A 461,373-nucleotide genomic window follows, 5' to 3' on the forward strand; every position below is an offset into this window, starting at 1 on the left:
CGGCCGGCTGGGCCACCCGGGCCAGTTCGGCGACCGTCTGGTGCGTGAACAGGTCCTTCGAGCGCATCGCCAGCCCAGCCTGCCGGGCGCGGTGCACGACCTGGATGCTGAGCAGCGAATCCCCGCCGAGTTCGAAGAAGTTGTCCGCGGTGCCGACCTGCGGAATTCCGAGCACCTCGGCCCACACGTTCGCCAGCAGTTCTTCCAAGCCGGTGCTCGGGGCGACGTACTGCGCGGTCTGCAACGCCGACAGGTCCGGTGCGGGCAAAGCGGCGCGGTCGATTTTGCCGTTGGGGCTGACCGGGACCGAATCGAGCGGCACGAAGACCGACGGGATCAGGTAGTCGGGCAGCGTCTCGCCGAGGAAGGAGCGCAGTTCGGCGGTTTTCCCCACTACATAAGCGACCAACCGCTTGTGCCCGTTGGCTTCCCGAGCCACGACCACGGCCTCGTGAACCGCCGGATGCCGCCGCAGTGCCGATTCGATCTCGCCCAGTTCCACCCGGAACCCGCGGATCTTGACCTGGTCGTCCACCCGTCCGGCGAACTCCAGGTCGCCCGAGGCGGTCAGCCGGACCACGTCGCCGGTGCGGTACATCCGCGACCCGGGCGGGCCGTACGGATCCGCCACGAACCGGTCGGCGGTCAGGCCGGGCCGGGACAGGTAGCCGCGCGCCAGGCCGATGCTGCGGACGTACAGCTCGCCCGCCGACCCGATGGGGACCTCGCGCAGGCGGGCGTCCAGCACGTGCACTTCGGTGTTCCGGATCGGTTTGCCGATCGGCAACGTGCCGCCCGGCGACAGCGGTTCGCTCCACGAGGTCACGACGGTGGTCTCGGTCGGCCCGTAAGCGTTGATCATCCGCCGCCCCGGCGCCCAGCGCGAGACCAGCTCGGCGGGGCAGACGTCCCCGCCGACGACGACGGTCCGCAGGTCCGGCAGCGCCGTCTCGGGCACGGTCGCCAGCGCGACGGGCGGGAACTGCACGTGCGTGATCCGGTACTCCGCCAGCACCTCGGCCAATTGCGTGCCGAGCAGCGGGCCCTCCGGCGGCACGACGAGCGCGGCGCCGGCGGGCAGGGTCATGCAGAGTTCCGAGACCGACGCGTCGAAGCTGGGCGAGTTGAACGCCAGCACCCGGTCTCCCGGACGGATCCGGAAATGCTCGATCTCGGCGGCGGCGAAGGACGCCAGGCCCGCGTTCGGGACCACGACTCCCTTGGGCCGCCCGGTGGAGCCGGAGGTGTAGATGACGTACGCCGGCTGGTCCGGGTCGACGGGGAGGTCGAGGTTCGTGTCCGCGTACTGCCCGGCGTCGAGTTCGCCGTCCACGACGAAGACCGGGTCGGCGTCGCGCAGCATGAACTCGATGCGTTCGGCGGGATAGCCCGGGTCGACCGGGAGGAACGCGGCCCCGGTCTTCGCCACCGCCAGCTCCGCGAGGACGAGCGCGGTCGAGCGCGGCAGCCGGACGGCGACGATCCGTTCCGGCGCGGCGCCCCGATCGACCAGCAGACGCGCCAGCTGGTTCGCCCGCGCGTTCAGCTCGGCGAAGGTGATTTCTCCGGCAGCGGACAGCAATGCCGGAGCGTCGGGCGTCCGCGCGACCTGTGCTTCGAACAGCTGTGCCACCGACGCGGCCGGGACGGCCACGGCGGTGTCGTTCCAGGCCCGCAGCTGGTCCAGTTCGGCTTGCGGCAGCAGCGGCAGGCAGGACATCGGCTGGTCCGGCAGCGCGGCGAGAACAGTGAGCGCGGTCAGCAACCGGTCGGCGAGACGTTCGATCGTCGCGGCGTCGAACAGACCGGTGGCGTAGTTGATCGCGGCGTGCAGCGACCCGCCGTCCTCCTCGAATTGCACGAGCAGGTCGAAGGTCGCGGTCGTCGCGGGCAGAGCGACCTCCTCGGCGACCAGCGTGCCGCCGCCCGGCCGGTCACCGGTGTTCTGCAGCACCACCATCGCCTGGAACAGCGGTGTCCGGCTCGGGTCGCGGACCGGCTGGGCGGCGTCCACGACGCGTTCGAACGGCACGTCCTGGTGGGCGAACGCGTCGAGCACGGTGTCGCGCACGCCGCCGAGGAACTCCCGGAACGAAGCACTTGAGTTCACTGTGGACCGCAAGACCAGGGTGTTGACGAAGAAGCCGATCAGCCGTTCCAGCTCGGCCCGTTCGCGGCCGGCGGCGACCGTGCCGACGGCGACGTCCTCCTGTCCGCACCACCGCGACAGCACGACCTGGAAGGCCGCGACCAGCGTCATGAACAGGGTCCCGTGCTGTGCGCCCGCGAGTTCGCGCAGGTTCGCGGCGACCTCGGCGGGGATGTCGAAGCCGAACCACTCCCCTTCGTTCGTGCGGACCGCGGGGCGCGGCCGGTCGGTGGGCAGTTCGAGCGGCGCGAGCCCGGCGAGGCGGTCCCGCCAGTGGTCGAGCTGCTCGTCCAGGACGGGGCTGTCGAGGAAATCCCGTTGCCAGGCGGCGAAGTCCGCGTACTGCACCGGCAGCTCGGGCAGCCGCGGTTCCTCGCCGCGGACGTAGGCGGAGTAGCAGGTGTCCAGCTCGGCGGCCAGCACCCCGGCCGACCAGCCGTCGGTGACGATGTGGTGCAGCACCAGCAGCAGGACGTGATCGCCGGAACCCTCGCGGAACAACCGGGCGCGCAGCAGCGGGCCGGTGCGCAGGTCGAACGGCCGGAGTGCTTCGCGCACCAGGGTTTCCTCGTCGAAGTCGGCCACCGGGAGGTCGATCGGCGCGGGCTCGTGGACGATCTGCACGGCGTGGCCTTCGATCGCGTCGAAGGTGGTGCGGAGCGATTCGTGCCGGGCGACGACCGTGTCCAGAGACCTCCGCAAAGCGTCGATGTCGAGTTCACCGCGCAAGCGCAAGGCGGTGGGAGAAATGTACTCCGAGCCGCCGGGTTCGAATTCGTCCAGGAACCACAAGCGTTGCTGAGCGAACGACAACGGCAGCGCACCGTCCCGCGCGACCGCCGGGATCGTCTCCGCCGCGGCCTGCTCCGCCGGAAGTTCCGCGGCGAACTGGCCGAGAGTCGGCGCGGAGAACAGCATCCGCGGCGAAACCTCGACGCCGAATTCGGCGCGCACCCGCGACGTGATCCGCATGCTGAGGATCGAATCGCCGCCCAGTTCGAAGAAACTGTCGTCGGCACCCACGCGGTCGATTCCGAGGACGTCGGCCCAGATCGCGGCGAGCCGCTGCTCCGCGGTCGTCCGCGGCGCGACGTACTCGGCAGTTCCGGCGCGGCCGGGTGCGGGCAGCGCGCGGCGGTCGAGCTTGCCGTTCCGGTTGAGCGGGAGCGCCTCCATCGGCACGAACGCCGAGGGGACCAGGTGCTCCGGCAGCCGTTCGCGGGTCCACTCGCGCAAGCCTTGAGCTTCCCCGACGACGTACGCGACAAGGCGGCCTTCGCGGGCGATGACGGTGACGTCGGCGATCGCCGGATGCCGCCGCAGGACCGTCTCGATCTCGCCGGGTTCGACGCGGAACCCGCGGATCTTGACCTGGTCGTCGACGCGGCCGAGGTAGTCGAGCGAGCCCTCGGCGGTCCAGCGGACCTGGTCGCCGGTGCGGTACATCCGCTCCCCCGGCGGGCCGAACGGATCCGCGACGAACCGGTCCGCGGTCAGCCCCGGCCGGCCGAGGTAGCCGCGCGCGAGCTGCGGTCCGGCGAGGAACAGCTCGCCGGGCAGGCCGGGCGGCACGGGTTCGCCGGTGTCGCCGAGCACGTACGCGCGGAAGTTGGCCAGCGGACGACCGATCAGCGGCTGGTCCCCGACGACCGGCGCGTGGATCGAGTCGACGGTCGCTTCCGTGGGCCCGTAGTAGTTGTGCCCGGTGACGTCCGCGGCGGCCAGCTGCTTCCACAGCGTTTCGGTGGCCGCCTCGCCGCCGGTGATCACCGTCCGCGGCCGGACCTCGCCGGTCGCGAGCCCGGCGTCCAGCAGTTGCTGGAGGTAGGCCGGGGTGAGGTCGAGCAGGTTGAGCCCGTGCGCGCGGACGGCCCGGACCAGCGCGATCGGGTCGAGCCGGGTGTCGTCGTCCAGCACGTGCAGCTCGTGGCCGTCGACCATCGCCAGCAGCGGTTCCCACGACGCGTCGAAGGCCAGCGACGCGGTGAGCGCGGCCCGCTCCCGCCCGCGTTCGAGGAAGATCGCGCGGTGCGCGACCAGCAGGTTCACCAGCGCGCGGTGCTCCACGACGACGCCCTTCGGCGTGCCCGTCGAACCGGAGGTGTAGATGACGTACGCGGCGGTGTCCGCGTCCGGCCGCTTCGAGAGCGGCGCTGGCGGGGCGTAGCTCTCGCCCGGCCTGCCGAGGACGACCACCGGGCGCGCGTCGTCGAGCAGGAAGCGGACGCGTTCCTCCGGCAGGTCCGGGTCGATCGGCAAATACACCGCGCCGGCTTTGAAAATCGCCAGGACCGCGATGACGGCTTCGGCCGACCGAGGCAGCATCACGGCCACCACGCGCTCCGGCCCGGCGCCCCGCTCGATCAGCTCCTGCGCCAGCTGCGTGGCGCGCGCGTCGACTTCCGCGAAGTCCAGGACGGTGTCGTGGAAGATCAGCGCGGTCTCGTGCGGCATCCGCGCGACGGTCGCGTCGAACACGTCCAACACCGTCTCCGCGGGAAGGTCGGCGGTGTCGCCGTGTCCCAGAGCCAGCACCTGGTCGCGCTCGTCGGCGGTGAGCGGCGAGAGCGAGCCGACGCGACGCTCCGGGTCGTCGGCGATCGCGCGCACCAGCTGGGCGAGGTGTCCGGCGAGCCGTTGCGCGGTCGAGGCATCGAACAGCTTCGGATCGTAGGAAAGTTCGAGCCCGAGCCGGTCGTGCAGATAGGCGGTGAGGTTCAGCGGATAGCTCGTGGTGTCCAGCGATTCGACGTCCAGCACCCGGACGCCGTCCTGTCCGCTGTCTTCGATCGGGTAGTTCTCGAAGACCACCACGCTGTCGAACAACGACGCGCCCGCCGGCACCCCGGTGAAGGTCTGCAGCTGCGAGAGCGCCAGGAAGTCGTACCGGCGCGCGTCCGCCTGCCCGGCCTGGATCGCGCGCAGCCATTCGGCGGCCGACTGTCCGTTCCGGACCTCCACGCGCGTCGGGACGGTGTTGATGAACATCCCGATCATCGCTTCGACGCCGGGCAGCTCGGGCGGCCGTCCGGAAACCGTGGTGCCGAACAAGACGTCCGGCTCGCCGCTGTAGCGCGCGAGCAGCAGTGCCCACGCTCCCTGCACGACCGAGTTGACCGTCAGCGCGGCGGTTTTCGCCATGTCTCGCAGCGCCGCCGACTCGTCCGCGGACAGCTCGACCAGCACTGTCGCCCCGGATTCCGCGCGGTGCGCCTCCGTGGGACGGCGGTCGTACGGCAACGGCGTCGGCGCGGCGAAACCGTCGAGCGCGTCGCGCCAGTGGTCCTCGGCCGCGGTCCGGTCCTGTCCGGCCAGCCAGGCGAGGTAGTCGCGGAACGGCCGCCGCGGCGTCAGTTTCGCCGGCGTGCCTTCGACAATCGCCGTGTACTGCTCGCACACCTCGCCGAAGACCTGGGCGGTGCTCCAGCCGTCGAGCAGGACGTGGTGCGAGGTCCAGAGCAGTTGCACCTCGTCGTCGGCGACTCGCGCGATCTCCAGGCGCATCAACGGCGGCGTCGTCAGATCCATGCCGGCCGCCAGGTCGGCTTCGAGCAGTTTCGCCAGTTCCGCCTGCTGTTCTCCGGGAGCGAGGCCGCGCCAGTCGTGCTGCCCGACCGGCACCCGGACCCCGCGATGGACACGCTGCACCGGCTCGTCGACGCCGTCCCACACCGTGCTGCTGCGCAGGATCGGCGTCCGGTCCACCACGCGCTGCCAAGCCTCGGCCAGCGCACGCGGGTCCCGGACGCCGGCCAGCCGCAGCCGGAACTGGTCGAAGTACGCGCTCGACCCGGTGTCGACCAGGCTGTGGAACACCATGCCCGCCTGCAGCGCGGTCAGCGGATAGATGTCCTCGACCTCGCGGCCGTCCCCGGCCAGCCGGTCGACCGTCGGCTGGTCGAGCCGGGCGAGCGGGAAGTCCGACGGCGTGCGGCCGCCCGCCCCGGCGCAGTGCGCGATGATCTCCCGCAGCGCCTCGGCGGTCGCCTCGGCCAGGCCGCGGACGGTCGCCTCCTCGTGCACCTCGGCGGAGTATTCCCAGGTCAGGTGCAATTCGCCGGATTCGACCACGCCGACGACGTCCAGCAGACACTGGCGGATGCTGTCCGGCGCGGAGTCGCGGCCGAGGCTTTCCCCGCGGCCGTGGCAGAGCCCGTCCTCGGCGGCTCCGAGGTCCCAGCGGCCGTGGTAGTTGAAGGATATCTGCGGTGTCGGATCGTTCCGCAGCGGCGATTCGGTCAGGTAGCGCAAAGCCTCGTAGCCGACGCCCTTGTTCGGGACGGCGCGCAGTTGTTCCTTGACCGACTTGAGGATCGCGTCCCAGCCGTCGCCGGGAACGGTCAGCGCGACCGGGTACTGCGCGGTGAACCAGCCGATCGTCCGGGACAGGTCGAGCGGTGCGGCGAGGTCCTCGCGGCCGTGGCCTTCCATCTCGAGGACGACCCGCGACCGGCCGGTCCAGCGCGCCAGCACGCGGGCGAGAGCGCTGAGCAGGACGTCGTTGACCTCGGTCCGGTACGCGCCGGGCACGTCTCGCAGCAGCGCGGAAGTCTCGGCCCGGCCGAGGGAAACCGACACCGAGCGCGCCGACTCCGCGGTGTTGCGCCCGGCGCGGTCGACCGGGAGTCCGGTCTCGACGCCGCGCAGCACGCTCCGCCAGTATTCCGCCTCGCCGTCGAGCCCGCCGGAACGGACGTGGTCGGCGAGGGTCCGAGCCCAGTGGGTGAACGCACTGCCCGCCGGTTCCAGCGGTTCGCCGCGATAGGCGTGTTCGAGGTCGCCCAGCAGGACGCGCCAGGACACGCCGTCCATGACGAGGTGGTGTGCGGTGAGGAACAGCTGCGGCGAACGGTCCCGGAAGGTGAACAGGACCGCGCGCCAGACCGGGCCGTTGACGATGTCCAAAGAGGTCTGTGCGCGCACTGCCTCCGCGTGCATCGCCGCTGCCACATCGTCCACTTCGGACAGGTCAGCGTGCCGCAGGATGTCCGCTGGCTCCGTGGCGGCCGGTTCTTGCTGCCAGCTTCCCTCCGCTTCGGAGAATCGCATCCGCAGTGCGGCATGGCGAGCGGTGACTTCAGCGATCGCGGCGGTCAGCCGGGAAACGTCTACTGGGGACAGTACGACGTGGACGGACATGGTCAGCCGCCACGGCTCGTCCAGATGCGCGAACAGCCACGACTGGATCGGCCCGAGCGGCGCGGGTCCGGCTTGCTCCGGCACTTGCGCGACCGGTGCGCCGGCGGTGACGACGCGGCCCAGTTCGGCGATCGTCTGGTGCTGGAAGAGATCCTTCGAGGACACCGTCAGCCCGGCTTGGCGAGCGCGGGACACGACCTGGATGCTGAGGATCGAGTCACCGCCGAGGCCGAAGAAGTTGTCCTCGACACCGACCTGGTCGACGCCGAGCACCGCCGACCAGACCTCGGCGAGAATGGTCTCGATCTCGGTGCGCGGGGCCACATAACGGTTTTCGGCCCGCGCGCCGGGTACCGGCAACGCGCGGTGATCGAGCTTCCCGTTCGCGTTGAGCGGCAACTCGTCCAGCGCGACGAACACCGCCGGGATCATGTGCGCGGGCAGCGACCGGGCGAGGAATTCACGCAGCACCGCGGTCCCGGGCACGGTCCCGGTCAAGTACGCGACCAGCCGCCGGGCGTCGCCGGTGCCGTGCGCGACGGCGACCGCGCCGGTCACGTCCGGATGCGCCGACAGCGCCGCCTCGACCTCGCCCGGTTCGATCCGGAAACCGCGGATCTTGACCTGGTGATCGGCCCGGCCCCGATAGGCCAGTTCGCCGTCCGGGGTCCAGCACAGCAGGTCGCCGGTGCGGTACATCCGGGTGCCCGGCTCGCCGAACGGATCCGCGACGAACCGGGACGCCGTCAGGCCCGGCCGGTTCAGATAGCCGCGCGCCAGTCCCGCGCCCGCGACGTAAAGCTCGCCGGCGACGCCGGGCGGCACCGGTTCGAGGCGGGCGTCCAGGACGTAGGCGCGCAGGTCCGGAATCGGCACGCCGACGGTCGCGCGCTCGTCGAGGATCCGATGCGTCACGTGCACGGTGGTCTCGGTGATGCCGTACATGTTGACCAGCCGCGGGCCGTCCGGATACCGGCGTCGCCATTCCTCCAGACGCACCGGGTCCAGGGCCTCGCCGCCGAAGATCACGTACCGCAGGCTCAACGGCGCGGACGGCAGCGAGCCGAGCCGGTAGAACGCGGACGGCGTCTGGTTGAGCACGGTCACCCGCTGTTCGGCCAGCAAGGCCAGGAATTCCTCCGGCGACCGGACTGTCTCGGACGGGACCACCACGAGGCGGCCGCCGTGCAGCAGCGCGCCCCACAGCTCCCAGACCGAGAAGTCGAACGCGTAGGAGTGGAAGAGCGTCCAGACGTCCTGGTCGCCGAAGCCGAACCAGTGCTCGGTCGAGGAGAACAGCCGGGTCACGTTCGCGTGCGGGACGAGCACGCCCTTGGGCACGCCGGTGGAACCGGAGGTGTAAATGACGTACGCGGTGTTCTCCGGCCGGACCCGCACGCCGGGGTCGGTGTCCGGCTCGTCGTCCGCGGCGATCGTGTCCACGACGCACACCGGCTGCGCGTCGGAGAGCATCGCCTCGATCCGCGCGGGCGGATAGTCCGGGTCGATCGGCAGGTATCCCGCGCCGGACTTCAGCACGGCGAGGATCGCGACGACCAGGTCCGCCGAGCGCGGCAGCCGCAGCGCCACCAGGCGTTCCGGCCCGGCCCCCTGCGCGATCAGCCGGTGCGCCAGGCGGTTCGCCCGACGGTCCAGCTCGCGGTAGGTCAGTTCGACGCCTTCGCAGGTCACCGCGACGGCGTGCGGGGTGCGGGCGGCTTGCGCGGCGAACAGCCGGTGCAGCGCCGGTTCCGGGGGCGCGACGGCGACGGGGTTCCATTCGCGCAGGACGCGGTCGCGCTCGTCGGCGGTGATCCACGGCAGCCGGCCGAGCGGCTGCGACGGGGTCGCCGCGATCCCGGCCAGCAGGATCCGCAGCCAATTGCTCAGCCGTTCGATGGTGGCCGCGTCGAACAGGTCGGTGTTGTAGTTGACCACCGCGTCGAGCCGCCCGGCGGTCTGCTGGAAGTGGATCGCCAGGTCGAAGCCGGCGGTCACGATCGGCGGCGCGACCTCCTCGACGGCGGTCCCGGGCAGCGCCGGGCGGGCGTCCGGGGTGTTGTGCAGCACGACCATGACCTGGCACAACGGGGTGCGGCTGGGGTCGCGTTCGGGCTGGACGTCGTCCACGACACGGTCGAACGGGACGTCCTGATGGGCGAAGGCGTCGAGCACGGTGTCGCGGACTTCGCCGAGGAAAGCATCGAAGCCGCGGTTCAAGTCCACTGTGGACCGAAGGACGAGGGTGTTGGCGAAGAAGCCGATCAGGCCTTCCAGCTCGGCGCGTTCGCGGCCGGACACGACGGTGCCGACCGCGACGTCGTCCTGTCCGGACCATCGCGCGAACAGCAGCTGGCAGGCGGCGAGCAGGGTCATGAAGAGCGTGCTGCCCTGCTGCCGGGACAGCTCGGCGAGCCGTGCGGTGGTGCCGGCCGGGACGCTGAACTCGTGCAGCGCGCCGTTCTTCGTGCGGACAGCCGGGCGCGGGCGGTCGGCGGGCAGCTCCAGCGGCTCGAGACCGGCGAGGCGGTGCCGCCAATAGCTGAGCTGGCCGTCGAAGTCGGTGCGGTTTCGTTGCCAGACCGCGTAATCGGCGTATTGCACCGGCAGCAGCGGCAATTCGGGCTCGTCGCCGCGGGTGAACGCGGCGTAGCAAGCGGCGAGTTCGCTCAGGAGCACGCCCGAGGACCAGCCGTCGGTGACGATGTGATGCAGCACCAGCGTGAGGACGTGCTCGTCGGGGCCGAGCCGGGTGAGCGCGGCGCGCAGCAGCGGGCCGGTATGCAAGTCGACCGGGCCGGTCGCGGCGGCCAGTGCGGTGTCCAGGTCGCCGTCGACCGGCTGGAGATCGACCGCGTATGGCGGGTGGACGATCTGCTTGCCCTGGCCGTCGACTGTCGCGAAGGTCGTGCGCAGGGACTCGTGCCGCGCCACCAACGCGGTGAGCGCCTGGTTCAGCGCGGGCACGTTCAGGTCGCCGCGCAGTCGCAGTGCGGTCGGCGAGACGTACTCGGTGCTGCCCGGGTCGAACTCGTCGAGGAACCAGAGGCGTTGCTGAGCAAAGGAAAGCTGCGCTTCGAACGGTCCGTCGCCACGCGGCAGGAGCGGGATCGCCTCCTGCGGCGCGGACGCGGCGGGCAGTTGCGCGGCCAGCAGCGCCGGGGTCGGCGCGGTGAAAACGAGCCGCGCGGGCACGTCGGCGCCCAACTCGGCACGCAGCCGCGCGACCACACGGATGCCGAGCAGCGAATCGCCGCCGAGGGCGAAGAAGTCGTCTTCGACGCCGACTCGTTCCAGGCCGAGCACCTCGGCCCAGACGTCGGTCACGAGCCGTTCGCGGTCGTCTCGCGGGGCGATGTACTGCGCGGACGCGGAAATCTCCGGCTCCGGCAGCGCCCGGCGGTCCAGTTTGCCGTGCCGGGTCAGCGGAAGCCGGTCGAGGTGGACGAACGCGGAGGGCACCAGGTGCGCGGGCAGCGACTGAGTCAGCGCGGCGCGAAGCTCGGCAGGCTCGGCGTCGCCGACGAGGTACGCGACGAGCCTGCCGTCCCGCGCGTCGACGGCGGCATCGAGCACCTCCGGCTGCGCGCGCAGTGCGGTCTCGACCTCGCCGGGCTCGATCCGGAACCCGCGGACCTTGACCTGGTCGTCGATGCGGCCGAGGTGTTCCAGCTGGCCGTCGGCGGTCCAGCGGGCTCGGTCGCCGGTCCGGTAGAGGCGGGTTCCGGGCGCTCCGAAGGGATTCGGCACGAACCGGTCCGCGGTCAGCCCTGGCCTGCCGAGGTAGCCACGCGCGAGCTGGGCTCCGGCGAGGCAGAGTTCGCCGGGGACCCCGGCCGGGACGAGCCGGAGCTGTTCGTCGAGAACATACGCGCCGACATTCCCCAGCGGACGGCCGATCGACGGCCGGTCCCCGGTCACCGGAGCCCACGTCGCGTCCACAGTGGACTCGGTCGGTCCGTAGTAGTTTCCGGCGGCCACGCCGGATCCGGCGAGTTCGTGCCACAGGCTCGCGCCGATCGCCTCGCCGCCGACCATCAGGAACTGCGGCCGCTGTTCGCCGTCGAGCAGTCCGGCGGGCAGCAATTGCCGCAGGTAGGACGGGGTCACGTCGAGGAAGCCGATGCGCTCCTCGCGGACGTAGCGGGTGAGCGCGGCCGGGTCGAGGCGGGTTTCGTCGCTGATCAGGTGCAGTTCATGGCCGTCCGCCAGCAGCAGCGGTCCTTCCCACGACGTGTCGAACGAGAGCGACGCGGTGAGCGCCACGCGCATCCGTTCGCGGCCGAAGACGGCGCGGTGGTTGGCCAGCAGGTTCGCCAACGCGGCGTGCTCGACCACGACGCCCTTGGGCGTGCCGGTCGAGCCGGACGTGTGGATCACGTAGGCGGCGTCCGACGGCTTCGGCGCGGCCGGGCGCGGACGGTCGGTGAAGCCGCCGATGCGGTCCAGCACCACCGCCGGCCGCGTGTCGGCCAGCAGCACCTCGATCCGTTCCGCGGGCAAGCCGGGATCGATCGACTGGTGCACCGCCCCGGCCTTGAGCACGGCGAACAGCGCGACGATCGCGTCGGCCGAGCGCGGGAGCAACACGGCCACGACCCGGTCGGGCCCCGCGCCCCGGCCGGCGAGCTCCGCGGCGAGCACGTCGGTGCGGGCGGCGAGCTCGGCGAAGCTCAACCGGACGTCGCCGCAGACCAGCGCGGTCGCCGCCGGCTGGGTGCGCGCTTGGCGGTCGAGGAGATCGACGATGGTGCCGCCAGCAACGTCGGTGACGTCGAGCACCGGGCCACGCCAGCCGAGCAGCTGGGCTTCCTCGGTCTCGGTGGTCAGCGGCAGGTCGGCGACGCGCCGGCCCGGGTCGGCGGCGATCCCGGCCAGCAGCCGCAGCAGATGCGCGATCAGCCGGTCGATCGTCCCGACCTCGAACAGTTCGGTGCTGTATTCGACGAGCCCGGCCAGCCGGCCGCCGGATTCCTCGAATTCGACGGTGAGGTCGAAGTTGGCCGAATCCCGCCCAACCCCGGCCGGTTCCGCGGCCAGGCCCGGGAACACCGGCCCGGTCCCGGCGGCGGTGTGGAGCAGCACCATGACGTCGAACAACGGGTTGCGGCCGGGGTCCCGGCCCGCGTGCACGGCGTCGACCACTTCCTCGAACGGGACGTCGTCATGGGCGAAGGCGTCGAGGACGGTCTGCCGCGCCGCGGCCAGGTGATCGGCGAACGGAGCCGACCGGTCGACGTCGGAACGCAGGACGACGGTGTTGACGAAGAACCCGACCACCCGCTCCAGCTCCGGGCGGTCCCGGCCGGAAACGACGGTGCCGAGCGCGATGTCCTCCTGCCCGGTGCAGCGCGCGAAGAGCGCCTGGCAGGCCGCGAGCAGCACGGTGAACAACGTGGTTTCCGAAGTCCGCGCCAGTTCCGCGAGCCCGCGGGCCACGTCGGAGGGGACGGCGAACTCGCGCACCGCACCCGCCGTGCTGCGAGCGGCCGGGCGCGGCCGGTCCGTCGGCAGGTCGAGCGGAGTCACGCCGGTCAGCTGCCGGGTCCAGTGCTCCAGCCCGGCCGCACGAGTCGGGCGATTGTGCTGCCACACCGCGAAATCCGCGTACTGCAACGGCTGCGGCGGCAGTTCCGCGCGCTCGCCGTCGCGGTAGAGGAGCCCGAGTTCTTCGGTCAGCACGCCCATCGACGCGCCGTCGGTGGCGATGTGGTGCACGCACACCAGCAGCACGTGCTCAGCCCGGCCGAGCCGCACGAGCACGGCGCGCAGCAGCGGTCCGTGCACGAGGTCGAACGGCCGCGAATACTCCGCCTTCAAGACCGCGTCGAGGTCTTCCGGCGCGGCGTCCACCACCGGAAGCGCGACTTCATCCGGCGGCTGAATGAGCTGGCGGGGTTCGCCGTCGACCTCTTCGAAGGTCGTGCGCAGCGGTTCGTGCCGGGCGACCAGCAGCCGCAGCGCCGTCGCCAGCGCCTCGACATCCAGCTCACCGGTCAGCCGCAAGGCGAACGCGCTGTTGTATTCGGGATCGTCCGGGCGGAGCTGGCTGAAAAACCACAGCCTGCGCTGCGCGGACGACAGGGGCACGGGGCCGGAACGGTCGGCGGCCGCCGGGATCTCCGGTGCGCGGCCGGCCGTTCCGGCCATCCTGCGACGCAGCGCTTCCTGCAGGTGGGCGGGCAGCGCCGCGATGCGGTCCTCACGGGACGAGGTCATGGGGAGTCCTCACGATTCCAGTTCTGCGGCAAGCCGTTCCAGCTCGCTCAGCACGAGGTCTTCGACGGTTTCGGCCAGCGCGGCGACGGTGCGAGCGGCCATCACGTCGGCCGGGGTCAGCCGGACGTCGAAGAGCGCGCTGGCTTTGGCGGAAATGTGCAGGCTGCGCAGCGAATCGCCGCCGAGGGAGAAGAAATTGTCCTGGGCGCCGACGCGGTCCGCGCCGAGCACCTCCGCCCAGATCCCGGCGAGCGCGCGCTCGGTCTCCGTCGCCGGTTCGACGTGCCCGGTCCCCGCCGCCCGCGGGGCGGGCAGCGCACGCCGGTCCAGTTTCCCGTTGGCGCTCACCGGAAGCCGGTCGAGCGCGACGAACACCGACGGCACCAGGTAGTCCGGCAGGGACCGGGCCAGGAACTGCCTGAGCGCTTCTTCTTCGGCCGCTGACACGACATACGCGACCAGGTGCTTCGCGCCCGGCTGGTCCTCGCGCACGAGCACCGCGGCCTGCGCGACGTCCGGATGCCGGGCCAGCACGGCCTCGACCTCGCCCGGTTCGACCCGGAACCCGCGCAGCTTGACCTGGTCGTCGCGGCGGCCGAGGTACTCCAGCGTGCCGTCGGGCCGCCAGCGGACGACGTCGCCGGTGCGGTACATCCGCTCCCCCGGCGGCCCGTCCGGGTCGGCGACGAACCGGTCCGCGGTCAGCCCCGGCCGGTCCCGGTAGCCCCGGGCCAGGCCCGCGCCGGCCAGGCACAGTTCGCCGGGAACGCCGGGCGGCACCGGGCGCAGGTCCGCGTCGAGCACCCGGGCGCGGGTGCCGTCCAGCGGGCGGCCGATCGGGATCCGGTCCGGCGGCGGCGCGTCCATCGGGTACGCGGTCGCGAAGACCGTCGCCTCGGTCGGGCCGTAGCCGTCGACGACCCGCAGCCCCGGGCACGCGGCCAGCACCCGCCGCACCGCCTCCGCCGGGACGACGTCGCCGCCGGTCCAGACCTCGCGCAGGCCGGTGAAGCACTCCGGCGTTTCCTGGGCGAGGACCCGGAACAGCCCGGCGGTGACCCAGACCGAGGTCAGGCCGTGCTCGCGGACCAGCCCGCGCAGCAGCGGCGCGTCGAGGCCGGTGTCCGGGCTGGTGACGACCCAGCCGCCGGTGAGCAGCGGCACCCACAGTTCGTAAGTCGAGGCGTCGAACGCGAGCGGCGAGTGCAGCAGGATCCGTTCGTGCGCCCCGCCGCGGAACCGGTGGTCGGCGGCCAGCGCCGCCACGTCGCGGTGGCGCACCACCACGCCCTTCGGCACCCCCGACGAGCCGGACGTGTACATCACGCAGGCCGCCTGGTCCGGGTCGACGGCGAGGTCCGGATCGCTGTCCGGTTCATCGTCCACCGAGGACAGCAGCACGGTCTGGCCGAGCGGATGTTCTTCCGCGGCGACGATGAACCGGACCCCGTCGAGCAGCACCCGCTGCCGCTCGATCGGAGCACGCGCGTCGATCGGCAGGTACGCACCGCCTGCCTTGACCACGGCCAGTTCGGCGATCACCGCGGCCGCGTGGTCCACGGCGAGCCCGACCGGTTCTTCCGGCCGCAGCCCGAGCCCGGCCAGGCGGTTCGCGAGGCGGTTGGCCCGCCGGTTCAGCTCGGCGTACGTGACCGGTTCGCCGCCGAGGACAGCCGCGAGCGCGTTCGGCCGCTGCCGGACCTGCTCGGCGAACAGGTCGGGCAACGACCGGGGTTCCGGTGCGCCGCAGGCGCCGGCCCGTTCGGCGAGCAGCTGGGTCTCGGCCGCGGTCATGACCGGGACCGCGCCGAGCGCGCGGTCTCCGTCCGAGGTCAGGCCGCTGAGGATGTCCAGCAGCCGCGCCGCCAGGTCCGTCACCGTCGCGGGGTCGAAGAGCGCCGGGTCGTAGCCAAGGTCCACCGACAGCTCCGACCCGGGCGAGGCAACGACGGTGATCGGGAAGTTCGTCGTCTCCCGGGCGGACAGGTCGCGCACGGTCAGGCCGTGTCCCGCCGCCGCGCCGGTGATCGGGTAGTTCTCGAACACCACGAGGCTGTCGCACAGGTTCACCCCGCCCGGCAGGCCCGCCCAGCCCTGGACCCGCGCGAGCGGCACGTGCCCGTGCCCGCGCGCTTCGGCCTGCGCCGCCTGCAACCGGGCGAGCCAGTCCGCGACGCGAGCGCTCCGGTCCACGGCGACCCGCACCGGCAGGGTGTTGATGAAGATGCCGGGAATGTCGTCCACCCCGGGCACTTCGGCCGGGCGGCCGGAAGCCGTGGCCCCGAAGACCACGTCCTTCTGTCCACTGTAGACGGACAGCAGCAGCGCCCACGCTCCCTGCAGCACGACGTTGTGCGTGAGGCCGTGACGTTTGACGAACGCGTCCAGCCGGGCGGTGGCGGGCCGGTCCAGGCGGACGGGCAGCCACTCGGCCGAGCACGGGGAGTGGCCGGACGGCGGGGTCCGGTCGCTCGGCAGCTGCGTCGGGCCTTCGATCCCGGCGAGCGCGGTGCGCCAGAACTCCTCGGAAGCGGCTTGGTCGTGCTCGCCGAGCCAGGCGAGGTAGTCGCGGAACGGCGGCCGCGACGGCAGCGGCTGCCCGGCGTACGCGGTGCAGACGTCCGAGAGCACCTGAAAGACGCTCCAGCCGTCGAGGAGGACGTGGTGGAACGTCCACAGCACCAGGACTTCCGTGTCGGACAGCCGGGCGAGCGCGATGCGGGCCAGCGGTGCGACGGCCAGGTCGAGGCCTTGCGCACGGTCTTCGGCCAGCAGCCGCGCCAGTTCGGCGTCGTGCCCGTCCAGGTCGCTCCAGTCGAGGTGCCGGACCGGCAGTTCGGCCTCGCGGTGCACGACCTGGACCGGCTCGTCCACCCCGGTCCAGACGAACGACGTGCGCAGGACCGGCGTGCGGTCGACGACCTGCTGCCACGCCTCGCCGAGCCGCTGCGGATCGGTCACTCCTGCGAGCACGAAGGTCGCCTGCTCGAAGTACATGCCCTGCGCGGTCTGCGACAGGCCGTGGAAGACCATCCCGCCCTGCATCGGCGTCAGCGGGTAGATGTCCGCTACGTTCCGGCCTTCGACCAGACTGTCCACAGTGGGCTGGTCGAGCGCCGCCAGCGGGAAGTCGGACGGGGTGCGCCCTCCCGCGCCCGGCTCGGCGCAGTGCGCGATGATTTCCCGCAGCGCCGCCAGCATCTGCTCGGCGAGGGTTTCGACGGTGTCCCCGGCGGTGGCGTGCGACCAGGTCAGTTCCAGCACGCCTGCTTCGACCCGGCCGACTACGTCGAGCACGTGGGTGCGGGGTGCGTCCGGATCGACGTCGGCGTCGAGGCTGCCGACGCGGAACAGCCCGCCTTCGGCGGCGCTGAACTGGCCGAGGTAGTTGAAGCTCACCTGCGGGTCGATCGCCGGTGCTGTGCCGGTCAGGTAGCGCAGTGCGCCGTAACCGATGCCTCGCCGCGGGATCGCGCGCAGCTGTTCTTTCACGGACTTCAGCGCGGGACCCCATTCGTCCGGGACGTCCAGCGCGACCGGGAACATGCTGGTGAACCAGCCGACCGTGCGCGACAGGTCGACGCCCTCGAACAGGTCCTCGCGGCCGTGCCCTTCGAGGTCGATCACCGGGGTTTCGCCGGTCCAGTCCCGCAGGACGCGGCCCAGCGCGGTCAGCAGCACGTCGTTGACCTGCGTCCGGTAGACCTCGGGGACGTCCTGCAGCAGCGCCCGCGTTTCCTCGGCGGTGAGGCGGACGGTGACCTCGCGGGTGTCGGCGATCGCGCCCGGCTCGCCCGGCCGAACCGGCGGGAGCGACTGCCAGTGGGCGAGTTCGTCGTCGAAACCGCCTGCCTCGGCGTGTTCGGCGAGCCGCCGGGCCCAGGCGAGGAACGACGTCGTCTTCGGTTCGAGGTCTTCGCCGCGGTAAGCGGTTTCCAGGTCCTCCAGGAGAATCCGCCACGATACGCCGTCGATGACCAGGTGGTGGGCGGCCAGCAGCAGCCGTCGTCCGTCGAGGACCGCGTTCAGCAGCGGGCCGTGTTCGACGTCGAAAGCGGGCTCGCCGACGAGCAGTTCCACCGGTCCGGCCGGGTCGCTGTGCTGCGCCGGGCCGAAGCGCAGGCGCAGGGCGTCGTGGTGCGCCCAGACCGTTTCGAGGGCGCGGCGCAGCGCGGGCTCGTCGACGTCCTCGGCGAATTCCAGGACGACCCGCTGGTCGAACCGTTCCGGCTGGGTTTCGAAGTACCAGCGCTGGATCGGCGTGAGCGGCGCTTCGCCGACGACCGGGCCTTGCTCGGCCTTCGGCCCGCGGGCGCCGCCGGCGTGCGCGGCCAGTGCGGCCAGCGTCGGATGCCGGAACACCTCGTGCGGCAACAGGATCAGCCCGGCCCGGCGGGCCCGGGACACGACCTGGATGCTGAGGATCGAGTCGCCGCCGAGTTCGAAGAAGTTCGTCTCGGCCCCGACGTCCTCGACGCCGAGCACCTCCGACCAGATCCCGGCCAGGACCCGTTCGGCCTCCGTCGCCGGGGCGGTGCGGGCGCCGGTCGCGGCGAAGTCCGGGGCGGGCAGGGCGTGCCGGTCGAGTTTTCCGTTGCCGGTCAAGGGCAATCGGCCGAGCCGGACGAACGCGGCCGGGACCAGGTAGTCCGGCAGGGTTCGCCCGAGGAACCCGGGCAGGTCGTCCGCTTCGCCGGTGTAGTACGCGACGAGCCGTTTGACGCCGTGGTCCTCGCGCGCCAGCACCGCGGCCTGGGAGATGCCGGGGTGCGCGGCGAGCGCGGCCTCGACCTCGCCGGGTTCGATCCGGAACCCGCGGATCTTGACCTGCTCGTCCACGCGGCCGGCGAAGTCCAGTTCGCCCTGCGCGCTCCAGCGGACGAGGTCGCCGGTGCGGTACATCCGCTCCCCCGGCGGCCCGAACGGGTCGGGCAGGAACCGCTCGGCGGTCAGGCCGGGGGCGCCGTAGTAGCCGCGCGCGAGGCCCGCGCCGGCGAGGTGGAGTTCGCCGAGCGCGCCCGGCGGCACCGGCCGCAGATCCGGGCCGAGGACGTACGCGCGGGTGTTGTCCAGCGGTTTCCCGATCGGCACGACGTCCGGCACCGGGCCGAGGACCGGATGCGCCAGTGCGAACGTCGTGGTCTCGGTCGGGCCGTAGACGTCCACGACGGTCGTGTCCGGGCAGGTTTCCCGCACCCGCCGCACCGCGGCCGACGGGACCGCGTCGCCGCCGGTCCAGACTTCCCGCAGTCCGCGGAAGATCTCCGGAGCTTCCTTCGCGGCCAGCCGGAACAGGCCGGTGGTGAGAAAGGAAGCGTCGACGCGGTGCTCGGCGAACAGGCGGCCGAGGGTCTCGAGGTCGAGGTCGCCGGGCGGGGCGACGACGACCGTGCCGCCGCCCAGCAGCGGCACCCAGAGTTCGTAGGTCGAGGCGTCGAAAGCCTGCGACGCGTGCAGCAGGACCCGGCGGTGCCCCGCGAAGCGCCGGTCGGCCGCGAGCGCCACGATGTCGCGGCGGCTGGGCGCGACGCCCTTCGGCTTTCCGGTCGAACCGGAGGTGTACATGACGTACGCCAGGTTGGCCGGATCTGCCTTCGGGAGCTTCGCGACCGCGGTGTGGTCGCCGGGCACGACCGTGGGTCCACTGTGGACCTTCGCTGCGGTATCGCGCCACGTGTCGTCGGCGACCAGGATCTGCACGCCGTCCAGCAGAGTCTTGAGCCGGGGTTCGGGCGCGCGCGTGTCGAGCGGCAGGTAGGCCGCACCGGCTTTGACGATCGCCAGCTCAGCGATGATCAGGCCTGGTGAACGGTCCATCAGCACGCCCACGAGCGTTTCCGGCCGCGCGCCGAGCGAAACCAGGTAGCGGGCGAGCCGGTCGGATCGCCGGTCCAGCTCCGCGTACGTCAGGCGGACCCCGTCGCCCGCCACCGCGACCGCTTCCGGCGCTTGCCGGACCTGCTCGGCGAACAGGTCGATCAGGTCGTCTTCCGGGAGCGGCTGGCTGGTGTCGTTCCGTTCGACCAGCACCTGGTGGCGTTCCGCCTCGGTGAGGAGGTCGATGTCTTCCAGCGATCCCGGGCCCGCGCTGAAGGCGTCGAGCACGGCGAGGAGCTGCCGGGTGATCCGCTCGGCGGTCTCGGTGTCGAACAGGTCGGGGTCGTAGCCGACATCGAGGGTCAGCTGCTCCCCCGGCGACGCGACAACGCTGATCGGGTAGTTCGTCGTCTCGGCCGCGTCGACGTCGCGCAGCCGCAGTCCGGGCGCAGCCGCGTCGTCGATCGGATAGTTCTCGAAGACCACGATGCTGTCGAAAAGGCTTCCGCCGCAACCACTCCACGCTTGCAGCTTCGTCAGCGGAAGGTGGCCGTAGCGACGGGATTCGACCTGCGCGGACTGCAACTCGGCCAGCCACTCGGTCACGTCGGCCCCGGTCACGGTGGTCCGCACCGGCAGGGTGTTGATGAAGATGCCGGTGATGTCGTCCGCACCCGCCAGGTCGACTGGACGGCCGGAAACCGTGGCGCCGAAGCAGACATCGCGCTCGCCGCTGAGCCGGGCCAGCACCAGCGCCCACGCACCCTGCAAGACGGTGTTGAGCGTGAGGCCGGCTCGGCGGGCGAAGGCGCGCAGCCGTCCGGAGTTTTCGACCGGCACGCGCAGCCATTCCGACGACCGGCTCGTGTGCGCTTGCGCGGGAGCCCGGTCGCAGGGCAGCCGGGCGGGTGCGACGAGGCTGCCGAGTTCGCGCCGCCAGTAGTCCTCGGCGGCCGCGTCGTCCTGCCGGTCCAGCCAAGCGACGTAGTCGCGGAACGGCGGTCGCTCGGGCAGTTCGGCACCGGAGTACGCGGCGAAGACGTCGGACAGCACGCCGAAGACGCTCCAGCCGTCGAGCAGGACATGATGGAACGTCCACAGCACGCGGACCTCAGTGTCCGACAGCCGCGCGAAAGCCAGTCGCAGCAACGGCGTTTCGGTGAAATCGAGTCCTCGGGCCCGGTCGCCGGCGAGGAGTTCCTGCCACGCCTGGTCGCGTTCGTCCGGGGTGCGGTCGCGCCAGTCGTGCCGGGCGATCGGGACCGGGACCCGCCGCTGGACGACCTGGACCGGTTCGGGCACGCCCTCCCAGGCGATCCGCGTCCGCAGCACCGGCGTCCGGTCGGCCACCTGCTGCCACGCCCGTTCCAGCGCGGCCAGGCCGGTTTCGTTCCGGACGCCGTCGAGCACGAACCCGACCTGCTGGAAGTAGACCCGTTCGCCGGGCTGGGACAGCGCGTGGAACACCATCCCGGACTGCATCGGCGTCAGCGGGAAGACGTCCTCGACCTCGCGGCCGTCGCCGGCCAATTCGTCCACAGCAGACTGGTCGAGCGCGGCCAGCGGGAAGTCCGACGGCGTCCGGCCGCCCGCTCCCGGCTCCGCGCAATGCCGGATGATCTCGCGCAGCGCACCGGTCATCGCGGCGGCCAGGGTGTCCATAGTGGACCGGTCGTGGACGCCTTCGGCGTAGTACCAGGTCAATTCGAGTTCGCCGGCCTCGACGCGGCCGACGACGTCGAGCAGGTGTGCGCGAGCCGAACGCGGGCTTTCGTCGGATTCGAGACGGCCGGAACCGAACTGGCCCAGGTAGTTGAAACTCACCTGCGGGTCGATCTCCGGCGCGGTGCCGGTCAGGTACCGCAGCGCGCCGTAGCCGATCCCGCGCCGCGGTACCGCGCGAAGCTGTTCCTTGACGGACTTGAGCGCCGCGCCCCAGTCGTCCGGGACCTCCAACGCCACCGGGAAGACCGTGGTGAACCAGCCGACTGTCCGGGAGAGGTCGACGTCGTCGAACAGGTCCTCGCGGCCGTGGCCCTCCAGGTCGACCACGGCGGTCCCGCCGGTCCAGTCGCGCAGGACCCGGCCGAGGGCGGTGAGCAGCACGTCGTTGACCTGCGTGCGGTAGACCTTCGGGACGTCTCGCAGCAGCGCGCCGGTCTCCGCGGCGGACAGCCGGGCGGTCACCGAGCGCATCGATGCGACGGTCGCGTCGCCCCGGCCGTCGACCGGCACCGTGGTGCGGCCGGACACGCCGCGCCAGTAATCGAGTTCGTCGTCGAAGCCGCCCGCCTCGGCGTGTTCCGAGAGCCGGATCGCCCAGTCGCGGAAGGACGTCGTGCGCGGGCCGAGGTCGATCGGTTTGCCCTCCAGAACCTGGTTGTAGGCGCGCTCGAAGTCCTCGAGGAGCACGCGCCACGAGACGCCGTCGACGACGAGGTGATGCACGGACAGCCGGTCCTGCTCGAACCGGACCAGCGGTGCCTCGGAGCCGACCGCGCCGTTCTCCTGGAGCCAGTGCGTTTCGCCGCGCGCGAAGCGCATCCGGAGCGCGTCGTGGTGGGTCAGCAGCGCTTCGACGGCCGCGTTCGCCGCGTCCGGATCGAGCGTTCCCAAGCGGACGTACTGGTGGAAGTGGTCCGGTTCGGCGGTCTGCGTCGCGAAGAACCACTGCTGGATCGGGGTGAGCGGCACCGGGCCGTGGACCGGACCGCGCTCGGCTGCCGTCGTCGAGGTGCGGGCCGCCGCGGCGAGCGCGGCCGGGGTGCGGTGCGCGAACAGGTCGCCGGGTTGCAGTTCCAGTCCGGCCCGGCGGGCGCGGGAGACGACCTGCATGCTGAGGATCGAGTCGCCGCCGAGTTCGAAGAAGTCGTCGGTCGCGCCGACGCGTTCGACACTGAGCACGTCGGCCCAGATCTCGGCGATCGCGCGTTCGCGTTCGGTACGCGGCGCGACGTGGTCCCGCGCGCCGAACTCGGGGGTCGGCAGCGCCTGGCGGTCGAGCTTTCCGTTGACGTTCACCGGGAACCGCTCCAGCCGCACGAACGCGGCGGGCACCAGGTAGTCCGGCAGCGTCTGGCCGAGGAACTCCGCCAAGCCGTCCGTTTCCCCGACGACATAGGCGACCAGCCGCTTCACGCCGCCGTCCTCGCGGGCCAGCACGGCGGCCTGTTCGACGCCGGGATGCTCGCCGAGCGCGGCCTCGATTTCGCTCGGTTCGACGCGGAACCCGCGGATCTTGACCTGCTCGTCCGCCCGGCCGACGAATTCGAGCGCGCCTTCGTCGTTCCAGCGCACGAGGTCGCCGGTGCGGTACATCCGCTCCCCCGGCGGACCGAACGGATCCGCGACGAACCGCTCGGCGGTCAGCCCGGACCGGCCGAGGTAACCGCGTGCCAGGCCCGCGCCGGCGATGTGCAGTTCGCCGGGCGCGCCGGGCGGGACGAGCCGGAGGTCGCCGTCGAGGACGTACACGCGGGTGTGGTCGAGCGGCCCGCCGATCGGGACGACGTCCGGGACCTCGCCGGGCAGCGGGTGCACGGTCGCGAACGTCGTGGTCTCGGTGGGGCCGTAGACGTCGGCGACCAGGGTGTCCGGGCAGGCCGCCTTGACCCGGCGGAGTGCGGCCGCGGGGACGGCGTCGCCGCCGGTCCAGACCTCCCGCACGCCCGCGAAGACCTCCGGCGATTCCTGCGCGACCAGGCGGAACAGGCCGGTGGTGAGGAACGCGCCGGTCACGCCGTGCGTGGTGAGCGAGCGGCCGAGCGTCTCGACGTCCACGTCTCCGGGCGGGGCCAGCACGACGGTGCCGCCGCCCAGCAGCGGCACCCACAGTTCGTAGGTCGCGGCGTCGAAGGCCTGTTGCGAGTGCAGCAGAATCCGGTCGTGCCGGGCGAACCGCTGGTCGATCGTGAGCGCCGCGACGTCGCAGTGCCGCGCCGAAACGCCCTTGGGGCGGCCGGTGGAGCCGGAGGTGTAGATGACGTACGCGAGCTGTTCGGGATCGACCCGGACGGCGGGCGGCGTTTCGGGGGCGCTGCTCTCGCCGGTGAGGATGGTGCCGAGGTGGACTTCCTCGGCGGTCGCCAGCCACGCGGCGTCGGCGAGGAGGACGGTTGCCGCGGCCTCTTTTAGGAGCAGGCGCAGCCGCTCGGCCGGGGCGCGCAGGTCCAGCGGCAGGTAGGCGCCGCCGGCCTTGACGATCGCCAGCTCCGCGACGACGAGTTCCGGCGAGCGGTTCATCAGGACGGCGACCCGGTCCTCGGCCCGCACGCCCGCGGCGATCAGCCGGTGGGCCAGCCGGTTCGCGCGGCGGTCGAGCTCTCGGTAGGTGATCTGCTCGTCGTCCGTGATGAGCGCGACGGCGTCCGGGGTGCGGCGTGCCTGGGCTTCGAACAGCTCCGGCACCGACTTGGCCGGCAGCGGGCGGGCAGTCGCGTTCCGCTCGGCTAGCAGATGCTCGATCTCGGCCTCGGAAAGCATCGGCACCCGCGACACCGGCTCGTGCGGAGCCGCGACCATGCCTCGGACCAGCGCTTCGAGATGCTGCGCGAGCCTTGCCGCCGCTGTATCGCCGATCCGCGCCGGGTCGTGCGTGAGGATCATGGACAACCGGCGGCCTGGATAGGCGACGACGCCCAGCGGGTAGCTCGTCCGCTCGGCCGCGCGGACGTCCCGCAGCTCGGGCACCTCGTCGATCGGGTAGTTCTCGAAGACGACGATGCTGTCGAACAGGCTCCCGCCGCCGCTCCACGCTTGCAGCTTCGTCAGGCCGACGTGTCCGAACCGGCGCGATTCCGCTTGTGCCGCTTGAAGATCGCGCAGCCACTCCGAGACCGCGCGGGTCCCGTCGAGCCGGACGCGCACTGGCAGGGTGTTGATGAAGATGCCGGGAATGTCGTCCGCGCCGGGCAGTTCCGCCGGACGGCCGGACACCGTCGCGCCGAAGCACACCTCGGTTTCGCCGCTGTAGCGAGCCAGCAACGCGGCCCACGCGCCTTGGACGACGGTGTTGACCGTCAGCCGGTGCCGCCGCGCGAAGGCGTACACCGCGGCGGACGTCTCGTCGTCCAGTTCCACCGGGATCCGGCCGGTCGAACTCGACGTGTGCGTGCGGACGGCGGGGCGTTCGAGGGGCAACGGAGTCGGCGCGACCCCGGCGAGTTCGGCCCGCCAGTGTTCCTCGGCGCGCTCGTCGTCTTGAGCGGCGAGCCAGGCCGCGTAGTCCCGGAACGGCGGCCGGACGGGCGGTTCTTCGCCGCGCAGCAGGGCGATGACGTCGGAGAGGATGCCGAAGACGCTCCAGCCGTCGAGGAGGACGTGGTGGAAGGTCCAGAGCACGCGCACGGTGCCGGCCGATTCGCGTGCGATGACCAGCCGCGCCAGCGGGGCTCGGGCCAGGTCGAAGCCTTCGGCGAGGTCCTGCTCCAGCAGCTGCGCCAGTGCTTTCTCACTGTCTCTTGCGGACCAGTCCGGATAGGACACCGGCAGTTCGGCCGCGCGGTGCACGACCTGCAGCGGCTGCGGCACGCCGTCCCACACGATCCGGCTGCGCAGGATCGGGGTCCGCTCGACGATCCGCCGCCAGGCCTCGCCGAGCCGGTGCGGGTCGGGCACGTCGTCCACAGTGAACGAAATCTGTTCGAAGTAGACTCGGTCGCCGGGCTGGGCGAGGTCGTGGAACACCATGCCGGCCTGCATCGGCGTCAGCGGGTAGATGTCCTCGACGTCCCGGCCGTCGCCGGCCAGTGTGTCCACTGCGGATTGATCGAGCCCGGCAAGCAGGAAGTCCGACGGCGTCCGCCCGCCCGCACCCGGCTCCGCGCAGTGCCGGACGATCTCGCGCAGCGCTTCGGCCATCGCCGCGGCCAGCCGGTCCACAGTGGACTCTTCGTGGACCCCCTCGGCGTAGTGCCAGGCCAGCTCCAGCTCGCCGCCCTCGACGCGGCCGACCACTTCCAGCAAGTGCGGGCGGACGGCGCCGGGCGAGACGTCCAGCGCGAGTTCCCGGTGCAGGGCCAGGTCGCCGGGCAGATCGAACTGGCCGAGATAGTTGAAGCTCACTTGCGGTTCGATCACCGGCGCCGACCCGGCGAGATACCGCAGCGCGCCGTAGCCGATCCCCCGGCGCGGGACCGCGCGCAGCTGTTCCTTGACCGCCTTGAGCGCCGCGCCCCAGCCGTCCGGAACGTCCAGCGCCACCGGGAAGATGCTGGTGAACCAGCCGACCGTCCGCGACAGGTCGACCCCGGCGAACAGGTCCTCGCGGCCGTGCCCTTCGAGGTCGACGACCGGCTGGTGCCCGGTCCAGTCCCCCAGCACCCGGCCCAGCGCGGCCAGCAGCACGTCGTTGACCTGCGTCCGGTACGCCCGCGGCACCTCGCGCAGCAGCGCGTGCGTCTCGTCCGCGGTGAGCCGGGCGGTGACGACGCGGGCTCGGCCGAAGGTGTTCTCCGCCGTGCCGTCGACCGGGAGCGGGCTGGGCGCGGGCAGTTCCCACCAGTGCGGGAGTTCGTCGTCGAAGCCGCCCGCTGCCGCGTGCTCGGCCAGCCTTCCCGCCCACTCGCGGAAGGACGTCGTCCGCGGGCCGAGGTCGATCGGTTCGTCGCGCACGGCCTGCTGATAGGCGCGGCCGAGGTCTTCGAGCAGCAGCCGCCACGACACGCCGTCGACGACCAGGTGGTGCGCGGCCAGGTGCAGGGTCCGCGGCTCGCCGGTCAGCGACCAGCGCAGCAGCGTGTGCCCGTCGCCAGCCGGGGCGTTGTGCTGGTGCCAGGCCTCGCGGTCGTGGGTGAACCGCATCCGCAGCGCGTCGTGCCGCTCGGACAACGCGGCCAGTGCGCGCATCAGCGCGGGCAAGTCGACGTCAGTGGGCAATTCGACGGCGATCGTCTGGTCGAAGCGGTCCGCACCCAGCCCGAAATACCAGTGCTGGACCGGGGTGAGAACGACGTCGCCGCTTTCCGGGCCGCGTGCCGGGATCGCCGCCGCTTCGCCGACGGCCGGGGCGAGCGCGGCGATGGTCTGGTGGCGGAACAGGTCGGCGGTGGTCACGCTGAGCCCCGCCTCGCGGGCCCGGGCGCACACCTGGATGCTCAGGATCGAATCGCCGCCGAGGGCGAAGAAGTTGTCGTCCACGCCGACGCGGTCGAGACCGAGCACCTCAGCCCAGATCCCGGCGAGCACAGCCTCCCGCTCGGTGCGCGGGGCCACCGTCCGCTCGCCGGCGACCTGCGGCTCCGGCAGCGCACGACGGTCGACCTTGCCGTTGGCGGTGAGCGGCAGCTCGGCCAGCGGGACGAGCACCGAGGGCACCAGGTAGTCCGGCAGCGTGCGCGCGAGCGCCCTGCGGAGTGCTTCGGGGTCCGCGTTCGCCGGGACCACGTAACCGACCAGCTGTTTGCGCCCGCCGGTCGCCCGTACCGTCACGAACGCCTGCGCCACCCCGTCCTCGGCGGCCAGCGCGCGTTCGATCTCGGCCGGTTCGACCCGGAAGCCGCGGATCTTCACCTGGTCGTCCGCGCGGCCGAGGAATTCGAGCGTCCCGTCGGTGCGCCACCGGGCCAGGTCGCCGGTGCGGTACATCCTGGCCCCTGGCTCGCCGAACGGGTCGGCGACGAACCGCTCCGCGGTCATGCCCGGCTGGCCGAAGTAGCCGCGCGCGAGCCCGGCGCCGGCGATGCAGACCTCGCCTGCCGCGCCGCGCGGCAGCAGCCGGAACCCGTCGTCGACGACGTGGATCCGGACGTCCCGCAGCGGCGTGCCGATCGGGATGACGTCCGGGACCTCGGCCGGCATCCGGAACGAGGTGGCGAAGGTGGTGGTCTCGGTCGGGCCGTAGCCGTCCACGACGGCGGTCCCGGGGCAGCTGTCGAGGACCTTCCGCACGGCAGGCGGCGGTACGACGTCGCCGCCGGTCCAGACCTCGCGGAGTCCGGCGAAGCACTCCGGCGACTCCTCGGCGAAGAGCCGGAAGAGTCCGGCGGTCAGCCAGAGTGCGGTGATGTCGTGCTTCGTGACCAACTGGCGGATCGCGTCGGCGTCCAGGTCGCCGGGCGGTGCGACGATCACGGTGCCGCCGTTGAGCAGCGGTACCCACAGCTCGTAGGTCGAGGCGTCGAACGCGAGCGGGGAATGCAGCAGGACGCGCTCGTGGCCGGAGAAGCGCGGGTCGGTCGCGAGTGCCGCGACGTCGGCGTGCCGCACTGCCACGCCCTTCGGGACGCCGGCGGAGCCCGAGGTGTACTCGACGTAGGCCAGATTCTGGGCGCTCAGCGCGATTTCCGGGGCTGCCCCGCCGACGTCCGCCACGATCAGGGAAGTTCCCTGGTGGACAGTGACAGCGGTGTCGTGCCAGGTGCGGTCGGTGAGCACCAGCGACACTCCGCCGAGGACGCGGCGCAGGCGGTCGGCCGGGGAGCGCAGGTCCAGCGGCAGGTAAGCCGCACCCGCCTTGAGGATCGCCAGCACGGCCACGACGAGGTCGGCCGAGCGGTCCATCAGCACGCCGACCCGCTCCTCCGGGCGAACGCCTCGCCGGATCAGGTGCTGCGCGAGACCGTTCGCCCGGGACTGCAGTTCCGCATAGGTGAGGCGGACGTCGCCGCTCACTACCGCGGTCTGGTCCGGTTGATGCGCCGCGCATCGGTCGAACAGCTCGGGGACCGTTTCGGCGGGCGTGCTTTCGGGCGGGGCCGGAAGCAGGAACCGGCGGTCCTCGGCGGTGAGCAGCGGAAGGTCGCCCACCGGCCGTGCGGGGTCGGCGGCGATGCCGGCAAGCAGGATTTCCAGGCTCTGCGTGAGGCGTTCGATGGTGGCGGCGTCGAAAAGCGCGGTGGCGTATTCGACGGTGACGCGCAGGCCTTCGGGTTGCGGCCAGAACTCGACCACGAGGTCGAAGCGCGCCGACGGGCGTGGCAGGGCGTACTCGCTGACCTGCAGTCCGGCGACGTTTCGGTCTGCCACCAGCGGGCGTTGCAGGACGACGACGGCCTGCACCAACGGCGTCCGCGACGGGTCGCGTTCGGGCTGGACTTCCTCCACGACGCGGTCGAACGGGACGTCACCGTGCGCGAACGCGGCGAGCACGGTTTCGCGGAACTCCGCCAGGAAGTGTTCGAACGGCCGCTCACTGTCCACAGCGGACCGCAGTACGAGGGTGTTGACGAAGAACCCGGTCAGCTGCTCCAGTTCGGCCCGGTCACGTCCGGAAACTGCCGTGCCGACCGCGATGTCCCGCTGCCCGCTGTACGCGGCCAGGACGACCTGGACGGCCGCGGTCAGGGTCATGAACAGCGTGGCGCCCTGCGCGCGGCCCGCTTCCGCGATGCCACGGACGAGATCGGCGGACAGGTCGTGCCGGTGCACCGCGCCTTCGGTGGTGCGCTGCGGGGGTCGCGGGCGGTCGGTCGGCAGCGCGAGGGGTTCGAGGCCGTCGAGGGCTTCGCGCCAGTAGCCGAGCTGGTCGAGACGTTCGGACGCCAGCCGCCAGCGGGTGTAGTCCTGGTAGCCGAGCGGCAACGGGGGCAGCACCGCGCCGCCGTACAGGTCGAGGAGTTCGCCGGTGAGCACGGCGATCGACCGGCCGTCGGTGACGATGTGGTGCTGGCACAGGAGAAGCAGGTGCTCGTCCGGCGCGAGCGGGAACAGCACGGCCCGGGTCAGCGGGCCCGTCCGGAGGTCGAACGGTGCGCGCAATTCAGCCTTCAGCGTCTCGTCGTCCGGGGCGGAATCCGCTATGCTCAAGGGGATTTCCCCGGTCGGCGCGATCCGCTGCATGCCTTGTCCCGCAACGGAATCGAAGGTCGTTCGCAGCGATTCGTGCCGTGCGCACAGAGTGGCCAGCGCCCGGTGCAGCTTGTCGAGGCCGAGCGGTCCGGACAGGCGGATCCCGACGCCGGTGTTGTACTCGGTGCTGCCGCCGGTCATCTCGTCCAGCAGCCACAACCGGCGCTGCGCCGGAGACAGCGGGAGCAGTTCCCGCGGAGACTCGGCCGGGATCGCCTGCTGCTCGGCTCGCGGGCCGTTGTCCAGCAGCCGCGCGAGTCGGGCCACGCTGGGCGCGTCGAAGAGCGCCCGGGCCGAGAGGTCCGCGCCGATCGTGCGCCGCAGCCGGGACAACGCCTGCACGGCCAGGATCGAGTCGCCGCCCAAGGCGAAGAAATCGTCCTCGACGCCGATGCGGTCCAGGCCCAGCACTTCCGCGACGATCCCGGCGACAGCGCGTTCGGTGCCGGTTCTCGGCTCGATGCCGTCCGGTTCCGCCGACGGTGCGGGCAGCGCTTTCCGGTCCACCTTCCCGTTGTCGCTCAACGGAAGCTCGTCCAGCACGACCATCGCCGAAGGCACCTCATAGCTCGGCAATACCGCCGCGGCGACGGCTTTCAGGTCTTTCCGCGGCGCGCCTGGCGCCAGCACGACGTAGCCGACCAGGCGCTTCGTCCCCGGCCCGTCCTCGCGCGCGACGACCACGGCCTCGGCGACAGTGTCGTCCGCGGCGAGCACGCCCTCGATCTCGCCGAGTTCCACCCGGAACCCGCGGATCTTGACCTGGTCGTCGGTGCGGCCGAGGAATTCCAGCTCGCCCCGGTCGTTCCAGCGGACCACGTCGCCGGTGCGGTACATCCGCTCGCCCGGCACGCCGGGATCGGCGATGAACTTCTCCGCCGTCGCCCCCGGGCGCGCCCAGTAGCCGCGGGCCAGCCCCGCGCCGGCCAGGTGCAGCTCGCCGGGTTCGCCGGGCGCGACCGGATTCAACGCGTCGTCCAGGACGTAGGCGCGCACGTCGTCCAGCGGGCGGCCGATCGGCATCGCCGTCACGTCCGCCGACTGGACCGCGTGGGCCGTCATGAAGGTGGTGGTCTCGGTCGGGCCGTATCCGTCGACGACCGTGACGCCGGGGCATGCCCGCAACACCCGCCGGACCGCTCCGGGCGGGACGACGTCGCCACCGGTCCAGACCTCGCGCACGCCTCGGAAGCAGTCCGGGGCTTCCTGCGCGACGATCCGGAAAAGGCCTGCCGTCAACCAGATCGCCCCGACGTCGTACCGGGAAAGAACTTCGCGGAGGCTCTCCACGTCGAGGTCGCCGGGAGGTGCGACCACCACGGTGCCGCCGGTCAGCAGCGGCACCCACATTTCGTAGGTGGAGGCGTCGAAGGCCGCCGGCGAGTGCAGCAGCACCCGCCGGTGCGCGTCCCCGGCGAATCTGCGGTCCGCCGCGAGCGCCGCGACGTCCCGATGCCTGACCGCGACCCCCTTGGGCGTTCCGGTCGAGCCGGACGTGTGCATCAGATACGCCAGATTGTCCGGATGCGTTGCCACCGAAGGGAACTCCGCCTTCGGCAAAGTCCGCCCGAGCACGACGATCTGTCCACTGTGGATTTCCGCGGCCCGGACCGGATCGTCGGTCAGCAGCACCGTGACCCCGGCCTCGACCAGCAGCGTTCGCAACCGGCCGTCCGGCGCGCGGCGGTCGAGCGGCACGTAGGCGCCACCCGCGGTCACCACGGCCAGTTCCGCGACGATCAGCCCGGCCGAGCGCTCCGCCAGCACCCCGACCCGGTCCTCCGTGCGCAACCCCAGCCGCAGCAGGTACGCGGCGAGCTTGCCGGCCTCGCCCGCCAGTTCGGCGTAGGTCAGCCGGATCTCCGCGCTCTCCACGGCGAGCGCGTCCGGCGCCTGCCGCACCTGTGCGGCGAACAGCTCGGGCAGGCCGGCGACCGGGTCCGGTCCGGCCGGTTTGTCTGGGGCGGTCATCGTTGTTCGCTACCTTCCGGGCACACCAAGGGATCCCGCCTGGCGCGGGTGGGGACGAGGAGTTCGGAGGGCGGGCTCAGCACCGCCGCGCGAGCCGGCCGCCGATTTCGACGGCGGTCGCCGCGCCGGGTTCGCCGCGGAACCGCCCGCACGGGGTGGCGCGGCCGGTCGCCGGGTCGCGCACGGTGAAGGCGCCGTCGGCGTACCGGGTCAGTTCGGGGAAGACGTCGCCGTCCACGTCGAGGCACGCGCCGCCGGCGGCGTCCGGCCGGACCGTGTATCCGATGGCGCCGTTGCGATAAGTGCCGAAATCGCCGTCCGGAAGGGGAATCGGGCAGGATTCCGCGGTCTGGACGGTCGTCGGCGGAAGACCGAGTTCCGGCAGTTCCCCGGCCAGGTCGTGCCAGAGATCGGTGCCGCCCGCGCCGTTGGCGGTGAGCGCGAGCACGCAGGCCCCGGCCTGGTCGATCCGCAGGTGGCACGAGGTGCCGTCGGCCGTCCCGTCGTGGCCGAGCCAGCGGAATTCCTCGTCGCCGAAACAGGCCAGCCCCAGTCCCCAGCCGTCGGCGAGGCCGAACGGTTCCGCGCCCGGCACCGGCCGGTGCAGGTCACTGGCGGTGACGACGTCGAGCAGCCCCGGTTTGCCGAGGTGAACCCGCCCGAGCGCGACCAGGTCGCGGGCGCTCAGCGCGAGCGCGCCCGCCGGGTCCAGCATCGGCGGCAGCACCTGCGCGAGCGGGCGCTCGCCGTCGCGCGCGTGCCCGGCCGCGACGCCCGGACTGTCGACGTAAACCGGCTCGATCTCCAAGGGCCGCAACAGGATCGATTCGACCGCCTCGCGCCAGCCCATCCCGGTTGCCTCTTCGATCAGGAGGCCGACCAGCGCGTAGCCGAGGTTGGAATAGGAGAACGCGGCGCCCGGTTCGCAGACGAACTCCGCGGCCCGCACCTCTTTCCGGCAGGATCCGGCGGCGTCGGCCGGATCCGAGGGCAGTCCGCTCGTGTGGCTCAGCAGCCTGCGCAAGGTCAGCCCGGCGGAAAGCGAGCGGTCGCCGAGGATCTCGCCGACCGGCTGGTCCAGCTCCAGATCGCCGTCGGAGACGAGCATCATCGCCAGCGTCGCGGTCGCCACCTTGGTGATCGAGCCGATCGGCACCCACGAGTCCTCCCGCATCGGCCTGCCGCCGCCCGCCGAACCGGTCTGGACCATTACGGTCTCGCCGCCGGACCAGACCGCGACCTGCGCTCCCGGCACCCGATGCCGGACGGCCAGCCGCGAGAGCTTGGCGGCCAGCCGGTCCGCATCGCCGACGCCAGGCACCGGGCGCGGTCTCGGGACGGCGAATCTTTCTTTCCGGGAGTGCATGACCATGCCTTTCGAATACTCGTAGGAGCCGCCCGGGGAATTGCCCCCCGCCCGCGCGGCACTAGCCCCAGCAGAGCGCGGCCGTCATCGAGACCGGACCCGCGCCGGAATCCATACCCTGCCTAGCACGGTTGCGCTCCAGCAACCGCCAAACGAAGGACTGCCGCATACGCCGGTTCGCACCCAGCGTCACACATTGCCGAGAGCATTCTAAAATATGAACAACGGACTCACACCTCGGGGCGACGCACAGATAAGCGGACGGTCCGCCTTCGCATTCGGCCGACGTCCCGCCCGCGTACCGCACCGTTTCCCGCTGCTCCGACCAGCGTAAACCGTCCATTCTCCGCGCCGCCGGATCAATGATCGCCACCGCTGAAGTAGTGCCAACAGCGGCCGCCGTTACCCCGACCGCAGCAACATCGCCGCCGCGAACCGGACTTCCGCCGCTTCCCGGAAAACGATCACCTTCCGCCTTCTCTAAACGTCCCCGAACAGCTAGCGGGACAAGTCGATCAGGAAGAATCGGCGATTCGCTCCGCTAAACCTCACCCGATCACCGGAAAATTCCGCTGGCTCCCCGCCGCGCGGAATTCGCCCGCTCTCCCCCGCACCACACGAATGGCGCGCGACGGCAGTAGCCCTTACCGCCGGGTAACTCGACTCCGCACTTCCCGTTGTTCCGGCGCGGGCCGCCGCTGTCGATTCCGTCGCAACCACCTCCGCCCGCACAGTCGCCCCCGCCGCCGGAAACGTTGCACCTTCTCCGCCGCCAATAGCCGAACAGCGGAACCCCGCTTCCCGGACGGTGCACGGAAACGGCCGCTATCGGCAAACTGTCAATAAGATGCATATTCCGCAGCGCGCCCGGCCGCGCGGATCGGTAAAGGGAACCATAGGGGCGGTTGCCTGCGCATTGACCTTCGACCTTGCCACGTCTGTCCACTATGGACAGCATCGCTCTTTATTCCGCGCGTTTCCCGGCCCGCATCGCCGGCAGCAGCACCGGCAACGCCACGACCAGCGCGATCCCCCGCACCCCGCCGGCCACCGGATACGCCGCCCGGATGCCGAGCGCGTCCGCGACCAGTCCCCCGGCCAGCGATCCCAGCGGCATCAAGCCCCAGCCCAGCATCCGGTAGACGCTGTGCACGCGCCCGCGCAGTTCCGCCGGCACCGCCTGCTGCCGCAGGCTGACCGTGACCACGCTCCAGAGCGTCGTCGCAAATCCGTTAATCCCCAGCAGAGCACCGAGAACCACCGCATTCGGACTCGCACCGATGAGCACGAAGATCACCGCGTTGGCGACCAACGCGACCAGCAGTGCTTGCAGCGCCCCGATTTTCGCCACGACCCGCGCGTTGACCATCCCGCCGAGCACGCTGCCCGCCGCGGCCCCCGCGAGCAGCACGCCGTAACCGCGCTCGCTGACGTGCAGGATCTGCGTCGCGAGCAGCACGACCGTGACGTTGCCGAGCTGGTAACAGAACGTGTTCACCGCCAGCAGCCCGGCCAACGTCCGCAACAACCGGTGCCGGCCGAGCCAGCGCACCCCCTCCGCCACCGCGACCCGAACCGGCGGCTGCACTCCTCGCGGCACCGGACGCCGAGGCAAGGTCGCCAGCAACGCCGCAGACCCCACGAAGGACACCGCGTCCACGCCGAACGGCAGCGCCGCCGCGCCCGCGAACAGCAGACTGCCGATCGGCGGGCCGACGAACAACTGCCCCGCATTGGCGACCGCGTACTGACTGCCGTTCGCCCGGTGCAGTTGCGGCTCGGAAACAAGGTCCGGCAGCACCGCGAGCGACGCGTTCGCGAACACGACCTCGCACGCGCTGAGCCCGAACCCCATGGCCGCCAGCCCCGCGATGTCGATCCGCCCCAGCCCGATCAGCACCGCGACCACCGCGACGATCACCGCCTGGAGCGCCTGCGACCGCCAGAGGAGCCCGACTCGGTCGCGCCGATCCACGAGCGCACCCGCGGGCAGGGAGAGCAGCAGCCAGGGAAGGTAGGTCGCGGCCGAGACGACCGAGACCAGCACCGGATCGCGCGTGAGCGTGACCGTCAGCAGCGGGACGGCGGCGGAGAAGATCCCGTCGCCCACGTTGTCCACCGCCGAGGCACACCACAACCGCCAATACGCGGCGGGGAGCTTGGAGTCGCTTCGCTTCATGGCCGGGAGCTTTCTCGGGTCGAACATGTGTTCGCCATGATGTAGGCTGGAGCTACATCGAATGTTCCGTCGTGCGGTGGTCGCGGCGTCCTGGTATTTCGCTTGCCGCAGGGGCGTGGGCGGCGCAGACTGGCGCGGCCGATGCCAAATCCTGCGCGAATCCCGAACCAGCCTGACGCGTCCTTACCGGGGCGTGTCTGTCGGCGTGGGGTCACGACGCCTGGATGCGCCTCCGGCGCTCCCGCCGGGGTTGGGGGGACGGCCGAGCGCGCGACGGCTGGACGTGCGGCCAGGCGCGCCGCGTCGGCCAGGCACACCAGGACCGTCATCGCCGCGGCCAGACTCGCCGGGTCCGTACTCGCCGCGGCCAGACTCGCCGGTTCCGTACTCGCCGCCGCCAGACTCGCCGAGTCCGTACTCGCCGCCGCCAGACTCGCCGAGCCCGTCATCGCCGCCGCCAGACTCGCCGAGTCCGTCATCGCCGCGGCCGAGCACCCCGGAACACCCCGATGGGGTTTTCTCAGTAGCGCCTTGAGTCGGGCCTGCCGCAAGGCGGTAAGCCTCGCGGGTGCCTGGCGAGGCGCGGGTGAAGCTGTCCCCGGCCGATGCCCGCCGGTCTGTCCGGTGAGCACCGCAGGTGAAGGGAACCCTGCGGGAATCAGAGTCAATGAGGATTCCCCTCACGTACGTCGGCGGAGGCGGAGGCGGAGCCGGGCGCGAGGCAGAGCCAGGCGTTGCGCGTTGCCGCAGCGAGGCCGCACACCACAGCTACTCAGAAAACTTCAATGCGGCAATGCCAGGGACTTAAACCGTGCGGCCTCGCCGAGCCAACCGTCCGCGAAGGACCCCGCGCTCGCCGAAATGCCCAGACCATGCCCTCATGACCGCTCACCGACGGCACACCCCGCGCCCAGGACAGAGGTCTCGAACCGCAGCCGCAGCGCCGCCCCAAAGGCCTGGCAGGGCCCGCTTCGGAGCGCGCGGCAGCCGAACGAACGGATGCTTCATGATCGACGCAATCATCGCCGGCTGCGGGCCGACCGGTGCGACGCTGGCCGCCGAGCTGCGGTTGCACGGCGTGCGGGTTCTCGTCCTGGAGAAGGAAACCGAGCCGCTCCCGTTAGCCCGCATCGTCAGCCTGCATATCCGCAGCCTTGAGCAATTCGCGATGCGCGGCCTGCTGGAGCGACTCCTCCAGCGCGGACGGCAACGGCCGGTCGGCGGCATCTTCGCGGGCATCCCCCAGCCCGCCCCCGAGGAGCTCGACACCGCGTACTTGCTGGGCATCCCCCAGCCGGTCGTCGTGCGGCTGCTCGAAGAGCACGCGATCGGGCTGGGCGCGGAGGTCCGGCACGGCTGCGCGATCGCCGGGTTCGAGCAGGACGAGGACGGAGTGACCGTCGAACTGGCCGACGGCGAACAGTTGCGAGCGAAGTACCTCGTCGGCTGCGACGGTGCGCGCAGCACCGTGCGCAAGCTGCTCGGCGTCGGCTTCCCGGGCGAACCCTCCCGGACCGAAACCCTCATGGGCGAGATGGCCGCCACCTCGCCGCAGGAGGAGATCACCGCCAAGGTGGCGGAGATTCGCCAGGCCGACAAGCGTTTCATGCTGGGGCCGGTCGAGGAAGGCCGCTATCGCGTCGTGGTCCCCGCCGCGGGGCTCAGTTCCGGACCGCCCGTTCTCGAGGACTTCCGAGAGCGACTGCGCGCCCTCGCCGGAACCGATTTCGGCATTCATTCCCCGCGCTGGCTGTCCCGTTTCGGCGACGCCACCAGGCTGGCCGACCGGTACCGCGTCGGCCGGGTGCTGCTGGCGGGCGACGCCGCGCACATCCACCCGCCCACCGGCGGCCAGGGCCTCAACCTCGGCGTGCAGGACGCGTTCAACCTCGGCTGGAAGCTGGCCGCGCGGATCCGCGGCTGGGCCCCGGACGCCCTGCTCGACACCTACCAGGAGGAACGCCGTCCGGTAGCCGCGGACGTCCTCGACAACACCCGCGCCCAGATGGAACTGTCGTCCGCCGAAGCGGGACCGCGGGCCGTGCGCAGGCTGCTCGCCGAACTGATGGAGATCGACGAGGTCAACCGCCGCCTGATCGGGAAAATCACCGCGATCGACCTCCGCTACGACTTCGGCGAAGGCCCCGGCCTGCTCGGCCGCCGTCTCCCCGACCTCGACCTGAAGCGAGGCCGCCTCTACGACCGCCTCCACCGGGGCCGCGGCCTGGTGCTGGACCGCACTGGACGGCTGACCGTCGAAGGCTGGGCGGACCGGGTCGACCTCCTCGCCGACCCCGCGGCGGCCCTGGACGCCCCTGCCGTCCTGGTCCGCCCCGACGGATACGTCGCCTGGATCGGCGAGGACCAGCGAGAGCTGAACCGCCGGCTCGCCCGCTGGTTCGGCGACCGAACCGCGACCGCCTGAGCACCGCGCAACGAAGACCTCGCCGTACCAGCGGACGGGTCGAGCCCTGACGGAACTGATTCCGTCAGGGCTCCCCTCGCGACCCAGGCCCGGGCATTGCGCCCGCACACCCGCCTTCTGCCGCATAATCGCGACGTGCCGCTCACTCTCGAACTGAGCACCGGCGACCTGGCCGGCACCAGGCTCGCCGTCTCGCCGCTGTCCGAAACCGTTTCCGGTCTGCAGACCCTGGCCGGATGCTGGGGCCCGCGGCATGGACACTGGACCCGCTGGGCCGCCGGAGAACTCGCCGCCCGGCCGCTGGACCTGTCACGGACCTGGCCGCTGCTCGTCACCGGCCGGGCCGGCTGGCCGCAGTTCCTGCTGCCCGCCCCGGCCCGCGCGGCGAGCACGATCGACGAGGCGCTCGCCGCGATGTGCCGGACCACCCCGAGCCAAGTCCGGCGGAGCCTGCGCGGCGTGTTCGGCGAGCACTTGCCCGTCCCCGCCCAAGCGCTCGCCGACGACCCCGAGGCCGGGCTGCGCGCCGTCGCCGCCGAATTACGTCAAGCGCACGACCGTTTGATCGCACCGCATTGGGCCCGGCTGCGCGCTGTCCTCGACGCCGACATCGCCTACCGCGCCAAACAATGGGCCGACGGCGGCGCGGCCCGCCTGTTCACCGACCTGCACGCCGGACTGAACTGGCACGACGGCCGCCTGACCCTCGACGGCGACCACCGTCCCTCGCCCGGACGCCCCGCCGGCGGGCTGGTCCTCTCCCCCGTCGTGCTCGGTCCGCCGTGGGTGATGATCAAACTGCACACCACCACCCAGACCACGATCCGCTACCCAGCGCGAGGCAGCGGTGCACTGTGGACAGCCGCCGAGCGACGTCCCGGCGGGAACGCGGTCCGCCTTCTGGGGCGACGGCGCGCCGAACTGCTGGAGACACTGCGCTCCCCCGCCACGACCACTGACCTCGCCGAGGCCCTGCACGTGTCGCCGAGCGCGGTTTCGCAGCACCTCCGGGTCCTGCGCGACAGCGGCCTGGTCGCCGGGCAGCGGTCCGGCCGCGCGGTTCTCTACCGCACCACCGAGCAAGGAATCCGCCTCCTGAGCCCTGGCTCGCCGACGCATCGGCGCCAGGATGTGCGTCCAGGCTCCGATCCCACGTCCGAGGCACAAATGTGACAACTCCACTCCGGGTGCCACATTTCCGGAGTACGATCTCGCCGACCGCGACCGGCCTCGCGGAGAGGGGAAGCGGCGGGGATGAGCGACTGGCGGGTGCCCGGGTTCACGGAGGTCGACGTGCTCGGCGTGGGCGGCTTCGGCCGCGTCGTGCTGGCCAAGCACCAGGAATCCGGCCGGATGGTGGCGATCAAGTACCTGCTCGCGGAGTACCTCGCCGACCCGGACATCGCGGCCGGGTTCCGCCGCGAGGCATGGCTGCTGTCCGGCGTCCGAAGCCCGCACGTCGTGCAGTTGTTCGACTTCGTCGAAACGCCGCAGGGCGCCGCGCTGGTGATGGAGGCCGTGCCCGGCGTGTCCCTGCGCGCGCTTCTGGCGGCGGAGAACGTCCTCGCCCCGGAATCCGCGCTGGCCATTCTGAAGGGCTCGCTCCTCGGTCTCGCCGACGCGCACGCCGCCGGAGTCGTCCATCGCGACTACAAGCCGGGAAACGTGCTGGTGTCGCGGGAAGGCCAGTCGAAACTGGTCGACTTCGGACTGGCCACTTTGGACGGACGCAACGGACTGACCGCCGGTTCCCCGTCGTACATGGCGCCCGAGCAGTGGGCTGGGCAACCGGGCCGGCCCGCCACCGATGTGTACGCCGCCACCTGCGTGTTCTACCAATGCATCACCGGGCACCAGCCGTTCGAGGCGACCACCACCGACGAACTGCGCTCGCTGCACCAGATGGCGCCCGTGCCGCTGGACGCGGTGCCCGAGAAACTCCGTCCGCTGATCGCGCGCGGGATGGCCAAAGACCCGGCGTGGCGACCGTCCACAGCGGACGCCTTCGTGTCCGAGTTGGAAACCGTCGCCCGCAAGGCCTACGGAAAGGACTGGGAGAAACGCGGCTGGAAGCGCCTGGCCGCCGCGTCCGCGGCGCTGACCGCGCTCACCCCGCTGGCGCTGCTGGCCTCCGCCGGAACCGCCGCCGCGCCGATCGGCGCGGGCGCCGGCGCCGTCGCGGCCGGGGCTCCTGTTGCCACGGGCACCGGGGCCGGGGCGACCGCGGTGATCGTCGGCAAGGTCGTCGCGGTGCTGGTGGTCGTCGGCGCGCTCGTCACCGGCGGGATCCTGGTCTTCAACCGCCAGGACGATCCGCCCGCGCCCGCGGCGCTCACGGTGGCGATCCAAACCGATTTCGGACGCGACCAAGCCCTCCCGATCACCTACGACCTCCAGTACCCGCAAGTGTCCGGCGGACCGGACGCCGCGGTGCGGAAACGCATCAACGACGCTTTGCGCGCCCCGATCGACAAGCGGCTGAAGGCCATCCGCGACGCACGCGCCAATCCGGACTGGCGGCAGCAGTTCACCGACACCGGGGACACGCCCGCGGCGCACACGACCGCGCAGATCTTGCTGCAGACGCCGAGCCTGCTTTCCGTTCGCTACGACCACGGTCTCGACTCGCAGGTGCTGGGGCACACGACCTGGCGTTTCCCGGAAACCGTGAACGTCGACCTCGCCACCGGGAACCCGCTCGGCCCCCAGGACATGTTCCGGCCCGAAGCGCTGACCGCGGCCGGGATGAAAACGCTGACCGACCGCATCGACCCGCACACCCAGGCCGGTTTTTGCCGGGAGCCGACCGTCGGCTACGACACCGGCCGGAAAACCACCGTCGACGCGGCGGACCGGGTGCCCAGCCGCGGGCACGTGCCCGCGCCGCCGATCGGATTCACCAAGACCGGGGTCCAGTTCGAAATGGTGTGGTACGAACTGGGATGCATCATGGCGGCCGGAAAAGAAACGGTCGTCCTCCCCTATTCCGAGATCAGCGACCTGCTGCAACCGAAATTCCTGACAATGCTGGGCGTCGGAGCGGCTTCCCCGGCGCCCTCGACGCCGTCTTCGTCTGCTCCGGCGGCCAGCACCACCTACACCAACCCCCGGTTCGGCTTCACCACACGCGTTCCCCGGGGATATACCGCGGCACCGTACAGCCCGGAAAACGGCGACGGAATGACGTTCGCCAACAAGCCACTCCACGCGACCATGACCGTCTGGGGCACCAACTCAGGCGGCCGCACTGTCGCCGCCGCACTGGCCGACGCGGCCGCCGAGACGGAAGCACAGTCCGGCCGGGTGACCTACCGCAAGGACGAAGGCGACCACTATTCGATTTCCGGCTATCAAAGCGACGGAATGATCTTCTACGAGATAGGTTTCTCCGGCCCCGGGTCGACGGCGACACTGCGCTGGGTCTATCCGCGCGAGCACAAAGCCGAACTCGACGCGCCGGTGAGCACTACCGCGGAGGCCTTCCGTCCGGGAGACCTCTCCCAGCCGCACTGACCCTCGGCCGCGAAACGAATCAGCCGAGGCCGAGCAGCGCGTCGGCATTTCCGTGGGCGATTTTTTCCTGATCCTCGCGGGAAAGATGCGAATCGGTCAGGAAGGACACCGCTCCCTCGTTGCCGAGCATCGGGAAATCGACGGAGTGAAGGATCCGGTCGACGCCGACCGTGTCCGCGCAGTACCGGAGCTGGGCCTGGCTGAACATGCCGCTCGGGGTGATGAACACGTTGTCCCGGAAGTACTCGCGGAAAGTCCGGTCGAGCTTCGTCATCCGCCGCGGCATGGTCTCGTCCAGCCGGTCGAGGTAGAACGGGACGAATTCGCCCCAGTGGCCGAGGATGAACCGCAGGCCCGGATAGCGGTCGAGGACCCCGGCGAGCACCAGGTGCAGGAAGTGCACGGCGGTTTCCTGATGCCATCCCCACGCGGGCAGCCGGAACGCCGCCGACACCGCCGGCGAGAGCCCGCCCGCATAGCTGGCCTCGCTGACCGCCGCCGGCGGCGGGGCCGGGTGCAGGTAGATGGGCACGGACAGGTCGCTGGCGGCGCGCAGAATGGGGTCGAAGCGCGGCTGGTCCAGGAATTCGTCGTCGGTGCGCCCCATGATCATCGTGCCGACGAAGCCCAGTTCGCCGACGCACCGGCGCAATTCGTCCGCCGCGGCGGCGGGGACGGCCGTCGGCAGGGCGGCGAACGCGGCGAACCGGCCGGGGAACGCCGCGACCGCCTCGGCCATGGTGTCGTTGGCCGCGGCGGTCAGTTCCGGTGCGACCTCCGCCGGAAGGAAAGTGTTGACCAGCGAGAGAACCTGCGTGGTGATGCCGTGCCGGTCCATGTCGGCGATCCGGGCGGCGCCCAGGTCCTCCAGGAGATCGGGACGGCGCGGGTACGGCATCCCGGTGTCCGGGTCGAACGCCGCGGCGTACCCGGGCACGTGTTTCAGCAGGTTCGGCATGCCGGCGGCGGTCACCGCCGGGTCGGTCCAGTGTTCTTCGAGCGTGACAATCCGCATCGCTGCCCCTGTTCGTCGGTCTGTCTCTCCACGATGGCCCCAGGCAAGCGATAAGCTCAAACACTTGTTTCTGATTCACTGATCAGTTCTGCTGATAGGAGACGGGATGGAGCTGCGGCACCTGCGCTACTTCGTCGCGGTGGCCGAGGAGGGCGGGTTCAGCGCGGCGGCGCGCACGCTGCACGTCGTCCAGCCCACGTTGAGCATGCAGATCCGGGACCTGGAGCACGAACTCGGCGGGCCGTTGTTCGACCGCGCCGGACGGCGGCCCCGGCTCACCCCGGCAGGCCAGGCGTTCCTGATCGAAGCGCGGCAAGTGCTCGCCCAGGCCGAACGCGCACAGGACGCGGCGCGGTCCGCCTTGCGCGGGGAGACCGGGAGCGTCCGGATCGGCGTGGCGGGCGCCGTGGTGTTCGGCGGCCTCCTGGCCGGTCTGATCCGCGATTTCCACGAGGCGCGTCCGCTGGTCCGGATCGAGTTGCGGGAGGCGGGGCCGCAGGTTCAGCGCACCGCGATCCTCGCCGGCGAACTGGACGTCGGGTTCAGCGCGCTCCCGGCTCCGCCCGGCGAACCCCGCCTGGCCTCGGCTCCGGCCAGCTCGGTGTCGTTTCTGGTCGCATTGCCCGCCGGGCACCGCCTCGGCCGGCACCGGACGCTGACCGTCGAGCAGCTCGCCGGGGAGGAACACATCGAGTACATCACCGGCGACGGCGACCTCACTCCGCCGTGGCCGCACCGGCGCGAGGCGGACCCGCCGTCCCGTTTTCGCGCCGACAGCACGCTGAGCGTGCTGGCGCTGATCGCCGCGAAGGTGGGCATCGCGGTGGTCCCGGCGGGCGTGGAACGGGCCGCGGTCCCGGAAGTCGTGTACCGGCCGCTGGCCGAACCCGGCCGTGCGACCGACTTCCACTTGCTGCACCGCAGCACCGAACCGGTGCCGGCAGTGGCCGCTTTCGTCCGCGCCTGCCGGCAACCGTCGGCGCTTCGGCCGGAAACCGCATCGCGTGCGCCGGGTGGTTCACCACGCTCGCCCGGGGGAAGCTCCTGAGGACAGTGAGCGAAATCCGTTAGACGGGCGCCGGACGGCGTGGTCTGATCGAGGCGAGCGTCCTGGTCCGCGGGGCGCCTGACCGAGAAACTTGCCTTTGCCCGCAACGCACTTCGCCGACGAAGCCGTGGTCAGGCGCCTCCTGGCCGCTCAGCTGCCCGAACTGGCCGCCCTCCCGCTCTCGCGGCTCGACCCGGCCGGTTCGGACAACGTCATCTACCGGCTCGGGGACGAACTGTCGGTGCGCCTGCCGCGCGGCGAATGGGCGGCGGGGCAGCCGGAAAAGGAATCCCGGTGGCTCCCCCGGCTCGCGCCGCATCTGCCGGTGGCGATTCCCGAGCCGGTCGCGCTCGGCTCGCCGGGCGAGGGATATCCGTGGCATTGGTCGGTCTCTCGCTGGCTGCCGGGCTCGCCCCCGGAAATCGGCGGGCTCGCCTGCCCGGACCGGATCGCGCGCGAACTGGCCCGGTTCGTCGCGGCCCTCCACCGGATCCCAGCCGACGCCTCGCTCGCTGCCGGACCGCACAACGGGTTCATCGGCACACCGCTCGCGCGCCGGGACACCGGAACCCGCGTCGCGATCGCCGAGACCGCCGATGTCTTCGACAGCGCCGCACTGACCGCGGTCTGGGAGGCCGCGCTCGCGGCACCGCCGTGGCCGCATCCGCCGGTGTGGGTGCACGGCGACCTTCATCCGGGCAACCTCCTGCTGGCGGACGGACAGATCAGCGCCGTCCTCGACTTCGGCGTGCTCGGCGTCGGCGATCCGGCTTGCGACGCGCTGATCGCGTGGACACTGCTCCCGCCTTCGGCGCGAGAGGTCTTTCGCGCCGAGTCGGGCCTCGACGAGGACAGCTGGACGCGCGGGCGCGGATACGCGTTGAGCACCGGACTCAACGCGTACACCGCTTATGCGGCAACGAATCCGCGGGTGGCCGCGAGCACGGGATACCAGATCAGGGAGACGCTGGCGGACTTCCAGCGCGCCTGATTCGGCGCCCAGCTCGCCGATACCCGGCAAATCCGGCGCACACTGCTGCTCCATTCGGATGATCGACAACTTTCTCGCCCGGCATCCGCCCCCTGTCGCACCTAGCCTCGACGGACCCGGCGGCCGCAGACTGTCCCGCGTGAGCGAGGCCCGGCTCCACGGCCGGTTCCGACATCGTTGCCTGCCGGGGGCACGGCTGGACGAGAGGAAGATCGATCGATGGCTGATCGGATCACCGGGCAGGGCAAGGAAAGCCCGGACACGCCGGGCGAGGCGGCTGCGGGGAAGGCGGCCCCAGCCGAGACAACCGCACGCACAGCGACCCCGTCCGGCGCCGCCCCGGGCACGACGGCCTCAGGCGAAGCCACGGCAATCTCAGGCAAGGCCGCCCCAGCCGAGACAGCCGCACCCAAGGCGAGCGCGGCCAGCGACCCCAAAAAGCTCCGTTCCCGCCACATCACCATGATCGCCCTCGGCGGGATCATCGGGGCCAGTCTCTTCGTCGGCTCCGGCAACGTCGTCCGCGCGGTCGGGCCCGCGGCCGTCGTCTCCTACCTCATCGGCGGCCTGCTCGTCTTCCTCGCGATGCGGATGCTCGGCGAGATGGCCGCCGCACGGCCGGCGATCGGGTCGTTCATGGAGTACGCCCGGGCCGGGCTCGGGGAATGGGCGGGATATCTCGTCGGATGGCTGTACTGGTACTACTGGATCGGCGTGATCGCGTTCGAGGCGGTCGTCGGCGGGTCGGTGCTCGGCGGGTGGTTCCCGGACGTCCCGCAGTGGGTGTTCTCGGTGGTGCTGCTGCTGTTCTTCACCAGCACGAACCTGGTGTCGGCGCGGTCGTTCGGCGAGGTCGAGTACTGGCTGGCGAGCATCAAGGTCGCCGCGATCATCGTGTTCCTCGCGGTCGGCGCGCTGTTCGCGTTCGGGCTCTGGCCGAAGGCCAGTTTCTCGATCCCGAACCTCTGGCAGCACGGCGGGTTCGCACCGAACGGCTGGTGGCCGGTGCTCAGCGGCGTCGCGATCGTGATTTTCTCCTACTTCGGCACCGAGATCGCGGTGATGGCCGCGGCCGAGTCCGAGGATCCGGCGAAGGGCGTGCGGCAGGCCGTCGTCACGGTGATCTGGCGGATCCTGCTGTTCTTCGTCGGCGGGGTGCTGCTGATCGTCACCATCGTCCCGTGGAACCAGCTGCCGAATCCCAAGCAGGAGGGGCCGTTCGCGCACGCCTTCACGTTGTTCGGGCTGCCCGGAGCCGGTCTGGTAATGAACGCGGTCGTGCTCACCGCCGCGTGTTCGGTGCTCAACTCCGGGCTCTACTCCGCCGGGCGGATGTTCTCCGCGCTCGCCGAGAAGCGGCTGGCCCCGCGCGTGGTGGCGAAGAAGAGCAAGTCCGGCGTGCCCGCCGTCGCGGTGGTGGCTTGCACGATCGGCGGGTACATCGCGGTGTTCGTCAACTTCGTCGCGCCCGACTCCGGCATCTTCGACTTCATCATGAACTCCGCGGGCCTCGTCGCGCTGTTCGTGTACTCGTTCATCGCGTTCACCCAGATGCGGATGCGGCACAAGATGACGCCGGAGGAACGCGCCGGGCTGAAGCTCAAGATGTGGCTGCATCCGTGGCTCGGCATCCTGACCGTCCTCGGCGTCGTGGCGATCATCGTGGTCATGCTGCTGACCGACGATTCCGCCCGCACCCAGGTGTGGACCAGCATCGTGTCGCTGGTGGTGATCGCGGCGTTCTGGCCGCTGGTGCGCAGGCAACTGCGCAAGAGCGCGGCGAAGGAGAGCTGAGGCCCGCTGCCGGGGGTGCGGGAGCGAAGCGGTCGGCGGGCAGCCCGGGGAAGCGCGCTCTAGGCTGTCGCGGTGGCTGCTCCGCAGGTGATCGCCGGGCGTTACCGGCTCGAGGAACGCCTCGGAGCCGGCGGGATGGGGGTCGTCTGGCGGGCGAGCGACCTGGAACTTCGCCGGACGGTCGCGCTCAAGCGGTCGCTCGACGGCGACGAACCGCAGATCCGCCGCGAGGCCCGGCTCGGCGCGGCGCTGCAGCATCCGAACATCGTCGCGGTGTACGACTCCGTTTCCGACGGCGCCGACCGATGGCTCGTCATGGAGTACCTCCCGGCGCGCAGTTTGGCCGAGATCGTGCGCACCGACGGTGTCCTGCCTCCGGGACGAGCCGCGGCGATCGGCGCGCAGATCGCGTCCGCGCTCGCCGCGATGCACGCCCGCGGCATGGTGCACCGCGACCTCACCCCGGGCAACGTCCTGGTCGCCGACGACGGCACCGCCAAACTCGCCGACCTCGGCATCTCCCGCGGCCACGAAGTCACGCTCACCGGCAGCGCCCGCGTCGGCGGCACCGCCGGGTACCTCGCGCCGGAAGTCGCGAACGGCGAGGCAGCCACCGCCGCGTCGGACGTCTTCTCCCTCGGGGCGACGCTGTTCGCGGCTGTCGAGGGCGGTTCTCCTTGGGGCAGCGCGGAAAACGGGCCGTTCGCGCAGCTGCGCCGGGCCGCGGAAGGGACTCCCGAGCCGCTGCGCAACGCTCGTGGGCTCGCTGTGCGGGCGATGCTCAGCCGTCAGCCGGGGAAACGCCCGACCGCGGCCGAGGCCGAGGCCCTGCTGCGCGGTGCGCCGGTGCCGCAAGCCGCGAAGAAACCCAAGCGACGCATGGTCATCGGCTCAGTCATCGGCGCGGTTGTCCTTCTGGCCGCCGGGTTTCTCGTCTTCGCCCGCGACGACGCCCCGCCCGCGAAGGCGACCGCCGCACCGCAGGCACAAGACCTGATCGGCGACCCGCGCACCGCCGATCCGTGCTCGCTGCTGTCGGTGAATTCCCTGAGCCAGTACGGCAAGGCGTTCCTCGAACCGAACCTCGGCGCCTTCGCGCGGTGCGACCTGAACACGACCCTGCCCGACCGCGGCGGAACGGTTGTCACCAGTCTGGAACTGTCCGAACCGGAGCAGTACCCGCAGGTGCCGCCGGTCCGGGGACAGCTCGGCGAGATCCGGCGGCCGAATCCCGACGCCGGGAAATGCCGTCGTTCCTTCACGCTGCCGGACCTCTCGGTCGTCACGGTGAGTTCGGTCCGCTCGGACGGCGCGGCCGCTCCGCAACTGTGCGCGATGGCGGACGCCGTCGTCGGGGACGCCTACGCGCGCGTCGCCCGCGGCCCGGTCGCCCGCCGGGCCCAGCCGTTCCAGCCGGGTTCGCTGGCGCGCACGGACGCCTGCACGCTGGTCGACGACGCCACGCTCCGCCGGACCGTCGGGCCGGACTATCCGGTCGACCGGCATTTCGCGAACTGGGCCTGCTCGTGGGGACACGACGCGAAGTCGGTCGACCTCTACTACGACCGCCAGTGGCCGCTGGCCGAGGACCCGCCGGACGGCCAGACGCGCACGACCGCCGGCGGACGCCTCGCGTACGTCGATCCGCACGAGCGCGAAGGCGACACGTGCGACGTCACCGTCGTCTACCGCACCTATTCGCCAGCACTCCCCTCGCTCGAAGGCACACCGCAACAACGAGACGAGGTCGTGCTGGTCGAGATCACCGACGAAGCGAACAAAGGCAACCTCGCCGCCGTCTGCGACACAGCGAAATCCGTCGCCGCGACCGTCGCGGCCCGCCTGCCCTAGAACGGACAGCAGCTCAGCGACCGCCGCGAGATCGGGAAGTCGAAGTAGGTGTCCGGGAACGTCTCCGGCTGGAACGTGTAGTGCCACCATTCCTCGGGCAGGTTCTTGAACCCGGCCCGTTCCAGTCCGCGCAGCAGGAGCATCCGGTTCTCCCGCTGTTTGCCGGCGATCCGCGGGTCGAGCGTGTGCGCGAGGGTGTCGAAGCAGTCGAAACCGGTGCCCATGTCGAGCGAGTTGTCCGGGAATCGTTCGGCTTTCGGGCCGTAGCACGGCGTCAGCGGCTCGCCGGGGCGGTACGGCCGCGTCGGGAGCGCCGGAAGCCGGACGAGGGTCAGGTCGACCGTGCTTCCCCGGCTGTGGCCGGATTTCGCCGCGATGTAGCCGTCCGCGAAAAGGCGGTCCTTCTCCACGCGCGGGTAGAACTCGGCCTTCATCCGCAGATCGGACAGATCCTCGGCCCAGCGCACGAAGTTGTCGACCGCGCGCTGCGGGCGGTAGCAGTCGTAGACCTTCAGCGTGTAACCCCGGCGCAGGAACGACAACTGCGCCTTGTGCAGGGCGGCAGCGGCGGCCCGGGTCAGGATGCACATCGGCTGCCGGTAGCCGTCGACCCGCGCGCCGGTGAAGTTGTGCGGCGTGCTGTACCGGATCTCCTGCACGATGGTCGGGTCGACGTCACGCAAGGCGACGAATTCGGGCGGCGCCTTCACCTCCGGTGCGGCCGGCGCCGGCGGTGCGGCGACGAGACAGGTCAGCAGGCTCATCGCGGCGACCGCAAGGCCGCGCATCATCTTTCCGCGCATAGCCGGATTGCTTACCACAAGATCGCGCTGAAGTCCCCGGGTGCGGACACAAGGCCGCACCCGGGGAAGGTCCGGATCAGTAGTCCCAGACAGCCGGCACGAAACGGAACGCGTTGCCCGCGACCGCCACGTGGCAGACGGACGGGAACGGCAGGTGCGTCGCGACCAGCTGCTCGCCGCTGGCCGCCAGCTCCTTCAGCAGCCGGACCCGGACGCGTGCCGATTCCTCCGGGTCGTGCTCGAAACCGTTGTACCAGTCCGGATTCTCGAATCCGGGCTGGAACACCGCGTCACCGGCGAAGGTGAGCCGCTCGCCGCCGGACTCCAGCCGGACGATGCTGTGGCCGGGAGTATGTCCACCAGTACGGCAGATGCGTACGCCCGGCGCCACCTCGTGTTCGGTCTCGAACGGCCGCAGCTGGCCGCGGTACACGTCGAGGAACCGGGTGGCCGTCGTGCGCAGCACCTCCGGGATCGGCTCCGGCATGACGGTCCGCGAGAAATCGGGGGCCTGCCAGAATTCTGCCTCCGCCGAAGCGAGGTGCACCTGCAGATCCTCGCGCAGGCGGCCGCGGAGCCCCTCGACGAGCAAGCCGCCGATGTGGTCCATGTGCAGGTGGGTGAGCACGACATCGGTCACCGACGACGGGTCGATTCCGGCCGCGACGAGCCGCATCGCCAGTTGCCCGGCGCGGGGGAAGCCGGGGAATTCGGTTCCCAGGCCGGAATCGATCAGCACCGTCCGGCCGCCGCTGCGCACCACGGCGACGTTCAGCGGCCAGTCGATCATCTCCGGCGGCAGGAACATCTCGCGCAGCCACGCGGCCAGATCGGCCCGGTCGGCGTTGGTGGCCAGCGTTTCGGCGGTGATCGGCAGCACCCCGTCGCTGATCACCAGCACGTCGATGTCGCCGACCTTCAGCGCGTACCGCGAAGGGACCGCCTCGTCGAGACGGGCGGAAGGGGCCAAGCTCATAGGTTCTCCTCGGGAGTCGCACAGCCAGATCGTCGGCTAAGACCGGACGGCCGCCCGGTTTGTGACAACCCGCCGGAAAAAGCGTTCGTCCGGGATCTTGTTCCGCGACAGTCAGGTTTGCGGAGCTTTCGACGCCTTCCGCACCACGCGCCGCCGCCCGTCCGCGCGCAGCATGGGCTCGAACCGCGACCGCGCCTCCTCCGCCAGCTCGGCGCCGAGGTCGACCTCGTACCGGCCCGCCGAAGCCGCGATGCGCAACTGATCGCCGCGCGCGCCAAGACCGGTGATGCGGTTCCGCGCCACCGCCAGCAACTGCACGCCATGGGTCAGCGGCCGCCGGCCCAGCACATGCCGGACCACCACCAGCTCCTGCCGCGTCAACGCGACGAACGCCGCCGGCCGGGATCGCTGCCACAGCCAGCGTCGCGGGAGTTCCGGTTCCGCGCCGAGGCAGCGCGCATGCCGGGGATGCCCCAGTGCCACCAGCGGCGACACGGGAAGCCGCTCCCAGCCGAGAGAAGGCGGGCCCGCGTGCGCCGGTTCCGGCGCGCCGGGACGGTGCGCGCGCGACCGCACGTGCGTCACGAGGTCGGCCACCGCGGGCCACGCCCACGAGCGGTAGCGGAAAACCAGTGTCGCCCGAACGCCGGTTAGCACCAGGCACGAGTGCTTCCCCGCCATCGCGTGCTCGACCGCGATCAGCTCCGGGTACGGGATCGCGCCGACGATGCGCGGGTACGGCAGATCGTCGACCCACAGCGCCACCCCGCGCGCGCCCGCGCCCAGCGCCTGTTCCGGCGTCCACACCACGCCGTCGCCCGACGGCCGGGTCGCCGACGGGGCCAGGACCACCTCGCCGGGGCCGACCAGGTCCGCGAGGTCTTCCGCCGCCGCACCCGGCCGGGACCAGCGCGAAGGCGGTTTCGTGTCGAGGCGGTCGGCGAGGTCGCGGCCGACCTGGATCTCCCACGGCTCGGCCGCGGCGCCGAGCGCGGCCCGCGCCCCACCGATGCCGGACATGCGAGCCTCCTGCCGCCGCGGGAGCCGGGCCGGACGCCCGGTTCTTCCAGCGTATACACCGCCGCGGAGCCGGTTCCCATTCCGCAGTCCGCCCGGGTGCGACCTAGATCACCCGATCGCCGCAACCCGCTTCGGCGATGCGCCCGCGCCCGCCCCGCCCCTAGAATCGGCGGTGCGGCACCGTGGCCACACCGTCCTTTGTGGACACAGCGCCGTACGGTCAGCCGTCGACCCTGGAGGGAACCTCGTGTCCGCACCGGAATCCGTGCAGATCGTCACCGCCCGGCGCATCGTGACCATGGCCGGCGCCGAACCTCCGGCCTTCGCGATGCGCGGCGAACGGATCGTCGCGCACGGCACTGTCGCCGACTTGCGCGGCGAGTTCCCGGCCGCGCAGCTGCACGATTTCGGCGATGCCACCGTCATCCCCGGCTTCAACGACGCCCACCAGCACCCGACCGTCGTCGCCGCGCAGTCCTTGCAGGTCGACCTCTCGCCGTCCCGGATCCGCTCGACCGCAGACCTCACCGCGGCCCTGCGCGAACGAGCCGCCGCGACGCCGCCCGGCGAATGGGTCATCGGCTGCGGCTACGACTCGTTCCGCAGCAACGGCGGCCGCGAACTCACCCGCGCCGAACTGGACGAAGCCTGCCCGGACCACCCGGTCCTGGTCGTGCACGTGACGCTGCACGCCGGCGTCGTCAACTCCCCCGGCCTCGCCCTCGCCGGCCTCGCCGACTCCAGCGAACCCCCGCCCGGCGGCCACCTCGGCCGGGACGCCGCCGGCCGCCTCGACGGCGTCATCCACGACCAAGCCCTCTACGACCTGGCGTTTCCCGCCTTCACCCCGCGCCCGACGATCGTGCGGGACCCGTCGACCGAGGTCCTGGCCGCCGCCTTCACCCGGCACGCAGCGGCTCTGCACGCCGCCGGCATCACCTCGGTCGGCGACGCACTCGTCGGCCGCACCGAATGGCAGGTCCTCCGCCACCTCGCCGACCAGAACCAGCTCACGCTCCGGGTCAACGCGCTCGCCGCCTACGACCACTTCGACTACTTCCGTGCCCTCCCCGACACCCCGCTCACGCCCGAAACCCGGCTGCGCCTTGGCGGCGTCAAGACCTTCGCCGACGGTGCCGTCAACGGCGGGACCTGCCTGGTCGAGCAGCCCATCGAAGGCACCGACAGCTACGGCTTGGAGCGCGTCAGCGCCGCCGAACTCGCCGACACCGTGCGCCACGTGCACGACGCCGGCTGGAGGGTCTGCGTGCACGCCAACGGCGACCGCGCGATCCGCCGGGTCCTCGACGCCGTCGACCAGGCCCAAGCCGCCAACCCGCGCGAGGATCCCCGGCACCGCATCGAACACTGTTCCATCATCGACGACGAGATCCTGAAGCGCATGCGCGAGCACGGCATGGTCGCGGTGCCGTTCGCGAACTACGCCGCCGCGCACGGGGACAAACTGACCAAGTACTACGGGGAGGAACGGGTCGAGCGCATGTTCGCCCACCGCGCGATGCTCGACGCCGGAGTCGCCGTGGCCGGCTCGTCGGACCATCCGTGCGGGCCGTTCCCGCCGCTGTACGCACTGCGCAGCTGCGTGACGCGCCGGGCCCCGGACGGCGAGTTGTTCGGGCCTTCGCAGCGGATCAGCGTGGAGGCCGCGCTCGGGGTTTACACCACGGGGTCGGCCTATGCGTCCGGGGAGGAGACCACCAAGGGCCAGCTCGCGCCGGGGTTCCTGGCCGATTTCGCGGTGCTGGCGGAGGATCCGTTCGCGGCCGATCCGGAAGCGCTGGATCGGGTGCCGGTACGGGAAACGTGGGTCGGCGGGGAGCAGGTCTGGTCGGCCTGATTTATCGCCGGAAACTCGATATTTGCAAGATAAATCGCACCGGCTAGCGTTTTCTCCATGAACGCTGCCGTCGTCCGCGCCACGCCCGAATCCGTACCGCAGCTCGTCGCCTCGGCAACCGCCTTGTTCGCCGAGGACGGCGGGCAGCGCGATCCGCAGCTGGACCTCGGCTGGCCGCGCCGCGAAGGTACCGCCTACTTCACGGAACTAGTGCGCCGCAACGATTCCCTGTGCCTGCTGGCGCTCTCCCCCGCAAATTCCGCGATCGGCCACCTGATCGGCCGAATCCGCCGCCCCGACCCACTCCGGCCGAGCGCGGTGGCCGGCGTGCTGGAAAGCCTGCGCGTCGACCCCGCACACCACGAAACCGGTGTCGCGACGGCGCTGACGGAAGAATTCTTCGCTTGGGCAAGGGAATGCGGCGCGAATCAAGCCAGCGTCACGGCGTATGCGGCCAACGAATCCGCCATCAGCTTCTACCGCGGCCGCGGGTTCTCCCCGTTCGAACTCACGTTGCACGCGCCGCTCTAGCTCCTACAGCGTCAGATACCCCTGCGCGAACGCCGCAGCCACCGCCGCCGCGCGGTCGTTTACGCCCAGTTTCGCGTAGACGTGCAGCAGGTGCGTCTTCACCGTCGCCTGGCTGATGAACAACTGCTCCGCCGCCCGGCGGTTCGTCGCGCCCTTCGCGATCAGGTTCAGGACCTCGATCTCGCGTTCCGACAACAGGTCCGCCGCAGGGTGCCGCAACTGTCCCAGCAGGCGGGTCGCGACCGTCGGCGACAGCACTGCCTGCCCTTGCGCCGCCGCCTCGACCGCGCGGAAAAGCTCCTCCCGGGGCGCTTCCTTCAGCAGATACCCGGTGGCTCCCGCTTCGATGGCCGGGAGGACGTCGCTGTCGGTGTCGTACGTTGTCAGCACCAGGATTCGGGCGGGGACACCGCGTTTCGCCAGTTCCTTGATCGCGGTGACGCCGTCGGTGCCCGGCATTCGCAGGTCCATCAGGATGACGTCCGGCCGAAGCCGCACACCAGCGGTGATCGCGGCCTCGCCGTCCGCGGCCTCGCCGACCACCTCGAACCGCGGCTCGGCGCCGAACATGCCGCGCAGGCCGTCGCGCACCACCGGGTGATCGTCGACGATCAGCACCGAGATCACCGCGCACCTCCGGCTGGAATGGCGGGCACGGTCGCCGAGATCGCGGTGCCGCGGCCGGGTTCCGATTCGATGTCCAGGCGTCCCGCGAGGCGTTGCACTCGTTGCCGCATTCCGGACAGGCCGAAACCGCCGTTCGTGGAGCCGTTGGCGCGCTTGACGTTCGGTGCGAAGCCGACGCCGTCGTCGCGGACGTCCAGCGTCACCAGGTCCGGCATGTACGACAAAGTGAGGCCGACCCGCTTCGCTCGCGCATGCTTCGCGACGTTCGACAGCGCTTCTTGAGCTGTCCGCAGCAAGGCCACCTCGACGTCGGTGTGCATCGGGCGGGCGTCGCCGGTGGTGGTGAGCACGGCATCGACGCTGTTGGCCGCTGACCAATTTCTCGTCACCTCGCCGATCGCCTCCGGGAGCCGAGCCTCGGCGAGTACCGACGGCTCCACCGAGTGAACCGTCCGGCGGGCTTCGATCAGGCTTTCCCGGGCCAGATTCGTCGCGTTCGCCACGTGGCGGCCCAGCGCTTCCGGTTCGGCGGCGGTTTGTTCGGCTGCTTGCAACTGCGTCAGGATTCCGGCCAGGCCCTGTGCGAGGGTGTCGTGGATTTCCCGCGCCATCCGCTGCCGTTCGTCCAGGACCCCGGCCTCGCGAGCCTGGACCAGCAATCGCGCGTGCAGTCCGGCGTTCTCGGCCAGGGCGGCTTCCAGTTTAAGATTGGCCTCGTGCAGTTCGGTGAGCGCCTGCTTCTGCAGTTCGTTCCGCTGATACGCCATTTCCACGAAATAAAACACCGCTCCCGCCAGCACGATCGAAAGCACGCTGACGCCCAGCAAAACCCACCACAAGTTTTCCGCGCTGATCTTGGTGATTCCGCCCAGGAAGGCCATCGCCGAGATCATCGCGGTGGCCGCGGCGCCGGCGTACCGCCAGCGCCCGGTCAGGTACTGGAAAGCTTGCGGGTAACCGGCAAAGGCGAACAGGCCGTACCACGGCGCAAGAGCGGCCAAGCCCGCCGCCATCGTCAGCAGGCCCGCGTAATAGCCCGCCCGCAACGTGTGCGGATGAAGAGTGTGAAACCACAGCAGCCAAAGCGCGACAGCCGCGGAAAGGCCTAGCACAACAGGAAGATACGCGGGCAGTTGAAGCAGGGCAATGCCTACGCTCACCGCGAGAAGAACGTAGGGCAGCACGGTGAAGGTCGCCGTCTGTGCGCGTTCCCAGCGGTCGAACTCTTCGCGCAGATCCCCCTCGATGCCCACCAGTCACTCCCAGCGGAAATAGCGCGCGGCCAAGCCCCCGGCCACGGCAAGCCACCCTAGCATGACACCGAGGTGCAGCAGCTGCGGCCAATTCCCGGAAGCCGTGTCCTGCAATGCTTGTACGCCCGCGCCGAGCGGCGTCAGATCGCTGATCGTCCGCAGCACACGGTTCATGCTGTCGCGCGGCAGCCAGAGCCCGGCGAAGAACACGAGCGGGAAGAACACCAGGGAACCGACCGCGCTGGCGCTTTTGGCGGACCGGGCGAGCGCCGCGACCAGCAGTCCGATCGCGAACAGCGCCAGTGCCAGCAGGGCGAAGCTGAGCACGTACCCGGGCAGGTGCTGAGGCAGGTCGAGGCCGAAAGCCAGCCATCCGGTCAGGAGGATGACCAGCGTCGACGCCGCCGACAGCACCACGGCCATCAGCAGTTGCGCACCGAGCAGGACCGTCGGTTTCACCGGGGTGAGCCGCATCCGCCGCAGCACGCCCGTCTCGCGATAAGACGCGAACAGCTGCGACAGCCCGCTGAGCGAGAACAGCGCGACTCCCATCGCGACGACGATCGGCGGGTAGCGGCTGATCGTCTGGACTCCGTCCGGCCCGGTTTCGCGCAACGCCGGGATCAGGCCGAGAACGCCGAACAGGACCGGCGAGAACGCGAGCGCGAAAAACACGACGATCGGTTCGCGGAAGAACAGTTTCGTTTCGGTGGCGGCGAGCCGGGACAAGGCGGGCACCGGGGTCTCCTCAGGATTCGATGGAACGGCCGGTGAGCGCGACGAACGCGTCGTCCAGCGTGGTCTGGTCCATGCGCAGGTCGGCGATCTGGTCGCGGGCCAGCGCGGACGTCACGGCGAGCAGCAGGTTTCCCTGTCCGGTGACGACGATCTGGCTGCCCGCGCGCTCGACGGCGGTGACCTCCGGCAGTGCTGTGAGCACCGTTTCGTCCCACGGCGCGGCGACGCGAAACCGGAGCCGCTGCTGGTCGTCGACGCGTGCCACCAGCCCGGCCGGGCTGTCGACCGCGACGACCTGACCAGCGTCGATGACCGCCAGCCGGTCGCACAGCCGCTCGGCCTCCGCCATGAAGTGCGTGACCAGCAGGATCGTCACGCCGCGCGCGCGGATGCGTTCGACCAGGCCCCAGACGTCGCGGCGGGCCTGCGGATCGAGGCCGGTGGTGAGCTCGTCGAGGACCGCGACCTTCGGATTGCCGAGCAGCGCGAGCGCGATCGACAGCCGTTGTTTCTGGCCGCCGGACAAGCGGCGGAACTGAGTGCCGAGCTTGCTCTCGAGGGTCAGGATCTCGGCGAGTTCCCGCCAGTCGGCCGGGTCGCGGTAGAACGAGCTGTACAGCCGGAGCGCTTCGCCTACCTTCAGTTTGTGCGGCAGGCCGCTTTCCTGGAGCTGCCCGCCGAGGACCTGGCGCAGTTCGCCCTCGTCGCGCTGCGGGTCGAGGCCGCAGACCTGGATCGTCCCGCCGTCCGGCCTCCGCAATCCTTCCACGCACTCGACCGTCGTGGTCTTGCCGGCCCCGTTCGGGCCGAGAATGCCGAAAATCTCGCCCGGTTCGACGGCGAAGCTGACGCCGTCGACGACAGTTCGCCCGCCGTACCGCTTGACGAGGCGGTCCACCTCGATGATTGCCATGCGTTCACCGTGCCGGGCGGCACCGGTGCGGCGAATCGACTGCGTGGCCACACTTTTCGGGCAGCGTGGGCGGAGCCGCGGATCAGCCGATCGGTCGATGCGCGATCAGCCGAGGTGGACGGTCTCCGCCCCGATCGCCGGTTCGACGTGCACCGCCGCCGCGGTCAGGCGGGGCACCGCGGCGATCAGCCGGTGTTCCAGGCTGTGCGCCAGTTCGTGCGCCTGCTCGACAGTGAGCGTGTTGCCGACCTGGATGGCGAGTTCCGCGCGGAGGCTGTGGCCGATCCAGCGCATCCGGACCTCGCGCACGCCCTCCACGCCGGGTACCGCCGCGGCTGTTTGCTCGGCCAGTTCTACGGTCGCCGGGTCGACGGCGTCCATCAGCCGCCGGAAGACCTCCTTGGCCGCGTCGCGCAGGACGAACAGGATCGCGACGGTGATCAGCAATCCGATCACCGGGTCGGCCGCCGGGAAACCGAGCGCGACGCCGGCCGCGCCCAGCACCACCGCCAGCGAGGTGAAGCCGTCGGTGCGGGCGTGCAGGCCGTCGGCGACCAGGGCGGCGGAGCCGATTTCGCGGCCGACGGTGATGCGGTACCGGGCGACGAGTTCGTTCCCGGCGAATCCGACTGCCCCCGCCGCGGCGAGCACCCAGAGCTGCTGCACGGGGTGCGGGTGCAGCAGGCGGTCGATCGCTTCGTACGCGGCCAGCGCGGCTGAACCGGCGATGATCAGCACCACGACGACTCCGGCCAGGTCTTCGGCGCGGCCCAAGCCGTAGGTGTAGCGGCGGGTCGCAGCGCGGCGGCCCAGCGCGAAGGCGATGCCCAGCGGGAGGGCGGTGAGGGCGTCGGCGAAGTTGTGGATGGTGTCGCCGAGGAGGGCCACCGAACCGGTGACCGCGACCAGGGCCAGCTGGATGACGGCGGTGCCGAAGAGGGCGGCGAACGACCAGGTCAGGGCCCGGATGCCGCGTCGGCTGGTTTCGAGGGCGGTGTCGACGCGGTCGGCGCTGTCGTGGCTGTGCGGGGCGAGGAGGTGCTTGACGCGGTGCCGCCAGGTCGCTGGCTCGTCGTGCCCGTGCCCGTGCCCGTGTCCATGCCCGTGGCCGTGACCAGGGCCGGAAGCGCCATGCCCGTGCCCGTCCCCGGGCTGCGAACGGTCCCGTCCCAGCTCTGCCATCGACCACTCCCGGATGCTCGAAACCCGCACGCGACCGGGCGGACGCGCCGGCCGACTACCAGCATACCTGCGCAGATGCGCAGATAACCGAGAAGGAACGGTAGCATCAGGGCATGCACTCCTCCCTGCCGGACTTCGACATGCCCTCCGACGAGCAGGTCCACCTGGCCGCGGAAAGCTTCCGCCTGCTCTCCGACCCGACGCGGATCAAGGTGCTCTGGGCGCTGCTGCAGGGAGAATCGTCGGTGGCCTGCCTCGCCGAACTGGCCGGAGCCGCGCCGACCGCGGTCAGCCAGCATCTGGCGAAACTCCGGCTCGCGGGGCTGGTGAAGGGCCGCCGCGAGGGGACGTTCGTGTACTACTCCGCCGCGGACGAGCACGTGCGCGGACTCCTGGCCCAGGCGCTGCATCACGCCGATCACGTGGATCGCGACATTCCCGGCGGTGACGCCCAGCCGCACCGGCCCCGGATGCGGAACGCCTGAGACCGTCAGGCGGCCTTGGCCTCGACCAGGTGCCGCAACGGTTCCGGCAGCACGTCCCAGACCTCGTCCGCCACCTGCACCGTTTCGCGGCCCAGCACGTCCAGCACCACACCGGCCCGGTGCACGGCCTCCGGATCCCTCAGGCCCGCCCGGTGCGCGATCCGTCCGACGAATTCCTCCAGTTCGAAGCGTTCCCCGCTGCCGCCGCCCGGACGCAGGACGTCGGCCAGTTCAGCCGGCAGCCGCACTGCCAGGCTTGCCGCCGCTTCCGGGGAGATCCGCTCGGACAGCGTCCGCAGCACGGCGTGCGCGACCCGTTCGGCGTCGCGGGAGTCCGCGAGGCAGGCCCGCCTCCGGATCAGTTCGACGATCTCGTTCATCGTTCCCGGATACCCGGGGCAGCCGCCCGCAATCGCCCGGTTAGCGGCACTACCACCGGGTACCAGCGGTCCATGGATCATTCAGCGACGTCTCCCGCACCGGCCGAGCAGGCGCAGACCGCGCTGCGCCGGCTCCGTCGCGAAGCCGGTGCCGGCGGCTACGAATCCCCCTCGGAGCTGTACCGGACGCTGGGCTTGCTGAGCCTCCTCGCCGACGACCTCTCCGAACTCCTCCCCGATTTGTCCGGCCAGCTCGAGGAAGCGCTGCTCGCCGGGCGCGTGCGGCATCATTCGGGCGACGCGCAGCAAGCCTGCGACGCGGTCGCCTCGGCCGCGCACAGCATTTCGGTCGCCCGCTTCACCGCGCTCCTGGTCGGTCAGGAAATCCAGAAGGCGCAGACCGCGATCCGCGATCTCGCTGCCGCCTGACACCGGTTTTGTCCCGTTCCGCGCGGGTACCCGGCGAGGAAAGCGCTGTAGCGAGAAGGGAGCATGATGGCCGACAGCGATCCGGCTGAGCCCGAAACGCTCGATCAGTCCGAATCCCTCGACGAGGACGAACTGCGGGTCGACCCGTTGGAGGCAGGCGTCGAACCGGCCGAACGCTGGAGCCCGGCGACCCGGCAGGCCACGACCCCCGCCGAGGCGCGCGAAGGCGAGCCGCTCGGGAACAGGCTCGCCGAGGAACGCCCGGACGTCCAGCCCGTGCCGAACCCGCCCGACGACGAGACGCTCGCCCGGGCCGAGGCGGCCAAGGCCGTGGCCCCGGACGAGGATCTCCCGCAGCGCCGGTCGGACCCGGATCCCGCCGAGCAGGCGGACGAGGCGGGCGGTTCCGTCGCGAAGTCGATTCGCGAGGAATAACCCGCCGCGACAACGGAAAAGTACGGCTGCGGAAAGGAGTACCCATGCCGACGGTCACCACCCGTTCCTGGGCCCGTCCGGTCGTCGCCGTGCTCGGGCTGGTCTACCTGGTCCTCGGCATCGCCGGGTTCTTCGTGCCGGAAACCGCGCACGCCGGGCACGACACCACGCGCGTGATCTGGCTGTTCAGTTCCAGCACGGTGCTGAACATCGTCCACACCGCACTCGGCTTGCTCGGGGTTTTGGCCGCACGCAAGCTTTCCGGCGCGGTCGCGTACTGCTGGGTGCTGTTCGTCGCGTTCACCGGGTTGACCGCGTACGGGATACTCGCGACGGCGTTCAGCACCGCACGCGACGACCCGGTGAACCTCAACTGGGCGGACAACTGGCTGCACGGGCTGACCGCGCTCGTCGCCTTGGCCGTCGCGCTCGGCGGCAGCCGCGAACGGGCTTAGGGCCGACGCCAGCTGTTGTCCGGGAAGGCCGTGCCGGCCTGCGCGCCCATGCGGATCAGCCCGCCGTCGACCACCAGGGACGAACCCGTGATGTACCCCGCCGCGGGGGTGGCGAGGAAAGCCACCGCCGCGGCGACTTCACGGGCGTGCCCGGGGCGGCCCAAGGGAATTCCGGGACGGTCCCGCTCACGCGGGTCGACGTCGGTCTGGCCGGTCATCGGGGTCGAGATCTCGCCGGGTGCCACGGAATTGACCGTGATCCCGTGCTCGGCGAGTTCGAGTGCGAGCACCTGGGTCAACGCGCCCGCACCGGCTTTCGCCGCGCAGTACGGAGCGGCGCCGACGCGGGGCACGTGTTCGTGGACGCTCGTGATCGTGATGATCCGGCCGCCGCGGCCGGCGTCGATCATGTGCCGCGCGGCGCGTTGCGAGCACACGAAAACGCCGTGCAGGTCGACGTCCACGACGCCGCGCCAGGTGTCGAAGTCCATGTCCATCGCGAGTTCGCTGCTGCCGGTCCCGGAGCAGTTCACCAGCACGTCGACGCCGCCGAGTTCGCCGGCGAGGTCGTCCACGACGCTCGCCGCGGTCGGCAGGTCGGTCAGGTCGAGCTGCCACACGTGCGCGGCCGCGCCCTGTTCCCGCGCCTCGGCGGCGGTCTCCTCCGCTCCGGTTTTGTCGGTGTGCCAGGTGATTCCGACGTCCACTCCCCCGCCGGCGAGCGCGACGGCCACCGCCCGGCCGATGCCGGAATCCGCGCCGGTCACGACGGCCGTGCGCGGTCCGCCGGTCTCCTCGGGCAGCGGTGCTGGGTCCACCATGTCCTCTCCTTTCCTTGCGGTTCAAGCGGTCGCCCGGCGGCTCGGCCGCTTGGCCAATTCCTCCACCGCGGCCACCACTTCGGCCGGGTCGATGCCGTCCAGGCACGGGTGCCCGGGGACCGGACAGGTCCGGGCGCGGCTTCCCCGGCACGGCGCGTGCTGGTCGCCGAGCAATGCCGCCGGGACCCCGAACGGAGCCCAGCGCGCGGCGGGAACCACCGGCGCGAACAGCGACACCACCGGGGTTCCGACCGCCGCCGCCAGGTGCGCTGGGCCGGTGTTCGGGGCGACGACGGCCTCGGCGCCGGCGAGTACCGCGGCCAGTTCGAGCAGGGTCGTGCGGCCGCTCAGGTCGACGTCGGCGGTGCTCCCCTCCGATTTCGCGCCGGTCACGACAACCCGGTGTCCTGCCTGGACGAGCGCGTCCACCATTCGTCCGCTGTGGACCGCAGAGGGGCTGCGCGCCGGGACCGAGGCTGCCGGGTGCACCACGACGTAGTCGCCGATTCCGGTCAGCGCCGAGACCTCCGGCAGCGGGCCGCGGATCGCGAGCCGCCCGTCGTCGCCAGGAGGCAGCGAGCACCCGGCGGCTCGGGCGAGCGACAGCATCCGCAGCGCTTCCGGCGGATCGCCCGGTACGCGGTGGCGCAGGTCGAGCAGGCTGCCCGGGTAGTCGTCGCAGATCGCGCCGATCCACGGCACCCCGGCCAGGCGCAGCACCAACGCGAGCGGCAATGGCGACTGGTGGAACGAGGTGAACACGAAAGCCGCGTCGAAGCCAGTCAGCTGGTCAGCGAGGGCGTCGATCGACGGGCGGGTCAGCGGCGGCGGTTCGGGGTCGATCCACGGCGCGCGGAAGACCTGCACCTCGTCCACGCCGGGCAGCAGTTCCCCGGCAGCGGCGCCGTGCGGCCCGGCCAGCAGCGTGACGTGCTCGGCCCGCGCGGCGACCGCCCGGATCGCCGGACCGGCCAGCAGGACGTCGCCGAGATTGTCCTGCCGGGCCACGACCACGCGCTTCACGTGCCGACTCCGGCTTGGCGCAACGCATCCGCGAGATCTCGCGCCACCAGCGCTTCCCGGCGCGCGCGGTCGATCTCGGCGGGCAGGGTGCGGGCGGTCGGGACCAGCACGGCGCGCGCTCCGGCCGCGAGCCCGGCTTCGACGTCCGCGCCAGTATCGCCGATGACGACGCAGCGCGAGGGGTCGACCGACAGTTCTTTCGCCGCCCGCCGGACGAGTTCCGGAGACGGTTTGCGGCAGCCGCAGCCGTCGTCGGCGTCGTGCGGGCAGACCTGCCAGGTGCCGAATTCGCCGAACAGCTCGTCCACGCGAGCGTTCACCGCGGTCAGTTGAACCGGTTCGATCAGTCCTTTCGCGACTCCGGACTGATTGCTCACCACGCCTACCCGGACGCCCTTCCGCCGGAGTTGCCGCACGAGGCCGACCGCTCCGTCGACCGGCCGGACCTGTTCTGGATCGGCCAGATACGGGATGTCGTGGATCAGCGTGTCGTCGCGGTCGAACAGCACGGCCTGCGGGGCAAGCGAACGGCGGGCGGCGATTTCCCCGCGCAGCCGGTGATAGCAGGCGGCGGGCGGGATCAATGCGCTCGTCACGAGCATGCGCGCGATCTCGCCGGGCGCGGCCGGCCCGGAACGGATGCGTTGTGCGGCAAAAGCGCCGGTCAGCCCAGCCCAAGCCGCCAGGGCGACGCGACGTTTCCGGGGCGCGAGCGCGGCGACGGCGGCGGTGGCGACGGTCAGTGCGTGGCGTCCCAGCATTCCGCTGCCAGCGCCGGTTCGCTGCCGCCACAGGACACCGTGTTTGTACCGCATTCGCGCGTTGTCCGCGTTGCCCCGCTGGGCTTTCACGCTGGCGAAGAACCCCGAACGGCGCGCCGGATGGGTCGTGACGCGCTCGCCGCGCTCGATGCGGTGTCCGTTGAGCACGACGCGCAGGGCCAGGTCGGAGTCTTCCCGGAACGCGCGCGGGAATCGCTCGTCGAAACCGCCGGACTCGACCAGTGCCGAACGCCGGTAGGCCATGTCCGCGGTGATCCAGCGCGCCGTTTCCAGCCCGGCGGTGCCGCGTTCGTCGTCGGTGGGTTTCCGGTTGCCCGGCAACGGAACCACGATCCTGGCCTGCGACGCGGCGGCCTCCGGCGGCAGCCGGGCGAGGTCGGCGACCAGCCGGGCGGGCCAGTCGGCGGCGAGGACCACGTCGTCGTCCACGAAGGCGATCCAGTCCGATTTCGCCGCGCGCCAGCCGACATTCCGCGCGGCCGCCGGGCCCCGCCCGTACGACCGCAGCACCCGGACGCCCTCGGGCGTCTCCAGCACGTTCCCTTGTGGACGGTCGTCGACCACGATCACCTCGGCCGGGCCGGGGCCCTTGGCGGCGCCGAGCGTGTCCAGCAGGGTCCGCAGCGCGGGGCGGCCGGTCGTCGGGATCACCACGGCGTAGTCCGGGAAAGTGTTCACCCGCGCCGGTTTACCCCGCATCGGCGCAGGCAAACGGAACGTATGACAGTGCGTGCGCCGGGGTACCCGCAGCGCGACCGACCTACAGGAGGTGCGATGACCACGCTCGACGACCGGGCCGCCACGCTCGCGATCACCGACCCGGCCGACGGGAGCCCGGTCGGCGCGGTCCCGATGGCCAGCCCGGACGAACTCGACGCCGCGCGCGGCCTCGCGCATCGGGCGCAGCCGGGCTGGGACCGGACGCCTGCCGCCGAACGCGGTGCGGCCCTGCGCTCCGCCGCCGACCGGCTGCGCGCGCACGCCGACGACCTGGCCGAGCTCAACCGGCGCGAAACCGGCCGTCCGCTCGAGGAAGCCAAGGCCGGGGTGCTCGCCGGGGCCGGAACCCTCGGCCAGTACGCCGAACTGGGTCCGGTGCATCGCGGCCGCAGCCTGCTCGGGGACTTCGCCGCCACCGATCTGATGGTCCCGGAGCCGCGCGGGGTGGTGGTCGCGCTGACTCCGTGGAACGACCCGGTCGCCGTGTCGTGCGGGCTCATCGGCGCGGCTGTGGTCACCGGGAACACTGTTGTGCACAAGCCCAGCGAACGGTGTCCGCACACCGGAACGCTGTTCGGCGAGGTTCTTGCCGGAGTTTTCCCCGAAGGCGTGCTGCAGACCGTCCACGGAGACGGCCGGATCGGCGCGGTGCTGGCCGCGCGCAGCGATGTGGACGTTCTCGCGCACGTCGGCAGCACCGCCACCGGCCGGTCGATCGCGGCGAGCGCGGCGGCGACCGGGGCGAAGGCGCTGCTGGAGAACGGCGGCAACGACCCGCTCGTGGTGGACGAGGACGTTGACCCGCGCTGGGCCGCTGAGCAGGCCGCGCTCGGGGCGTTCGCGAATTCCGGGCAGATTTGCGTTGCGGTGGAACGAATCTACGTGCACCGCGCGACAGCCGAGGCATTCACCGAAGCGCTCGCCGGAATCGCCCGAGGGCAGACGCTTGCCCCGCTGGTGGACACCCGGCACCGCGACCACGTGCATTCCCACGTCGAGAACGCCGTAGCACTGGGCGCCGAAATTCGCGCCGGCGGCCAGATTCCGGCCGGACCGGGCGCGCATTACCCGGCGACCGTCCTCACCGGATGCACCAGCCAGATGCGCGTGCTGCGCGAGGAAACCTTCGGCCCGGTCGCGCCGGTGTGCGTGGTGGATTCCTTCGAACACGGGCTGGCCGAGGCCGCCAACGACGATTACGGGCTCGCCGCGACCGTGCTCACCGCGTCGATGGAGCACGCACAGCACGCGTGGCGGGAGCTGGCGGTCGGAACGGTCAAGGTCAACGCCGTTTTCGGCGGCGCCCCCGGCGGGGCGGCTCATCCGCGGCGCGGGAGCGGTTCGGGCTATGGCTACGGACCTGAACTGCTCGACGAGATGACGCAGACGAAGCTCGTCCACCTGGGCGCGCCCGTACGCGCGTGACGCCCGAACTCGACCGCACGCCGCTGGGCTGGGCGGCCCGCGCGATCCGCGTCCCCGGCAGCGAGCGGCGCACCGTGCTGCAGGCCGCCAAGGCGACCGTCGCCGCCGTGGCGGCCTGGCTGCTGGCCACCCGGGTGATCGGGCTTTCCCAGCCGTTTCTCGCGCCCTACGCGGCGATCTTCCTGGTGGAAGCGACCGTCTACCGGAGCCTGCTCGGCTGGGCGCAGCAAGTCGGCTCGGTGACGCTCGGGGTGCTGCTCGCCGCCGGGGTCGCGCAGGTGGTGCCGGAACAGACGGTGACGCTGGCGATCGTCGTCTTCGCCGGGTTGCTGGTGGGCTCGTGGCGGCGGTTCGGCGGGTCCGGCGTGTGGGTCGGGGTGACCGGGATGCTGCTGGTCACCTACGGGACCGCGCGAAGTTCGGAACTGCTCGGCGACCGGCTGCTGGAGACCGCCCTCGGCGCCGCGATCGGGCTGGCGGTGAACGTAGTGATTTTCCCGCCGCTGTACGGGGAACGCGTCGCCGCTGCCGCCGATCGGCTCGCCTCCGCGCTCGCCGGGCTGCTGGAAGACACCGCCGAGCTGGTACGGACCGACGAACCGCCGGAGAACCTGGACGAATGGCTCGGCCGGGTCAGCGACGTGCGCAGCCTCGCACGAGCGGCTGAGGACGCGTCCGGGCTCACCCGGGAAGGCCGGTTTCTCAACCTGCGCAAGCGAAGCCGGCATTCCGGGACGCAGCACGAGGCCTCGCTGCGGACGCTCGGAGCGTTGTGGCCGCCGGTAGAGCAGCTGGTCGAGGCGGTGCGCACGACGTCGGAGGGACGGGAGCCGTTCGTCTATCCGTGGCCGAAGGCGCGGGACGCGCTCGCTGACCTGTTGCTGGAGCTCGCCACGGCAGTGCGGGACACCGCGGTTCCCGGGCGCGCGGCGGATCTGGAGCGCTGCCGGTCGCTGGTGTGCCAGGTCGAGGACCGGCTGGTCTCCTCCGACGACGGGGTGACGGCGACGCTCGGGCTGGGCGCGATGGCGTTGCCGGTCCGCCGGCTGCTGCGGCAGCTGGACCAGCACTGATCGACCCGGCGCAGGACACGGCCGAACTGTCCGCCGCGATGGCGGTGCCCGGATTGACCCGCCCCTAGGCGGGTACCCGGGCCCGATGACTTCCCGACGGATCGCAGTGACCGGCGCGACCGGCAACATCGGCACCGCGGCAGTGCGCGCGTTGGCGGCCGACCCCGACGTCGAGGCGATCACCGGCCTCGAACGGCGTCCGGCGGGTGTTCCGCCGCCCAAGACGGAGTACGTCGGCGCCGACGTGGCGCACGACGAGCTGGCTCCCGTCCTGCGCGACGTCGACACGGTGGTCCACCTGGCGTGGCTTTTCCAGCCGACCCGTCGCCCGGACCGCACGTGGGAGACGAACGTCCGCGGCTCGCTCCGGCTGTTCGAGGCCGCCGCGGCCGCCGGGGTGCCGACGCTGGTCGTGGCGTCCTCGGTCGGGGCCTACTCCCCCGCCGCCGACGACCGTCCGGTCAGCGAGGACTATCCGACGCACGGCTGGCCAGGCGCCGCCTATCCGCGCGAAAAGGCTTACGTGGAAAGGCTTCTGGACTCCTTCGAACGGGCCCATCCGGAGATCCGCGTGGTACGGGTCCGGCCCGGGTTCGTTTTCCAGCGCACGGCGTCCACCGAGCAGCGGCGGTTGTTCGCCGGGCCGTTCGTGCCCGGCAGCCTCCTCCGGCCCGGACTGGTGCCGATCGTGCCGGACATCCCGGGGCTGCGGTTCCAGGTCGTGCACGCGGACGACCTCGCCGACGCCATCCGGCGCTGTGTGCTGCGGCCGGTTTCGGGTGCGTTCAACATCGCGACCGACCCGGTGGTCGACCCGCGGCTGCTCGCTCGGCTGCTGCGCGCACGCCGGGTGCCGGTCCCGGCCGGGCTGGTCAAACCCGCGCTCGCAGCGGCCTGGCGCTTGCACCTGGTGCCCGCGACGCCCGGCCTCTTCGACACGGTGCTGCGGCTGCCGGTGATGGACACGTCGCGAGCGCGGTCCGAGCTGGAATGGCAGCCGGAGTGGTCGGCGGAGGCGACCGTGCGGGAGTTCCTGCACGGCTTGCGCCGCGGGCAGGGCGGGGCTACTCCGCCGCTGGCTCCGGACGAGCATCGGAGGCACGAGATCGCGACGGGAGTCGGACAGCGGCCGTGAGGGGAACCCTCAGGCGATCTGATTCCCTCACGCACCCCCGCCGCGATGGCGCGAAGGCGACCGATCCGCGCCACGCCAGCCAGCCCGTCACGAAGCCGGGTACTGCTGCTTCCCCAGCACCTCGGCCAGATGCACCGCGTTCCGGACCAGCGTCGCGTTCGTCGAGGCGACCGCCTCGGGAGTCTCGTCCAGATCCTGGTAGTCGCCGCCCTTCATCGCTTCCCCGTTCCAGTACGTGCCGCCCTGGGCCGGGATGGTGAAGCCGATGTCGTTGAGCGACTGGAACAGATCCGCGGTGATCTTGTGCGCTCCGTCCTCGTTGCCGACCACCGCGACGACCCCGACCTTGCCGAACATCCCGGGGCGGCCCTCGTCGTCGGTCTCGGATTGTTCGGCGTTCAGCCGTTCCACGACCCGCTGCGCGACGCTCGACATGTGGCCGACCCAGGTCGGCGTCGAGATCAGCACGATGTCCGCGGCCGCGACCTTGCGCCGGATCTCCGGCCACGCGTCGCCGTCGCCCATGTCCGCCTCGATCCCGGGGCGCACGTCATGGTCGGCCACCCGGACCAGTTCGCCGGTCGCCCCCCGCTCCGCGAACAGGTCGAGCAGCTGCCGGGCGATCAGGTCGCTGCTGGAGCGGTCCGGCGAGCGCTTGAGGGTGCAGCCTAGGGCGAGAACACGCATCAGGAACCTCCACGGGGGTGCCGACGCCGATCCGGGCGAACCCGGCCTCGGCGAGAATGCCCGGATCGAGCACATTGCGGGTGTCGACCACGACCGGCCGGTCCGCCGCTTCGGCGAGCCGCCGCCAGTCGAGGTCGCGGAACTCCGGCCATTCGGTGAGAACAGCCAGCGCGGCCGCGTCTTTCGCGACCAGATAGGGATCGTCCACGACGGTCCCTCCGTCCATTTCGGACTGGACAGCCGGGTCGTACGCGGTGACCTCGGCGCCTTGCCGGACCAGTTCGGCCGCGACCGCGACCGCCGGGGAATCGCGCACATCGCCGGTGCCCGCCTTGAACGCCAGGCCCAGCACGCCGATCCGGACGCCGTCCAGCGAACCGTCCGGACGCCCGGTCGCCGCCGTCCGGATCGCGCGGACCATTCGCGTGCGCTGCCGGGTGTTCACCCGCACCGCGTCGCGAAGCAGCCCGAACTCGACGCCTGCCGAATCCGCCGCCCGCAACAGCGCGCTGGCGTCCTTGGGCAGGCAGGACCCGCCCCAGCCTGGGCCGGGGGCCAGGAAATGCGGCCCGATCCGCGGATCGAGGCCCATCACCGCGGACACGTCGCGGACGTCCGCGCCGCACTGTTCGCACAGTTCGGCCAGCGTGTTCGCGTACGACGCCTTCACCGCGAGAAATCCGTTGCTGGCGTACTTGGCCAGCTCGGCGCTCGCGCTGCTCGTGCGCACGACCCTGGCTCCGGTCGGCGCGTAGAGCCGCGCGACCCGGTCCGCGGCGAGCGAATCCGGCGGATCAGCACCGACGACAACGCGGTCCGGGCACCGGAAGTCATGCACGACATGGCCTTCGCGCAGGAACTCCGGGTTGCTGACCACCGGAAGGTCAGCGCGGCCGAGATACTCCGGAACGCGCTGGGCGGTCCCGACCGGCACGGTCGATTTCGTCACCACGATCGTGCCGGACGCGAGCACTCGGCCGAGGTCGCCTAGAGCGCCGCGGAGCGCACGCAGATCCGGGGTGCCGTCTTCGCCGGGCGGCGTCGGCAAGCACAGGAACACCATCGTCGACCCGGCGACCGCGGCGAAGTCGCCGGAGAAGGCCAGTGTGCCCTCCCTGAGCCCTTTGGCAACGAGCTCGGCCAGTCCCGGCTCGGCGAGGTCGACTTCCCCAGTCCGCAGCCGGGAAACCTTGGCCTCGTCAATGTCCACAGCGGACACTTGATTGCCCATCGCGGCGAAGCACGCCGCCGTCGTCAGCCCGACGTAGCCCGCTCCGAGGACACCGATCCGCTCAGCCATGCGACACCCCTTGGCGCAGCACCGACTGGGCCGCCGCCAGCACGCGATCGGGGCTCAGCAGCAGCAATCCGGCGTCCGGTTCGGTGCCGTGCGGGTCGCCGACGTCTCCTACCCACAGCACGACGTGCTGCGGAGCGTCCGGCGGCGGGCCCCAGCACCGGGGCGGCGTCGGGCCGAAGAGCAGGACCGACGGCGTGCCGAAAGCGGTCGCGAGGTGACCGACGCCGGTGTCACCGCACACCACCAGCGCCGCTTCGGCCACGAGCGCGGCCAGTTCGGCCAGCCCGGTCCGGCCGGCGAGCACCGCCTCCGGGCCCAGTCCGGCGAGCGTCGCGACCTCCTCCGCCAGTCCGCGTTCGGCCGCCGCGCCGGTGAGCACCACGCGCTGCCCGGCCGCGGCCAGGTCGCGCGCCACTTCCGCGAACCTCTCCGGCGGCCAGCGCCGGGCGGGAAACGCCGCGCCGGGGTGCACCACGACGGCCCCCGGCGCCGGACTCGGTCCGGGCGGCGGGGAAATCCGCAGGTCCCGGCGGTCGGCGGAGCACTGGCCGTATTCGACCAGCCGGCACCAGCGGTCGACCTCGTGGATGCCCGGCGTCCAGTCCAGGCCCGGGATCTCCGGGACCGCCGGGTTCCGGTGCGTGAGCAGCGCGTCCGGCAGGACGGCCGTCAGGTCGCGGATGCTCTCCGGGCCGTTGCCGTGCAGATTCACCGCCAGCCGCGGGGGCGGGCCCGGCCAGTGCAGCGCGCCGAGGCCGGGGGTGGGGAGCAGTTCGTCCACCGCGTCGACCAGTTCGACCAGGTCCCGCAGCCATTCGGGGGCGGCCAGCACGAGGCGCTCTTCCGGGTGCGCCTGGCGCAGGCCGCGCAGCGCCGGGACCGCGGTGAGCAGGTCGCCGATTCCGAGGGCGCGCAGAGCCAGGACGCTCATGGCCACGATCCCTCTTCCGAAGCGCACACCACGAGCTCCCGCACCTCCGCGTCCGGCGGCTGGCCGAGCGCGAACGCGATCGTTCCGGCGACGTGTTCCGGCCGGTTCAGCTTCGCGTCGGCTGGCGGGCGGTACTGCTCCGTCCGGTCGTCGAAGAAGCGAGTCCACATGCCGCCCGGCACCAGCAGCGTCACCCCGACCCGGCCCGCGAGCTCCGCGGCCAGCGCCCGCGTGAAACCGACGACGCCGAATTTCGAGGCGCAGTAGGCGGTCGCGTCGCTGACGGCCTTGATACCGAGCGTCGAGGACACGGTGACGATCCGGCCGTGGGACTGCTCCAAATACGGCAGCGCGGCCCGCACCACGGCGACGGTGCCCAGGAGGTTCACGTGCGCAACCCGCTCCCAGTCCTTCGCCGGCACCTCGCCGAGCGGACCGCACGCGTCGATCCCCGCGGCGGTCACCACCCCGTCGAGCCCGCCCGCCCGTTCGGCCACCTCGCGTACGGCTTGCTCGGCCGCAGCGGAGTCGGCGAGGTCGACTCGCACGAATTCCGCCCCGTCGGCGGGCCGGGCGCGGTCGAGCACCCACGGGGTGCCGCCTTCCGCGCGGACCGCTTCGGCCGTCGCCGCGCCGAGACCGGACGCGCCGCCGGTGATCAGGACATTGCCAAGAGAACGCATCAGACTCCCTCGAAGATTCACTGGCCCGCCGCGGCGGCGACCAGCCTCGTCGTCGAATAGCCGGGCAGGGTCGGCACCAGCACGACCTCGCCGCCGTACCGCTCGACCACCGTCCGTTCGGGCAGCTCCGCCTCGGCGTAGTCGCCGCCCTTCACCCAGACATCCGGCCGCAGCCGCTCCAGGATCGCGACCGGGGACGATTCGTCGAAAACCACGACCGCGTCCACAACGGACAGTGCGGTCAGCAGACGGGCCCGGTCCGGCGCGGACAGCAGCGGACGTCCCGGGCCTTTCAACCGGCGCACGGAACTGTCCGAATTCACGCACACCACGAGTGCGTCGCCGAGAGCGCGCGCCTGGCGCAGCAGGCTGACGTGCCCGGGGTGCAGGAGATCGAAACAGCCGCCGGTCGCGACGAGCCGCCCGCCCGCCGCGCGGACTCGTTCCGCTACCGCAAAGGCATTTCCCGCCGAGTAATCCTTTGGGTCCGCAATGGACACCCGGCCTTCCTCGACGGACAGTGCGCTGGCCCCGCCCGCGGCGACGAACCGAGCTGCCGCATCGACCGCGACGCGCACGGCCTCGGCAACCGAGGCGCCGTCGAGCAATCCGGCCGCCGCGGCCGCCGCGAACCGGTCGCCCGCGCCGCAGGTGTCCGTCGCGCTGCCGCTGACTTGCGCGCCTTCCGGCACCGAAATCCGCCGCACCGACTTGCCGTCGTCCACCAACGCACCCCGGGAACCGATGGTCACGGCGACCGCGTCGGCGTGCCAGCGTTCCCGCAGCAGACCGGGCAGCTCCAGCGCGTCCGGCACCGCCGCGGTCGCCTCACTGGCGTTCGGCGTGACCAGGCGCGTTCCCGGCACCGGCTCGGCCCCGCGCGGATGCGGGTCCCACACCACCGGGATCTCGGCCGCCAGTTCGGTCAGCACCTCCCGCAGCCGCGGGTTCCGCGTGACGCCCCGGCCGTAGTCGGCCACCAGGATCGCCCCGGCGCTCCGCAACGCGCGCTCCGCCCGGTCCGGCAAGCCCTCGGCGGACGCGGTTCCTTCGCCGGAATCCAAGCGCACCAACGATTGCCCGGCCGCGCGAATCCGGGTCTTCGACACGGTGGCGCCTTCCAGCGGGACCGGCACCAGGGTCACTTCCGGTTCGAGCAGACCGGCGAGCGTGCGGGCGGAACGATCGTCGCCGAGCGCGGTCACGAGGACCACTTCAGCGGCCGACCGGGCCGCCAGCAGCGCGGCGAGACCCGCTCCGCCGGCACGCAGCCACCGGCTCGTCACGTCGACGACCGGGACCGGCGCGTCCGGGCAGAGCCGTTCCGCGACGCCCTCGGCGTCCACGTCGAGGAACACGTCGCCGACCACCACCAGCGGCTTCACGCGGGCACTCCGAGCGCGTCGTCCAAGGCTTCGCACAGTGCGTGCACCAGCGCCAGATGCAATTCCTGCACCGTCGCCACGCTCGGCGCGTCGACCGCCACCGCGTCGTCGCACAGCGCGGCGAGCGGATTCGGCGCCGGTCCGGTGAACGCCCAGGTCGTCACGCCCATCTCGTGGGCCGTTTTCGCCGCCGCGACGACGTTTTGGCTGGTGCCGCTGGTCGACAGGCAGACGAGCACGTCGCCCGGCCGTCCGTGTGCGCGGACCTGGCGGGCGAACAGTTCGGCTTCGTCGTAGTCGTTGCCGATCGCGGTCAGCGCCGAGGTGTCGGCGTGCAGCGCGATCGCCGACAGCGGACGGCGCTCGCGGCGAAACCGGCCTACCAGCTCGCCGGTCAAGTGCTGGGCCTCGGCGGCGCTCCCGCCGTTGCCGCACGCGAGCAACCGCCCGCCGTTCTCGAAAACAGTGGCCAGGTACCTGCCCCACGCGGCAATGCGCGGGGTGGCGAAACGCAATCGCTGCGCGGCCGAACACAAGTCGGCGAAGTGGTCTGCCATGACGGCACCTCCTCGAAAAGTCAGCGGTCCCGGTGACGCCGGACCAGGAACGGTCCCAACGCCAGAACGTCCACCGGAGCCGAACCGAAACACTCCAACGCGTCGCGCGGAGAATCGGCCATCGGCCGCCCCGCGGTATTCAGGCTCGTGTTGACGACGACCGGAAGACCGGTCCGGTCCGCGAACCCGGAAAGCATCCGGGCGGTCCGCGGGTCGTCTGCCGGGTCAACCGTCTGCACCCTGGCGGTACCGTCCACATGGGTCACCGCGGGCAGCCGGTCGCGCCACGCTTCGGCGACGTCGTGCACGAAAAGCATGTAGGGACTGGGGAACGGGCCGCGCGAGAAGATCTCCTCCGCGCGGTCGGCGAGCACCATCGGGGCCACTGGGCGGAATTGCTCGCGGCCCTTCACGTCGTTGAGCCGCTCCAGGTTGCCGGCGCGGCCGGGGTGCGCGAGCAGCGACCGGTGCCCGAGCGCGCGCGGGCCGAATTCGGCGCGGCCTTGGAACCAGGCCACGATCCGGTCGTCCGCGAGTGCCCCGGCCACCGCGTCCGAAACGTCGTCCGGACGTTCGTAGTCCAGTTTCGCCTTCTGCAGAATGGATTCCAGCTCTTCGTCAGTCCATTCGCGACCGAGGGCGGCGTCGGACATCGGTTCGATCCGCTCGCCCGCGTCGGCCGCCAGCTGAAGGGCGGCTCCGAGCGCGGTTCCGGCGTCTCCGGCGGCAGGCTGAATCCAGACCGCCTCAAAGGGGCTTTCCGCGTGCAGCCGCGTGTTGGCGACACAGTTGAGCGCGATCCCGCCGGCAAGGGTCAACGTGCGTTGCCCTGTCCGCTCGTGCAGCCAGCGAGCGAGGTCGAGGAGCACTTCCTCCAGGACTCTTTGGACGCTGGACGCGAGATCGGCGTGCCGTTGCGCCGGTTCCTCGCCAGGAGAGCACCGCGGGGCGAGTGCGGCCCAGTCGATCGGCTCGGTGCGAAATCCCCCGTCCCCGGTCACGTAGACGCGCTCGCGGAGGTAGTCGAGATGCACTGGTCCGCCATAGGAAGCCAGCGCCATGACTTTGTACTCGTCGCTCGACCGCGCGAATCCCAGGTGCTCGGTAAGGTCCTCGTAGAACAGCCCCAGCGAGTGCGGAAGCTTTTGCGCGGCAAGTTCCTTGAACCGTCCGTCGCGATACTCGCCAGCCAGGTACGACGTGCTTTCACCGCGCCCGTCGGCCACCAAGACCGCTGAATCGCCCGGCGGCCCGGCGAGCGCGGCCGACGCGGCGTGCGCGACGTGGTGCCGGACGAACCGGACCTTCCGCCGGTCCAATCCGGGCAGTTCGCTGGCGAGGAATTTCGGGGCGCGGCGGGCGAGTTCGGTGCGCAGTTCCTCGCCGCTGGGGTCGTGTCCGGCGAGGCCGGGTTCGACCAGGTCCGGATCGTAGGAAAAGCCGACCGCGTCGAGGTCGGCCGCGGTGAGCCCGGCCCGCTCCAGGCACCAGCGGGCGGCCTGCCCCGGCTGTTCCCACGCCGAAAACGGCACCGCCTGTTTGCCGTGCTTGCGCCGGCTGAACCGCTCTTCCTCGGCCGCCGCGACGATCCGTCCGTCGACGACGAGCGCGGCGGCGGGGTCGTGGAACACCGCGTTGATTCCCAGGAAGCGCACCCGCTCACCCCTTCGCTCCGGCGCGGACCCCGGTGGTCCGCTGTCCCGGGAGCACTACCCGGCGAAGTCGGGGATAAACGAATCGGCCGGAAAAGCCCAGGACGTCGCTACTCCCCGAAGCGACGCCCGGTTACGCGGCAGCTGCCTGCTTCCTGGAAAACCACTCGACGGTCCGCCGCAGCCCTTCCCCCGCAACGACTCGCGGCGCCCAGCCGAGCGCCCGGCGCGCGAGCGAAACGTCCGGGCACCGCCGCCGCGGATCGTCCACCGCCGGGTCGGCATGCACGATCCGCGAGGAAGATCCGGTGATCGCGATCACCTGCTCCGCGATCTCCCGCACCGAAAGCTCGTGGGGGTTGCCGATATTGACCGGCCCGGAATGGTCCGACCGTGCCAGCGCGAGCAATCCTTCGACGGTGTCGTCCACAAAGCACAACGACCGCGTCTGCCGCCCGTTGCCTTCGACGGTGAGCGGTTCGCCCGCGAGCGCACTGGTGATGAACGACGGCACCATCCGCCCGTCGTCCGAGCGCATGCCGGGGCCGTAGGTGTTGAAGATGCGCGCGATCCCGGTGTTCGCGCCTTCGCCGCGTCGCATCGCGCTGGTCAGCGCTTCGGCGTAACGCTTGGCCTCGTCGTACACGCTGCGCGGGCCGATCGGATTCACATTGCCCCAGTAGGTTTCCCGCTGCGGATGCTCCAGCGGATCGCCGTACACCTCGCTGGTCGACGCGAGAACGAACCGCGCCCCGCGCGCCGCGGCGAGAGCGTTCTCGGTGCCTGCCGACCCCACGCGCAGCGTCTCGAGCGGCAGCCGGAAGTAGTCCTTGGGAGACGCTGGCGAGGCCAGGTGGAACACCACGTCCACGGCCCCGGGCACCGGGATCGGCTTGGTCACGTCGTGCTCCAGCAACTGGAACCGCGGATGCCCGGCGACAGCGTCGAGCGCGCCGGGGCGGGCTGTGGCGAGATTGTCCACCGCGGTGACTCTCGCGCCTTCTTCGAGCAGCTTCGCGCACAGTCGCGCGCCTACGAATCCGGCTCCGCCGGTGACTACCGCGTGAGAGAAAACCATGCCGCGCCGGATACCCGCACAGCGCCGCGTTAACCTCCGCGACTCTCGGGTAACCGCCGGGCATGCGAGTACTCCTGACCGGCTGGGCGAGTTTCCGGCACGGCGAGGCCACCGCGGGCGACGTGCTGAGTTTACGCGCGGTGAGCGACGTCCTGACCCAAGCCGGGGTCGACCACCTGACCGTGTGGAGCCCCGCGTTCCGCCCCGAGGGCCCGCACCTGGCCGACGCCCCGCCGGACGCCTTCACCCACGTCGTCTTCGCCTGCGGCCCGTTGCGCGGCACGCAGCTCGAAGACCTCCATCGCCGTTACCCGCGATGCCGGCGGCTGGCTATCGGCGTGTCCGTGCCCGATCCGGCGGACCCCGCGGTCGCCGGGTTCGACGTGGTGCTCGCCCGGGACGACGGCGACGCCTGCGCTGCCGACCTTTCCTTCGCCGCACGGGTCGAATCGCCGCCGGTCGTCGGCGTGGTGCTCGCGCCCGGCCAACCCGAGTACGGCGCGGACCGGCGGCACGACACGGTGCACGCGACGCTGACCGGATGGCTGCGCGACCTCGACTGCGGCCGCGTCCCGCTCGACACCCGCCTCGCCACCGACGACTGGCGCCACTGCGCGACGCCGGACCAGTTCGTGAGCACGCTGTCGCGATTGGACGTCCTGGTCAGCACCCGGCTGCACGGACTCGCCCTCGGCCTGAAGGCCGGTGTCCCGGTGCTCGCCGTCGACCCCGTCGCGCACGGCGGGAAAGTCACCGCACAGGCGCACGCGCTGCGCTGGCCCGCCGTCCTGCCCGCGAACGCCGCGCGGGCCGACCTGGACAAGTGGTTCGAGTGGTGCTGCTCCGCCGAAGCGCGTGCCCGTGCCGCCGCGGAACACCCGTTCCCCGGGCCGCTGGCCGAACTCGTGGGCGCGCTCAAGGAAACGCCGTGAACCGGACGACCGTCGTCGTGGCCACCCGCAACCGGGCCGGGGAATTGGCGCGCACCCTGACCCAGCTGTCCACAATGGACCCGCCACCGCCGGTGATCGTCCTGGACAACGGCTCGACGGACGACACAGCTGGACTCGCCGCTTCCTTCGAGCAGGTGCGGGTGATCCGCAGCCCGCACAATCACGGTGCCGCGGCGCGCAACCAGGGCGTCATCGCCGCCCGGACGCCGTATGTCGCGTTCAGCGACGACGACTCCTGGTGGGCCCCGGACGCACTCCCCCGAGCAGAAAAGCTCTTCGACGTCCACCCGCGGCTCGGCCTCCTCGCCGGACGGACCTTGGTCGGTCCGGAAGAACGGGAGGACCCCATCACCCCGGCCCTCGCGCACAGCCCGCTGGGAACTCCGCCGGACGCGCCCGGCCCGCTCGTGCTCGGGTTCCTCGCCTGCTCCGCGATCGTGCGGCGGTCAGCTTTTCTGCAGGTCGGCGGGTTCAGCCCGATGCTGCACTTCGGCGCCGAGGAACAGCTGCTGTCCTACGACCTCGCCGCGGCCGGCTGGCAGCTCTGCTACGCGGAAGACGTGGTGGCGCACCATCATCCGTCGCCGTCGCGACCGTCGCCGGGCTGGCGGCGACGTGCCGAAACCCGCAACCAACTGCTCATCGGCTGGCAACGACGACCAGCCGGCGTCTGCGCGAACCACCTCCGGCGGTTGCTGGCCCGCGCCCCGCGAGAACCGGGGCTGCTCGCCGCGCTGGCCGCCGCCGCGGTCCGGCTGCCGCCTGCGCTGGCCCGCCGCCGCGTGCTCCCCGCCGCCGTCGAACGACAAGCCCGGCTGACGGAAGGATGACCATGGACCGGACGTCCGTTGTGGTGATCACGCACAACCGCCGCGAACAGCTGCGGGAAACCCTCAAGCACCTGGTCGCGCTGCCGGAACAGCCGCCGATCTTCGTGGTGGACAACGCGTCCGCCGACGGCACCGCCGGCCTCGTCGCCGCCGAGTTCCCCGAGTTGCGGCTGATCAGGCTCAACCGGAACCTCGGCGCGGTCGGCCGCAACATCGCGGTCCGCGAGGTGACGACGCCGTATGTGGCGTTCTGCGACGACGACACCGCCTGGCAGCCCGGCGCCCTCGCCCGCGCGGCCGAGGTGCTGGACGCGCATCCCGGCCTCGGTTCGGTGACCGGCCGCTGCCTGGTCGAACCGGATCTGCGGGAGGACCCGATCACGCCGGAGCTGCGGTATTCGCCGGTGCCCGGCCCGGACTGGCTGCCCGGACCGGCGCTGCTCGGCGTGATGGCCGGGTTGACGATGTTCCGCGTGCGGGCTTTCCGCGACGTGGGCGGCTTCTCCTCGCGGATGTGGCTCGGCGGGGAGGAGGAACTGCTCGCGCTCGACCTCGCCGCGCTCGGCTGGCGGATGTGCTGGCGGGAGGACGTCGTGATCCACCACGCCCCGTCGAAACTGCGCGATCCGCGCCGGCGGCGAGGGCTGGGAATCCGGAACACCCTGTGGACGTTGATGTTGCGCCGCCCGTGGCGTTCGGTGTTCCGCCGGGGAGCCGCGGTGCTGGCTTCCGCGCCCCGGGACCGGACGACGGCCGCCGCGGTAGCCGAGTGCCTGCGCGGCCTTCCTTGGGTGCTCCGCGAGCGGGCCGTGGTTCCCGCCGAGGTCGAGCACGGACTGCGGCTGCTGGAAGAACCACAGCGCAACTCGGCCGCGCGCCGGTACACCGGATAGCGGTCAGCGTGCGGTAGCCCAGCCGGATTCGCGCACGGGCATGGCTTTCTCGTACGCGCGCACAGTCTCCACCGCGATCCGGTCCCATGAGTACCGCGCCCGGACCCGTTCCTGCCCGGCGGTTCCCAGTGCCTCCAGCTCCGCGGGTTCGTCCAGCAACGCCCGCAACCTCGCCGCCAGCTGGGCCGGGTCGCGCGGCGGCACCAAGCGTCCGGTGATCCCGTCCACCACCGTGTCCGTCAAGCCGCCGACCGCGGCGGCCACCACCGGCACCCCGCACGCCATCGCTTCCAGCGGAACGATCCCGAACGGCTCGTACCAAGGCGTGCAGAGCACCGCGTCCGCCGAACGCAGCAAGGCCGGCATCTCAGCGCGGCTCACCTGGCCTGCCAGCCGCACCCGGTCCGCCACCCCGAGCCGTTCCGCGAGCCGCCGCAGCCGCTGAGCTTCGGGGTCCTGGGAAAGCGCTCCGGAAGCCGGTCCGCCCGCGATCACCAGCTCGGTCTCCGGCACCCGCGGCAACGCGGCGATGGCCAGGTCGAACCCCTTGCGCGGCACCAACCTGCCCACCGAAACCAGCCGCTTCGGCGCGGTCCGCGGCTGCACCGGCCCGCCGGTCCCGAACCGGTCCAGGTCGACCCCGCACGGGACCACCGAGATCCGCTGTCGCGGGACCCCTTGCCGCGCCAGTTCGAAGACCTCGTCCGAACAGGTCGCGACGATCCGGTCGACCTGCTTGCCGACCATCCGCTCCAGCCACATCCGGTCCGGCGGGCTCGTGTCGGCGTCCCCCTGATGCCGCCGTTTCACCACGCCCAGCGCGTGAAACGTCTGCGCCGTCGGCACCCCGGCCTCGCGCGCGGCGAGAACCGTTGCCACGCCGGACATCCAGAAGTGCGCGTGCGCCACGTCCGGCGGCTCCTCGGTCCAGCGGTCGCGCAGCCAGCTGCCGAATTCCCCCATGTGCGGCAAAAGTTCGTCCTTCGGCAGGCGGCGCGCCGGGCCGGCCGGAACATGCACCACGCGGTAGCCCGCCGGCGTTTCCACTGTGCCGGGCGCGTCCGGGTTGTCGCGGCGCGTGTAGACAGTCACGTCGTGGCCGCTCCGCACGAGTGCCGCCGAAAGGTCGGCCACGTGGACGTTCTGCCCGCCCGCGTCCTCCTCCCCCAGCGCGGCGAGCGGACTGGCGTGTTCGGACACCATCGAGATCCTCATCAGACTCCTTCCGCAGCGGGGACGGTTTCGGTGAGCAGGCGGTCCCAGCGCGACAAGAACGCGTCGAGACCGAAATGCGCCAGCGCGTGCTCGCGGGCCGCCTTCCCGGCCAGCACGGCGAAATCCGGTTCGTGCACCAGTTCGCGGAACCGCCGCGCGAGCACTTCGATGTCGGCGGAGCACACCCCGGCGTCCGGGGGCACGGCGGCAGGCGCTTCCGTCGAGGCGACCGCGACGACCGGCATCCCCAAGTGCATCGCTTCCAGCAGCGACAGCCCGAGCGACGTCCAGCGCGCGGTGTGCAGATACACGCGGTGCCGGGCCAGCTCGTCGTGCAGCCGCGGCGGACGCACGTCGCCCTGTCCGCCGGGCAGCCCGTCGGTGCCCATGCCGAAGACGTTCACCGGCGCGATTTCGCGGAACGCGGGCAGCAGATCGGCCCCGGTCACGCGGGCGCGGCGGCGCGGTTCGTTGATCATCGCCGCGCCCGCGGGCAGCTCGCCGGTGTAGCGCTCGCCCGGGTCCGGAATGCCGTGCGGAATGACGGCCACCGGCGCGATCCCGTTGTCCCACATGAGCGCGTTGTACGAGGTGACGTGCACGATCGGCACCTCGTCCTGTCCCGCCATCGGATGCCGGGACGCCGCGGCGCCGTGCCGCGGCGCGTTGTGCTCGACGTACACCATCGGCACCCGCGAACCCAGCTGCGGCCGCACGAACGCGGCTTCCTCCGGCCGCTGGAGCACGACCACGTCCGGCTGAGCGTCCGCGAGCCGGTCGACGGGAACCTCGGTCACCCCGGGCCAGTCCCGCCCCGCCCGGCCCAGTCCCCACGGCGCTCCTTCCGGGCTCGCCGGGACGAAGTACTCGTGCGGGCCGCGGACGAACGCGTCGGTCCACGAGCCGTGCACGTGCCAGAGCAAGATCCTCATGGGCCTTGGCTTAGCCGCGCGGATCCGACGTTAAACCAGGCGGACCACTGGGTACCCGGGTCAGCTTTCGCCCGCGGGAATCGGCGCCCGCTTCGACCGGCCCGCTGTTCGTGCGGGAAACCCTGACGGACTCCGCATCCCTCAGGGCTCCCCGCACGTACCGCGGACGCGGTGCCGGTCAGGTCTCGCCGCGGAAGTTGTCGCCCAGCTGGGGATGGCCGCGCTTCGAACGGCCCTCCTCGTCCTCCAGCGGGCTCTCCGGGTCCGGCCGCCGGGGCACCCGCTCCTCGTCGACCTGGGTGCGGCGCGGATTCGCCGTCTCCCGCTCCGGGCGGCGTTCGTCAGTCATGCCGCCTCCAGCACCGTCTTCAGCCAGCCGTCCTCGCGCCGGTCGAACGACTCGTACGCCTCGATCGCCGCCGCCGGTTCCTCGCGGCGCGTGATGAACGCGGTCGGGTCGACGACGTCCGTGCGCACCAGGTCCAGCAGTTCCGGCAGGTAGCGGCGGTGGTTGCAGTTGCCGAGGCGAACGGTCAGGTTCTTGTTCATCGCGGTCCCGAACGGGAAGCCCTCGAACCCCGGCGGGTACACCCCGATCACCCCGATGCTGCCCGCCTTGGCGACCGCGTCCACGGCCCAGCGCGCGGCCTGGCTCGGCGCGTCCCCGGGAACCCACAGGTCGCCGTCCGGCGAGGCGTCCGGCGCGACCTCGGCGCGTTCCTGCTCGAATCGGCCGGTGTCCGCCGGCGCCGCGGGGCCGGTCTTCGGCCGTTCCGCGTCCACGCCGACCGCGTCGATCACCCGGTCCACGCCGATCCCGCCGGTGAGTTCGCGGACCAGTGCGACCGGGTCGTCCTCGTTGAAGTTGATCGTCTCGGCGTTCTGTTCGCGCGCTTTGTCCAGGCGAGACGCGATGCCGTCGACCGCGAACACCCGGCCGGCGCCCTGCCGTTTCGCCGAGGCGATCGCGAACTGGCCGACCGCCCCGGCGCCGAGCACCAGCACGCTGTCCCCGCGGCTGACCTCGGCCAGCCGGGCGCCGAACCACGCGGTCGGGAAGATGTCGGACAGCAGGATCGCGCGGTCGTCGCTCACCGCGTCCGGGATGCGGACCAGCGAGGTCATCGCGAACGGGACCCGCGCGTACTCCGCCTGCAGCCCGTCGACCGAGCCGGTGGCTTCCGGACCGCCGAAGAAGCAGGTCCCGGCGGACGGGCCGTTCGGGTTCGCACGATCGCATTGCGCGTAGTAGCCGGCGCGGCAGTAGGAACACGTGCCGCACGAGACGGTCGACGGGATCACCACGCGGTCGCCGGGCGAGAACCCGCGCACCGCGGGACCGACCTCTTCGACCACGCCCACCGCCTCGTGCCCGAGCACGGTCCCTTCGGCCATCCCGGGCATGGTTCCGCGCACCAGGTGCAGGTCGGTGCCGCAGATCGCGCTGCGGGTGATCCGCACGATCGCGTCGCTGGGTTCGAGAATCTTCGGGTCGGGCACCTCGTCGAGCCGGATGTCCCCGGTTCCGTGCCACACCACAGCCTTCACTTCGTTCCTCCTCACGTCACCAGTCCGGGCGGCGGACCGAGGGAAGCCGGTCGAGCGTCGTCGCCACGGCCGCCGCGACCCGCGGTTCGGTCAGCGGAGCGCCGGCCGGGCCGTGCGGGAGCACCTCGACCTCGACCCCGGCCTCGCGGGCCGACGCGACGCGTGCGCCGTGCGCGGCGAACCACTCGCGGGACGCGCGGCCGTTGCCGTCCGGATCGGGCCCGACGAGCAGGACCGACCGCACCGCGTCCGGGTACCGCTCGGCCAGCCGCAACGCGACCGGCACCAATTGGCCCCCCGCCAGCACATCGGCCAGCGGCTTGGCGCCCGCGGCCTCTTCGAGCAGCGCGGGCGCCCGGCCCGGCGGACAGGGCACAATCCGGTGCTCCGGTGCGGCCTGCCCCCAGCCGGGCGGGACCTCGGCTTTCGCGGCTTCGTCCAGGACTACGAGCATCCGGTCAGTCATCTGCGCCTCCTCCCGGCGGCGTACCCGAGGTCTCGCGGGCGAAACCCGGAGTTTGGCCGCCGCCTGCCGGGGTATCCGGGCGAGTCGGCCGACAGAGGGAGACAGGGTGCGGGACGGAATCGCCGAACCATGGGGCACGCGCACGCCGTACGGTCCGGGCGAGGACTGGCCGGTGCGCGTCGACAGCCATCTCGCTGACGGCGTGACGGCAGGCGACGTCGACCGCTGGGTCCGCACCGCCGCGGTCCTGCACTCCAACGGTGACGGCCTCGACATCGCGGTGAAGGACGGCCGGATCGCCGGCGTCCGCGGCCGGGCCGACGATCGCGTCAACCGCGGACGGCTCGATCCCAAGGATCTCTTCGGCTGGCAGGCCAACAACGCACCGGACCGGTTGCGTACGCCGCTGGTGCGCGACAACGGCGTGCTCCGCGAGTCCACTTGGGACGAAGCGATGGACCGGATCGTCCAGCGCAGCCGCGCATTGCTCGACACCGAAGGCCCCAGCTCGCTCGGCTTCTACACCAGCGGACAGCTCTTCGCCGAGGAGTACTACACGCTGGCCGCGATCGCCCGCGGCGCGCTCGGCACCAACCACCTCGACGGCAACACGCGGTTGTGCACCGCGACCGCGGGCGAATCGCTCAAGGAGAGCTTCGGCTGCGACGGCCAGCCGTCCTCCTACACCGACATCGACCACGCCGACGTCATCGCGCTGTTCGGGCACAACGTCGCCGCGACGCAACCGGTTCTGTGGTCCCGCATCCTCGACCGGCTCGCCGGTCCGCAGCCGCCGCGCCTGCTCTGCGTCGATCCTCGGAAAACCCCGGTCGCGGAAGCCGCTGAGCTGCATCTGGCCCCGCTGCCCGGCACGAATGTCGCGCTGATGAACGGAATCCTGCACGAGGTCATCCACCACGGCTGGTGCGACAAGGCTTGGACAGACGAGCACACCGTGGGCTACGACGATCTCGTCAAGGTCGTCCGCGACTATCCGCCCGAGCGCGCGGCGTCGATCTGCGGGGTCGCGGCAGCCGAGATCCGTTCCGCGGCAAGGCTGGTCGGGACAACCAACCGGCTCTTGTGCACGGTGCTGCAGGGGTTTTACCAATCGCACCAGGCGACCGCCGCCGCGGTGCAGGTGAACAACCTCGTGCTGCTGCGCGGAATGCTGGGCAAACCAGGCTGCGGCGTCCTGCAGATGAACGGCCAGCCGACCGCCGAGAACACCCGTGAATGCGGTGCCGACGGCGATCTCACCGGATTCCGGAACTGGAACAACGACGCGCATGTGGCGCAGCTGGCCGAACTGTGGAACGTGCCGATGGAGCAGATCCCGCACGACGGCCCGCCGACCCACCTGATGAAGATGCTCGGCCTCGCCGAGAGCGGCGACCTGCGGTTCTGGTGGATCTCCGCGACCAACCCGGCGGTGTCGCTGCCCGAACTCGCGCGGGTGCGGAAGATTCTCGGCCAGGACAGCCTTTTCCTCGTCGTGCAGGACGCGTTCCCGACGGAAACCACGGAATTCGCCGACGTCGTGCTGCCCGCGGCGATGTGGGGCGAGAAAACCGGAACGTTCACGAACGCCGATCGCACCGTGCATCTGTCCGAGAAAGCGGTCGATCCGCCCGGGCAAGCGCGACCGGACCTGGACATATTCCTCGACTATGCCCGCCGAATGGACCTGCGCGACCGTGACGGCGCCGCCTTCCCGCCCTGGCACGACGCGGAATCTGCGTACGCAGCTTGGCAAAAGGCGTCCGCCGGACGGCCGTGTGACTACAGTGGACTGTCCTATGAGAAGCTCCGCGTGATCAGCGGGGTGCAGTGGCCGGTCGACGAAGCGCATCCGGACGGCGCCGAACGCCTTTACGCGGACGGCAAGTTCTTCGCCGATCCGGATTACTGCGAGGAATACGGCAAGGATCTGCACACCGGCGAGCCAGTCGAGCCGGAGGAATACCGCGAGTACAACCCGCACGGCAAAGCCATGCTCAAGCCCGCGGAATACCTGGTGCCGACCGAACCGCCGAGCGCCGGCTACCCGTTCGCGCTGATCACCGGGCGGACGCTGTACCACTTCCACACCCGCACGAAGACCGGCCGCGCACCGCAGCTGGAAACCGCGGCCCCCGAAGTCTGGGCCGAACTGTCCTGCCGGGACGCCGAGCGAGCCGGGATCGCCGAGGGCGACCTGCTCGAGATCCGCACGCCGCGCGGGCGTGTCCGCGCCAAGGCACGCCCGTGCGGCATCCGCGAAGGGGTCCTGTTCCTGCCATTCCACTACGGCTACTGGGACACCGCCGACCCGAGCGGCGAGGACGGCGTCCGCGCGGCCAACGAGCTGACCATCACGGACTGGGATCCGGTATCGAAGCAGCCGCTGTTCAAGACGGCCGCCGCGGCGCTGCGCAAGGTCTCCGACGGAACCCCGAAGGAAACCATCGCGCTCGGCGACCGGGCGGTGTCCGAACAGCTCGTCGACTGACCCCTCACACCAGGTCGCGCGGCACCCGGCGATGCCAGTTCCGCGACACCAGCCGCCGATCGCCCTCGTACCCGTCCAGTTGAGCGTCGATCACGAACTCCTCCGGAGTGCAGCTGACCCGCGTATACGTCTCCGTCCGCACCAGCCAGTCATCCCGCTGGAAGGTCACCGTCCACGAGGTCTCCGCCGCGGGAGAACAGAAATCGTCCGCGACCCACGTGTACCGCTCGTGCACGTCGCGGGTGATCTCCAGATCGATGTCGTCGTACCGGATCGTGCCGGAATTCTTCACCACGTCCAGCGCCGAGTGGTACTCGACCAGGTCCCGGGACACCGTCCACTTCTGCTCCGGCTGGCTCACCTGCGTGGCCGGCAGCGGCGGCGTCCCCTCCGGCTCGCCGAATTCGTCCGGGGCGACCTCGTCCGGCTCGCCGGTGGGCCGCACCGGCAGGGTCAGCGCGCTGGCACCGGTCCGCACGGCGAGCGTCACCGGTTTCGGCGGCGGCCACGCGAGCGGCCAGTACGAAGTGGACAGTGCCAGCCGGATCCGATGCCCGGCCGGAAACGCCTGCGCCACCCCGTTCAGCTCGACGTCCACAGTGCACTCTTCGCCCGGGGCAAGCGGTTTTGGTTCCTCATGACCGTCCCGGTGCGTGAGGTTCAGCAGGCCGTACGTCACCCGCGTCGCCCGGCCGTCCGGCGCGACATCCGACAGCCGCGCGGCCACCATCGCCACCGGCTGATCGGCCGAAACTCGCAACCGCACCCTCGGCGCACCAAGGATTTCGCACCGCTCGGTGAGCACGTCGGTGTCGAACACGAGCGACCCGCCGTCCTCCTCGCGCTGGTCATACGGCAGATCCGGCGGCGCGCTGTACGAAGCCCACTTCCCGGCGAACTGCCCGACCGACAACGGCGAAGCGACGCTCAACGGCTCCTCGGCCACCGACTCGCCAGGCCGGGCAAGCCGGTGCCGGGCAAGGACATGCTCCGTCGGCCGGACGTGCGGCGAAGGCCATTGCGCCTCCCCGACCCAGCGGCCGGGACGGTCCTCATAGGACGTCGACGGCGGCACGCTCTCCTGCATCCACGTGCGCAGGACCGGACCGTCCATGACGCCGTTGTCGACGTCCTTCAGCCAGTGATCCCACCAGCGCACGACCTCTTGCAGGTAGCCGATCGCGGGGCCGGGTTCGCCGAGGTGCGGGTACTTGTGCGACCACGGCCCGATCAGCCCGCGGCACGGCACGTCGAGATGCGCCAGCAGCCGGGTGACCGCGTTGGAGTACCCGTCGGCCCAGCCGCTGGACGCGAGCACCGGGCACTGCACCCCGGAATAGTCCTCGGAAACCGACGCGTGCCGCCAGTAGCTGTCGCGACGCTGATGCCGCAGCCACTGTTCGGCCCACAGACTGCAGTTTTCCAGCCGTTCCCGCCACATGTCGCGCCAGCGGTCCCCCACCAGCGCCGGATCGGGCGGCATCGTGGCTTCGCCGAACATCGTTCCGGACTCGGCGATGTTGTCCGACAGCAGGCAGCCGCCCATGTAGTGCATGTCGTCGGCGAACCGGTCGTCGGTGAACGAGGAGATGACGATCGCGCCGAGGCTCGGCGGTTTCCGCGCCGCGACCTGCAGCGCGGCGAACCCGCCCCAGGAAATGCCCATCATGCCGGTGCGCCCGTCGCACCACGGCCGGTCGGCGAGCCAGGCCAGCACGTCCTCGGCGTCTTGCTGTTCCTGTTCCAGGTACTCGTCCGCGAGCACGCCTTCCGACTCCCCGGAGCCGCGCAGGTCGACGCGCACGCACGCGTAGCCGTGCCCGGCAAGATAGGGGTGGTGGATCGAGTCGCGGACAGAGGTCAGGTCTCGCTTGCGGTACGGGATGTACTCGACGATCCCCGGCACGGGCAGCGATTCCGATCCGGCGGGCCGCCAGATCCGCGCCGCCAGCCGGGTGCCGTCCGAAACCGGGATCCGGACGTCCTCGTCCTCCATGATCTCGTACGGCAACGAGGGAAGAGCGCGCGTGATCATGCCTGCCGGGTACCCGGCGCCGCGCGAGCGAAACGGTGTTGCCCGCGGCGGGAAACCGGGTACCCGTTCCGCATGATCAGCATGAAAGCCCAGCTGTATCAGGCGTATCTGCGCGCGACGCGGCAGAAGGCCTTTTACGACGACGCCCGCGTGCTGCACCAGCGCCTGCACCGCCACCAGCGGCCGTCGCAAGCCCGGCCGCCGCGGAAGCTGCGCAAGCACTTCGACCTCGAACACCGGGAGGTGCACGGGTTCGCGTGCTGGACCGTGCGGCCGCGTGCGAAGGCCGGGCTGCACGTCTTTCACCTGCACGGCGGCGGCTACGTCGAGGAAATCGAATCACACCACTGGGAATTCGCCGCTGACCTGGTGCGCCGGCTCGGCTGCACGGTCACGCTGCCGATCTATCCGCTCGTCCCGCGGCACAGCAACGTCGAGACGATCCCGATGGTGCAAGCCGCGTTCGAGCAGACGCTCGGTGCCGAGCCAGCGGAAAACACCGTCCTGTCCGGGGATTCGGCCGGTGCCGCGCTCGCGCTGTCGGTCGCGCAACGGCTCCGCGACGAGGGCCGGCCGCAGCCGAAACAGACGATCCTCGTCTCGCCGTGGCTGGACGTGACGCTGGAAGACCCGATTTCGGTCGTATTGGACGAACACGACCCCATGCTCGGCATCACCGGCCTGCGCGAGGCGGGCAAGATGTACGCCGAGGGCACCGACCCGCACGATCCGCAGATCAGCCCGCTCTACGCGGATCTCACCGGGCTCGGCCCGTTCAGCCTGTTCATCGGCACCCGCGACGTCCTTCTCCCGGACGCCCGCCGCTTCGCCTCCCGCGCGCAAGACGCCGGGATCGACGTCGACTACGCCGAGTACCCCGGCATGTTCCACAACTGGCTCATGCAGCAGATCCCCGAAGGCCGCCAGGCGCGCAACCATCTCGAACGCATCCTCCGCCGGTAGCGTCATTCCGGCGGCAGCGGCACGCCGCGACGACTGGTCCGGTAGTCGTCGCGGCTTGCCACTGTCCCGTCCTCCGACCGGACAATGTGGACAGTCCGCCGAGCCTTCGCCATATGCCGCCCCGTTTTCACCGCTTCCGCACGGGACTTCGCCGTGTTCGCCGCCCGCTGATGCCCCACGATCCGGTTCTTCCACAGCTGGTTCTCATACAGCGTCTCGACGTCGCCGTCCACCCTCTGTCCTCCTGTTCAGTCCTCGAATTCGAAACGCAGCCGCTCCTCGCACTTCGCGTACTTCGCTTCGAGTTCGTCCTCGGTGTCCGCCCCGATGATCAGTTCTGCCAGCTCGAACGAATAGCTGTCCTGCTCCGGAAGATCCGACAACCGCTGGCCCTCCCCCGGCGTGATCGAGATCGTCGTGCCGCCGAGTTCCCGGCACAACGCGGCGATCTCGGCCTCGCTCGGAATCCGGGTCACCACCGCGTCGCCGTCGAAGCGGCGCAGGTAGCAGCGGCCCGCGATGCGGTACGGGCCGCGGCCGCGCGGAAAGTGCGGTTCCTGGCCGAGCCCGAGCCGGACCATGATTTCGTGGTTGGCCACGCCGTCGACCAGCTCGAACAGCTCCGCGTGCGACTGCGAGTGCCGCGGGTTGATCTCCAGCAGGCACACCTGCCCGGACTGCCGGTCGCAGAAGAACTCGATGCTGAACGTGCCTTTCTCGAAGCCGACCTGGCGCATCACGCGCTCGGCGATGTCGGACATCCGGCGGACCGTCTCGTCCGGCAGCTGCGACGGGTACTGGTGGCGCAAAAACGAGGACCGGCCGGGGAAATCGACCGAATCCAGCGCGGCGTAGACGTGCACCTCGCCCTTCCGGACATACCCCTCGACCGCCGCCTGCACCCCGTGCAGTTCCGATTCGGCCAAACACGCGGCCCCGCCGACCTCGGCGATCTCGCGGGGCAGCTCGACCCGGCGCAGCACGTCCTCGAACGGATCGCCGACCCGTCCGACGCCCTCCCGCAGTTCCCCGACGGCGTCGGCGAAGCCCTGCTTGTCCCGCACGTGAAACGCCAGTTCCGACGAGAATCCCTTGACCGGCTTCAGCCACATCGGGAAGTCCACTCCCGGCGGCGGCTGCGGGTCCCCGTCCAGGTCGACGATGCCGAACGGAGGCAGTTCGTCGATCACCTTCCGCTGTTCCAGCCTGCTCCAGTACTTGTGCTCGCATTTGAGCACCGCGGGGAGCGGCACGTGCGGAAGTCCGTGCTCCTCGCACAGCAGCGGGGCCATCGTGGCGGCCGGAAAGTCCCAGTAGGTCACGATCGCGGCGGGTTCGCCGTCGAAATCGTCCAGCTGCTGGCGGGCCTTCTTCATCAGGTCGGGGAAATCGATCTCGCCGTGCTGCAGCTCGTCCGGGCTGAGCAGCGGGCGGAACCGCAGCCCGGCCGCGGACGGGAGTCTTTTCAGGATGCGCTCGTTCTCCTCGTCAAGACCGAGCACGAACACCTCGTCATTCATCGTTCAGCTCTTCCGTTCAGCTCTTCCGTCCGGTCAGCGCGTCGCGGATCTTGTCGACGAACGCCGCGCCCGGCGCGAGGATCAGATTCGCCGGCGGCTTGCTCGGCGCGTGCGGATGCGGCCTGGTCGGCGCGATCTTCTTCGCCGCCAGCACCCGTTCGCCCAGCTGGTCCAGCTCCTCGGCCGAACACGCCTCGCGCAGCCGCGGCAGCAGGTCGTTTTCCTCGTCCTTGATGTGGTGCCGGACGTCGGCGATGAGCTTGGCGAGCAACTGTTCGTATTCCGGTTCGCCCGGATTCTTGCGCTCGAGCTGCTTCATGAGCTTCTCGGCCTCGGCGTGCTCCTCGATCTCGTGGTCGGCGATCTGGTCGCCGTCGTCGAGGTGCTCGCGCGCGGCCGGGTACATGAGCTGCTCTTCAGCGACCGAATGCCGGACCAGCTCGGCGATCACGTGGTCGACCACGTCTTTCCGGTTCCCGGCCTCGGGTTCGCTCTCGAGTTCGGCGAACACCCGCTCGACGTCGCGGTGGTCGTCGGTGATCACGGTGATCAGGTCGGTCCTGGTGGGTGCGGCCATGCTGCCTCCTCGGGTGTCGGGAAACCTCCGGTTACCCGTTGTGCCGCACGGCAACCACCCGAAGCGGAACTACCCGGCCGCCGCCGCGTGGTTCCGGTGAAGCACGGGAGGGGAACCCTGAGCTTCCTCAGGGTTCCCCTCACCAACCTTCGCCCCGCCCAGCGCGGCGAGCCACTGCGGCTGTCCTCGCGGTTCCGGCGGATCAGGCAGCCTGCGCCGCCGGCACCTTCCCGCTCAGCAAATGCCCCGCCCCCGGCACCTCCGGTCGCACGCCGAGCTCGCTGAGAATCCGGAACGTCGTAGCCGTCGCCGCCGAAAGCACCGGGATCCCCACCGCGTCCTGGACCGGCTGAATGGACGGCAGCGACGGCATCTGCACGCACGCCGACAACACCAGCGCGTCCGCCCGCGACAAGTCCAGTTTCCGGTAGTGCGCAAGCAGATCCGCCGGGTCCAGCCGCGCCACCGCCAGGTTGTCCGGCACCTCCAGCGAGAGCGAATCGACCACCTCGACGCCCGCGTCCTCCAGGTACTCGACGACTGCCTGGGTCAGCGGCTTCATGTACGGCGTCACGATCGCGACCCGCTTCGCCTCCAGCGCGGCGATCCCGGACAACAGCGCGCCCGCCGACGAAACCACCGGCGCGTCCGAGCCCTCCGCGCGCAGCGCCGAGGTGATCGAATCCTCTGCGGTGCAGTGATAACCCGGCCCCTGCGCCATGATCGCGACCAGACACGCAGTCGCCACGACGCCCGGCCGCGCGTCGGCCAGTTCGGTCGCCGCGCGCTCAGCCTGGGCGTTCATCGCGCGCAACTGCTCCGGCGTCACGTGCTGCATCCGCGCGCGGGCGGAGTGGAAGACGAACCGGTCCTCCGGGTACCGCTCCTCGCGGGCGCGCAGCATCCGCGGCAGCTCGGTTTCCATGGTCAGGTTCGAACTCGGGACGATCATCCCGATGTGGTGGTCGGTCATCGCTTCGCCGCCGGGCGCATGTCCTGCACGGTCAGCTCGCCCGCGTCGACGATCAGCTCGTCGTCGAGGTACAGGCTGTTGCCGCGCATCGGGATGTCGAAGTGGCACGCCGTGTCGTTCGGGCCGCCGAGTTCGTTGTTCGGGCCGATCGAGAACATCACGTTGCCGTAGAAGCTGCGCAGTTCCATGCCCATGCCGCCGGGGAACTGGGTCAGGCCGTGCCAGTGCGCCCGCTCGTCGAGGCCCCAGCCGACGTGCGACATGCCGTAGCCGCGCGGGTCGTGGAAGGACTCGATGTAGCTGCGCAGCAGGTCGGCGTCGAGGCCGGACGAGCCCGCGCCGCCGCGGATGTCCTGGATGAAGCCCTTTTCGATGGTCAGCTCCACCGGAGTCTGCACGTAGGTGTTGAACGGCAGCAGCACGTCGCCGGGCGCGAGCACGATCTTGCCGTCCACGCCGTCGTCGGACCCGCCGGTGAACACGAACGCGGCGGGCCAGTGGTCCCAGCGGCCGGGCTGGTCGGTGTAGCCGTACTCGCTCATCGTCGGGTACACGCCGAGCTGGTAGGTGACGTCCGTCCCGTGCGGACTGGTGATCCGCATGGTCTTGGCCTTGGCCAGCAGTTCCGCGCCGATCTCGACGCGCTCGCGCAGTTCCTTCGTCGGCATCAGCCGGGCCAGCAGCTCGGGCGGCTCGACAGCGGTCAGGATCCGGGTGCCGGCCGCCTGGATCGCGAACTGCTCCGCGCTGAACAGCAGGAACGTGCAGTCAACGACCATGTCCGCGGCCTTCAGCGCCTCCACCGCGAGCGGCAGCTGGTCAAGACCGGATTGCCCGACCGCCCACGCGCCGGACGCGCTCGCCGGCGACGGCAGCCGCATGTGATAGGTCGCCGCGCCGAGTTGCTGGGCGGCCCAGAGGAAGGCGTCCGCGTACTCCGCGCGCTCGGCGCCTCGCGTCAGCACGACGACCGTCTCGCCCTCGTGCACGCCGGAAAAAGTCAGCTGGCGCAAGCAGATGTCGTTGAACAGGTTCTGGTCCATGGCGACCTCCTTGATTGTCCGAATACGGATTATCCGAGTACGAAAAACACGCCGGGGTCAGCGGGCGAGCACGTCTTTCAGCGCCGAGCGCAGCGCTTGCAGGGCGGGCTGCGGTTCGTCCCAGAAGATCATGTGCCCGGCGCCCGCCACGGCTGCCAGCGGATGTGCCGATTTCTCCAGCACCGCGACGTCCGCTGCGGTCACCACCGGGCTCTCCGCGCCGTACAGCAGCACGGCCGGCCCGGGCAGGTTTTCCCACAGCGGAAGGAATTCCTCGGATTCGAAGCCCGCGTGCGTGGCTGCGATCGCGGCACGAGAGCACGAAGCGAGCCAGCGAGCGCGAAGTTCCTGTTCCCGGCGCGGCCATCGCGGCCACGAGGCGGCGACCTCGTCCGCGTCGGTCCCTCGTTGCGCTTGGTCCAGTTGCGATTCGAAGACCGCCAGCGAGGTCGGGTACGGCCGTCCGGGGCCGCTCATCGGCGGGTCGGCGAGGACAGTGCCCGCGATCCCGCCGGACAGCGCGGCTTTGGCCGCGATCCGCGCCCCCATCGAGTGGCCGAACAGCAGCGGCTTCGCCAGCTGAAGCTGGTCGATGACGGCCTTGACGTCGGCAGCGTAAGCGTCGAGGTCGCAGCCGGGCCCGTCGTCGGACAGCCCGCGGCCGCGGATGTCGAGCACCAGCGGGCGGACGAGGTCGGTCAGCTCGCGGGCGACGAAGTCCATGGTGATCGCCGGGCTGGTGATCCCGGGCAGGACCACGAGCGGGACGCCGTCGGCCGGGCCGTAGTCGAGGACGTGCAGCCGGACGGGACCGGACCGCACCCAGACGCTTTTCGCCGGGACGTCCGCCAGGTCGGCGAGCGCGGGCTGAGTCAGCACCCGGTCGGAAACTGAAGACATGCGGGAACTCCTAGCGGGCCTTGGCGAGCAGCTCGACGCCCTCGCTCAGGCCGATCACGTCGGCGTACTTGGCTTGCAGGTCGAAGAGAGCGGCGTCGTGCGGCCCCCTCGCGCGGTCGCCGCAAGCTTCGCGGACGACAAGCGTGTTGAAACCGGACTGGACCGCGTCGACGGCCGTGGCTCGGACGCAGCCCGAGGTCGTCGCGCCGCAGACCAGCACGGTGTCCGCGCCAAGTCCGGTGAGCAGCGCGGCGAGGCTTGTTCCGTGGAACGCGGACGCGCCCTTCTTGACGATCAGGTGGTCGGCGTCGTGCCGTTCCAGCCGGGGATCGAGCGCGACCGCGGCGCTTCCGTCGCGCAGGCTGCGCATGCCGGGAGCCTTGCGCAGCCACGCGATCGCGTCGCCGTCCGCCTCGGCAGGGGTGTAGCTGATCGCGGTGTAGACGACCGGGGCTCCGCTCTCATGGGCGGCCCGGACCAGCGCGCCGGCGGCTTCGACTTCGGCGGAAAGGTCCGCGCCGGAGGGGAATTCCGGCTCGGTGAAGCCGCGCGTAAGGTCGACCACGACCAGCACCGGCGCGGTTCCTCTCGGCACCGCGGCGCCGAACCCCGCGCGGGCGTAGGTCTGATCGGTCTCGGTTCCGTGCAGTCCGTTCTCAGGCGCGTTCACGCAGCAGCTCCTTGATCAGTTTGTGCTGCGACCGGACGCGGCCGAGCAGCCAGCCTTGGAACAGCCCGAGCGCGCCCGCCGCGACGACGGGGAGGTAGCGCTTCGCGTTGGGCGGGAGCAGCATCGCCAGTCCGTCGAGCGAATCCGACGCAGGCGCGGCAGCAGTCGTAGCTGTGGCCGGTTCCGCTGCGGTGCCGCCGTTTTCCAGCAGCGCACCGAGGTTCTGCGCGAACTGCTGCAGGATCCGGTTCGACACCGTGCTGATCGCGCCCTTGCCGAACTGCGCGATCTTGCCCCGCACCACGAGATCCGTGTGCAGGTTCAGCGACGAACCCTTCGGACCGGGCGCCAGCGTCAGCGTGACGTCCGCTTCCGCGTCGCCGTTGCCGTGGCTGTCCGCGCCCCGGGCCGACAGCCGCAGACGTCGCTCGCCCTCGGCGATCTCGGTGAACCGGACCTTGCCCGCGTACGCGGCGCTGACCGGGCCGACCTTGAACTTGACCTTGCCGAGATAGGACTCGCCGTCCCGGCCCTCCAGCACCGCGCCCGGCAGGCAGCCCGCGACCCGCTCGACGTCGTTGAGCAGCGCGAACACCGTGTCCGGATCGCCGGGAAGGTCAAGGGTGTTCTCGAGAATCATCGGACCGCGTCCTCTTTCCTGCCGGATCGCGCGCACCGCCGCGCGGCGGTCGCCTCGATCGCGTCCACAATGGTCTGATACCCGGTGCAGCGGCACAGGTTCGACGACACCGTCTCCCGGATCTCCTCGCGCGTCGGCGACGGTTCCTGCGCGAGGAACCCCTCGGCGAGCATGAGAAAGCCGGGCGTGCAGAAGCCGCACTGCAAGCCGTGGTGTTCCGAAAACGCCTGTTGCAGATCATTCGGCTCCTCCGGGGTGCCGAGGTCTTCGACGGTCCGGACGGCGCAGCCTTCCGCCTGCACGGCGTACATCAGGCAGGCGCGCACCGGTTCGCCGTCGACCAGGATCGTGCACGCCCCGCACACGCCGTGCTCGCAGCCGACGTGCGTGCCGGTGAGGCCCACGTTGTGCCGGAGCACGTCGAGCAGCGTCCACCGCGGTTCGACGAGCAGTTCGTGCTCCTCGCCGTTGACGGTCAGGACGATCAGCTGTTTGTCGGTCATGCGCCGGTACCCGCTTTCTCCCGGTCGGCCGCGGTGAGCGCGGCGAGGACGGCCTCGGGGTGGATCGGGGTCTGCTCCAGCTGGACCCCGGTGTGCCAGAGAAGGTCGTTGACCGCGTTCAGCACCGCGGCGGGCGCGCCGATCGTGCCGCCCTCCCCCGCTCCCTTCGCGCCGCTTTCAGTGAAGGCGCAAGGGGTTTCGAGATGGTCGACGGTGATGTCGGGGATCTCCGCGGCGGTCGGGACGAGGTAGTCGATGAAGCTCGCCGCCGACGGTTCGCCGTTCTCCGCGTAGGTGACCTCCTCGAACAGCGCGCCGGCGATGCCCTGCGCGATCCCGCCGCGCGCCTGGCCGTCGACGACCTTCGGGTTGATCACCACGCCGCAGTCCTCGACGCAGGCGTAGCGGAGGATTTTCACCTGGCCGGTGCCCGGATCCGCCTCCACCACGACCGCGTGCGTAGCGTTCGAGAACGTGCCGTCGCCGGGGACGTCGAACGCCGCGGTGGCGGTGAGCGTCGGCTCGGCTTCTTTGGGCAGCAGATGGCTGCGCAGGTACGCGACGTCGGCGATCTCCTCGAACGACAGCCGCCGGCTGGGGTCGTCGAGCTGGATCACTCCGCCGTCGCCGTCGAGGCCGACGTTCTCGACGCGGGTGTCCATCAGGTGCGCCGCGATGACGCAGAGCTGCTCGCCCAGCCGGGTCGCCGCCGTCGCCACCGCGGAACCGCCGATAGTCACCGATCGGGACGCGAAAGTGCCCCAGCCGTAGGAAATCCGTTCGGTGTCGCCTTGCCGCAGCTTGACCTTGGCGAGATCTACGCCGAGCCGTTCCGCGACGATCTGCGCGAACGTCGTCTCGTGGGACTGCCCGTGGTTGATCGTGCCGCTCGTGACCACGACCGAACCGGTGAGGTCTATCCGGATCTCGCTCACGTCGAACCCGGGCACGACGGTCATCTTGCGCTTCGCGAACGCCTCGGAGCCGTAGCCGGTGCGCTCGGAGAAGCAGCTGTAGCCGATGCCGATGTGCGGGTTCTTCTCGCGCAGCTCGTACCAGCCCTCGTCGCGGAGGATCTTCTCGCCCAGCTCCAGCGATTCGAGGTAGCTGCCCGGATCGTAGGTGACTTTGTTGACGCCCACGTACGGAAACTCGGTGATCACGTTGCGGCGGCGGATCTCCACCGGGTCGAGGCCGAGCTCGCGCGCGGCCAGGTCCATGATCCGCTCCATCACCATGACGTACTGCGGACGGCTGACCCCGCGATACGGCGCGGTCGGCGCTTTGTTGCTGGTGATCGCCCGTGCCCGCACGCGATAGGCCGGAACCCGGTACACCGACGGCATTTCCGCCGCCGCCATCAACGGTTCGATGCCGACGGTGAACGGATAACACGAGTACGCGCCCATGTCGCAGACGATGTCGGACTCCAGCGCGGTCAACTCGCCGTCCGGGGTGAACGCGGCACGGGTGCGGTACCGCTGCTCGCGGGCGAGGAACCCGGACGCGAGCGCTTCGCTGCGGTCCTCAATCCACTTGACCGGACGCCGCAACCGCTTCGCCGCCGCCGCGACCGCGATTTCCTCCCGCCCCACCACGCATTTCTGCCCGAAGCCGCCGCCCATGTCCGGGACGACCACGCGCACCGAACGCTCCGGAATCCGCAGCGAACGCGCCAGCACGGTACGGACCTGGTGCGGCACCTGGCTGCACGTCTGGACGAGAAGCTGCTCGTCGCGGTCGTCCCAGGACGCCACCGCGCCGCGCGTCTCCAGCGGCAACGCGTTCTGCCGACCGCTGCGGGTGACGAGTTCGATCACGCACCCCTCCGCGAACGCCTCGTCCACGCCTGGGGTGTCGAACGAGGTGACGTCCAGCAGCACGTTGCTCGGCGCGTCCTCGTGCACCAGCGGCGCGTTCTCGGCGAGCGCGGTCTCCTCGGACACGACGGCGTCGAGGACCTCGTAACTCACCTGCGCGGCCTCGATGCCGTCCTCGACCGCGTACGGATCCTTCGCGATGACCAGCGCGATCGGCTCGCCGACGAATCGCACCTTGCCGCGCGCGAGGATCGGCATCGTGGTCGGCGTGAACTCCTCGGGCGGACGGTCCAGCAGCGCGACCATGTCGCCGAGCTGGAGGTCTTCCGCCGAGTACGCGGCTACGACGCCGTCCACCTCGCGGGTGGCGCCGAGGTCGAGCTCGGCGATCTTGCCGTGCGCGACGGTCGCCCGCACGAATCCGGCGTGCAGCATCCCGTGGAGATGGATGTCGTCAACGAACCTTCCCCGGCCGGTGACCAGCCGCGGATCCTCGCGACGGCGCACGGACGCGCCGATCCACCTTCCGCCCCGGCCGTCGAAGCGGGGTTCTTCGGGCTTGCCGGCCATCAACGCTCTCCCCTCTCCCAAGCCTGGCCCAAACTCCGAGCCACCAACGTCCTCGTCAACGCGCGCCGATAGTCCGCGCTCCCCTGCGCGTCGCTCCGCGGATCGATCGCCTCGGCCGCCGCCCGGCCGCACGCCGCGAACAACTCGGGCCCCGGCTCGCCGCCCGCCAGCACCTCCTCGGCTTCCGGAACCCGCAACGGCGCGGGCGCGACCCCGCCGAGCACCACGCGCCCGCCCGCCAGCGACCCGTCCGCGCGAGGTTCGAGCGTGACCGCCGCCGCGACCGTCGCGAAATCCCCGGCCCGCCGGGAAAACTCGGTCAACGCGGCCTTCGGAGCCGCCCGGGTGAACCGGACCTCGGTGACGACCTCGTCCGCCTCGACCGCGGTCGCGTAGAAGCCGTAGAACATCTCCCCGGCCGGGATTTCGCGGCGGCCGTTCGGTCCTTCGGCGACGATCACCGCGTCCAGCAGCAGCGCGAGCATGCACCACTCCGCGGTGGCGTCGCCGTGCACGAGACTGCCGCCGACCGTGCCGCGCGACCGGATCGGCAGATGCCCGACGTACCGCATCGCCTCCGCCAGCACGGCGAAACCCGGGCCGAGCTGGGCCAACTCGACCTGGCGGTGCGTCGTCATCGCGCCGATGCGCAGCGTCGGACCGGCCTGGACGATGTCGGTCATCCCCGGCACATCCCGCAGCCGCCCGAGGTCGACCAGGTCGCTCGGGCGGGCCAGGCGGAAGCTCATCATCGGCATCAGGCTCTGCCCGCCCGCGATCGCTTTCGGCTCCCGCCCTTGCCCGGCGAGGTCGGAAAGCAGGCCGACGGCGTCGGCGACGTCGTGCGCCCGATGGTAGGCGAACGCGGCGGGCTTCATGCGTTTCCCTTTCTGCTGCGGCGAATCAGACTGCGTCCAGTTCGGACTGCTCCGGCGCGGGCGCGGTGTCGCCGTCGATCCGGTCCAGCTCCCGGCCCCGGGTTTCCGGCGCGCAGAAGACCATGAACACCACGGCTCCGACGACGAGCAGGCCGAGCAGCGTGAACGTCAGCGGCAGCCCGAGCACCGGCCACAGCACGCTGCCGAACAGCAGCGGCGCGAACCCGGTGACCGCCCGGCTCGACGATGACGCCCAGCCGAAGCCCGAGGCGCGCAGCTCCGTCGGGTACAGCTCGGACACGAAGGCGTACATCACCGGGATGACGACGAGCGAAAAGAGCCCGAACGCGCCGATCGCCACCACCGCGGCCCCCGCAGACCCGAGCACCAGCGAGAAAATCACCAGCGTGACCGCGGCGAGCGGCCCGGCCGCGGCGATCACCCGCTTGCGGCCGATGCGGTCCACCAGCAACACCGCCACCACGACGCCGACGATACCGAGCGCGTTCATCAAAGTGGTCGAAGCGAACGCGGCGATCTCCCCGAAGCCCTGCGCCTTGAGGATCGACGGCATCCAGCTCAGCGCGGCGTAGTACACCAGCATCACGGTGATGAACAGCGCCCACGCCACGCCCGTGACCTTCGGGTTGTACGCCCAGACCCGGCGCAACTGGTCGACCGCCGCGAACAACCCGCCGCCGCGCTTGTCTTCCTGAATCGCCGCCGGGATCCGGTACGGCTCCTTCGGCGCACCGGTACGCTCGACCAGATCGTCGATGACCAGCCGGGCTTCCGCCTCGCGCCCCTTGCGCACCAGGTACAACGGCGATTCCGGCACCCCGCGCCGGGCCCAGAACAACAGCACCGCGGGCAGGATCATCAGCACCAGCATCCACCGCCAGTTCCCGGAAACCGGAACCAGCAGCGTCGCGGACGCCCCCGCGAGCGTCGTGCCGATCGGCCACCATCCGTCCATCGCGGACAGCACCCGGCCGCGTTGCTTGCGCGGCGAAAACTCGCTGACGATGGCGTAATCCACCGGAATGCAGCCGCCCAGCCCGACTCCGGCGAGGAACCGAAGGAGCAGAAACACCTCGATATTGGGCGACAACGCCGCGAACACCGAGAAGAACGCGAACAACAGCAACGTAATGCTGAACGCCCGCTTCCGCCCGATCCGGTCCGCGACCGTCCCCCACGCGACCGCGCCCACCGCCATGCCGATGAGATTGGCCGTGGCGACGAATCCCCGCTGCGTCGCCGACAGCCCGAATTCCGTGCCCACCAACGGGGTGAGGAAGCCGTTCAGCGCGACGTCCCAGGCGTCGAACATGTAGCCGAGCCCGCCGATGAGGAAGATCTTGCCCTGGACGCGCCAGCGCCACGGCAAGTCTTGGACCACCTGGTCTCCGGTACGCATAGCCTTTGCTCCTTTGCGAAGTCTGCGTGTGCCGTTTCGTGCTATCGGGCGAACTGGTAGTGGATCGATTCGTTGTCGGGGTCGTTCAGCGGAGTCCCGTTCCACAGCCAGTCGTAGGACACATCGGACTCGCCGTCGAAGCTGCGCAGCTTCTCGTCGCGCTCGCGCTGCGCCGGACCGTCCGGCAGGTGGTAGAAACTCATGTTCTGCAAGGACGCGTCCTGCACCATCCCAGCATGCTTGGCGCGCCGGTGCACATACCGGGTCAACGCGGCGTCGATCCCCTCGCGCGTCGCCTGCCCCAATTCCTCCGCGAGAACCGCCCCGTCCTCCATCGCCTGCGACGCTCCTTGCGCCTGGTACGGAAGCATTGCGTGGCAAGCATCCCCGAGCAGCGCGACGCGCCCGTCCACCCACACCGGATCGCGCCGCCGCCGGTACATCGCCCAGACCGAGACGTCGTCCTTGGCCTTCGACAACATCATCGGCACGCGGTCGTCCCAATCGGAGTACTCGGCCGCGAGCTGCTCCGCGCTGGCCGGCGCGCTCCAGTTCTTCTCGACTTCCTCCGTGCACGGCACGATCGCCACCACGTTCAAATACTCGCCGCCGCGGATCAGGTAGTGGACGAGGTGCTTGTCCGGCCCGTACCAAATCGTGGAGTGGTACCGGTCGACCAGGAACCGAGTCGCCGGATCCGCCGCGATCGAATCCCCCGGGATCAACGCCCGGTACGCCATCTCACCGGAAAACGCGAGCGTGTCGTCGAACCCCGCGAGATCCCTTACCGCAGAACGAATCCCGTCCGCGCCCACGACAACGTCGCCCTCGAACCGCCGCCCGTCCTCGGTGATCACGGCAGGCCTCTCCGGGTTCCCCCGATCAAGGTCGACCACCTTCGCCGCGGTAGCCACCTTCACCACCGGCCCGGCCCCGTCCGGGTCGACACACGCCCGCAGCAGCACCGAATGCAGATCCGCCCGGTGGTAATGCCAATACGGCGCCCCGTACTTGTCCACGACCCGCTGCCCGAGCGGCAACTGCGCGATAATGCTGCCGTCGGCCCACCGCCGCCGAACCTGATCCTGCGGCTCGCACCGGACCCGCTGCAGTTCGGCCCGCAACCCCAGCCCGATCAGAATCCGGCTGGCATTGGGCGCGGTCTGAATCCCGGCCCCGATCTCCCCGAGCTGCGGCGCCGCCTCGACCACCGTGACCCGCAACCCGCGCTGCCGCAACGACAGGGCGGCACACAGCCCGCCCAGTCCGCCCCCCGCGACCACTACCTCGAAAGACTGACTCGCCGCCACCTGCCGACCTCCTACCCGCTAGCCGTCTCCGCTTACCGCCCCGGACGGGTTTAATCCGAACACGGATTATCCGAACACGCAATAGTCCAGGATGGATTTCGTGGCGAAGAGCTTGCTTCGGCCGCGCTGGGTGCGGGGACAGTCACCGAACGAGGCGACACGGCAGCCCTCGGTTTCGGACCGCCCAGCCCACCCGCGAGGGGCACCCTGAGTACCTCAGGTTCCCCTCACGACCGGCCGTCCGGCCACGAACGCCCCCTTCGCAGGCTCCGCTTCCCCCAAAGGCCCTTCACGGACCACCACACCATCCCCGCGATGCGCACCATGCAGGTCACCCAACAGCGGACGGGAATCCTTGCCCCATCGACGAACCCGGCACGCGATACCGAGGTCCGCGCGGCGGGATGCGCCCCAATGTGGCATTGGTTGCGTCCCACGCACCGAACGCCACATTGGGTGCGCCTGACGCACCCAATGCCACATTGGGGCGCTAGCCCCGCCCGCCTACGACACCGCAGCCGGTGCACCCGACCAGCGAGGCACCCAGCCCCTCCCCCGCACCCCGATACGAAGCCGCCCTGCGGTTCGGGGGTGCTTGTCAAGGCATCTTTCCCGCCTTGACAAGCACCCCCGAACCGTCAGCACAATGGGCCAACGGGGTGCCCCACGCAACCCAAGACCGGGCCGATGTCGCCGCCAGGCGACGAGCCACCCACCGCGAAAACCCTCAGATCTCCGGCCGCTCGGCAACGGCCTCCCACAACGCCCCCAGCTCGTTCAACATCCCCGCGATCTCCCCCCGCCGCTCCTCCGGGCACCCCGCGAGCAACGCCTGATCCAGCTTCCGCGTCCGCCGAGTCACCTCGCGAAACGCAGCCAGCCCGTCCTCAGTCAACGTCAGCACCTTGGCCCGGGCATCATGCGGCGCCGGCCCCCGGACAATCAGCCCGCGATTCTCCAACCGCCGGCAAACATCAGCCATCGTCGACGTATCCAGCGCGACCGCCTTGGCCAACGCGGTCTGATCAAACCCCGGATAAGCCCGCACCGCCGACAGCACCGCGAACTGCGGCCCCGTCAGCACCGAGTCGACATGCCGATTCCAAGCCGCCAAATACGCCTGATACAGCCGCCGAGCCCCGTACCCCGGCGCCGCGGCGAGATCCGCGGGCGCCTCCAGACTCACCCGACGCCCCGCCCGCGAGCCGCCCTTCGCTGACCCACCCACTGCTGTCGACATCCCTCGACCTTAACTACGCACCCGCGCCCCAGCAGCCCGTCCGGCCCGCCGGAGCCTGTCCCCGCATCCCTGCCCGCCGATAATAGTACGTCCCCGGACAAAGTACGGCTCAGCCAACTCCGGACGGCTTCCCCTGATTCCGGTCGAACAAGGCAGCCCCGCCCGTCAAAGCGAGCTGCGCCGCCACCCGATCGAACCACCGCTGCTTCCACGCCGTCGCCAGCGATCCGCGATGGAGCGCGCTCTTCTGGAAGACGGGTGCTCCTCAGCCTGCGAGCGGTATTTCCGGCACAGGCACAAGACTCGCCGGGCGACCGGCCTGCACCACCCACGCGCCCCCGGTCCCTCCCCCCGCCGCGATCGTCTCGACAGCCGCCGCGGCTTCGGCGGGGTCGGCTATCCGTAGTCCGGCTTTCTCCAGCGCCGGACGGAATCCCGCGATGATCGGCGTGCCGACCAGACCGGGGCAGAGGGCGTTGATCCGGACGCCGTCCGCGGCCAGGTGCGGCGCGGCCGACCGGACCAGGCCGACCAAGGCGTACTTGCTGGTCGCGTAGAACAGGTCCGGCGAACCGGTGAGCCCGGCCAAACTCGCCGTCACGACGACCGAGCCCCCGCCCTGACCGCGCAACTGCGGCAGGCAAGCGTGCAGGCCGTAGACCACACCGTCCACATTGGTCCGCATAGTGTCCCGATAGGACTCTTCGGTGAAATCAGCCAGGCCGCACCGGCCCGGCACGCCTGCGTTGAGCAGCACGACATCCACTCGCCCGAACTCCTCCACCGCCGCGCGCACCGCTCGTTCGTTGCCCGCCAGCGATCCGACGTCGGCGGCGACGAACCGGCCGTCCACTTCGGCGGCCACCGCGACGCCCCGCTCCTCGTCGCGATCGACGAGCACGACACGCATCCCCCGGGCGGCGAACCGGCGGGCAGCGGCGGCGCCGATGCCGCTGGCCCCGCCGGTGATCAAGGCCGCGCGCATCACGCCTTCTCCAGCGGAACGAGGCGCACACCGTGCAGCCGAAGCCCGTTGCGCCGCAGGAAAGACCTGCCGTAGAGACGCTGAACGGCCAGAAGGACCAGCAAAGTGACGACAAGGAGTCCGTCGTCCAAGACCGGCACGACGTCGACCGGCAGCAGCAACGCGACGGCAACCCGGATCGCGGCGTCGGCCAGGCAGGCAATGCCCCAGATCAGGCTGATCCGCCACAGCAACTGCCGGAACGGCGGAAAATCGTCCCAATTCCGTTCCCAGACACGCTGTTTTTCTTCGCCGAGGACACTACGGGCAGCCTCATACAGGAAAGGGCGGCGGAAAAACAGGGTTGCGCACAGGAAAAGGCCGAGCGCGACGGTGAGCACGGCGCCGCGCACCAGCAGTGCACGGGGGCTTCCGGTGACGAACGAACCGGCGACGGTCACCGCCATCGTTCCGAGCACGAACAGCCGCACCCCCGAAACCCGCCGCTCGGCGACGAGACCGCGGACCGCACCGACAACGGGGATGACACTGCCGGCCAGCAGCGCCACGAACTGGTTCACCCCAAGCCAGCGCAGACCGTAGAAGACGGCGAGCGGCGCCAGAACCTCCAGAAGCGGAAGCTGTCTCAGGCTGCCGAGCACGGCAGGTTTTCCGGTCATCATGGTTCCCCCTGACCTGACGAGTCACTGTTTCCGAGTAGCGAAACCGAAAGCGGCGACGACTTCGCCGGAATAAGCGTCGAAATCGAATTCCGGTTCCTCGTGCAGTCGCTGTGCGGCGCCGTCGACCGCCGCTCGGATCATGATCGCCATCGAGCGGACGTCGAACTCCCGGAACTCGCCGCTGGACTGCCCCTGCTCCAGCAAGGCTTCCAGGCTCCGCACGCTGACCTCCTGCGCGCCGGTCGAGGTGTACGCCTCGCCCTCGCCGGTGCGCAGGTGCTTGCCGATCTCGGTCAACGCCGCGACCTCCTTCGGATGGTCGCGCAGGAAGCGCAGGTTGGCCTCCAGGTAGGCGCGGAGCCTGCCCTGATCGGTCTCCGCGGCCTCAGTGTGTTCGTAGATGTACCGGGCGCCGGCGGTGAAGACTTCGACGGCGATCTGGCGGATCAGGTCGTTCTTGTCGGCGAAGTGGTACGAGATCATCCGCGGGCTGCGCAGTCCAGCCCGCTTGGTGATCTGCGCGAAGGACGCCTTGGCATAGCCGAGTTCCGCGATCGTCTCGATCGCCGCCTGCACGATCTGCGCGCGCCGCGCCTGGTTGGTGAATGTCCGGTCCATCGCCTCACCTGCTGTTTTATCTGCCCGAATCAAAACTACCATGAGCAGATCAAACACACCAGGGCACCGGACGCGCGCAGCCGCCGGGTCACCACTCCGGCCGCGAACTCCCCAGCTCCGGGGTAGTCCCCTCCCACCGCGGCGGGGTCTCGCTCATCCGGATCACCGGACCGAGGCTCTTCAGATCGCCATAAATCGTACGGTCGTCGACCACCGCGTAGCGCTCGAATTCCCCCGGCGAAAGACGACCAGGAGCGTCCGCGTAATCAGCCAACAACCCCTGCCGTTGCAACAACATCGACGACTGGCACAGCGAAACCCGCACGTGATACGACCCGCCTTCCCGCGCCCGCCGCGCCAACGCCAGCATCGCGCCGTAACTCGCCAGGAAGCCGGTGAGAAAATCGCACAGGTACACCGGAGTCAACTGTGGACGGTCGCCGCCCTGGATCACACAGGCGCCAGTCACGGCTTGCGCGACCTGGTCCCACCCGGCACGCATCCCGAAAGGACCGCCGGAACCGAAGCAGTTCACGCTCACGTAAACGATTCCCGGACGCAGCGCGGCGAGATCCTCCGGGCCGAAGCCATGGGCCGACATCCGACCCGGGCGATAGCCCTCGACGAACACATCGGCCGTGCCGGCCAAGGAACGCAACCGGTCCGCATCGTCCACTGTGGAGTAATCGAGGTAAGTGCTTCGCTTGCCATGACTGGTGTCCCGGACGAACGGTGCCACCTGCGGAAGCTGCGGAGCGGTCACCATCAGCACATTCGCACCGTGTTCGGCCAAGCTCAACGCCGCAGTGGGGCCGGCCAGAATGCGAGTCAGGTCCAGGACCCGGACGTCCGCGAGCGGCGAAGCACCACCATCGGGCAACGGAGAAGGAGCGCTGTCCGCGATTTTGGTGATCTCGACGACCGGGCGTGAAGCCAGATAGGCGCCGTGCGGATGCGCGAGCCATTCCTCCGGTGTCCGCACCACTCCCCCGCACGCGCCAGCAGCGGCGATGGCGTCTTCCAGATCGTCGGCCTTCCACTTGGCCACGGCGGCGGCAACGGAGGAAGGTGTCGCCTCGCAATCGAGAACATCCAGTACCCGGCGTTCCAGATGCGGCAGATTGAAGTGCGGCAGGAACCACCGTCCGTCGGCGGTCGGCCAAGGCTGGGTGAGCGCGACCATGCGCTCGACAGCAGGCGAAAGCGGGGCAGGCCGGAAGAAGCCGTCCGCGGCGCGGATGAGCGTCATGTCTTCGCCGCCTAGTGCGGTGGCCGCTGCGGCGCGGACGTCGACGCCGATCTTCTGCCGACGTCCCGTCCGCAGCTCCCACAGGTCGTTCGCGGCGACCGCGCGGGCGGCGAGGGCGGCGGCGAGGGTTTCGCCGATCCGGAACGGCGACGCGAAAAGCGGGTCCGAGCCCGTGATCGTGACCTCGTCGGCCGCGGGACGCGGAGCGTCGCGCAGGGACATCAGTTCTTCGAAGGCATCCATGTTCTTCCCTTTCAGGCCGAAGCGACGTCGACCACGGTGCGGCCGGTACCGGTGCCGGCCAAGAGCGAAGCGGCAGCGTCCTTGGCGTCTGACAGCGGGACGACCCGCGTCACGGAATCCAGGAGCGCCGGATCGAGCAGCTGCGCCAAGCGCTGCCAAGCGGCCTCGCGACGGAGCGGAGGCGTGCGGACCGAGTCGATCCCGAGCAGGGAGACGCCGCGCAGGATGAACGGCAGGACGGTGCCGGGATACTCCGCACCTCCGGCGAGTCCGCAGGTCGTCGCGACGCCGGAGTGTTGCAGGCCGGCGAGCGCACCGGCAAGCACGGGGCCGCCGACCGCGTCGAGCACGCCTGCCCAGCGCTGTTTGCCCAACGGCTTGCCAGAGGAGAGCACCGAAGCGCGGTCCAGGACCTGCGCGGCGCCCAGCGCCGTGAGCTGCGAAGACAGCTCGGCAGGGCGGCCAGTGGCGGCGATGACCTCGTACCGGGCCGCCGCGAGCAGCGCTACCGCGACCGAGCCGACGCCGCCGCCCGCACCGGTGACCAGGATCGGTCCGGTTTCCGGGGCCAGGCCGTGGCGTTCCAAAGCCAGCAGGCTGAGCGCGGCGGTGAATCCGGCCGTGCCGATCGCCGCCGCGCGGAGCGGGCCGAGTTGCGCGGGGACGAGCACGAGGTCGTCGCCGTTGACCGCGGCGAGGCCCGCCAGACCGCCGTGCAGGTCTTCGCCGAGGCCAGCGCCGTTGAGCGTGACTGCGTCGCCCGCCTTCCAACGCGGATGCCGCGACTTGAGCACCTCGCCGGTCAGGTCGATCCCGGCGATCAGCGGATGACGCCGGAGCACGCCGGGGCGGCCGTGCAACGCGAGCGCGTCCTTGTAGTTGATGCTGGAGTAGCGCACGCGGACAGCGGTGTCGAGGTCGTCCAGCGTCGCCGGGCCGAGTTGCTCGAGCGTCGCTCCGGCGGCGCGCGCGACCCAGCCGGGGAAGGTCTCCTGGTCCATGCTTCCCACGCTAGAAATCCGGAACCTGACAGGGAAATGCCTGTCACGGCACCGCCATGCGCGGCGGGCATAGCTGGGTAGGCTGCCGGTCATGGAGGTCGAACTGCGGCATCTGCGCGCGTTCGTGACGGTCGCGACGTGCGGCACGTTCACGGCCGCGAGCCGCGAGCTGCTGATCACCCAGCCGGCGCTGACGCGCACGATCCAGCAGCTCGAGGAGTCGGTCGGCACCCGCCTGCTGGAGCGCACGCCGCACGGCGTCGAGCCGACCGAAGCCGGCGGCGAGTTGCTCGGACGGCTGCGCGTCGTGTTGCGCGATCTCGACACCGCACTCGCCGCGGCGGCCGGGAATGCCGGGCTGCGGATCGGGTTCCAGTGGGCGCTGCCGGATCCGTGGGCGAGCGATCTGCTGACCGCCTTCGAAACCGCGACCGGCGCGACCGCCACTCTCCTGCGCCGCGACGACATCGTGGCCGCCCTGCATTCCGGCGACGTCGACGCGGCGCTGGTGCGCGGCGAGGTCGACGCGTCCGGGATCAGCGGAACCTTGCTTTTCGAGGAAGACCGGCTGGCCGCCGTCGCCGCGAGTGCGGAACTGGCGGCGCGCGCGGAGCTGGACTGGGCGGACCTCGCCGCGCATCCGGTGGTCGTGAACACGGTCAGCGGCGCGACCAGTCCGCTCGACTGGCCGCCGGAAAACCGCCCCGCACAGGTGATTCAGTGCGGCAGCTACGACGAATGGCTCACGATCATCGCGTCCGGCCGGGCCGTCGGATCGACCACCACCTCGGCCGCCGAAGCGCACACCCACGCGCGCGTCGCGCACATCCCGCTGCGGAACGCGCCCCGGGTGGCACTGCGCCTGCTGTGGCCGACGCGCCGGTCAAGCGATCCGCTGCTGCGCCGGTTCGGCGAACTGGCGCATTCCGTTCAGCGAGCGTCGTAGTCCGCGCGGGCCTTTTCGATCTTCGCCAGATGCTCGACGCTCCATTCCAGCAATGGCGCGGTCGCTTCGCGAAGAGTCCGGCCCATGGCCGTCAGCTCGTAGGAAACGTGCGGCGGCATGACATTGCGGACAGTCCGGGTGAGAATGCCGTCGCGCTCCAGATCCCGCAGCGTCACGGTGAGCATCCGCTGGCTGATCCCCTCGATTTCCCTTTTGAGCTCAGTGAACCGCTTCGGGCCGTCGCGCAGCATGCGGACGATCAGCAGGGCCCACTTGTCGCCCACGATTTCCAGGACCACGCGGGTCCGGCACACCTCGTCGGCCATGGTTACCTCCGGAGAACCGGGGCACTAATGAGTGCCTTATTGCCCGCCGCCGCGCGGACGAGCACGATGGTTATCGAACAGTACCGGGTTACTTCCGGTAACCACAAAACCCGAGGAATCCTGACTATGACGACGTATGTGCTGGTCCACGGCGCGTGGCACAGCGGCCGGGCGTGGGACCGGGTGGTCCCGCTGCTGGAAGCGGCCGGACACCGGGTGCTCGCGCCCTCCCTGACCGGCTACGGCGACAAGAAACACCTGCTCAGCCCCGAAATCGGGCTCGACACCCATGTCCAGGACATCGTGGACCTGCTCCGCGCCGAAGCGGACGTGGTCCTGGTCGGGCACAGCTACGCCGGGCTGGTCGTCTCGTCGGCCGCGAACGAGGTGCCGGACCGGGTCGCCGAGCTGGTCTACCTCGACGCGATGGTGCCGGAGGACGGCGAAACCGCGGTCGACGTCCAGCCGGTCAGCCGAAGCCTGATCGAGCTCGCCGAACAGCACGGCGACGGCTGGCGCGTCCCGCCGCTGCCGGAGCGGCCCGCGCCTTTCGGACTGTTCGGCGTCACCGATCCGGACGACATCGCATGGGTGCGCGAAATGCTCTCCGACCAGCCGGTCCGCTGCCTGCAGCAACCGGCCCGGCTCGACAATCCGGCCGCACGGGCGATCCCCCGGACGCACATCCACTGCGTCGGCGCGACCCCGGAGGGCATCACCCGCCGTCCGGTCCCCGCGATCCAGCCGAACGGGACGCCCGCGCAGGTCTGGGAACTGCCGACCGGGCACGACTGCATGGTCACGATGCCGGTCGAGCTGAGCGAACTGCTGCTGAAGCTCGCCTGACCATCGAGTGCCCACCAGACATATTTGCCCAGTGGGCACTTTTGGGGCTACCTTGGGAGCACAGCATCCCGGGGGAAGGACGTCGAGCCGTGCCGGAAACCGCCGCGCCGGAAGAAACCAGCCCGTTCACCCGGCGCGTCAAGATCGGCATCGCCGGGGCGTTGTCCGGCATGGCGCTGGGCATGCTGGACAGCTACATCGTCGCCACCGCACTGCCCAGCATCGCCGCGGATCTCGGCGGTCCGGGGTCGATGACCTGGATCATCACCGCTTACGCGCTGGCGATCGCGGCGTCCACCCAGGTGTGGGGCAAGCTCAGCGACCACTTCGACCGCAAGGCGATGTTCCTGCTGTCAGTGGCCGTCTTCCTCGCCGGATCCATGCTGTGCGGCGTGGCTCCGACGATGGGCGCGCTGATCGGTTTCCGTGCGCTGCAAGGCATCGGGGCCGGCGGACTGCTCGTCGGAGCGATGGCGGTGGTCCAGGTTCTGGTGCCGCCCAGGCAATCCGCGCGGATCTCCAGCTGGACCGGCCTGCTGCTGGGCCTCTCCCTCGTCGGCGGCCCGCTGGCGGGCGGTTTCCTCACCGACGCGGCCGGCTGGCGCTGGATCTTCTACGTCAATGTCCCGTTCGGACTGCTCTGTCTCATCGGGACAGTCGTCGGCGTCCAGCTGCCGCCGAAAAGCGGGAAAGCGCGAATCGATTACAGCGGAACGGTTTTGCTGGTCGCCGCGGTCGTCTGCCTCACCCTGGCGACCAGCTGGATCGGCACCCGCTACGCCTGGAATTCCCCGACGATCCTCGGCCTGTGCGCGGCCGCGGTCGCCGCGCTGACCGCGTTCGTCTTCGTGGAACGCCGCTGCCCGGAGCCGCTCGTGCCGTTCCGGATGTTCCGCACCCGCAATTTCGCGCTCGCACAGGTGCTCGGCTTCGCCTTCAACGTCACCATGGTCGCGACGGTCACCTTCCTCCCGCTGTACTACCAGAACGCGCGGGACGTGCCGCCGTCGCTCAGCGGGTTGCTGCTGATCCCGATGACCGCCGGGATGGTCGTGGTGATGAACGCGAGTTCGAGATACCTGCGCCGCACCGGCCGTTTCCGGATCCTGCCGATCATCGGCAGCGCCTGCGTCGCCGTCGGGACGACCGGGGTCTGCCTCCTGGGGCCGGACACCGATCCGCTGCTCGCGTCGCTGACCGGACTGCCGCTCGGAGCCGGGCTCGGCTGCCTCATCCAGAACACGATCCTGATCACCCGGCTGAGCGTCGAACCCCGCGACCTCGGCGCGGCGCTCGGCCTGGGCTCGCTGACCCGGACACTCGGCAGCGGCATCGGCGCGGCCGGGTTCGGCTCGCTGTACGCCGGCGCGCTCACCCGAGGCACCCCGCCGGCATCGGTCGCCGACGGCCTGCACGCGGTCGCCGCGGCGGCGCTCGTCGTCGCGCTGCTCTCCCTGACGGCCGCGTGCTTCGTCCGCGAAGTCCCGCTCGCCGACCGTCCCGCACCGCGCTGACCTGCGGATTCCAGCGGTGCTCCAGACTCGTTCCATACCTTCCCGGCAGCGTCCTCCACGGTGCGTCGCGTCCGCCGGGAGGGTGGGACCGAGGCCAAGGGGGACGAACCGGCCGGGCCAGACCCTCCCGGCCGGTTCGGGCAAGGGCGGTCGCAACCCCAGGCTCCGCCCTTGCCCGCTCTTCGCCGCGGCCGACCGTTTCTCCCGGCCCACGCCCGCCGCTGCCCGCCCTCGACTGGACCAGGGCGCCGATCGAGCCTGTTGCGGACGACTCCCCGGGAGAACAACGCGTCAGCCGACGGCGCGCTCCAGCAACACCTCGGCCGCCGCCCGGGCATGGCGCCCGTAGCCGGGATCGCCGAGCACCATCGCCCGGCTCGCGGCCCCGTCGGCGAGCGTCACCAACTGCTCGGCCAGCTCGGCGGGATCGGCGGCTCCCAGCTCTTCGACCAGGTCGGCGACCAGCCGGAGCATCAGCAGCTTCTGCTCCCGAGCGTAGGCGTGCACCGCGCTCTCCGGGTCCGGGTACTCCGCCGCCGCGTCGACGAACAGGCAGCCGCGCACCGGTTCGGCGTCCGGCAGGTCGAACATCGCCAGAAGCCGTTGCCGCGGCGGGAGATCCGCGCGGGTCAGCACGTCGTGCAGGGTGTCGCCGGAGCGGACGAGGTCCCGCAGATAGGCGACGACCAGATCGTCCTTGACCGGGAAATGCAGGTACAGCGTCCGCTTCGACACCGGAGCCGCGGCGGCCACTTGCTCCATCGTGGTGCCGGTGATGCCGTGCCGGGCGAACAGGTCCGCGGCGGCCGCCAGCACGCGTTCGCGTCCGCCGCGACCGGCCCGGCGGGCCTTCTCCTCGACCATGCGGCCAAGTGTACAGAACCGTTTACTTAAGCCGCCGGAGCCTGCTACCGTGCTGAGGTACACGATAACGTTTACCTAAGGAGCACCCCCGATGCCCGAACTCGCCGACGCCGCCGCGACCCTGATCCGCGGGCGGCGCGCGACCCGGTCGTTCCGGCCCGATCCCGTTCCGGACCGCACCCTCCGCGAGATCTTCGACCTCGCCGCCGCGGCGCCGTCCAATTCCAACGCGCAGCCGTGGCAGGTCGAGGTCGTCAGCGGAGCCAAGCGGGACGAACTCGCCGACGCGCTGGTCGCGGCGCATCAGGAAGGCCGCCGGTCGGTCGATTTCCCGTACAGCGAAGCCATTTACGAAGCCGTGCACCAGAAACGGCGAGCCGCGGCGGGCGGTGCGTTGTACGGCGCGCTGCAGATCGGTTTCGACGACCACGACGCGCGCGCTGCCTACGACGCCGAAAGCCTGCGGTTTTACGGTGCCCCGCACGTCGCGTTGCTGTTCGCGCCGGACACCGCCGAAGCCCGGCTCGCGGCGGATGTCGGGATGTACGGGCAGACCTTGCTGCTGGCCATGCAGGCGCACGGAGTTTCCAGCTGCCCGCAAGGATTGCTGAGCTTCTACGCGGGCACGGTCCGGGAAACGCTCGGCCTCGACCGGGGAAAACTGCTGTTCGGGATCTCGTTCGGGTACGCGGACCGCGCGGCAGCGGTCAACCGGTTCTCCGTCGGGCGGGCTTCGCTGGACGAGACCACGCGGTTCCACAACTGAACTCACGCCGCCGCGCAGTCCGGAAAGGAGCGCTGGATTGCCGGGCCGCAGCGTGGGTATTCCGGTGCGGGGAGGTGCCGATGGACGTACCGACGCTCGGCGTCGAGGAAGAATTCCTGCTCGCCGCGCCGGAGGACGGCCGTCCGCTGCCCGTCGCGGACGAGGTGCTCGGGAAGGTCGGGCGCCTCGCGGACGGGGCGGCCGTCCACCGGGAACTGCGTGCGACCCAGGTGGAACACGCCACCGGCGTCTGCACGACCGCGGCGCAGCTGCGCGATCAGCTGCGCCGCGGCCGGCTGGCGCTGTCCCGCGCGGCGGCCGACGCCGGTTGCGCGCTTCTGCCCACCGGCAGCCCGGTCGGCACCCTCCGTTCCCCCGCCGAGCCGCTGCCACCTGACCGGTACGCGCGGATCGACGCGCACTACGGCGATCTCGCCGCCGACTACGAGGCCTGCGGCTGCCACGTGCACGTCGGAGTCCCGGACGCGGACACCGCGGTAGCGGTCGTGAATCACCTCGCGCGCTGGCTGCCCACGCTGCTCGCGCTGTCGGCCAACTCCCCGTTCGACCGCGGCCGGGACACCGGGCTGCACAGCTGGAGAATGGCGCTGCAAACCCGTTTCCCCGGCTCCGGCCTCTCCCCGCACGCGAGTTCGCACGCCGCGCATCTGCGGCTCGTCGACACGCTCGTGGAGTGCGGAGCGCTGGTCGATCGCGAGCAGACGTTCTGGCTCGCCTGGCCTTCGCCGCGCTACCCGACGGTGGAACTGCGGGTCGCCGACGTGCCGCTGACCGTCGACGGCGCGCTCGCCCAGGCAGTCCTGTCGCGTGCCCTTGTCGCGACAGCGCTCGCGGAGCTGGAACGCGGCATCGAGGCACCTCCCCTCGACCCGCAGATCGGTTCGGCGGCGGTATGGGCGGCGACGCGGCACGGCCTCACCGGCGCCCTCGTCGACCCGGTCCGCAAGAGACCGCTGCCCGCCGCCGAAGCCCTCGCCGATCTGCTCCGCTACGCCGGGCCCGCCCTTCGCGAAGCCGGGGACCACGATCTCGCCCACCAGCTCGTCCAAGGAGTGCTGCGGGACGGCACCGGCTCGGCCGCACAACGGAAAGCCGGGCCGGACGGAGTGGTCGCGATGCTCACCGCCCGCACCGTCGACGCGTGACCTCGCTTCAGGCGGGTACCCGGGGACGATGACGACCTCCCTCACCGCACTGCCGGCCGCTCGCGGACCGGTCTCCGCGGCGCTGCTGGAAATCCTGCGGGATCCCGGCCGCCAGACCGCGGTCGACCTCCGCGACGCCGACCCCTTCGGCGATGATCTCCACCTCGCCCTGCACCTCTGCTACGAACTGCACTACCGCGGGCTGCCCGGCGTCGACGCGGACCGCGAGTGGGACACCGCGCTGCTGAGAATCCGGGCCCAGCTGGAGAACACGTTCCGTTCCGCGCTGCGCGACGCGGTCCCCGGCGGCTCCGACGCGGACGCCGAACTCGACGCGCTGCTGACCGAACGCGACGCGGACGGAGCTGTCGGTTTTCTGCTGGCCGAGGGCGAATGGTGGCACGTCCGGGAACTGTTCGCGCACCGGTCGGTCTACCACCTCAAGGAAGCCGATCCGCACGCGTGGGTCATCCCGCGGCTGTCCGGTCCGGCGAAGGCCGGGCTGGTGGCAGTGGAATTCGACGAGTTCGGCGGCGGCCACGCCGACCGGGTGCACGCCAAGCTGTTCGCGGACCTGCTCGCGGCGGCGGACCTGCCCGACGGATACCTGGCGTTGCTGGAGCACGTTCCGGGGCCGATGCTCGCGCTGGTCAACATGATGTCGATGTTCGGCCTGCACCGGTCGTCGCGCGGGGCGCTGGTCGGGCATTTCGCCGCCGCGGAGATCACCACCGCCCCCGGCGCCCAGCGGATGGACCGGATCCTGCGCCGCCTGGACGCGCCCGAGGCCTGCCGCTTCTTCTACACCGAACACATCGAGGCCGACGCGGTGCACGAACAAGTCATGCGCCACGAGGTCGTGGGCGGTTTGCTGGCCGCGGAACCGGAACTGGCGGCGGACGTCGTGCTCGGCGTCCAGGCCACCGGTTTCCTGGAGGCGCAACTCGACCAGCACCTGCTCGGCTGCTGGCGGGCCGGATTGTCGTCGCTGCGCCGGCCGCTGCCCTGAGAGCGGCGGCCTGGTCGCGCACCCCGCGACCAGGCCGCCCGGGTCAACCGCCTTGACCGCGGACCCGCTTCCGGTGACTCGTGTCGCACCACGGAAACCTCTTGCTGCGCCGGCAAGCGCACACCGCGACGACGAACCGGTCCGACCGCACCGGCTCCCCGTCCGGAGTGGACACTTCCACCGGACCCTCCACCAGCACCGGCCCGCCCGGCACCACCCGGACCCGGCGTTCATCGCGCGGCACGGAGCACCACCAGTTCCTCCGTGCGGTCGCCCGGCCGCACGAAACCGCGTTCGGTCAAGTACTCCAGCCGACCGGAGACCACCGGCCCGAACGGCACTTCCGCCCGCGCCAGCACCTCGCTGCGCAACCCTCCCGCGGCCAGCGCGAACCGCGTTTTGTCCACATCGGACATCGTCGACTGCACCAGGTACAGCGCGCCGTCGCGGGCCAGCAGCGACGGAGCGGCGGCGCACAACGGGTCCAGCATCGCGCGGCCGTCCGGTCCGGCGTCCCATGCGCGAGTCGAGCGGACCGTCGGCGTCGGAGAGGGCACGTAAGGAGGATTGGCGACCACGACGTCGTACGGTCCGGCTTCCGCGGTTTCCTGGAGCCCGCCCCGGACGAGGCCGATCGGCAGGGCCCGCAGCACGGTGTTCAGCCACGCGGAAGCCAATGCCCGCAGCGAAATATCCGCCGCGACGACCGCGGCGCCAGTCCGCGCCAAGGCGATGGCGAGCGCACCGCTGCCGGTTCCCAAGTCCGCGCACCGCATTCCGCAGCCGATGCGCGTATCCGCGGTCAGGACGCTGGAAAGCAGGGCAGTGTCCTCTTGCGGACGGTAGACCCCGGGCAGCCGGAATAGTCTGCCCAGCGGCCGGGCCTCCGCTTCGGTGCGCACGGACGTCGTCATGGCGGTCCTCCATCTCGGTCGGTCCGCCGGGATACCCCCGCCCGGTCAGGGCAAACCGCGATTTCCGCCGCACCGCCCCGAAACCGGCCGGTCACCCGGCCGCCTGCCGGTAGGAGCGCTGCTCGACGATCTCGCCGTCGCCGTTCGCCCGGGGTTCTCCGTGGACGTAGTGGCCGACCCCGCGCGCCTGCGCCATTTCCCGGCCGACCGACACCGCGTCCGCGCGACGCGCCGCGGTGTTCGCCACCCGCCGGATTCCCTCGATCCGGTTCTTCCACAGCCCGCCCTCGCGACACGTGTGAATGTCCCCTTCGGCCATTCCGCGCCTCCTTCCGCCTCGCCCGGCGGATACCCGATGCCACTGCGGACAACCGGGTTGCCAGCGGCGCCAGCGGGTACCCGGACCCGGGAACGGAAGGAGCGAACCGATGACCGAACCGCGCGAATCCGACGACGTCTACGGCGACACCCCGGAAGAAGAACGCGAGACCATCCGCGGCGAACAGGGCACGTCGCGCGACGAGCACGACGACTCCGACCCGCAGCAGGGCCGATGACCCTCAGCGGGACGATTCGCAGGCTTCCCTGGCGGGCACCCCGCAGCCGAGCCGGGCCCAGACCGTCTTGCCGCCGGAATGCTCGTGCACTCCCCAGTCGTCGGCGAGCCGGTCGACGAGCAGCATTCCCCGGCCGCGCGCCCGTTCGAAGTCCGGCGGGCGGACCTCGGGGCGGCCGGGCTCGGGATCGTCCACTTCGATCACCACGACGCACGGCCGCGCCAGCACGGTCAGCCGCGCGCACGACGGACCCGAGGTGTGCTCGTAGGCGTTCGACGCCAGTTCTTCGATCACCATCAGGACGTCCGCGAGATGGTCGGGCGACAGATGCCCCAGGGACTTGCCGGCCCAGGCGCGCACCCGCGGCAGCGCGGAGACTCCGGTGCCCTCCAGATCCAGTACCCAGGGAGTGTCGCCCGCCCCGGACTCCGAGCCGGTCACAGCCGGTGCTTCTTCCGCGGGCCAGGACCGCCGGCCCGCCGGCCCGCCGGCGACGCCAGGCGGGGAGGGGGGTCGCCAGTGCCGGAAACCGCCGCCGCGCTTCGTCGTCCCTCGCCGCAGCCGCTTGACATCACGTGGGGAAATCCCCTTCTTGTCCTCGAGTTCGCCGGTGCCCAATCGGGCGTACCCGGACAGGGCCGACTTCACACCTGTTGTCTCTCGGCGCTGGACCCCGGCGGCGGTTCGGCTACTGTCGCTGCATGCCGCCTCACGCGCCGGAGCCCGAATCGCGCACTCGCCTGGACGAGATCCTCGGATCCGGGCCGGGCAACGCCGACCTCGGCGAGGAGCTCACGAAGATCCTCACCCGGGCTTGCACCGTTCTCGACGTCGACACCGCCACCGTGCTGCGGCACGACGCCCGGTGGCAGCGCCTCGTCGCCGTCGCGGCCGCCGGTCTCGAGGAGGAGGTTTACCAGGGGGTCCAGGTGCCGGTCGGCGCGGGCTTCCCCGGCAGCGTCGCCGCGCGCCGGGAGCCGGTGGTCATCGACCAGGTGGACCAGACCACGGTGCTGAACGCGCTGCTGGCCGAACGCGGCCTGCACACCATGCTGGGCGTCCCGATGCTGGCCGGCACCGAACTGGTCGGCGTGCTGCACATCGGAGCCGTCCGGGACCGCCGCTTCACCACCACCGACATCGAAACCCTGCGACTGCTGGCCGACCGGCTGGCCGCCGTGCTGCAGGCGGAGCTCATGCACCAGAACCAGGCCGCGACCATCGCGTTGCAGCGCAGCCTGCTGCCGGGCGTCCTGCCCGTCATCGACGGCCTGCGCCTGGCCGCGCGCTACGTGCCGGGCGCGGAAGCCGGGCTCGGCGGCGACTGGTACGACGTGTTCCGGCTTCCCGGGGACCAGACCGGCATCGTGATGGGCGACGTGTCCGGACACGGCCTCGAGGCCGCGGTCATCATGGGACGGCTCCGCAGCGCGTTGCGGGCGTACGCGCTCGATTGCGACGATCCCGCCGAAGTTCTCGCCAAACTCGACCGCAAAGCGAACCACTTCGAGCACGGAGTGATGGCGACGGTCGCGTACGGCGTGCTCAGACCCGGTCACGGGAGCATGGCGCTGTCGCTCGCCGGGCACCTGCCGCCGGTCGTGGCGTCGCCGGGCGAACCGGCCGCACTCGTGTCCGCCCCGCCGGACCCGCCGGTCGGCCTGACCGTCGGGGCCACCGTCCAGCGGCGCACCACCACGGTGGACCTGCCGCCGGGAGCCGTCGCCGCGTTCTACACCGACGGTCTCGTCGAGCGCCGGGACCGGCTCGTCGACACCGGCATGCACCAGCTCGCCGAACTGGTCCGGCCGGAGGACCCGGAACGGGCCTGCGCCCGGATCATGGCCGCGATGGTGGGATCGCGGCCCCCGCAGGACGACGTCGCACTCGTGGTGCTCGAGCGCACTGCGGGGGCGCACTGATCACTCCGCGGCCAGCGCCTCGTCGAGCGTGCGGTACAGCGGGAGGCTCTGCTCCAGCCCGGTGAGCTGGATGGGCCGCAGGGTCGCCCGGCCGGACGCCACGATCCGCACCCGCGTCCCCTCCGGCGCTTCCCGGCACGCGGCCAGCAGGACGGTCAGCCCCGCCGACGCGAGGAAATCGACCCCGGTCAGGTCCAGGACCAGCACCGGAGGCTTCCCGGTGACGGTTTCGGCGACCGCGGCCGTCAATTTCGGGGCGGTCCCGAGGTCCAGGTCCCCGTTCAGGGCCAGCACCGCCGCGGGCGAGCGGTCGGCCCGTTCGATCGACAGCGAACCCGGCGGGTCGATCACCGGGTCGGTCAGCTCACTCATCGCTCTTTCCCTCCTCAGGAAGCCCGGAGCGCTCTTCGTCCGGGCAGGAAAAGGACGCGGCTGGCTGCTCAACCGCGAATAGCATGCCTTACGACGGCGGCTCGCACGAATGCCGCCGCGGGAAATGATCTCGGATCCCGGGCACACCGGCAGCGCGGGGGCGCCCCGGAAGAGACGTTCGGCTCATTGCGCGGGGGTGGCACGGGGGTTTGGCGGATGGTCGGCGTGCTCTTCGGGCCGGCACGGCGACGCGGTGCGTGCCGATTCTCCGGCGGTGCGTCCTGCCTGGTTCGACGTGCGCGGCTGAGCTGTTGTGCCGCGACGAGCGCGTGCGGCCGGCCTGCCTGGTCCGGCGTGCCGGGACCGCCTCGGTTGTCCGGACCGCACACCGCCCGGCCCCGCCACGCCCAGCCGACCGCGTCCGCGCACCGCCGGTCGACCCGGCCCGAACACCGCACCCGCTCATCGCGCACGACCGCGCCGCTGACCGGCGGCGTCCTCGCGCAGCCGGTCCGTGTGCTCGGCGATCTCCCCGACGCGGTCCGCCAGCGCGGCATGCCGCGGTTCGAGATGCACGCGCACGTCGGCCAGCGGCGGCAGCAGGTTCGTGACGTCGTCGTCTCCCAGCGCCACCCCGAGCCGGTCGGCGCTTTCCTGTCCGGCGGGGTCGAGGCCGGGCGCCGAACTGGCCTCCGCGGCCAGCTGCCGCAGCACAGCGGCGTTGCGCCGGGCCCAGTCCGCGACCGCCCGGTCTCCCGCGCGGCGGCCGCGTTCGGCGTCGACCCGGGCTTCGCCGGTGGCCTCCCCGGTCGCCGACGGCCGCAGCCGCAGGTACCGGCGTTCGGCCGCCTGCCTGCTCGCCACGCCCAGCGCCGGGGCCAGCGCCGCCCAGCTCGCGCCTGCCGCGCGCGCGGCCGCGATCAGTTCCGGTTCCCATGCGCCGAGCTGGTCGCGCAGCGCCCGCAGCGCGGAGAGCGCGGCCAGCGACCGGTCGGCCGCCGCTCCGCCGTCCCGGGCGGCCAGCACCGCCGCGCGGACGCCTTCGACCAGCAGGCCGGGGTCCACCTCCGCCATAACGTCATCCTCTCGACGACTTGGCAGTTGTCATCGTTTCGATGACATGCTAGAAGAAAAGAGCGTCCCCTGTCGAGCGACGGAGGTGAATCCGATGACTTGCCTGCCCCGCGGGCCGATTCGCCGCGTTCCGCAGGTTTCCCGGGCCCCTTCACCGGGAATCAGGTCCGGACCGCCCGCAAGGGCGCGTTCCGGCCGCTAGCCGGAAAACCCCGCCGCGCCGCCGGATGCGGCCCGTGGCGCGGGACAGGCCACCCCTGTTCCGCGTCAGTCCTTCGCGCGAGAAAGGCGTTGTCCCCGTGTCCCTGCCGCTGCACACCGCCCAGACCGGCCCGTCGCACCCCGCATCGGTGCGCTTGTGGAACTACCTCGCCGACGTCACCGGCGCTCTGGGCATCGGCCTCGAGTCCTGCACCGTCGACCACGACACCCCGGTGTCGGCCTACGTCGCGCTCGACGGCCACCTGCCCGCCTACCCCGGCCGCGACGTCGCCCTGCTGTGGGACGAGATCCGCGGCTGGGCCGCCGCCGTGGAAACGCACTCCGGCGAGGATCTCATCGTCATCCGCTACCTGGGCGGGCCTTCGGTCGCACCGCCCGCGTCCCGCGTCGCCGAGTTCGCGGCCGCGGTCCGCGACGACGACCATCGGATCGGCTGCCTCGCCCCGCCCGAACTGCGCACGCTGGGCACGCCCGCCGACCTCGACGCCATCCTCCGCGAGGTGGTGTGAACCAGCCGGCCGGACAGCTTACCGTCGGTGAGCGTCCACTGTGGACTCTCTGGTTTCGTGCTGCCGCGAAACGGGTAGCCGAGATCATGAGCGAGTTCGAAGCGCAGCGGAGGATGCCCGCGCCGGCGGATCACGTCTACGCCGTCGCCTCCGATGCCGCGCACCTGAACGAATGGCTGCCGGAGCCGGTCGCCGCACCCCCGGCCGGGTGCGGCGACCGGCTGCGGCTCGAATGGAACGGCGGCTGGCTCCAGGTCGCGTCCGGCGCGGCGGGCACGAGCCACGCGACGCTGCATCTGTCGATTCCGGCCGGTCAGAGCCGCGCCGACGTGCCCGCCCGGATCCGCGAGTCCCTCGATCGGCTCGCCGTTTTGTCCGGCTCGCCCGGCTGACTACCGTCCACAGTGGACTCAATGCCTCGCGGCCGGATCGTTTTCCGTCGCACGGAACAGGAACGTCACCGCGCGCGCCGGATCGGCTACTCTGCGGCCAGGAGTTGATGGTCCATGGTGGTGCGGAAGGAAATTCTGCCCGGGCCTCGCCTGCCCCGCACGGAACGGAACCGGCTCGCGATCGACTGCGTCGTCGACAGCCTGCTGCGATGTCTTCCGCTGGCCGAGCAAACCCGGCTGGGCATCGTCGCGGCGAGCCGCGGCCGCACGTGCGACCGCGAGGCCCTCCTGATGGAGATCTCGTTGCGCACCAGGCGTTCCCCGCACGCGGCGAGGTGCCTGGTCCGCGCGGTCTACTCGGCACTCGGGGAGACGTCGCCCGAGCTCGCCTCCCGGGTGCGCGCGGGCGTGAGCCCGGACGTGCTGGTCCTGCTGGGCGGGACGCGGCAGCCGAGCACGTGGTCGCGGGAAACCCCGCCCCGGTGCCACGGCGATGCGGAGCGCCGGGCCGCGCGGCTTCATTCCCGCGCAGGCCCGAGACCGGCCCCTTGAGGGAATCTCCTTACCCCTGCCGGGAACTCGAGCCGCGGCGCTTCGGCCCCGCCGAAATGCCCGCCCGATCCACCAGTTGAGCTTATCCGCGGCCCAGGTCCCGCGGGCCGGGCGACCACGCTTCAACCGCACGCTGCGCAGCGCAAGGCGGCTCGGCAAGCATGGCTGAATCGCGGCTGCCCGGACTGGAGCAGCGCGGCAAGGCGGGATCTGTCGTCCGTGAAGGACCTGCCGACCCGGACATTTCGGGAACCAACCGGGCGCGTCGCCGTCTCCGGGGTCCGCTGGGGACGGTCAGCGTGCGGAACCGCCCGGCTTGAGTCCCTGGCCCTGACTCGGATTGCCTCAGCCCTCGGGAACTTCGGCCCGGCACCGGCGAACCGATCTTCCCGGGATCGTCCGGCCGGCGGGAGTTGCCGTTCCGGCAAGATCGCGTGCGTTCCGGGCCCGGCTCCGGCGACGCTGGACGCACCCGACCCGAGGAGCCCACCGATGACCACCGACGCGACCCTGTTCTGGGACGAAGTGCACGCCGCCCGGCCGCCCGGGGACCCGAAGCCGAACGCCCGGCTCGTGGAAGCCGTCTCCGATCTTCCGCCCGGCGACGCGCTCGACCTGGGCTGCGGCAACGGCGGCGACGCGCGCTGGCTCGCCGGGCGCGGCTGGACCGTGACCGCCACCGACATCTCCGCCGTCGCGGTCAACCGCCTCGCCGGCCCGCGGATCACCGCGGTGCGGCACGACCTGCGGGTCAGCTTACCGGCCGGCGAGTTCGACCTCGTGACGGCGCACTACCTGCAGACCCCCTTCGAACTGGACCGCTCGACGGTCCTGCGCACCGCCGCGCACGCACTGCGGCCAGGCGGCCGGTTGCTGGTCGTGGACCACGGTTCGACAGCGCCGTGGTCGTGGAACCAGGATCCCGACGCGCATTTCCCCGGCCCGGCCGAAATCGCCGCCGATCTCGCCCTCGATCCGGCGCAGTGGGCCGTCGAGCGCGCGGACTCCCCCACCCGCCTCGCGACCGGGCCGGACGGCCAGACCGCCCAGGTCGTCGACCACGTCCTGCTGATCCGCCGCACCGCCTGAACCTGAAGGAGACCGCCGTGGCCCGCCGTCGCGACACGCCGCCGCCCCGCACCGGAAGCAGCGAAACCGAAGTCCTGCGCGGATTTCTCGACTATCTCCGCACCTCGGTCGCCGCCAAGGTGGACGGTGCGCCCGAACCCGAAGCCCACGCCGCCGCGGTGCCGTCCGGGACGAATCTGGTCGGACTGCTCAACCATCTGACTTTTGTGGAGCGGTCGCTGTTTCTCGGCGAGACCGTACGGAGCTGGCCGTCGACGTTCCGCACCAAGGACAGCGTCGCCGACGTCGTCGCTCGCTACCGGGAAGCGGTCAAGCTCGCCGACGAACTTCTCGACAGCTGCCCGGATCTCGCCGCCCCGCTGCCGGGTCGCGACGGCCCGAGCGTCCGCTGGGCGCTGACGCACATGATCGAGGAAACCGGACGGCACGCCGGGCACGCCGACATCCTCCGCGAACTGATCGACGGCACGACCGGACGCTGAAAACCAGTGCCGAAAAGCCAAAACTCCCTCGAGCCCGCCCCGCCGCGTCCGCGAGGAGAACCCTCAGGGACTCTGATTCCCCCAGGGTTTCCCTCACAGACCGCGAACCGGGGTTTCGGGGGCGTCCGGCTCGCATCGGCGTTTGAGGAAAACCAGTGGCCTCGGAGCCGCGCGCCCGGCCACTATGGAAGACATGAACACCGCACGGATGGCGAGCCTCGACCTGGGGCCCGTCCTCGTGCGCTGACACGACCAGAACAGCCCCGGCCGTCGCCGGGGACTCTCCGCCGTCGGCCGAGGCGGAGAGGGTTGTCCATGACCGATCTGATCACCACCGCGATCCCTTACGTCAACGCGGAACCGCATCTCGGGCACGCGCTCGAACTCGTGCAAGCCGATGTCCTTGCCCGGCACCGACGATTGCGCGGCACGGACGTCCGTCTGCTCACGGGCACTGACGACAACGCCCTCAAGAACGTCACCGCGGCGAAGGCGGCAGGCGTTCCCGTGCAGGAGTTCGTGGCTCACGGTGCCGAGCGATTCGCCGCGTTGCGGAAACCGATCGGGCTCGCCGTCGACGATTTCATCCGCACCAGCACCGATCGCCGCCACCTCGAGGGCGTCCGGCGCCTGTGGCAAGCCAGCGCCCGACGCGGCGATTTCTACCTGCGCGACTACACCGGCCGCTACTGCGCAGGCTGCGAACAGTTCTACGCGGACGACGAACGCTGTCCGGAACACGAAACCCCGCCGGAAATCGTCACCGAACAGAACTGGTTCTTCCGGCTTTCCCGCTATTCCGGCGAAATCCTGGGCCTGCTGGAATCCGGCCGCCTCCGGATCGAACCCGCCGCCCGGCTCCGCGAGGTGCTGGGATTCGTGCGCGGCGGGCTGTCCGACATCAGCGTGTCCCGGCCCGCCGCGCGCTCGGACGGCTGGGGCATCCCGGTGCCCGGCGACCCGGATCAGGTGATTTACGTCTGGTGGGACGCGCTCGCCAACTACCTCACCGCCGCCCCATCCCGCTGGAGCGAAGCGGCCGAGCGAGTGCACGTGATCGGCAAAGGCATCCTGCGCTTCCACGCCGTGTACTGGCCCGCACTGCTGCTCTCCGCGGGCGAACGGTTGCCGGACACCATCTTCGTGCACGACTACCTCACCCTGGACGGCGCGAAGATCTCCAAGAGCGCTGGCAACATCGTCCGCCCGACGGACCTGATCGACCGTTACGGCGCCGACGCCCTCCGCTGGTGGCTGCTGCGCGAAGTCGCCCCGCTCGGCGACACCGACTTCACCGAAGCGCGGCTGATCGCCCGTGCCGACGACGAACTCGCCAACGGTCTCGGCAATCTCGTGCACCGCGTGCTCAGCCTCGCCCGCCGCACCGGCCGGATCGTCCCGGCGAGTCCGCTAAGGACAGCCAGCACGCTCGCCGGCCGGATCGACACCGCACTCGCCGCTTTCGACTTCCGCGCGGCCACCGGCGCTTTGGTCGAGGTGATCGGCGACGCCAACCGGCACGTCGAGCAGACCCGGCCCTGGACGTTGCGCGGCACCGAACTGGACGAGGCATTGGGGACTGTCGTCGGCACTTGCCGGGAACTGGCAACGGAACTCAGCCCGTTCCTCCCGGACGGAGCCGCCCGCCTGCGCGCCCGACTCGACGGCGGCGGACCGGCGCGCCTCTACCCCCGGCTACGGGAGCAAGCGAGGCACTAGGCGGACGTAACACACCATGCCGACCACCTCGACCAACGTCTGCGCCACCACCGCGACCGCCGCGACCGCGAACCCGTCCGGCAACGCCAGCGCCAGCGGAAGCACCACCAGCGAATTCCGCGTCGCCCCAGTGAAAACGATCGCTCGCCCGCCGGGGACGTCGAGCCGGAACAACCGCGCGACCCCCAGGCCCGCGAACGCCATCACCGCCAGGAAAACCACATAAAACGGCGCTGCCGACGCGACCGGGCCGAGTCCGCCGTGGAGCTTCGGGGTTTGCGACGCCACCACGGTCGCCAGCGTCGCGGCCATCAGCGGCACCATGGCGGTCCCGGCCGCGTCGGCGAACCGGCGGCCGGTCGCGTGCCGGGCCGCCCAGGCTTGGGTAAACCAGGCCAGCGCCAGCGGGAGCACGATCAGCACGAGGAACGCTTCGAGAAACGGCCCGGCCCGCACAACCTGGGCCAGGTCCGCGCCGAGGAAGAGGAACAGGAACCCGGGCAGCAGGATCATCTGCGCGAGCAGCAGCAACGGCGTCGCCGCGAGCAGGCGGCGGCTGCTTCCTCCGGCCAGGCCGCTGAAGACGATCACGTAATCCACGCACGGGGCCAGCAGCACGAGCAGCATGCCCAGGCGCAGCGCCTGCCCGGCCGGAAAGAAGGCGGACATCGCCGCGACGACCAGCGGCGCCACGACGAAGTTCACCGCCAGCGCGGCGCCGAGGAACCGGCCGTCGCGCAGGGAGCGGCGCAGTTCGGTGGCGGGCACTTGAAGGAACGTGACGTACAGCAGCGCCGCCAGCACCGGGTTGATCGCCGGTTCCAGCACCGGCCCGGCCGCCGGAGCCAGCCAGCCAGCCAGAGCGCCGACGGCGAGCGCGCCGAGGTAGATGACGACCTGGTGCCGCTCCATCCGCGCCTCCCCGCCAGACTCGTGAGTGTTCATGCCGGTTCTAACCGGCATGAACACTCACGACAGTCCGCTGAGGATCGCGTCGATGCCGAATGCGAACGCCTCGTCCGAATCCCCGCTGTGCGCCGGATCCTCCTCGACGATCCCGGCACGCACCAGTTCGGCGTGGTTCTGTTCCTCGGCGACGAACCCGAGTACATAGTGGACGACGGTCCGCGCCGCCCACTCCGCGCGCCGCTCGTCGTACTTCCCGGTGAACAGCCGGCGCAGCGCGTGCGTGGGCACCAGCAGATCCGGCCGGTACGCCTGCACGAACGACACCACCTCGGCCCCGTCGCGGACCTGCAGCAGCGCCGAGCGGAAGTCCCCGGCCGCCTCGCGCGGGTCCATCGCCACCCCGGGCAGCCCCTTCAGGATCCGCGCGGCGACGACGGCGAGCAGTTCCTGTTTGTTGGCGACGTGGTAGTACAGCGCGCCCGGCTGGACCCCCAGGTCGAGGGCCACCCGCCGCATCGACAAGCTGCTCAGCCCCGCTTCGCGCAGCAGCTCGTACGCCCGGTCGACGATCTGGTCTCGCGTCACCTTCACCCCTCTCATTCTGCCTGCCGCTTGCTTCCCGCCGATCGGCCGCCTAGGATTTGATAGGTGTTCAAAACCTTCGACGACCTGGCCGACCGGCAGCTGGCCGGCGGCGTACTCGACCGAACTGACGCCCGCGCGGTGCTGGAAGCGCCGGACGAGGACGTGCTCGGCCTGGTCGCGGCTGCCGGGCGGCTGCGGCGCGCACACTTCGGCAACAAGGTCAAAGTCAACTATCTCGTCAACCTGAAATCGGGCCTGTGCCCCGAGGACTGCGGGTACTGCTCGCAGCGGCTCGGGTCGTCCGCGCAGATCCTCAAGTACTCGTGGCTGTCCGCCGAGGAAACCGCGCGCCAAGCCGGCGCGGGCATCCAGGGCGGCGCGTCGCGGGTGTGCCTGGTGGCGAGCGGACGCGGGCCGAGCGACCGCGACGTCGACCGGGTCGCCCAGGCCGTCGAGGCGGTGAAGTCCGCGCATTCCGACGTGGAGGTGTGCGCCTGCCTCGGGCTGCTCAAGGACGGGCAGGCCGAGAAGCTGCGCGACGCCGGGGTGGACGCGTACAACCACAATCTCAACACGAGCGAGTCGCGCTACTCCGAGATCTGCACGACGCACGGGTACGACGACCGCGTCGACACCGTCGAAAAGGCCAAGTCCGCCGGGCTTTCCGCGTGTTCCGGCCTGATCGTCGGCATGGGCGAGACCGACGACGAACTGATCGACGCGATCTTCGCGCTGCGCGACATCGGCAGCGATTCGATCCCGGTCAACTTCCTGATGCCGTTCGAGGGCACGCCGCTCGCCGGCACGTGGGAGCTGAGCCCGCTGCGCGCGCTGCGCATCCTCGCGCTGGCGCGATTCGCTTGCCCGGCAACGGAAGTCCGGATGGCAGGCGGCCGCGAAATGCACCTGCGGTCGCTGCAGCCGCTCGCGCTGCACGTGGTCAACTCGCTGTTCCTCGGCGACTACCTCACCAGCGAGGGCCAGGCAGCGAAGGCCGACCTGGAGATGATCGCCGACGCCGGCTTCGAGGTCCTCGGCGCGGGTGAGCAGCAGCAGGCCGAGCACACCACCCCGGCGCTCCGGGAACGCGGAGCGGGCACCGCCGCCGCACCCAACGCGTGACCGCCATGGTGTCGATGCACGACTGGCTCACCGCCGCGGAACGGGACCGGCACGTCGCCGGTCTCGTCCGGCGGACCGACGATCGACGGCATCCGCGCAAGTCCACATTGGACCTGGCGTCGAATGATTATCTGAGCCTCAGCACCGATCCGCGACTGCGCGCGGCCGCCGTCCAGGCCGTCGAGAAGTACGGCGCGGGCGCCGGCGCGTCCCGAGTCGTCACCGGCACCACGCCGTGTCACACCGAACTGGAGCGCGAACTGGCCGACCTCACCGGGCAACCGGCCGCGCTCGGTTTTTCCAGCGGCTACACGGCGAACATCGGCGTCATCACCGCGCTGGGCTCGCCGGACACGCTGCTGATCACCGACGCGCACATCCACGCCTCGCTGATCGACGGCGCGCGGCTGTCCCGCTCCCCGGTCGCGATCTGCCCGCACAACGACCTGGACGCCCTCGCGCAACTGCTGCGCGACCGGTCGCAGGAACGGGCGATCGTGGCAGTCGAGTCGATCTATTCGGTGCTCGGTGACGCCACGGATCTGGTGCGCACCGCGGCATTGTGCGCTGAGTACGACGCTTTCCTAGTGGTCGACGAAGCACACGGCATCGGCGTCGCCGGCAAAGGCCGGGGCGCGGTGCACGCGGCCGGTCTCGCAGGCGCGCCGCACGTGGCGGTCACTGCCACGCTGTCGAAGGCCTTGGGCGCCCAGGGCGGTGCTGTGCTGGGATCGCCGTTGCTGCGCGAACATCTGGTCAACACGGCACGGACTTTTATCTTCGACACCGGCCTCGCCCCCGCCGCCGCGGCGAGTGCGGCGGAAGCGTGCCGGATCATCGCGGCCGAACCTTCGCGAGTCGAGGATCTGCACCGTGCCGCCTTCGCGATCGCTGATGCCGCAGGGGTTTCGCGGGCGCCGGGCGCGGTGCAGTCGATTCCCGCGGACTCCCCGGAGCAGGCCGTCGCCGCGGCGAACCAGTTGTACGAACGGGACATCGTCGTCGGCTGCTTCCGCCCGCCGAGCGTCCCGGACGGCATTTCCCGGCTCCGGCTAGTCGCCCGCGCCGGGATTGAACTGGACCGCACTCAGCACGCCGCGCGGCTCGCCGCCCAGTGGTCGCGTGCCGCGAGCATCGTCTGACCGCTCGCCGAGCCTCCACGAATCAACGATCCGTACCACGCCACGAGCGCCGATGCCGCACCGGCTTCGCAAGCGCCCGGCGCGGTGCGGCCAAACCCCGCCGAGCGTCCCGGACGGCATCTCCCGGCTCCGGCTAGTCGCCCGCGCCGGGGTTGACCTGGACCGCGCTCAGCACGCCGCGCGGCTCGCCGCCCAGTGGCCGCGTGCCGCGAGCATCGTCTGACCGCCTCCGAAACAGCGCGTCCACCGCCAACGCCCCCGGCCCGGTGAACACCAGCAACAGGAACGCCCAGCAGAACATCGCCGCGGGCTCCCCCTGGTTCTGCAGCGGCAGCAACCCATCCGGCTGGTGGACGACGAAGTACGCATACGCCATCGAACCGGAAGCGAGCAGCGCCGCGATCCGGGTGCCAAGGCCGAACGCGACCAGGAGGCCGCAGGCGAGCTGGATCACCGCCGCGTACCAGGACGGCCACGCGCCCACCGCGACGGTTCCGCCCTTCGGGCCGCCGCCGAAGACGCCGAACACCGCCGCCGCGCCGTGGGCCGCGAACAGCAGGCCGACGACGATGCGGAACAGGCCGAGCACGAACGGGACGGCCCGGTCGAGCGCACGCTCTGGCATGGGTCCTCCTCGGAGAGTGACTAAGGTTAGGCTTGCCATACCGTACGCATTCAGGTCTCCCCCGTCCAGACGCTGTGACGCTCGATAAATCGCGCTGAACCGTTCCGGCTCCAGCCGCGTGTCGGAGGAAGAGCGACACCCACGCACTGCTGGAGGCTGGGATGACTGTCAAAACTCTCGCGACCCCAAGAACTTTCGGGCTGCTGGCCGCGTTGAGCGCGGCGGGCTTGTTCGCCGCCGCGTGCAGCGGCGGCGGGACCACGGCCGCACCACCCGCCGCACCGCCTGCCGCACCGACGCATTTGACCGACAGCAAAGGCGACACGATCTACCTGTTCGCCGCGGACCACGACGGCCAGTCCGCCTGCGCCGCGAGCTGCGCGAGCTACTGGCCCCCGGTCGCGGCGGGCACCCCGCTCGCCGGCGCGGCCAAAGGCAGCGTCGGCTCCATCACCCGGCCGGACGGGTCCCAGCAGGAAACGCTCGGCGGGCACCCGCTGTACCGGTACATCGGCGACAAATCCGCCGGGCAGGCCAACGGCCAGGGCCTGAACCTCAACGGCGGCCTTTGGTGGATGGTCGCCTCGGACGGCACCGCCATCACCACGGCGACGGCGAGCTCCGCGCCGGCGAGCGGGTACGGCGGAGGAAACTACTGAGTAACACCCTTCCGGGTAGGTGCTGCCTCCATGGGGTACCTCTGAACAGGGGAACTTGACCGGGCGGCCGAATAAGACCAAACTTCGCTAGTGATATAAGTACTCCCGTCGTCCCCGCATCGAAGGAGTTCGTCAGTGACCTCGTCGTTCGTCATCATCGGAGCCGGGCTGGCCGGAGCGAAGGCCGCGGAAGCGTTGCGCGACAAGGGTTTCGACGGGAAGATCACCATCGTCGGCGACGAGCGGCACCTGCCCTACGAGCGGCCGCCGCTGTCGAAGGACTACCTCGCCGGCAACGCGGAGGCCGAGAGCTTCCAGGTGCACGACGCCGCGTGGTACGCCGAGAAGAACGTCGAGCTGCGCCAGGGCGTCAAGGCGACCGCGATCGAGCGGGACCAGAAGCAGGTCACGCTCGACGACGGGACCAGCCTCGGCTACGACAAGCTGCTGCTGGCCACCGGCGCGAGCCCGCGCGAACTGCCGGACGCCGCGGGGATCTACTACCTGCGCCGGATCGAGGACGCCGACCGGCTCAAGGAACTGTTCGGCACCGCGTCGAAGCTGGTGGTCGTCGGCGGCGGCTGGATCGGCCTCGAAGCCACCGCCGCCGCGCGCCAGGCCGGGGTGGAAGTCACCGTGGTCGAGGCGCTCGAACTGCCGCTGATCACCGCGCTCGGCCGCGACGTCGCCCCGGTGTTCGCCGACCTGCACCGCGCGCACGGCGTCGACCTGCGGCTCGGCGTCCAGGTCGAGCACATCTCCAACGGCGGCCAGGGCAAGCGGATCCGCCTCGGCGACGGCAGCGTCCTCGAGGCGGACGCCGTCCTGGCCGGGATCGGCGCGAAGCCGAACGTCGAACTGGCGGAGGCGGCCGGCCTGCGCGTCGACAACGGCGTGGTGACCGACGCGAGCCTGCGCACGAGCGACCCGGACATCTTCGCCGTCGGCGACATCGCGAACGCCTACCACCCGTTCCTCGGCAAGCACCTGCGCGTGGAGCACTGGGCGAACGCGCTCAACCAGCCCGCCGTGGCCGCGGCCGGGATGCTCGGCAAGGAGGAGCAGTACGACGAACTGCCGTACTTCTTCACCGACCAGTACGACCTCGGCATGGAATACCTGGGCGCCATCGAGGGCCACGACCGCGTCGTCTTCCGCGGCGACGTGCCCGGGCGCGAGTTCATCGCCTTCTGGCTCAAGGAAAACCGCGTGCTGGCCGGGATGAACGTCAACGTCTGGGATGTCACGGACCCGATCAAGGCGCTCATCCGCTCCGGCAAGGCAGTGGACCCGGAACGGCTGGCCGACCCGGAGGTCCCGCTGGAGGACCTCGCCTGATCTCGCCGCCGGCGGGCCGTTCCGGACCGTTTCCGGGGCGGCCCGTCACGCTTCTCCGCCGTGGCGACCGAAATCCTCTCCGCCGGATGGGAGTCCCCGTTCTATGTCGTCCGGACCTCCGCGTTCGACGCGTTCTTCCTCGTCGGCGGCGGCGAGCACCCGGACGAAGTCGGCAACATCGACGTCGAGGTCCGCTGCGCCGACGGTTCCCGGCGGAGCGCAACGATGTTCACCCTCGACGAGGTCGACCGGATAATGCGCCGCCGGGAAAGCACCGGCGAGTGCGCGGGCGGCAGCTATTTCGCCGTTCCGGACGGCCTGATCGTCCGCGAACCCGGTGTGCCGAACATGACCGCCGTGCTGATCGCGCTGCACGACAGCGGCGAGCTCACGTCTCATCTGCCGCGTTGGGCCGGCTAGCCCCGGGGCAGCAACCCCTCCAGGACCAGTTCCGCAAACCGCCGCCAGTCCCCGCTCCCCGTGCGGACCACTGACGAGAGGCAGCCGACCAGCAGGTACACGTCGCCCACCGTGCAGTCCGCGCGGAGCACCCCCGCCGCCTGGTCCGCCGCGATCGCCCGCGCCACCACGGTTTCCAGCTCCGCCAGCGCGTCGCCGCGCGGTTCGCTTCCCGCCGTCCCCCGCGCCGTCTCGATGGCGGACGACAGCGCCCGGTCCCCGGACAGCACCTCGCCGACGTGCCGCAGATACCGTTTGACCCCGGATTTCCCGTCGAGGCACCGTTTCCGCGCGTACTCCGCGATCTCGGCGAACCGCTGCTCCGCCAACGCTTCCACGAGCGCCCGCCGGTCCGGGAAGTTGCGGTACACCGTCCCGACGCCCACCCCGGCGGCCCGCGCGATCTCCGGCAACTGGACGTCGTCCTGCTCGGCGAGCAGCGCGCGGGCCGCTTCGAGCACCCGTGCCCGGTTGCGTTCCGCGTCTGCCCTCGGCTTGCGCTCCGTTGACAACCGACACCCTCCTCCGGTTAATCTGGAAACGGACTCCGCTTCCGATATGTTGGCGAGGATACCCCATGGCGAAAGACCGCTTCCTGCTGCTGCACCCCGGCGAGGCGCGCCCGGGCCGGGTGCCGCTGCCGCCCGCGTTCGCGGTGAAGGCGATGACCGGCGACACCGAGACCCGGTTCTCGCTGCTGGAGGTGACGCTGGCGCGCGACATCCCGCGCCACGTCCACCACGAGGCCGACGAATGCGTTTACGTCCTCGAAGGCGAACTGGGCATCGACTTCGCCGACGAGAGCCACGTGGCGACGAAGGGGACGTTCGTGCTGCTGCCGCACGGGGTTCCGCACGCGCTGCGGGCAGTGTCGGATCCTCCGCCGCGGCTGTTGCAGATCTCCTCGCCGGGCGGATGGGAGCACTATCTGGAGGAGCTCTTCGAGGCCGGCCCCGCGGTGCTGACCGACGGCGCGGTGGACCCGGTGAAGATCAATCCGGTGGCTGCCCGGTACTCGATCGCCTACGAGGAATGACGTCGGCCAGCGCGCGGGACGCGGACGAAAGTCCGTGCGGGGAACCCTGAGATTCCCTCAGAGTTCCCCGCGCGGACCGCGAAGCCAGCCGGTCACGCCGTCCGCAGCCGCCGCCATTCCCACGCGGCCAATCCGGCGAACAGAACCGTCGCCACGCAAGCGGCGGCGGTCAGCAGCCACTCGGCTCCCCCGCCGCCGCCGTCCGGAGACGCGCCGGTCGTGCGTTCGATCCAGTCCGGAACCGTCAGCGTCAGCACCAACGCGACAGCGCTGAGCACCGCGAGCGCGGACTCCGCCGCGATCCGGAGCTTTTGTGCAGTGTTCATGACACCCTCCCTGCTGTCAGTACTTCGCCGCGTTGAGCCGAGTCCGCCAGGTGTTGCCCGCGCCGGCGTATTCGCCGTAGCTCCATACGGTCCGGGAATCCGACGGGTCCCGGCCGATGCCGAAGTAGTCGCCCCATCGGCCGCCGGTGTAGGCGCTCTGCCCGGCGATCACCGAGGCGCTGCCCTGCAACGTGCCCGGCGGGTCGGTGGCGAGGCGGCCGGTCTGGCGGAAGTGGCCGTACTCGTCGGCGGCGGACCGCCCGAACGCCACGTGGGCGTTGCGGGAGAGGTCGGTCTGGATCACCGGGAAGAAGTAGTGCCTGCCCGGCGCGCCGAACGCGCCCTGCTGCGCGATCGTGTGGCTGGGCACGTCGATCTCGTACCACTGCACCACTGACCGTGCCTCGGTGTCGCCCGGCCAGCTGTACGCGGACGTGTGCGTCGTCCACAACCGCTGGGTCCGCCCCGCCGCCTGGAAGACCGCGTTGAGCAACCGGGTGTCGTTCGTGGCGATTCGCGTTGTCCCGCCGTCCTTCTGCACCGCGCCGGGCGGCAGGTTGTAGCTGCGGCAGGGAACGGCGGTCGCGGTCAGCGCCGGCGCGCCGCCGGACCACAGGCCCAGCGGATTGGACAGCGTCCAGAGCGTCAGGCTGGACCCCGACGGGAACAGCGAGTTCACCAGGTAAGCGCGCGGATTCCCGCCCACGCCTTGGAAATGACAGGCGGGCTGGACGGAGAACGCGGCGCTCCGGTCCGGGTTCCGCAGACCCCAGAAATCCCACCAGCGGATCGTGTGTCCGCCGCCGGCCCCGCCGCTGTACAGCTCCGTTTTGTCGAAGATCCGCAGTTTCGCGTAGGCGAACCCGCCGCCGAAGGCGAATTGGTTGGTGGACACGTAAATCGCCTGGGTGTCGAAGCCCAGCATCGGGTAGTCCGACCAGTTGCCGCTGGCGGTGGCCCCGTCCGCGGTCGCGTCGGTGCTCCAGATCCAGTACCCGCCCGCGGGGTCGCCGGTCTGCGAGACGCCGAGCATGATCCACGAGCCCTGCGGGTTCGCGCGCCGGGCGGCGATGCAGACGATCCACCGGCCGCTGTAGTGGTCGTAGGCCAGTTTCGGGTCGAAAAGCTGCGCCCCGGCGGGCAGCACCGGGTTGAACATGGCGGTGAAATTGGCCCACCGGAACTGTTGCAGGCCGGTCTTGTCGTAGCCGACCAGGTCCACGTTGACCGCGGCCAGCACGTGTTTAGGGCCGACCGCGACCGCGCAGTCCGGCGGCCGGAACGCGGTCTGCGAAATCCCCTCGAAACTCGCCGACGCCGCCGGGGCCAGGCCCTCGACGATCTCGTCCTCCGGCGGATTCTCCTCCGACAGTTCCGCCGCCGCTTCCTCGTCCAGCTGGACGTCGAGCGCGTCCGCGGGGGCCAGCGCCTCCGCGCCGTGCTCCCGCGCGCCGGTCTTCAGCTGGTCGTACTCCTCGACCGGGACCGGGAACCGTTGCGCGAACAACGGCGACCGTTCCGGCGACGGCGGTTCGGCGAGCAGTTCGCCGACCGTCAGATCCGCCATCTCCCGCGACGCGCCCCCGGCCGTTTCGCCTGCCTGGCCCTCGAGCACCTGTGCTTCAGGCATCACGGTGATCACCCTCTTCCTCCGCGGCCTCGTCGCCGGCCCGTGCCGGGGCGTCGGCCTCCTCCTCCCGATCGCGGTGCCGTTCCGCGGCCGCCTTCAGCCGTTCCATCTCGGCGGCCGGAACCGGCGTCCCGATCGGAATCTCGTACCCCATTTCCGGTGCGGCGGGCGCGTTTTCGCCCGCCGGGCCGCTTTCCGCGCCTTCCCCGCGTCCCGCGCCGGACCGCGGCCCTTCCGGTTCGCTCATCGTTCACCCCCGGGAATTCCGCCCGAAAAGATCGATTCCGGCGGTGTTCACGAAAAAGGTCGCACAACAGCCGGGAACGGATACGCGCACACCGCAACCTTCAGCCGAACGGCGCAGCGGAAATCGATTGCACCATTTTTTCCCCAATTCACGGGGAAGGCGCATAAAAACCGACCGGAAACCGTTTCGAAGAACCTTTCCAGACATCCGGAGCCGCCCGTCCGGACCTGCCCCGAACGCCCGAATGCTGGCGGATCAAGCAGTTCTGGCCCATTCACCCGCACTAGTCCGGCTTGCGCCGCGTTTTCGGATCATCCCCGTACAGGCGCCCCGGATTTACGTCCACCTTGCGTATTTTGTCGCCCGGCAAGTTGAGCACCCGGTTAATTCTTCACGCATTCCTTCGAAGGTAGGTGGTGCGATTACCCGGGCTCGGCGGAGGCTGGCGCGACCGTGCTCCAGGGAGGAGATTTCCCATGTCCCGACTTGCCCGTTTCGCCGCGCCCGCCGTCATTCTGGCCGGTTCGCTCGCGGTGGTCGCGCCGGCCGCGAACGCCGCCGTCCCGCATCCGCTCGCCGCGACGTGCTCGCAGTCCTATCTTCCGCTGCCCGACCCGGCCTGCACGCCCGGCGCGACCAACCCGGACGTCACCCAGGACACCATCGACGACACGATCTGCGTCCCCGGCTGGACCGCCACCATCCGCCCGCCGACGACCTACACCAACAAGCTCAAGAAGCAGGGCATCATCGACTACGGCTACTCCGACACCTCGATGAGCTCGTACGAGGAGGACCACTTCCTGCCGCTCGAACTGGGCGGCGCTCCGAAGGACCCGAAGAACCTCTGGCCTGAACCGCACGACGGCGAGCAGAACTCCTACAGCAAGGATTCCGTCGAAAACGCGGTGAAGAAGGCGGTCTGCGCGGGAAAAGCCACCCTCGCCGACGCGCAGCACGCCATGCTGACCAATTGGACCACCGCGGAGTCCGTGCTCGGCATCGAGTGAGCGACCCGGGAAAACGACCTTGAAGGACTCCTTGAAGGAATCTGATTCCTTCAAGGAGTCCTTCACGGACCTGCCGCGTCCGAGGGGTCAGCCTTCGGAGGGCCGCGAAAGAACGGCCAGCCGGGGACGGCGCGTCTCCCCCAGTCCCGGGCCCGGACGGTGCGCGCGGCACACCGTGCACACCACCGCGTGGCTGACCGGCGTCCCGTCCTCCTGGACCAGCCTGCCCACGTGCACCGCCTCGCGGCCGCACTGTCCACAGGGGACGGTCGCGCTTTCCGGGTCCACCAGCAGCCTGCTCATGTCGTGCTCCCTCCGACGTTCTCCGGCGAAAGCGTCGGGTTACCCGGCGTCTTCCGGGGCAAACCGGACGCTGCCGCCGTTCCGGTTTGGCCTGGCCGGGAGCGGGTAAGCCGTCGGTCAGGCGGAAGGGAGCAGGCGATGGCCGCGCACCGGCAGCCGGATCCCCAGCGGGCGCTGCGTTCGATGGAACGGGAGCTGCTCGCCACCGACGCGCTGTGGGTGCGGCGCGCCTTCGGGCAGTCGGCGTGGCCGCTGCGCCGGGCGTGGCCGGTGGCGTGCTGGGGGCTGACCGCGGTCGCGGCCGGGCTGATCGTCTGCGGGATCGTCTTTCCGCCGGAGGTGCCGCTCGCGCTGCTCGGCTTCGTGCTGGCGGCGATCGCGGTGTGCGGGCACGTCGCCCGCCAGGAGTGCCTGCGTCCGCCGACCCGCCGGACTCCCGGTCCGGGGAAAGGATTTCCATGCCGCCCGTCGTAGTCGTGACCGGGGCCAGCGCCGGAGTGGGCCGGGCCGTCGCCCGCGCGTACGGACGCCGCGGCGCGAAAGTCGCCTTGCTGGCGCGGGGCGAGAAGGGGCTCGCCGCGGCGGCGGAGGACGTCCGGGAAGCCGGGGGCACGCCGCTGGAACTGCCTGCGGACGTCGCCGAGTTCGCCCAGGTCGATGTCGCCGCGGCCCGCGCCGAGGAGGAACTCGGGCCGATCGACGTCTGGGTCAACGTCGCGTTCAGCTCGGTGTTCGCCCGGTTCTCCGACGTCAAGCCCGAGGAATACCGCCGGGTCACCGAGGTGACCTACCTCGGTTTCGTGCACGGCGCGATGGCCGCTCTCGCACGGATGAAACCGCGGGACGCGGGCACGATCGTCCAGGTCGGCTCGGCGCTCGCGTATCGCGGCATCCCGCTGCAGAGCGCGTATTGCGGGGCCAAGCACGCCATTCAAGGGTTCAACGAAGCGCTGCGCTGCGAACTTCTCCACGAGCACAGCGGAATCCGCACGACCATGGTGCAGTTGCCGGCGGTCAACACGCCGCAGTTCACCTGGCTGCTTTCGCGGCTGCCCGAGCACGCCCAGCCGGTTCCGCCGATCTACCAGCCCGAGCTCGCCGCCCGCGCGGTGCTGCACGCGGCCGACCATCCGCGCCGCCGCGAGTACTGGGTCGGCACGAGCACCGCCGCGACGCTGCTGGCCAACGCCGTCGCGCCCGGCCTGCTCGACCGGTACCTCGCCCGCACCGGCTTCGGCGCGCAGCAAACCGGCCAGCCACAGCGGCCGAGCCAGCCCGCGAACCTGTGGGAGCCCGCGGACGGCCCGCGCGGCTTCGACTACGGCGCGCACGGCGAGTTCGATCAGCAGGCTAAGGCGCGAGACGTCCAGCCGGTGCTGAGCCGCCACCACGGCGCGGTCGCCGCTGGGCTGACCGCCTCGGTACTCGCCGCTGTGCAGCTGCTGCGCCGCACCAGTGCGAAGGACATTCGGCCCGCGAAGGGGAGCCAGCACGGTGTCGTAGCCGCTGTCGCCGGGCAACTGCTGCGCCGCACCGCAAAATCCCGCCGCGTTGTAAAGAAGGGTCGCCGGTGAGACCGTTCCAGAACCGCGCCGACGCGGGCGCCCGGCTCGCCGCGGCCCTGGCCTGCCGGGAGTGGGCGGACCCGGTGGTCTTCGGGCTGGTCCGCGGCGGGCTTCCGGTCGCCGCGCCCGTCGCCGAGGAACTGGACGCGCCGCTGGAACTGCTCGTCGCTCGCAAAATCAGCGCACCCGGACGGCCGGAACTCGGGCTCGGCGCCGTTGCCGCGGACGGCCCGCCGTTCTTCGACCGCGCCGGCCTCCGCGCGCTCGGGCTGACGCCGGAGGACGTCGCGAACCAGGTCGACCAAGCCCGCACCGAGGCCCGTGACCAGGTCCGCCGTTACCTGGGCAACCGCGTCCCGCACTCACCGGCGGGCCACGACGTCGTGGTGATCGACGACGGCGTGGCCACCGGCGGCACCGCGATCGCCGCACTTCGAGCCCTCCGATCGCACGCACCCTTGCGGCTGGTCTTCGCCGCTCCAGTCGGCGCACCGCCCGCACTGGACAAGCTCACCCGCGAAGCCGACGAAGTCATCTGCCTGCGAGAACCGGAGGAATTCCACGCGGTCGGCGAGTTCTACTCCGACTTCAGCCCGACCACCGACGACGAAGTCCTCGCCCTCGTGCCCAAGTGATCAGCCGAACGCCGACAAAAGCCAGAACATCAACGCAGCGACCCCCGCCGCGGCCGGGAACGTCAGCACCCAGCCCAGCACGATGTCGCGCGCGATCCCCCACCGCACCGCCGAAAGCCGCCTCGTCGCGCCGACGCCCATCACCGCCGCCGTGATCACGTGGGTGGTCGAAATCGGGGCCTTCACGGCGAAAGCGGTCAAGTACAGCACCGAAGCACCGACCGATTCCGCCACGAACCCGTGCGGCGGGTCGAGCGGGAAGACGCGGCGGCCGAGCGTCCGCATGATGCGCATGCCGCCCGAGCAGGTACCGAGCGACAGCGCGCCGGCGCACACCAGCGTCACCCACAGGGGCACCGAGAAGGTGTCCTGTTTCCCGGCCGCGATCAGCGCAAGGACGAGCACGCCCATACCCTTTTGCGCGTCCTGCAACCCGTGTCCGAGCGCCAGCGCCGAAGCCGACAGGATCTGCAGCCGCCGGAACACCCGGCCGCTGCGGTGCGGGTTCGCCCGGCGCAGCAGCCACAGCACCGCGACCATCGCCGCGTAGCCGAGCACCAGCCCGAGCAGCGGCGACGCGACCATCGGCACCAGCACTTTCTCCACGATGCCCGTCCAGTGCACCGTGCTCGCCGCGGCCAGCGCGGCTCCGACCATGCCGCCGATCAGCGAATGCGACGACGAGGACGGCAGCCCGAAGTACCAGGTCACGAGGTTCCACGCGATCGCGCCGACCAGCGCGGCGAGCACCACGGTCAGCGCGCCCGGGCCTGCCGGGACGTCGATGATTCCTTTCGCGACGGTCGCGGCGATGCCGGTCGACAGCAGCGCTCCGGCCAGGTTCATCACCGCGGCCAGCACGAGCGCGGTGCGCAGCGGGAGCGCCCTGGTCGAGACGGCGCTGGCGATCGCGTTGGCCGCGTCGTGGAAACCGTTGGTGTAGTCGAAGAAGACCGTCAGCACCACGACGGCGACGAGCGCGGCGGTGCTGTCCACTCAGGACTCCTTGACCGCGATGGTCTGCACCACGTCCGCGACGTGCTCGAAGCCGTCGGCCGCCAGTTCGAACTGTTCGACGACTTCCTTCGCCTTGAGCACCTCGAGCGCGTCCGCGCCCGGCTGGAACAGGTCGGCGAGCATCCGCCGGTAGGTGTGGTCCGCCTCGTTCTCCAGCGCGTTGATCTCGATCCAGTACGGCGACAGCTCGCCGACCTTCGCCAGGCCCGGCATGGATTCCGCGGTCAGTTCCGCGGCGCGGCACAGCACGCGCAGCATGCCGTCGGTGCCGGGCGGGAACTTCTCCAGCCGGTAGAGCACCGCGAGGTCGGCGGCAGTGTCCAGAAAGTCGAGGACGTCGTCGATCCGCGCGGCCAGCGCCTGGATGTCCTCGCGGTCGAACGGGGTGACGAACGTGCTGTTCAGCTCGACCATGATGGTGTGCGTCAGGTCGTCGCCGGCGTGTTCGACCTCGTGCAGCCGGGCCGCGATCGCCTCCCGTTCCGGGGGCGGCGCCTCGGTGAGGTCCCGCAGCAGCGCGGTGGCGGTGACGAGGTTCGCGGCCGCGTCCGCGAGCAGCTGGAAGAACTGGCTTCCGCGAGGTTTTATGCGCATCGGAGCAGAAGCTACCCCGTATCCCCCTCGCTTACACCGGCGCGGTGTGCCGGGCGCCCGGATCGGGTACCCGGCGGGCATCGAAGAGGAAGGAGCGCCGATGCGTCCGGTGTGGCAGGGTGCGCTGTCGTTCGGCCTGGTCAACGTCCCGGTGCGGATGTACAAGGCGGTTGAGGACCACGCCGTGCACTTCACGCAGTTCCAGCGCGGCACGCGGGACCGCATCCGCTACCGGCGGGTCAACGAGCGGACCGGCGACGAGGTGCCCTACGCCGACATCGTCCGCGGCCGGGAGGTCGGAAACGACGAGTACGTGCTGGTCGAGCAGGAGGAACTCGACGAGATCGCACCGGGCCGGTCGAGGTCGCTCGAGGTGGAGAGCTTTGTGGACCTCGAGGAGGTCGACCCGATGTACTTCGACCGCGCCTACTGGCTCGCACCCGCGAAAGAGGAAGCACAGCGCCCGTACGTGCTGCTGCTCGACGCGCTGGCCAGCCGGGACAAGGCGGCCGTCGCGAAGTTCGTCTTCCACGGCCGCGAACACCTCGCACTCGCCCGCGCCGGCGACGGCGTGATCGTGCTCAACACGCTGCATTACGCCGCCGAGATGCGCAGCGCGGACGACGTGCCACAACTGCCCGCCAAGGCCAAGACCAACAAGAAGGAGCTGGACCTGGCGGTCAAGCTGATCGACGCGATGACCGAGCCGTGGAAGCCGGAAGAGTTCAGCGACACCTATCGCGAGCGGGTGGAAGAGCTGATCGAGGCCAAGCGGGAGGGCAACACCGTCACGCCCGCCGCCGAGCCGGAGGAGCCGACGAAGGTGGTCGACCTCATGGAGGCGCTGGCCAACAGCGTGCGCAGCAGCCGCAAGCCGCGCACGCCGGATCTGTCCGAGCTGTCCAAGACGGAGCTGCAGAAACTCGCCAAGGAGCGCGACGTCAAGGGGCGTTCGAAGATGTCGCGCGCCGATCTGGAGGCGGCGCTGAAGGCTTCCTGACCGGCCAGAGGCTGTGGGGTGGGGAACCCTGAGAATCTGATTCCGCAGGATTCCCCTCACGACCACGCTCCCGCTCCCGCGAGGCCGGCCTCAGTGCAGCGCCCGCGCCAGCTGCGGAATCCTCCCGCCGGCCAGCAGCACATCCACCTGCCGCGGCGACAGCTGGTGCCTCGTCCGGTACTCCTCGCCCCGGGTCTGGTTCCGCACGGTGAACTCCCCCGTCTCGGCCAGCCGCCGCAGCCCGGACACCGACAGCACGTCGTCGCGCCGGATCTTCTCGCTGTCGGCCGGCTCGGCGAATTCCAGCGGCAGCACGCCGAAGTTGACCAGGTTCTGCCAGTGGATCCGCGCGAACGACCGGGCCAGCACCACGCGCAAACCCAGGTACCGCGCGGTGATCGCGGCGTGTTCGCGCGACGAGCCCTGGCCGTAGTTCTCCCCCGCCACCACGAAATGGGCCGGGCTGTCGGCCGCGCGCTCGGGGTAGTCCTCGTCGATCCGGGTGAAGGTGAACTCGGCCAGCTTCGGGATGTTCGAGCGGTACGGCAGCGCACGGGCCCCGGCGGGCGAGATTTCGTCGGTCGACACGTCGTCCCCGGCCTTCAGCAGGACTGGGCCCTCGATCTCGTCCGGCAGCGGGTCGAAGTCCGGCAGCCCGGCGACGTTCGGGCCCTTCACCAGCTCCTCCCGCAGCGCCTCGTCCTCGGGCAGCGGGGTGGTGAAGACGCGCGGGTCGGCCGCCGAACGGGCCGGTCCGGAGACCCGCGGGTGCGCGAGGTGGTGGACGGTCGCGTAGTCGCGCGGATCGGTCAGCACGCCGGTCAGCGCCGACACCGCCGCGGTCTCCGGCGAGCACAGCCAGACCGAGTCGTCGGCGGTGCCGGACCGGCCGGGGAAATTCCGCGGGAACGTGCGCAGCGAGTTCGTGCCGGGCGCGGGGGCCTGGCCCATCCCGATGCAGCCGAGGCAGCCCGCCTGGTGCACGCGGGCGCCGGCCGCGACGAGGTCGGTGAGGTGTCCGCTGCGGGCCAGTTCGACGAGGATCTGCCGCGAGGTCGGGTTGACGTCGAAGCTGACCGAATCGGCCGTCTGCCTGCCCCGGACGGTGGCCGCGGCGACCGCGAAGTCCCGGAACCCCGGGTTGGCCGACGAACCGATCACGACCTGCCCCACCGGTGTCCCCGACACCTCGCGCACCGGAACCACGTTGCCCGGCGAAGACGGCTTCGCCACCAACGGCTCCACTGTGGACAGATCGATCTCGTCTTCGATGTCGTAGGAAGCGTCGCGTCCGGCGCGCAGGTCGCGGAAGTCGTGTTCGCGCCCTTCCGCCCGCAGGAACGCGCGGATCGCTTCGTCGGCCGGGAACACCGTCGCGGTCGCGCCCAGCTCAGCGCCCATGTTGGCGAGCACGTGCCGGTCCATCGCGCTCAGGCAGGCCAGCCCCGGGCCGTGGTACTCGATGATCCGGTGCCGTCCGCCGCTGACGCCGTGCCGCCGCAGCATCTCCAGCACGACGTCCTTCGCCGACACCCACGGCGGCAGCTCGCTGCACAGCCGGACGCCCCAGATCTCCGGCATCCGCAGGTAGAGCGGTTCTCCGGCGATGGCCAGCGCCACTTCGAGGCCGCCGACGCCGACGGCGAGCATGCCCAGCGCGCCCGCCGCACAGGTGTGCGAATCAGACCCGGCGAGGCTCTTGCCGGGCACGCCGAAGCGCTCCATGTGCGTCGGATGCGAAACGCCGTTGCCCGCTTTGGAGAACCACAGCCCGAACCGGCGGCAGGCTGACCGCAGGTACGCGTGGTCCTCGGCGTTCTTCTCGTCGGCCTGCAGCAGGTTGTGGTCGACGTACTGGACGCTCAGCTCGGTGCGCGCGCGATCGAGCCCGAGCGCCTCGAGTTCCTGCATCACGAGCGTGCCCGTGGCGTCCTGGGTCAGCGTCTGATCGACCCGCAGGCCGATTTCGGTCCCTGGCTCGAGCCGGCCGGCGACCAGGTGCTCGGCCAGCAGCCGCCCGGCGAGTGTCTGTTCGCGTCCCACTCGCGAGCGGGTACCCGTTTCCGGCGCGGCGAACCGCGATGTTTCCGCGCGCGGCGCGCGGGCAACCCGGGGATCAAGAACGGCGGAAGGAGACTGGGATGCCGCAGCAGGCTTGGAGTTCGAAACGGGAACGGCAGTACCAGCACATCGAGGAGTCGCAGGAAGAGCGCGGCGCGAGCAAGAAGCGCGCGAAGGAGATCGCGGCCCGCACGGTGAACAAGAACCGGGCGCAGTCGGGCGAATCGGACCGTGCGAGCAAGACGTCGGTGCGCGACAAATCGCCACAGCAGCGCGGCGGGCACCGCTCCGGCAAGCGGCTCGGTCCTGGCGGCCCGACCCGCGACCAGCTGTACAACGAGGCCAAGCAGCGCAACATCCACGGCCGGTCCACGATGACCAAGAAGGAACTCGCGAAGGCGCTCGGCCGGGACTGACTCCGCCGCGATGAACCAGCGCCCGATCGAGGACTACGCCCTGCTCGGCGACCTGCACACCGCGGCGTTGGTGTCGCGGGAAGGTGCGGTCGAGTGGCTGTGCCTGCCGCGGTTCGACTCCCCCGCGTGCTTCGCCGCGCTTCTGCACGACGAGCGCGCGGGGGTGTGGCGGCTCGGGCCCGCGGACGGCGGACCGGCCGCTCGCCGCGGTTATGTCGGCGACTCCCTGGTCCTCGCCAGCGAATGGGAAACCGCCGACGGTGCCGTGCGCGTGCTCGACTTCATGCCGCCGCGCGACGGAGCGGCCGATCTCGTCCGGATCGTCGAAGGCGTGCGCGGCCGGGTCCCGATGCGGACCTGCCTGCGGCCGCGGTTCGACTACGGGTCGGTGCGCCCGTGGGTGCGGCACGTCGACGGACGATTCGACGCGGTCGCGGGTCCGGACGCGGTTCGGCTGACCACGCCGGTCGACGTGTCGACCGAGGGCCTGGCGGAGTTCACCGTCGCCGAGGGCGAACGCGTGCCGTTCGTGCTGACCTACCACGCCTCCTACGAGGAACGCCCCGATCCGGCGGACGCCGAGAAAGCGCTCGCGCACACCGAAAGCTTCTGGGCGGACTGGATCGACCGCTGCCGGTACAACGGCCGGTGGCCTTCCGCGGTGCGCCGCGCGCTGATCACATTGAAGGCGCTGACGTACGAGCCGACCGGCGGCATCCTCGCCGCACCGACGACATCGCTGCCGGAACAGCTCGGCGGCGAACGCAACTGGGACTACCGCTACTGCTGGCTGCGCGACGCCACCTTCACCCTGCAAGCCCTCGTCGGCACCGGCTATCCCGACGAGGCGCGCGCGTGGCGCGAATGGCTCGTCCGCGCGGCAGCGGGCGATCCGGCCGAACTCCAGGTCCTTTACGGACTCGACGGATCCCGCCGCGTTCCCGAGTCCACATTGGACTGGCTGGACGGGTACGCCGGTTCCGCCCCGGTGCGCATCGGCAACGCCGCGGCGGGACAGATGCAGCTCGACGTGTGGGGCGAAGCGCTCGACGGCCTGCACCTCGTCCGCGAAGCCGGGCTTCCGGTGATCCATCCGGCGTGGGATCTGCAACGCGGGCTGCTCGACTTTCTCGAAGGCCATTGGGATCAGCCCGATCGAAGCCTTTGGGAAGTACGGGGCGAACCGCAGCATTTCGTGCATTCCAAGGTAATGGCGTGGGCAGGCATCGACCGAGCCGTCCGGACGGTGGAACGCCACGATCTCGACGGACCGGTCGACCGCTGGCGTGCGCTGCGCGACCGCATTCACGAGGAAGTCTGCCGAGAGGGTTTCGACGCCGGCCGCAACACTTTCACCCAGTTCTACGGCTCACGCGGCCTCGACGCCGCATTGCTGCTCATCCCCCGCGTCGGCTTCCTCCCCGGAAGCGACCCGCGGGTGCGCGGAACTGTCGACGCGGTGCGGAAAGAGCTGTCGCGAGACGGTTTCGTCCACCGTTTCGACCCGGACGCCGATTCCGGTCCCAGCGAATTGAGCGGCGGCGAAGGCGCGTTCCTGCCGTGCAGTTTCTGGCTCGCCGACGCCTTGCACGGCACCGGCCGGACCGAGGAAGCCATCGAGGTCTTCGAGCAGATGCTGGCCGTCCGCAACGATGTCGGGCTGCTGAGCGAGGAATACGACACGACCGCCGGACGGCAGCTCGGGAACATGCCGCAGGCCTTCAGCATGGTCGGGCTCGTCAACACCGCACGCCACCTCGACGGCGCGGAAACCACCACCAACGCGACCGGACCCGAACAGGGGCTGCGCCGCGACGTGTAGCGCCCCGGGCCTGCGGGTAGCCGGGGAAGACTCAACGCACGGGAGGACTTGTCATGACCGAGACCGTCGGCGACTACCTGCTTTCGCGGCTGCGTGACTGGGGCGTGGAACAGGTGTTCGCGTACCCCGGGGACGGGATCAACGGTCTCGTCGCCTCCTTCGGCAAGGCGGACAACCAGCCGCGCTTCGTCCAGGCCCGGCACGAGGAGATGGCCGCCTTCTCCGCGGTCGGCTACGCGAAGTTCAGCGGGGCGGTCGGCGTGTGCATGGCGACGTCCGGGCCCGGCGCGATCCACCTGCTGAACGGGCTCTACGACGCGAAACTCGACCACGTCCCGGTCGTCGCGATCGTCGGGCAGACCGCGCGCACCGCGATGGGCGGCAGCTACCAGCAGGAGGTCGAACTCCAGGCGCTGTACCGGGATGTCGCGAACGAGTACTGCATCGAGGTGAACGTCGCCGAGCAGCTGCCCAACGCGCTCGACCGCGCGTTCCGGGTCGCGCAGGCGTCGCGCACGCCGACCGCGCTGATCATCCCGGCGGATCTGCAGGAAGAGCCGTACGAGCCGCCGCAGCACGCGTTCAAGCAGATGCCCTCGAGCCCGCCCGGGACCGCGTGGCCGAATCCGGTGCCGCCCGAACCCGCCATCACCGAGGCGGCCGACGTGCTCAACGCCGGGGAGAAGGTCGCGATCCTCGTCGGGCAAGGCGCGCGCGGCGCGGTCGACGAGGTGCGCCAGGTCGCCGAACTCACCGGGGCCGGAGTGGCGAAAGCGTTGCTGGGCAAGGATGTTCTCGCCGACGACCTGCCGTACGTGACCGGCGCGATCGGCCTGCTCGGCACCCGGCCGAGCTACGAGATGATGCGCGACTGCGACACGCTGCTGATCGTCGGGTCCAATTTCCCGTACAGCCAGTTCCTGCCGGAGTACGGCCAGGCCCGCGCGGTGCAGATCGACATCGACGGCCGGTTCATCGGCATGCGCTACCCCACCGAGGTCAACCTCGTCGGCGACGCCGCCGCGACCCTGCGCGCGCTGCTGCCGAAGCTGAACCGGACCGAAAACCGTTCGTGGCGCGAGAAAATCGAGAAGAACGTCGCCGACTGGTGGACCACGATGGACCAGCAGGCCGAGGTCGACGCGAAACCGGTCAACCCGATGCGGATCGTGCACGAGCTGTCCAAGCAGATCCCGGGCAACGCGATGGTCACCGCCGATTCCGGCTCGTCGACCAACTGGTACGCGCGCAATCTCCGGATCCGCGAAGGCATCCGCAGCACGCTTTCCGGCACGCTCGCGACGATGGGTCCCGGCGTGCCGTATGCGATCGGCGCGAAGTTCGCGCATCCCGACCGGCCGGCGATCGCGCTGGTCGGCGACGGCGCGATGCAGATGAACGGGATGGCCGAGCTGATCACCATCGCGCGCTACCAGGGGTTGTGGACGGATCCGCGGTGCATCATCTGCGTGTTCCACAACAATGACCTCAACCAGGTCACATGGGAGCTGCGCGCGATGGGCGGCGCGCCGAAGTTCGAGGAATCGCAGTCCCTGCCGGACGTCGACTACGCCGGGTTCGCCCGGAGTGTCGGCCTCGAAGGCGTCAACGTCGACGAGCCGGGCGATCTCGCTTCGGCCTGGCGGACCGCGTTCGCCGCGGACCGGCCGACGGTGCTGGACGTCCGCTGCGACGCCGAGGTCCCGCCGATTCCGCCGCACGCGACGTTCGAGCAGATGAAATCGGTCACCGAGTCCGTGCTCAAGGGCGACCCCGAAGCGTTCCACCTGATGTTCCAGGGCGCGAAGACGAAGCTGCAGGAGTTCCTGCCCGGACGGTCGCGGTGACCGTCGCCGCCCCGCACATCGAACGGATCGACGCGCGCGCCTACCGGGTGCCCACTCCGTCGCCGGAGGCCGACGGCACGCTCTCCTGGGATTCCACCACGCTCGTCGTGGCCAGGGTGCGAGCAGGCGGCACCGACGGGCTCGGCTGGACGTACGCCGATTTCTCGTGCGTCCCGCTGATCGAAGGCAAACTGGCCTCCGCCGTCGCGGGCAAGCCGGTGCTGGACCCGCCCGCGTGCTGGACGGAGATGCAGCACGCGATCCGGAACCTCGGCCGCGCCGGGCTTGTCTCTTGTGCACTGTCCGCTGTGGACATCGCGATCTGGGACGCGGCCGCGCGGCTGCTCGACGTTCCGCTGAGCCGCCTGCTCGGCCGGGTGCACGACGAGGTCGAGGTCTACGGCAGCGGCGGCTTCACGTCGCAGGACGACGACGAGATGGCCGCCCAGCTGGACCACTGGGTCCGCCGGCAGCGCATTCCGCGGGTGAAGATCAAGATCGGCGAGTCGTGGGGCTCCGCGGTCGCGCGCGACATCGGCCGGGTCCGGCTGGCGCGAGAGACGATCGGGGACGACGCCGCGCTGTACGTCGACGCGAACGGCGGCTATTCGGTCGGCCGGGCCCGCCGGATCGCGGACACGTTGCGGGAGTTCGGCGTGACCTGGTTCGAGGAGCCGGTGTCGAGCGACGATCTGCCCGGGCTCGCGCAGCTGCGCACGCCGGACGGACCGGACATCGCCGCCGGTGAATACGGCTACGACCTGCCGTACTTCGCCCGGATGCTGCCTTCCGTGGACTGCCTCCAGGTCGACGTGACGCGGTGCGGCGGCTACACCGAATGGCGTCGTGTCGCCGCCCTCGCCGCCGCGGCGAACCGCGAGGTTTCCGCGCACTGCGCGCCGAATCTGTCCGCGCACGCGGCCGCGGCGACGCCGAACTTCCGGCACATCGAATGGTTCGCCGACCACGACCGGATCGAACGGGAACTGTTCTACGGCGGTCTCGACCCCAGCGGCGGCCGGGTCGCCCCGTCGATGTCCACCGCCGGGCACGGGCTGCGCCTGCACGCCGACGCCGCGGCCGAGTATGCGGTCAAGGAGGGCCGATGAGCACCGCCGAACTTCCCAATCCCGTGGTTCGCGTGCCGGAACCGGCCGAAATCGACCCCGAGGCACTCGCGGCCGCCTTGCGCGAGCGGGTCGAGGGCGAGGTCCGCTTCGACGACGGCAGCCGCGCCGCCTACTCCACCGACGCGTCCAATTTCCGCCAGGTCCCCATCGGTGTCGTCGTGCCGCGCTCCCCTGACGACGGCGTCGAAGCGCTGGCCGTAGCGCGGGAATTCGGTGCGCCGGTGCTTTCGCGAGGCGGCGGGACGAGCCTCGCGGGCCAGTGCACCAACACCGCTGTGGTGCTCGACTGGTCGAAGTACTGCTCCGAGCTGGAATCTGTGGATGCCGACAACCGCACTTGCGTCGTGCAGCCGGGAATCGTGCTGGACGACCTCAACCGGCAGCTCGCGGACACCGGGCTGCGGTTCGGTCCCGAGCCCGCCACGCACATGAACTGCACTCTCGGCGGCATGATCGGCAACAACTCCTGCGGCGCGACCGCGCAGCGCACCGGCAAGGTCGTGGACAACATCGGGCGGCTCGAAGTGCTGCTGGCGGACGGAACCCGGTTCTGGTGCGGCAAAACGAGCGACGACGAGTACGCCGAGATCGAGCACCACGGCGACCGGCGCGCCGCGATCTACCGGCAGCTGCGCCGGCTGCGCGACGAATACGCCGACGAGATCCGCCGCCGGTTCCCGGACATCCCGCGCCGGGTGTCTGGCTACAACCTCGACTCGCTGCTGCCCGAACACGGTTTCGACGTCGCCGGACTGCTCGTCGGCAGCGAATCGACGCTGGTCACCGTCCTGCGCGCGGAACTGGAACTGGTGCCGGTGCTGCCGGAACGCGCGATGGTCGTGCTGGGCTACCCGGACATCGCGACCGCCGCCGACGCGGTGCCGGACATTCTGCCGCACGAACCGATCGCGCTCGAAGGCGTCGACCACCGGCTGCTCTACGACGAACGGTTGAAGCACCTCAACGAAAAAGCCCGCGAAGAGCTGCCGCGCGGCCGGGCTTTCCTGATGGTCCAGTTCGGTGCGCAGACTCGTGAGGAAGCCGACAAGCAAGCGCGCGGGCTGCTCGACTCCGTCGAGGGCGCCGAGGTCGCGTTCCTCGACGACCCGGCCCGCGAGGCCGAGCTTTGGCAGGTCCGGGAGGCCGGGCTCGGCGCGACCGCGCATGTTCCTGGCGAGAGAGACACCTTCGAGGGCTGGGAAGACTCCGCGGTAGCACCGGAAAAACTCGGCGGCTACCTCCGCCGGCTGGACGCGCTGTACGCGGAATTCGGCTACGCCGACGAAACCGGGCCGAGCCTGTACGGCCACTTCGGACAGGGCTGCGTGCACACGCGGATTCCGTTCGACCTCTACACCGCGTCCGGCGTCGCGACCTACCGGCGGTTCATGGAACGGGCCGCCGACCTGGTCGCGGAGTTCGGCGGCTCGTTCTCCGGCGAGCACGGCGACGGGCAGAGCCGCGGCGAACTGCTGCCGCGCATGTTCGGCAACGACCTGGTCACCGCTTTCGGCCAGCTGAAGGCGATCTTCGACCCGGCGGACCGGATGAACCCGGGCAAGGTCGTCGCGCCGTACTCGCTCGACGAAAACCTGCGGCTCGGCGGCTCGTGGTCCCCCGCCGAGCCGCAGGACCTCCATTTCCGCTTCCCGCACGACGGCGGCTCGTTCTCCCAGGCCGCCAACCGGTGCGTCGGCGTCGGCCGGTGCCGTCAGTCCACTTCGGAAAGCGGCGACGTGATGTGCCCGTCGTACCAGGTCACCGGCGAGGAGGAACACTCCACGCGCGGCCGGGCGCGGCTGCTGTTCGAAATGCTCAACGGACACCGCGACGGCCCGATCTCCGATGGCTGGCGCTCCACCGAGGTGCGCGACGCGCTCGACCTGTGCCTTTCCTGCAAAGGCTGCAAATCGGACTGCCCGGCCGATGTGGACATGGCCACCTACAAGGCGGAATTCCTGGCCCACCATTACGAAGGACGGCCCTGGAAACGGCCGCGGTCGGACTTCAGCATGGGCTGGCTGCCGCTGGTCGCCCGGCTGGTCGGGAAGACTCGCACGGCCCGGCTGGCGAACCTGCTGGGCAAAACCCGCCTCGCGACGCGTGCCGCCGGGGTCGAGGACCGCGAAATCCCCCGTTTCGCCCCGGAAACGCTGCCGCGCTGGTTCGCCCGGCGCCAACCCGCCGGTACCGGTGCGCGCGGCACGGTGATGTTGTGGCCGGACACCTTCACTTCTTACTTCCACCCGCACGTCGCCGAGGCGGCCGTGCGAGTGCTGGAGGACGCCGGTTGGCGGGTCACGCTGCCGGAGCCGTCTGTCTGCTGTGGACTGACCTGGATTTCCACCGGCCAGCTCGGGGTCGCGAAACGGGTTCTCGCGCGCACCGTGCGCACGCTCGCCCCGCATCTCCGGAACGGCGGATTGGTGCTCGGCCTGGAACCCAGCTGCACCGCGGTCTTCCGCTCCGACGTGGCCGAGTTGTTCCCCGGCGACCAGGACGTCCGGCGGCTGCGGGACCAGACCGTGACGCTCGCGGAGCTGCTGACCCGGCACTCCCCCGGGTACCGGCCGCCGCGGATTCCCGGACACGCGCTGGCCCAGGTGCATTGCCACCAGCACGCGGTGCTGGGCTGGGACGCGGACAAGGAACTCTTGCACGCGGCCGGGGTGGACGTCGAACGCCTCGATTCGGGCTGCTGCGGCCTCGCCGGGAACTTCGGGTTCGAGCGGGGACACCTGGAAGTCAGCAAGGCCTGTGCGGAACGGGTGCTGCTCCCCCGGGTACGCCAGGCGGACCGGCGGACGGCCGTGCTGGCTGACGGGTTCAGCTGCCGGACCCAGTTGCACGAACTGGACAGCGGCGGTCGCGAGGGCATCCATCTCGCCGAGTTGCTGGCCGCCGGACTGGACTCGCAAGACCGCTGAACGTCCGTGAAAGACTCCTTGAGGGAATCTGATTCCGCCAAGGAGTCCTTCACGGACCGAAATTCACCCGCCTGGAACCGTTTCGCCGCCCAACGCGGCCAGCACCTCGCCGCTGTAGTACGAAGACAGCCGATTCGACGCCAGGAACACATACGACGGCGCGAGATCGTCCGGATGCGCCGCCCGCTGCATCGGGGCCTGCAATCCGAACTTCTCCACCTTCTCCGGCGGGAACGTCGACGGGATCAGGGGCGTCCACACCGGACCCGGCGCGACGCAGTTCACCCGGATTCCCCGGTCCGCCAAGGCCTGTGCCATCGCGTACGTCCACGCGTGGATCGCGCCCTTGGTAGCCGAGTAATCGATGAGGCTCTTGTTCCCCCGCAAGCCGTTCACCGAACCGGTGTTGATGATGACGTCCCCGTCGCCCAGATGCGGCAGCGCGGCCGCGGTCACGCGGAAGTAGCTGTGCAGATTCACGTCGAACGTGTGCATCCACTGCTCTTCGGTCAGGTCCTCGGGACTGTCGACCGGCCATTGCGTCGCCGCGTTGTTCACCAGGATGTCGAGTCCGTCCAGTTCGGACAGAGTGCGCTCGACGATGTCCCGGCACTGCTTCGCCTCGGCGAGATCACCGGGCAGCAGCAAGCATTCCCGGCCCTCGGCGCGCACCCGGTCCGCGGTGTACTCGGCGTCCTCGTGCTCGTCGAGATACGAGATCGCGACGTCCGCGCCCTCTTTCGCGAAGGCGATCGCCACCGCGCGGCCGATTCCGGAATCACCGCCGGTGATCAGCGCGCGTTGTCCGGCGAGCAGGCCGCGGCCCTCGTAGTCGGTCATCGAATCGCGCGGCTGCGGGTCCATTTCCGCGGTGGTGCCCGGCGGGTCCTGCTGCTGCGGAGGTCGGATGCGGTCGGCCACGGGAATCCTCCCCGGAAAAGTCGGTTCTGTTCCTTTCCGGCTACCCGCTGTGCCGCCGTTCAATCACGGAAGAAGCCGCGCAACCGTCCCCCTGCGACGGTTGCGCGGCCCTCGCCCCCTGGCCCGCTCTGCGGATGCGCGGCGGTTACCCCGGTCCGCGACTGGCAAACCCGGGGCGATCAGTAATCGTGCGACAGCGCCTCGACCAGCACCCCGGTGTCCGGGTTCGGCATGGCGCGGGCGACGTCCGCCTGTGCGACGACGCCGACCAGGTCGTGGCCGTCGATCACCGGCAGCCGGCGCACCCGGTGCTGCGACATGGTCTGCAGGATCTCGGCGACGTCGTCGTCCGCGCCGATCGTCACCGCTTCTCCTTGCGCCAGTTCGCCCGCGTGCACCGCACGAGGGTCCTTGCCTTCGGCGATCACCTTCACCACGATGTCGCGGTCGGTCAGCATTCCCTTGAGCCGGTTGTCCTCGCCGCACACCGGCAGCGCGCCCAGCTGTTCGCGCGCCATCGTCTGCGCGGCGTCGTTCACCGTGTCCGACTCGCGCACGCACACGGCGTTCGGCGTCATCAAGTCGCGGGCAGTGGTCATGAGATCGTCTCCTTCCTCCCGGGTCACTCCCACGTTCCCGGCCGTTACGCCTCCCGGGCAGTTTCTCCTCCGCCCGCCCGGGTAACCGGAGGCTCGTGGAAGGAGCCGACATGCCAGAACCGTTCCCGTCCGACCCGGTCCGCGCGGAAGGCCCGCCGCTGGTCGCGGCAGGCCGGTCCGGCGCGCCCCGGCTGATCGTGCTCGATCCGGCCGGCGCGGCCAAACACGACGGCCTGCCCGCCACCTGGCGCCCGCTCGCCGAGGACCACGAGATCCTCTGGTACCGGATCCCGGTCGAGGGCGCGTGGCGCGAAACCGCGGAAACCCTTGCCGCGCCGGAGCGCAGCGACCTCGTCACGAGCGGACCGCTCGCGGCCGAAGCCTTGCAGCTGGCTGCCGAGCATTCGGGGTCGCTGCGGTCCGTCCTTCTGGTCGACCCGGCCGCCGAAGGCGTGATCAGCCCCGGCGACGCCGCGGTCGCCGACGAAGCGTGGCTGGTCCAGCACGACGCCGAGATCGCCGCGCTGCGCGAGGCCGGCGTCGAAGTCGAAGTGCTGGCGCACAGTCGCGACGACCCGGACGACCAGGTGCCGAGCCCGCTGCCACTTGGCCACGACTGGGTCGTCGACGCGCTCCGCGAAGCACTGGCCGAGCTGGAATCACGCTGACCCGTTTTGCCGCCCACCTGCCGGGTACGCCTGCAAGAAGGAAGGGAGGAAGCCGTGCTGGAGGAAATGAACCGGACGCCCGCGCACGAGAAGTCCACCGCGGATCTCGCGGCCGATCTGACCGCTTCCATCAAGCGCCTGCTCCAAGACGAATTCCGCTTGGCCATGGCCGAGTTCCAGACGAAGGGGAAACGCTTCGGCATCGGGGCCGGGCTCGTCGGGTTCGCCGGAGTGCTGGCGCTCCTCGGCGGCGCGACCCTGATCGCCGCCGCTGTGCTGGCCCTGGCGCTCGTCGTGCCCGGCTGGTTGTCCGCGCTGATCGTCGGAGGTGCGTTGCTGCTGGTCGCGGGGCTCGCGGCGCTGGTCGGCGGCAAGGAAGCGAGCCGCGCCGCGCCGGTGGTGCCGGAGGAATCCGTCGAGCGGGTCCGCGAGGACGTCGAGACGATGAAGCAGGGGCGGTCATGACCGAACGCAAGGTTGAGCAAGCCAAGGCGGACCGGGACGTCACCCGCGAGGAACTGGCCGAGACGCTGGACGCGCTGAGCCAGAAGCTCGACGTCCGCACGCGGGCCGGAGAGAAGGTCGACGCGACCATCGACAAGGCCGCTGAACAGGTCGGGAAAACCGTCTCGGCACCGGCTGCGGAGAAGGTCCGCGCTGGTGCGCGGGCGGTCCGGAGCAACCCGCTCCCGCTGTTCGCGGCGGTCTTCGGCGGAGTTTTCGTGCTGCGCTTCCTCATCCGCCGCCGGCACGCGCACCGGAAGCAAGGTGACGCATGCTGACCGACCGGGAACAGCGTGCACTGAACGAAATCGAACGAGGTTTGTCCGCCACGGATCCGCGGCTCAGCGCCAAGCTGGCCCGCGGATCCGGGCGTCGGCGCCGCCGCTCCGCGCTGGAGGTGCTGGCGATCGTCACCGCCGTGGTGCTGATCGCGACCGGGGCGTTCGACTCGCGACCAGGTATGATCGTGGCCGGGGTGGTCGCGCTCGCCGTGCTCGTGGGCGGGCCGTTCGCGGTGCGGCACTGGAAAGCCGGCTCCTCCCGGTGACCCGTGTTCGCTGGATCACTGTCAGGAAACCGTCAACGACCGCCTCGTGAGCGCGTTGCGGGGGCCAGCCTGAGCGGGTGACCGCAACTCTGTCCCGCCCGGAAACGCCGCCAGCCGCCGATCGGCACCGGCTTTCCGTCGTCGGCGGCCTCGCCGCACTGTCCCTCGACGCGATGGCGTCGGTCGCCTACGGACCCGAGGCGATCGTGCTCGTCCTGGCCGTCGCGGGCGGGACAGGACTCGGCTTCACCCTGCCGGTGACGCTGGCGATCGCCGTCTTGCTCGCTGTGCTGACGCTGTCGTATCGGCAGGTCATCGCCGCTTTTCCGGAGGGCGGCGGGGCCTACGGCGTCAGCCGCGCCCACCTCGGCCGGCGCGCGTCGCTCGTCGCCGCGGCGTCGCTGATCGTGGACTACGTGCTGAACGTCGCGGTGTCGGCCGCCGCCGGGGTCGCCGCCTTGACCTCGGCGTTTCCCTCGCTGCTGCCCTGCAAACTGTGGCTCTGCCTCGGCGTGCTCGCGTTGATCACCGGAATCAACCTTCGCGGCATCGCCGAAAGCGCGCGGGCCTTCATTGTGCCGACCGCGGTGTTCGTCGGGTCGATTCTCCTCGTCGTGGTGGTCGGTCTCTTCCGCAGCGCTCCGGCCGCCACTGTCGCGAGCGGACATCTCCAGGCCCTCCAGCCGGTCGGCATCCTGTTGCTGCTCAAGGCTTTCGCCAACGGCTGCGCGGCACTGACCGGCGTCGAAGCAATCGCCAACGCCGTCCCGGCCTTCCGCGAACCGCGGGTCCGCCGAGCCCAGCGGGCGGAAGTCGCGCTCGGCGGACTGCTCGCGGCGATGCTGCTCGGGATCGCTGTGCTGATCGGGAAGTTCTCGATCCGCCCGGTTGACGGTGCGACCGTGCTGTCGCAGGTGACCGCCGCGTCGCTCGGCAACGGTTTCGGTTACTACGTAGTGCAATTCTCCACCGTCATCCTGCTGGCGCTGGCCGCGAACACGTCTTTCGGCGGGCTGCCGGTGCTGGCGCAATTGCTCGCGAAACACAACAATCTGCCGCACGTTTTCGCCCTGCGCGCGGAACGTCAGGTGTACCGCCACGGCGTCGGTTTCCTCGCGATCGCTTCGGCTTCGCTGCTGCTCCTCGCGAATGGCGACATGAACACACTGGTGCCGTTGTTCGCGATCGGAGTGTTCGTCGGTTTCACGTTGTCGCAAACCGGAATGGTGCGGCATTGGTTCCGTTCGCGCCCGCGCGGCTGGCGCGGAAAAGCCGCGCTCAACGGTTTCGGCGCGCTGCTCACCGGAATCGCCGCGATCGTGGTCACGGCGTCGAAGTTCGGCGAAGGCGGCTGGCTGATCGTGGTCACGCTGCCGGCGCTCGTGCTGCTGATGGAATGGGTCCACCGCACCTACCGCCGCATCGGCGAGCGCCTCGAACTCGGGCGCGTCCCTCCCCCGCCGCGCCCCAACCGGTCGCTGGTGGTCGTCCCGGTCCACACGGTGTCCCGGCTGACCCGCGACGCGCTCGCCGCCGCGCTTTCGCTCGGCGACCACGTCGAAGCTGTCCACGTAACGCATCCCGAGGAAGAAGCGGCCGCGCGCGAATTCGTCGAAGCGTGGGAACGGTGGCATCCGGACGTCACGCTGGTCCGGCTGCACGACGAACGCCGCCGTCTTGGCGAGCCGATCGTGGAACACCTGCGACGGCACGGCGGATGCCACGTTTTCGTCCTGGTCGCCGAGGTCGAACCGGAACACGTCTGGCAACGCGTCCTGCAAAACCGCCGCGGCGCGGTGCTGGCCCGGGCGCTGCGCCGCCGGTCCGACGCGGTCGTCTGCCGGATGCGGTTCCGGGTCGGGGCTTAGCGAAGCGCATTTCGTCCCGTTTTCCCGGATGCCCGGTTCGCCGGGGCCGTTACCGCGGTTGCCCGATAGTACTTTCGGCCGATGTCCGCAGGGCGAAAACCCGCCGAAAGGCGTGGGCCATCCCGGGGTTCTTTCCCTCGCCCCGGTTTCCGCGCCCAAGATCGTCTTAGGGTTGGGCGTACTTCGTGATCTTGAAACCGGAATGAGGGGCCCATGCGAAAACGGACCAGGATTCTCGGCAGAACGCTCGCCGCGGCGGGCACCCTCGCGGCGCTGACGGTGGCCACCGCCGTACCGGCGACCGCGGCGCCGCAGGCGAAAGCGGCCGAGCCGACGTCGGTCGAACAGGACATCGCGCAGCTGTACCAGGACGTCGAAGACCTCTACAACGGGCTGCCCGCGAACGCGCTGCGCGGCGTCGACCCGCTGTTCGACTCGCCGGTCAAGCGGCCGGGCCAGCAGGCGCACGCCGCGCAGGGCCCGATCCCGGGCTGTACCGAGGGATCGCTGCTGACCTACGCGAACAAGCTCGCTTCCTCGCTGAACCCGACCGAGGCCAAGGCGCTCAGCGCGCTGAGCGCGATCGGCCAGCTCTACACCCAGGCCGTCGCCAGCGACAAGACCCCGCAGGTCTTCGGCACCGACGGCCAGTACACGCCGCGCGCCGGCGCGACGATCGACAAGCTGCGCGGGTTCTGGGACATCGAAAGCTGGAACATCCAGCTGGTCACCTGGAAGGGCACCGACCTGGGCAGCCAGGAACGCACCACGCAGACGTTCAAGCTCGGCCTCGACCCGAAGCGGGCCGCGGAAGCGGGCGCGCTCGCGACCAAGGTGCTCTACGAGGTCCCGGCGCTGCAGGGCGGCCGCCACCCGCTGCTGACCCTGAACGCGTTCTCCGCCCCGGCCGACAGCCTCGGCGGCAAGCGCATCATGCTCGGCGACGGCCTGCTCGACGTGGTCAACCACCTCGGCTTCGACGACGTGTCGGTGGAAGCGGTCGTCGGCCACGAGTACGGCCACCAGGTCGACTTCGCGCACGACAACTACCCGCGCGACGAATCCGGCGAAATGGGCCCGGACGCCTACGGCGGGTACTTCGGAGCGCACGCCAAGGGCGAGGCCTGGAACGCCCGCACCCAGCAGGAGGTCACCTACCTCGACGCTTCCATCGGCGACTGCTACCACAGCCACGGCACCCCCGACCAGCGCAAAGCCGCCGGCGCGTGGGGCGAGAAGCAGGCCGTGAGCCAGAACAACCCGAACCGGATCATCCCGTCCGCGAAGATGATCGAGAAGTTCCAGAAGGAGTATCCGAAGCTGATGCCGCCCGCCGCGGCGGCACTGGCCGCGGCGCACTGAGCACCGCTCGCGGGCCCCGTCTTCCGGGACGGGGCCCGTTCGCGTGCTCAGGTGGCGATGGTGGCCAGCGGGTCCAGGCCGTACGTGCGGGCGTAGCCGTTCTCAGTGCCGACCAGCAGGTCGACGATCTCGAAATACCGGTCCCAGAACGGGGTTTCGCGCAGCGCGTCGATCAGGAGCTGGTAGGCGTGGTGGTCGTCGGCCTCCCAGACCCAGACGTCGGTGACGCGCGCGGAGTAGAACTCGGTGTCGTAGAACCGGGACCGGACGCCGGCGGTTTTCGCCTCGATCGCCGGGACGACCTGGGCGGCGAACGCGTCCGCCCGTTCCTCCGGGGTCAGCGCGAGCCATTCCGGCGTGGTCTTGACCAGCAGGAACGCGGTCACCGGCGGTTGTTCGTCGGACATGGGAAATCCTTGCCGGTCAGGCGTCGAAAGCGGGCTTGAGGGTTTCGGCGCACCACTGTTCGAACGTGGTTTCAGACGCGGTTCCGGCGGTGCGCGCGATCCCGGCGTCGAGGCCGTTGTCCTTGGCGTGCTTCATCTCCGCGATTCCGTGGACGAAGTCTTCGTTGAGCCCGTAGCCGATGAGCGTGGTGCGCAGATCGTCCAGCGATTCGCGCTCGTAGCGGACCGGACGGCCCAGCTGCTCGCTCATGATCCGGGCGACATCGTGGGGAGACAAGTCTTCCGGGCCCAGAACCGGAACGTCGGCGAAGCCGGTCCAAGACCGGTCCCGCAACAGCCGCGCAGCGACCGCGGCGATGTCCGCGACCGCGACGAGCGGAGCCTTGCGGTCCGGGTCGAGGACGTCGGCGTAGACGCCCTTCTCCCGGATCGAGTCGACCTCCTCCAGCAGATTCTCGAAAAAGGAAGGATTGGCCAGCGCCCGATACGCGACGCCAGTGCCCGCGATGAGCTCGTCCATCGCGAGCGACGCGGTCACGAGCCCCGCCTGATCGGCGACCGCGGTGCCGCGCCCGAGCGCCGAGACCCCGACGACATGCCCGACTTGGTGCGCGACAAGCGCTTTCGCCGCCGGACCGGTAAAGCCGCTCCAGCCGTCCGCCGGGGCTCGCGACGAATCCGGCGGCACGACCCAGAAAACAGCGTCCGCGCCCGCGAAAGCCCGGTCGACCACCTCAGGGTCGCCGTGCGAACCGGCGACGACCTCGACGCGCTCGCGCACCGGCTCCGGCAGCCGCGCGGGGTCGCGGACGATCACCCGCAGATCCTCGCCCGCGTCGAACAACCGGCTCAGCACCCGGCTGCCGATGTTTCCGGTCGGGGCAGTGATGACGATCATGAAAACCTCCGTTGAGTACGTCCTCGATCCTGCTGAGCGCGGTCGTGATGCCACAATGGGAATCTCGGCACGCAATCTTTGCCTGAACTGGAATTACCTTGGTGAACAGCCTGAATCCGGCGATCGACGCCAACCTCGCCGTCGCTTTGGACGCCCTGCTGACCGAGCAGAGCGTCACCCGCGCCGCCGCGCGCCTGCACACCTCGCCGGCCGCGATGAGCCGCACGCTCGCCCGGTTGCGCCGCATCCTGCAAGACCCGCTGCTGGTCCGCGCCGGGCAAGCCATGGTCCCCACGCCGCGCGCCCAATCCCTGCGCGACGAGGCCGCCGCCGTGGTGCAAAGCCTGAACGCGCTGCTCAGCCCCGGCGCCGTCGTCGACCCCGCGACCCTGCGGTCCACTTTCACGATCCAAACCGCCGACCTGGTCGGCGCCACGCTGGCGGTCGGCCTCCTGCGACTCACGCGCGAGGAAGCGCCCGGCATCTCCCTCCGCGTCCGAGCCGAGGAGCTGGAGGCTGGTTCAGCCCTCCGCGACGGCCGCCTCGACCTGGAGGTCGGCTCCATCGATCACGTCGATCCCGAGACACAGGTCGAAAAGCTGCTCACCCTGCGCATGGTCGCCGCCGTCCGCCCCGGCCACCCCCTGACCTCGGCCCCCGTGACCCCCGCTCGGCTCGCCGCGGCCGACCACGTCGCCGTCAGCCGCCGCGGCCGATTCACCGGCCCCCTCGACGCGGCACTGGCCGAACACAACCTCCGCCGCCGGGTCCCGATAGTCCTGCCGAGTCACCTGGCCGCGATGGCCCTCGCCGCGCGCAGCGATGCGGTCTGCCTGATCCCCGCGGCACTCCCCGGCGAACCCCCGTCGCCCCTCACTGCCGACGCGACCGCGCTTGGCTTGCGACTTCTCGACATTCCGGTTCCGTTGCCGCCGTTGACGATCGGCATGGCTTGGCATCCGCGGCAGTCCGCTGACGGGGCGCATCGCTGGCTCCGGGGTGCGGTGCGGAGGACCCTTCTCGTCGCGGGCGCCTGAGCCTGGGCTGAAGTTCGCGAAGGGGACCCGCACGGAATCCGGTTCCCTCAGGGGTCTCCGCACGTCCGTTTCCCGGCTAGCCGTTGGCGGTCGGCAGGTTGGTTGCGTGGAGTTCGCAGTCGCCGACGACGACGTGTGGTTCTCCGTCTTCGACATCTTCCCCCAGACCGAAGAGTCCTCCGGCGACGACTTCGTGCGCGAGGTCGAAATCGCCCTGTCCGAGACCGAGGAACTCCACCTCGCCTGGGACACGAGCCACCGCAGCGTCCGGATCCGGTACCGGCGCGAGGCGGACCTCGTCGTCGACGTCTTCCGCGAGCTCGTCACCGTGCTGACGATCGAGATCCGCGAAGCCGGTCCCGTCATCGCGATGGAGTACCGCGCGGAAGGCTGCCGCGGCAGGACGTGCGTGCGAACCCGACCGGCGTTCGCCCTGCCGGACGTCCTCCTCCCAACCTGAACGATCCCCGCGGCTAACGCGCGTTAATACCTTTCACTCTTGCTATTGACCTTCACCAGGGCGGGACTCTATGGTTTCACTAGAGTTAATAGCATTAACAACTGTGAACAGGAGAAACGCCCATGCACGCCACCCCCTCGAAGACCGAGCGGACACCGAGCCACCGGACCGGACTGCGGGCTGCCCTGCTCGCGGTCCCGCTGGCGGTCGCCGGCGCGCTGGGCGCAACACCGGCCCAGGCCGCCGCTCATCCCGGCCCGGCATCGCTGACCTGCCAAGGAAAAGGCGTCGACCAGACCGCGAAAGCGCGGCACCGGGCCGAAATCCTCATCCACGCGCCGCTGCGCACGATCTGGGGACTGCAGACCGATGTCGAAGCCTGGACGTCCTGGCAGAAACCCGCCGCGCCGATGACCGTCCGGCGGCTGGATCCCGGACCGTTGCGCAAGCATTCGCGGTTCCAGGCGACCGTCCACGTGCCTTCGGCTCCCCCGAGCACGGTCGTGATCAGCTCCACCGTCCAGCAGATCCACCGCGGAACATGCCTCCGCTGGACCGGCCCCGCCGACAGCGCCGGATACCACATCGACGGCGTGCACGTCTGGACGTTCAGCCCCGTCCGGGGCGGGGTCCTCGTCCGCACCGAGGAAAGCCACCGCGGTCCGCAAGCCGATCCCACGTCCGACATGGGGCTCGAAACCTGGCTCACCGATCTCAAGACCGCCGCCGAAACCCGCCCCTGCGACTGACCGCATGACGCGAGACCGCGGGCTGCCGTGCGACCGGCAGGCCGCGGCGCAGCGCCCGATCGACACAGGCCCCGAGCAGCCTCCGCCCAGACGGCGGCCACGTCGCCCCGGCGGAATCACTCCGTGTCCAGCACCGATCGCAACGTCCGCAGCAACGGCCCGGCCTCGGAGCCGAACATCTCCACGTCCACCCGCTCCACCGCGGTCACCGCCCGGCCCGCCAGGTCGCGGCCGTTTTCGGTCAACCGCACCAGTTTCGCGCGCGTGTCGCCGGAGTCGACCGTCCGCGTCACCAGCCCGGCCGCCTCCAGCCGCGCGATCACCTGGGAGGTCATCTTGATGTCGGCGCCCGCCTGCGCCGCCAGTTCCTGCTGCCGAGGCGGCGCACCGTGCGTTTCCATCCACCAGCAGCACGCGAGCAGCACGAACTGGACGTGCGTGAGGCCCAGCGGTTCGAGCGTCTGCCGGATCCGCCGCTGCCACGCCAAAGTCACGTGCCACAGCAGGAAACCCGGACTGTCCCCCGGGCCCGCGAACCGCGTCATCGCGCGGACCGCTCCGCGCTGGCCAGCAAATCGCTCATGGCGACCGGGAAGTCCTCGCTGATCTGCGGTCCGAGCTCCGGACCCGCTTCCCCTTCGATCTCCAGCCGGTGCGTGACGCGCGTGCCGCCGTCCGCGAGCGAGGCGAGCGTGTGCCGGAACCGCAGCACCACCTCGCCGAAGCGCGTTTCGTCTTCGTAGACCTCGTTCTCGGTCAACTCGGTGATGCGCGAACGGAACGTGTCCTGCCCCTGCGGAGTGACCGACAGCTCGGTCCCCTTCTCGAACGGTCCGTGCAATTCGAACCGGTCGCTGCGCTCGCTCAGCGGCGTTCCGCTGTGCAGGGCCCGCAACGCCGCCCACACCGCCTCCGGGCTCGCCGAGGTCTCCGCGCTGTAGTCAGTGGTCCACATGATCGATCCTCCCAGTTAGTCTTCGCAGAGATTATCTCCGCGAAGACTAACTGGCAAGCCTTCACTCCGGCCAAGCGCTGCCCTTGATCATCTCCACGAAGTCCGCCCGCTCGAACTCCGGATCGAAATAGGCGAGCACGTCGGCGTTCATGGTGCCGAACGTCGTGTCCGGACGGCCGGCCATGCCGTCCCGGAACGCACGCAGGATCCGGTTCTTGAAGTCCGGCCGCGGATGCGCCGCGACGACGGCCGCGCGCTGGTCGCCGGCGATCTCGTTCAGGTCGAGGCCGAGCACGTCGGTTTCCACGCCCAGCGTCACCACCGCCACCTCCGGGGCCAGCCGCAGCGGGACGTCCGGCGTCGTGTGCAGGGCGATCGCGAGCCAGACGTTCCGGGCCTCTTCGGCCGAACGGCCGTGGTCGAGGAGGAACGTCCGCGCCGCCTCGGCGCCGTCGAGTTCGAACCGGCGGTCGGAAGTCGCGTATCCGTCGGTGAGCCCCAGGTCGTGGAACAGGCCGCCGACGTACGCGAGTTCCGGGTCCGCCGTCAGCCCGCGTGCCGCGAGTTTCAGCGAACCCCACAGGAAGACGCGCCGCGAATGGTGGAACAGCGTCTCGTCGGCGACGTCGCGCACCAAGTCCGTCGCCTCGCGCGCCAGCGCTGTTCCGGGAATCTCGATCCCGGCGATCACCTCGGACACCACAGACCTCCTAGCGAAAAGCGGGCTTGACCCGAGTCTCGCCCGGCCAGGTCCGCGGCCCCACTGCGAAAACCGACCGCGTGCCCACAGTTCCGGACACGGGTCAGGAGGCCGTGGTCTCGAACCGGGCGCGGTACTGGCTCGGCGAAATCCCCAGGCGCGCCACGAAGACGCGCCGCATCGTCTCGGAGCTGCCGAATCCGGAGGAGCGTGCGGTTTCCGCGACGCCGTGTCCCGCGCCGAGGAGTGCTTTCGCGTGGTCCAGCCGCACCTGCTCGACGTACTTCGCCGGCGTCGTGTCCAGTTCGCTCGCGAACAGCCGCGCGAGATGCCGGGCGCTGACCCCCGCGCGCGACGCCATCGCGGACGCACTGTGGTCGAGCGCGGGCTGCGCCGAAACCAGATCGGTCACCTCGCGCAACGTCGGCGTGCTCGGCCGCGGCATCCGCAGCGGCGCGGAAAACTGCGACTGACCGCCCGGCCGCTGCATGAACATCACGAGACCGCGCGCGACGGTGCGGGCGAGGTCGGGGCCGTGGTCGTGTTCGACCAGGGCGAGTGCGAGATCGATGCCCGCGGACACTCCCGCCGAGGTGAAAATGTCGCCGTCCTGCACGAAAAGCGCGTCGGGCAGCACCTGGACGTCCGGATGCGCGCGGGCGAGCCGGGCCGCGTGCCGCCAATGCGTGGTGACGCGCCGCCCGGACAGCACGCCCGCCGCGGCCAGCGCGAAGGAACCGGTGCAAATCGACACCAGCCGTCCGGCGCGCGGCGCGATCTCGCGGATCGCGGCGACCAGCTCCGCGGGCACGCCGCGGTCCACCAGCCCGTCCCCGCCCGCGACCACGACGAGGTCCGGATCCGGCGCCTCGGCGACCGGCCCGTCCACCGGCAACCGCACGCCCACCGACGTCTCCGCGGCCGCTCCCGACGGCGACCGGTAGCTGATCGAGTACCCGGCCCCGGCCAGATTCGCCTCGGCGAACACCTCGGCGGGCCCGGTCACGTCGAGCATCTTCACGCCGTCGAACACGACGAAAACCACGCGCGCGCCCATGCTCCCGACCTCCGGGACCCAGCATGGCAGACGGTCAGGCGGACGCGGATCGGAGCGGCCCGAACGAATCCCGCACGGCAGTCACGGTCGTGCACACCGGCAGCGGCGAGCCGTGGGGTGCTCGGTCATGACGGCGCCGGACGGGGCGGGATCAGGCCGCCGGACTCTCGTCCGCCTCCCGGCGCTCAGCCAAAATCTCCCTCACCCGCTCCCCCGGCAACGCACTCCGCAGCGCCAGCGCCATCACCGCCGCCGTCAGCACCAGCGACGCCACCGCGCCCAGCGAGAAGTCCAGAACGCCCAGGTTCCCGGCATGCTTCGAAGCCTCCGGATACGTGCCGAGATAGCTGATCACGGCGAGCCCGGCGAACCACACCAGCACCCACCAGCCGTGCCGGAAGTCCAGTTTCGGCGAGGTTTTCGCGAAGGCCTGGTGCAGCGCGAGCAGGAGATATCCGAAGGCGATGACCACGAACAGTTTCCAGTTCGTGTCCCATCCGGTCCAGTAGATGATCAGGTTGGTGGAGAACAGCGCCAGGAACGCGACCGCCCACGTGCAGCCGCGGCCGAGACGGAACGGGCGGGCGTGGCTCGGCAGCTGGCTGCGCATCGCCAGCAGCACCAGCGGACCGGACCCGAACGACAGGACAGTGCTGTTCGTGACGAACGAAACCAGTTTGTTCCACCCCGGGAAGGGCAGGAAGAAGAAGCAGCCGACGACGAACGCCAGGAAGAGGCTGACCCACGGCACGCCCGCGGAGTTCACCTTCGCGAGCCCGGACGGCGCGTTTCCGTTGCGCCCCATGGCATAGGAGATGCGCGCGGTGACGCCGGTGTAGATCAGCCCGGTGTCGCCGGGCGAGACGATCGCGTCGGCGTACAACAGGGTGGCCAGCCAGCCGATGCCGAGCACGCTCGAGATCGCGGCGAGCGGGCCGAAGGTCGCGAGCACGTCGCTGCCCGCGGTGAAGTTCGCGCCGACGTGTTCCCAGCCCTGTTTGCCGATCGCGTCGGACGGGGCCGCGCCGATGAACGCGATCTGCAGCAGCACGTACAGGATTCCGGTGAGCACGACCGAACCGATGAGCGTGAGCGGCACGTTGCGTTTCGGGTTCGCCGTCTCCCCCGCCAGTTCGACGCCTTGCCGGAAGCCGAAGAACGAGAACGCGATGCCCGCGCTCGCGACCGCGGAGAAGATTCCGTGCGTGCCGTACGGGGCGAACCCGCCGTAGTCGGAGAAATGCCCGGGATGGAACGCGGTCACCAGGAATACGACGATCACCAGCGCGATGACGGCGAGTTTCCACCACACGAGCACGTTGTTGATCCGGGCGAACCAGCGCACGCCGAAGAAATTCACCAGCACGAAGAACGCCAGCAGGAGAATCGAGATCCCGGTGCCCGCCGGGGTGAGCACGGCGTTGCGGTCGGCGTCGAGCGTTTCCAGCCAGGGCAGGTAATTCGTGGCGTACTGGACGACGGCGAGCACCTCGATCGGCGACACCGCGGCCGCCGCTATCCACGTCACCCAGCCCATGGAAAAGCTCGCGAAGGAACCGAAAGAATAGTGCGGGAACCGCGCGACGCCGCCCGAATGCGGGAACATCGTGCCCAATTCGGCGTAGGTCATCCCGATCAGCACGAACATGACCGCGCCGATCCCCCACGACACGATCGCCGCGGGCCCGGCGAGCTGCGCGGCGTTGAGCGCGCCGAAGAGCCATCCGGACCCGATGATCGACCCGACCGCGGTGAACAGCAGCCCGATCGGGCCGAAATGCTTCTTGAGCCGCTTGTCGTCGCCCGCGACGACCGCCGGGGACAGCTGTTCGGTCGTTCCGGCCTTGTTCATGTCGCGGCCTCCTGCCGGGTCGGCGGTCCGCCTCCACTGTCCTCCCGCGACGGCGCGCGCAAAACAAGCGGACATAAGATTGTTACCTTGTGCACCATTCGGTGCAGGGCCGCGATCCTGCTCGGATTGCCGTTGCCGCACAACGGTATTCGCGAGTTATGTCCGGCATCGCCGGTTTCCCGCGCCGGACTACCAGGTCGCGCGGAGTATCCTGGTCACGTCGGCCGCCGCGACCTCCCGCGGGGTGTTCGCCAGCACCCCGTCCGCCAGCGTGTCGGCGACCAGGTCGGGCAGATCTCCCTCGCCGATGCCGAATTCGCGCAGCCGTCCGGCCAGTTCGACCTCCGCGACCAGGCGTTGCACCGCCGCGATCGCCGCGTCGGCGTTGTGCGCAACCGATTTCCGGGCATCCGCGACGCCCAGCGGTTCCGCCAGCCGCGCCAAGCGCTCTTCCCGCACCGCGCGGTTGAACCGCAGGCATTCGGTGAGCACCAAAGCCAACGCCTGGCCGTGCGGCAGGTCGAACCGGCCGCCGAGCGAGTGCCCGATGCCGTGCACCACGCCGAGTCCGGTCGTCCGCATGGCCTGGCCGGCGGTGTGCGCGGCGAGCATCAGATTCGCCCGCGCCGCCAGGTCTTCGCCGGCGGAGACCGCGCGACGCAGGTTCTCCGCCACCAGCCGGACAGCTTGCAGGTCCAGACCATCCGCCCAGGCATTGGGCCGGGCGGAGAGAAAGGACTCCACGGCGTGGGTCAGGCAGTCGATTCCGGCGGCCGCGGTCGCGCGCGGCGGCAGGCTCAGGGTGAGCGCCGGGTCCAGAAGTGCGTACCGGGCAAGGCAAGCCGGACCGCCGAGGTAACACTTGCGCTGCTGCCGGGGGTCGGTGATGACGCCGAGGTCGTTGCACTCCGAACCGGTGCCGGACGTGGTCGGGATCGCGACGATCGGCAACGCGGGCGCCAGGTCCGCCGAAGCTTCGGTGCTCCAGGTCAGTTCGGCGGCCGGACGGTCGTTGACGGCGGCCAGCGCGATCGCCTTCGCCGCGTCCAAAGCGGACCCGCCGCCCAGCGAGATCACCGCTCGCGCCTCGGCGGCGCGCACGAACGCACCGCCCGCGTCGACGTCGTCGGTGGTCGGATTCGGGTGCACGTCGGAGAAAACCTCGACTGCCACCCCGTCTTGCCGCAGCAACTGGACCGCCTGCTCCGGCAACGGGGTAGCAACGAGCCCGCGATCACTGACCAGCACGATCTTCCGCGCGCCGATCGTCCGGACCACCCGGGGCAACTGCCCGACGGCGCCGGCGGAGAACGTGGCGGCCGGGTACGGGCCGATCTCGACCGCCGGGAGCTGAGTCTCTGTCATGGCTTCCTCCCGAGCCGTTCCTCGTCGACCTCGACGCCCAGCCCCGGCGCGGACGGCACGTGCAGCAGGCCGTCCGCGTCGATGTCCAGCGGGGCGGAAAGCAGGAAATCGCGCCGCTGCGGCGTCCACACCGGCGGGTCGTAAGGGAATTCGAGGTACGGTCCCCCGCCGACGCCCGCGGTCACGTGCAGGTTCGCGAGCAACCCGAGGCCGTTGGACCAGGTGTGCGGCGTGAAGAGCCGGTTGCGGGCCAGCACCAGCTCGGCGAGCGTGCGGGCGCGCAGCATTCCGGCGGCGAGCGCGACGTCCGGCTGGTAAACGTCGAGGACGTCGGACTCGGCCAAGTCCAGCAGCTCGCTGAAGGTCCGGACCATTTCTCCCCCGGCGACGCGCACCCCGGCGTCCCGCACCGCGCGCAGGCCGGGCCGGTCGTCCAGCGGCAGCGGTTCCTCGAGCCAGAACACGTCCAGTTCGCGCAGCGCCGCCGCGAATCGCCGGACCGCCGCCGGGTCGAGCGAAGGCCGCACGTCGCCGGGCATCCGCCAGGCCTGGTTCAGGTCGGCCATCAGCGTCATCTCCGGCCCGACCGCCTCCCGGACCGCCCGCATGGTGGCGATCCCGCCCGCGAAATCCTCCGCGGCGAGCCGGATCTTCGCTGCCTGGAAACCCTGTTCTCGGACCCCCGCCAGCACCTCGGCCCGCTGTTCAGCAGGCAGGATCCGGCCGGTCGACGCGTACGCCGGGATCGCGTCCGCCGCGCCGCCGAACAGTGTCGCGACCGGGACGCCGAGCACCTTCCCGATGACGTCCCACAGCGCGATCTCCAGCGGCCAGTAGCGCCCGGCGTGGAACGCGATGGTCTCCAGCGCGCGGACATGCCGGCTGATCGCCATCGGATCCTGGCCGAGGAACAGCTCCGCGTACGGCTCGAAGCCCGCCATCGTGTCGCCGGAGCCATAGCCGACCACGCCCTCGTCGGTCACCACCTTGACCACCGTCGCGTCGAACCGCGTGCGCGGAACCGGATCCCACGCGGCGTCGAACGGCGGGTCGAGCGGCAGCGTCCCGGGCAGCAGCTGGATGTCGGCGATCTTCACTCCCCGGACGTTAACCGCGGATTGACGCTCGCCCAATCGTTGTTGCACAGTCCTCAACATGGCGAACCAGCGCACCTACGGTTCGGGCCTGGTCCGCGACGTCGACCTGCTCGAAGTCCTCGCCCTGCCGGAAGCGCGCGACGGGCTCGGCGTGTCCCGCGTCGCCGAACTGTCCGGACGGGACAAGGCACAGGTCTCGCGCGCCCTCGCGACGCTCGCCGACGCCGGCCTGGTGTCGCGCGACGAGCACACCCGCACGTACCGGCCGGGCTGGCGGCTGTTCGCCTTGGCCACGCACGCCACCGAAACGCATCTCGCGCACCTCGCCGCGCCCTTTCTGCGCACGATCGTGGCGCGGCTGAACGAAACGACGCATTTGTGCGTCCTGCGCGCCGGGCAGGTGTTCACCCTCCGGAGCGAACTCGCGTCCCACGCTTTCCGCGGACTCGGCTGGGAGGGCGTCGGCGTCGACCCGTTCACGACCTCACCCGGACGGGTGTTATTGAGCGAATGGGACGAGGACACCGTCGGCCACTGGTGGCGGACCTTCTCCGGCGCCGCCGCGCACCCGCTCCCCGACCTCCCCGGCGCCGCCGCGGAACCGCCGTCTATCCCACTCGACCAGCTGACCGGAAAGCTCGCGGGGATCCGGAAACGCGGCTACGAAACCGTGGACGAGGAGTTCGAGCCAGGATTGGTCGGCGTGTCCGCACCGGTGTACGGATTCCGGGGCGACATCGTCGCCGCGGTCAACGTTTCCGCCCCGAAATCGCGCCTCGGCGAGCGGCTTCCCGCCGCGGGCCGGTTCACCCGCACCGTCGCCGACCGGATCTCGGCCGCACTCGGCGCACCGGGATGACGTTCATTTATGCTTCGCCCAAGCTTCTCTTTCCCGGCAGGTGGTCGCCATGTACGAAATCCCGCCCACGGCGGCCATGCAACGCTGGTCGGTCTCGGTCGACGGCTCCCACGCGATCTTCGCCTGCGCGCCGTGGCTCGAGGACCACACCGCGGACCGGGTGCTGCCGCGCCTGTGGCCAGGGCGCGGACTGGGCGTCAGCGACGCCGACGCCGCCGGGTTCGCCGCCGCGATCGCCGAGACGATGAAGGCCCCGAACTACTGGACCGCCAGCCACGCCGCGGCGCGCGCCTGGCAGGACCAGCCGTGGTCCCCCGCCCGCCGCGACCACGACGACGGATTCGTGTACTTCGCCGGACCGTGCGGGGAGCCCGGCGTCGCGGCGGGCTACCGCCCGGCTTACCACTTGCCGCTGGCGCTGCGGGACCTGCGCGGGCTGCGGATCCGGGTGGCGGCTTATCTTCGCGGGGTTCGGGTTTTGAGCTGAGCTCGCAGCCAAGGCGGGCGACGATTCCGGCTCGCGGCCTGCCTGCTCGGGGGGGGCGGGTTCCGAGCGGACCTCGCCATCGAAGCCGCGACACGGGCAGCGAATCCGACGGCGGCCTGCGCGGGCACGGCTTCCCGAGCTGAGCTCGCTGTCGAAGCGGCGACCGATGCGGGCAGCGCATCCAACCCGCCGCCCACCTGCGCAGAGCACGACTCCCGCGCACATTTCGCAGCCGAAACCGCAACCGGCGCTCAAGCCAAGCATAATCCCCGCCCAGCCCGCAGCCGTCCGCGCACTCCGCGCCGAGCCGCCTCCTCCAGCGGGCGGCCCGAACTCCTGCCGTCCGATCAACCCCGCATCGCCTGGGTGGCCCGCCTCCGCTCGTGTCCGAAGCGGACGGCCGCCGCAGGAACTGCGTGTCCGTTTCTCGTATCGTCAGCCCGCGCCGGTCAGCGCAGATACGGCCCCAGCATCGCCCCGGTCAGCCTGCGCGCGGTCGCCGCCGCGTGCTCGGAATCGCCTTCGACCAGGCCGAGCAGCGGGTCCAGTCCCTCGACATGCGGGGCCAGCGCCAGATGCGGCAAGACCAGCAGCAGCAACGACAACACGATCTCGACATCGGTGTCCGCGCGCAGTTGTCCCGCCGCCACCGCCCGTTCGACCAGCGGCCGCAGCACCGCCAGGTAGTGGCTGTTGACCGCCTCGCGCACCGGCGTGCGGGCGACCGGATCGGGCTCGAGGTTGGCCGCCGCGGTCATCGCGCGCTCGAGCGGATGGTCGTAGAAGTACCGCACCCACGCGTCGAGCAGCCGGTCGAGCGCGCCCGCGAAGTCCTTGTCCCACGGGAGCTTCGCGATCTCGGCCTCCATGGCCGCGCGGATCCGCACGCTCGCCAGTTCGGCGAGGTGAACGTACATGTCGGCTTTGTCGGTGAAGTACTGGAACAGGCTGCCCTTCGACACTCCGGCCTCGCGGCAGATCGTGTTGAGGCTGCCGCCGCTGAACCCGCGCGCCGCGAACTCCGCCTCGGCCGCCGCCAGCACCGCCGCCCGCCGCTTCTCCGGCAGCCGCTCCCACGTTCCCGTCGGCACCGCCGACCTCCTCTTCTTGACTCTCCCCGTGCTCCGATCGTACTCTATGACCACCGGTCATATGACCACCGGTCACAAGGAGGAGAGCGCATGTCCGCGAACAGCTTCCGGGTCTGCGTCGTCGGCGCGGGCTCGTCCGGGATCGCCGCCGTCAAGGTGCTCGCCGAACGCGGCGTCGACGTGGACTGCTACGAACTTTCCGACCGGGTCGGCGGGAACTGGGTGTGGGGCAACCGCAACGGGGTCTCCGCCGCCTACCGGTCCCTGCACATCAACACCTCGCGGCAGCGGATGGAGTTCAGCGACTTCCCGATGCCGCGGCATCTGCCCGACTTCGCCCGGCACGACCAGATCGCCGACTACTTCGCGGCCTACCTGGAGCATTTCGGGTTCGGCGACCGCATCCGGTTCGGCACCGGGGTCACGCACGTCGAGCCGAAGCCGGACGGCAGTTTCGCCGTGACACTGTCCACAGGAGACACCGAGCGGTACGACGCGGTGCTCGTCGCGAACGGCCACCACTGGGATCCGCGAATGCCGGAGCCGATGTTCCCCGGCGCCGAAGGATTCCGCGGCGAGATCATGCATTCGCATTCCTACACCGAGGAAGCGCAACTGGCCGGACGGCGCGTCGTGGTGGTCGGCATGGGCAATTCCGCGATGGACATCGCCGTCGACGCCTCGTACCACGCCGCGGAAACGCACCTCTCCGCGCGGCGCGGGGTGCACGTGATCCCGAAATACGTATGGGGCAGGCCGTATGACCAGATCGCCGGGAAGGAATGGCTGCCCTCGGCACTGCGCTGGCCGGTCGCGCGCCGGTTGATGGCCGCCGCGACCGGGCCGATGACGCGCTACGGCCTGCCCGAACCGGACCACAAGTTCGCGCAAGCGCACCCGACGATGTCGAGCCGCATCCTCGACCGGCTCGCACACGGGGCGATCACGCCAGCGCCGAACATCGAGCGCTTCGACGGCGACGACGTCGTCTTCACCGACGGCCGCCGCGTCGCCGCCGACCTGATCGTGTTCTGCACCGGGTACAAGATCAGCTTTCCTTTCTTCGACCCGGATTTCCTCGATCCCTCCGGCGACAACGAAATCCGCCTGTACCGGCGGGTTTTCCACCCTCGCGTGCCCGGACTGTATTTCGTCGGGCTGGTGCAACCGCTCGGCGCGATCATGCCGATCGCGGAACGGCAGGCACTGCTGATCGCCGATCATCTGCAAGGCCGCTACCACCTGCCCGGCGCGGCCGAGATGGAACGCGAAATCGACACGCACCGACGCCGGATCGCGCGGCGTTACGTCGCCTCCAAGCGCCACACCATCCAGGTTGACTACGACGACTACATGCGCGACCTTCGACTCGAACGCCGTCGCGGGACCCGTCGTCCGGCTGGCCGCACTCCCGCCGACCGCCCCGTCGCCAGTGCCGCCGCCCGAGAGGAGATCCGCGCATGAACGTGACTTTCCCTGTCGACGGCGACCAGTGCGCAGCGACGCTTTACTTGCCAGCCAACGAAAACCCGCCGATCATGGTGATGGCGCACGGACTCGGCGCAGTCCGCGAGATGGGCCTCGCCGCCTACGCCGAGCGCTTCACCGCCGCCGGATATGCCTGCCTGGTGTTCGACTACCGGCATTTCGGCGACAGCGACGGCACTCCGCGCCACCTGCTGTCGCCACGGAAACAACTCGCCGACTGGACCGCCGCGATCGCCTGCGCCCGCACGCTCCCCCAGGTCGACGGCGACCGAGTCATCGCCTGGGGCACCTCCTTCGGCGGCGGCCATGTACTCAGCACCGCCGCGACCCGCCCAGCCGGACTCGTCGCCGCGATCGCGCAGTGCCCGTTCACCGACGGCATCGCGTCCGCGCTGGCCATGCACCCCGCCAGCTCAGCCAAGGCGACCGCCGCCGCGGCCCGGGACGTGGTCGGACACTGGCTCGGACGGCCGCCGCACCTGATCGCCACCGCCGGCCCGGAGCGAGGCACCGCGCTGATGACCGCACCGGACGCCGAACCGGGCTATCTCGCGCTGGTGCCGCCGGGCAGCGATTTCCGCAACGAGGTCGCCGCCCGAGTGGTCTTCGACATCCTGCGCTACCGGCCGGGCCGCGGAGTCGGCCGGATCGAGGTGCCCACGTTGTTCGCGGTGTGCGAGAAGGATTCCGTCGCCCCGTCCGGGCCGACGCTGCGGTACGCCGCCCGCGCGCCGCGTGGCGAGGTGCGGACTTACCCGGATGGACATTTCGCGATTTACCAAGGGCATCCGTTCGAACGGGTGGTCGCGGACCAGATCGATTTCCTCCGTCGGCACGTCCCGGTGGCGGCATAAAAGACGGACTCGCACGCCGGGGTGCCGCTGGGCGGGACCGGATTCGGGTCCGACAGCACCGACCGTCGCTATCGCGGTGATCCCGGCAGTGCAATCCCGCACGGCCACTAGACCATGCGCGTTAGCGTGCGTTCGGGTGAACTCTTGCCAGAGGCCTAGTTGTCCGTTTTCACCCTTTCAGAGGTGTGGGCGAGTTACTTGCTCATGATCTTATGTTTGCGCAGAGGTGATCATCGAATGTTCTCGCGCCTCTGCCACGGGGGAGGGTGAAGCACGGCGGACAAGGGGGGACTATTTCACCGGCAGCAAGTCCGGCGAACAGTCCTTGCCTCAAATTTGGTTCCCTGCACGGTTTGATCGCGTTTTTATCGCAGGGGACAGTCGAGGACAGCTTGATCGCCGACGAATCAGCTCATGCCGCACCTGAAACCGTGACCGGTATTTCCGTTATTGCTGACGCGTCATCACAAGAAAGGGGAATTCAAGTGAAACGAGTATTCGCCTCGCTTGCGATCGGGCTTATCGCACTTTTTTCGTTCCTGGTCCTGCCTTCCACGGCCTCGGCCGACAGCAGGCTCAGCGCCTCCGAGACGAGCGCCGGACAGTCGATCAGTTCGCGACCGGGTTGCGATCTTGCCTCTCCTCCGCCGCCGCGGTTCATCCGGGTAAAGAACGGAACCTATTACGACAACGCCCAGAGAACCGCCTGCCAGCAGTGTGACGACAACGCCTTGACTTGGGCCCGCCAGGGCTTCAAGACCTATTGCTGGGAGATCGCCGCCACCGCCGCGGAACTGTGGATCGGGCCGGTCATGGCTTCCGCGAAGAACGGCGCGGTCGAGCAGGCCAGCACGAAGATCGCGGCCAAGAAGGACCCGTGGATCATTTTCGACCACTACCCGACCCAGGAGGCATGCGAAGCGGACCGCGCGGCGGGCGTCAACAAACAGCTGTGGACGTGGGAGAGCGCCATCTGCGCCACCAACGACGTCGAATGGGTGTTGTTGATCGACAATCCGAGGGCCCCGGCGAAAGCAGTCTGACCGGGCAGTCCCCGCTCGACTGTGCGGGATCGTCAGGCATGGGTGGCTCGTTCACCCATGCCTGACGATTGCGCGAACGAACACCGCACCGGCCGCGAGAAAGACAAGTGGGGTCACGGCGACACTCGCGGTATTATCGGCTTTGCCGGAGTGACCGTCGGCAGTCGGCGCGTTTCGGCCTCGATTCCGCAGGGGGTTATCGTGGACACCGCGAAATTGCTTGCCGAGTGTGACCACGTACTTGTCGCGTTCGACGGGCCGGTCGCCGGGTTGTCCGCGATGGACTCGCTTGCCGCCCGGTTGCGGATACTGGTCGGCGAAGGACCGTTGCCGCGGAAGGTGAAGCGCACTGACGATCCGTTCGTCGTGCTGGCTTACGCCGCGACCATCGGCCCGTCGACCGAGCGGGCGGTGTACGCCCAGCTGTGCAGGCTCGAAGCCGAGACAGCGGGCGTCGCGCGACCTGCCCCCGGAGTCCTCGACGCCTTTGCTCACCTCGCTGCGGCAGGTACCCACATCACCGTGGTCAGCAGCCTGGCCGCCGAGACGGTCCGAGCGTTCCTGGTGATGCACGGCCTCAGCGAGCAGGTCCGTCGGATCGCCGGACGCGGCGGCCCCGATCGGGCGCATCTCCCGCCCGCCCCGGACCAGATCGCGGCAGCGATGCACGCGGACGCGGTGCCAGCGGAGTCCTGCATGTTCGTCGGCACTGCGCCGGCTGATCTCGACGCTGCCCGCGCAGCCGGTGTCAGCACTTTCCGCTACGCCCTCCCCAGCCCGCCTGCCGCCGAACCGCTTGCGGCGCAGCCGCCTGTTTCCTGGTTCGAGGCGCTGACGGAGATCAGCACGGCCCGAGGATCACGCTGGAAAGCGCGCACTTTTGAAGCACAGCGAAGGGCTCCTTGAGGAATCCCCCAAGGAGCCCTTCACCCCCGCCCCCGGCCTACTCCGAGCGCAGCGTGTCCAGCCTGGTCACCTGACGCAGCAGCGGCAACGTCAACGCCGTCACCAGCAGCACCGCCGCAACAGCAGCGCCGGCCAGTCCGGCCAGGACCCCGCCGTCGACCATCATCGGCATCTTCGCCAGCCGCAGGATCGGCGCGGTCAGCCCGAGCCCCGCTCCGACTGCCAGCACCACCCCGACGACCACCGGGACCGCGGTTTGCCACAGGGATCCCCTGGCCAGCACGCCGATCGGGACACCCGCCGCGGACAGGGCCGCGAGGGGGCGGCGGCGTTCGCTGATCTGCTCGATCGACAGCATCAGCAGGCTCATCGCCGCCACTGCCAGCACGAACAGCGACGCGGTCAGCAGCACCGCGCGGAAGCTCGCCAGCATCCGCTCGTCGCGGCCGGCGTAGTCGGACATGAAGTCCGTCTTGCCGACCTCGGCCTTCCACGCCAGCGGGCGCACCGCGGTCGCGACCCGGTCGATCAGCGCGTCGACGCTGCCGGGGCCGGCCACGAACAGTTCCGTGCGCACCACCGGCGGCTTGAGGTCGCCGAACGCGCCCGGCGTGACCAGCAGGCTGCTGGCCGCCGCCTTGGCGGTGTTGCCCGAGGGCACGACCCGGACATTGCCCGGGACTGTCCACACCGGACCCTCGACCTTGTTGCCGTCGCGGTAGCCGGTCAGCCGGTAGTCGCCCTTCGGCGCGGCCTGGGCCGACGAGCCCGCCACATAGAAGATGTCCCCGTCCGCGCAGTCGCCGATGTTGGCTTCGGTCTTGAGTGCCACGCAGTCCCCGACGCTGCCGTAGATCTCCCGGTCCCCGGAGCTGAGCTGCAGGGATTTGGAGCTGTGCACGCCGGTCACCCCGGGCACCCCGGACAGCCGCTGGCGGACTTCCGCCTCGTGCGCGCTCGTCGTGTCCACCCGCACTGGAGCGGCCGCGACCCCGGCCGGCGTCTCGTACCGCTGGGAGTTGCGGCTGGTCATCGACGTGAGCACGCCCTGGATCAGGATCGTCCCGGCGAGCACGACGACCAGGCCGGACACCACCCGGCTGGCGGTGCCGCTGTCAAGCTGCAGCCTGCGCACCGCGAGCTGCCACGACGGCGGACCGCCGCGCAGCCGTTCCACGATCCGTTCCACCAGCCACGGCAGCAACGCCGCGACGCCGACGAGCAGGAACACGCTGCCCACCGCGAGCGCCAGCGCCGCGGCCTGGTCCCCCGACCCCGGCGAGAAAACGAGCGTCCCGAGCAGGAACACCACGCCGATGGCGGTGATCGTCCAGCGCCACCACATCCGCCGCCGCACCGGTTTGCCCTGCCGGACCACGCCGAGCGGTTCGACGATCGTCCGGCGCAGCCCGAACAGCGCCGAGCCGACCGCGAGGCCGGGCACGAGCAGCGCGATCACCAGCAGCGCCACCCACGACGGCGTGAAGTCGTCCGGGAACACGCGGAGGCCGAACGGCAGCCAGTCCCCGATGAACGGCCGCAGCGCGTAGAACAGCGCGCCGCCCGCCACGAGCCCGATCACCGCGCCCACCAGCGATTCCGCCGCCGCCACCCGTTTGATCTGCCGGGCGTCCACCCCGATCAGCCGCAGCGCGGCGAGCCGCCGTTCGCGTTGCGCCGCGCCCATTCGCGACGCGGTGGTCACGAAGATCAGCAACGGCAGCAGCAGCACCGCGGCGATCGGCGCGACGACCATCCACATGATCGCCGACAGCGTGAACCCTTCGGCGGGTTTGCCGTAGGAGTACACGCTGCTCGCGCTCTCCCCTTCGGCCTTGATCTCCGCGGCGGTCGACCCGTAGTACGCCGTCAGGTCGGCCGCGTCGCTGACGCCCTGCTCCGCGATCTGGCCGACCACGTTGCCGGGCAGCCGCGCCTTGAGCGAGGCGCCCTCGGCCGAGTTCAGCTTCTCCGCCAGCGCGGGCGAAACGATCACCTCGCCCGGAGCGGGCAGCCGGGAAAGCCCCGGCGGCACCGGCGAGTTCTCCCCGGTCGCCGCGACCGCGGTCAGCTGGAGGAAGTCCTCGCCGACCGACGGGTACCAGCGGTAGGTCGCCAGCGGCGCGATCCCCTCGCGCGGCGAGGTGTCCTGCTTGATCGCCGCCGCCCGGTCCGCCCGGGCGTCCACGAGGTGGCTCACCGAGGCAGCGGGCAGGAGCACGGCGACCGCGAGCGCGATCCCGAACGCGGTCATCGCGAGCCGCAGGAGCGCCGAGCCGGACATCCGGCCGCCCCCGACGGCCAGCCGGAGTCCCAGCAGCAGATCCCGCATCATGCGACCAGCTCCCGGTCGACCGTGCGCCCGTCCCTGACCACGATCTCGCGGTCGGAGTACGCCGCGACCCGCGGTTCGTGGGTCACCAGCACCACCGCGGCGTGCGTTTCCCGCGCCGCCTGGGTGAGCATCTGCATGACCTTCTCGCCGTTGAGCGAATCGAGCGCGCCGGTCGGCTCGTCGGCGAAGACGACCTTCGGCCCGGTCACCAGCGCCCGCGCCACCGCGACCCGCTGCGCCTGCCCGCCGGACACGTCGCCGGGACGGCGTTTCGCCAGGTTGTCGACCTCGAGCCGGGCGAGCCATTCCTTCGCCTTGGCCTCGGCCGGCCCCCGCTTCGCCCCGGTCAGCCGCAGCGGAAGCGCCACGTTTTCCAGGCAGGTCAGCTCGGGAACGAGCTGGCCGAACTGGAACACGAAGCCGAATTCGGTGCGCCGCAACGCGCTCCGGCCCTTGTCGTCCATCGCGACGAGGTCCTGGCCGCCGTAGCGGATGGTCCCCGAATCCGGCCGGACGATCCCGGCGAGACAGTGCAGCAGCGTCGATTTCCCCGAACCGGACGCGCCCATGATCGCGAGCACTTCCCCCGCCGAGACGGCCAGCGCCGCCCCGTCGAGCGCCCGCGTCTGGCCGAACGATTTGTGCAGCGCGTTGCCCGCGAGCAACGCAGTTCCCGGCCTGGTCATCAGCGCACCGCCTTCTCGAGTTCGCCGAGCCGGGCCGCGGTGAGCTCGAGCCACCGCAGATCCGCCTCGAGGTGGAAGAGCGCGTGGTCGCAGATCAGCTGATCGGCGAGGTCGCCCTCGTACTTCCGTTTCGTGAGCGAGCGCATCACCTTGAGGTGCTCGCTGCGCTGGACGTCGAGCACATCGGTGGCGTCGCGGCCGGACAGCAGCGCCAGGACCACCTTCGTGTACAGCGTGTTCTGCAGGTACGGCTCCGGGCTTTCCGGAGTGCTCAGCCACTGCTCGACGTCGGTGATCCCGGCGTCGGTGATCGTGTAGCGCTTCCGCTCCGGCCCGTCGCCGCTCTCGACCCCCGCGACCTCGACCATGCCGTTGCGCAGCAGGCGCGACAGCGTCGAGTAGACCTGGCCGTACGCGAGCGGGCGGTCTTGCCCGAACTGCTCGTCGTACGCCCGTTTCAGGTCGTACCCGTGTCTCGGACCCGACTCGAGCAACCCGAGCAAGGTATGTGAAACCGACATTCCCCTGTTCCTCCCTTGACCCCGGAATCCCGGGGGTGAAGATCACTATACAACACAGGTATACGCGCCGTGTATACCACCGCAGAATAGTGCGTTTTGGCTGGTCAGGGGTGTCGTGAGCGGGGATCGCGGAAAGAGTCGCGATCCCCGCTCACGGGACCCGCACCGGGGCACATCCGGTGGGTCAGGGCTCGCTGCCGCGGGCGGCACGGCATGGCGTGGCGGCATGGCGAGGCGGCATGGCGAGGCGGGCGGCGGCACGGCATGCGAGGCGGGCGGCGGGTGAACCTTGCTGCGGCTGGCGAGGGGGGGGTCGTGAGTGGTTATGCCGGTTCTAACCGGCATAACCACTCACGAGGCGTGCACCGGCGCACGGGCCGGGACAGCGCGGATGCCATGGCGCGGCGGACGGCAGGGACGGAGAGCAGTCGCGGAAGGCAGGCGCGGGCGGTAGGCGGGAGATGTTCCGAGGGCGGGTCGGCAGGCGGGGATGCCGCGAGGGCAGGCCAGCAGACGGGAGATGTTCCGAGGGGCAGGCCAGCAGACGGGACACGTTCCGAGAGCAGGCCAGCAGGCGGGGATGCCGCGAGGGCAGGTCGGCCGGGCCTCGTGAGCGGCGATGCCGGTTCCCGCCGGCTGGCGAGCCTCAGGACATCGCCGCTCACGAGGGCGCTACTTCCGCTCGCCGAGGTCCGCCCGGAGCCGGGTCAGCAGGTCCGCGGACGCCTTCGCGCGGTCCGGCTCCCGGCCCGCGATGGTGTGCGCGAGGATGTCGGTGACGATCGAGGCGGTCAGGGTTTCGCCGGTGAACTTCGTCGGGGAATCCGGAGCCGGCAGCACGACGCGGACCCGCGATTCGAGGTCCGCGGACAGCTGGCTCGTCACGAGCACTACCGCCGCGCCGACCTCCTCCGCGTAGCGCAGGATCAGCTCGACGTCGCGGTTCTGCCGGGCCGGGACGTACACCAGCACCGCGTCGTCGGCGCTCAACGGGAGCAACGCGTCCGCGAGCCGGAACCCGGTGTCGTCGCAGTGCCGGGTGACCAGGCCGCGGCGCGCGAGGCGGAACGCGGCGTACTCGGCGCAGACCGACGAGAGCCCGAGCCCCCAGGTGAACACCATCCGCGCGTCGAGCAGCAGTCGCGCCGCCTCCTCGACCGCTTCCGGCGCGAGCTGGCGCTGCATTTCCTGAAGCCGCTCGGCACTGTCGGCCATCACCCGGTCGATCTGGCGCGAACCGGTCGAGCCGAGGTTCTCCATCGCCGCGCTCAGCCGGACGGTCGGCTCGGTGCGTGCGGTGAACGTCTGGCCGAGGTGGCGCTTCAGCTCCGGCAGCCCCGAATACCCGAGCGCCTTCGCGGTGCGGACCACGGTCGCGTCGCTGGTCCCGGCCGCCGCACCGAGGTCGCCCGCGGACGAGAACAGCACCTCGTTCGGATTGGCCAGCATGAACCGGGCGACCTGGCGTTCCGCGGGCTTGAGGTCGTCGAGCCGGGCGCGGACGTGGTCGTCGAAATGGTCGCCGCCGAGATAAGTAGTGGACATGACACCCTTGACTGGACGTAGTGGCTACTACAAGATGCCGGAGGGTTCTCCGTTGGTAGTGAACCCTACCCCGCCGGCTCGACGAGGAGCGCTCATGAGCACAGATCAGCCCTTGGTACGGCTGCGCGGCGTCGGCAAGTCGTTCGGCTCGGCCCGGGTGCTGACCGGGATCGACCTCGACGTCCGGCGCGGCGAAGTCGTCGTGGTCATCGGCCCGTCCGGGTCCGGGAAATCGACGCTGTGCCGCTGCGTCAACCGGCTGGAGACCGCGGACGAGGGCTCGATCGAGATCGAGGGCCGCCCGCTGCCCGCCGAGGGCGCGGACCTCGCCCGGCTGCGCGCCGACGTCGGCATGGTCTTCCAGTCCTTCAACCTCTTCGCGCACAAAACCGTGCGGGACAACGTGATGCTCGGCCCGGTCCGCGTGCGCGGGCTCAGCCGCGCCGACGCGCGGAAACGCGCCGACGAACTGCTGGAGCGGGTGGGCGTCGGCGCGCACGGCGACAAGTACCCGGCGCAGCTGTCCGGCGGTCAGCAGCAGCGGGTCGCGATCGCCCGCGCGCTGGCGATGGAACCGCGTGTGCTGCTGTTCGACGAACCGACCAGCGCGCTCGACCCCGAAATGATCCACGAGGTGCTCGACGTGATGACCGCGCTCGCCGCCGACGGCATGACCATGATCGTGGTGACCCACGAGATGGGCTTCGCCCGCAAGGCTGCCGACCGCGTCGTGTTCATGGCCGACGGCCGGATCGCCGAATCCGCCGCACCGGACGTCTTCTTCGGCTCGCCGCGGACCGAACGCGCCCGCGATTTCCTCGCCCGCGTGCTCAGCCACTGAGCCTGGAGGCCTTCATGTCCGCTCTCCTCTCCCGCCGGACCGCGCTGCTCGCCGCCGGCACGGTTCCGCTGCTCGCCTCTTGCAGCGGCGGGACCACCCGAACCGCGGGCAATCCCGCGTACGCCACGCTCGACCAGTCCGACGCCGTCGCACGCGGTCCGGTCGGCGCCGACCTGCCGGAAACGCCTACGCTGCGCCGGATCCGCGGCCAAGGCGTGCTGCGGCAATCCGGTTCGGTGACCACGCCCGGGTTCGGCATGATGAACCCGGCGACCGGCAAGATCACCGGCTTCGACATCGGGATCGCCCAGTTGCTGGCCAAGTATCTGCTCGGCACGCCCGAGGTGGACACCATCACCGGCGGCGCCGACACGCGCGAAGCGATCCTGCAGAACCGATCCGTCGATGTCGCCGTCTGTACTTACACGATCAGCAAAAGCCGGGCGCGGCTCGTTTCCTTCGCCGGGCCGTATTACGTCGCGCGCTCCGGCGTCGTCGTCGGCGCGGACGGTCCGCAGATCACTGCCGTGCGCGATCTCGCCGGGAAAGACGTCGCGGTGCAGCCGGGCGCGGCGCAGGAAGCGCTGAGGAAGGCGTGTCCGCAGGCACGCGCGGTGGTGTTCGAGGAATCGAGCCAGTGCGCCGCCGCGGTCCGGCAAGGCCGGGTTCAAGCCTGGTCGGCGAACACCGCGATCCTGCTCGGCAAAGCGGCGGTCGACGCGCGGCTGCGGATGACGCCCGCGACGTACGGCAGCAGCCCGTTCGGCATCGGGCTGCCGAAGGACGATCCGGCGTTCAAGCAGATCGTCGTCGAGTTCCTGCGGCGCATCGCCGCCGACGGGAGCTGGCGGCGGCTGTGGGAGCAGACCGTCGGCCCGCTCGTGTCCGGTCCCGCCCCCGAGCCGCCCGCGCCCGGCTCCGTCCCCGGCTCCTGAAGGGAGACCACCCGTGCTTTCCGGTCACGCCGGGGAAATCCTCGGCGGTTTCACCACCACTTTGCTGCTCACCGCGTGCGCCTTCCCGCTCGCGCTCGTCCTCGGCTGCGTCGTCGCGATCTGCCGGATCAGCCCGGTGCGGCCGCTGCGCGCCGCCGGTCGGCTGTATGTCGACCTCGTCCGCAACTCGCCGTTGCTGCTGATCGCCGTCCTGCTCATCTTCGGGCTGCCCGACGCGGGCGTGCTGATTCCGTTGTTCTGGTGTCTCGTGCTCGCGTTGGGCATCTACTTCGGCGCGTACGTCTGCGAAACCATCCGTTCCGGCATTCGCGCGGTGGATCGCGGGCAGGTCGAGGCGGCCAGGGCGATCGGGCTGCCGTTCCGCCGGGTCGTGCTCGACGTCCTGCTGCCGCAAGCGTTCCGCGCGATGGTGCAGCCGCTCGGCACGATCCTGATCAACACCGCGCTCGGCTCGGCGCTCGGCGCGGCCGTCGGCGTGGACGAACTGACGCTCGAAACCCGTTCCTTCAACCTCGAGACCGCCGAACCGATCCTGGCCTTCGCCGTCGCGGCCTGCGGTTATCTCGTGATCAACCTGGCGGTCAGCGGGGTCGTGCGGCTCGTCGAGCGAAAGGTCCGGGTGCTCCGGTGAACGACGACATCCTCTTCGACGCGCTCGGCCCGAAAGCCAAGGCCCGGCTGCGCACCGTTTCGATCCTGTGCGGACTCGTCCTGCTCGGGCTGCTGACCCTCGTCCTCGTCCGGCTCGGCGCCTCCGGCCAGCTCGACCCGGCCCGCTGGGCGATCCTGGCCGACGGCGCGATGCTGCGGTTCCTCTTGCGGGGCTTGGCGATGACGCTGCTGGCCGGCCTCGTGTCCACCGTGCTGTCGGTCGTGACCGGCGTGCTGCTCGCGCTCGGCCGGTTGAGCCGCAAGCGGTGGCTGAGCTGGCCGTCCGCCGGGACGATCGAGTTCTTCCGCGCGATGCCGCTGCTGCTGATCCTGTTCTTCTTCATGTTCGGGCTGCCGATCCTCGGCGTCCGGGTGCCGATCTTCTGGCAGCTGGTGCTGGCGATCGTCGCGCACGCCGGGGCGATCTTCGCCGAGATCGTGCGCGCCGGGATCCTCGCTGTCGGCCGCGGCCAGAGCGAGGCCGGGCACGCGATCGGCTTGCGGCACTGGGAGGTCATGACGTTCGTCGTGCTCCCGCAAGCGGCCCGCGCGCTCGCGCCCGCGCTGATCAGCCAGACCGTGCGGGTGATCAAGGAGTCCAGCCTCGGCTACGTCGTCGGCATCGCCGAACTGCTCAGCAACGGCAAGGTGCTCGGCGAGTTCAGCGGCGACTTCATCCAGGCCTACGTCGGGGCCGGGCTGCTCTACATCGTCGTCAACATCGCCCTCTCGCGGGTCGCCGAACGGCTCGCGAACCGCAAGAAAACACTCGTCCGGGAGCCTTCGTGACCTCTGCTTTCCCTTCCGCCGCCCCGTCCGGCGCGGGCCTCGACGCCCGACGCGTGCGCGGCTTCCTGCACCGGCTGACCGCCGACGGGATCTCGCTCGACAGCCTGCTCGTCTACCGGTCGGGCAAGCTGGCTTTCGAACACTACTGGTGGCCGTACCGCGCCGACCGTCCACACACGACACATTCGGCGACGAAGTCCTTTGTCGGCACCGCGCTCGGCCTCGCTCTCGACGAGGGCTTGCTGCGGCTGGACGACCGTCTGGTTTCGTTCTTCCCGGAACTCGTGCCGTCCGACGCGTCGGAGCACCTGCGCGCGATCACCGTCGAAGACCTGCTGACCATGCGGACCGGCCACCGCGTCGGCCTGTCCGGCAAGACCTGGCGGCTGCTGAAGACCAGCTGGGTGCGGGAATACCTGCGCACCCCCGTGGACCTTCCGCCGGGCAAGGCGTTCACTTACTCCAGCGCGACGTCGCACATGCTGTCCGCCATCGTCCAGCGGACCTCCGGCCAATCGGTCTTCGATTACCTTCAGCCGCGGCTATTCGAGCCGCTCGGTTTCGCCGGGCACAGCTGGGACACCGACCCCGAAGGCATCTGCTCCGGCGGGAACGGGTTGAGCCTGCGCAGCATCGACTTCCTGAAGTGGGGCGTGCTGCACCTGCACGACGGCCTCTGGCAGGGCGACCGGATCCTGCCCGCCGGATGGGTGCGCGAGGCCACCGCGTGGCACGTTCAGAACGCCGACGCCGGAAGCTGGAACGGTGCCGAGTTCGTCCCCGTTTCCTCCACCGACGCGGACGAGCGCCCCGAGGGTTACGGATACCAGCTGTGGCTCGACGCCGACGGCGGATACCGGGCGTCCGGGATGTTCGGCCAGGACGTCTTCGTACTCCCCCAGCACGACGCGGTAGTCGTCACGACCGGGAGCATCACGCACGGCAAGCACCGGCTGTTGTCCGGTCTGGTGCACGACCTGCTGGTGCCCGCTTTCTCCGGTGCGCCTTCCCCGGCAGCTGATGCTGCGCTGGCCGCCGAACTCACGGTTGCCGCTCCCGCGCTTTCGCCGGCCACCGTTGAGCTGAACGGCCGGCGGTACGAGTGCGAGTCCAATGCGGACGAAATCTCGGCGATCTCGTTCACTGCGGACGACGACGTGCTGGTCGTGACCTTGGAAGACGATCGCGGCCGTCATTCTGTCCGTTGTGGACTGTCCACTTGGGTCGAGTCGGACACGAGTGTGACCACCTGGCAGCTGCACCACTCGTACCAGGCCGAATCGACGCGAGTCCTCGCTGCCGCGCAGTGGCGTTCTCCGGGCGAACTGGTGCTGGATTGGTACTTCGTGGAGTCGCCGTTCCACGACACGGTCACCATCGAGTTCGGCGACGGCCAGTTGCGCTGGCACCGTCGGACGAATGTGAACAGCGGGCCGACCGAGCGTCCGGTGGTCACTGCCAAGCTCGCGTAAGCCGCCGAAGCCGGTCGGCCGCGTCCCACACCGGCAGCCCGCCGCCGGTTCGCTCAGGTGCTCCCGGGCGAACTCCGCCACCGGCCAGTTCGTGCGGCAAGCCGAGATGCCGCGCGCACTGATCCCGCCGCGGCCAAGCCGATCCGATACGAAAAGTCACTTGCTGCCCCTGATCGGACTACTTCGAGGTTTCGCACCCGGCCCAGTGAGGTATCGCTCCAGGCGACGTCACCCCGCAGAGGAGGAACCATGCACGCACAGCGCGGAGATTGGCTGGTCGTGAAGGGAATCCACGTGGACGTGCCGGAGCACCGGGGCCGCATCACGGCCGTGGGCTCGCCGGACGGGGCCCTGCCGTTCACCGTCCGCTGGCTCGGCGCGGACCACGACTCGACGGTGTTCCCGGGTCCGGACGCGATCGTGCTGACCGAGGAGGAGCTGGCGGCTCAGGACGCGCGCGACCGGGAGCGGGTCGAGGGGCTGGGAGCGTTGCAGCAGCACCTCTCGGCCGGCGCGTAACAGTCAGCGCACGCACGGCGATCCAGACCGGGCACATTCCGTCGGTCGAAGGTCGCCTATGTCGTTCTATCTGCGTACCAGGGTCAAGGTCGGCCCGCTGCGGGTGAGCATGTCGCGGGCCGGGCTTGGCGCGTCCGTCGGCGTGCCCGGGTTCCGGGTCGGCGCCGGTCCGCGCGGTGCTTACGTCACGCTCGGCGGCGGTCTGGTCAGCTATCGGGCGACAACTCGCTCGACGGCCCCGAGCGCACCGCCGCTGCTGCCCGCGAGCGACGTCGTCATGGCCGACATCACCGGCGCGACCACCCTCGAAATGGCGGCCGCCGATTCCAGCGAGTTCGTCAGCCAGCTCAACGACGCGGCGCGGTCGATGCGTCGGTGGCCGTGGGTCCTGGTGCTCGCGCTGGCGCTCGCGGGCGCGTCGCCGTGGACGCTGCTGGCCGGGGTCCCGCTCACCGTCTGGGTGTTCCTCAAGGACCGGATCCGACGGACGGTTGTGGTGTTCTACGACGTGCAGGACGCCGGGGAAGCTCGGCGGTTCCAGGGACTGGTCGACGCGTTCGGACCAGTGCGGGAAGCGCGGCGGGCATGGCACGTCGTGGCGTCGGGCGCGTTGTCGACCACCCGTCAGCACAAGGTCAACGCCGGAGCGTCCGCGCTGGTCAAGCGGCATTCGCTGGACCGCGGCATCGGCGGCCCGCCGCATCTGTCCGCGAACATCGCCGTCCCGTCGCTCGCCACGGGCCACCGGGCGGCCTACTTCCTGCCCGACCGGGTCCTGCTGCGCGAAGGCAAGCACTACGCCGACGTCCGCTACGCGGATCTGCGGATCGAGGCGGACGTCCAGCGGTTCATCGAAAGCGGTTCGGTGCCCGGCGATTCCCGGGTCGTCGAGCACACCTGGCAGTACGTGAACGTCAAGGGCGGGCCGGACCGACGGTACAAGAACAACCGGCGGCTCCCCGTCCTCGAATACGGATCGCTGCGGCTTTCCGGGCCGAACGGCTACCGCGCGACCTTCGACTTCTCGACCCCGCGAGCCAGCTCGGCGCTGGCGGGATCGCTGCGGGCGATGACCGCGCCCATCGCGCCGCCGGTGGCAGTGACGCCACCCGAACCCGACCGGATCCAGGTCGCGCCAGCCGCCCCGCTGACCCGGCGGCGGTTGTCAGCGGACGGGCGAATCTCGATCGTCGGCGAAGCGCATTACCAGCCGGCGCTGCGGCGTGCGGCGCGCGGAATGCCCGCGGGCGACCGCTTCGACCAGCATCTCCCGGCCGTCGCGCTCCTCGTGCCGGAACCGCGGAACCCGCACGACCTCCATGCCGTCCGCGTAGCCGCGATCCACCCCGCCGGAACGGAAACAGTCGGCTATCTGTCCCGTTCGGACGCTCGCAGCTACCAGCCCGTTCTGCGCGCGCTCGGCGATGCCGGCTACGCGGGGACCTGCCCGGCGCGGATCACCGGCGGCGGAAACGGCCGCCGCTACGGGATGTACCTGCACCTCGCGGGCCCGGACGCGCTGGAGATCGCCAACCTCGTCACCGAGGCCGATCTCTTGACGCCGGAGCGCACGGTCACCGTCACCAAGGAGGAGAACCACCAGGAAACCTTGCGGCACTACCACTCCGGCCCGCTGCGCACGATCGTCGCCGCCGAGCTCGCACCGTCCACTGTGTCCAGTGGCAAGCACAAGGGTTCCTACGCGATCGAGGTCCGGCTCGACGGCCAGCGCGTCGGCGAATTGACCGCCGCGATGAGCGCTCGCTACCGGCATCTCGTCACCGGCGCCCCGCGCTGCGAAGCGTTCATCACCCACGGCGCGCGCGGATTCCAGCTCGAACTCCGGCTCCCGAAGGCCGATCCCGTCCCGCGGTGACGTTATTTCCCGATCCGGTTCCCGATCCACCGCCCGGCCTCGATCAGCACCAGGCCCGCCGCCGCGCAGCTCACCGCGGTCAGCGTGTACCCGGTATTGCCCGGGTCCAGCTGGAAGATCTCCCGCGTCCACGGCAGCAGGAACATCAGCGCCGAAACCACCGCCATCGTCGCGACCAGTGCGGCCTTCCACCAGGTATACGGCCGCGCGACCACCGCCAGCACCCACAGTGCCAGTGCCATCAGCGTCATCAGCGCCGTGGTGCTCGCCTGGATCTGCGCGGCGTCGGTGGTCGCGTGGCCCGGGTGGACCAGGATGTAGGAGACGAACGACGCGGCCCCGATCACGACCCCGGCCGGGATCGCCATCCGCAGCACCCGGCCGACGAATCCGGGGCGCGCGCGGTCGTTGTTCGGAGCCAGCGAGAGCACGAACGCGGGCAGGCCGATGGTGAACCAGCCGACGATCGTCACGTGCCTCGGCAGGAACGGGTAGGGCATCGCGTCCAGGCCGATCAGCCCGGGCACGCCGACGATCAGCGCCAGCAGCACCGAGTACACGGTTTTGGTGAGGAACAGGTTCGCGACGCGTTCGATGTTGCCGATCACCCGGCGACCCTCGCCGACGACGTGCGGCAGGGTCGCGAAAGCGTTGTCCAGCAAGACGATCTGCGCGACGGACCGGGTGGCCGGGCTGCCCGCGCCCATCGCGACGCCGACGTCCGCGTCCTTCAGCGCGAGCACGTCGTTGACGCCGTCGCCGGTCATCGCGACGGTGTGGCCGCGAGCCTGCAGCGCCGCGACCATCGACCGCTTCTGCGCGGGCGTCGCGCGGCCGAACACGGCGGTCCCTTCGAGCTCGTCGGCCAGCTTGCCGGGCTCTTCGGACAGCGTCCGCGCATCGACCGGAGCCTCGCCGCCGGGCAGGGCCAGCGCGCGGGCCACGCCGCCGACCGACACCGCGTTGTCGCCCGAAATCAGTTTCACCGCAACGCCTTGGGCGGCGAAGTAGTCGAGCGTTTCGCGCGCGTCGCCGCGGATCTTCTGTTCCAGCACGGCCAGCGCCACCGGCGTGACCTTGCCCGGCCCGTCCGGCGCGTCGACCGCGTTCGCGGCCCGGCCGAGCAGCAGCACCCGCAGGCCTTGCGCGCCGATCCGTTCCGCTTCCGCGCGGTCCTCCGATTCGGCGGGCAGCAGCACGTCCGGCGCGCCGAGCACCCAGTCGCCGTGCTCGCCGAAGGCCGCTCCGCTCCACTTCCGCGCCGACGAGAACGGCACCACGGCGGTCGGCGTCCAGTCCGGCGCGTCCGGGCAGCCCTCGGCGATCGCGACCAGGCTGGCGTTCGGCCGCGGGTCGGCGGCGGCGAGCGCGGCCAGCACGGTCTCCGGGGCCTCGCCCGCCTCGTGCAGCCGCCGCAGTTCGGACAGCCGCATCGTGTTCTCGGTGAGCGTGCCGGTCTTGTCCGCGCAGACGACGTCCACGCGCGCCAGGCCCTCGATCGCGGGCAGCTCGTTGACCAGGCACTGCCGCCGCCCCAGCCGGATCACGCCGACCGCGAACGCGACCGACGTCAGCAGGATCAGGCCCTCCGGGACCATCGGGACGAGCGCCGCGACCATCCCGCGCAGCGCGTCGGGCAGCTGCTGCGAACCGGAAAGCTGGTTGTAGATCGACAGCGCGCCCGCCGGGACCAGCAGGTACGTGATGACCTTCAGGATCTTGTCGATCCCGTTCCGCAGCTCCGAATCGACCAGCGTGAACCGGCCCGCCTCCTCGGCCAGCTTCGCCGCGTACGCCTCCGAGCCGACCTTCGTCGCCCGGTACGCGCCGTTCCCGGCCACCACGAAACTGCCGGACATGATCGGGTCGCCCGCGCGCTTCACCACCGGGTCCGACTCGCCGGTGAGCAGCGATTCGTCGACCTCGAGCGCGTCCGCGGACAGCACCTCGCCGTCGACCACCACCTGGTCGCCCGCGCCGACCTCGATCACGTCGTCGGCCACGACCTCCTCCGGGGCCAGCTCGCTGCTGACCCCGTCTCGGCGCACGCGCGGGCGCACCTGTCCGACGATCGCGAGCCGGTCCAGCGTCCGCTTCGCCCGCAGCTCCTGCACGATGCCGACGACGCTGTTCGCCACGATCACCCCGGCGAACAGGCCGTCCAGCAGGTAGCCGGTGGAGAAGATGATGACCGCGAGCACCGCGAAGATCGCGTTGATCCGGGTGAAGACATTCGACCGGACGATCTCCCACGCGCTGCGGCTCGTGCGCGAGGGCACGTCGTTGGTCCGTCCCGCGGCGACCCGCTCGGCCACCTCGGCCGCGGTGAGCCCGCGCGTGCTGTCCTGCGTGAGCAGGCCGTCGTCCCCTGGCATGGGTTCGACCTTACGCAGTTTCCGGGCAAACCCGTCACGCCGCCGCCCCCGGCGGGTCCACCCGTTCGGGTGACTCAGCGCAGGTCACCGGCCGAGGCGGGTCGCGCGGACCTCCCTCGTTTCGATCAGATCGAGGTGCACTTCGCGGCGCTTGAACCGCCATTCGCCGCCGGTCTTCGCGTAGCGGTCGAGGTAATGCAGGTGCCACACCGCATCGGCGAATCGGCCGTCGCGCGGGCTGACGTGGTGGGCGACGCAGGTAATCCGTCCTCGTGCGCTTGCCGGGCCGTCGCCGGGGTCGAAGACGACGCCGGTGATGCCGTGCGCGGTCAACGGCACCTCTTCCAGCACGGACAAAGCGGCCACGACGCCTTCGGGACCGCGGTGCTCCCGGACCGGGCCGAAGTCGCGTGGCGGATTCGGCAGCGCCAGCACCCCGTCACCGCCGAACAGCCGGGCGACGCCCGCGAAATCCCGCTCGTCCACGCGCGCGGCGTACCGGTGCACGAGATCGTGCAGCGCGGCCCACTCCGCCACGGGGATCACCAGTCCCGCCACGGAACGATCGTGCGGACCGGTCCGGACAGCAGGACCCGCTCGGCTTCAGGATGCGGCGCAGGCTCCTTCTCCCGCTCGGCGATCTCGCGGCTCGCCTCGACCGGATCCTCGTCCAGGTAGAGCAGCCGGACCCGCAGCGAACCCGGCGCGCGGTCCTCTCCGGAGCCGATGTTCAGCGTCGAGTGCCGCTGCCTGCCGAGGAAGGAGAACGTCCAGGCCCCGGCGACGCCCGGGCAGGCCAGCAGCTCGGGAATCCGGGTCCGGTCCTGCCAGGCGAACTGCGCGTGCGCCTCGCCGCCGTGTGGTTCGGCCAGTTCGGTCACGGTGACGTGCAGTCCGCGGTTCGGCCGGAACGGCAGCGCGTCCGCGGACAGCCGGACTCGCGGCGCGACGTACCCGAGTACCGGCGTGAAGAACCCCAGCAACGGCCGCTGCACGCCCGGGATCAGCGGTCCGCGGCCCCATTGGAAGGAGTCCTCGCCGAGCTTCCGCCACTCCGCCACGCTTTGCTCGTACGGCGGGCGGAACCAGTACATCGCGAGGTAGTCGACGCCGGCCAGCTCCGGACTCGCGGTGCCGTCGCCGGTCCGCGCCCAGCGATCGCCGTGCGCGACGCCGGGCAGTCGCAGGTTCTCCGGCAGGTGATCGAGCTGGTGCCACTCGTTGTACTCGCGTTTCCGCGCCGGGTCGGCCAGTGCGACGAAGGAGAAGAACACTCGTTCGGAGAACACCGGGCCGAGCTTATGGACCACGACAGCGCCGCGGCGGCGATCGTCCCGGCGACCGGGACGTGGTTCAGCTCAGCCACCGCTTCGGCGGCGGGTAGACGTACCGCGCGATGGTCGTGCTCACCCAGCCGATGCAGAAACCGCCGAACACCGGCAGCACGACCCGCACTTCGTGTCCGCCGCGGAGCAGTCCGGCGAGCAGGAAGACGAGCCCCCACGCGACGAGCAGCCCGGCGCTGTAGGTCCAGTAGTTCCTCCGCACGACAAACCTCCCGACGCTCTCCTTCGCCAGTGTTCCCCGCACAGCTCTCGATTGCAGGTTCACTGGGAGATTTTCGGAATTCGGGGACACAAAACGGTCTTTTGCGGCCTTTCAGCGGGAAACCGATAGCTTTGAAATGCGGCTATGCTCAATTCCGTGGCGCCGACCAAAACTGTGCCTCCTGGCCGCGGCCTCCGCGCGGGACTGCTGCTCGCGCTCCTTCTCGGCGCCGCGGGCTGCTCGTCCGCGCCGCCGCCTCCGCCGCGCCTGTCGCCGCCGCTCCCCGACGCCCCGCTCGACCTGACGCGGTTCACGGCCAAACCCTGCGACCTGATGACCCACGACCAGTTGGTCATGTTCTTCGTCAACAACCAGGGAACGGCCGCTCCAGCCGCCGGGAAAACCGCTTGCACCTGGATCCCCCACGACACGAAGGCATTGACCTACATCGCTTCCGTCGACACCGCCTCCGGCGGGCTGGAAGCCCTCTACCGCCGCCGGGCCACCGTCCCGGGCTTCGCGCCGGTCTTCGTGCACAGCTATCCGGGCATCCACCGGGACGACCGCGACGGCCAGTGCACCGTCGAAACCGGCGTCGCCGACGACACGCTGCTCAACGTCACCGTCGCGGCGACCGACCCGAAACTCGACGCCTACAGCGATCCCTGTTACGAGGCCGACCGTTTCGCCGGAATCATGATCGCCTATCAAGCCAACCGCGCGCCCTGACCGGTTCAGGCCAGCACGCAATCCCCGCATTTCGGTCCGTCGCGATCCGGTGTCGCCCGATAAAACAGGCAGCAGCTGCGACGGCGGAATCGACCGTTTTCCCGAGTCGCGGTACCGGCCAGCTCCGGCAATTCCTCCAGTGCGGCGACAATTCCGGAAACCCGGTCAGTCCACTCTGGACGTTCAGATCGCAGCACCGTCACCGCCCCGTTGAGCGCCGACGCCACGTTCCCTCGCCGGACGTTCCGCGCCAGCGAGAACTGCGCCATCGCCTCGTCCAGCCGAGCCAACGGCCCGCGCAAGACCCGTGCAGCGAACGCACTGACCACATCGGACTCAACCGGCTCGCTTTCCCCTAGGGACAACGGGAACGCTCCACCGAGCTTCGGCTGCCACCACGCCGTCGAGTAATCCGGCACCGCTCCCGCACCGACGGCAAGACCCAGTGCGGGCGAGATGATCCGAGCCGCCAGCCCGAGATGCGCGATCGACGCCGCGACCCGCGGTTCCACGAAATCGCCGCCGAGCACGGCCCGGTTCTGCGCGATTCGTTCGCGCAGCACCGGGCCGTCGTCCAGGACTTCGGCGAAAGGACGCCACGGCTGGGCCGGTTCGGCCGCCGAATGCGTGTCGACGGCGAAGAACGGGCCCAGTCCGGTCAGCGGGTTCACGCCTCGACGGTAACCGCGCGCCCGCGGTCCAGCACGCGTTCGGCGAGCGGGCCGAACACGAGCGCGATGGTCCCCCACAGGACGACCTGCGCCAGCACCGAGTAAAGCCGGAACGCGACGAGCGTGTCGGCGGGGAAGCCGGGGTACACGATCTGGCCGTCGGGACCCTTGAGCGGCAGCGGGGTTTCGCTGGTCTGCGGGCCATACTCGGCGACGTTGGAGGCCAACGACCCGAGCGACGGCAGCAGTGCCATCAGCAGCGCGCACAGCACCACGAACCCGGCGCCCGCGACAAGCGTCGCGTTCCAGTTGCCCAGCTTCGGAGCGAGCCGCTTGCCCGCGACGACGGCCGCGACCAGGAAGAGCACCGACGCGACGACCATCGTCAGGTACAGCCCGGTGCGCGCGCCGATGGTCGCCTCGTGCCCGATCGCCGGCGGGTTGGCCGGGTATTTCAGGAACGGCACGAGGTACAGCGACAGGAATCCGGCCCCGGCCACGAGCACCGCCAGCACCCGCGCGCGGATCCGGCCGACGCGGCCCAGCAGCACGGTGTAGGTCACCGCGAACAGCAGGCCCATGGCGACTCCGAAGAGCACCATGCCGAGCCCGATGCCGAGGTTGCCCTGCACGGCACGGCTGAAAATCTCGTGGCCCTCGTGCTCGCTCGGCATCCCGGCGGCCTTGTCGAGCGCCATCTGCGCCTCGTCGCGGCCGGATTCGTAGTCGATCGCCGCCTGGGTCAGCGGTTCGGCGAAGACCCGGGCGAAGACGAACGCCAGCACTCCGCCCAGCGCTCCGGCGAGGAGGCCGCGCAGAATCAGCTTGTTCTGCATTGTTCGGTTGTCCGTTCCGGGCGCGTCAGTGGCAGGGGAAGCCGAGGAAGTGCCGCGCGTCGTGGACGAACTCGTGCACGTGGGTGTCGCTGCCGAAGATCGAGACCGCGCCCTGGTCGACGCCGATGAAGTAGTACAGCAGCAGCGCGCCGGCGATGGTGGCGCCGAGCAGCAAAGCGGCTTTCGACACGGGCAAGACGACCGGGGTGGACCGGTCGGCCGGAATGGTGGCCATGGCTCTCCTTCGGGATGACGCGTCCCTTGCGGGTGGACCTGACGACGGCTCCTCGACCTGACTCGCCCGGGATGGGCACACAGTGGCGCGACCGTGCCGGAATCTCACCGGCTTCGGGAAGCCGTCGCGCGAGCAGCACGGTACGGCGGTGTCCGGCCGGTCGTCAATCGCCCGAGGGTCCGGGGTGTCCGCTATCGCCTGGTTTGCGCAGCCAGTGTGCGCGGGGTCGCACCGAACGGAGCAAGGCCGCTCACGCGGGGTCGCGGTAGAAGGCCAGGTGTTCCGGGCAGAGGTAGAGCGTGAGACCCTCCGGCGTGTCGTAGCGGGACAGGCCGCCCCATTCCTCGTCCGGGTCGAGTTTGCCGAGCATCGCCTTGAGCGCGCGGAAGTCGGCGTCGGTCTTCGCGTGCGACTCCGGCAGGTCGTCCTCCGGCCGCTCCGCGCCTGGCAGGACGCGCTCGCGGTGCAGTTCCTTCGGCAGTTGCGCGGCCAGTTCCTTCATCAGGTCGCAGTCGGATTTCAGCTGGTCGTTGAGCACGCCCGCGGCCACCCCGAGCACCGGTCCGGCCAGCGGCGCGGCGTGTTTCAGCACCCGGATGAGGTGCTCCAGGTACGGCCCGAGCTTGACGAACCACTCGCGCGGCTGCGCCACCGAGTACACGCCCTTGTCGCCGTCCAGCCGATGCCAGGCACCGGGTTCCTCGCAGTAGAGGTGGATCTCGTACGGCGAGCCGGTGATCCGCCGCCGCCCGGCCGGGACGACCGCGAACACGCTGGGGCAGCGCGCTTCCTGCTGCTGCTGAGCGAGCCGCTGCAGGCGCAGGAACATCCGCTGGTGGTAGTCGCTCTGCTCCTCCAGCCGCTCGCCGAACTGCTCCACGGTCCGCGTCAGCCGCTCCATGGACGCGCGCGTCGAGTCCCGCTCCGCCGGGGCGAGGCCGAACAGCAGTTCCGGCACCGAAACCTGCTCGCCAGAGCGGTGGCATTCGATCTCGTGCCTCGGCGGCGTGCGCTCCAGCCGGGCGCGGAGGTTCTCGTAGTCGAACAGCTCCGGGCACTCCGGCTCGCACCGGCACGGCACGCGGCGCGTGATGTCCAGGCCGGGGAACCGTTCCAGGGTCAGGTTGAGGCCCTCGTCGAGCACCATGAAGAACCCGACCGGCGAGGGCCCGCGCACGGTCAGCTCGACGGTGTTGTGCTGCCGGTCCGCGCTGACCAGCGCGAGGTGGCGGCCGTCGCGGTGCCCGAGCAGCGCTCCGGTGCGCCAGTGCACATTGCGGCTGAACCGGTGCGACCGCGCGATGAACCAGGTCGGAATGCCCGGCGGCATCGTGTTGAGCTGATAGATGACCTTGATCTGCCGCGCGTTCTCCCGCGCGGCCGCCCACTGCCCCTCGTACTCCGGCGGATTCCACTGCAGCCGCTCGACGACCAGGCTCAGGTCTCCCCCGCCGTTCGACTCGACCCGGTAGGACAGATCGTATTTGTCCATCATCCCGAGGAAATGATCGCGGATCCCCTTGTCGAGATCGTGCCAGAGCGCGGTCAGGTGTTCTCTCGTGAGCAGCCCGTGCTTTTCGGCGACCTCGTCGCTGTCCAGCACGCGGCTGATGTAGTCGTTGACCCACGAAGGCCGCAGCACGACCGTGTCCTGCAGTTCGGGATCCTCCGGGTAGTAGAGAATGTCGCCGAGCTCGTGCAGCGCCCGCGCGATGAACCGGCTCGGCTCCGCGCCGGTGACGCCCGCTTCAGCGATGATCTGCCACATCCGGCTGACCGTGATGTGGTTCTCCGGCACCGCCCGCACCGCGTCCGCGGCCTTCAGCCAGGAGGTCGGCCATTCCGAACCCATGAGCGGCAGGTCCGCCGCGTGCTGCGCGAGCAGGTCGCGGAGTTCACTTATGCCGTCCCTGGCCGCGTTGTCCACGTGCACGCTCGCGACGATTCTCGGGTATTTCGCCCGCAATTCGGCGAGCGGAAGATCGACCGGACGTCCGTGAATGTGCGTGGCCACGAGAACGATCGGCGATTCCGGCGCGCGGGCGGTGATGATGTCGAGCCAGTAATGCAGTTTGCCCTGTTCCCAGCCGAGTCGCGAATTCCACAGCAGGACGAACAGGGAGCGGTTGGTGAGGAAGAACTGGTGCGTGGCGTGGTAGATCTGCTGGCCGCCGAAATCCCAGGTGCTCAAGCGCATCCGCAGGTCGAAGTCCGGGTGGCGGAGCGGAAGGTCGCGGACGAGCAGGCCGTGGGTGGAGGGCTCTTCCGGGTCGTGCGGGTCTTCGGCCAGCGCGCGGACGAGCGAGGTCTTTCCTACCCCGCCTTCGCCGACGACGAGGAGTTTGGACACCCATTGGGCGGTGCTGCCGCGTTCCCGTTCGCGGAGGAATTCGAGAACGGATTCGGACCCGCTGGCGGTGATTTCCGGGGGCGGGCTGATGAAAGGGTTGCCGGAGACGCTGAGGGTGGTGAGCCTGGGCAGTTCGGCGAGGGCGGCGGGGAGACTGTAGAGCTCGTTGTCGGAGAGGAGGAGGGTGTCCAGGCGTTCCAGGCGTGGGAAGTTTTCCGGGAGGTACGAGAGTTCATTGCCGCGGACATCCAGGCTGCGGAGACCCGCGACGTTCCCCAGGGACTCCGGGAGCCTCGTGAGCATGTTCTCCGCCAGAGACAACGTGCTCAGGTTCACGAGCTTGCCGAAGTGATCCGGGAGGGTTCGCAGGTGGTTGACCGACAGGTCGAGGGTTTCAAGGCTGACCAGGTCAGTCAGGCTTTCCGGCAGGTCCGCGAGGTCGTTCCGGCCTGCTCGCAGCCACCTGAGCTTGGCCAGAGCGCCGATGCTCGCCGGAAGCTCGCCGAGCTGATTGCCGTCCAAAGACAGGTTGGTGAGGCCCGCGAAGCCGGTCAGCCACTCGGGAATCGAAGAAAGCTCGTTGTTGCTGAGTCCGAGAACCCTCAGGCTGGTGAGCTGCGCCAGCGTTTCCGGCGTCTCGCTGAGCGAGCATCGAGCCAGGTGCAGAGTACGGAGCCCGGCGAGCCAGCTGAAGTCGAAGGCGGTCACGTCGAGCGAGTTGCCGTCAGCCGACAGGTAGCGCAGTCCGGTCAGTTCAGCCAGCCACGCGGGCAGTTCGGTGATTCCGATGTTGTCGAACTCGAGCATGGCGAGACCGGTCAGTTCGCGCACCACGCCCGGCAGATGGTGCAGCGGATTCGTGCTGATCCACAGCTCGGCCAGCGCCTGGCACGAACCGAGCCACCCCGGCAGCTCCGTCAGCTGGTTGTTCCGTACCGCGATGGACGTCAGATTCTTCAGCTCCGCGAGCTCCGAGGGAAAGACAGCCAGCTCGTTGTCGTCCATGCGCACGTCGGTCAAGCTCGCGAGCTCCGGAAACCAGCCCGGCAGCTTCGCGATCTCGTTGCCGGACACGTCGAGCAGCTCGAGATGGCGCAGGCCTCGCAAGAACTCCGGAATCGTCCTGAGATCGCTGCGATACAGTTCCAGTTTCGTCAGCGCGGTGAGATCTTCCAGCCAAGCAGGCGCCCCGCTGAGCCGGTTGCCCCCGACGAACAGCTCGCGGAGATCGCGGCATTGCCGCACCCAGCTCGGGAGCTCCGCGATTCGATTGCCGCGAACGGAAAGAACGCGGAGACGGACCGACGGACCGGACAGCTCGGCGAGACGGTTGAAGTTCATCCGCAGCTCAGTCAGCTCGGTCAAGCGGTCAAAAGAGGCGGGAAGCTCCGTCAGCTGGTTCGAGGACGCCTGAAGAACTTGCAACGAGGAGAGCTCGCCGAACCACTCGGGCAAGGACTCCAGCCCACAGTTGCCGATGCTCAGCTCAGTCAGCTCAGTCCGGCGCAGCCACGACGGCAGTTCGGCCATCGGCAGGAAGTCGAGGTACAGCGCGGTGAGCTGGGCAAGATCGCCCAGTTGCTCCGGAAGTTCGGCGAAGCGGGTGTTGTCGAGCCGCAGCTGCACCAGGTTCTCCAGCCGGGCGAACCAGCCCGGCAGCTCGCGCAGCGGATTGTTGTGGAGCCAGAGGATGTCGAGCTCGGTCAGCCCGCTCAGCCACCGCGGCAGCTCAGCCAGTCCGCAGCCGCCGATGCCGAGCGTGGTCAGGCCGGTCAGGTCGCCGAGCCATTCGGGAAGTCCGCGCAGGACGTTGCCGCCGAGGTGCAGCCGGCGGAGAGCGGCCAGGCCGCGCAGCGACTCCGGCAGCTCGGCCAGCCGGTTGTCGTTGAGCCACAAGGCTTCCAGCGCGGTCAGCTCGCCGAGCCAGTCCGGGACCTCGGTCAGCTCGTTCTGGTCGGCGTACAGCAGGGTCAGCCCCGTGCAGCCGCGAACCCACCCGGGAATCTTGGCCAGAGCAAGGTCGCTGAGCGTCAGCATCGTCAGACCGGTCAGGTCAGCCAGATGCGCGGGAAGCTCCCGGAGCGGGTTCGACGCCAGATTCAGCCCGCGGAGCCCGGACGGCAGCCGCGGCACGGTGCGCAGCCGGTTCCGCGCGACGTCGAGCACGGTCAGGTTTCCCCGGTCGCCGAGCCAGTCCGGCAGTGCGGTCAGCCGGTTGCCGTCCAGGTCGAGTTCGGCCAGGAGGTCCAGTCCGGCGAGCCATTCCGGGACCTCGGCCAGATGCAGGCGGGCGAGGCCGAGTTCCCGCAGGCCGGTCAGCTCGCCCAGCCAATCCGGCAGCCGTGCCAGCGGATTGTCGTCGAGGAACAGTTCGGCGAGCGGCTGGCCCCGCAGCCAGCGCGGCAGTTCGGTCAGCAGGTTGTCGTGCAGGTACAGCTTCGCCAGGCCGGAGAGCTCGCCGAGCCAGTCCGGGAGCCCTTCGAGCCGGTTGCCGTCCAGGTCGAGCCGGACCAGGTTCGGCAGGCCGCGCACCCACTCCGGGACCTCCGTCAGCCGGCAGGTGCCGAGGTCGAGGGCTTCCAGGCTGGTCATCCCGCCGATCCACTCCGGCGGCGTCAGCCGGTTCACCGAGACGCACAGTTCGGTCAGGTCGAGCCCGGCCAGCGCCCGCGGCAGGGCAGCGAGCCGGTTCCGGTCGACTTCCAGGCTCCGCAGGCTCCCCATCTCGCCGAGCCGCTCCGGCAGCTGGGCGAGGCGGTTCCGGCGTGCGTTCAGCTCCCGCAGCGGCAGCTCCGCCAACCACTCCGGCAGCTCCCGCAGGAAGTTGTCCTCCAGAACCAGCTTCTCCAGACCGTCCAGCTCCGCGACCCGGACCGGCACCTCCGTCAGGTGCAGCCCGCGCAGATCCAGCGTCGTCTCCCCGGCGGCGAGCGCGGCGTCGATGCGGCGGTTCGCTTCCTCGGTCCCCATGGGGGCAAGTCAATCAGGTTCGCGCGCGAGGCGTTGCGCGGCGAGCGGGAAAGCTATACCGTGCCTGAACTAGAACAGGTTACAGTTTCGGCGGGGCGCGGGACGAGGAGCGGACATGGCAGCCAGGGTGGCCCGGAGCAGCGAAGCCGACTACGTGGTCGTCGGGTCGGGCAGCTCGGGGGCTGCCGTCGCCGGGCGGCTCGCGGAGTCCGGGGCCAGCGTGATCGTGCTCGAAGCGGGCAAGAGCGACGAGCAGCTGCTGCTGCGCAAGCCGGGACTCGTGGCCCCGTTGCACGCGGTGCCGCAGCTGAAGAAAATGAGCGACTGGGGCTTCTACTCAGTACCGCAGAAACATGTTCTCGATCGGCGCATGCCGGTGCCGCGGGGGAAGGTGCTCGGCGGCTCCAGTTCGGTCAACGGGATGGTCTACGTCCGCGGCAACCGGGCGAATTTCGACTCCTGGGCGGCCGAGGGCAACACCGGCTGGGACGCCGACAGCGTCAACGCCGCGTACAAGCGCATGGAGGACTTCGAGGACGGCGAGAACGCCTTCCGCGGCGCGGGCGGGCCGATCAAGATCACCCGCAACAAGATCCCGCAGGAAGGCACGCTGCAGTTCCTCGACGCGACGGCCGACGCGATCGGCTGCGACATCATCGACGACTACAACGGGCAGTCGCAGGAGGGCGTCAGCCGGATGCAGCAGAACGCTGCCGACGGCCTCCGCTACAGCGCCTCGCGCGGCTACCTGCACCACCTCGCGCCCCGGACGCTCGAGATCCAGTCCCGTGTGTTCGTGCGGAAAGTGGTGATCGAGAACGGCCGCGCGACCGGCGTCGAGGTGACCGACGCCAACGGCAAGCGCCGCACGGTCCGGGCGGGCAAGGAGGTCATCCTCGCCGCCGGGTTCGTCGGGTCGCCGCAGCTGCTGATGCTGTCCGGGATCGGGCACGCCGAGCACCTGAAGGAGCACGGCATCGACGTGCTCGCCGATCTGCCGGTCGGCGACAACCTGCACGACCACATGTTCCACGCGCTGACGTTCCAGGTCTCGTCGTGCAAGAACAAGGGCACCGCCCCGTATTTCGCCCGCGGGATGGCCCGCGAACTGCTCAAGCCGGGCTCGACGTTCCTGGCGAACTCGGTGTTCGAGGCGCTCGCGTTCCTCAAGACGTCGCAGGCCGCGGACGTTCCGGACCTGCAGCTGCACCTGCTGCCGTGGGCGTACGTGTCGCCGAACCAGGACGCGCCGATCCGGCATCCGGTCGACAAGCGGCCTGCGCTGACCGTGCTCACCACGCTGATCTACCCGAAGAGCCGCGGCACGATCCGGCTCGCCTCGGCCGATCCGTCCGCTGCGCCGCTCATCGACCCGCAGTACCTTTCCGACCCGTCCGACCTCGAAGTGCTCGGCGAGGGATCCGAGATGGTGCGGGAGATCTTCGCGTCGAAGGCGTTCAAGGGCTCGATCAACGAGGAGATCCACCCGGGCAAGCACCTACGCGGCCAGGAACTGCGCGACGCGATCCTCAACCGCGCGACGTCGGTCTACCACGGCGTCGGCACCTGCCGGATGGGCGTGGACGACCTCGCCGTCGTCGGGCCCGACCTCAAGGTGCGCGGAGTGGACGGGCTGCGGGTCTGCGACGCCTCGATCATGCCGTCGATCACCGGCGGCAACACCAACGCGCCCTGCATCATGATCGGCGAAATGGGCGCGCAGCTGGTCCTTTCCGGCAACTGACGGGAGCGCGAGACCCATGACCCTCACCCCGGTCCGGCCCACCCGCCCGGCCTCGGCGACCGACGACTTCCTCCGCGGGCTCGTCGCGCGCGTGCCGGGCTCGGGCGGCGCGGTGTGGCCGCTCACCGAGGTCTACACCGGCGACGTCCTGGTGGACCTGCCGCAATCGACCCCATCAGACATCGAGCAGGCGTTCGCCACCGCGCGGACGGCGCAGGCGAAATGGGCCGCGACGCCGCTCAAACAGCGGCTCGCGGTGTTCCGGCGGGCGCATTCGCTGTTCATCGACCGCGCACGGACGATCGCCGACCTGATCCAGGTCGAAAGCGGCAAGAACCGGCGGATGGCGATCGAGGAAACGTGCGATCCGCCGATGATCATGAGCCACTATCTGCGCCGCGCGCCGAAACTGCTGGCCCCGACGCGGCGCGGCGGACCGGTGCCTCTCGTGTCTTCCTCGACCGAGATCCGGGTTCCCAAAGGCGTGGTCGGGATCATCGCGCCGTGGAATTTCCCTTTCGCCACCGGCATTTCCGACGCCATTCCGGCCTTGCTGGCGGGTAACGCGGTGGTGTTGAAGCCGGACAACAAAACCGCGCTGTCACCGCTGTACGGCGTGCGACTGCTCGAAGAAGCCGGGTTGCCGCAGGGCCTGTTCCAGGTCGTGTGCGGCGAGGGTCCGGATGTCGGTCCGACGCTGATCGACCAGGCGAACTACGTGATGTTCACCGGCTCCACCGCCACCGGGAAGGTGATCGGCGAGCAGGCCGGGCGGAACCTGATCGGCTGCTGCCTCGAACTCGGCGGCAAGAACCCGATGATCGTCCTCCCGGACGCCGATTTCGCCGACGTGGTTCCGGGCGCGGTGTTCGGCGCGTTCGGCAACACCGGGCAGATCTGCATGCACATCGAGCGGATCTACCTGCCGGAATCGCGCTACGAGGAATTCAAGGAAGCCTTTGCGGCCAAGGCTTCCTCGCTGGATGTGCGAGCGGCTTACGACTTCGGGCCGGAAATGGGCTCACTGGTTTCGGTGGACCACATGAACCGGGTCAAGTCCCATGTGGACGATGCGGTCGAGAAGGGAGCCACCGTCTTGTGCGGCGGCCGCCCCCGGCCGGATCTGGGCCCGGCGTTCTTCGAGCCGACCATCCTGGAAGGCGTCACGAAGGACATGCTGTGCGGGGTCACCGAAACGTTCGGCCCGGTGGTCGCCTTGCACCGGTACCGGACGGTGGACGAGGCCGTCGAATTGGCCAACGACACCGATTACGGGCTGAACGCTTCGGTGTGGGGCAAGGACATTCGCGCGGCTTCCGCGGTGGCGGCCCGGCTGGAGACGGGCAACGTCAACGTGAACGACAGCCTCGCGACGGCGTACGCTGCCAAGGGGACTCCGTCCGGCGGCGTGAAAACGTCCGGTGTGGGTGCCCGGCACGGCGATCAAGGGCTGTTGAAGTACACCGACGTGCAGAACCTGGCGGTGCTGAAGAAGCCGGTGATGAGCCCGCGGCCGGGACAGAAGTACGAGAAGTACGTGGAAGGAATGCTGTCCGGGCTGAAGATGATGCGGCGGCTCAGGATCCGGTAGTGTCCGCAATGGACTGACGCACCACCTGGACCACCTTGCCCTCCGCTTCGGTCAAACCGCTGAGCCGGGAGCGGCGCGTCAACAGCCCGCCTAGGACCAGTTCGACCAGTTGCGCGCCCACCTGCTCCGCGGACACCGGACCGGACGGGTCGAACCACGTCCACGCCCATTGCGCCGAGCCGAAGATCAGCAGGCTCTGCACCTCGACGTCGCACGGACGGAACTCCCCCGACGCGACCCCTTCGGACAACGTCGCGCGCACCAAGTCCAGGTATTCCGCGCGCATCCGGCGGCCCTCGGCCATCGCTTCGTGGTCGGCGAGCCGGACGACCTCGCGCTGGAACGCGACGGTCGCCTCCCGGTCCACCACCTGGTACAGCACGAACGCGTACAGCAGCCCGGCCAGCCGCCGGGTCGGCGTCGCGAGCCGCTCGCGGATCAGCGCGGCCTCGGCGAGCCTGCGGCGCATGTACGACTCGTGCAGCGCGGCGAGCAGCCGGTCCTTCGTGCCGAAGTGGTGCACGATGGTGCCCTTCGACAGCCCCAGCTCGCCGGCGATGTCGGAGAAGTTCGTGGCGTCGTACCCGCGTTCGGCGACATAGCGGGTGAACGTCGCGAGGATGTCCCCGGCGCGGCCTTTGGGTGGCATCGGCCCACTGTAGCCGAAGTTTGACCACTGACCGTCCGTACGGTTACCTTCGTCGTGGTCCCCGGCGACGAAGGAGTCTCGGCATGGCAGCGAGCTTGGCGCAGTGGATTGCCCGGCGCGGCACCGTCACCCCCGAGTCGGTCGCGCTCGTGGCCGCCGAGACCGGCGAACGGATCACGTACGCCGAACTCGAACAGCGAGTCGCACGGCGGGCCGCGGCGCTGCGCGAACTGGGCGTGCGCAAAGGCGACCGGGTTGCCTTGCTGGGCTTGAATTCCACCGGCTACCTCGAAACGCTCTTCGCGGTCGCCTGGCTCGGCGCGATCACGCTGCCGATCAACTTCCGGCTCGCAGCGACCGAAATCGAGTACCTCCTCGACGACGCGCGGCCCGTGGTCGTGGTGCACGACGACACCTTCGCCGCACTCGCTCAAGAAGCGTCCGGCGGCCGGGCGCTCGTCCACAGCAACGACCTCTTCACCGAAGATCGTGTCGAACCCGAACCGACCGGGCCGGACGAGGTCGCGGTGCTGATGTACACCTCCGGCACCACCGGCCGCCCCAAAGGCGCCATGCTCACACACGGCAACCTGGAGGCGAACGCGATCAACGTGCTCACCTCCGGCGAAGGCATCCTCCCGTCGGACATCACGCTGACGGTGGCCCCGCTTTTCCACATCGGCGGGCTGGCGCTGTTCACCCTGCCGTTGCTGTACGCGGGCGGCACCGTGGTGGTCGCGGGCAAGTTCGATCCACAAGAGACACTCGCGCTGCTCCAGCGGGAGAAGGTCACCGTCCACTTCATGGTGCCCGCGATGTGGGCGGCGATGACGCAGGTCCCGGATTTCGACTCCTACGACCTTTCGCGGCTGCGATATCTGCTGTGCGGCGGCGCACCGTGCCCGCTGCCGGTGATCGAGTTCTACGAGGGCAAGGGGCTGACCTTTGTCGAGGGTTTCGGGATGACCGAACTCTCCCCCGCCGCGCTGGTGCTGGAATCGGCGTTCGTGCGCTCGCACGCCGGATCCGTCGGACGGCCCTTCCTGCACGTCGAGGCGCGGATCGTGGACGAACGCGACGACGACGTGCCCACCGGAACGGTCGGCGAACTGGTGCTGCGCGGCCCGAACGTCTTCGCCGGCTACTGGGGTCTGCCCGAAGCGAGCGCCGAAACCCTGCGCGGCGGCTGGTTCCACTCCGGCGACCTGGCCCGCTGCGACGCCGACGGTTTCGTGACCTTGGTGGACCGCAAGAAAGACATGATCATTTCCGGCGGCGAGAACGTCTATCCGATCGAGGTCGAGCAGGTGCTGCACCGGCATCCGGACATCGCCGACGTCGCGGTGATCGGCGCGCCGGATCCGCAGTGGGGCGAAACCGTGGTCGCCGTTGTCGTGCCCGCCGACGATTCGCTCGACGGGGACGCGGTGATCGCTTATTGCCGGGAACGGATCGCCGCTTTCAAATGCCCCCGCCGGGTCGAGGTGGTGGACGAGCTTCCGCGCAATGCCACCGGGAAGCTGCTCAAGCGCGAACTTCGGGCCCGGTACTCCGGCTCCGCCGCTTCCGTCTCCCGTTAAGTCCGTGAAGGGATCAGACGAACCGCCACAGGTGGTCCGGCGTCCCGTTGTCGTCCCACTGGGTCACCTGCGCACCGTCCGCAGTGGATTGTTGATCCACCGCCATGACCTTGCCGCTGCGGACATTCACCAGCTTCCACCAGCCGCCGCCAGCGTCCACGATGCGCCACAGATGATCCGGTGTTCCGTTGTCCTGGAACTGCTGCACGTGCGCGCCGTTGTCCAGGCTCTGGTCGTGCACCGCTAACACCTTTCCGCTGTTGCGGTTCATGATCCGGACAGTCCCGTCGCCGCTGTCGACGACTGTCCACACGTGATCGACCGTGCCGTTGTCCTGCCATTGCGTCACGTCGGCAGTGTCCGAAAGCGACATGTCCTGAACCGCCAGCAGTTTCCCGGATCGCTGGTTCTGGATTCGCCGCCACGAAGTCGTCGAGGCGGCCGGGCGCGGCAGCAAGGCCAGGTACCCAGCGGCGACCGGGCGTGCTTGGAAGCCGGATTCCCGGGCGTCGGCGACGAAGTACCAGTCCGAGAACGGGACCCGCGAACCAGTCGTATCGGCGAAGCTGTAGACGCCTTCGATGAGCGTCGTGGAGATGCCGGTGTGGTCGGCCAGCCAGGCGGCCGTCCACAGTTCCCAGTCGGCTTTCGTGTAGTCGTGACGGAGATCCAGCGGGACGCCGTGCGCGCCTCGTTTGCCTTGATACCACGCGGCTTCCCGCGCGGCGGTCCCGAGCGGAACCAGGTCGAGGCCCAGCAACCGGTCCGCGAAACCGTTGTACTTCAGGCTCCAGGTGCCCGGCTGGTCATATGCCATGCGGAGGTGCGAGCCGTCGTTGGCCAAGGTCGTCCATTGGCTGATGTACGACCGTGAGATCGACCGGTACCGCAGAGCATCGGCGGAATTTCCCGTGACATCGGCGAGAACGCCCATCGCGCCGACGCCGATGATGCCCTTCAAGGCGAGGTTGGCGCTGTGCGCGATCCAGCCGGTGAAGTCGTCGGTCTGGTTCTGATTGCCGGGATCGAGGGTGTTGCCGACCAGGTATTCGGCCCATTGCCGCAGGATCCGGTAATGCGCGCTGGCGAACGCTTTCGCCGCCGCGGGATCCAGGCGCTGCACGACCGCGGCGGACATGATGAGCATGTTGGCCGATTCCTCGACCGGCATGCTCTCTTCGTTGCCGTCGTTGTGCCCGGCCGCGTTCGGATAGGACGCGCCGATGTCGTGTTCCGAGAACGTCTTCGGCCAGCCGCCGTGCTCCGCGTAGTCCAGCACCGGTTCCAGCAGCAGCCGCACGAACTCCGGCGAGAGATGGAGATAGCCGGGCAGTGCCGGATAGATGACGTCCACTGTGGACACGTTGCCGCTGGACGAGATCTCCTTCAGGAATGCCCACGGCGAGCCGTTCCGGTCGACCAGTTCGGTACCGCCGAACGCCTGGCGCAGCGCGAGCGCGCAAATCGCCGCGTAGTGGCCGCCCGTGCTGCCGCCGCCGGCCGCGGCGGATGCTTCGCTGTCGATCCGCTGGTCCAGTGCGATGCCCGCGGCGAGCGCGGCCGGGTAGTCGGCGTGGAACCACGCGACCATGTCCGGCCACGACGACCAGTAGTGCGTCCACCAGGGCGCCAGCTGCGCGCCGAGGTAGCTGACCGCGGGCGTGCGGACGTGCCCGATCGCCACCACCAGCGGATCGGCCGCCTCGCCCGGCTGGATCGTGCCCAGGTCTTTCGCGAACGCGAGGACGGGCCAGCGGTCGTTGATCGCCCGCGGCTGGTCCGCATCGCTGGTCCCGGGCAGCGCTCCCCCGTTCGCCGACGTCGCGCGCACGACCGTGTCCTGCCCGATCTGCCAGGTCACCCCCGCCGAAGGCGCCGCGAGGACCAGTGAGCCCCAGCGCGGCTGGTCGTGCCCGTCCTCGGCGAGCACGGTCGGCGAAGCAGCCTGGACGCTCAGCGAGGTGATGCCGCCGGATTCCTGCCGTTGCCAGCCGACCGGCGTGCCCGAATCCCATTGCAGCCACTCGGCCGACGTGTCGAAATGCAGCGAGACACGGTGCGCCCGTCCGTCGCTGCTCGCGGCGGCGATGGCGACGTAACCGAACGGCACACACTGCCGTTGGAGGTTGCCGGGGTCGACCGGCGAGAAGAAGGTGACGGTGAGGGTCACGCCGCCGCCGGCGAGTTCGTAGATCGAGCGCGTCGCGGTGATCTGCAAGGAGTTCTGCGTCATCGGGGTCAGGCTCGGGCCGGACGGCAGCTGCGGCGCGCCGGCGAACACGTACGCGACACCGTCGATCCGCGCGATTCCGCACAACGCGGTGATGTGCCCGGTCCAGAACGTGGACCAGGCGCCGGGCAGATTGTCCGCGGCTTGCCAGGTCGAGAGGTACGGCGAGCGCACGACGAGCGGCGTCGCCGGCGGGCGCAGCGGGTTCAGCGTTCCCGCCGGAGCTGCCGAGGCAGTGGACTGGACCAGGTCCGGGAGCCACCGGAGCGCGACCGCCGCGGCCGCGCCGGCACCCGCCCGGCGCAGGACGTCGCGGCGGCTGACTTCGCGGGGAGATTCCGAGGAGGACATCGACAGCTTCTTTCGGTCGGATGCCGGACACGGGAAAGAAGAAACCGAGCGAACTCAGTCTGACACCGCGATACAACGTTGTAAATCTGCCGAAAGGAGGCCTCCCGGGCGCACGTCAGCGCCCTCGGCCCGCATTTGCTTATGTCAGATAACTATGTAACATAGCGACATGCGGGACGACGAGATCGAGCGGTTGCGCACCCAGGTCAAGCTGCTCCAGCGGCGGCTGCGCCGGGAAGGCATGCCGGTCACCGGCCTGACGCTCACCGCCTTCGCCGTCCTCGGCGCGATCGCGCGGTCGCCCGAGACCGCGCAGCCGCGCCTGCTGGCCGAGCAGTTGACGATGAGCAGCCCGAACGTGTCCGCGGCACTGCGCGAACTGGCCGCAGACGACCTCATCGCCCGCACGAAAGATCCGGACGACGCGCGCAAGGTCCGCATCGTCCTGACCGGCCGAGGCCGGGAGGTCGTCGCCCGCAGCCGGCGCGAGCGCGATTCCTGGCTGGGGCGGGCCATCACGGCATTGCTCGACGACGAGGAGCAGCGGGTGCTCCGCGCCGCGGGCGAACTGATGGAGCGCCTGGCCGGTTACGAACCCCCGAACCCCTGACCCCGCAAGGAGATCCCTCATGCCCTTGAGCACCATCGACCCCGCCTGCGCGCTGATCGTCGTCGACCTGCAGAAGGGTCTCGCCGCCCATCCGGAGGTCAAGGAAATCCTCGGCAACGCGGCCGCCCTCGCCGCGGAGTTTCGCGCGCGCGAACTGCCGGTCGTCCTGGTCACCGTCGACGGCGGAGCTCCCGGACGCACGGACCAGCAGCGCCCCGGCGGCGCACCGCGTCCGGCCGATTGGGCCGAAGTCGCTCCCGAACTCGACCGCCAGCCTGGCGACCTCCACGTCACGAAGCAGCGGTGGGGCGCCTTCACCGGCACCGATCTGCACCGGCTGCTGCAAGACCGAGGCGTCACCCAGACCGTGCTCGCCGGGGTCGCGACCAGCATCGGCGTGGAGTCCACCGCCCGTTCCGCCCACGAACACGGCTACCACGTCGTGCTCGCCACCGACGCCATGGCCGACCTCGATCCCGAGGCACACCGGCACAGCATCGAACGGATCTTCCCGCGACTCGGGGAAACAGCCGCCACCGCCGACATCCTCGCCGCGCTGCGCACCCGGAACGACTGACGGACCCGCGGCAGCGCCCGGACGCGGGATTTTCTTTGTGCGAGAAGGAGAAGGGATACTCGGCGCGCGCACCGCGCTGTCCTGACCGCGCGAGTCACCGCCCAGCGGCATACCCTTGCGCACCGCGAGAATTCGCCGCCGCCGACAAAACCCCGGTCTCAGGATCCCTCGCTACCGCGCACAACCGCCCCTCCGACCACGGCTCGCCGACCGTCACGGCGTGGCCCCGGTCTTCCAGCGCGGCAATGACATCCGCCCCGATCCGCGACTCCACCGTCACGCTGCCCGCCGCCATGCCGCGCGGATAGAACGAACTCGGGAAGCTGTCGGTGTGCCAGTTCGGCGCGTCGATCGCGCCCTGCAGATCGAGCCCGCCGCGCACCTTTTCCCGCAGGGCGGTCCCGAGGAAGAAGTGGAAGTTCCACTGGTCCTGCTGGTCGCCGCCGGGGGTGCCGAACGCCATCACCGGGACGCCGTCGCGCAGGGCGAGCGACGGCGACAGCGTGGTGCGCGGCCGTTTCCCGGGGGCGAGCGAGTTCGGCAGGCCCGGGTCGAGCCACGCCATCTGCAGCCGCGTGCCCAGCGGGAAGCCCAGCTCCGGCACCACCGGGTTGGACTGCAGCCAGCCGCCGCTCGGGGTCGCGGCGATCATGTTGCCCCAGCGGTCGACGACGTCGAGGTGGCAGGTGTCGCCGCGGGTCAGGCCGTCCTTCGCGACGGTCGGCTCCCCCGCCCCGATCGCCGACGCGGTGACTCCGCCGCCCGCGACGTAGTGCACGTGCCGGCTCAGCCGGGGCGTGCGTCCCTCGGGACTGCCCGGACGCAGGTCGAAGGACGCGCGCTCGCCGATCAGCTTGCGCCGGGCCTCGGTGTACTCCGGGGAAAGCAGCGCTTCGATGGACACTTCCGTGCTGTCGCCGTACCAGGCCTCGCGGTCGGCCATCGCGAGCTTCGTGCCCTCGATGAGCCGGTGGTAGTACTCGGGCGTCGCGTACTCCAGCTCGTCCGGCAGGAGGGCGAGCTGCTGCAAGAAGGACGGACCTTGGCTCCACAGCCCGGCTTTCGCGACAGTCCAGCCGTTCCAGGTGTGGCTGACCGGGTCCTCATACGTCGCGCGGAACGCGGCGATGTCGTCGGCGGTGAGGGTGCCCGCGTGCCGTTCGCCGGAAGAGTCCATGGCCGGCTTCGCGGCGAAGGCGGCGAGTGCTTCGGCGACAAAACCCTCGCGCCACGCCTTCCGCGCCGCCTCGATCTGTGCTTCCCGGTCGCTCCCGGCCGCCTCCGCTTCGGCGATCAATCGCCGCCAGGTTTCGGCGAGCGCGGGATTCTTCAGCAGTCCACCCGGTTTCGGCGCGAGCCCGCCCGGCAGGTACAGCTCCGCCGACGTCGTCCACTCGTTCTCGAACAGCTCGCGGACGGTTTCCACCGTCGCGCCGACGCGCTCGACCGCCGGATGGCCGTCCGCCGCGTAGTGAATGGCGTACTTGAGGACCTCGCGCAGCGGCTTCGTACCGTGGTCGTGCAGCAGGAGCAGCCACGCCTCGACCGCACCGGGCACGGCGGCGGCGAGCGGACCGGTGCCGGGGACGAGGTCCAGGCCGAGCGAGGTGTAGTGCTCGATCGTCGCGCCGGCCGGTGCGGGGCCCTGCCCGCACAGCACCTTGGGCGCGCCGGCCGCCGGGGCGAGGATCATCGGCACTTCGCCGCCCGGACCGTTGAGATGCGGTTCGACGACGTGCAGCACGAACGCGCCGGCGACCGCGGCGTCGTAGGCGTTGCCACCGTCCTCGAGCACCGCCATCGCGGCCGCCGAAGCGAGCCAGTGGGTGGACGACACCATGCCGAAGGTGCCCTGCAACGTCGGGCGCGTCTGGACCATGAGGCCTATCGTCGCGCGCGGGCTGGCAGTACGTCAAAGACATCTGAGGCACCAGTCCGATAGCGTACCGCTATGGAACGCCGCCAGCTGGAGTACTTCGTCGCGATCGCCGAGCACGGCGGGTTCACGCACGCGGCGCGGGCGTTGCGGGTGGCGCAGCCGTCGTTGTCGCGGGCGATCGCGAAGCTCGAACAAGACCTGGGCGTCGAACTGTTCCACCGGGTCGGACGCAACGCGGTGCTGTCGAACGCCGGCGAACTGCTGGCCGAGCGCGCCCGGCTGGTGCTGCGCGACCTCGACGCCCTGCGCGCCGCCGCGCGGCTGGCGGGCGACGGGCCGGCCGGGCGGATCGACGTCGCGGCCACGTCGTCGTCCGCGCTGGAGCCGGTGATCAGCATCGTCGCCGAGATGCGCACGCGGTATCCGGGCGTGCTGGTGAGCACGTCGGCGGCGTTGTCGGCGGCCGAAGTGGTCGCGATGGTCGTGCAGGGCCGGTGCGAGGCCGGGGTGTGCGGGAGCGCGGAACGCCCGGCCGGGCCGGGTCTGATCGCGCATCACCTGCGGGACGAGGAAGTGCTGCTGGTCGCTCCGCCGGGCACGGAGATCGGCTCGGACGGGGCCGTGGAGCGGGCCGAACTCAGCGGCATGCAGTTCGTGGTCACCACGTCGCCTACCGCGGTGCGCGGCTTCTTCGACCGGCTCGCGGCGAGCGTGCCGGGCCTCTCGATCGCGGCCGAAGCGGGCGACCGGAGCGTCGTGCTGCCGATGGTGCTGCGCGGGATCGGCGCGAGCCTGATGCCGGACGGCTGGGCGGACCTCGCCCGCCGGGCCGGCGCGAAGGTGCTGCGGTTCTCGCCGCCGGAGACGCTGCCGCAGTGGCTGATCTACCGGTCCGGGCCGATTACCGCGGCGACTCAGGCGTTTCTGGACATCACGCTCGCCACTGTCCCGCCAGGGGGTTCGCCGGTGCCGAAGAACCCGGCACCCGACGCCGCGATCCGTGAAGGACTCCTTGAAGGAATCTGATTCCCCCAAGGGGCCCTTCACGGACCTCGACGGGAGCGAAAGCCGCCCGCTGCCCGTATGGACTAGACCACTGTCAGCCGATTCCGAGCCCGCGCCGTCCGGTCGCGTTCAGCTGCCCGGGGGCGAACCGGTCCGGCCACGACCGCTCGTAATGCTCGGGAGGGAAGTCCGCCGGGCTGGAACCGGACTCGAACGCCTCCCGCACCGCACCGGCGTACGCCTCGTTCCGCGGGCACCACGGCGCGGCCGGGATGTACATGACATTGCCCCAGCCCTGCTGGTTCTTCACCGGCGCGACGCTGTGGATCAGATCGCAGTGCCACCACACGGAATCCCCGGCCCGCACGTCCGGAATGCCGCTGGAAGCCCGCAGCAGCAAGGAATGCCATTTCTCGCTGGCCGCGAACACCTTGTTCACCATGACGCCGCACATGTCGTCCTCGGGCACGTCGGCCAGCAGCGGACGCAGCATCAGATAACCCATCGCCTCCGGAATCGGCACCGCGTGCAGCACGCCCTGGTCGTGGTCCATGTCCGACAGCGCGGTCCAGCCCTGGAAAGTGCGGAAGACCGAGCACATCGTCGAACCCTCGAACTGCGGCCCGGCCGTGCGGTGCGCGGCGTCCCACGGATCGTAGGACTCGACGGTGCCGTCGAACAGGTGCCGGAACGCCCGCTGGCAGGCCTCGGTCATCCAGAGGTCGAGCGTGCCCGGGTCGAGGTGAGAGCCGAGGCCGCCGGAATCCGCGCCCGGCGGACGGCGGCGGATGCGGTCCGGGTACAGGGAATCCCGGGCGGGGTCGAACCACCGGACGCCGTCGGATTCCGAACGCCACCGCGCGTTGAGGAACGCCTGCACGCGCGCCATCCGGTCGCTTTGCCGCGCTTCCATCTGCGGGGGCGACCAGTAGATCGGGTAGATCTCCGGTCGCGAGCCGACGGTGCCGAAGAAGTTGTCGCCGGGGCCGCGGTAGTTCTCGAAGAACCGGTTGCCCTCGACGTAGCCGACGATTCCCTGGTCCCAGCCCAGCGCCTGCTCGCGCGGGAAGTGCCCGCGCACGACCAGGCAGCCGCGTTTCCGGAGCCGCGCCAGGTCGTCTTCGGAGACCCGGCCCGCCTCGATGTCGGCGTACTCCAGCACCGGCCAGATCTCCTCGCCGCGCGCTTTCGCCGCCTCGATCTCCTCGACCGCGGCGGCGACGCGAGCCTCGACGACCCCGAACACCTCTTCCACGGTGCGCCCGGACGCCTCGATCCGCGCCCGCAGCGCGGCTTTCGTCTCGCGAATCGCTGCCGGGAGGTCGTCCGGCGCGGTCTCCCAGTGCGGCAACGGGGGCAGTGGCATGGCGCTCGCTCCATTCAGGAAGGGCTCCTTACTGAACCGACGGTAGGGCTCTGCCCGGATTCAGGCAACACTCCTGACTAAATCGGCTACACTCGCGCCGATGACGCCGGCCAAGCCCTCCCTCGACCTGCTCCGGTCGCTGACCGACGAGCACGTCCTGCGGGCACTGCTCGCCGAACGACAGCTGACGCGCGCGCAAATCGCCGCCCGCACCGGCATTTCCAAGCCCGCGGTCGGCGACAGCGTCGCGCGGCTCGCCGAGGCCGGCCTGCTGCGCGACACCGGCGAACGCACCACCGGCCGCGGCCGCGTCGGCACCTACTACGCGCTGGCCGACGACCTCGGCACGGCCCTGGTGGTGAGCATCGCCCACGACGGCGCGGCAGCCGAAGCCGTCGACGTTTTCGGCGAGGTGCTCGCCCGGCACGTCGAAGACCTCGGCCGCCCGGTGCGGCCGCGGAAGGCCGCCCAGGCGCTGCGCAAGGCCTCCGCCCACGTCTCCGCCGATGCGGGACCGCTCCGGCTCGCGGTCGTCAGCGCCGCCGACCCGGTCGACCGGGCCACCGGAAAACTCGTCCACCTGCCCGATTCCCCGTTCCTGCTCGGAGAACTCTCGCCCGCCGACGTCCTCGCGCCGCTGGTCGCGGGCCCGGTCACGGTGGACAACGACGTCAACTGGGCCGCCCGCACCGAACAGGCCGCCGACGATTTCGCCTACCTCTTCCTCGGCGAAGGCCTCGGCTGCGCAGTGGTCGCCGACGGCGAAGTGCGGCGGGGACACGCCGGTTTCTCCGGAGAAATCGCGCACGTCCTCACCCGCGGCACCGGCGGCCAGGCGATGGCGTTCATCGACGTCTTCGCGGATCTCGGTGTCCGCCAGCCGGATTCGACCACGATCGACGTCGCCGCTCTCCGGACCGCGATCAAGTCCGACGAGGTCCTCGGCACCCTCGCCGAAGCGATCTGCGGCGTGCTCCTGGCCTTGGTGACCGTGTCCGACCCCGAACTCGTCGTGCTGGGCGGTCCGTGGGGCCCCGATGTACTCGACGCGGTGTCCGACCGCTTCGCGCGACTGCCGCGCCACGTCCCGCTTCGCGCCCCGCACGCCACAGATTCCCCCGCCCTGGCCGGCGCGCGCGACGAAGCCGTGCGCGCACTGCGGAGCGCCGTTTTGACGGTCAGCCCTTGATGGTCTTCTTGATCCACTCCAGCTGACCGAAGACGTCGCCGTCGGCCGCGAGGCTGCTGCGGTCGGATTTGCTGGTGACGCCCACCAGCGTGTCGCGATCGGCGGTGGACATGACCGGACCGCCGGAGTCGCCGCCCGCCGTGACGCCGGTCGTGGTCAGCGCGCAGAAATCGGTGCCGCCGGAGACTGTCATGCCGTCGCAGCGCGGGTCGTCGGGGTCGATGACCTTGGCGTCCACCTGCTTGAGGACGTCGGACTGGCAGCTGTTCTCGTCGCCGGTGCAGGTCGCGCCCCAGCCGAGCTGCCGAACCGTCTCGCCCGGACGCACCGGTCCGCCGGTCGGCAATTTCGCCGGGGTGAGGTCCATCGGGGCGACCTTGATCAGCATGATGTCGGCCAGCGTATGGTTGTCGCGGCTGCCCGGCACCGGCCGGACGACGGTGCCGAGCCGCTGGTCGAGATTGCCGACCCGGAACTCGATCCGGGAATCGGCGATGGGCTCCGCGGCCTCGTGGAAGCAGTGGTCCGCGCTGATGATCCACTCCCGGCTGATCGCGGTCCCGGTGCATTCGGGTTTGCCGTCGACGAGCATCCGCACCGCCCACGGTCCGTAGCCGGAGACCGAACCGCCGATCACCGCCGAGGCCGGGGTCGCCACGGCGACGGCGACCAGGGCGCTGACCGGGGCCAGGACGGCCAGTCGGCGGCGTGAGCGGCGGAGCATGGCGCGGACGTCCCTTCGGCGGCTGGCGTTACAACATCAAGACGCGGCAGTTGAAGAGGGGTTGCGCCTCGTGAGTGTTGATTCCGGCGAGAACCGGCGCAGGCACTCACGAGGCATCCGGATTCAGGACTTGTCCGCCGCCTGGGCGACGAAGATCCCCGTCTCCAGGAACGCCCGCCACTCAGCCGGAGACTGGCTGTCCATCGCCCGGCGAGCCGCCGCCTGGACGTGGGTGCCCGGCGTCGAGCGGGTCCAGATCTCCCGGACCAGCGGACCCTCTTCGAGATACCTGGCGTAGCTGGCCTCGACGCCGACGACCGCGGCCGCGCGCGCCTTCAGGTCATTCACCTTGTCCTTGGCCGCGGCCTCGAAGATGCCGGCGTCGATGAACGCCCGCCGCTGCTCCGGCGTCTCGCAGGAGTACGCCGCGATCCACATCTCGGAATTGGGAGCCGCGAAGCGATACAAGACGTCTCGTACGAACTGCTCATCAGTCAACTGCGCGGCCAACCGCGCATCCATGCCCACGGCGGCGGCCGCCTTCACGCGGGCGTCGCGCAGGATCTTTTCCGCAGCCTCCTTCTCCGCCGCCTCCTTCGCCGCGTCCACATCACGCTGATGCTCGACGAAGATGCCGTGCACGATGAATTCCTTCTTCTCCGCCGGAGTCCCCTTGACGGCGGCAGCCGCGGCGGCCCGCACGAACGAATCCCTGGGGGCGTGCTCCCACAACGCGAAAACGAAATTCGGATCCTCCTGGCTCAGCAGCATCCGAGTCAGCTCGAAACCGAGCAGTGCGGCAGCGGGCTGCCGTTCCGTGCGCCGGACCTGGTACAGCGCCTCCCTGTCCAGATCCCGTTGGTGCGCCAGGTAAATCGCGGTTTCGAGGAAGTACGACGTCGAGCCGATGGTGTCCGCGTGATATGCCTCGTACCGGACTTCCTCAGCAACGTCCCCCTGTCGTTGCGCGGCCAGGTAGATCTCGTGCACGAAGTCGCTTTCGCTGAGCCGCAACAGTTCCGGGGTGATCACGAGCCCGACGACAGCGGCCGCGTTCGTGCGCACCTCCTCCGGCGTCTGCGCCACAGCGGCGATCGGAGCCGCCGTCGCCGCCGCCGGAACGAGAACCCCGGTCGTCACAGTGATCGCGGCGAGGACAACCGAGGCCGCCAGTCTTCGAACTCGGGAATTCGACATAAGCGTCATACCAGGTGGATATTCCCCAGGCCGGCGGACGTTACCGATCATCGGCCGGGGTCCCGCTGGTTGACATGTCGGAAACTTCCGACATAACGTAGCGTCATGTCCGACGACGTCTTCCTCGCCCTCGCCAGTCCCGTCCGGCGGCGGCTGCTGGAGATCCTCGCGGACGGCCCCCGCACGGCGGGCGACCTCGCGGCGCGGTTCGAGCTGAGCCGTCCGGCGGTCGCCGAGCATCTCAAGGTGCTGCGGGACGCCGCGCTGATCCGCGGCGAACCCGTGGGGCGGCAACGCTTGTACCACCTGGAAAGCGACCCGCTCGAGCAGGTCGGCGAATGGCTGCACCCGTTCGAACGGTTCTGGCGCGGCCGCCTGCGCGACCTGGCCGACCTGCTGGAAAACGAGGAGGAAAACCCGTGACCTACGCCCGGATCGGCAGTATCTCGGTCGACCAGTTCATCGCCGCCGCGCCGGAAAAGGTCTGGCGCGCGCTCACCGATCCCGAGTTGCACGCGAAGTGGTGGGCGCCCGGCGACATCGGCCCGGACGTCGGCCGCGAGTTCCGCTTGGAAATGCCCGGATTCGGCTCGATCCCTTGCCGCGTCGTCGAATCCGAGCCGCCGTCGAAGTTCGTCTACACCTTCAACGGCGACTGGACCCTCGCCTGGACGCTCGTCGCCGAGGGCCAGGGCACCCGGCTCCTGCTGCACCACTCCGGTTTCGACCTCGACGACAAACGCCAGGCCGACGCGTGCGAGCGGATGGGCCCGGGCTGGCGCGACGGCGTGCTGCCGCGGCTGGCGAAGCTGGATCTCGGCTAAGCCCCTCACGCTGGACGGCGAGCGTAGACCACCGCTTGCGGCACCTCGCTGTCCAGTTCCTCCACCCACTGCGCCTCGACGGTGAATCCGGCCTCGCGCAACCACTCCGACACTTGCGCGGGACGGCGGCGATAGACGTGCACCCGCATCGGATGTCCGCCGTACCCCCGCGTTTTCAACCGCGCCACGTCACCGACGTGGAAGCCGAGCGCGACCGGCGCTCCGGGCCGCAGCACGCGGTGGAACTGCGCGAGCGCGGCGGGCGCCTCGTCGTCCGGCAGGTGGATCAGCGACCACCACGACAGCAGCCCGGCCACCGAGGCGCCGGGCAGCGGGAGCGCGGTCATCGAGGCGACCGCGAACCGCAGGCCGGGGTGTTCTTGGCGGGCCACCTCGATCATGCCGGGCGAGAGGTCGAGACCGAACGCGTCCAGGCCGAGGCCGTTCAGGTGCGCGGTGACGTGCCCGGTGCCGCAGCCGACGTCGGCCACCGGGCCGGTTTCGCGCACCAGCGACGCGAACAATCCCAACGTCATCCGCAGCGAAGGGCTTCGGGCGATCGAGTCGCGCAACCGGTCGGCGTAGCTGGCGGCGACGGTGTCGTACGAGGTCCGGGTGTCGGTCAGCCAGGTCTGCACGACGGCCACGCTAGCCCACCAGCGCACCGAACCACCGGCGAATCGCAGGCTCCAGACCGTCCGGATCGCCCGCCCACGCCACATACCCGTCCGGACGGACCAGCATCGCCTCGGCACCCGTCTCAACGCGGTCGACCCGATCCGCCCACCGGGCCGCGAGATCGCCGAACCGCCGTCCGGGATCCATGAGAACGCCGCGTCCGGCTCGCAGTTCCGGGCCGAGGCCGGGCGCGGGCAGGCCCACCAGCGGATGGTCCTCGCTGTCCGGGAGCGCGTAGCGGATTCCCATGCCGGACAGCAGGTCGTCCAGCAGATACTGAACCTCGGGCAGCCGCACCAGGTCCGCGAACAGCGACCGGGCCGCGGCCGGATCGGGGCCGACGTCCAGCAGCAGCGACTGCGCTTGGACGTTGCGCAGCACCGCCGCGCCGACCGGATGCCGTTCCGCGTGGTAGCTGTCGAGCAACCCCTCGGGCGCGGTGCCGCGCACCGCCGCGGCGAGCTTCCAGCCGAGGTTCATCGCGTCCTGGATTCCGGTGTTCATCCCTTGCGCGCCAAGGGGAAGATGCACGTGCGCGGCGTCGCCGGCGAGGAAAACGCGGCCGTGCCGGTATTGCGCGGCCTGCAGCGCGGCGTTCGTGATCCTTCGCGCGTAACGGAGTTCGACCAGTTCTACCCGGTCTCCGAAGACCGTCTTCAGCCCCGTGCGGATTTCGTCCTCGGTGACCGGGACGTCCCGTTCCAGCGACCAGCCGGGGCCGCCGAACGTCAGACGGCGCAATGGCCGTCCTTCGGCGTCGACGCCGAGCGGGAAGACCTGCGCGCGGTAGCCCTCCGGGGTGATCGTGTGCATCGGGACCTCGGCGCTCAGCCGCACGTCGGCGGCCACCGTGGTCGCCGTCCCGGGACGGCCGGAGAACTCCGCGCCGAGCAGCTTCCGGACCGTGCTCCGCCCGCCGTCGGCGGCGACCAGGTACTGGGCCCGGATCTCGGTGCCGCCGGCGAAAGTCGCCGTGATGCCGTCGGCGTCCTGTGCCAGCCCGACCAGTTCGTGGTTTCGGCGAATGGGAATGCCCCGCACGGCAAGGTGTTTCTCCAGAAAGCCTTCGATCGCCACCTGCGGGAGCGAACGCCACGGGAACCGGTGCCGCCCGCGGGCCAGCGGCAGAAGATTGCCCGCGAAATGCGCGGTGGTGACCGGATAGTCTCCAGTGGCCAGCAACGGTTCAAGAAGACCGCGCTGGTCGAACGCCTCCTGCGTGCGGGACTGCAGCCCGCCGGCCTTGGACAGTTCGCTGGCCCGCGGCAGCCGGTCCGCCAGCACACAGGACACTCCGGCAAGCTGAAGCTCGTTCGCCGTCGTCATCCCGGTCGGGCCGGCGCCGACGATGAGCACCTCGGCAGTCATGATCTCTCCCCTCGTGGGTCGGTGTTCGCGACCGACTCTCTGCCCCCGGTGGTCCGCGAGCCAGAAAGCGACCCGGATGCGGCGGATTCCGACACGGGTAGCCTCAAGAGGGTGGAATCCGACTACGATGACCTCGACCGGCAGCTCGTGCACGCCCTGCAGATCGATCCCAGGTCCCCGTTCAGCGCGATCGCCGAGGCGCTCGGCGTGTCGGATCGCACCGTCGCCCGCCGCTACGCCCGGCTTCGGTCAACCGGAGCGGTCCGGGTCATCGGCGGCGTCAACGAGGCGGCTTTCGGTGCGGTGCAGTGGTTCCTGCGCATCCGGTGCGCGCCCGCCGCAGCAGGCGCGGTCGCCGAGGCACTCGCGCGGCGACCGGACACCGCCTGGGTGAGCCTGACCTCCGGCGGCACGGAAATCACCTGCACAGTCCGCCTCGAAAGCGCAGCCGACAGCGAAGCGTTGCTGCTGGCCAAACTCCCCCGCACGCCCCGCGTCGAAGGCGTCACCGCCCATTCGGTGCTGCACGCGTTCTACGGCGGCTCCGACAGCGTCGTCGCCAAAATCGGCATCCTGGACGACGCCGCCATCACCCGGTTGCGCCCGCGGCCGCTCCCCCTCCGGCCCGGCCCGGGGACGCTCGACGACGGCGACCGCAAGCTCCTCGCCGCTCTCGCCGACGACGGGCGCGCCGGATTCGAACAGCTCGCCGCCGCCACCGGCTGGTCCCCGACCACCGTCCGCCGGCGCATGGCGGAATTGCGCGAACGGGACGTGCTGTACTTCGACCTGGACCTCGACTGGCGGTTGTACGGCAAGGGAATCCGGACCCTGCTGTGGCTTTCGGTCGCCCCGGCGGCCCTGGCGGAAACGGGCGCCGCGCTCGCCGCGCACCCGGAGGTCGCGTACGCCGCCGCGACCACCGGCCCGACCAACCTGTACGCGACGGTGGTCTGCGCCAGCCACCAGGAGCTGTACCGTTACCTCACCACCAGCGTCGCCGCGCTCCCCGCGGTCGCCCACGTGGAAACGGCACCGGTGATCAAAACGGTGAAACAGGCAGCGAACCGGCTGTGACGCAGTACAAACGGGCGCCATCCCGGTCGGCGGTTGACAGCGCGCGGACGATCCGTCAATGATTCGTTCGGCTTTTCCCGGTGGGAAATTCCCGCACGCGTCCGCGAACTGTCCCCGACTTTTTCCAGGAGACACCGATGTCATCGGTCAGCCGTCGCCGATTCATGCAACTCGCCGCCGCCACCGCCGCCGGCACGGCTCTGCCCGCGAGCATCGCGCGGGCGGCTTCGGTGCCGGCCGCCGTGCGCACCGGCACTCTCGCGGACGTCGAGCACGTTGTCGTGCTGATGCAGGAAAACCGGTCTTTCGACCACTATTTCGGGACCCTCAACGGCGTCCGCGGCTTCGGCGACCCCCGGCCGGTTTCGCTGCCGAACGGGAAACCGGTGTGGAACCAGGCCGACTCCTCCGGTGCTGAGACACTGCCGTTCCGGCCCGCCGAGGACAACCTGGGCCTCACCTTCATCGAGGACCTCAACCACGACTGGAACGGCACGCACACCGCGTGGAGCACCGGCCGGTGGGACAAGTGGATCCCGGCGAAAACCAGCACCACGATGGCGTATCTGACGCGCAAGGACATCCCGTTCCACTACGCGCTCGCCGACGCGTTCACCATTTGCGACGGCTATCACTGCTCGATGCTGTCCTCGACCGACCCGAACCGGTACTACATGTACACCGGCTGGACCGGAAACGACGGTTCGGGCAACGGACCGGTGCTGGGGAATGAAGAATCCGGCTACGGCTGGACCAGCTTCCCGGAAATCCTGGAAAAGGCCGGGGTTTCGTGGAAGATCTACCAGGACGTCGGCAACGGTCTCGACAAGGAGCACAAGTGGGGCTGGACCGATGACGCGTACATCGGCAATTACGGCGACAACTCCTTGCTTTACCTGACCCAGTACCAGAAATCCGCTCCAGGCACGCCGCTCTACGACAAGGCGCGCACCGGAACGCGGGCCGCCGCGGGCGACGGTTTCTTCGACCACCTCACCTCGGACGTCAAGGCGGACCGCCTGCCGCAGGTTTCCTGGATCGTGGCCCCGGAAGCGTACTGCGAACATCCGGCGTGGCCCGCCAATTACGGCGCCTGGTATGTCTCCGGCGTGCTCGACGCGCTCACCTCGAACCCGGAGGTGTGGAGCAAAACCGTCCTGCTCATCACCTACGACGAGAACGACGGATTCTTCGACCACGTCGTCCCGCCGTATCCGCCGCGCGACGCGAACTGGGGCAAATCGACGGCGAGCGTCGCCGGGGAATGGTACGAGAGCGGCGCGGCCGCGTCGTACACCAAGGGGATGCCTTACGGACTCGGCCCGCGCGTGCCGCTGCTGGCGGTCTCGCCGTGGAGCACCGGCGGCTGGGTCTGTTCGCAGACTTTCGACCACACCTCGCTGATCCAGTTCGTGGAAAAGCGATTCGGCGTGCACAACCCGAACATTTCGCCGTGGCGCCGCGCGGTGTGCGGGGACCTCACGTCCGCGTTCGACTTCACCGGGGCCAACAGCGGCGTCCCGGCGTTGCCCGGCACCGGCGACTACCAGCCGCCCGCCGACCACAGCACCCCGCCGACCTACCACCCGGTGCCGCCGTCGAACGGTTCGCTCCCGAAGCAGGAACCCGGCGCCCGCAAAGCCCGCGCGCTGCCGTACGACCTGGCCGCGGACACCGAAGCCCGCGACGGCCGGATGTACCTCACCTTCACCAACCTCGGCGACGCCGGAGCGGGATTCCACGTGACGTCCCGGATGCGCTCGGACGGGCCGTGGCCGTACACCGTGGAAGGCCACAAGTCGGTTTCCGACAGCTGGCACCTGCCGAGCGGCGCGGGAGATTGGTACCAGTACTCGGTTTTCGGCCCGAACGGCTGGCTCCGCGAACAGGCCGGGACAATCGGCGGCTTGGGCCCGGAAGTCACCGCACGGCACGACGCGGGCTATGTGACGGTGACCTTTACGAACCCGACCAGCCGGACAGTCACCTTCACCGGCGTCGACGCATACGCGCCCGCCGAGGCTTACCAGTACACGCTCGCCCCTGGCACGTCACGCGCGGTGCCGAAGTGGGGCGTGGCCGACGGCTGGTACGACATCACGGTGAAGGCGGATCACGACGGGCAGTACGTCCGGCGGTTCGCCGGCCACGCGGAGACTGGCCAACCCTCCACAAGCGACCCCGCCATCGCGACAAGCTGATCGCTCGTGAAGGGAACCCTGAGGGACTGAGATTCCCCCAGGGTCCCCTCACGGCTTTCGGAAGCCAGCCACGAGCAAGACGACCGCGGCCAGTACAGCCGCCAGCCCGCCGAACCCCGCCGCCAACGTCGCCGCCGACGCGATCGCGCCGACCAGCAGCGGTCCGCCCGCGTCGCCCAGTTCCCGGCCGACCTCGGCCGCCCCCATCGTCTGCCCGAGACGTTCCTTCGGTGCGGAACCGGCCAGATGCGCGAACCCGATCGGCGTCGCCGCCCCGACCCCGACGCCGATCGCCACGGCCGCGGCCACCACCCCCACGACACCCGGCACGAACGCGCCCAATGCCAGCCCGGCGGCGGTCAGCAGCAGCCCGCCTGCCATCCCCCACCCGTCGGGGATCCGCCCGGCGTCCCGGAGCCGCCCGGCCCACGGCTGCACCAGCGCGGAGCACAACGCCAGCACCGACACCACCGCGCCGGTCGCCACTGTGCCAAGTCCGCTCGCCGCCCCGGTGACCGGCAGGAATCCGACGCCCACCGCGAGCGCGCCGGTCGTTCCGGCCAGCACCGCGGTCGGCCGCAAGAACCCAGGTTCAGCGAGCCGGCGGGCCAGGTCGAGAACGGTCTGACGCTGCCGCGGCAACGGTTCCGGCGCGGGCACCGCCAGCGCGGCCCACCCGGCGACCACGAAGGCCAGCACCGCCAGCGTGCCGAACAGCAAGGAAAACCCGCCCAGTGCGATCAGCACGCCGCCGAGCAACGGGCCCAGCGTGTACCCGATGCTCTTCCACGCGCCGTAACCGCCGAACGCGCGACCCTGCCGTTTCGTCGGCGACAACCGCGCGACGAGCGCCCCGGCAGCAGGCGAGAAGGCTGCCGCGGCCGCGCCCTGACCGAACCGTGCCAGCCCGACCGCCGCCGGGTTTCCCGCGACCACGAAGGCCGCGGACGCGAGCGCGAACGCCAGCAACCCGCCGAGCAGGACCGGCCGCGGCCCGATCCGGTCGGCCAGCGAGCCGAACACCGGCTTCAGCACGACCTCGGCGCCGTCGTAGACCGCGAGCAGCAATCCCAGGGTCAGCAAGGAATCGCCGTGCGTGTACGCGCCGAGGCTGGCGGCGATGCTGTGTGCCCCGAACGCGGTGACGAACCCGGCGGCGTACAGCGGACGCAGCTCAGCAGAACGCATCGGAAACCTTCACATCTGGTGCAGGGCTTGGAAAACCTGCTCGGTGTAGTCCGCGAGCCGCTCTGCGCAGTGCTGCAGCCGCTGCTCGGCCTCCACCGCCGAAGGCGCGCCGAACACGTCCCTCGCCTTCAGATCCCGATGCCACCGCCGCAACCGCTCGAGGCTCTGCTCTTCCTCTTCCAGTTCGGCCATCGTGAACTTGCCGATCCGGATTTCCTTGTCGATCTCGGCGTCGAACTTCCCGCAGTCGGCAAGGAACTCCGCCCACTCCTCTTCCCGCTCGGCGGTGAACAGCTCCACCAGGCGCGAACCGTCCCGTTCCGCGGCGTCGAGCGTGATCACCTCGCCCCCGCCGCGTTCGGCCAGTTCGCCGACCCGCGCGACGCCACCGGCGAACCCGGGCACGTCCGGCACCGCCCAGGCGCCCTGCCCGAGCGACAACGCGCCTACCCGCCGCAGCTCACGCCACACGGCGACCCGATGCCGCGACGGTCCGGACGGCACCCGCACCACCAGCACCAGCCACTTGTCGCCTGCCACAGCACTGAATGTATCACGTGTTACATCTGCCCAGGTAGCGCCGCCAGGAACGCGCCGACCGTTCGATCCGCTAGCGCCTGACGCTCCGCCATCGGCAGCGAGAGACACTGCAGCGTCACGCCGTCGATCATCGCGAGCACCTGCGCCGCCACGTTCTCGGACAACCCAGCGTCGACACACCACTGCCGCAGTTCACGGTCGAGGTTCGCGTTTTCCTTCTGCAGCACCGGATCCACGACGGCCGCCGCCGCGTACGCGAGCCACACCCTGGCCCGCCGCGCGCGCGGTTCGTCCAGCGGCAGCCACAGTTCGACGAAACCGGCGATCGATTTCGGTTGCGCCGCTTCGATTTCGGCCAGGAACTGCTCGCCCGCGTACTCGAAACCGGCGCGCACGAGGTCGTTCTTCGTCCGGTAGTAGTACTGCACCTGCGCTGGGGAAACACCCGCCGCCGCGGCGACCGTCCGCACGCTGAGCGCGCCGATTCCCTGCTCGGCCAGCACATTCAGCACCGCATCGAGCACGTGGGCGGCACGCTTCACCGCCGGGACGCCCCCGTGCGCGCCCGCCACGCGACCGCGATCAGCTCAAGCACCCCGAGCACTCCCACGACCACGCCGACCTGCCGCAACCCGATCACCGGCGTCTCGACGTCGTGGAACCCGAAGTACAGCACCGCACCGACGACCACCATCAGCACGCCGACCAGGACCTGTCCCCTCGCGCCGTTCATCGCACCCCTCCTATACGAACGTACAATACGACCGTACAGGCTCAGCCGGCTTTCCGCGCGGCCACCCGCTCGACGATCCCGGCCTTGCTCCGCTCCGCCCGCTCCACTTCGAAGCCTGCCGCGGCGAGCAACGGCAGCGGCCGGCGCGTCAGGTAGTCCCCCAGCCGGGACACGGTCAGCTTCTCCAGGAGCCGCTGACCAGCGAGAACGAACCGGCGATGGCTGCCGACGTGGTCCAGCAGCAACAACCGCCCGCCCGGCCGAAGCACCCGGTGCATCTCCGCGATCGCGCCGCGTTCGTCCGGGACGCCGCACAGCCCGAGCGTGCAGACGACCGTGTCGAATGCGCTGTCCGGGAAGGGAAGAGACTGCGCGTCGGCCTCGGTCAGCGTCGCCTCGCGGCCGGTCTCGGCGGCCCGGCGGCGGGCGAGGTCCAGCATCGACGGGCTGAGGTCGATCCCGGTCAACCGCACGTCCGGCGGGTACAACGGCAGATTCCGGCCGGTCCCCACGGCGACCTCCAGCACCTCTCCCGAGGCCTGCCCGCACACCCATTCGCGGCCGTCGGCCAGCAGCGCCCGCTCGAACCACGCGATGTCCCGGTCGTAGCGCGGCGCGGCCTCGTCCCACGTCCGCCGCAGCCAGTCCGGTCCCCGTTCCGCCATCGTCGCGAACTCCTCTCCGCCGAGGTCCTCTCCGGCTACCCTCGCATCCCGTGAGGGGCTTCGACTACGACGCCGGCCGGACCTGATGTCACAAACTCCCGGCGGCCGGCGTCCTATGGCCGATCGAGCCCAGAACGCGAAGGAGCCACCCATGACAGCGCCCGGCGAAGCGAGCCCGGACCTCGCCACCGAGACCTTCCTCGCCCACCGGAACCTGCTGTTCACCGTGGCCTACGAGATGCTCGGCTCGGCCGCCGACGCCGAGGACGTGCTGCAGGAAACCTGGCTCAAGTGGGCCGGGGTCAACCTCGAGGAGATCCGCGAGCACCGCGCCTACCTGGTCCGGATCACCACCCGCCAGGCGCTGACCCGGCTGCGCACGCTCGGCAGGCGCAAGGAGTCCTACGTCGGCACCTGGCTGCCCGAGCCGCTGCTCACCGCGCCGGACGTCGCCGAGGACGTCGAACTCGCCGACAGCGTCTCGATGGCGATGCTGCTGGTGCTCGAAACGCTGCGGCCGACCGAGCGCGCGGTGTTCGTGCTGCGCGAGGTCTTCGACGTGCCCTACGACGAAATCGCCGAAGCCGTCGGCAAAACCCCGGCCGCGGTGCGGCAGATCGGGCACCGGGCGCGGTCGCACGTCTCGGCCCGCCGTCCGCGCGGCGACGTCACGCCCGCCGAGACCCGCGGCGCGCTCGACGCGTTCCAGAAGGCCGTCGAAACCGGCGACCTGCAAGGGCTGCTGGATCTGCTCGCACCGGACGTCGTCTTCCTCGGCGACGGCGGCGGCGTCAAACAGGCGGTGCCGCGGCCGATCGTCGGCGCGGACAAGGTCGCGCGGCTGCTGGCCGCCGGGCACGTCCGGCTCCCCGAGCCGCTGCGTCCGACGCAGGTCAACGGGCACCCGGCGCTGGTGCTGAAGCTCGACGGCGAGGTCGACACCGTGCTCACGCTGCGCATCGACGAGGGCAAGATCACCGGCCTGTACGCGGTGCGGAATCCGGCGAAGCTGTCGCACATGGACACGGAAACGGCCCTTCGCCGCTGACTTCCGCCGGTGCTACGGACAGTAGCCCCGGCACTGGCGCGCGCCACCCGGTCGGACCATGCCATCCTGGTCCGGCCAGGGGCGGCCCGACGGGCCGCCGCCGTACCGAGGAGAGGACCGACGTGGGCGTTGTCAGCTGGATCGTGCTGGGCCTGATCGCCGGATTGATCGCGAAGGCCCTCATGCCGGGCAAGGACCCGGGCGGCTGCATCATCACCATCCTGCTCGGGATCGGAGGCGCGTTCGTGGGCGGCTGGATCGGCAAAACGCTGTTCCACACCCAGCTCGGGACGTTCTTCGACCTGCGCACGTGGGGTCTCGCGGTGCTCGGCGCGCTGGTCATCCTGACCGGCTACCGGCTCATCGTGGGCGGCCGCCGCCGCGACTGACCCGCACCGGCGGCCCGCTGCCGAGTGCGGCGGGCCGCCCTCGCTCCGCCGAGGGTTCGCCCCGTCCGCCGGCTCACCCGCACGGGGCTTCGAATCGAACTCAGCCCCGGATTCCGGCCGCGTTTCGTGGCAGAATCAGCGGAGAAAGTCCCGGCAAGGTCGACGGGCGGAGCGGACGATGGCGCTGCGCGACCACGAACAACATCAGCTGGACGAGATCGAGCGCTGCCTCGCCCAGGAAAATCCACGCCTTGCCCGCCGGTTCGAGAAGTTCCGCCCGATGCCCGCGGTCACCTTCGCCGCGGCCGCACTCGGAGTGCTCAGCGTGTTCCTGACCGGGCTGGTCACCCTGGTGGTCGGGTTCGGGATGGGCTCGGTGGCGCCGATCGCGGTGGGCGCGGTGCTCACGACGGCGATTCCGCTCGCGATCGTCTGGTTCTACCGCTGTCACTGGCGCTGACGTCCCGCCCCGCGCCGACGGTCCGGCACGCGATGCCGAAGTCCGGGAGCAGTGGGCGCGGTCGGCGGTCTCTCAGGCGGCGCGTCCTCGCGCGAACCGGCGGTACAGCGCGAATCCCGCTATCGCGGTAACCAGTTCCCAGGCGATCGTCGTGATCACCGACACCGACAGCACGTCGAGGCGGTCCGGCGACGAGGACCGGAGCTGGCCCCGTGCGTCGACGCGGACGCGGGTCAGGCCGCGCGCCGCCGGGTCGGAGCGCAGCGGGATGTCCGCTTGCTCGACGCCGCCGTCCGGTGCGGTCCACGTGACGCGCCGCGTGTCGGGCATCGCGGCGCCCTCGCTCCCGCGCAGCGCGCCGGATCCGGGCTCGACGGAGGCGACGACGGACCGGCCGGGCGCACGGGCGATCGCCGCCGAGCCCTGCCGGTGGATCCACAGCCCCAGGCACAGCCCGGCCACCGCCGAGACCGCGACGGCCGCGGCCAGGACGGAAAGGAGGAACACGCGCCCGCGCACCGCGGACGCGCGGAAACCACCAGAAGCCATGCCCCGAGAATGCCGCGAAAACCGGGATCTTGGCAGGGTTTGCGGACAACTGTGCCCAAGTCGCAGGAAAGAGCGCCCGCCGTGGGCAATCGAAACCTGGACGATGTCCGATTTCACCCGTTCTTTTCACTCATTCGTGGGTAACGACACACCGAGGCAACCCCGATGCCGCAGCCGGATCGGCGATCCGCGCGCCATTCCGCACCGACGGAAGCGCTCAGTACCGAGCCGTCAGCCGATCGTGCTGACACGTCGTTTATTGCCGCCGTCTTCCGTTAGTACGTGGAATTCTCCCCGGCGCGCACAATCATTCCCCGTCACCCGCCGGACGCGCTCAGCAACGCCTGTCCGGTGGCCGTCACCGCGTGCCGGACGGTCTTCCCGTCCTGCTGGCTCTCCACCAATCCCGCGCGGCGCAGAACACCCGCGTGCTTGCTCGCGGCGACCGGGGTCACGCCGATCTCCCCGGCCAGTTCGGCGGTGGACAGCGGGACCGCCAGCGCGTGCAGCGCGCGGGCACGGGTCGCGCCGAGCAGGTCCGGCAGCGGGTCCTGGGCGGTATCGCCCGAGGTGAGCGCGCGCTCCGCGGACCGGACCAGTACCACCGGCGGCTCTGGTCCGGTCGCCGGATCCGGTTCCACGACGCGGAAATAGGCCGGGATCACGAGCAACCCTCCGAAGTAGACACTGCGGTCCGCGAGAGGCTCGCCGGAGAATTCCGTGCGCTCCCAGGGAATCGCCGCTCCGGCCTGTTCGGTGCGGACGGCCGGCGTCTGCCGCGCGAGGCCGTACGACGTGAGCGCCGACCCGAGCAGCGCACGCGCCCCGTCCGCCAGTTCCCCGACCCACGACGGCGCGACCCCGTGCACGAAGAACGTCTGAAGGTCGGCGCGCAGACTCGTTTTCTCCACGCGCACGACGCCGTCGCCCGCGACCGGGCCGATCTCCCGCCGCCGCTCCGCCGGTCTCAGCACCCCCGTGCGGCGGACCGCCGCTTCGCCGCCGCCGGACTGCCCGCCGGACGGCAGCGCCTTGACGGCCCGGTTGCGGAACTCCAGCGCGGGCACCGGACGGGGTTGCGGAAGCAGCCCCTCCCGGCGAAGCTGCTTGCGGGCACGCGCGGACCAGACCCGCAGCCCGCCCGCCGGGCGGCGGCTCTGCAGCGCGGTGAGGCTCAGCACCAGTTCCCACAGCGGATCGGGGCCGGTGCGCCGCCTCGTCCGGCCGAAATCGTCGTCGGTGAAATGAATGCGCAACGCCATGTGCTCCCCCTGCCCCCCGACATGGTTGCACTTCCAGGGTGCCGCGCGAATGCTCCGCTGTCCAGGCGATTGTTCGATCGGGGGAAAGAACCCACCGAATGCGAGCGAATCTCGCTGAATCAGGTGGCCCTTCCGCGGACTGTCAGTCGCGCTAATCGGCATCCGCATTCGGCGCGCGTGCGGCGTGCACGCCCGGATGCACCCGGATCCAGGCTGTGCAGGCGGGCTTCCGGGCGAGCGGGCGGCGCGGCGGAGTGCCGGCGGACCAGCAGTTCCCGACATTTGCCGCAGCGATTTCCCCCAGCCGGGCGACTAATGCGCCCGAACCCGCGAAACGGGGCCCGGCCCCGTGGGCCGGACCCCGTTTCCGGTGCCTTCAGTGCGTCGGGCTCAGCCGAGCAGGAGGCCGTTGCCGCCGGCGACGGCGTTGTCGAAGCGCTTGCTGATCTCGGCCCAGTTGAAGATGTTCCACAGGGCGTTGACGTAGTCCGGCTTCACGTTCTTGTAGTCCAGGTAGAACGCGTGCTCCCACACGTCGACCAGCAGGATCGGCGTGGTCGGCAGGATCAGGTTGTTGTGGTGGTCGCGCAGCTGCTGGGTGATCAGCGTCTTGCCGATCGGGTCCCACGACAGCGCGCCCCACCCGTTGCCCTGGATCGTGGTGGACACGGCGGTGAACTGGGCCTTGAACTTGTCGAACGAGCCGAACGCCTCGTCGATCGCCGCGGCCAGCTCGCCGGTCGGCTTGTCCCCGCCCTCCGGCGAGAGGATCTTCCACCACACCACGTGGTTGGCGTGCCCGGCCAGGTTGAACGCCAGCGTCGTCTCCAGGCCCACGATCGAGCCGAAATCGCCCGCCTCCCGCGCGGCGGCGAGCTTGTCCAGCGTGTCGTTCGCGCCCTTCACGTAGGTCGCGTGGTGCTTGCTGTGGTGCAGCTCGTTGATCTCACCGGAGATGTGCGGCGCGAGGGCACCGTAGTCGTAGTCGAGTTCGGGCAGCTCGTACCGGGCCATGGGGCCCTCCTTCTGTCTTCGACATCAAGTCTTGCCCCCTCGAACCTAGTAGCACACCCGCGCCCCGGGCGAGCGGGGGCGGCCTCCGGGCCACGGGCTGGAACCTGCTTGAGTGAATGTTCAACTTCCAGTATCGGGCCGCTTTCGCCGACCACTCAGCGTGACCGCTTCGTGCGCCCCGCCCCGGTTCCCCGGCGCCAGGTACGGTTGCTCCCATGGCACCGTCCCGGCTCGGCAGCGTGCAGCGGGTGCTGCTGCTGCTCGCATTGGCCCTGGGCGTCGCCGTGATGCACCACGTGCCTTCGCCGGGTGCCGGGCATGCCATGACGAGCCAGATGTCCGTCGAGGCGCACTCCGTCACCCCGGCCCCGGTTGGCCCAGCCGTCGACTCCGGCATGCCCGCTGGCGAACACTCGATGCTGCACCTCTGCCTCGCGGTTCTGTACGCGGCAGGCGCGCTCGTCCTGGGCCTGCTGGTCTTCCGCCGCTACACCGCGGCAAAGGCCGTTTTCGACGGCACCCGCGGCTCCCCCGCCGCCGACCGCCCACCCGACAGACGGGGCCGGGCCGTCCTGACTTCTCTCTGCGTGCTGCGGACCTGATCGGTATTTCCTTTCCGGTCTTTCCTCGCAATTTCCCTTTTGAGAGAAGGTTTTTTCGTGCGCAAAATCTTTTTCAGCGGTGCCGTGCTGACCGCGTCGCTGCTGCTCGGCGCGTGCAGCGGCCCGGAATCGCCCGCCCCCGCACCCAGCTCGCAAGCGGGACACAACGCCGCTGACGTCACGTTCGCCCAGCAGATGATCCCGCACCACCAGCAGGCGCTGGAGATGGCGAAAATGGTGCCGGCGCGCAGCAGCGACCCGAAGGTCGTCGACCTCGCGGGCCGGATCGACCGGGCGCAGGACCCGGAAATCCGGCAAATGCAAGGCTGGCTGAAGGCTTGGGGCGTCGCCGCGACCAGCCACTCCATGCCCGGCGGCCACGAAATGTCCGGTGACCACACGATGACCGGCATGATGTCCGACGCCGACATGAAAAGCCTCGACGCCGCCCGAGGCCCGGCCTTCGACCGGTCGTGGCTGGACATGATGATCAAGCACCATCAGGGGGCGGTCGAGATGGCGAAGACGGAACTGGCCCAGGGGGCGGATGCCGGGGCGAAGGCGCTGGCGCAGCGGATCATCGACGCGCAGGAGGCGGAGATCGCCGAGATGCGGGGGCTGATGAAGGGCTGATGGGGCGGGGCACCGGAGTCGGTCGGGCGGCTCCGGTGCCGCTGCTTCGTGGCACTGCGGATATCGATGCGCGACGGGCCGAGACCGCTGAGGGACACAGGGAGACGGCGCGGGTGCCGGAGCCGTTGGGCGGCATGGCCCTGCCGTCGACGCGCACCAAACCAGGACCACTAAAAGACACAGGCTGACAGCGCGAGCGCCAGAGCCGTCAGGACAGCATGGCGCTGCCGTCGACGCGCACCAAACCAGGACCACTAAGAGACACGGGGTGCTGCCGGGCACCGGAGCTCGATCGGCCCTGCTGTGCGGCGTGGTGTGGTCCTCCGGGGTCTGATGGCGCTCGTCAGCGGACTCACCTAGGTGAGTCCGCTGACGGTGGCCGGGCCCGCCCCACCGCGGCAGGCCCGGCCACCGTCAGCCGGTCATGGGCGGGAGCGGCGGCGACGGGAGATCAGCAGCAGTACTCCACCAGCGGCCAGCAGCGCGATCGCCGCGATTCCCACCGGGATCAGCACCACGCCGGTGGACGCCAGCGGCGGTTTCGGCGATGGCGGCTGAACCGGCGGCGTCGGCGGGGCTGTCGGCGGGGCCGGCGGCGTCGGCGGGGTCTTCGTGAGCGGGGTGGTCGTCTCGCATCGCTCGTCGGTGGAGGCGTCGGGGCAGTTGGTGCCTGGCGTGGTCGAGGAAATGACGTTGCGGAGGCTCTGCCCGGCGCCGATGGGGGTCTTGACCTTCACGCTGTAGGTGACCGTCGCGATCGCACCCAGCGGCAGGTCTCCCGTCCAGGTCAGGCGCGGTGCCGTGTAGGTCGTCGAGCCGGTCGAGGCGGTCACGTCGTTGTTGTAGGCCGCGTTGGCGAGGACGCCGGTCAGGTCGTCGGTGAAGGTGGCATCCTTCAGGTCCGTCTGACCGGTGTTCTTCGCGGTCACGGTGTAGGTGACCTGGTCTCCCGCCTTCGCCTCGGTGACGCTTGCCTTCTTCTCCAGGATCAGGCCCGCGACCGGTGTCGTGGTTCCGCATCGCGGATCCTTCGACTCCGGCGGGCAGTTCGTGCCCGGGGTGTCCGACGTGACGACGTTCGCCAGCGTGTGGTCGCCCTTCACCGGGTTGTTGACCGTGACGCTGTAGGTGACCGTCGCGGTGGCGCCGACCGGCAAATCGCCCGTCCACGTCAACCGCGGAGCCGCATAACTCACCGAACCGACCGAAGCCGAAGCATCATCGCCGTAAGCGGCGTCGTCGAGGACCTTCGACAGGTCGTCGGTGAACGTCGCTCCCGTTTGGACGATCTGGCCGGTGTTCTTCACCGTCACCGTGTAGGTGACCTTCTCCCCCGGCTTGACGTCCTTCTTGTCCGCCACCTTCGTGATGTCCAGGCCAGCGACCGGAGTCGTCGTCCCGCACCGAGGGTCGGTGGATCCAGGCGGGCAGTTACCGCCGGGTGTGTCCGACGTGACCACGTTCGCCAGCTTGAAATCACCCTTGACGGGGGTGTTCACCGTGACGCTGTAGGTGACCGTCGCGGTGGCACCGACCGGCAAATCGCCCGTCCACGTCAACCGCGGAGCCGCAAAACTCACCGAACCGACCGAAGCCGAAGCATCATTGCCGTAAGCGGCGTCGTCGAGGACCTTCGACAGGTCATCCGTGAACGTCGCACCAGACAACACAGTCTGACCGGTGTTCCGCACCGTCACCGTGTACGTGACCTTGTCCCCAGGCTTCACCTCCTTCTTGTCCACGACCTTCGAGATATCCATGCCCGAGACCGGAGTCGTCGTCCCGCACTGCGGGTCCGTCGACCCTGGCGGGCAGTTCGACCCCGGCGTATCCGACACCACCACGTTCGTCAGCCGGTGGTCGCCCTTCACCGGCTTCGCCACGGTCACGCTGTAAGTCACCGTCCCCGAAGCGCCCACTGCGAGATCGCCAGTCCACGTCAATCGAGGAGCAGCATAGGTCACCACACCGACAGAAACGGTCGCGTCGCCGTTGTAGGCGGCGTCGTCGAGGACCTTCGACAGATCGTCCGTGAAGGTCGCGCCGGACAACGAAGTCTGGCCGGTGTTGCGCACGACCACGGTGTACTTCACGGTGCCGCCCGGGTTCGCGCTAGCGGGATCCGCGACCTTGCTGATCGCGATGCCGGAGACCGGCGTCGTCGTGCCACAGCGCGGGTCCGTCGATCCCGGCGGGCAGTTCCCGCCCGGAGTGTCCGACGTGACGACGTTCGTCAACCGGTGGTCGCCGCCCGCCGGGTTCTTCACGGTGACGCTGTAGGTCACCGTGGCCGAAGCGCCGATCGGCAAGTCGCCGGTCCAGGTCAAGCGAGGGGCAGCGTAGGTCACCGCACCGGCAGAAGCTGCCGCGTCGCCGCCGTAGACAGCGTCGTCGAGGACCTTCGAAAGGTCGTCGGTGAAGGTCGCGCCAGGCAACGGAGTCTTGCCGGTGTTCGTGACAGTCACTGTGTAGGTGACCTTGTCCCCGGGGTTCGCCGACGGCCTGTCGACCTTCTTCTCGATCGTCATGCCCGGCAGCGGGGTCAGGGTCGAGCACTTCGGGTCCGTCGAACCGGGTTCGCAGTTGCCGGGCACGGGTGTGCTGACCGTGTTGCGCAACTGGTGGTCGCCGGAGATCGGATTGTGCACGGTGACGCTGTAGGTCACCGTCGCCGAGGCTCCCACCGGCAGGTCGCCCGTCCACGTCAACCGGGGTGCGGTGTAAGTCGTCGAGCCCGCTGAAGCGGACGCGTCGTTGTTGTAGCCGGCGTCGTCCAGCACCTGCGACAGATCATCGGTGAAGCTCGCGTCCGGCAGCGGGACCTGGCCGGTGTTGGTCACCTTCACGGTGTAGGTGACTTTGTCGCCGGGGTTGGCGGTCTGCTTGTCGACAGTCTTGGCGACCGTCAGTTCCTTGCCCGGCGTCGTGGTCGAGCAGGACGGATCGGCGGAACCCGGCGGGCAGTTGGTGCCAGGTGTCGAGGACGTGACGACGTTGTGGAGCTTCTTGTCCCCCGGATCCGGGTTCTTGACCGTGACGCTGTAGGTCACCGTCGCGGAACCGCCGACCGGCAGGTCGCCGGTCCACGTCAGTTTCGGTGCGGTGTAAGAGACCTGCGCGGCAGGCGCGGCATCGTTGTTGTAGCCGGCGTCGTCCAGCACCTGGGACAGGTCGTCGGTGAAAGTCGCGCCGGGCAACGGGGTTTGGCCGGTGTTGGTGACGGTGATCGTGTAGGTCACCTTGTCGCCGGGCACGACCTGGTCCCGGTCGGCGGACTTGGCGATCCGCATTCCCGACACCGGCGTCGTGGTGCCGCACCGGGGATCGGCCGACCCGGCCGCGCAGTTGCTGCCCGGGGTGGCGGAGGTGATCGTGTTGATCAGCTTGTGGTCGCCGGTCACGGGATTCTTCACCGTGACGCTGTAGGTCACCGTCGCCGAACCGCCGACCGGAAGGTCGCCGGTCCAGGTCAGCCGAGGCGCGGCGTAAGCCACCGAACCCGCTGAGGCCGACCCGTCGCCGTTGTAGACAGCGTCGTCCAGCACCTGCGACAGATCATCAGTGAAAGTCGCACCGGACAACGGAGTCTGCCCAGTATTGCGGACGGTCACGGTGTACCGGACCGGATCGCCCGGGTTCGCGCTGGTCTTGTCGACCGTCTTGGCGAACTCGATCCCGGACACCGGCGTCGTGGTCGAACACGCCGGATCCGTCGAACCGGCGACACAGTTGTTGCCTGGAGTCGTCGAGGTGATCGTGTTGACGAGCTTGTGGTCGCCGGTCACGGGATTCTTCACGGTGACGCTGTAGGTCACCGTCGCCGAAGCACCCACCGGGAGATCACCGGTCCAGGTCAGCCGAGGCGCGGCGTAAGCCACCGAACCCACCGACGCCGACGCGTCACCGGCATACCCGGCATCGTCCAGCACCTTCGACAAATCATCAGTGAAAGTCGCCCCGGACAACGGAGTCTGGCCAGTGTTCGCGACAACGACCGTGTACGTCACCTGATCGCCGGGATTCGCGGACTGCTTGTCGGCCTTCTTCTCGATCCGCATCCCGGACACGGGAGTCGTCGTAGAGCACACCGGGTCGGTCGAGCCGGCGGCGCAGTTGTTCCCCGGAGTCGTGGACGTGACGGCGTTGACCAGCCTGTGGTCCCCGGTGTCCGGATTGTTGACCTTCGCCGAGTAGGTCACCGTCACGGTGCCGCCGACGGGAATGTCGCCGGTCCAGGTCAGCCGCGGTGCCGCATAACTCACCGCACCCGCGGAAGCCGACGCATCGCCGTTGTAGACAGCGTCGTCCAGCACCTTCGACAGATCATCGGTGAAAGTCGCCCCGGACAACGGAGTCTGGCCGGTGTTCGCGACGGTCACGGTGTACTTCACGGTATCGCCGGGCTTGGCGCTGGCGGGAGCGGCGGTCTTGCTGATCCGGATTCCGGAGACCGGCGTCGTGGTGCCGCACCGGGGGTCGGCGGACCCGGCCGCGCAGTTGCTGCCCGGGGTCGTCGACGTGATCGCGTTGACCAGTTTGCGGTCGCCCGGATCAGGATTCCTGACCGTGACGCTGTAGGTGATCGTCGCCGAAGCGCCGACGGCCAGGTCGCCAGTCCAGGTCAGTTTCGGTGCGGTGTAAGAGGTTTGGGCACCGGGAGCGGCGTCGTTGTTGTAGACGGCGTCGTCGAGGACCTTCGACAGGTCGTCGGTGAAGGTCGCGCCGCGGGCCGCGACCTGGCCGGTGTTGCGCACGACGACCGTGTACTTCACGGTGTCGCCGGGGTTCGCCGACGCCTTGTCGGCGGTCTTGGCGATCTCGATTTTCGTGCCGGGCACCACCGTCTCCGCGCAGGACGCGGTGGTGTCGTCCGTGCACTGCCGGTCCGGCGGGACGGTCGGCGGCGGGCCTTCGGTCACCTTCGCGCGGTTGATCAGTGTGGCGCCGATGGTCGCGTCGTTGATCCGGACGTGCACGGTCATCGTGGCCTGGCCGCCCACCGGAATCGCCGCCGCGTGCCATTGCAGCGGGCCGGTGCCGGTGACGGTGCCGCTCGCGGTGTCCGCGCTGACGAACGTCGTGCCGGGCGGGAGCGTGTCCGTGACGGTCGTGGGCGGCACCGCGATGTGGCCGGTGTTGTCCAGTGTGACGGTGTAGGTCAGCTGGTCGCCGGGCAGCGCGTTCGCCTTGTCCACGACCTTGGTCAGCGTATAGTCCGGCGCCGCGACCACGTTGCGGACGGTGTTGCTGGTCCGCGTCTGTTCGCGGCCGGTCTGCTTGCCCTGGAAGACCACTGACGCGGTGTTGTCGAGGCGGGTGCCAGGGGCGACCGTCGGCGAAACGGTGACGCGGAAGCCGATGTGCGTGCTCTGTCCCGGGGCCAGATCGGGCAGAGTGCAGGTGACGACTTGGCCGGACGCCGTGCATCGCGGGTCCGAACCGGCCACATAGGACACTCCGGCGGGCAGCGTGTCGGTGACGACCACGCCGGTCGCGGTGTCCAGGTTGGTCGTGCTGCCGTCGGGGTTCCGGTTGGCGATGTCGAGCCCGTAGGCGATCTCGCCGCCGCGCCCGACCCAGCCGGGCGGGCGTTCCTGGAGGTTGCCCTCGGGGTCGTTGCTCTTGACGATCTGCAGGTTGGGCTCGTTGGCCTCGGCCATCAGCCAGACCGTCTGCGGGTAGAGCGCGTCCCCGGTGGTCCCGACCTTCAGCTGCGCCCGGTCCGCGCCGGCGGGCAGCTTGCCGGTGACGTCGACCGTGCGCGCGTCGTAGCCGAAGTTGTTCGCCGGGTTCGGCGTGCGGTCGGCGACGTTGCTGCCGGTGCCGCTCGCGGTGACCCGGTCGATCCGGCTGCTGAACGCGTTGGTCGTGCTGGTGCCGCCGGGCGCGGGCAGCGTGAGCCGCTGCAGCGACGAGGCGTCCCAGCCGAATTCGAGGTAGTCGCCGGAGATGTTGGCGTCGCCGTCGCCGACGACGACCCCGAGCGTGGCCGCGGGAGCGTGGTCGCCCGGGGTGCGGATGCCGTTCAGGTCGATGTTCGTGGCGGTGGGGCTGCCGCCGCCCCGGACCCAGTCGAAGCCGTCCCAGATCTGCAGGTAGCGCAGCGGATCGGTGTCCAGCTGATATGCCACGACCAGGGACCAGCCGCCCCAGCAGCCGAGGTTGCTGGCGGTGTTGGCCGAGTTGCCGCGACAGGCCTGGAGGTCGGCCACGGTGTAGGAGCCGCCGCCCGCCTGTTTGACCAGATCGGTGACGTCCTTGACGCCCGCGTGCGCGGTGATCTGCGGGGATCCGCCGCCCAGCGCGTCGAACCAGTCGTAGGTGTCGGCGGTCAGCCGCTGATACGTCGCGGCGCCCGGCGCTTTGAACGCGACCTGGTTCGCCCGGGACGGATCGCCGGAGTCGGCGTTCGACGAGATCGGATTGACCTGCCAGTAAAGCCGGGCGGACAGCACGGTCGCTCCGGGCGGGACGGTCAGGTTCGCGCTCGAGGCGGTGTTGCCCGGCGCGGCCGGATCGCTCTTGACCCAGTAGCCGTAGGCGGAGTTGTTCGCGGTCTCCCCGCAGGACGCCGGCACGGTGCCGCAGCTGACGACCGAGTTCGACGCCATCGTGATCGCGCCGTGGGCGACCGTCGAGAAGGCCGGGTCGGGGCCGATTTTGCGCGGAGTGCCGAGACCTCTCGGCTCGGCCGCTCTCGGTTGCGGTGCGGCGGCCGGTGCGGAGGTAGTCGGGGTGGTGCTGGACGGAGCCGGGCTGGTCTCCGCCGAAGCCGGTGCCGAAGTCGAAGTCGACGACGGGCTCGCCGGGCCGACGCTGGGCGGCAGGGTCGCACCTATCGCAGGCGCGGCACTCGCGATTCCGACAGCGAAAACCGCCGCGAGCGCCGCGGCGGCGCGCTTCCCGCGGGAGCGCATGAATCCGGAACTACGGGCCATCACACAAGCTCCCACGGAGAAGGACGGAATTGTCGAGTTGCTTACCCGCGTTCATCGACACCAGGCAGGGAAATTCGTACCGCGCTCTCCCCCGTGGCGGGGAGTTCACGAGCCCGGAATCACCGCATAGGGGGACCCCAACCAGGTAAAACTGGCGTCAGCGCCGAAAACGGGGAAGATTTCCGGAACCACCCGTCACGCCCTGAGGGGGTGTTGCCATTCGCCTCCGAAACTGTGCCGGGATCCGCGCAGACGCACCGCGAATATTTCTCGGAAAAGCCGTCCCGGCCACCCGCCGGCAAACCGCTCCCGCTCGGTTCGGGGGTCTCGTCGACAGTCCGGTGCCCGTCCTCCGGTGCGGCGTCGGCGCGGAATCGCTCGCCGCGGCCTTAGGGCATCCGGACCGGCCGGTGCACACGACCGGCCTGCCGGGGACCGCGTTGCAGCTCGCCGTGCGGCGGCTGCCGCTCTCCCTTGGCGAGCGGAAGGCGGAGGTTCGGTTCGCGCATCGGGCCGCGTCCGCGACCCGTCCCGGGGCGGCCGAATTGCTGGACAATGCCGGCGATCTCCGGAAAGCGCTCGCGTTGGACTGAGGCGTTTTCTGGTTGACTCGAAGACATGACTGCAGAGGCGAGCGGCGGTCCGTCGCCGGCGGAACTGGCCGGATACGTGCGGGTGGCGCGCGATCACCGCGAGCACGAGCGGTACCACTCGGTGCTCAAACTCGAGGAGTCGGCGGCCTGGCGGCGCGATTCGAACGCCTTGAAACTGCTGGCCGCCCGGTGGTCGGGCAGTCCCGCGCCCGACCGGCTCGACCCCGCGCACGGTGCCGTCGGCTGCGTCGACCTCAACGATCCGGCCGTGGTCGCGACGACCGGGATCCTGTTCATGGAAGGCGAATCCGAACCGGCGGAGATCACCGCCCTGCGCAGCCGGTTCGAGCAGGCCGCCGTGCGGTACCAGCAGTTGTCCCGGTGGCTGAACGACCACATGACGGCGGAATGGCCGCGCCTGCGCTCCCTGCTGGTCCCCGATCTGGTCGAAGCCGCCCGCCCGCGGTTCCGGGCTCTGACGCGCACGACGGAAGCGGCCAACGCCTACAGCCTGGTCGCCCGGTTGCTCGACTCGGCCGTCCATACGCTCAAGGTGCAGGACCTGACTCCCGAAGGAGTCCGCCGCGATCCTGCTGCTGCGGCGAAGATGGTGCTGACCGCGTCGTGGTTCATCGATTCCGCGGCTTCCGCGCTTGCTGAAGCCGGTGCGCAGCTCGGTTTGTCCGATCCGGATTGGAGCAGTTTCATCGCGCTCGCCGAGGCGTGATCTTGTTCGTCAGCCCTGCCGCTTGACCATCTCCGCGATCCACACCGGTGCGTACGGCGAGGTGCAGTTCGGCGGCGTCGGATAGTCCTTGAGCACGCCCAGCCGCTCCCCGATGCCGATCGCGCGGGCGCGCAGGCCGGGGTTCTCGATGCCGATCTGGGCGAGGCAGTGGTTCATCGCCCACTGCAACCGCTGCGGGGCGCTTTTCATCTCGGCTTCGATGACGTCGAGAAGCCCGGGCAGATCGAGGCCGTCGGGCTTCTTGGCGACGCGCTCCGCGGTGAGTGCCCAGCCCGCGCTCGCGACCACCGGATCGGGGTCGTCGAGCCAGGCGGTGCGGAGGTCCTCGGCGTGGCGGCTCTTCTTGACGATGTTCGCGAGGAGCCAGTCGTGGACCTTGGGTGTGCCCGCCTCGCGCAGCATCCGGTCGAGGTCGTCGCGGTCGAACTGCTTCGGCCGCGCGACGAGGACCGCGAGAAGGCGGGCGTTGGTGTCGCCGGTCTGCCAGAGTTCGCGGGCCAGGCCAGGCTGGGCTTTGAGCTCCTTCGCGAGGGCGCGGAGCTTGCCGAGGTTGACGCTGTGGTCGTCGCCGTGGTTCTCGTTGACGGCCCGGATTTTGGGGTCGTGCAGTTCCGCGAGGCGGTCGAGGATCCCGGAAAGGGTTGCTTCGGCCACGGGAACCTCCCTGCTCAGGTGCGGACAGGGCCGAGCATACGGGTTTCCGCCGGCTCGCCGGTTCGTGAGGGGAACGGTCAGCGGGGCTGCGCACCGGGGGCGGAGTGCTGACTCCCGGCCAGGAACTCCTCCGGAGCGGGAATCGGCGCCCGCACCCAGTTGTCCACCCGGGTGAACGTCGCGCCGCCCATGCGGCCCACCGGGTGGTACACGTCCTGGTCCAGCCGTCCGTCCGGGCGCAGCAGCCGGTCGTCCACCGCCACTCCCACCACCTCGCCGAAGACCAGGTGCGAGCCCCTGAACTCCTCGACCTTCACCAGCGTGCACTCCAGGCTCGGGCCGGCCCCGGCGGGATGCGGCACGCCGATCCGCACCCCGGGCGTCCACGACAACCCGACGTGCTCCGCTTCGTCCACTGAGGAGTCCACTGTGGATGCAGTACGCGCGACCAGTTCCTCCTGGCCGCTCAGCGCTATCGTGATCGCGAACTCGCCCGTGGCCTCGATATTGGCCAAAGTGTCCTTCGGCGCTTCCGAAATCGAGAAGAGCACTGTCGGCGGGTCCATGGTCAGCGGCGCGAAGTAGCTGAACGGCGCGAGGTTCCGCACTCCCGCGCCGTCCACCGTGCTCACCCACGCGATCGGCCGCGGGACGACGGCGTTCTTCACCATCCACACGAAAGCGCCGCGGTCAGCGTCGGTATTGCTGCTGTACACGAAACCTCACTCTGTCACTACCCGTCCCCCGAGCATGGTCAGTTCCGACCGTACGCTCAGCAACTCCGGGCCCGCAGCGGTGACCGGATCGTGGGCGAAGACCGCCAGGTCGGCGAGGGAGCCGACGCTGAGCGTGCCCTTGGCGGTCTCCGCGTGTTCCAGCCAAGCCGGGCCGGTGGTCCACAGCCGCAGAGCTTCTTCCCTGGTGAGCGGGCTGGCCACCGCGGAGTAGGCGTTCGGGCCGGGCGAGCCGGTGAAGGTCGCGACGCCGCGGCGCCAGTCGGGCACGGTGACCGGGGCGTCCGAGCTGTCGGCGACCACCACGCCGTGGTCCAGCAGGGCTCGTGCGGGGAAGGCGTCGGCCCATCGAGCCTCGCCCAGCACGCGGACCATTGACGGGCCGCTGTAGGTGCGCATCAGCGAGCTGGTGATGACCCCGATTCCCGACCGAGCCAGGCGGGAGAGCACGGCGGAGGACAGGAAAGTGCCATGGATCAGGGCGTGCCGTGCCGCCGGCCAGGGGTCGGCCGCCTGGGCCGCCTCGATCGCGTCGACTACCGCGTCCGCGGCTCGGTCCCCGGTCACGTGGACTTGCACGCGAACCCGCCGGATGTGGGCGGCCAGGACCAGTTCGTGCAGCTCACGCACGCGCGCGTCGTCGTCGGGGCCGAAGGTCACCAGGCTGCCGTGCCCGCCGGAGGGGTACTGCGAATGCATCCACGCGGTGCAGTGCGTCGGCACCCCGTCGGCGAACAGTTTGATGCCGCCGATCCGCAGCAGGTCGTCGCCGACGGAGAAGTCCGTCTCGTCCAGCAACTGCGCGAGCGAGGTGGCGGAGGTCGTCGGCGATGGCCAGTTCCAGTGCAGCAGCGCGGTGATCCGCATCCGCAGCCGGCCGGCGGCGTGCAGGTCCCGGTAGTCCTGCCACAGGTCAGGCGGGACGATCGGGTCGGTCACGCTGGTCATCCCGAGGGCGTTCAACCGTTCCATGCCGCGCACGATCGAATCCAGCCGGACGGCCCGGCTCGGCTTCGGCACCAGCGAAGCGACCAGTTCCTGCGCGCTCTCGACCAGGATCCCGGTCGGCTCGCCAGCGGAGTCCCGCACGATCTCCCCGGCTTCCGGATCCGGTGTCGCCGCGGTGATTCCGGCTCGCTCAAGCGCCGCGCTGTTCGCCCACACCTCGTGTGACGACGCGTGGTGCAGCACGGTCGGCTGCGAGCCAGTCACGCCGTCGAGCCAGGCGCGGGTCGGAGCCGCCCGGCCGCCGGCGAATTCGGCGATCGTCGTTTCCCGCCAGCCGCGGCCGACGATCCACTCCCCCGGCGGCGCGTCAGCCAGCGCACGAGCCACCGAATCCAACGAAGAGGCGGCGGAAAGGTCCACACAGAACTCCGGACCGGCGGCGGCGTGGAAAGCCAGGTGCAAATGCGCGTCGTTCAGTCCAGGCAGGACAGTCCGGCCCGCCAGCTCGACGACCCGCGCATCCGGTGCGGCAGCGGCGGAAACCGTCTTGTCGTCGCCGACCGCGGCGATCCGGCCGTCCGAAACCAGCACCGCGGAAACGGTCCCGGCTACCGGATCGAACGTCCGGACCACGCCGCCGCGCAGCAGCACATCCTCAGTCATACCGCCGCCAATTCCGGAACGCCGCCGCTCGGCACCACGGCCTGATGGTCCGGATGCCACGCCACGACCACCTCGTCCCCCGGCCGATGCTCGTGCGCGACCCCGGCCGACAGCACCGCACAACCGCGCGCGCCATCGGAATACCGCAGCCAAATCCGCGTGTGGTCGCCGACGTACACGATGTCGGTCACCTGCGCGCTCGCCCGCTGGTGTCCACTCGGGACTGGCTCCGCGGAAGTGTGCAGGGTCAACCGTTCCGGCCGCACGACAGTCACCTCCCCCGGCGTCAGCGACAACGCGTTGGACTCCCCGACGAACTGCGCGACGAACAACGTTTCCGGCCGCTCGTACAATTCCTCGGGCGTGCCGACCTGTTCGATCCGGCCGTCGTTGAACACCGCGATCCGGTCCGACAACGTGAGCGCCTCCTGTTGATCGTGCGTCACGAAGAGGAACGTCATGCCCAGTTCCCGGTGCATCCGCGCGATCTCCCGCTGCAATTGGTCGCGCAGCTTCTTGTCCAACGCGCCCAAAGGCTCGTCCATCAGCAACGCACGCGGTTCGTACACCACCGCGCGTGCGAGAGCGACGCGCTGCTGCTGACCGCCGGAAAGCTGGCGCGGCAACCGATCCCGCACCGCCGACAGCCCGACCAGCTCCAGCACCTCGTCCACCCGCCGCGCGATCTCGGGCTTCGGCACCTTGCGCTGAGTCAGTCCAAACGCGACATTGCGCGCCACCGACATGTGCGGGAACAGCGCGTACTGCTGGAAAACCACGCCGAGGTTCCGCCGGTGCGGTTTGAGCCGCGAGATCTCCTGACCGTCCACAGTGATCGATCCGGACGTGAGCGGGGTGAACCCGGCGATCATCGACAGCATGGTCGTCTTGCCCGAACCGGACGGGCCGAGGAAGGTCATGAACTCGCCGTCGGCGATGTGCAGCGAAACGTCGTCCACGGCGGGCCGGCCGACGCCGGGGTAGGCCTTCGTCACGTGTGCGGTCGCGATTCCGTCAGTCATGATTGCTCTTTTCGGCGCAGAACGGCGGGGACGAACAGCAGGATGGTGGTGAACACGACGATCAGGCTCGACGCGGCGGCGATCGTCGGGTCGATTTCCAGCACGATCGATTCGTACATTTTCACCGGCAGCGTCTTGATCGCCGGCGTCTGCAGGAACAACGCGACCACGACCTCGTCGAACGACGTGGCGAAGGCGAACACGAAGCCGGACAGCACGCCGGGCGCGATGATCGGGAGCACGACCTTGCGCAGCGTCGTGAACCGGGGCGCGCCGAGGCTGGCCGCGGCTTTCTCCATGATCGGGTCGTATCCGGCGAGGCTGGTCTGCACCGAAGTGAGCACGAACGGCAGCCCCAGTACCGCGTGCGCCAGCACGAAACCGAGCATCGTGCCGTTCAGCTGCCAGCGCAGGAAAACGCCGTAGATCGCGACCGCCACCACGATGCCGGGCAGGATCATCGGAGCCATCAGCAATTGCCGGACGACGCCCCGGCCGCGGCTGCGCATCCGGTCGAGCGCCAGCGCGGCCGCCACGCCGAGCACGGTCGCCAGCGCCGCCGCGAGCAGCCCGACCTGCACCGAATTCGCCAGTGCGGCCAGCCATTGCTTGCTGGTGAAGAACTCCGCGTACCAGTGCCACGACCAGTCCTTCGGCGGGAACTCGAACGTCGAGCCCGCGCCGAAGCTCATCGGGATCACCACGAGCGTCGGCGCGACGAGCACGAACGCGACGAGGGCGACCCAGACGCGCAGGCCCCAGCCGAGGCTCCGCTGCCGCACCGCGGCGGCCCTGCTGATGGACGGATTGTCAGCCACGGTCGGCACCTCCGGCCGCACTGGTGCCCAGCGGCGCGGCCACACGGCTGAGCACGGCGAGCACCACGAGCGTGACGACCAGGAGGATCGTCCCGAGCGCGCCCGCGCCCGCGAAGTCCAGCAGGTCGTTGACCTGGGTGCCGATCACCTGCGCGACCAGCGCCTGCTGCGGCGTGCCGAGCAGCGCCGGGGTGATGTAGAAGCCCAGCGACATGATGAACACCACCGAAACCCCGGCCAGCACGCCCGGCATCGACAGCGGCACGTATACCCGCAGGAACGCCACCGGACGCCGCGCGCCGAGGCTGCCCGCCGCGTGCAGCAGGCTGCGGTCGATGCTGAGCATCGAACTTTGCAGCGGCAGCACCATGAACGGCAGCATCACCTGCACCATCGCGACCGTCACGCCGGCCACCGAACCCAGCAGGACGACGCCGTCGATGCCGATCGCCGACAGCATCCGGTCGATGACGCCGCCGCGCTGTTCGAGCACGTACCAGGCGAAGTTGCGCGCCATCAGGCTCGTCCAGAACGGCATCAGCACCAGCAGCGTCAGCACCGACCGGGCACGACGGCCGACGAGGGTCATCGCGTAGGCGTAGGGGTACGCGATGACGAGCGTCGCCACGGTGATGATCAGCGCGGTCCGCAGGGTCCGCAGCAGCACGCGGATCTGCACCTCGTCGCCGAGCACCGCCAGGTAATTGGCGACCCCGAACGAGGGCTCGGTGAAGCTCCGCCACAGGATCACGGCGAGCGGGTAGAAGAAGAACACCAGCACCACCGCCGCGGCGGGGAGCAGCAGCCACGAGGTCCGCCGTTTCTCGCGCCCGGCCCGCGGCACGGCCGGGACGCGAGTCGCCACGGCGGTCATCCGGTCGTCCAATCCGACCACGCCTTCACCAGCTCGGGCCGGTTCGCCGCCCAATAGCGCACGTTGCTGAGCACTCGCAAGTCCTCCTTGCCCTCGCCCCAGATGTCGAGCTGGCGGCCGATCTCCGAACGGGCGGCGGGGGCGGCCGTGTTGGCCGGTCCCACGCCCGCCCGCGCGGCGAAGTCCGCCGCTTGCGCCGGCTGCGAGGCGAAGCGGATGAGCTTCTTGGCCTCCTCGGCGCGTGCCGTCCCCTTCGGCACCACGAGTACGTCCCAGGTCACCGGCACCGGGATGTCCGGCACCACCTTCCAGTTCGTCGCCCCCGCCTTGAGCAGCGAGAACGCCCGTGCGCTGACGATCAGCGCCAGGTCCGCCTGTCCGCCCGCCATGCGCTGCTGCTGGTCGCCGTAGGTGCTGCTGATGGCCAGCTGCGGCCGGATCCGGTCGTACATCCGCAGCGCGCGGCGCATGTCGAGCGGGTAGAGCTTGTCCCGCGGCACGCCGTCGGCCAGCAGCGCGGCTTCGATGGTGCCGACGCTCGGGTCGCCGCCGTAGATGATGCGGCGGCCGGGGAACTGCTTCGGGTCGAAGAAATCCGCGAGTTTCGCCGGCGGATGCTGGCCGTAGACCTTGGAGTTGTACATCAGCATCATGCCGAAGAAGGCGTCCGGCACCCCGCAATCGGTGAGCGAGCCCTCCGGGAACCCGGCGGCCTGCGCGCCCATGTCGACGGGTTCGAGCAGGCTCCCGCACACCGCGGCGGCGGCGGACGCGTCGGTGTCGACGACGTCCCAGGTCACCTTCCCCGCCTCGACCATCGCCTTGAGCTTGGCGTTGCTCGACGGGCCGTCGAGGGTGACCGTGGTCCCGGTCTGCTTCTCGTACGGATCCAGCCACGCGGCGCGCTGGCCCGCCTGGTAAGCGCCTTGGCCGTAGGACACGAACACGAGCGAGTTCGGCCCGCCTTCGGAAATCGCGCAGCCGGCGGTGGTGAGCAGAAGCGCGGCGGACAGCAGCGTCGGTATCCGGCGTCTCATGGCTCCTCCGTTCAGCTCGCCGCGACCGCGACGTGCTTGCACAGCACGTCGGCCAGCGTGTCGATCTGGTCCTCGGTGATCACCAGCGGCGGCGACAGCACGATGCTGGTCCCGGACGCGCGGACCACCACGCCGTCCGCGCGGCAGCCCGCCTGCACCGGCGCGGTCGGCCGGTCCGCGAACTCGATGCCGAGCATCAGGCCGACGCCGCGGACCTCGCGCACGTGCGGCAGTTCGGCGAGCGGGTCGAGCCGCGCACGCAGCCTGGCGCCGAGGGCGGTGGCGCGTTCGAGCAGGTTCTCCTTTTCGATGAGGTCGAGGTTCGCCAGCGCGACCGCCGCGCCGACCGGGTGGCCGTTGTAGGTGAAACCGTGCAGGAACGTCGCGCCTTCGGCGAGTTCGAGCACCCTTCGTCCAATGAGGACCGCACCCATCGGAATGTACCCGCTGGTGAGCCCTTTCGCGGTCACGATCATGTCCGGTTCGACGCCGAAACGCTCGCTGCCGAACCAGTGCCCGGTACGACCGAACGCGGTGACGATCTCGTCCACGATCAGCAGAATCCCGTTTCGGCGCAACACTTCCTGCACGCGCGGCCAGTAGCCCTCCGGCGGCGGCACCATTCCGCCGACACCGAGCACAGGCTCCCCGATGAACGCGGCGATCCGATGTGGACCGATCTCCTCGATGCGCTGTTCCAGCTCTGCCACCAGAATGTCTGTCGCGTCGGGACCGTGCTCGATACCGTGCGGTTTGCCGAGCCATTCGACGTCCGGCAGCAGCGGGCCGTACCCGGCGCGCAGGCCCTCGATGCCGGTCGCGGCCAGCGAGGCGCCGCCCATGCCGTGGTAGCCGCCGTGCCGTGCCAGCACCACCGTGCGCTCCGGCGAACCGGCGTGATGGAAGGCGAGGCGGGCGAGTTTGATCGCGGTTTCGTTGCCCTCCGAACCGCCGTTGGTGAGGAAAACCCGCTCCAGACCCGCCGGGGCGAGCGACAGCAGGCGTTCGGCGAGCCGGATCGACGGGGCGTTGGAGTAGTCGCCGAAGGACGAGTAGAACTCCAGTTTGCGGATCTGCTCGGCAGCGACGTCGGCGAGTTCGGCACGGCCGTGGCCGACCGGGCACTGCCACAGGCCGCAGGTGCCGTCGAGGTACTGGTTGCCGTCGGTGTCCCACAGCAGCGCGCCTTCGCCGCGGTCGAGGACGAGCGGTTCGGCCGGATCGCCGATGACGGTGTGCGGATGGATGAGGGTGCGCTGATCGAGGGAGGCGAGGTCAGTCAATGCGGATTCCTTTCGGGGAGCGGTTCAGAACCGCAGAGCGACGGCTTTGGTCTCGGTGTAGGCCTCGATGCCTTCGGCCCCGCCTTCGCGTTCCTGGCCGGAGTTCTTCTGGCCGCCGAAGGGAAGTTCCGGGCGCACCGGAGCCGGGTCGTTGACGCCGAGCACGCCGAAGTCGAGCCGGTCGAGCGTGCGCCAGACGCGGCGCAGATCGGTGCCGAACACGTAGGCGGCGAGGCCGTAATCGGTGGAGTTGGCCAGTTCGACGGCCTCGTCGTCGGTGCGGAAGGCCGACACCGCGAGCACCGGGCCGAACGTTTCCTCGCGGCTGATGAGCATGTCCGGCGTGACGCCGTCCAGCACGGTGGGCTCGAAGAAATGGCCCGGCAGCGCGGAATCCGTCCACCGGTTGCCGCCGACGAGCACGCGCGCGCCCTTGCCGACCGCGTCCGCGACCTGGTTCTCGACCTTCGCCAGCCCGGCCTCGTCGATGAGCGGCCCGACGTCGGTGCCCTCGGCGTCGCCCCGGCCGACCTTCAGCGCGGCGGTTTTCTTTTCGATCAAGGAAAGCAGATCGTCGCGGACGCTTTCGTGGACGTAGAGCCGGTTCACCGCGGTGCAGCTTTGCCCGGCGTTGAAGAACTTCCCGGTGACGACGCCCGCCGCGGCCGCTTCGAGATCGGCGTCGTCGAACACGATCGCCGGTGAGTGCCCGCCCATTTCGAGCGACGTGCGGCGGAGGATGTCGCCGGTCTGGCGCAGCAGGCCGAGCCCGACCTCGGTTGACCCGGTGAAGCTGACCTTGCGCAGCCGCCGGTCGGCCAGCAGCGCGCCGACGAGTTCGGCCGGCCGCGCGGTGGTCAGCGACTGCAGCACGCCGCCGGGCAGTCCGGTGTCCTGCACGATCTCCAGCAGCGCGGTGGCGATCAGCGGGGTCTGCTCGGCCGGTTTCGCGATGACCGGACAGCCCGCCGCGAGCGCGAGCCCGACCTTGCGGATCAGCATGCTGGCCGGGAAGTTCCACGGCGTGATCGCGAGCACCGGGCCGACCGGGGCGCGCAGCACGAGGCCGGGACCGGCCGCGTTCGCCGGGGTGACCCGCCCGTACGCGCGGCGGCCCTCCTCGGCGGCCCACTCCAGCATCCGGGCGGCCCCGGCCAGTTCGCCGTTCGCCTCGGCGAGCGGTTTCCCGTTCTCACGGCTCAGCAGCGCGGCCAGTTCGCCTTGCCGGGCACGGATTCCGGCGGCCGCGGCGCGCAGGTGGCCGCTGCGGGTCTCCGGATCGGCGCCCGCCCAGCCGCGGGCGGCGCGCGCGGCCGCGGCCAGTGCGTCTCGCGCCCGCTCGGGCCCCGCGTCGGCGGCCTGGCCGACGACGGCGAGGCTCGCGGGGTCGACGACGTCGAACGTCGCCGGGGCGGACTGCCAGCGGCCGTCGATCAGCAAGGTCGCGGCGGCGGTGTCGGGCATCGGTACGCCTTTCGGGTCGGCGGGTTCGGGATGCGCCGAGTCTGACCCCTAGGTGTTGATTAAGTCAACACCTGAGCGGCGGCGAAATTCCGGAAAGGACAGTGGGAAGTTCTTGCGGTGCAACGGTATCCGGCAACACTTCGACCCCGGCTGCGTCGTGCGCGGCCGGGGTGAGGACTCGAGTTCGGTTACCGTGCGGCCGCGAGCAGGCCGCGCAGGGCTTCGAGCGCCGGGCCTGGATCGACGTCCGGGTCCGCCGCCTGGTGCAGGAACATTCCGTCGAGGGCGTAGAACACGAGCTGGGCCAGCCCGCCGTCGGCCGACAGTTCCTTGCCGACCGCGGCGAGATAGCCGCCGTAGAGCCGCCGCACGACCGGCCGCAATTCGGGCCGCCGCGCCGCCTCCACGACCAGCTGGTACTGGAACACTTGCAGGTCCGCGCTGTCCCGGAACCGCTGGCGCACCTCGGGACCGTCCGCGTAGACGCCGGTGCGGGCGCCGATCAGGCCGTTTTCCGCGCTTTCCTCCAGCACCAGGTCCAAAGAGGACTGGAGGAGGTCGTCGATGGAAGAGAAATGATGCTGGACCGCGCCGGTGGTGCAGCCCGCCGCCCGCGCGACCGCCCGGTAGGTGAGGCCGCGCAGCCCGTCGGAAGCGACCACGCCGACCGCCGCCCGGCGCAGGGCGAGCTTCGTCCCGGCGGGGTCGTCCGCGGTTCCGGACCGGCTCATCCGCACCTCCTCGGCCGCCGTCGGGCCTACGCTACATTACATTTGTAATGTGAACCAGAGCGACGGGTGCCCCGAAGACAACTCGCGAGCTGCAAGGGCTTCCGGTCAGGCCTTCACGGCCGCCAACGCGGTGAGCACCCGCTCCCGGGTCGGCACGTCGAGACGGCAGGCCTCCCCCGCGACCGACCCGGCCGGGCCCATCACGTCGGCCCCGTCGACCAGGACCGTCGGCGAGCGGTAGCGGCCGACGCGTTCGACGACCGTCGTGTCGAGGCCGCTCTCGGCGAGACACTCGGCCACCAAAGACCGGGCCGCCTCGGCGTTCGGGCAGTCCGGTGCGGTCAGCAGTTCCACCCGTGTCCCGCGGATCTCCGGCCCCGGTGCGCACATGACTCCAGCCTAGGCCGAAATCGGTCCTTGACAATCCGGATCCGGAAAAAGCTAGGCTGGCCCAGGACGTCGAAAGCCACAGCCCGGCGGGTAGTCCGGGCGGCGCAGCGCGCTCGTACCCGCACCTTTCCGGTGCGTCCAGCACGTCCCCTCGGCCCGTATCCAGAAGGGGAATTCGCTGTGCCCGGAAAACTTCGCGTCCTGATCATCGGAGCCGGCGTCGGCGGTCTCGCGCTCGCCCAGGGATTGCACCGCGCCGGTGTGGACGTCACAGTCCGCGAACGCGATATCTCAGCCGCCGACCGGTTGCAGGGGTATCGCCTGCGGCTCGACCCGCACGGCCTCGACGCGCTCAAGCGGCTGCTTCCTGCGCATCTCAGCCAGGCGATCTGGGATGCCAGTTCGACGCCGTCGCGTACCAGCTACCTCAACGGGACGCCGCCGGAGGAACCCGTCGAACGCAATGTCTCGATCAACCGCCTGACCCTGCGCGAGATCCTCCTCCACGGACTGGACGACGTCGTCGAGTTCGGCCGCGAGTGCACCGGCTACCGCCTGGACGACACCGTCACCGCGACGTTCGCCGACGGATCCACCGCTTCCGCGGACGTCTTGGTCGCCGCCGACGGCGTGAATTCCGTGCTACGACGGCAATATCTGCCGCACGCTCGCGTCGTGGACACCGGCGTGCGCATCATGTACGGCCGCTTCCCGCTCTCCCGCGAGACCGCCGAACTGATCCCCGACGAATGGTTCGGCATCTACCGCGGGCTGTTCGGCCCGGACAACCAGCACATCGGCATCGCCCCGGTCCACTCCCGGCGTCCGGTGTCGTTGCCGGGCCTCACCGACACCAGCGACTACGTGATGTGCCTGCTCGCCGCGCGCACCGAACTGCTGCCGTACTCCGACGACGAACTCCGCGCCGCCTCCGGCCTTGAGCTGCGGAACATGACAGTTTCCTTGGCGCGCAAGTGGAATCCGAAGGCGAGCGAGCTGCTGGCCCTCGCCGATCCCGAGACGCTGTTCCCGATCTTCATGCGCACGAGCGTGCCGATCGAGCCGTGGCCGACAACGCCGGTGACCCTGCTCGGAGACGCGATCCACGCGATGAGCCCAGCGGTGGGCGTCGGCGCGAACATCGCCCTGCGCGACGCCGAACTGCTCGCCGCGAAGCTCACCGAGACCGATGTCCTCCCGGCGCTGCGCGAGTACGAAACGGCGATGATCGACTACGGCTTCGACGCGGTCCGAATGTCCGCGAAGTTCGGCGCGATGCGGATGGGACAGCCGCCGCTCACGCGGGCTTGAGCATCGGCACGTCCCGGCACACCTCGCGGAATCCAACGCCGTAGTACAACCCCCGCGCCGACGGATGCCCGGGCGCACCAAGACAAGCAACCGTCGCGTGGGCAGCCCCGGCCGCGCGCGCACGATCCATCCCGTGCAGCAACATCGCCCGCCCCAACCCCAACCGCCGATAGCCCGGATGCGTGCCCACCGGCTCGAACTCGACGGTCTTGTTCACCTCGTCCAACCACATGATCGTCGACGCCGCCATCGTCCCGTCCGGCGCTTCGACCAGGACATGCAGGTCACCGCGATAAGCCGGAGTCGCGCGCACGCCCTCGTAGCCGTCCAGCGTGTACGCGGTCACGCCCCAAGCGTCCGCATGCGCCTGGACAGCCGCCTCCGGTCCCGCGTCGGCGGCGGTACGGAAGCGGAATCCGGACGGCAGCACCGGCGTTTCGAGCGCCTCGAGGTCGCGTTCGTTCAGCTGCGTCCAGGATCCGGTGTCGCCGAGGCCGTCCGGATCGGGCCTGTAGCCGTGCGCTGCCCAGCGTTCCAGGCCGAACTTGTCGGCCGCTCCGGGAAGCACGGTGCGTTCGAGGCCGTCCGCGGCGGCGTCGAACCATTCGATCACGTCGTCGGCCAGCCCGGCGTGGTCGGGATGCACCTGATATGCCAGATAAGCACCGGTGACATCCTTGGCGGAGCCGTCATTGAGCCGCACGCTCCGGGGCAGTTGCGCCCAGCCCCACGCGGCCAGGCCGTCGCCCGCGAACCACAGCCGGCGGACCCAGCTCGCGCCTTGTGCGGCATGGCCTTTGCCCCAGTTCCAGGCCAGCTCGCCGTAGGAGGCGTCGCTGTTGACGAGTTCCGGGCGCACGGCGGTGATCCGCTGCGCGAGATCCTGCATGAGCAGCACATCCGCGGCGGTCAGCAGATCAGTCATGGCCGGACTCTGTCAGGCGGGCGGCCGGACGTCGACCGGTTTTCCGCCGCAGCGGCGGATCACCGCGTCGGCGAGCAGATCCGTCGGGTCCAGCACCTTGCCCGACTTCCCCGCCGCCAACGGAAGTTCTGTGCACGCCAGCACCGACAACGGCGCGTCGACCCGCGCCCGGTCGAAATGCGCCGCACCACCGGCTATATCGCCGCGTTTCACCGCCGCCACCGCTGCGTCGACTTCCCGCTGCCCCGCCTCGGACGGCACTACCCACTCGACCTCGGGTACTCGCCGTTGGTACAGCCCGGCGGCGATCGTCCCGCGAGTGCCGAGCAGTCCGACCGGACCCGTTCGCCCGGCAAGGAATTCCGCCGTTTCCGCGACCATGTCCACGAACGGCGCCCCGCTGTCCGCGGCCAGCCGGGGCAGGAAGAAATGCGCGGTATGGCAAGGAATCGCGATCACGGACGCGCCGAGGTCCCGCAGTTTTCCCGCCCCGGCAAGCAATGCCGGGTACGGATCGGTGCTCCCGTCGAGAACCGCGGCGACCCGGTCCGGCACCGTCGGGTCCGCCCAGATCGCCACGCGAAGGTGGTCTTGATCGCGCTCGGCAGCTGTGCGCGCGATGAGCTTCGCGTAGAACTCCGCGGTCGCCGCGGGACCCATGCCGCCGAGGATGCCGGCGATCACTGGAACGTCGACCGGTAGCCGAACAGTCCGGCGACGCCTCCGGTGTGCACGAACACCACCCGGTCGGCCGCGGAGAACCGGCCCTCCTCGATCCCGCCGAGCAGGCCGGCGAATCCCTTTCCGGAGTACACCGGGTCCAGCAGGATCCCTTCGGTCTCGGCGAGCAGCCGCACCGCGTCCGCCATGGACGGGGTCGGCACGCCGTAGCCCTCGCCGACCCAGCGGTCGTCCACCAGCACGTCGTCGCGGGAAACCTCGGCGCCGATCAGCTCAGCCGTCCGGCCGGCGAGCCCGTGCACCGCGTCGATCTGCCGTGCTTCCGGCTGCCGCACGCTGACGCCGAGCACTCGCGCGGGACTGTGCACCGCGCGCAATCCGGCGACGAGCCCGGCCTGTGTGCCAGTGCTGCCGGTCGCGTGCACTACCCAGTCGACCGGGACCGGCGCGGCGTCCAGTTCCAGCGCGCACTGGACGTACCCGAGCGCGCCGATCGGATTCGACCCGCCGCCCGGGATCACGTACGGCCGCCGTCCCTCCGCGCGCAGCTTCGCGGCCACGTCCTCCATCGCCGCTGGCATATCAGTTCCGGCCGGCACACGGTCCACGATCTCCGCGCCGAGCAGTTCGTCGAGGAACACATTGCCGGAGTTCTCGTACTCCTCGTCGCGCACCTGCCGTTGTTCCAGCAGCAGTTTGCAGGACAGCCCGGCGCGCGCGGCGGCCGCGGCGGTCTGCCGGGCGTGGTTGGACTGCGTCGCGCCCTGGGTGATCAGCGTGTCGGCGCCCTGCGCGAGCGCGTCGCCGACGAGGAATTCCAGCTTGCGCGTCTTGTTGCCGCCGGTCGCCAATCCGGTGCAGTCGTCGCGTTTGATCCAGAGGTCCGGTACGTCCCGGTGCCGTTCGCGCAGCCGCGCGGTGAGCCGGTCCAGCGGTTCGAGCGGGGTCGGGAAGTGTCCGAGCGGGAAGCGGGCGAAGCGCGTCGTCTGTACCACGGACGCCATCGTGCGTCCCGGGCCCGGCCGCTGTCCACCGCGTCCGTCACGGATGCAGTTCGGCCCGGATCACCTGCGCCGCCCGCGCCAGCCGCGCGCCGATCGCAGAGATATCAGCCGGACCGGTCAAATACACCACCGCGAGCGCGGCCGGATGCTGCCCGGGCACCGCGAGCGGCACCGCGATCGACGACAGCCCGGGAATCACCTCGTCGTGACTGGTTTCGTACGGCGTTTTTTCCCCGCGCAGCTGTTGCAGGATCGCGCGACCCGGCGCGCCGTCGGTGATCGGATGCCGGCTGCCCGGCCGCTGTGCCACCGCCGCCGTCGCCTGCCGCGGTTCGACGCTGGCCAGCGTGACCACGGAATCCTCGCCGTCGAGCGTCGCCAGGAACGCCGTCATGCCGAGTTCGTTCGCGAGCACGGTCAACTCGGGCAGCGCGGTCGACTGAAGATCACGGGAAACGTTGCGCGCCAACGCCGCCAGCCGCGCTCCCAGTTCCAATTCGCCATTCGCGCCGCGCACGACCAGCCCGTGGTCCTCAAGCGTGCGCACGATGCGGTAGGCGATCGACCGGTGCAGCCCGAGCCGCGAAGCCAGCTCGCCGATCGACAGCGGCGCGTCGGCCTCGGCGAGCACTTCGAGCGCGGTGAGCCCGCGCGACAACGTCTGCGACCCGGCCGCTTGCTTGGCTTCCGTCACGACTCGGTCCTTCCCCGCGGGGTCTTGTGCACCGGAGCGGCCCACCTTAGCATCGTTGTACTCAATAATTGAACAACGAGTTCTATTATCGAACACGGTCCCCTGGTGCTCACAGTGAGGTGAGGAAATCCATGCAGTTCCACCACCACGGCTACGTTTCCGGCGAACCGCGCGTCCTCCCCGCCGCCGGAACCGGAATCGACCGGCCCGCGGAACTGCCGGACGAGGTCGACGTGCTGATCGTGGGCACCGGCCCCGCGGGCATGATCACCGCCGCGCAGCTGTCCCGGTTCCCGCACGTCGCCACGCGCATCGTCGAACGCCGGGGCGGGCGGCTCGAAGTCGGGCAGGCGGACGGGATCCAGGCGCGCAGCGTCGAAACGTTCCAGGCCTTCGGGTTCGCGAACCGGATCGTCGAGGAGGCCTACCGGATCACCACGATGTCGTTCTGGAAACCCGATCCCGCCGATCCGAAGCGCATCGTCCGCTCGTCGCGCGTGCCCGACGACCCGACCGGGATCAGCGAATTCCCGCACCTCATCGTGAACCAGGCCCGCGTGCAGGACTATTTCGCCGAGTACATGGCCCACTCGCCGAGCCGGATGACGCCCGATTTCGGCCTGGAATTCCAGTCGCTGACCATTACCGAGGGCGACGAATATCCGGTGACCGTCACGCTGCGGCATACCGCCGGCCCGCGCACCGGCGAGGATCGCGTTGTCCGAGCGAAATACGTGGTCGGCTGCGACGGCGCCCGCAGCGCGGTGCGCGAGTCGATCGGCAGGCAGCTCGTCGGCGATCAGGCTTTGCACGCGTGGGGCGTGATGGACGTCCTCGCCGTCACCGATTTCCCGGACATCCGCACGAAATGCGCCATCCAGTCCCACGACGGCGGCAACATCCTGCTGATCCCCCGCGAGGGCGGCGCACTGTTCCGGATGTATGTCGATCTGGGCGAGGTCTCCGAGGACGACCACGGCGCGGTGCGGAAGACGACGATCGACCAGATCATCGCGCGCGCCAACGCGATCATGCATCCCTACACTGTGGACGTCAAGAATGCGGCCTGGCACAGCGTGTACGAGGTCGGCCACCGGCTCACGGACAAATTCGACGACGTTCCCGCCGGCGACACCCGGCTGCCGCGCGTCTTCATCACCGGCGACGCCTGCCACACGCACAGCGCGAAAGCCGGACAGGGCATGAACGTCTCGATGCAGGACGGGTTCAACATCGGCTGGAAACTCGGCCACGTCCTCGACGGCCGCGGTCCCGCTTCGCTGCTGTCCACCTACTCCGCGGAACGCCAGCTGATCGCGAAAAACCTCATCGACTTCGACAAGGAATGGTCGACCCTCATGGCGGCCCGGCCCGAAGACCTGGCCGATCCGGCGGAGCTGGAAGAGTTCTACGTGAAGACCTTCGAATTCCCGTCCGGTTTCCTGACGTGCTACCAGCCTTCCGTGCTCATCGCCACGCCCGAACACCAAGATCTGGCGACCGGGTTCCCGATCGGCAAACGCTTCAAGTCGGCACCCGTCATGCGAGTCTGCGACGCGAACCTGATCCACTTAGGACACCACGCCCAGGCCGACGGCCGCTGGCGCGTCTACGTTTTCGGACCCGCCGCCCCGGTGGCCGATTTCGCCGGCTGGCTCGGGAATTCCCCGGACTCGCCGGTCGTGGCCCACACCCCGGAGAATCTGGACATCGACGCCTGGTTCGACGTGAAGGTGATCTACCCGCAGCCGTACGAGGAGGTCGATCTCGGCGAGGTTCCCGAGGTTTTCCTGCCCCGCACCGGCCCCTTCTCGCTGATCGACTACGAGAAGGTCTACGCGGCAGATCCCGCGGACGACATCTTCGCCGCCCGCGGGATCTCGCCGGATGGCGCGGTCGTGGTGGTCCGGCCGGACCAGTACGTCGCGAACGTCCTTCCCCTCACCGCAACCGCCGGACTGGCCGCGTTCTTCGCGCCGATCTTCAGCACCGAATAGCCGTCAAGAACGCTCGGCCGGGCAGAAACGGTCCCGCGCCGGGAAGTTCCCGCCGACCAGGTACGCCGTCGCCGCGTCGTTCAGGCAGTTGTTCGCGCCTGCCCCGTAAGCGACGTGCCCGCCCTGGTCAGCGGTGACCATCCGGGCCCGGGAGCCGAGCGCCCACCGCGTGCGCAAGGCCCCGGGCAACGGCGTCGCCGGGTCGCGGAGGTTCTGCACCATCAGCACGTCGGCCGGTCCGGCGCCGGTGATCCGCACCTTCTGCTCCACCGGCGCCGGCCAGTACGCACACGCCCGGATATTGGCGGCGTAAGCGCCGTACATCGGGTACCGCGTCCGGTCGATCTCGACGTTGCGCTGATAGGTCCGCACGGACGTCGGCCACTGCGAATCGCCGCAGATCACCCCGAGGTAGCCGACCGGGAAGCTGCCGCGATCACTGGTCGGCTTCGCGGCCGCGCCGGGGAGCGGCTGATGCGTGTCGAGCAGATGCCAATACGTGGCAAGCTCCTGGAAACTCGCGTCATTCCGGAGCTCCCCGGACGTGAAGCCGCGGAACGCCGTCCCGTCGAACCCGGATTCCGGTTTCCGGTCCAGCCGGTCCGCCAGTTCGTAGTACTTCGCCGTCACCGCCGCCGGAGTCGCGCCCAGGTGATAGTCCTGGTCGTGCTTCGCGGCGAACTCGGCGAAGTCGGGGAACCGCAGCTGGAAACCCATGCCTTGCGCCCGCAACGCCTCGACGTCGTAGCCCTCCGGCGGCAAGCTGCTGTCCAGCACGATCCGGTCGCTGCGGTCCGGGAACAACGTCGTGTACACCGCGCCGAGGTAGGTGCCGTACGACTCCCCGTAGTAGGAAATCTTCGCCTCGCCCAGGGCTTCCCGGATCCGGTCCATGTCCCGCGCCGTGTTGGCGGTGGTGATGAAGGGCAACAGGTCCGCGGTCTCCGAACTCGTGCACTGCCTGGCGATCCGCTGCGCCGACTCGGCCGACTTCGCCACCTCCGCCGGGTTGTGCGGATAGGGCGGGTTGGCCGCGAGCGTCTTGTCGGCGTCGTTCAGGCCGCAGGTCAGCCCCGCGCTGGAGCCGACCCCGCGCGGATCGAAGCCGACGATGTCGTAGCTGTCCCGCACTGCCTGCGGAAACGGCTGCGCCAGCGGGACGCGCAACCCCGCGATGCCCGGACCGCCGGGGTTGACCAGCAGCACCCCGCGCCGCTTCTCCGGCTTCGCCGCGGACAGCCGGGACACCGCGAGGTCGATCGTCCGCCCGTCCGGATGCCGGTAGTCCAGCGGAACGGTCACGGTCGAACACTCCAGGCCGGGCTGACCCGGGCAAGCGCCCCACCGCATTGGCCCAGCCGACGCTGGGGCCGCGGACACCACCCCCGCCAGCACCGCTGCGGCGAGCGCGATCGGCATGGTCTTTCGCATTCAGCTCTCCTTCTCGGATCGGAGTTGCCGATTCACCACACCAGCCGACGCCGGGCCCGACCCCTGCCATTTGTCACCCCCGCAGCACCGCGGCGAGCCCTTCGCGCAGGTCGCGGACGAAGTACTCCGGCACTTCCAGCGACGGGAAATGCCCGCCTCGTTCCGGCTCGCGCCACCGGACGATCTGCCGGAACCGCTCCTGTGCCCAGGGACGCGGGGTTTTCTCCGTGTCGCGGGGGTACATGCTGATCGCCGCCGGAACGTCCACGCGCAGTTCGGGATCCAGCGAATTGTGGCTCTCGTAGTAAATCCTGGCCGCCGACGCTCCGGATCGCGTCAGCCAGTACAACGTGACGTCGTCCAGGACACGGTCCCGGGAAATAGTCTCGAAAGGACTGTTCTCGGTGTCCGACCATTCCGCGAACTTGTCCACGATCCAGGCCAGCAGCCCGACCGGCGAGTCGACGAGCGAGTACCCGATGGTCTGCGGCCGGGTCGCCTGCTGTTTCGCATACGCCGCGCGATGCCGCCAGAAATGGCGGGTTTCCTCGGTCCACCGGCGCTCTTGCGCGGTCAGGCCGTCAGCCGGCAACCCGGGCGGGCCTTCCGCGAAGAGCGTGTGGACACCGAGAACCCGCTCCGGGAACCGTCCGGCGAGAACTGTGGTGATATTGCCGCCCCAGTCGCCGCCGTGGGCCAAGAACTCGCGATACCCGAGTCGTTCCATCAACTGCACCCACGCGGCCGCGATCTTTTCCGTTCCCCAGCCTGTCGTGGCCGGTTTGTCGCTGTATCCGAAGCCGGGCAGCGACGGAACCACGACGTGAAAAGCCGGCACGCTGGGGTCTTCGGGATCCGCCAAGGCGTCCACGACGTCGACGAACTCCGCGACGCTGCCCGGCCAGCCGTGCGTCACGATCAGCGGGGTGGCGTCCGCACGCGGGGACCGGCGGTGCAGGAAGTGGATTCCCAGCCCGTCGATGACGGTCCGGAACTGGCCGATCCGGCCAAGGCGCGTCTCGAACGAACGCCAGTCGTACTCGGTGCGCCAGTAGTGCACGAGATCGACCAGGTCGGCGAGCGGAACGCCCTGGTCCCAGCGGCGCGGACCGTGCACCGTTTCGGCTTCCGGAAGCCTCGCCGCGGCTAGCCGCGCCCGGAGATCGTCGAGCTCAGCGTCCGTCGCCCGGGCTTCGAATGCTTCTGCTTCGCTGGTCAGAGCGGTCATGGGTCCTCCTCGCGTGACTGGAACTGGCTAAGACGGTTCTAGCAGCTGCCCACCGCCAAGCGCAACCGGCTAAGCTGGTTCCATGCCTGCTGGGTTCCCTGACTTCCGCCTCGGCACCGTGCTCGCGACCAGCTTCACGGCGACCCTGACCGAGCGCCGCGGCGAGGCCGTCGAGCGCATTCCGACCCCGCAGCGGCTCGCGGATTGGCTCGCGGTGAGCGGCCTCGCCGTGGACTCCTGCACCACCGGGCAACTCGAACTCGCCCGGGAACTGCGGGAGTCGATTCACGCCGCCGCGACCGCGGCCGCACTCCAGGACCCGCTCCCCGCCGCTGCGGTCGAGATCATCAACGCCCGCAGCGCACAGGGCAGGGCCTCAGCGGTCCTGACGCCGGACGGCGAACGGCGTTGGCAACTCGACTCGGCTACCGCGGTGGAGGACGCCCTCGGAGTGATCGCCGCCGACGCGATCAGCATCATCTCGGGCGAACGGGACGGGAAACTGGCCTTGTGCGCGTCGCCGACCTGCCAGGCCGCGTTCTTCGACACCAGCCAGAGCCGCACCCGCAGGTGGTGCGACATGAACACGTGCGGGAACCGGCAGAAGAAGGCGCGCTTCAACGCGAACCGCGCGGCGGCGAAGTGACCCTCGGAATGTGAGCAAGGTTGTTCCCGAGCCCCGCTGAACACCGGTTTGGCGGGGTCGGAAAAGCGAGTGGCCAAATACCCGAGCTAAAGCTCACAATATAGTCATGACCAGTGAGAACCTGGCAGCCTTCGCCCGCCGGACGACCACTGTCGAGGAGCTGGAAGCCGCGATCGGCCGACCCGGCGCGGCGATCATGCTGAAACAACTCGACCGGCTCGACGAAGGCTGCGAAACGATCCTGGCGCACTCGCCGTTCGCCGGCTGCGGCTACCGGACCGCCGACGGCGCCCGGCACAGCACGTTCGCCGGCGGAGCACCCGGCTTCCTGCACGTCCGCTCCCCCACGCAGCTCTGCTTCGCGCTGCCCGCCACTGCCCCGGAACCGGCGATCGACCACGGCATTTCGTTCGTGATCCTGCTCCCCGGCGTCGGCGAAACCCTGCGGCTCAACGGAACTGTCACCGCGACCGACGGCCGCGAAACCACGGTGGCTGTCCAGGAGGTCTACCTCCACTGTGGACGGTGCGTCTTCCGTTCCAAGCTCTGGCAACCGCGGCCCGTGCGCGCTTCGCCGCCGACCAGCACCGCCGGCGACGGTCCGCTGGCCCAGCCCGGCATCGCCGATTTCCTGGCTCGCTGCCCGTTCCTGGTCCTCACCACCGGCGACACGGCAGGCGGAAGCGACACCAGCCCGCGCGGCGACCAACCCGGATTCGCCCAGATCGTCGACGGCCGCACGATTCTGCTGCCGGACCGCAACGGCAACAAACGGGCCGACACCGCGCACAACCTGCTCCAAGACCCGGAACTCGCCCTCGCCGCGCTCGTCCCCGGCCGCACCGAGATCCTCCAGCTGCGCGGCACCGCCTCCCTCACCAACGACCCGGCGTTGCTGGAACCCCTGGCCCTCCGCGGAAATCTTCCCCAAGTCGCGCTGATGATCGACGTGACACACGCCGAACTCGTGCACAGCGAGGCGATCGAACGCTCGCGACTGTGGCGTCCGGAGGCGCACGTCGACCGTGCCGAGGTGCCCGATCTGATGGCGCTGGCGGTGAAGCACGCGTCGCTCAGCACCGCGGCCGGTGCGCCGACAGGATTCCTGTTCAAGCTGCTCGCGAAGTTCCCGAAACTGATCAGATTCGGCATCGACCGCGGTTACCGCAGCCAGCTCCACGACGAGGGCTATGCCGATTCCGCACCGGAACTCGACCGATCGCTGCGGACCGTGCGGGTTTCCGAGATCCGCCGCGAAACCCCGCAGGCAGTGACCATCGTTTTGACCGACGGTGACAGCTTCGACTTCCGTCCCGGCCAGTTTTTCACCCTGATCGCCGATCTCGACGGCCGGTTGGTGCGCCGGGCGTACTCCGCCTCGTCCAGGCCCGGAACGAAGCGGCTCGAAGTGACCGTGAAACGCGTCGCCAACGGTCGTTTCTCGACCTACCTGCACGACCATCTGCGAGTCGGCGACCGGCTGCGGGTGCGCGGCCCGTCCGGTTCATTCCGCCCTGACCCGCGCGCGGACCTCGTGCTGATCGCCGCGGGCAGCGGAATCACGCCGATGATGAGCGTCCTCCGCACGCGGCTTGCGCGGCCGGGCCGCAGCCGGATCTCGCTGCTGTACGCGAGCCGGTCTTCGGACGAAACCATCTTCGCCGCTCAGCTGGCCCGTTTGCAGCAACGCCATCCGCGGCGGTTGCGGATCACGCACGTGCAGTCGCGTCCGGACGCCGACTGGGCCGGCGAACGCGGCCGCATCGACGAGGACCTGCTGCGCCGCTGGCTGGGCGACGCTTCCCCGGCGGCCGAGTACTGCGTCTGCGGGCCTGCACCGGTGACGGCCGCGGCCAGGGCGGTGGTCGGCGAACTGGGCGTGCCGGACGGGCGATTCCACGAGGAGCGGTACACCAGCGGCGCTTTCGACCCGGCAATGAGCAGCGCTCCGCGGGAAATGGTCGTCGAGAACGTCGGAGCGGCGACGGTCGAACCCGGTGACACGTTGCTCGATGCCGGGCTCGCTGCGGGGTTGCCGATGCCGTATTCGTGCACTGTCGGGAATTGCGGCGAGTGCTTGGTTCGCTTGCGCTCGGGGGAGGTGGCGATGAAGCAGCCGAATTGCCTGACGCCCCGGCAACGTGCGGACGGGTACGTGCTGGCTTGCGTGAGCTGCCCGCGTTCGGATGTCGTCGTCGAGGCGGAGGACGGCTGACACACCTGCTTCGCTCCCGGCGAATTCCCCACGGCTCGGTCCCGCGACGGCGGACGCCCCGGAATTGTCGGTCCCCCGATTTACCATGGCGGCACATCCGAGGAGGTGTGCACATGCGGGACGCCGTGCTGGAGGCGGCGAGGTTCCTGGCCGCCGGACGCACCCGGCAGCTCACGCTCGAGGACGTGGCCGACCACGTCCGGTACAGCCCGTTCCACCTGGCGCGCGCGTTCGAGCGGGAGATCGGCCTGCCGCCGGGGAAATTCCTTGCCGCGCAACGGTTCCAGCTCGCCAAGGAATTACTGCTGGACACCGGCGAGAAGGTGGTCGACATCTGCCACGAGGTCGGGTTCTCCGCGCCGGGCACGTTCACCACGCGGTTCACCGCGGCGGTCGGGGTGAGCCCGCACCGGTTCCGGCAGCTGCCCGGCCTCCTCGCCGAGCACCCGCCGGAACCGGTGCGGGTGGCGGGTCCGGACTGCGCGGGCGGGGCGGTCACCGGCCGCGCACTGCTGAGCCCGGCCGCCGTGTCCGCGCTCGACGGAGCCCCGGCGGTGTACGTCGGGCTGTTCTCCGCGTCCTCCGCGCGCGGCGTCCCCGTCAGCGGCTCGCTCCTCGGGCCGGACCTGGAGTTCACGCTCGTCGACGTGCCCGCGGGCACCTACCGGCTGCTGGCCTGCGCACTGCCCTCGTCCGCCGGACCGCGCGCACAGCTCGCGCCGAGCGTGCAGGCGGTCGGCTCGGCCGCCCGGCCGGTGCGGATCCGGGCCGGGCCGGTGCCGCTGCGCCAGGACGTCCGGCTCGACCTCGCGCCCTCGTGGTCGCCTCCGGTGCTGGTCGCGCTGCCCCCGCTGGCGTCGGCGGGAGCGCAAGAATGGAGAGGCGGCGCGCGGCTGGCGAGGTTAGGTTGAACCAGGTCACAGGGCCGTTGTCAGGGAGAAAGCATGCCTGGAGTTCGAGTATTGGTCGGCACGCGCAAGGGCGCGTTCATCCTCACCTCGGACGAGGGCCGCACGCGCTGGGAGGTCGCGGGGCCGCACTTCGGCGGCTGGGAGGTCTACCACCTCGCCGGCTCGCCCGCGGACCCCGACCGGCTGTACGCGTCGCAGTCCACGTCGTGGTTCGGTCAGCTGATCCAGCGTTCCGACGACGGCGGGAAGACCTGGAACCAGGTCGACCACGACTTCGCCTACGAGGGCGGGGCCGGCGACCATCTCTGGTACGACGGAACGCTGAAACCGTGGGAGTTCACGCGGATCTGGCATCTGGAGCCGTCGCTGACCGACCCGGACACGGTGTACGCGGGCGCGCAGGACGCCGCGCTGTACCGCAGCACCGACGGCGGGAAGAGCTGGCGGGAGCTCACCGGGCTGCGCAAGCACACGTCCGGACCGGGCTGGCAGCCGGGCGCGGGCGGACTGTGCCTGCACACGATCATTCTCGACCCGCAGAACTCGAAGCGGATGTTCGCCGCGATCTCCGCCGCGGGCGCGTTCCGCAGCGACGACAGCGGCGAAACCTGGCAGCCGATCAACCGCGGCCTGCATTCCGACGGCATCCCCGACCCGGACGCCGAGGTCGGGCACTGCGTGCACCGGATCGCCCTGCACCCGTCGAGGCCGGACGTGCTGTTCATGCAGAAGCACTGGGACGTCATGCGCTCGGACGACGCGGGCGACCACTGGCGGGAGATCAGCGGCAACCTGCCGAGCGACTTCGGTTTCCCGATCGCGGTGCACCCGCACGAACCGGAAACGGTGTACGTGGTCCCGATCCACAGCGATTCCGAGCACTACCCGCCGGAGGGCAAGCTGCGTGTGTACCGCAGCCGCACCGGCGGCAACGAATGGGAGCCGCTCACCAACGGCCTGCCGCAAGAGAACTGCTACGTGAACATCCTGCGCGACGCGATGGCCGTCGACTCCTGCGACGAGGCGGGCATCTACTTCGGCACCACCGGCGGCCAGGTCTACGCCTCGAACGACGCGGGCGACAGCTGGGCCCCGATCGTGCGCGACCTGCCCGCGGTGTGCTCGGTAGAGGTGCAAACCCTGCGATGACCACCGTCGTGCGCGTCAAGCTGCCCACACACCTGCGCCGCCTGGCGAAGGTCGAGGGAGAAATCCAGCTGCCGGTAGCGGACCCGCCGACGCGGGACGCCCTGCTGGACGCGCTGGAACGCGCCTACCCGCAACTGCGCGGCACAGTCCGCGACACGACCACCGGCAAACGCCGGGCGTTCGTCCGGTTCTTCGCCTGCGAGGAAGACCTGTCGAACACCGCCCCGGACACCGCCCTGCCCGCCCCGGTCCTTTCCGGAGCCGAACCGTTCCTCATCATCGGAGCCATGGCAGGCGGCTGACCAAAAACCACCGGCCGAGGGGAAGAACCCCGGGCCTCGGTGCGTCCCGGGGGCGCACCGAGGCCCGGGGCTTAGTCTGCCTGGCCGGTCTCGGCGGATTTCCGGCACCGGAGCGGCCTTCGCGGGACCGTGCGCGAAGTCGTCCTTGGCCGATGGGCTCCAGGATCTGCCCGGTGTGCCCGTACGTTGTGCCCATACGTGAGGGGAGAGCCACGCGGCCCGGCCGATGCCACGCACCGCCGTGACGAGACCGCACACGGGAGCTGCGGAGAAAACCCATGCCGTCTTGAGCGCATCTCACGCCCCCACCGCCACCTGCGATCCATTCCGTCCGCGGCGTAACCCGGCGGTCCACCACATCCACAGCAGAAACCGCCCGGCTCACTCCGTCCCCGGCAGAACCCAGCGATCCGGCCGGATCAGTCCCGCACCGGCTTCACCGGGTCATGTCCCAGCGACATCAGCCCTTGGCGCCACCCCGCGTCCCCCGCCACGGGTTCCAGATCGTCTCGGCGCGAGGCGTGCACGCGGTCCACCACGTCGCGCATCACCTCGACGTCGTTCTCGTTCACGTCCGACTTGCGTTTGCCCAGGATCGACAGCACCTTCCGGCCGGTCGCGGGGCCCGCGCGGTCGGGCAGGGGCTCGGTTTCCGGGCCGGCTTCCCGGGTGCGCAGCCAGTCGGCCAGCTCCCGTGAGGTCATGTTCACCACCCGGTGGAATTCCGTCCACAGTTCTTCGTCCACGTGCGTGGCCATCATCGATCACCTCCCGGCGTCGGGAGTCCGGTTACCCGGACGGCGCGCGGGCAAACCCGGCAGCGTCGAGTCCACATAGGACCGAGCGCGCGCGGCGATCCGTGCCAGTGCGGCATGTCCTGGCTCCGCGGTGCCGGCCCGGATGCCTTCCGCGATCACCCGGTGGTCCTCCCACGACCGGGTGAGGTCGCCGTGTTCGGCGAGTTCTTCGCGGAGCCGGTCGGCCATCAGACGGCGCATCGGGAGGCGGATCGCGAGCATGCTGCGCAGCAGGATCCGGTTGTGCGCGGCTTCCGCCAGCGCGACGTGGAACTCGGCGTCCGCTTCCAGGAAACGGTCCCGGTCGGTCAACGCCGCCGCCATCCGATCGACCAGATCGGCCAGAACCACCAGCTCAGCGGGGGTTCGGCGGCGGGCGGCCAAAGCGATGACGGTCGATTCGATCGCCTCCCGGGCCTCGACCAGTTCACGGTACTCGGCGACGTCCGACGCGCCCAGCTGCCACGGCACGAAGCTGCTGGCCTCGGGTTCCAGCACGAACGTGCCGACCCCCTGGCGCGTCTCGACCCAGCCGCGCGCCTGCAGCGTCCGGACTGCTTCCCGGACGGTCAGCATCGACACCCCGGCCGAGGCCGCGAACTGCCGCAGCGACGGCAGCGCGGTCCCGGGAGGCCATTCGCCGCCGAGGATCTTCCGGGTCATCTCTTCGACCAGCGAGTCCACCACGCTCACCCGCCGCACCCGGGCCAGCTCCGGCGGCGGTCCCCTCCGTCCCGAGGTCATCGGGTCAGCGTACGGATTGACGATACTGTTTCAAACACCTAAATTCGGACCTGGGATGCCCACCGAAACCGATCTGCTCGCCGACCTCCGCGCGAACGTGCGCGGCGAGGTGCACGCTGACGTCCGCCGTCGCGCGGAGTACTCCACCGACGCGTCCAATTACCGCGTCGTCCCGCAGGTGGTCGTCCTGCCGCGGGAGACCGGCGACGTTCTCGCGGCCCTCGAAATCGCCCGCCGCCACGGCGTTCCGCTGACCAGCCGCGGCGGGGGCACGTCGGTCGCGGGCAACGCGATCGGGCCGGGGGTGGTGATCGACTTTTCGCGGCATCTCAACCGCATTGTCGACTTGGACCCCAAAGCGCGGACCGCGGTCGTCCAGCCTGGCGTCGTCCTCGCGGACCTCCAGCGCGCCGCCGCGCCGCACGGCCTGCGCTTCGGACCCGACCCCTCCACCCACGCCCGCGCGACGCTCGGCGGCATGATCGGCAACAACGCCTGCGGCCCGCACGCGATCGCGTACGGCCGGACCGCGGACAACGTTCGCGAACTCAGCGTGGTCGACGGCACCGGACGCCAGTTCACTGCCGGTCCGTCGGACGCGGTGCCGGGCCTCACCGAACTGATCGGCACCCGGCTCAGCCTGCTGCGCACCGAATTCGGCCGGTTCAGCCGTCAGGTGTCCGGCTACTCGCTCGAACACTTGCTGCCGGAGAACGGCCGGTCGCTCGCCCGCGCGCTGGTCGGCACCGAAGGCACCCTGGCGGTCACGCTCGAAGCGACCGTCGATCTCGTCGACGTCTCCCCCGCCCGGTTGCTGGTCGTGCTCGGCTATCCGGACATGGCGACCGCCGGCGACGTCGTGCCCGGGCTGCTCCCGCACCGGCCGCTGGCGGTCGAAGGGCTCGACGCCCGGCTGGTCGACCTGGTGCGCCACCACCGCGGCGCCGTGCCCGCGCTCCCGGACGGCGGCGGCTGGCTGATGATCGAGGTCGGCGGCGAGACGGAAGCCGAGGCCCGGCACAACGCCGAACGGCTCGTCAAAGACTCCCAGGCGCTCGACCACGTCGTGCTGGCGCAAGGCGCCGAGGCCGCCGCGATGTGGCGGATCCGCGAGGACGGCGCCGGGCTCGCGGGCCGCACTCCGACCGGCGAGCAGGCGTGGCCCGGCTGGGAGGACGCCGCGGTCCCGCCCGGACGGCTCGGCGCGTATTTGCGGGATTTCGACGCTCTCCTGGACGAATTCGGTCTCGAAGGACTTCCCTACGGCCACTTCGGCGACGGCTGCGTGCACGTCCGGCTCGGCCTGCCGCTCGAACGCGACGCCTCAGTGTTCCGCGCGTTCATGACCGCCGCCGCGAAGCTGGTCGTCGGCTACGGCGGCTCGTTCTCCGGCGAGCACGGCGACGGCCGGGCGCGCGGCGAACTGCTGCCGCAGATGTATTCGGCCGAAACGATCGAACTGTTCGGCGCGGTCAAGAATCTCTTCGACCCCGGCGATCTGCTCAACCCGGGCGTCGTCGTCCGGCCCCATCCGCTCGACCTCGATCTCCGCCGCCCGCAAGCACATCCGCTCCCCGTCGTCGCGGGCGGATTCTCCTTCTCGCACGACGGCGGCGACTTCGCCCGCGCCGTGCACCGCTGCGTGGGAGTCGGGAAATGCCGCGCCGACAATCGTGCGGCCGGTGGTTTCATGTGCCCGTCCTATCTCGCCACTCGCGACGAAAAGGACAGCACGCGCGGCCGCGCCCGGGTCTTGCAGGAGGTCGCGAACGGCTCGCTGGTTTCGGGATGGCCGGACGCCGCGGTCCACGAATCGCTCGATCTTTGCTTGTCGTGCAAGGCATGCAGCAGCGACTGCCCGGCCGGGGTGGATCTGGCGCAGTACAAATCCGAAGCACTGCACCGGAAATACCGGCACCGAATCCGTCCGGTCTCGCATTACACGCTGGGCCGGTTGCCGGACTGGATCCGCCTGCTGCACCGAATCCCGGTGCTCGGCCCGCTCGTCGTCAACGCGCTGATGTCGGTCCGGCCGATCGAGAAGGTCCTGTTAGCACTGTCCGGAGCAGACACTCGGCGGCGCGCACCACGATTCGCCCGCCGCTCGTTCACCCGGTCCCGGCGCGGGATCCGCGAGCAGGGATCGGAAGTGGTGCTGTGGGCGGATTCCTTTTCGGACGGCATGGACACCGACGTCGCCGAATCCGTCGCAGCGGTGCTCAATGACGCCGGATACCGCGTGCTCGTCCCGCCGCGTCGTCCGTGCTGCGGGCTCACCTGGATCACCACCGGCCAGCTCGACACGGCCCGCCGAAAGCTCCGCGACCTCGTGCACACCCTGCGCCCCTACGCGCAGGCCGGGCTGCCGATCGTCGGCGTCGAACCGTCGTGCACTGCCGTTCTGCGGTCGGACCTGCTGGACCTGTTCCCGGGCGATCCAGACGCCGCAACGGTTTCCGGCGCGGTCACTACGCTCGCCGAACTCCTCGCGAAGACAGAGGGCTGGCAAGCCCCTGACCTGTCCGGCACCACGGTGGTCGCGCAGCCGCATTGCCACCATCACTCAGTGATGGGTTTCGAGGCCGACCGAGCCCTGCTCGCGGCGACCGGCGCGGAACTGCACACTCTCGCCGGATGCTGCGGCCTGGCCGGAAACTTCGGCATGGAACGCGGCCACTACGACGTTTCCGTCGCCGTGGCGGAGAATGCACTGCTTCCGGCGCTACGCGCAAACCCGGACGCGGTGTTCCTCGCCGACGGTTTCTCCTGCCGCACCCAAGCCGATCAACTGGCCGGCGTCCGCGGTGTCCACTTGGCACAGTTGCTGAAGCGACGCTGAAGCACGGAGTCAGCTGTCCCAGAATCCTTGGCGTTCCAGCAAGGCGACCGCGCGCTCGCCGCCGTCCGAGAAGTGTTTCTCCACAACGGACCGTGCCCGCGCAGCCGAGCGGGCGCTGAGCGCGTTCAGGATCTTCCGGTGGTCTTCGTGCGCTTTGCCGGGCCAGTCCTCGTGCGCCTCGTAGAACCCGTGCGACACCGTTTTCGCCAGGATGCCCAGGATCGAGACCAGGCGGCGGGAATCGGCGGCGTAGTTGATCCTGCGGTGGAACTCGAAGTTCAGCCGTTCCTGTTCGGCACGGTCCGCTCCGGACTCCATCCGGTCCGCGAGATCGTGCAACGCCTGCAAGCTTTCCGGCGACAGGTTTTTCGCCGCCCGCTCCGCCGCCAGACCGGACACGAGGCCGAACACGCGGTAGTGGTCCCGGATGTCGTCGCGCGTCATCCGCGCCACGAACGCGCCGCGGCGGGCGATGTGCTCCACCACGCCCTCGTGGTCGAGCGTGATCAGCGCTTCCCGGATCGGCAGCTTGCTGATGCCGAGCTCGTCGGCCAGCGCCTCCTGGTCGATCTTCTCCCCGGCGCGCAGCTGGCCGGAGAAGACCCGTCGCCGGATCTCGTGCGCGGCCAGCGCTTTCAGGTTCGCCGGACCGCCGCGGCGCGGTCCCGCGCCCGTGCTGTCGGGCATCGCCTCAGCCTCCCCCTCCGGCGAACATCTCGCCGACAAAGTATCGCATGAGCCGTTCCGCTCGACGCCTGCTCATCCCTGCTGCTCGAGCGATTTGCCCGGCGCATTCCTGATAACGTACTCAGCCGACGGCCTCGCCCCAGACAGGATCTGAGGAACCCATGTCCGAATCGGAAGCCTGGGAACCGTACGCCCTCACCAGCGAAGAAGTGCTCGAACCCGGTCCGGTCGCCGCGTTGGCCGCGCTGTTCGACGACGGGCTCCCCGCACCGCGCGAAGGCGACGAGCTGCCGCCGCTGTGGCATTGGGTCGCGCTCCCGCACTGGCCGGTGTCGTCGCGGCTCGGCCTCGACGGTCATCCGGTGCGCGGCGATTTCCTGCCGCCGGTGGACCTGCCGCGGCGGATGTTCGCCGGCGGCGAGGTCGTGGTCCACCGTGCGCCGAAGGTCGGCGAGACGGTGCAGCGACGCTCCATTGTGGACTCGATTACCGAGAAATCCGGCCGGTCCGGGAAATTGGCGGTCGTCCAGGTGCGCACGGAACTGTCCGGAATGGACGGAACGCCGTACGTCGAGGAGCGCCAGAACATGCTCTACCGCGAGGCCGGGCCGCCCTCCGCGCCCGCGGTCCCGGAAATCGCGGCCGCATTGGAACCGGCGGGATCGCCGTTCCGCCGCACCGACGGGCAAACCTGGGAGTTCGTCACCGATCCGACGCTGCTGATGCGGTTTTCCGCGGCCACCGCGAACGCGCACCGCATCCACTACGACTGGCCGTACGCGACCCGGGTGGAGGGCTATCCCGGCCTGGTCGTGCACGGCCCGTTGATGTCGCTGGCGCTCGCCGAAGTGCTGCGCCTCGACTCCCCCGCCTCGCGGGTGCGCCGGATCAGCCACCGAAACCAGGCGCCGCTGTTCTGCGGGCAGCCCGCCCAGCTGCGGGCCAGCCCCGGCGCCCGTTCGGTCGCGCTCGACCTGCTCGGCCCGTCCGGTCCGAGCACCAGCCTCGCCGTCGAACTGGCCGAAGAAGACATCTGATCTGGCGGCGGTGTCCGAACCGATGGCATGGTGGCGCAGGTGTTCCGGACGACGGAAGGAAGCTGAATGAGCCGCTACGCGCAGTTCGAGAACCTGCGGGTCGACGGGCCGGACGAGGACGGCGTCATCGAACTCGTCCTGGACGCGCCGCACCTGAACGCGGTCAGCGAAGCCGCGCACGGCGAACTCGCCGACATCTGGCGCGAGTTCGACCGCGACCCGGAGGTGAAGGCCGTCCTGCTGCGCGGCGAGGGCAAGGGGTTCTCCGCGGGCGGCTCGTTCGACCTGGTCGAGAAGCTGGCGAACGACTTCGAGGCCCGGTCGCGCACCATGCGCGAGGCGCGCGACCTGGTCTACAACGTCATCGACTGCTCGAAGCCGACCGTCTCGGCGATCCACGGCCCGGCCGTCGGAGCGGGCCTGGTCGCCGGGTTGCTGTCGGACATCTCGGTGGCCGCCGCCAACGCCAAGATCATCGACGGCCACACGCGGCTCGGCGTCGCGGCGGGCGACCACGCGGCGGTGTGCTGGCCGCTGCTGTGCGGGATGGCGAAGGCGAAGTACTACCTGATGACCTGCCGTCCGATGACCGGTGCCGAGGCCGAGCGGATCGGGCTCGTGTCGCTGTGCGTCGAGGAAGAAGACGGGCTGCTGCCGACCGCGCGGGAGATCGCGCACGAACTGGCGAACGGCGCGCCCACCGCGATCCGCTGGACCAAACAGAGCCTCAACCTCTGGTACCGCCAGCTCGCCGGCGCGATCTTCGATTCCTCGCTGGCACTGGAGTTCTACGGTTTCGCCGGTCCCGAGGTCCGCGAAGGCCTCGCCTCGCACGGCGAACGCCGCAAGCCGGACTTCACCCGGGTGCACGAGTCCTGAGCAGACTGTCTACTGCGGACCGTGCGTCAGCGGGAGATTGAAGGAATACCGCGACGCCCGGTAAACGTGCCAGCCGTACTCGACCACCCGGCCCGTCTCGTCGTATGTGGTGCGCTGCATGGTCAGCAACGCCGCACCGGGCGTTTCGTCCAGCAGCTCCGCGTCTTCCTCGGTCGCCAGCCGCGCGCCGATGCTCTGCTGCGCCGAATGCAGACGGATCCCCGTCTGCCGCAGCAGCTGATAGAGCCCTTGGGAGCGCAATTCGGCGTCATCGACGTCGAGGACGCCGTCCGGGAGGCAGTTGTTCATGATCGCCAGCGGCTCGCCTCCCGTGCAGCGGATCCGCTTCAACCGGCGGACCCGCTGCAGTCCGGGGGCCTCCAGCAGCGCGGCGAGCTCGGCATCCGCCGGTTCCACGCGGTTGATCAGCACCTCCGACGACGGCGTCTCGCCCAGCCCGGCGAGGTCGTCGAACAGGCTGCTCAGCCGCAGCGGCCGGGCGACTTTCGTGCGCACCACCTGAGTGCCCACGCCGCGTTTGCGCACCAGCAAACCCTGGTTGACCAGCGACTGGATCGCCTGCCGCACGGTCGGCCTCGAGAGCCGGAGCCCCGCCGCGAGGTCGAGCTCGTTCGCCAGCCGCGAGCCCGCGGGCAGCCGGCCGTCGTCGATCGCCGCTTGCAGCTGGCGCGCGACCTGGAAGTACAGCGGCTCGGGGCTCGCCGGGTCCACCGCGATCCCGCGGACCGGGTCCCAGGCCGGACTGGTGCTCATCGCCGCAGCCTACCGCGTGCATGTCCGTATGTCTTGACAAAGTCCTCGGGCACGGGGCACGGTCGGAGCACAGCCTGCGAGGAGGACGCGATGACCACGGGGTTCGACCTCGTCACGATGGGCCGGATCGGGGTGGACCTCTATCCGCTGCAGACCGGCGTCGGCCTGGAAGACGTCACCTCGTTCGGCAAGTACCTCGGCGGCAGCGCCACCAACGTCGCCGTCGCCGCCGCCCGGCACGGCCGCGCCTGCGCGGTGATCACCAAGACCGGAGACGACCCGTTCGGCCGGTTCCTGCGCCGCGCGCTCGCCGGATTCGGGGTGGCCGACCGGTTCGTCGGGACCTCGCCGCACCTGCCGACGCCGGTGACGTTCTGCGAGGTCTTCCCGCCGGACGATTTCCCGCTCTACTTCTACCGGTTCCCGAAGGCGCCGGACCTCGACATCGCGGCCGGCGACCTGGATTTCGACGCGATCCGCTCCGCGAAAGTCTTCTGGGCGACGGTGACCGGGCTGTCGCAGGAGCCGAGCCGCTCGGCCACGCTCGCCGCGCTGGCGGCCCGCGGCCGCGAGGGAATCACCGTGCTCGACCTCGACTACCGGCCGATGTTCTGGGAATCCCGCGAGCAGGCGCGCGAATGGGTCGGCAAGGCGCTGGGCCACGCGACGGTCGCGGTCGGCAACCTCGACGAATGCGACACCGCGGTGGCTCTGCGCGAGCCTCGGGAAGCGGCGAAAGCGTTGCGGGACAGGGGCATCTCGCTCGCGGTGGTGAAGCAGGGACCGAAGGGCGTGCTCGCGGTGGACGACACCGGAGAGGTCGAGGCGCCTCCGATGCCGGTGGAGGTGGTCAACGGCCTCGGCGCGGGTGACGCGTTCGGCGGCGCGCTGGTGCACGGGCTGCTGGCGGGCTGGGGCACCGAACGGATCATGCGGTTCGCGAACGCGGCGGGCGCGCACGTCGCCGGGGAACTCGCCTGTTCGGACGCGATGCCGACGGAAGACCAGGTGCTGCGCAGGCTCGGAGGGACCGAATGAACACCGTCGAGCGGATCGTCGCCAAACGAGTGCACGACCCGGACGCGATCGCCGAAGCCGCGGCCACGCGGATACGGGCGAAGACGCCGTTCAACGGCAAAGGCGCCGCCATGATCATCGCCGCCGACCACCCCGCCCGCGGCGCGAACGCCGTCGGCGCCGATCCGCTCGCGATGGCCGACCGCGGTGAACTGCTTGAGCGGCTGTGCCTCGCGCTCGAACGGCCAGGCGTCACCGGCGTGCTCGCGACCCCGGACGTGATCGACGATCTCCTGCTCCTCGGCGTCCTGGACGGCAAGACGGTCCTCGGTTCGATGAACCGCACCGGACTGGCCGGATCGAGCTTCGAGATCGACGACCGGTTCGCCTGCTACGACGCGGAAACCATCGCGCGCATGCGGTTCGACGGCGGAAAGATGCTCACCCGGATCTGCCTGGCCGATCCGGCGACGCCGAGCGTCCTGGAGAACACCGCGAAGGCCGTCGACTCACTGGCCGCACGGAAGCTCCTCGCGATGGTCGAGCCGTTCCTCTCGGTCTGGAAAAACGGGCGGATCGCCAACGACCTCTCCCCCGAGGCGGTCATCCGGTCCATCACGATCGCGTCCGGCCTCGGCCGGTCGTCGGCTTACACCTGGCTGAAGCTGCCGGTGGTCGCCGACATGGAGCGGGTGCTGGCCGCCTCGACGCTGCCCGCCGTGCTGCTCGGCGGCGAGGTGACGGACCCGGACGCGGCGTTCGCGTCCTGGCAGGAGGCGCTCGCGTTGCCGACGGTGCAGGGTTTGGTGGTCGGACGGTCGCTGCTCTATCCGCACGACGGCGACGTGGCCAAGGCGGTCGATACGGCGGTGGGGTTGCTGTGAACCAGTTCAGTCTCGAAATCACTCCCGAATCGGCGGGCTGGGGCTACTCCGGCCTGCGCGTGCTGGAGCTCGACGGCGCCGAGACCGTCTCCACCGGCGACGCGGAAACACTTGTGCTGCCGCTGTCCGGCACCTGCTCGGTGTCGGTCGACGGCGAGACCTTCGAGCTGGCCGGTCGCACGGGTGTCTTCGATGCGGTCACCGATTTCGCCTACCTGCCAAGGGAGGCCGAAGCGGTCGTGACCGGGCGGGGAAGGTTCGCGCTGCCCTCGGCGAAGACCTCGAAGCGGCTGCCCGCCCGATACGGGCCCGCCGACGGTGTGCCGACCGAACTGCGCGGCGCGGGCAACTGCAGCCGCCAGGTCAACAACTACTGCCTGCCGCACACCTTCGACGCCGACCAGCTGCTCGTCTGCGAAGTCCTTACCCCGGGCGGAAACTGGTCGTCCTACCCGCCGCACAAGCACGACGAGGCGCGCGAGGGCGAAAGCGAACTCGAGGAGATCTACTACTTCGAGGTCGCCGGCGGCGGGATGGGCTACCAGCGTGTCTACGGCACTCCGGAGCGGCCGATCGACCTCCTGGAAGAGGTCCGCAGCGGCGACGTCGTGCTGATCCCGCACGGCTGGCACGGCCCGTCGATGGCCGCGCCCGGCTACGACCTGTACTACCTCAACGTGATGGCCGGTCCCGGCCCCGAGCGGGCATGGCTGATCTGCGACGACCCCGCCCACGCGTGGGTACGCCAGACTTGGGAATCGCAAGACGTCGATCCGCGACTGCCGTTCGGAGGCCCGCGATGAGGCTGACCACCGCGCAAGCCCTGGTGCGTTTCCTGGCCAACCAGTACTCCGAACGCGACGGCGTCGAACAGCGGCTGATTCCGGGCTGTTTCGGGATTTTCGGGCACGGCAACGTCGCCGGGCTCGGCCAAGCGCTGCTGCAGGCCGCGCCCGCCGGGACTTTTCCCTACTACCTCGCGCGCAACGAACAAGGCCAGGTGCACGCGGCGACCGCGTTCGCGAAAATGCGCAACCGGCTCCAGGCGTTCGCCTGCACCGCGTCCATCGGCCCCGGGTCCACGAACATGATCACCGGAGCCGCGCTGGCGACCACGAACCGGCTGCCCGTGCTGCTGCTGCCGAGTGACGTTTTCGCCGGCCGCGGCCCGGATCCGGTGCTGCAGCAACTGGAAGATCCCCGAGGTGGCGACGTCTCGGTGAACGACGCGTTCCGCCCGGTGTCGAAGTACTTCGACCGGATCACCCGGCCTGAGCAGCTGATCCCGGCCGCGCTCGCGGCGATGCGGGTGCTGACCGATCCGGTGGAGACCGGCGCCGTCACGCTCGCGCTGCCGCAAGACGTCCAGGCCGAAGCCTGCGACTGGCCCGAGGACTTCTTCCGCCGCCGCGTCTGGCATGTCGACCGCGCGGTGCCCGCTCCGGAAGCCATAAGCCGAGCCGCGGAACTGCTGCGCTCGGCCAAGGCGCCGCTGATCGTCGCGGGCGGGGGCGTCGTGTACTCCGAGGCTTGGCCGGAACTTCGTGCTTTCGCTACCGCGACCGGGATTCCCGTCGCGGACACGCACGCGGGCAAGGGCGCGGTGCCGTGGGACCACCCGTGCGCGGTCGGCGGGCTCGGCTCCACCGGCGCTTCCGCCGCGAACGCACTGGCCGCGGACGCCGATGTGGTGCTGGGCATTGGCACCCGGTACAGCGATTTCACCACCGCTTCGCACACCGTCTTCGGCAACCCGGACGTGCGGTTCGTGAACCTCAACGTCGCCCGGTTCGACGCCGCCAAGCATTCCGCCGAGATGGTGGTGGCCGACGCCCGACGCGGATTGGAAGCTTTGTCGACCGCGCTGTCCGGCTGGCAGGTCTCCGACTCCTACCGCGCGCGGACCCGGCAGCTCGCCGATGAATGGAACCGTGCTGCCGACGCCTGCTTCGACCTCGGGCACGCTCCCCTTCCCGCGCAAACCGAAATCCTCGGAGCGCTGAACCGTTCGCTGGACGACAGCGACGTCGTGATCAACGCCGCCGGTTCCATGCCCGGTGACCTGCAAATGCTGTGGCGGGCAAGAGATCCCAAGGCGTACCACGTGGAATACGCGTACTCGTGCATGGGATATGAGGTCGCCGCGGGCGTCGGGGTGAAGCTGGCCGCACCGGAGCGCGAGGTGGTCGTGCTGGTCGGCGACGGCTCGTACCTGATGATGGCGCAGGAAATCGTCACGCTGATCGCCGAACGGCTCAAGGCGATCATCGTGCTGGTGCAGAATCACGGGTTCGCTTCGATCGGGTCGCTGTCGGAATCGCTGGGCTCGCAACGGTTCGGGACGTCCTACCGGTATCGCGCCGGGAACGGCTTGCTGGAGGGCGACGTGCTGCCGGTCGACCTCGCGGCCAATGCGGCCAGCCTCGGCGCGACTGTGCTGCGAGCGTCCACCGTGGACGAGTTCCGGGCGGCGATCAAGCAGGCCAAAGCGAATCCGGTGACGACGGTGGTGCACGTGGAGACGGATCCGCTCGCGCCCGATCCGCCGGGGTCGGCCTGGTGGGAGGTGCCGGTGAGCGAGGTGTCCGAAGTGGACTCCACTCGGGCGGCTTACGAGACGTATGTCGCGGAGAAGCGGAACCAGCGGCGTTACCTGTGAGGCAGCGGTACGCGGCAGGGCGCGACGGAGCCGCCAGTGCGGACATCAGCGGGAGCTGCGGCGAAACCTGGCACGGAAACTTCGGTCCGCACCGAACGGTTCCCGCGCCACGATTGTCCCGTGACCGCAACGACGACCTCCGCACGCAGGCAACGGCTCGCGCTGATCGCGCTCTGCCTCCCCTTCTTCATCGTCCAGCTCGACGCGACCGTGGTGAACGTCGCCGTCGAGGCGATCCGGCGCGACCTCGGCGGCGGGCTGGGCGGTGAACAGTGGGTGATCGCCAGCTACACCGTCGCGCTGGCCGCGGGCATGCTCACCGCGGGCTCGCTCGGCGACCGTTACGGCGCGCGACGGATCTGCGTGCTGGGGACCGTCGTGTTCGGCGTGGGTTCCGCACTGTGTTCGCTCGCCCCGGCCCTTCCGGTGCTGATCGTCGCGCGGACGCTGCAGGGTGTCGGCGCGGCCGCGTTGCTGCCGTGTTCGCTCGCGCTGATCGTCCGCCAATTCCCGGAACCGCGGGCGAGGGCGCATGCGCTCGGCCTGTGGGGCGGCATCGCGGCGATCGGACTCGCGACCGGGCCGGTGGCGGGCGGCGTCTTGATCGCGTTGGCCGACTGGCGCGCGATCTTCTGGGTCAACGTCCCGTTCGCCGCCCTCGCCCTCGTGCTGACCTGCCAGTACGTGGTCGAATCGCCGCCGAGGGAGCGCCGCCTCGATCCGTACGGGCTCGTCCTCGGCACCGTCGCCCTGTCCGCGCTCGCCGGCGGGCTGATCCAGGTCGGCCGTTCCGGCTGGGCGCTTCCGCTGATCGCCGCCGGGGCGCTGACCGGGCTCGTGTTCGTCCTGGCCGAGCGGAGCCGGCGCGATCCGATGCTGCCGCTGGCGATCTTCTCGTCCCGTCCGTTCTCCGCGGCGAGCGCCGCCGGGCTGCTCTTCAATTTCTGCTTCTACGGCACCCTGCTCTGCCTGTCGCTGTACCTCCAGGGCCCGCTGCGCCAGTCCGCGTTCGCGACCGGCATGCTGACGCTCCCGCTCACCGTCGCGATCGGCGTCGGAGCCACCGCGAGCGGACGGCTCACCGCCCGCTTCGGCGCCCGCGTCCCGATGCTGACCGGGTTCAGCCTCGCCGGATTCGGCGCGCTCGTGCTGGTCGCGGCCGATTCCCTGCCACTGGTCCTGGCGGGCGGCGTGGTGCTGTGCTGCTGCTCGATCGCGATGCCCGCGATGACGTCGGTCGCGATGTCGACGCCTCCCGAGGAGCACACAGGGCTGGCCAGCGGGGTCTTGAACACGGCCCGGCAGGCGGGGGGCGCCTTGGGAACTGCGGTGCTCGGCACGCTGCTCACCGCGGGCTCGACGATGTCGCTGGCTGTCCCGATGACAGTGGTCGCCCTCGGCTACGCGGCAGCGGTCGGCTGCACTCTGCTGGCGACCCGCCGTCAGGAGCTGTCGACGGCTCGTTAACCCGGCAGAAACCGCGCCCGCAGATCCGGTCGCAAAAACGCTGCCGGAGAAGCGATCGACAACCCGCCGTCCACCGGCAACACCACGCCGGTCACGAACGACGCCCGCTCCGACGCCAGGAATTCGACCGCGTCCGCCACCTCGCGAGGAGTCCCGGTGCGGCCCAGCGGATACCCCTCGGCCACCCCCGGCCGGCCGGTCGCGCCGATCATCCCCGGCGCGACCGCGTTCACCCGGATGCCGCGCGGTCCGTACTCGAGCGCCAGCTGCCGGACCAGACCGTCCACTCCGGACTTCGCCGCCGCGTACCCGGGCAGTCCGGGCGCGGCCAGGAATCCGTTCACCGAGGTCACCGCGACGATCGACCCGCCAGGCGGCAGCACCCGCAACGCCGCGCGAGCCGGGTAGAAGGCCGCGTCCAGGGTGTTGGAGATCGCGGAGTGCCATTGGGCGTCGGTGGTGTCGAGGGCCGCCGCGACCGGCTGGGCCGCGGCGGCCAGGACCAGGACGTCGACCGAACCGGCTTGCCGGACAATCGCGTCCGCACCGTCCGAAGTGGACGCGTCGGCGACCGCGAAATCGGTGTACGCCGGGTGGTTCGTCGCCGTCAGACCCGCGCCGAGCACGCGATCTCCGGCGAAAGCCTCGGCGATGGCGATCCCGATGTCCGACCCGCCGCCGATGACGACGACCGACCGGCTCACCACCCCAGTTCCTCAAGAATCTCGTTCAGCGCCTTCCCCGTCACCGCGTCCAACGGCCGCGCGGGCAACCGCACCGTCGCCGACGCGATGATCCCCCGCCGCACCAGGATTTCCTTGTGCACGGCCCACGCTTGCCCCGGCCGCACCCCCAGGTGAATCAACGGGAGCAGCCGCGCGAACCCGGCGCGCGCGTCGCTCCGGCGCCCGGCGGCGAGATCGTCCAGCACCACCCGCAGCAGATCGGCGAATTCGCAGGCGGGCATGGTCCCGACGGCGCCGTTGTCGTACTCCTCGATCAGCGCCTGCGCGTTCTGCCCGCCCAGCACCGCGATCCCGAAGCCGCTCACGGCGGCGACCTTGACCGGCGTCGGCGGCGATTCGACCTTGATCGACGTGATCCCCTCGACCCCGGCCAGCGCGGCGACCGCCGCCGGATCGATCGGCACCCCGGTGACGCCGGGAGCGTCCTGGATCATCACCGGCAGGTCCGCGCCCGCGGCGACCTCGGCGAAGAACTCCACGACCTGACCCGGCCCGGGCTTCGCGAGGAACGGCGGCAGGACCATGATCTGGTCGGCCCCGCCGTCCGCGGCGAGTCGCGCCTGTTCCAGCGCGGGCGCGATCCCGGTGCCGTTGACCCCGGCGACGACTGGCACGTCCGGGCCGGCCACGGCGCGCACCTCGCGCAGGATCAGTTCCCGCTCGACGGCGGACAGCGCGAAACCCTCGCTGGCCATGCCGAAAACGGCGACCCCGTCCGCGCCCGCGGACAGCTCGAACTCGACGAGCGAGCGCAGCGACGGCGCATCGAGCGAGCCGTCCGGAGCGAACGGAGTGGCCAGGATGGGGATGAGCCCGATCGGCGGATTCGGCACAGCGTCAGTTCTCCTTTGCCAGCGTAGCAACCAAATCGGCATCGACCTCGATGCCAAGGCCCGGTCCGTCCGGTACCGCGAAGCCGGTCGGGCCCGCGGTCAACGGGGTGCGCAGGATGCTTTGCGCCACCGGAATCGTGTCGGGCTGGTATTCGAAATACGGGGTGTCGGCGCTCGCCGCGGACACGTGGATTCCGGCTGCCAGCGAGACACCCAGCCCGACGGAATGGTGGCACACCACCGGAACGTGATGGGCCGATGTGAGCTCCACAATGGACATTGCCTCGGTGATGCCGGTTCGCGCGACGTCCGGTTGCGCCAGCCGCAGCGCGCGGCGGCCGAGCCAGTCGGCGAATTCGTAGCGGTTGCGCATCGCCTCGCCGACCGCGACCGGCGTCGTGATCCGCGAAGCCAGTTCGCGGTGTCCGTCGACGTCCTCGGGCACCAGCGGCGCCTCGAAGAACAGCGCGCCGCGGCGGTCCAGTTCGCGGCCCAGCTCCACGGCCTCGCCGATCCGGTACGCCCAGTGCGCGTCGAGCGCGATCTTCATCTCCGGCGCAGCCGCGGCGACCGCGTCGAAAGTCGCCAGGTCGGCTTCGATTCCCTTGCCGGCAGCCAGCTTTACCCGCCTCGCACCCTGGCGAACCCAGTCGGCGGCGAGAGCTGCGCGTTCCTCGTCGGCGGAGCGGGCGAGACCGGAGATGTAGACGTCGACGTGCTCGCGGTGCGCGCCGCCGAGCAGCCGCGCGACCGACTGCCCGGTCAGCTTCCCGTAGAGGTCCCAGAGAGCGATGTCGACCGCGGCGAGGGCGTCGGCCTGGTGCCCGACGAGGTGGCCGCGTTCCCGCATCAGGTCGCGCAGCCCGTGCCAGAGCGGACGCGGCCCGGCCAGCTCGCGGCCGCGCAGCCAGCCGGCCAGCAGCCGGTCGACGACGGCCGCGACGACCTCAGGGCCGACGGGAGCGAGCGCCTCGCCCCATCCGGTGGTGCCGTCGGCCGCGGTGATCTTCACCAGCATCGTCTCGAACCGGCCGGAGTAGAGGCTGCGCCACGGCTCGCGCACTACGTAACCCTGGTCCGCGCCCAGTGCGCTGCCGTCCTCCAGCGCACCGAGGTACGCCTGCCGTCCGGCGGGTTTGAGCACGTAGGTCGTGACGTCGGCAATGCGCATGCAGCCCTCCAACACCAGGATTCAGGAACTTGCCTCCAACTTTTGCACGCCACTTGCGAAATATGCAACTACTACCCATAATCAGGACCATGGTTTCCGAGACTGGCGGCAATCAGAGCGTCGAGCGAGCCTCGGCGGTGCTCCGCGCCTTCACCCCCGGCCGTCCCGCGTTGCGCGTCTCCGACGTGGCGGCGGAGGTCGGGCTGGGCGTGTCCACCACGTCGCGGCTGCTCGCGACGCTCGAAGCGGCCGAGCTGGTGCAGCGCGATCCGGTGAGCCAGCTGTACGAGCTGGGCCCGGCGGTGCTGACCATGGCGGGCATCGCGCTCAACAACGACCCGATCTACCGGCAGGCGCGCCCGGTCGCCCAGCGGCTGGCGTGGGAACTCGGGCTGGGCGCGAACGTCGCGGTGCGCCGCGGGGCGTCGCTGTTCTACCTGCTGAACGTCGAGGGCCAGCTGGCGCAGAAGTCGTTTTCCCTGATGGGCCAGCTCAATCCGCTGCACGCGACCGGCATGGGCAAGAGCCTCCTGCTCGACACCACCGCGCAGCAGCGCGCCGAACTGCTCGGCGCCGAACCGCTGCCCGGCTTCACCTCGCACACCCACACCACGCTCGACGCGCTCGGCGCCGATCTGGCAGCGGCCGCCGCCCGCGGCTACACCACCGAAATCGAAGAACTCGCGCTGGGCCGGGCCTGCATCGCCGCCCCGGTGCGCGACCACACCGGCGAGATCGCCGCCGCGATTTCGCTGTCCGGCGCGCTTTCCGCCATCGCGCTGGACGAACGCGAGGCCGAACTCGGCGCGCTCGTCGTCGAGGCGGCCGACACGGTCAGCATCGGGCTCGGCTACCTCGGCCCCGCCCACACTCCCTCCCCCGCCCGTCCGTGAAGGGCTCCTTGAGGGAATCTGATTCCCTCAAGGAGCCCTTCACGGAACGGTCCCCGCCGACAGACAACGAGGTCCGTCATGACTGCTTTGGGAACTGCGGCTCCGGCGAAGGTTTCGCCGCGCAAAGTCGTGTTCGCCGCCGGCGCCGGCCACTTCGTGGAGTGGTTCGACGTCGGCCTCTACGGCACGCTGTCGGCCTTCATCGCCGACAACTTCTTCGCCGACGGAGACGCCACCGCCGCACTGCTGTCGACGTTCGCGGTGTTCGCCGCCGGGTTCGTCATCCGGCCGCTGGGCGGGCTGTTCTTCGGCCCGCTCGCCGACCGCATCGGCAGGCAGCGAGTGCTCGCGATCGTCGTGCTCGCCACGTCGCTTTCGACGTTCGCCATCGGCGTGCTGCCAACGCACCAAGCCGTCGGCACGCTCGCGCCGCTGCTGCTCGTGCTCGCCCGGCTGGTGCAAGGCTTCGCGGCGGGCGGCGAGACGTCCAGCGCGGTCACCGTCCTCTACGAGTTCGCGCCACCGAACCGTCGCGGTTATTACACCAGTTTCTCCAACACTTTCGGCTTCGCCGCCTTCGTCGTCGGCTCCGGACTCGCGCTGCTGCTCACCGCGACGCTCGGCGACGCGACGATGTCCTCGTGGGGCTGGCGACTGCCGTTCCTCCTGGCCCTTCCGCTCGGCCTCGCGGGGCTGTATCTGCGGACGCGGCTCACCGACACGCCGGAGTTCCACGACCTCGAACGCACTGGCCAGGTCGCCGAAAGCCCGCTGCGCGACTCCTTCCGCACCGGCGGCCGGGCGATGCTGGTGCTCGCCGGGCTGGTCGTGGTCAAGGGCGTCGCGCACTGGACACTGCAGACGTTCATGCCCAGCTACCTGCAGAAAACGCTGCACTTCACGAAGGTCGAATCGTTCGTCGCCGCGACCGTGTGCCTGGCTGTCGTGGCCGCGGCGGTCCCGGTCGCCGGTGCGCTCTCCGACCGGGTCGGCCGCAAACCGCTGCTCATCGCGAGCACCGCCGGGTTCATCGTGCTGACCTGGCCCGCGCTTGTGCTGATGTCGCTGGGAAATCCGGTGCTCGCCGTCGTCGGGATGGTGGTGCTGGGCCTGCTGATCGCCGCTTACGACGGCGCCGCGGGCGCGGCGATGGCCGAACTGTTCCCGCCGCGCATCCGCTCCGGCGCGATCGCGATCCCGTACAACATCGCGGTTTCGCTCTTCGGCGGCACCGCACCCTACATCGCGACCTGGCTCGTCGCCGCCACCGGCTACAAGCTCTCCCCGGCGTTCTACATCATGCTCGCCGCCGTCATCACCCTCGTGACGGTGCTGCGCGGGATCCGCGAAACCGCCGGACCCCGCGCACGCTGAACCTCACGGCACGAGCAGCGTCGCCCGGTGCACCAGCCATTCCAGCGGACCGCGCCGCCGCCAATGCCGCCACGCCACCGACGCGGCCAGCATCACCGCGACCACCGTCGCCAGGAACACGAAGGAGTACGGCTTCGGCACCAGCTTCAGGACCGCGAAATGTGCTGCGTACCAGGTGAAAGCCAGTCCGCCAGCAGCGGCGAGCGGCCACAGCGCACGACGGCCGAGCGGCTGGTCCAAGGCGATCAGCAGTCCGCCGAGCAGCACCATCGCCACGCCGATCATGAGCACGATGCCGAGCGGACTGGTCGCGTACAGCGATCCGTCCGGCGGCATCGCCAGCAGCACCTGCCACGGCATTCCAGGCGGCGGGGTCGTCGCGATCGCTTCGGCTCCGCCCAGCGGATAAGTCGCGATCCACGAACCAAGGATCGACGCGGCGGCGAGCACGAAACCGGTGTACAGCAACCGAATCCGGACCTGGTGCGCGCGAAGGTCGAGACGGCCGATCGCCATTCCCGCCAATGCCAGGGGCAGCCCGTACGCGACCTGGAAACCGCCGCCGAACAGCACCATCCCCTTGAAGAACTCGCCCCATTGTCCGGGATGCCCGAAGATCGCGAGCCCGCTCGCTGTTTCGGACCCGGACATCATCCAGTCTGAATGGGCGTTGAACACCCAGAACGCGTAAAACGTCATCGCGGGCACGGCGATTCCGGAAAGAATGAACAACGTCCGCGCGCGCAGCCGGGTAAGCGGCAGCAGAAGCAGCAGGATCACCGAGTAGTACTCGATCACTGACATGCCGTACTCGTCGATCGCCAGGCTGAGCAGGAACAACACCGCTGCCCGGACCGCGAGCCTGCCGCGGGCGCGCCACCGCTCGTGCCCGGCGCACGGGGTCGCGCCGCCGGTCATCAAGGCCGCGGACAGCCCGAACAGCAGCACGAACAGGCTCATCGCGCGGGAGGACGTCTGCACGTTCAGCCACGTCAGGAACCCCGGGGCCGCGTCCGGCGGGCCGCCGTGCAGCCAGCCGCTCGCGAAGAAGTGCTCGATGAACACCCCGACGATCGCCAGCGCCCGGACCGCGTCCACGCCCAGCAGCCGTCCCTTCGGCACCCGGGTTTCCGCCGGGTCCCGCACCGTTTCCGTCCTCATCGGACTCCTCCCTGGTCGATTCCCCGCCAAGGTAGGAACGGCGGATCACCGGCCGCCGGGAATCGCGTCGCGGCGGCCCGGAGGAAACCCGTCGGTTTTGTAACAGCGCTCCCCGAGCGGCGCGCGGACGGCAAAATGGCTAATGTGCAAAGCATGCGGAGGACAGTGGTCGCGGCGGTCGCGATGCTGTCGCTTACCGCTTGCTCCGATGTGGACGGTGTGCGCGTCGCCGGCCCCGCTCCCCCGGCGGCGGCCGCCCCGGCACCGGCGAACAACCCGCGCGGCCCGAGTGTGGACGCGGTCGCTCTGCTGCGTGCGGACCCCACGGTCAGCGCGAGGACGAAGGCGGCGCTGAGACCGTGTCCGTACGGTCCGATCGCCGGGTCGTATCCGGTCAGCACCGCCTACCACGAGCTGACCGGCGAGGTCGACGTCGTGGTGAACGTGTATCCGTGCGCCGCGGTCGGCGCTCCCGGCACCGGCAGCAGCGGCGCGACCGGAGTGCCGGTCAGCGCGTATCTCGGCGGCTACGTCTACACCGTCAACGGGAAACAGCTGTTCAGGCTGGAGAACTCCGGTGCGCTGCTGACCGTGCTCGACGGGCAGCTGGCCACCATGTCGGCGACCGGGCCGAACAACGGGGTCGCCCGCTACCGCTGGACCGGCAACGGTTTCTCGCCGGAGTGAGAGGGGACATGACGCAGGTACTGCTCGTCGAGGACGACGACGTGATCCGGGAGGCTACGCAGCTCGCCCTCGAACGCGCCGGATTCCGGGTGTCGACGGCCGCGGACGGGCTCGCCGGGCTCGACCGGTTCCGGGCGCAGCCGCCGGACGTGGCGTTGCTCGACGTGATGCTGCCCGGGCTCAACGGCGTCAGCCTGTGCCGCCGGATCCGCGAGGAAAGCCGGGTGCCGGTGCTGATGGTCTCCGCGCGGGACGATTCGGTCGACGTCGTGCTCGGGCTCGAAGCCGGCGCCGACGACTACGTCACCAAACCGTTCGACACCTCGGTGCTGATCGCGCGGATCCAGGCGGTGCTGCGGCGAAGCGGCTGGTCCGGGCCCGAGGAGGACGCGTTCGTCCGCTTCGGCGACCTCGAAATCGACCGCGCCGGACTGGACGTGCGCCGGGCAGGCCAGCCGGTGGACCTGACCCCCACCGAACTGCGGCTGCTGCTGCGCTTCGCCGAATCGCCCGGCACCGTGCTCAGCCGGGACACGCTGCTGGCCAGCGTCTGGGATTACGCGTGGGGCGGCGATACGCGAGTGGTCGACGTCCACGTGCAGCGGCTGCGCGTGAAGATCGGTCAGGAACGGCTGCAGACCGTGCGCGGCTTCGGATACAAGCTCCGCGCCGAGCCGTGAAACTCTTCCCGGCCACCCTCCGGTGGCGGCTGACCGCGGCGGTGACCCTCGTGTCCGCCGCCGTCGCTCTGACGCTGAGTTTGCTGGTGCACCAGCAATTCGCGCGCACGCAGGCCGACCAAGCGCGGCACGCGCAGGACGAGTGGATCCAGCTGCTGCTGCGCAACCCCGGGGTCGACGGCCAGTTCGACGATCCGACGCTGCCCGCTCCGCTGCGCGACGCTGTGCGCGGCGGGAACCGGGCGACCTATTTGGACGGACCAGTCTTGTGGGCAGCCGCCGAAACCGGCGGGCACGTCGTCTCGGTGCGGGTCAGTTACGCGGCGCAAACGCAGGCACTGGCCACTTTGGACCGGGAGCTGCTGGCGGGTTCCGCTGTCGTGACCGTCGCCGGGGCATTGCTGGGCGTCGTGCTCGGTGCGGGGATGGCACGTCGGCTGCGGCGGGCCGCTGACGCTGCCCGCGACGTCGCGAACGGCACTCGGGCCCGGGTACGCGACGCGATCGGCCCGCGCCCGCGCGACGAAGCGGCCGACCTCGCGCAGGCGGTGGACGCGATGGCGGACGCGTTGCAGGCGCGATTGGCCGCCGAGCAACGGGTCACCGCGGACATCGCGCACGAGCTGCGGACTCCGGTGACCGGTTTGGTCACCGCGGCTGAGCTGCTGCCGCCCGGACGTCCGGCGGAGCTGGTCCGCGACCGGGTCGCCGCGCTGCGGTCGCTGGTGGAGGACGTGCTGGAGGTGGCTCGCTTGGACACCGCCGCCGAGCGGGCGGATCTGGCGGACCTCGATCTGGCGGAGTTCGTCCGGCGGCGGGTGCCGGACGCGGCGGCCCCGGTCGCGGTCCGGGTGCGGACCGATCCCCGGCGGCTGGAACGGATCCTGGCGAACCTGCTGTCGAACGCGGCCAAGCACGGGGCCCCGCCGGTGACGGTCGAGGTGGACGGCCCGTGCGTGGTGGTCAGCGATCGCGGGCCCGGGTATCCGGAGGTGCTGCTCCGGGAGGGGCCCGCGCGGTTCCGGACCGGCGCGGACTCGCGGGGCGGCGGGCACGGGCTGGGGTTGACGATCGCCGTCGCGCAGGCGCGGGTGCTGGGAGCGGAGCTGGAATTCGCGAACCTCCCGGACGGCGGGGCACGGGCGGTGCTGCGGCTGCCGGAGACGGCCGGACCGGGCAGCGCGTGATGGCTCGGCGAAGGTCCGTGCGGGGACCCCTCCGGGAATCTGATTCCGTCAGGGTTCCCCGCACGGACACCGGCGGGGCCGGGCGGCCGCACAGCGGCTGCCGAGAGCCGGACGGAAGCTGTCCGGTTGTCGGTCTTCTCAAAGCCGCGGCGGGATGACAAGCTGCTCACCAGCCGGTCGTCTCCGCACCGGCTCGCATGATGACAACGTTGTCAGCCTGGAGGTAGCGCGTCCATGTGGTCGCAGAAGAGACGGGTGACCGCGATCGCGGCGGCGGGCTTCGCGGTCGCCGGGCTGGTGTCCGGCACGACCGGGACCGCTAGCGCAGCGGCCGCAGATCCGGTGTCGCTGGTCAATCCGTTCGTCGGCACGCAGAACTTCGGCAACACCTTCCCCGGCGCCAGCGCGCCCTTCGGCATGGTGCAGGTCAGCCCCGACACCGGCGGTCAAGGCGGCTACGACTACCAGCAGAACTCGATCTACGGCTTCAGCCAAACCCACCTCTCCGGCGTCGGCTGCGGCGTGATGGGCGAACTGCCGGTCATGCCGACCACGGGGGCCGTCGATTCCGTCGACAAGAACGCCTACAAATCCGAGTACAGCCACGACGACGAGAAGGCCGAACCCGGCTACTACCGCGTCGGGCTGAAGAAGTACGGCGTCGACGCCGAACTGACCGCCACCCCGCGCACCGGCTGGCAGCGCTACACCTTCCCCTCGACCGGCCAGGCCAACGTCCTGTTCAACACCGGCCAGGCGAACCAGTCGGTGAAGGATTCCGAGATCCACGTCGTCGGCGACCGGACCCTCGAGGGTCGCGTGCGCGCGGGCGGCTTCTGCGCCGGGCACGACGAGCACACCGTCTACTTCACCGCCACGTTCGACCGCCCCTTCGCCTCCTACGGCACCTGGCGCGGCACCACCCGCACCGCGGGCAGCCGCGACGCCGCGGGCACCGGCGGCAACGGCGCGTGGGTCAGCTTCGACGCGGCCGCTGACCACGATGTCGTCCTCAAGGTGGGGCTCTCCTACACCGGTCTCGCTGGGGCGCGCGCGAACCTCGCTGCGGAGACCAGCGACAGCTACGACTTCGACGCCACCCGCGCCGCGTTGCGCAAGCAGTGGGCGGACCGGCTCGGCGCGATCAAGATCAGCGGCGGCAGCACCGAACGCCAAACCGCCTTCTACACCTCGCTCTATCACGCGCAGCTGCACCCGAACCTGGCTGGCGACATCAGCGGCGACTACGCCGGTTTCGACGGCAAGGTCCACCGCGCCACCGGCTACACGCCGTACCAGAACTTCTCCCTCTGGGACACCTATCGCCCGCAGAACCAGCTGCTCGAAATGCTGGAACCGCAGGTAGCCCGGGACGTCGCGCTGTCGGTGGTGGCGATCGGCCGCGACGGCGGCTGGCTGCCGAGATGGGCGCTGGCGGGCAGCGAAACCAACATCATGACCGGCGACCCCGTGACGCCGTTCCTCGTCGAGGCCTGGTCGAAGGGCTTGCTGGCCGGCCACGAAAACGAGGCGTACGCGCTGCTCAAGAAGAACGCGACCAGCACACCACCCGCCGATTCGCCGTACAACGGACGCTCCGGCGTCAATTACTACAACGACCGCGGCTATATCCCGAGCGGCCTCGCCCTCGGCAAGGACTGCGCGGCCAAGGGCGGGGACAACGACTGCGAGCATCCGACGTCGGCGACCATGGAGTATTCCGCCGCCGACGCCGCGCTCGCGTTGATGGCCAAGGGTTTGGGCCACCAAGCCGACGCGCGCATGTTCGCCGATCGCGGCCAGTGGTACCGCAACGTCTGGAACGCCGCCGACAAGCAGTTCCGTCCGCGCACCACTGACGGAACCTGGCTCACGCCGTACAACCCGCTCGACGCCGACCACCAGTTCCACGAAGGCGGCGCCTACCAGTACCAATGGCTCGTCCCGCAGGATCCGGCCGGGCTCGCCGAGCTGATGGGCGGCACGCAGGCGACCGAAAAGCGGCTCGACTCCTTCTTCGCCTACGGCAACCTCCTCAAGGACCCGGCGGGCACCGCGCGCGAGGACTGGATCGCCAGCCCGTACGACTACTACGCCAAGGCCACCTACAACCCCAACAACGAACCCGATCTGCTTTCCCCGTACCTGTACAACTGGGTCGGCGCGCCTGCGAAGACCGCGACCGTCGTCCGCGCGGCGATGACGCTGTTCACCACCGGCCCGGACGGCATGACCGGCAACGACGACCTCGGCACGATGTCCGCGTGGTACGTCTTCTCCTCGCTCGGCCTCTACCCGACGATGAGCGGCGCGAATTTCCTCGCAGTGTCCAGTCCGCAGTTCGAATCGGCGACTGTCCGGATCGGACAGTACGAGGGTCGGCAAGGCGGCACGCTCACCGTCACCGCGCCGGGGGCGAGCGACGCGAACCGTTACGTGCAAAGCGTTTCGCTCAACGGCCGGGACGTACGGCAGACCTGGCTCGATTGGTCCGCGGTCGCGCACGGCGGCAAGCTCGATTATCAGGTCGGCGCGGCACCGTCGAGCTGGGGAACGCAGCCGGGCACGGAACCGCCGTCGGTGAACAAGGCGGCCGGCGACCAGCGCCGGCACGTGGACGCGGCGCTGCGGCCGAGTTCGGTAGTGCTGCCCCAGCAATCTTCAGCGCAGACTGTCCACTTGAACCTGGACGTGCTCGGCCAGAACCCGGGAGCGCAGCCGGTCTTCGTGACCTCGTCGGCACCGTCGGGGTGGCGAGTGCAGACCGACCAGTCGCAGCTGTTGTGGTCCTTCCGGCTGCCGACGCAGAAGACCGCACCGGTCACGGTGACCGTTCCAGCGAACACGCCAATCGGCACGTATTCAGTGCAGCTCAAGGCATCCGGTCCGGGAGCGAATACCGTCGCCCGCACCGCCAGCATCGAGGTCCGGGAACCGACAGTGTGCGCGACGACGTCCGGCACCCAGTGTGCGGTCGATCTCAGCCACGACCGCAACCACGACGGAACCGCGACTGTCGCAGCGTCGACCGAGGGCAACTTCGACGGCAGCGGCTGGAGTTATGACGCCGCTCTGATGCCTCAAGCCGGAACCTTCGTCCACAATGGAGTCGCCTACGCGGCACCGGATCCCGCTGGCACCGCGGCGAACTTCGTGGAAGCACGCGGGCAATCGCTGCTGCTGCCCGCCGGAAAGCACCAGGCGGTACAGCTGATCGGCTCCTCGCACAACGGCCCGGTGTCCACTTCGCTGACCGTGCACTACAGCGACGGATCCAGCACTGATCTCCCGGCGACGTTCGGCGACTGGGCCGGTTCGACGCCGTCCGGCACGACCGTCGTGCTCGACCTGCCGCACCGGATCAAGGCGGGCAGCGGGGTCGACGGCCCGCCGGTGCGGCTGTTCGGCATCGCCTCCGCCGTGGACGGCGCCAAGACCGTCCAGTCGGTGAGCCTGCCGGACGACCCGCGAGTCCAGCTCTACGCGATCACTCTCGCGTAGAGTCCGGCCGGGTTCGCCGGATCCCTCCCCTTCGTCCGGCGAACCCGGCCATCCCCCCTTGTTCCCCCAGAAGTCTCAGGCGGCCGCGGGCACTGCCGCGACCCGGCCCGTCGCCTCGGCGTAGCAGGCCTCGAACGCATCCAAAGTGGACTCCAGCGCGTGCCCGGCGATCATCTTGCCGCTCGCCGCCCCCATTCGCGCCAGCGTCGCCGGGTCCGCGACCACCGCATGCAGCCGCTCGGCCAGTTCCCCCACGTTGCCCGGCTCGAACAGCCAGCCGTTGTAGCCGGGACGGCACAGGTGCGGCAGCGCCATCGCGTCCGCGACCACCACCGGCTTCCCCGCCGCCATCGCCTCCATCGTCGCGAGGCTCTGCAATTCGGCGACGCCCGGCATGCAGAAGAGATCCGCGGCCGCGTAGGCGTCCAGCAAGTCCTCTTCGGACACGAACCCGCGGAACCGCACCCGGTCGGCGACCCCGAGTTCGCCGGCCAGCTTTTCCCAGTCCGCGCGGCAGGAACCGTCGCCGATGATCTCCGCACGCAGGCGAGGCACGAGCGCGACCGCACGCAACAGCTCGTCGACGCGCTTCTCTTCGTCGAGCCGTCCGACGAACAACACCGTCGGATCGTCCGACGTCCGCGAAACCGTGCGCAGCCGGTAGCGGTCGATGTCGATGCCGCACGACACCGGGACCGCCCGCTCCGGGAAACCGTTTTCGTGCAACAATTCCACCGCACGCGGCGTCGGCGCGGTAACCACGCGGGCCGTCGAGAACACGCGCGTCAGGTCGCGCCAGGCCCACCGCGAAGCCGCGCCGCGCAGCCATGTCGGCACTCGCACGTGGCCGAACAGGTTTTCCGGCATGAAGTGGTTCGTCGCCACCCCGGGAACGCCCATCGCGGCAGCGTGCTTCAGCACGTAGCGTCCGACCACGAAATGCGCCTGGACGTGCACAAGGTCGGGCTGCAACTCCTCCAGCAGCGCAGCGACGTCCTTGCTCACCTCCCAGGGCAGGCCGATCCGGAAGGTGCGGTGGAACGGGGTGCGGTGCGAACGGACGCGGTGCACCACGACGTCGCCGTCTCTTTCGGTGCGCGCCGGGCCTTCCGGATCGACGCTGATCACGTGGACCTCGTGGCCGCGGCCGGCGAGACCGGTGGACAGCCGGTACGCGAACTGCGCCGCGCCGTTGACGTCCGGTGGATAGGTCTCGGCGGCGACCACGATGCGCAATGCCCGGTCGTCGTTCACTGGGTGCTCCGATCTGGTGGAATGGACAGAAGAAGAACTGCCGCGGCTCAGCACGGCGACGCCGCCGACCGCCAGCACCGCCGCCGTCAGCGCGACCGCGGTCGCCGCGGCGTCGAGGTGGGTGGCTTCGCCGAGCACCCCGGCGCCGAGACCCACTGCGACCAGCGGGTCCACGACAGTGAGGCACGCGACGGCGAGGTGCGGCGGACCGCATCGGTAGGACAACTGCACGAGCCAGCCGCCGACCAGCAGCGCCGTCACCATCGCGGCGACGGACACCGCGGTGCCGAAGTCGACGGTCCCCTCGCGTATTTCGAGGGAAACCGCCCGCATCAATACCGAAACGAAGCCGTAGGCAGCGCCGCCGGCCGCGCCGAAACACAATCCGCGGACCGACGGACGCGAAGCGATCGCGCCGATCAGCGTCAGCAGCGCCACGCCCCCCAGCACCAGCAATGCCGCCCGCGTTTGCGCGTCGGCACCGACCTCGGTGCTCGTGGTGCTGCCCGCGGCGACGGTCACGAACGTCCCGACGCCGAGCATGGTGACCGCGACCGCGGGCAGATCCCGCCGCCGCCGGTCGAGAATCGCGGTGATCGCCACAGCGATGACCCCGACCGGCTGCACGACGGTCAGCGGAGCCATCCCCAGCGCGACCGCGTGCACGCCGGCCCCCGAACCGAGCAGGGCCAGCCCGCCGAGCCAGCGCGGCGCCCGGACCAGCCCGCCGATCCGCGGCCGGCCGGGCAGCGCGGTGACGACGCCGTGCTGCAGAAGTGCGCCGGTGGCAAAGAAAACCGCGCCGAGCACGGCGAGCGCGATGGCGAGGATCGTCATGCGGCCGCCTCGGTCCGGGCCATCGCGGCGACCGCGAAAAGCTGCGCGTAGAGCAGGGCGTACAGCACCCGCTCGAACAACCCCAGGAACTCGGGCACGGACTGCTCCAGCAACGGCGCGTGTGCCAGCAGAAACGCGAGCGAGGCGGCACCGGACGCCAGCGAAAGCCAGCGCACCGCCTTCGCCTCCGGCTGACGACGCGCCAGCAACCAGCCCGCCAGCGGCAGGCACACGAACATCGCCGCGCCGGCATACCGGTGCACCGCACCGGAAAACGACGTCTCCACGCCGGTCGGGTCAGTCGGGAAGAACGTCGCGATGACCAATCCGGCCGCCCACAACGCGATCAGCACCGACTCCGGGCTGCGTTTCGGCAACCCCTGTTTGAGCAGTGCGTGCCGGACCAGGAGCGAAGCGCCGGCCAGCCCGAGCGAAGCCGCCGCCAGCAGCACTGCCCCGCCGGGCGGGAAAACGTAGTCGCTGATGACATCGCGGACCGGGTCGATCGCGCCCGCCGCCACCAGGTGCAACAGGAGAATCGGCACCAGCGAAAAAGCCAACGCGCCGGCAGCGATCGCGGGCGCTGTCGCCTTGGCCTTCCGCGTTATGAGGGTCACATCGATCAGCATGCTGGCGGCTGTGACGGCCCGGCATCGGGGAACACCCTGAGATGCACCCCTGGAATCCGCGGCCGCCCCCGGGGTCTTCCGAAGCCGGATCGGACCGGACGCGCGCCTCCGGTTCGCCGCCGGCACAGCCGGGCAAATCGCCCTAACGTGAGCCGAATAGGACGTTATACAGCGACTGGCGCGCGCTGATCTTACTGTCCTTTGTGGACTTTCCGGGTCCCTCACCCGGGTGGATGTCAGTTTCGGCGGGCGAGGCCGCGAGCCGCCGCCCCCGCCCTGCTGACGGGGCGAAACCGCGCGGTGGCTCGGCGCGTTCGCCGGGCGCGCCCCGGTTGCCGCTGCTGTGGCCCCGTGTTCAGATCCCGGCGAACCCAGCCGAAGGAGCGCAATTCCCATGCAGAGGGCACTCGTCAAGGCGGTCGTCGGGGCCGCAGCCGTCGTCGCGCTGGTCAGCGCGTGCGGGTCGGGCGGATCGAACGACTCGTCCGGGTCCGGAGCGTCCGGGCAGAACACCGCCCAGTCCAGCGGAGCCGCACAGCCCAGCGGCGCCAACCAGTCCGGCGACGCCGGGCAGAACGGCGCTTCCGGCCAGAACGGAGCCCCCGGGCAGAACGGCGGCCCGGCCGCGCAGGCGGTCACCGCCGCGATCCAGCAGGCCTCGCAGGCCTCGCCGATCAAGTTCGAGCCGGAGAAGGCGGAGTTGACCGGCCAGGCCAAGGAAGGCCTCGCCGCGATCGCGAAAGCCATGCAGGGCAACGATGTGAAGCTGAAGGTCGAAACCCACGCCGGCTACCCGGACGCGGACAAGGCGAAGAAGCTGTCCGAGGAGCGCGCGCAGGCGATCTCGACCGCGCTCGAGGGCGACGGCGTGGCCAAGGACCGCATCCAGGCCGAGCCGAGCGGCAGCGAGAAGGCACAAGGCGACCAGGCGTTGGACACGCAGCTCAGCGTCGCTTCGTGACTCGTGCCCCGTCCCCCCGCCGGCATTACCTGGTCGGGCCGAGCGGCTATCCGAACTTCGGCGACGAGCTGATCGCCGCCGCGTGGATCCGCCGCTTGGCCCGCACCGAACCGGACGCAGAAGTCTGGCTCGACACGCATTCGCCGGGTCCGGCGCAGCATTTGTTCGGCGACCTGCACCCGCGTTTGCGCTGTACGGACACTTTGTGGCGGCTGTGCGGCGAAGCGCCGTCGGACGATCCGTGGGAAGTCGCGTCCTGGGTGCGATCCGCGGTGCACGACCCCGGTCGTGCGCCGCGCTGGGACGCGGGGATCGAATTGCTCGGCGGGCTCGATGTAGTGCATTTGATCGGCGGCGGCTACGTCAACGCACTGTGGCCCCGGCACCTCGGACTGGTCGCCGGGGCCGCAGCGGCCGCGCAGCGTTCCGGAGCCCGCTCCGCGATGACCGGGCAGGGCTTCGTCCCCTGCCCGCCGGGCGCCGCCGTACTGTTGCGCGCGCTTGCTGAGCGATTCGACGTCGTCGACGTCCGCGACGATCCGTCCGCCGAACTCCTGCACGGTGTCGCAGGCGTCGAGCGGTCTTGCGACGACGTCTTCCTCGACCCGCATCCGCCGACAACGCCCACGACACGCGAGTTCGTCCTGTGCGTGCAGTCGGACATCGGCGCCGAGCGACCGTCCGCACTCGCCGCGCAGGTGCTCGACCTCGTGCGCGCGTGGCGGTTGCCGCCGGGCGAACTCGCTGTGGTGGAAGGGATTCCTCGCGTCGACCGCGAGGTTTTCGCGTTGCTGGAACACGAACTGCCCGGCGCGGAATTCCACCCGTTCCGCGACGTGTGGCAGCGCGGTCTCCCGCTCGCGCCGGGACAGACCTGGCTCTCCAGCCGCTTCCACCTGCACCTGGTCGCCGCCGCCGCGGGCGCGACCGGGGTGGCGATCGACGTTTCGCCCGAGTACTACACCACGAAACACCGAAGCCTGATCGAACTCGGTTCCGGATGGACACTCGTGGCCGCCGGTGCCGAGAAACCGCCGGAACGCCCTTCCGGCAACGGTTTCCCGGCGCACGTCCTGCATCACTGCGCGAATCTGAAACGGTCGGTCGCCGAAGCCGTGTACGGCCCGGAACTGCCCAAGACCCGCACCCGGTGGCCGCGGCTCAGTTGAGCGCGTTGCGGCTTTGATCGGCGAGCGCACCGAGCCCGATGCACAACGCGCCCGCGACGAACAGCAGCGAGACACCCCAGGTCGCGTGCGTCGCGGAGGCTTCCACGATCGCCAGCGCGGCCAGCGGAGCGAGCCCGCCGGAGACCGCTCCCCCGACTTCGCGGCCGGTGCCGAGGCCGGTCGAGCGGACCTCCGCCGGGAACTGCTTGGCCAGGAACGCTCCTTGCGCCGACAGCATCGCCGGAACCACGATGCCGGTCGCCAGCACGAGGCCCAGCCAGATGAACCAGCTGGTGCCGGTGTCGAGCAGCCAGAAGAACGGAAAGGCCAGCAATCCCGTCGCGACCGCACCCGCGACCACGACCTTCTTCGCGCCGATCCGGTCGCTGATCCAGCCCGCGATCGGCACCGTCACGATCGCCGTCCCGCTCGCGATGCTGATCCCCAGCGCGCCGATATTCGCCGGTACACCGCGGAAATTCGTCAGGTAAGCGAGCGAGAACGTCTTGAACACATAGCTGACGCCGTTGTAGCCGATGGTGATCACCATGACCACCGCGAGCGCGCGCCAGTCGCTGCGGAACAGCTTCACCAGCGGCCGGTTCGCCCAGCCGCGCGGCCGGTTTTTCCTGCTGCGCACCAGGTTCTCGAATTCCGGCGTTTCCGGGACCCGGCGGCGCACCCACAGTCCGACGCCGACGAGCAGGAAGCTGGCCAGGAACGGGATCCGCCAGCCGAAACCGTGCAGGAACTCTTTGTCCAAAGTGGTCAGTCCGGCGACGGCGAGCGAGGAGACGAGCAAGCCGACGTTCACGCCCAGCGCGGGCCACGAACCCTGCCGCCCGCGTTTGCGCGGGTCAGCGTGCTCGTAGGCGACCGCGATCGCGCCGCCGAACTCCGCCCCGGCGCCGAGTCCTTGCACCAGCCGCAGCACCACGAGCAGCACCGGCGCGAGAAGCCCGGCACTCGCGTAACTCGGCAGCAAGCCAATGCCCGCCGAGGAAACGCCCATCAGCACGAATGTCCACGACAGCACCTTCTTGCGGCCGATCCGGTCGCCGAGCGCGCCGAACACGATGCCGCCGATCGGCCGGGCCAGGAAGCCGACCGCGAAGGTCGCGACCGAGGCCATGGTCGCGGCCGCGTCGTTGCCCGGCGGGAAGAAGACGTGGCCGAACACCAGCGCGGCCATCGACGCGTAGAGGTAGAAATCGAACCACTCGAGCGCGGAGCCGACGACCACCGCCACCCCGACTCCGCGCGGGGCTTTCCGGGTCGTTCCGACGCTGTCGTCCACAACACTGGGCATGGTCCTGCTCTCCGGAACTGGGGCACAGGCGAGCGGAAGCCAGCCGGCGCGCGCCGTTGCGTGCGTATTTGGGAACGCTTGATGCGTATATCCGGATGCTAAGAGACCGCGAACACACCGGTCAAGGGTCTTCGGGAATTCGGGCTCAGCCCTGCCGCGCGGCTTCCCACCGCTTCACGACGGCCGCCGTGACGCAGCTGAGGAGTCGCCGGATCTCCTGCGGACGTCCGGGAATCCGCGCGGCCGGGCCCGCGACCGCGATCGGCGACCGCACGGGCCCGCGGGAACTCCGGCTCAATCCCGGCGTGCGGCCACCCGGCGCCTCACGACCACCGCCGCGACGTCACCGATCACCAACGAACGCTCGGAAACCACGCGGTCGAACCCGAGATCACGACCAACAACCACACGAGCCTCCAGGAACTCCGGCTCAGCCCTGCCGCGCGGCTTCCCACCGCTTCACGACCGCCGCCGTGATGCCGGCCAGCGCCTCCCCGATCTCCGGCAGCCGTCCGGAAATCCGCGTGGTCGGGCCCGCGACCGCGATGGCCGCGACGACCTCTCCGTCGACCAGGATCGGCCGCGCCGCCGCGCTCACGTCGGGCAGGGTTTCGCCGCGGTTGAGCGCGACACCCTCGGCGCGGACGGTGTCGAGTTCGTTCATCGCGGCCTGCACGCGCTCGGCGTCCGGGAGCACCGACTTCAGGTACGCCTCGCGCCGGCGAGCCGACCAGTACGCGAGGAAAATCTTGCCCGCGCTCGGCGGGTACAGCGGCCGCCGGGTGCGCAGCGGCGCCGAGTAGCGGATCGGCTGCTCGGACTCGACCGCGTCCACGTAGATCAGCGAATCCCCGACCGCGGCGCCGAGCATCACCGTCTCGCCGAACCGGCGGCGGAGCTCCTCCAGGGCGGGCCGGGCGGCGGTCGCGATGCCGGGCAGGCCGCCGGTGAGCAGGTTCCCCAGCGCCGGGCCGAGCCGGTAGGCTCCGTCGGCCTCGACCAGGTAGCCGGTCGACACCAAGCCTTTGACCAGGCCGAACACCGAGGATTTCGGCGCGTCGAGGGCGACTGACAGCTCGTGCAGCCGCATCCCGGGCTGCCGCGCGACGCACTCGAGGATGCTCGTGACGCGGCCGACCGTCCGGTGGGCCTTGGCCGTCGATTCGGTCATGGCAGCCTCCCCTGCGTTCGTACATACGAACCCTATCGCGGCAACCACCCGCCGCGGCGCTTGACCCGAGCCGCGCGTCGCCTTACGTTGGACGTATATCCGAACTTCGCGTTCTCATATACGCACGATGGAGAGCAGCACTGTGGACTTCCAGCTGAGCCAAGACCAGGAGGACATCCGGCGCGCCGTGCGCGAGCTGGCCGCCCGGTTCCCCGACGAATACTGGGCCGAACGCGACGAACGGGCCGAGTTCCCGCGCGAGTTCTACGACGCGTTCGCCACCGCGGGCTGGCTCGGCATGGCGATCCCGGAACAGTACGGCGGCGGCGGGCTCGGCATCCTCGAAGCCGCGCTGCTGCTGGAAGAAGTGGCCGCGTCCGGGGCCGGGATGAACGGGTGCAGCACGATGCACCTGACGATCTTCGGGCTGAACACCATCGTCAAGCACGGCAGCGAAGAAATGCGCCAGGAGATCCTGCCCGGCGCGGTCGACGGTTCGCTGCACGTCTGCTTCGGCGTGACCGAACCGGACGCGGGCACCGACACCACGCGCATCTCCACCTTCGCGCGTCGCGACGGCGATTCCTACGTCGTGCACGGCCGGAAGGTCTGGATCACGAAGGCCGGCCAGTCGCAGAAGATGGTGCTGATCGCCCGCACCACGCCGCGCGAAGAGGTGGAGAAGCCGACCGACGGCATGTCCCTGTTCGTGGTGGACATCGAGTCCGACGCGGTGCAGCTGCGCGCGATCCCGAAGCTCGGCCGCAACGCGGTGTCGTCCTACGAGGTGCTGATCGACGGCCTGCGGGTGCCGGAATCGGCGCGCGTCGGCGAGGAGGGCAAGGGCTTCCGGTACCTGCTCGACGGGCTCAACCCGGAACGCATCCTGCTCGCGCACGAGGCGCTCGGCATCGGCCGGGCCGCCCTGCGCCGCGCGGTCCGCTACGCCGGGGAACGGCAGGTGTTCGGCCGTCCGATCGGGCAGAACCAGGGGCTGGCGTTCCCGCTGGCCGAGGCCGCGACCCGGCTCGACGCGGCGGAGCTGATGGCGCGCAACGCCGCCTGGCGCTACGACAACGGCCTGCCGGCGGGCAAGGAGGCGAACATGGCGAAATGGCTGTGCGCGGACGCCGGGTTCCAAGCCGCCGACCAGGCGATCCAGACCCACGGCGGAATGGGCTACGCGCGGGAGTACCACGTCGAGCGCTATTTCCGGGAGGCGCGGCTGCTGCGGCTCGCGCCGATCAGCCAGGAAATGGTGCTGAACTACGTGTCCCAGCACGTGCTCGGGCTGCCGAGGTCCTACTGATGGGCGCGCTCGACGGGCTGCGGGTGCTGGACCTGTCGCGGGTGCTGGCCGGGCCGTACTGCACGCAGATGCTGGCCGACCACGGCGCCGAGGTGATCAAGGTCGAATCGCCCGCCGGGGACGAGACGCGGGGCTGGGGTCCGCCGTTCCTGTCCGAAGGGACCAGCGCGTACTACGCGAACCTCAACCGGGGCAAGAAGAACATCGTGCTCGATCTGTCCGGTCCGGACGGTCGTTGCCTGCTCGGCACCCTGCTCGCGGGCGCGGACGTCGTGGTGGAGAACTTCAAGGCGGGCACGCTCGCGCGCTGGGGCTGGCCGGACGAGACGATCCGGGCGGAGTATCCGGCGCTGATCCATTGCCGCATCACCGGGTTCGGCGCCGACGGACCGCTCGGCGGGCTGCCCGGGTACGACGCGGTGTTGCAGGCGTACGGCGGGCTGATGAGCGTGAACGGCGAGGCTGACGGGCCGCCGCTGCGGATCGGCGTGCCAGTGGTCGACGTGGTGACCGGGGTGCTCGGGTTCTCCGGGATCCTGCTGGCGCTGCACGAGCGGGCGCGGTCCGGGCTCGGGCAGCTGGTGGATTGTTCGTTGCTGGACACCGTGATCAGCTTGCTGCATCCGCATTCCGCGGCTTGGCTCGCCGATGGTGCGGTGCCGCGGCGAACTGGTTCGGCGCATCCGTCGATCGCGCCGTATGAGACCTTTTCGACGGCGGACGGGCCTTTCTTTGTCGGAGCGGGGAACAACCGGCAGTTCGCCGCGCTGGTCGACGTGCTCGGCGCGCCCGGGCTGGCTTCCGATCCGCGGTTTGCCTCCAATGCCGACCGGGTCAGCAATGTGGGTGAGCTGCGGGCTGAGCTGAGTGTTCTGATCGGACAGTACAAGCGGGACTCATTGGCTGAGTTGTTGCTGGCTAAGGGAGTTCCGGCGTCTCCGGTGCACGATATCGCGGAGGCGATGAACGCTCCGCAGGTGCGGCACCGGGAAATGGTCGTCGAACGGGACGGGTATCGCGGAGTCGGGGTGCCGGTGAAGCTGGGGCGCACACCCGGTTGTGCGGCGGAATCGCCTCGGCCGCCGGGGGCGGATACCCGGGAAGTGCTGGCGGCGGCGGGGTTGTCGCGCGAGGAGGTGGAGAGGGCGCTGGCGAAGGGGGTGGCATATGGCGGGCGCGCGTAGGTGGCTCGTGAGTGTTTATCCCGGTTAGAACCGGGATAAACACTCACGACCGCTCACCGCCAGGGCCGGACCGGCGTGCCCCGCCACCGGGTGCGCGGCGGGACCGTCTCCCCCGCCATCACCAGCGACCCCGAACCCACCGTCGCGCCGTCGGAAACCCCGCTGCCGGGCAGCTGGAACGCGCGCGGGCCGAGCGTCGCGCCGGAGCCGAGGCGGACCGGATCCAGCCGCATGACGCGGTCGTGGAACAGGTGCGTTTGCAGCACGCAGCCGCGGTTCACCACAGCGTCGTCGCCGAGGTGGACGAGGTCCGTTTCCGGCAGCCAGTAGCTCTCGCACCAAACGCCGCGGCCGATGCGGGCGCCGAGGGTGCGCAGCCACCAGTTCAGCACCGGCGTGCCGAGGAACGAACCGGCGAACCACGGCACCGCGAGCGTCTCGACGAAGGTGTCGTACAGCTCGTTCCGCCACACGAACGCGCTCCACAGTGGATGGCGCCCGGGGCGGAATCGGCCGACCAGCGTCCACTTCATCAGCGTCGTCAGCAACGCGGCGAAGAGACCGGCCGAGACGAACACCGCGGGCGCGAGTGCGGCGGCGATCCAGAAGCCGTCCGCGATGTCCACTCCGGTCAATACCGCGCTCACGGCGAGTGCGAGCAGGCCCGCGATCAGCAGCGGCGCGATCCGGCACGACTCGACCAACGCCCGGGCAAGCTTCAACCGGCGCGGCGGCGCGAAGGTGCGGGCGGGGTCGACGGTGTCGGCGGTCCGGCGCAGCTCCAACGCGGGTCGGCCAAGCCACGACGTGCCGTCGGGGACGTCTGCCGGGGTGTCGGACAGGACGCCGACCAGGGAGGCCGAGCCGAGCGTCCGATCCGGGCCGACGACTGCGGAGTTGCCCACGAAAGCGCGTTCCCCGACTTCGGAAACGCCCAGCCGGACCCAGCCGCGGTCCAATTCGTACGGTGCGGCGAGGACGTCATCGGCGAGGAAAGCACCGTCTCGCACCCGAAGCAGCGACGGCAGGCTGAGCACAGTGGACAGTTCGACGCCACGGCCGATGCGGGCGCCCAGCAAGCGCATCCAGACCGGAGTCGCCAGTGCGGCGTAGAGCGGAAACAGCTGCCGCCGGGCGATTTCCAGCAGTTCGTGCACGAACCAGGCCGCCCAGCCCGCGCGGCTCAGCACCGGATAGACCCCTGGTCGCACGGCCAGGCCGGCCAGTCGCACGAGCAGGACGATCGTCAGGGCGTACACCGCGATTCCGGCGAGGACGAGCAACGGCGTCCACGGCAGGATCGCCAGTGCGGCGCCGCGCGGATCGTCCGCCGCCGGGATCAGCAGCAGGGCGACCACGATCAGCGGGATCGCGGACACGAACATGAACAACGATCGCAGCGTCCCGCCCAGCGCGAAGGCCAGCGAGTACCGCTTCGCCCGCGGTGCCGTGGCGGCCGGCCGGGACGGACGCTCTCCCGAAGGCCCGGCCGGCGAGCCGCCCCAGACCGCGCCGTCCGGTACGCGGGTGTCGAGCGTCGAGCCCGGGAGCAGCACCGATCCGGCTCCGAGGTCGGTGCCGGGCAGCAGCGTGCTGCGGCCGCCGACCCGGGCGCCGGCTCCGACCCGGACACGGCCGATCCGCAGCACCGGGCCGTCCAGCCACCATCCGGCCAGGTCCGCTTCAGGTTCGATCGCGCATCCGTCGCCGAAGTCGGCGAGACCGCTGGCTGGCGGCGGTGAATGCAGGTCGACGCCGCGACCGACCCGATTGCCGAGCAACCGGGCATACGGCGCGGCAAGCGGGGTTCCGGCGACTCCGGGCGGGCCGATCACGGCAGCGAACCGTTCCGCCGTCCACAGTCGCATGTGGACCATGCCGCCGCGGCGGTACTCCCCCGGCGCGAGCTTTCCGCGCAGCATCCGCACGCCGCCCGCGGCGAGCAGCATCCGCCCCGGCGGGCTCAGCAGCACCAGCCACGCGGGCACGAGGAGCCACCACGACATCCGCGGCAGCCACTGCAACGGCAGCACCAGCGAAACCAGCGAGCCGAGCAGCGACACCCACAGCAGCCACCGCATTCCGGACAGGGCCAGCAAAACCAGCTGCACCCCAGCCTGCCACCATCCGCTGCCGCGCACCGGAGCGACCGGCGGCTCCTCCACGGCGACAGTTTCGACCGGCGCTCCGGCGAGGCGTTCGTACAGTTCCCGCGGCGTCGGGCAGGAGTACACATCGGACACTGCCGCGCTCGGATACCGTTCGCGCAACACGGAAACGAGCCGTGCGGCGGTCACGCTCGAACCGCCGAGGTCGAAGAAGTCGTCGTCCGGCCCGGCCGCGGTTCCGAGATGTTCGCTCCACACCCGCACCAGCCACGCCAGCTTCGGATCGGACGGCACCGCCGGCGCGGCGGCCGGTTCCTCCAGCGGCCACGGCAGCGCGTCGCGGTCGAGCTTGCCCGACGCGCGCACCGGCAGATCCGGCACCAACGCGAGCCGAGGCACCAGCGCCGCGGGCAACCGGTCGCGCAGAAGGCTGCGCGCCGCGGTGCGATCGAGGCTCTCGCCTTCCGGCACCACGTAGCCGACCAGCACCTGTGCGCCGCTGTCCGTGCGCCGCACGACCGTCGCGGCCGCGGCGACGCCGGGCACCGCACGCAGCGCGGCGTCGATCTCGCCCAGTTCGACGCGTCGTCCGCCGATCTTGACCTGACCGTCCGCGCGGCCGACGAACTCCAACCCCTCCGGCACCGCGCGCACCAGGTCGCCGCTGCGGTAAGCACGGCTCCAGCCGAGACCCGGCAGCGGCACGAACTTCTGCGCGTCCTTCGCGGCGTCGAGGTACCGGGCGAGGCCGACGCCGCCGATCACCAGTTCGCCGCTCCGGCCCCAAGGCACCGGGATGCCCGCCGGGTCCTCCGGGTCGACGACCGCGAGTTCCCAGCCGTCGAGCGGCAGCCCGATCCGCACCGGTTCGCCCGCGCGCAGCCGTTGGGCACACGCGACGACAGTGGTTTCCGTTGGGCCGTATGTGTTCCAGATTTCCCGTTCGCCGTCGTCGAACCGCGTCACGACCTCCGGCGGGCACGCTTCGCCGCCGAGGATGAGCAGCCGGACGCTGGCCAGAGTGTCCACTGGCCACAGTGCGGCGAGCGTCGGCACCGTCGACACGACCGTGACGCCGCGCTCGACGAGCCACGGCCCGAGGTCGGCGCCCGCGCGGACGAGCGAGCGCGGTGCTGGGACCAGGCACGCGCCATGTCGCCACGCCAGCCACATTTCCTCGCACGACGCATCAAACGCGACGCTCAGCCCGGCCAGCACGCGATCGCCCGGGCCCAGCGGCCGCGCGGCGCAGAACAGCCGGGCTTCAGCGTCCACAAAGGCCGCGGCCGCGCGATGCGTGACCGCGACGCCCTTGGGTTTGCCGGTGGAGCCGGAGGTGAAGATGATCCACGCGTCGTCCTGCGGCTGCGGACGGACTCGCGGCCACTGCGGTCCGCGCGAGGGCGGCAATCCCGCATCGCTCAGGACCAGGCTTACTTGCGCCTCCGTCCACACTGTCTCGGCGCGATCGGCCGGATCGTCGGCGTCGACTGGAACATAGGCCGCACCAGTGGAGAGAACAGCGAGAATGCTGCGGTACAGCGATGCGGTGCCGGAGGTCATCCGGATGCCCACGCGGTCACCCGGCATGACCCCGGCGCCGCGGAGCCGTCCGGCGAGTTCTTCGACCTGCGCGGCGAAATCGCGGTACGTCGCGCGCTCGGTTCCGTCGTCCAGCGCGAGCGCGTCCGGGTGTTTGCGCACTGTTTCGGCGAAAATGTCGTAAAGCGTGCGCACGGCGGGCGCCGGGCCCGCCCGGTAAACCGCCGTCGCCTTTTCGGCGAGCCTCTCGGGCGCGACTGTGCGCACCCGATCCGCGTCCAGCGTCACAGGAAAACCTCTTTCCAGGAGAACAGGAGTCACGAAACCGGCCGGACGCCACTCAACAACGAGCGGCGTGAGGCCGGGCTGAAGCAGCAGCGCCGTTCCCGGACGCTGAAATCGGAACAAGAACAGATATCGGGCAATCCCCCAGCCACTGCTGTGCGGCTCGTCACGCGAGTCCGGACATTAGCGGACGCAGCGCCGCCGAAGTCACTCGGCAGAGTTAATTTCGGAATTCGTTCTCAACGGGTTCACAGGATCGTTGTGCTTCTCCCGTTCACCGCACGCAGGGCACCCCGCCTCCGGACAATTCGTCGGCGGGCGAAACCGGGGCGACCGGCACCGGATCGACCTGGTCGGCCTTTTCCCGGAAATCGGCGCCGAGCACCAGTTTCAGCTCCCCCGCGGCCAGCGCGCCGTCGTAGCCCACGCCGTACCCGCCGCCGAGCGCGGCCACGAGTTTCGCCGCCGACGCGGAATCCCCGCGTCCGTAGCGGACGACAGTGCGGTGCGTGTGCCGCGCGTTGGACGTGCGCCCGGCACGGTATCCCCGCGACGGGAGCGTCTTCAGCACCCGGGCGGCCGCGCCCTCACGGCCGCTCGCGTTCACCACGTCCACCGCGGGCCCGGCCGTCGCGGCGGGCGGCGGCGGAACCGTCCGGCCGAGCAGCCGGGCCGCGGCGGCCCGGATTTTCACCGGATCGACAATGTTGACGTCTTCGCCCTTGGCGTCTTTTTCGAACCGTTCGACCGGAAGCGACGCCAACGTCAGATCCCCGCCCGCGAACGATTCCGCCTGCCGCGCCAGCGCGTTGAGGTCGAGCCCGGAATCGATCGCGACATTCTCCCGCGCTGCCGAAACCAGCTGGCCGAGTTTCCCCGGGTCGCCGAACACCCGGCCTTCTTTCAGCTGATGCGCCAGCGAAACGAGAAACGCCTGCTGGCGCCGTTCCCGGTCCAGGTCGGTGAACTCGTGCCGGGAATCCCGGCGCTGCCGCACGAACGCCAGCGCCTGCTCCGCGGAAATCCGCTGCTGCCCGCTCGGGAAATCCGCCCCCGAGTAACTGTCGTGCGCGGGTTCGGACAAACACACCGTGATCGGCTGCACGACCTGAGCCAGCTGATAGAACGCGACCAGGGTGACTTCGACGAAATGGTCCACCGCGACTCCGCCGAGGAACTGGCGCACCGTAGCGACTTCTGCCGCGCGGCCGGCGTCCCGGGACCTCTGTTCGCGAGCCGCCTTCTCGGTGACGCCTTGCGCGGCAAGACGTTTGGCCTCCGCGGCGAACGCGTACCCGTAAGCCTCCTTGATCTTGCCCTGGCACACGCCGTCCGGACAGCCGGCTAGTTCGGTGTAATCGTCGCGCGGGATGGAGATGACCGTCGGATGCCCGCCGTCGGCCGGAACGTGCAGCAGCATCAGCACGTCGGTGTTGTAGCCGCCGACGTGCTGGTCTCCCGCGTGCAACTGCTCGTACAGCTCGGCGGGCAGCGGTTCGCCCCGCTCGTCGAGCCGCGAATCGAGCCCCATGACGAGGATGTTCGTGTCCCCGCCCGGCCGGGCCTGCCCGTCGAGCGCGGTCGACGCCGTCACCCCGGACAGCAGCGCGCGCAGTTCGGCCCACCCGTAGGCGGCCCCGCCCAGCAGGACCGAGACCAGCGCGACCACGCCGATCCGCTCGGCCCAGTGCCCGTTCGCGCGCTCCATCGCTCACCGCTCCTCCCTCCGGCGCACCCGGTCTACTCCGGGGAACCTGTGAGAGCGATGAGAGAGACGGCCCGCCGGGCAGCCCGCCGAGGTCGGACGGGCGCCCGCCGCCGAGCGTCACACTTTGGAGGGTCAGCGCCGACGTTCGCGGAGATCGCCGGGCCGGACGCCGACCAGCAGCACCACGACGGCGAGCAGGATGATGCCCGCGCTGATCTGCAGCCCCAGCGACAGGCTCCCGGTCGAGGACTCGATGAACCCGAGCAGCGACGGCGAAGCGGCCGCGGCGAACGAGCCCATCGACGTCACGACCGCGATCCCGGTGGCCGCGGCGCGGTCGGTCAGGTAGATCGACGGGATCGAGTAGAACACCGTCAGTCCCGAGTAGTGCGCGGCCGCCATCACCGCGAGCAGCAGGATGATCACCACGACATTGCCGCCGGACACCGAGATCGCCAGCATCGCGAACACCGCCACGATCCAGCTCGTCGCCGCGTGCCAGCGCCGCTCCAGGGTGCGGTCCGAATGCCGGCCGACCAGCAGCATCACCACGATGCCGAGCAGCGGCGGGATCGCCGAGAACAAGCCGAGGTTCAGGACGTTGCCGACGCCGGCGTTGGCGATGATCCGCGGCGTCCAGTACGAGACGGCGTTCGCCAGCGTGTACGCGCCGCACGCGCACAGCCCGAGGATCCAGACCTTCGGGTCGCGCAGGGCGAGCAGCAGGCCGCTGTGTTTCTGCTTCGCCGGGCCCTTGTCCCGCAGGTCCGCGTCGAGGTCGGCGCGCACGGCGGCCTTCTGCTCGGCGGTGAGCCACTTAGCCTGCTCCGGGCCGTCGGTGACGAAGAGCAGCACGAGCCCGGCCAGCAGGATCGGCGGGATCCCCTCGATCAGGAACAGCCACTGCCAGTCCGCGAGCCCGCCGACGCCGCCGAGCGAGTGCATGATCCAGCCCGACATCACCGACCCGAGCGCGCCGGACACCGGGATGCCGATGAAGAACACGGCCGTCATCCGGGTCCGCCGGGAAGACGGGAACCACAGCGACAGCAGGTACAGCGCGCCCGGGAAGAACCCGGCTTCCGCGACGCCGAGCAGGAAGCGCGCGGCGTAGAACATGATCTCGTTCTGCACGAACAGGGTCACCACGGTCATCACGCCCCAGGTGGCCATGATGCGGGCGAGGGTCTTGCGCGCGCCGATGCGGGCGAGCAGCGCGTTGCTCGGGACTTCGAAGAGGATGAAGCCGACGAAGAACAGCGTGACGCCGAGCCCGTACACCGCGGGGCCGAAGCCGAGGTCCCGTTTCAGGCCCTGCTGCGCGATCCCGATGTTGGTGCGGTCGATGTAGCTCACGACGTAACACAGCACCAGCAGCGGCATGACGCGCCGGGCGATCGTGCGATAGGTCGCTTTGCGGTCGAGGCCGGCGGGTGCCGGAGCGCCGGTGACAGCGGATGGTTCGGCCACGGCTGAGACTCCTTCGTCCGGATCGGGCGAGTGGCAGTCTCGGCATCAAGTGTTGAGTTTGTCAACACCCAGCGGGTAACGGCTACGATGTCCGGCCATGGCCGAACGCGCAGACGGACACGACCTGGTCCCCATCTCCGGACTGCTGTCCTACCGGCTCTCGCGCACGTCGTCGGCGATGTCGCGCAGCGCCGCGGTGCGCTACCGGCGGGACTTCGGCGTGAGCCTCGGCGAATGGCGCGCGATCGCGCTCATCGCGGCCGACCCGACGCTCACGCTCAACCGGCTCGCGCGCCGCGCCGGACTCGACAAAGCGCAGATGAGCCGCGTGGTCAGCCGGCTGACCGACCGCGGCCTGGTGAACCGCACGGCCGGGTCGGGGCGCACGTCGCAGCTGGCGCTGACCGCCGAGGGCACCCGGGTGTACCGCGGCCTGATCACCGCCGCCAACGAGCGCGACGCGGACTTCCTCGCCACGCTCACCGGCGAGGAGGCGCGGGTGCTGGACCGCGCGCTGGACAAGCTGGCCGAGCACGCGCTGGCCGTCGAGGAGAGTGAGCGGGCTCACCCGGCCGTCGAGTAGTGTTGACTTTATCAACACCCTCGCGTACTTCTGGATCCACCGACGAGGAGGTGGGCCCAGGATGTCCGACGCCGTCACGATCTGCGAGTGCTTCGCCCGCGACGGGCTGCAGCACGAGCCGGAGCCCGTGCCGACCGCGACGAAGATCGCGCTGCTGAACTCCTTCGCGCGCACCGGTTTCCGCCGGATCGAGGCCACCAGCTACAGCCATCCGGCGCGGGTGCCGGGGTTCTCCGACGCGTCCGAAGTGCTCGCCGGGATCGACCGGCGCCCGGGCGTCGCGTTCAAGGCGACCTGCCCGAACCCGCGCGCTGTCGAACGCGCCCTCGCGGACCTCGAAGCCGGGCACGGCGCCGAGGAACTGAGCCTGCTGGTGTCCGCCACCGAAGCGCACACCGAGCGGAACCTGCGCACCACGCGCGCCGGGCAGTGGGAGCGCGTGACCGAGATGGTCAAGCTCGCCGACGGACGGTTCCGCCTGGTCGGAGTGGTTTCGGTGGCGTTCGGCTGCCCGTTCGAAGGCAAGGTCGACCCGGGCCGGGTGGCCGAGGACGTCGCGCGTTTCGCCGACCTCGGCGCGAGCCTGGTGACGTTGGGCGACACCACCGGCGTCGCGACCCCGGGCTCGGTGCGCGCGCTGTACACCCGGCTTTCCCACGAACACCCGGACCTGGCGTTGGTCGCGCACCTGCACAACACGCGCGGAACCGGGATCGCGAACGCCGTCGCCGCTTTGGATGCCGGGTGCCGGCATTTCGATTCCGCGATGGGCGGCGTCGGCGGGCATCCGGCGAAGATCGGCTACGGGGCCGGGCTCACCGGCAACGTGTGCACCGAGGACCTGGCCAGCCTGTTCGCCGCGATGGGCGTCGAAACCGGCCTCGATCTGGACCGGCTCGCCGCGGCGTCCGCGGCCTGCGAAGAAGCGCTCGGCCGCCCGCTTCACAGCATGGTCGCCCGCGCCGGCTTCGCGTCCGCCTGACCTTTCCGATGGGGAGAAACCTGTGCTGCTGACCGAAAATCACGACGCTGTCCGCGTCCTTGCCTTGAACCGGCCGGACAAACTCAACGCGCTCGACACCGCGCTCACTCGCGCTCTCGATGCCGCATTGGACGAAGCCGGACGGGACCCGAGCGTCCGTGCGGTCGTTTTGACCGGAGCCGGTCGCGGGTTCTGCGCCGGGGCCGATTTGAACGAGTTCTCGTCGCTCACTCCGGACCAGCCGGAAGCCGTTCTCGAGCGCGCCGCGCTCACCGCCCGGCTCCAGACGCGCATGCAGCAGCTGCCGGTCCCGGTCGTCAGCGCGGTGCGCGGAGCGGCGGTCGGCGGCGGTGCCGGTCTCGCCATCGGGGCGGACCTGGTGGTCGCCGGGTCGGACCTGAAGTTCGGCTACCCCGAGCTGAAGCATTCGATCGTGCCCGCGCTGGTGATGACCGGGCTGGTCCGGCATCTGGGCCGCAAGCTGGCGTTCGAGCTGGTCAGCACGGGTCGGCTGCTCACCGCCGCGGAAGCCCTGTCCTATGGGCTGGTGAACCAGGTGGTCGAACCTGCCGAGATCGTGCCCGCGGCGCTCTCCATCGCGCAGCGCTGGGCCTCGGTCGAACCGCGCGCGCTCGCCGCCGCCAAGGACCTCTTCTACCGCGTCGCGGACCTGCCGACGGACGCCGCGATGCGGGCGGGCCAGGACGTCAACGCCCTGATGCGCGGGTTCCGCTCATGACCGGGCCGCTCGCCGGGGTCACCGTGCTGGACCTTTCCCGGGTCCTCGCCGCGCCGCTGGCCACCCAGATCCTCGCCGAACTCGGCGCGACCGTGATCAAGGTCGAACGCCCTGGCGCCGGCGACGAAACCCGCGGCTTCGAACCTCGGCTGCCGCACGGCGAAAGCGCGTACTTCTTCGCCTTCAACCGCGGCAAGCAATCGGTCACTGTGGACTTGAAGGACCCGCGCGGCCGCGACGTCGTCCGGAAACTGGCCGCACGCGCCGACGTCGTGGTGGAGAACTTCCTGCCCGGCACGCTCGACCGCCTCGGCCTCGGTTACGCCGACCTGTCCGCGGCGAACCCCGGCCTCGTGCTGGTGTCGGCGACCGGCTTCGGCCAGACCGGGCCGGACGCGCACCGCAAGGGCTACGACACGGTGTTCCAGGCGCTGTCCGGCGTGATGGCGATGACCGGCGATCCCGCTGGTCCGCCCGCGAAAACCGGGGTGCCGGTCGCGGACCTGACGTCCGGGCTGTGGGTGGTGATCGCCGTGCTGGCCGGCCTTGCCGGGCGCTCGTCCGACGGCCGTGGGCGGCACCTCGACGTGGCGATGATGGACGTCCAGCTCAGCCTGCACGCGCTCAACGCGGCGCGGCTGTTCGCGCTCGGCGAGGATCCCGTCCGCACTGGGACCGAGCATCCGGGACGCGTGCCGTCGGCGGCGTTCCAGGCCGGGGACGGCGAATGGCTGCACATCAGCGGCAGCGACCAGCATTGGGGACCGTTGTGCACGGTGCTCGGATTGTCCGCTTTGGCCGCTGACCCTTCGTTGCAGCACAACGCTGGTCGCGTCGAACACCGCGCGCGCGTCATGAAGGCGCTGCGCGGGGCGATCGCCCGGCACGACCGGGATCAGCTGGTCAAAGAACTGCAGGCGGCCGAGGTCCCCGCCGGCGCGGTGCGTTCGGTGCGCGAGGCGCTGGCCGATCCGCACGCCGTCGCGCGGGGCGTCGTCGGGGAGTTCACGCATCCCGTCGAAGGCTCGTTCCCGGCGCTGCGCACGCCGTTGCGCGAGACTTCCGGAGACGCCCCGGCACCGGGAACACCTCCGGTTCTCGGCGCGGACACCGATGTCGTGCTGCGCGACCTGGCGGGACTGTCGGACGGCGAGATCGAGGGCCTGCGGGCCGCGGGAGTGATCTGATGAACGAACGCGTGACGCTGGACGTCACCGACGGAATCGCCCGTGTCGAACTGGCCCGCCCGTCGGCGCGCAATGCCGTGGATCTCGCGATGTGCCACGCGCTGAAGGAAGCCTTCGACGCGGTTGATATCTCAGATGCCCGCGTTGTGCTGCTCAGCGGTGCCGGCCCGGTTTTCTGCGCCGGCGCCGATCTGAAGGAACGGACCGGCAAGGACGCCGCCTGGGTCCGCCGCCGCCGAGTCGCTTCCTTCGCGGCTTACGCGGCGATCGAGGCCTGCCGCTGTCCGGTGGTCGCGTTGGTGCACGGCGCCGTCGTCGGCTCCGGCGGCGAAATCACCCTCGCCGCCGACTTCGCTCTCGCCGCCTCGGGCACCGTTTTCCGCTTCCCTGAACCGCATTGGGGCACCGTCGGCGCGACCCAACGGCTTCAGCGCGCCATCGGCAAACGGCGGGCCAAGGAACTGTTGTTCACCAACACGCCGTTGGCCGCTTCCGAAGCCGCCTCCCTCGGCCTCGTCAACCGCGTCGTCCCGGACCTGGCAGCCGCCGGAACCGAGGTCGCCGCCGCTATCGCCGCCGCCCCGCCCGGCGCGATCGCCCTGACCAAACGCGCCGTGGACCTGGGTTCGGAAACCGACCTGGACCGCGGCATCCGGATCGAAATGTCCGCCATCGAACAGAACCTCGCCGACGGCAGCTGGCGCGACGGCGTCGCCCGGTTCACTGGAGAGACCCGATGACCGACCTGCGCACCGCCTGCCCGCTCACCGTCCAGGACGCCCTCGCCCGGGCCGCGCTGCTGGCTCCCGACGTCGAGGCCGTCGTCACCGCCGACGCGCGGATCACCTACCGGGAACTGGCCGCCGAGGTCGCCCGGGTACGCGGCGCGCTGGCTGCCGCCGGGATCGGCCGAGGCTCCCGCGTCGGGCTCTGCCTGGGCAATACTCCGGAATGGGTCGCGCTTTTCCTGGCCCTGGGGTCACTGGGCGCGCTCGTCGTCCCGGTCAACACTCGCTTCACCGCCGACGAGGTGCACTACACGCTCGCGCACGCCGGGGTCAGCACGCTGTTCGCCGCCGACCGCGTCCTGAACGTCAACTTCCCCGAACTGTTCGCCGAGGCAGGCATCGAACCCGGCTGTGCTTCCCTTCCGTCGCTGGAACGCATCATCATCCTGGGCCAGGACAGCTGGACCGATTTCCTGGCCGCCGGCTCCCCTGCCGAACCCGTTGCCACGCCGGACGATCTCCTTCTCGTGCAATACACCTCCGGCACGACGTCGCGTCCCAAGGGCGTCCTTTTGACCCACCGGAGCATGTGCGCCGACGCCTTCTTTTCCGGCGCCCGCATGGGTTTGCGCCCCGGCGACCGGTTCCATTCCGCGCGCCCGTTCTTCCACGTCGCCGGAAGCACCCTGTCGGTGCTGTCCTCTTTGCAGCACGCCGCCACTTTGGTGACGATGCCGAAATTCGAACCCGCGGAAGCGTTGCGGCTGTTGGAAGCTGAGCGCTGCACGCACTTCTCCGGCAACGACACCATCGCCCTGCTCCTGCTCAACCACCCCGACCGCCCGCACCGCCGCCTGTCTCTGCGCGGCGCCTGGGTCGCCGCCTCGCCCACTGTCGTCCGGCGCGTCATCGAGGAGCTTGGCGCCCGCGAATGCGTTGCCGGATACGGACTTTCCGAAGCCTCGCCGAACGTCGCCCAATCCGCCTGGTGGGAACCGGAGGACATCCGCGCTTCAGGAGCCATGGCCCCCGAACCCGGCGTGGAAATCCGCATCCGGTCCCTGGACGACACCCGCGACTGCGGCCCCGGCGAACCGGGCTCGGTGCTGGTGCGAGGGTGGAACGTCATGCAAGGCTATCTGGACGACCCCGTGCGCACCGCCGAAACCATCGACGCCGACGGCTGGCTGTCCACCGGAGACGTCGGCCTGCTCGACGATTCCGGAAGGTTCCATTTCACCGGACGCACCAAGGAAATCATCCGGGTCGGCGGGGAAAACGTCGCCCCCGCGGATGTCGAGGATGTGCTGCACCGGCATCCCGCCGTGCGGCAAGCCGCCGTCGTCGGAGTCCCGGACGAGCGATTGATCGAAGTCCCCTTCGCCTTTGTCGTCCTTACGTCGCCAGGAATTTCGGAAGAAGACCTGCTCTTGTGGGCCAAAGAACGGTTGGCAGGTTTCAAAGTCCCGCGGCACCTGCGCATCGTGGACGGGTTCGAGGCCATCGGCATGACCGCCAGCGCCAAGGTGCAGAAGAACCAACTGGCTCGCTATGCCCGGGCTTTGCTGGAGAACTCATGACGCGGCTGCGCACCTCTGTCACCGACTTGCTGGGCTTGGACCTGCCCATCATCCAAGCCGGGATGTCGTGGGCCTCGTCGTCCTCGCCACTCCCCTTGGCCGTCAGCAACTCCGGCGGCCTGGGCGTAGTCGCCGCCGGTCCGATGCGCCTGCCCGATCTGGCGCGGGTGCTGGACGAAATGGCCGCCGGGACCGACCGTCCGTGGGCGGTGAACCTGCCGCTCTACCGAGCCGGCGCCGACGAGGTCATCGACCTCCTGCTCGCCCGCCGTCCTCCAGTGCTGATCGCCTCCCAAGGCGGCCCGCGCCGGTACCTGGAGCGGTTCCACGCAGCCGGGACGCGGTGCCTGCACGTTGTTGCCGGGGTTTCGCATGCGTTGAAGGCCGCTGCTGCCGGTGTCGACGGTTTGGTGGTGGTCGGCGCCGAGGCTGGCGGACATCCGCCGCCGGGGATGGTGACCACGCAGGTCCTGGTCCGTGCCGTGGTTTCCGCCGTGCCGTCGGTCCCCGTGATCGCCTCCGGCGGAGTTGCCGATGGAGCCGGATTGGCCGCGATGCTGGCTTTGGGCGCAGGCGCGGCCCAGTTCGGGACCCGATTCCTGGCGAGTTCCGAGGCGACCGTGCACCCGTCCTATCAGGAGGCGGTGATTGCCGCCGGTGTCGACGACACGCGCACGGTGGGCCACGGTTTGGGGGTGATCCGCGCGTTGTCGAATGATTTCACCACTCGGATGGCCGAGCTGGAAGCTTCCGGTGCCGAGGAATCAGTGCGGCGCAAGGTTTTTCAGGATTCTTCGCTCAAGGACGCCGCTCTGCACGGTGATGTGGTTTCCGGGAAGGTGGAGGCTGGTCAGTCAGCCGGGCTGATCGCGGAAATCCTTCCGGCGGCGGAGATCGTCTCGCGGATTACGGACGAGTATGCGGCCGCGGTGCGGCGGTTGCCTCAGTTTTGATTGCTCCGTTCAGCGCAATCCTGCCGGTGATCGATTTCCGGCAAGCTGCGCAGGTGAGCCAACCGATCGAGGAGATCGTCGAGATCACCCGCTGGGCCGGGAGTATCCTGCCGGGCCGAGACTGGAGCACCGTCGAACAGGACATCGGCACCGCGCCGGGCCAGCCCCGAAGACCCCACCCACTGGCCAGTCGTCTTCTGGGACCGCAGCACGTTCGCGTCGAACGAGCACCCGGGCGCAGCGGTCGCGGTCATCTAGGAAGTCCTCACCCAGACCAGCGAGGACAACATCCTCCGCATGGATCTCGGCTACGAGCAACCGATCTTCCGCGTTCCCTCCACCTGCGCGGGAGAGGGAAGTCAGGCACCGGTTTCCGCCGACGAAGCAAGGCGCTCGACGATCCGCCGCGGCACCTGGATCAGCGCCCCGCTCACCACGCCAAGCGCACCGAGCATGTACAACGTCACCGTGTTCGACATGTCCGTCGCGTGCGCGAGCCCCGCGTCCGAAGCACTCAGCAGGATCACCGCTCGCACCGCTGCCGCGGCCAGCAGAATCGTGCCCAGCAACGCGGTCAGCGCGCGCTGCCACCTCCGGTACCGCGGCACCGAACTCCACGCGCAGGCGAAAGCCCGCTCCCGTGCCGGGTCGCCGAAGCTCGCGGCTGACGCCGCGAAAACGTGCGTCAGCGGAGCCTGCCGGAACAACGTGACCAGACAGAAAATCCCGGCGACCACTACGTAAGCTGCCTCGCGCAACGCTGCTGCCCGCGGGTTCTGCGTCACCAGCGTCAGAGTGAGCGTCGTGGCCAGCTCGATCAGGACCAGCAACCCGACAAGGTCCAACCGGCGACGGCGGATTGTCGCGGCGACGGCGAGCATCGCGACCACCAGCGCCGGTCCTGTCAGCGACCAGAAGACGCCCGCCTCGCAGGCGCGGAGTACGTAATAGCCCCCGATGGAGACCACGACTTCGAGCAGCGCCGTACCGAGACTCCGCCCCTCCATCAGACCCTCCTCCCTTATAGTCTGTAACAGACTAGTACGATACAGACTATGGCCTCTCGAGGGAACCTGTCTCCAGTCGTTCTCGCTGTTCTCGCACTGCTCGCCGAGGAACCTCGGCACGCCTACGGGATGCAGCAGCTGATCAAGGAACGCGGCGTCGACCTGGTCGTGAATGTCCGCACGCGCTCGGGTTTGCACACCGCACTGGAACGGCTCGTACGCGATGGGCTGGTCCGCGTCCATGCTGTCGAACGCACAGAACGGCGGCCCGAGCGCACGGTCTACGAGATCACTTCGGCCGGGCGGGAGACGTTGCTGGCCGCGGTCCGGTCCGGCGTAGCGACCCCGGCCGCCGAGTTCCCGCTCTTTCCCGCGGCGGTGTCATTCCTGCACTTGCTCACCCCGGAAGACGCGCTAGTCCAATTGCGGCATCGGATCGAGGCACTGCAGGAACGTCTCGACGGCACCGAGGCGGTGCTCCGCGCATCGCGCGACGCCTACGTCCCTCGGCTGCACCTGCTGGAGCACGAGCACCGCACAGCAGTCGTCACCGCAGAACTGGCCTGGCTTCGCGGAGTGTGCACCGACTTGGAAAGCGGCGCACTCAGCTGGCAGCAATACACCTGACCTCACCAGCTGTCCGGCTGCCGCCCGTCCACATCCGTCACCCCGTACTCCCGCGCCAGCTCCACCGAACTCACCGACCGCTGATTCCACCTGTCCCGCAACGGATCAGCCGCCATCGCCGCCACCCCGCGCCCCACATACCGCGGCGATTCCGACTCCGCGAACCCGGGCGGCGCCCCAGCCGCCAAAGCCGACCGCCAGTTATCCTCAGCAACCCCGTAAGCGTCGAGCATCATCTCCGACCGCAGCCACCCCGGCGTGACCGCGACAGCCGTGCCGCCGTAAGCAGCGAGCTCGTGCCCCTGCGAGAACGCCAGCCGATTCACCGAAGCCTTGGCCAAGTCGTAGAACACCGAAATCCGATAGCGCGAAGCATTGTGCGCCGAAGTCCCGTCGGTCACCTCGACCACCAACCCGCCAGGCTCCCGGATCACCAGCGGCAGCAGGAAATGCGACGTGACGAGATGCGTCTCCACCCCGAGCCGCAGAATGCGCAACCCCGCGTCGAGATCGTGTTCCCACACCGGCGTGTTCCAATCCGCCGGACCGCCCTTGAGCCGCTCCGCGCCCCAGATGTCGTTGACCAGCACATGAAGCCGTCCGTATTCAGCGCGGACGAACGCAGCGAGCCGGCGGACATCGTCGTGGTCCAGATGATCGGCGACGAACGGGACGCCGGCACCGCCCAGTTGAGATACGAGCGAAGCGGTTTCCTCGACCGTCTCCGGCCGGGCGTAGTCCGAACGCCGAAGCACAGTGCGGCTGCTGCGTCCGGTGCAGATCACGGTCGCGCCGGCCTCGCCGAGCGCGGCGGCGATTCCCCGGCCCGCACCGCGGGTCGCCCCCGCGACGAGGGCGACCCGGCCGTGCAGATCAGGCGGCATCGGGCCAGTGTGGCACCGGCCGCGGGAAAACTCAGCTCGAAGCGGTGCTCAGCTCCCGGCCTCGCAACGCGAAACGCTGGATTTTGCCGCTCGGCGTCTTCGGCAGTTCCGCCACGAAATGGATGCGCCGCGGATAGACGTGCGCGGCCAGCCGGGTCTTGACCGTCTGCTTCAGCTCGTCGACCAGCGCGTCCGACCCCTCCGCGCCGGGGTTCAGCACGACGTAGGCCACCACCAGTTCCCCGCGCAGTTCGTCCGGCGCGCCGATCACCGCGGCTTCCGCGACGGCCTCGTGGTGCGTCAGCGCGCTTTCCACCTCGAACGGGCCGATCCGGTAGCCCGCCATGAGAATCACGTCGTCGTCGCGGGAGCCGAAGGTCAGGTAGCCGTCGCGGTCGCGGGCGGCGATGTCGCCGGTGTAGTACCAGCGGCCGTCGGCGCTGAAGCGTTCCGCGGTCCGATCGGGGGCGTCGCGGTAGCCGGAGAACGGCATCAGCGGGCTGGCGGACACGTCGATCGCGACGCGGCCGGTCTCGCCGACCTCCGCGATCTCGTCGCTGCCCGCCTTCAGGACCTCGACGGCGAACCCGGGCAGCGGCCGTCCCATCGATCGGGTCTTGACCGGCGCGATCAGGCTCGGATGCCAGGCGTTGCCGACGACCATGCCGGTTTCGGTCTGGCCGTAGTGGTCGCGCACGGGACAGCCGAGAACCTCCTCGGCCCAGGTCACGACGTCCGGCGTCAACGGCTCCCCCGCCGACGAGCAGTGCCGCAGCCGCAGACCGGCCGGCACCGGCAGGCCCGAGCCGCGCAGCGCGCGGTACACCGTCGGGCCGGCGGTGAAGTTGGTGACGCCGAAGCGTTCGAGCACCTGCCAGGTCAGTTCGGGGCTGAACCCGGCGTGCAGCAGGATGCTGCGCCGTCCGGTCGCGAGCGGACCGAGCAACGCGAAGTACAGCCCGTAGGCCCAGCCCGGGTCGGCGGCGTTCCAGAAGACGTCCTCGTCGGTCTGGTCGAGGCCGAACTCCTGGTAGGAATGGATTCCGGCGAGTCCGCGCAGCGGCACCGGCACGGCCTTCGGGGTGCCGGTGGTGCCGGAGGTGAAGATCTCGACCAGTGTGCCGTCGCCGCCGACCGCGACCGGGCTCGGCAGCGGGTGCGGTTCGTCCAGCAGCGCCTCGAACGACAGATCGCCGCCGGACGCCTCGCCGGTGGTCACGATGATCCGCGCCGGGTCGGCGGGCAGGTCGTCGCCCGGGTCGAGTTTCGCCCGCTGACCCGCGTCGACGACGACCACGCGGGTCCCGTTGCCGACGATCCGCTGAGCGATCGCGGGCGGCGCGAACGCGGTGAACAGCGGCACGTGGACCGCGCCGAGCCGCCAGATCGCGAGCAGTGCGGTGACCAGTTCGGCGGACTTGCCCATGAGCGTCGCGACCCGGTCGCCGGGCCGCACGCCGTGCGCGGCCAGCGCGGCGGCGAACCGGGCGGAAGCGGCCTCGAGCCGGCCGTACGTGAGGTCGCGGCTGCTGAGGTCGGCCTCGACGAGCGTGAACGCGACGGCGTCGGCCGGATGCCGTCCGCACAGCAACTGGGTCGCGTCCGCGTCCGGCGCGGCGTAGGTCTGCAACAGGTCGAACATGGTGCGTTCAGGGCTCACGGGGCTGCTCCACGGTCATCGTCGGCCGGTGTCGGCACATCGTCACCGCAGGTCAGCCAGCCGGCCACCCCCGAACAGGGGTGGCCGCGCCATCCCCAGGCGCCTTCGCCGGCGGCACTCTGACCAGGCGTTTCGACCCGTACGCGGCGACAACGGCGGCGCGGCTGGGTAGAATCACACCTCCTGCCGGAGCCTCCCGTGCCGCCGAAGTGGGGTGCCTGCCGTGACGAGTGCCACCGAGACCACCGCCGAGGTGCGCCGCGCCCTGGCCCGGCTCCGCAGCGCGGCGGGCGTGCCGCTGTCGTTCGGCGGCGAGGTCGTCGACGGCAAGCGGCTGCGGATGACCGAGCTGCTCGGCAACACCACCACGTCGCTGCTCGGCCTCGTCGTCGCGGAAGGCAAGGGCCTCGGCGGACGCGCGATCGGCGTGCGGAAACCGGTGGTGCTGCCGGACTACTACACCAGCGACGCGATCAGCCACCACTTCGACCGGGCGGTCAAGGCCGAGGGCGTGCGCTCGGTGATGGCGGTGCCGGTGATCGTGCAGCGGACCGTCCGGGCGGTGCTCTACGGCGCGGTCCGCGAACACGTCCGCTTCGGCGACCGGTCGGTCACCGCGATGGTCGAAGTGGCCCGTGACCTGGAACAAGAGCTCGCGGTGCGCGCCGAAGTGCGCCGGCGGCTCGACCTGCTCGCCCCGGAACCGGAACGCGCGCCGTCCGGGAAACCGGCCGAACTGGAAGCGCTCCGGGAAAGCCATGCCGAGCTTCGCCGGATCGCCGCCGCGGTCGACGACCCGGAACTGCGCGCCCGCATCGACGCGGTGTGCCAGTCCCTGACCGGCGCCCCTGCCCGCGGACCGTCTTTGTCGGCGCGCGAATTGGACGTCCTCGAAGGGGCCGCGGCCGGGCAGACCAACGCGGACATCGCGGAAGCGCTCGGCCTGGGCCCGGAGACGGTGAAAAGCTACCTGCGCAACGCGATGCGGAAGCTGGACGCGAAGACCCGCCTCCAAGCCGTCAACGCCGCCCGCCGAGCCAATCTGCTGCCTTAGCCCGCCCGACCGCGCGAAGATCCGTCCCCGCGATCAAACCCGCACCGCCCGCGCCCGGGCAGCCAGAGCCAACGACTCCAGCAGCGGAACCGTCCGCTCCCACCCGAGACAGGGATCCGTCCGGCTCACCGCCGGATCGGCGGGCACCCGTTCCGGATCCTGCGCCCCGTCCCGCAGATACGATTCGATCATCACCCCGGACACCGCCGCCCCGGCGCGCACCTGCTCCGCGACGTCGGCGACCACCCCGGGCTGCCGGTCGTGGTTCTTTCCGCTGTTCCCGTGCGAGGCGTCGACCACCGCTCTTCGCGGCAGGCCCGCCTCCCCCAGCACCTTCATCGCCTCCGCGACCGACGGCGCGTCGTAATTCGGCACCGGACCGCCGCGCAGGACCAGGTGCGCGTCCGGATTTCCGCTGCTGCGCACGGTTTTCATCCGCCCGTCCACGCCGAGCCCGGGGAACGCGTGCGCCGCCCCGGCCGCGCGGATCGCGTCCACCGCGGGTCCCAGCCGTCCGGACACGCAGTTCTTCATCCCGATCGGCATCGGCAGCCACGACGCCAGCTGCCGGTGCGGCTGGCTGGCCACCGTCCGGGCCCCGATCGCGCCCCAGCTCACCGTGTCCGCGACGTACGGCGCCAGCACCGGATCCACGAACTCGTACGCCAGCGGCAACCCGGTCGCGGCCGCGTCGAGCAAGAACTGCCTGCCCAGCCGGACCCCGGTGGCGAGATCGCCTTTGCCGTCCAGCGTCGGATCCGGCAGGAAGCCGGTCCACCCGGTCACCGACCGCGGTTTCTCCAGGTATGCCCGCAAAACCACCACGAGATCGTCGGCGTACCGAGCCGCCGCGCCGGCCAGCGACTCCGCATAGTCCAGCGCCGCCGACGGGTCGTGCACCGAGCACGGACCCACGATCACCAGCAACCGCGGATCGCGCCGGTCCAGCACCGCCGAGACCGTTTCGCGGTGCCGTGCGACGTCCGGTGCGGCCCCCGCGGTCACCTCCGCCGGGCTGGGCAACGTGTCCTGCATCTACCGGCTCCTTTCCTTAGGCAGCTTCGCCGCCCCGGCAGCCGCCGCCACGACCAGTCCGAGCACCCACCAGAACGTGTCCGCGAAGGCCGCCGCGACGTCCGCGCCCCGTGCGGCCAGCCGGTTCTGCAACACCAGCGCGAGCACAGCGGTCCCGACCGAACCGCCAAGAGTGTTCAGCAAATTCAACGCGCCGGCGGCTTTCGGCAGCTGGGCCTTCTCCAGGCTGCGGTACACCAGCGCCAGCACCGGCGCACTGATCATCGCCGCCCCGAATCCCCGCAGCAGCAACGAAATGACCAGCACGACATCGGGAAGTTCCGGGCTCAGCTGTGTGAAAGCCGCGGTTCCGAGCGTCACCAAACCGATTCCGGACACCACGAGCGTTCGCGGAGCCGCCCGGTCCACCAGGCGATGCACCAGCATCGAGCCCGCTGCCGCGCCGATTCCCTGCGGCACCATAAGCAATCCGGTGTCCCACGCGCCTAATCCGGCACCGCGGCGCAGATACAACGGCAGCAAGAACATCGTGCCGAACACCGAAGCACCCAACACGACCAGCGCCAACGCCGCGGCGCCAAATGGCGGCCGGGTGAACAAGCGCGGATCCAGCAACGGCGCCCGCACGCGCAATCCGTGGCGGACAAACGCAGCCAGCATCAGGAGGCCCGCCACGACAGCAGCCGAGGAAAGCAGCTTCGGATATCCGTCGGAGAATCCGGTCAGCCCGAACACCACTGCGGCCAAACCCGGGGAAAGCAAAGCCGCGCCACGGAAATCGAACGGTGCGCGCGGATCTGTCGGCTGGTCCGCCGCGACGTACCGCAACCCGAGCAGGACCGCGACCACGCCGACCGGCAGGTTGACGTAGAACAGCCACGGCCAGTCCGCGACGCTCAGAATCGCCCCGCTCGCCAGCGGCCCCAGCACCGGCGACAGCAACGGCACTACGCCGACCACGCTGATCAGCCGCCCGATCCGCTCCGGCCCGGCCGCGCGCGCCAGCAACGCCTGCCCCGTCGGCGGGAGCAGACCTCCCGCCAATCCTTGCAGCACGCGGAACGCGACCAGCATCGGCAGCGAACTCGCCAGCCCGCACAACAGCGACGCCGCCCCGAACACGACCACCGCGGTCAGCCACGTCCGCCGCCCGCCGAACCGCGCGGCCAGCCAGCCGGACGCGGGCACCGCGGTCACCACCGCGAGCAGATACGCCGTGGTGACCCACTGGACCTCGGCGACGGACGCGGCGAAACGCTCCGCCAGGGTCTCGACGCCGACCGAGACGATCGTGCTGTCGAGCGTCGCCATGAACGTGCCCAGCACGAGCACGAACGCGGTCCGCCACAGGTTCACCGCAGCCACTCGCCCGCGTCCTCGTCCAGTCGCGAGGGAAGCTCGGCCAGGAACCGCAGCAGGTCCGCGACCAGCGACCGGGCCTCCGCGGCGGAGAGAATCCCGGCCTGGTAACCGAAAATGCCGGACCAGCCGCCCGCGAGTTCGGGGACCACGGTGACCGTCATCGGATAGTGCGTGCGCTCGCGGAACCGGGTGCCGGTGATCGCCAGCCCCGGGGCCGGTTCACGCAGTTTCGCCGGATCCACCGGGTAGTTCTCGAACACGACGAGGCTGTCGAACAACCGGTCCTGCCCCGTCAAGGCAGCCAGTTCCGCCAGGCCGACGTGCTGGTGCGCGAGCAGTTCCTGGTGCCGGGACTGGGTTCGCAGCAGCGTCTCCCCCACGGTTCCGGTGAACCGCACCCGTACCGGAACCGTATTGGCGAGCAGCCCGAGGATCTCCTCGACACCGTCCACTTCGGACGTGCGACCGGAAACCATCGTCCCGAAAGCGACATCGTCGGCCCCGGCCCGAGCAGCCAGCACCGCGGCCCACGCTCCTTGCAGCAACGTTCCCGCCGTGACACCGTGCCGGGCACCGGCTCGCGTCAGCGAAGCGACGAGCGGGGCGTCCACAGTGAACAGTTCCGGCTCGGCCGCCGCGGGCCGCCCGGTCAGGAGTTTCCGCGGCGGCAGACCAGCCAGTTCAGTCCGCCACGCATGCCCGCTGACCGCGTGGTCGCGCGTCGCGAGCCACCGCGTGTAGCGCGACACCGGCACCGCCTCCGGCAGCGACTCCCCGGTGTACCCGGCGAACAACTCGGCCAGGATCCGCGGTGCCGACCAGCCGTCCGACAGCAGGTGATGGCTGGAGAGGACGAGTTCGTGCCGGTCCGGACCGTGCCGGAGCACGGTGACTCGCAGCAACGGCCCCGCCTCGAGGTCGAACGGCTCGGCGAGGTCTTCCGCGAGCAGCCGCTCGGTCTCGCCCGAGCGCACTCGGAAGCCGACCTGCGGTTCCGTCGGCAGCACCTGTACCTCGTGCCCGGCCGGGAAGACCGCGCCCAGGTTCGGATGCCGCCGCACCAGCGCGTTCGCCGCCGCTTCCAACGCGGTCAGATCCAGCCGTCCAGCCAGGGAAAACGCCGCCTGCACCGGATACGGATCCTCGTCCGCGGCCCGCGATTCGCGCAGGATCAGCTCCTGCAGCGGTGTCAACGGCAACAACTCGCCGGCCGGCACCTCGGCGGCCAGCGCAGCGAGTTCCTCCTGGAACGCCGCTCCCAGCGCCGCGATCTCGGCGGTGCCGAACTCCGAGGACGGCCAGGTGAACCGAGCGGCCAGCCGGTCGTCGCGCACCATCGCGTTGACCATCAGGGCGTGCGCGAGCGGTGCTCCGGCCGAGCCGAGCGGATCGGCGTCCGGCGGGCGCCGCCACGGCGTCTCCTCCCGCGGCGCCGCCTCGAACCGGCCGAGGTAGTTCCAGCTGACGTCCGCTCCGGTCGACGTTCCGCCGAGGATGCCGAACCCGAGCCCGTCGCCCGCGGCACGGAGCTGGTCGCGGACCGCGGCGATAGCCGTCTCGCCAGCGGGCGGCGCGATCCGTGCCGGGTACATCGCGGTGAACCAGCCGACCGTCCGGGACAGATCGACGGCTCCGGCGAAGTCCGGCGTGTGGTCCGGACGGCCGTGGTTCTCCAACGCGACCAGCAGCTCCGAGCCGCGCCAGGCGCGGTAAGCCCGCGCGAACGCGGTGAGCAGCACCGCGTCCGGCCCGGTCCGGTACGCACCCGGCAACGTCGTCAGCACCGCCTGCGCGACCTCTTCCGACACCTCGATCTCGTGGTGCTGGGCGGCTCCGCCGACCGGACGGGCCGTTGCCGCGATCCGTTGCCAGTGCGGGCTTTCCGCTTGCCGCGCCGGTTTGGCCGCGACCAACGCGCGGGCCCAGCCGAGGAACGACGGCCCGCGATCCGGCAGCTGACGGCCGAGGTAAGCCTGCTCAAGATCGTCGAGGAGGATCCGCCACGACACCGCGTCCACCACGAGATGGTGGGCGACCAGCGCGAGCCGCCCCGGCCGCGCGGGCCCGGCGTCGATCCACAGCGCCCGCAGCATCGGCCCGGTTCGCGGGTCCATCTCGGACCGGACCGCCGTGATCTGCTCGTCCAGCAGCGCCCGCAGATCCGCGTCTTCCCCCGCCGGGACGACCAGCAGCACGTCCGCCCCGGTCACCGCGCCCGGTTCCGGAACGCGCAGGACGTCGCCGGCCAAGTGCGAACGCAGCACGTCGTGCCGTTCGAGGACCGCGTCGAGCGCCGCCCGCCACTTCGGCACGTCGCCGCCGGACGGCACGCACACCTCGACCCACTGGCAGAAGCCGTCGGCGTCCGAGCCAGCGCGTTCCAGCAGTTGCCGCATGACGGGCGTCAGCGGCGCGTCCCCGACCGCGGGCGTGAGATCCGGCGACACCACCACTGTCTTCTCGCTGCACCGAGCCGCGATCCCGGCGATCGTGCCGCCCTCGAAGACGTCCCGCGCGGTCAGGTGCAGGCCCTCGCGCCGGGCGCGCGCGACCAGCCGGAGCGACGCGATGCTGTCGCCGCCAGCGTCGAGGAACCCGTCGTCGATCGTGACGTCCGGGCCGAGCAGTTCGCGAACCACTTGCAGCAGCACGGTTTCCGCTTCCGTCGCCGGTTGCCGGGCCGCCGCGACGTTGCGCGGACCGGGCGCGGGCAACGCAGTCCGGTCGAGCTTGCCGCTGGGCCCGAGCGGCAGCCGCTCCAGCGAGAGCACCGCCGACGGCACCATGTGCGCGGGCAGCTCAGCGGCCAGGTACTCGCGCAGCGCGGCCGGATCCGGATCCGCGCCGTCGACCGGCACGACGTAGCCGGCCAGCCGCCGGTCCCCCGGCCGGTCCTCGCGCACGAGCACGACCGCGGCCCGCACGTCCGGATGCCGCGCCAGCGCCGATTCGATCTCGCCCGGCTCGATCCGGAATCCGCGCAGTTTGACCTGGTGGTCGGCCCGGCCGAGGAACACCAGCTGCCCGTCCGGCCGCCAGCGCACCAGGTCGCCGGTGCGGTACATCCGGTCTCCGGGCGCGCCGAACGGGTCGGCCACGAACCGCTCCGCGGTCTGCCCCGGCCGGTTCACGTACCCGCGCGCGAGCTTCGGCCCGGCCAGGTACAGCTCGCCGGTGACGCCGGTCCCGACCGGCCGCAGCCCCGCGTCCAGCACGTACGCCCGCACCTGCGGGTCCGGCCGTCCGATCGGCAGCGGACCGGGGTCGTCGGCCGAATACACCCACGTGACGGAGTTGATCGTGACCTCGGTCGGGCCGTAGGCGTTGAACAGCGCCCGCCGGTCGCCCCAGCGGTGCGCCAGCTCCGGGTCGAGCCGTTCGGCGCCTACGACGAAGAACACCTCCGGGTCGACCGTCGCGTCGTCCGGCATCGCGGACAGGAACGACGGCAGCAGGTTCAGCCCGGTGACCCGGTGTTCGGCGGCGTAGCCGAGCAGGTCGTCGCCGGACCCGCGCACCTCCTCCGGCGCGATCACCGAGGTGCCGCCGGACAGCAGCGGCAGGAAGAACTGCCAGTACGACACGTCGAAACTCGTGGACGCGAAATGCAGATACCGTTCGCCGTGCCGGATGCCGACGATGTCCTCCTGCAACGCGACCAGGCTCGGAATCCCGCGATGGGCGATCGCGACGCCCTTGGGCTTTCCGGTGGTGCCGGACGTGTAGATCACGTACGCCAGCGAGTCCGGCGCCGGGACCGCATCGTCCCAAGCAGACGGTCCGTTGAGGACCATCGGGTCGATGACCGGAATGCCGAAGCCAGGGTCCGAACTGGACACCACTGCGGCGGGCGCGCTGTCTTTTACCAGATGCGCCAAGCGTTCCGCCGGGTACGCCGGGTCCATCGGCACGTGCACGGCACCGGCCTTGAGCACGCCGAACAGCGCGACGACCAAGTCGATGTCGCGTTCCAGCAGCACCGCGACCGGGTCTTGTTCCCGTACCCCGGCAGCGCGCAACGCGTGCGCGAGCTGGTTCGCCTTCCGGTCCAGTTCCGCGTAAGTCAGGCGGCGGTTCCGGCACACGACGGCTTCGGCGTCCGGCGTTTCCCGCACCCAGCGGGCGAATTCCTCCAGGCAGGTACCGGCCTCCCGTCGTGGCTCGGGTCCGGTTCCTTGCCGAAGCAGAGCCGCTTCCTCTTCCGTGCCAAGGGAACGCAGCCGCGCGACCGGCTGCTGCGGGTCGGCCACCAGCTCGTGCAACAACGTCGTCAGCCAGCGGCCGTAAGCCTGCACGGTCGGCTCGTCGAAGGCCTGCGGCTGGTAGCCGAGGCCGATCGTGATCTCGTCGCCGGGCAGCACGATCACGGTCAGCGGATAGTGCGTCGCGTCGGTGATGTCGACGCCGGCGAGGTCGAGCCCGGGCGCGAGCGGTTCGCGTTCCCGGCTGGAGAGCGGGAAGTTCTCCATGACCAGCATCGTGTCGAACAGATCGCCGACGCCCGCCGCGCGCTGGATGTCCGGCAGGCCGAGGTGATGGTGGTCGGTGAGCCGCGCGTTCTCGTCCTGCACCCGCGCCAGCACCGCCGACGCCGGATCGGACGGGGCGAACGCCACGCGCACCGGGATGGCCGAGCCGAGCTGGCCGATCATCGCTTCCACACCCGGGACGTCGGACGGACGGCCGGACACCGGGCAGCCGAACACCACGTCCTGGCGTCCGGTGAGCCGCGCCAGCAGGACGCCCCACGCGGTCTGGAACACCGCCGTCGACGTCACGCCGCGTTCCCGTGCGAAGACGCGCAGCTGTTCGCTGAACTCCGCACCGAGCCCCACCCAGATCCGTTGTGGACGGTCCGAAGCGGACTCGGCGGTCGCCGGGGCGAGCCGGGTGCCTTCTTCCAATCCAGCCAACGCGGTCCGCCATGCCTCGACCGCCGAGTCGTGGTCGCGGGCGGCCAGCACCCGGTGGTACTCGGCCAACGGCGGCGCGACCGGAGCGGCCGGCCCGCCGTCGAGTTCGGCGTAGGCGGCCAGCAGGGAGCGGCCGACGAGCGGCATCGACCAGCCGTCGAGCAGCGCGTGATGGATCGTCAGCACCAGCCGGTGTTCGGCCGGGCCGAGAGTGAGCAGCAGGAACCGGATCAGCGGCGGCACCGCCGGATCGAACGGCCGGGCCAGCTCGGCCGCGCATTCGCCGTCGGCGTTCTCCGGATGCTCGACGTGTCGCCAGTCCAGGTGCACGTCGGCCGGCACGACCTGGACGACGTCGCCCGCCGCCGTCGTGTGCAGGTGGACGCGCAGCGCCGGATGCCTCCGCAGCAGTTCCTCGGCGGCCGCACGCATCCGTTCCGGGACAAGCCGCCCTTCGAGCCGGGTCACCGCTTGCACGGTGTAGACGTCCGGCCCGCCCCGGGTCAGGGTGTGGAACGACAGCCCGGCCTGCAACGGCGTCGCGGGCAGGACGTCGGCGACCGGGCCCTGCTGTTCGAGGGCGTCGATGTCGTCCTGGGTGAGCGTGACCAGCGGAAGGTCCGACGGGGTGAGCCCGCCGGTGGTCTCCCGCGCGTGCTCGGCGAGCGCGGCCAGTGCCGCGCCCCACGCTTGCTGCAGCCGTTCGACCTCGCTCGGCGGCAGAACCCGGCTCGCGGCGGTCCATTCGACAGCGATCCGCGGGGCGTCTTCCTCGCGAACGAAGCAGTTCAGCGCCAGAACCTGCTCCAAGGCCTTCGCGGGCGGCTCGATGACGGCGAAGGGATCCTCGTCCGGCAACTGCCAGCCGCCGGACAGCGGAGTGAACCGGCCGAGGTAGTTGAGCAGGACGTCCGGCATTTCCGGCGCGAACTCCGCGCCCGGGTCCAAGTATCGGAGGACGCCGAAGCCGATCCCGCCGTCCGGCACCGCTCGTCGTGCTTCCTTGACCGCGCGCAGCAACCGGTCGATCGTGTCCACACCGGACAGTTCAATGCGGACCGGGTATTCGGCGGTGAACCAGCCGACAGTGCGGGCGAGATCCAGCCCTTCGCGGCCGTGGCCCTCCATCGTGACGGTGAGCGCGTCTTCGTCGCCGCGCAGGGTGAGGACCAGCGCGGCGAGCAGCACCTCGTCGACCCCCGCGCGGTACGCGGCGGGCAATGTCGTGAGGATCGCCGTGCTTTCCTTTTCAGTGGCGACGGTGACCGAACGATGTGCGGTGGCTACGGTGTCACGCTCTGGGTCGAGCTTGCTCTTCCGCGTCGACCGCCAGTAGCCGAGTTCGCCACGCCGCGCACCGCTCGCCCCCTGTTCGGCGAGCGCCAGGGCATGCCGTCGCCAGGAGTTGCGCACGGGTTCGAGAACCCCGCCCTCGCACGCTGTCTGCAGATCAGGCAGCAGAATCCGCCAGGAAACGCCGTCGATCGCCAAGTGGTGCACGACGATCACGAGCTGGCCCCCCACCAGCGCGACGCGCAGCATCTCCCCGGCGCGCGGGTCCAATTCGGACGCCAGCCGTTCAGCCACTACAGCCGGATCACCCGTCGCCGCACTGACCGAAGCCACGACCGCGCCCCGCGGGCGGATCACCAACGAGCCATCGGATTCAACGCGAAGCCGCAACACGTCGTGGTGATCGAGAATCGCCTGCACGCCCTCGCGGAGCCCCGGCACCGGACCGTCCGTTCGAAGCACTGTCCACTGTGCATAGCCGGCGATCGCGGCCAGATCCGGGTTCAGCTCGAACAACGTCCGCACGATCGGCGGCGCCGGAACCTCGCCGATCGGCTCGTCCGGTTCGCTGTCCGGTTCGGACAGATCCCGGCTCGCCGCCGCCAGCGCCGCGAAACTGCGCCGCGCCAGCAGATCCCGCGGCCGCAGATCCAGCCCGTGCGCCCGCAACCGGCTGCTCACGCCGATCGCGGTGATGCTGTCGCCGCCGAGGGCGAAGAAATCGTCGTCGACCGCGACCCGCTCCACGCCGATCACCTCGGCGATCGCCGCGCACAACAGCCGTTCCCGCTCGGTCCGCGGCTCCCGCCCGCCCTCGGCGGCCGCGGGCGCGGGCAATGCGGCACGGTCGAGTTTCCCGTTGCTGGTCACCGGAATTTCGTCCAGCACCACGACCGCGGCCGGCACCATCGCCTCCGGCAACCGCTGCGCGAGCGTCGCGCGAACGTCCTCCGCCGCCAGCCCGGCACCGACGACATACCCGATCAGCCGCGGGCCGCGCACCGCCGCCGCGGCGGCCCGCACGCCGGGCACCGCACCGAGCGCACTCTCGACCTCGCCCAATTCCACCCGGTGACCACGAATCTTGACCTGACCGTCACGCCGCCCCAGATACTCCAGCCCACGACCCGGCACCCAGCGCACGACGTCGCCGGTGCGGTACATCCGTTCTCCCGGCGGCCCGAACGGATCGGCGACGAACCGTTCCGCCGTCCCGCCCGGACGGCCGAGATAACCACGCGCCAGATGCGGCCCGGCGAGATACAACTCCCCCCGGCTGCCCGGCAGCACCGGCCGCAGCGCGGCGTCGAGCACATACGCCCGTGTCCCGGGCACCGCGAACCCGATCACCGGCTCGTCCCCGGTGATCAATGCGCTGGCACCGTCCACAGTGGCCTCAGTCGGACCGTAGATGTTGCGCGCCCGGATACCCGACGAAGCGACCCGCTGCCACAGCGCTCTCGGCGTCGCTTCGCCGCCGAGCACCAGCAACGCCGGATCGAGCGATCCCGCGTCCAGCAACGGAGCCGCCATCGACGGCGTTGTGTCGATGACGTCGATCCGGTCTCGCACGAACGCGGTGTGCAGCGCATCGACGTCGCGCGCGGTTTCCGTGTCGTAGACGTGCAATTCGTGCCCGCACAGCATCCACAGCAGCTGCTCGATCGCCGAGTCGAAGGCGAACGAGTACGTGTGCGCCACGCGAAGCCGCCGTCCCTGCGCGGTCTCGGCGACCGTGGTCGCACGGTGGTTCCGCAGCAACGTCTCCAGCCCGCCCGACCGGACCAGCACTCCCTTGGGCTGTCCGGTGGAGCCCGAGGTGAAGATGACGTACGCGAGGTGTTCCGGATGACGGTCCACATCGGACAACTCCGCCGCCGAGCACCCGGCGATCTCGGTTCGTACCGCCGGATCGTCCAGCCGAAGCTGCGACGCTCCCGGAAGCAGGTCTGAATTCGTGACGGCGAGCTTCGGGGTCACCTCGGCGACCAGCGAGCGCAACCGCTCCGTCGGATGCGCCAAGTCCAACGGCAGGAACGCGGCCCCAGCGTCGAGAACCGCCAGCAGCGCCACCACCAGATCAACCGACCTCGGCAATGCCAGCGCCACCACGTCGTCCGCGCCGACACCCCGCGCCCGCAACGCCCGCGCCAGCCGGTGCGCCCGGTCCCGCACCTCGTCGCCGGTGAGCCGCTCGTCGCCGCACATCAGCGCCGTCTGCGCACCGAGTCCGTCCAGCAGTCCTTCCCCGGTCGAAGAAACCGCGGGAGTCGACCATTCGGCCAGCAAGGCATCGACGTCCGGCACCAGGTCCACCCCGCCGACCACCGGCGCGGCCGCCCCGGTGAACGCGGAGATCAACGCCTGCAACGCCGCGAGCTGCGCATCGACGCCAGCCTGGTCCTGCGAACGCGCGTCGACCTCGAATCCCAGCAGCAGCCCGCCGCCGTCCGTCGGCAGCACGCTGAGCCCCATGTCCTCCGGCGGGCCGCCCGCGACGTTCCGCATCGTCCCGCGCGCCTCGCCGAACGCCAGCTCCAGATCGAACGCCTTGAGGTTGATCCCGCGTCCGTGCAGCAAAGCGCCCGCGCCAGGCACCGCCAGATCCCGCGGCAGATTCTCGCCCCGATACCGCTGGTGCGCCCGCATTTCCCGCAACGCCTGCGCGACCCGCCCGGTCAGCTCCTCCGGACGGTCGCCCGGCTCCACGCGAACCCGCAACGGCAGCACGTTGACCGCCATCGCCGGAGTACGCAACGCCGCTCCGACCCGGCACATCAACGGGACCGCGAACACGACGTCCGCCGTCCCGAGCACGCGGTGCAGGAACGCCGCGTAACACGCGATCAGCGCGTCACCCCAGGTCGTCCCCGCGCGCTTCCCCAGTTCGCCAAGCCTGGCGACCTCGTCCGCGGTGAGTTCGGCGCGCGCGGTGAACGTCGCTTCCGGCAGCCCGGCCGCGCTCGCGTCCTCGGCCAGCTCCGGCATCGGCGTGAACCGGTCGCACCAGTACGCGCGGTCCTTCGTGAACCGTTCGCTCATCCGGTACGCGCGATCGGCTTCGACGAGATCCGCGAACCGGCCGAACGCCGACGGCGGCGCCTCTTCGCCCCGGACCGCCGCGGTGTACCGGGCAGCGGTGCGGCGGGCGAGCATCGCCGCGGTGTAGCCGTCGAACACGAGGTGGTGACCGAGCTGCGTAAACCACACTTCGGTGTCGGAAAGCCGGAGGATCAGGTGCGAGAACAATGCCCGGTCCAGCATCCCGCGGCACGCCTCGGCCACCCGCCGCCGCTCCGCCGCGACCCGCGCGTGCGCGGCGGCCAGCGGATCCGGCTCCCCTTGCAGGTCAACGACTTCCGGCAGGGGAACCGGCTCGGCGGACACGGTTTGCCGCGGGCCGTCCGGAGTGTCGAGCACCCGCAGCCGCAGGCTTTCCGCCTCCTCGGCGGTCGCCCGGATCGCCTCCGCCAGCGCCGCGAGGTCGACCGGTTCCCCGCCGGAGATCTCGATGACATCGCCCACCAGGTAGTACGGCGAATCCGGTTCGAGCCGCTGCGCGTTCCAGATGCCCAGCTGTGCGCTGGTCAGCTCGAGAGTGGCAAGTGCGGTGCTCAACTGGTGACTCCCGGGGTCAGAGCGACGGCACGACCATCGGCGTGCCGGTGACCGGATCGGGCACCACGACGCTCGGCAGGTCGAAGACTTCCTTGATCAGCGCGGCGTCCACCACGTCGCCGGGCTCGCCCTCGGCCACGACCCGGCCGTCGCGCATGGCGACGACGTGGTCGGCGTAGCGGCAGGCCTGGTTGATGTCGTGCAGCACCGCGATCACCGTGCGGCCCTCGTCGCGCAGCCGCTTCAGCAATTCCAGCACCTGGTACTGGTGCGCGATGTCGAGGAACGACGTCGGCTCGTCGAGCAGCAGGTACGGCGTGCGCTGCGCGAGCACGACCGCGATCCACACCCGCTGCCGCTGCCCGCCGGACAGCTCCTGCACCGGACGGTCGGCCAGCCCGGCGACGCCGGCCGCGGTCATCGCACCGACCACCGCGGCCTCGTCCTCCTCCGACCACGAAGACAGCAGCGACTGGTGCGGGAACCGGCCGCGAGCGACCAGCTGCCGCACACGGACGTCCTCGGGCGCCGACGGACCCTGCGGCAGGAAGCCGAGTTCCCGCGCCAGCGCCTTGGCCGGATACGCCCCGACCTCGCGGCCGTCGAAGGTCACGCCGCCGCCGGACGGGCGGAGCAGCCGGACGAACGCGCGCAGCAATGTCGATTTGCCGCACGCGTTCGGGCCGACCACCGCGGTGAACGCGCGGTCGGGAACGTCGAGCCGTAACTGCGTCGACACGACGCGGTCGCCGTAGCGCAGGGTGAGGTCCCGCGCGGTCAAGCGGGCGGTCACTTCCGCCGCACCTCCTTGGTGAGCAGCCAGATCAGGTAGCAGCCGCCGATCGCCGTGCTGACCACGCCGACCGGCAGCGACACCGGGGCGAGCAGCATCTGCGCGACGAGGTCGGCCCCGGCGAGCAGCAGCGCGCCGACCAGCGCGGCGGGCAGCAGCGGAATCCCGGGCGCGCGGGCGAGGCGGCGGCCGATCTGCGGGGCGGCGAGCGCGACGAACGCGATCGGCCCGGCCACCGCGGTGACCGTCGCCGTGCAACCGACGCCGATGACGACCAGCTGCAGCCGCAGCGCTTCGTGCCGGACGCCGGTCGTGACCGCGAGTTCCGTGCCGAGCGCCGACTGGTGCAGCGCGGACGCCCGGGTCAGCAGCACCGCGAACAGCACGGCCAGCACCCCGAACGGCACCGCGACGTCGCTCCAGCCGATGCCGTTGAGCGAACCGGCGCTCCAGCCGACCGCGGCGATCGCCACCTCCAGGTCGGCACGCAGCACGATCCACGAGTTCAACGCGGTCAGCATCGCGTTGATCGCGATCCCGATGACGATCAGCCGCAATCCGGACCGGCTGCCGCCCATCGACAGCAGATAGACCGCGGCCGCGGTGACCAGCCCGCCGACCACCGACGCGAACGTCAGCTGCGTCGGCGATCCGGACAGCACCGTCATCGCGATCAGCGCGCCGGTGTAGGCACCGGAGTCGAGGCCGATCACGTCCGGGCTGCCGAGCGGATTCCGCGTGACGTTCTGGAAAATCGCCCCGGCCAGCCCGAGCGCGGCACCGAACACGAGCCCGGCCGCCACCCGCGGCAGCCGCCATTCGCGGATCACCACGCCCGGTCCGCCGCCCGATCCGCCGAGCGCGGCGAACACCCGTGCCGGGCTCGCCCAGGCCGCGCCGTAGCAAAGCCCCAGCAACGCGAGCCCGGCGAGAACGACCGCGAGCACGGCGACAAGGACGACCGTGCGGCGCTCGACCCGCAGCGAAATCCGCCCGCGGCGGAACACGAACGCGGTCACAGCGCGGCCGTCCCGTACTTGCGGACGGCCCAGATCAGCACCGGACCGCCGACGAACGCCGTCACGATCGCGACCGGCACCTCGCCGGTCGGCAGCAGCACGCGCGAGCCGATGTCCGACACCAGCAGCAGAATCGGGCCCAGCACCACCGCGAACGCGGTCAGCCACGGCACCGACGCACCCGCCGCGCGACGCGCGAGATGCGGCACGATCAGGCCGACGAACAGAATCGGCCCGGCCACCGCGGTCGCCGCTCCGGCCAGCAGGGTGATCAGCAACAGCGTCACCGCGCGGATCCGGGCGACGCTCGCACCGAGCGTGTGCGCGACGGTGTCGCCCAGCGCGAGCGCGTTCAGCTGACGGCTCAGCAGAAACGCGGCAACCACACTCACCGCGATCACGATCAGCGGCACTGTCAGCGGAGCCTGTTCCCGTCCGGCCAGCGAACCGACCGCCCAGAACCGGTACCGGTCGAAAGTGTCCGGCAGCAACAGCCTCAAGCCGAGCGAAACGCCGCTGAGCACGAACGTGAGCGCGGTACCGGTCAGCACCATCCGCAACGGCGACCGCCTGCCGACCGCGTAGACCAGCAGGGTCGCCAGCACCGCGCCGAGCACCGCGAACAGCAACTCCCCGGACGCGGAAACAGCGATGCCGAGCGCGGAACCGATCGTGATGGCGAACCCGGCCCCGGCCGTCACGCCGAGCACACCAGGTTCGGCGAGCGGATTGCGCGACAGCACCTGGACGAGCACCCCGGCCACCGCCAGCGCAGCGCCGACGCCGACCGCCAGCAGCGCACGCGGCGCCCGGACGTCGCGCACCACAGCCTGATCGGCCGGATCGCCGTGCCCGAAGATGGCCTTGAGCACCTCCGCCGGCGCGATGCCGTGCGCGCCGACGCCCACGCTGACCACGGCCACCGCCGCCAGCAGGACGACGGCGGCGGCCAGCAGCGCGGTCCGGCTGCGCGCGGTCACTTCTTCAGCAGCGGCGCGAACGCCTGGTCCACCGCGTCCAGCGTCTTCATCGCCGCCCGGTAGGTGGCCGCTTCGGTGTAGCGGAAGGCGAACGTCTTGCCCGCCTTCACCGCGGGAAGTTCCTTCCACAGCGGCGAATCGAGCACGTACTTCACCGCGGGCGGCACCGAGCCGTCCGGCTTCACCGAATAGGTGATCGCGTCCGCCTGCGCGAACGCGGTCGGCAGTTCCTCGATCGACGGGTACTCGCTGACGTCCTTCGAGCCGCCGCCCTGGACCTTCACCTGGCCGAAGTAGTTCGCGCCGATGTCCTGCGCGACGTTGGTGCCCCAGGAATCCTTGAACTCGCGCTGGAAGTTGCCCTTCGCTACCTCGCCGTACGCGCCGACGTGGCCCAGTTTCAGCTGCGGCAGCACGGCTTTGTACTTCTCTTTGAGCTGCTGCGCCTTGGCTTCGTATTCCTGGCGCGCGGCGTCGAACCCGGCCAGCGCGCCCGCGGCGTCGGACTGCTTGCGCGAAAGCTCCCGCCACGCCGACGGCACCGACGGCCCGATCGCCACGACCGGCGCGATCTCCTGCAACCGCTTGACGTCGATGTCCGCGAGCACCGGCTTCGGCACACCGATCACGATCAGGTCCGGATCCGCCTGCGCGATCGCCTCGTAGTTCGTCTCGGCGGCCTGCTCTCCCGCGACCTTCGGCAACTCGTCGTACTTCTTGCGGTCCTCGGTCGTCATCATCGGCAGGCCGCGCTTCCACGTCGAGATCCCGACGAGGGGGGCCTTCGCCTCGAGCAGCGCCGGCACGGCGTACCCGGTCGCGATCACGCGCTTCGGCTTGACCGGGATCTTGATCTCGCCGTTGTCGGCGGCGAACACGCGGGTCGGGGCGTCGCTCCCGCCGCTCTGCGCGTCGCCGGAACCGCAGCCGGCGACGACAGTGAGGGCGACCGCGAGGGCGGCGGCGAGACGGGTCTTTCTGGTGACGGTCATGCGTGGGTCCTCAGGTAGTGCGGATCGGTGCGGGCGGGTGGGGGGTCGTGAGTGTTTGTGCCGGTTAGAACCGGCACAAACACTCACGATGCGTTAGTGCTCGTGCTCGTCGTCGAAGTCCGCGACGCCGCGTTTCCAGTAGCCGGTCACGTCGTAGTCCTCGCGGGCGAGCCCGAGGTCGTCGCGCAGCCAGCGGCGCAGCGGCTTGATCGCGCCCGCTTCCCCGGCGATCCACGCGTAAAGCCGTTCGCCTTCAGGCACTTCGACTTCGCGCACGGCGTCGGCGAGAAGCTCGACGCTGCCCGGTGCGGCTGCTCCGCGGTGCAGCCAATGGACTTCGACGCCGTCCGGAGCGTCGAGGTCGATCTCCTCGCTCGCGTCGGCGACCTCGGCGAACGCCCAGCCCGCCGCGGTCCGCGGCAGTTCCTCCAGCCAGCGCGCGAGGGCGGGCAGCGCCGTGATGTCCCCGGCGAGCAGGTAGCGGTCGTAGCTGTGCGGCACGATCAACCCGCCCGGCGGACCGGCGACGTGCACGGTCTCGCCCGGCTGAACCGCACGCGCCCAGTCCGAGCCGAGCCCGCCGTCGTGCAGCGCGACATCGAGGTCCAGCTCGCCGGACGCCGGGTCGTAGCGGCGGACGGTGTACTCGCGCGAGATCGGCGACGGCTTCGGCCAGCGGAGCATGTCGCCGTTCGCCTCGGGCAGCCGCAACTGGCCGTCCGCGTCCGGGAAGAGGAGCTTCACGTGCTCGTCCGGCGAATGCGCCTCGAACCCGGTCGTGCCCGGCCCGCCGAGGGTGACGCGCAGCAGCCCGGCGCCGACCGCGCTGGTCCGCACGACCTCCGCGCGCCGGATCCGGATGGGGTACGGCACTTTCTCGGCCTGCCGCCCGGCGCGGACCTCCGCGATCCGCGCGGTGTGGCGATGCCGGTGCGCGTCCCGGCTCACTGCGCGCCGCCGGCGAGCAGCTTCGTCCAGTGCCCGAGCCGCGGGTCCTCGGCGAGGTCGGCGAACTCCAGCCGGCTCGCGCCCGCGCCGCGCCACTTCTCGACCAGGCTCATGATCCGCATCGAATCGAGGCCGAGGTCGGCGAGATCGGTGTCCGGGGTCAGCTCGTCGAGGCCGCAGCCGAGCAGTTCGGCGACGTCGGCGTTGACCTGTTCGGCAGTCAGTCCGGGGGTGCTCATCGAGGTGCTCCTGCGGGAATCGGCGCCGACAGCGCGGCGAGCGCGCCGGCGGTGGTGGTGACGACGCCGCAGCGCTGCGCGACGTACTCGCACGCCTGGTCGTGCCGGGAGCGGTCGAAGTCCGCGACCGCGTCGCTGATCAGGAACGGCCGGACGTCGCGCATGAACGCCTCGACCGCCGTGGTCTGGCAGCCGATGTGCGCGTAGACGCCGGTGATCAGCAGCTGGTCGCGGTCGCCGAGCTGCTCGCGGAAAGTGCTGCGCTGGAACGCGCTGTAGCGCCATTTGTCCAGCACCGTGTCGCCCGGCCGCGGCGTCAGCTCGTCGACGATGTCCGCCGCGCGCGGATCGTCCTCGATCACCGCGCCGATGCCGTCGCCCCAGAACTCGGTGAGCAGCCCGCGATCGGCGGCGGGCTGCCTGCCCGGCTGCGCGGTGTAGAACACCGGCATGCCCCAGCTTCTCGCCTTCTCCGCGAGTTCCGCGATGTTCGCCACCATCTCCGGAATCGGCGAACCCTCGTACGGGGCGAGGAAATACCGCTGGACGTCGTGCACGAGCAAAGCCGCCCGCGCCGGGTCGGGCCGCCAGTCGACCCGCCCCGGGGGCAGGTCCGCCGCCGTCGGCAGCGGATACGCCCGGATCTTCGGCAGGGACACGCCTCACCTCTCCTTCGCCAGGGCGGCCAGCGCCGCCCGCAGTTCGCGTTTGCTGGTCTTGCCCACGCCGGTGACCGGGAACTCCGCGACCACCTCCACCAGATCCGGCACCTTGAACGCGGCCACCCCGCGCCCGCGCACGAACCGGCGCAGCTCCGCCGCACTCGGCTGCTGCCCGTCCGCCGGAACGACGTACGCGCAGGTCCGCTCGCCGAGGTACTCGTCCGGCACCGCGACGACCGCGGCGTCGAGCACGCCCGGATGCGCCATCAGGTGGTTCTCGACCTCTTCCGCCGCGACCTTCTCGCCGCCGCGGTTGATCTGTTCCTTCGCCCGCCCGACAACCTCGAGATGCCCGGATTCCCTTTGCCGCACCAAATCGCCCGTGCGATAGAACCCGTCCTCGGTGAACGCGGTCTTGTTGTGCTCGGCCGCGTTGTAATACCCGCGAATCGTGTACGGCCCGCGCGTCAGCAGCGCACCGATTTCACCCGGCTCGACCAGTTCGTCCGACGCCGCCAGCGGATCGTCCGGATTCACGACCCGCACCTCGTCGTCCGCCGAAATCGGCCGCCCCTGGGTGCCGAGAACGAGGTCCGCCGGATCGTCCAGCCGGGTGTAGCAGACGAGCCCCTCCGCCATGCCGAACACCTGCTGCAACCGGCACCCCAGCGCCGGCCCGACGCGCTCCGCGAGCTCCCGTCCGCACTTGGCCCCGCCGACCAGCAGAACGTCCAAAGAGGACAGATCCCGCCCGGTCCGCGCCGCCGCCTGCACCCAAGCCGCCGCCAACGGCGGAACGACCCCGCTGATCGTGACCCCCTCAGCCTCGATCAACCGGAACGCGGTATCGGCGTCCGGCCGCGGCGCCATCACCGTGGCCGCCCCCGCGTGCAACGCGCCGAGCAGTCCCGGCGAGCTGAGCGGAAAGTTATGCGCGACCGGCAAAGCCGCGAGATACACGCTTTCCTTCTTGAGCCCGCAAATCCGCGCACTCTCGCGCACGCTGTACAGATAATCGTCATGCGTCCGCGGAATCAGCTTCGGCAACCCCGTGCTGCCGCCGGACAGCTGCAGAAACGCCATCCCCTCCGAATCCGGATCCGGCAGCTCCCGCGGCGCGGTCGCCGCCAACTCCGCGAACTCCGGCTCCCCCACGACGAAGACTTTCCGGTGCTGCGCGACCTCACGCGCCATCGTCGCGTGATCATGCCCAGCGTGGTCCCCGACGGTGAGGATCGCTTTCGCGTCACTCTGCTCCGCGAAGTGCCGCAACTCGCTGTCCCGATGCGCAGGCAACGCGAACACGGGCACCGCAGCTGCCCGCCACAACCCGAAGACGACCGAGACGAACTCCGGAATGTTCGGCAACTGCACGACGACCCGGTCGCCTGGTTTGATTCCGTTCGCGACGAACCCCGCGGCCAGCCGATGCGCCCGCTCGTCCGCCTCGGCGAACGTCCAGCGCTCCCCCTCGCCGACCACCGCCGTGCGGTCCGCGTACGCCTCCTTGAGCGAGCTCAGCAGCGCTCCGAACGTCTGGCCTCGCCAGTAGCCGCGGGCCCGATACTGGGCGGCGGTTTCCCTCGGCCACAGACTCACGCTTCCCCCTTCGCACGCGGCGTCCCGCGCCAACGCTCGCTCGCCCGATACCGCGCCGCGGTTTCCTGCGGCCACAACCACGCTCACGCGGCCCCCTCCGCACCCAGCGCGCGCAGCAGCGTCCCGAATTTCGCGCTGGTCTCCGCCAATTCCGCCGCCGGATCAGAACCGGCCACGACCCCAGCCCCCGCGAACAGCCGCGCGGTCTTGCCGGCGACCTCGGCACACCGGATCGTGACGACCCATTCGCCGTCCCCCGCGAGATCGGTCCACCCGACCAGCCCCGCGTAATACCCGCGATCCTCAGGCTCAAGCCGCGCGATGGTGTCGCGCGCCAGATCGACCGGCACCCCGCACACCGCAGGCGTCGGATGCAACGCCTCGGCCAGCTCCAACGCCGACGGCCCACCCGGCCCCACCCGCCCGGCGATCCGGGTCGAGAGGTGCCACATCGCAGGCGTGCCCATGACTTCCGGCTCTTCCGGAACGTCCAGCTCGGTGCAGTAGCGCCCCAGCACCTCCGCGACCTGCGCGGCGACGAGTGCATGTTCGTCGAGGTCCTTTTCGGACACCCGAAGCTCGGCGATCGCTTGCGCGTCCCGCGCCGGATCCCCCGTCCGCCGCCGCGATCCAGCAAGCGGATTCGCGGTCACGACGTTTCCCTTGCGAGACACCAGCAACTCCGGGCTGGCCCCGACGAGCGTCCGCGGCGCCGGATCCCCGGGCGCACTGACGTCGACCGCGAAGGCATGCGCCGCCGGATCCGCCACGACGAGATCGCGGAGGAGCTTTCGCACGGAAACGCCTTGCTCGCCAACGAGATCCAGCGCCCGGGCGAGGACAACCTTGCGGAGTTCCCCGTCACCGATGAGGTCGACCGCCTGGCGGACGCTTTCGGCGTAAACCTCGGGCGCCGGCTGCGGGACTACGGTCCAGGATGATTGGCCGTCTCGCAACGACGCTTCGACGTCTGCGAACCCTGAACCGCTCCGAGATCCGGCGATGGCCGCACCTTGGTTTTCGCTGCGCTGCCCCGCACTGCCCGCCGCCTGCGAACCCCCGTCCGGCTTCCCGCCGGACTCCGCCGCATTGCCCGCCGCACGCGAACCCGTGCCCGCGTTCCCGCCGGACTCCGCCGCCGGTGAACTTCCGCCCAGCCGCAGGGAACCCGCGGCCATCCGCTGCGCGTCCCCGCCGCCCGGCATTTCGGCCCGCCGCACCACCGCGGGCACGATCAAGCTGCTCCCGGAGTCCGGCCGGAACCCGATCGCTCCCACCACGACCGGATTGGCGACCCCCGCCAGCACCGCGGCTTCCAACGCCTCGGCAGCCGCCGCGGCCCGGTTGCCTGCCGTGCCGCGGACGTGCGAGTGCACCCCGTCGGCGAGCAGCACCCCGCGGGCCGACGAGTAGTAGAACGACCCCGGCAGGTACGCGGCCAGGAGATCCGCCGCCCGGTGGACCGGCCGCGGACGGGCCGGAGCAGGTGAGGACACGAGGTGAATTCCCTTTCGCACACGCGCAGGCGGCCGAGCCGCCCCGTCCGTTCCTTGCGGGCAAGGTCCGGACCTTGACTGTTCGGTTAGCCTAACCTAATGGACACTAACGTACCCGGACGAAAAGGAAAAGCCGCCCGGCGGGTCGACCCGGGTCACGCGCGCAGCGTGGCCCCGCCGTCGACATAGAGGTTCTGCATGGTGATGTGCCGGGCCCGGTCGGAGGCGAGGAACAGCACCGCGTCGGCGATGTCGGCGGGATCGGCGATCCGCCCGAGCGGAATCCCGACGCGGAATTGCTCCGGATTCCCCGCGACAACCCGGGCTTCGCCGGAGTCGTCCGTCCACAGCAGACGTTGCATGTCGGTGTCGGTCGACCCTGGCGAGACGATGTTGCACCGAATCCCCGACCCGGCGAGTTCCAGTCCGAGACAGCGGGTGAGCATGGTCGCCGCCGCCTTCGAAGCCGCGTAGGCAGCCATCCCGGTCCGCGGGACACCGGCCGCGTTCGACCCGACGGTGACCAGCGCGCCGCTCCCCCGCGGCTGCATCCGCCGGGAGATCTCGCGCAGCACAGTGAAAACCCCGGTCGAGTTGACCGCGAAGGTCGCCGCCCAGTCCTCGTCGCTGGTCTCCCCCACCGACCCGGGCCGCAGCACCCCCGCGACCGACACCCCGATCCCGATCGGCCCCAACTCCCGCTCGACGTCCGCCACGACTCGCGCGACCGCCCCCGGATCCCCGACATCCGCCACGAACGGCACCACCCGCCCGATCCCCCCGGCCGACGGCGGGCCATCGACCGACGGCCCGGCGCCGCCAGCCCGCGCCGCATCAGCACCGTTGGGTACCGGCACAGCAGCTGCGACCACCTCCGCCGGCGCATCAGCAGGAGTCTGGACTGCATCGCCGCTCGCCAAAGCCCCTTCAGTCGCAACTGCGGAGGACAGCGCGTCATCAGCACCTTCCACCACAGCACTCCCGGCGGCATCACCGCCTGCGACAGTCCCCGCCTGGATACTCCGAGACAGCCGCTCGCCATCCCGAGCCCCGGCCACCTCCGCCGCAACAGAACCCCGCGCGACATCGCCGCCGACGATCGTCCCCGGCGAGGCATTCCCAGGCAGTGGCTCACCATCACGAGCCCCGGCCACCTCCACCGCAACAGAACCCCGCGCGACATCGCCACCGGCGAAAGCCCCCGCCGGAGCACTCCCAGACAGCCGCTCACCATCACGAGCCCTGGCCGCTTCCGCCGCGACAAAACCGCTCGCGGCATCCCCGCCGGCACCGACGTCCGAACCACCTCGGACATCCGCCCGAGCCGGCTCCGCGCCGTAGTCCCGGGAAGCGACCTCCCGCAACCCCTCCTCGTCGATATCCACCGCGGCCACCACGGCACCGGCTCGGGCGAGCGCCTCCACGACGGCCGCCCCGATCCCGCGCGCACCGCCGGTCACCAGCGCGATCCGCCCCTCGATCCCGGCTCCCGCGTCCCGCGTCACCGCGCACCTCACCCTCCGTCGCCGATTGATTAGGCAAACCTAACCTAATCGAGTGAGCGGCGGCCAGGGTGATCCCGCCCACCCCGGGCTCAGCGGCCCGGCGCGAAATTCCGCAATCGCAGGCTGTTCGCCACCACCAGCACCGACGACAGCGACATCGCCGCCCCCGCGATCAGCGGGTTCAGCAGTCCGCACGCAGCAAGCGGCAGCGCGGCCACGTTGTACCCGAACGCCCAGACGAGATTCCCTCGAATGGTGCGCAACGTCCGTTGCGCGAGACGGATCGCGTCCGGCAGCACCGACAGGTCATCGCGGACCAAAATGATGTCGGCGGACCGCAAGGCGAGATCGGTCCCCTCGGCGACGGCCAACCCGAGATCAGCGGTCGCCAGCGCCGGAGCGTCGTTCACTCCGTCGCCGACCATCGCCACCCGATGCCCCTTGCCCTGCAACGCAGACACCGCAGCCGCCTTCTCGCTCGGCAGAACCCCGGCGAGCACTTCGGGAATCCCGACCTCCGCGGCGACCGCCTGCGCCGTCACCTCGTTGTCGCCGGTCAGCAGCACAGTTTTCAGCCCCAGCCGATGCAACTGCGCGACCGCTGCCCGCGCCGAAGGCTTCACCTCGTCCCGCACCGCGAGCATGCCCGCGACCTCGCCAGCCGCCGATACGAGCACTGCCGTCGCCCCGCCAGCCTCCGCCGACGCCACAACGTCCTCGACCTCCGGGCCAACCGAAATCCCTTCGTCCGCCAGCAACCTCGGCCGTCCGACGGCCACCGTCGTTCCCTCGACCACGCCGCGGGCACCCAGCCCGGGCAGTGCCTCGAACTCGGCAGCCGGAAGTGCCACCGGCGCACCGACGACAATCGCTGCGGCAATCGGGTGTTCTGACGACGCTTCCACCGCAGCGGCGAGGCGAAGCACCTCCGCCGGCGAGAAAGACCCGAACGCCCGGGTCTCGGCGAGAGTCATCCGCCCCTGCGTCACGGTGCCGGTCTTGTCCAGCACCACGGTGTCGACCGTACGACTCGCCTCGAGCGCATCCGGCCCCTTCACGAGGATCCCGAGCTGCGCGCCCCGCCCGACGCCGACCATCAGCGCGGTCGGCGTCGCCAGCCCCAACGCGCACGGGCACGCGATGATCAGCACGGACACCGCCGCGCCGAACGCGTCCCGAACCGGATTCCCGGCGAGCAGCCACCCCGCCAGGGTGAGCAGCGCCAACGCCGAAACCACCGGAACGAACACCGCGCACACCCGGTCGGCCAGCCGCTGCACGGCCGCTTTCCGCTCCTGCGCGCGCTCGGCCAGCGCACTCATCTGCGCCAGCTGCGATCGCGCTCCGACGGCCTCCGCCCGCACCACCAGCCGGCCGTTCAGGTTGACGCTCCCGCCGATCACCCGGTTCCCCGGCCCGACCTCCGCCGGAACGGGTTCGCCCGTGATCGCGCTGACATCCACTGTGGACAGACCGCTGTCGACGGTTCCGTCCGCGGCGATCTTCTCGCCCGGCCGCACCACGAACCGGTCGCCTGCCGCCAGTTCTCCGATTCCGGCCAGCACTTCGCCGTCCGCACGCAGAATCCGCACGTCCTTCGCCGCCAGCGCGTCCAGCGCGCCGAGCAGATCCGCCGCGCCGCGCCGGGATCGCGCCTCGAAATACCGGCCGGCGAGCAAGAAGGTCGTCACTCCGGCCGCGACGTCGAGGTACACCGAATCCGCACCCGGCGCGGTCGCGCCGAACCCGATCCAGTAACCCGCCTCGCTGCCCGATCCGATCAGCACCGAAGCCGCCGACCACAGGTAGGACGCCAGCACGCCCAAGGAAACGAGCGTGTCCATACTGGACGATCGGTGCCGCAGATTGCGCAGCGCGGCCCGGTGGAACGGTGCCGCCGACCAGAACACGACCGGGGTCGCGAGCAGCAGGCACACCAGCTCCCACAACGGGAACCGCAGCGACGGCACGAGCGCGAGCGTGATCGACAGGTTGCCGAGCGGGACGGCCAGCACCGCGGCCACGATCAACCGGCGGCGCAAGTCGCGAATCCGCGCGTCGCGGTTCTCCGGGCTCGATTCGCCGCGGACACTCGCGGTGTAGCCCGCCCGCTCGATCGTCGCGACCAGCGAGGCGGGGTCAAGGTCAGGCGGATAGTGGACAGTCGCGCGTTCGGTCGCGTAGTTCACCGTGGCGCGAACGCCGTCGAGCTTGCCGAGGGAACGTTCGACGCGCGCCGCACAGGCGGCACAGGTCATCCCGCCGACGGCGAGATCGAGGTGACGGGTCGGGGTCGCCGCGGGGGCGGCGGTCTGCGCAGACATGGTTCTCCGGATTCCAGGACGGGCACAAAGTCGGTGGCAGTGCCGGCGCCGGGAAGGCGGACCGATTTCCATCGTACGCCTGTTTTTCCGGCGCCACTCCTTCGGGTGACTTGGGAACCTTTCGGCTCTCCCCGACGACTATCCGGATGGTGGCAGTGCCCGGCCCAACCCGATCAGACAGGAGAGAAGATGTCCGAAACCCTTGCCTCAGCGGGAAATCTTCAGCACGTGACCACGTTCTGCGGCAACTGCGACTGCGGCTGCCCGGAGCTGTTCCTCGACGACGCCGCACCGCCGGAGCGTCGCGTCGTGCTGACCGACGACTTCGGGCAGCGAGTGCAGATGAGCTTGGCACAGCTGAAAGTTCTCGTCGACGACGTCAAAGACGGAGCCTTGGACAAGGTGGTGACTGCCGTGGGCTAGCCACGGAATCGGCTCGGCGCAACGGGATCTCCGCCGCGAGTGGCGAAGCGGGAACTCGGTTCGCGGGAAGCCGGATTCAGCGGCCGACGGCTCGATGCCGGTCGTGCGGGATTCAGGGTGACCGAACCTGATCCGCGACGGCAGGCAGCGGACCGCGGTTACTGCCTTCTGGCCGCCAGGTTGGCGAGCATCGCGTTGTAGGCGGCGAAATCGTCGTCCTCGCCTTGGTCGAAGCGACGGTCCAGCCGGGCTGCTTCGCGGTCGTCGTGGCGTCCCCATTGCACCAGCAGCGCCACGACGACCACGATCATCGGGATTTCCCCGGTGGCCCAGGCGATGCCGCCGCCGAGGCGTTGATCGGAAAGGAGATCGGGCATCCACGGCAGGGAGAGGTAGCGGTAGAACGTCTCGGCGATCACCGTCTGCTTGTTCATCAGGATCACGCCGAAGAACGCGTGGAACGGCATCACCGCGAACATCATGCCGAGCCGCGCGAGATGCGGCATCGAACGCGGCGGACGGTCGACGCCGATCACCAGCCAGAAGAAAACGTAGCCGGACACGAGGAAATGGAGGTTCATCAGCTGGTGTGCCCAGTGGTAGCGCATCGCCTCGCCGAAGAGACCCGAAAAGTACAGCGCGTAGTACGAGCCGACGAACACCACCGACGCCACCAGCGGGTGCGCGACCAGACGCGTGAACCGCGAGTGCAGGAGCGCTGCGAGCCACTCGCGCGGACCGTCCGGTCCCTTGCCCGCCACCGGCAAGGCACGCAACGCGAGGGTCACCGGTCCGCCGAGCACGAGCAGCACCGGGGCGAGCATGGCCAGCGTCATGTGGATGACCATGTGCAGGCTGAAGGTTCCGGACGAGTACTTGCCCAGGCCGGACGACGTCGCGATCAGCACCGTCGCCCAGCCGCACGTCCACGCCCAGAACCGGCCGCGAGGCCAGTCGTCGCCGCGAGTGCGGAGGCGACGTGCCCCGACCGCATAGCCCGCCACCGCGAGCACCGCGACGACACCGAGGAGCAAGTCCGGACGCCAATCGAGAAAGAGCCGAGCGAAGGCAGGAGGATCAGGCAGGTCGTACCCGAGAACGGTCTCGCCGACGGTCGCCGGATCGTCCACGAACGCCGGCGGCACCAGATGCGCCAACCCGGCCGAGACGCCCATCGCCCCGGCCAGCACCACGGCCTCCACCACGAGAGCCGCTGTGCCGCCGCTCCAACGACGGCGCATGAAGATGATCAGCACCGCCAGCACCACCGTGACCACGACCTTCACCCCGAGGAGCAAGCCATAGCCAGTTGACAATCCAGCCGGACGGGCAAGCGCCAGACCGTCGACGATCCCGGATGCGGCGAGCACGACGAGACACCACGTCGCCAACCGTCGATACCGGCGGAGCGCGACCTCCCGGGCCGCGCCTGAACCGCGGTGAACCAGCAGCGCAACCAGCGCACCGGTCCACAACGCTGCCGCGATCACGTGCCACACCAACGCGTTCGTGGCCAGGTCGTGCCACGCGCCGATGGAGACGTGCCCGGCGATCGCCCTCGGCAGCAACCCGACGAGGGCGAGGCCGAGCCACAGCACCGTGGTGCGCCAGGTCAACGTGCGCCAGGCGCCGATCGCCACCACAGCGGCTGCCGCGAGGACGCAGAGCCACGCCTTGGGCTCCTCCATGGCGTCGACGAGGACGGCGAGTTTCGCCAGATGCAATGCCTCGGAAACCGGCCGCCCTGATGCGTCAGCGGCGTCGAACGGCACCAGCACCGCGGCTGCGAGCGCCCAAACGCCCGCGGCGCCCGCCGCGGTGCGGGTCGCCGCGTAACCGTCCGGGGAGAGCCGACCCGCTTTGCCCGGCGGGCCCAGAAACGCCGCGAACACCAGCCCGCCGACGCAAACCACCCCGGCCGCGTCGGCGACCAACCGGAGCAAGGAGGCGCCCAAGGACGTCACCGGACCAGGAGCCGGGTTGCCGAGAGCGGCATAGACATCGCCCGCCGCGGCGACCACCGCCACGACGGCCACCGCGGCAACCCCTGCCGCGGCAAGCAAACCCCGCCAGTGCGGGGCCGGAATAGTGCGCACAGCAGAGTGGTCGGGCGGAGAGGGCGGCGAGTTCCCGCGACGTGGGTCGCGGTCATCATCCAGTTCGCGCGGCACGAACGGCCCGATTGGCCGCTCTGGCTCTGCTGGCTCCGGCCGCGTCACATCGCGGTGTCGTTCTCCTCCTGGGCGCGCAGCAGATCGTCGCGGGCGCGGGACACCCGGGAACGCACCGTGCCGACCGGGCAGCCGCACACCTCGGCCGCCTCCGCGTACGACAGGCCCAGGAACTGGGTCAGCACCAGGGCTTCGCGGCGGTCCTCGTCGAGAGTGTCCAGCAGCAGGCCCAGTTCGATCAGGTCCTCGAAGCCTGCCGTGCGCGTACGGGCGGACTGCTCTTCGGCCGCGCGCTGCCAGTCGGCCGTCGTGGATTCGCGGGGGCGGACGGAGCGCGCGCGGATGCGGTCGACGACGACCCGGCGGGCGATGGACAGCAGCCACGTCCTCGACGACGACCGGCCCGCGAACCTCGGCAGCGAGCCGAACGCGCGCAGGTACGTTTCCTGGGTGAGGTCGTCCGCTTCGGCCGGGCTGGCGCGGTGGGCCAGGAACCGCCACGCGTCGGCCTGCGTCGCGCGGACCCAGGCTTCCAATGCGGCCCGGTCGCCGCGGCCGGCGGCGAGGGCCAGCGCGGTGATCCGCTCGTCGTCGTTGTCGCGGCCGGTGGACACGGACATCACGGTAGTCCATGCCCGTCCGGGACAGGTGCCTGACCAGTCCGGAGAAAAATCGCCGAACCCGCCGGGAACCGGGACGCGCGTCCGAGCGACTATGACAGACGTGAGCTGTGAAATCTTCCGCGAAGCGCTGTCCGCGCGGCTCGACGGCGAAGCGGGCCCGCTGCCCGGACCGCAGGTCGACCAGCATCTCGAGACCTGCGCGGGGTGCCGGACCTGGTACGAGCGGAGCGCGGCGCTGCGCCGTGCCCTGCTGGTCCGCAGCGCGCCCGAGGTGCCCGACCTCACCGGCCGGATCCTCGCCGAAACCCCGGCTCCGCCGCGGGAGAAATGGGGGCTGCGAGTCGCGCTGGGACTGGTCGGGCTGGTCCAGTGCGGGCTGGCGTTCGCGCAACTGCTCGGCATGGACAACGCCCACGGCGGCGGCGCTTTCATGGAAGGTCACCTCATCAACGAAAGCGCGGCCTGGAACCTCGCGGTCGGCGTCGGACTGCTGTGGGCCGCACTGCGCACCCGCGCGGCCGCCGGGCAGCTGCCGATGATCACCGGGTTCGTGATCGTCCTCGCAGTGCTCACCACCAGCGACCTGATCGGCGACCGGGTGACCGTCGCGCGGGTGCTGTCGCACGTCTTCCTCGTCGTCGGACTGGCACTGCTCTACGCCGTCCACCGGCAGCACCGCCTCCGGCATCAGCCCGGTCCCGACCTCGCCGACACCGCCGACGACCCGGGCCACACCACCGCGGCGCCCCACGGTGCGCTCGCCCTGGTCCGCCCGCATCCCAAGCGCGGCCGCGATTCCCAGCGCCCGACCGGACGGCATCGCGCGGCCTGACGCACCCTCGCTCGGGAGCCCGGCCTGGAAAGCTCACCCGGCCGGGAACCGGCGAGCACGGAATCCGCGACACCATCGCGGGCCAGCGAGCGACGCGAACCGCAACCCGGGCGGCGATCGCGCTCTGCTGGAGAGCGAAGGCCGGCCTTGAACTGACCGAAAGTCGTCTCAGGCAAGAGCCTCCACGAGACGAGGCCCAGAAAACCGCGCCCGGACCGCGCACCGGACAGCCCGTCCGGGCTCAGATCATCGCGACCGCCATCACCGCCATTCCCAAGCTCATCACGCCTTCCGTCGCCAGCCCGATCTCTCGCCGTCCGGGGCGGGCGACCGTCCGGGAGTGATCGATCGCCCTGGCCAGCCACGCGATTCCGGCCGCCAGGAAGACCACCGCCAGCACCGCCGCGACCACCACGACATGCGCGGGCGCGTGTCCGGTCATCGTCATGCCCGCGTCGCCCATGTCCATCCCGGCGTGCTCGCCGCCCATCGCGGTCGCGGACCTCGTCATTCCCGCCATCGCCGACGGCATCACGAACGCCATCCACGCCATCCCGGCCATCATCAGCGCGTGGTGCGCTCCGGGCAGGCGCCCGTGCCCGAATCCCAGCGCCGTGGTCACCGCGAACCATCCGGCTGCCGCCGCGAACAGCACGACCTGCGGCATTCGCGCGAAGGTCATCGTCGCGGGCCAGGCCATCGTGACCATTCCGACGCACATCGCCGCGTGGAGCGCGTCGGCTGCTCGACCGCTGAAGCCGGGACGCCGCGCGCATCGGTACAGACAGAACGACCCGGCGGCCGCGAACAGCAGCGTCAGGATCCATCGAAGACCCAGTTCGGCGATCATCGAGCGGTCTCCCGGCGCAGGCCCAGCAGGCAGTCCACCGCCAGGAATCCCAGCAACGACACCCCGAACACCGGCAGGAACCAGCCCGCCACCGCCAATCCGACCAGCGCTGGGGCCAGCACTCGCCCGGGGATCCGCCGCCATGTGCCGCGCACTGGCATCCGGCCGAAGCGACTCCCGCCCCGCGACCGCCCGGAACGGCCCCGCAGCCACCACATCCGATACCCCCACAGCACAACGCAAACCAGCGCCGCCCCGAGCACCGTCAGCGCCACCTGGTTCGCGACCCCGAACAACAGCCCCATATGCGCGTCGATCCCCCACCGGCTCAGCTTCGCGGCGAGCGGGTAATCGGCGAACTTCAGCGTCCCGGTGATCTTCCCCGTGCCGGGATCGACCGACATCGAGTCCTGTTTGGACGGCCAGCCCCGCCCGACCTGCTGCACCACGTAACCGCCGTCGGAAGGCGGCCGGATTTCCACCGGGTCGGACAGACCGGCGCGGGCGGTCGCGTCGCGCACGGCCTGCCAGCCGACGTCGCCGGGAGACCGGGAAGCCGAAGAGACCGACGGCGTCGTCCAGTCCCAAGAGGACCGGAGGTCGGTGATGTTCGCACCGGCGTGCAGCGACCACGTCAGTCCGGTGGCGGAGAGAAACAGCAGACCCGCAGCGATCCACAGGCCCGTCGCACCGTGCCAGGAACGCAGCCGTCGCCGTCCGGGTTTGCCCGCGGACGGCAGGAGCACGGCACGCAAGCGGCGGCGGCGACCCAGCCACAAAGCCGCTCCGAGAAGGGTGATCACCCACAGCCAGCTCGCCGCGAGTTCGCTGTACAGCCGGCCGAAGTCGCCGAGATGGAGGTTGCGGTGGAGGGTGTCGATCCAGCCTCGGGCGGGCAGCGCTTGCCCCGAACCGTAGGTCTCCAGTGCGCCGCGGACCTCGCCGTCGTGCGGGTTGACGAACACTGTGTACCGGTAACTCGGCGCCAGGCCCGGACGGTCGAAGATCACCTGGGTGGTGTCGGTCGCGGACGGCGCCGGGCGGACGCCGATGATCTTCCCGTCCGGCACCTGATCGCGAGCGACGAGAACCTGCTGGTCGAGCGGCACCGCGCCAGCAGCGGCCGGGACGTGCAACTCGTGCGCGTAGACAGCCTCTTCCAGCTGCGGCGTCCACGCGTACGCGATCCCGGTCAAAGCAGCGACCAGCAGGAACGGGCCGACGAATACCCCGGCGTAGAAGTGCAGCCGCAGCACTAACGGCCGGACTGCCGCCCACCCCTCCGCCGTGCGCGGCGCGTCGTCGATGCCGATGGCCATCCTGCTCCCTTCGCGTGGTCCGCCTCCTGAGGAGTCGGACCGGCGGGGCAGTCGGTTCCCAGCGGCGGCAAACGCCCGTTCGGGTGCCTCGCGCCGGCGAAGCATTGCTTCTGGCACGGGGTGACAGTATTGTCGCCCTCACATTCGACACCAAGTGTCAAATATCGCCGCCACGAGACAAGGGAGTCACGATGAGCGAGACGACAACCGCCGCCGAGACGAAGGCCGAAGAGGTCGTAGCCGACGAATTGCTCGTCGAGGAGGTCTCCATCGACGGAATGTGCGGTGTCTACTGATCGCAGCGCCGCGGCGTTCGATCTGGACGGTGCTTGGGAACTGGACAGCCGGGTCTCCATCCGGCCGGAGCGGTTCGGCGCGCTGCTGTACCACTTCGGCACCCGCCGGCTGTCCTTTCTCAAGAGCCGCACCATGCTCGCCGCGGTGCAGGCGCTGACCGACCACCCCTCCGCCCGCGCCGCGTGCGCGCAGGCCGGGGTCGCGCAGGCGGAACTGCCCCGCTACCGCGCCGCCCTGGCCGCCCTCGCGGCGTCGGACATGATCCATCCGAGGAGCGTGTGATGCCGCTTGTCGACGAATTCCAGTTCGGGCTCGACGCGCCGATCTGCCTCACCTGGGAACTCACCTACGCCTGCAACCTCTCCTGCGTGCACTGCCTTTCCTCGTCCGGCCGCCGCGATCCGCGCGAGCTGAGCACCGCCGAGTGCAAGGCGCTGATCGACGAGTTCGAGCGCATGCAGGTGTTCTACGTGAACATCGGCGGCGGCGAACCGACCGTCCGGCCCGATTTCTGGGAGCTGGTCGACTACGCGACCGAGCACCACGTCGGCGTCAAGTTCTCGACCAACGGCATCAAGATCACCGAGGACGTCGCGCACCGGCTCGCCGGCAGCGATTACGTCGACGTCCAGATCTCCCTCGACGGCGCCACCGAGGAGGTCAACGACCACGTCCGCGGCCCCGGCTCCTACCGCACCGCGATCCGGGCGATGGAGAACCTCGCCGCCGCCGGGTTCGGGAACTTCAAGATTTCTGTCGTGGTGACCCGGCAGAACGCGGGGCAGCTCGACGACTTCAAAGCCATCGCCGACCGCTACGGCGCCCAGCTGCGGCTCACCCGGCTCCGCCCGTCCGGCCGCGGCGCGGACGTCTGGGACGAGTTGCACCCCACCGCCGCCCAGCAGCGGGAGCTGTACGAGTGGCTGGTCAAGCACGGCGAAAACGTGCTCACCGGCGATTCGTTCTTCCACCTCGCGGGCTACGGCGACGGCGGCCTGCCCGGGCTCAACCTGTGCGGCGCGGGCCGGGTGGTGTGCCTGATCGACCCGGTCGGCGACGTCTACGCGTGCCCGTTCGCCATCCACGACACCTTCCTCGCCGGAAACACCCGCGGCGAAGGCGGATTCACCCGCGTGTGGCGCGAATCCGAGCTGTTCGCCGAATTGCGCAGCCCGCAGAGCGGCGGGGCCTGCACGTCGTGTTCGGCCTTCGACGCCTGCCGCGGCGGATGCATGGCGGCGAAGTTCTTCACCGGGCTGCCGCTCGACGGCCCGGACCCGGAATGCGTGCGCGGCCACGGCGAACGCGCGCTGGCCGGGGTCGCCGCGGGCAGCGTGCCGAAACCGTCGCTGGACCACTCGCACCGCACCCGCAAGCGCGAACCGGTGCCGGTGACCATCGGCATGCGCCGCCCGCCGGACCGGGCCTGCGACGAAAACCCGCTCGCGGGCTTCACCCCGGGCCGCTGAAATGCGCCTGGCCGATCTGTCGTCGCCGGACGTCGCCGAATACGCGGCGTCCGGCGCGATCCTCGCCGTGCCGCTCGGAGCCACCGAGCAGCACGGCCCGCATCTGCCGTTGAGCACGGACACCGACATCGCGACGGCGTTGTGCGAAAGGCTCGCCGCGCAGCGGCCGGACGTGCTGGTCGCGCCAGCGATGCCGTACGGATCGAGCGGCGAACACGCGGGCTTCGCCGGGACGCTGTCGATCGGCCAGGCGGCCACGGAACTCCTCCTCGTGGAACTGGGCCGGTCGGCCTGCGAAACGTTCCGGCGGCTGCTGTTCGTGTCCGCGCACGGAGGAAACGCCGCCTCGGTGACCCGCGCGGTCGCGACTTTGCGGGCCGAATCACGAGACGTCTCGGTGTTCGAGCCGCGCTGGCAAGGAGATCCCCACGCCGGACGGCCGGAAACCGCTCTCCAGCTGGCTCTTCGACCGGACGCGGTGCAGGCGGAGAAGGCGGTGCCGGGCGATGACCGTCCGCTGAGCGAGTTGCTTCCGGTTCTGCGCAAGGGCGGCGTGCGCGCGGTGACCGACACCGGGATCCTCGGCGATCCCACCGGCGCGACAGCAGCCGAAGGCCGGGATCTCCTCGACGACCTCACGACACAGTTGCGAAAGCACGTGCGCGACTGGACTTCCGTGGTGGCGCCATGAGAGCCGCCCTCGTGACCGGCGCGGCGCGCGGCATCGGCGCAGCCACCGCTGTCAAATTGGCCGAACAAGGCTGGGCCGTGCTCGCGGTGGACCTCGCCGAAAACGACCCCGCACTCCCCTACCCCATGGGAACCGGCGAGGAACTGTCCACAGTGGTCGCAACGATCCGGGAAGCCGGCGGCACTGCTGAGGAATTCCGCGCAGACGTCCGCGACCGTACCCGGCTGGCCGCCGCGATAACGACAGCGGAACAACACTGGGGCGGCCTCGACGCGGCCATCGCGGCAGCGGGGGTCATCGCGGGCGGTGCACCGCTGTGGGAAATGCCGCCAGAGCAGGAAGACGCTGTCCTCGACGTCAATCTCCGCGGCGTCCTCAACCTCGCCCACGTCGCGATTCCCGCGCTGCTGCGCCGTCCGAAACCCCGCTGCGGACGGTTCCTGGCCGTCGCGTCCGCCGCCGCCACGCGCGGGTTGCCGATGCTCGCCGCGTACTGCGCCGCGAAAGCCGGAGTGGCCGGGTTGATTCGCGCGCTGGGCACGGAATTGGGCGACTCCGGCGTCACCGCGAACGCGGTCAGCCCCGGCTCGACCGACACGCCGATCCTCGCCGAGAGCGCCCGCCTGTACGACCTTCCTTCAGCACAAAGCTTTGCCACACAACAACCTGTGCAGCGGCTGCTCGATCCCGCCGAGGTCGCCGCCGTCCTGGCGTTCCTCGCCAGTCCGGAAAGCAGTGCGACAACCGGTGCGGTCATCCCGGTGGACGGAGGGCTGGCGCTGTGACCGCCCCGCTGCCCGCCGGATTCCGCCTCGCCATGGACCCCAGCGTCAAACAACTCTCCGGCGGACTCCTCTTCGGCGGCTCCCCCGCCCGCGTACTGCGCCTCACGAGAGCCGGGCGAACGGCGTGGGAACGCCTGGCGGACAACCCGGTCGAGACCTCAGCAGAAGGGGTCCTCGCCCGGCTGCTCACCGACGCCGGATTCGCACACCCGTTGCCACCAGCCGAATCCGCCGACGCGACCGTCGTCATCCCAGTCCGCGACCGCGCCGAACTCCTCGGCCGCTGCCTCGCCGGACTCGACGGCCGATACCCCGCGCTGGTCGTCGACGACGGATCCGCCGACCCCGCCGCCATCGCCGCCGTGGCGTCCGCGCACGGCGCGAAACTCGTCCGCCGCGACGTCAACGGCGGCCCAGGCGCAGCCCGGAACACCGCGCTGGAGCACGTTTCCACCGGCCTGATCGCCTTCCTGGACAGCGATTGCGTCCCGTCCCCGGACTGGATCGACCGGCTGGCCGGGCATTTCGCCGACCCGCTCGTCGCCGCCGTCGCACCGCGCGTACGCCCCCTCGCCCCCGGCACCTGGGCGGGCCGCTACACCTGCGCCGCCAGCAGCCTCGACCTCGGCACCGCCCCCGCGCGCGTCGCGCCCGGCACGCGACTGTCCTATGTGCCCACTGCCGCGCTCCTGGTCCGCCGGACCGCACTGGAATCCGTCGCGCGCGACGGTGCCGTCTTCGACCCGGCAATGCGCGTCGGCGAGGACGTCGACCTCGGCTGGCGGCTCCACGACGCCGGTTTCCGGATCCGCTACGACCCGTCCGCGCACGTCGACCACCACGAACCGACCACCTGGCGAGCGTTGCTCAGCCGCCGCGCCAGCTACGGCACTTCCGCCGCACCGCTGGCACTCCGCCGCCCGGCGGCGATGGCTCCGCTCGTCCTGCACCCCTGGCCGACGCTGACCGTCGCCGCTCTCCTGGCCCGCCGTCCGCTTCCGGCCGCCGCCGCGTTCGCGGGCGCAGTGCTGACCATGACCCGCGTACTGCGCCAAAGCGACGTGCCGACCCACGGCGTCGCGCAGACGATGGCCACCGCCGTCGGCCAAACCTGGCTCGGATTCGGCCGCTACAGCACCCAATTCGCCGCTCCGCTGCTCGCCGCGCTCCTGCTGCCCGGCGGGCGGAAACGCCGGGGACGACGGGCCGCGATCGCGTCCCTGCTCGCCGGGCCGCCGCTGACCGCCTGGCTGCGGCACCGCCCCGCCCTCGACCCTTTCCGCTACACCACCGGCGCGATCGCCGACGACCTCGCGTACGGCGCCGGGGTGTGGGCGGGCTGTCTCAACCACCGGACCGCGGTCCCGCTGCGGCCGCGCGTCACTTGGCGCCCTCTGCGCGTCGACCCGAAGGGAAAACGATGAGCACCACCTGGTTCGAATCCGTCGCCGAAGCACAGCGGCGGGCGAAGAAACGCCTGCCCGCGTCCGTCTACTCGGCACTGATCGCCGGTTCGGAAAAAGGCCTGACGCTGCAGGACAATCTCGCCGCGTACGACGAACTGCGCTTCGCCCCGCGCACCGCCGGGCTGCCCGGCGAACGCGATCTGAGCACGAACGTCCTCGGCCGCGACGTCGCGCTGCCGGTGCTGATCTCGCCGACCGGCGTCCAGGCCGTGCATCCCGACGGCGAGGTCGCGGTGGCTCGCGCGGCCGCGGCGCGCGGCACGTCGATGGGGCTGTCGTCGTTCGCGAGCAAGCCCGTCGAGGAAGTGGTGGCCGCCAACCCGAACACGTATTTCCAGGTCTACTGGACCGGCAGCCGCGACGACATCCTGCGTCGGCTCGACCGGGCCAGGTCGGCGGGCGCGGTCGGGATCATCCTCACGCTCGACTGGTCGTTCTCGCACAGCCGCGACTGGGGCAGCCCGCACATCCCGGAAAAGATGACGCTGCGCGAGCTGATCCGCTTCGCGCCCGAGGGCATGATGCATCCGCGCTGGCTGCTGACTTACGCCCGCACCAAGAAGCTGCCCGACCTCAGCGTCCCGAACATGGCCGAGCCCGGCACGCCGATTCCCACGTTCTTCGGCGCGTACGGCCAGTGGATGCAGACCGCGCCGCCGACCTGGGAAGACGTCAGCTGGCTGCGTAAGCAGTGGGACGGGCCGTTCCTGCTCAAGGGCGTGTACCGCGTAGACGAGGCCCGCCGCGCCGTCGACGCCGGGGTCAGCGCGATCTCGGTGTCCAACCACGGCGGCAACAACCTCGACGGCACTCCCGCCACGATCCGCGCGCTGCCCGCGGTCGCGGAGGCAGTCGGCAGCGAGGTGGAAGTGTTGCTGGACGGCGGAATCCGGCGCGGCAGCGATGTCGTGAAGGCGCTCGCGCTCGGCGCCCGAGCGGTTCTGATCGGGCGTGCGTACCTGTGGGGCCTCGCCGCGGGCGGGCAGGCCGGGGTGGAGAACGTGCTGGACGTCCTGCGCAACGGCATCGACTCGACGCTGCTCGCGTTGGGCCACCGCAGCGTGCACGACCTGAGCCGCGACGACCTGATCGTTCCCGAAGGATTCGAACGCCGGATCGGGGCTTGATCAGCTGTCCGCGAGGGGAACCCCGACGGAATCGGAGTTCCCCTCACGGACCTTGGTCACAGCGGCCACTGCACGTGCTTCACCTCGAAGAACTCCCGGAATCCTTCTTCCCCGCCTTCCCGGCCGATCCCGCTGTGCCCCGGGCCGCCCCACGGCGCGTCGGTCCGGCGGCCGCCTCCGCCGTTGATCGTGACCGTGCCGGACCGGATCCGCCGCGCCACGGCCAGCGCGTCCGGGACCGGGCCCCAGACGTTGGCGTTGAGCGCGTACCTGCTGTCGTTCGCGATCCGGATCGCCTCGTCGACTTCGCGGTACGGCAGCACGATCCCCACCGGCGCGAACAGTTCCTCCTGCGCGATCTCGGCCGTGTTCGGCGCACCGGTGATCAGCGTCGGCGCGAAGAAGAACCCCTCATCGAGACCGGCCGGACGCCCGCCGCCGGTGACGACCGTCGCGCCCTCGTCCACCGCTCGCGCGACGTAGCCGGACACGTTCCGGTGGTGCTCGCCGGTGATCAGCGGGCCCACCGCGGTCTTCGGCGAGAAGGGATCGCCGACCGCGAGGCTGCCGAGGAATTCGGCGGAGCGCTCGACGAATTCCTCGAAATCCTTCTCCGGCACCAAAGTCCGCGTCGTCGCCCCGCACGCCTGTCCCGCGTTCCGGCAGAACCGCAGGGCCGAAGGTGCGACGACGGAGGCGATATCGGCGCCCGGAAGCACGAGGTTGGGCGATTTCCCGCCCAGTTCGAGCACCACCTTCTTGAGCCCTGGCGCGGCCAGGGCCATGACTTTGCCGCCGACCGCGGGCGATCCGGTGAAGCTCACCAGGTCAACCTCGCCGGCCTGCACGACCTGTTCGGTCACCGCGGGCGGGCCGAACACGAGATTGACCGCGCCGGGCGGGAATCCGGCCTCCTCGGCCAGTTCCACCAGCGCCGTGTTGCACAGGATCGCCTTCGGCGAGGGCACCAGCACCGTGGTGCAGCCCGCCGCGAGAGCCGGGCCGAGCTTCCACGCGCACAGCATGAGCGGCCCGTTGTACGCGGTGATCGCCGCGACGACCCCGACGGGCTCGCGCAGCAGGGTGCTCGCGGAGGTCAGCGGATCGTGGTGCAGCGGAAGAGGTTCTTCCCAGCCGTCGCGCGGGCCGCGCCGGGCGGCCTCGGCGAACCAGCGGAAGTACGCGATCGGCCCGTCGACGTGCAGTTCGGCATTGCCGACCGGCGAGCCGATCTCGTGCGCGGCCAGGTCGAGCAGCCGGTCCCGGTCGCGTTCCAGCAGGTCCGCGAGCCGGTACAGCAGGGCGCTGCGTTCGCGAGGCCCCAGCCTGCTCCACTCGCCGTCGTCGAACGCGTGGCGTGCCGCGGCCACGGCGGCCGCCACCTGGTCCGGGCCCGCGGACGGCGTGACCGCCAGTTCGCGGCCGGTCGACGGGCTCACCGAGCGGATCTCCGGCCCCTCGCCGGTCAGCCATTTCCCGCCGACGTGCAGGGCGGCGTGCGGGTTCGTCATGAAATCCTCCGGATGCCGGGTCGGCCGGGTTCCGCGCGGCTCACCGGTACCGCACGATGCCGCGGATGTTCTTGCCCTCGTGCAGGTCGTCGTAGCCTTGCGCGATGTCCTCGAGCGAATAGGCGCGAGTGACCATCTCGTCGAGTTTGAGCCGGCCGTCGCGGTAGAGCTGGAGCAGGTTCAGCACGTCCCAGTTCCCGTTCGTGGCCCCGAAACAGGTGCCCTGCACGCGCTTCTGGGAAAGCGTCAGCTCGAACAGGTCGAGCGGCACCTCGCTCACTTCGTGCTTGCCGACCGCGGTCGTCACGACGGTGCCCGCCTTGCGCACCGAAGACAGCGCCTGCCGCAGGTACTCCGGCCGCATCACGCCGACCGTCACGATCGTCGCGGCCGCGCCTTGGCCGTTGGTGAACTGCTTCGCCAGCTCCGTTGCTTCCTCGATCGACGCGACCGCGTGCGTCGCGCCGAACACCGCGGCCTGCTCCCGCTTGAACGGCACCGGATCCACCGCGATCACCTGCGATGCGCCCGCGTGCACCGCACCCTGCACAGCGCTCACGCCGATTCCGCCGATGCCCATCACGATCACCGTGTCGCCCGGCTCGATCCCCGCCGAGTGCACCGCGGAACCCCAGCCGGTGCTGACCCCGCAGCCGACCAGGCACGCCTTGTCCAGCGGAATGTCCTTGCCGATCTTCACCACCGAGGCGAGCGAAACCGTCGTGGTTTCGACGAAGGTCGAGATGCCGCACATCTGGCCGACCGGCGTGCCGTCGGGAGTGTGCAGCCGGTAGGTGCCGTCGGTGAACCGCGGACCGGCGAGGATGCCCGCGGCCAGGTCGCACAGGCTGGCGTGCCCGGTGGCGCACCAGCGGCAGTGCCCGCACGAGGGGATCGCGGAGAAAATGACGTGGTCGCCCTCCTCGATGCCCTTGCTGTTCGGGCGGACCTTGGTCACCACGCCCGCGCCCTCGTGCCCGAGCGCGAACGGATAGCCGCCGACCGGGATGTCGCCGGTCACGTGGTGGTCGTCGGAATGGCACAGGCCGGACGCGACGAGCTCGACCTGGACCTCGTCCTCGTACGGATCGCCGACCTCGAGATCGACCACCTCGAGCCGCCCGGGCGCCTGCCGGACGACTGCTCCCCGCGTGCGCATGCGTCGAACTCCTTCGTTCGATAGATTAAACTTAATATATAAAACAGCACTGTAACGGAGAGAGCGAGGAAGCGGAATGACCGGAATCCGCAGGGCGTGGGCGCTCGACGCGCCGACGATGACCGCCGACGAGAGTTTCGTGCTCACCGGAGGCGGCGACGCCCCGGTCGTCATGCCGCTGCCCGCGTTCCTCGTCGAGCACGACCTCGGCCTGATGCTCTTCGACGCCGGCCTCGCGCCCGAGGCGGCGGGCGACCCGGGTGCGGTCTACGGCCCGCTGGCCGAGGCGTTCCAGGCGGTGTTCCCCGAGGAGTTCCGGCTGGACCGGCAGATCGGGGAACTGGGCTTCCGCACCGAAGACGTCCGGCACGTGGTGCTTTCCCACGCCCACTTCGACCACACCGGCGGACTGTCGCACTTCCCGCACGCACAAGGCTTCGCCGGCGCCGGCGAACTGCGGTACGCCCAGCAGCCCGCGGCGCACCTGGCGGGGTTCTTCCGCGATCAGGATCTCGAAGCCGCCGCGAAAATCAGCTGGAACGAACTGCCCGCGGGCTACGACCACGACCTGTTCGGCGACGGCAGCGTCACTCTCCTCTCGCTGCCCGGCCACACCCCCGGGTCGCTCGGGCTGCAGCTGCGCCAGGACGGCCGGACCCTCGTGCTCAGCGGCGACGCCGCGCACGTGCGGCGCAACATCAGCCAGACCACCGGAATCCCGGTGGACGTGGATTCGGTGCGGGCGCTCGATTCGCTGCGCAAGCTGAAGCTGCTGGCCGCCCGGCCGGACGTGACGGTGTGGGTGAACCACGACCCGGAAGACTGGCGGACGCACCGCGCCGGCGGGAAGCAGATCCTCGGCTAGCGTCTTCCGGCAAGGAAAAACCGCACGGCCGCGGCAGTGAATTCCGGCGCGGCCGAGGCACCGTAATGATCGCCGGGCACCGGGGCGAACTCCGCGTTCAGCAGCCGCGCGAGCGGTTCGGCGTCGGCGTGCCCGGTGTCCTCGCTGCCGACCGCGACGAGCGCCGGGATCGTCAGCGCGGTGAGCTGCTCCGTCGGCACGACCGAATTCAGGACGTGCATCAACGCGCGCGGATCAGCGCCGAGGCGGCGGATCCAGTGCGCGGTCCCGGCGTCGGACGGTTCCAACTGCCCGGCCTTCGATCAACGCCGTGAGCACCCGGTGCAGCGGCCCGCCCGCACCGCCCCGCTGCATCGCGGCGAGCCCTTGTCCGCCAAGGAGAATCCGGGCAGGCCGCGCACCGCGCACGACCATGCGGAGCGCGACTCGCGCGCCGAGCGAGTACCCGCCCAGCGCGTACCCGGTCAGACCGAGTCGCTCGACGAGCGCGAGCCCGTCGTCGACGAGCACATCCGGCGGGCAGCGGGCCGGATCGTCCGGCTGCGGACTCGCGCCGTGCCCGCGGAAATCCGGCAGCAGCACGCGAAACCCGCGTTCGGCGAGCTGCTCGGCCAGCCCGCTGCGCAGCCACGCTTCCCCGGACGAGGTGAACCCGTGCAGCAGTACGACCGGTGTGCCCTCGCCCAGTTCGCGGTAGGCCGGTTCGAGTCCGTCGCGAGCGCGGAACCGGTGGACGGGCGGTGCGATCATGGGGTCCTTCCTGCCGGCCGGACCCCATGATCGCACGCGCGGAACCGGATCTCACCGGTTTTCCGGAACCGTCACGGAAGCGGCCGCGTCCCCGGCACCACCCACTCCCGGTCGATCCGGCCGTCGATCGCGACCATGACCGCGATCCCTCCGCGCGAGCCGTCCGACCAGGTCCCGGCCATGGTCTGGCGCCCCGGGTCGAGCACCAGCTCGCCGTGCCACGGGTGCGCGTCCTTGGCCAGCACCCGCAGCTCCTCGCGGTCCAAGCCGCCTTCGCCCGGGCCGTCGGGCAGCGCCGACCGGCCGTCCGGCGACGGGATCGTCCAGTTCCGCGAGACTTTTCCGCCGGTCAGCACGAACAGGTCGGCACCGGTGATGACCACGCCGTCGCGCCGGGTGACGTCCCAGGTGAAGGCGAGCCGGTCGGTTCCGTCGACGACGAAAGTGCGCGGGACGAACACGTTTCCGACGTCGCGCTGGTACTTCGCGATGAACGCCTCGGCGTCCGCCGGGCCGACCAGCGGGTCGAGGCCGGGTTTGGTGCCGGACCACTGGCGGCCGTCGGCAGTGAGCAGCCGGTGCGCGAGCGAGGCGTCCTCGTTCCACATGCGACACCAGAGGGCGGGGATTTCTTCGGGAGTCAGGTCGTTTGCCATGCGAGAACCATCGCGGCCCTCGGCGACACCGTCCTGTCGGTGTTTTCCCGCCGCGTGGCGCAGGTCACTCCCCGAGCGGACGGGCGGAGATCCGCGCGAGTTCGGCGTCGAGGTCGACCTCGCGGCGCTCGACGCGGTCGCCGGTGAGCGCGAGGGCGCGGATCCGGTCCAGCAGAAAGCCGCGGACCGCGTCGCGCAGGCGGCACCAGCCGAGCACGTACCAGCCCGCCGGACCCCACAACAGGCCCAGCGGCTCGACATCGCGTTCCGTCTCCTGGCCTTTGGCGTCCACATACGACAACCGGAGGACGCGCCGCGCGGCGAGAGCGGTCAGGATCAGTCCGCTGCGGACAGCGGGCGGTTCGGGCTGGCCGACCCGGTGCAGCCGCGCGGCGAGGTGCTGTTCGGCGTCGCGGACGTCGGACGGCAGCCGCGCGAGCACCTTGCGCGCCGCCGACTCCGCCGCGCCCGCGAAGGGCGAACCGGCGGCCGAACGCAACGCGACGGTGATCGCGATGGCTTCCTCCGGCGTGAGCGTGAGCGGCGGCAGGGTCCGTTCGCGGTCGAGGCCGTAGCCGCCGGTCCGGCCGGTTTCGGTCCAGATCGGCACGCCTGCCTGGCGCAACGCGCCGAGGTCGCGCTCGACCGTGCGCACGCTGACCTCGAACCGGGACGCGAGCCACGCCGCGGTCCGGGTGCGCGGCGCGACCGCCCGGAGCTCCTCGACAAGGGCGTACAGCCGGTCCGTGCGATTCACCCGGCCAGCCTACGGACCTGCGAATCCTCACCCGATCGGGTGGCTTTGCGGGCGACCGCCGTCACGAAGGCGGCTCTCCGCTGTTCCGTTCGCGGGAGCCGCGACCGGCGCCGGTCCGTCCTGTGGAGGGCGGCGGACCGGCGAGGTCCCCTCGTTCGTCGGGGGACGAGGGGGCCGCCGGGGCGGGTCGGCGCAGGGGGCCGGCCCGTTCCCGGTCCGGCGGGGACGCTTGACTCTCACACCGTGTCAGAGCGTGTGCTGGAGAGGTCATGTTCACCATCGGAGAATTCGCCCGCCACGGCCGGGTTTCGGTCCGCATGCTGCGCCACTACGACGCGCTCGGCCTGCTCCGCCCCGCCGAGGTCGACCCGTGCACCGGCTACCGGCGCTACACCGCCGGGCAGCTGGCCGCGCTGAACCGGATCGTCGCGCTGAAGGATCTCGGCTTCGGGCTCAGCGAGGTCGCCGCGCTGCTGGACGAGCAGATCACGCCCGAGCAAGTCCGCGGCATGCTGACGCTGCGCCGGGCGGAACTGGCCGAACGGGTCGCCGCCGACCGGCTCCGGCTGGCCGAGGTCGAGGCGAGACTCCGCACGCTGGAAAGCGAGCACGCCATGCCGGACACCGAAATCATCGTCAAGGATCTCCCCGCGACCCCTGTCGTGCGGCTCACCGCGACCGTCGAGAGCTTCTCCCCCGACGCGATCAGCCCGGTCCTGCGCCCGCTGTGCGCGGAACTCGGCCAACGGCTCGAAGGCTCCGACGCCACCCCGGCCGGACCGCTCGTCTGTTACTACGAAAAGCCCGCCGGCGAAGACGATCCGGTCGTCGTGCACGCCGCGCTCCCGGTGTCCGGCACCGTCACCGCGCCGAACGGCCTCGAGGTCGCCGAACTGCCCGCCGCCCGCACCGCGACGCTCGTGCACCGCGGCCCGGCGAGCGGAATCCTCGCCGGCTACCAGGAACTCGCCCGGTGGACCGACGAGCACGGTTTCCGCGCGGACGGCTTCCCCTGCGAGGTCTACCTGCACACTTCCGGCGACGAGAGCGAATGGGTCGTCGAACTGCGCGAGCCCTTCGTCGAGCAGCCGCGCTGACCGGCCAAGACCCGACCTTCGACGGGTTGCGCCGCCGCCCGTTCCGGAGGCGAATGGGTGGGGACGACCCGAGGAGGACGCAGGTGTTCTCGACAGGTCCCGGCACCCAGCCGGACCGGCTCGCCGACGCGCTGGCGGACGGGCCGTTCAGCCGTGCCCTGACCCTGGCCATCGACCGCAGCGGGCTCGGCCTCGACCGGCTCCGCGACCGGCTCGCCGCGGCGGGCGCGGCGGTCAGCACCACCACCCTCAGCTACTGGCGGACCGGCCGCACCGTGCCCGCCCGCGCCCGTTCGCGCGTCGCGGTGCGGATTCTCGAGGGCGTGCTCGACCTGCCGCCGGGCTCGCTGACCGGGCTGATCGAGCGCGATCCGGAACCGCCGCCGGTCCCGGTCGTGCGCTGGGAACGGTTGTGGGGACGCCGGAACGCCGTGCTGCGGGTGCTGAACTCGTTCGAAACGGCGTACCGGACGTCGCTGGTCGTCGTGAGCCTCCACGAGGCCGTGCACGTCGGCCCGGACCGGCGGCTGCACCGGCTGGAAGTGCGCGAGGTCCTCCGCGCGACCGAGGACGACACGCACATCCGGCTGGTCACCGCGCACGGCGTCGGCCCCGGCTGCCCGCCGCGGCTCGTGCGCACCCGCTACTGCTCGCCCGGGCGCACGGAAACCCTCGCCGAGGAAGGATTCACGGTGGCCGAACTCGTCCTCGGCCGCGGGCTGGACCGGGGCGAAACCGCGATCGCCGAGTACGAATTCGAGTTCACCGACGACCGCCCGGACTGGTCCTACGAACGCCGGTTCCGCAACGCCGTGCACGAGCACGTGCTCGAACTGCACTTCGCGCCCGGCTTCGAACCGCGGGCCTGCCACGCCTACCGCCTCGACTCCCCCGCCGGGCCGGAGACGACCGTCGCCGAACTGCCGATCACCGAGGGCCTTCCCGCGCACGTCGTGTCGGCGGCGGTCACTCCGGGGATCCTCGGCCTGCGCTGGCAGTGGGACGCGCCATGATGAACCCATGGAATCGACGCGGATCGACCGCTGGCTCTGGGCGGTCCGGCTGACCAAGACGCGCGCCGACGCCGCGGCCGCCTGCCGCGGCGGGCACGTGCGCGTGAACGACCGCCCGGCGAAACCGGCGACCTCGGTCGTGCCCGGCGACGAGGTCCGGGCCCGGATCGGGACGACGACCCGCGTAGTCGAGGTCGTGCAGGTGATCCAGAAACGGGTCGGCGCGGCCGTCGCGGCCACCTGTCTCATCGACCGCACCCCGAAGCCGCCGCCGGAAGCGGCGATCCCGGTCGCCCGCCGCGAGCGCGGCGCGGGCCGTCCGACGAAACGGGAACGCCGGGTGCTGGACGAATTCCGCCGCCAGCAGGGCTGACCCCGCGGGACACCGGATCGGCGCTTCCCTGCGGGCTCGTTTGCGTACCTTGTAAGCTTACGATGTACGCATAAGCAGCGGAGACCGCCGTGCCCCCGATCGCCGTCGCCGTCCCGATCCTGTGGCTGGCCTGGCTCGTCCTGACCGAATGGGTGCCGACGCACCCGCTCAACGATCTCGCGCCGGGCAATCTCCGCCCGCGACTGCTCGCCGCCGCGATCAACTACCCGTTCCCGCTGCTCATCGCCGCGGGCGTGGCGCCGCACCGGCCGTGGTCGTCGATCGCGGCGCCGGCGTTGTGCGTGCAGCGCCTTGGTCGTCGGCCTGCTCGCCCTGGCCATGTCCGGCACGACGCTGGCTGCCACGCTGAGCGCATGAACGACACGCCCCGCCGCCGGCCGGGTCGCCCGCCGCAGGTCGGCGCCGACCAGATCGTCGCGGCGGCGATCGGCCTCATCGACGACGACGGCCTCGACGCCCTGACCATGCGGGCGCTCGGCTCCCGCCTCGGGGTCGCGGCGATGTCGTTGTACCGCCACGTCCCGCACCGCGACGCCGTGCTCGCCGCGGTCGTCAACCGCCTGGTGGCCACCGCGCTCGCCGACCTCGAACCGCGGGAGTCCTGGCCGGAGGCGGCGACCGGGTTCGCCGAGGCGTACCGAGCCATGCTGCTGAGCCATCCGAACGCGGTCCCGCTGCTGGCCACCCACCCGGTCGACGTCGAAGCGGTCGCGCCGCTGCTCGCGGGCGTGCTCGACCGGTTCGCCGCGGACGGCATCGCCCGGGAGGACGCGCTGATCGCGGTGCAGTCCCTCGGCGTCTACACCCTTGGCCACGCGCTCGCCCAGGTCGGGTCGCCGCCGGAGGCGCCCGCCGACCCCGCCGCCGCCGAGTACTACGACCGGTGGTTCGCCGCCGGGCTGCGGGCCATGGTCAAGGGATTCCAGCCCTGATCAGGCGTCCGATTTCGCCTTGTCCCGCCGCCCCCAATGGATGTGCTGCTCCTCCCGCATCCGCTCCACCGCGTCCGGATAGTGCAGTTCGAAAGCGGGCCGTTCGGACCGGATCCGCGGCAGTTCGGTGAAATTGTGCCGCGGCGGCGGGCTCGACGTGGCCCATTCCAGCGAATTGCCGAAGCCCCACGGGTCGTCCACGTTGACCTTCTCGCCGTAGCGGTAGCTCTTCACCACGTTCCAGATGAAGGGCAGCACCGAAGCGCCGAGAATGAACGCGCCGATGGTCGAAATCGTGTTCAGCACCGTGAAACCGTCGCTGCGAAGGTAGTCCGCGTATCGCCGCGGCATTCCTTCCGCGCCGAGCCAGTGCTGCACGAGGAACGTCGTGTGGAACCCGATGAACGTGGTCCAGAAGTGCCATTTGGCGAGCGGTTCGTCGAGCATCCGGCCGGTCATCTTCGGGAACCAGAAGTAGATCCCGGCGAACGTGGCGAACACGATCGTGCCGAACAGCACGTAGTGGAAGTGCGCGACCACGAAATAGGTGTCGGTGATGTGGAAGTCCAGTGCGGGCGCGGCCAGCAGCACCCCGGTCAGCCCGCCGAGCAGGAACGTGACGAGGAATCCGACCGACCACAGCATCGGCGATTCGAACGACAGCGTCCCCTTCCACATGGTGCCGATCCAGTTGAAGAACTTCAGCCCGGTCGGCACCGCGATCAGGAACGTCATGATCGAGAAGAACGGCAGCAGCACCGCACCGGTGGCGAACATGTGGTGCGCCCACACCGTCGCGGAAAGCCCGGTGATGCCGACCGTCGCGAACACCATCAGCCGGTAGCCGTAGAGCGGTTTCCGGCTGAACACCGGAATGATCTCGGTGACGATCCCGAAATACGGCAGCGCGACGATGTACACCTCGGGATGGCCGAAGAACCAGAACAGATGCTGCCAGAGGATCGCCCCGCCGTTCGCGGGATCGAAAACGTGCGCGCCGAGCCTTCGGTCCGCCTCCAGCGCGAACAGCGCGGCGGTGAGGATCGGGAACGCGATCAGCACGAGAATCGCGGTGAAAAAGATGTTCCAGGTGAACAGCGGCATCCGGAACATCGTCATTCCCGGCGCCCGCAGGCACAGGATCGTCGTCGTCATGTTGACCGCGCCGAGAATCGTTCCCAGACCGGACACGATGAGGCCCATGATCCACAGATCGCCGCCGACGCCGGGACTGTGCACGGCGTCCGACAACGGCGTGTAGGCGGTCCAGCCGAAGTCCGGCGCCCCGGCGGGCGTGAGGAACGCGCTCAGCACGATCAATCCGCCGAAAAGGTACAACCAGTAGGAAAACGCGTTCAATCGCGGAAACGCGACATCCGGAGAGCCGATCTGCAGCGGCAGCACGAAATTGGCGAATCCGAACACATTCGGCGTCGCGTACAGCAGCAGCATGATCGTGCCGTGCATGGTGAACAGCTGGTTGTACTGCTCCTGCGACAGGAATTGCAGCCCCGGCTGGGCCAGTTCGCCGCGCATCAGCAACGCCATCGCGCCGCCGACCAGGAAAAACGCGAACGAAGTGCCGAGGTAGAGCAGCCCGATCTGCTTGTGGTCGGTGGTGCGCAGGATGCCCAGCAGCACCGAGCCTTTCCTGCCCCGGTGCGGCGCGGCGGCGATCACCACTGGCCGGGGCTTCAGCTGTGTCATGACCGACCTCCCGCGCACCCGACGATCGCCGGGCAGCCCGCGGCGGCCCGGCCTCACCCGGGCCGGGTAACCGGCCCCGGCCCGCGGCAAACCCCGGCTTTGTCAGCTGCCCCGGCGGTGCGGCAACTGTCCGTTCGTCAGCGCCGCACCGAACACCACGGCCGCGCCGATCACCAGCAACACCGCCCCGGCGGCCGGCGCGGACGCCCACCACACCACGCCCGACGCGGCCACCAGCCAAGCCCCGGCGAGCGCCTCTTTCCGGGCCGGCGGCGTCGCCTTGCGCGCACGCAGTCCCGCGCTGCCCAAGGCGAGCACGCCGATCGCGAGCACCGCCAGCACCGGCCAGTACATTTTCTTTACTCCCGGAACTCGCCGCTGTGCCTGCGGTAGGCGACGGTCACCGAGATCACCGAGAAAATCGCCAGCAGCACGCCGACGATCAGCGAATTCGTGCGGATCGCGTCGCGGTGGCCGTCGACCGGGTAGCCGAACGCGAAGGGCGCGGCGATGAGCCAGAACCCGATCGCGACGTTGACCAGTCCCAGCCAGCGCGCGCGTTCCGGCAGGCCGAACCGGACCAGAGCGACCGCTGCCACGGCGATCCCGCACGCCAGGCTGTTCCAGAAGCCGGCCGTCGCGGACAGCGTGAACGAGTAGCTGTACGCGAACGCCGCGAACACCAGCCAGGCCCCGGCCAGGAACTCGGCGGTGAGCGGCAGCCTGCTTTCCCGCAGTTTCCGGTCCTGCGGCGTCAACGCGGTGAGCGCCACGCTCATCTTCATTCCGTGGTCACCTCCTCGCCGGGGCTACTGCCCGGCCTTGATTCCCGGTTCGCCGTGATCGAACTGGATCGCCTGGTGCAACGGCACCGACGCGGTCCGGGCGGGCCGCGGAGCGCGCAGGCCCATCGGCAGGACCACGCGGTGATGCGCCGCTTCGAGGACCATCGCGCTGCACGCGTACCAGGCCAGCACCGCGGACGCGAGCAGGAAGTACGCGGCGATCGTGCGCACGACGCCGACGTCGCCGATCAGGCCGATCGCCAGCAGCGTCGCCCCGGCGGCGAGAACCGCGAGCAGCGCGCAGAGCACGAGGCTTTCCGCCAGCGCGGCGAGCGCGCCGGTCCAGGTGATCGCCGCGAGCCCGACGAACCAGAAGCCGATCGCGGCCGCCGCGACCGGGCTCGCCGTCGTCGAAGGCAGCCCGCCGAGACCGACGAACAACTGGTAAACGCCGTAGCCGATCCAGAACGCGCCCCACGCCCCGTGCACGACCGTGGCGAGCGCGTCGCGGGCCCGGTACGACCACATCCCGGCGAGGAACTGCGCGACGCCGCCGAAAGCGAACGCGAACGGGGCCAGCAACAGCGGCGTCGTCGTGCTGTCGCCGAACCAGCCCGCCATGTTGGCCGCCACCATGAACGTCGACACCGCGAACCCGGCGAGCCCCAGGATCGACGGTGCGGCCACCGGACTCAGATTGATGTGCGTGTGCTCGCGCCAGAACGAGTATTCCGCGCCGTCGCCGCCCGCCGGCACCGCGCGGCCGGGCATCTGCATCTCACGGGTCATCTCCGGCTCCTTCCCAGCCGACCACCCCTGCCCGCCGCGCGTACCCCGCCGTCGACCTGCGGAACCCTGCATCTGCTACGCCGAACGAGTGAATTTCGTCCCCAGCCGGGCGACGGGCAGTGTCCATTTCGGACGCGACACTCCCCCGCGCGGACGGGATGCCAGGCGACCAGGGGTCCGATATGCCAGGGTGTGCGCATGGCGAGCGTCCGCGGTTATCTGTTGTCCTGGACCACTTTGCTGCCGTTGATCGCCCTGGTCCTGCTGGCGCTCACCTGGGGTCGCACGCTCGGTCCGGTGCCGGTCGCGCTGGTGGCGATCGCGCTGGCGGGCACGGTTCTCGCCGCGGTGCACCACGCCGAGGTCGTCGCGCACCGGGTCGGCGAACCGTACGGCTCGCTGGTGCTCGCGGTCGCGGTGACCGTGATCGAGGTCGCGCTGATCGTCACGATGATGGCTTCCGGCGGCGAGAAGGCCGACACCCTGGCGCGCGACACGGTGTTCGCCGCGGTGATGATCACCACTAACGGCATCGTCGGGCTGTCGCTTCTCGTGGGCGCGCGCCGGTACGGGGAAACGCGTTTCCACCCCGAAGGAAGCGGCGCGGCCTTGGCGACCGTCGGCACGCTGGCGACGCTGAGCCTCGTCTTGCCGACCTTCACCACAAGCACCCCGGGTCCCGGGTTTTCCGCACCGCAACTGGCTTTCGCGGCCGGTGCGTCGCTGGTCCTGTACGCCACGTTCGTGGCGACACAGACCGTCCGTCACCGCGATTTCTTCCTTCCCGTCGACCACGACGGCGAGACTCGCGAGGAGGAGCACGCGGAACCGCCGAGCGCCCAGAAGACGTTGGTCAGCCTCGTTCTGCTGCTGATCTCCCTGGTCACCGTCGTCGGACTGGCGAAGGTGGAATCTCCGGCGATCGAAGCCGGCGTGCGCGCGGCCGGGCTTCCGCAGTCTTTCGTGGGCGTGGTGATCGCCCTGCTGATCCTGGCCCCGGAAACGCTCGCCGCGGTCCGTGCGGCACGGCGCGACCGGATGCAGATCAGCCTCAACCTCGCGTACGGCTCGGCGATCGCCAGCATCGGCCTGACGATTCCGGTCATCGCGCTCGCCTCGGTGTGGCTGAAGGGCCCGCTGCTGCTCGGTCTCGGGCCGACGCACATCGTGCTGCTCGCGCTCACGGTGGTGGTCAGTGTGCTGACGGTGGTGCCGGGGCGGGCCACGCGGCTTCAGGGCGGGGTGCATCTGGTGTTGCTGGCGGGATTCCTGGTGCTGGCGATGAATCCGTGAGTTCGCCCGCGGTCTGGTCGCACGCTCCACAATGGAGCATCTTCGGACCGCCTCCCGGCCGCGGGCATCCGCGGGCCGGCCCGGTGCCGGCGGATCGCCCGCGAACGAGATTCCTGATTCGCTTATCGTTCCGGCGACCTGAGTCCGATCGCAGGTCGAGCTGCTTTTCCACCGCTTTCCCCGGATCTTCGCGGGACGTCGCCGCGGTGCGCGGGAGGAAAAGGACGCCGGTTTTGTCGGTGCTGCTCCGTATCCTGGCCAGGTGAAGATCCAGCAGTCCCCCGTCCCGTCCGCTGCGGCCGGTGAAGCCGCGCGCAGAGCTTCTCCCGGCAGCCGCCCCACGTTCCCCGGCCGTCCGTCGGCCGATGCCCGTTCCGTTCGTGCCGCCGGCCTCGCGCCTGTCGTCGTGGCGAGCGCCCGAGGCGTCGCCGCCCGGCTCGCGGCCGCCGGGTTCGCCCGCGGCTCCGTCGGCGAGGTGCGCCCATGAGCGGCCTCTCGTCCCCCGCGACGGAAGCAGTGGAGCGCCCGCCCGCCAAGCCCGGGCTGCTGATCAGCGTGCTCGTGCTGTCGGCGTTCGTGATGATCCTCAACGAGACCATCCTGAGCGTCGCGCTGCGCGACCTCACCGTCGACCTCTCCGTCCCGACCACCACGATCCAGTGGCTCACCAGCGGCTTCCTGCTCACCATGGCGGTGGTCATCCCGACGACGGGGTTCCTGCTCGAACGGTTCACGCCGCGGCAGGTGTTCGTCTTCTCGCTCGCCTCGTTCAGCCTCGGCACGCTGCTGTGCGGCGTCGCGCCCGGGTTCGGCCTGCTGATGGCGGGCCGTGTCGTGCAGGCGTGCGGCACCGCGGTGATGATCCCGCTGCTGATGACCACCGTCATGCGGCTCGTGCCCGCCCAGCGCCGCGGCGCGACGATGGGCACGATCAGCATCGTCATCGCGGTCGCGCCCGCGATCGGCCCGACGATCGGCGGCGCGGTGCTGTCGTCGCTCGGCTGGCGGTGGATGTTCTTCATCGTGCTGCCGCTGTCGCTGGCCGCACTGGTCACCGGGATGCTGCAGCTGCGGATCGACAGCGAAACCCGCGCGGTCCCGCTCGACGCCCTCTCGGTCGTCCTGTCCGCCATCGGTTTCGGCGGAGTTCTGTACGGCCTGTCGTCCGCGGGCGAATCCGCCGAGACCGCGCTGGTGCCGCCGTGGCTGCCGATCGTCGTCGGCGTGGTTTCGCTGGCGGTGTTCGGCTGGCGGCAGCTTCGCCTGCAACAGCGCGACCGGGCCCTGCTCGACCTGCGGCCGTTCACCCACCGCAGCTTCGTAGTCGCGCTCGGGCTCAGCGCGCTGCTGTTCATGTGCCTGATCGGCGCGGGCGCGATCCTGCTGCCGCTGTACCTGCAAACCGTCCTGCACAAGTCGACCTTCATCAGCGGCCTGGCCGTCCTGCCCGGCGGTCTGGTGCTCGGCCTGCTCGGCCGCCCGGTCGGCGCCCTGTTCGACCGGGTCGGCGCCCGCCCGCTGGTCCTGCCCGGCGCACTCGCGATGGCGGTCTCGCTGTGGCTGTTCTCGTTGCTGGGCCCGGGTTCTCCGCTGGTCGCGGTGATCGGCATCCACATCGTCCTGATGGCCGGCCTGGGCCTGATGATGACCCCGCTGATGACCGAATCGCTGGCCGCGCTGCCCGACCACCTCTACTCGCACGGCAGCGCGATCCTCTCGACCCTCCAACAGGTCGCCGGCGCACTGGGCACCGCGGTGTTCATCAGCGTCGCGACCCTGAGCAGCGCCGAACACGCCGCGGTAAGCCCCGATGCCGACGGCCTGCACATGGCGTTCGTCGTCGCCGGCTGCATCGGAGTGGCCGCGGTAATCGGAGCCTGGTTCGTCCGTTCGCCCCGCCCGGAACGAACGGAGGAGGCCTGACCCCGTGAACGCAGACCGGCTCGATGTCGTCGCCCGCACCTTCACCGCATCGATGACCAGCATCCGCGGCCGACGCGTCCACCGGCTGATCATGCGCCGGATGGCAGGCTACGACCACGTCCTGCCCGCCGCCACCGCCGACGGCGCCCCAGCGCTGCTGGCTCTGTCCGCCGACGGCCGAGCCGCCCTGTGCCGCAGCGACGGTCGCGGCCCGTCCGCAGACCTCGTGACCTGCGGCCCGACGCCCGGGGTCACCGTGACGTCCGCACACGACCTCACGAAGGACTCGCTGCCGGTGCTGAACTGGACCGTCCGGCATCCCGGGTTGCTGCACGTCGCGGGCCCGCTGACGATCGTTCCCGGCGAGACGGAGCAGGAGGGGATCGAGGCGGCCCTGCGTCCTGGATGACCGGCTCCGGGTTTCCTCGAAACGAGCGGCTCGAGGCCTGGCCGCGACCGGACGCCGGTCGTCAGTGCAGAGCTCCGAGCCGCTCGTTTCGAGGCGGATGAGCTACCAGCGAGCCGCGGAGAAACCCGGCCGAGCGCGCCGAGCCGGGCCAGCGCCCGCCATCCGGCGGGGCAGGCGTCCCGGTCTCACCGGCCGAACGCACGCTCCCACCGTTCGACGTCCGGCAACCTGCCGTCCGGCGCGGACCAGCAGGCCTGGAGCAGGTCGTAACCGTCGTGGACCAGGGCCGCGTGGGCGGGCCAGCGCTCAGCGGCCCAGCCGGGCTCGTTGTGCACCGAATCCACCCCTGCCCGGGTCGCGCCTTCCAGCTCGAACTGGAGGTCCCGGCGCGCGGCCGCACGCGGAACCGGCGCACCGGCCAGCACCGCGCGGGCAGCAGCGCGGACGCGAGACCCAGTCCAGTCCAACGTCTTCCGATGCGCCCGCGGCACCACCGCGTACTGCACCGCCACGGCCACCACGACCCCGATCGCCGTCTGCGCGAAACGGTCGGCCACCGCGGGCCACACCGGGCCCGGCAGGCTCGCGACCCCGGCAGCCAGCAGGGCGAGCGGCGTGATGACGACCGTCGCCACCGCGTAATTCCGCGGCACCACCAGCTCCACGCAGAACTGCAACACCGCCAAGACCACGATCAGCACGACCCCGGACGGCGCGACCATCATCACCACTCCGAACAGCGCGAGCCCGGCCGCGGTCCCGACAAACCGGTGCAGCGCACGGACATTCGCCCGCCGCCGGTCCAGCCCTTGCTGCAGGACCACCAGAGCGCTCAGCACCGCCCAATGCGGCCGTCCGAACCCGGCTGCCACCGCCAGTTCCCCGGCGGCCACGCACCCGGCGCCCACGCGCAACGCCGTCAACGCGGCATGCGAACGCAACGGGACCGCCCGCCGCAGCCGGTACCCGAGGCTCGGTCGCGGCAACGGCAGCTTCCCCGGCGGAAGTTCGACGGACTCCCCCGGCGACGCGTCCGCGAACCGCCGATGGGCGGCGAGCAACGTCGCCGCCAGGTCCGGTTGCGTGCCCCGGCGCGGATGTCCCGCGTCGTGCAGCGCAGTCCATGCCGCGGACACCGCGGCACCCGCCGCGTGCCGCGCCTCGGCCGTCTTCCGCTCGGCCGAGACGAACGCGTCGACGGCCCGCACTGCCCGTTCGACGGCCGTCCGCTCCGGCTTGGCCCGGTCGGCCAGCACCCCGGCCATCGACACCACAACCGACGATCCGACCCCCGCCGCAGCGCACCCCAGCACCACCCAGGGCTGGGCTCCCGCCTCGACCGCCGCCTGCGCACCCGCACAAACGAGCGCGAAGAACAACGGCCCGGGAGGCCCAAGCCGCAACGCGTCGACGACGTAGGTGGCCAGCACCGCGACCACGGAAACCACCAGCACCGACACCGGCCCGGGCGGAACCGCAGACCCCACCGCAGCACCCAACGCAGCCGCCGCGAGCAATCCGGCGCCGGCAGCAGCCACGACGCCCGCCCGAACCCGGTACGGCCGCCCTTCGCCGTACAAGACCGCGAACGTCCCGAGCGTGACGAACAACGCCGAGGCAGCGGCCCCCGCCAGCACCAGCGCGATCCCCGGCACAGCCACCGCGGCCGCGGCCCGCAACCCCGCCGACCACCTCCGCCCGACCGGCGGCAACGCGAACATCAGCGCCCGGAACCCCGCCACGCGAGGCAACTGCTCAACCGGCTCGGGCGACGATCCCATCCGCCCATCCCAACACGCCGCCACCCGCCCCGAAAGCCCGGCTATGCCAGGCAGAGACCGCGAGCACACTCTCCGGCGCGGGTTCGTTCCGTGATCGAAACGCCTGGCCTGGGAACTGAGAGGCATTGCCAGGCCCGTCGGACACGGCAGTCAGGCAACCAGCCGGTCGCCCACGCAATGACCAGCTCTCGCGCCCCTAGCCGGCCCTGCGCAATTCCCGGCCGCGCGAGCGCGCCGCCACCTCCACTCGCAGCCCACGTCAAGTGCGCCGCTAGGACCGTCCGGCACTCGTCCCGGCGACCGCCGCGGCGCACTCCGTCGTGAGTTCGCTCCACAGCTGAAACGCTCGATCTTCGATCGGAAATCTCAAGCTGAGCAGCAGTCCGCGCTAACCCCACCGCCATCCGGCGCAGCCCGGCTCAGGAACACTCGCCGTCCGCAGCCAGGCCCCAGCCGGTCACGTGGCCCGCCCCGTGGACCGCTCCGCGGCGGATGGCGCCCGATGCGTCGACGATCGAGGCTCGACCAGAACCCCAGACGTCGCGGGCGGCCAGCAAGCGGTTCACGCGCCCGCCGGGCGGGTCTGAACTCAACCGGCGTGCCGATCTCGGCCCGGTTGAGCCCGCAGTCCGTCGCCCGGACAGGAACCCTCACCGGAACTCAGCCCGCGCGGCCGCCTCCCCCACCGTGACCGGGTCCAGGTCCGGATGGGCTGCCTCGGCCCGTTCCCACTGCGCAGCGGCCTCCTCCGAAACTCCTTGCGCCGCAGCGACATTTCCCAACCCCAGATAACCCCGCGCCGCCTCGTGCGTGCTGCCGCAGGCCTCGGCGCGGGTCACCGCTTCCCGGTACGCCGACTCCGCACCCGGCTGGTCCCCCGCACGGAACCTCGCCCAGCCAAGGCAGTTCAACCCCATCACGACGTCCAGTTCCAGCCCCAGTTCCTCGAACACCGCCAGTGTCTCCTCGACCAGGCGGGCGGCTTCGGCAGGCCGTCCCAGTGCCGTCAGGACCAAGGCGACACCCCGTGCCGTGATGGCGCCGCTGCGCCGGTTGCCGGTCAAGTCGTAGAAGTCGGCCGCGGAGCGCAGGTCGCGCAAGGCCTGTTCGTGGTTGCCCCGGTAGTGCTCGGCCCACGCGGAATGCGCCAGGGCGGTCGCTTCGCCGTGCCGGTCGCCGATTTCCCGGTACTCCCGAAGTGCCTGGCGGTAGCACTGGGAAGCCTCGTCCAGGTCGCCGCGGTCGACGTAGGCGATTCCCAGGTTCGCGGTGGTCGTCGCGGCGGCCCAGCGGTTGCCGACCGCTTCGGCGGCGGCGCGTGCCCAGCGGTGCGTCGCGATCCACGGGTCCCACAGTTTGGTCAGGTAGAAGAATCCCCGCAGGAAGAACGCCAGCTGCCAGCAGCGCTCGGACTCCCCGGCCCGGCGGCAGAGCGCGACGAGGTTCGGCCATTCCGCGCGGAACCAGGCGATCGCGCTCTCCTGGTCCGGGAATTTCACCTCCGGCAGCCCGGGCGGACAGGTCACCTCCGGGCGGTACCGCGGGCCGCTCATCGCCCGGTCGGCGCGTTCCGCGGTCGCGACCGAGAAATCGGCCAGGCGGCGGAAAGCGTCCTCTCCGTTCACGCCGGAGGCGGCGAAAACCCTTACCAGGTCGTGGAAACCGAACCGGCCGAGCTCCGGCTGGGTGAGCAGGTACGCCTGGTGCAGGCGGTCCAGCAGGCGTTCGGCCGCCACCTCGTCCAGGGAGCCGAGTGCTTGCGCGGCGGTGACGTCGAAGTCCGGGCCGGGGTGCAGGGCCAGCAAGCCGAACAGCCGCGCTTCCGGCTGCTCCAATTGGCGGACTGACAATCGAAAGGCGGCGGCCAGGCTTCGTTCGCCGTCGTCGAGTTCGCCGAGGCGGCGGGTTTCGTCGGCGAGGCGGCGTTCCAGTTCCGCGACGTCCCACGCGGGATGGGCGCGCAGGCGGGCCGCGGCGATCCGGATCGCCAGCGGGAGGCGGCCGCAGCGGTCGGCGATGCGCAGGGCCGCGTCGGGGGCCGCCCCGGTCAGGGCGGCGACCAGGGCGGCGGCGGAAGCGGACGGGAGGACGCCCAGCGAGACGTGCTCGGCTTCGTCCAATGCGGGCAGGCGCGAGCGGCTGGTGATCACGACCCGGCATTTCGGTTCCGCGGGCAGCAGCGGGCGCACCTGCCCGGTGCTGCCCGCGTTGTCCAGCACCAGCAGGAAACTCCGGCCGCGCAGGCAGGTCCGGAACAATGCCGCGCGGTCGTCCGGATCGGCCGGGATCCGGTCGGCGGGCACCTCCAGGATCCGCAGCAGGCGGTCGTGCGCTTCGGCGGGCGTGACCGGTTCGCCGGAGGTGCCGCGGAGATCGAGAAAGAGGCTGCCGTCGGCGAAGGACGCTTCGAGCCGGTACGCGCACCGCACGGCGAGCGCCGTCTTGCCGGCTCCGCCCATCCCCGAAATGACGCAGACGCCGCCGTCGGACTCGAGAATCTCGCGTACGGCCCGGGTTTCCGAATCGCGGCCGGCGAAGTCGGCGGTCACCGGCGGGAGGCCGGACGGGCGGACGTCCGGCCGGGTCCGGCGTTTTCCGGTTTCCGCGGGAACCAGTGCGGCAAGGGCTCCAGGAGTGCCGAATTCGGATTCACACAATCTGGCAAGTGCGGAATTCGGGGCAGCGAGGCCGGTTTCGACCTTGCTCAAGTACCCCTTGCTGTAATGCACCCGCGCCGCCAGCTCGGTGAGCGACAGCCCGGCCGAGGTGCGCAGCCGCCGCAGTTCCGCCCCGAACGTCGCGCGCGCTGTCATCCGCCCCCACCTTCTTCTCGCTCCCAGTATGACGGTCCGGCAGACGCCGGCCCGTGGTTTCGTCACGGCGCGGTCCGCACCGACACCGGCGGCGCGACCGGAGCCGGTCCGCCCGGATGACCGAGGGCGAGTCCGGACACGAGAGCCACCCCGGCGAGCCACAACGCGGCGCGCACCAGCAGAGAAAACGAACAGACGACCTTCACGACAAGCTCCTTCCGAGGATTTCCGCCTGCCTGAACAGCGGCTTGCCCCGAGAATGCGGGAGCGCGCGGCAATCGGGGAAGGAGTTTCCTGTTTCCACCTTAATCGCGTGAACGGGGAACAGGAGGCAACGCCGGAGTCGTATTGCGCTGAGGCCGCGGCGAAAGACCGCCGGCTCCGGAGAGCCGGGGACCAGCCCGCACACCGGCTCCGATCCGGCGAGCACACAGGTTACGAGATCGAAAGCCGGGCAGCTGACCGTTCGCCAGCAGCACGGCCGGAACAGTCACCCGCCGTTTCCGGAAGGCGCCATCCGAGCGAATTTGCGCCGCGGATAAACCCGGGCTCGCCAGCCGGACGCGGGAATGGGAAATCATTCCGGTCACAGTCCGTGCGCCACCGCCGGGCAAGGCTGGACATCGGCGCCCGCATTGCGGAACAGTGGCTGCGGGCGGGGAGACGCGAGGGAGGAACGGGTGGAACCGAACGCGGCGGACTTGGTCGCGGAATTGAAAGTTCTCCGGAAGGGGCGCGGCGTATTCACCACTCCGCTCGGGATTCGGGTCGGCCCGGTCCTGCGCGAGGTGTGCGGGATTCCCGACAACGCGGAAAACGTCGAGATCCGCGACCGGCTCGCGCACGTGCTGGAGCCGCTGGCCAAGACGCTCCCGGACGACCTCCGCATCGCCGTGCTCGCGGCGTTCGCGATGCACGAGCCGGCGCGCAAGCCGTTCTACCAGGAGCGGGTGCACTGGGCCGCGCGCGAACTCGACCGCGACGACCGCACGATCCGGCGGCGCATCGACGAGGGCATCGAGCACGTCGCGCACCTCGCGCTCGCCGGCCCGCGCGAGGGCGGCGCGAGACCCGCGCCCGAGGGCAGCTGGCACACCGAACTGCTGCGCGTGTCCCTTGCGCTGGACCAAGAGCGGCCCGAAGTGTTCGAGTTCCGGCGGATCGTCGCCGACGCCGACGAGATCGCCGAACTCGACCTCGCGCTCACCCTCACCACCACCTCCGCGACGTCCGGGCCGGTGCGGGAAAGCGATCTCGACGTCGACGTCTTCCACGGCGGCACGCTGGTCCGCCGCGCGATGGAGTCGAACGACCGGGTCGGGCTGGCGCTGCAGCTGGCCGAACCGTTGCCACGCGGGAAAACCCACGACCTCGCGCTGCGGTTCCGCGCGGAATTCCGGCATCCGCACTACGTGTGCGTGCCGCGGCATCCGGTCGACCGCTTCGATCTTCACGTGCGCTTCCCGGCCGCGCCGCCGACCGAAATCGTGCGGCTGGACCGCGTATTCCAGGACGACGCACGCGATCTGGGCGCACGTGGCGACGTGGTGAGCCCGGACGGCTCGGGCGAGGTGCACCTGCGGTTCGACCGGCTCGCGCCCGGTTTCGCCTACGGCATCCGGTGGAGCCCGGCCGGCTGAACCCCGCCGGCCGGGCCCGGAGCCGGTCAGTGCGTGATCATCGCGATTCCCCTTCCCGATCGGGATTTCTCCGACCGCACCGGGATCGCCGCCGCGCCGCGCCGCGCTACCGGCGGGCGGAACCTGTCCAAGATCTGTCCAGGTCCGGGCGAATTCCGTTGCCGCGCAACGGACAGAAGCTGGACAACACCCGCGCGGGCGCAACATCCGCGCCCGGACGGCCGACTCCCGGATCGAGCGGGCGAGACCACCGCGGCCGCCCGTACGAAAGGAACGACCCCTATGCCCACCGCCACCGTGCCCGAACCGGTCGAAGGCTACGTCCCGCTCGCCGCGCTGCCGCGCCCGTCCGGGCTGGCCGAAAGACTCGAAACCGTGGTCCGCGCGGCCCGCGACGGCGTCCCCGGCGCGGCTCCGGAACTGCTGGCGCTGCTGAAACCGGTCATCGCGCGCTACTGCCGCGCCCGCATCGGCGGACGCGACCTGTCGTACCTGTCGGCCGACGACGTCGCGCAGGAGGTGTGCATCGCCGTCCTCCAGGCCGTTCCCGGATACGAGGACCGCGGCGGATCCTTCCTGCACCTGGTGCGCGCGATCGCGGCGAACAAGGTGGCCGACGCGTTCCGCGCGGTGTCGCGCGACCGTTCGCGACCGGTGTCCGACGTCCCGGAGAACCCGGATCTCGGCGACGGCCCCGAATCGCACACGCTGACCGCCGACCTCGGGGCTTCGCTCGGCAGGCTGCTGGCCGGGATGCCGAAGCTGCAACAGGAAATCCTGACGCTGCGTGTCGTCGTCGGCCTGACGTCGGCCGAAACCGCGAAGGCGCTCGGGATCTCGGCGGGCAACGTCCGGGTGACGCAATGCCGCGCGCTGGCGAAACTGCGGGACTCGATCCAGGAGCAGGGGCTCGCCGAAGCGCTGCTGGCGTGAACTCGCAACATCGCCGCAACTGGTCCGGACCACTGGAGAAAAAATCTCCGAAGTTCACCCGCTCGGGCCACCTCGGCGGCGCGGGCGGGCCCGAAACGCCCGGATCCGGACCGGCTCAGCCCGCGTCGAGCCGCCGTTTCATCCGGCGCAGGAACGCGATCCGGTCGGTCTCCACGCGGACCGCCGTGCGGTCCGGGTAGATGTCGAACACCCCGGTCATCCCGGTTTCGGCCAGCCTGCGGCCCGCCGCGCCCGAGGGGTGCGCGAGCAGCCGCAGCACCACGCCCTCCGCGGCCGCGCGGTCCTGCGCGGCGCGGAGGACGTGGACGCCCGCGTCGCTCAGCTCGGTCAGCCCGGTCAGGTCCAGCACCAGCGCCATCGGGCGCTTGGCCAGCGCGAACGTCACCGCCCGCACCACCACCAGCGCGGTGCCGGCGTCGAGTTCCCCCGCCAGCAGCAGCGTGAGCACGTCGAGGTCGTCGTAGCGGTACGACGACTTCAGCCGTGCCGATCCCTGTGAGCCGGCTTCCATCCGCGTGCAGCACTCCCTGTCCAGGCGGGGCCTGTCGCGCCCGCTCGTCCACCCGACACCATTCTGGACCTCCGGGCACGGTGACCGCGCTCACACTCCACGCTGGCACCATGTCAACGCGGGCTGGTCCGCTTGTCCTACGACGAAAGTCGGGAACTGAGTCAGCCCGACCTTCGGCGGGTTCCGTCATTTACCGACATTCACGACGGTGGGTCAGTACCTGACCACTGCTCCCCGTACCCACCGGAGATGATCACCAGTGCGTATCGCGCGTACCGCCGCAGTCCTGTCCGGCCTGGCCTTCGCCGCCGTCGCCGCGGCGGCCCCGGCCACCGCCGCCCCCGCTCAGCCCGCCATCATCGACGGCAGCACCGCCGACTCCCTGCACGCCGCCGCCCGGATGTTCGCCGGCGGCCAGGAACTCTGCTCGGCCACGCTCATCGCTCCCGACTGGATCCTCACCGCCCGGCACTGCACGCAGGGCGCGGGCGGCAAGCAGATCACCTTCCACGTCGGCAGCCTCGACCAGACCCAGGGCACCGAGGTCTCCGCGACGTCGGTGCACGACTCCCCCGACGCCGACATCTCGCTCGTCCAGATCGACCAGAAGGTGCAGACCGAGTACGCGCCGCTGGGCACCGCGAGCGACGTCAACGTCGGCGACACCGCGCAGGTCTACGGCTGGGGCGCCACCTGCACCGACCAGCCCGAGATCAACTGCCAGTCGCAGGTGCTGAAGGTGGCCAACGTCCAGGTCACCTCGGTCAACTGCCCGGACGGCGCGGCGGGCGTCTCGGTGTGCGCCAACCGCGGCGACGGCATCACCGCCGGCGGCGACTCGGGCGGCCCGATGTACGCCAACGGCAAGCAGGTCGGCGTCGCGTCCACGAGCGACCGCCAGTCCTACACCGCCTACATCAACATCACCCAGTACCGCGACTGGATCCAGTCGGTCGCGGGCGTCTGATTCGCAGCGGCCCGGGCCAGGACGGATCCCCTGGCCCGGGCCGCTGTTTCACCCCTCCCCTCTTCCCTCCCCGTTCCTGGCCCGCGCGAGCACCTCCTCAAGGCGGAGCGGGCTCGCCGGGTGGTGGCTCAGGCACAGCGGCGTCGACACCCGCCGGAACCCGAACGCCTCGCCGGACACGTAGAACTGGGCCCGCTCCAGCCGCGAGATGTCCGCCACCGGACTCCCCTTCGCCCGAGCCATCTCGTTCGCCGCGGCGATCTGCGCCGGGCTGTTGAGCCGCCCGAAGAACTGCGTCATCGCGTTGCCGGCGATCTGATTGTGCAGGCCCTTCGGCGCCTGCGTCGCGAACAGCAGCCCCAGCCCGTACTTCCGGGCCTGCGCGGCGAGCACGATCGTGCTGCGCGTGCTCGCGGTGAGCGACCCGGACGCCGCGAGCGTCTGCGCCTCGTCCATCACGAACAGCGCGCCCAGCGGCCGGTCCCCCGCCGGATTCCGCTTGATCCACGCGAACAGCTCCATCTGCAGCTGGTTCACGAAGCTCTGCCGCTGCGCCTCGGCGGGCAGCCCGGCGAAGCTGATCACCGAGATCCGCGCCCGTTTGCCGCCGGCCGGGGTGAGCAGCAACGCCGGGTCGACCGGGGTCCCGGCTCCGGCGAACAGCGGGTCGTTGACCATCGCGGCCTTGAGCAGCTCCGCGACCTCAGCGGCGATCTTCCGGCCTCCGTTGAGATTCGTGACGCCCTCGGGGAGGTCTTCGAGGACGTCGATCAGCTCCGGCAGGCTCCGCGACCCGGTGCGGGCGTGGTGCACGATCGTCTGCCGCAGCACAGCCAGGCCGATGTCCGCCTTCGCGGTGCTGCCGGTGAGCCGGGCCTGCGGCGCGAGAGCGGCTACCGCCACCTCGACTGCCGCGGAGAACTCGTCCTCGTCGTCCAGCACCCCCGCGAAGTCCGGCAACGGCTCGAATCCGAGCGGACGCCCGGTGGCGCGGCCCGGGGTCCAGACGACGACGTCGGTGCCCTCGAAGTAGCGCTCGGCGAGCTGGGCGTCTTCCGGCCCCCAGCCGCTCGGCGGACTCGGCCACGCGTCGCCGAGGCGGGCGAGGTCGTTGTTCGGGTCCAGCACGATCGACGACACGCCGAGCAGCGCGCATTCCTCGATGATGCGGCGCAGGAGCACGGTTTTCCCCGACCCGGAACCGGCGAAGACGGCGGCGTGCTTGCGCAGAGCGGAGAGTTCGATGCGGACGGGCTTGCCGGAGCCGGTTTCGGTGCCGAGGGTGAGGGTGCCGTCAGGTGGCGGGTGGGTCCCGTCGGAACGAGGGGCCTGCGCGCTTCCGTTGCGGGCGGATCGCTGCGTTTGCGCTGGTACAGAGGTGGGTTGCGCGAAGAGGGGCGGCTGGGTCGGTGAGTGCTGGACCGGGGGCGCGGTGCGCTCGGGGCGTTGCGCGGTATCGGGCAGGACGCCGGAGAGCAGCTGGGACCGGCGCGCGGGACGGCGGTCGATGAGCCATTCGTGGACGTCCGGGCCGCCCTTGACGAACATCTCGTCCAGCGCCCAGAACGTGCGGACGTCCGCTTCGGACATTTTGCGCCGCTTCCCGCCGGCGGCTTCGAAGGCCCGCAGCTCGGCTTGGGTCTGCTTGCCTTTGGACCACGACGAGTTCCTGATCACGACGAGGTGCCGGTTGTCCGCTCCCCGTCGCTGTCCGGCGGCCGAACGAGCCTTCCGGAACCGGTTCAGCACCGCGACAGCATGATTCGCGGCGATCGCGCGGAACGCCCAATGCTCCTCAAGATCCGAAGCCTCGTCGAGGGTGTGGGTGAGCCAGGCGTGCAACTCGCCGTCGCTGCCGCGGGTGTCCCACTCCATCTCGTCGTCGCCGACCTCGGTGATCCAGCCGCGCAACGCGGCCGAGAGCAGCCGGGGCATGACCTCGTCCTCGACCTTGTGGTCGAGCAGCGCTGACGGATCCGCCTCGGCACGGAGCTGCTCGAACCAAGCATCGAGTTCGGCGAAACGATCAAGCTTCGGGTGGGAACGCTCAGGCAGCGCCGTCGGCGTATCCGGATCGAAGGTGGTCATTTCCACCACTCGCTCGGCCCGGACGCACGCCTCGATGTGCGCACCGACTCGCTTCAGCATCTCCCGTGGGGTGCATTCCTCCCACGGGCCGTCGAATGCCGAGGCGGCCACCGGCCAGGTCGCATGCGGAGGAGTGAAATCCATCGCGGCGTAGGCGACCCCGAGACGCCGTTCCACCAGGCGCCGACCCACTTCGCCGTCCAAGACCCGTCCGAGCGTGCGCGTTTCCTCGAACCGGTCGGGCACGGTGTCGGCAGCCTTCTCCTTGACCAGTTCCCACGTCGAGGGCAGGCACGCGAGCACGGTCACTGTCCGGCGGGTGATGTCCCGCAATCCCATCAGCCCGTCGGAGATCTGGGCGACAACCAGGTCGGTTGTCCCTGACCTTCCGCTTTCCCTCTGCAGCTTGTCCGAACTGGCGACCAGCGTGTCGAACTGGTCGACGCTGATCACCAGCGGCCCGGTGAGCGCAAGCAATCGCGTGATGTCGTGCACCTGCGCCGACGAGGACTTGGGCTTCATCCCGATGCCCCATTTGCGACGAGCACCGGACTTCGTTTCCTCGTTGCGGCTGAGATACTCGTTGCCGACCTCGTTGTGAGTCGCATCGTCCGAGGCGTACAGCACCAGTGCGCGGGCCGTGTCCGCACATTCGATCGCGACCTGCCGGTCCAGTTTTCGCAATCCAGCCAGAAACGCTTCGAGATGCGACCGGCTCAACCTCCGGCCGCTCAGCAACGCCGTAGTGCTTTCCCACGGCACGTCGCTGCGCTCGCACACCCGCCGCACGAAGCTGCGCACCTGCGGCTCCCCTGATCCGTCCAACCGCGACAGCCCCTGACGCAACGCGTCGGCCGCGTCCTCCCAAAACGCGTCAGCGGCAGTGAGGTTGTCCAGGAAGAAGTAGCCGCCTGCCTGATGCGCCGCCCGCCGGACCATGCCGAGCAGATGCGTCTTGCCGACGCCCTTCATCCCCTGCATCGCGAGGCCGATCGGGCTCGGTCCGTCACTCGCGGCCGCATGGCGGATCCTGGCGTCGATCGCGGCCATCACGTCGGCGTGCAAACCGTCGACGTGGTAGGGCGAATCCCGCCACACGTGGTCAGGCGCGTCGACCCAGTCGAAGCGCAAGGTCGCCAGAACAGCGAGGTGTTCGATCATGACGCCTCGATGGAGAGCAGATGATTGTCCTCACCGCCGATGCGCACGGCCGCCTCCCGGTCCGCAGGAGTGAGAGCCTTGCGATTGGACTCGGGCACCAAGTGCGCCTGCCCGGTGCGGCTCAGCTGTTTGAGCACTGCGTCGACCTCAGTGCTCGCGGCACCGCCGAGCAACGGCCGGAGGTCAGCAAGGCCGACCCAGCCGCGGGGCGAGCGGGCGAGCTTCCGGTACGCCGTGCGGATCTGTTCCTCCAGATCCGCCGCCGGCGGCGCTTCCCCGCCGGTGAAAACGTCCTTGAGGGAGACGTCGTGCAGCCGCAGGTACTCGAAGAACCGGTTCAGCGCCAGGTAGGCCACCACGGTCAACGTGCTGCGCACCGGCTTCGGCGGAGTCAGCGCGGCGAGTTCCTCCTCGCACCAGACCCAGCCGTCGTCGGTCAGCTGGTGCACGAACGCTCGGCCGGATTTCCGGCTGCTGACGTACTTTTCGTTGAGCTTGAGCCGGTCTTTCCCGTCGAGGGCGAAGCCTGCTTCCTTCCGCAGCTGCGGGTTCGACATCTCCTGGCCGTGCACCATCAGCGCCATCATCGCCGCGGACTGCTTGTGGCTCAGTCGTTCGTGCATCCGCCGTCCTTTCTCACCGGGCGGCCCGGCCGCGGGCGCGGCGGGGCGTGGGGATTCGCGGGGCGCGGCTAGCTGCCGGTCACCCGCACGTCGAGCACTCGCCGGGCCCAGTCCAGGACTTTCTGGACCCGTGGCGGCGGCGGGATCGCGTCGTCGTCGTCCCGGCGCGGGCGCAGCAGCACCGCCAGGTCCGCGCCGAGTTCTTGTGCGCGCACGCTGTCTCCGGCGCCGACCGCGGCGGGCATTTCGCTCGCGAGGTCGTCGACGAGGTCCCACAGTCCGGGCCGGAGGCGGGCGTGCACTGCTTGCCGCAGCAGGGAAACGAGGTCGGTTTGGCCGGTGTCGACCAGGGTCCGGCCCGCGCCGATCTCGTCGGCGAGGCTGCGCGCGACTTTCGCCGGGCCGTTCACCGAGCTGAGCCGCAGGTGCCGCAGATTCCCGAGGTATCCGGACAGCTCGCGCGGATCGGTTCCTTCGGTGAGCACCGGGATCAGCCTGCGGTCCTGGCCCAGCGTGCGGTGCAGGAACAGCTCGACCTCCGCGAGCTGCCACCGGCTCGCCTTGCCGTCGATCACCAGGCACAGGTGCCGCGCGTCGGTCTCCGCGCGGCCGAGCCAGGACCGGTCGCCCGACAGCGATCTGCCGACCCGGATGCCGAGTTTTTCCAGCTCCGCCACCACGTTCTTGGACACCTCGAGGTTCGAGCGGGGCATGCTGACCTGGATGTCGTAGGCGAAGTTCTGCGTCTTGGTGCGCACCGCCGCCACGTAGGCGTCCCGGTTTTCGGCCAGCAGTTCGGTCCGGTCGAAGGAATGCGCGATCACCGCGGCGACTGTCTCGAGGGCGAATCCGATCTGGTCCGCGCCCGGGCTTTTCTCCAGCAGCACGGGCAACTGCTCGCCGAAGGTCCAGTACGACACGTACGGCAGCGTGAGGTGCCGCGCGATCACCGCGGGCGGGACATCCTGGTCCAGCCAGCTGTCGAAGAGGCTTCGCGTCTCGTTGAGACAAATTTCCCGCCAGTTTTCCGAGCGGTCGTACTCCTCGCGCGTGTCGAACCGCGAGAGCACCGGCAGCACCGGCAGCTGCGGACGGTCGTAGGGCAGGGCATTCCGCGCGGCATTCGCTCGGCGCGCGACATCGACCGCGCCGCGCAGGCTCTGCATGTTCGCGGTGTAAAGGACGACCAGCCGGTCGGGCAAATGCGCGGTGCAGATGCCGCCGACGTCGGAGATGCCGGTGCGGCTGTCGAGCAGGATGTAGTCGTAGTCCGCGGTCCACGCCTCGCGGCAGCGTTCGAGGTACTCGCCGAACTCGTCGTCGTACAAGCTTTCCCAGTCGATTCCCTGTACCTGTGCTGGGTAATCGGGGCTGTCGGCTCCCGCGGGAAGGAAGTCCAGCGCGCCGGTCACCGTGTCCAACTCGACCGGGAGGACGTGCCGGTTCGGCTGGACGGAGCCCGCCCGGAAGTCGGTCACGAGGTCGACGACCCCGCCCTGCAGCTCCGGGTTCAGCCGCGGGCGGAAGTACTCGCGCAGGCCCGGCGCTTCGAGGTCCCAGTCGACGCACAGCACGCGATGGCCCCAGCGGGCCAGCAGCACCGCGACATTGGCCAGCGTGAAGCTCCGGCCCACCCCGCCTTTGTAGGAGTAGAACGTGATCACGGTTCCGGCCATCGCTTCAGAGCCTCGGGAAACGGGACGCGGGCGGGACGTCCGGCTGGGGCGTGAGCACCGGCCAGTCCGCGCGCCACGCCGGCGCGTCGCTCAGCAGTTCCTCGATCTCGGCCGCGATGCGGTTCATCCGGTCGTGGAAACCGATGTATTTGGGCGAGACCTGGAATTGCTCGTACGGATGATTCCATTCGGTCAGATTCTCCCAGCGGCGTTCGTGCGCGTACGGTGGGAAATTCTTCGAATCGCAGTAGATAACCGGGTAGATCAGGGTGGCCGGGCGGTCCCCGCCGGCCAGTTTCTCGCGGCGCTCCATCGAGGCCCACTCGGCGAGGCACCATTCGTCGTAGAAGTACTTCGGGGAGCACACCGGGACCAGGATCCTGGTGTGCCGCAAGGCGGAGCGCACCTCGTCCGGCCAGCGCCCGCCGACCCGGACCGATCCGTCGAAGAACACCTCGGCCTCCCGGTCGAGGTTGCCGTCGAGCAGTTCGCGCAGCCGGGGCTGGAAATGGTTGCGCACCCATCGGGCGATCGGATCGGCGGTCCGCAGATAACTGATGAAAACATCATAGTGGTACACCTGGGCAGCGCTCCCCGTCGATTTCCGCGGCCGTGGCTGTGCTCGACTCGGCCACCGACGATACCTTCGGCCCCGGCGCGGACAAGGGACAGATTCTGGACATTTTGTGGCCGAAAACCGCGGTCGCCGGTCGCGCCGGGGGCCGGAGCCGAAACTGGACCGGTCGCTGCCGCCGGAATCCGAGGAGACCGATGTCCGCCCCCGCCGCACCGCGGATCTTCATCAGCTACGCTCACGACACCGCCGAGCATTACCAGCGGGTCGGGACCTTCGCCAGCTTCCTGCGCGCCCGGATCGGGCTCGACGTCCGGCTGGACCAGTGGGACGATTCCGCCCGGATCGACTGGTCGGACTGGGCGATCAGGAACATCCTCGCCGCCGATTTCGTCCTGGTGATCGCCTCGCCGGACTACAAACGGCGCGCGAATGGCGAGGCTCCGGCCCACGAGGGCCGCGGTTCCCAGTTCGAGGCCAGGATCATGCGCGACGCACTCACCCGCGACCTGCACGGCGAGACGCGCCGCATCCTGCCGGTGGTGCTTCCCGGAGGCACCGTCGAGGACATCCCGTCGTTCCTGACCCCGTATTGCACCACGCATTACCGGGTTCCGGAATTCACCGACGACGGCGTCGCCGGGCTGATCTCGGCGATCACCGGGCGCAGCCAGAACGAACGCCCGGTGCGCGGAACCTGGCGCGGGGCAACGGATTCCGCACCCGGACCGGCACTGGCGACCGAACTGCCGTGGCGCGAGAAGAGTGCGGACATCACCGCCGGCCCAGCGCGGATCGACGGGATCAGCTACGAGCACAGCGTCGTTTTCCGCACCGCCGGGCCGACTTCCGGGGCGTGGGCGTTCGCGGAAATCGACCTCGGCGGCTCCTACGCGCATTTCACCGCGGTCGCCGGAGTGCTCGACGACGCCGAGGACGCCGCATTCCAGACCGGCCTGTTCTGCGTCCGGCTCGACGGGGAAATCCGCCACCTCGACCATTCCGCGTTCGGCAGCCCGCGGCACACCGAACTCGACGTCACCGGCGTCCGGCGGCTGCGGCTCGAGATCCGCCGCCCCGCGGCGGGCGTCGCTCCGGCGGGCCCCACTGCCCGGACGACCCGCCCAGCGGCGCTGGCCTGGGGAAACCCGACGCTGCGCTAGTCAGCTGTTTCCTGCTTTCGAGGAAACAGGAAACCCCTTTCGCCGCACGTTCCCGGATCGCATTCTGGGTGCACGCCGCTCACTCCGGGCGGTTCGCCGAGAATCACGGAAATACCGTCGTCCGCGAAATACAGCTGTTTCGCGGCGGGGTTTTCCGTGCCTGGATCCGGGAGGGAGGTGCGGGAAATGCAGACGCACGGAATCGTTCTCATCCTCACGCTGCTGGGCCTGGCCTGACGCGGAGAGCCGGCCGGATTCGCCGCGAGGGCGGATCCGGCCGGTCCGCTCATCCGCGAGCGCGCAAGTGGTCCCGCAACGACCGGGCCACCCGCGCCATCAAGATCTCCGCCTCCGGCTGGATCGCCGCGGGCACCCGGGATTCGGTGAGCGCCGCGACCGCGAACGACTGACCGTCGGAGTGCTCCACCACCCCGATCTCGTGCCGCAAGTTCACCAGCGTTCCCGTTTTCGAGGACCACTTCGCGGAATCCGACGCGAAATCCGGCGCGAGCCGTTGCCGCAGCAGGTTGTCGCCCATCAGCTCACGGACCCGCGCGGACACGTCCGGATCGATCTTCGACGGCGTCCACAGTGCAGTCAGCAGGTCGGCGAACGCACGGGCCGAACCGGAACTCGCGCGCGAAACATCCAGCTGCCGCACCGGATGCCCCTGTCCTTCGGTGACCGCGCCGATCGCGAGCGAATGCGCGAGATGCACGTCGGCCGCGGCGAAGCGTTCCACCGGCGTATCGCTCAGCTCCCCCACTGAATGCCGCACCGAGATGCCGGTGATGCCCCACTCCCGCACCGTCCGCGTGACCTCCGCGGGCGAGGTGAGGGCGAACAACTGGTCGGCCGCGGCGCTGTCGCTGATCGCGGAAGCCAGGTACATCAAGTCGGCCACCGCGAGCCGCGCCGGATGCCGGAAGCGCGACAGCCCGGTCGGCCCCGCGGTGTCGATGCGTTCGGGTTCGATCTCCACCTGCTGCGCGCCGTCCAGCTCGCCGCGCCGGATCCGGTCCTGCGTCACCGCCATGAGCGGGACCTTGACCAGCGACGCGGTCGCGAACTCCAGGTCGGGCTCGATCCCGATCTCGCGGCCGGACGCGAGATCCCGGACGAGGAACGAGCCGCGCAGCCCGCCTTCGTCGAGTTCGTCCCTCAGCCGCGCCAGCAGCGCCTCAGTGTTCACGGCGTCAGTCTGCCGCAACGTTCGCACCGAGACAGCGCGCTATCGCCGCGCGCAACGGCGTCCGCACCCGATCGACGTCGTCGCCGAGCCCCGCCGCCACGTCGTATCCCCGCGCGAGCCGCACCCCGCCCACCGGACGCCACGCCAGGCCCAGTTCCCGCGCCTGATCCGCCGAGCACAGCAGCAGGTCCGCCGACCCGATCACGCTCGCCGCGGCCGTCGTCAGGGTCGCGGCGACCTCGACCTGCGCGGGCAGCAGCCCGGCCGCGTCGCGGGCGCGGAACACCCGGTCGCGGACATGCGGCACGTCGTCCTCCGGCTGCACCCACACCCGGCGGCGCGCACCGGGCGACCGGCCCGCACGCAGGGTTTCCAGGTACAGCACGGCTTCGTCCGGCTCGGCCTCGCCGGCCAGCCCGAGCGGCACCGTCCACACCCCGTCCTCCGGCGGCACCGCGACCAGCGCGGCCCGCACCTCCTGCGTCCGCACCAACTCGGCCCGCTCGGCCGGCCCGGCGACCCGGAACTCCAGGAACACCTCGACCGTCCGCGCCTGCGCTTCGAGTTCGGCGAGATCGCGCGTGGTCGACGTGTCCGGGACGGCCAGCCGCAACGGCCGCCGGCGCGCCCGCTGCGCGTCGTGTTCCATCGCCTCGGCGAGCCGGACCAGGCGCTGCGCGGACGGCAGCAGATCCCGGCCGAACGGCGTGAGCCGCGCCCGCCGCGTCGACCGGTCGAACAGCCGCTCCCCCAGGTGCTTCTCGAGCGCGGCGATCCGGCGGCTCGCCACCGGCTGCGGGATCCGCGCGACCGCCGCGCCGCCGGTGAAGCTCCCCGCTTCGGTCACGCTCACGAACGCCTTGCAGCAGCCGACCAAGTCCACGACCACAGCCTATGCCAGATTCGCATCATCTCGCACAAAAGTGTCTTGGCCCGCATGAACCGGCAGCGGGCACGCTGCTGGGGAGTTGATCGACTTCGGAGGGAGAACCCCGTGTTCCGCAGGCTGACCCTGGCCGCGTTCGCATTGGTCGCGCTAGCCTCATGTGCCACACCAGCAACACCGGAATCGCCGGCGAGCGCCGCGCCGGCCGCGGCCAAGACTGTCGCGCAGCCGGATTTCGCCGCGCTGGAGAAGGCTTTCGACGCCCGGCTCGGCGTCTACGCGATCGACACCGGCGACGGCCGCGAGGTCGCCTATCACGCCGACGACCGCTTTGCCTACGCTTCCACGCACAAGGTGTTCAACGCGGCAGCGATCCTGCACCGAGGGGATGATCTGGCCCGCACGGTCACGATTCGGCAAAGCGATCTCGTGCCCAATTCCCCGATTACGGAGAAGCACATCGGGGAGCAGATGTCGTTACAGAGCGTCCTCGACGCTGCGCTGCGTTACAGCGACAACACGGCGGATAACCTCATGTTCCGCGAAATCGGCGGCCCCGCCGGGCTGGCTGCGGAGCTTCGCAGGCTGGGGGATACGGTCACCCGCGTGGACCGCATCGAGCCCGCTCTCAACGAGACGAGCCCTGGTGACGTCCGGGACACGACCACCCCGCGAGTCTGGGCCAAGGACCTGCGCGCCGTCGCCCTCGACTCGGGACTCCCGGCGGACAAGCAGGCCGTGCTCACCAAGATCATGCGCGCCAACACCACCGGCGCGCACGTGATCCGCGCGGGCGTGCCCGCCGGCTGGCAGGTCGCGGACAAGACCGGATCCGCCGATTACGCCACGCGCAACGACATCGCCGTGGTGTGGCCGCCGAACCGGGCCCCGATCGTGCTCGCCGTGCTGTCCGACCGCCCGCGGAAGGACGCGAAGTCCGACGACAAACTGATCGCGCAGGCCGCCGCCGCGGTCGTGAAGGCGTTGCAGTGACCGGAATCTACCGAGTGGTCACCCACGTGCTCGCGGTGCTTTTCGTGCCGGTCGCGTGGGTGGTCGCGCGGGGCCGGGCACGGCACGTCGCGTGCCAGTGGGCACTGGGGGCCCGCTATCCGGCCGAAAACCTCGCCGGGTTGACGCCCGGCACGTACGCCGCGTTCACCGCGGCGCGCACCGAAGCCTTGTGGCGGCACGGAATCCTGCTCGGCCTGACGTCCGGTCACCGGGACGCCGCGACGCAGGCCGATCTGTTCCACGCCGAAGTGCAGCGCGCCGGTTCGCACGAGCTCGCCCTGCATCTCACGCTTCCGCCCGCGCAATCGCAGCACGTGCAAGGCGTCGCGCTCGACGTCCGGCCTTACGAAGGCGCGCAGTGGCTCGAAGTCCACGGTGGACGGTTCGGCCTGTATCGCGTGTACGACAACGAATGGTGGCACTTCGAGTACCACCCGGACGGCCGCCCGCAGCGGCTTCCGCACCCCGGTTTCGCCGCCACCCGCGCCGCCAGCTGAGACTGGTCAGTCCACCGTGGACCAGGCGGCGAGTCACGGATATGTGACGAAACCGGACAAGCCGTAACGAACCCCCGAGCCGGGCGATAAGCGGATGTGCCCGGGGGTGTCCTGGGCCTGTCCCGAACGGAAATCGCATGATTCGCCCGGTCTCGAACCGTCTCCTCCTGCGCTGCGGCGCCGTCGCGGCCGCCGCCGCGCTCGCGTGCACCGCCTGCTCCGGCTCCGGCTCCGGCGAGAACGCCGCCCAGCCGCCGGCCGCCGCGAGCTCGCCCGCCGCACCCGCCGCACCCGCCTCGCCCTCCGCCGCCCCGCTCGACGCCGCGACCGTCGGCGAAACCGTCAAGGCCGCGATGAAGAAGTCGACCGCGGTCCACGTCAAGGGCTCGAAGAGCGAAGACGGCAAGATGAAGGTCGACATGCAGTTCAACAAGGACAGCGTGAGCGGCTCGATCGAGAAGGACGGCGTCGAGGTCCCGATGCTGCGCGTCGGCGAGAAGGTCTGGATGCGGTTCAGCAAGTCGCTGACCAAGGAGGCCGGGCTGCCCGCCGAGGCCGCCGCGATGGTGAACGACAAGTGGGTGTCGCTCGACTCCCCGCTCGCCCAGGGCATGGGCGAGGTGTTCAAGCTGTTCATGGACTTCGACGTCTTCGTCGGTTCCATGGCCGACGACGTCGACAAGCCCGGCTACTCCGCGGCCGAACCCGCTGACGTGGCGGGCACTCCGGCGCTGCGCTACAAGAACGGCAGCCGGACGATCTTCCTCGAGGCCGCGGGCTCGCACCGCCTGCTGCGGCTCGAATCCCCCTCGGAAGGCACGATGGAATTCAGCGGCTGGGACCAGCCCGTCCCGGCGAAGGCCCCGCCCGCCGCGGAAATCTACTCCGGCCCCGGCTCCTGACCGGGCGGCCTCGCGCCCCGCTCGGGAGCGCGAGGCCTTCCGTCCACTGTGGACGAAATGTCACGAATCCATGACGGCGGCGGACAAGCCGTAACGGACAGCCGGACCAGGCGATAAGCGGATGCGCCCGGGGACGTCCCAGGCCCGTCCGAACGGAAATCGCATGATTCGCCCGGTCTCGCACCGTCTCCTCCTGCGCTACGGCATCCTGGCGGCCGCCGCCGCGCTCGTCTGCACCGCCTGTTCCGGCTCGGGCGGAAACACGGCCCAGCCGCTCGCCGGCGCGGCCGCCTCGGCCAGTCCGGCCGCGAGTTCGTCGGCGGCGCCGTCCGCCGACCCGCTCGACCCCTCGGCCATCAAGGCCGCGATGAAGAAGGCGACCGCGGTCCACGTCAAAGGCAGCGACGGCGGCACGACGTTCGACATGCAAATCAACAGGGACAGCGTGAGCGGCTCGATCACGAAGGACGGCGCTGAGGTGCCGCTGGTCCGCGTCGGCGACAAGGTCTGGATCAAGTTCACCCGCGGGATGGCCAAGATCTCCGGGCGTCCCGCCGGGGCCCGCTCGCCGCTGGACGGCAAGTGGGTGTCGATGGACTCCCCGATGGCTCAGGGATTCGGCGAGGGGCTCAAGCTCTTCCTGGACTTCGACGTCTTCGTCAGCGGCATGGCCAGTGAAACCGACCAGCCCGGCTTCGGGACGGGTCACCCCGCCGACGCGGCAGGCACCTTGGCGCTGCGGTACGAGAACGACAGCACCACGATCTTCATCGAGGCCGTCGAACCGCACCGCTTGCTGCGGCTGGAGTCCCCGAAGCAAGGCACGATGGAGTTCAGCGGCTGGGACCAGCCCGTTCCGGCCAAGGCCCCGCCCGCCGACGAGATCTACTCCGGCCCCGGCTCCTGAAGTTCTGCCGGGCGGGCGAACGAGTGCGACACTGCCCGAGATGATCGGTCTGCTGTATCCCACCCGCGATTGCGCCGAAGACGACTTCACCGCCCTGGCCGGATGTCTCGATGCCCGGCCGGGCGTGGAGTTCGCCTACGTGCCCTGGGCTCGGCGCGTGGTCGAGCGCGAGAACGTCCGGACCGCCGTGCGCGAGCTGAGCGAGCCGGACCGGCTGGTCGCGACGGCGGCGAAGTTCAGGACGTCCCCGCGCGTGGTCAGCTGGGCGTGCACGAGCTGCAGTTTCATCGACGGCGTCGCCGTGGCCAAGACGCAGACCGACGCCTTGACGGACGCGCTGGGTGTCCCAGCGAGCAGCACGTCGCTGGCGTTCCTCGCCGCCGCGCACCGGCTCGGTCTCAAACGGATCTCGCTCGCTTCGGTGTACGCGCCGGAGATCACCGACGCGTTCTCGGCGTTCCTCGCCGAGGAAGACATCGCGACCGTGCACGCCGTGTCGGCCGACGCCGGTTCGGATCGCGACCTGGCGACGTGGGACAACGCCCGCATCCGCGATCTGGTCGATTCCGCGGCCTCCTCGGACGCCCAAGCCGTCCTGCTTCCGGAGACCGCCCTGCACACCGCGCCGCTGCTCGCGGAGCTCGAAAACCGCGCGGGCAAACCCGTGCTGACCGCGACGCAGGTGACGCTCTGGCACTGCCTCACCCTGCTCGGCCGACCGGCCGCCGGACCCGGTCTCGGCACGCTGCTCGCCCACCCGCATTGATTGTCCACTATGGACACATAAGATCCCGGGCATAACCGCGGCCGATCGCGGGTAACTCCCGATCATGAGCAGCCATCTGATCGCCGTCACCGTCGACTGCCGAGACGCCGACGCGCTCGCCGAATTCTGGCGGGAAGCGCTGGGCTACCCGAGGGCCGAACGGTGGCCGGACAGCCATGGACTCGTCTACGTCGAACTGAAAGCGCCGGACCGGCCGTCGCTGCTGTTCCAGCCGGTGCCCGAGGGGAAGACAAGCAAGAACCGGCTGCACCTGGACATCGCGCCGGACACGGTGGAACAGCGCGACGAGGTGGCCCGTCTCGTCACCCTCGGCGCGAAAGTCGTGGAGGATCCGGAAAACGACCACTGGATCGTGCTGAAAGACCCCGAAGACAACGAATTCTGCGTGCTCCCCCGGCGGTCCTGACCTCGCGCTACGATCTCCGCCGTGCCCGACTCCCGAACGCCCGCGCACCCCGACCTCGGCATGCTCGCCGGGCGGCTGCTGTTCGCGGTGCAGCGGGAGCTGTTCACCGCGCTGGCCGCCGAGGGTTTCGCCGACCTGAGCCCGCGGCACGGCGCGGTGCTGGCCTACCTCGGCCCGGACGGCGCCCGCGCGACCGAGCTGTCCCGGCTGTCCGGACGGCGCAAGCAGGTCATCGGCACGATGGTCGACGAACTCGCGACGCTCGGCTACGTCGAACGCCGCCCCGACCCGGCCGACCGGCGCGCGAAACTCGTCTGCCCGACCGAACGCGGGAAGGCCATGATCGCCGCCTCGGCCCGCGTTCTCGCCGGAATCGAGGACCGGCACGCCCAGCGGCTCGGCCGGGGCGAGTACGCGGAGTTCAAACGCGTGCTAGCCGAGGTCACCGACGAACAGCGGCGCTTCGCCGGGCAGTGATCACTGGCCCGGCCAGTTCTGCTGCGGCGGGCCGGAGGCAGGCCACTGTCCCGGCATCGGCTGTCCCGGCATCGGCTGCTGCGGATACGGCGGTTGCTGCGGGTACTGCTGCGGCATTCCCGAGGCGCCGTACTGCTGCGGATACTGCGGCGGGACCGGACCCGGCTGCGGATACTGCTGCCCCGGATACTGCTGTCCCATCGGATACTGCGGCGTCCCCGGAACCGGTGCCCCGTAAGGCATTCCATATCCCATGGGCGGAGGAGTCTTCGCCGACACCGCGGGCAGCCACAGCACCACCGCCAGGATCGTGATCACGCCGAACGTGACGCTCTCGTCCCAGGAATGGACATCCACGAGCGAGACGAGCGCGCACAGCAGCTGCACCGGCGCGGCCCAGAGCAACGTCCGCCCGACCGGTTGCCGCCGCGCGAAAATCATCCCCACGCCGACCAGCACCACAATCGCCAGCAAGCCGTACAGCGCCGACGCGTAAGTGGCGACACCGGCGTGTTTTCCGCCGCTCCCGAGATAGATGATCGACCACAATCCCCCGCGTGCCGCGAGAATCTCCAGCAGCACGAGGAACACCGCCACCGCGATGCCGATCCCCGTCACCTTCGGCCGCGCCACCGGCTGAGTCATCCCAGTCCCCCTCCGTCACCCTCCGGAGGGAACACTCTACCAAGCGCATCCACCGTCCACAGTGGAACAACCGCCCCGGCCCCGGCGACCGGCCCGGACGCCGTCTACGATCGGCCCGTGACCGCCTACGACGACGTCTTCGACCACCTCGACGCTTCGGCCCTGCCCGAGCGGCAGCAGCGCATCCTCGCCACCATCCGGGACTGGGTGGGCAGGCACGGATACTCGCCGAGCACGCGCGAGATCGGCGAAGCGGTCGGGCTGCGGTCGACGTCCTCGGTGTCGAAGCATCTCGCCGCGCTGGAGGACAAGGGTTTCCTGCGCCGCAGTCCCACGATCTCCCGCCCGATCGACGTGCGCGCTTTCCTCGGCGACCTTCCCTCGCGCGAAAGCGGCGACTCGGTGCCGGTGCCGGTCGTCGGCGACATCGCGGCGGGCACGCCGATCTCCGCGCAGGAGCACGTGGACGACGTCATGCAGCTGCCGCGCGGGCTCACCGGCCGCGGCACCGTTTTCGGGCTGCGCGTGCGCGGCGATTCGATGGTCGACGCGGCGATCTGCGACGGCGACATCGTCGTGGTGAAGCAGCAGTCCGAGGCGCATTCGGGCCAGATCGTCGCCGCGATGATCGACGAGGAGGCGACGGTGAAGGTCTACCGCCGCCGCGACGGGCACGTCTACCTCGAGCCCCGCAACCCGGCCTACGACGTGATCGACGGCGACCGGGCCACGGTGCTCGGCGTGGTCGTGTCGGTGCTCCGCAGCATGTGAGCCGTCGTGAGCGGCAATGCCGGTGAGAACCGGCACCGCCACTCACGAGGGCCCCCGCTTTAGTCGACCGTCACCGGCACCCGGGTGTCGGCCAGCACCTCCGGCTCGGCCTCCCGGCCCTGCCACGGCCGCGCGACCAGCCACAGCACCAGCCCGGACACCACCAGTCCGCCGAACATCACCGTGGCCATCGCGACCGCGTTGTTGCCCAGCAGGCCGACCACCGGCGAGACCGCCGCGCCGACGCCGAACTGCACCGCGCCCAGCAGTGACGCCGCCGTCCCGGCGTTGTCGCCGTGCGCGTCGAGCGCGACCGCGGGCGCGTTCGGCAGGATCAGCCCGGCGAAGAACAGCACCACCCACACCGGCACCGCGACGCCGAACATGCCGCCGAAGCCGGTCAGCGCGGTCACCAGCAGCACCGCCGCCGAGGCCGCCGCCGCGACGCTCGCGAAAAGCAGCACCTGGTGCGGTTCGAACCGGTTCATCAGCCGGGCGTTGACCTGCGTCGCGGCGATCAGCCACACCGCGCTCGCCCCGAACATCAGGCCGAACTGCTGCTGGTCGAGCCCGTACTGCTGCTGGAACACGAACGACCCGCCGCTGACGAACGCGAACAGCCCGGCCATCGCGAACCCGGCCACCAGCACCAGCCCGACGAACGAGCGGTCGGTGAACAGGTTCCGGTAGGACCGCACGGTCGCCCGGACCTTGAACGGCTGCCGCCGCGCGGGCGGCAGGGTCTCCGGCAGCGCGAGCGCCGCCGCCACGCCGCTGGCCAGCCCGATCGCGGCGAGCGCCACGAACACCCCGCGCCAGTGCGTCCACGCCAGCAGCGCGCTGCCGAGCGTCGGGGCGAGCACCGGGGACACGCCCATCACCAGGATGAGCTTGGACAGCAGTTTCGCCGCGGCGCGATCGGTGTAGAGGTCGCGCACCACAGCCAGCGCCAGCACCGCGCCCGCCGAGGCGCCCAGCCCCTGCAGTACGCGCGCCGCGCTCAGCAATTCGACCGTCGGCGCCACCAGGCACAGCAGCGACGCGAGCACGTGGATCAAACTTCCCGCGACGAGCGGGACGCGCCGCCCCATCGCGTCCGAGAGCGGGCCGGCGATCAGCTGGCCCAGCCCGAGCCCCAGCACCGTTCCGGTGAGGGTCAGCTGGATCGTCGACTCCGTCGTCAACAGTTCGCGGGTGATGTCCGGCAGCGCCGGAAGATACATGTCGATGGACAGCGGCCCCAGTGCCACCAGAACGCCCAGCACGAGCACCAGCTTCAGCTGGCTCCCGGCTTTCGGCGCTTCGCGTGTTTCGTTCACGCCACTCCCCTTCGTCGTGAGCACGCCAGTCACTTACGACGAAGAGGGCCGAGAAATTCCGGAACCCGCGAACAGATCACACCTTGGGAATCCCGGTTGACAAACTCACCCGAGGCCGAGAGCGAAAACGTGGAGGTCCGGATCGGCCGGGAGCGTCACCGTCGCGATCTTCTTGCCCGCCGGGATTTCCAGCGGCGACGTCGCGTAAACCGAGGCGCCGATTCCCTGGCCGCCGGGCTGATTCCGGTGCGCGGTGCGGGCCACGAGCGTATTGCCGAACACTGGTTCGGCATTTCCTCCCGGCAACGCCCAGTCACCGAACGAAAGATCGGCGGTCGCCGTCGTGCCGTCGGTGAACGCGACGGTCGCGCTCCCGCGATGGTCTCCGTTCGTCGCCGAACCCACGAAAAGCAGGCGGCTCGCTGAAGTTCCACCTAGATCGAGCTTCTGCCCGGACGGCACCGCGTTGTCCGGGCGGCCGGACGGCGCGGCGGGCCAGACGAACGTCGTGCCCGCTGCGTGTCCGGTCGAACCCGGAGCGAGACCGGCGTCCGCCAGCGCATTCCGCGAATAGCTGTTCCCGGCGCCGTCGAAATTCGCCGAACCGCCGTCGCCGTCGTCGGAAATCCCGGCATTGCCGAACGCGCCGACCAGGCTTCCCTTAGGCGCGACCACCACAATCGCCGAGGAAGAAACCGAATGTCCGGCTCCGCGCAATGTCACCGGCACTTCGTAGTAACCCGCGGGAGTCCCCGGTGCCGCGGTCACGGTCAGTTCTGTTTTCCCGCCGCCGGTTTGGTTGTCGAGCCACACCGAGCGCGGGCCGGAGACGGTGATCCCGGCCGGGGCCGACGTCGAGATGTTCAGCGAGCGCAGGTGCCCGCCGAGCCGCTGGCCGTTCACCGCGACCGTGCCGGAGCCGCCCGGTTCGACGGTCGCCTGGTTGGCCACCGAGCCGACGAACGGCTCCTCACCGTCGCGATAGGACGGCGGCTGCGTGCTCGCCGCCCAGTTCCGGTCCGGCTGTGCGGACAGCGCGAAGTCGAGCCGTCCGCCGCTCCGCGCGAGATCCTGCGGCAGCGACGTCCGGTCCCACCGGTGCCCGTTCAGGGCCAGGCCGTGGACGTACTGCGTGGTCGTCGAGGCTCCCGGCGCACGGATGTCCAGCGTGCGGCCGCCGGGCAGCGTCAGCACCGCGCGTTCGAACAGCGGGCTGTGCACGGTGAGATCCGGTGTGCCCGGGGTCGACGGATAGAGCCCCAGCGCGGCCCAGACGTACCAGGACGATTGCGCGCCGAGGTCGTCGTTGCCGGGTTCGCCGTCCGGCGTCGCGCTGAACAGCGTGGTCGCGATCCGGCGCACCACCTCTTGGGTCTTCCACGGCTGGCCGACGTGGTTGTACATCCAGGGCACGCCGAAATCGGGCTCGTTGCCCGCCCACATGTACGGCTCGTTCGGGCCGACGTTGAGCTTCTGGAAGAAGGTGTCGAGCCGCGCGGACACCGCGGCCGGGCCGCCCATCGCGGTCACCAGCCCGGCCGTGTCCTGCGGCACGAGCCAGGTGTACTGCGCGGCGTTGCCCTCGTCGAAACCGTCCTGGCCGAAGGTGCCGGGCGCGGGCGGCTGGTACGCCGGACCGTCCGGGAACCGGCCGTCCTGGCCGCGCGGCTGGAGGTAGCCGGTGGCCGGGTTGAACAGGTGCTGCCAGTTCTGGCCGCGTTTCGCGAAGTCCCGCGCGACGCCGCGGTCGCCGATCGCGCCCGCGAACTGCGCGATGGCGAAGTCGTCGATCGCCCATTCCAGCGTGATGGAGGCGCCGACGCGCGCGTGGTCGCCGCGGGAGGCGTCGTTGTTGGGCAGGTAGCCGCGGGCGACGTAGTCCGCGATCCCCCGGCGTTCCTGGTACGCGCCCGGCGTTTCGTCCACCGACGTCGCACCCTTGACCAGGTACTTCAGCGCCGTCTTGACGTCGAAGTCGCGCGCGCCGAAGGCGTACAGGCTGGACAGCAGCGCGACCGAACTGTCGCCGGTCATCTGCCCGGTGTAGCCGTTGGCCATCGGCCAGCGCGGCCACCAGCCGCCCTGGACCGCGTCGTTGGTCAGCGACTGCGCCATGTCGCTGGCTTCCTTCGGGAACAGCATGCCGTGCAAGGGCGCGAGCGAGCGGTAGGTATCCCAGTCGGAGAAGTTGGCATATTGCGAATGCCCCGGCGGGAGCGTGCGGACCTGATTGTCGAAGCCGAGGTAGCGGCCGTCTGCGTCGTTGAACGTGTTGGGGTGCATCAGGCCGTGGTAGAGCGCGGTGTAGAACGTCTTGAGCTGCGCGGAGTCCTTGCCCGCCACGCGGACCCGGCCGAGTGCGTCGCGCCAGGCGTTCTTAGTGCTCTCGCGCATCCCGGCGAAGTCCCAGCCGGGCGTCATGTTCTTCTTCGCCCCTTGAACGTCCACATAGGACATCGAGACCTTCGCGTGGACCACGCCGGCGTCGCCGAAGGTCAGGTACGCCCCGGCTTTCGGCGCGTCGACCTGGTCGCTGCCCGGTTGGACGGTTTTGCCGTCCCAGGTGCCGTGCGCGGTGAACGGGCGGTCGAAGGCGATGTCGTAGTAGACGGTGTACTTGTTCGGCTTCCCGCAGAAGTGGCCGGTCGTCGCCTGACCGCTGACCTCGCGGTCGCCGGTGATCCGCAGGCCGGCCGCGGAGTTGCCCGCCAGGCTCGCGCCGCCCTTCACGAGCACCTGCGCGTTCTGCCCCGCCGGGAAGGTGAACGCCGCCAGCCCCGTACGCGTGGTCGCCGTCAGCTCGGTGCGCACGCCCGAGTCGGGGAACGTGACGGCGTAATAGCCGGGTTCAGCCTGCTCGCCGTCGTGCGTGAAGCGCTCGACGCGATCCCACGGTTTCGCGCCGACGTCGCCGGCGACCGGCAGGATCGGGACGTCGCCGAACGCGTTGCAGCCGACCGACGCGTGGTCGAGGCTGAAGCCGCGGATCTTGTCGCTGTGGTACTGGTAGCCGGCGTAGGACCTGTCGGTGTCCGGCGAGAACTGCATCATCCCGAACGGTGCGGCCGGTCCCGGAAAGTTGTTGATCTCGCCGACCGAAGTGCCGCCGCGACCCGTCCCGATGAGCGGATCCACGTACGCCGCCGGATCGCTTGCGAGCGGAGCCTGCGGCGCGGCCGCCGCGACGGTCCCCGCTCCGACGACCGCCGCCGTCGCCAGCGCTGCCACGACTGAGTACCGCACGGCACCTCCCAGACCTCGTGTTGTCCGACCTTTCCGGCTCGCGGGCGGCGAGGTCAACCGGATGACAGAGATCTGGCCGGTTTCGACCGGACAGACATCCGACCGGCGGCACCCTCGATACGCTCTCCCTGCCGGTGCTCGCGGCCCAGACCGCCAGCACGCAGTGCTGCGCAGCTGGGCAGCCTCCGGTCTGCCCCGCCTGGACACCCGCGAACCGTGCTCTGGCGGGCCCGGGCAGGCAGCACGATCTCCGGAAACCGCGAGAAGCGGGCTAACCTCGACGGACATGACAGAACCCGCCACCCGGGACGTCGAGGGCTGCGAGGTCGGCTCCAGCGTCTCCGTCATCCGCGAATACGAAACCGTGCCCGGCAGCGGACCGCGGCTGCACCGGCATCCATACCGCGAAACCTTCGTCGTCCAGCGCGGGCGCGCGTTGTTCACCATCGGCGACGAACAGCGCGAAGGCACCGCCGGGGAGGTGCTCGTCGCGCCTGCGAACACGCCGCACAAGTTCGTCTCCCTCGGTCCCGAACCGTACGAGGCGGTGCACATCCACGAGAACGACCGGTTCGTCACCGAGTGGCTGGAGTGAGGTCGAGCCGCATTTGTACGTCCCGTGTATCCCGCTCGGCGATGCTCGGCCCGGACCGACCAGGACCGGGAGGACACGGATGCTCAGGAAACTCGCAGTGCTCACCGCCGGGGCCGCGGCGGCGGCCACGGTCGCCGTCGCCGTTCCGGGCGTAGCCGCGGCGCTGCCGGCGGCGAACATGGAGGCCGTGCTGCTCGCGGCCCAGATCGACCCGCAGCGCGCCGACAGCACGCAGACCCCGGGCGCGCACGACAGCGTCCTGCTGGTCGAGAAGGCGCTGCAGGCCAAGGGGCTGCTGGACGCCAAGTACGTCGACGGCTACTTCGGCACCACCACGATCGACGCCTACTCGAAGTACCAGAAGTCTCTCGGCTACACCGGAATCGACGCGTCCGGCCTGCCCGGGAAGACGTCGCTGGAGAAGCTCGGCTCCGGCCAGTACACGGTGTCGAACGTCGTGTCCGCGGGCAGCCACGTGACCTATCACGGCGTCACGCTGAACACGCGCACCAAGGCGATGCTTCAAGCAGCCGAAAAGCTGTTCGGCAAGGACGTCGGCCTCACCCAGGGCTCGTACAACCCGGGCGGTGTCGGCGCGTCGGCCGGAACGCACGACGGCGGAGGCGCATTCGACGTTTCGGTCGCGAACATGTCTTCGGCGACCCGCACCGAATTCGCCAAGGACCTCCGGAAAGTCGGGTTCGCGGCCTGGGTGCGCACGCCGTCCCAGGGCGACTGGGGCTACCACATCCACGCGATCGCGGTGAACGATCCCGATCTGTCCTCGGGCGCGCAGCATCAGGTCGGCGCCTACTACCTCGGGCAGAACGGCCTCGCCAACCACGGCAAGGACGACGGCCCCGCGGTCAACCCGAAGCTGACCTGGGAGCAGTACCAGCGCGGCTGACTCACCCGGCTGCCGCATTTGCTGGCGCGAGTGCGGCAGCCGTGGTTTTCTGGTGCCATGGCGGGAAAAACATTCCGGTTCGGGGTCGTCGCGGCAGCACAGGAGGGCGGCGCGAAATGGCGCGAGACCGCCCGCCGCGCGGAGGATCTCGGCTATTCGACCCTGCTGTCGCCGGACAATCTCCATCTCCCGACCCCGACCGCGGCGCTGGCCGTCGCGGCGGCGGTGACCACCGAACTGCGGGTCGGGACCTTCGTCTTCGCCAGCCCGCTGCGCACGCCGCGCGCGGCCGCGTGGGAGGCGCACAGCCTCAGCGTGCTCACCGACCGCCGGTTCGAGATGGGAATCGGCACCGGGATCCCGCCGATGCGCGAGGCCGCCGCCGAACTGGGGCTGCCGTACGGCACCGGTCCGGAGCGGCTGGCCCAGGTGTCGGACACGATCTCGCACCTGCGCCGTCTCGACGGCGACGCGCACACGCCGGTGATGGTCGCCGCGGGCGGCCCGAAAGCCCGCCGGCTGGCCGGTGAACGGGCGGACATCGTCACGCTCGCCGGCAGCGTCCTCGCGACCCGTGCCGAGACCGCGGAGTACGCCGCCGAGATCCGCGCCGCGGCGGGCGGCCGGGACGTCGAACTGGCGATGAACATTTTCGTCGTCGGGGAAGAGATCCCGCCCTGGATCCGCGGTTTCATCGGGCACGACATCGAAACCCTCATCGAGCACGACTCCCTCACCCTCCTGCGCGGCGGACCGGCCGCGATGGCCGAGGAACTGCAGCGGCGGCGCGAGGAACTCGGGGTCTCGTACTACAGCGTGAACGGCGCCTTCCTCGAGGACTTCGCACCGGTGATCGCGCGACTCGCCGGACGCTGACCCACTCGCAGGGAACAGCCGCGCCTGCCGGCCGGGACGTCGAACTGGCGATGAGCATTTTCGTCGGCGAGGAGACTCCGTCACGCAGCGACGGGCTCGAGAGCGCCCCAATGAGGTTTTCTCAGCAGCGCCTCGCGGGTGCCTGGCGAGGCGCGGGTGAACCCGTCCCCGGCCGATGCCCGCCGGTCCGGCCGGTGAGCACCGTACGTGAGGGCCGCCCTGAGGGAATCAGAGTCAATGAGGGTTCCCCTCACGTACTTCGGCGGAGCCGGGCGCGAGACGGAGCCGAGCGTTGCGCGTTGCCGCAGCTACTGAGAAAACCTCAATGCGGCATTGGGTGCGTCCGATGCACCCAATGCCGCATTCGGGCAGTCCCCGGCACAAGCGGCACCAGCCCGGCGGACGCTGATCCGCGGCGGCGGGAATAGCCGCGCCCGCCGGTGAATTGCATCGAGGGTGAAAGCTGTGACCTACCGCCAGTTCGGCGGCCCGGAAGTGCTGACGTTGTCCGAACTCGCCGTGCCGGAACCGGGGCCGGGCGAGGTGCGCGTGCGGATCGTCGTGTCCGCGGTGAACCCGACCGACTGGAAGGCGCGCTCCGGCTCCCGCTTCGGCGCCGAGGCCGAGTTGTCCGTGCCCAACCAGGACGGGGCGGGCGTCGTGGACGCGGTCGGCGCCGGAGCGGACGGGTTCTCGGTGGGCGACCGGGTGTGGCTGCTGCTGGCCGCCGCGCATTCGCCGACGTCCGGGACCGCTCAGGAGTACACCGTGCTTCCGGCCGACCGGCTCGTCCCGCTGCCCGATGAGTCCGGCTTCGACGAGGGCGCCGCGTTCGCGATCCCGGCGCTCACCGCCCACCGCGCGCTCACCGTCGCGGAGGACGGGCCGCAGCGGCTCGCCCCGAACGCGTTGGCGGGCAAGACGATTCTGGTCAGCGGCGGCGCGGGCGCGGTCGGCAACGCCGCGATCCAGCTGGCCCGCTGGGCCGGAGCGACTGTGATCGCCACGGTCAGCACGGAGGACAAGGCCGCACTCGCGCGCGCCGCCGGTGCGCAGCATGTCGTGCGGTACACCGAAGGAGACGCCGCCGCGGCGATCCGGGAAATCGCGCCGGACGGGGTCGACGTGATCGTGGAGGTCGCCGCCGGCGTGAACGCTCCCCTGCACGCCGCGGTGCTCCGCCCGCGCGGGGTGGTCGCGGTCTACGGCGACGACCGCGGCAACGGAACCGTGACTGTCGACTTCGGACAGAACGTCTTCCTCAACAGCCGCTACCAGTTCCTGGTGCTCTACACCGTCGGATGGGACCGCCTGCGCGCCGGTGCGGAAGACCTGAACGCCGCCCTGCGCGACGGCGGGCTCCGGCTCGGCCCCGAGCACGGGCTCCCCGTGCACCGATTCCCGCTGGCGGAAACCGCACGCGCACACGAGGCGTCGGAGAAGGGCGTCACCGGAAAGGTGCTGATCGACGTCAGCTGAACACCGGCTCGACCCCGGTCAGCTCCACGCTCGCCGCCCACACCCGGGCGGCAGCCTCGGCGTCCGCGTACGGCCCGCGCACCGGCTCCGGCCGGGGCTTTCCCTTGAGGCCGAACACGCGCGGACCCCAGATCTGACCACTGTGGACATCCGGACCGGCCGCCGCCCGCACCGCCGGCCGCGCGCCGTCGTCCTTGCCCTGCAAGGCAATGCGCGCGAGGCTCAGCTTCGTGCTCCGCACGTGCAGCGGCGGCCGGTCCGGAGTCAGGCTGTCCAACGCCCCGCCAGGATGAGCGACGACGCTCAGCCTGCTGCTGCCGACGGCCCGCAGCCGCCGATCCAGCTCCAGTGCGAAAAGCGTTTGCGCGAGCTTCGACCGCTCGTACGCGGTTTTCGGCTGATAGGCACGCTCGCTCTGCAGGTCGTCGAAGTCGAGCTTCGCTGATTTCGCCGCGAAGCTGCCCATCGTGACGATCCTCGCCCCCGGCTTCAACCGGTCCTGAAGCGCCGCGGTCAGCGCGAAATGCCCGAGATGGTTGACCCCGAACGTCATCTCGTGGCCGTCCTTGGTTTCCCGCCGCTCCGGCCCTTCGAGATACACCCCCGCGTTCAGCACGACCGCGTCGAGCTCCCCCACCTCGATCCCTTTCACCGACGCCAGGTCGGCAAGGTCGAGCCGCGCCCACGACGCGCGCGCCCCCGGCACCCGCTCGCGGAGGACCTGCAACGCGACCTCCGCCTTCGCCGCGTCCCGGCTGCCGAGCACCACCTCCGCCCCTGCTTCGGCCACCTGCTCCGCGACGAAGTAGCCGATCCCCGCGTTGCCCCCGGTCACCAGCACTGTCATGACACCCTCCTAAACCTGAAGTGATTCTAACTTTAAACCCACTTCAGGTTTGGGGTAGTGTGGGGTCGTGGTCAACACCGGACGACGCGAACGCCGCAAACTCGAAACTCGCCGCAGGCTGGACGAGGTCGCCCTGCGGCTGTTCCTGGAGCACGGCTACGACGGGGTGACCGTCGCGCAGATCGCCGAAGAGGCCGACATCTCGGTGGCGACCCTCTTCGCCCATGTCCCGGACGGCAAAGACGCCCTGATCTTCGACGACGGCTCGGAACGCCGGGCCGGGATCGTCGCCGCGGTGCGGAACCGAGCCTCCACCGAACCGATCCTCGCGGCCTTGCACGAATTCTTCGCCGCCCGCGGCCCGTACTCGACGGACATCCCGCCGGAACACGCCCCGAAACGGGACCTGATCGTGCAGACGCCCGCCTTGCGCGAGTACGCGCGCCGCCTGTGGCATTCCTGCGAACCCGACCTGACCGCGGCCCTTGCCGAGGAAAGCGGCCTGCCCTCGGACGACCCAGCCGTGCGGGCGTTGGCGCGGTTCGTGCTGGAAATCCCGGATCTCACCGGCACCGCACCGGATCCCGCTGCCGCTTTGGCATCAGTGTTCGCACTGCTGGAATCCGGGTGGCCGCCGCGGTCCTGACCGCGACCCCACCCCCGCCCTCTCCTGGGGGGCTGCCCACGCCCAGTCTACCGGCCTCGCCCGACGAAACCGGCCTTCGAGAGGCGAACCGGCTGAATGCTCCACAACTCGAGCGAAGTGTGGACAACGGCGCGAAGGGCAGCCGCGAGAGTCAATGAGCGGCGCTGACCGCCCCGCAGTTCGGCGAGCGCTTCCCTTGCCAGGGGACCGAAATCCTCGCCGATCACCCCGATCCACTCGTCGTGCGCGGTCTCCCAGAGCAAGCGCGGCCCGACCGGCGACGCCGGGGCCTCAAGCGCCTCGATCATCGAACCGACAAGACCGATCCCTTTCCGTACTTCACCTCTCCCGGAATTCCGGATCGGCGCCAACGCAGCCTGGCACCGCCGAGGACCTCCCAAACACGGGGGAACGCGAACAACGGCGCGAACGGCAACCCCTAAGCATCAACGGGCGGCGCTAACCGCCCGAACCTCCGCAAGCACCCCCCGCACCAACGAACCGAAATCCTCCCCGCCCGTCCCGATCCACTCGTCGTACGCGACCTCCCACGCAAGCGCACCCACCTTCGCCGCCACCCGCGCAGTCCGGCCGGAAACCCCCCGCCGTTCCAGCGCCCCGATCATCGAATCGACCAGCCCCAGCCGTTTCCGCGCCTCGCGCTCCCGCAACTCCGGATTAGCGTCCAGCACAGCCTGCCGCCGAGCGCTGAACTCACGCCGCTCGCCGGTGAAAACCTCCCGCCCAAGCACCTCCAGCGCGTTCGCCACCACCTCAAGCGGCCCAGCCGAGGACGGCGCCGCGGCGATCGCCTCGGCGAGGAGGCCGGTCATCGCGCTTTCCCCGAACAGCACCTCGCGCTTGTCCGGGAAGTGCCGGAAGAACGTGCTCTTCGTGAGCCCCGCGCGCTCCGCGATCTCGATCACGGTCGTGTTCTCGTAGCCGCGTTCCTCGAACAGCTCGAGGGCCGCGGCGGCGAGCCGTCCTGGTGCGTTGGGTTGCCAGCGAGCCATGGGACCAGTCTACGGGACTTGGTCTCATCACTCGGGTACGGTTGATGAGACCAAGTCCCGTCACTGAAGGAGAAGAGATGAGCAAAGCTGTCCGTTACCGGCGATTCGGCGGACTCGACGTCCTCGAACTGGAGGAGGTGCCGGAGCCGCACCCCGGAAAGGACGAGGTTCGCGTCCGGGTCACGGCCGCCGGGCTGAATCCGATGGACTGGCAGATCGCCGCCCAGCCCGAGATGGCGGCGCGATTCGGCATCACCCTGCCCGCCGGGTTCGGCAGCGATTTCGCCGGAGTGGTCGACGAAGCGGGAGCCGAAGCTTCCGGATTCACTGTGGGCGACCGGGTTTACGGCGGCGCGATCGGACGGTCCGTCGCGGATTTCGTCCTGGTCAAGACTCCCGCCACGACCCTGTGGCACACCCCGGACGGCATCAGCGGCGAGGTGGCGAGCACACTCCCGGTAGCCGGCCTGACCGCCTCGGCCGCGCTCGCCGCGATCGGAGTCCAAGCCGGAGACACAGTCCTGATCGGCGGAGCGGCGGGCGGCGTGGGCATTTTCGCCGTACAGCTGGCGAAGCTGACGGGCGCCCGGGTGCTCGGCACCGCCTCCGAGCGCACCTTCGAATTCCTGCGCGAACTCGGTGCCGAACCCGTGGCATACGGTCCCGGCCTTCCGGATCGCGTGCGGGCCTTGGCACCCGAAGGGATCACCGCGGCGACCGACCTGTTCGGCAGGGAGACGGCCGGGACCGCGCTCGAACTCGGCGTCGCTCCCGAGCGGATCTCCACCGTCGCCGACGGTCCCGCCCTCCCGGGCGTGCGGGCGACAGGTGCGTTCGACGCGAAACCAGGAGCCCTCGAACGGATCACCGACGCGATCCGTTCCGGCGAGCTCACCGTGCCGATCGCGGCGACGTACCCGGTCGAGCAGATCCGCGAGGCGGTGGCCATGCAGGCCGGACGCCACGTGCACGGCAAGATCGTGGTCGCGCTGTGAACCGCTGACGCAGCGCCGAAAACCCAGTCCGGACCCGGCTTTCGGGCCGCCGCCCGCAGCGGAACGCGGAACGGGCGCCGCGGAATCCTCCGTCGCGGCCTGACCGTCCGGCGCAATCCTCTCCAGCAGACGCCGGAAACCCCGTTCCCCCCAACGGACCCGCCCCTTCCCCGAATCGGACGCCGCCCCCTTCACCAGCCGTTACCACATCCGGCGATTCGCGCGGAACCTGACTTTCGCAGGTATCGCCGAGACTCACGTCACCGGTATACCTTGACACCGGTCCAGGAAAGGTCTGGACCACTCCTGCGGACCGGTACTGGTGTCCGACCGGACGTCGTCCCCGTCCGCCCGAGTCGTCCCATGTGGAGGCATCATGCACCGGCTGGACGCGGCACAGGATTACGCGCTCGGTTTGTTCCGCATCGTCGTCGGGTTCCTCTTCGCCTGCCACGGCGTGAAATCGCTGTTCGGAGTGCTCGGCGCGCACGGCGCGGCGCAGGTGGGCGCCTGGCCGGGCTGGTGGGCCGCGCTCATCCAGCTCGTCGCGGGCGGGCTCGTCCTGCTCGGCGTCGCGACCCGCGTCGCGGCGCTGATCGGATCGGGGTCGATGGCGTACGCCTACTTCTCCGTCCATGTGTCACAAGGGCTTTTCCCCATCGAGAACGGCGGCGAAGCGGCCGCGATGTTCTGCTGGGCGCTGCTGCTGCTCGCGTTCACCGGCCCCGGCCGGCTCGCGCTCAGCGGGGCGCTTTCGGCTCTGCGGCCGCGTGACTCGCGGGTCGGAGCGGTCCCGCACGCCTAGCTAGCCCACCGCCTGCCTCCGGGTCGACCCGCGCACTATCAGTTCGTACTCCGCCGGCCCGGGGACAGGCGGTTCAATCCCTTCGACCCGATCCGCGAGCACCGCGACCGCGGTGCGAGCCAGGTGCACCGGCCGCAGATCGACCGCGGTGATCGGCGGAACGCCCGACCGCGTGTGCTCGGAATCGGAATCCGCGCCGCAGGCGATGCGCACGTCGCCGGGCACCGCCAACCCCCGCGCGAGCGCGGCGGCCAGCACCCCGGCCGCGTGCCTCCCGGTCTGGCAGTACACCGCGTCCGGCGGCGAAGCCAGCGCGAACAATTCCTCTCCCGCCTCGCGGCCGCCCGCCTCCCCCGCGACCTCCGCGCGGCGCACCGCCAGCGGCTGCTGCCCGCGAGCGCGAACCCAGTCCAGGTAAGCCTTTTCGGCGTCCAGGTTCCACTCGTTGCGATCGGTGCCGAGCACGGCCGCGACCCGCGTCCCGCCCGCCGCGGCCAGGTGGTCGAGCACCTCGGCGACGATCCGCCCGGTGCCGAGGTCGAGGTAGTCCGGCGACGCGGGCCGCGCCGGATCCCGTCCGACGCCGAGGAACGGCACGCATTCGCGCTCCAGCATGGTGATCAGCGGATCGTTCTCGACCGGTTCGGTGATCAGGAATCCGTCGCAGGCGAGTCCCACCGCGGGCGCGTCGGCGCGCGTCGGATCCGGCACCAGCATCAGTCCGTACCCGCGTTCCACCGCGGCGAGCGCGGCCGACCCGGCGAACCGGAGGAAGTAGTCGACGCCCTCCAGGAACGCGGTGTCCGACGGGTCGAGCGGCCGCACCACGAGCCCGAGCACCCCGAGCCTGCTGGACCGCAGCCCGCGCGCGACCGTGTCCGGCCGGTAGCCCAGCTCGCGCGCCGCCTCCCGCACCCGCTCCGCGGTCTCCGCCGCGACCGTCCCGTTCCCGCTGAAGGCATGCGACACCGTCGTCGGCGAAACCCCGGCGCGGCGGGCGACGTCCTTGATGGTCGCCCGCGTCCTTTTCCCGGCCATGACGCAGCAGCCTAACCTCGCCCAAATCGTTTTGGAAACCGCTGCGGGAAGAGCATTGCCCAAATCGATTTGGGTCCTTACCGTGGCCCGAGTCGATTCCCCGGTCCGGAGGTTCGCCATGACCGCTCCCGCCACCCCGCCCGTGTCGCCCGGCACGTCCGCGCCGCCCCCGGCCCGATCCGGGCGCGGCCCCCGCGTCGAAGCCCACGGCATCGACGTCATCGGCGACGACGAACGGCACGGCCGGGCCCGGGACCTGTTCGGGGTGTGGGCCGCGCCCAACGTCAGCTATCTCAGCCTGGTCGTCGGCGGCGCGCTGGTGCTCAGCGGATTGAGCCTGCTGCAGGCGCTCGCGGTGATCGTCGTGGGCAACCTGTGCTGGGTGCTGGTCGGCCTCGTCTCGGTCAGCGGCCCGGCGGCGGGCGCGCCGAGCGAGGTCATCATGCGCGCGATGTTCGGCACCCGCGGCAATCGCTTCGTGATCGGACTGAACGGCTGGCTCGTTTCGGTCTGCTATGTGGCTTTGAGCTGGTCCGCGGCATCGGTGACCGCGTTCAGCCTGTGCGCGCGGCTCGGCGTCGAACTCAACACCTTGGGCAAAGTCCTCGTGATCGTCGCGATCGCCGCCGCGACGCTGGCGATCAGCGTCTACGGCCACGCCGTGATCGTGCGCCTCTACCTGCCGCTCGCCATCGTGACGACCGCGGTTTTCCTGGTGCTGGGCGGATTCCTGATCCGGCACACCGCGTGGAGCTACCAGCCCCCGGCGCCGCTGCACGGCGTCGCGCTGTGGGCGGCGCTGGCCGGCGGCGTAGCGCTGGTCGCGTCGGCTTCCTTGTCGTACAACAACAGTGCGGACTTCGCGCGGTATCTGCCGCGCGACACCAAACCGTTCGCCGTCGCCGCCTGGACCGCCGCCGGAGCCTTCCTGCCGAGCATCGTGTTCACCGCGCTCGGCGCGTTCGCGGCGACCACTTTGGACATGAGCGATCCGCAGGCCGCGCTGGAATCCGTGCTGCCGCCGTGGTTCACGCCGGTCTTCCTGATCGCGGTGATCCTCGGCGCGATCGCCAACAACGCGATGACCGTGTACAGCTCCGGCCTCGCGCTGCAGGCGATCGGCGTCCGGCTGCGCCGCTCCCGCAGCGTTCTGCTGGACGGCACCGCCGGCGTGCTGCTGACCCTGTACGCCTTGCTCGTGTCCGATTTCCTCAAGGCAGTCAACGACCTGATGCAGCTGATGGTCGTCGTGCTCGGCCCGATGATGGCGATCTACGTGACCGACCTTCTGCTGCGCCGCAATCGCTACGACGGCCACGCGCTCGCCGACGAACGCCGCGGCGGCCCGTTCTGGTACGTCGGCGGCGTGCACTGGCCCGGAATCGCCGCGCTCGTCCTCGGCGCGGCCGCCTCGGCGTCCTGCCTGGCCGTTCCCGGGATGTACACCGGGTTCATCGCCGGCGCGGCCGGCGGAATTGACTTCTCGCTGCCGGCGGGAATGCTGATCGCTGCCGGTGTCTACCTGCTCGCCGGCCGCCCCCGCGCCAGCGCCTGACCTCGATCGCAAGGACCACGATGCACCTGCTCGTCAACGACCCGGACCCGCGCGCCCGCGGAGTTTCCCGCGGCGCCCAGCTGCGCGAGGGCCTGACCGATGCGCTGGAGCTGTACCTGCGCTGGTTCGACACTCTCGGCCGCACCGAACAGCAAGTCCGGACCGACGCGCTCCGGCTGCTGGACAACGTCGCCGCGTGGCGGAGCCGCTACGCCGACGAGATCGCGGGCGTCGCCGCGGGCGCCGGGATCGAACTGTGGCAGGCGGCAGCTCTCAACGGACGCACCGAGCTCATCGCCGCCGCACCGAGCACCCAGCCGGAATGCTCGACCCTCGTGCGCGTTCCCGATTCCGGCGCGCCTTACGGCATTCAGACCTGGGACTGGCACATCGAGCTCGCGGACTGCTGGCACACCCAGGAAGTACGCGGCACGCGGTACGCCTTCGCCGGGATCACCGAACACGGCATCCTCGGCAAGATCGGCGTCAACAGCGCCGGTCTCGGCCTGTTCTTCAACATCCTCGGCCACCAAGACGACTCCGCCGCGGGCATCCCGGTCCACGTGCTGGCCGCGGCCGTCCTCGGCGAAGCAGGCAGCGCCGCCGAAGCGCTCGACCTGCTGCGAACCGCCCCGATCCGCACGTCCGGAGCCTTCACGCTGCTCGACCCCGGCACGGCAGTCTGCGCCGAGCTGAGCCCGACCGGAGCAACGACCCTCGAACCCGAAGCAGGTTTCCTGGTGCACACCAACCACTTTCTCGACCCCGACGCCGCCGCTCGCGAGAAACGCGGCCTCTTCGAACCGGATTCCCAGTTGAGGCACGCCATGATGACCGCCCGGGTGCGGGACTGCCCGACGCCCGCGCACGCCGTCGACCTCGTCGCCTTCCTCCGTTCCGAACCCGGCGAACCGAAGCTCTGCTGCGTCCCGGACGCGGACGCTTCGTTCGGCGACCGGTGGGCCACGCTGGCCACGGTCCTGCTCGAACCAGCCGCCCGAACCGTGCGGATCCACGCGGGCAGCCCGAACACGTTGACCGGCTGGCGCACGTTCGTCGCGGCGGAGACGGTGGTGGCCCGATGATGCCAGTGCACTACCGCGGCGGCCGGATCTTCACCGCGAGCCCGTCCGGCTGGGCGGAATCCATGGTCGTCCGCGGCGAAACCATCGAATACGTCGGCAGCACCGCGGAGGCCGACCAGAGTGAAGCGCGGGTGGTCGAACTCGACGGAGCCTTCGTGCTGCCCGGTTTCGTCGACGCGCACACCCACCTGGTCTCGATGGGCGAAGCACTGGAGCAGGTCGACCTGTTCCCCGCCACCTCCCCCGAAGACCTCCAGCACCGGCTCGCCCACGCCGCCGCAACCGATCCGTCCGCGTCCCGGATCCTGGGCCGCAGCTGGCTTTTCGACGCACTCGGCGGCCAAGCACCGCACCGGCGGCTGATCGACGCGGTGATCCCGGACCGTCCGGTGTACCTCGCCGCGAACGACCTCCATTCCGCGTGGGTCAACAGCGCCGCGCTGCGCGAACTGGGCATCGACCGCCACACGCCCGATCCGCTCGACGGCCGCATCGGCCGCGACGCCTCCGGCGAACCGGACGGGATGCTTTACGAAACCGCTGCGCTGCAACTGATGCGGCACTTCCTCGACGACCAGACCAGCGACGCCGACCGCGACCGCGCACTGGCATCGGCGTTCAAGCACTACCTCGCGGACGGCGTCACGACCGCTGTCGACATGGCACTCGCTGAGACCGAACTCGCCGCGCTGGAACGGGCTCTCGACAACGGCCGGCTCCCCCTGCGTGTCGCCGGACACTGGCTGATCGAGCGCACCGGCAACACCGAGGACGACCTCCGCCAGGTCGAGCGCGCGGCGGAACTGAGCGCGCGGTTGTCCGGGCCGTGGCTGCGGGTGGCCGGGATCAAGGTGATGGTCGACGGAGTCATCGATACCTGCACCGCGGCGATGAAAAAGCCCTTCGCGGACGGGAGTCACCCCGGGCCGTTGTGGCCGCTGGAAGCGCTGGCCCCCGTCGTCGCGGCGGCGGACGCGGCGGGCTTGCAGGTCGCGATGCACGCCATCGGCGACGAAGCGTCGGACATCGCGCTGTCGGCGCTGGAGCACGCGATCGAGGTCAACGGCCCGCGCGACCGGCGGCATCGCCTCGAACACCTGGAGACCGTGGCCCCGGAAAACGTCAAGCGACTGGCGAAACTCGGTGCGGTCGCGTCGATGCAGCCAGTGCACGCGGACCCGGCGATCCAGGACAACTGGCGTGCGATGCTGGGCGACGACCGCGTCGAGCGCGGCTACCCGTGGCCGGAAATGACCGCCGCGGGCGCCGTCCTCGCGTTCGGCTCCGACGCTCCGACCGCGCCCCATCCCCCGTTGCCGAACATGTACATCGCGACGACCCGCCGCTCCGCGCTGAACCCCGGTCTGGAACCCAACCTGCCGAAGTACGCCCTGCCGTTGGCCGAAGCCCTCGCACACGGCACCCGCGACGCCGCGTACGCGTGCCGATGGGACGGTCTGACCGGACAGCTCGCGCCGGGTTTGGCCGCGGATTTCGTGGTGCTGGACGTCGATCCGTTCGCCGAAGCGCCGGACGCACTGCTGCGAGCCCGGGTGCGGCAGACGTTCGTGGCAGGCAAATCCGTTTGACGTGCCCGCCGGGGCTGGGCAGGGTGGTGATCATGCGGTTTTCGGTCTGCATCCCCAACTTCGGCGATTTCGCCGACCCGCGCGCGGTGGCCAAGGTCGCCTCGGCGGCGGAAGAGGCGGGCTGGGACGGCCTGTTCGTCTGGGACCACGTGGTGCTGGACAAACGTCCCGGCCGCCCTTTCGGCGATCCGTGGATCCTGCTCGCCGCCGCGGCTCTGGCCACCAGCCGGGTCCGGCTCGGCCCGATGGTCACCCCCGTCGCGCGGCGCCGCCCGCAGCAGCTCGCCCGTCTGGTGTCCACTTTGGACCAGCTCACCGGCGGCCGGGTCGTGTTCGGCGTCGGCCTGGGCGCGCCGCTGGACGCGGAGTACGCCGATTTCGGCGAATCCGCCGACCCGAAGGTGATCGCCGAGAAGCTGGACGAGGGCGTCGACCTGATCTCCCGCTTCTGGACCGGCGAACCGGTCACGTTCTCCGGCAAGCACTTCACCGCCCGCGACATCACACTGCTGCCGCCGCCGGTGCAGCGCCCGCGCCCGCCGGTCTGGGTGGCGGGCCGGTGGCCCAACCGCCGGCCGATGCGCCGCGCGGCCCGCTGGGACGGGGTGGTGCCGATCTTCGAATCCGCCGGTCCCGCGGGACTGCCGGAGATCGCCGAGGTGCGGGACCTGATCGCCTACGTCCGGAGCGAGCGGCAGACCGACGCCCCGTTCGACGTGGTGGTCGGCGGAATGAGCCCGAACGACCCGGCCCAGGCGCGAGGCGTCGTCGAACCGCTGGCCGAGGCCGGGGTGACGTGGTGGGAGGAAAGCCTGCCGTTCGGGAGTGCGGAGGAGGACAAGCTGGAGCCGGTGTTGCGCCGGGTGGAGGCCGGGCCGCCTGCGCTGTAGGCCCGGGTGCCGATGCGGGCGGCACTGCGCTCGTGCCCGGTATTCGACGCCGCGCCATTGCTCGACGGCGGAAACCGGGTTTGGCTGAGCCCCGCCGGTTCAGCGCGATCGGATGGCGAGCTGGACGAGGTGGCCGCCGCACCGCCGACTCGGTGGCCCTGCTCGGCGAGGACAGTCCCGGCGATCCCGGCTCGTCGCGCATGCGTCCGGCGTGCCGCCGCTTGCCGAGCCGCGCCCGCACGATGCCCGGCCGCCGCCGCACCATCGCCCGACCGCCCCGAAGCGGAGCGACCCGCCGAGCGGAAACCCCGCCGGCTCAGTGCGGCTGCCCCGACTCCGCCAACGCGTCGATCGCCCCCACCAGCTCGTTCAACGCGGGCACCGCCGCCGCGATCAGATGCCGCCACGCCGGATGCACCCCGTCCAGCGCCGCGGCCAGAATCGCGGCGTTGTGCCCCTGCCACCGCTCCACCGCGGCGCGCCCGGTGTCGGTGAGTTCGAGCGCGACCGTCCGCCGGTCGTCCCCGCCGCTGGTGCGGGTGACGAGGTCGCGCGAACGCAGCCCGGTCACCATCGTCGTCACCGAATTCGGCGCGAGCTTCAGCAATTGCGCGATCCGGCTCGGCCGCGCACCGGGGTTTTCGAACAGGCAAGACAGCAATTCCAGCTGCGCGACCGACAGCGTGTTGTCCGGATCGGCGGTGCGCGCGGCCCGTCGCATGGCGCGCCGGAGCCGGGCGACGACGTCGGCGAGGGCGGGTTCGGGCGCGGTCACCGGGCCCGCTCCGGGCGTGCCGCCAGCCCGGTCGCCGCGGCCAGGACGCCCGCCCCGGCCAGCACCGCGAGCGCGGCCGGTTCGCCGCCGGTGTGCAGGCACAGTGTCACCAGCGCCACGCCGAGCGCCGTCCCCAGTCCGCGCGCCATGTTCACCAGTCCTCCTCCGGTGGCCGACATCCGCGCCGGGATCGCGCTCATGACAGCCGAGTTGTTGGCCGGAATGAACACTCCCAGACCGAGCCCGGCCACCACCAGCGACACGCCCACCTCCCAAGGAGCGGACGCCGGTCCCAGCGCCGCGCATCCGGCCGCCGCGACGAGCGCGCCCAGCACGGTGCGCCCGCGGGACCCGAGCCGAGCGGGCAGCACCCGGTCGGCCAGCACCGCCGCCACCGCGAACCCGGCGGGCAGACACGTCAGCACCGCACCGGTTCCGCCCGCCGTGCCGAGGACCTGCGGCAGCAACGTCAGCGGCCCGAACAGCACGAGGTATCCGCACAGCGCCCCGGCCAGCCCCAGCGAAACCACCGGCGGCCGCAGCACCGACAACTGCAGGATCGGGCTGCTCGCCGCCTTTTCCCGCAGCACGAACCCGATCGCCGCACAGACCGTCGCCGCGGCCAGCGCGATGAGCAGCCAACCCGGCATCTCCAGCCCGGACACCCCGGAAATCACCAGCAGCAACGCCGTCGACGCGGTCGCCAGCAATCCGACACCTGCCCCGTCGAAGCGGCCCAGCGGCGTGCGCTCGCGAGTGCGCGGCAGCAGGTAGCGCCCGGCGATCAGCCCGGCCAGCCCGACCGGCGCGTTGACGAGGAACACCCACCGCCAGCCGACGGTGTCGACCAGCAGACCGCCCACCGCGGGCCCGAGCGCGAGCCCCAGCGCCTGCGCCGCCGCCTGCACCCCGAGCGCGGCGCGCGCCCGGTCCTCGCGCACGCTGCGCACCACCAGCGCGACGCTGTTGGCCTGCAACATCGCCGCCCCGATCGCCTGGACGACCCGGAACGCGACCAGCCAGCCGAGCGTCGGTGCGAGCCCGCACGCCACCGACGCGACGGTGAAGACGCCGAACCCCTGCACATAGGTGAGCTTCCGCCCGACCGCGTCGGCTACTCGCCCGACCGCGGCCAGCAACCCCACCAGCGCGAGCAGGTACGCCAGCGACACCCACTGGACGGCCGCCAGCGGAGCCCCGTACTCGTGCTGCAGTGCGGGAAAGGTGAGCGTGACGATGCTGGCGTCGAGCTGCCCCATGAACGCCCCGAAACACACCGCGCCGACCGCGAACCACCCAGCCTTCGGATGATCCCGCACGACCGCCGGCCGAGCCCGCTCCAGCCCGATCGTCACTGCCGCCTCCCGCTCGATTAGTTCTGCTACAGAACTACTGTACGGGATGTACGTACATATGGCAGCCCCGGGATGGTGGCATTTACCTGAGCGGCGGGGTGAGATAGGTCGCCCAACGAGTTAACTGGAGGTGACGGGCCATCACAGGACGAGGCGCTCGTCGTAGTCCTCGTCGCTGAAGGCTCGCGCGAGGCGCAGCAGCCGGTCCAGGAAATCCGCGAGGTCCTTCGCGATCTCGCCCGGCCCGATCGAGTCGATCGAGCCGGCGTAGACCTGGTTCGCCACGGCGCCGACAGGAAGCCGGAAGACGGTTCCGCTGGTGTACCCGACCGCGAACAGGCGTCCGCCGCCGTCCGAGGCGAAGACGGCCAACCGCTCATCGGTGGCTTCGGGCGCCCATGCGGGAATGTCGGAGCGGTGCAGGCTGTCCAAGATCCAGGCAAGGGAGTGAATGAAGTAAGCGTTGCAGAGGTGCTCGAAGCTGGCTTCCCGGATGGACGCGTACAGCTCAAGCAGCGACCGCGGCAACGGCGGATCGGCTTCCTCGGCTTTCCGCAGCGCAGCCGGATCGCCCTCGTCTGTCACCGTGTCCGGCTCAAGCTGGCGGAAACGGGCGAAGACGGCCTGAATACGGGGCAGATAGCCGTCGATCACTTGGCGCATGTCGTCGCGCCACCGCAGGTAGTCCACTCCGGACACGCTACGGTGCACCCAGGCGTGCTGCGCCTGGGTGCACCGTGCTCAACCGTGCCTCACTGCTGGTACGGAGCGGCCGCCGACTGCGCCGCCGTGATCAGCGCACCCTTGTTCTTCGGCCAGAACGTGCTGTCCACGCACGAGTACCGCGGCAGGAACCCGCCGCAACTGCCGCTCTGCCCGCCCATCTCGAACGTGAAGCTCGCGACCCCGAGCGCGCCGTAAGTGAAGTCGTCCGTCGTGCCGCTGGTCGAATAGCCCACGGTTTCGGTGTTGGTCCCCACCAGATACCCGTTCGACTCGCTGAACTTCGCGCCGAGCTTGCGCAACGCGGCGTCGTTCGGCGCGGGGTCGGAGGTGAAGCCCCACGGGACGATGATGTCGTTTCCGTAGCTGTGCAACGTGATCATCGTGCCCCGCGCGGTGTCGGGAGCCGGGTCGTTGTCGCCGCTGCCGCGTTGTTCGGGGTAGATCGAGCGGAAGAGCTTTTCCAGCGCCTGGACTTCGGGTTCCGACCCGGCCTCGGGGCCCTGGTAGGTCTCCGCGCACGGCGAGTTCGAGTCCGCACCCCAGCGGAAGGTCGAGTTGCGGTTCAGGTCGATGCCGTTGTTCGTGCCGCCGCAGGTGCCGTTGCCGGTGTCCGCGTTCTTGCGCTGCAGTTTCGGCGAATTGCCGCCGGAGGCGACGATGTCGACGCCGTCCGGGTTCGCGATCGGCACCACCCACACCTCGGTGCTGTCCAAAATGGACGTCGCGGTGGCATCGCTGCCGTACCCGTCGGCGAGGTAGTCGATCCAGCGCCAGGCCACTTCGCCGGTCGAGATCTCCCTGGCGTGGATCTGCGCCATCAGCACGAATTTCGGCTTCGGCGATTTCGTGGACAGCGTGCAGTCGCCGTCCTGTTTCTTGGTCAGGCAGATCGCGTTGATGTCGTGGCCGCCCCTGCCCTGGGTCTTGAGCCACGACTCGCCGATCGCGTACTCCGTCGCCAGATCCGGATGCGCCGCCGCGACTTTCGCGAGATGCGCTTCCTGCGCCGGAACCGTGCGGTAGCCGCCGTAGAACGTGTCGGCCGCGGCGCGCTGCGGCACTCCTTTGTAGACGGTGTCGAAAAATTCCGGCGCATAGCCGCGGTTCCGCAATTGCCCGGCGACCGCCTGGTTCCCGATCACGTAAACCACGCCTGGGCTGGTTCCCGCGACGTCGAACCCGGCGCGCGCCAAGGAAGCAGCCTCGGCGGGCGTAGCGGGTACGCGCCACGAAACCGGATCGTCCGGCGCGGCGGCGGCCGCGACGGTCGTGGTGCCGCCGAGTGCGACCAGCACTCCGACGACGCTGAGAGTGAGCCGGATCGAGAACTTGCCCGCCATCGGAGCTCCTCACGCAGCGAAGAAAAGGTCACCCCGTGCGGACGGTGACCACTCGGCAGCGCACAGTGTGCTCTTCGGGACGAATCCGGCCCACCTCCGAAAGTCGGGTGTCAGCAGGTGACCGAAACCTTCGCGCCGCGCTCGAACGAAACGTGGACGTGGTCGTAATGGTTCGCGGTTTCGCCGCCGCGGTCCTCCATCGCCGACCAGCCGCTGCCGTCGTTGTAGCGCTGCTGCCAGATCACGTACTTCGCGCCGAGTTCGTCCTGATGCTCGAGAACATATGCGGCCAAAGCGTTTCCGGTCTTCGGATCGACCATGAAGTCGAGCGCGAGACCGGCCGGATGGTCGCTCGCGCCGGACCGTCCGGCCCGGCCGCCGACCGAATCCACCGAAAACTTCTCCTTGAGGAAATTGCCCGCCTGGGCCACCGCGGGCTGCGTGCCGGCCAAAGTGGACGAACACGCTTTCGCCGCCGGGGTCGCCGAAGCGCTCGCAGTCTTCTTGCTCGTCGGCGAAGACGAGGACGTCGTCGTCGGGGCAGCGCTGGAAGACGTCGCGGGCGGGGTCGAGGCGGCGGACGGAACGCTGCTCGACGGCCGCGGCGCACTGAACGCGTGCATCTCCGCCGCAGCGGCCGGGAACCGCTCCGGCTCGACCGAGCTCGCAGCCAGCCACACCGGCACCGCCAGCGCGCCGACGGCCAGCGCGCCCGCCGCGGTCGGCAACCGCCACGACTTCGATCCGTCCCGATGTCTACCGGACACCTCGCACCACCATCTCCTCGTTCGGGTCGCCAAGCCGCCACGACATTACGAATAGGACACGGCAATGTCACCGACAAGTGACAGCGAGCACAGCACGAACGAGATCACCGCAGGTCAGCGCGCGATTACCAGGAGAACGCCGGGCCTGTTCAGGACAGCGGAATTTCCGCCGAATCGGTGAGCCGCAGCTTGCGCCGGGCGCGCTGGTAGAACGTCGTCATGCCGAGCCGGACCACGCGGGCCGCGTTCGGCCGGGCGTGCAGGTCGATCGTTTCGCCGGGCCCGACGTACCCCGCCACCTGGCCGTCGACCTCCACCGCGAGCCGCCCGCTCGATGGCAGCACCTCCAGCGTCACGGTGTCGTGCACCGACAGCACGACTCCGCGGCTGTACGCCGAATGCGGCGCGGCGGGCGTGACCAGCAGCGCTTCCACCGCCGGGCTCGTGATCGGCCCGCCGGCGGAGAAGCTGTACGCGGTGGAGCCGGTCGGCGTCGCGACCACGACCGCGTCGGCGGCGTAACTCACGAACTGCTCGCCGTTCACCAGCACCGCTACCACCGCGCTCCCGTCGCCGGGCACGCGCACCACCGCGACGTCGTTGAACGCGGTCTCGATCCGTCCGCCGAACCGCGCGTCCACCGCCAGCCGCGGCTCGACGGTGAACTCCTCGCGGTCGATCGCGGACAGCGCGAGCGGCAGGTCCGGCACGTCGACCTCGGCGAGGAAGCCGAGCTTCCCGAGGTTGACGCCGAGCACCGGCGCGTGCTGCCCGTCGGCGAGCCGCATCGCGCGCAGCATGGTGCCGTCGCCGCCGAGACTGACCACCAGATCCGAGCGTTTGCCCAGTTCAGCGGGCTGGACGGCGGTCGCCGAACAGTCCACCCTGGCGATCTCGTCCGCGATGCCGAGGATCTCGATCCCGCGTCCGGCCGCCCAGCCCAGCACCGCGTCGACCGCGGCTTTCGAATCGCGGCGCGGGTGCAGGACGAGTCCAGCGGAATGCATACGGGGTCTCCTCGGTCGGCCTGTCCCCAGTCTGCCGCGCCCGGGCCGGTTAGGCTCGGCGCTCGTGATCGAAAACTGGGCTGGCAATCTCACTTACCGCGCACGCGAGGTCGTCGCCCCGCGCACCCTGGCCGAAGCGCAAGAGCTCGTCGCCGGCGCGACCCGGATCAAGGCCCTCGGCAGCCGGCACAGCTTCACCACAGTCGCCGACAGCCCGGACGGCCTCCAACTCGACCTTTCCGCCGTCGACATCGCGCCCGAGATCAACGTCGCGACGCTCACCATCGGCGGCGCGACCCGCTACGGCGACGTGGTCGCGCAAGTGCACGAGGCCGGGTACGCGCTGGCCAACCTGGCGTCGCTCCCCCACATCACCGTCGCCGGCAGCGTCGCGACCGGCACCCACGGCTCCGGACAACGCCTGCCCGGCCTCGCCTCGGCAGTGTCCGCAGTCGAACTCCTCACCGCCGACGGCTCGCTCCGCACCTTCTCGCGCACCGACGCCGAGTTCCGCGGAGCAGTGGTGAACGTCGGCGCGCTCGGCGTCCTCACCCGGCTCACTCTCGACTTGGAGCCGGCATTCTCGGTCCGCCAAGACGTTTTCGACGCTCTCCCGTGGTCCGCCGCCCTGGAGCACTTCGACGAAATCCAAGCCGCGGGCTACAGCGTCAGCCTGTTCACGAACTGGGCGCGCGACGTCGTCGATCAGGTCCTGCTCAAGAACCGCGTCCCGGCGGAGATCCCCGGCTCGCTGTTCGGCGCGCTCCCCGCCGACGGCCCGCGCCACCCCGCCCACGCAGCGGGTATTTCGGCGGAAAACACCACCGTGCAAGGCGGAGTACCCGGACCGTGGTACGACCGGCTGCCGCATTTCCGGCTGGAATTCGCACCGAGCGTCGGTGCGGAATTGCAGAGCGAGTACTTCGTGCCGCGTGCGCACGCGGCCGCGGCGTTCGAGGCGTTGCGCGGCCTCGGCGACCGGATCGCGCCGCTGCTGGTGGTATCGGAAATTCGCACCGTCGCCGGTGATGGGCATTGGCTGAGCCCGGCGTACGACGGCGACCGGGTGGCGGTGCATTTCACCTGGCAACAGCGTCAGCCGGAGGTGGAAGCGGTGCTGCCGCTGATCGAGGAGAAGCTGGCTCCCTTCGGCGTTCGCGCCCATTGGGGAAAGCTGTTCCACGGCGCGGCGTTGGATCTCGATCACCGAGGGATGCGGCAGTTCCGGGAGCTGGCGGCCGGACTGGACCCGGCCGGGAAGTTCCGGAACCCGTTCCTGGACCGGCACCTGCTTCGTTAGTCCATAGAGGACAGTCAGTAACAAAGCCGGTACAAAACCTTCTTCCGCACCACCGCGCTCACCATGTGGGAGTCCCAAGAGGACACTCGACAGCCGGGAACCCAGCGGGTCACAGTGGCGATCGCCCTCTCCGCGATCCCCAGGAGCCACTGTGAGTTCTCCTCCGACGCTGCGTGCCGTGCCGGTGCCGTCCGCAGGTCCCGAGCCGCCCGGCGAAGCACGGTTGCGCGAGCTGGCCGCGAAGAAAGTCGCGCCGTTGCGCCGTCCCGGCCGCTGGGCGGCTGCTGCGGTCGTCCTAGTGCTGCTGGCCCAATTGGCACACGCGCTGATCACCAATCCGGTCTTCCAATGGGATGTTTTCGCCTATTGGTTCTTCCGGCCGGTGATCCTCGACGGGCTGCTGCTCACCCTCGAACTCACCGGTCTCGCCGCGGTGTTCGGACTCGTCGGCGGCATCGTGCTCGCGCTGCTGCGGCTGTCGAAAAACCCGCTGCTCCAAGCGGTTTCCTGGGCGTACGTGTGGATCTTCCGCTCGATTCCGCTGATCGTCCTGTTGCTGTTCCTGGCCAACGTGACCGCGCTGTACAGCACGCTCAGCCTCGGCATTCCGTTCGGCCCGTCGTTTCTCAGCTTCAGCGCCACCGACGTGCTGAGCTTCTTCGTCGTCGCGGTGCTCGGCCTGAGCCTGAACGAAGCCGCGTACGCCGCGGAAATCGTGCGCGCCGGGGTGCTGTCGGTGGACCAAGGACAGCTCGAAGCGGCGGCCGCGCTGGGGCTTCCGCGCTCCCGGCAATACCGGCGGATCATCCTGCCGCAGGCCACCCGCGCGATCGTGCCCGCCTACGCGAACCAGCTGATCGGCCTGCTCAAGGGCACTTCGGTCGTCTACATCACCTCGCTGCTGGAACTGTTCGGCGTGGTCGAAACCCAGGCCAGCACCAACAGCGGGCAGATCATTCCGCTGCTGCTCGTCGGCACGGTCTGGTACATCATCCTCACCAGCGTCCTGTCGGTGATCCAGTACTACGTCGAACGCTTCTTCTCCCGCGGCGCACTGCGCACCGTTCCGCCGACGCCGTTCCAGCGGTTCCGCGCCCGGCTGCGCACGCTGGGGGTCGCCCGATGAGCGCTGAAGTCCGCGTTCGCAGCGCAGTCAAGTCATACGACGGAATCCGCGTCCTCGACGGCATCGACCTCACCGCGCCTAGCGGGCAGGTGACCGTGGTGCTGGGGCCGTCCGGTTCCGGCAAATCGACTTTGTTACGCACCGTCAACCATCTGGAACGCCTTGACAGCGGCTACGTCAGCATCGACGGCGAACTCGTCGGCGTGCGCGTGCACGGCGACCGTTTCAAGGAACTGAGCGAGCGCGCCATCCTGCGGCAGCGGTCCCGGATCGGTTTCGTATTCCAGAATTTCAACCTCTTCTCGCATCTCACGATCCTCGACAACGTCGTGGAAGCCCCGGTCGTCACGCAACGGCTAGCGCGTGCCGAGGCGGAAACGCGGGCGAAGGAATTGCTCGCCCGCGTCGGTCTCGAAGACAAGGCTCGCGCGTACCCGCGGCAACTGTCCGGAGGTCAGCAGCAGCGGGTCGCCATCGCCCGTGCGCTCGCACTCGAACCGCGGCTGATCCTGCTCGACGAGCCGACCTCCGCGCTCGACCCGGAGCTGGTCGGCGAAGTGCTGGCGGTGATCCGGGAACTGGCACGCTCCGGCACGACGATGATCGTGGTGACGCACGAGATCGGCTTCGCCCGCGAGATCGCCGACCATGTCGTGTTCCTCGACGAAGGCCGCGTCATCGAAGAAGGACCGCCGTCCGCCGTCCTCGACCGCCCCCGCCACGACCGCACCCGAGCCTTCCTCGGCAAGGTCACCCGCCTCGAAACCCCGGAGAACGCATGAAAACCCGCACAATCCTGCCCCTGCTCGCCGCGGTCGCACTCCTCGCCGGCGCATGCGGCGGCAACACCCAGGCGTCGACCGCTGTGAACGGCTCACAGACCATTTCCGTCGCCGCGAACACCGCGGACGCGCACCCGGTTTCGCTGACCGTGCCGGTCGTCGCCGAGATCCGCGCGCAACTGCCGAAGAAGTTCCTCGACCGAGGCAAACTGACGATCGGCGTCGGCGCGCTGCCGTCGGGATTCCCGCCGCTCGCCTACGTCGGCACCGACCAGCGCACCCTCACCGGAGCCGAACCCGACCTCGGCCGTCTCGTCGCCGCGGTGCTGGGCCTCGAACCGGACGTGCAGAACGCTTCCTGGCAGAACCTGTTCGTCCGTCTGCAAAGCGGCCAGTTCGACGCCGGATTCTCGAACATCACGGTGACCGAGCAGCGCAAGCAGCAGGGCTTCGACTTCGCCGCCTACCGCGAGGACAACCTCGGCTTCGAGACGAGCCGCGCGAGCACGTGGAACTTCGCCGGGGATTACCAGGTGCTGGCGGGCAAAACGGTCGCCGTCGACAGCGGGACCAACCAGGAGAAAATCCTCCGCGAATGGCAGCGGAAGCTGACCGCCGAGGGCAAGAAACTCGACGTGCGCAATTTCGCCGACAAGAACAGCACCTATCTGGCGCTGGCGTCCGGCCGGATCGACGCGTACTTCTCACCGAACCCGAGCATCGCGTACCACGTTGCACAGACGGCGAAAACCCCGAACCCGACCCGCAGCGCGGGCACGTACTCCGGAGCTGGGGCCAAGTTGCAGGGGCTGATCGCGGCTACGACCAAGAAGGACAACGGCCTGGTGAAGCCGGTCGCCGCGGCGATCGACTATCTGATTCAGCACGGGCAGTATGCGAAATGGCTTGCCGCGTACGGGTTGGCGAATGAAGCGGTGAAGAAGGCGGAGGTCAACCCGCCGGGCCTTCCGTTGAGCGATTCCTGACCGCCCGGCAGGCCCCCGGCCCGCCGGGGACCTGCCCGAGCGGGCAGATGCCCGGACAACGGCTCGCCCTCGGCGTCGATTGCCCGGAACCGACGCAGCTGGTGTCGTGCTGCGAGCACCAGGCCCAGGGCGGCGGGGTGCCGATCGCCGCAGCGTCCGGCGGCGAACCGCGCAGCGGTTTCCGGCAGGTCTCCGATCGTCATCCGCCCTAGCAAGGCAAGCACCGCCGAATCAGCTGACTCAAGCCGCGGCCCGCCAGTCCTCCGGAATGCGCACCCGGCCGGACACCGTCCGCCTCCGCAACCGGAACCCCATCCCCTCGTACCGCCGGATAGCGTTCGCATTCGTCGCCACCGCGTGCATGAACGGCGTCTCGCCCCGATCGCGGATCCCCGCGGCCACCGCACGCACCAATCGCCCCGCAAGACCCCGGTCGCGGTAAGCCGGGTCCGTGCACACCGCGCTGATCTCCGTCCACCCCGGCGGGTGCAACCGCTCCCCCGCCATCGCGATCAGCGCGCCCTGGTGCCGAATGCCGAGATACGTCCCGAGCAGCACCGTCCGCGGCAAAAACGGGCCAGGCTTCGTCCGGGCGACCAGGTCCAGCATCTCCGGCACATCAGCCACCGTCAGCCGGACCGCCTCCGGGTCGGACACGGCGTCGACCCCGGCGTCCACCAGCTGGACCCCGGCCATCTCCTCCAGCAGCTCCCAATCCGGAGGCGGCGGCCCGGCCTGCGCAAAGGCCGGCACCACCGCCCCCGGACCGGCGAGTGCGGCGACGTCGTCCCACACGCCGGCAGCCGGCTCGTCGGGCACGGCCGAGAAGACCGAAACATCGGCGGGGTAGCGCACGGCCTGTCCGGCCCGCTCGGCGAACCCGGCATGCGGGCCGGTCAGCGAAGCCCAGGCCGCATTGTCCAAAACAGACATCAAGGCCGCCGGGCGGCCCGGGCGATCATCCGGGCCAGATCCGCCACCAAAGCCGGATCATCCGGCAGTTGCCCGGTCGCCACGCGGATGTGCGGCGTCCCCGGATTGCCCGCACGCGTGCCCGACCCGGCGGAAACCCCGTTGGCCGCCAGCGTCATCAACGTCCGCGACTCCTCCGGAACCGGCACCCACAACGTCAACCCGTCCCGAGCGCGCACCGAGATCCCGTGCTCCCGCAACGCTTCTGTCAAAGCCGCCCGCCGATGGGCATACCGGTGCCGCGCCCGGTTCAGCAATTCGGCGCTGCCGGGATCGGTCAGCAGAAACGCCTGCGCGTCCTGAAGAATCCGGCTCGACCACACCGACCCCGGTCCGCGCTGCTGCCGCACCCGCTCCACCAGCACCGCCGAACCGCCGATCACGCAGCTGCGCAGTTCCAGCCCGAAAGCAGTGCAATACGACCGCACCAGCAACACCCGGCCGGGCAAGCGGGTGCCGAGGCTCAACGCGGGAGCCGAAGCCAACGGCCCGAAGTCGTCGTCCTCGATCACCGCCACGTCCTCTTCGGACAGTACCGCGGCGAGTTCCGCGAGCCGGTCCGCCGGAACCGAATGCCCGAGCGGCGACTGGGCACGCGGCTGGTAGACGAAGGCGACCGGCCGATGTTCCAACGCCGCCGCCAGCGACGACGGCAACGGCCCGTTTTCGTCGCACCGCACCGGCACCACGTGGATTCGCGACCGGCGCAGCAATTCACGCAGCCACGGCGCCGTCGGCGCTTCCAGCACGATCACGTCGCCCGGCCGCGCGACCGCCTGGCAGGCCAGCAGCATCCCGTCCTGCCCGCCTGCCGCGACGGTCCACGATTCGGCGGCGAACGGCCACGTCGGCTTCACCGCGGCGCGCAATTGCGGGGTGATCGAGTTCTTGACCGGCCCGCCGAACCGTTCCGTGTGGACGCCCGCGGCGACGGCGTCCTCCAGCGGCGGCAGCAGTCCAGGATCCGGGAGGCCGTGTTCCAGGTCGACCGTCTGCCAGCCGGAAAACGCGCGTTCCGGCGGCGGGCTCGACGGCGGTTCCAGCACTATCGTGCCGCGCCGCCGTCCCGTGCCGATCAACCCGGCCGCGCGCAGCTGCGACCACGCCTCGGCGATCGTCGTGGGGCTGACCGAAAGCTCCGCGGCCAGCGCCCGCACGGTGGGCAGCCGCGTGCCCGGCGGCACCTCCCCGTCGCGGATCAGGCCGGACACCGTCCCGGCCACGCCCCGCGCCGTGCGCTCGCCGATGCGGGACCCGAGCCAGCCTGCCCCGACCGGCAGCGTCGTCGTCGCGAGTTCGCCCGTGGCCACGCACCGGCTCCCCTCGTCACCCGGAAATCCGAAAACCTCTGACCCGATCAGAAGCTAGAGCGGCAACGGCACGCGGCAAAGGCGTTTCACATCCTGGCGGGCCCGCCCGGTACAAAACGCCCGTGACGTCCGACACCGCCGCGGTGTCCGGTTTCGGAATATCACTCGATCAGGTTAGGCTAACCTTCATGAGTCACTCCTGGCCGGAAGCACCGGCGCTCGCCGGCACCGGGCTCGCTCTCGGCTACGGCGCGAAGCCGGTGGTCCAGGACGCGGAGATCGTCCTGCGCGCGGGCGCGGTCACCGTACTGGTGGGCCCCAACGGGTCCGGCAAGTCGACGCTGCTGCGCTCGCTCGCCCGGCTGCATCCGCTGACCGCGGGCGACGTCACGCTGGCCGGGCAGGACGCGCTCGCCTTGTCCCCCAAGGAGTTCGCCCGCCACGTCACGCTGCTGACCCAGTCGCGCCCCACGCCCGGCGGCGTGCGCGTGCGCGACGTCGTGTCCTACGGCCGCCATCCCTACCGCGGCCGCTTCGGCTCCGGCGATCCCGAGGGACCGGAATTGGTCGAGCGGGCCATGCGGCACACCGGCGTCGACGGCATGGCCGAGCGCCCGGTGGACGAACTGTCCGGCGGCGAACTGCAGCGCGTCTGGCTGGCCACCTGCTTCGCCCAGGACACCGGCGTCGTCCTGCTCGACGAGCCGACCACGTTCCTCGACCTGCGCTACCAGATCGAAACGCTGGACCTCGTCCGCGATCTCGCCGACGAGCACGACGTCGCGGTCGGCGTCGTGCTGCACGACCTCGACCAGGCCGCCGCTGTCGCCGACGAGGTGGTGCTGCTGTGCCGCGGCGCCGTCCGCGCCGCCGGCCGCCCGGCCGACGTGCTGACCGCCGATTTGCTCAGCGACGTCTACGGCCTGCGCATCGACGTCCACGTCGACGACGAGGGGCACGTCCGCACGCGCCCGGTCGGACGGCACACCTCCCGGCCGCGGCCGGTCCGCTCAGCCTGACCCATCCCTCTAGTTCGAAGGAAAACCCCGTGTCCAGTGTGTTCTCTCGTCCTGCCCGCAGGACGGTTTTGACGACCGCGGCGGCAATGCTCGCGGCCTTCGCACTCGCCGCGTGCGGCACCACCGAAGCCCCCGCCGCCGGGGACCAGGCCGCCGCCGCGAAACCGGCCGGCCCGGTCCGCCTGACCGACGAGCGCGGCAAGGTCGACCTCCCCGCGCCGGCCGCGAAGATCGTATCGCTGGAATGGGGCCTCACCGAGAACCTGCTGGCGCTGGGCGTGAAGCCGATCGGCGCGGCGGACGTCAAGGGCTACAACACTTACGACAAGGTCATGCCGCTCGCCGCGTCCACTCCGGACGTCGGCACCCGCGGCGAGCCGAGCCTCGACGCGATCGCCGCGCTGCACCCGGATCTCGTCGTCACCACCACCGACCTGCCGGAGAACGTGATCGCGCAGCTCTCGAAGCAGACGAAGGTGCTGACGCTGCGCGGCTCCGATTCGGCCGATCCGATCGGCTACCTGCGCAAGACCGTGACCACGCTGTCCGAGGCGACCGGAACGCAGGAGCAGGGCCGCAAACTGCTCGCCGCATTCGACGCCAAGGTCGCCGAGGGCAAGAAGAAGCTGGCCGGCGCGGGCAAGTCCGGGGCCAAGTTCGTCATGGCCGACGGCTATTCGACCTCCGGCACGGTCACCGTCCGGATGTACACGAAGGGCTCGTTCCTCGGCAGCATCGCCGAGCAGCTCGGCGCCGCCAACCAGTGGACCGGCGAGGGCGACAAGGTCTACGGCCTCTCCCCCACCGACGTCGAAGGCCTGACCAAGATCACCGACCCGGCCACCTCCTTCGTCTACGCCGCCAACGACGCCGAATCCGACGTCTTCACCCAGGACCTCGCGGGCAACGCGGTGTGGAAGCAGCTGCCGTTCGTCAAGGCCGCGAAGCTGCACCGGATCCCGGACGGCATCTGGATGTTCGGCGGCCCGAAGTCCGCGATCGCGTACGTGGACGCGCTCACCGGCGCTCTGACGCGCTGATCCGATGACCGCACCAGCCCCCGCGCCCGCCCGGCCGCTCTCCGCGCGCAAGCCGCGGCTCACGGCGTCCGTCGTCTTCCTGACCGGGCTCGTCGCGCTGCTCGTCCTGTCCGCCGTGCACCTGCTGCAAGGCACGTCGCACGTCGGGCTCGGCGAACTCCTGCGCGCCGTTTTCCCCGGCACGGACGACGACGCACGCGGCCAGGCGGTGGCGGTGCTCGTGGCCAGCCGGCTCCCCCGGCTGGCAGCGGCGCTGCTCGTGGGGCTGGCGCTCGGGTTCGCGGGCTGCGTGCTGCAGTCGGTGGCACGGAACCCGCTCACCTCGCCGGACACGCTCGCGGTCAACGCCGGTGCGTACGTCTCGGTGGTCGGCGTCGCGGCGTTCGGGATCTCGCTTCCCTTTTACGTCAACGGGATCGTCGCGTTCATCGGCGGTCTCGCGGCGGCCGGACTGGTGTTGCTCGTCGCTCGCAGCAGCAGCGGCGGGGCGGCTCGGCTGGTGCTCGCCGGGTCCGCGATCGCGCTGGCGCTGACCGCGCTCACGTCGGTGCTGCTGATGTTGTTCCAGGAACGGACCGCGGGCCTGTACGGCTGGGGCAGCGGCACGACTGTCCAATCCGGACTTCGGCAGGTTTCCCTTGCCGCACCGGTGATCGCGGTCGGCATCGCGGCTACCCTCCTGCTCGCGCACCGCCTCGACGTCCTCGGTCTCGGCGACGACCACGCGCGCGTGCTGGGCATCGACGTCCGCCGTACCCGCACTTTCGCAGTCGTCGTGGCGGTGCTGCTTTCGGCGGTCGCGGTGACCGTCGCCGGGCCGATCGGGTTCGTCGGCCTGTGCGCACCGGTGATCGCGCGACTGCTGGCCAGCCGCGTCCCCGGGCTCGGCAAACATCCGTTGCTGCTGCCGCTCTCCGGGCTGACCGGGGCGCTGGTCGTCGTGGCCGCCGACGTCCTGCTGCGCGCTCTCGTCCCGGCGGACAAAGCGGTTTCGGTGCCGACCGGCGTCGTGACGACCCTCGCCGGCGCGACCGTGCTGGTCTGGCTGGCGCGACGGCAGCCGTCCGGTACGCCGTCCGCGCGCGGCACGCACGGCACCGTCCGGTCCCGCCGCTGGGTGGCCGGGACCGGCGTCGTGCTAGCGGTCGCGCTCGTCGCCGCGGTGATCGCCGCGCTCCTGCTGGGCGACCGGATCGTGCTGCTCGGCGACGTCCTGAACTGGCTGCGCGGGGTCTCCGGCACCGAGGTTTCGTTCGCGCTCGACCTCCGCTGGCCGCGAATGCTCGCCGCGCTGCTCGGCGGGGCGGCGCTGGCCGTCGCGGGCGCGCTGGTGCAGGCGATCTGCCGCAATCCGCTCGCCGAACCGAGCCTGCTCGGCGTGACGCCCGGTGCGAGCGTCGGCGCGATCAGCGTCGTGCTTTTGGTTCCTGGCATCGGAATCTGGCCGATGATGGGCGCGGCGACCGTCGCAGCGTTCGCGACGTTCGCCCTCGTGCACTGGCTTGCCACCGGCCGCGGTTCGAGCGGCCGCGGACTGTCCTCGGACCGGCTGGTGCTGGTCGGCATCGGCGTCAGTGCGGGCGCACAGGCGATCACGACGCTGGTCGTGGTGGTGACCTCGCCGTGGAACGCGCATCTCGCGCTCACCTGGCTCGCCGGATCGACCTACGGCCGGGAGTTCAACCAGGTCCTGCCGGTGCTGTTGTGCCTGGTCATCGCCCTGCCGATCGCCCTGTCCAGCGCGCGTACGCTCGACCTGGTCTCGCTGGACGAGGACGTGCCGAGGGTGCTCGGCGTTTCGCTGGACCGCTCTCGGCTCGCCTTCGCCGCGCTCGCCGCGGTGCTCACCGCTGCTGCTGCGTGTGCGGTGGGGGCGCTGGGATTCGTCGGGCTCGTGGCCCCGCACGCCGCGCGCGCTTTGGCGGGTTCCCGCCACTCGCGCTCGCTGCCGGTGGCTGCCGCGCTGGGAGCGGTGCTGGTGTGCGTCGCGGACACGCTGGGACGCACCGTCCTCGCACCGACCCAGATCGCGGCAGGCCTGGTGACCGCGCTGATCGGGGCGCCGTACTTCGGCTGGCTGCTGTGGCGGAGCCGCGCGAGCGCCTAGCCGAACCAGGTGTCGAGCGCGCCCTTCAGCTCGGCTTCCCCGCCGGTCCACGCGATGACTCCGTCCGGGCGCAGCAGGAACGATTCGGTATTGGTCACTGGCACCACTTCGACCCGTTTTGGTGCCAACGCCGCGAGATCACGGCTCTCCGGATCGAGCACGAGCACGCCGCGTCCAGTGCGAGTATGGTCTGACAACCGGGTGATCCTGCCGTCATCGTCCACAAGGGACTTCTCTGGACTGTGCAGCCCGACCGGTTCCTCGGCGGGGTAGGGGAATTCGTACCGTTCCCGCACCCCGGACAGCAGATCCGAGAAGTACCGGTTCGCCTGCGGAAGGTCCATCAGCTCCCCGACAATCTCGCGCAGCGCGTCGACGTGCGGCCCCGGCGCGAGCAACGCCGATTGCGCCCGCGTATTGCGCAGCACCGCCGCACCGGCCGGACCGCGTTCGCGGAAGTAGCTGTCCAGCAACGTTTCCGGCATCTCCCCGCGCACGACCGCGGCAAGCTTCCAGCCGAGGTTCGCCGCGTCCAGGAGGCCGAGGTTGAGCCCTTGCCCGCCGCTCGGCGAGTGCACGTGGGCCGCGTCGCCCGCGAGCAGGACGCGTCCGCGCCGGTAGTCGTCGGCCTGGCGTGCTTGGTCGGCGAACCGACGGGAATCGCGCACCTGCGCCACGACAACGTCCTCGCCGGTCACCCGCCGGATCGCCGCCGCCAGCTCCGCCGGAGTGACCGGGCCGCCGGGCTCGCCGTCGCGGGCTGATTCGGTGACGCCGGCCATGCTGCCGCCATGCAGGAACGTCCCGCCGGGGTAGCGTCCGGCGGGCGGCACCGGCCCTTCGAAACGGACCTGGCCCGCGATCGTCCGCAGCAAGGGCGGCGTGCCAGGGAAACCGAACCCGGCGAGGCTCCGCACCTTCCCCCGGCCGCCGTCACACCCCACCAGGTAAGCCGCACTGAACCGCTGTTCTCCTTGCGGGGTGTCGACAATCGCCGTCACTCCGTCCACCTCAGACTCGATCGCGCTCACCCGATGCGCCCGGTGCACCGGGACGCCGACCGCGTGGTCGGCCAGCAGGCGTTCCAGCTCCGGCTGCCAGATGTGCGTGCGCGGACGGTCTTCGTCCGGGAGGATCTTGTGGATGTTCGCGAAGTGCCCGAGCGAACTGCCGTGATCGCGAGCGAAGTCGCGCATTCCCTCCTCGTGCGCGGCGGCCAGCTGCGGCCCGAGACCGCGGCGGGTCAGCGCCTCCGTCGCGAGCACGCCGATACCGCGCGCCTTCCGTTCCGCCGCGGGCTGCTCGAGCCGCTCCACCACCACGGGCCGGATGCCGCCGAGCCGGAGTTCGGCCGCGAGGAACAACCCGACCGGCCCCGCTCCGACGACCACCACATCTGCGTCCATGACTCTCCTTAACTTGTTAAAGACTAGACTGCCTTGAACTAGTTAAGGAGGCAACCGCCTTGCCGATCGAGATCCCCGCCGCGGTCCGGACCGCGCTCGCCTTGGTCGACGCCGACGGCCTCGACAAACTGACCGTGCGCCGCCTCGCCGCCGAACTCGGCGTCAAAGCACCCGCGCTGTACTGGCATTTCAGCAGCAAACGGGCCTTGCTCGACCACCTCGCCGACGCCCTCGTCGCCCCGGCCCTGGACGACCTCCCGCCTCTCGACACCCCCTGGCTGTCGTGGCTGGAACAAGCAGGCACCGCCTTGCACGCCGCCCTCCTCGGCCACCGGGACGGCGCGCGCGTGGCACTCGGCGCAGACCTCCGGACCGCCCGCTCGCTGGGCGAATTCGCCGAGCGAGCAGTCGACGTGCTGCACCGCGCCGGGTTCCCGCTCGCCGACGCGACCCGGTGCGCCGGGGTGTACGTGCACTTCGTTCTCGGGCGCGCCGTCGAGGACCAGACCTGGCCGGACGACCTGGAAGCGACCATCGAAAGCATCCCGTTTCCCTTGATGGCGCGGGGAATGCGGGAACGGCAGGCAGCCGGGAGCACGGTCGAGGACAGCTTCGGCTACGCACTCGGCATCGTGCTCGCCGGACTGGAGGCGAAGCGTCCAGCCAAGGTGCAATGACTCACTAAGTTGCACTGTTGCACTTTTTGTATGGTTCCACTTATGCTCGGAGCAGACCGCACCGGCAGGAGAGGGGAAGACCATGAACGAGACACCGCGCATCGCCATCGTCGGCGGCGGCCCGGGCGGGCTGCTCGCCGCGCACGTCCTGCACGGCCACGGCATCGCCGCGACCGTGTACGACGCCGACACCGCCGTGGACGCCCGAGATCCCGGCGGCACGCTCGACCTGCACGCCGACAGCGGCCAGATCGCCCTGGAAGACGCCGGGCTGCTGGCCGCCTTCCACGCACTGGCCCGCGCCGAAGGCCAAGCCATGACCAGACGCGACCACCACGGCACCCTGCTGAAGGAATTCGCCCCCGCCGACGACGACACCGCCGCCCCGGAAATCGACCGCGGCCAGCTGCGCATCATGCTGCACGAACGGCTCGCACCCGGCACCGTCCGCTGGGGACACAAACTCACCGACCTGACGACCGAAAACGACGTCCACCGCTTGCACTTCGCCAACGGATCCACAGTGGACGCCGAGGTCGTGATCGGCGCGGACGGCACCTGGTCGAAGGTGCGCCGCCGGCTCACCGAGGCGATGCCGGAGTACCTCGGGGTGTCCTTTTTGGACGTCCGATTCGACGACGTCGACACCCGGCATCCGGAGATCGCGGCCTTGGTCGGCAACGGACAGTTGTTCACCACTGACGGCAACGGCCGCGCGGTGATCGTGCAGCGCAACAGCAACGGCGTGATCCGCGGCTACGTGGCTTTCCGCGCCGAAGAGGACTGGGCCGCGCGGAAAGGCGTCGACCTGACCGACCGCAGCTCGGTGCGGGAATTCCTGCTGCGCGAGTTCCGCGGCTGGAGCGAGACAATGCGTCCGCTGTTGACCGACAACGACGGCGACTACGTGGCGCGCGCGTTCACCGCGCTGCCCGCTCCCCTGACCTGGGAACGCGTCCCCGGCATCACCGTACTCGGCGACGCCGCGCACGCGATGGCCCCGTTCGGCGGGCACGGCGCGAACCTGGCTCTGCTCGACGGTGCGGAATTGGCGCACGCGCTGCACGAGGAGCCGAGCGTCGAAGCCGCGTTGACCCGCTACGAGACAGCGATGTTCGCCCGCACCGGCCACCTCGCCGCCGACGCGAACGCCGCGCTGCGCGGTTTCTTCGCCGACCAGCCGGACGGTGTCCCGCACGAGGTTCCGGACCGGGAGGAAGAACTCCGCGCCTACGAGGCCCGGGCTGCCGAGTACCGCGCCGCACGCACGCCCGCCGCCCGCTAGCCGCGGCGAGGTCCGCGAGGGCCGCCACCTTCACGGACTCAGAGTCCTCAGGGTTCCCCTCACGAACTTCGCCGCCAATGCCGGGACCTTAAGCCGGGCGGCCTCAGCCTGCCGACCATCCATAAAGGACACTCGCGTCAGCGAAATGCCCGATTGATGCCAGGATGATCGCTTCTTCAAGTCCGTGAGGGGCTCCTTCCGGGAATCTGGTTCCCGGAAGGAGCCCTTCACGGCTTTCGTCAGGAGCGCTTGCGGCGCACCGCCACTGCCGCCACCAGCGCACCGCCGACGAGCAGCAACGCGCCGCCGCCGATCAGGTAGCCGCGGATGTCCGCGCCGGTCGACGCGAGCGGGCCTTGGTCAGACGGGCCGGTTCCGGGGGCCACGCCGCCGGAGTTGTCGCTCGTCGTCGTGATCGGGGCCGGGGCCTGCGAAGAGGACGAACTGGACGTCGTCGGGCTCGTGGTGCTGGCCGAGGACGTCGGCTGCGAACTCGAGGACGTCGCGCTGGACGAGGTCTCCGAGGACGACGTCGGCGCGGTCGAGCCGGAGGTCTCCGACGGACCGCTCGGTGTCGTGGAGCTTGTCGAGGACGTCGTCGAACTCGTGGCCGAGGTGGCGCTCGACGAGGTCGTGGCGGACGATGTCGTGCTCGTCGGCCCAGTCGTCGTGGTCGACGTCGCGGAAGAACTCGACGTGGTCGAACTCGTCGGCTCCGTGCTCGACGTCGTGGTGCTGGTCGAACTCGTCGGCTCGGTCGGCGTCGTGGTGCTGGAGCTGGCCGAGGTGGACGTCGTGCTGGTCGGCGCCGTGGACGTCGTCGTCGGGACCGTGCAGTCCGGCAGGTCCCCGGTGAACGGATAGGCGTGGAACTCCTGCCCGCCCGCCGCGCCCTCGGACGTGTGCAGCAGGTTGCCCGCGGTGAAGAACCGGCCGTTCGTCCCGGACGCGGTGACCGTCGTGTCGCTGGCCGGGTTGCCGACCAGCACGCTGCCCTGGAACTGCGCCTGCCCGGCGATCTTCACCTTCGACGCGTCCGGGAAGTTCCACAGCAGCTTCTCGCGCAGATGGTTGATCGGGTCCTGGTCGGCGAGGTCGCCGGTGTAGGTGTTGATCACCCGGTTGCCGCCGACGAGGTTCACCAGGACGGTCGCGCCCGCCGGGATGCCGGCGAACTCCAGGCCCTGCATGCCGCCGCCGGGGCCGGTGAGGTCGAAATCGACGTTGAACACCTGCAGCGCGGACTTCCCGTCGCCGGTGAACAGCGTGCGGTAGCCCTCGTTCTTCGCCGTCCCGGTGGCCGCGGACTTGCCGTAGCAGGTGCTGGCTTCCTGCAGCTGCGGCCGGAGCTGCCGGTACGGGTCCGCCGCGTTCGGGTCCTGCTTCAGCGTGCCGGTCACGGACCCGGTGACGGTGCCGCCGTAGCGCACGACGCCGCCGTCCGCGAGCAGCCGCTGGTTCGGCGCGACGGTGACGTTCTTGCCGGTGGTGAGGAAATCGGCGCCGTCCGGCGGGGGCACGCGCGAGCCGACGCCCGCGATGCCGACGTTGTAGACCGCGGACGCCCCGGCCCGCTTCGCCATGTCGAACCCGCCGAGCACGACGACGCGTCCCTCGGCCTCGGCCGCGCCCTCGCGCACGAGGAAATCGCCGCCCGCGAAGACGTTGATGCCGTTGTCCCGTCCCGCGAACGGCCCGTTGTTGACCGGCGGGTACTTGCCCGGGCAGGCGTCGCCGACGCACGGGCCCAGACCCCCGGGCAACGGAGCGGCGCTCGCGCCCGGACCGGCCACGAACGCCACCGCACACACCGCCGCGGCGATCGCTCCGCCCACGACGGCCATTTTCCTGGCACGCATGCGGCCGATCCTCACCCGGACCGCCCGGAATACCGCAGTCGAAACACCGTAACCCACCCGAACGGGTCAGAAATTCGCGTACTCCTCAGACAAGTAGACTAGTGACGCTCCACACTCGACGCCCCGCCGGAAGAATGTTTCGCAGTAGCCTCGCTCCCGCACTTCCCCGACCGGAAAGCCCTCCGATGCCCCCTCTCGTGCACCGGCACCCGCTCGCCGCGCAGGCCGCCGAAGTCCTTTTGGCGCGCATTCGCTCCGGCGAATGGGCGCTGGGTCACAAATTGCCCGGGGAAACGACTTTGGCCGCGCAACTGGGCGTCGGCCGTTCGACGCTGCGCGAGGCGATCCGCGAATTGGCGGGCAAAGGCGTGCTGGATTCCCGTCAGGGTTCCGGGGTTTTCGTGACCGCGCTCGACGTCGCCGAGGATTGGGACGCGGTGCTGCGCCGCGCCACCATCGGCGCGGTGATCGAGGCGCGCATCGCCATCGAAGCGGAGGCCGCCGCACTCGCCGCGCACCGGCGCACGCCGACCGACCTGCGCGCGATCCGCCGCGCGCTCGCCGCCCGCGCGATCGGCGACCCGGACGTCGAATTCCTGGTGGACACCGACACCGCGTTCCACCGCACAGTGCTCGTCGCCGCGCACAACGACGTGCTGATCGAACTGTTCGACAGTTTCGTCCCGCGGGTCCACCGCGCGATGACGGACCTGCTGCGCGCCCGGCCGATCACCTCCCCCGAGGAAGACCAAGCCGCGCATCTGGCGCTCGTCGACGCGATCGCGGACAAGGACGCGTCCGCCGCCGCGGAACTGAGCCGGGGCCACCTGACCGCCTTGAAGGAGGCACTTTCGTGAGCGAGGTCGTACTGCAGCTGACCGACGTCGTGTTCCGCAGGCAGGGCAAGGAGATCCTGCACGGCGTGACCCTGACCGTGCGGGCGGGCGAACACTGGGCGCTGCTCGGCCCGAACGGAGCCGGGAAAAGCACGATCCTCGGTTTCTGCGGCGCGGTCACGCACCCGACCGCCGGTACCGTGGACGTCCTCGGCGGGCGGCTCGGCCGGGTCGAACTGCAGGCGCTGCGCCGCAGCATCGGACACGTCGACCCGCGGCATCCGCTGCGTTCGCCGCTCACCATCCGGGAGGTCGTGCTGACCGGCGTCACCGGGAGCATCGACACGCCGCCGCGCTGGCGGCCCACCGCCGCGCAGGTCGCCCAGGCCGACGAACTGGTCGCTCTCCTCGGCCTGAACGGCAAGGCCGAGGAACGCTGGCCGACGCTGTCCCAAGGCGAACGCGGCCGCGCCCTGATCGCTCGCGCCCTGATCAGCGACCCCCGGCTGCTGCTGCTCGACGAACCGTCCACCGGCCTGGACGTCGCGGCTCGCGAGCAGTTGCTCGAAACCATCGACCTGCTGACCCGGACCCATCCCCGGCTCGCCTCCATCGTGGTCACCCACCACCTGGAGGAACTGCCCGAAACGACCACGCACGCGTTGCTCGTCGCGGACGGTTCGGTGGTGTCGTCGGGGCCGATCGACCAGGCGGTGACGACGGCCAGCATCAGCCGGGCATTCGGCCACCCGATCCGCGTGGACCGCCACGACGGACGATGGAGCGCCCGCGCCGCCCGGACCCGATCCACCGAGGTCGCCTGACGAGGGCCGCCACCACCCGCTGTCCGTGAAGGCGGCCATGGACCGGCACCGCCCGAGCTCACGCGGTCCGCAGCACCCGCCAGGCCGAGAACCCCAGCAGCACCAGCTCCGCCGCCGAGAAGCCGACCAGCGCGAGCGGGCTCGGCACCCACAGCAGCGTCATCCCGACCAGCAGCACCGGCACCACCAGCCCGGCATAGGCCGCGAGGAAGATCCCAGCCAGCACCTCGCCGCGGGACAGCGGATCGGCCAGCGCGGCGACCGTCCCGACCGCGGCGCGGAAGCCGAGGCCCATCCCGCTCCCGGCGATCACCGAACCCGCCAGGAACAGCGCCAGCGAGGGCAACAACGCGGCCGCCGAAAGCACCGCCAGCCCGATCGGCATCAGCACGAACCCCAGCCGCAGCTGCGACCGTGACGCCATCGAAGCGAAGACCACCTGCGCCACCGCCGCCGCGCCCAGCATCGAGCCCGCGGTGACCCCGGCGAGCATCCGGCTGTGCTCGTGCAGGCCTTCGGCGAGCAGGGTCGGCGCGAGCGACATGAACAGCCCGGTGATCGCGAACGCGGCGAACACCCCGATCGCCGCGCCCACGAACGCCGGCCGTGCCCCGGCGGGCAGCGACACCCGCTGCGGCCGGTAAGCCGGACGTTCCTCACGGCGTTCGACGGTCTCCGGCACCAGGCACACCGCGAACGCCGCCACCAGCAACACCACCAGGAACACGACGAACGTACTGGTCAGCGGGCTGCCGATGTACTGCGCGAAGACGCCGCCGACCACCGGGCCGAGCCCGAGGCCGCCCATGTTCACCACGGTGGCGATCAAGCCGGAGCGGCCGAGATCCTGGTCCGGCCGGGTCACGGCCCGCAGTTCCGACAGGTGCGCGGTGGCGGTGGCGGTCAGCGCGCCGATGCCCGCGCCGCACACGAACCGCGCGATCAGCAGGCCGGGAACCTCCGGCCAGAGCAGGAACAACACCGCCGACAGGGCCTCGGCGAGCGTCGAAGCGAGGATCACGCGGCGGCGGCCCAGCCAGTCGCTGACGTGCCCGGCGAGGTAGAGGCTGGCCATCACACCGACCGCGTACGCCGCGAAGATGACAGTGACCAGGAACGTCGGAAACCCGTCCCGCTGCTGGTAAATCGCGTACAGCGGGGTGGGCACGGTGGAGAAGGCGAGGCACGCGGCGAACGCGAAAGCGATGACCCGGAATCCCCAGCCGTGGCTGACGCGCCATCCGGCCGGGGCGGTGAGAGCGGGCGGAGCTGTGGTGACCATGTCGACCTTCCAAGCGGGAACCTACCCCTGAAACGATCCCCCGCTCCACTCATCAAGTCCAACGAAAAGTGTTGGTCACAGTTATCGGGATCCGCGATAATCAGAGCATGGAGACGCGGCAGCTGGAGTACTTCGTGGCGGTCGCCGAGGAGCTGAGCTTCACGCGGGCGGCCCAGCGGCTGTTCGCCACGCAGTCCACGGTCTCGGCGACGATCCGCGCGCTGGAGACCGACCTCGGCGCGACACTGTTCGACCGGTCTACCCGCCGGGTCGCACTGTCCACCGCGGGCGCGCTCTTCCTGCCCGAGGCGAAGGCGGCGCTGGACTCGGTGGAGCGGGCCCGCGACGTAGTGCAGCAGGCGTCCGCCGGTCTGCGCGGGAGCCTCCGGATCGGCACGCTGACCAGCATGAACGCGTTCGATCTGCCGGTGCTGCTCGGCGCGTTCCACCGCAGGCACCCGCTGGTCGACCTGCATCTGACGGTGTCCCTCACCGGTTCGTCCGGTCTCGCCGACGACGTCCGCCACGGCAGGCTCGACGTCGCACTGCTCGGCCTTTCCCGGGCAGAGCTGGGCGGCCTCGACGCGACGCAGCTGGCCAGCGTGCCGTACTACGCCGTGCTGCCGGACAGCCATCCGCTCGCCGCCCGCGAGTCGGTCCGGCTGCCGGAACTGGACGGCGAGCTGTTCGTCGACTGTCCGCGCGGCTTCGGGAACCGGCTGGCCGTCGACCGGGAGTTCGCCTCGCTCGGGCTTTCGCGCCGGGTGGCCGCCGAGGTCGCCGACCTGCGGACGGTGCCGCGCTACGTTTCCGCCGGGCTCGGCGTCGCGGTCCTGCCCGGCACCGCCCGGCTGGACCTCCCGGACGTCGTGTCGATCCCGCTCGCCGACACTTCGCTGACCTGGCCGCTCACCGTCGTCGTCTCCGCGAAGCGCCCGCCGTCGCAGGCTCTGCGCACGCTGCTGGAGCTGTTCGTCTCGGCCGCGGCGGAGGGAGATATTACGGAGTTCTGACCGGGCCCCCGGCGACCGGAATAGCGACCGCCGCCGCGGCGTCATCCTGTACACGGATTCCCCGATGGGAGAGAAGGAAATGACGGAAAAAGCGATCTTGGCCGGCGGGTGTTTCTGGGGCATGGAGGAGCTGTTCCGCCACCAGCCCGGCGTGACCGCGACCCGCGTCGGCTACAGCGGCGGCGACGTTCCCCACGCCACCTACCGCAACCACGGCACCCACGCCGAAACCATCGAGGTCACCTACGACCCGGAACAAACCGACTTCCGCACCCTCCTGGAGTTCTTCTTCCAGGTCCACGACCCCAGCACCAAAAACCGCCAAGGCAACGACATCGGCACCAGCTACCGCTCCGCCATCTTCTACACCACCGACGAGCAGAAGCAGATCGCCGAAGACACCATCGCCGACGTCGACGCCTCCGGCCTCTGGCCCGGCAAGGTCGTCACCGACGTCACCGCGGCGGGCGACTTCTGGGAGGCGGAGCCGGAGCACCAGGACTACCTCCAGCGCTACCCGCACGGCTACACCTGCCACTTCCCGCGCCCCGGCTGGAAACTCCCGAAGCGCGGCTGACCGATGACCGATTATCCAGCGGCAGCAGTCGAAACCGGACACGTCGAACCGGTCCCCCGGCGAGTGCGCGGAGTGCTCGCCGGGAAGACCATCGTGGACAGCACCCGGGCCAAATACGTCTGGGAACGGCCCTATTACCCGCAGTTCTACTTCCCGCTCGACGACGTTCTCCCCGGCACGCTGCTCACGGCAGACGACGGGCGCCTCTCGCTGCGCGTCGGCGAGGTCGAAAAGCCTGCTGCCGCTTGGGTAAACGACTCTGTCCTGCCTGGACATGTCCGGTTCGAATGGGAAGCGCTGGACGCCTGGTTCGAGGAAGACGAACAGATTTTCGTCCACCCGCGCAACCCGTACACGCGGGTGGACGCTGCGCGCTCCACACGACACGTCCGAGTGCAGTTGAACGGCGCGACGCTGGCGGAGTCGTCGTCACCGGTGCTGCTGTTCGAAACCGGCCTCCCGACGCGGTATTACTTCAACCGCACCGAAGTCGACTTCACGCACCTCGTCGCCGAACCCGGCATGGTCACCGCCTGCCCGTACAAGGGCGAGACGTCCGGCTACTGGTCCGTCCGCGTCGGCGACGTCCGGCACGAACACCTCGCCTGGACGTACGCCTACCCGGCCGCGGCGGTCCAGCCCATCGCCGGCCTCGTGGCGTTCTACAACGAGATGGTGGACATCGAAGTAGACGGCGAACTTCTCCCCCGCCCCCGGACGCACTTCTCGCGGTAATCACACCCGCCCGAACGCCTCCACGACCGCGGCCGCCAGCCGGTCCCCGCGCTCCTCTTGCCCGGCGGGCACGGTGATGCAGACGGTGAACCGGTCCGCCCACGTCATGATGCCGACCGCGACCGGGACGCCGGGAGCCAGCGACAAGACGGGGTACACCGTGCGGACGAGGGCCCCGTTGAGCACCACCGGCGACCGCGCGCCGGGAAGCACCGAGGCGATGACGCTGAACCACGTGCCGCGGTAGACGAGCTTGGCCGCCCGGCGGTGCAGCGCCGGAGGCAGAACCCCGAGCACGCGCACGACAGCGTTGCCCGCCCGGGGCGCGCCGCGGCCGACTTGGGCGGACAGCATCCGGTCCGTCGCCCGTACCCGCTCCGACAGCGACATCGCGCCCGTCGGCAGATCCACCGAAGCCGCGCCGGTGTGGTTGCCGAGCTGACGGAAGGTCCCGGTGTCGCGGACCGACATCGGGATCAACACCCGAAGCTGCTCCGGCGCGGCCCCGCCGAGTTCGCGATGCAACGCCTCGGCGACGAGCGCGAGGACGAGGTTGGTCGTCGGCACCCCGGTTCGCCGCGCGGCCTTCCGGACTTCGGGGGCGGAGAGGTGGGCCCGGGCGAAGTGCCGCCGTGGGCTGTCGATCCGCTTGTCCCAGCCGACCCGGGGTGCGGCACCGGCTCGGGCGAGAGTCCAGACCCCGCGCGCCAACTCGGCGGCTTGATGGTGCGAGGCGGCCTTCGAACGCGCGGGCTCGGGCCGGGAGCCGCCGGGCGATCCCGCCGGTCGCTCGAGTCCGTGCCACACCGGCCCCGCCGCGCGCGCGAGCACCCCGCGGACCGGTGCCGTCAGGGCGGCAAGCCCGGCCCGCACCGCACCCCGCTCGGGGTGAGACTCGCTGCGCCCCAATGTGGCATTGGGTGCATCCGACGCACCCAAAGTGGCGTTCGGTGCGCCAGACGCACCCGATGTGGCATTGGGGCGGCCCCGCCGCCGAGGCACCGCCACCGGCGCCAACGGCTCCTTCCCGCGCGCCTGCCCCACCAGCGCGCTGATCACCGCGATCCCGTCGCTGGCCGCGTGGTGCAGCGCGATCAGCAACGCCCCCTGCTCCCCCTCGATCCCGGTCACCAGCCGCGCCCGCACCGGATGTTCCGGCGACACCGGCTCCGAGAAGAACGCGTCCATCTCCCGCGTCAACGCCTCGTCCAACGGCGCGTCCGGGCCGACCCGCACGGAAGTCAGCACATCCGCCGACGTCCGCCCCGGATCCTCCTGCCATCGCGCGCGCCACAACCCGCTGCCCGGCAGCAATCGCGTCCGCAAGCCCGGCGTCGCGGAAAGCAGATGCTCAGCGTCCGCGCGGGTGACCGGCGTGCCGTCCGCCTTGGGATTGAACAGCAACACCGCCCCGACCTGCTGCGGCACCTCCGGCGTGGCCACGTGCACGAACAGCGCGTCCTCCGGCCGCAGCCGCTGCGTCGGCGGGTTCAACGGCGCGGAGACGAGCGATTCCAGCGCCTCCACCAGCGGAGCAGCGGTTTCGCAATGCCGCGCGACCGCTTCCGCCATCTCCTTGAGCCGTTCCGGTTCCGCCAGCAGGCCCCGCACCGTCTCGGCCAGCTCGCCGTCCTTTGCGGACACGAGGGCGAGCCCGGCCGCGGCCATCAACCGGGCATTCGCCTTGCCGTGCGCGGCGATCGGGTGATGCATCAGCACCGGACGCCCGCACGCCAGCGCCTCCAGCGAGGTCGCCCCGCCGGCGTTCGTCACGACGACGTCGGCCGCCAGCGTGTACCGCTCCGGCTGGTCCGTCCACCCGACCACGTGCAACCGCGGTTCGCCCAGCGCGCGCAGCCGGGCGGCCGCCGCGTCGTTGCGGCCGCAGATCGCGATCGGCGCCACCGACGGATCGGCCGCCAGCAGCTCCCGCACCGTCGTTTCGATCTCGCCGAAACCCAACGAGCCGCACGAAACCAGCGGGACGAACGCGTCGGGCGGCAAGCCCAGTTCCTGCCGCGCCGCCGTCTGGTCGCCAGGGCGGAACACCGCGCGCACCGGCGGCGCGGACACCCCGACGTGCGCCGACGGCGACGAGCGCAGCGCGGGCGCGACCGCGACGTCGTGCATCACCATGGTGAGATCCGCCGCGCCGTAAACCCAGAACGGATGCGGCGCGAAGTCCGAAACCCACGCACCGATCGGCACGGGCAGTTTTCCCTTGCGGCGCAGCCAGGCCAGTCCCGCGGTACCCATCGGATACGTCGACAGCACCAGGTCCGGCGCGAATTCGGCGACCGGTTTCGCGAGCCGCCTGCCGCACCACGACGCGGTGAACCAGCGCGACGCGGCGGCGAACCACGGAATCCGCCAGATCGCGGCGTAAAAGAACTCGTAAAGCCACGGTACGCTTTCCACGTTGGCGACGTAAATCCGCTGGAAAAGCCCTTCGAAACCGGGACCGAGCCGTTCCAGCGCGTTGACCCACCGCACGGTCGCGTCCGGCCAGCGCTGCCGGATCGCGTCCTCGAGCGCGCGTCCCGTGGCGTTGTGCCCCTGCCCCATGTTCGCGGACACGATCAGCACGCGCTCCAACGCTGCCCCCTTTTCGGCTAACAGGCGGTCCCGGCGAGGCCGTACCCGTCGTCCGGGTCCGAATCAGGCCGTTCGCCGGGTTCTTGCTCTTCCGGTGATTCAGCGGACGGCGTTTCCGATTCCGCCGACAAATGCGACGCGCGGGTGGACATCAGCGCGATCCCGACCACGATCACCAGCCCGGCCAGCGCCTCGCCGAACAGCGCGAGCGGCCGCCCGTCGGCCGATTCGCCCATCCACGACAGCCCGATCGCGACGCCGACCAGCGGGTCCAGCGCGGTGATGACGGCGAGCGCGGGCGTCAGGAACCGGCCCTGCTGGAACGTGTTCTGGCTCAACAGGAACCCCAGCGGCCCCACGACGCACACCAGATACAGCGTCCAGTGCCGGAACGGCTCGTCGATCCCGACGCGGAACTGGCCCGCGACCACCTTCATCAGTCCGGCGGTGAGGCCGTACAGCACGCCCGTCGCGACGGCCAGCCCGAGCACCCGCCACGACCCCGAATTCGTTGACGCGGCAACAACAAGCGAGACCAGGGTCAGCGCGGCGAGCGCGATGCCGAGCGGCAGCAGGTCGCCGCCGCTGACGAGCGTCTCGCCGTTGCCGCTCGGCCGCGCGATGACGAGGAACGCGGCGAGCCCGGCCACGCACAGCAAGCCGCCGGCACTCATCGTGCGGTCCGGGCGGCGGCGCTCCAGCCGCGCGGACGCGAGGCCCGCGAACATGAGCGACGTCACGAGCAGCGGCTGGACCAGCAGCAACGGCCCGAACGCGAGCGCGACGAGCTGCAGGACGAGACCCAGGATGGTCGCGGCGATCCCGATGAGCCACAATGGGCGTCCGACGAGCCGCTTGAAGAGCGTCAGGTCGAGCGGTTTGCCGGTTTCCACCTCTTTGGTCGCCCTGGCCTGCGCTGCGCTCGCGAGTCCCATGCACGCCGCGCCGGCGACGGCGGCGGGGACAGCCACGACCAGCGACATCCCCGTAACTGTCACGGACTCTTCACCTCACACCGTCCCCATCCGCCGTGCTTATGCTCAAGCCTTGTCCGAGGCCGAGTCGCCCGGTTGGCACCGGAGGCAGCAGAACCCGCATGCGACACCCCCACACGATCGACCTCCCCTCGTTCCGCCGTCTCGTCGTGGACGGGGGCCGGCACCTGCTGGAGTCGACGCTGGTCCCGGCCGGCCTGTTCTATCTCCTGCTGACCCTGGTGAGCTTCGACAGCGGGGTCATCGCCGCGCTGTGCTGGTCGGTCGCCGTGGTGGGCGCCCGGCTGGCGCTGCGCAAGAAGATCCCCGCCGTGCTGCTGCTGACCACGGCTCTGCTGGTCGCGCGCACTGTGCTGGGCCTGGCCACCGGCAGCGCTTTCCTGTACTTCCTGCAGCCGACTCTACAGAATTTCCTCGTCGCCAGCCTGTTCCTGATCTCCGCGCCGTTCAACAAACCGCTGCTCGCGCGGCTGGCGGGCGATTTCTGCGCATTCCCCGAAACGCTCTCCGGACACCCCGGAATGCGCCGGTTCTTCCAGCGCGTGTCGGTGCTGTGGGGACTCGTCTTCGCGGTGAACGGCGGCGTGACGCTGCTGATGCTCGCGCGGGAAACGGTCGGCAACTTCCTCATGGTGAGCACCGCGGGCTCGTATTCGATCATCGGGCTGGCCATCGCCGGTTCGCTGTGGTGGTTCCGGCGCTCGCTGCGCTCGGCGGGCATCACGCTGCGCATGGGCCACCGCCCGGCCGCGCTGCCCGCCGCCTGATGGCCCGCACCGCGCTGGTCACCGGCGCGTCCTCCGGCATCGGAGCCGCCACCGCGCGGCAGCTCGCCCGCTCCGGCGTCCACGTGCTGCTGCACGGCCGGAACGAGGACCGGCTCGCCGCGCTCGCCACGGAAACCGGCGGCACCGCGCTCGCCGCCGACCTCGCGGACCCCGGGTCCGCGGCGGATCTCGCCGACCGCGCGCTGGCGATCACCGGATCGGTGGATCTGCTGGTCAACAACGCCGGTCTCGGCTGGGCCGGCCCCCTGCCCGAGCTGTCCGGGGAACGGCTGCGGCACCTCGTCGCGGTGAACCTGACCGCGCCGCTCGACCTGACTCGCGCACTCCTGCCCGCGATGCTGGAACGCGACCGCGGGCAGATCGTTTTCGTGTCGTCGATCGCCGGACGCACCGGCGTCGCCGGGGAAGCGGTGTACGCCGCGGCAAAGTCCGGTGTAGACGCTTTCGCCGACAGCCTTCGATTCGAGTTGCACAGCACTGGAGTAACCGTCGGAACCGTAGTTCCCGGCGTGGTGCGCACGGAATTCTTCGAGCGTCGCGGCCGTCCGTACACCCGCAGCACGCCCCGTCCGGTGAGCGCCGAACGCGTGGCCGCCGCCGTGGTGCGCGCCGCCGCGCGGCCGGGCGACTACTACGTGCCGCGCTGGCTGCGAATCCCCGTCGCGCTGCGCGGCGCGGCACCCGGCCTTTACCGCGCGCTCGCGGCGCGGTTCGGCGCCGAAAGCTGACGGGTCCACGCACACCTCCTCCCCCGGGACGCCCCCGCTTCCGCGAGCCAAGCACGTCCACTGTGCTGCCGCATCAGGGAAATTCCCCGATCAGGCGATTTCGTCCGCTTCCCCGGGCGGCCCCCAAGCGAGCGCCAGCACGAGCGTCGCGCGCACGGCCGGGTCGTCCAGCGACGGCCCGAACAGGTCGTGCAGGCGGCCGAGCCGGTAGGACACCGTCTGCGGATGGATGTGCAGGTCCTCCGCGACCGCCTTGCGGTCCCCCAGATGCAGCAGCCACGACGTGAGCGTGGTGGAGAGCCGTTCCCGCGCGGATTCGTTCAGCTCGTCAAGCGGGGCAAGGGCTTGTCTTCGCAGCACGTCGAGCAGCCGGTCGTCGCGGTGCACGATGATCGCGTCGAGATGCTCGTCGGCGAACACCGGATCGTCGCTGAGCAGGTGGTCCCGCCGCAGCCGGGCGGTCACCTCGGCGATGCGCAGGCTGGCCGGGAGCCGGTCGAGCGGCACCGTCGCGCCGACCACCGCGCCGCCGCCGCGCAGCGCACGGGCCAGCCACGCGCGCCTGCCGGGACCGCCCGGGTCCGGCACGATCGCCACGACCACGCCGGGCCTGCGCAGCCGCAGGCAGCTGTCTTCGAGGCGGAACACCAATTCCCGGCCCAGCTCGTTGTCGTCCTCCACCAGCACGACCGCGGCGTGCTTCGGCAACCGCCAGTCCGCGCGCGCCGCCGCGGCGCGCACCGCGGCCTTGTCCGCGCGGTCGGACAGCAGCAGCGCGGTCAGTTCGTCGCGCAGCCGTTCCCGCGCGCGCACCGCGTCCGACTGCTCCTGCAAGTAACCGCGCAGCGACGATTCCGAAAGCTGGTCCACCAGAGCGAACACGGTGGTGGCGAGCGAGGCGAACAGTTCGGCGGGCACCTCGAGATCGAGCGCCGCTTCCGAAACGTGCCGCCACGCCACGCGCGCGCCGACCCGGTAAGCCGACAGCAGGCTCGTGACGCGCCTGCCCTGCTGGTATTGCGCCCGCCCGATTTCCTCGAACACCGTCTGCTCGACGCCGGACCCCAGTTCCGGCAGCCGCTCGTCGGGTTCGGCCGCCATGTCGATCAGCCGCCGGACGAATCCCGCGCTGGCGGCGACGAGGTCGGCGAGTTCTTCGGTCAGGAACTCCGCGTAGTCGGGATGTTCGTCCGCGAGCTGGTCGCGGACCTCGTTGAGCATGGCGGGCAGCCGGCGGGCCACCACCGTCTCCAGTTCGTCAAGCCGGGTCACCTGATCTGGTCCCATGTGTCCGGGAGTCCTTCCGTCGCAGGCAGCGGTCTCGGGTCGCCTCGGGACATCCTGTCCCCACTTTGGCCTCTCGTGCCAAGTCGAAGCCACCGAAATTCGCTTTCCGGCGGCAGAAGCCGCCCGTCCGGGGGCGCGACACTGGCGGGGATGAGATCCACAGCGGGTGTCCGGCACGCCCCGGACGCGTCGGGGCTGCGAGAGAAACGGCGCGCGGAAAACTTCCCGGTGGCCCTGCGGGTGCTGCCGGAACAGGTGCGCGCCGACCTCGTCGCGGTCTATTCCGTCGCGCGCACTGTGGACGATCTGGGCGACGAGGCCGAGGGCGACCGGATCGCGCAGCTCGAGGCGTTCTCGGCGGACCTGTCCGCGGCGTTCGGCAACGGGGAACCGGAAGATCCCGCTGTCCGTGGACTTCTCCCCGCGATCCGCGCCGGACGGCTGACCGAGGAACCGTTCCAGCGGCTCGTCCAGGCGAACATCCAGGACCAGCGGGTGCACCGTTATCCGGTCTTCGCGGACCTGCTGGCGTACTGCCGGCTTTCCGCGGACCCGGTCGGGCGGATCGTGCTCGACCTGCTCGGCGTCCGCGATCCGCGCGCGGCGGAGCTGTCCGACCGGATCTGCACCGGGCTGCAGCTCGTGGAGCACTGGCAGGACGTCGGCGAGGACTACCGCAACGGGCGGGTGTACCTCCCGCAGGAGGATCTCGCCGAGTTCGGCGTCGCCGAGGAGGAATTGGGCGCCGCGCACGCGTCGCCGGAGATGAAAGCGCTGATGCGGTGGGAAACCGACCGCGCCGCCGCCCTCCTTGGCGGCGGCGCGGATCTGCTGGGGCGCCTGTCGGGCTGGGGGCGGTTCGCGGTGAGCGGCTTCCTCGCCGGCGGGCTCGCGACGGTCGACGCGCTGCGCGCGAGCGGCGGCGACGTGCTGTCCGCACCGGTCCGGCCGAGCCGGGCCGGGCTGCTGAGTTGGCTGGGGTGGCTGCAAGTCGGCACGAGGAGGCGGTCCGGATGACGGCACTGGGCACAGTGGACGAGGCCTACGCGCACTGCGCGGAAGTCACCAGGAAACAAGCTCGTAACTTCTACTACGGAATCCGGTTGCTGCCGCCGGACAAACGCGCGGCGCTGTGCGCGGTGTACGCGCTGGCCCGGATCATCGACGACATCGGCGACGACACCGAAGCCTCCGCCGAGGCGAAGCTGCAGGGGCTCGCCGGGGTCCGGAAATCGCTCGGCGACCTGTCCGCGACCGCCGATCCGGTGTACGTCGCGGTCGCCGACGCGGCGCGCCGGTACCCGATTCCGCTCGGCGCGTTCGAGGAATTGCTCGACGGCGTCGAGATGGACGTGACCGGCCGCGAGTACGTGCGGTTCGAGGAACTGGTCGAGTACTGCCGGTGCGTGGCGGGTTCGGTCGGGCGGCTGTGCCTCGGCGTGTTCGGCAGCCGTCCGGAGCCGAACGCGCCGGTGTACGCCGACGAGCTGGGGATTGCCTTGCAGCAGACCAATATTCTGCGCGACATCCGCGAGGACCTGCTGGGCGGCCGGGTGTATCTGCCCAAAGAGGACCTCGACCGGTTCGGCGTCGAACTGTCCGTCGGCCCCGACGGGAAGCTCGCCGATCCCGAAGGCGGGCTCACCGCGCTGATCCACGACAGCGCCGCGCGGGCCCGCGACTGGTACTCCCGCGGTCTCCGCCTGGTGCCCTCTTTGGACGGTCGCAGCGCCGCGTGCTGCACCGCGATGTCGGGCATCTACCGCACCCTGCTGGACCGGATCGACGAACAGCCCGCGCGCGTGTTCGACCGGCGGCTTTCGTTGTCCGGCCGGGAAAAGGCGGTGGTCGCGTTCCGGGCGCTGACCGGGATCGGGCGATGACCGCCCCGGTCGCGGTGGTCGGCGGCGGGCTCGCGGGCATCGCCGCCGCGCTCGCCTGCGCCGACGCCGGACGTGCGGTGACGCTCTTCGAGGCGCGGCCGTATCTGGGCGGGCTCACGCATTCGTTCACTCGCGGCGAGCTGCGGGTCGACAATGGACAGCACGTGTTTCTCCGCTGCTGCACCGCTTATCGCGCGCTGCTCGACCGGCTCGGCGTCGCCGATCGGGTGACTTTGCAGCCGCGGCTGGAAATCCCGATCCGTCTGCCGGGCGCGACGGAGCCGACCTGGCTGCGCCGCGACGACCTCCCCGCGCCGCTGCACCTGGCCACCTCGTTGCTGCGTTACGACCCGCTGCGCCCGCTCGACCGGGCCCGGTTCGCACTCGCCGCGCTCGCGTTGCGCCGGGTGGATCCGAAGGCCGACCGCACGGATCGTCAGTCCTTCGGGGAATGGCTGCGGCGGCACGGACAGAGCGCGGCGGCGATCGAAGCGTTGTGGGATTTGGTCGGCGTGGCAACGCTGAACGCGACGGCCGACGACGCGTCGCTCAGTCTCGCCGCGACGGTGTTTCAGGAGGGCCTGCTCACCGATCCGGCCGCCGCCGACATCGGATGGTCGCTGGTGCCGTTGCGGGAACTGCACGGCGACCCGGCGCGCGAACGGCTGCTCGAGGCCGGCGCGGACGTCCGGGCCGGCACGAAGGTGCGCGCGATCAGCGAAGGCTGGCGGGTCGTCACCGATCGCGGCGAGGAGGAGTTCAGCCAGGTCGTCCTCGCCACTCCCCCGCCGGTGACCGAACAGCTCGCGCCGCCCGGGGCGATCGGGCTGCCGCCGGGCTGGTCCGGCGGCCTCGGCAGCTCGCCGATCGTGAACGTGCACGTGGTGCTCGACCGGAAGGTCCTCGACGAACCGTTCGTCGCCGGCGTGCGCACGCCGGTGCAGTGGGTGTTCGACCGGACGCGGCAGTCCGGGTTGGACTCCGGGCAGTACCTCGCGATGTCGCTGTCCGCCGCGGACGCGCAAATCGACCTGCCCACCGCGAAACTCCGCGAACAGCTGCTGCCCGAACTGCTGGCGCTGCTGCCCGAAGCACGCGGCGCGCGGGTGCTCGACTTTTTCGTCACCCGCGAGCGGCACGCGACGTTCCGGCCCGGCCCCGGCACCGCCTCGCTGCGCCCGCCCGCGCGCACCGCGCTGCCCGGGCTGTACCTGGCGGGTGCGTGGACCGCGACCGGATGGCCCGCGACGATGGAGGGCGCCGCGCGCAGCGGCGCGGCCGCGGCCGTCGCCCTCCTTCAGCACAACGGTAAGAGGGAGGGAGTCGGAGCATGACCGCCAATCTGTTTTCTGCCGAAAAGACGCGTTCAGCGGTGCCGCCGGTGCTCGGCAGCGCCCGGGACGCCGTGCAGCCGGCGTTGCGCGCCGCCGTCGACCGGCTGGACGACAGCAGCCGCGCGATCAGCGCCTACCACCTCGGCTGGACCGACCCGAACGGCGTGCCGGTGCGGGGCAACGGCGGCAAGGCCGTGCGGTCGGCGCTCGCCGTGGTGTCCGCGCAGGCCGCGGGCGCGCCGGTCGAGGTCGGCGTTCCCGGTGCGGTCGCGGTGGAACTGGTGCACAACTTCTCGCTCGTCCACGACGATCTGATGGACGGCGACACCGAACGCAGGCACCGGCCGACGGTGTGGGCGCTGTGGGGGTCCGCGAGCGCGATCCTGACCGGGGACGCGATGCTCGCGCTCGCCCAGGAAGTGGTGCTGGACAGCGGTTCCCCGCACGCGGTCGCGGCCGGGCGGCTGATCGCCCAGACCACGCGGCGGCTCATCCACGGCCAGTTCCTGGACGTCGCGTTCGAGCAGCGCGACGACGTCGTGCTCGCCGAATGCGTGACGATGGCCGCCGGGAAAACCGGTGCGCTGCTGTCCGCCAGCGCCGCGATCGGCGCGGTGCTGGCCGGTGCGCCCGCCGAGGTGGTCGACGCGCTGGCGGTGTTCGGCGAGGAGATCGGCCTCGCGTTCCAGCTCGTCGACGACGTGCTCGGCATCTGGGGCGATCCGGCGGTCACCGGGAAATCGGTGTACTCCGACCTGCGGGCGCGCAAGAAGTCGCTGCCGATCACCTACGCGATCACTCACGGCGGCGCGGCGGGCCGGCGGCTCGCGGAATGGCTCGCCGGAGACGACGACACGGACCTCGCGCGGATCGCCGCGCTGGTGGACGACGCGGGCGGCCGCGAGTGGGCCACCACGGAAGCGGCGCGGCACGTCGCCACCGCGGAACAAGCGCTGGCCGCCATCCCGCCGGGCCCGCGCGACGACCTCGTTTCGATCGCCCGATTCATCGCCGGAAGGGAAGCGTGATGACCCAGACCGTCCCCCGGACCTCCGCCTCCGCGCCCGCCGCCCGCACCGCTGCCGAGACTGTCGGCGCGGCCGTCGAGTTCCTGCGCCGCGAGCAGGACCGCGCCGGATGGTGGAAGGGCGAACTCGCCACCAACGTCACGATGGACGCCGAAGACCTGCTGCTGCGGCACTTCCTCGGCATCCTCACCCCGCAGATCGCCGAGGAGTCCGCGCGCTGGATCCGCTCGCAGCAGCGCTCCGACGGCACCTGGGCGAACTTCCCGGACGGCCCGGCGGACCTGTCCACGACGGTCGAGGCGTGGGTCGCGCTCCGGCTGGCCGGCGATCCGGCGGACGCCCCGTGGCTGGCCACGGCCGCCGACTGGATCCGCGAGCACGGCGGGATCGAGGCGACGCGCGTGTTCACCCGGATCTGGCTCGCGATGGTCGGCCAGTGGTCCTGGGACGACCTGCCGAGCCTGCCGCCCGAGCTGATCTTCCTGCCGTCGTGGTTCCCGCTCAACGTCTACGACTTCGCCTGCTGGGCGCGGCAGACCATCGTGCCGCTCACCATCGTCGGCACCCTGCGCCCGGTGCGGAAGCTCCCGTTCGATGTCTCCGAACTGCGCACCGGCAAGCGTCCGCCGAAGACGCGCGCGCCGTGGACGTGGGACGGCGTGTTCCAGAACCTCGACACCGCGCTGCACGCGTACGCGAAACTGCCGCTCAACCCGGTGCGGAAGCTCGCTGTCAAGCAGGCCGCGGAATGGATCCTCGCGCGGCAGGAGGCCGACGGTTCATGGGGCGGGATCCAGCCGCCGTGGGTGTACTCGATCCTCGCGCTGCACTTGCTCGGCTACTCGCTCGACCATCCCGCGCTCAAGGCCGGGATCGCCGGGCTCGACGGGTTCACCATCCGGGAGAAGACCGACCAGGGCTGGGTGCGCCGGCTCGAAGCGTGCCAGTCGCCGGTGTGGGACACCGCGCTGGCGATGACCGCGCTGCTCGACGCTGGTGTCTCCCCCGGCGACGAAACCCTGGTCCGCGCCGCGGATTGGATGCTCGGCGAGGAAATCCGGGTGCCCGGCGACTGGGCGGTGCGGCGGCCTTCGCTGCAACCGGGCGGGTTCGCGTTCGAGTTCGCCAACGACGGCTACCCGGACACCGACGACACCGCCGAGGTGGTGCTCGCGCTGCGGCGGATGGGCAAACCGGATCACCTGCGGATCCGGGAGGCGGTCGACCGGAGCGTCGCGTGGCTGGAGGGAATGCAGTCCAGCGACGGCGGATGGGGCGCGTTCGACGCGGACAACACGCAGGTGCTGACCACTCGCCTGCCGTTCTGCGATTTCGGCGCGGTGATCGATCCGCCGTCGGCGGACGTGACCGCGCACGTGGTCGAAATGCTGGCCGCCGAAGGGAAATCCGGCACTCGCGAATGCCGTCGCGGGATTCGGTGGCTGTGGGACAACCAGGAGGAGGACGGCTCGTGGTTCGGCCGCTGGGGCGCGAACTACGTGTACGGGACGGGCGCGGTGGTGCCCGCGCTGGTCGCGGCCGGGGTCCCCGGGAGCGACCCGCGGATCCGGCGTGCGGTGAAGTGGCTGGCCGAGCACCAGAACGACGACGGCGGGTGGGGCGAGGATCTGCGGTCCTACGACGACCGGGCGTGGGCCGGACGCGGCGATTCGACGCCGTCGCAGACCGCTTGGGCGTTGCTGGCACTGCTCGCCGCCGGGGAACGGGAGTCCACTGCGGTCACCCGGGGCGTCGAGTGGCTGGTCGAACGGCAGCGGCCGGACGGCGGCTGGGACGAGGACAAGCACACCGGAACCGGTTTCCCGGGCGACTTTTACCTGTCGTACCACCTGTATCGCGTGGTGTTCCCGCTGTCCGCGCTCGGCCGGTATGCACGGGGCGGGTCATGACCCCGATCGTCTGCACCCCGTTGCGGATCGAGCAGGCCGCGCTGCGCGGCCCCGGTCCGCGGACGGTCCACACCGGACTCGGGCCTCGCCGGGCCGCCGCCGCTGCGGCCCGGCTCCCGTCCGGACCGCGGATCGTCGCGGGGGTCGGCGGCGGGCTCACCCCTGCCGTACGGCCGGGAGACGTGGTGGTCGCCACTGAGGTGCGCGGTCCTTCCGGCGTGGTGCCGGTGCCGTCCGCTCCGTTGCTGGCGGGTGCGTTGCGCGGGCTTGGCCTCACTGTCCATCTCGGGCCCGTGGCCGGCAGTTCGCACGTGGTGCGGGAACGGGAACGGGCTTCGCTGGCCGCCAGTGGTGCGCTGGCGGTCGACATGGAGTCTGCCTGGCTGGCGGCCGACGGTGAACCGTTCGCTGTGGTTCGAGCCATTGTGGACACTGCCGGAGCGCCGCTGTTCCATCCTTCGACGGTCGCTAATGGCCTCACCGGGTTGCGGAGTCTGCGCCGGGCCGCTCCCGCGATCACTGCGTGGGCTGAAGCCATAGGACCGCGAAAGGTGCTGCTGGCCAGTCCGCGATCGTTCTGCGCTGGAGTGGAGCGGGCGATCGAGATCGTCGAACGCGCGCTCGAGAAGCACGGCGCGCCGGTGTACGTGCGTCGGCAGATCGTGCACAACACCCACGTCGTGCGCCAGTTGCAGGGGCGCGGCGCGGTGTTCGTGGACGAGGTGGAGGAAGTTCCGGAAGGCGCGACGCTCGTCTTCGCAGCCCACGGCGTCTCCCCGGCGGTTCGGCGAGCCGCAGCGGACCGCGGACTGTCCGTAGTGGACGCGACGTGTCCGTTGGTTACCAAGGTGCACAACGAAGTCCGCCGTTACACCGGTCGCGGCGAGACAGTGTTCCTCATTGGGCATGCCGAGCACGAGGAAGTGGAAGGCACCGTCGGAGAAGCGCCCGACAATGTGGTGGTCGTCGGCGATGTCGCGGCCGCTCGGACGGTCACCGTGCGCGACCCCTCGCGGACCGCCTACACCATGCAGACCACGCTGGCACTCGACGAGGCTGAAGAGATCGCTTCCGTGCTGCGCGAACGATTCCCCGGGCTTTCCGCGCCGCGCAAGGACGACATCTGTTACGCCACCACCAATCGGCAGCAGGCTTTGCGCGCGATCGCCCGCGAAGTGGATCTGGTGCTGGTCGTGGGTTCCGGGAATTCGTCCAACTCGCGGCGGCTGGTGGAGGTCTCCGAACGCGAGGGAACCCCGGCGGTTCTGGTGGACGGCTGCGGCGACGTCGACCTGCGCCGGCTCGCCGGGATCGGCCGGATCGGGCTCACCGCGGGAGCTTCGGCTCCGCCGCGCCTGGTGTCCGAAACAGTCGGGGCCCTGCGCGGATTGGGGCCAGTCAGCGTCGCGGAAAACACGCTGACGGAGGAAGAAATGACGTTCACCCTACCTCGGGAGGTGCTCTGAGCGATGGCCATGCCGTTGCGCCAGTCTCTTCGGCTGGGCGGTTATCTGATGAAGCAGAAGCTGCTGCGCAAGGAGAAGTTCCCGCTCCTGGTCGAGCTGGAACCGCTCTTCGCGTGCAATCTCAAATGCGGCGGATGCGGCAAGATCGCGCAGCCGCACACCCTGCTGAAACAGCGGATGCCGGTGGAGCAGGCGGTCGGGGCGATCGAGGAGAGCGGCGCGCCGATGGTGTCGATCGCGGGCGGCGAACCGCTGATGCACCCGCAGATCGACGAGATCACCCGGCAGCTGCTCGCCCGCAACAAGATCATTTTTCTCTGCACCAACGCGCTGCTGCTGCCCAAGCACATCCACAAGTTCAAGCCGCACCGCAATTTCGCGTGGATGGTGCACATCGACGGCCTCGAAGAACGGCACGACGCGTCGGTGCGCAAGGAGGGCGGTTTCCAGGCGGCGGTCGACGCGATCAAGCTCGCCAAGGAAAAGGGCTTCCGCGTCATGACGAACACGACGTTCTTCACCGGGGACACCCCGCAGGACGTCATCGACGTGCTCGACTACCTCAACGACCTCGGCGTCGACAACATGCAGATCTCGCCGGGATACGCGTACGAGAAGGCGCCGGACCAGGACCACTGGCTCGGCGTGCAGCAGACCCGCGAACTGTTCGCCAAGGCCTTCGGCGGCGGCAACCGGAAACGCTGGCGGCTCAACCATTCGCCGGTGTTCCTCGATTTCCTCGAGGGCAAACGCGACCTGGAATGCACGCCGTGGGGCATCCCGTCGTATTCGCTGCTCGGCTGGCAGCGCCCGTGCTACCTGCTGGACGACGGCTACGCGAAGACCTACCGGGAGCTCATCGAAACCACCGAATGGGAGAACTTCGGCCGCGGCAAGGACCCGCGCTGCTCGAACTGCATGGCGCACTGCGGCTACGAACCCACCGCGGTGATCGCCACTCTCGGCTCGCTCAAGGAGTCCGTCCGGGCCGCCGTCGGCCACTGACCCGCCTGCCGTGCGGGGAACCCTGCGGGACTCTGATTCCCTGAGGGTTCCCCGCACGTCCGCACAACGGGTTTGCTCAGCGCGAGCGGGGCGTGCCATGATGGGCGCATGCGTGCGCAGCGATTTCTTCGCCCCCGGGGAGTGCCCGGGGGCTGCGCGTGCGCGCCGGGTTCCGCCCGCTGACGTCCGCGTGTTCCCGCACTGCCCGGGGGTGAAGTCCAGCACTTCACGACCCGAAGCGAGGAACCCGTGGACCCTCTCGAACCCGCCTCGGCGCTGCGCCGGATCGCCGCGCTGACCGAGGCCGCACTCGCCGATCTCGCCCAGGCCAGCACGCCCGCCGCTGTCGCTGACGTGCGCCGTTCCGTGCTCGGCAAGTCCAGCCCGCTCGCCGCCGTCCGCCGCGACCTCGGCCGCTGCGACCCGGCCTGCCGAAAACAGCTCGGCCTCGCGCTTTCCAAGGCACACCAGCGCATTACCGCCGCGCTGGAGGAAAAACGCGCCGCGGAAACCGCACTGGACCGCCCGCTCGACCCGACCGTGCCCGGCCTTCCGCCGCCGACCGCCGGACTGCACCCGGTCACCCAGCTGAGATACGACCTCGACGACGCCTTCCGCGCGCTCAACTTCGCGGTCGTCGAGAGCCCGGAAATCAGCTCCGCGGAAATGGAATTCGACCGGCTGAACTTCCCGGCCGACCATCCGGCGCGGACGAGCATGGACACCTACTGGCTGGCCGACGGCCGCTGCCTGCGTCCGCACCTGACCGGCACGAGCGTCCGGTACCTGAGCACGCACGAACCACCGATCCGGATCGCCTACCCGGGACGCGTTTACCGCAACGAAAGCACCGACGCCCGGCACGAACGCGCGTTCTTCCAGTACGAGGTGCTGGTGGTCGACGAGAACATCCCGCTCGCCAGCGCCCGGTTCCTCGTCGACACCATCCTCGGCACGGTGTTCGGCGAACCGGTGCGAACGCGGATGCGCGCCGGGTACTTCCCCTTCGTAGAACCAGGTTTCGAGATCGACATGGTCTGCCAGGTGTGCTCGGGCCGCGGCTGCCGCATCTGCGGACGGACCGGCTGGCTCGAGGTGATGCCCGGCGGCAGCCCGCATCCGCACGTGCTGAGCGCCGCCGGACTCGACCCGGCGCGATGGTCCGGCTGCTACCTGAACGCCGGCCTGGACCGGCTGGCGATGATGCGCTACGGCATCGACGACGTCCGGCTGATGCACAGCGCCGACCTGCGCTTCCTCTCCCAATTCTCCTGAAAGGCCCGCTGCCGTGAAGATTTCCCGGGACTGGCTCGCCGACTACGTGCCCCTGCCCCGCTGTCCGCCGGACCAGCTGGCGCACGAGCTGACCTTGAAGACCGTCGAAGTCGAGGGGTACGACCTCGTCGACGACGACGTTGTCTTCGAGGTCGACAACAAATCGCTCACCAATCGCCCCGATCTGTGGGGACACTACGGAATCGCGCGCGAGCTGTCCGTCCTCTATGGACTCCCGCTGGCTCCGCTTCCCCGTATCGCGCGGCCGCCGGGCACTACCGGCCTCGCACTGGCCGACCCCGCTCGGCATCAGCGGATGCTGGCTCTGCAGTGCACAGTGGACAGTTCCGTGCCGGCACCGGCCTTCATCCGCGACCGGCTCCGGCGAATCGGCCAACCGGTCCAGGACTTGTGCGCCGACCTGAGCGCTTACGTGATGTTCGCCGTCGGACAACCAAGCGACGTCCGTGCCTCGGGCGACTCGCTCGTGCTGGAGATACCGACGCTGATCCCCAGCCACGCCCGGCGCAGCGCCCGGACCGAAGCTTCAGTGCGCCAAGAAAAAGGCTTGGACACTCAACGCGCCGACGAAGCCGCCGGCCTGTTCCTCCGCCTCCTGACCGAGGCGGATCCCTCAGCCGCGGCGCTCGGAGCGGAAGACATCGTCCTCGCCGCCACCCAACGCGCCGAGATCGAGATCACCCTCGGGGAAATCGAACGCCGGATCGGCCTCCCGCTGCCCCCGGACGAAATCCTGCGCATCCTCCGCGCCCTCGGCTGCACCGCCGAGGTCGTCGGAGAGCTGCTGCGGGTCGTCGCTCCGTCGTGGCGTTCCACCGGTGATCTCTCGCTGCCCGTGGACATCGTCGAGGAGCTGGCCCGCATCCACGGCTTCGACGCACTGCCCGCGCCGCGGCCCGTCGTGCGACTGGCCCCGCCCCCTCGGCTCCCCTTGAGCCGCCAGGTCCGGGAGGTGCTGGCGGCGCGCGGCGGGGCAACGGAAGTGCTGACCTACCCGTGGTCCGCCGACCATCTGCTCGCCGCGTGCGGCCTCGACCCCGCTCTCGCCATCGCCCGTCCGCCGGCCCCGGATCGCGCCCGGCTGCGCCCGTCGCTGATCCCGAACCTGCTCGAAGCCGCGGCCGCCAACCTGCGCTGCCACGACGAGTTCAGCCTCTTCGAGGTCGGCACCGTCTTCGCCGCGGGCGAGCGGACGTCCGCCGGGATCCTGCTCGCCGGACCGGACGGGGCCGGCCTGTTCCGCCGGGCCAAGGGGCTGGTCGACGTGCTCCGCCGGTACTGCCGTCTCACCGCACTGGACCTGTCCGGTGTCCCCGGCCTGGCCTGGACCGACCCGTCGGCCCGGCTCGCGATCCGCCCGGCCGGGGCACTGGCGCTGGTCCGGCCGCCGGTGCTCCGGGCGGCGGGCATCGAGCGGGGCGCGATCGCCTGCGTCGAACTGGACCTCGACGCGCTGCGGACGCACCCGTCCCGCCAGAACCGCTACACCCCCGTCGGCGACCTGCCCGAATCGGACTTCGACCTGTCCGTCCTCGCGGCCGACACCGTGCCGTGGTCGCTGGTCGCCGACACCGCGACCCAGGCCCACGCCTTGGTGCAGCGGGTGGCGTACGTCGGCGAGTACCGCGGTTCGAGAATTCCGCCAGGCCACCGTTCGCTCACCTTGCGAGTCACCCTCCGCCCGAGGTCCGCGACGCTGACCGCGGGCGAAATCGCCACAGCCCGCTCCGAAGTGCTGACTGCGCTAGAGCGGGCGGGGGCGCGGTTGCGGTGAGGCTCAGCCGAGACCAGATTGGGCGATGACGTGCGCGATGCTGATCCGCACCGCGGCGAATCCGCCGTGGACGAACGATTCCGCGAGGTCCGCTGCGGACTGACCGGGGTAGTAACGATCGGCGATCCCCGCCGCGACCCTCCTGATCTGGTCCGGCTCGGCGGAAATCCGGGCCCGTCCTTCGACGGTCACGAAGCTGTACGGCTGCCGCTCGTCACTGATGCAAACCGCGACACGTCCGTCCCGGGCAAGGCTTTTGCCTTTGACGCTTCGCGGCGACAGCGCGAAGGCAAGTTCATCACCGTCGAGAACGAAACAGATCGGCGTGACGTGCGGACGCCCGTCGGCGCGAGTGAGAGCCAAGTGGGCAAGCCTCGTTCCCTCGGCAAGGAAAGCGCGCCATTCGTTGTTGGTCATGGTGGTCATTGGTTGATCCCCTTCTCGGTGTATTGGCCGTCCTGCCGCTCACGAAGACGTCCAGCGACGGCTTGCTGTGCAAGGAAAAGCAGAATTCCTGCGGCGAAAGCCACTAGGCCAAGCCAAGTTCGGCCAGCGCGCTCCAGCAACGCCGTACCGAGCACCGGGCCGAGGACCGCGCCGAGACTCCACGCACTCGACGCCACGCCCAGGTACCCGCTGCGCAGATCAGGCGGCGCGAGAGCAGCGAACGTCGCACCGAACTGGACCGCCAACCCGATCTGTCCGAGGCTGAGAACGAGAACCGCGACGGCATAACCGACAATGCCCTGTGACACGGCGGCGAGACCGCCGCCAACGCCAGCCAGCAACATCGAGGCAGCAAGCACCGTCGCCCGGTCGCGATTCGCCAACACTGCGACAGCCAACGGTTGCAGGACAACGATGGCGAACCCGTTGAGCGCAAGCACGCCACCGTACGTTGCGGAACTGAACTGCTGCGCAGTCATCAACAACGGCAGCGTGGCGAACGCCTGCATCAGCAACGTGAAGCAACCGGCGTGGATCAGCGTCATAGTGCGCATCAAACGATCTGCTCGCAACGCTGGCAGCAGCGCGCGTCGCTGGCGGCTCGTTCCTGGATGGGTCTCCGGCACCGCGGCCACCACGATCAACGCCGCGAGCAGCATCGCGACCGCGTTCAACCAGAACAGCAGCCCGTAGCCGCGACTTGCCAACACTCCGGAAACCGTTGCCGCAACGGCATATCCGAGATTCGCCGCCCAATAGAGCAGGCTGTACGCCCGCACTCGCTCGTCCGGCGGAAGATCCGCCACCGCCGCCGATCCCGCCGGCCGGAAGAGCCCCGCAGCGAGACCGTAACCCACTGCCGTTGCCCAGATGACCGGCGTCACCGCAGCGGATCCCAACGCGGCCAACGCGATCGCCGTCCCAAGGAACCCGAGCAGCATCGTCTTCCGCCGCCCGATCCGGTCCCCGAACCAGCCTCCGAGCAGTTGCGACCCGAAGTCGCCGATGCCCACCGCCGCCACCACTGCCCCCGCCGCCGTCGGGTACATCTGTTGTTCCTGCGTCAGGTACAGCACCAGCATCGGCTGCACGAACGCGCCGCCGCGAGCGACGAGGTGACATGCCCCGAGCGCCCACGGCAGCCTGCGAGCGGGAGTTCTCCCGGCGGTGATCGTCGCGACTGTCATGGCAATGACGCTAAGAGCGCCGCGAGATTAAGAAAAGCGATTGTTTACGATCGAATCCATCGCGATCAGTAATATACTGCGCTCATGGCCGACCTCGACCTGCGGCAGCTGACGACGATGCTCGCGATCGCCGAAGAAGGAACGTTCTCCCGGGCAGCGACGAGGCTGGGCTACACGCAATCGAGCGTGAGCCAGCACATCGCGGCCTTGGAACGCTCCGTCGGCGGCGCGGTCTTCGACCGGCCGGGCGGCCCGCGCCCCGTGCGGATCACTCCCCTCGGTGCCGTCGTGCTCGAACACGGCCGGGAGGTACTGGCGAAAGCCGAAGCGCTGGGCCAGGCAGTCGACCGGTTCAAAGCCGGTGAAGGCCGCATCGACGTCGGCACCCTGCAAAGCGTCTCGCACGCGATCCTGCCGACCGTGCTGCGTCTGCTCCGCGAGGAACACCCCCGCTGCGAGATCCGGCTCTCCGAACCCGACGAGCCTCGGCTGGGCGAACTCGACCTGCTGTTCCACGACGGCCTGATCAGCGACGACACGGAGCATGTCCGGCTGATGCAAGACCCCTACCTGGCCGTCGCCCCGCCCGGCGCCCTGCCGGCGGGCCCGGTGCCCGCCCGCGAACTGGACGGCAAGGCGATGGTGGCCTGGCCGTCAACCTTCGACCAGCCCCGCCTCGAACAATCCCTCGCGGACGCCGGAGCCCGCCCGCGCATCGTGTTCCGCTCCGCGGGCAGCGAAACGATCCTGTCGATGGTGCGCGCCGGAATGGGCCTCGCGGTCCTGCCCTGGCTGGCGATCCACCAGGTCGTCTGCCGCGACTGCGGCGCGATCCACGGACCGGAGGGATGGCCGGATCTGCAGGTCCACGACCTCGACCCGGCCCCGGCGCGCTCGATCTGCCTCCACTGGCCGCGCGGCCGGGCCGCCGAGTCCCCTCTCGTGGCGCGGACCGTCGAGGTGGCTGTCGAAGTGGCGCGGGAACTGGCGCAGCAGGCCCCGCCCGCTCTGCCCTGACCAGCGCACCAGCCG

General features: G+C 70.5%; 402 protein-coding genes and 1 pseudogene (1 of these 403 cut by a window edge). 195 read left to right on the forward strand and 208 right to left on the reverse strand.

The window, feature by feature from the left end; translation table 11 throughout:
• The 4 genes from H4281_RS15410 to H4281_RS15425 form a co-directional block, all read right to left on the reverse strand.
• Positions 1 to 13,507: the 5' portion of a non-ribosomal peptide synthetase gene (locus H4281_RS15410; protein WP_182891602.1), read on the reverse strand. The gene continues 1,301 nt to the left of window position 1, outside the view; 13,507 of the gene's 14,808 nt are visible here — the first part of the coding sequence; its start codon is at positions 13,505 to 13,507; its stop codon lies off the left edge, out of view.
• Between the two features lie 9 nt (positions 13,508 to 13,516).
• Positions 13,517 to 31,081 carry a non-ribosomal peptide synthetase gene (locus H4281_RS15415; protein WP_182891603.1) on the reverse strand — a complete coding sequence of 5,855 codons (17,565 nt, stop codon included), beginning with the start codon at positions 31,079 to 31,081 and terminating at the stop codon, positions 13,517 to 13,519.
• 76 nt (positions 31,082 to 31,157) lie between these two features.
• Positions 31,158 to 32,402: a serine hydrolase domain-containing protein gene (locus tag H4281_RS15420; protein ID WP_312872120.1), complete on the reverse strand. Its 1,245-nt coding sequence runs from the start codon at positions 32,400 to 32,402 to the stop codon at positions 31,158 to 31,160.
• 1,009 nt (positions 32,403 to 33,411) lie between these two features.
• Complete coding sequence (locus tag H4281_RS15425) at positions 33,412 to 34,626, reverse strand: MFS transporter (protein ID WP_220507289.1); 1,215 nt, start codon at positions 34,624 to 34,626, stop codon at positions 33,412 to 33,414.
• A 1,006-nt stretch (positions 34,627 to 35,632) separates the two neighbouring features.
• On the opposite strand from H4281_RS15425, the gene H4281_RS15430 reads away from it, so the two are divergent.
• The 3 genes from H4281_RS15430 to H4281_RS15440 all read left to right on the forward strand — a co-directional run bounded on the left by H4281_RS15430 (position 35,633) and on the right by H4281_RS15440 (position 40,564).
• The gene (locus H4281_RS15430) at positions 35,633 to 37,051 is read left to right on the forward strand and encodes an FAD-dependent monooxygenase (protein ID WP_182891606.1); all 1,419 of its coding nucleotides are present in this window, start codon (positions 35,633 to 35,635) and stop codon (positions 37,049 to 37,051) included.
• Positions 37,052 to 37,186: 135 nt separating this feature from the next.
• Positions 37,187 to 38,224, forward strand: a complete 1,038-nt coding sequence (locus H4281_RS15435; protein ID WP_182891607.1) for an ArsR/SmtB family transcription factor — start codon at positions 37,187 to 37,189, stop codon at positions 38,222 to 38,224.
• An 81-nt stretch (positions 38,225 to 38,305) separates the two neighbouring features.
• Complete coding sequence (locus tag H4281_RS15440) at positions 38,306 to 40,564, forward strand: protein kinase domain-containing protein (protein WP_182891608.1); 2,259 nt, start codon at positions 38,306 to 38,308, stop codon at positions 40,562 to 40,564.
• 19 nt (positions 40,565 to 40,583) lie between these two features.
• Here the strand turns inward: H4281_RS15440 and H4281_RS15445 are convergent, their stop codons facing one another.
• Complete coding sequence (locus H4281_RS15445; RefSeq protein WP_182891609.1) at positions 40,584 to 41,579, reverse strand: amidohydrolase family protein; 996 nt, start codon at positions 41,577 to 41,579, stop codon at positions 40,584 to 40,586.
• Positions 41,580 to 41,685: 106 nt separating this feature from the next.
• Between H4281_RS15445 and H4281_RS15450 the strand changes: the two genes are divergently transcribed.
• From H4281_RS15450 to H4281_RS15465, 4 genes are all read left to right on the forward strand, one after another.
• Complete coding sequence (locus tag H4281_RS15450; RefSeq protein ID WP_182891610.1) at positions 41,686 to 42,627, forward strand: LysR family transcriptional regulator; 942 nt, start codon at positions 41,686 to 41,688, stop codon at positions 42,625 to 42,627.
• Between the two features lie 127 nt (positions 42,628 to 42,754).
• A complete protein-coding gene (locus H4281_RS15455; protein ID WP_312872121.1) occupies positions 42,755 to 43,618 on the forward strand; it encodes an aminoglycoside phosphotransferase family protein in 864 nt (287 codons plus the stop codon).
• 462 nt (positions 43,619 to 44,080) lie between these two features.
• A complete protein-coding gene (locus H4281_RS15460) occupies positions 44,081 to 45,412 on the forward strand; it encodes an amino acid permease (RefSeq protein ID WP_220507340.1) in 1,332 nt (443 codons plus the stop codon).
• A 72-nt stretch (positions 45,413 to 45,484) separates the two neighbouring features.
• Entirely contained in the window at positions 45,485 to 47,263 is a 1,779-nt protein-coding gene (locus tag H4281_RS15465) for a serine/threonine-protein kinase (RefSeq protein WP_182891613.1), read from the forward strand.
• Here H4281_RS15465 and H4281_RS15470 read toward each other — a convergent pair.
• From H4281_RS15470 to H4281_RS15480, 3 genes are all read right to left on the reverse strand, one after another.
• Entirely contained in the window at positions 47,260 to 48,066 is an 807-nt protein-coding gene (locus H4281_RS15470) for a M15 family metallopeptidase (RefSeq protein WP_182891614.1), read from the reverse strand. The genes H4281_RS15465 and H4281_RS15470 overlap by 4 nt on opposite strands.
• A gap of 76 nt (positions 48,067 to 48,142) precedes the next feature.
• Positions 48,143 to 49,042 carry an MBL fold metallo-hydrolase gene (locus tag H4281_RS15475; protein ID WP_182891615.1) on the reverse strand — a complete coding sequence of 300 codons (900 nt, stop codon included), beginning with the start codon at positions 49,040 to 49,042 and terminating at the stop codon, positions 48,143 to 48,145.
• Between the two features lie 111 nt (positions 49,043 to 49,153).
• Positions 49,154 to 50,062 carry a hypothetical protein gene (locus H4281_RS15480; RefSeq protein ID WP_182891616.1) on the reverse strand — a complete coding sequence of 303 codons (909 nt, stop codon included), beginning with the start codon at positions 50,060 to 50,062 and terminating at the stop codon, positions 49,154 to 49,156.
• A 247-nt stretch (positions 50,063 to 50,309) separates the two neighbouring features.
• Between H4281_RS15480 and H4281_RS15485 the strand changes: the two genes are divergently transcribed.
• Positions 50,310 to 51,920 carry an amidohydrolase gene (locus H4281_RS15485; protein WP_312872122.1) on the forward strand — a complete coding sequence of 537 codons (1,611 nt, stop codon included), beginning with the start codon at positions 50,310 to 50,312 and terminating at the stop codon, positions 51,918 to 51,920.
• Between the two features lie 57 nt (positions 51,921 to 51,977).
• Positions 51,978 to 52,451: a GNAT family N-acetyltransferase gene (locus H4281_RS15490; protein ID WP_182891618.1), complete on the forward strand. Its 474-nt coding sequence runs from the start codon at positions 51,978 to 51,980 to the stop codon at positions 52,449 to 52,451.
• A gap of 3 nt (positions 52,452 to 52,454) precedes the next feature.
• Here the strand turns inward: H4281_RS15490 and H4281_RS15495 are convergent, their stop codons facing one another.
• The 5 genes from H4281_RS15495 to H4281_RS15515 form a co-directional block, all read right to left on the reverse strand.
• The gene (locus H4281_RS15495) at positions 52,455 to 53,078 is read right to left on the reverse strand and encodes a response regulator (protein WP_182891619.1); all 624 of its coding nucleotides are present in this window, start codon (positions 53,076 to 53,078) and stop codon (positions 52,455 to 52,457) included.
• Positions 53,075 to 54,331, reverse strand: coding sequence for a sensor histidine kinase (locus H4281_RS15500; RefSeq protein ID WP_182891620.1), 1,257 nt, complete (start codon positions 54,329 to 54,331; stop codon positions 53,075 to 53,077). The genes H4281_RS15495 and H4281_RS15500 overlap by 4 nt, the downstream gene beginning before the upstream one ends.
• A 3-nt stretch (positions 54,332 to 54,334) precedes the next feature.
• Positions 54,335 to 55,069 carry an ABC transporter permease gene (locus H4281_RS15505; protein ID WP_182891621.1) on the reverse strand — a complete coding sequence of 245 codons (735 nt, stop codon included), beginning with the start codon at positions 55,067 to 55,069 and terminating at the stop codon, positions 54,335 to 54,337.
• A gap of 10 nt (positions 55,070 to 55,079) precedes the next feature.
• Positions 55,080 to 55,982: an ABC transporter ATP-binding protein gene (locus H4281_RS15510; RefSeq protein ID WP_182891622.1), complete on the reverse strand. Its 903-nt coding sequence runs from the start codon at positions 55,980 to 55,982 to the stop codon at positions 55,080 to 55,082.
• Positions 55,983 to 56,087: 105 nt separating this feature from the next.
• On the reverse strand, positions 56,088 to 57,164 hold the full coding sequence (locus H4281_RS15515) for a cation diffusion facilitator family transporter (protein WP_220507290.1): 1,077 nt from the start codon (positions 57,162 to 57,164) through the stop codon (positions 56,088 to 56,090).
• Positions 57,165 to 57,277: 113 nt separating this feature from the next.
• Here H4281_RS15515 and H4281_RS15520 point away from each other — a divergent pair, with 113 nt between their 5' ends.
• On the forward strand, positions 57,278 to 57,649 hold the full coding sequence (locus H4281_RS15520; RefSeq protein ID WP_067584194.1) for an ArsR/SmtB family transcription factor: 372 nt from the start codon (positions 57,278 to 57,280) through the stop codon (positions 57,647 to 57,649).
• A 5-nt stretch (positions 57,650 to 57,654) separates the two neighbouring features.
• Here the strand turns inward: H4281_RS15520 and H4281_RS15525 are convergent, their stop codons facing one another.
• Positions 57,655 to 58,029, reverse strand: coding sequence for a DUF2267 domain-containing protein (locus H4281_RS15525; protein WP_182891623.1), 375 nt, complete (start codon positions 58,027 to 58,029; stop codon positions 57,655 to 57,657).
• 72 nt (positions 58,030 to 58,101) lie between these two features.
• On the opposite strand from H4281_RS15525, the gene H4281_RS15530 reads away from it, so the two are divergent.
• The 3 genes from H4281_RS15530 to H4281_RS15540 all read left to right on the forward strand — a co-directional run bounded on the left by H4281_RS15530 (position 58,102) and on the right by H4281_RS15540 (position 59,348).
• Positions 58,102 to 58,458, forward strand: coding sequence for a hypothetical protein (locus H4281_RS15530; RefSeq protein WP_182891624.1), 357 nt, complete (start codon positions 58,102 to 58,104; stop codon positions 58,456 to 58,458).
• Positions 58,459 to 58,521: 63 nt separating this feature from the next.
• Entirely contained in the window at positions 58,522 to 58,893 is a 372-nt protein-coding gene (locus H4281_RS15535; protein WP_312872123.1) for a hypothetical protein, read from the forward strand.
• A 44-nt stretch (positions 58,894 to 58,937) separates the two neighbouring features.
• The gene (locus H4281_RS15540; protein WP_182891625.1) at positions 58,938 to 59,348 is read left to right on the forward strand and encodes a DUF4383 domain-containing protein; all 411 of its coding nucleotides are present in this window, start codon (positions 58,938 to 58,940) and stop codon (positions 59,346 to 59,348) included.
• Here H4281_RS15540 and H4281_RS15545 read toward each other — a convergent pair.
• From H4281_RS15545 to H4281_RS15555, 3 genes are read right to left on the reverse strand one after another with little or no spacing between them, the layout of a single operon-like run.
• Positions 59,345 to 60,169, reverse strand: coding sequence for an SDR family oxidoreductase (locus H4281_RS15545; protein ID WP_182891626.1), 825 nt, complete (start codon positions 60,167 to 60,169; stop codon positions 59,345 to 59,347). The genes H4281_RS15540 and H4281_RS15545 overlap by 4 nt on opposite strands.
• Before the next feature lie 21 nt (positions 60,170 to 60,190).
• Complete coding sequence (locus tag H4281_RS15550; RefSeq protein WP_182891627.1) at positions 60,191 to 61,192, reverse strand: glycosyltransferase family 9 protein; 1,002 nt, start codon at positions 61,190 to 61,192, stop codon at positions 60,191 to 60,193.
• On the reverse strand, positions 61,189 to 62,673 hold the full coding sequence (locus H4281_RS15555) for an HAD-IIIA family hydrolase (RefSeq protein WP_182891628.1): 1,485 nt from the start codon (positions 62,671 to 62,673) through the stop codon (positions 61,189 to 61,191). The genes H4281_RS15550 and H4281_RS15555 overlap by 4 nt, the downstream gene beginning before the upstream one ends.
• Positions 62,674 to 62,748: 75 nt before the next feature.
• Between H4281_RS15555 and H4281_RS15560 the strand changes: the two genes are divergently transcribed.
• The 3 genes from H4281_RS15560 to H4281_RS15570 all read left to right on the forward strand — a co-directional run bounded on the left by H4281_RS15560 (position 62,749) and on the right by H4281_RS15570 (position 66,327).
• The gene (locus tag H4281_RS15560; protein ID WP_182891629.1) at positions 62,749 to 64,119 is read left to right on the forward strand and encodes an aldehyde dehydrogenase family protein; all 1,371 of its coding nucleotides are present in this window, start codon (positions 62,749 to 62,751) and stop codon (positions 64,117 to 64,119) included.
• The gene (locus tag H4281_RS15565; protein ID WP_182891630.1) at positions 64,116 to 65,192 is read left to right on the forward strand and encodes an FUSC family protein; all 1,077 of its coding nucleotides are present in this window, start codon (positions 64,116 to 64,118) and stop codon (positions 65,190 to 65,192) included. The genes H4281_RS15560 and H4281_RS15565 overlap by 4 nt, the downstream gene beginning before the upstream one ends.
• Positions 65,193 to 65,277: 85 nt before the next feature.
• Positions 65,278 to 66,327: an NAD-dependent epimerase/dehydratase family protein gene (locus tag H4281_RS15570; protein ID WP_182891631.1), complete on the forward strand. Its 1,050-nt coding sequence runs from the start codon at positions 65,278 to 65,280 to the stop codon at positions 66,325 to 66,327.
• Between the two features lie 87 nt (positions 66,328 to 66,414).
• On the opposite strand, the gene H4281_RS15575 is transcribed toward H4281_RS15570, so the two are convergent.
• The 8 genes from H4281_RS15575 to H4281_RS15610 form a co-directional block, all read right to left on the reverse strand.
• On the reverse strand, positions 66,415 to 66,954 hold the full coding sequence (locus tag H4281_RS15575; protein ID WP_246411942.1) for a flavodoxin family protein: 540 nt from the start codon (positions 66,952 to 66,954) through the stop codon (positions 66,415 to 66,417).
• Positions 66,878 to 68,314, reverse strand: a complete 1,437-nt coding sequence (locus H4281_RS15580; protein ID WP_182891632.1) for a UDP-glucose dehydrogenase family protein — start codon at positions 68,312 to 68,314, stop codon at positions 66,878 to 66,880. The genes H4281_RS15575 and H4281_RS15580 overlap by 77 nt, the downstream gene beginning before the upstream one ends.
• Positions 68,307 to 69,245 (reverse strand): glycosyltransferase family 9 protein, encoded by a 939-nt coding sequence (locus H4281_RS15585; RefSeq protein ID WP_182891633.1) that lies wholly within the window; start codon positions 69,243 to 69,245, stop codon positions 68,307 to 68,309. The genes H4281_RS15580 and H4281_RS15585 overlap by 8 nt, the downstream gene beginning before the upstream one ends.
• The gene (locus tag H4281_RS15590; protein WP_182891634.1) at positions 69,242 to 69,928 is read right to left on the reverse strand and encodes an SDR family oxidoreductase; all 687 of its coding nucleotides are present in this window, start codon (positions 69,926 to 69,928) and stop codon (positions 69,242 to 69,244) included. Before H4281_RS15590 ends, H4281_RS15585 begins: the two co-directional genes overlap by 4 nt.
• 17 nt (positions 69,929 to 69,945) lie before the next feature.
• Positions 69,946 to 71,313 (reverse strand): D-glycero-beta-D-manno-heptose 1-phosphate adenylyltransferase, encoded by a 1,368-nt coding sequence (gene rfaE2 / locus H4281_RS15595; protein ID WP_182891635.1) that lies wholly within the window; start codon positions 71,311 to 71,313, stop codon positions 69,946 to 69,948.
• Positions 71,310 to 71,870, reverse strand: coding sequence for a D-sedoheptulose-7-phosphate isomerase (locus H4281_RS15600; RefSeq protein WP_182891636.1), 561 nt, complete (start codon positions 71,868 to 71,870; stop codon positions 71,310 to 71,312). Before H4281_RS15600 ends, rfaE2 begins: the two co-directional genes overlap by 4 nt.
• A 20-nt stretch (positions 71,871 to 71,890) precedes the next feature.
• Complete coding sequence (locus tag H4281_RS15605; protein ID WP_182891637.1) at positions 71,891 to 73,525, reverse strand: carbamoyltransferase family protein; 1,635 nt, start codon at positions 73,523 to 73,525, stop codon at positions 71,891 to 71,893.
• A gap of 130 nt (positions 73,526 to 73,655) precedes the next feature.
• Entirely contained in the window at positions 73,656 to 74,600 is a 945-nt protein-coding gene (locus H4281_RS15610) for an NAD-dependent epimerase/dehydratase family protein (protein ID WP_182891638.1), read from the reverse strand.
• Between the two features lie 62 nt (positions 74,601 to 74,662).
• Here H4281_RS15610 and H4281_RS15615 point away from each other — a divergent pair, with 62 nt between their 5' ends.
• The 3 genes from H4281_RS15615 to H4281_RS15625 are packed head-to-tail and all read left to right on the forward strand — an operon-like array spanning position 74,663 to position 77,276.
• A complete protein-coding gene (locus H4281_RS15615; protein WP_182891639.1) occupies positions 74,663 to 75,532 on the forward strand; it encodes a polysaccharide pyruvyl transferase family protein in 870 nt (289 codons plus the stop codon).
• Positions 75,529 to 76,383 (forward strand): glycosyltransferase family 2 protein, encoded by an 855-nt coding sequence (locus tag H4281_RS15620; protein ID WP_182891640.1) that lies wholly within the window; start codon positions 75,529 to 75,531, stop codon positions 76,381 to 76,383. Before H4281_RS15615 ends, H4281_RS15620 begins: the two co-directional genes overlap by 4 nt.
• Positions 76,384 to 76,385: 2 nt before the next feature.
• Positions 76,386 to 77,276, forward strand: a complete 891-nt coding sequence (locus tag H4281_RS15625) for a glycosyltransferase family 2 protein (RefSeq protein WP_182891641.1) — start codon at positions 76,386 to 76,388, stop codon at positions 77,274 to 77,276.
• Positions 77,277 to 77,279: 3 nt separating this feature from the next.
• On the opposite strand, the gene H4281_RS15630 is transcribed toward H4281_RS15625, so the two are convergent.
• The 5 genes from H4281_RS15630 to H4281_RS15650 form a co-directional block, all read right to left on the reverse strand.
• The gene (locus H4281_RS15630) at positions 77,280 to 78,491 is read right to left on the reverse strand and encodes a glycosyltransferase (RefSeq protein WP_182891642.1); all 1,212 of its coding nucleotides are present in this window, start codon (positions 78,489 to 78,491) and stop codon (positions 77,280 to 77,282) included.
• Positions 78,491 to 79,423, reverse strand: coding sequence for a glycosyltransferase (locus tag H4281_RS15635; RefSeq protein ID WP_182891643.1), 933 nt, complete (start codon positions 79,421 to 79,423; stop codon positions 78,491 to 78,493). Before H4281_RS15635 ends, H4281_RS15630 begins: the two co-directional genes overlap by 1 nt.
• Before the next feature lie 178 nt (positions 79,424 to 79,601).
• Positions 79,602 to 79,772, reverse strand: a complete 171-nt coding sequence (locus H4281_RS15640) for a hypothetical protein (protein ID WP_182891644.1) — start codon at positions 79,770 to 79,772, stop codon at positions 79,602 to 79,604.
• Positions 79,769 to 80,971: a zinc-dependent alcohol dehydrogenase gene (locus tag H4281_RS46575; protein WP_182891645.1), complete on the reverse strand. Its 1,203-nt coding sequence runs from the start codon at positions 80,969 to 80,971 to the stop codon at positions 79,769 to 79,771. Before H4281_RS46575 ends, H4281_RS15640 begins: the two co-directional genes overlap by 4 nt.
• A 16-nt stretch (positions 80,972 to 80,987) precedes the next feature.
• Positions 80,988 to 81,437, reverse strand: a complete 450-nt coding sequence (locus H4281_RS15650) for a hypothetical protein (RefSeq protein WP_182891646.1) — start codon at positions 81,435 to 81,437, stop codon at positions 80,988 to 80,990.
• A 106-nt stretch (positions 81,438 to 81,543) separates the two neighbouring features.
• Here H4281_RS15650 and H4281_RS15655 point away from each other — a divergent pair, with 106 nt between their 5' ends.
• The gene (locus tag H4281_RS15655; protein ID WP_182891647.1) at positions 81,544 to 83,928 is read left to right on the forward strand and encodes a molybdopterin oxidoreductase family protein; all 2,385 of its coding nucleotides are present in this window, start codon (positions 81,544 to 81,546) and stop codon (positions 83,926 to 83,928) included.
• 4 nt (positions 83,929 to 83,932) lie between these two features.
• Here the strand turns inward: H4281_RS15655 and H4281_RS15660 are convergent, their stop codons facing one another.
• Complete coding sequence (locus H4281_RS15660) at positions 83,933 to 85,963, reverse strand: CocE/NonD family hydrolase (protein ID WP_182891648.1); 2,031 nt, start codon at positions 85,961 to 85,963, stop codon at positions 83,933 to 83,935.
• Between the two features lie 72 nt (positions 85,964 to 86,035).
• Here H4281_RS15660 and H4281_RS15665 point away from each other — a divergent pair, with 72 nt between their 5' ends.
• Positions 86,036 to 86,926 (forward strand): alpha/beta hydrolase, encoded by an 891-nt coding sequence (locus H4281_RS15665; protein WP_182891649.1) that lies wholly within the window; start codon positions 86,036 to 86,038, stop codon positions 86,924 to 86,926.
• Between the two features lie 2 nt (positions 86,927 to 86,928).
• Here H4281_RS15665 and H4281_RS15670 read toward each other — a convergent pair whose 3' ends face one another.
• The 19 genes from H4281_RS15670 to H4281_RS15760 form a co-directional block, all read right to left on the reverse strand.
• Positions 86,929 to 87,159: a DUF2188 domain-containing protein gene (locus H4281_RS15670; protein WP_182891650.1), complete on the reverse strand. Its 231-nt coding sequence runs from the start codon at positions 87,157 to 87,159 to the stop codon at positions 86,929 to 86,931.
• Positions 87,160 to 87,174: 15 nt separating this feature from the next.
• Complete coding sequence (locus tag H4281_RS15675; protein ID WP_182891651.1) at positions 87,175 to 88,446, reverse strand: ATP-grasp domain-containing protein; 1,272 nt, start codon at positions 88,444 to 88,446, stop codon at positions 87,175 to 87,177.
• A 16-nt stretch (positions 88,447 to 88,462) separates the two neighbouring features.
• Positions 88,463 to 89,023: a hemerythrin domain-containing protein gene (locus tag H4281_RS15680; RefSeq protein WP_182891652.1), complete on the reverse strand. Its 561-nt coding sequence runs from the start codon at positions 89,021 to 89,023 to the stop codon at positions 88,463 to 88,465.
• Positions 89,024 to 89,225: 202 nt separating this feature from the next.
• Positions 89,226 to 89,996 (reverse strand): maleate cis-trans isomerase family protein, encoded by a 771-nt coding sequence (locus H4281_RS15685; RefSeq protein ID WP_182891653.1) that lies wholly within the window; start codon positions 89,994 to 89,996, stop codon positions 89,226 to 89,228.
• Entirely contained in the window at positions 89,993 to 91,039 is a 1,047-nt protein-coding gene (locus H4281_RS15690) for a 2,5-dihydroxypyridine 5,6-dioxygenase NicX family protein (RefSeq protein ID WP_182891654.1), read from the reverse strand. Before H4281_RS15690 ends, H4281_RS15685 begins: the two co-directional genes overlap by 4 nt.
• 57 nt (positions 91,040 to 91,096) lie before the next feature.
• The gene (locus H4281_RS15695; protein WP_182891655.1) at positions 91,097 to 91,939 is read right to left on the reverse strand and encodes an alpha/beta fold hydrolase; all 843 of its coding nucleotides are present in this window, start codon (positions 91,937 to 91,939) and stop codon (positions 91,097 to 91,099) included.
• Positions 91,940 to 91,949: 10 nt separating this feature from the next.
• Positions 91,950 to 92,609, reverse strand: a complete 660-nt coding sequence (locus tag H4281_RS15700; RefSeq protein ID WP_182891656.1) for an isochorismatase family protein — start codon at positions 92,607 to 92,609, stop codon at positions 91,950 to 91,952.
• A complete protein-coding gene (locus H4281_RS15705) occupies positions 92,596 to 93,249 on the reverse strand; it encodes an SRPBCC family protein (RefSeq protein WP_182891657.1) in 654 nt (217 codons plus the stop codon). Before H4281_RS15705 ends, H4281_RS15700 begins: the two co-directional genes overlap by 14 nt.
• Positions 93,246 to 93,752, reverse strand: coding sequence for a (2Fe-2S)-binding protein (locus tag H4281_RS15710; protein WP_182891658.1), 507 nt, complete (start codon positions 93,750 to 93,752; stop codon positions 93,246 to 93,248). Before H4281_RS15710 ends, H4281_RS15705 begins: the two co-directional genes overlap by 4 nt.
• Entirely contained in the window at positions 93,749 to 96,142 is a 2,394-nt protein-coding gene (locus tag H4281_RS15715; RefSeq protein ID WP_182891659.1) for a xanthine dehydrogenase family protein molybdopterin-binding subunit, read from the reverse strand. Before H4281_RS15715 ends, H4281_RS15710 begins: the two co-directional genes overlap by 4 nt.
• Positions 96,142 to 97,020 (reverse strand): FAD binding domain-containing protein, encoded by an 879-nt coding sequence (locus H4281_RS15720; protein ID WP_182891660.1) that lies wholly within the window; start codon positions 97,018 to 97,020, stop codon positions 96,142 to 96,144. The genes H4281_RS15715 and H4281_RS15720 overlap by 1 nt, the downstream gene beginning before the upstream one ends.
• A gap of 25 nt (positions 97,021 to 97,045) precedes the next feature.
• Entirely contained in the window at positions 97,046 to 98,440 is a 1,395-nt protein-coding gene (locus H4281_RS15725; RefSeq protein ID WP_182891661.1) for an MFS transporter, read from the reverse strand.
• A gap of 41 nt (positions 98,441 to 98,481) precedes the next feature.
• Positions 98,482 to 99,750 carry an FAD-dependent monooxygenase gene (locus H4281_RS15730; RefSeq protein WP_182891662.1) on the reverse strand — a complete coding sequence of 423 codons (1,269 nt, stop codon included), beginning with the start codon at positions 99,748 to 99,750 and terminating at the stop codon, positions 98,482 to 98,484.
• Between the two features lie 727 nt (positions 99,751 to 100,477).
• Positions 100,478 to 100,978 (reverse strand): MarR family winged helix-turn-helix transcriptional regulator, encoded by a 501-nt coding sequence (locus tag H4281_RS15735; RefSeq protein ID WP_182892105.1) that lies wholly within the window; start codon positions 100,976 to 100,978, stop codon positions 100,478 to 100,480.
• A 277-nt stretch (positions 100,979 to 101,255) separates the two neighbouring features.
• The gene (locus H4281_RS15740) at positions 101,256 to 101,975 is read right to left on the reverse strand and encodes an SDR family NAD(P)-dependent oxidoreductase (RefSeq protein ID WP_182891663.1); all 720 of its coding nucleotides are present in this window, start codon (positions 101,973 to 101,975) and stop codon (positions 101,256 to 101,258) included.
• A complete protein-coding gene (locus H4281_RS15745; RefSeq protein WP_237599184.1) occupies positions 101,975 to 102,637 on the reverse strand; it encodes a VC0807 family protein in 663 nt (220 codons plus the stop codon). Before H4281_RS15745 ends, H4281_RS15740 begins: the two co-directional genes overlap by 1 nt.
• Positions 102,638 to 102,658: 21 nt before the next feature.
• Positions 102,659 to 103,255 carry a TetR/AcrR family transcriptional regulator gene (locus H4281_RS15750; RefSeq protein ID WP_182891664.1) on the reverse strand — a complete coding sequence of 199 codons (597 nt, stop codon included), beginning with the start codon at positions 103,253 to 103,255 and terminating at the stop codon, positions 102,659 to 102,661.
• 88 nt (positions 103,256 to 103,343) lie between these two features.
• Entirely contained in the window at positions 103,344 to 104,747 is a 1,404-nt protein-coding gene (locus H4281_RS15755) for a CoA transferase (RefSeq protein WP_237599183.1), read from the reverse strand.
• Positions 104,748 to 104,758: 11 nt separating this feature from the next.
• The gene (locus H4281_RS15760; protein WP_182891665.1) at positions 104,759 to 105,748 is read right to left on the reverse strand and encodes an acrylyl-CoA reductase family protein; all 990 of its coding nucleotides are present in this window, start codon (positions 105,746 to 105,748) and stop codon (positions 104,759 to 104,761) included.
• 91 nt (positions 105,749 to 105,839) lie between these two features.
• Here H4281_RS15760 and H4281_RS15765 point away from each other — a divergent pair, with 91 nt between their 5' ends.
• Positions 105,840 to 106,694, forward strand: a complete 855-nt coding sequence (locus H4281_RS15765) for a LysR family transcriptional regulator (protein WP_182891666.1) — start codon at positions 105,840 to 105,842, stop codon at positions 106,692 to 106,694.
• Here the strand turns inward: H4281_RS15765 and H4281_RS15770 are convergent.
• Positions 106,679 to 107,020: a winged helix-turn-helix transcriptional regulator gene (locus H4281_RS15770; RefSeq protein ID WP_182891667.1), complete on the reverse strand. Its 342-nt coding sequence runs from the start codon at positions 107,018 to 107,020 to the stop codon at positions 106,679 to 106,681. The genes H4281_RS15765 and H4281_RS15770 overlap by 16 nt on opposite strands.
• 126 nt (positions 107,021 to 107,146) lie before the next feature.
• Between H4281_RS15770 and H4281_RS15775 the strand changes: the two genes are divergently transcribed.
• Together H4281_RS15775 and H4281_RS15780 are read left to right on the forward strand one after the other, a co-directional pair.
• Positions 107,147 to 107,866, forward strand: a complete 720-nt coding sequence (locus tag H4281_RS15775; RefSeq protein ID WP_182891668.1) for an alpha/beta fold hydrolase — start codon at positions 107,147 to 107,149, stop codon at positions 107,864 to 107,866.
• Positions 107,867 to 107,955: 89 nt separating this feature from the next.
• Positions 107,956 to 109,380 carry an MFS transporter gene (locus tag H4281_RS15780; protein WP_182891669.1) on the forward strand — a complete coding sequence of 475 codons (1,425 nt, stop codon included), beginning with the start codon at positions 107,956 to 107,958 and terminating at the stop codon, positions 109,378 to 109,380.
• A gap of 291 nt (positions 109,381 to 109,671) precedes the next feature.
• On the opposite strand, the gene H4281_RS15785 is transcribed toward H4281_RS15780, so the two are convergent.
• Positions 109,672 to 110,244, reverse strand: a complete 573-nt coding sequence (locus H4281_RS15785) for a TetR family transcriptional regulator (protein ID WP_182891670.1) — start codon at positions 110,242 to 110,244, stop codon at positions 109,672 to 109,674.
• A 91-nt stretch (positions 110,245 to 110,335) separates the two neighbouring features.
• On the opposite strand from H4281_RS15785, the gene H4281_RS15790 reads away from it, so the two are divergent.
• The 3 genes from H4281_RS15790 (at position 110,336) to H4281_RS15800 (ending at position 113,185) form a co-directional block, all read left to right on the forward strand.
• Positions 110,336 to 111,010, forward strand: coding sequence for a nitroreductase family protein (locus H4281_RS15790; RefSeq protein WP_182891671.1), 675 nt, complete (start codon positions 110,336 to 110,338; stop codon positions 111,008 to 111,010).
• 80 nt (positions 111,011 to 111,090) lie between these two features.
• Positions 111,091 to 112,176, forward strand: coding sequence for a carboxylate-amine ligase (locus H4281_RS15795; RefSeq protein ID WP_182891672.1), 1,086 nt, complete (start codon positions 111,091 to 111,093; stop codon positions 112,174 to 112,176).
• Positions 112,177 to 112,204: 28 nt separating this feature from the next.
• On the forward strand, positions 112,205 to 113,185 hold the full coding sequence (locus tag H4281_RS15800; RefSeq protein ID WP_182891673.1) for an iron-containing redox enzyme family protein: 981 nt from the start codon (positions 112,205 to 112,207) through the stop codon (positions 113,183 to 113,185).
• Positions 113,186 to 113,228: 43 nt separating this feature from the next.
• On the opposite strand, the gene H4281_RS15805 is transcribed toward H4281_RS15800, so the two are convergent.
• From H4281_RS15805 to H4281_RS15815, 3 genes are all read right to left on the reverse strand, one after another.
• A complete protein-coding gene (locus H4281_RS15805; protein WP_182891674.1) occupies positions 113,229 to 113,429 on the reverse strand; it encodes a CDGSH iron-sulfur domain-containing protein in 201 nt (66 codons plus the stop codon).
• On the reverse strand, positions 113,416 to 114,099 hold the full coding sequence (locus tag H4281_RS15810; RefSeq protein ID WP_182891675.1) for a methyltransferase: 684 nt from the start codon (positions 114,097 to 114,099) through the stop codon (positions 113,416 to 113,418). The genes H4281_RS15805 and H4281_RS15810 overlap by 14 nt, the downstream gene beginning before the upstream one ends.
• A 91-nt stretch (positions 114,100 to 114,190) precedes the next feature.
• On the reverse strand, positions 114,191 to 114,418 hold the full coding sequence (locus H4281_RS15815; protein WP_182891676.1) for a DUF2188 domain-containing protein: 228 nt from the start codon (positions 114,416 to 114,418) through the stop codon (positions 114,191 to 114,193).
• 109 nt (positions 114,419 to 114,527) lie between these two features.
• On the opposite strand from H4281_RS15815, the gene H4281_RS46225 reads away from it, so the two are divergent.
• Entirely contained in the window at positions 114,528 to 114,656 is a 129-nt protein-coding gene (locus H4281_RS46225) for a hypothetical protein (protein WP_255443129.1), read from the forward strand.
• Positions 114,657 to 114,659: 3 nt separating this feature from the next.
• On the opposite strand, the gene H4281_RS15820 is transcribed toward H4281_RS46225, so the two are convergent.
• Positions 114,660 to 115,097, reverse strand: coding sequence for an ATP-binding protein (locus tag H4281_RS15820; protein WP_182891677.1), 438 nt, complete (start codon positions 115,095 to 115,097; stop codon positions 114,660 to 114,662).
• 260 nt (positions 115,098 to 115,357) lie between these two features.
• Here H4281_RS15820 and H4281_RS15825 point away from each other — a divergent pair, with 260 nt between their 5' ends.
• Positions 115,358 to 116,578 (forward strand): PP2C family protein-serine/threonine phosphatase, encoded by a 1,221-nt coding sequence (locus tag H4281_RS15825; protein ID WP_182891678.1) that lies wholly within the window; start codon positions 115,358 to 115,360, stop codon positions 116,576 to 116,578.
• On the opposite strand, the gene H4281_RS15830 is transcribed toward H4281_RS15825, so the two are convergent.
• Positions 116,579 to 116,950: an STAS domain-containing protein gene (locus H4281_RS15830; protein ID WP_182891679.1), complete on the reverse strand. Its 372-nt coding sequence runs from the start codon at positions 116,948 to 116,950 to the stop codon at positions 116,579 to 116,581. It abuts the gene before it with no gap.
• Between the two features lie 462 nt (positions 116,951 to 117,412).
• Positions 117,413 to 118,024 carry an HSP18 transcriptional regulator gene (locus H4281_RS15835; protein WP_182891680.1) on the reverse strand — a complete coding sequence of 204 codons (612 nt, stop codon included), beginning with the start codon at positions 118,022 to 118,024 and terminating at the stop codon, positions 117,413 to 117,415.
• A 305-nt stretch (positions 118,025 to 118,329) separates the two neighbouring features.
• On the opposite strand from H4281_RS15835, the gene H4281_RS15840 reads away from it, so the two are divergent.
• From H4281_RS15840 to H4281_RS15865, 6 genes are all read left to right on the forward strand, one after another.
• Positions 118,330 to 118,755 carry a DUF6292 family protein gene (locus H4281_RS15840; protein ID WP_237600859.1) on the forward strand — a complete coding sequence of 142 codons (426 nt, stop codon included), beginning with the start codon at positions 118,330 to 118,332 and terminating at the stop codon, positions 118,753 to 118,755.
• 86 nt (positions 118,756 to 118,841) lie between these two features.
• Positions 118,842 to 119,147: an SRPBCC family protein gene (locus H4281_RS15845; protein ID WP_182891681.1), complete on the forward strand. Its 306-nt coding sequence runs from the start codon at positions 118,842 to 118,844 to the stop codon at positions 119,145 to 119,147.
• Positions 119,148 to 119,261: 114 nt separating this feature from the next.
• Positions 119,262 to 119,699 carry a DUF2267 domain-containing protein gene (locus tag H4281_RS15850; protein WP_182891682.1) on the forward strand — a complete coding sequence of 146 codons (438 nt, stop codon included), beginning with the start codon at positions 119,262 to 119,264 and terminating at the stop codon, positions 119,697 to 119,699.
• A gap of 492 nt (positions 119,700 to 120,191) precedes the next feature.
• Complete coding sequence (locus tag H4281_RS15855) at positions 120,192 to 120,788, forward strand: class I SAM-dependent methyltransferase (RefSeq protein ID WP_182891683.1); 597 nt, start codon at positions 120,192 to 120,194, stop codon at positions 120,786 to 120,788.
• Positions 120,789 to 120,805: 17 nt separating this feature from the next.
• Positions 120,806 to 121,270: a DinB family protein gene (locus H4281_RS15860; protein WP_182891684.1), complete on the forward strand. Its 465-nt coding sequence runs from the start codon at positions 120,806 to 120,808 to the stop codon at positions 121,268 to 121,270.
• 315 nt (positions 121,271 to 121,585) lie between these two features.
• Positions 121,586 to 122,989 carry a methionine--tRNA ligase gene (locus H4281_RS15865; RefSeq protein ID WP_182891685.1) on the forward strand — a complete coding sequence of 468 codons (1,404 nt, stop codon included), beginning with the start codon at positions 121,586 to 121,588 and terminating at the stop codon, positions 122,987 to 122,989.
• Here the strand turns inward: H4281_RS15865 and H4281_RS15870 are convergent.
• Together H4281_RS15870 and H4281_RS15875 are read right to left on the reverse strand one after the other, a co-directional pair.
• Positions 122,966 to 123,901: an arsenic resistance protein gene (locus H4281_RS15870; protein WP_220507294.1), complete on the reverse strand. Its 936-nt coding sequence runs from the start codon at positions 123,899 to 123,901 to the stop codon at positions 122,966 to 122,968. The two genes, H4281_RS15865 and H4281_RS15870, sit on opposite strands and share 24 nt — an antisense overlap.
• Positions 123,902 to 123,958: 57 nt before the next feature.
• Positions 123,959 to 124,498, reverse strand: coding sequence for a TetR family transcriptional regulator (locus H4281_RS15875; RefSeq protein WP_220507295.1), 540 nt, complete (start codon positions 124,496 to 124,498; stop codon positions 123,959 to 123,961).
• Positions 124,499 to 124,546: 48 nt separating this feature from the next.
• Between H4281_RS15875 and bioB the strand changes: the two genes are divergently transcribed.
• Both bioB and H4281_RS15885 read left to right on the forward strand, forming a co-directional pair.
• A complete protein-coding gene (bioB, locus tag H4281_RS15880; protein WP_182891688.1) occupies positions 124,547 to 125,605 on the forward strand; it encodes a biotin synthase BioB in 1,059 nt (352 codons plus the stop codon).
• A 5-nt stretch (positions 125,606 to 125,610) separates the two neighbouring features.
• Positions 125,611 to 126,747 carry an 8-amino-7-oxononanoate synthase gene (locus H4281_RS15885; protein WP_182892109.1) on the forward strand — a complete coding sequence of 379 codons (1,137 nt, stop codon included), beginning with the start codon at positions 125,611 to 125,613 and terminating at the stop codon, positions 126,745 to 126,747.
• Between the two features lie 133 nt (positions 126,748 to 126,880).
• Here H4281_RS15885 and H4281_RS15890 read toward each other — a convergent pair whose 3' ends face one another.
• On the reverse strand, positions 126,881 to 127,372 hold the full coding sequence (locus H4281_RS15890) for a DoxX family protein (RefSeq protein ID WP_182891689.1): 492 nt from the start codon (positions 127,370 to 127,372) through the stop codon (positions 126,881 to 126,883).
• Positions 127,373 to 127,533: 161 nt separating this feature from the next.
• Between H4281_RS15890 and H4281_RS15895 the strand changes: the two genes are divergently transcribed.
• From H4281_RS15895 to H4281_RS15905, 3 genes are all read left to right on the forward strand, one after another.
• Positions 127,534 to 128,031 carry a COG4315 family predicted lipoprotein gene (locus H4281_RS15895; RefSeq protein ID WP_182891690.1) on the forward strand — a complete coding sequence of 166 codons (498 nt, stop codon included), beginning with the start codon at positions 127,534 to 127,536 and terminating at the stop codon, positions 128,029 to 128,031.
• 135 nt (positions 128,032 to 128,166) lie between these two features.
• Positions 128,167 to 129,369: an NAD(P)/FAD-dependent oxidoreductase gene (locus tag H4281_RS15900; protein WP_182891691.1), complete on the forward strand. Its 1,203-nt coding sequence runs from the start codon at positions 128,167 to 128,169 to the stop codon at positions 129,367 to 129,369.
• 60 nt (positions 129,370 to 129,429) lie between these two features.
• Entirely contained in the window at positions 129,430 to 129,789 is a 360-nt protein-coding gene (locus tag H4281_RS15905) for a hypothetical protein (RefSeq protein WP_182891692.1), read from the forward strand.
• Here H4281_RS15905 and H4281_RS15910 read toward each other — a convergent pair.
• Positions 129,786 to 130,340 carry a TetR/AcrR family transcriptional regulator gene (locus tag H4281_RS15910; RefSeq protein WP_182891693.1) on the reverse strand — a complete coding sequence of 185 codons (555 nt, stop codon included), beginning with the start codon at positions 130,338 to 130,340 and terminating at the stop codon, positions 129,786 to 129,788. The two genes, H4281_RS15905 and H4281_RS15910, sit on opposite strands and share 4 nt — an antisense overlap.
• Before the next feature lie 65 nt (positions 130,341 to 130,405).
• Between H4281_RS15910 and H4281_RS15915 the strand changes: the two genes are divergently transcribed.
• Complete coding sequence (locus H4281_RS15915) at positions 130,406 to 130,864, forward strand: cupin domain-containing protein (RefSeq protein ID WP_182891694.1); 459 nt, start codon at positions 130,406 to 130,408, stop codon at positions 130,862 to 130,864.
• Positions 130,865 to 130,956: 92 nt separating this feature from the next.
• Here H4281_RS15915 and H4281_RS15920 read toward each other — a convergent pair whose 3' ends face one another.
• Genes H4281_RS15920 through H4281_RS15930 form a run of 3 tightly spaced genes read right to left on the reverse strand, consistent with a single transcriptional unit; the run spans position 130,957 to position 133,067 of the window.
• Complete coding sequence (locus H4281_RS15920) at positions 130,957 to 131,190, reverse strand: hypothetical protein (RefSeq protein ID WP_182891695.1); 234 nt, start codon at positions 131,188 to 131,190, stop codon at positions 130,957 to 130,959.
• 16 nt (positions 131,191 to 131,206) lie between these two features.
• Entirely contained in the window at positions 131,207 to 132,820 is a 1,614-nt protein-coding gene (locus tag H4281_RS15925) for a hypothetical protein (RefSeq protein ID WP_220507296.1), read from the reverse strand.
• A complete protein-coding gene (locus H4281_RS15930; RefSeq protein ID WP_182891697.1) occupies positions 132,813 to 133,067 on the reverse strand; it encodes a hypothetical protein in 255 nt (84 codons plus the stop codon). Before H4281_RS15930 ends, H4281_RS15925 begins: the two co-directional genes overlap by 8 nt.
• A gap of 476 nt (positions 133,068 to 133,543) precedes the next feature.
• Here H4281_RS15930 and H4281_RS15935 point away from each other — a divergent pair, with 476 nt between their 5' ends.
• The gene (locus H4281_RS15935; RefSeq protein WP_182891698.1) at positions 133,544 to 134,077 is read left to right on the forward strand and encodes a hypothetical protein; all 534 of its coding nucleotides are present in this window, start codon (positions 133,544 to 133,546) and stop codon (positions 134,075 to 134,077) included.
• Between the two features lie 87 nt (positions 134,078 to 134,164).
• Here the strand turns inward: H4281_RS15935 and H4281_RS15940 are convergent, their stop codons facing one another.
• Complete coding sequence (locus H4281_RS15940) at positions 134,165 to 134,380, reverse strand: hypothetical protein (RefSeq protein WP_182891699.1); 216 nt, start codon at positions 134,378 to 134,380, stop codon at positions 134,165 to 134,167.
• Positions 134,381 to 134,518: 138 nt separating this feature from the next.
• Here H4281_RS15940 and H4281_RS15945 point away from each other — a divergent pair, with 138 nt between their 5' ends.
• Genes H4281_RS15945 through H4281_RS15955 form a run of 3 tightly spaced genes read left to right on the forward strand, consistent with a single transcriptional unit; the run spans position 134,519 to position 136,580 of the window.
• Positions 134,519 to 134,854, forward strand: a complete 336-nt coding sequence (locus tag H4281_RS15945) for a DUF3040 domain-containing protein (RefSeq protein ID WP_182891700.1) — start codon at positions 134,519 to 134,521, stop codon at positions 134,852 to 134,854.
• Positions 134,839 to 135,954 (forward strand): SDR family oxidoreductase, encoded by a 1,116-nt coding sequence (locus H4281_RS15950; protein WP_182891701.1) that lies wholly within the window; start codon positions 134,839 to 134,841, stop codon positions 135,952 to 135,954. The genes H4281_RS15945 and H4281_RS15950 overlap by 16 nt, the downstream gene beginning before the upstream one ends.
• On the forward strand, positions 135,951 to 136,580 hold the full coding sequence (locus H4281_RS15955; protein ID WP_182891702.1) for a phosphoribosyltransferase: 630 nt from the start codon (positions 135,951 to 135,953) through the stop codon (positions 136,578 to 136,580). Before H4281_RS15950 ends, H4281_RS15955 begins: the two co-directional genes overlap by 4 nt.
• Here the strand turns inward: H4281_RS15955 and H4281_RS15960 are convergent, their stop codons facing one another.
• Positions 136,581 to 137,576 (reverse strand): inorganic phosphate transporter, encoded by a 996-nt coding sequence (locus H4281_RS15960; RefSeq protein ID WP_182891703.1) that lies wholly within the window; start codon positions 137,574 to 137,576, stop codon positions 136,581 to 136,583. It abuts the gene before it with no gap.
• Positions 137,577 to 138,191 (reverse strand): DUF47 domain-containing protein, encoded by a 615-nt coding sequence (locus H4281_RS15965; protein WP_182891704.1) that lies wholly within the window; start codon positions 138,189 to 138,191, stop codon positions 137,577 to 137,579. It abuts the gene before it with no gap.
• A gap of 100 nt (positions 138,192 to 138,291) precedes the next feature.
• Here H4281_RS15965 and ku point away from each other — a divergent pair, with 100 nt between their 5' ends.
• The gene (ku, locus tag H4281_RS15970; protein ID WP_182891705.1) at positions 138,292 to 139,191 is read left to right on the forward strand and encodes a non-homologous end joining protein Ku; all 900 of its coding nucleotides are present in this window, start codon (positions 138,292 to 138,294) and stop codon (positions 139,189 to 139,191) included.
• A 90-nt stretch (positions 139,192 to 139,281) separates the two neighbouring features.
• On the opposite strand, the gene H4281_RS15975 is transcribed toward ku, so the two are convergent.
• Positions 139,282 to 141,234 (reverse strand): aconitate hydratase, encoded by a 1,953-nt coding sequence (locus tag H4281_RS15975; RefSeq protein ID WP_182891706.1) that lies wholly within the window; start codon positions 141,232 to 141,234, stop codon positions 139,282 to 139,284.
• Positions 141,235 to 141,332: 98 nt separating this feature from the next.
• Here H4281_RS15975 and H4281_RS15980 point away from each other — a divergent pair, with 98 nt between their 5' ends.
• Genes H4281_RS15980 through H4281_RS16000 form a run of 5 tightly spaced genes read left to right on the forward strand, consistent with a single transcriptional unit; the run spans position 141,333 to position 149,394 of the window.
• On the forward strand, positions 141,333 to 141,668 hold the full coding sequence (locus H4281_RS15980; RefSeq protein WP_182891707.1) for a plasmid stabilization protein: 336 nt from the start codon (positions 141,333 to 141,335) through the stop codon (positions 141,666 to 141,668).
• Between the two features lie 10 nt (positions 141,669 to 141,678).
• Positions 141,679 to 143,490, forward strand: a complete 1,812-nt coding sequence (locus H4281_RS15985; RefSeq protein ID WP_182891708.1) for a glycoside hydrolase family 15 protein — start codon at positions 141,679 to 141,681, stop codon at positions 143,488 to 143,490.
• Between the two features lie 53 nt (positions 143,491 to 143,543).
• Entirely contained in the window at positions 143,544 to 145,337 is a 1,794-nt protein-coding gene (locus H4281_RS15990; protein WP_182891709.1) for a thiamine pyrophosphate-requiring protein, read from the forward strand.
• Positions 145,334 to 146,446, forward strand: coding sequence for an enolase C-terminal domain-like protein (locus tag H4281_RS15995; RefSeq protein WP_182891710.1), 1,113 nt, complete (start codon positions 145,334 to 145,336; stop codon positions 146,444 to 146,446). Before H4281_RS15990 ends, H4281_RS15995 begins: the two co-directional genes overlap by 4 nt.
• The gene (locus H4281_RS16000; RefSeq protein WP_182891711.1) at positions 146,443 to 149,394 is read left to right on the forward strand and encodes an FAD-binding and (Fe-S)-binding domain-containing protein; all 2,952 of its coding nucleotides are present in this window, start codon (positions 146,443 to 146,445) and stop codon (positions 149,392 to 149,394) included. Before H4281_RS15995 ends, H4281_RS16000 begins: the two co-directional genes overlap by 4 nt.
• A 63-nt stretch (positions 149,395 to 149,457) precedes the next feature.
• Here H4281_RS16000 and H4281_RS16005 read toward each other — a convergent pair whose 3' ends face one another.
• Positions 149,458 to 150,315, reverse strand: a complete 858-nt coding sequence (locus tag H4281_RS16005; RefSeq protein ID WP_182891712.1) for an SDR family oxidoreductase — start codon at positions 150,313 to 150,315, stop codon at positions 149,458 to 149,460.
• A gap of 179 nt (positions 150,316 to 150,494) precedes the next feature.
• A complete protein-coding gene (locus H4281_RS16010; RefSeq protein ID WP_182891713.1) occupies positions 150,495 to 150,914 on the reverse strand; it encodes a CBS domain-containing protein in 420 nt (139 codons plus the stop codon).
• 110 nt (positions 150,915 to 151,024) lie between these two features.
• Between H4281_RS16010 and H4281_RS16015 the strand changes: the two genes are divergently transcribed.
• From H4281_RS16015 to H4281_RS16040, 6 genes are all read left to right on the forward strand, one after another.
• Complete coding sequence (locus H4281_RS16015) at positions 151,025 to 151,582, forward strand: hypothetical protein (RefSeq protein ID WP_182891714.1); 558 nt, start codon at positions 151,025 to 151,027, stop codon at positions 151,580 to 151,582.
• 54 nt (positions 151,583 to 151,636) lie between these two features.
• Positions 151,637 to 152,047, forward strand: coding sequence for a phage holin family protein (locus tag H4281_RS16020; RefSeq protein WP_182891715.1), 411 nt, complete (start codon positions 151,637 to 151,639; stop codon positions 152,045 to 152,047).
• Positions 152,044 to 152,364, forward strand: a complete 321-nt coding sequence (locus H4281_RS16025) for a DUF3618 domain-containing protein (protein ID WP_182891716.1) — start codon at positions 152,044 to 152,046, stop codon at positions 152,362 to 152,364. The genes H4281_RS16020 and H4281_RS16025 overlap by 4 nt, the downstream gene beginning before the upstream one ends.
• A complete protein-coding gene (locus H4281_RS16030) occupies positions 152,358 to 152,633 on the forward strand; it encodes a DUF3040 domain-containing protein (protein ID WP_182891717.1) in 276 nt (91 codons plus the stop codon). Before H4281_RS16025 ends, H4281_RS16030 begins: the two co-directional genes overlap by 7 nt.
• A gap of 77 nt (positions 152,634 to 152,710) precedes the next feature.
• Positions 152,711 to 154,501, forward strand: coding sequence for an APC family permease (locus H4281_RS16035; RefSeq protein ID WP_182891718.1), 1,791 nt, complete (start codon positions 152,711 to 152,713; stop codon positions 154,499 to 154,501).
• 213 nt (positions 154,502 to 154,714) lie between these two features.
• On the forward strand, positions 154,715 to 155,863 hold the full coding sequence (locus tag H4281_RS16040; RefSeq protein ID WP_182891719.1) for a M48 family metalloprotease: 1,149 nt from the start codon (positions 154,715 to 154,717) through the stop codon (positions 155,861 to 155,863).
• 47 nt (positions 155,864 to 155,910) lie between these two features.
• On the opposite strand, the gene H4281_RS16045 is transcribed toward H4281_RS16040, so the two are convergent.
• Both H4281_RS16045 and H4281_RS16050 read right to left on the reverse strand, forming a co-directional pair.
• Positions 155,911 to 156,270 carry a darcynin family protein gene (locus H4281_RS16045; RefSeq protein ID WP_182891720.1) on the reverse strand — a complete coding sequence of 120 codons (360 nt, stop codon included), beginning with the start codon at positions 156,268 to 156,270 and terminating at the stop codon, positions 155,911 to 155,913.
• A gap of 16 nt (positions 156,271 to 156,286) precedes the next feature.
• On the reverse strand, positions 156,287 to 157,168 hold the full coding sequence (locus H4281_RS16050) for an NAD(P)H-binding protein (protein ID WP_182891721.1): 882 nt from the start codon (positions 157,166 to 157,168) through the stop codon (positions 156,287 to 156,289).
• 101 nt (positions 157,169 to 157,269) lie between these two features.
• Here H4281_RS16050 and H4281_RS16055 point away from each other — a divergent pair, with 101 nt between their 5' ends.
• The 3 genes from H4281_RS16055 to H4281_RS16065 all read left to right on the forward strand — a co-directional run bounded on the left by H4281_RS16055 (position 157,270) and on the right by H4281_RS16065 (position 159,414).
• Positions 157,270 to 158,205, forward strand: a complete 936-nt coding sequence (locus H4281_RS16055) for a LysR family transcriptional regulator (protein WP_182891722.1) — start codon at positions 157,270 to 157,272, stop codon at positions 158,203 to 158,205.
• A 106-nt stretch (positions 158,206 to 158,311) separates the two neighbouring features.
• Positions 158,312 to 158,665: a hypothetical protein gene (locus tag H4281_RS16060; protein ID WP_182891723.1), complete on the forward strand. Its 354-nt coding sequence runs from the start codon at positions 158,312 to 158,314 to the stop codon at positions 158,663 to 158,665.
• 122 nt (positions 158,666 to 158,787) lie between these two features.
• Entirely contained in the window at positions 158,788 to 159,414 is a 627-nt protein-coding gene (locus H4281_RS16065) for an SRPBCC family protein (protein WP_182891724.1), read from the forward strand.
• A 116-nt stretch (positions 159,415 to 159,530) separates the two neighbouring features.
• Here the strand turns inward: H4281_RS16065 and H4281_RS16070 are convergent, their stop codons facing one another.
• The 7 genes from H4281_RS16070 to H4281_RS16100 form a co-directional block, all read right to left on the reverse strand.
• The gene (locus H4281_RS16070; protein ID WP_182891725.1) at positions 159,531 to 159,959 is read right to left on the reverse strand and encodes a MarR family winged helix-turn-helix transcriptional regulator; all 429 of its coding nucleotides are present in this window, start codon (positions 159,957 to 159,959) and stop codon (positions 159,531 to 159,533) included.
• Positions 159,956 to 160,369 (reverse strand): SRPBCC family protein, encoded by a 414-nt coding sequence (locus H4281_RS16075; protein WP_182891726.1) that lies wholly within the window; start codon positions 160,367 to 160,369, stop codon positions 159,956 to 159,958. Before H4281_RS16075 ends, H4281_RS16070 begins: the two co-directional genes overlap by 4 nt.
• A gap of 61 nt (positions 160,370 to 160,430) precedes the next feature.
• A complete protein-coding gene (locus tag H4281_RS16080) occupies positions 160,431 to 161,069 on the reverse strand; it encodes an HD domain-containing protein (protein ID WP_182891727.1) in 639 nt (212 codons plus the stop codon).
• A 103-nt stretch (positions 161,070 to 161,172) separates the two neighbouring features.
• Entirely contained in the window at positions 161,173 to 162,126 is a 954-nt protein-coding gene (locus H4281_RS16085; RefSeq protein WP_182891728.1) for a GlxA family transcriptional regulator, read from the reverse strand.
• Positions 162,127 to 162,277: 151 nt separating this feature from the next.
• Complete coding sequence (locus H4281_RS16090) at positions 162,278 to 163,978, reverse strand: APC family permease (RefSeq protein ID WP_182891729.1); 1,701 nt, start codon at positions 163,976 to 163,978, stop codon at positions 162,278 to 162,280.
• Between the two features lie 189 nt (positions 163,979 to 164,167).
• Positions 164,168 to 165,343, reverse strand: a complete 1,176-nt coding sequence (locus H4281_RS16095; RefSeq protein ID WP_182891730.1) for an iron-containing alcohol dehydrogenase family protein — start codon at positions 165,341 to 165,343, stop codon at positions 164,168 to 164,170.
• On the reverse strand, positions 165,340 to 166,440 hold the full coding sequence (locus tag H4281_RS16100) for a mandelate racemase/muconate lactonizing enzyme family protein (RefSeq protein WP_182891731.1): 1,101 nt from the start codon (positions 166,438 to 166,440) through the stop codon (positions 165,340 to 165,342). The genes H4281_RS16095 and H4281_RS16100 overlap by 4 nt, the downstream gene beginning before the upstream one ends.
• Positions 166,441 to 166,498: 58 nt before the next feature.
• Here H4281_RS16100 and H4281_RS16105 point away from each other — a divergent pair, with 58 nt between their 5' ends.
• Positions 166,499 to 167,299, forward strand: coding sequence for an IclR family transcriptional regulator (locus tag H4281_RS16105; protein WP_182891732.1), 801 nt, complete (start codon positions 166,499 to 166,501; stop codon positions 167,297 to 167,299).
• Between the two features lie 49 nt (positions 167,300 to 167,348).
• Complete coding sequence (locus H4281_RS16110) at positions 167,349 to 167,786, forward strand: hypothetical protein (RefSeq protein WP_220507299.1); 438 nt, start codon at positions 167,349 to 167,351, stop codon at positions 167,784 to 167,786.
• A 449-nt stretch (positions 167,787 to 168,235) separates the two neighbouring features.
• On the opposite strand, the gene H4281_RS16115 is transcribed toward H4281_RS16110, so the two are convergent.
• A complete protein-coding gene (locus H4281_RS16115; RefSeq protein WP_182891734.1) occupies positions 168,236 to 168,877 on the reverse strand; it encodes a TetR/AcrR family transcriptional regulator in 642 nt (213 codons plus the stop codon).
• A gap of 90 nt (positions 168,878 to 168,967) precedes the next feature.
• Here H4281_RS16115 and H4281_RS16120 point away from each other — a divergent pair, with 90 nt between their 5' ends.
• The 4 genes from H4281_RS16120 (at position 168,968) to H4281_RS16135 (ending at position 173,168) form a co-directional block, all read left to right on the forward strand.
• Entirely contained in the window at positions 168,968 to 170,341 is a 1,374-nt protein-coding gene (locus tag H4281_RS16120; RefSeq protein ID WP_182891735.1) for a flavin-containing monooxygenase, read from the forward strand.
• Positions 170,338 to 171,219 (forward strand): alpha/beta hydrolase, encoded by an 882-nt coding sequence (locus H4281_RS16125; protein ID WP_182891736.1) that lies wholly within the window; start codon positions 170,338 to 170,340, stop codon positions 171,217 to 171,219. The genes H4281_RS16120 and H4281_RS16125 overlap by 4 nt, the downstream gene beginning before the upstream one ends.
• A gap of 353 nt (positions 171,220 to 171,572) precedes the next feature.
• The gene (locus H4281_RS16130; protein ID WP_182891737.1) at positions 171,573 to 172,262 is read left to right on the forward strand and encodes a hypothetical protein; all 690 of its coding nucleotides are present in this window, start codon (positions 171,573 to 171,575) and stop codon (positions 172,260 to 172,262) included.
• A gap of 57 nt (positions 172,263 to 172,319) precedes the next feature.
• Positions 172,320 to 173,168, forward strand: a complete 849-nt coding sequence (locus H4281_RS16135) for an HAD family hydrolase (protein WP_182891738.1) — start codon at positions 172,320 to 172,322, stop codon at positions 173,166 to 173,168.
• A gap of 37 nt (positions 173,169 to 173,205) precedes the next feature.
• Here H4281_RS16135 and H4281_RS16140 read toward each other — a convergent pair whose 3' ends face one another.
• The 4 genes from H4281_RS16140 to H4281_RS16155 all read right to left on the reverse strand — a co-directional run bounded on the left by H4281_RS16140 (position 173,206) and on the right by H4281_RS16155 (position 178,255).
• The gene (locus H4281_RS16140; RefSeq protein ID WP_182891739.1) at positions 173,206 to 175,503 is read right to left on the reverse strand and encodes an FtsX-like permease family protein; all 2,298 of its coding nucleotides are present in this window, start codon (positions 175,501 to 175,503) and stop codon (positions 173,206 to 173,208) included.
• The gene (locus H4281_RS16145; protein ID WP_182891740.1) at positions 175,500 to 176,189 is read right to left on the reverse strand and encodes an ABC transporter ATP-binding protein; all 690 of its coding nucleotides are present in this window, start codon (positions 176,187 to 176,189) and stop codon (positions 175,500 to 175,502) included. The genes H4281_RS16140 and H4281_RS16145 overlap by 4 nt, the downstream gene beginning before the upstream one ends.
• Entirely contained in the window at positions 176,189 to 176,710 is a 522-nt protein-coding gene (locus tag H4281_RS16150) for a PadR family transcriptional regulator (RefSeq protein ID WP_037813352.1), read from the reverse strand. Before H4281_RS16150 ends, H4281_RS16145 begins: the two co-directional genes overlap by 1 nt.
• Before the next feature lie 672 nt (positions 176,711 to 177,382).
• Positions 177,383 to 178,255, reverse strand: coding sequence for a MurR/RpiR family transcriptional regulator (locus tag H4281_RS16155; protein ID WP_182891741.1), 873 nt, complete (start codon positions 178,253 to 178,255; stop codon positions 177,383 to 177,385).
• 94 nt (positions 178,256 to 178,349) lie between these two features.
• Here H4281_RS16155 and H4281_RS16160 point away from each other — a divergent pair, with 94 nt between their 5' ends.
• The 7 genes from H4281_RS16160 to H4281_RS16190 all read left to right on the forward strand — a co-directional run bounded on the left by H4281_RS16160 (position 178,350) and on the right by H4281_RS16190 (position 185,359).
• Positions 178,350 to 179,096 carry an amino acid ABC transporter ATP-binding protein gene (locus H4281_RS16160; protein WP_281390390.1) on the forward strand — a complete coding sequence of 249 codons (747 nt, stop codon included), beginning with the start codon at positions 178,350 to 178,352 and terminating at the stop codon, positions 179,094 to 179,096.
• A gap of 14 nt (positions 179,097 to 179,110) precedes the next feature.
• Positions 179,111 to 180,031, forward strand: coding sequence for a transporter substrate-binding domain-containing protein (locus H4281_RS16165; RefSeq protein WP_182891742.1), 921 nt, complete (start codon positions 179,111 to 179,113; stop codon positions 180,029 to 180,031).
• A gap of 13 nt (positions 180,032 to 180,044) precedes the next feature.
• On the forward strand, positions 180,045 to 180,683 hold the full coding sequence (locus H4281_RS16170) for an amino acid ABC transporter permease (RefSeq protein WP_182891743.1): 639 nt from the start codon (positions 180,045 to 180,047) through the stop codon (positions 180,681 to 180,683).
• Positions 180,680 to 181,492 carry an amino acid ABC transporter permease gene (locus H4281_RS16175; protein WP_182891744.1) on the forward strand — a complete coding sequence of 271 codons (813 nt, stop codon included), beginning with the start codon at positions 180,680 to 180,682 and terminating at the stop codon, positions 181,490 to 181,492. The genes H4281_RS16170 and H4281_RS16175 overlap by 4 nt, the downstream gene beginning before the upstream one ends.
• Positions 181,489 to 182,964: a serine hydrolase domain-containing protein gene (locus tag H4281_RS16180; RefSeq protein WP_182891745.1), complete on the forward strand. Its 1,476-nt coding sequence runs from the start codon at positions 181,489 to 181,491 to the stop codon at positions 182,962 to 182,964. Before H4281_RS16175 ends, H4281_RS16180 begins: the two co-directional genes overlap by 4 nt.
• Positions 182,965 to 183,213: 249 nt before the next feature.
• Complete coding sequence (locus H4281_RS16185) at positions 183,214 to 183,483, forward strand: DUF1918 domain-containing protein (RefSeq protein WP_182891746.1); 270 nt, start codon at positions 183,214 to 183,216, stop codon at positions 183,481 to 183,483.
• A gap of 58 nt (positions 183,484 to 183,541) precedes the next feature.
• Positions 183,542 to 185,359 (forward strand): DUF4236 domain-containing protein, encoded by a 1,818-nt coding sequence (locus tag H4281_RS16190; protein WP_182891747.1) that lies wholly within the window; start codon positions 183,542 to 183,544, stop codon positions 185,357 to 185,359.
• A 2-nt stretch (positions 185,360 to 185,361) separates the two neighbouring features.
• Here the strand turns inward: H4281_RS16190 and H4281_RS16195 are convergent, their stop codons facing one another.
• From H4281_RS16195 to H4281_RS16210, 4 genes are all read right to left on the reverse strand, one after another.
• Positions 185,362 to 187,734, reverse strand: a complete 2,373-nt coding sequence (locus tag H4281_RS16195; protein ID WP_182891748.1) for an HAD-IC family P-type ATPase — start codon at positions 187,732 to 187,734, stop codon at positions 185,362 to 185,364.
• Between the two features lie 84 nt (positions 187,735 to 187,818).
• Complete coding sequence (locus tag H4281_RS16200) at positions 187,819 to 188,292, reverse strand: nuclear transport factor 2 family protein (RefSeq protein WP_220507300.1); 474 nt, start codon at positions 188,290 to 188,292, stop codon at positions 187,819 to 187,821.
• Positions 188,277 to 189,023 (reverse strand): hypothetical protein, encoded by a 747-nt coding sequence (locus tag H4281_RS16205; RefSeq protein WP_182891749.1) that lies wholly within the window; start codon positions 189,021 to 189,023, stop codon positions 188,277 to 188,279. Before H4281_RS16205 ends, H4281_RS16200 begins: the two co-directional genes overlap by 16 nt.
• A gap of 64 nt (positions 189,024 to 189,087) precedes the next feature.
• Entirely contained in the window at positions 189,088 to 189,282 is a 195-nt protein-coding gene (locus H4281_RS16210; protein WP_182891750.1) for a hypothetical protein, read from the reverse strand.
• Positions 189,283 to 189,438: 156 nt separating this feature from the next.
• On the opposite strand from H4281_RS16210, the gene H4281_RS16215 reads away from it, so the two are divergent.
• Entirely contained in the window at positions 189,439 to 190,011 is a 573-nt protein-coding gene (locus H4281_RS16215; protein ID WP_182891751.1) for a DUF3558 family protein, read from the forward strand.
• Positions 190,012 to 190,016: 5 nt separating this feature from the next.
• Here H4281_RS16215 and H4281_RS16220 read toward each other — a convergent pair whose 3' ends face one another.
• The 4 genes from H4281_RS16220 to H4281_RS16235 all read right to left on the reverse strand — a co-directional run bounded on the left by H4281_RS16220 (position 190,017) and on the right by H4281_RS16235 (position 197,073).
• Positions 190,017 to 190,682, reverse strand: a complete 666-nt coding sequence (locus tag H4281_RS16220; protein ID WP_312872125.1) for a (2Fe-2S)-binding protein — start codon at positions 190,680 to 190,682, stop codon at positions 190,017 to 190,019.
• A complete protein-coding gene (locus H4281_RS16225) occupies positions 190,679 to 191,518 on the reverse strand; it encodes a CbtA family protein (protein ID WP_182891753.1) in 840 nt (279 codons plus the stop codon). Before H4281_RS16225 ends, H4281_RS16220 begins: the two co-directional genes overlap by 4 nt.
• Before the next feature lie 25 nt (positions 191,519 to 191,543).
• On the reverse strand, positions 191,544 to 191,753 hold the full coding sequence (locus tag H4281_RS16230; protein ID WP_182891754.1) for a CbtB domain-containing protein: 210 nt from the start codon (positions 191,751 to 191,753) through the stop codon (positions 191,544 to 191,546).
• Positions 191,754 to 192,003: 250 nt separating this feature from the next.
• Positions 192,004 to 197,073, reverse strand: a complete 5,070-nt coding sequence (locus tag H4281_RS16235; RefSeq protein WP_182891755.1) for a leucine-rich repeat domain-containing protein — start codon at positions 197,071 to 197,073, stop codon at positions 192,004 to 192,006.
• A 115-nt stretch (positions 197,074 to 197,188) separates the two neighbouring features.
• On the opposite strand from H4281_RS16235, the gene H4281_RS16240 reads away from it, so the two are divergent.
• On the forward strand, positions 197,189 to 198,817 hold the full coding sequence (locus H4281_RS16240) for a GMC family oxidoreductase (RefSeq protein ID WP_182891756.1): 1,629 nt from the start codon (positions 197,189 to 197,191) through the stop codon (positions 198,815 to 198,817).
• 16 nt (positions 198,818 to 198,833) lie between these two features.
• The gene (locus tag H4281_RS16245) at positions 198,834 to 200,408 is read left to right on the forward strand and encodes a succinic semialdehyde dehydrogenase (protein WP_182891757.1); all 1,575 of its coding nucleotides are present in this window, start codon (positions 198,834 to 198,836) and stop codon (positions 200,406 to 200,408) included.
• Here H4281_RS16245 and H4281_RS16250 read toward each other — a convergent pair.
• Complete coding sequence (locus H4281_RS16250; RefSeq protein WP_182891758.1) at positions 200,395 to 201,057, reverse strand: TetR/AcrR family transcriptional regulator; 663 nt, start codon at positions 201,055 to 201,057, stop codon at positions 200,395 to 200,397. The genes H4281_RS16245 and H4281_RS16250 overlap by 14 nt on opposite strands.
• A gap of 83 nt (positions 201,058 to 201,140) precedes the next feature.
• Between H4281_RS16250 and H4281_RS16255 the strand changes: the two genes are divergently transcribed.
• A complete protein-coding gene (locus tag H4281_RS16255; RefSeq protein ID WP_182891759.1) occupies positions 201,141 to 202,637 on the forward strand; it encodes an acyl-CoA synthetase in 1,497 nt (498 codons plus the stop codon).
• Positions 202,638 to 202,650: 13 nt separating this feature from the next.
• Here the strand turns inward: H4281_RS16255 and H4281_RS16260 are convergent, their stop codons facing one another.
• Positions 202,651 to 205,218 carry a glutaminase domain-containing protein gene (locus H4281_RS16260; RefSeq protein WP_182891760.1) on the reverse strand — a complete coding sequence of 856 codons (2,568 nt, stop codon included), beginning with the start codon at positions 205,216 to 205,218 and terminating at the stop codon, positions 202,651 to 202,653.
• Positions 205,219 to 205,387: 169 nt separating this feature from the next.
• Here H4281_RS16260 and H4281_RS16265 point away from each other — a divergent pair, with 169 nt between their 5' ends.
• Positions 205,388 to 205,828 (forward strand): MarR family winged helix-turn-helix transcriptional regulator, encoded by a 441-nt coding sequence (locus H4281_RS16265; protein ID WP_182891761.1) that lies wholly within the window; start codon positions 205,388 to 205,390, stop codon positions 205,826 to 205,828.
• Positions 205,829 to 205,847: 19 nt separating this feature from the next.
• Positions 205,848 to 206,405 carry an isochorismatase family protein gene (locus H4281_RS16270; protein WP_182891762.1) on the forward strand — a complete coding sequence of 186 codons (558 nt, stop codon included), beginning with the start codon at positions 205,848 to 205,850 and terminating at the stop codon, positions 206,403 to 206,405.
• Positions 206,406 to 206,499: 94 nt separating this feature from the next.
• Here H4281_RS16270 and H4281_RS16275 read toward each other — a convergent pair whose 3' ends face one another.
• On the reverse strand, positions 206,500 to 208,284 hold the full coding sequence (locus tag H4281_RS16275; RefSeq protein ID WP_182891763.1) for a gamma-glutamyltransferase family protein: 1,785 nt from the start codon (positions 208,282 to 208,284) through the stop codon (positions 206,500 to 206,502).
• Positions 208,285 to 208,356: 72 nt separating this feature from the next.
• Here H4281_RS16275 and H4281_RS16280 point away from each other — a divergent pair, with 72 nt between their 5' ends.
• Positions 208,357 to 209,310, forward strand: coding sequence for a LysR family transcriptional regulator (locus H4281_RS16280; RefSeq protein ID WP_246411909.1), 954 nt, complete (start codon positions 208,357 to 208,359; stop codon positions 209,308 to 209,310).
• A 73-nt stretch (positions 209,311 to 209,383) separates the two neighbouring features.
• Here the strand turns inward: H4281_RS16280 and H4281_RS16285 are convergent, their stop codons facing one another.
• Positions 209,384 to 210,655 carry a YbiU family protein gene (locus H4281_RS16285; protein WP_182891764.1) on the reverse strand — a complete coding sequence of 424 codons (1,272 nt, stop codon included), beginning with the start codon at positions 210,653 to 210,655 and terminating at the stop codon, positions 209,384 to 209,386.
• A gap of 100 nt (positions 210,656 to 210,755) precedes the next feature.
• Here H4281_RS16285 and H4281_RS16290 point away from each other — a divergent pair, with 100 nt between their 5' ends.
• Entirely contained in the window at positions 210,756 to 211,844 is a 1,089-nt protein-coding gene (locus H4281_RS16290) for an ROK family transcriptional regulator (protein ID WP_182891765.1), read from the forward strand.
• Here the strand turns inward: H4281_RS16290 and H4281_RS16295 are convergent.
• Both H4281_RS16295 and H4281_RS16300 read right to left on the reverse strand, forming a co-directional pair.
• Positions 211,834 to 212,568 (reverse strand): S1 family peptidase, encoded by a 735-nt coding sequence (locus H4281_RS16295; protein WP_182891766.1) that lies wholly within the window; start codon positions 212,566 to 212,568, stop codon positions 211,834 to 211,836. The genes H4281_RS16290 and H4281_RS16295 overlap by 11 nt on opposite strands.
• Positions 212,569 to 212,691: 123 nt before the next feature.
• A complete protein-coding gene (locus tag H4281_RS16300; protein ID WP_246411911.1) occupies positions 212,692 to 213,765 on the reverse strand; it encodes an ALF repeat-containing protein in 1,074 nt (357 codons plus the stop codon).
• Positions 213,766 to 213,870: 105 nt separating this feature from the next.
• Between H4281_RS16300 and H4281_RS16305 the strand changes: the two genes are divergently transcribed.
• On the forward strand, positions 213,871 to 214,188 hold the full coding sequence (locus H4281_RS16305; protein WP_182891767.1) for an ArsR/SmtB family transcription factor: 318 nt from the start codon (positions 213,871 to 213,873) through the stop codon (positions 214,186 to 214,188).
• Positions 214,185 to 214,589 carry an SRPBCC family protein gene (locus H4281_RS16310; protein ID WP_182891768.1) on the forward strand — a complete coding sequence of 135 codons (405 nt, stop codon included), beginning with the start codon at positions 214,185 to 214,187 and terminating at the stop codon, positions 214,587 to 214,589. Before H4281_RS16305 ends, H4281_RS16310 begins: the two co-directional genes overlap by 4 nt.
• A 5-nt stretch (positions 214,590 to 214,594) precedes the next feature.
• On the opposite strand, the gene H4281_RS16315 is transcribed toward H4281_RS16310, so the two are convergent.
• Together H4281_RS16315 and H4281_RS16320 are read right to left on the reverse strand one after the other, a co-directional pair.
• Positions 214,595 to 215,236: a class I SAM-dependent methyltransferase gene (locus H4281_RS16315; protein WP_182891769.1), complete on the reverse strand. Its 642-nt coding sequence runs from the start codon at positions 215,234 to 215,236 to the stop codon at positions 214,595 to 214,597.
• Position 215,237: 1 nt separating this feature from the next.
• Positions 215,238 to 216,635: an FAD-dependent monooxygenase gene (locus H4281_RS16320; protein ID WP_182891770.1), complete on the reverse strand. Its 1,398-nt coding sequence runs from the start codon at positions 216,633 to 216,635 to the stop codon at positions 215,238 to 215,240.
• Positions 216,636 to 216,746: 111 nt separating this feature from the next.
• Here H4281_RS16320 and H4281_RS16325 point away from each other — a divergent pair, with 111 nt between their 5' ends.
• Complete coding sequence (locus H4281_RS16325) at positions 216,747 to 217,712, forward strand: Lrp/AsnC family transcriptional regulator (protein WP_182891771.1); 966 nt, start codon at positions 216,747 to 216,749, stop codon at positions 217,710 to 217,712.
• A gap of 137 nt (positions 217,713 to 217,849) precedes the next feature.
• Positions 217,850 to 219,913: a phosphocholine-specific phospholipase C gene (locus H4281_RS16330; RefSeq protein WP_182891772.1), complete on the forward strand. Its 2,064-nt coding sequence runs from the start codon at positions 217,850 to 217,852 to the stop codon at positions 219,911 to 219,913.
• Between the two features lie 48 nt (positions 219,914 to 219,961).
• Here H4281_RS16330 and H4281_RS16335 read toward each other — a convergent pair whose 3' ends face one another.
• Genes H4281_RS16335 through H4281_RS16355 form a run of 5 tightly spaced genes read right to left on the reverse strand, consistent with a single transcriptional unit; the run spans position 219,962 to position 223,039 of the window.
• Complete coding sequence (locus H4281_RS16335; protein WP_182891773.1) at positions 219,962 to 221,101, reverse strand: MFS transporter; 1,140 nt, start codon at positions 221,099 to 221,101, stop codon at positions 219,962 to 219,964.
• A 9-nt stretch (positions 221,102 to 221,110) separates the two neighbouring features.
• Entirely contained in the window at positions 221,111 to 221,641 is a 531-nt protein-coding gene (locus tag H4281_RS16340; protein ID WP_182891774.1) for a Chromate resistance protein ChrB, read from the reverse strand.
• Positions 221,642 to 221,661: 20 nt separating this feature from the next.
• Positions 221,662 to 222,183: a TetR/AcrR family transcriptional regulator gene (locus tag H4281_RS16345; RefSeq protein ID WP_182891775.1), complete on the reverse strand. Its 522-nt coding sequence runs from the start codon at positions 222,181 to 222,183 to the stop codon at positions 221,662 to 221,664.
• Positions 222,180 to 222,374: a DUF5708 family protein gene (locus H4281_RS16350; RefSeq protein WP_182891776.1), complete on the reverse strand. Its 195-nt coding sequence runs from the start codon at positions 222,372 to 222,374 to the stop codon at positions 222,180 to 222,182. The genes H4281_RS16345 and H4281_RS16350 overlap by 4 nt, the downstream gene beginning before the upstream one ends.
• Positions 222,375 to 222,415: 41 nt before the next feature.
• On the reverse strand, positions 222,416 to 223,039 hold the full coding sequence (locus H4281_RS16355; protein ID WP_182891777.1) for a class I SAM-dependent methyltransferase: 624 nt from the start codon (positions 223,037 to 223,039) through the stop codon (positions 222,416 to 222,418).
• 151 nt (positions 223,040 to 223,190) lie between these two features.
• On the opposite strand from H4281_RS16355, the gene H4281_RS16360 reads away from it, so the two are divergent.
• The 3 genes from H4281_RS16360 (at position 223,191) to H4281_RS16370 (ending at position 224,936) form a co-directional block, all read left to right on the forward strand.
• Positions 223,191 to 224,087, forward strand: a complete 897-nt coding sequence (locus tag H4281_RS16360; protein WP_182891778.1) for an RNA polymerase sigma-70 factor — start codon at positions 223,191 to 223,193, stop codon at positions 224,085 to 224,087.
• Positions 224,088 to 224,209: 122 nt separating this feature from the next.
• The gene (locus H4281_RS16365) at positions 224,210 to 224,476 is read left to right on the forward strand and encodes a GlsB/YeaQ/YmgE family stress response membrane protein (protein ID WP_009077073.1); all 267 of its coding nucleotides are present in this window, start codon (positions 224,210 to 224,212) and stop codon (positions 224,474 to 224,476) included.
• A gap of 178 nt (positions 224,477 to 224,654) precedes the next feature.
• Positions 224,655 to 224,936: a DUF3040 domain-containing protein gene (locus H4281_RS16370; protein WP_182891779.1), complete on the forward strand. Its 282-nt coding sequence runs from the start codon at positions 224,655 to 224,657 to the stop codon at positions 224,934 to 224,936.
• 72 nt (positions 224,937 to 225,008) lie between these two features.
• On the opposite strand, the gene H4281_RS16375 is transcribed toward H4281_RS16370, so the two are convergent.
• The 3 genes from H4281_RS16375 to H4281_RS16385 all read right to left on the reverse strand — a co-directional run bounded on the left by H4281_RS16375 (position 225,009) and on the right by H4281_RS16385 (position 227,761).
• Positions 225,009 to 225,485, reverse strand: a complete 477-nt coding sequence (locus H4281_RS16375) for a hypothetical protein (protein WP_220507305.1) — start codon at positions 225,483 to 225,485, stop codon at positions 225,009 to 225,011.
• A gap of 317 nt (positions 225,486 to 225,802) precedes the next feature.
• The gene (locus H4281_RS16380; protein WP_182891781.1) at positions 225,803 to 226,747 is read right to left on the reverse strand and encodes a winged helix-turn-helix domain-containing protein; all 945 of its coding nucleotides are present in this window, start codon (positions 226,745 to 226,747) and stop codon (positions 225,803 to 225,805) included.
• Positions 226,748 to 227,137: 390 nt separating this feature from the next.
• A complete protein-coding gene (locus H4281_RS16385; RefSeq protein WP_182891782.1) occupies positions 227,138 to 227,761 on the reverse strand; it encodes a superoxide dismutase in 624 nt (207 codons plus the stop codon).
• A 215-nt stretch (positions 227,762 to 227,976) separates the two neighbouring features.
• Here H4281_RS16385 and H4281_RS16390 point away from each other — a divergent pair, with 215 nt between their 5' ends.
• A complete protein-coding gene (locus H4281_RS16390) occupies positions 227,977 to 228,363 on the forward strand; it encodes a hypothetical protein (protein ID WP_182891783.1) in 387 nt (128 codons plus the stop codon).
• Positions 228,364 to 228,420: 57 nt separating this feature from the next.
• A complete protein-coding gene (locus H4281_RS16395) occupies positions 228,421 to 228,996 on the forward strand; it encodes a DUF305 domain-containing protein (protein WP_182891784.1) in 576 nt (191 codons plus the stop codon).
• A 422-nt stretch (positions 228,997 to 229,418) separates the two neighbouring features.
• Here H4281_RS16395 and H4281_RS16400 read toward each other — a convergent pair whose 3' ends face one another.
• Positions 229,419 to 235,934 carry a DUF7927 domain-containing protein gene (locus H4281_RS16400; RefSeq protein WP_246411913.1) on the reverse strand — a complete coding sequence of 2,172 codons (6,516 nt, stop codon included), beginning with the start codon at positions 235,932 to 235,934 and terminating at the stop codon, positions 229,419 to 229,421.
• A 341-nt stretch (positions 235,935 to 236,275) separates the two neighbouring features.
• Between H4281_RS16400 and H4281_RS16405 the strand changes: the two genes are divergently transcribed.
• Together H4281_RS16405 and H4281_RS16410 are read left to right on the forward strand one after the other, a co-directional pair.
• Positions 236,276 to 236,527 (forward strand): hypothetical protein, encoded by a 252-nt coding sequence (locus H4281_RS16405; protein WP_182891785.1) that lies wholly within the window; start codon positions 236,276 to 236,278, stop codon positions 236,525 to 236,527.
• 25 nt (positions 236,528 to 236,552) lie between these two features.
• Positions 236,553 to 237,254: a hypothetical protein gene (locus tag H4281_RS16410; protein WP_182891786.1), complete on the forward strand. Its 702-nt coding sequence runs from the start codon at positions 236,553 to 236,555 to the stop codon at positions 237,252 to 237,254.
• 9 nt (positions 237,255 to 237,263) lie between these two features.
• On the opposite strand, the gene H4281_RS16415 is transcribed toward H4281_RS16410, so the two are convergent.
• The 11 genes from H4281_RS16415 to H4281_RS16465 form a co-directional block, all read right to left on the reverse strand.
• Positions 237,264 to 237,929 (reverse strand): DNA alkylation repair protein, encoded by a 666-nt coding sequence (locus H4281_RS16415; protein WP_182891787.1) that lies wholly within the window; start codon positions 237,927 to 237,929, stop codon positions 237,264 to 237,266.
• Positions 237,930 to 238,006: 77 nt separating this feature from the next.
• A complete protein-coding gene (locus H4281_RS46230; RefSeq protein ID WP_182891788.1) occupies positions 238,007 to 238,645 on the reverse strand; it encodes a flavin reductase family protein in 639 nt (212 codons plus the stop codon).
• Between the two features lie 6 nt (positions 238,646 to 238,651).
• Complete coding sequence (locus tag H4281_RS16425; protein WP_182891789.1) at positions 238,652 to 240,274, reverse strand: amidohydrolase; 1,623 nt, start codon at positions 240,272 to 240,274, stop codon at positions 238,652 to 238,654.
• A complete protein-coding gene (locus H4281_RS16430) occupies positions 240,271 to 241,296 on the reverse strand; it encodes an ABC transporter ATP-binding protein (RefSeq protein WP_182891790.1) in 1,026 nt (341 codons plus the stop codon). The genes H4281_RS16425 and H4281_RS16430 overlap by 4 nt, the downstream gene beginning before the upstream one ends.
• The gene (locus H4281_RS16435; protein ID WP_182891791.1) at positions 241,293 to 242,114 is read right to left on the reverse strand and encodes an ABC transporter permease; all 822 of its coding nucleotides are present in this window, start codon (positions 242,112 to 242,114) and stop codon (positions 241,293 to 241,295) included. The genes H4281_RS16430 and H4281_RS16435 overlap by 4 nt, the downstream gene beginning before the upstream one ends.
• Positions 242,107 to 242,988, reverse strand: a complete 882-nt coding sequence (locus H4281_RS16440) for an ABC transporter permease (RefSeq protein ID WP_182892114.1) — start codon at positions 242,986 to 242,988, stop codon at positions 242,107 to 242,109. The genes H4281_RS16435 and H4281_RS16440 overlap by 8 nt, the downstream gene beginning before the upstream one ends.
• On the reverse strand, positions 242,985 to 244,025 hold the full coding sequence (locus H4281_RS16445; protein ID WP_182891792.1) for an extracellular solute-binding protein: 1,041 nt from the start codon (positions 244,023 to 244,025) through the stop codon (positions 242,985 to 242,987). The genes H4281_RS16440 and H4281_RS16445 overlap by 4 nt, the downstream gene beginning before the upstream one ends.
• An 11-nt stretch (positions 244,026 to 244,036) precedes the next feature.
• Positions 244,037 to 245,308, reverse strand: coding sequence for an aminotransferase family protein (locus tag H4281_RS16450; protein WP_182891793.1), 1,272 nt, complete (start codon positions 245,306 to 245,308; stop codon positions 244,037 to 244,039).
• A gap of 24 nt (positions 245,309 to 245,332) precedes the next feature.
• Positions 245,333 to 246,772: an aldehyde dehydrogenase family protein gene (locus H4281_RS16455; RefSeq protein WP_182891794.1), complete on the reverse strand. Its 1,440-nt coding sequence runs from the start codon at positions 246,770 to 246,772 to the stop codon at positions 245,333 to 245,335.
• A gap of 188 nt (positions 246,773 to 246,960) precedes the next feature.
• Positions 246,961 to 247,503, reverse strand: a complete 543-nt coding sequence (locus tag H4281_RS16460) for a TetR/AcrR family transcriptional regulator (protein ID WP_182891795.1) — start codon at positions 247,501 to 247,503, stop codon at positions 246,961 to 246,963.
• 105 nt (positions 247,504 to 247,608) lie between these two features.
• Positions 247,609 to 247,893 (reverse strand): alkylmercury lyase, encoded by a 285-nt coding sequence (locus tag H4281_RS16465; RefSeq protein WP_182891796.1) that lies wholly within the window; start codon positions 247,891 to 247,893, stop codon positions 247,609 to 247,611.
• A gap of 180 nt (positions 247,894 to 248,073) precedes the next feature.
• Here H4281_RS16465 and H4281_RS16470 point away from each other — a divergent pair, with 180 nt between their 5' ends.
• Positions 248,074 to 249,204, forward strand: coding sequence for an FAD-dependent oxidoreductase (locus H4281_RS16470; RefSeq protein ID WP_182891797.1), 1,131 nt, complete (start codon positions 248,074 to 248,076; stop codon positions 249,202 to 249,204).
• On the opposite strand, the gene H4281_RS16475 is transcribed toward H4281_RS16470, so the two are convergent.
• From H4281_RS16475 to H4281_RS16490, 4 genes are read right to left on the reverse strand one after another with little or no spacing between them, the layout of a single operon-like run.
• Positions 249,191 to 250,129 carry a GNAT family N-acetyltransferase gene (locus tag H4281_RS16475; protein WP_182891798.1) on the reverse strand — a complete coding sequence of 313 codons (939 nt, stop codon included), beginning with the start codon at positions 250,127 to 250,129 and terminating at the stop codon, positions 249,191 to 249,193. The two genes, H4281_RS16470 and H4281_RS16475, sit on opposite strands and share 14 nt — an antisense overlap.
• Before the next feature lie 12 nt (positions 250,130 to 250,141).
• Complete coding sequence (cuyB, locus tag H4281_RS16480) at positions 250,142 to 250,813, reverse strand: cysteate racemase (protein ID WP_182891799.1); 672 nt, start codon at positions 250,811 to 250,813, stop codon at positions 250,142 to 250,144.
• The gene (gene cuyA / locus H4281_RS16485; RefSeq protein WP_182891800.1) at positions 250,810 to 251,814 is read right to left on the reverse strand and encodes a D-cysteate sulfo-lyase; all 1,005 of its coding nucleotides are present in this window, start codon (positions 251,812 to 251,814) and stop codon (positions 250,810 to 250,812) included. Before cuyA ends, cuyB begins: the two co-directional genes overlap by 4 nt.
• A 37-nt stretch (positions 251,815 to 251,851) precedes the next feature.
• Positions 251,852 to 252,508, reverse strand: coding sequence for an IclR family transcriptional regulator (locus tag H4281_RS16490; RefSeq protein WP_182891801.1), 657 nt, complete (start codon positions 252,506 to 252,508; stop codon positions 251,852 to 251,854).
• Positions 252,509 to 252,639: 131 nt separating this feature from the next.
• Here H4281_RS16490 and H4281_RS16495 point away from each other — a divergent pair, with 131 nt between their 5' ends.
• The gene (locus H4281_RS16495; RefSeq protein WP_182891802.1) at positions 252,640 to 254,505 is read left to right on the forward strand and encodes an FAD-binding monooxygenase; all 1,866 of its coding nucleotides are present in this window, start codon (positions 252,640 to 252,642) and stop codon (positions 254,503 to 254,505) included.
• A gap of 3 nt (positions 254,506 to 254,508) precedes the next feature.
• Here the strand turns inward: H4281_RS16495 and H4281_RS16500 are convergent, their stop codons facing one another.
• Complete coding sequence (locus H4281_RS16500) at positions 254,509 to 255,936, reverse strand: alpha/beta hydrolase (RefSeq protein WP_182891803.1); 1,428 nt, start codon at positions 255,934 to 255,936, stop codon at positions 254,509 to 254,511.
• Positions 255,937 to 256,009: 73 nt separating this feature from the next.
• Positions 256,010 to 257,164, reverse strand: coding sequence for an epoxide hydrolase family protein (locus H4281_RS16505; RefSeq protein ID WP_182891804.1), 1,155 nt, complete (start codon positions 257,162 to 257,164; stop codon positions 256,010 to 256,012).
• Positions 257,165 to 257,246: 82 nt separating this feature from the next.
• Here H4281_RS16505 and H4281_RS16510 point away from each other — a divergent pair, with 82 nt between their 5' ends.
• From H4281_RS16510 to H4281_RS16530, 5 genes are all read left to right on the forward strand, one after another.
• Positions 257,247 to 257,810, forward strand: coding sequence for a CGNR zinc finger domain-containing protein (locus tag H4281_RS16510; RefSeq protein ID WP_182891805.1), 564 nt, complete (start codon positions 257,247 to 257,249; stop codon positions 257,808 to 257,810).
• Positions 257,811 to 257,916: 106 nt separating this feature from the next.
• The gene (locus tag H4281_RS16515; protein ID WP_182891806.1) at positions 257,917 to 260,025 is read left to right on the forward strand and encodes a 2Fe-2S iron-sulfur cluster-binding protein; all 2,109 of its coding nucleotides are present in this window, start codon (positions 257,917 to 257,919) and stop codon (positions 260,023 to 260,025) included.
• A gap of 113 nt (positions 260,026 to 260,138) precedes the next feature.
• Complete coding sequence (locus H4281_RS16520) at positions 260,139 to 260,936, forward strand: helix-turn-helix transcriptional regulator (protein ID WP_182891807.1); 798 nt, start codon at positions 260,139 to 260,141, stop codon at positions 260,934 to 260,936.
• A gap of 33 nt (positions 260,937 to 260,969) precedes the next feature.
• Positions 260,970 to 262,085, forward strand: coding sequence for a WD40/YVTN/BNR-like repeat-containing protein (locus H4281_RS16525; protein ID WP_182891808.1), 1,116 nt, complete (start codon positions 260,970 to 260,972; stop codon positions 262,083 to 262,085).
• The gene (locus H4281_RS16530) at positions 262,082 to 262,387 is read left to right on the forward strand and encodes a MoaD/ThiS family protein (RefSeq protein ID WP_182891809.1); all 306 of its coding nucleotides are present in this window, start codon (positions 262,082 to 262,084) and stop codon (positions 262,385 to 262,387) included. The genes H4281_RS16525 and H4281_RS16530 overlap by 4 nt, the downstream gene beginning before the upstream one ends.
• 419 nt (positions 262,388 to 262,806) lie before the next feature.
• On the opposite strand, the gene H4281_RS16535 is transcribed toward H4281_RS16530, so the two are convergent.
• A complete protein-coding gene (locus H4281_RS16535; RefSeq protein ID WP_182891810.1) occupies positions 262,807 to 263,145 on the reverse strand; it encodes a DUF3140 domain-containing protein in 339 nt (112 codons plus the stop codon).
• Positions 263,146 to 263,151: 6 nt separating this feature from the next.
• A complete protein-coding gene (locus tag H4281_RS16540; protein ID WP_182891811.1) occupies positions 263,152 to 263,928 on the reverse strand; it encodes a FadR/GntR family transcriptional regulator in 777 nt (258 codons plus the stop codon).
• A gap of 55 nt (positions 263,929 to 263,983) precedes the next feature.
• Here H4281_RS16540 and H4281_RS16545 point away from each other — a divergent pair, with 55 nt between their 5' ends.
• The gene (locus H4281_RS16545; RefSeq protein WP_182891812.1) at positions 263,984 to 266,767 is read left to right on the forward strand and encodes an FAD-binding and (Fe-S)-binding domain-containing protein; all 2,784 of its coding nucleotides are present in this window, start codon (positions 263,984 to 263,986) and stop codon (positions 266,765 to 266,767) included.
• Between the two features lie 9 nt (positions 266,768 to 266,776).
• Here H4281_RS16545 and H4281_RS16550 read toward each other — a convergent pair whose 3' ends face one another.
• Positions 266,777 to 267,454 (reverse strand): GntR family transcriptional regulator, encoded by a 678-nt coding sequence (locus H4281_RS16550; protein ID WP_182891813.1) that lies wholly within the window; start codon positions 267,452 to 267,454, stop codon positions 266,777 to 266,779.
• Between the two features lie 161 nt (positions 267,455 to 267,615).
• Between H4281_RS16550 and H4281_RS16555 the strand changes: the two genes are divergently transcribed.
• Both H4281_RS16555 and H4281_RS16560 read left to right on the forward strand, forming a co-directional pair.
• Positions 267,616 to 268,491 (forward strand): HTD2 family dehydratase, encoded by an 876-nt coding sequence (locus H4281_RS16555; protein WP_182891814.1) that lies wholly within the window; start codon positions 267,616 to 267,618, stop codon positions 268,489 to 268,491.
• Positions 268,492 to 268,557: 66 nt separating this feature from the next.
• Positions 268,558 to 269,370: an enoyl-CoA hydratase/isomerase family protein gene (locus H4281_RS16560; protein ID WP_182891815.1), complete on the forward strand. Its 813-nt coding sequence runs from the start codon at positions 268,558 to 268,560 to the stop codon at positions 269,368 to 269,370.
• Positions 269,371 to 269,379: 9 nt separating this feature from the next.
• Here H4281_RS16560 and H4281_RS16565 read toward each other — a convergent pair whose 3' ends face one another.
• Entirely contained in the window at positions 269,380 to 270,144 is a 765-nt protein-coding gene (locus H4281_RS16565; protein WP_182891816.1) for a GntR family transcriptional regulator, read from the reverse strand.
• 90 nt (positions 270,145 to 270,234) lie between these two features.
• Between H4281_RS16565 and iolC the strand changes: the two genes are divergently transcribed.
• From iolC to H4281_RS16590, 5 genes are all read left to right on the forward strand, one after another.
• Positions 270,235 to 271,182, forward strand: coding sequence for a 5-dehydro-2-deoxygluconokinase (gene iolC / locus H4281_RS16570; protein WP_182891817.1), 948 nt, complete (start codon positions 270,235 to 270,237; stop codon positions 271,180 to 271,182).
• Positions 271,179 to 272,045, forward strand: a complete 867-nt coding sequence (locus H4281_RS16575; protein WP_182891818.1) for a Cgl0159 family (beta/alpha)8-fold protein — start codon at positions 271,179 to 271,181, stop codon at positions 272,043 to 272,045. Before iolC ends, H4281_RS16575 begins: the two co-directional genes overlap by 4 nt.
• Positions 272,042 to 272,848: a 5-deoxy-glucuronate isomerase gene (iolB, locus tag H4281_RS16580; RefSeq protein ID WP_182891819.1), complete on the forward strand. Its 807-nt coding sequence runs from the start codon at positions 272,042 to 272,044 to the stop codon at positions 272,846 to 272,848. The genes H4281_RS16575 and iolB overlap by 4 nt, the downstream gene beginning before the upstream one ends.
• Entirely contained in the window at positions 272,845 to 274,704 is a 1,860-nt protein-coding gene (gene iolD / locus H4281_RS16585; protein WP_182891820.1) for a 3D-(3,5/4)-trihydroxycyclohexane-1,2-dione acylhydrolase (decyclizing), read from the forward strand. Before iolB ends, iolD begins: the two co-directional genes overlap by 4 nt.
• Positions 274,705 to 274,824: 120 nt before the next feature.
• Positions 274,825 to 276,171, forward strand: a complete 1,347-nt coding sequence (locus H4281_RS16590; RefSeq protein WP_182891821.1) for an MFS transporter — start codon at positions 274,825 to 274,827, stop codon at positions 276,169 to 276,171.
• On the opposite strand, the gene H4281_RS16595 is transcribed toward H4281_RS16590, so the two are convergent.
• The 3 genes from H4281_RS16595 to H4281_RS16605 are packed head-to-tail and all read right to left on the reverse strand — an operon-like array spanning position 276,168 to position 278,921.
• Positions 276,168 to 276,875: an SDR family NAD(P)-dependent oxidoreductase gene (locus H4281_RS16595; RefSeq protein WP_182891822.1), complete on the reverse strand. Its 708-nt coding sequence runs from the start codon at positions 276,873 to 276,875 to the stop codon at positions 276,168 to 276,170. The two genes, H4281_RS16590 and H4281_RS16595, sit on opposite strands and share 4 nt — an antisense overlap.
• Positions 276,872 to 277,750: a dihydrodipicolinate synthase family protein gene (locus H4281_RS16600; RefSeq protein WP_182891823.1), complete on the reverse strand. Its 879-nt coding sequence runs from the start codon at positions 277,748 to 277,750 to the stop codon at positions 276,872 to 276,874. The genes H4281_RS16595 and H4281_RS16600 overlap by 4 nt, the downstream gene beginning before the upstream one ends.
• A 4-nt stretch (positions 277,751 to 277,754) precedes the next feature.
• Positions 277,755 to 278,921 (reverse strand): mandelate racemase/muconate lactonizing enzyme family protein, encoded by a 1,167-nt coding sequence (locus H4281_RS16605; RefSeq protein ID WP_182891824.1) that lies wholly within the window; start codon positions 278,919 to 278,921, stop codon positions 277,755 to 277,757.
• A gap of 89 nt (positions 278,922 to 279,010) precedes the next feature.
• On the opposite strand from H4281_RS16605, the gene H4281_RS16610 reads away from it, so the two are divergent.
• A complete protein-coding gene (locus H4281_RS16610; protein WP_182891825.1) occupies positions 279,011 to 279,814 on the forward strand; it encodes an IclR family transcriptional regulator in 804 nt (267 codons plus the stop codon).
• Positions 279,815 to 279,892: 78 nt separating this feature from the next.
• Complete coding sequence (locus tag H4281_RS16615; protein ID WP_182891826.1) at positions 279,893 to 281,188, forward strand: MFS transporter; 1,296 nt, start codon at positions 279,893 to 279,895, stop codon at positions 281,186 to 281,188.
• A 3-nt stretch (positions 281,189 to 281,191) separates the two neighbouring features.
• Here H4281_RS16615 and H4281_RS16620 read toward each other — a convergent pair whose 3' ends face one another.
• The gene (locus H4281_RS16620) at positions 281,192 to 282,349 is read right to left on the reverse strand and encodes a DUF418 domain-containing protein (protein WP_182891827.1); all 1,158 of its coding nucleotides are present in this window, start codon (positions 282,347 to 282,349) and stop codon (positions 281,192 to 281,194) included.
• A gap of 153 nt (positions 282,350 to 282,502) precedes the next feature.
• On the opposite strand from H4281_RS16620, the gene H4281_RS16625 reads away from it, so the two are divergent.
• The 4 genes from H4281_RS16625 (at position 282,503) to H4281_RS16640 (ending at position 288,404) form a co-directional block, all read left to right on the forward strand.
• Positions 282,503 to 283,036 (forward strand): hypothetical protein, encoded by a 534-nt coding sequence (locus H4281_RS16625; RefSeq protein WP_182891828.1) that lies wholly within the window; start codon positions 282,503 to 282,505, stop codon positions 283,034 to 283,036.
• Positions 283,037 to 283,044: 8 nt separating this feature from the next.
• On the forward strand, positions 283,045 to 283,716 hold the full coding sequence (gene cseB, locus H4281_RS16630; protein WP_182891829.1) for a two-component system response regulator CseB: 672 nt from the start codon (positions 283,045 to 283,047) through the stop codon (positions 283,714 to 283,716).
• Entirely contained in the window at positions 283,713 to 284,903 is a 1,191-nt protein-coding gene (locus H4281_RS16635) for a sensor histidine kinase (RefSeq protein ID WP_182891830.1), read from the forward strand. Before cseB ends, H4281_RS16635 begins: the two co-directional genes overlap by 4 nt.
• Before the next feature lie 255 nt (positions 284,904 to 285,158).
• A complete protein-coding gene (locus H4281_RS16640) occupies positions 285,159 to 288,404 on the forward strand; it encodes a GH92 family glycosyl hydrolase (RefSeq protein WP_512698989.1) in 3,246 nt (1,081 codons plus the stop codon).
• A gap of 75 nt (positions 288,405 to 288,479) precedes the next feature.
• Here H4281_RS16640 and H4281_RS16645 read toward each other — a convergent pair whose 3' ends face one another.
• Together H4281_RS16645 and H4281_RS16650 are read right to left on the reverse strand one after the other, a co-directional pair.
• Positions 288,480 to 290,495, reverse strand: coding sequence for a glycosyltransferase (locus H4281_RS16645; protein WP_182891832.1), 2,016 nt, complete (start codon positions 290,493 to 290,495; stop codon positions 288,480 to 288,482).
• Positions 290,492 to 291,112 (reverse strand): DUF998 domain-containing protein, encoded by a 621-nt coding sequence (locus H4281_RS16650; RefSeq protein ID WP_312872126.1) that lies wholly within the window; start codon positions 291,110 to 291,112, stop codon positions 290,492 to 290,494. The genes H4281_RS16645 and H4281_RS16650 overlap by 4 nt, the downstream gene beginning before the upstream one ends.
• A 406-nt stretch (positions 291,113 to 291,518) precedes the next feature.
• On the opposite strand from H4281_RS16650, the gene H4281_RS16655 reads away from it, so the two are divergent.
• Both H4281_RS16655 and H4281_RS16660 read left to right on the forward strand, forming a co-directional pair.
• Positions 291,519 to 292,085: an OmpA family protein gene (locus H4281_RS16655; protein WP_182891834.1), complete on the forward strand. Its 567-nt coding sequence runs from the start codon at positions 291,519 to 291,521 to the stop codon at positions 292,083 to 292,085.
• Entirely contained in the window at positions 292,082 to 293,254 is a 1,173-nt protein-coding gene (locus H4281_RS16660) for a polysaccharide pyruvyl transferase family protein (RefSeq protein ID WP_182891835.1), read from the forward strand. Before H4281_RS16655 ends, H4281_RS16660 begins: the two co-directional genes overlap by 4 nt.
• On the opposite strand, the gene H4281_RS16665 is transcribed toward H4281_RS16660, so the two are convergent.
• Together H4281_RS16665 and H4281_RS16670 are read right to left on the reverse strand one after the other, a co-directional pair.
• The gene (locus H4281_RS16665; RefSeq protein WP_182891836.1) at positions 293,247 to 294,563 is read right to left on the reverse strand and encodes an MFS transporter; all 1,317 of its coding nucleotides are present in this window, start codon (positions 294,561 to 294,563) and stop codon (positions 293,247 to 293,249) included. The genes H4281_RS16660 and H4281_RS16665 overlap by 8 nt on opposite strands.
• Positions 294,564 to 294,993: 430 nt before the next feature.
• Positions 294,994 to 295,734 (reverse strand): IclR family transcriptional regulator, encoded by a 741-nt coding sequence (locus tag H4281_RS16670; RefSeq protein WP_182891837.1) that lies wholly within the window; start codon positions 295,732 to 295,734, stop codon positions 294,994 to 294,996.
• 127 nt (positions 295,735 to 295,861) lie between these two features.
• Here H4281_RS16670 and H4281_RS16675 point away from each other — a divergent pair, with 127 nt between their 5' ends.
• Together H4281_RS16675 and H4281_RS16680 are read left to right on the forward strand one after the other, a co-directional pair.
• Positions 295,862 to 297,043, forward strand: a complete 1,182-nt coding sequence (locus tag H4281_RS16675) for an acyl-CoA dehydrogenase family protein (RefSeq protein WP_220507309.1) — start codon at positions 295,862 to 295,864, stop codon at positions 297,041 to 297,043.
• Positions 297,043 to 298,227: a CaiB/BaiF CoA transferase family protein gene (locus H4281_RS16680; RefSeq protein WP_182891838.1), complete on the forward strand. Its 1,185-nt coding sequence runs from the start codon at positions 297,043 to 297,045 to the stop codon at positions 298,225 to 298,227. The genes H4281_RS16675 and H4281_RS16680 overlap by 1 nt, the downstream gene beginning before the upstream one ends.
• A 53-nt stretch (positions 298,228 to 298,280) precedes the next feature.
• On the opposite strand, the gene H4281_RS16685 is transcribed toward H4281_RS16680, so the two are convergent.
• The 3 genes from H4281_RS16685 to H4281_RS16695 all read right to left on the reverse strand — a co-directional run bounded on the left by H4281_RS16685 (position 298,281) and on the right by H4281_RS16695 (position 305,340).
• Complete coding sequence (locus tag H4281_RS16685; RefSeq protein WP_182891839.1) at positions 298,281 to 302,165, reverse strand: Pls/PosA family non-ribosomal peptide synthetase; 3,885 nt, start codon at positions 302,163 to 302,165, stop codon at positions 298,281 to 298,283.
• A gap of 271 nt (positions 302,166 to 302,436) precedes the next feature.
• Positions 302,437 to 303,870: an LCP family protein gene (locus H4281_RS16690; protein ID WP_182891840.1), complete on the reverse strand. Its 1,434-nt coding sequence runs from the start codon at positions 303,868 to 303,870 to the stop codon at positions 302,437 to 302,439.
• Between the two features lie 132 nt (positions 303,871 to 304,002).
• Positions 304,003 to 305,340: an MFS transporter gene (locus H4281_RS16695; protein ID WP_182891841.1), complete on the reverse strand. Its 1,338-nt coding sequence runs from the start codon at positions 305,338 to 305,340 to the stop codon at positions 304,003 to 304,005.
• Between the two features lie 97 nt (positions 305,341 to 305,437).
• Between H4281_RS16695 and H4281_RS16700 the strand changes: the two genes are divergently transcribed.
• The 7 genes from H4281_RS16700 (at position 305,438) to H4281_RS16730 (ending at position 312,092) form a co-directional block, all read left to right on the forward strand.
• Positions 305,438 to 305,923 (forward strand): MarR family winged helix-turn-helix transcriptional regulator, encoded by a 486-nt coding sequence (locus H4281_RS16700; protein ID WP_182891842.1) that lies wholly within the window; start codon positions 305,438 to 305,440, stop codon positions 305,921 to 305,923.
• Positions 305,924 to 305,984: 61 nt separating this feature from the next.
• On the forward strand, positions 305,985 to 306,905 hold the full coding sequence (locus H4281_RS16705) for a hydroxymethylglutaryl-CoA lyase (RefSeq protein WP_182891843.1): 921 nt from the start codon (positions 305,985 to 305,987) through the stop codon (positions 306,903 to 306,905).
• Between the two features lie 22 nt (positions 306,906 to 306,927).
• Positions 306,928 to 307,644, forward strand: coding sequence for an enoyl-CoA hydratase/isomerase family protein (locus tag H4281_RS16710; protein ID WP_182891844.1), 717 nt, complete (start codon positions 306,928 to 306,930; stop codon positions 307,642 to 307,644).
• A complete protein-coding gene (locus H4281_RS16715; RefSeq protein WP_182891845.1) occupies positions 307,641 to 308,831 on the forward strand; it encodes a CaiB/BaiF CoA transferase family protein in 1,191 nt (396 codons plus the stop codon). Before H4281_RS16710 ends, H4281_RS16715 begins: the two co-directional genes overlap by 4 nt.
• Complete coding sequence (locus tag H4281_RS16720) at positions 308,831 to 309,571, forward strand: enoyl-CoA hydratase/isomerase family protein (RefSeq protein ID WP_182891846.1); 741 nt, start codon at positions 308,831 to 308,833, stop codon at positions 309,569 to 309,571. The genes H4281_RS16715 and H4281_RS16720 overlap by 1 nt, the downstream gene beginning before the upstream one ends.
• Positions 309,568 to 311,139, forward strand: coding sequence for an AMP-binding protein (locus H4281_RS16725; RefSeq protein WP_182891847.1), 1,572 nt, complete (start codon positions 309,568 to 309,570; stop codon positions 311,137 to 311,139). Before H4281_RS16720 ends, H4281_RS16725 begins: the two co-directional genes overlap by 4 nt.
• Positions 311,136 to 312,092, forward strand: coding sequence for an NAD(P)H-dependent flavin oxidoreductase (locus tag H4281_RS16730; protein ID WP_182891848.1), 957 nt, complete (start codon positions 311,136 to 311,138; stop codon positions 312,090 to 312,092). The genes H4281_RS16725 and H4281_RS16730 overlap by 4 nt, the downstream gene beginning before the upstream one ends.
• Here the strand turns inward: H4281_RS16730 and H4281_RS16735 are convergent.
• Positions 312,083 to 312,346 (reverse strand): hypothetical protein, encoded by a 264-nt coding sequence (locus tag H4281_RS16735; protein ID WP_182891849.1) that lies wholly within the window; start codon positions 312,344 to 312,346, stop codon positions 312,083 to 312,085. The genes H4281_RS16730 and H4281_RS16735 overlap by 10 nt on opposite strands.
• Before the next feature lie 105 nt (positions 312,347 to 312,451).
• A complete protein-coding gene (locus H4281_RS16740) occupies positions 312,452 to 313,099 on the reverse strand; it encodes a VC0807 family protein (protein WP_182891850.1) in 648 nt (215 codons plus the stop codon).
• A 48-nt stretch (positions 313,100 to 313,147) separates the two neighbouring features.
• Here H4281_RS16740 and H4281_RS16745 point away from each other — a divergent pair, with 48 nt between their 5' ends.
• A complete protein-coding gene (locus H4281_RS16745; protein ID WP_182891851.1) occupies positions 313,148 to 313,726 on the forward strand; it encodes a PadR family transcriptional regulator in 579 nt (192 codons plus the stop codon).
• Between the two features lie 2 nt (positions 313,727 to 313,728).
• On the opposite strand, the gene H4281_RS16750 is transcribed toward H4281_RS16745, so the two are convergent.
• A complete protein-coding gene (locus H4281_RS16750; RefSeq protein ID WP_182891852.1) occupies positions 313,729 to 314,610 on the reverse strand; it encodes an SDR family oxidoreductase in 882 nt (293 codons plus the stop codon).
• Between the two features lie 31 nt (positions 314,611 to 314,641).
• The gene (locus tag H4281_RS16755; protein ID WP_182891853.1) at positions 314,642 to 316,270 is read right to left on the reverse strand and encodes an AMP-binding protein; all 1,629 of its coding nucleotides are present in this window, start codon (positions 316,268 to 316,270) and stop codon (positions 314,642 to 314,644) included.
• 223 nt (positions 316,271 to 316,493) lie between these two features.
• On the opposite strand from H4281_RS16755, the gene H4281_RS16760 reads away from it, so the two are divergent.
• Entirely contained in the window at positions 316,494 to 317,324 is an 831-nt protein-coding gene (locus H4281_RS16760; RefSeq protein WP_237599063.1) for a helix-turn-helix transcriptional regulator, read from the forward strand.
• A gap of 33 nt (positions 317,325 to 317,357) precedes the next feature.
• Here the strand turns inward: H4281_RS16760 and H4281_RS16765 are convergent, their stop codons facing one another.
• From H4281_RS16765 to H4281_RS16835, 15 genes and pseudogenes are all read right to left on the reverse strand, one after another.
• On the reverse strand, positions 317,358 to 318,359 hold the full coding sequence (locus H4281_RS16765; RefSeq protein ID WP_182891855.1) for a 3-deoxy-7-phosphoheptulonate synthase: 1,002 nt from the start codon (positions 318,357 to 318,359) through the stop codon (positions 317,358 to 317,360).
• Positions 318,360 to 319,670, reverse strand: coding sequence for a DHA2 family efflux MFS transporter permease subunit (locus H4281_RS16770; protein WP_182892116.1), 1,311 nt, complete (start codon positions 319,668 to 319,670; stop codon positions 318,360 to 318,362).
• A gap of 41 nt (positions 319,671 to 319,711) precedes the next feature.
• The gene (locus tag H4281_RS16775; RefSeq protein ID WP_182891856.1) at positions 319,712 to 329,545 is read right to left on the reverse strand and encodes a non-ribosomal peptide synthetase; all 9,834 of its coding nucleotides are present in this window, start codon (positions 329,543 to 329,545) and stop codon (positions 319,712 to 319,714) included.
• 16 nt (positions 329,546 to 329,561) lie between these two features.
• Positions 329,562 to 330,338 (reverse strand): ABC transporter ATP-binding protein, encoded by a 777-nt coding sequence (locus H4281_RS16780; RefSeq protein WP_182891857.1) that lies wholly within the window; start codon positions 330,336 to 330,338, stop codon positions 329,562 to 329,564.
• Positions 330,335 to 331,357, reverse strand: coding sequence for a FecCD family ABC transporter permease (locus tag H4281_RS16785; RefSeq protein ID WP_182891858.1), 1,023 nt, complete (start codon positions 331,355 to 331,357; stop codon positions 330,335 to 330,337). Before H4281_RS16785 ends, H4281_RS16780 begins: the two co-directional genes overlap by 4 nt.
• Positions 331,354 to 332,337: a FecCD family ABC transporter permease gene (locus H4281_RS16790; RefSeq protein ID WP_182891859.1), complete on the reverse strand. Its 984-nt coding sequence runs from the start codon at positions 332,335 to 332,337 to the stop codon at positions 331,354 to 331,356. Before H4281_RS16790 ends, H4281_RS16785 begins: the two co-directional genes overlap by 4 nt.
• A complete protein-coding gene (locus tag H4281_RS16795) occupies positions 332,334 to 333,329 on the reverse strand; it encodes an ABC transporter substrate-binding protein (RefSeq protein WP_182891860.1) in 996 nt (331 codons plus the stop codon). The genes H4281_RS16790 and H4281_RS16795 overlap by 4 nt, the downstream gene beginning before the upstream one ends.
• 93 nt (positions 333,330 to 333,422) lie before the next feature.
• Complete coding sequence (locus tag H4281_RS16800; RefSeq protein ID WP_182891861.1) at positions 333,423 to 334,277, reverse strand: siderophore-interacting protein; 855 nt, start codon at positions 334,275 to 334,277, stop codon at positions 333,423 to 333,425.
• Positions 334,274 to 334,516, reverse strand: a complete 243-nt coding sequence (locus tag H4281_RS16805) for a phosphopantetheine-binding protein (protein WP_182891862.1) — start codon at positions 334,514 to 334,516, stop codon at positions 334,274 to 334,276. The genes H4281_RS16800 and H4281_RS16805 overlap by 4 nt, the downstream gene beginning before the upstream one ends.
• A complete protein-coding gene (locus H4281_RS16810) occupies positions 334,513 to 335,175 on the reverse strand; it encodes an isochorismatase family protein (RefSeq protein ID WP_182891863.1) in 663 nt (220 codons plus the stop codon). Before H4281_RS16810 ends, H4281_RS16805 begins: the two co-directional genes overlap by 4 nt.
• 3 nt (positions 335,176 to 335,178) lie before the next feature.
• Positions 335,179 to 336,777, reverse strand: coding sequence for a (2,3-dihydroxybenzoyl)adenylate synthase (locus tag H4281_RS16815; protein WP_182891864.1), 1,599 nt, complete (start codon positions 336,775 to 336,777; stop codon positions 335,179 to 335,181).
• An 83-nt stretch (positions 336,778 to 336,860) separates the two neighbouring features.
• Positions 336,861 to 338,273 (reverse strand): isochorismate synthase, encoded by a 1,413-nt coding sequence (locus H4281_RS16820; RefSeq protein ID WP_312872129.1) that lies wholly within the window; start codon positions 338,271 to 338,273, stop codon positions 336,861 to 336,863.
• Between the two features lie 155 nt (positions 338,274 to 338,428).
• A complete protein-coding gene (locus tag H4281_RS16825; protein WP_446680389.1) occupies positions 338,429 to 339,145 on the reverse strand; it encodes a 2,3-dihydro-2,3-dihydroxybenzoate dehydrogenase in 717 nt (238 codons plus the stop codon).
• A 531-nt stretch (positions 339,146 to 339,676) separates the two neighbouring features.
• Positions 339,677 to 339,790 (reverse strand): annotated as a pseudogene (locus tag H4281_RS45200) (hypothetical protein); the annotation flags it as partial.
• Between the two features lie 77 nt (positions 339,791 to 339,867).
• On the reverse strand, positions 339,868 to 342,102 hold the full coding sequence (locus H4281_RS16835) for a heavy metal translocating P-type ATPase (protein WP_182891865.1): 2,235 nt from the start codon (positions 342,100 to 342,102) through the stop codon (positions 339,868 to 339,870).
• Between the two features lie 189 nt (positions 342,103 to 342,291).
• Between H4281_RS16835 and H4281_RS16840 the strand changes: the two genes are divergently transcribed.
• Positions 342,292 to 342,525: a hypothetical protein gene (locus H4281_RS16840; RefSeq protein ID WP_182891866.1), complete on the forward strand. Its 234-nt coding sequence runs from the start codon at positions 342,292 to 342,294 to the stop codon at positions 342,523 to 342,525.
• 158 nt (positions 342,526 to 342,683) lie between these two features.
• Here the strand turns inward: H4281_RS16840 and H4281_RS16845 are convergent, their stop codons facing one another.
• Positions 342,684 to 344,561, reverse strand: a complete 1,878-nt coding sequence (locus H4281_RS16845; RefSeq protein ID WP_312872130.1) for a bifunctional copper resistance protein CopD/cytochrome c oxidase assembly protein — start codon at positions 344,559 to 344,561, stop codon at positions 342,684 to 342,686.
• Between the two features lie 179 nt (positions 344,562 to 344,740).
• The gene (locus H4281_RS16850) at positions 344,741 to 345,310 is read right to left on the reverse strand and encodes a sigma-70 family RNA polymerase sigma factor (RefSeq protein ID WP_106961353.1); all 570 of its coding nucleotides are present in this window, start codon (positions 345,308 to 345,310) and stop codon (positions 344,741 to 344,743) included.
• 100 nt (positions 345,311 to 345,410) lie between these two features.
• On the opposite strand from H4281_RS16850, the gene H4281_RS16855 reads away from it, so the two are divergent.
• Positions 345,411 to 346,151: a zf-HC2 domain-containing protein gene (locus tag H4281_RS16855; protein ID WP_182891868.1), complete on the forward strand. Its 741-nt coding sequence runs from the start codon at positions 345,411 to 345,413 to the stop codon at positions 346,149 to 346,151.
• Between the two features lie 241 nt (positions 346,152 to 346,392).
• Here the strand turns inward: H4281_RS16855 and H4281_RS16860 are convergent, their stop codons facing one another.
• Both H4281_RS16860 and H4281_RS16865 read right to left on the reverse strand, forming a co-directional pair.
• Positions 346,393 to 347,001, reverse strand: a complete 609-nt coding sequence (locus tag H4281_RS16860; RefSeq protein WP_182891869.1) for a DUF5134 domain-containing protein — start codon at positions 346,999 to 347,001, stop codon at positions 346,393 to 346,395.
• Complete coding sequence (locus H4281_RS16865) at positions 346,998 to 348,320, reverse strand: PepSY-associated TM helix domain-containing protein (RefSeq protein WP_182891870.1); 1,323 nt, start codon at positions 348,318 to 348,320, stop codon at positions 346,998 to 347,000. Before H4281_RS16865 ends, H4281_RS16860 begins: the two co-directional genes overlap by 4 nt.
• Positions 348,321 to 348,511: 191 nt before the next feature.
• Here H4281_RS16865 and mftA point away from each other — a divergent pair, with 191 nt between their 5' ends.
• From mftA to mftD, 7 genes are read left to right on the forward strand one after another with little or no spacing between them, the layout of a single operon-like run.
• Positions 348,512 to 348,616, forward strand: coding sequence for a mycofactocin precursor MftA (gene mftA, locus H4281_RS16870; protein ID WP_037819541.1), 105 nt, complete (start codon positions 348,512 to 348,514; stop codon positions 348,614 to 348,616).
• Positions 348,606 to 348,899, forward strand: a complete 294-nt coding sequence (gene mftB / locus H4281_RS16875) for a mycofactocin biosynthesis chaperone MftB (protein WP_043833371.1) — start codon at positions 348,606 to 348,608, stop codon at positions 348,897 to 348,899. The genes mftA and mftB overlap by 11 nt, the downstream gene beginning before the upstream one ends.
• Complete coding sequence (gene mftC, locus H4281_RS16880) at positions 348,899 to 350,086, forward strand: mycofactocin radical SAM maturase (protein ID WP_182891871.1); 1,188 nt, start codon at positions 348,899 to 348,901, stop codon at positions 350,084 to 350,086. The genes mftB and mftC overlap by 1 nt, the downstream gene beginning before the upstream one ends.
• A gap of 1 nt (position 350,087) precedes the next feature.
• Positions 350,088 to 350,777 (forward strand): mycofactocin biosynthesis peptidyl-dipeptidase MftE, encoded by a 690-nt coding sequence (gene mftE / locus H4281_RS16885; RefSeq protein ID WP_182891872.1) that lies wholly within the window; start codon positions 350,088 to 350,090, stop codon positions 350,775 to 350,777.
• Positions 350,774 to 351,562 carry a mycofactocin-coupled SDR family oxidoreductase gene (locus tag H4281_RS16890; RefSeq protein ID WP_182891873.1) on the forward strand — a complete coding sequence of 263 codons (789 nt, stop codon included), beginning with the start codon at positions 350,774 to 350,776 and terminating at the stop codon, positions 351,560 to 351,562. The genes mftE and H4281_RS16890 overlap by 4 nt, the downstream gene beginning before the upstream one ends.
• Complete coding sequence (gene mftF, locus H4281_RS16895) at positions 351,559 to 352,986, forward strand: mycofactocin biosynthesis glycosyltransferase MftF (protein ID WP_182891874.1); 1,428 nt, start codon at positions 351,559 to 351,561, stop codon at positions 352,984 to 352,986. Before H4281_RS16890 ends, mftF begins: the two co-directional genes overlap by 4 nt.
• Positions 352,983 to 354,155 (forward strand): pre-mycofactocin synthase MftD, encoded by a 1,173-nt coding sequence (gene mftD, locus H4281_RS16900; protein WP_182891875.1) that lies wholly within the window; start codon positions 352,983 to 352,985, stop codon positions 354,153 to 354,155. Before mftF ends, mftD begins: the two co-directional genes overlap by 4 nt.
• A 56-nt stretch (positions 354,156 to 354,211) precedes the next feature.
• Here mftD and H4281_RS16905 read toward each other — a convergent pair whose 3' ends face one another.
• Entirely contained in the window at positions 354,212 to 355,666 is a 1,455-nt protein-coding gene (locus H4281_RS16905) for an aldehyde dehydrogenase family protein (RefSeq protein WP_182891876.1), read from the reverse strand.
• 40 nt (positions 355,667 to 355,706) lie between these two features.
• Entirely contained in the window at positions 355,707 to 356,825 is a 1,119-nt protein-coding gene (locus tag H4281_RS16910) for an NDMA-dependent alcohol dehydrogenase (RefSeq protein WP_182891877.1), read from the reverse strand.
• 76 nt (positions 356,826 to 356,901) lie between these two features.
• Between H4281_RS16910 and H4281_RS16915 the strand changes: the two genes are divergently transcribed.
• Positions 356,902 to 357,690, forward strand: a complete 789-nt coding sequence (locus H4281_RS16915; protein WP_182891878.1) for an N-acyl homoserine lactonase family protein — start codon at positions 356,902 to 356,904, stop codon at positions 357,688 to 357,690.
• Here the strand turns inward: H4281_RS16915 and H4281_RS45595 are convergent.
• The 4 genes from H4281_RS45595 to H4281_RS16930 form a co-directional block, all read right to left on the reverse strand.
• Positions 357,687 to 357,977: an alpha/beta fold hydrolase gene (locus tag H4281_RS45595; RefSeq protein ID WP_246412043.1), complete on the reverse strand. Its 291-nt coding sequence runs from the start codon at positions 357,975 to 357,977 to the stop codon at positions 357,687 to 357,689. The genes H4281_RS16915 and H4281_RS45595 overlap by 4 nt on opposite strands.
• Positions 357,925 to 358,440 (reverse strand): alpha/beta fold hydrolase, encoded by a 516-nt coding sequence (locus tag H4281_RS16920; RefSeq protein WP_246411916.1) that lies wholly within the window; start codon positions 358,438 to 358,440, stop codon positions 357,925 to 357,927. Before H4281_RS16920 ends, H4281_RS45595 begins: the two co-directional genes overlap by 53 nt.
• A gap of 71 nt (positions 358,441 to 358,511) precedes the next feature.
• Positions 358,512 to 359,096: a nuclear transport factor 2-like protein gene (locus H4281_RS16925; protein WP_182891879.1), complete on the reverse strand. Its 585-nt coding sequence runs from the start codon at positions 359,094 to 359,096 to the stop codon at positions 358,512 to 358,514.
• Positions 359,097 to 359,160: 64 nt separating this feature from the next.
• Complete coding sequence (locus tag H4281_RS16930; protein ID WP_182891880.1) at positions 359,161 to 359,853, reverse strand: helix-turn-helix transcriptional regulator; 693 nt, start codon at positions 359,851 to 359,853, stop codon at positions 359,161 to 359,163.
• A 269-nt stretch (positions 359,854 to 360,122) separates the two neighbouring features.
• On the opposite strand from H4281_RS16930, the gene H4281_RS16935 reads away from it, so the two are divergent.
• From H4281_RS16935 to H4281_RS45600, 4 genes are all read left to right on the forward strand, one after another.
• Complete coding sequence (locus H4281_RS16935) at positions 360,123 to 360,950, forward strand: MerR family transcriptional regulator (RefSeq protein WP_182891881.1); 828 nt, start codon at positions 360,123 to 360,125, stop codon at positions 360,948 to 360,950.
• Between the two features lie 83 nt (positions 360,951 to 361,033).
• Positions 361,034 to 361,963, forward strand: a complete 930-nt coding sequence (locus H4281_RS16940; RefSeq protein ID WP_182891882.1) for a hypothetical protein — start codon at positions 361,034 to 361,036, stop codon at positions 361,961 to 361,963.
• Positions 361,964 to 361,970: 7 nt separating this feature from the next.
• Positions 361,971 to 362,336, forward strand: coding sequence for an Hsp15 family ribosome-associated heat shock protein (locus tag H4281_RS16945; RefSeq protein ID WP_009076800.1), 366 nt, complete (start codon positions 361,971 to 361,973; stop codon positions 362,334 to 362,336).
• An 89-nt stretch (positions 362,337 to 362,425) separates the two neighbouring features.
• Entirely contained in the window at positions 362,426 to 363,289 is an 864-nt protein-coding gene (locus H4281_RS45600; protein ID WP_182891883.1) for a TetR/AcrR family transcriptional regulator, read from the forward strand.
• Here H4281_RS45600 and ctaD read toward each other — a convergent pair whose 3' ends face one another.
• The 4 genes from ctaD to H4281_RS16970 form a co-directional block, all read right to left on the reverse strand.
• Positions 363,290 to 364,996 (reverse strand): aa3-type cytochrome oxidase subunit I, encoded by a 1,707-nt coding sequence (gene ctaD, locus H4281_RS16955; RefSeq protein ID WP_182891884.1) that lies wholly within the window; start codon positions 364,994 to 364,996, stop codon positions 363,290 to 363,292.
• 102 nt (positions 364,997 to 365,098) lie between these two features.
• Positions 365,099 to 365,350, reverse strand: a complete 252-nt coding sequence (locus tag H4281_RS16960) for a hypothetical protein (protein WP_182891885.1) — start codon at positions 365,348 to 365,350, stop codon at positions 365,099 to 365,101.
• 5 nt (positions 365,351 to 365,355) lie between these two features.
• Positions 365,356 to 365,781, reverse strand: coding sequence for an SPW repeat domain-containing protein (locus H4281_RS16965; RefSeq protein ID WP_182891886.1), 426 nt, complete (start codon positions 365,779 to 365,781; stop codon positions 365,356 to 365,358).
• A gap of 24 nt (positions 365,782 to 365,805) precedes the next feature.
• Positions 365,806 to 366,570, reverse strand: coding sequence for an acetate uptake transporter family protein (locus tag H4281_RS16970; protein WP_182891887.1), 765 nt, complete (start codon positions 366,568 to 366,570; stop codon positions 365,806 to 365,808).
• A 198-nt stretch (positions 366,571 to 366,768) separates the two neighbouring features.
• Between H4281_RS16970 and H4281_RS16975 the strand changes: the two genes are divergently transcribed.
• The 4 genes from H4281_RS16975 (at position 366,769) to H4281_RS16990 (ending at position 370,195) form a co-directional block, all read left to right on the forward strand.
• On the forward strand, positions 366,769 to 367,863 hold the full coding sequence (locus tag H4281_RS16975) for a calcium:cation antiporter (RefSeq protein WP_182891888.1): 1,095 nt from the start codon (positions 366,769 to 366,771) through the stop codon (positions 367,861 to 367,863).
• Between the two features lie 262 nt (positions 367,864 to 368,125).
• Positions 368,126 to 368,350, forward strand: a complete 225-nt coding sequence (locus H4281_RS16980; RefSeq protein ID WP_182891889.1) for a hypothetical protein — start codon at positions 368,126 to 368,128, stop codon at positions 368,348 to 368,350.
• The gene (locus H4281_RS16985; protein ID WP_182891890.1) at positions 368,347 to 369,786 is read left to right on the forward strand and encodes an MDR family MFS transporter; all 1,440 of its coding nucleotides are present in this window, start codon (positions 368,347 to 368,349) and stop codon (positions 369,784 to 369,786) included. The genes H4281_RS16980 and H4281_RS16985 overlap by 4 nt, the downstream gene beginning before the upstream one ends.
• A 4-nt stretch (positions 369,787 to 369,790) precedes the next feature.
• The gene (locus H4281_RS16990; protein ID WP_182891891.1) at positions 369,791 to 370,195 is read left to right on the forward strand and encodes a hypothetical protein; all 405 of its coding nucleotides are present in this window, start codon (positions 369,791 to 369,793) and stop codon (positions 370,193 to 370,195) included.
• Positions 370,196 to 370,380: 185 nt separating this feature from the next.
• Here the strand turns inward: H4281_RS16990 and H4281_RS46235 are convergent, their stop codons facing one another.
• The 3 genes from H4281_RS46235 to H4281_RS45205 form a co-directional block, all read right to left on the reverse strand.
• On the reverse strand, positions 370,381 to 371,976 hold the full coding sequence (locus H4281_RS46235; protein WP_182891892.1) for an FUSC family protein: 1,596 nt from the start codon (positions 371,974 to 371,976) through the stop codon (positions 370,381 to 370,383).
• Between the two features lie 650 nt (positions 371,977 to 372,626).
• Positions 372,627 to 374,789: an ATP-binding protein gene (locus H4281_RS17000; protein WP_220507311.1), complete on the reverse strand. Its 2,163-nt coding sequence runs from the start codon at positions 374,787 to 374,789 to the stop codon at positions 372,627 to 372,629.
• Positions 374,790 to 374,851: 62 nt separating this feature from the next.
• Positions 374,852 to 374,995 (reverse strand): hypothetical protein, encoded by a 144-nt coding sequence (locus H4281_RS45205; protein ID WP_220507312.1) that lies wholly within the window; start codon positions 374,993 to 374,995, stop codon positions 374,852 to 374,854.
• A 474-nt stretch (positions 374,996 to 375,469) separates the two neighbouring features.
• On the opposite strand from H4281_RS45205, the gene H4281_RS17005 reads away from it, so the two are divergent.
• The gene (locus H4281_RS17005; RefSeq protein WP_182891894.1) at positions 375,470 to 376,429 is read left to right on the forward strand and encodes a hypothetical protein; all 960 of its coding nucleotides are present in this window, start codon (positions 375,470 to 375,472) and stop codon (positions 376,427 to 376,429) included.
• Between the two features lie 282 nt (positions 376,430 to 376,711).
• Complete coding sequence (gene shbA / locus H4281_RS17010) at positions 376,712 to 377,362, forward strand: RNA polymerase sigma factor ShbA (RefSeq protein ID WP_220507313.1); 651 nt, start codon at positions 376,712 to 376,714, stop codon at positions 377,360 to 377,362.
• A gap of 115 nt (positions 377,363 to 377,477) precedes the next feature.
• On the opposite strand, the gene H4281_RS17015 is transcribed toward shbA, so the two are convergent.
• Positions 377,478 to 377,894 (reverse strand): STAS domain-containing protein, encoded by a 417-nt coding sequence (locus H4281_RS17015; RefSeq protein WP_009076775.1) that lies wholly within the window; start codon positions 377,892 to 377,894, stop codon positions 377,478 to 377,480.
• Between the two features lie 259 nt (positions 377,895 to 378,153).
• On the opposite strand from H4281_RS17015, the gene H4281_RS17020 reads away from it, so the two are divergent.
• Complete coding sequence (locus H4281_RS17020; RefSeq protein ID WP_182891895.1) at positions 378,154 to 378,861, forward strand: S1 family peptidase; 708 nt, start codon at positions 378,154 to 378,156, stop codon at positions 378,859 to 378,861.
• Between the two features lie 48 nt (positions 378,862 to 378,909).
• Here H4281_RS17020 and H4281_RS17025 read toward each other — a convergent pair whose 3' ends face one another.
• The 4 genes from H4281_RS17025 to H4281_RS17040 all read right to left on the reverse strand — a co-directional run bounded on the left by H4281_RS17025 (position 378,910) and on the right by H4281_RS17040 (position 384,989).
• Positions 378,910 to 382,110 (reverse strand): ATP-binding protein, encoded by a 3,201-nt coding sequence (locus tag H4281_RS17025; RefSeq protein WP_182891896.1) that lies wholly within the window; start codon positions 382,108 to 382,110, stop codon positions 378,910 to 378,912.
• Positions 382,107 to 382,733 carry a hypothetical protein gene (locus H4281_RS17030; RefSeq protein ID WP_220507314.1) on the reverse strand — a complete coding sequence of 209 codons (627 nt, stop codon included), beginning with the start codon at positions 382,731 to 382,733 and terminating at the stop codon, positions 382,107 to 382,109. The genes H4281_RS17025 and H4281_RS17030 overlap by 4 nt, the downstream gene beginning before the upstream one ends.
• 68 nt (positions 382,734 to 382,801) lie before the next feature.
• Positions 382,802 to 384,409, reverse strand: a complete 1,608-nt coding sequence (locus H4281_RS17035; RefSeq protein WP_182891897.1) for a tyrosine-protein kinase family protein — start codon at positions 384,407 to 384,409, stop codon at positions 382,802 to 382,804.
• 4 nt (positions 384,410 to 384,413) lie between these two features.
• Entirely contained in the window at positions 384,414 to 384,989 is a 576-nt protein-coding gene (locus tag H4281_RS17040) for a TIR domain-containing protein (RefSeq protein WP_182891898.1), read from the reverse strand.
• Between the two features lie 191 nt (positions 384,990 to 385,180).
• Here H4281_RS17040 and H4281_RS17045 point away from each other — a divergent pair, with 191 nt between their 5' ends.
• Entirely contained in the window at positions 385,181 to 386,146 is a 966-nt protein-coding gene (locus H4281_RS17045) for an SEFIR domain-containing protein (RefSeq protein ID WP_182891899.1), read from the forward strand.
• A gap of 286 nt (positions 386,147 to 386,432) precedes the next feature.
• Here the strand turns inward: H4281_RS17045 and H4281_RS17050 are convergent, their stop codons facing one another.
• Together H4281_RS17050 and H4281_RS17055 are read right to left on the reverse strand one after the other, a co-directional pair.
• The gene (locus H4281_RS17050) at positions 386,433 to 387,338 is read right to left on the reverse strand and encodes a serine hydrolase (protein WP_182891900.1); all 906 of its coding nucleotides are present in this window, start codon (positions 387,336 to 387,338) and stop codon (positions 386,433 to 386,435) included.
• Between the two features lie 4 nt (positions 387,339 to 387,342).
• Positions 387,343 to 388,227: a LysR family transcriptional regulator gene (locus H4281_RS17055; RefSeq protein WP_446680388.1), complete on the reverse strand. Its 885-nt coding sequence runs from the start codon at positions 388,225 to 388,227 to the stop codon at positions 387,343 to 387,345.
• A gap of 105 nt (positions 388,228 to 388,332) precedes the next feature.
• On the opposite strand from H4281_RS17055, the gene bla reads away from it, so the two are divergent.
• The 7 genes from bla to H4281_RS17090 all read left to right on the forward strand — a co-directional run bounded on the left by bla (position 388,333) and on the right by H4281_RS17090 (position 393,214).
• The gene (gene bla / locus H4281_RS17060) at positions 388,333 to 389,217 is read left to right on the forward strand and encodes a class A beta-lactamase (RefSeq protein WP_182891902.1); all 885 of its coding nucleotides are present in this window, start codon (positions 388,333 to 388,335) and stop codon (positions 389,215 to 389,217) included.
• Positions 389,214 to 389,735 (forward strand): D-alanyl-D-alanine carboxypeptidase family protein, encoded by a 522-nt coding sequence (locus H4281_RS17065; RefSeq protein ID WP_182891903.1) that lies wholly within the window; start codon positions 389,214 to 389,216, stop codon positions 389,733 to 389,735. The genes bla and H4281_RS17065 overlap by 4 nt, the downstream gene beginning before the upstream one ends.
• A 137-nt stretch (positions 389,736 to 389,872) precedes the next feature.
• Positions 389,873 to 390,637: a hypothetical protein gene (locus tag H4281_RS17070; protein WP_182891904.1), complete on the forward strand. Its 765-nt coding sequence runs from the start codon at positions 389,873 to 389,875 to the stop codon at positions 390,635 to 390,637.
• Between the two features lie 163 nt (positions 390,638 to 390,800).
• Complete coding sequence (locus tag H4281_RS17075; protein WP_182891905.1) at positions 390,801 to 391,544, forward strand: hypothetical protein; 744 nt, start codon at positions 390,801 to 390,803, stop codon at positions 391,542 to 391,544.
• A gap of 40 nt (positions 391,545 to 391,584) precedes the next feature.
• Entirely contained in the window at positions 391,585 to 392,310 is a 726-nt protein-coding gene (locus tag H4281_RS17080; RefSeq protein ID WP_182891906.1) for a maleate cis-trans isomerase family protein, read from the forward strand.
• 64 nt (positions 392,311 to 392,374) lie between these two features.
• Positions 392,375 to 392,737: a VOC family protein gene (locus tag H4281_RS17085; protein WP_182891907.1), complete on the forward strand. Its 363-nt coding sequence runs from the start codon at positions 392,375 to 392,377 to the stop codon at positions 392,735 to 392,737.
• A gap of 21 nt (positions 392,738 to 392,758) precedes the next feature.
• Positions 392,759 to 393,214 carry a MarR family winged helix-turn-helix transcriptional regulator gene (locus H4281_RS17090; RefSeq protein WP_312872131.1) on the forward strand — a complete coding sequence of 152 codons (456 nt, stop codon included), beginning with the start codon at positions 392,759 to 392,761 and terminating at the stop codon, positions 393,212 to 393,214.
• Here H4281_RS17090 and H4281_RS17095 read toward each other — a convergent pair whose 3' ends face one another.
• Complete coding sequence (locus tag H4281_RS17095; protein ID WP_182891908.1) at positions 393,215 to 393,859, reverse strand: hypothetical protein; 645 nt, start codon at positions 393,857 to 393,859, stop codon at positions 393,215 to 393,217.
• Between the two features lie 117 nt (positions 393,860 to 393,976).
• Here H4281_RS17095 and lexA point away from each other — a divergent pair, with 117 nt between their 5' ends.
• The gene (lexA, locus tag H4281_RS17100; protein ID WP_182891909.1) at positions 393,977 to 394,630 is read left to right on the forward strand and encodes a transcriptional repressor LexA; all 654 of its coding nucleotides are present in this window, start codon (positions 393,977 to 393,979) and stop codon (positions 394,628 to 394,630) included.
• Between the two features lie 59 nt (positions 394,631 to 394,689).
• Here the strand turns inward: lexA and H4281_RS17105 are convergent, their stop codons facing one another.
• Both H4281_RS17105 and H4281_RS17110 read right to left on the reverse strand, forming a co-directional pair.
• A complete protein-coding gene (locus tag H4281_RS17105; protein ID WP_237599020.1) occupies positions 394,690 to 395,949 on the reverse strand; it encodes a Bcr/CflA family multidrug efflux MFS transporter in 1,260 nt (419 codons plus the stop codon).
• A 105-nt stretch (positions 395,950 to 396,054) separates the two neighbouring features.
• Positions 396,055 to 399,192, reverse strand: a complete 3,138-nt coding sequence (locus tag H4281_RS17110; protein ID WP_312872132.1) for a GH92 family glycosyl hydrolase — start codon at positions 399,190 to 399,192, stop codon at positions 396,055 to 396,057.
• Between the two features lie 286 nt (positions 399,193 to 399,478).
• Here H4281_RS17110 and H4281_RS17115 point away from each other — a divergent pair, with 286 nt between their 5' ends.
• The 4 genes from H4281_RS17115 (at position 399,479) to H4281_RS17130 (ending at position 403,049) form a co-directional block, all read left to right on the forward strand.
• Positions 399,479 to 399,787, forward strand: a complete 309-nt coding sequence (locus H4281_RS17115; protein ID WP_182891911.1) for a cupin domain-containing protein — start codon at positions 399,479 to 399,481, stop codon at positions 399,785 to 399,787.
• Positions 399,788 to 399,866: 79 nt separating this feature from the next.
• The gene (locus H4281_RS17120) at positions 399,867 to 400,694 is read left to right on the forward strand and encodes a peptidoglycan-binding protein (protein WP_182891912.1); all 828 of its coding nucleotides are present in this window, start codon (positions 399,867 to 399,869) and stop codon (positions 400,692 to 400,694) included.
• 57 nt (positions 400,695 to 400,751) lie between these two features.
• On the forward strand, positions 400,752 to 401,570 hold the full coding sequence (locus H4281_RS17125; RefSeq protein ID WP_182891913.1) for an LLM class flavin-dependent oxidoreductase: 819 nt from the start codon (positions 400,752 to 400,754) through the stop codon (positions 401,568 to 401,570).
• Between the two features lie 456 nt (positions 401,571 to 402,026).
• Positions 402,027 to 403,049, forward strand: coding sequence for an NADPH:quinone reductase (locus H4281_RS17130; RefSeq protein ID WP_182891914.1), 1,023 nt, complete (start codon positions 402,027 to 402,029; stop codon positions 403,047 to 403,049).
• Here H4281_RS17130 and H4281_RS17135 read toward each other — a convergent pair.
• Positions 403,042 to 403,896 (reverse strand): SDR family NAD(P)-dependent oxidoreductase, encoded by an 855-nt coding sequence (locus H4281_RS17135; RefSeq protein WP_182891915.1) that lies wholly within the window; start codon positions 403,894 to 403,896, stop codon positions 403,042 to 403,044. The two genes, H4281_RS17130 and H4281_RS17135, sit on opposite strands and share 8 nt — an antisense overlap.
• Before the next feature lie 67 nt (positions 403,897 to 403,963).
• On the opposite strand from H4281_RS17135, the gene H4281_RS17140 reads away from it, so the two are divergent.
• Positions 403,964 to 404,542, forward strand: a complete 579-nt coding sequence (locus tag H4281_RS17140) for a TetR/AcrR family transcriptional regulator (RefSeq protein WP_182891916.1) — start codon at positions 403,964 to 403,966, stop codon at positions 404,540 to 404,542.
• Positions 404,543 to 404,589: 47 nt separating this feature from the next.
• On the opposite strand, the gene H4281_RS17145 is transcribed toward H4281_RS17140, so the two are convergent.
• Together H4281_RS17145 and H4281_RS17150 are read right to left on the reverse strand one after the other, a co-directional pair.
• Positions 404,590 to 404,850 (reverse strand): hypothetical protein, encoded by a 261-nt coding sequence (locus H4281_RS17145; protein ID WP_182891917.1) that lies wholly within the window; start codon positions 404,848 to 404,850, stop codon positions 404,590 to 404,592.
• A gap of 138 nt (positions 404,851 to 404,988) precedes the next feature.
• Positions 404,989 to 405,555 (reverse strand): TetR/AcrR family transcriptional regulator, encoded by a 567-nt coding sequence (locus H4281_RS17150; protein WP_182891918.1) that lies wholly within the window; start codon positions 405,553 to 405,555, stop codon positions 404,989 to 404,991.
• 77 nt (positions 405,556 to 405,632) lie between these two features.
• Between H4281_RS17150 and H4281_RS17155 the strand changes: the two genes are divergently transcribed.
• The gene (locus H4281_RS17155) at positions 405,633 to 406,550 is read left to right on the forward strand and encodes an NADP-dependent oxidoreductase (RefSeq protein ID WP_182891919.1); all 918 of its coding nucleotides are present in this window, start codon (positions 405,633 to 405,635) and stop codon (positions 406,548 to 406,550) included.
• Positions 406,551 to 406,926: 376 nt separating this feature from the next.
• Positions 406,927 to 407,355 (forward strand): DoxX family protein, encoded by a 429-nt coding sequence (locus H4281_RS17160; protein ID WP_182891920.1) that lies wholly within the window; start codon positions 406,927 to 406,929, stop codon positions 407,353 to 407,355.
• On the opposite strand, the gene H4281_RS17165 is transcribed toward H4281_RS17160, so the two are convergent.
• On the reverse strand, positions 407,356 to 408,393 hold the full coding sequence (locus H4281_RS17165; RefSeq protein WP_182891921.1) for a LacI family DNA-binding transcriptional regulator: 1,038 nt from the start codon (positions 408,391 to 408,393) through the stop codon (positions 407,356 to 407,358).
• A gap of 118 nt (positions 408,394 to 408,511) precedes the next feature.
• Between H4281_RS17165 and H4281_RS17170 the strand changes: the two genes are divergently transcribed.
• From H4281_RS17170 to H4281_RS17185, 4 genes are read left to right on the forward strand one after another with little or no spacing between them, the layout of a single operon-like run.
• Entirely contained in the window at positions 408,512 to 409,948 is a 1,437-nt protein-coding gene (locus H4281_RS17170) for a purine-cytosine permease family protein (RefSeq protein ID WP_182891922.1), read from the forward strand.
• Between the two features lie 20 nt (positions 409,949 to 409,968).
• Complete coding sequence (locus H4281_RS17175; RefSeq protein WP_182891923.1) at positions 409,969 to 411,033, forward strand: C45 family autoproteolytic acyltransferase/hydrolase; 1,065 nt, start codon at positions 409,969 to 409,971, stop codon at positions 411,031 to 411,033.
• Positions 411,030 to 412,622, forward strand: a complete 1,593-nt coding sequence (locus H4281_RS17180; protein ID WP_182891924.1) for an amidohydrolase — start codon at positions 411,030 to 411,032, stop codon at positions 412,620 to 412,622. Before H4281_RS17175 ends, H4281_RS17180 begins: the two co-directional genes overlap by 4 nt.
• A 32-nt stretch (positions 412,623 to 412,654) precedes the next feature.
• Positions 412,655 to 413,512: an LLM class flavin-dependent oxidoreductase gene (locus H4281_RS17185; RefSeq protein ID WP_182891925.1), complete on the forward strand. Its 858-nt coding sequence runs from the start codon at positions 412,655 to 412,657 to the stop codon at positions 413,510 to 413,512.
• Positions 413,513 to 413,828: 316 nt separating this feature from the next.
• Here H4281_RS17185 and H4281_RS17190 read toward each other — a convergent pair whose 3' ends face one another.
• From H4281_RS17190 to H4281_RS46580, 5 genes are all read right to left on the reverse strand, one after another.
• A complete protein-coding gene (locus tag H4281_RS17190) occupies positions 413,829 to 414,287 on the reverse strand; it encodes a MarR family winged helix-turn-helix transcriptional regulator (protein ID WP_182891926.1) in 459 nt (152 codons plus the stop codon).
• Positions 414,284 to 415,642, reverse strand: coding sequence for an MFS transporter (locus H4281_RS17195; protein WP_182891927.1), 1,359 nt, complete (start codon positions 415,640 to 415,642; stop codon positions 414,284 to 414,286). Before H4281_RS17195 ends, H4281_RS17190 begins: the two co-directional genes overlap by 4 nt.
• A gap of 141 nt (positions 415,643 to 415,783) precedes the next feature.
• Complete coding sequence (locus H4281_RS17200; RefSeq protein ID WP_182891928.1) at positions 415,784 to 416,332, reverse strand: SMI1/KNR4 family protein; 549 nt, start codon at positions 416,330 to 416,332, stop codon at positions 415,784 to 415,786.
• A 62-nt stretch (positions 416,333 to 416,394) separates the two neighbouring features.
• A complete protein-coding gene (locus tag H4281_RS17205) occupies positions 416,395 to 417,708 on the reverse strand; it encodes a M14 family zinc carboxypeptidase (RefSeq protein WP_182891929.1) in 1,314 nt (437 codons plus the stop codon).
• 110 nt (positions 417,709 to 417,818) lie between these two features.
• Positions 417,819 to 418,160 carry a VldE C-terminal domain-containing protein gene (locus H4281_RS46580; protein WP_312872133.1) on the reverse strand — a complete coding sequence of 114 codons (342 nt, stop codon included), beginning with the start codon at positions 418,158 to 418,160 and terminating at the stop codon, positions 417,819 to 417,821.
• Between H4281_RS46580 and H4281_RS46585 the strand changes: the two genes are divergently transcribed.
• Positions 418,150 to 418,530, forward strand: coding sequence for a hypothetical protein (locus H4281_RS46585; protein ID WP_312872134.1), 381 nt, complete (start codon positions 418,150 to 418,152; stop codon positions 418,528 to 418,530). The genes H4281_RS46580 and H4281_RS46585 overlap by 11 nt on opposite strands.
• 94 nt (positions 418,531 to 418,624) lie before the next feature.
• On the opposite strand, the gene H4281_RS17215 is transcribed toward H4281_RS46585, so the two are convergent.
• The gene (locus H4281_RS17215) at positions 418,625 to 419,482 is read right to left on the reverse strand and encodes an NAD(+)/NADH kinase (protein WP_182891931.1); all 858 of its coding nucleotides are present in this window, start codon (positions 419,480 to 419,482) and stop codon (positions 418,625 to 418,627) included.
• Positions 419,483 to 419,546: 64 nt separating this feature from the next.
• On the opposite strand from H4281_RS17215, the gene H4281_RS17220 reads away from it, so the two are divergent.
• The 5 genes from H4281_RS17220 to H4281_RS17240 all read left to right on the forward strand — a co-directional run bounded on the left by H4281_RS17220 (position 419,547) and on the right by H4281_RS17240 (position 423,888).
• On the forward strand, positions 419,547 to 420,782 hold the full coding sequence (locus tag H4281_RS17220) for an FAD-binding protein (RefSeq protein ID WP_182891932.1): 1,236 nt from the start codon (positions 419,547 to 419,549) through the stop codon (positions 420,780 to 420,782).
• Between the two features lie 151 nt (positions 420,783 to 420,933).
• On the forward strand, positions 420,934 to 421,908 hold the full coding sequence (locus H4281_RS17225; protein WP_182891933.1) for an amino acid ABC transporter permease: 975 nt from the start codon (positions 420,934 to 420,936) through the stop codon (positions 421,906 to 421,908).
• Positions 421,905 to 422,690 (forward strand): amino acid ABC transporter ATP-binding protein, encoded by a 786-nt coding sequence (locus tag H4281_RS17230; protein WP_182891934.1) that lies wholly within the window; start codon positions 421,905 to 421,907, stop codon positions 422,688 to 422,690. The genes H4281_RS17225 and H4281_RS17230 overlap by 4 nt, the downstream gene beginning before the upstream one ends.
• On the forward strand, positions 422,687 to 423,676 hold the full coding sequence (locus H4281_RS17235) for a transporter substrate-binding domain-containing protein (RefSeq protein ID WP_182891935.1): 990 nt from the start codon (positions 422,687 to 422,689) through the stop codon (positions 423,674 to 423,676). Before H4281_RS17230 ends, H4281_RS17235 begins: the two co-directional genes overlap by 4 nt.
• Positions 423,677 to 423,723: 47 nt before the next feature.
• Positions 423,724 to 423,888, forward strand: coding sequence for a hypothetical protein (locus tag H4281_RS17240; protein ID WP_182891936.1), 165 nt, complete (start codon positions 423,724 to 423,726; stop codon positions 423,886 to 423,888).
• Positions 423,889 to 423,916: 28 nt separating this feature from the next.
• Here the strand turns inward: H4281_RS17240 and H4281_RS17245 are convergent, their stop codons facing one another.
• Together H4281_RS17245 and H4281_RS17250 are read right to left on the reverse strand one after the other, a co-directional pair.
• Positions 423,917 to 424,609 (reverse strand): GNAT family N-acetyltransferase, encoded by a 693-nt coding sequence (locus tag H4281_RS17245; protein ID WP_182891937.1) that lies wholly within the window; start codon positions 424,607 to 424,609, stop codon positions 423,917 to 423,919.
• On the reverse strand, positions 424,609 to 425,958 hold the full coding sequence (locus H4281_RS17250) for an aminotransferase class I/II-fold pyridoxal phosphate-dependent enzyme (RefSeq protein ID WP_182891938.1): 1,350 nt from the start codon (positions 425,956 to 425,958) through the stop codon (positions 424,609 to 424,611). The genes H4281_RS17245 and H4281_RS17250 overlap by 1 nt, the downstream gene beginning before the upstream one ends.
• Before the next feature lie 188 nt (positions 425,959 to 426,146).
• Here H4281_RS17250 and H4281_RS17255 point away from each other — a divergent pair, with 188 nt between their 5' ends.
• From H4281_RS17255 to H4281_RS17265, 3 genes are read left to right on the forward strand one after another with little or no spacing between them, the layout of a single operon-like run.
• Positions 426,147 to 426,977, forward strand: a complete 831-nt coding sequence (locus H4281_RS17255; protein WP_182891939.1) for an ABC transporter ATP-binding protein — start codon at positions 426,147 to 426,149, stop codon at positions 426,975 to 426,977.
• A gap of 29 nt (positions 426,978 to 427,006) precedes the next feature.
• On the forward strand, positions 427,007 to 428,017 hold the full coding sequence (locus tag H4281_RS17260) for an ABC transporter substrate-binding protein (RefSeq protein ID WP_312872135.1): 1,011 nt from the start codon (positions 427,007 to 427,009) through the stop codon (positions 428,015 to 428,017).
• Positions 428,018 to 428,021: 4 nt separating this feature from the next.
• Positions 428,022 to 430,124 carry an iron ABC transporter permease gene (locus H4281_RS17265; protein WP_182891940.1) on the forward strand — a complete coding sequence of 701 codons (2,103 nt, stop codon included), beginning with the start codon at positions 428,022 to 428,024 and terminating at the stop codon, positions 430,122 to 430,124.
• Here the strand turns inward: H4281_RS17265 and H4281_RS17270 are convergent.
• Positions 430,121 to 431,530 carry an FAD-dependent monooxygenase gene (locus tag H4281_RS17270; RefSeq protein ID WP_182891941.1) on the reverse strand — a complete coding sequence of 470 codons (1,410 nt, stop codon included), beginning with the start codon at positions 431,528 to 431,530 and terminating at the stop codon, positions 430,121 to 430,123. The two genes, H4281_RS17265 and H4281_RS17270, sit on opposite strands and share 4 nt — an antisense overlap.
• 59 nt (positions 431,531 to 431,589) lie before the next feature.
• On the opposite strand from H4281_RS17270, the gene H4281_RS17275 reads away from it, so the two are divergent.
• Positions 431,590 to 432,207: a TetR/AcrR family transcriptional regulator C-terminal domain-containing protein gene (locus tag H4281_RS17275; RefSeq protein ID WP_182891942.1), complete on the forward strand. Its 618-nt coding sequence runs from the start codon at positions 431,590 to 431,592 to the stop codon at positions 432,205 to 432,207.
• A gap of 82 nt (positions 432,208 to 432,289) precedes the next feature.
• Complete coding sequence (locus H4281_RS17280; RefSeq protein WP_182891943.1) at positions 432,290 to 433,492, forward strand: FAD-dependent oxidoreductase; 1,203 nt, start codon at positions 432,290 to 432,292, stop codon at positions 433,490 to 433,492.
• A gap of 239 nt (positions 433,493 to 433,731) precedes the next feature.
• On the opposite strand, the gene H4281_RS17285 is transcribed toward H4281_RS17280, so the two are convergent.
• Complete coding sequence (locus tag H4281_RS17285) at positions 433,732 to 435,351, reverse strand: choice-of-anchor A family protein (RefSeq protein ID WP_220507317.1); 1,620 nt, start codon at positions 435,349 to 435,351, stop codon at positions 433,732 to 433,734.
• 185 nt (positions 435,352 to 435,536) lie between these two features.
• On the opposite strand from H4281_RS17285, the gene H4281_RS17290 reads away from it, so the two are divergent.
• Both H4281_RS17290 and H4281_RS17295 read left to right on the forward strand, forming a co-directional pair.
• The gene (locus H4281_RS17290; RefSeq protein WP_182891944.1) at positions 435,537 to 436,208 is read left to right on the forward strand and encodes a FadR/GntR family transcriptional regulator; all 672 of its coding nucleotides are present in this window, start codon (positions 435,537 to 435,539) and stop codon (positions 436,206 to 436,208) included.
• Positions 436,205 to 437,011 carry an ABC transporter ATP-binding protein gene (locus tag H4281_RS17295; RefSeq protein ID WP_182891945.1) on the forward strand — a complete coding sequence of 269 codons (807 nt, stop codon included), beginning with the start codon at positions 436,205 to 436,207 and terminating at the stop codon, positions 437,009 to 437,011. Before H4281_RS17290 ends, H4281_RS17295 begins: the two co-directional genes overlap by 4 nt.
• Positions 437,012 to 437,069: 58 nt before the next feature.
• Here H4281_RS17295 and H4281_RS17300 read toward each other — a convergent pair whose 3' ends face one another.
• Complete coding sequence (locus H4281_RS17300) at positions 437,070 to 438,293, reverse strand: MFS transporter (protein WP_182891946.1); 1,224 nt, start codon at positions 438,291 to 438,293, stop codon at positions 437,070 to 437,072.
• Between the two features lie 107 nt (positions 438,294 to 438,400).
• Here H4281_RS17300 and H4281_RS17305 point away from each other — a divergent pair, with 107 nt between their 5' ends.
• The 3 genes from H4281_RS17305 to H4281_RS17315 all read left to right on the forward strand — a co-directional run bounded on the left by H4281_RS17305 (position 438,401) and on the right by H4281_RS17315 (position 440,618).
• On the forward strand, positions 438,401 to 439,306 hold the full coding sequence (locus H4281_RS17305) for a LysR family transcriptional regulator (RefSeq protein ID WP_182891947.1): 906 nt from the start codon (positions 438,401 to 438,403) through the stop codon (positions 439,304 to 439,306).
• Between the two features lie 79 nt (positions 439,307 to 439,385).
• Positions 439,386 to 439,883 (forward strand): peptide-methionine (S)-S-oxide reductase MsrA, encoded by a 498-nt coding sequence (gene msrA, locus H4281_RS17310; RefSeq protein ID WP_182892125.1) that lies wholly within the window; start codon positions 439,386 to 439,388, stop codon positions 439,881 to 439,883.
• 3 nt (positions 439,884 to 439,886) lie between these two features.
• Positions 439,887 to 440,618, forward strand: coding sequence for a DUF427 domain-containing protein (locus tag H4281_RS17315; protein ID WP_182891948.1), 732 nt, complete (start codon positions 439,887 to 439,889; stop codon positions 440,616 to 440,618).
• Here H4281_RS17315 and H4281_RS17320 read toward each other — a convergent pair whose 3' ends face one another.
• Both H4281_RS17320 and H4281_RS17325 read right to left on the reverse strand, forming a co-directional pair.
• Positions 440,619 to 443,204: an MGDG synthase family glycosyltransferase gene (locus H4281_RS17320; protein WP_182892126.1), complete on the reverse strand. Its 2,586-nt coding sequence runs from the start codon at positions 443,202 to 443,204 to the stop codon at positions 440,619 to 440,621.
• Positions 443,205 to 443,230: 26 nt separating this feature from the next.
• Positions 443,231 to 444,211 (reverse strand): DMT family transporter, encoded by a 981-nt coding sequence (locus H4281_RS17325; RefSeq protein ID WP_237598994.1) that lies wholly within the window; start codon positions 444,209 to 444,211, stop codon positions 443,231 to 443,233.
• 98 nt (positions 444,212 to 444,309) lie between these two features.
• On the opposite strand from H4281_RS17325, the gene H4281_RS17330 reads away from it, so the two are divergent.
• Together H4281_RS17330 and H4281_RS17335 are read left to right on the forward strand one after the other, a co-directional pair.
• Complete coding sequence (locus H4281_RS17330; RefSeq protein ID WP_182891949.1) at positions 444,310 to 444,975, forward strand: VC0807 family protein; 666 nt, start codon at positions 444,310 to 444,312, stop codon at positions 444,973 to 444,975.
• Positions 444,975 to 445,724 (forward strand): SDR family NAD(P)-dependent oxidoreductase, encoded by a 750-nt coding sequence (locus tag H4281_RS17335; RefSeq protein WP_182891950.1) that lies wholly within the window; start codon positions 444,975 to 444,977, stop codon positions 445,722 to 445,724. Before H4281_RS17330 ends, H4281_RS17335 begins: the two co-directional genes overlap by 1 nt.
• A gap of 90 nt (positions 445,725 to 445,814) precedes the next feature.
• Here H4281_RS17335 and H4281_RS17340 read toward each other — a convergent pair whose 3' ends face one another.
• The gene (locus H4281_RS17340; protein ID WP_182891951.1) at positions 445,815 to 447,011 is read right to left on the reverse strand and encodes a PucR family transcriptional regulator; all 1,197 of its coding nucleotides are present in this window, start codon (positions 447,009 to 447,011) and stop codon (positions 445,815 to 445,817) included.
• A 150-nt stretch (positions 447,012 to 447,161) separates the two neighbouring features.
• Between H4281_RS17340 and hpnC the strand changes: the two genes are divergently transcribed.
• The 9 genes from hpnC to H4281_RS17385 all read left to right on the forward strand — a co-directional run bounded on the left by hpnC (position 447,162) and on the right by H4281_RS17385 (position 458,707).
• Positions 447,162 to 448,028 (forward strand): squalene synthase HpnC, encoded by an 867-nt coding sequence (gene hpnC, locus H4281_RS17345; RefSeq protein WP_220507318.1) that lies wholly within the window; start codon positions 447,162 to 447,164, stop codon positions 448,026 to 448,028.
• On the forward strand, positions 448,025 to 448,894 hold the full coding sequence (hpnD, locus tag H4281_RS17350; protein WP_182891952.1) for a presqualene diphosphate synthase HpnD: 870 nt from the start codon (positions 448,025 to 448,027) through the stop codon (positions 448,892 to 448,894). Before hpnC ends, hpnD begins: the two co-directional genes overlap by 4 nt.
• The gene (hpnE, locus tag H4281_RS17355; protein WP_182891953.1) at positions 448,891 to 450,228 is read left to right on the forward strand and encodes a hydroxysqualene dehydroxylase HpnE; all 1,338 of its coding nucleotides are present in this window, start codon (positions 448,891 to 448,893) and stop codon (positions 450,226 to 450,228) included. Before hpnD ends, hpnE begins: the two co-directional genes overlap by 4 nt.
• The gene (locus H4281_RS17360) at positions 450,225 to 451,256 is read left to right on the forward strand and encodes a polyprenyl synthetase family protein (protein ID WP_182891954.1); all 1,032 of its coding nucleotides are present in this window, start codon (positions 450,225 to 450,227) and stop codon (positions 451,254 to 451,256) included. Before hpnE ends, H4281_RS17360 begins: the two co-directional genes overlap by 4 nt.
• Positions 451,256 to 453,166 (forward strand): squalene--hopene cyclase, encoded by a 1,911-nt coding sequence (shc, locus tag H4281_RS17365; protein WP_182891955.1) that lies wholly within the window; start codon positions 451,256 to 451,258, stop codon positions 453,164 to 453,166. The genes H4281_RS17360 and shc overlap by 1 nt, the downstream gene beginning before the upstream one ends.
• Positions 453,163 to 454,632 carry a 4-hydroxy-3-methylbut-2-enyl diphosphate reductase gene (gene ispH / locus H4281_RS17370; protein WP_182891956.1) on the forward strand — a complete coding sequence of 490 codons (1,470 nt, stop codon included), beginning with the start codon at positions 453,163 to 453,165 and terminating at the stop codon, positions 454,630 to 454,632. The genes shc and ispH overlap by 4 nt, the downstream gene beginning before the upstream one ends.
• 3 nt (positions 454,633 to 454,635) lie before the next feature.
• A complete protein-coding gene (gene hpnH, locus H4281_RS17375; RefSeq protein WP_009076658.1) occupies positions 454,636 to 455,637 on the forward strand; it encodes an adenosyl-hopene transferase HpnH in 1,002 nt (333 codons plus the stop codon).
• Positions 455,638 to 455,886: 249 nt separating this feature from the next.
• Positions 455,887 to 456,912: a phenylalanine--tRNA ligase subunit alpha gene (locus H4281_RS17380; RefSeq protein WP_220507319.1), complete on the forward strand. Its 1,026-nt coding sequence runs from the start codon at positions 455,887 to 455,889 to the stop codon at positions 456,910 to 456,912.
• Positions 456,913 to 456,925: 13 nt separating this feature from the next.
• Positions 456,926 to 458,707, forward strand: coding sequence for a phenylalanine--tRNA ligase subunit beta-related protein (locus H4281_RS17385; protein ID WP_182891957.1), 1,782 nt, complete (start codon positions 456,926 to 456,928; stop codon positions 458,705 to 458,707).
• Positions 458,708 to 458,710: 3 nt separating this feature from the next.
• Here H4281_RS17385 and H4281_RS17390 read toward each other — a convergent pair whose 3' ends face one another.
• Both H4281_RS17390 and H4281_RS17395 read right to left on the reverse strand, forming a co-directional pair.
• Positions 458,711 to 459,133 carry a PPOX class F420-dependent oxidoreductase gene (locus H4281_RS17390; RefSeq protein WP_182891958.1) on the reverse strand — a complete coding sequence of 141 codons (423 nt, stop codon included), beginning with the start codon at positions 459,131 to 459,133 and terminating at the stop codon, positions 458,711 to 458,713.
• Complete coding sequence (locus H4281_RS17395; RefSeq protein ID WP_182891959.1) at positions 459,130 to 460,341, reverse strand: MFS transporter; 1,212 nt, start codon at positions 460,339 to 460,341, stop codon at positions 459,130 to 459,132. The genes H4281_RS17390 and H4281_RS17395 overlap by 4 nt, the downstream gene beginning before the upstream one ends.
• 84 nt (positions 460,342 to 460,425) lie before the next feature.
• Here H4281_RS17395 and H4281_RS17400 point away from each other — a divergent pair, with 84 nt between their 5' ends.
• Positions 460,426 to 461,358: a LysR family transcriptional regulator gene (locus H4281_RS17400; RefSeq protein WP_182891960.1), complete on the forward strand. Its 933-nt coding sequence runs from the start codon at positions 460,426 to 460,428 to the stop codon at positions 461,356 to 461,358.
• Positions 461,359 to 461,373: the final 15 nt, after the last annotated feature.

Source organism: Amycolatopsis dendrobii, assembly GCF_014145675.1.
In the GTDB taxonomy this organism is placed as follows: domain Bacteria; phylum Actinomycetota; class Actinomycetes; order Mycobacteriales; family Pseudonocardiaceae; genus Amycolatopsis; species Amycolatopsis dendrobii.

Bases quoted from the DNA above. Each gene is read 5' to 3' on its own strand.
- H4281_RS17300 (WP_182891946.1), bottom strand. From the start codon at position 438,293: ATGGTCACCACAGCTCCGCCCGCTCTCACCGCCCCGGCCGGATGGCGC.
- H4281_RS16690 (WP_182891840.1), bottom strand. From the start codon at position 303,870: ATGGAGCGCGCGAACGGGCACTGGGCCGAGCGGATCGGCGTGGTCGCG.
- H4281_RS17205 (WP_182891929.1), bottom strand. From the start codon at position 417,708: ATGGCGGGCAAGTTCTCGATCCGGCTCACTCTCAGCGTCGTCGGAGTG.
- H4281_RS16095 (WP_182891730.1), bottom strand. From the start codon at position 165,343: ATGACAGAGACTCAGCTCCCGGCGGTCGAGATCGGCCCGTACCCGGCC.
- H4281_RS15460 (WP_220507340.1), top strand. From the start codon at position 44,081: ATGATCGCCCTCGGCGGGATCATCGGGGCCAGTCTCTTCGTCGGCTCC.
- H4281_RS15640 (WP_182891644.1), bottom strand. From the start codon at position 79,772: ATGACTGACGAACGCCGCCCGGAGCGGGAGACGGCGAATCCGCGCCGC.
- H4281_RS16375 (WP_220507305.1), bottom strand. From the start codon at position 225,485: ATGGCTTCTGGTGGTTTCCGCGCGTCCGCGGTGCGCGGGCGCGTGTTC.
- H4281_RS16370 (WP_182891779.1), top strand. From the start codon at position 224,655: ATGGCGCTGCGCGACCACGAACAACATCAGCTGGACGAGATCGAGCGC.
- H4281_RS16045 (WP_182891720.1), bottom strand. From the start codon at position 156,270: ATGTCCGACGAACAACCGCCGGTGACCGCGTTCCTGCTGGTCAAGACC.
- H4281_RS17095 (WP_182891908.1), bottom strand. From the start codon at position 393,859: ATGACTCAGCCGGTGGCGCGGCCGAAGGTGACGGGGATCGGCATCGCG.
- H4281_RS16110 (WP_220507299.1), top strand. From the start codon at position 167,349: ATGTACGAAATCCCGCCCACGGCGGCCATGCAACGCTGGTCGGTCTCG.
- H4281_RS16915 (WP_182891878.1), top strand. From the start codon at position 356,902: ATGACCGGAATCCGCAGGGCGTGGGCGCTCGACGCGCCGACGATGACC.
- H4281_RS15470 (WP_182891614.1), bottom strand. From the start codon at position 48,066: ATGCGCGGAAAGATGATGCGCGGCCTTGCGGTCGCCGCGATGAGCCTG.
- H4281_RS16705 (WP_182891843.1), top strand. From the start codon at position 305,985: ATGTCCGACGCCGTCACGATCTGCGAGTGCTTCGCCCGCGACGGGCTG.
- H4281_RS16190 (WP_182891747.1), top strand. From the start codon at position 183,542: ATGTCGTTCTATCTGCGTACCAGGGTCAAGGTCGGCCCGCTGCGGGTG.
- H4281_RS16735 (WP_182891849.1), bottom strand. From the start codon at position 312,346: ATGACCGCGACCGCTGCGCCCGGGTGCTCGTTCGACGCGAACGTGCTG.
- H4281_RS15765 (WP_182891666.1), top strand. From the start codon at position 105,840: ATGGAGGTCGAACTGCGGCATCTGCGCGCGTTCGTGACGGTCGCGACG.
- H4281_RS16920 (WP_246411916.1), bottom strand. From the start codon at position 358,440: ATGATCGCACCGCCCGTCCACCGGTTCCGCGCTCGCGACGGACTCGAA.
- H4281_RS16500 (WP_182891803.1), bottom strand. From the start codon at position 255,936: ATGCGAAAGACCATGCCGATCGCGCTCGCCGCAGCGGTGCTGGCGGGG.
- H4281_RS16290 (WP_182891765.1), top strand. From the start codon at position 210,756: ATGACGCCGGCCAAGCCCTCCCTCGACCTGCTCCGGTCGCTGACCGAC.
- H4281_RS15775 (WP_182891668.1), top strand. From the start codon at position 107,147: ATGACGACGTATGTGCTGGTCCACGGCGCGTGGCACAGCGGCCGGGCG.
- H4281_RS17340 (WP_182891951.1), bottom strand. From the start codon at position 447,011: ATGGGACCAGATCAGGTGACCCGGCTTGACGAACTGGAGACGGTGGTG.
- H4281_RS16925 (WP_182891879.1), bottom strand. From the start codon at position 359,096: ATGGCAAACGACCTGACTCCCGAAGAAATCCCCGCCCTCTGGTGTCGC.
- H4281_RS15850 (WP_182891682.1), top strand. From the start codon at position 119,262: ATGGTGGTGCGGAAGGAAATTCTGCCCGGGCCTCGCCTGCCCCGCACG.
- H4281_RS15890 (WP_182891689.1), bottom strand. From the start codon at position 127,372: ATGCCAGAGCGTGCGCTCGACCGGGCCGTCCCGTTCGTGCTCGGCCTG.
- H4281_RS15940 (WP_182891699.1), bottom strand. From the start codon at position 134,380: ATGAGCAGGCTGCTGGTGGACCCGGAAAGCGCGACCGTCCCCTGTGGA.
- H4281_RS15430 (WP_182891606.1), top strand. From the start codon at position 35,633: ATGATCGACGCAATCATCGCCGGCTGCGGGCCGACCGGTGCGACGCTG.
- H4281_RS17035 (WP_182891897.1), bottom strand. From the start codon at position 384,409: ATGGCCGGAACCGTGATCACGTTCTACTCCTACAAAGGCGGGGTGGGC.
- H4281_RS16050 (WP_182891721.1), bottom strand. From the start codon at position 157,168: ATGATCGTCATCACTGCCCCGACCGGAAACATCGGCAGCCGGGTGCTG.
- H4281_RS15755 (WP_237599183.1), bottom strand. From the start codon at position 104,747: ATGGATGCCTTCGAAGAACTGATGTCCCTGCGCGACGCTCCGCGTCCC.
- H4281_RS16400 (WP_246411913.1), bottom strand. From the start codon at position 235,934: ATGGCCCGTAGTTCCGGATTCATGCGCTCCCGCGGGAAGCGCGCCGCC.
- H4281_RS16355 (WP_182891777.1), bottom strand. From the start codon at position 223,039: ATGGCGGAACGGGGACCGGACTGGCTGCGGCGGACGTGGGACGAGGCC.
- H4281_RS16185 (WP_182891746.1), top strand. From the start codon at position 183,214: ATGCACGCACAGCGCGGAGATTGGCTGGTCGTGAAGGGAATCCACGTG.
- H4281_RS16090 (WP_182891729.1), bottom strand. From the start codon at position 163,978: ATGAACAAGGCCGGAACGACCGAACAGCTGTCCCCGGCGGTCGTCGCG.
- H4281_RS15985 (WP_182891708.1), top strand. From the start codon at position 141,679: ATGAACCAGCGCCCGATCGAGGACTACGCCCTGCTCGGCGACCTGCAC.
- H4281_RS15845 (WP_182891681.1), top strand. From the start codon at position 118,842: ATGAGCGAGTTCGAAGCGCAGCGGAGGATGCCCGCGCCGGCGGATCAC.
- H4281_RS17290 (WP_182891944.1), top strand. From the start codon at position 435,537: ATGCCCCCTCTCGTGCACCGGCACCCGCTCGCCGCGCAGGCCGCCGAA.
- H4281_RS15445 (WP_182891609.1), bottom strand. From the start codon at position 41,579: ATGCGGATTGTCACGCTCGAAGAACACTGGACCGACCCGGCGGTGACC.
- H4281_RS16805 (WP_182891862.1), bottom strand. From the start codon at position 334,516: ATGAGCACCCCCGGACTGACTGCCGAACAGGTCAACGCCGACGTCGCC.
- H4281_RS16865 (WP_182891870.1), bottom strand. From the start codon at position 348,320: ATGGCCATCGGCATCGACGACGCGCCGCGCACGGCGGAGGGGTGGGCG.
- H4281_RS16245 (WP_182891757.1), top strand. From the start codon at position 198,834: ATGACCCTCACCCCGGTCCGGCCCACCCGCCCGGCCTCGGCGACCGAC.
- H4281_RS15760 (WP_182891665.1), bottom strand. From the start codon at position 105,748: ATGGACCAGGAGACCTTCCCCGGCTGGGTCGCGCGCGCCGCCGGAGCG.
- H4281_RS15800 (WP_182891673.1), top strand. From the start codon at position 112,205: ATGACGACCTCCCTCACCGCACTGCCGGCCGCTCGCGGACCGGTCTCC.
- H4281_RS16010 (WP_182891713.1), bottom strand. From the start codon at position 150,914: ATGACCACTGCCCGCGACTTGATGACGCCGAACGCCGTGTGCGTGCGC.
- ctaD (WP_182891884.1), bottom strand. From the start codon at position 364,996: ATGACACAGCTGAAGCCCCGGCCAGTGGTGATCGCCGCCGCGCCGCAC.
- H4281_RS16535 (WP_182891810.1), bottom strand. From the start codon at position 263,145: ATGGCCACGCACGTGGACGAAGAACTGTGGACGGAATTCCACCGGGTG.
- H4281_RS15650 (WP_182891646.1), bottom strand. From the start codon at position 81,437: ATGACTGACCGGATGCTCGTAGTCCTGGACGAAGCCGCGAAAGCCGAG.
- H4281_RS15790 (WP_182891671.1), top strand. From the start codon at position 110,336: ATGCCCGAACTCGCCGACGCCGCCGCGACCCTGATCCGCGGGCGGCGC.
- H4281_RS16475 (WP_182891798.1), bottom strand. From the start codon at position 250,129: ATGACTGATCTGCTGACCGCCGCGGATGTGCTGCTCATGCAGGATCTC.
- H4281_RS16725 (WP_182891847.1), top strand. From the start codon at position 309,568: ATGACCGACCTGCGCACCGCCTGCCCGCTCACCGTCCAGGACGCCCTC.
- H4281_RS16610 (WP_182891825.1), top strand. From the start codon at position 279,011: ATGGTTTCCGAGACTGGCGGCAATCAGAGCGTCGAGCGAGCCTCGGCG.
- H4281_RS16320 (WP_182891770.1), bottom strand. From the start codon at position 216,635: ATGACTGCCGAGGTGCTCATCGTCGGCGCCGGCCCGACCGGGATGACG.
- H4281_RS15600 (WP_182891636.1), bottom strand. From the start codon at position 71,870: ATGGCAGACCACTTCGCCGACTTGTGTTCGGCCGCGCAGCGATTGCGT.
- H4281_RS16620 (WP_182891827.1), bottom strand. From the start codon at position 282,349: ATGAGGACGGAAACGGTGCGGGACCCGGCGGAAACCCGGGTGCCGAAG.
- H4281_RS16840 (WP_182891866.1), top strand. From the start codon at position 342,292: ATGTCCGAAACCCTTGCCTCAGCGGGAAATCTTCAGCACGTGACCACG.
- H4281_RS17285 (WP_220507317.1), bottom strand. From the start codon at position 435,351: ATGCGTGCCAGGAAAATGGCCGTCGTGGGCGGAGCGATCGCCGCGGCG.
- H4281_RS15510 (WP_182891622.1), bottom strand. From the start codon at position 55,982: ATGGCAATCATCGAGGTGGACCGCCTCGTCAAGCGGTACGGCGGGCGA.
- H4281_RS15855 (WP_182891683.1), top strand. From the start codon at position 120,192: ATGACCACCGACGCGACCCTGTTCTGGGACGAAGTGCACGCCGCCCGG.
- H4281_RS15810 (WP_182891675.1), bottom strand. From the start codon at position 114,099: ATGACGACGTCCGTGCGCACCGAAGCGGAGGCCCGGCCGCTGGGCAGA.
- H4281_RS16555 (WP_182891814.1), top strand. From the start codon at position 267,616: ATGTCCGAATCGGAAGCCTGGGAACCGTACGCCCTCACCAGCGAAGAA.
- H4281_RS16765 (WP_182891855.1), bottom strand. From the start codon at position 318,359: ATGCAGGACACGTTGCCCAGCCCGGCGGAGGTGACCGCGGGGGCCGCA.
- H4281_RS17390 (WP_182891958.1), bottom strand. From the start codon at position 459,133: ATGACCACCATGACCAACAACGAATGGCGCGCTTTCCTTGCCGAGGGA.
- H4281_RS15660 (WP_182891648.1), bottom strand. From the start codon at position 85,963: ATGATCACGCGCGCTCTTCCCTCGTTGCCGTACGAGATCATGGAGGAC.
- H4281_RS16085 (WP_182891728.1), bottom strand. From the start codon at position 162,126: ATGGGCGCGCGCGTGGTTTTCGTCGTGTTCGACGGCGTGAAGATGCTC.
- hpnE (WP_182891953.1), top strand. From the start codon at position 448,891: ATGACCGCCCCGGTCGCGGTGGTCGGCGGCGGGCTCGCGGGCATCGCC.
- H4281_RS16525 (WP_182891808.1), top strand. From the start codon at position 260,970: ATGCCTGGAGTTCGAGTATTGGTCGGCACGCGCAAGGGCGCGTTCATC.
- H4281_RS15785 (WP_182891670.1), bottom strand. From the start codon at position 110,244: ATGGTCGAGGAGAAGGCCCGCCGGGCCGGTCGCGGCGGACGCGAACGC.
- H4281_RS15675 (WP_182891651.1), bottom strand. From the start codon at position 88,446: ATGAATGACGAGGTGTTCGTGCTCGGTCTTGACGAGGAGAACGAGCGC.
- H4281_RS16505 (WP_182891804.1), bottom strand. From the start codon at position 257,164: ATGACCGCTCTGACCAGCGAAGCAGAAGCATTCGAAGCCCGGGCGACG.
- iolC (WP_182891817.1), top strand. From the start codon at position 270,235: ATGACCACGGGGTTCGACCTCGTCACGATGGGCCGGATCGGGGTGGAC.
- H4281_RS16455 (WP_182891794.1), bottom strand. From the start codon at position 246,772: ATGCCCGACACCGCCGCCGCGACCTTGCTGATCGACGGCCGCTGGCAG.
- H4281_RS16120 (WP_182891735.1), top strand. From the start codon at position 168,968: ATGTCCGCGAACAGCTTCCGGGTCTGCGTCGTCGGCGCGGGCTCGTCC.
- H4281_RS16965 (WP_182891886.1), bottom strand. From the start codon at position 365,781: ATGAAGATGAGCGTGGCGCTCACCGCGTTGACGCCGCAGGACCGGAAA.
- H4281_RS16040 (WP_182891719.1), top strand. From the start codon at position 154,715: ATGCGAAAACGGACCAGGATTCTCGGCAGAACGCTCGCCGCGGCGGGC.
- H4281_RS16015 (WP_182891714.1), top strand. From the start codon at position 151,025: ATGCCAGAACCGTTCCCGTCCGACCCGGTCCGCGCGGAAGGCCCGCCG.
- shc (WP_182891955.1), top strand. From the start codon at position 451,256: ATGACCCAGACCGTCCCCCGGACCTCCGCCTCCGCGCCCGCCGCCCGC.
- H4281_RS15965 (WP_182891704.1), bottom strand. From the start codon at position 138,191: ATGCGCATAAAACCTCGCGGAAGCCAGTTCTTCCAGCTGCTCGCGGAC.
- H4281_RS15990 (WP_182891709.1), top strand. From the start codon at position 143,544: ATGACCGAGACCGTCGGCGACTACCTGCTTTCGCGGCTGCGTGACTGG.
- H4281_RS16835 (WP_182891865.1), bottom strand. From the start codon at position 342,102: ATGTCTGCGCAGACCGCCGCCCCCGCGGCGACCCCGACCCGTCACCTC.
- H4281_RS15570 (WP_182891631.1), top strand. From the start codon at position 65,278: ATGACTTCCCGACGGATCGCAGTGACCGGCGCGACCGGCAACATCGGC.
- H4281_RS15425 (WP_220507289.1), bottom strand. From the start codon at position 34,626: ATGAAGCGAAGCGACTCCAAGCTCCCCGCCGCGTATTGGCGGTTGTGG.
- H4281_RS16235 (WP_182891755.1), bottom strand. From the start codon at position 197,073: ATGGGGACCGAGGAAGCGAACCGCCGCATCGACGCCGCGCTCGCCGCC.
- H4281_RS16155 (WP_182891741.1), bottom strand. From the start codon at position 178,255: ATGTCCACTACTTATCTCGGCGGCGACCATTTCGACGACCACGTCCGC.
- H4281_RS17015 (WP_009076775.1), bottom strand. From the start codon at position 377,894: ATGGAAGCCGGCTCACAGGGATCGGCACGGCTGAAGTCGTCGTACCGC.
- H4281_RS16075 (WP_182891726.1), bottom strand. From the start codon at position 160,369: ATGTGGACCACTGACTACAGCGCGGAGACCTCGGCGAGCCCGGAGGCG.
- hpnC (WP_220507318.1), top strand. From the start codon at position 447,162: ATGAGATCCACAGCGGGTGTCCGGCACGCCCCGGACGCGTCGGGGCTG.
- H4281_RS15950 (WP_182891701.1), top strand. From the start codon at position 134,839: ATGCCGCCCGTCGTAGTCGTGACCGGGGCCAGCGCCGGAGTGGGCCGG.
- H4281_RS17120 (WP_182891912.1), top strand. From the start codon at position 399,867: ATGCTCAGGAAACTCGCAGTGCTCACCGCCGGGGCCGCGGCGGCGGCC.
- H4281_RS16905 (WP_182891876.1), bottom strand. From the start codon at position 355,666: ATGACGAACCCGCACGCCGCCCTGCACGTCGGCGGGAAATGGCTGACC.
- H4281_RS16380 (WP_182891781.1), bottom strand. From the start codon at position 226,747: ATGGCGTTGCGCATTCATTTCACCGACGACGATTTCGGCCGGACGAGG.
- H4281_RS16125 (WP_182891736.1), top strand. From the start codon at position 170,338: ATGAACGTGACTTTCCCTGTCGACGGCGACCAGTGCGCAGCGACGCTT.
- H4281_RS16160 (WP_281390390.1), top strand. From the start codon at position 178,350: ATGAGCACAGATCAGCCCTTGGTACGGCTGCGCGGCGTCGGCAAGTCG.
- mftE (WP_182891872.1), top strand. From the start codon at position 350,088: ATGCGCCTGGCCGATCTGTCGTCGCCGGACGTCGCCGAATACGCGGCG.
- H4281_RS16700 (WP_182891842.1), top strand. From the start codon at position 305,438: ATGGCCGAACGCGCAGACGGACACGACCTGGTCCCCATCTCCGGACTG.
- H4281_RS15545 (WP_182891626.1), bottom strand. From the start codon at position 60,169: ATGGTGGACCCAGCACCGCTGCCCGAGGAGACCGGCGGACCGCGCACG.
- H4281_RS15525 (WP_182891623.1), bottom strand. From the start codon at position 58,029: ATGAACGAGATCGTCGAACTGATCCGGAGGCGGGCCTGCCTCGCGGAC.
- H4281_RS16000 (WP_182891711.1), top strand. From the start codon at position 146,443: ATGAGCACCGCCGAACTTCCCAATCCCGTGGTTCGCGTGCCGGAACCG.
- H4281_RS16565 (WP_182891816.1), bottom strand. From the start codon at position 270,144: ATGAGCACCAGTCCGGCCTGGGACCCGGTCCGCGGGATCGCGGTGGAC.
- H4281_RS16515 (WP_182891806.1), top strand. From the start codon at position 257,917: ATGACCAGTGAGAACCTGGCAGCCTTCGCCCGCCGGACGACCACTGTC.
- H4281_RS16300 (WP_246411911.1), bottom strand. From the start codon at position 213,765: ATGTCGAATTCCCGAGTTCGAAGACTGGCGGCCTCGGTTGTCCTCGCC.
- mftA (WP_037819541.1), top strand. From the start codon at position 348,512: ATGAGCGAGACGACAACCGCCGCCGAGACGAAGGCCGAAGAGGTCGTA.
- H4281_RS16430 (WP_182891790.1), bottom strand. From the start codon at position 241,296: ATGACTGACGGAATCGCGACCGCACACGTGACGAAGGCCTACCCCGGC.
- H4281_RS16645 (WP_182891832.1), bottom strand. From the start codon at position 290,495: ATGACGATCCTCGCCATCGCGCTCGCCGTGCTCGGCGCGGTTTTCTTT.
- H4281_RS17400 (WP_182891960.1), top strand. From the start codon at position 460,426: ATGGCCGACCTCGACCTGCGGCAGCTGACGACGATGCTCGCGATCGCC.
- H4281_RS15825 (WP_182891678.1), top strand. From the start codon at position 115,358: ATGCCGCCTCACGCGCCGGAGCCCGAATCGCGCACTCGCCTGGACGAG.
- H4281_RS15875 (WP_220507295.1), bottom strand. From the start codon at position 124,498: ATGAGAGGGGTGAAGGTGACGCGAGACCAGATCGTCGACCGGGCGTAC.
- ku (WP_182891705.1), top strand. From the start codon at position 138,292: ATGCGTCCGGTGTGGCAGGGTGCGCTGTCGTTCGGCCTGGTCAACGTC.
- H4281_RS16140 (WP_182891739.1), bottom strand. From the start codon at position 175,503: ATGATGCGGGATCTGCTGCTGGGACTCCGGCTGGCCGTCGGGGGCGGC.
- H4281_RS15585 (WP_182891633.1), bottom strand. From the start codon at position 69,245: ATGAGCGTCCTGGCTCTGCGCGCCCTCGGAATCGGCGACCTGCTCACC.
- H4281_RS17145 (WP_182891917.1), bottom strand. From the start codon at position 404,850: ATGATCGAGGCGCTTGAGGCCCCGGCGTCGCCGGTCGGGCCGCGCTTG.
- H4281_RS46235 (WP_182891892.1), bottom strand. From the start codon at position 371,976: ATGGGATCGTCGCCCGAGCCGGTTGAGCAGTTGCCTCGCGTGGCGGGG.
- mftD (WP_182891875.1), top strand. From the start codon at position 352,983: ATGAGCACCACCTGGTTCGAATCCGTCGCCGAAGCACAGCGGCGGGCG.
- H4281_RS16860 (WP_182891869.1), bottom strand. From the start codon at position 347,001: ATGATCGCCGAACTGGGTCTTCGATGGATCCTGACGCTGCTGTTCGCG.
- H4281_RS16945 (WP_009076800.1), top strand. From the start codon at position 361,971: ATGGAATCGACGCGGATCGACCGCTGGCTCTGGGCGGTCCGGCTGACC.
- H4281_RS16280 (WP_246411909.1), top strand. From the start codon at position 208,357: ATGGAACGCCGCCAGCTGGAGTACTTCGTCGCGATCGCCGAGCACGGC.
- H4281_RS16135 (WP_182891738.1), top strand. From the start codon at position 172,320: ATGCCTGACGATTGCGCGAACGAACACCGCACCGGCCGCGAGAAAGAC.
- H4281_RS16960 (WP_182891885.1), bottom strand. From the start codon at position 365,350: ATGTACTGGCCGGTGCTGGCGGTGCTCGCGATCGGCGTGCTCGCCTTG.
- H4281_RS17280 (WP_182891943.1), top strand. From the start codon at position 432,290: ATGAACGAGACACCGCGCATCGCCATCGTCGGCGGCGGCCCGGGCGGG.
- H4281_RS17330 (WP_182891949.1), top strand. From the start codon at position 444,310: ATGCGACACCCCCACACGATCGACCTCCCCTCGTTCCGCCGTCTCGTC.
- H4281_RS15540 (WP_182891625.1), top strand. From the start codon at position 58,938: ATGCCGACGGTCACCACCCGTTCCTGGGCCCGTCCGGTCGTCGCCGTG.
- H4281_RS15980 (WP_182891707.1), top strand. From the start codon at position 141,333: ATGCCGCAGCAGGCTTGGAGTTCGAAACGGGAACGGCAGTACCAGCAC.
- H4281_RS16540 (WP_182891811.1), bottom strand. From the start codon at position 263,928: ATGACCTCGGGACGGAGGGGACCGCCGCCGGAGCTGGCCCGGGTGCGG.
- H4281_RS16655 (WP_182891834.1), top strand. From the start codon at position 291,519: ATGCAGAGGGCACTCGTCAAGGCGGTCGTCGGGGCCGCAGCCGTCGTC.
- H4281_RS17230 (WP_182891934.1), top strand. From the start codon at position 421,905: ATGAGCGCTGAAGTCCGCGTTCGCAGCGCAGTCAAGTCATACGACGGA.
- H4281_RS16225 (WP_182891753.1), bottom strand. From the start codon at position 191,518: ATGCAGAACAAGCTGATTCTGCGCGGCCTCCTCGCCGGAGCGCTGGGC.
- H4281_RS15920 (WP_182891695.1), bottom strand. From the start codon at position 131,190: ATGAACACTGCACAAAAGCTCCGGATCGCGGCGGAGTCCGCGCTCGCG.
- H4281_RS17045 (WP_182891899.1), top strand. From the start codon at position 385,181: ATGTCCGCCCCCGCCGCACCGCGGATCTTCATCAGCTACGCTCACGAC.
- H4281_RS16495 (WP_182891802.1), top strand. From the start codon at position 252,640: ATGCAGTTCCACCACCACGGCTACGTTTCCGGCGAACCGCGCGTCCTC.
- H4281_RS15580 (WP_182891632.1), bottom strand. From the start codon at position 68,314: ATGGCTGAGCGGATCGGTGTCCTCGGAGCGGGCTACGTCGGGCTGACG.
- H4281_RS17245 (WP_182891937.1), bottom strand. From the start codon at position 424,609: ATGTCTGTTTTGGACAATGCGGCCTGGGCTTCGCTGACCGGCCCGCAT.
- H4281_RS16145 (WP_182891740.1), bottom strand. From the start codon at position 176,189: ATGACCAGGCCGGGAACTGCGTTGCTCGCGGGCAACGCGCTGCACAAA.
- H4281_RS16335 (WP_182891773.1), bottom strand. From the start codon at position 221,101: ATGCGTTCTGCTGAGCTGCGTCCGCTGTACGCCGCCGGGTTCGTCACC.
- H4281_RS16065 (WP_182891724.1), top strand. From the start codon at position 158,788: ATGCACGCCACCCCCTCGAAGACCGAGCGGACACCGAGCCACCGGACC.
- H4281_RS15615 (WP_182891639.1), top strand. From the start codon at position 74,663: ATGCGAGTACTCCTGACCGGCTGGGCGAGTTTCCGGCACGGCGAGGCC.
- H4281_RS15555 (WP_182891628.1), bottom strand. From the start codon at position 62,673: ATGCGGGGTAAACCGGCGCGGGTGAACACTTTCCCGGACTACGCCGTG.
- H4281_RS16265 (WP_182891761.1), top strand. From the start codon at position 205,388: ATGCGGGACGACGAGATCGAGCGGTTGCGCACCCAGGTCAAGCTGCTC.
- H4281_RS17125 (WP_182891913.1), top strand. From the start codon at position 400,752: ATGGCGGGAAAAACATTCCGGTTCGGGGTCGTCGCGGCAGCACAGGAG.
- H4281_RS15945 (WP_182891700.1), top strand. From the start codon at position 134,519: ATGGCCGCGCACCGGCAGCCGGATCCCCAGCGGGCGCTGCGTTCGATG.
- H4281_RS15625 (WP_182891641.1), top strand. From the start codon at position 76,386: ATGGACCGGACGTCCGTTGTGGTGATCACGCACAACCGCCGCGAACAG.
- H4281_RS17255 (WP_182891939.1), top strand. From the start codon at position 426,147: ATGAGTCACTCCTGGCCGGAAGCACCGGCGCTCGCCGGCACCGGGCTC.
- H4281_RS15450 (WP_182891610.1), top strand. From the start codon at position 41,686: ATGGAGCTGCGGCACCTGCGCTACTTCGTCGCGGTGGCCGAGGAGGGC.
- H4281_RS16270 (WP_182891762.1), top strand. From the start codon at position 205,848: ATGCCCTTGAGCACCATCGACCCCGCCTGCGCGCTGATCGTCGTCGAC.
- H4281_RS17025 (WP_182891896.1), bottom strand. From the start codon at position 382,110: ATGATCGAACACCTCGCTGTTCTGGCGACCTTGCGCTTCGACTGGGTC.
- H4281_RS16390 (WP_182891783.1), top strand. From the start codon at position 227,977: ATGGCACCGTCCCGGCTCGGCAGCGTGCAGCGGGTGCTGCTGCTGCTC.
- H4281_RS17160 (WP_182891920.1), top strand. From the start codon at position 406,927: ATGCACCGGCTGGACGCGGCACAGGATTACGCGCTCGGTTTGTTCCGC.
- H4281_RS16330 (WP_182891772.1), top strand. From the start codon at position 217,850: ATGTCATCGGTCAGCCGTCGCCGATTCATGCAACTCGCCGCCGCCACC.
- H4281_RS15630 (WP_182891642.1), bottom strand. From the start codon at position 78,491: ATGAGGATCTCGATGGTGTCCGAACACGCCAGTCCGCTCGCCGCGCTG.
- H4281_RS16285 (WP_182891764.1), bottom strand. From the start codon at position 210,655: ATGCCACTGCCCCCGTTGCCGCACTGGGAGACCGCGCCGGACGACCTC.
- H4281_RS15870 (WP_220507294.1), bottom strand. From the start codon at position 123,901: ATGGAGCGGCACCAGGTCGTCATCTACCTCGGCGCGCTCGCCGTCGGC.
- H4281_RS16530 (WP_182891809.1), top strand. From the start codon at position 262,082: ATGACCACCGTCGTGCGCGTCAAGCTGCCCACACACCTGCGCCGCCTG.
- H4281_RS16975 (WP_182891888.1), top strand. From the start codon at position 366,769: ATGGCGAGCGTCCGCGGTTATCTGTTGTCCTGGACCACTTTGCTGCCG.
- msrA (WP_182892125.1), top strand. From the start codon at position 439,386: ATGACGGAAAAAGCGATCTTGGCCGGCGGGTGTTTCTGGGGCATGGAG.
- H4281_RS15745 (WP_237599184.1), bottom strand. From the start codon at position 102,637: ATGATGACCGGAAAACCTGCCGTGCTCGGCAGCCTGAGACAGCTTCCG.
- H4281_RS16025 (WP_182891716.1), top strand. From the start codon at position 152,044: ATGACCGAACGCAAGGTTGAGCAAGCCAAGGCGGACCGGGACGTCACC.
- H4281_RS16305 (WP_182891767.1), top strand. From the start codon at position 213,871: ATGTCCGACGACGTCTTCCTCGCCCTCGCCAGTCCCGTCCGGCGGCGG.
- H4281_RS16740 (WP_182891850.1), bottom strand. From the start codon at position 313,099: ATGGAGGGGCGGAGTCTCGGTACGGCGCTGCTCGAAGTCGTGGTCTCC.
- H4281_RS17215 (WP_182891931.1), bottom strand. From the start codon at position 419,482: ATGCATTCCGCTGGACTCGTCCTGCACCCGCGCCGCGATTCGAAAGCC.
- H4281_RS15560 (WP_182891629.1), top strand. From the start codon at position 62,749: ATGACCACGCTCGACGACCGGGCCGCCACGCTCGCGATCACCGACCCG.
- H4281_RS17175 (WP_182891923.1), top strand. From the start codon at position 409,969: ATGCACCTGCTCGTCAACGACCCGGACCCGCGCGCCCGCGGAGTTTCC.
- H4281_RS16985 (WP_182891890.1), top strand. From the start codon at position 368,347: ATGAGCGGCCTCTCGTCCCCCGCGACGGAAGCAGTGGAGCGCCCGCCC.
- H4281_RS15520 (WP_067584194.1), top strand. From the start codon at position 57,278: ATGCACTCCTCCCTGCCGGACTTCGACATGCCCTCCGACGAGCAGGTC.
- H4281_RS16230 (WP_182891754.1), bottom strand. From the start codon at position 191,753: ATGGCCACCATTCCGGCCGACCGGTCCACCCCGGTCGTCTTGCCCGTG.
- H4281_RS17150 (WP_182891918.1), bottom strand. From the start codon at position 405,555: ATGGCTCGCTGGCAACCCAACGCACCAGGACGGCTCGCCGCCGCGGCC.
- H4281_RS15705 (WP_182891657.1), bottom strand. From the start codon at position 93,249: ATGATTCTCGAGAACACCCTTGACCTTCCCGGCGATCCGGACACGGTG.
- H4281_RS16385 (WP_182891782.1), bottom strand. From the start codon at position 227,761: ATGGCCCGGTACGAGCTGCCCGAACTCGACTACGACTACGGTGCCCTC.
- H4281_RS17165 (WP_182891921.1), bottom strand. From the start codon at position 408,393: ATGGCCGGGAAAAGGACGCGGGCGACCATCAAGGACGTCGCCCGCCGC.
- H4281_RS16970 (WP_182891887.1), bottom strand. From the start codon at position 366,570: ATGACCCGTGAGATGCAGATGCCCGGCCGCGCGGTGCCGGCGGGCGGC.
- H4281_RS15515 (WP_220507290.1), bottom strand. From the start codon at position 57,164: ATGGCAGAGCTGGGACGGGACCGTTCGCAGCCCGGGGACGGGCACGGG.
- H4281_RS46225 (WP_255443129.1), top strand. From the start codon at position 114,528: ATGACCGAACCGCGCGAATCCGACGACGTCTACGGCGACACCCCGGAA.
- H4281_RS16150 (WP_037813352.1), bottom strand. From the start codon at position 176,710: ATGTCGGTTTCACATACCTTGCTCGGGTTGCTCGAGTCGGGTCCGAGA.
- H4281_RS16195 (WP_182891748.1), bottom strand. From the start codon at position 187,734: ATGCCAGGGGACGACGGCCTGCTCACGCAGGACAGCACGCGCGGGCTC.
- H4281_RS16670 (WP_182891837.1), bottom strand. From the start codon at position 295,734: ATGACCGAATCGACGGCCAAGGCCCACCGGACGGTCGGCCGCGTCACG.
- H4281_RS16425 (WP_182891789.1), bottom strand. From the start codon at position 240,274: ATGACTGAGGATGTGCTGCTGCGCGGCGGCGTGGTCCGGACGTTCGAT.
- H4281_RS15665 (WP_182891649.1), top strand. From the start codon at position 86,036: ATGATCAGCATGAAAGCCCAGCTGTATCAGGCGTATCTGCGCGCGACG.
- H4281_RS16275 (WP_182891763.1), bottom strand. From the start codon at position 208,284: ATGGTCCAGACGCGCCCGACGTTGCAGGGCACCTTCGGCATGGTGTCG.
- H4281_RS15740 (WP_182891663.1), bottom strand. From the start codon at position 101,975: ATGCGCGCGGCCTTGATCACCGGCGGGGCCAGCGGCATCGGCGCCGCC.
- H4281_RS16410 (WP_182891786.1), top strand. From the start codon at position 236,553: ATGACTGCAGAGGCGAGCGGCGGTCCGTCGCCGGCGGAACTGGCCGGA.
- H4281_RS16260 (WP_182891760.1), bottom strand. From the start codon at position 205,218: ATGTCCTCCTCGGAATCTCCCCGCGAAGTCAGCCGCCGCGACGTCCTG.
- H4281_RS16715 (WP_182891845.1), top strand. From the start codon at position 307,641: ATGACCGGGCCGCTCGCCGGGGTCACCGTGCTGGACCTTTCCCGGGTC.
- H4281_RS15715 (WP_182891659.1), bottom strand. From the start codon at position 96,142: ATGGCCGGCAAGCCCGAAGAACCCCGCTTCGACGGCCGGGGCGGAAGG.
- H4281_RS16910 (WP_182891877.1), bottom strand. From the start codon at position 356,825: ATGCGCACGCGGGGAGCAGTCGTCCGGCAGGCGCCCGGGCGGCTCGAG.
- H4281_RS17240 (WP_182891936.1), top strand. From the start codon at position 423,724: ATGCCCGGACAACGGCTCGCCCTCGGCGTCGATTGCCCGGAACCGACG.
- H4281_RS15830 (WP_182891679.1), bottom strand. From the start codon at position 116,950: ATGAGTGAGCTGACCGACCCGGTGATCGACCCGCCGGGTTCGCTGTCG.
- H4281_RS16675 (WP_220507309.1), top strand. From the start codon at position 295,862: ATGGAGAGCAGCACTGTGGACTTCCAGCTGAGCCAAGACCAGGAGGAC.
- H4281_RS17265 (WP_182891940.1), top strand. From the start codon at position 428,022: ATGACCGCACCAGCCCCCGCGCCCGCCCGGCCGCTCTCCGCGCGCAAG.
- ispH (WP_182891956.1), top strand. From the start codon at position 453,163: ATGACCCCGATCGTCTGCACCCCGTTGCGGATCGAGCAGGCCGCGCTG.
- H4281_RS15865 (WP_182891685.1), top strand. From the start codon at position 121,586: ATGACCGATCTGATCACCACCGCGATCCCTTACGTCAACGCGGAACCG.
- H4281_RS15680 (WP_182891652.1), bottom strand. From the start codon at position 89,023: ATGGCCGCACCCACCAGGACCGACCTGATCACCGTGATCACCGACGAC.
- H4281_RS17235 (WP_182891935.1), top strand. From the start codon at position 422,687: ATGAAAACCCGCACAATCCTGCCCCTGCTCGCCGCGGTCGCACTCCTC.
- H4281_RS15535 (WP_312872123.1), top strand. From the start codon at position 58,522: ATGATGGCCGACAGCGATCCGGCTGAGCCCGAAACGCTCGATCAGTCC.
- H4281_RS15475 (WP_182891615.1), bottom strand. From the start codon at position 49,042: ATGAGCTTGGCCCCTTCCGCCCGTCTCGACGAGGCGGTCCCTTCGCGG.
- H4281_RS16350 (WP_182891776.1), bottom strand. From the start codon at position 222,374: ATGAACGGCGCGAGGGGACAGGTCCTGGTCGGCGTGCTGATGGTGGTC.
- H4281_RS16625 (WP_182891828.1), top strand. From the start codon at position 282,503: ATGCGGAGGACAGTGGTCGCGGCGGTCGCGATGCTGTCGCTTACCGCT.
- H4281_RS17270 (WP_182891941.1), bottom strand. From the start codon at position 431,530: ATGGACGCAGATGTGGTGGTCGTCGGAGCGGGGCCGGTCGGGTTGTTC.
- H4281_RS16465 (WP_182891796.1), bottom strand. From the start codon at position 247,893: ATGTGCGCACCGGGGCCGGAGATCCGCGGGACACGGGTGGAACTGCTG.
- H4281_RS16720 (WP_182891846.1), top strand. From the start codon at position 308,831: ATGAACGAACGCGTGACGCTGGACGTCACCGACGGAATCGCCCGTGTC.
- H4281_RS17115 (WP_182891911.1), top strand. From the start codon at position 399,479: ATGACAGAACCCGCCACCCGGGACGTCGAGGGCTGCGAGGTCGGCTCC.
- H4281_RS16665 (WP_182891836.1), bottom strand. From the start codon at position 294,563: ATGCCCAGTGTTGTGGACGACAGCGTCGGAACGACCCGGAAAGCCCCG.
- H4281_RS15925 (WP_220507296.1), bottom strand. From the start codon at position 132,820: ATGCCTGAAGCACAGGTGCTCGAGGGCCAGGCAGGCGAAACGGCCGGG.
- H4281_RS16560 (WP_182891815.1), top strand. From the start codon at position 268,558: ATGAGCCGCTACGCGCAGTTCGAGAACCTGCGGGTCGACGGGCCGGAC.
- H4281_RS15610 (WP_182891638.1), bottom strand. From the start codon at position 74,600: ATGGTTTTCTCTCACGCGGTAGTCACCGGCGGAGCCGGATTCGTAGGC.
- H4281_RS17030 (WP_220507314.1), bottom strand. From the start codon at position 382,733: ATGCACGAACGACTGAGCCACAAGCAGTCCGCGGCGATGATGGCGCTG.
- H4281_RS16750 (WP_182891852.1), bottom strand. From the start codon at position 314,610: ATGCCGCCTGATCTGCACGGCCGGGTCGCCCTCGTCGCGGGGGCGACC.
- H4281_RS17360 (WP_182891954.1), top strand. From the start codon at position 450,225: ATGACCGCCAATCTGTTTTCTGCCGAAAAGACGCGTTCAGCGGTGCCG.
- H4281_RS16615 (WP_182891826.1), top strand. From the start codon at position 279,893: ATGACTGCTTTGGGAACTGCGGCTCCGGCGAAGGTTTCGCCGCGCAAA.
- H4281_RS17305 (WP_182891947.1), top strand. From the start codon at position 438,401: ATGGAGACGCGGCAGCTGGAGTACTTCGTGGCGGTCGCCGAGGAGCTG.
- H4281_RS17170 (WP_182891922.1), top strand. From the start codon at position 408,512: ATGACCGCTCCCGCCACCCCGCCCGTGTCGCCCGGCACGTCCGCGCCG.
- H4281_RS16250 (WP_182891758.1), bottom strand. From the start codon at position 201,057: ATGCCACCCAAAGGCCGCGCCGGGGACATCCTCGCGACGTTCACCCGC.
- H4281_RS15770 (WP_182891667.1), bottom strand. From the start codon at position 107,020: ATGGCCGACGAGGTGTGCCGGACCCGCGTGGTCCTGGAAATCGTGGGC.
- H4281_RS17185 (WP_182891925.1), top strand. From the start codon at position 412,655: ATGCGGTTTTCGGTCTGCATCCCCAACTTCGGCGATTTCGCCGACCCG.
- H4281_RS15750 (WP_182891664.1), bottom strand. From the start codon at position 103,255: ATGGACCGGACATTCACCAACCAGGCGCGGCGCGCGCAGATCGTGCAG.
- H4281_RS16445 (WP_182891792.1), bottom strand. From the start codon at position 244,025: ATGAGACGCCGGATACCGACGCTGCTGTCCGCCGCGCTTCTGCTCACC.
- H4281_RS15930 (WP_182891697.1), bottom strand. From the start codon at position 133,067: ATGAGCGAACCGGAAGGGCCGCGGTCCGGCGCGGGACGCGGGGAAGGC.
- H4281_RS17315 (WP_182891948.1), top strand. From the start codon at position 439,887: ATGACCGATTATCCAGCGGCAGCAGTCGAAACCGGACACGTCGAACCG.
- H4281_RS17335 (WP_182891950.1), top strand. From the start codon at position 444,975: ATGGCCCGCACCGCGCTGGTCACCGGCGCGTCCTCCGGCATCGGAGCC.
- H4281_RS16165 (WP_182891742.1), top strand. From the start codon at position 179,111: ATGTCCGCTCTCCTCTCCCGCCGGACCGCGCTGCTCGCCGCCGGCACG.
- H4281_RS16730 (WP_182891848.1), top strand. From the start codon at position 311,136: ATGACGCGGCTGCGCACCTCTGTCACCGACTTGCTGGGCTTGGACCTG.
- H4281_RS15815 (WP_182891676.1), bottom strand. From the start codon at position 114,418: ATGGCCGAAGGGGACATTCACACGTGTCGCGAGGGCGGGCTGTGGAAG.
- H4281_RS15530 (WP_182891624.1), top strand. From the start codon at position 58,102: ATGGATCATTCAGCGACGTCTCCCGCACCGGCCGAGCAGGCGCAGACC.
- mftC (WP_182891871.1), top strand. From the start codon at position 348,899: ATGCCGCTTGTCGACGAATTCCAGTTCGGGCTCGACGCGCCGATCTGC.
- H4281_RS15885 (WP_182892109.1), top strand. From the start codon at position 125,611: ATGGTGTCGATGCACGACTGGCTCACCGCCGCGGAACGGGACCGGCAC.
- H4281_RS16575 (WP_182891818.1), top strand. From the start codon at position 271,179: ATGAACACCGTCGAGCGGATCGTCGCCAAACGAGTGCACGACCCGGAC.
- H4281_RS17070 (WP_182891904.1), top strand. From the start codon at position 389,873: ATGATTCGCCCGGTCTCGAACCGTCTCCTCCTGCGCTGCGGCGCCGTC.
- H4281_RS16770 (WP_182892116.1), bottom strand. From the start codon at position 319,670: ATGGCGACGCTCGACAGCACGATCGTCTCGGTCGGCGTCGAGACCCTG.
- iolD (WP_182891820.1), top strand. From the start codon at position 272,845: ATGAGGCTGACCACCGCGCAAGCCCTGGTGCGTTTCCTGGCCAACCAG.
- H4281_RS17080 (WP_182891906.1), top strand. From the start codon at position 391,585: ATGATCGGTCTGCTGTATCCCACCCGCGATTGCGCCGAAGACGACTTC.
- cuyA (WP_182891800.1), bottom strand. From the start codon at position 251,814: ATGGCGTCCGTGGTACAGACGACGCGCTTCGCCCGCTTCCCGCTCGGA.
- H4281_RS16295 (WP_182891766.1), bottom strand. From the start codon at position 212,568: ATGCTCCGCCGCTCACGCCGCCGACTGGCCGTCCTGGCCCCGGTCAGC.
- H4281_RS15795 (WP_182891672.1), top strand. From the start codon at position 111,091: ATGGACGTACCGACGCTCGGCGTCGAGGAAGAATTCCTGCTCGCCGCG.
- H4281_RS15720 (WP_182891660.1), bottom strand. From the start codon at position 97,020: ATGAAGCCCGCCGCGTTCGCCTACCATCGGGCGCACGACGTCGCCGAC.
- H4281_RS16605 (WP_182891824.1), bottom strand. From the start codon at position 278,921: ATGCGCATTGCCGACGTCACGACCTACGTGCTCAAACCCGCCGGACGG.
- hpnD (WP_182891952.1), top strand. From the start codon at position 448,025: ATGACGGCACTGGGCACAGTGGACGAGGCCTACGCGCACTGCGCGGAA.
- H4281_RS17000 (WP_220507311.1), bottom strand. From the start codon at position 374,789: ATGACAGCGCGCGCGACGTTCGGGGCGGAACTGCGGCGGCTGCGCACC.
- H4281_RS16550 (WP_182891813.1), bottom strand. From the start codon at position 267,454: ATGCCCGACAGCACGGGCGCGGGACCGCGCCGCGGCGGTCCGGCGAAC.
- H4281_RS15895 (WP_182891690.1), top strand. From the start codon at position 127,534: ATGACTGTCAAAACTCTCGCGACCCCAAGAACTTTCGGGCTGCTGGCC.
- H4281_RS15480 (WP_182891616.1), bottom strand. From the start codon at position 50,062: ATGTCCGGCATCGGTGGGGCGCGGGCCGCGCTCGGCGCCGCGGCCGAG.
- H4281_RS16795 (WP_182891860.1), bottom strand. From the start codon at position 333,329: ATGACCGTCACCAGAAAGACCCGTCTCGCCGCCGCCCTCGCGGTCGCC.
- H4281_RS16070 (WP_182891725.1), bottom strand. From the start codon at position 159,959: ATGACGCGGTTCGCGGGCCCGGGGGACAGTCCGGGTTTCCTGCTGTGG.
- H4281_RS17135 (WP_182891915.1), bottom strand. From the start codon at position 403,896: ATGACAGTGCTGGTGACCGGGGGCAACGCGGGGATCGGCTACTTCGTC.
- H4281_RS16745 (WP_182891851.1), top strand. From the start codon at position 313,148: ATGGCCTCTCGAGGGAACCTGTCTCCAGTCGTTCTCGCTGTTCTCGCA.
- H4281_RS15915 (WP_182891694.1), top strand. From the start codon at position 130,406: ATGGCGAAAGACCGCTTCCTGCTGCTGCACCCCGGCGAGGCGCGCCCG.
- H4281_RS16890 (WP_182891873.1), top strand. From the start codon at position 350,774: ATGAGAGCCGCCCTCGTGACCGGCGCGGCGCGCGGCATCGGCGCAGCC.
- H4281_RS16855 (WP_182891868.1), top strand. From the start codon at position 345,411: ATGACAGACGTGAGCTGTGAAATCTTCCGCGAAGCGCTGTCCGCGCGG.
- H4281_RS16510 (WP_182891805.1), top strand. From the start codon at position 257,247: ATGCCTGCTGGGTTCCCTGACTTCCGCCTCGGCACCGTGCTCGCGACC.
- H4281_RS15490 (WP_182891618.1), top strand. From the start codon at position 51,978: ATGAACGCTGCCGTCGTCCGCGCCACGCCCGAATCCGTACCGCAGCTC.
- H4281_RS16935 (WP_182891881.1), top strand. From the start codon at position 360,123: ATGTTCACCATCGGAGAATTCGCCCGCCACGGCCGGGTTTCGGTCCGC.
- H4281_RS15415 (WP_182891603.1), bottom strand. From the start codon at position 31,081: ATGACCGCCCCAGACAAACCGGCCGGACCGGACCCGGTCGCCGGCCTG.
- H4281_RS17180 (WP_182891924.1), top strand. From the start codon at position 411,030: ATGATGCCAGTGCACTACCGCGGCGGCCGGATCTTCACCGCGAGCCCG.
- H4281_RS16520 (WP_182891807.1), top strand. From the start codon at position 260,139: ATGCGGGACGCCGTGCTGGAGGCGGCGAGGTTCCTGGCCGCCGGACGC.
- H4281_RS16680 (WP_182891838.1), top strand. From the start codon at position 297,043: ATGGGCGCGCTCGACGGGCTGCGGGTGCTGGACCTGTCGCGGGTGCTG.
- H4281_RS17395 (WP_182891959.1), bottom strand. From the start codon at position 460,341: ATGACAGTCGCGACGATCACCGCCGGGAGAACTCCCGCTCGCAGGCTG.
- H4281_RS15695 (WP_182891655.1), bottom strand. From the start codon at position 91,939: ATGTCTTCAGTTTCCGACCGGGTGCTGACTCAGCCCGCGCTCGCCGAC.
- H4281_RS17085 (WP_182891907.1), top strand. From the start codon at position 392,375: ATGAGCAGCCATCTGATCGCCGTCACCGTCGACTGCCGAGACGCCGAC.
- H4281_RS16105 (WP_182891732.1), top strand. From the start codon at position 166,499: ATGGCGAACCAGCGCACCTACGGTTCGGGCCTGGTCCGCGACGTCGAC.
- hpnH (WP_009076658.1), top strand. From the start codon at position 454,636: ATGGCCATGCCGTTGCGCCAGTCTCTTCGGCTGGGCGGTTATCTGATG.
- H4281_RS15685 (WP_182891653.1), bottom strand. From the start codon at position 89,996: ATGACCGACCACCACATCGGGATGATCGTCCCGAGTTCGAACCTGACC.
- H4281_RS15590 (WP_182891634.1), bottom strand. From the start codon at position 69,928: ATGCGTTCTCTTGGCAATGTCCTGATCACCGGCGGCGCGTCCGGTCTC.
- H4281_RS16240 (WP_182891756.1), top strand. From the start codon at position 197,189: ATGGCAGCCAGGGTGGCCCGGAGCAGCGAAGCCGACTACGTGGTCGTC.
- shbA (WP_220507313.1), top strand. From the start codon at position 376,712: ATGCCCACCGCCACCGTGCCCGAACCGGTCGAAGGCTACGTCCCGCTC.
- H4281_RS15440 (WP_182891608.1), top strand. From the start codon at position 38,306: ATGAGCGACTGGCGGGTGCCCGGGTTCACGGAGGTCGACGTGCTCGGC.
- H4281_RS17155 (WP_182891919.1), top strand. From the start codon at position 405,633: ATGAGCAAAGCTGTCCGTTACCGGCGATTCGGCGGACTCGACGTCCTC.
- H4281_RS15690 (WP_182891654.1), bottom strand. From the start codon at position 91,039: ATGGACCAGAACCTGTTCAACGACATCTGCTTGCGCCAGCTGACTTTT.
- H4281_RS16360 (WP_182891778.1), top strand. From the start codon at position 223,191: ATGACAGCGCCCGGCGAAGCGAGCCCGGACCTCGCCACCGAGACCTTC.
- H4281_RS15835 (WP_182891680.1), bottom strand. From the start codon at position 118,024: ATGGCGGAGGTGGACCCCGGCCTGCTGGTCGAAGGCGTCCGCGCGGCG.
- H4281_RS16545 (WP_182891812.1), top strand. From the start codon at position 263,984: ATGCCCACCGAAACCGATCTGCTCGCCGACCTCCGCGCGAACGTGCGC.
- H4281_RS16460 (WP_182891795.1), bottom strand. From the start codon at position 247,503: ATGAGCCGGTCCGGAACCGCGGACGACCCCGCCGGGACGAAGCTCGCC.
- H4281_RS15935 (WP_182891698.1), top strand. From the start codon at position 133,544: ATGTCCCGACTTGCCCGTTTCGCCGCGCCCGCCGTCATTCTGGCCGGT.
- H4281_RS16255 (WP_182891759.1), top strand. From the start codon at position 201,141: ATGGCAGCGAGCTTGGCGCAGTGGATTGCCCGGCGCGGCACCGTCACC.
- cseB (WP_182891829.1), top strand. From the start codon at position 283,045: ATGACGCAGGTACTGCTCGTCGAGGACGACGACGTGATCCGGGAGGCT.
- H4281_RS17075 (WP_182891905.1), top strand. From the start codon at position 390,801: ATGATTCGCCCGGTCTCGCACCGTCTCCTCCTGCGCTACGGCATCCTG.
- H4281_RS16030 (WP_182891717.1), top strand. From the start codon at position 152,358: ATGCTGACCGACCGGGAACAGCGTGCACTGAACGAAATCGAACGAGGT.
- H4281_RS15710 (WP_182891658.1), bottom strand. From the start codon at position 93,752: ATGACCGACAAACAGCTGATCGTCCTGACCGTCAACGGCGAGGAGCAC.
- H4281_RS15725 (WP_182891661.1), bottom strand. From the start codon at position 98,440: ATGCGTACCGGAGACCAGGTGGTCCAAGACTTGCCGTGGCGCTGGCGC.
- H4281_RS16440 (WP_182892114.1), bottom strand. From the start codon at position 242,988: ATGACCGCCGTGGCGACTCGCGTCCCGGCCGTGCCGCGGGCCGGGCGC.
- H4281_RS15635 (WP_182891643.1), bottom strand. From the start codon at position 79,423: ATGAGGATCTTGCTCTGGCACGTGCACGGCTCGTGGACCGACGCGTTC.